General features: G+C 64.6%; 443 protein-coding genes, 3 tRNA genes, 1 other RNA gene and 1 pseudogene (1 of these 448 cut by a window edge). 213 read left to right on the top strand and 235 right to left on the bottom strand.

The annotated features are described in order from the left end of the window. The 3 genes from AAG591_RS15020 to AAG591_RS15010 form a co-directional block, all read right to left on the bottom strand. On the bottom strand, nt 1-1,255 hold the 5' portion of the coding sequence (locus AAG591_RS15020; protein WP_342532263.1) for a cytochrome P450. 104 nt of this gene lie to the left of the window's left edge; only the first 1,255 of its 1,359 coding nucleotides appear in the window; it begins with the start codon at nt 1,253-1,255; its stop codon lies beyond the left edge, outside the window. A 96-nt stretch (nt 1,256-1,351) separates the two neighbouring features. Further along, complete coding sequence (locus AAG591_RS15015) at nt 1,352-2,584, bottom strand: ABC transporter permease (RefSeq protein ID WP_342532262.1); 1,233 nt, start codon at nt 2,582-2,584, stop codon at nt 1,352-1,354. Then, nucleotides 2,581-3,585, bottom strand: coding sequence for an ABC transporter ATP-binding protein (locus tag AAG591_RS15010; protein WP_342532261.1), 1,005 nt, complete (start codon nt 3,583-3,585; stop codon nt 2,581-2,583). Before AAG591_RS15010 ends, AAG591_RS15015 begins: the two co-directional genes overlap by 4 nt. A gap of 40 nt (nt 3,586-3,625) precedes the next feature. On the opposite strand from AAG591_RS15010, the gene queG reads away from it, so the two are divergent. Then, a complete protein-coding gene (gene queG, locus AAG591_RS15005; RefSeq protein ID WP_342532260.1) occupies nt 3,626-4,708 on the top strand; it encodes a tRNA epoxyqueuosine(34) reductase QueG in 1,083 nt (360 codons plus the stop codon). 102 nt (nt 4,709-4,810) lie between these two features. On the opposite strand, the gene AAG591_RS15000 is transcribed toward queG, so the two are convergent. The 3 genes from AAG591_RS15000 to AAG591_RS14990 all read right to left on the bottom strand — a co-directional run bounded on the left by AAG591_RS15000 (nt 4,811) and on the right by AAG591_RS14990 (nt 11,640). Next, nucleotides 4,811-6,040 carry an NAD(P)/FAD-dependent oxidoreductase gene (locus tag AAG591_RS15000; protein ID WP_342532259.1) on the bottom strand — a complete coding sequence of 410 codons (1,230 nt, stop codon included), beginning with the start codon at nt 6,038-6,040 and terminating at the stop codon, nt 4,811-4,813. 16 nt (nt 6,041-6,056) lie between these two features. Then, nucleotides 6,057-10,763, bottom strand: coding sequence for an NAD-glutamate dehydrogenase (locus AAG591_RS14995; RefSeq protein WP_342532258.1), 4,707 nt, complete (start codon nt 10,761-10,763; stop codon nt 6,057-6,059). 127 nt (nt 10,764-10,890) lie between these two features. Beyond that, nucleotides 10,891-11,640, bottom strand: a complete 750-nt coding sequence (locus AAG591_RS14990; protein ID WP_342532257.1) for an alpha/beta fold hydrolase — start codon at nt 11,638-11,640, stop codon at nt 10,891-10,893. Between the two features lie 262 nt (nt 11,641-11,902). Between AAG591_RS14990 and AAG591_RS14985 the strand changes: the two genes are divergently transcribed. Beyond that, on the top strand, nt 11,903-13,582 hold the full coding sequence (locus tag AAG591_RS14985) for an alkaline phosphatase D family protein (protein WP_342532256.1): 1,680 nt from the start codon (nt 11,903-11,905) through the stop codon (nt 13,580-13,582). A 6-nt stretch (nt 13,583-13,588) separates the two neighbouring features. On the opposite strand, the gene AAG591_RS14980 is transcribed toward AAG591_RS14985, so the two are convergent. Genes AAG591_RS14980 through AAG591_RS14960 form a run of 5 tightly spaced genes read right to left on the bottom strand, consistent with a single transcriptional unit; the run spans nt 13,589 to nt 15,733 of the window. Continuing rightward, on the bottom strand, nt 13,589-14,518 hold the full coding sequence (locus tag AAG591_RS14980) for an alpha/beta fold hydrolase (RefSeq protein ID WP_342532254.1): 930 nt from the start codon (nt 14,516-14,518) through the stop codon (nt 13,589-13,591). A 28-nt stretch (nt 14,519-14,546) separates the two neighbouring features. Beyond that, nucleotides 14,547-14,738: a helix-turn-helix transcriptional regulator gene (locus AAG591_RS14975; RefSeq protein WP_342532252.1), complete on the bottom strand. Its 192-nt coding sequence runs from the start codon at nt 14,736-14,738 to the stop codon at nt 14,547-14,549. Continuing rightward, the gene (locus AAG591_RS14970) at nt 14,728-15,339 is read right to left on the bottom strand and encodes a hypothetical protein (protein WP_342532251.1); all 612 of its coding nucleotides are present in this window, start codon (nt 15,337-15,339) and stop codon (nt 14,728-14,730) included. Before AAG591_RS14970 ends, AAG591_RS14975 begins: the two co-directional genes overlap by 11 nt. Continuing rightward, nucleotides 15,336-15,518, bottom strand: a complete 183-nt coding sequence (locus AAG591_RS14965; protein WP_342532250.1) for a hypothetical protein — start codon at nt 15,516-15,518, stop codon at nt 15,336-15,338. The genes AAG591_RS14970 and AAG591_RS14965 overlap by 4 nt, the downstream gene beginning before the upstream one ends. Before the next feature lie 41 nt (nt 15,519-15,559). Further along, a complete protein-coding gene (locus AAG591_RS14960; RefSeq protein WP_342532248.1) occupies nt 15,560-15,733 on the bottom strand; it encodes a hypothetical protein in 174 nt (57 codons plus the stop codon). 365 nt (nt 15,734-16,098) lie between these two features. Between AAG591_RS14960 and thrS the strand changes: the two genes are divergently transcribed. Further along, nucleotides 16,099-18,102, top strand: coding sequence for a threonine--tRNA ligase (thrS, locus tag AAG591_RS14955; protein WP_342532247.1), 2,004 nt, complete (start codon nt 16,099-16,101; stop codon nt 18,100-18,102). Between the two features lie 4 nt (nt 18,103-18,106). Then, entirely contained in the window at nt 18,107-18,853 is a 747-nt protein-coding gene (locus AAG591_RS14950) for a sulfite exporter TauE/SafE family protein (protein WP_342532300.1), read from the top strand. Between the two features lie 159 nt (nt 18,854-19,012). Here the strand turns inward: AAG591_RS14950 and AAG591_RS14945 are convergent, their stop codons facing one another. Beyond that, on the bottom strand, nt 19,013-20,005 hold the full coding sequence (locus tag AAG591_RS14945; RefSeq protein ID WP_342532246.1) for an agmatine deiminase family protein: 993 nt from the start codon (nt 20,003-20,005) through the stop codon (nt 19,013-19,015). Nucleotides 20,006-20,024: 19 nt separating this feature from the next. Further along, complete coding sequence (locus AAG591_RS14940) at nt 20,025-21,725, bottom strand: M28 family metallopeptidase (protein WP_342532245.1); 1,701 nt, start codon at nt 21,723-21,725, stop codon at nt 20,025-20,027. A 107-nt stretch (nt 21,726-21,832) separates the two neighbouring features. Between AAG591_RS14940 and AAG591_RS14935 the strand changes: the two genes are divergently transcribed. The 7 genes from AAG591_RS14935 to AAG591_RS14905 all read left to right on the top strand — a co-directional run bounded on the left by AAG591_RS14935 (nt 21,833) and on the right by AAG591_RS14905 (nt 30,867). Further along, complete coding sequence (locus tag AAG591_RS14935) at nt 21,833-24,517, top strand: bifunctional [glutamine synthetase] adenylyltransferase/[glutamine synthetase]-adenylyl-L-tyrosine phosphorylase (protein WP_342532244.1); 2,685 nt, start codon at nt 21,833-21,835, stop codon at nt 24,515-24,517. Beyond that, complete coding sequence (locus tag AAG591_RS14930; RefSeq protein WP_342532243.1) at nt 24,514-24,981, top strand: peroxiredoxin; 468 nt, start codon at nt 24,514-24,516, stop codon at nt 24,979-24,981. The genes AAG591_RS14935 and AAG591_RS14930 overlap by 4 nt, the downstream gene beginning before the upstream one ends. After that, complete coding sequence (locus AAG591_RS14925; protein ID WP_342532242.1) at nt 24,978-25,790, top strand: ferritin-like domain-containing protein; 813 nt, start codon at nt 24,978-24,980, stop codon at nt 25,788-25,790. The genes AAG591_RS14930 and AAG591_RS14925 overlap by 4 nt, the downstream gene beginning before the upstream one ends. Nucleotides 25,791-25,933: 143 nt before the next feature. Further along, on the top strand, nt 25,934-26,632 hold the full coding sequence (locus AAG591_RS14920; RefSeq protein WP_342532240.1) for a M23 family metallopeptidase: 699 nt from the start codon (nt 25,934-25,936) through the stop codon (nt 26,630-26,632). Nucleotides 26,633-26,754: 122 nt separating this feature from the next. Then, nucleotides 26,755-28,269, top strand: coding sequence for an acyl-CoA synthetase (locus AAG591_RS14915; protein ID WP_342532239.1), 1,515 nt, complete (start codon nt 26,755-26,757; stop codon nt 28,267-28,269). A gap of 129 nt (nt 28,270-28,398) precedes the next feature. Beyond that, nucleotides 28,399-29,046, top strand: a complete 648-nt coding sequence (locus tag AAG591_RS14910; protein ID WP_342532238.1) for an OB-fold-containig protein — start codon at nt 28,399-28,401, stop codon at nt 29,044-29,046. A gap of 45 nt (nt 29,047-29,091) precedes the next feature. Next, nucleotides 29,092-30,867, top strand: coding sequence for a flotillin family protein (locus AAG591_RS14905; protein ID WP_342532237.1), 1,776 nt, complete (start codon nt 29,092-29,094; stop codon nt 30,865-30,867). A 284-nt stretch (nt 30,868-31,151) separates the two neighbouring features. Here AAG591_RS14905 and galU (AAG591_RS14900) read toward each other — a convergent pair whose 3' ends face one another. Further along, a complete protein-coding gene (gene galU, locus AAG591_RS14900; RefSeq protein ID WP_342532236.1) occupies nt 31,152-32,033 on the bottom strand; it encodes a UTP--glucose-1-phosphate uridylyltransferase GalU in 882 nt (293 codons plus the stop codon). A 120-nt stretch (nt 32,034-32,153) separates the two neighbouring features. Between galU (AAG591_RS14900) and murA the strand changes: the two genes are divergently transcribed. Further along, entirely contained in the window at nt 32,154-33,437 is a 1,284-nt protein-coding gene (murA, locus tag AAG591_RS14895) for a UDP-N-acetylglucosamine 1-carboxyvinyltransferase (protein ID WP_342532235.1), read from the top strand. Between the two features lie 71 nt (nt 33,438-33,508). Next, entirely contained in the window at nt 33,509-33,736 is a 228-nt protein-coding gene (locus AAG591_RS14890; RefSeq protein ID WP_342532234.1) for a hypothetical protein, read from the top strand. Here the strand turns inward: AAG591_RS14890 and AAG591_RS14885 are convergent. From AAG591_RS14885 to AAG591_RS14870, 4 genes are all read right to left on the bottom strand, one after another. Continuing rightward, complete coding sequence (locus AAG591_RS14885) at nt 33,733-33,999, bottom strand: ribbon-helix-helix domain-containing protein (protein WP_342532233.1); 267 nt, start codon at nt 33,997-33,999, stop codon at nt 33,733-33,735. The genes AAG591_RS14890 and AAG591_RS14885 overlap by 4 nt on opposite strands. A gap of 64 nt (nt 34,000-34,063) precedes the next feature. Beyond that, a complete protein-coding gene (locus AAG591_RS14880; protein WP_342532232.1) occupies nt 34,064-34,888 on the bottom strand; it encodes an alpha/beta hydrolase in 825 nt (274 codons plus the stop codon). Between the two features lie 67 nt (nt 34,889-34,955). Then, a complete protein-coding gene (phbB, locus tag AAG591_RS14875) occupies nt 34,956-35,678 on the bottom strand; it encodes an acetoacetyl-CoA reductase (protein WP_342532299.1) in 723 nt (240 codons plus the stop codon). A gap of 126 nt (nt 35,679-35,804) precedes the next feature. Next, nucleotides 35,805-36,563 carry a hypothetical protein gene (locus AAG591_RS14870; RefSeq protein ID WP_342532231.1) on the bottom strand — a complete coding sequence of 253 codons (759 nt, stop codon included), beginning with the start codon at nt 36,561-36,563 and terminating at the stop codon, nt 35,805-35,807. A 332-nt stretch (nt 36,564-36,895) separates the two neighbouring features. Between AAG591_RS14870 and AAG591_RS14865 the strand changes: the two genes are divergently transcribed. Genes AAG591_RS14865 through AAG591_RS14850 form a run of 4 tightly spaced genes read left to right on the top strand, consistent with a single transcriptional unit; the run spans nt 36,896 to nt 41,392 of the window. After that, nucleotides 36,896-37,315, top strand: a complete 420-nt coding sequence (locus AAG591_RS14865; RefSeq protein ID WP_425341668.1) for a DUF3576 domain-containing protein — start codon at nt 36,896-36,898, stop codon at nt 37,313-37,315. A gap of 27 nt (nt 37,316-37,342) precedes the next feature. Beyond that, nucleotides 37,343-39,853, top strand: a complete 2,511-nt coding sequence (gene leuS / locus AAG591_RS14860) for a leucine--tRNA ligase (RefSeq protein ID WP_342532227.1) — start codon at nt 37,343-37,345, stop codon at nt 39,851-39,853. Further along, nucleotides 39,853-40,344 (top strand): LPS assembly lipoprotein LptE, encoded by a 492-nt coding sequence (gene lptE / locus AAG591_RS14855; RefSeq protein ID WP_342532226.1) that lies wholly within the window; start codon nt 39,853-39,855, stop codon nt 40,342-40,344. The genes leuS and lptE overlap by 1 nt, the downstream gene beginning before the upstream one ends. Before the next feature lie 4 nt (nt 40,345-40,348). Further along, nucleotides 40,349-41,392 carry a DNA polymerase III subunit delta gene (locus AAG591_RS14850; RefSeq protein ID WP_342532225.1) on the top strand — a complete coding sequence of 348 codons (1,044 nt, stop codon included), beginning with the start codon at nt 40,349-40,351 and terminating at the stop codon, nt 41,390-41,392. A gap of 47 nt (nt 41,393-41,439) precedes the next feature. Here AAG591_RS14850 and AAG591_RS14845 read toward each other — a convergent pair whose 3' ends face one another. From AAG591_RS14845 to AAG591_RS14835, 3 genes are read right to left on the bottom strand one after another with little or no spacing between them, the layout of a single operon-like run. Then, nucleotides 41,440-41,988: an LptA/OstA family protein gene (locus AAG591_RS14845; RefSeq protein ID WP_342532224.1), complete on the bottom strand. Its 549-nt coding sequence runs from the start codon at nt 41,986-41,988 to the stop codon at nt 41,440-41,442. Next, a complete protein-coding gene (gene lptC / locus AAG591_RS14840; RefSeq protein WP_342532223.1) occupies nt 41,988-42,659 on the bottom strand; it encodes an LPS export ABC transporter periplasmic protein LptC in 672 nt (223 codons plus the stop codon). The genes AAG591_RS14845 and lptC overlap by 1 nt, the downstream gene beginning before the upstream one ends. Before the next feature lie 16 nt (nt 42,660-42,675). Next, complete coding sequence (locus AAG591_RS14835) at nt 42,676-43,296, bottom strand: ribonuclease D (protein WP_342532222.1); 621 nt, start codon at nt 43,294-43,296, stop codon at nt 42,676-42,678. 138 nt (nt 43,297-43,434) lie between these two features. Between AAG591_RS14835 and AAG591_RS14830 the strand changes: the two genes are divergently transcribed. Continuing rightward, complete coding sequence (locus tag AAG591_RS14830; protein WP_342532221.1) at nt 43,435-44,121, top strand: uracil-DNA glycosylase; 687 nt, start codon at nt 43,435-43,437, stop codon at nt 44,119-44,121. 9 nt (nt 44,122-44,130) lie between these two features. Here AAG591_RS14830 and AAG591_RS14825 read toward each other — a convergent pair whose 3' ends face one another. Beyond that, nucleotides 44,131-45,222 (bottom strand): hypothetical protein, encoded by a 1,092-nt coding sequence (locus AAG591_RS14825; RefSeq protein ID WP_342532220.1) that lies wholly within the window; start codon nt 45,220-45,222, stop codon nt 44,131-44,133. A gap of 11 nt (nt 45,223-45,233) precedes the next feature. Further along, nucleotides 45,234-46,508 (bottom strand): TIGR04063 family PEP-CTERM/XrtA system glycosyltransferase, encoded by a 1,275-nt coding sequence (locus AAG591_RS14820; RefSeq protein ID WP_342532219.1) that lies wholly within the window; start codon nt 46,506-46,508, stop codon nt 45,234-45,236. Between the two features lie 120 nt (nt 46,509-46,628). On the opposite strand from AAG591_RS14820, the gene AAG591_RS14815 reads away from it, so the two are divergent. From AAG591_RS14815 to AAG591_RS14790, 6 genes are all read left to right on the top strand, one after another. Beyond that, nucleotides 46,629-46,772, top strand: a complete 144-nt coding sequence (locus tag AAG591_RS14815; protein WP_342532303.1) for a hypothetical protein — start codon at nt 46,629-46,631, stop codon at nt 46,770-46,772. Then, a complete protein-coding gene (locus tag AAG591_RS14810; RefSeq protein ID WP_342532217.1) occupies nt 46,769-48,166 on the top strand; it encodes a DUF5935 domain-containing protein in 1,398 nt (465 codons plus the stop codon). The genes AAG591_RS14815 and AAG591_RS14810 overlap by 4 nt, the downstream gene beginning before the upstream one ends. A 54-nt stretch (nt 48,167-48,220) precedes the next feature. Continuing rightward, nucleotides 48,221-48,670 carry a MaoC family dehydratase gene (locus tag AAG591_RS14805; protein WP_342532216.1) on the top strand — a complete coding sequence of 150 codons (450 nt, stop codon included), beginning with the start codon at nt 48,221-48,223 and terminating at the stop codon, nt 48,668-48,670. A 103-nt stretch (nt 48,671-48,773) separates the two neighbouring features. Next, complete coding sequence (locus AAG591_RS14800; RefSeq protein ID WP_342532214.1) at nt 48,774-49,955, top strand: acetyl-CoA C-acyltransferase; 1,182 nt, start codon at nt 48,774-48,776, stop codon at nt 49,953-49,955. Between the two features lie 53 nt (nt 49,956-50,008). Further along, nucleotides 50,009-50,653, top strand: coding sequence for a hypothetical protein (locus tag AAG591_RS14795; RefSeq protein ID WP_342532212.1), 645 nt, complete (start codon nt 50,009-50,011; stop codon nt 50,651-50,653). A 50-nt stretch (nt 50,654-50,703) separates the two neighbouring features. Next, nucleotides 50,704-51,309 carry a DUF4126 domain-containing protein gene (locus tag AAG591_RS14790; protein WP_342532211.1) on the top strand — a complete coding sequence of 202 codons (606 nt, stop codon included), beginning with the start codon at nt 50,704-50,706 and terminating at the stop codon, nt 51,307-51,309. A gap of 3 nt (nt 51,310-51,312) precedes the next feature. Here AAG591_RS14790 and AAG591_RS14785 read toward each other — a convergent pair whose 3' ends face one another. Continuing rightward, entirely contained in the window at nt 51,313-52,548 is a 1,236-nt protein-coding gene (locus AAG591_RS14785; RefSeq protein WP_342532210.1) for a polyhydroxyalkanoate depolymerase, read from the bottom strand. A 221-nt stretch (nt 52,549-52,769) separates the two neighbouring features. On the opposite strand from AAG591_RS14785, the gene AAG591_RS14780 reads away from it, so the two are divergent. From AAG591_RS14780 to AAG591_RS14760, 5 genes are all read left to right on the top strand, one after another. Continuing rightward, entirely contained in the window at nt 52,770-54,563 is a 1,794-nt protein-coding gene (locus AAG591_RS14780) for an ABC transporter transmembrane domain-containing protein (RefSeq protein WP_342532208.1), read from the top strand. A gap of 146 nt (nt 54,564-54,709) precedes the next feature. Then, nucleotides 54,710-56,890: a M13 family metallopeptidase gene (locus tag AAG591_RS14775; RefSeq protein WP_342532206.1), complete on the top strand. Its 2,181-nt coding sequence runs from the start codon at nt 54,710-54,712 to the stop codon at nt 56,888-56,890. Between the two features lie 85 nt (nt 56,891-56,975). Next, a complete protein-coding gene (locus tag AAG591_RS14770) occupies nt 56,976-57,788 on the top strand; it encodes an undecaprenyl-diphosphate phosphatase (protein WP_342532204.1) in 813 nt (270 codons plus the stop codon). 86 nt (nt 57,789-57,874) lie between these two features. Beyond that, nucleotides 57,875-58,129, top strand: a complete 255-nt coding sequence (locus AAG591_RS14765) for a hypothetical protein (protein ID WP_342532202.1) — start codon at nt 57,875-57,877, stop codon at nt 58,127-58,129. A 106-nt stretch (nt 58,130-58,235) separates the two neighbouring features. Further along, the gene (locus tag AAG591_RS14760; protein ID WP_342532201.1) at nt 58,236-58,502 is read left to right on the top strand and encodes a hypothetical protein; all 267 of its coding nucleotides are present in this window, start codon (nt 58,236-58,238) and stop codon (nt 58,500-58,502) included. Nucleotides 58,503-58,625: 123 nt separating this feature from the next. On the opposite strand, the gene phhA is transcribed toward AAG591_RS14760, so the two are convergent. The 4 genes from phhA to AAG591_RS14740 all read right to left on the bottom strand — a co-directional run bounded on the left by phhA (nt 58,626) and on the right by AAG591_RS14740 (nt 62,437). Continuing rightward, nucleotides 58,626-59,564, bottom strand: a complete 939-nt coding sequence (gene phhA / locus AAG591_RS14755) for a phenylalanine 4-monooxygenase (RefSeq protein WP_342532200.1) — start codon at nt 59,562-59,564, stop codon at nt 58,626-58,628. Nucleotides 59,565-59,632: 68 nt separating this feature from the next. Continuing rightward, a complete protein-coding gene (locus tag AAG591_RS14750; protein ID WP_342532199.1) occupies nt 59,633-60,853 on the bottom strand; it encodes an acetyl-CoA C-acetyltransferase in 1,221 nt (406 codons plus the stop codon). Then, nucleotides 60,850-62,010, bottom strand: coding sequence for an acyl-CoA dehydrogenase family protein (locus tag AAG591_RS14745; RefSeq protein WP_342532198.1), 1,161 nt, complete (start codon nt 62,008-62,010; stop codon nt 60,850-60,852). The genes AAG591_RS14750 and AAG591_RS14745 overlap by 4 nt, the downstream gene beginning before the upstream one ends. 100 nt (nt 62,011-62,110) lie before the next feature. Then, a complete protein-coding gene (locus AAG591_RS14740; protein WP_342532197.1) occupies nt 62,111-62,437 on the bottom strand; it encodes a hypothetical protein in 327 nt (108 codons plus the stop codon). Nucleotides 62,438-62,662: 225 nt separating this feature from the next. Here AAG591_RS14740 and AAG591_RS14735 point away from each other — a divergent pair, with 225 nt between their 5' ends. Beyond that, nucleotides 62,663-63,640 carry a pectinesterase gene (locus AAG591_RS14735; RefSeq protein WP_342532195.1) on the top strand — a complete coding sequence of 326 codons (978 nt, stop codon included), beginning with the start codon at nt 62,663-62,665 and terminating at the stop codon, nt 63,638-63,640. On the opposite strand, the gene AAG591_RS14730 is transcribed toward AAG591_RS14735, so the two are convergent. From AAG591_RS14730 to xth, 3 genes are read right to left on the bottom strand one after another with little or no spacing between them, the layout of a single operon-like run. Continuing rightward, nucleotides 63,637-64,158: a GNAT family N-acetyltransferase gene (locus AAG591_RS14730; protein WP_342532194.1), complete on the bottom strand. Its 522-nt coding sequence runs from the start codon at nt 64,156-64,158 to the stop codon at nt 63,637-63,639. The genes AAG591_RS14735 and AAG591_RS14730 overlap by 4 nt on opposite strands. Continuing rightward, nucleotides 64,155-65,195, bottom strand: coding sequence for a GTP cyclohydrolase II (ribA, locus tag AAG591_RS14725; protein WP_342532298.1), 1,041 nt, complete (start codon nt 65,193-65,195; stop codon nt 64,155-64,157). Before ribA ends, AAG591_RS14730 begins: the two co-directional genes overlap by 4 nt. 53 nt (nt 65,196-65,248) lie before the next feature. Further along, entirely contained in the window at nt 65,249-66,046 is a 798-nt protein-coding gene (gene xth, locus AAG591_RS14720) for an exodeoxyribonuclease III (RefSeq protein ID WP_342532193.1), read from the bottom strand. 156 nt (nt 66,047-66,202) lie between these two features. Between xth and AAG591_RS14715 the strand changes: the two genes are divergently transcribed. Beyond that, nucleotides 66,203-67,654 (top strand): alkaline phosphatase, encoded by a 1,452-nt coding sequence (locus tag AAG591_RS14715; RefSeq protein WP_342532192.1) that lies wholly within the window; start codon nt 66,203-66,205, stop codon nt 67,652-67,654. A gap of 265 nt (nt 67,655-67,919) precedes the next feature. On the opposite strand, the gene AAG591_RS14710 is transcribed toward AAG591_RS14715, so the two are convergent. The 5 genes from AAG591_RS14710 to pabB all read right to left on the bottom strand — a co-directional run bounded on the left by AAG591_RS14710 (nt 67,920) and on the right by pabB (nt 71,903). After that, nucleotides 67,920-68,588 (bottom strand): LolA family protein, encoded by a 669-nt coding sequence (locus AAG591_RS14710; protein ID WP_342532191.1) that lies wholly within the window; start codon nt 68,586-68,588, stop codon nt 67,920-67,922. A 77-nt stretch (nt 68,589-68,665) separates the two neighbouring features. Next, entirely contained in the window at nt 68,666-68,833 is a 168-nt protein-coding gene (gene rpmG, locus AAG591_RS14705) for a 50S ribosomal protein L33 (RefSeq protein WP_010233410.1), read from the bottom strand. A 172-nt stretch (nt 68,834-69,005) separates the two neighbouring features. After that, nucleotides 69,006-69,425, bottom strand: coding sequence for an alternative ribosome rescue aminoacyl-tRNA hydrolase ArfB (arfB, locus tag AAG591_RS14700; RefSeq protein WP_425341667.1), 420 nt, complete (start codon nt 69,423-69,425; stop codon nt 69,006-69,008). Next, nucleotides 69,415-70,086, bottom strand: coding sequence for an RluA family pseudouridine synthase (locus AAG591_RS14695; RefSeq protein WP_342532190.1), 672 nt, complete (start codon nt 70,084-70,086; stop codon nt 69,415-69,417). Before AAG591_RS14695 ends, arfB begins: the two co-directional genes overlap by 11 nt. After that, nucleotides 70,083-71,903 carry an aminodeoxychorismate synthase component I gene (gene pabB, locus AAG591_RS14690; RefSeq protein ID WP_342532189.1) on the bottom strand — a complete coding sequence of 607 codons (1,821 nt, stop codon included), beginning with the start codon at nt 71,901-71,903 and terminating at the stop codon, nt 70,083-70,085. The genes AAG591_RS14695 and pabB overlap by 4 nt, the downstream gene beginning before the upstream one ends. Before the next feature lie 106 nt (nt 71,904-72,009). Here pabB and AAG591_RS14685 point away from each other — a divergent pair, with 106 nt between their 5' ends. Beyond that, nucleotides 72,010-73,584: a helicase HerA-like domain-containing protein gene (locus tag AAG591_RS14685; RefSeq protein ID WP_342532188.1), complete on the top strand. Its 1,575-nt coding sequence runs from the start codon at nt 72,010-72,012 to the stop codon at nt 73,582-73,584. A gap of 106 nt (nt 73,585-73,690) precedes the next feature. Here the strand turns inward: AAG591_RS14685 and AAG591_RS14680 are convergent, their stop codons facing one another. The 7 genes from AAG591_RS14680 to AAG591_RS14650 form a co-directional block, all read right to left on the bottom strand. After that, entirely contained in the window at nt 73,691-75,142 is a 1,452-nt protein-coding gene (locus AAG591_RS14680; protein ID WP_342532187.1) for a sensor histidine kinase, read from the bottom strand. 20 nt (nt 75,143-75,162) lie between these two features. After that, nucleotides 75,163-75,906 carry a response regulator gene (locus tag AAG591_RS14675; protein WP_342532186.1) on the bottom strand — a complete coding sequence of 248 codons (744 nt, stop codon included), beginning with the start codon at nt 75,904-75,906 and terminating at the stop codon, nt 75,163-75,165. Nucleotides 75,907-75,913: 7 nt separating this feature from the next. Further along, a complete protein-coding gene (locus tag AAG591_RS14670) occupies nt 75,914-76,504 on the bottom strand; it encodes an EF-hand domain-containing protein (RefSeq protein ID WP_342532185.1) in 591 nt (196 codons plus the stop codon). A 213-nt stretch (nt 76,505-76,717) separates the two neighbouring features. Beyond that, nucleotides 76,718-77,116: a cupin domain-containing protein gene (locus AAG591_RS14665; protein ID WP_342532184.1), complete on the bottom strand. Its 399-nt coding sequence runs from the start codon at nt 77,114-77,116 to the stop codon at nt 76,718-76,720. Further along, entirely contained in the window at nt 77,109-77,507 is a 399-nt protein-coding gene (locus tag AAG591_RS14660; protein WP_342532183.1) for a VOC family protein, read from the bottom strand. The genes AAG591_RS14665 and AAG591_RS14660 overlap by 8 nt, the downstream gene beginning before the upstream one ends. Nucleotides 77,508-77,579: 72 nt before the next feature. Further along, nucleotides 77,580-79,424: an aminopeptidase P family protein gene (locus tag AAG591_RS14655; RefSeq protein WP_342532182.1), complete on the bottom strand. Its 1,845-nt coding sequence runs from the start codon at nt 79,422-79,424 to the stop codon at nt 77,580-77,582. Nucleotides 79,425-79,497: 73 nt separating this feature from the next. Next, nucleotides 79,498-80,685: a hypothetical protein gene (locus tag AAG591_RS14650; protein ID WP_342532181.1), complete on the bottom strand. Its 1,188-nt coding sequence runs from the start codon at nt 80,683-80,685 to the stop codon at nt 79,498-79,500. Nucleotides 80,686-80,813: 128 nt separating this feature from the next. Between AAG591_RS14650 and AAG591_RS14645 the strand changes: the two genes are divergently transcribed. Genes AAG591_RS14645 through AAG591_RS14635 form a run of 3 tightly spaced genes read left to right on the top strand, consistent with a single transcriptional unit; the run spans nt 80,814 to nt 84,041 of the window. Then, nucleotides 80,814-82,994 carry a S9 family peptidase gene (locus AAG591_RS14645; protein ID WP_342532180.1) on the top strand — a complete coding sequence of 727 codons (2,181 nt, stop codon included), beginning with the start codon at nt 80,814-80,816 and terminating at the stop codon, nt 82,992-82,994. Next, nucleotides 82,991-83,620 carry an HAD family hydrolase gene (locus tag AAG591_RS14640; RefSeq protein ID WP_342532179.1) on the top strand — a complete coding sequence of 210 codons (630 nt, stop codon included), beginning with the start codon at nt 82,991-82,993 and terminating at the stop codon, nt 83,618-83,620. Before AAG591_RS14645 ends, AAG591_RS14640 begins: the two co-directional genes overlap by 4 nt. 10 nt (nt 83,621-83,630) lie before the next feature. After that, nucleotides 83,631-84,041 (top strand): acyl-CoA thioesterase, encoded by a 411-nt coding sequence (locus tag AAG591_RS14635; protein ID WP_342532178.1) that lies wholly within the window; start codon nt 83,631-83,633, stop codon nt 84,039-84,041. Between the two features lie 39 nt (nt 84,042-84,080). Here AAG591_RS14635 and AAG591_RS14630 read toward each other — a convergent pair whose 3' ends face one another. From AAG591_RS14630 to ald, 3 genes are all read right to left on the bottom strand, one after another. Next, nucleotides 84,081-84,518 carry a hypothetical protein gene (locus AAG591_RS14630; RefSeq protein ID WP_342532177.1) on the bottom strand — a complete coding sequence of 146 codons (438 nt, stop codon included), beginning with the start codon at nt 84,516-84,518 and terminating at the stop codon, nt 84,081-84,083. Nucleotides 84,519-84,714: 196 nt separating this feature from the next. Continuing rightward, nucleotides 84,715-85,698: an oxidoreductase gene (locus tag AAG591_RS14625; RefSeq protein WP_342532176.1), complete on the bottom strand. Its 984-nt coding sequence runs from the start codon at nt 85,696-85,698 to the stop codon at nt 84,715-84,717. A gap of 30 nt (nt 85,699-85,728) precedes the next feature. Next, nucleotides 85,729-86,844, bottom strand: coding sequence for an alanine dehydrogenase (ald, locus tag AAG591_RS14620; protein ID WP_342532175.1), 1,116 nt, complete (start codon nt 86,842-86,844; stop codon nt 85,729-85,731). Nucleotides 86,845-87,017: 173 nt separating this feature from the next. Here ald and AAG591_RS14615 point away from each other — a divergent pair, with 173 nt between their 5' ends. After that, nucleotides 87,018-88,130: a substrate-binding domain-containing protein gene (locus tag AAG591_RS14615; protein WP_342532173.1), complete on the top strand. Its 1,113-nt coding sequence runs from the start codon at nt 87,018-87,020 to the stop codon at nt 88,128-88,130. A gap of 81 nt (nt 88,131-88,211) precedes the next feature. On the opposite strand, the gene AAG591_RS14610 is transcribed toward AAG591_RS14615, so the two are convergent. Next, nucleotides 88,212-89,024: a COG4705 family protein gene (locus AAG591_RS14610; protein ID WP_342532172.1), complete on the bottom strand. Its 813-nt coding sequence runs from the start codon at nt 89,022-89,024 to the stop codon at nt 88,212-88,214. Nucleotides 89,025-89,149: 125 nt separating this feature from the next. On the opposite strand from AAG591_RS14610, the gene AAG591_RS14605 reads away from it, so the two are divergent. Together AAG591_RS14605 and AAG591_RS14600 are read left to right on the top strand one after the other, a co-directional pair. Continuing rightward, entirely contained in the window at nt 89,150-89,704 is a 555-nt protein-coding gene (locus AAG591_RS14605; protein ID WP_342532171.1) for a helix-turn-helix transcriptional regulator, read from the top strand. 53 nt (nt 89,705-89,757) lie between these two features. Then, nucleotides 89,758-90,549 (top strand): hypothetical protein, encoded by a 792-nt coding sequence (locus AAG591_RS14600; RefSeq protein WP_342532170.1) that lies wholly within the window; start codon nt 89,758-89,760, stop codon nt 90,547-90,549. 31 nt (nt 90,550-90,580) lie between these two features. Here AAG591_RS14600 and AAG591_RS14595 read toward each other — a convergent pair whose 3' ends face one another. Both AAG591_RS14595 and AAG591_RS14590 read right to left on the bottom strand, forming a co-directional pair. Then, a complete protein-coding gene (locus AAG591_RS14595) occupies nt 90,581-91,015 on the bottom strand; it encodes a DUF983 domain-containing protein (RefSeq protein WP_342532169.1) in 435 nt (144 codons plus the stop codon). Between the two features lie 226 nt (nt 91,016-91,241). Further along, complete coding sequence (locus AAG591_RS14590) at nt 91,242-91,943, bottom strand: TetR/AcrR family transcriptional regulator (RefSeq protein ID WP_342532168.1); 702 nt, start codon at nt 91,941-91,943, stop codon at nt 91,242-91,244. A gap of 101 nt (nt 91,944-92,044) precedes the next feature. Here AAG591_RS14590 and AAG591_RS14585 point away from each other — a divergent pair, with 101 nt between their 5' ends. Both AAG591_RS14585 and AAG591_RS14580 read left to right on the top strand, forming a co-directional pair. Beyond that, nucleotides 92,045-92,920, top strand: coding sequence for an NmrA family NAD(P)-binding protein (locus tag AAG591_RS14585; protein WP_342532167.1), 876 nt, complete (start codon nt 92,045-92,047; stop codon nt 92,918-92,920). Nucleotides 92,921-92,930: 10 nt separating this feature from the next. Beyond that, nucleotides 92,931-93,815, top strand: a complete 885-nt coding sequence (locus tag AAG591_RS14580) for an oxidoreductase (protein ID WP_342532166.1) — start codon at nt 92,931-92,933, stop codon at nt 93,813-93,815. Between the two features lie 71 nt (nt 93,816-93,886). Here the strand turns inward: AAG591_RS14580 and AAG591_RS14575 are convergent, their stop codons facing one another. After that, on the bottom strand, nt 93,887-96,253 hold the full coding sequence (locus tag AAG591_RS14575) for an FtsK/SpoIIIE family DNA translocase (protein ID WP_342532165.1): 2,367 nt from the start codon (nt 96,251-96,253) through the stop codon (nt 93,887-93,889). 95 nt (nt 96,254-96,348) lie between these two features. Further along, complete coding sequence (locus tag AAG591_RS14570) at nt 96,349-96,891, bottom strand: thiamine phosphate synthase (RefSeq protein WP_342532164.1); 543 nt, start codon at nt 96,889-96,891, stop codon at nt 96,349-96,351. Nucleotides 96,892-96,916: 25 nt separating this feature from the next. Between AAG591_RS14570 and AAG591_RS14565 the strand changes: the two genes are divergently transcribed. Continuing rightward, a complete protein-coding gene (locus tag AAG591_RS14565) occupies nt 96,917-97,588 on the top strand; it encodes a YggS family pyridoxal phosphate-dependent enzyme (RefSeq protein WP_342532163.1) in 672 nt (223 codons plus the stop codon). Between the two features lie 103 nt (nt 97,589-97,691). On the opposite strand, the gene AAG591_RS14560 is transcribed toward AAG591_RS14565, so the two are convergent. Further along, nucleotides 97,692-98,582 carry a LysR family transcriptional regulator gene (locus AAG591_RS14560; protein ID WP_342532162.1) on the bottom strand — a complete coding sequence of 297 codons (891 nt, stop codon included), beginning with the start codon at nt 98,580-98,582 and terminating at the stop codon, nt 97,692-97,694. A 103-nt stretch (nt 98,583-98,685) separates the two neighbouring features. Between AAG591_RS14560 and AAG591_RS14555 the strand changes: the two genes are divergently transcribed. Continuing rightward, nucleotides 98,686-99,894 carry an MFS transporter gene (locus AAG591_RS14555; protein ID WP_342532161.1) on the top strand — a complete coding sequence of 403 codons (1,209 nt, stop codon included), beginning with the start codon at nt 98,686-98,688 and terminating at the stop codon, nt 99,892-99,894. A gap of 546 nt (nt 99,895-100,440) precedes the next feature. Here the strand turns inward: AAG591_RS14555 and AAG591_RS14550 are convergent. Both AAG591_RS14550 and AAG591_RS14545 read right to left on the bottom strand, forming a co-directional pair. Beyond that, nucleotides 100,441-103,197, bottom strand: coding sequence for a [protein-PII] uridylyltransferase (locus tag AAG591_RS14550; protein WP_342532159.1), 2,757 nt, complete (start codon nt 103,195-103,197; stop codon nt 100,441-100,443). Beyond that, nucleotides 103,194-104,885 (bottom strand): class I adenylate-forming enzyme family protein, encoded by a 1,692-nt coding sequence (locus tag AAG591_RS14545; RefSeq protein ID WP_342532158.1) that lies wholly within the window; start codon nt 104,883-104,885, stop codon nt 103,194-103,196. The genes AAG591_RS14550 and AAG591_RS14545 overlap by 4 nt, the downstream gene beginning before the upstream one ends. Before the next feature lie 140 nt (nt 104,886-105,025). Between AAG591_RS14545 and lgt the strand changes: the two genes are divergently transcribed. The 3 genes from lgt to AAG591_RS14530 all read left to right on the top strand — a co-directional run bounded on the left by lgt (nt 105,026) and on the right by AAG591_RS14530 (nt 107,449). Continuing rightward, nucleotides 105,026-105,919 (top strand): prolipoprotein diacylglyceryl transferase, encoded by an 894-nt coding sequence (gene lgt / locus AAG591_RS14540; protein WP_342532157.1) that lies wholly within the window; start codon nt 105,026-105,028, stop codon nt 105,917-105,919. Between the two features lie 83 nt (nt 105,920-106,002). Beyond that, a complete protein-coding gene (locus AAG591_RS14535) occupies nt 106,003-107,010 on the top strand; it encodes a class I SAM-dependent methyltransferase (protein WP_342532155.1) in 1,008 nt (335 codons plus the stop codon). Nucleotides 107,011-107,023: 13 nt separating this feature from the next. Then, a complete protein-coding gene (locus AAG591_RS14530; RefSeq protein WP_342532154.1) occupies nt 107,024-107,449 on the top strand; it encodes a DUF2147 domain-containing protein in 426 nt (141 codons plus the stop codon). Nucleotides 107,450-107,476: 27 nt separating this feature from the next. Here AAG591_RS14530 and AAG591_RS14525 read toward each other — a convergent pair whose 3' ends face one another. Genes AAG591_RS14525 through AAG591_RS14515 form a run of 3 tightly spaced genes read right to left on the bottom strand, consistent with a single transcriptional unit; the run spans nt 107,477 to nt 111,302 of the window. After that, nucleotides 107,477-109,027, bottom strand: a complete 1,551-nt coding sequence (locus AAG591_RS14525; RefSeq protein ID WP_342532153.1) for a glycine betaine ABC transporter substrate-binding protein — start codon at nt 109,025-109,027, stop codon at nt 107,477-107,479. Then, the gene (locus tag AAG591_RS14520) at nt 109,024-109,779 is read right to left on the bottom strand and encodes an ATP-binding cassette domain-containing protein (RefSeq protein ID WP_342532152.1); all 756 of its coding nucleotides are present in this window, start codon (nt 109,777-109,779) and stop codon (nt 109,024-109,026) included. The genes AAG591_RS14525 and AAG591_RS14520 overlap by 4 nt, the downstream gene beginning before the upstream one ends. An 11-nt stretch (nt 109,780-109,790) precedes the next feature. Continuing rightward, nucleotides 109,791-111,302, bottom strand: a complete 1,512-nt coding sequence (locus tag AAG591_RS14515; protein ID WP_342532150.1) for a sensor histidine kinase — start codon at nt 111,300-111,302, stop codon at nt 109,791-109,793. 181 nt (nt 111,303-111,483) lie between these two features. Between AAG591_RS14515 and AAG591_RS14510 the strand changes: the two genes are divergently transcribed. From AAG591_RS14510 to AAG591_RS14485, 6 genes are all read left to right on the top strand, one after another. Beyond that, nucleotides 111,484-112,653, top strand: coding sequence for an acyl-CoA dehydrogenase family protein (locus AAG591_RS14510; protein ID WP_342532296.1), 1,170 nt, complete (start codon nt 111,484-111,486; stop codon nt 112,651-112,653). Between the two features lie 13 nt (nt 112,654-112,666). After that, entirely contained in the window at nt 112,667-113,686 is a 1,020-nt protein-coding gene (locus AAG591_RS14505; protein WP_342532148.1) for an alpha/beta hydrolase, read from the top strand. Beyond that, nucleotides 113,683-113,988: an alkylphosphonate utilization protein gene (locus AAG591_RS14500; RefSeq protein WP_342532147.1), complete on the top strand. Its 306-nt coding sequence runs from the start codon at nt 113,683-113,685 to the stop codon at nt 113,986-113,988. The genes AAG591_RS14505 and AAG591_RS14500 overlap by 4 nt, the downstream gene beginning before the upstream one ends. Before the next feature lie 10 nt (nt 113,989-113,998). Further along, on the top strand, nt 113,999-115,606 hold the full coding sequence (locus AAG591_RS14495; RefSeq protein WP_342532146.1) for a carboxyl transferase domain-containing protein: 1,608 nt from the start codon (nt 113,999-114,001) through the stop codon (nt 115,604-115,606). A gap of 5 nt (nt 115,607-115,611) precedes the next feature. Next, nucleotides 115,612-116,415, top strand: coding sequence for a hypothetical protein (locus AAG591_RS14490; RefSeq protein WP_342532145.1), 804 nt, complete (start codon nt 115,612-115,614; stop codon nt 116,413-116,415). A gap of 371 nt (nt 116,416-116,786) precedes the next feature. After that, nucleotides 116,787-117,317 carry a hypothetical protein gene (locus AAG591_RS14485; protein ID WP_342532144.1) on the top strand — a complete coding sequence of 177 codons (531 nt, stop codon included), beginning with the start codon at nt 116,787-116,789 and terminating at the stop codon, nt 117,315-117,317. Between the two features lie 6 nt (nt 117,318-117,323). Here the strand turns inward: AAG591_RS14485 and AAG591_RS14480 are convergent, their stop codons facing one another. Both AAG591_RS14480 and AAG591_RS14475 read right to left on the bottom strand, forming a co-directional pair. Next, nucleotides 117,324-117,995, bottom strand: coding sequence for a hypothetical protein (locus AAG591_RS14480; protein ID WP_342532143.1), 672 nt, complete (start codon nt 117,993-117,995; stop codon nt 117,324-117,326). Nucleotides 117,996-118,079: 84 nt separating this feature from the next. Continuing rightward, entirely contained in the window at nt 118,080-119,261 is a 1,182-nt protein-coding gene (locus AAG591_RS14475) for a BaiN/RdsA family NAD(P)/FAD-dependent oxidoreductase (protein WP_342532142.1), read from the bottom strand. A 117-nt stretch (nt 119,262-119,378) separates the two neighbouring features. On the opposite strand from AAG591_RS14475, the gene AAG591_RS14470 reads away from it, so the two are divergent. Then, nucleotides 119,379-120,515: an acyltransferase family protein gene (locus AAG591_RS14470; RefSeq protein ID WP_342532141.1), complete on the top strand. Its 1,137-nt coding sequence runs from the start codon at nt 119,379-119,381 to the stop codon at nt 120,513-120,515. A gap of 55 nt (nt 120,516-120,570) precedes the next feature. Here the strand turns inward: AAG591_RS14470 and gyrB are convergent, their stop codons facing one another. Beyond that, nucleotides 120,571-123,090 carry a DNA topoisomerase (ATP-hydrolyzing) subunit B gene (gyrB, locus tag AAG591_RS14465; protein WP_342532140.1) on the bottom strand — a complete coding sequence of 840 codons (2,520 nt, stop codon included), beginning with the start codon at nt 123,088-123,090 and terminating at the stop codon, nt 120,571-120,573. A gap of 42 nt (nt 123,091-123,132) precedes the next feature. Between gyrB and AAG591_RS14460 the strand changes: the two genes are divergently transcribed. Both AAG591_RS14460 and AAG591_RS14455 read left to right on the top strand, forming a co-directional pair. Then, nucleotides 123,133-123,915: a ZIP family metal transporter gene (locus AAG591_RS14460; RefSeq protein ID WP_342532139.1), complete on the top strand. Its 783-nt coding sequence runs from the start codon at nt 123,133-123,135 to the stop codon at nt 123,913-123,915. A 38-nt stretch (nt 123,916-123,953) separates the two neighbouring features. Next, nucleotides 123,954-125,339: an L-serine ammonia-lyase gene (locus AAG591_RS14455; protein ID WP_342532138.1), complete on the top strand. Its 1,386-nt coding sequence runs from the start codon at nt 123,954-123,956 to the stop codon at nt 125,337-125,339. A 21-nt stretch (nt 125,340-125,360) separates the two neighbouring features. Here AAG591_RS14455 and AAG591_RS14450 read toward each other — a convergent pair whose 3' ends face one another. Further along, on the bottom strand, nt 125,361-126,131 hold the full coding sequence (locus AAG591_RS14450; protein ID WP_342532137.1) for a PIG-L family deacetylase: 771 nt from the start codon (nt 126,129-126,131) through the stop codon (nt 125,361-125,363). A 413-nt stretch (nt 126,132-126,544) separates the two neighbouring features. After that, a complete protein-coding gene (locus AAG591_RS14445; RefSeq protein WP_342532136.1) occupies nt 126,545-126,949 on the bottom strand; it encodes a response regulator in 405 nt (134 codons plus the stop codon). 130 nt (nt 126,950-127,079) lie between these two features. Between AAG591_RS14445 and guaA the strand changes: the two genes are divergently transcribed. The 4 genes from guaA (at nt 127,080) to AAG591_RS14425 (ending at nt 131,368) form a co-directional block, all read left to right on the top strand. After that, nucleotides 127,080-128,684 (top strand): glutamine-hydrolyzing GMP synthase, encoded by a 1,605-nt coding sequence (guaA, locus tag AAG591_RS14440; RefSeq protein WP_342532134.1) that lies wholly within the window; start codon nt 127,080-127,082, stop codon nt 128,682-128,684. Between the two features lie 115 nt (nt 128,685-128,799). After that, on the top strand, nt 128,800-129,498 hold the full coding sequence (locus AAG591_RS14435) for an FkbM family methyltransferase (protein WP_342532133.1): 699 nt from the start codon (nt 128,800-128,802) through the stop codon (nt 129,496-129,498). A 151-nt stretch (nt 129,499-129,649) separates the two neighbouring features. Further along, nucleotides 129,650-130,654, top strand: coding sequence for a zinc-dependent alcohol dehydrogenase family protein (locus tag AAG591_RS14430; protein WP_342532132.1), 1,005 nt, complete (start codon nt 129,650-129,652; stop codon nt 130,652-130,654). Between the two features lie 6 nt (nt 130,655-130,660). Continuing rightward, a complete protein-coding gene (locus tag AAG591_RS14425) occupies nt 130,661-131,368 on the top strand; it encodes an endonuclease III domain-containing protein (protein ID WP_342532131.1) in 708 nt (235 codons plus the stop codon). A 31-nt stretch (nt 131,369-131,399) separates the two neighbouring features. Here the strand turns inward: AAG591_RS14425 and AAG591_RS14420 are convergent, their stop codons facing one another. Together AAG591_RS14420 and AAG591_RS14415 are read right to left on the bottom strand one after the other, a co-directional pair. Continuing rightward, a complete protein-coding gene (locus tag AAG591_RS14420; RefSeq protein WP_342532130.1) occupies nt 131,400-131,801 on the bottom strand; it encodes a hypothetical protein in 402 nt (133 codons plus the stop codon). Between the two features lie 151 nt (nt 131,802-131,952). Continuing rightward, the gene (locus AAG591_RS14415; RefSeq protein ID WP_342532129.1) at nt 131,953-132,213 is read right to left on the bottom strand and encodes a zinc-finger domain-containing protein; all 261 of its coding nucleotides are present in this window, start codon (nt 132,211-132,213) and stop codon (nt 131,953-131,955) included. 96 nt (nt 132,214-132,309) lie between these two features. Here AAG591_RS14415 and AAG591_RS14410 point away from each other — a divergent pair, with 96 nt between their 5' ends. Further along, a complete protein-coding gene (locus AAG591_RS14410) occupies nt 132,310-133,248 on the top strand; it encodes an ABC transporter ATP-binding protein (RefSeq protein WP_342532128.1) in 939 nt (312 codons plus the stop codon). Between the two features lie 69 nt (nt 133,249-133,317). Beyond that, nucleotides 133,318-135,261, top strand: coding sequence for a GGDEF domain-containing protein (locus AAG591_RS14405; RefSeq protein ID WP_342532127.1), 1,944 nt, complete (start codon nt 133,318-133,320; stop codon nt 135,259-135,261). 40 nt (nt 135,262-135,301) lie between these two features. Here the strand turns inward: AAG591_RS14405 and AAG591_RS14400 are convergent, their stop codons facing one another. Continuing rightward, nucleotides 135,302-136,315 (bottom strand): hypothetical protein, encoded by a 1,014-nt coding sequence (locus tag AAG591_RS14400; protein ID WP_342532126.1) that lies wholly within the window; start codon nt 136,313-136,315, stop codon nt 135,302-135,304. A 77-nt stretch (nt 136,316-136,392) separates the two neighbouring features. Between AAG591_RS14400 and nadB the strand changes: the two genes are divergently transcribed. Together nadB and AAG591_RS14390 are read left to right on the top strand one after the other, a co-directional pair. Continuing rightward, the gene (gene nadB, locus AAG591_RS14395; protein ID WP_342532125.1) at nt 136,393-137,979 is read left to right on the top strand and encodes an L-aspartate oxidase; all 1,587 of its coding nucleotides are present in this window, start codon (nt 136,393-136,395) and stop codon (nt 137,977-137,979) included. A 101-nt stretch (nt 137,980-138,080) separates the two neighbouring features. Beyond that, nucleotides 138,081-138,362 (top strand): hypothetical protein, encoded by a 282-nt coding sequence (locus AAG591_RS14390; RefSeq protein ID WP_342532124.1) that lies wholly within the window; start codon nt 138,081-138,083, stop codon nt 138,360-138,362. A 50-nt stretch (nt 138,363-138,412) separates the two neighbouring features. Here AAG591_RS14390 and AAG591_RS14385 read toward each other — a convergent pair whose 3' ends face one another. Continuing rightward, nucleotides 138,413-138,634, bottom strand: a complete 222-nt coding sequence (locus tag AAG591_RS14385) for a hypothetical protein (RefSeq protein ID WP_342532122.1) — start codon at nt 138,632-138,634, stop codon at nt 138,413-138,415. A 249-nt stretch (nt 138,635-138,883) separates the two neighbouring features. Between AAG591_RS14385 and AAG591_RS14380 the strand changes: the two genes are divergently transcribed. Both AAG591_RS14380 and AAG591_RS14375 read left to right on the top strand, forming a co-directional pair. Continuing rightward, nucleotides 138,884-140,938, top strand: coding sequence for a ribonucleoside-diphosphate reductase subunit alpha (locus AAG591_RS14380; protein WP_342532121.1), 2,055 nt, complete (start codon nt 138,884-138,886; stop codon nt 140,936-140,938). Between the two features lie 146 nt (nt 140,939-141,084). Further along, nucleotides 141,085-141,873 carry a hypothetical protein gene (locus AAG591_RS14375; protein ID WP_342532120.1) on the top strand — a complete coding sequence of 263 codons (789 nt, stop codon included), beginning with the start codon at nt 141,085-141,087 and terminating at the stop codon, nt 141,871-141,873. 124 nt (nt 141,874-141,997) lie between these two features. Here AAG591_RS14375 and AAG591_RS14370 read toward each other — a convergent pair whose 3' ends face one another. Beyond that, complete coding sequence (locus AAG591_RS14370; RefSeq protein ID WP_342532118.1) at nt 141,998-142,885, bottom strand: SDR family oxidoreductase; 888 nt, start codon at nt 142,883-142,885, stop codon at nt 141,998-142,000. Nucleotides 142,886-142,976: 91 nt separating this feature from the next. On the opposite strand from AAG591_RS14370, the gene AAG591_RS14365 reads away from it, so the two are divergent. Then, the gene (locus tag AAG591_RS14365; protein ID WP_342532117.1) at nt 142,977-143,531 is read left to right on the top strand and encodes a TetR family transcriptional regulator; all 555 of its coding nucleotides are present in this window, start codon (nt 142,977-142,979) and stop codon (nt 143,529-143,531) included. 117 nt (nt 143,532-143,648) lie between these two features. Here AAG591_RS14365 and AAG591_RS14360 read toward each other — a convergent pair whose 3' ends face one another. Beyond that, entirely contained in the window at nt 143,649-143,891 is a 243-nt protein-coding gene (locus AAG591_RS14360) for a DUF2171 domain-containing protein (RefSeq protein ID WP_342532116.1), read from the bottom strand. Nucleotides 143,892-144,048: 157 nt separating this feature from the next. On the opposite strand from AAG591_RS14360, the gene AAG591_RS14355 reads away from it, so the two are divergent. From AAG591_RS14355 to AAG591_RS14345, 3 genes are all read left to right on the top strand, one after another. After that, nucleotides 144,049-144,624: a hypothetical protein gene (locus tag AAG591_RS14355; protein WP_342532115.1), complete on the top strand. Its 576-nt coding sequence runs from the start codon at nt 144,049-144,051 to the stop codon at nt 144,622-144,624. Nucleotides 144,625-144,780: 156 nt separating this feature from the next. Further along, complete coding sequence (locus tag AAG591_RS14350; protein ID WP_342532114.1) at nt 144,781-145,845, top strand: ribonucleotide-diphosphate reductase subunit beta; 1,065 nt, start codon at nt 144,781-144,783, stop codon at nt 145,843-145,845. A gap of 3 nt (nt 145,846-145,848) precedes the next feature. Further along, on the top strand, nt 145,849-146,631 hold the full coding sequence (locus AAG591_RS14345) for a hypothetical protein (RefSeq protein WP_342532113.1): 783 nt from the start codon (nt 145,849-145,851) through the stop codon (nt 146,629-146,631). A 67-nt stretch (nt 146,632-146,698) separates the two neighbouring features. Here the strand turns inward: AAG591_RS14345 and AAG591_RS15205 are convergent. Beyond that, a pseudogene (locus tag AAG591_RS15205) lies at nt 146,699-146,761 on the bottom strand (hypothetical protein); the annotation flags it as partial. Between the two features lie 95 nt (nt 146,762-146,856). Here AAG591_RS15205 and AAG591_RS14340 point away from each other — a divergent pair. Next, nucleotides 146,857-147,648 carry a hypothetical protein gene (locus tag AAG591_RS14340; protein WP_342532112.1) on the top strand — a complete coding sequence of 264 codons (792 nt, stop codon included), beginning with the start codon at nt 146,857-146,859 and terminating at the stop codon, nt 147,646-147,648. A 15-nt stretch (nt 147,649-147,663) separates the two neighbouring features. On the opposite strand, the gene AAG591_RS14335 is transcribed toward AAG591_RS14340, so the two are convergent. From AAG591_RS14335 to AAG591_RS14325, 3 genes are all read right to left on the bottom strand, one after another. Next, nucleotides 147,664-148,263, bottom strand: a complete 600-nt coding sequence (locus tag AAG591_RS14335; protein ID WP_342532111.1) for a thermonuclease family protein — start codon at nt 148,261-148,263, stop codon at nt 147,664-147,666. An 85-nt stretch (nt 148,264-148,348) separates the two neighbouring features. Next, nucleotides 148,349-148,804 (bottom strand): DUF4870 family protein, encoded by a 456-nt coding sequence (locus tag AAG591_RS14330; protein WP_342532110.1) that lies wholly within the window; start codon nt 148,802-148,804, stop codon nt 148,349-148,351. A 71-nt stretch (nt 148,805-148,875) separates the two neighbouring features. Then, nucleotides 148,876-149,832: a formate/nitrite transporter family protein gene (locus AAG591_RS14325; RefSeq protein ID WP_342532109.1), complete on the bottom strand. Its 957-nt coding sequence runs from the start codon at nt 149,830-149,832 to the stop codon at nt 148,876-148,878. A 353-nt stretch (nt 149,833-150,185) separates the two neighbouring features. On the opposite strand from AAG591_RS14325, the gene AAG591_RS14320 reads away from it, so the two are divergent. The 7 genes from AAG591_RS14320 (at nt 150,186) to AAG591_RS14290 (ending at nt 154,437) form a co-directional block, all read left to right on the top strand. Continuing rightward, entirely contained in the window at nt 150,186-150,455 is a 270-nt protein-coding gene (locus AAG591_RS14320; protein WP_342532108.1) for a hypothetical protein, read from the top strand. 26 nt (nt 150,456-150,481) lie between these two features. Then, the gene (locus tag AAG591_RS14315; RefSeq protein ID WP_342532107.1) at nt 150,482-150,730 is read left to right on the top strand and encodes a hypothetical protein; all 249 of its coding nucleotides are present in this window, start codon (nt 150,482-150,484) and stop codon (nt 150,728-150,730) included. An 81-nt stretch (nt 150,731-150,811) separates the two neighbouring features. Continuing rightward, nucleotides 150,812-151,747, top strand: coding sequence for an acetylglutamate kinase (argB, locus tag AAG591_RS14310; protein WP_342532105.1), 936 nt, complete (start codon nt 150,812-150,814; stop codon nt 151,745-151,747). Nucleotides 151,748-151,822: 75 nt separating this feature from the next. Next, a complete protein-coding gene (locus tag AAG591_RS14305; protein ID WP_342532103.1) occupies nt 151,823-152,119 on the top strand; it encodes a YggT family protein in 297 nt (98 codons plus the stop codon). After that, nucleotides 152,116-153,009, top strand: a complete 894-nt coding sequence (gene folD, locus AAG591_RS14300; RefSeq protein WP_342532102.1) for a bifunctional methylenetetrahydrofolate dehydrogenase/methenyltetrahydrofolate cyclohydrolase FolD — start codon at nt 152,116-152,118, stop codon at nt 153,007-153,009. The genes AAG591_RS14305 and folD overlap by 4 nt, the downstream gene beginning before the upstream one ends. Then, entirely contained in the window at nt 153,009-153,767 is a 759-nt protein-coding gene (locus AAG591_RS14295; protein WP_342532100.1) for a hypothetical protein, read from the top strand. The genes folD and AAG591_RS14295 overlap by 1 nt, the downstream gene beginning before the upstream one ends. Nucleotides 153,768-153,813: 46 nt before the next feature. Next, a complete protein-coding gene (locus AAG591_RS14290) occupies nt 153,814-154,437 on the top strand; it encodes a MarC family protein (protein ID WP_342532099.1) in 624 nt (207 codons plus the stop codon). A 15-nt stretch (nt 154,438-154,452) separates the two neighbouring features. Here the strand turns inward: AAG591_RS14290 and AAG591_RS14285 are convergent, their stop codons facing one another. Both AAG591_RS14285 and AAG591_RS14280 read right to left on the bottom strand, forming a co-directional pair. Next, a complete protein-coding gene (locus AAG591_RS14285; RefSeq protein ID WP_342532098.1) occupies nt 154,453-155,058 on the bottom strand; it encodes an LON peptidase substrate-binding domain-containing protein in 606 nt (201 codons plus the stop codon). 3 nt (nt 155,059-155,061) lie between these two features. Beyond that, nucleotides 155,062-155,961 (bottom strand): tetratricopeptide repeat protein, encoded by a 900-nt coding sequence (locus AAG591_RS14280; protein WP_342532294.1) that lies wholly within the window; start codon nt 155,959-155,961, stop codon nt 155,062-155,064. 192 nt (nt 155,962-156,153) lie between these two features. On the opposite strand from AAG591_RS14280, the gene AAG591_RS14275 reads away from it, so the two are divergent. Continuing rightward, nucleotides 156,154-156,228 (top strand) — tRNA-Gly (locus tag AAG591_RS14275). 221 nt (nt 156,229-156,449) lie between these two features. After that, nucleotides 156,450-158,630 carry a TonB-dependent receptor gene (locus tag AAG591_RS14270; RefSeq protein ID WP_342532096.1) on the top strand — a complete coding sequence of 727 codons (2,181 nt, stop codon included), beginning with the start codon at nt 156,450-156,452 and terminating at the stop codon, nt 158,628-158,630. Nucleotides 158,631-158,645: 15 nt separating this feature from the next. Here AAG591_RS14270 and AAG591_RS14265 read toward each other — a convergent pair whose 3' ends face one another. Together AAG591_RS14265 and AAG591_RS14260 are read right to left on the bottom strand one after the other, a co-directional pair. Continuing rightward, nucleotides 158,646-159,098, bottom strand: coding sequence for a DoxX family protein (locus tag AAG591_RS14265; protein ID WP_342532095.1), 453 nt, complete (start codon nt 159,096-159,098; stop codon nt 158,646-158,648). A 4-nt stretch (nt 159,099-159,102) separates the two neighbouring features. After that, the gene (locus AAG591_RS14260) at nt 159,103-160,275 is read right to left on the bottom strand and encodes a saccharopine dehydrogenase family protein (protein ID WP_342532094.1); all 1,173 of its coding nucleotides are present in this window, start codon (nt 160,273-160,275) and stop codon (nt 159,103-159,105) included. Between the two features lie 403 nt (nt 160,276-160,678). Here AAG591_RS14260 and AAG591_RS14255 point away from each other — a divergent pair, with 403 nt between their 5' ends. The 3 genes from AAG591_RS14255 to AAG591_RS14245 all read left to right on the top strand — a co-directional run bounded on the left by AAG591_RS14255 (nt 160,679) and on the right by AAG591_RS14245 (nt 162,957). After that, complete coding sequence (locus tag AAG591_RS14255) at nt 160,679-160,999, top strand: PadR family transcriptional regulator (RefSeq protein WP_342532093.1); 321 nt, start codon at nt 160,679-160,681, stop codon at nt 160,997-160,999. Continuing rightward, on the top strand, nt 160,996-161,628 hold the full coding sequence (locus AAG591_RS14250; RefSeq protein WP_342532091.1) for a hypothetical protein: 633 nt from the start codon (nt 160,996-160,998) through the stop codon (nt 161,626-161,628). Before AAG591_RS14255 ends, AAG591_RS14250 begins: the two co-directional genes overlap by 4 nt. A 72-nt stretch (nt 161,629-161,700) precedes the next feature. Further along, on the top strand, nt 161,701-162,957 hold the full coding sequence (locus AAG591_RS14245; protein WP_342532090.1) for a DUF418 domain-containing protein: 1,257 nt from the start codon (nt 161,701-161,703) through the stop codon (nt 162,955-162,957). A 40-nt stretch (nt 162,958-162,997) separates the two neighbouring features. On the opposite strand, the gene dcd is transcribed toward AAG591_RS14245, so the two are convergent. Both dcd and putA read right to left on the bottom strand, forming a co-directional pair. Further along, complete coding sequence (gene dcd, locus AAG591_RS14240; RefSeq protein ID WP_342532089.1) at nt 162,998-163,552, bottom strand: dCTP deaminase; 555 nt, start codon at nt 163,550-163,552, stop codon at nt 162,998-163,000. Between the two features lie 68 nt (nt 163,553-163,620). Next, entirely contained in the window at nt 163,621-166,791 is a 3,171-nt protein-coding gene (putA, locus tag AAG591_RS14235) for a bifunctional proline dehydrogenase/L-glutamate gamma-semialdehyde dehydrogenase PutA (protein WP_342532088.1), read from the bottom strand. 191 nt (nt 166,792-166,982) lie between these two features. Here putA and AAG591_RS14230 point away from each other — a divergent pair, with 191 nt between their 5' ends. Both AAG591_RS14230 and AAG591_RS14225 read left to right on the top strand, forming a co-directional pair. Beyond that, entirely contained in the window at nt 166,983-167,765 is a 783-nt protein-coding gene (locus tag AAG591_RS14230) for a Crp/Fnr family transcriptional regulator (protein ID WP_342532087.1), read from the top strand. 155 nt (nt 167,766-167,920) lie between these two features. Further along, complete coding sequence (locus AAG591_RS14225) at nt 167,921-168,664, top strand: Crp/Fnr family transcriptional regulator (RefSeq protein WP_342532085.1); 744 nt, start codon at nt 167,921-167,923, stop codon at nt 168,662-168,664. 9 nt (nt 168,665-168,673) lie between these two features. On the opposite strand, the gene AAG591_RS14220 is transcribed toward AAG591_RS14225, so the two are convergent. The 19 genes from AAG591_RS14220 to AAG591_RS14130 all read right to left on the bottom strand — a co-directional run bounded on the left by AAG591_RS14220 (nt 168,674) and on the right by AAG591_RS14130 (nt 184,908). Next, nucleotides 168,674-169,333: a response regulator transcription factor gene (locus AAG591_RS14220; protein ID WP_342532084.1), complete on the bottom strand. Its 660-nt coding sequence runs from the start codon at nt 169,331-169,333 to the stop codon at nt 168,674-168,676. A 118-nt stretch (nt 169,334-169,451) separates the two neighbouring features. Beyond that, nucleotides 169,452-169,838, bottom strand: a complete 387-nt coding sequence (locus AAG591_RS14215; protein WP_342532083.1) for a flagellar protein FliS — start codon at nt 169,836-169,838, stop codon at nt 169,452-169,454. A 2-nt stretch (nt 169,839-169,840) separates the two neighbouring features. After that, nucleotides 169,841-171,268, bottom strand: coding sequence for a flagellar filament capping protein FliD (gene fliD, locus AAG591_RS14210; RefSeq protein WP_342532082.1), 1,428 nt, complete (start codon nt 171,266-171,268; stop codon nt 169,841-169,843). Nucleotides 171,269-171,318: 50 nt separating this feature from the next. Then, nucleotides 171,319-172,440: an EscU/YscU/HrcU family type III secretion system export apparatus switch protein gene (locus AAG591_RS14205; protein WP_342532081.1), complete on the bottom strand. Its 1,122-nt coding sequence runs from the start codon at nt 172,438-172,440 to the stop codon at nt 171,319-171,321. Further along, complete coding sequence (gene fliR, locus AAG591_RS14200; protein WP_342532079.1) at nt 172,437-173,222, bottom strand: flagellar biosynthetic protein FliR; 786 nt, start codon at nt 173,220-173,222, stop codon at nt 172,437-172,439. Before fliR ends, AAG591_RS14205 begins: the two co-directional genes overlap by 4 nt. Nucleotides 173,223-173,231: 9 nt before the next feature. Then, entirely contained in the window at nt 173,232-173,504 is a 273-nt protein-coding gene (locus AAG591_RS14195) for a flagellar biosynthetic protein FliQ (RefSeq protein ID WP_342532078.1), read from the bottom strand. Between the two features lie 8 nt (nt 173,505-173,512). Beyond that, nucleotides 173,513-174,301: a flagellar type III secretion system pore protein FliP gene (gene fliP, locus AAG591_RS14190; protein ID WP_342532077.1), complete on the bottom strand. Its 789-nt coding sequence runs from the start codon at nt 174,299-174,301 to the stop codon at nt 173,513-173,515. After that, the gene (locus tag AAG591_RS14185) at nt 174,298-174,606 is read right to left on the bottom strand and encodes a flagellar biosynthetic protein FliO (protein WP_342532076.1); all 309 of its coding nucleotides are present in this window, start codon (nt 174,604-174,606) and stop codon (nt 174,298-174,300) included. The genes fliP and AAG591_RS14185 overlap by 4 nt, the downstream gene beginning before the upstream one ends. Further along, on the bottom strand, nt 174,606-174,959 hold the full coding sequence (fliN, locus tag AAG591_RS14180) for a flagellar motor switch protein FliN (RefSeq protein ID WP_342532075.1): 354 nt from the start codon (nt 174,957-174,959) through the stop codon (nt 174,606-174,608). Before fliN ends, AAG591_RS14185 begins: the two co-directional genes overlap by 1 nt. Nucleotides 174,960-174,962: 3 nt before the next feature. Continuing rightward, nucleotides 174,963-175,862, bottom strand: a complete 900-nt coding sequence (locus tag AAG591_RS14175; RefSeq protein ID WP_342532074.1) for a FliM/FliN family flagellar motor switch protein — start codon at nt 175,860-175,862, stop codon at nt 174,963-174,965. Further along, entirely contained in the window at nt 175,859-176,443 is a 585-nt protein-coding gene (locus AAG591_RS14170; protein WP_342532073.1) for a flagellar basal body-associated FliL family protein, read from the bottom strand. The genes AAG591_RS14175 and AAG591_RS14170 overlap by 4 nt, the downstream gene beginning before the upstream one ends. 30 nt (nt 176,444-176,473) lie before the next feature. Beyond that, a complete protein-coding gene (locus AAG591_RS14165) occupies nt 176,474-178,246 on the bottom strand; it encodes a hypothetical protein (protein ID WP_342532072.1) in 1,773 nt (590 codons plus the stop codon). Nucleotides 178,247-178,318: 72 nt separating this feature from the next. Further along, on the bottom strand, nt 178,319-178,705 hold the full coding sequence (locus AAG591_RS14160) for a hypothetical protein (RefSeq protein WP_342532070.1): 387 nt from the start codon (nt 178,703-178,705) through the stop codon (nt 178,319-178,321). Next, on the bottom strand, nt 178,695-180,026 hold the full coding sequence (locus AAG591_RS14155) for a FliI/YscN family ATPase (protein WP_342532069.1): 1,332 nt from the start codon (nt 180,024-180,026) through the stop codon (nt 178,695-178,697). Before AAG591_RS14155 ends, AAG591_RS14160 begins: the two co-directional genes overlap by 11 nt. Further along, the gene (locus tag AAG591_RS14150) at nt 180,020-180,613 is read right to left on the bottom strand and encodes a FliH/SctL family protein (protein ID WP_342532068.1); all 594 of its coding nucleotides are present in this window, start codon (nt 180,611-180,613) and stop codon (nt 180,020-180,022) included. Before AAG591_RS14150 ends, AAG591_RS14155 begins: the two co-directional genes overlap by 7 nt. After that, nucleotides 180,597-181,616 carry a flagellar motor switch protein FliG gene (locus tag AAG591_RS14145; RefSeq protein WP_342532067.1) on the bottom strand — a complete coding sequence of 340 codons (1,020 nt, stop codon included), beginning with the start codon at nt 181,614-181,616 and terminating at the stop codon, nt 180,597-180,599. The genes AAG591_RS14150 and AAG591_RS14145 overlap by 17 nt, the downstream gene beginning before the upstream one ends. Continuing rightward, nucleotides 181,613-183,256: a flagellar basal-body MS-ring/collar protein FliF gene (gene fliF / locus AAG591_RS14140; protein ID WP_342532066.1), complete on the bottom strand. Its 1,644-nt coding sequence runs from the start codon at nt 183,254-183,256 to the stop codon at nt 181,613-181,615. The genes AAG591_RS14145 and fliF overlap by 4 nt, the downstream gene beginning before the upstream one ends. Before the next feature lie 3 nt (nt 183,257-183,259). After that, nucleotides 183,260-183,625 carry a flagellar hook-basal body complex protein FliE gene (gene fliE, locus AAG591_RS14135; RefSeq protein WP_342532065.1) on the bottom strand — a complete coding sequence of 122 codons (366 nt, stop codon included), beginning with the start codon at nt 183,623-183,625 and terminating at the stop codon, nt 183,260-183,262. Further along, the gene (locus tag AAG591_RS14130) at nt 183,622-184,908 is read right to left on the bottom strand and encodes a sigma-54 interaction domain-containing protein (RefSeq protein ID WP_342532064.1); all 1,287 of its coding nucleotides are present in this window, start codon (nt 184,906-184,908) and stop codon (nt 183,622-183,624) included. Before AAG591_RS14130 ends, fliE begins: the two co-directional genes overlap by 4 nt. A gap of 234 nt (nt 184,909-185,142) precedes the next feature. On the opposite strand from AAG591_RS14130, the gene AAG591_RS14125 reads away from it, so the two are divergent. Continuing rightward, nucleotides 185,143-185,970, top strand: a complete 828-nt coding sequence (locus tag AAG591_RS14125; RefSeq protein WP_342532062.1) for a flagellin N-terminal helical domain-containing protein — start codon at nt 185,143-185,145, stop codon at nt 185,968-185,970. Between the two features lie 64 nt (nt 185,971-186,034). Here AAG591_RS14125 and AAG591_RS14120 read toward each other — a convergent pair whose 3' ends face one another. The 14 genes from AAG591_RS14120 to flgB form a co-directional block, all read right to left on the bottom strand. Then, nucleotides 186,035-186,745 (bottom strand): energy transducer TonB, encoded by a 711-nt coding sequence (locus AAG591_RS14120; protein ID WP_342532061.1) that lies wholly within the window; start codon nt 186,743-186,745, stop codon nt 186,035-186,037. A gap of 264 nt (nt 186,746-187,009) precedes the next feature. Next, nucleotides 187,010-187,831 (bottom strand): flagellar motor protein MotB, encoded by an 822-nt coding sequence (locus AAG591_RS14115; protein ID WP_342532060.1) that lies wholly within the window; start codon nt 187,829-187,831, stop codon nt 187,010-187,012. Nucleotide 187,832: 1 nt separating this feature from the next. Then, nucleotides 187,833-188,696 (bottom strand): flagellar motor stator protein MotA, encoded by an 864-nt coding sequence (motA, locus tag AAG591_RS14110; RefSeq protein WP_342532059.1) that lies wholly within the window; start codon nt 188,694-188,696, stop codon nt 187,833-187,835. A 28-nt stretch (nt 188,697-188,724) separates the two neighbouring features. After that, nucleotides 188,725-189,645 (bottom strand): flagellar hook-associated protein FlgL, encoded by a 921-nt coding sequence (flgL, locus tag AAG591_RS14105; RefSeq protein ID WP_342532058.1) that lies wholly within the window; start codon nt 189,643-189,645, stop codon nt 188,725-188,727. Beyond that, a complete protein-coding gene (gene flgK / locus AAG591_RS14100; protein WP_342532057.1) occupies nt 189,642-190,979 on the bottom strand; it encodes a flagellar hook-associated protein FlgK in 1,338 nt (445 codons plus the stop codon). The genes flgL and flgK overlap by 4 nt, the downstream gene beginning before the upstream one ends. Next, nucleotides 190,980-191,315 (bottom strand): rod-binding protein, encoded by a 336-nt coding sequence (locus AAG591_RS14095; RefSeq protein WP_342532055.1) that lies wholly within the window; start codon nt 191,313-191,315, stop codon nt 190,980-190,982. It lies immediately after the preceding gene. Beyond that, the gene (locus AAG591_RS14090) at nt 191,312-192,409 is read right to left on the bottom strand and encodes a flagellar basal body P-ring protein FlgI (protein WP_342532054.1); all 1,098 of its coding nucleotides are present in this window, start codon (nt 192,407-192,409) and stop codon (nt 191,312-191,314) included. Before AAG591_RS14090 ends, AAG591_RS14095 begins: the two co-directional genes overlap by 4 nt. Nucleotides 192,410-192,424: 15 nt before the next feature. Next, complete coding sequence (locus tag AAG591_RS14085; protein ID WP_342532053.1) at nt 192,425-193,090, bottom strand: flagellar basal body L-ring protein FlgH; 666 nt, start codon at nt 193,088-193,090, stop codon at nt 192,425-192,427. Between the two features lie 11 nt (nt 193,091-193,101). After that, on the bottom strand, nt 193,102-193,890 hold the full coding sequence (flgG, locus tag AAG591_RS14080; RefSeq protein WP_342532052.1) for a flagellar basal-body rod protein FlgG: 789 nt from the start codon (nt 193,888-193,890) through the stop codon (nt 193,102-193,104). A gap of 34 nt (nt 193,891-193,924) precedes the next feature. After that, nucleotides 193,925-194,665: a flagellar basal body rod protein FlgF gene (locus AAG591_RS14075; protein ID WP_342532051.1), complete on the bottom strand. Its 741-nt coding sequence runs from the start codon at nt 194,663-194,665 to the stop codon at nt 193,925-193,927. A gap of 4 nt (nt 194,666-194,669) precedes the next feature. Then, nucleotides 194,670-195,479 carry a flagellar hook-basal body complex protein gene (locus AAG591_RS14070; protein WP_342532049.1) on the bottom strand — a complete coding sequence of 270 codons (810 nt, stop codon included), beginning with the start codon at nt 195,477-195,479 and terminating at the stop codon, nt 194,670-194,672. A gap of 16 nt (nt 195,480-195,495) precedes the next feature. Further along, on the bottom strand, nt 195,496-195,804 hold the full coding sequence (locus AAG591_RS14065) for a flagellar hook assembly protein FlgD (protein ID WP_342532048.1): 309 nt from the start codon (nt 195,802-195,804) through the stop codon (nt 195,496-195,498). Beyond that, nucleotides 195,801-196,205 carry a flagellar basal body rod protein FlgC gene (flgC, locus tag AAG591_RS14060; protein ID WP_425341666.1) on the bottom strand — a complete coding sequence of 135 codons (405 nt, stop codon included), beginning with the start codon at nt 196,203-196,205 and terminating at the stop codon, nt 195,801-195,803. Before flgC ends, AAG591_RS14065 begins: the two co-directional genes overlap by 4 nt. Before the next feature lie 2 nt (nt 196,206-196,207). Further along, nucleotides 196,208-196,555 carry a flagellar basal body rod protein FlgB gene (gene flgB, locus AAG591_RS14055; RefSeq protein ID WP_342532046.1) on the bottom strand — a complete coding sequence of 116 codons (348 nt, stop codon included), beginning with the start codon at nt 196,553-196,555 and terminating at the stop codon, nt 196,208-196,210. A 158-nt stretch (nt 196,556-196,713) separates the two neighbouring features. Between flgB and AAG591_RS14050 the strand changes: the two genes are divergently transcribed. The 11 genes from AAG591_RS14050 (at nt 196,714) to AAG591_RS14000 (ending at nt 206,961) form a co-directional block, all read left to right on the top strand. Then, a complete protein-coding gene (locus AAG591_RS14050; RefSeq protein WP_342532045.1) occupies nt 196,714-197,451 on the top strand; it encodes a MotA/TolQ/ExbB proton channel family protein in 738 nt (245 codons plus the stop codon). A 2-nt stretch (nt 197,452-197,453) separates the two neighbouring features. Next, complete coding sequence (locus AAG591_RS14045; protein WP_342532044.1) at nt 197,454-197,882, top strand: hypothetical protein; 429 nt, start codon at nt 197,454-197,456, stop codon at nt 197,880-197,882. 56 nt (nt 197,883-197,938) lie between these two features. Further along, nucleotides 197,939-198,448 (top strand): flagella basal body P-ring formation protein FlgA, encoded by a 510-nt coding sequence (locus tag AAG591_RS14040; protein ID WP_342532043.1) that lies wholly within the window; start codon nt 197,939-197,941, stop codon nt 198,446-198,448. Nucleotides 198,449-198,595: 147 nt separating this feature from the next. Continuing rightward, complete coding sequence (locus tag AAG591_RS14035; protein WP_342532042.1) at nt 198,596-198,838, top strand: flagellar biosynthesis anti-sigma factor FlgM; 243 nt, start codon at nt 198,596-198,598, stop codon at nt 198,836-198,838. A gap of 11 nt (nt 198,839-198,849) precedes the next feature. Next, a complete protein-coding gene (locus AAG591_RS14030) occupies nt 198,850-199,170 on the top strand; it encodes a hypothetical protein (RefSeq protein WP_342532041.1) in 321 nt (106 codons plus the stop codon). 151 nt (nt 199,171-199,321) lie between these two features. Further along, complete coding sequence (locus AAG591_RS14025) at nt 199,322-200,146, top strand: transglycosylase SLT domain-containing protein (RefSeq protein ID WP_342532293.1); 825 nt, start codon at nt 199,322-199,324, stop codon at nt 200,144-200,146. Then, nucleotides 200,143-202,272 carry a flagellar biosynthesis protein FlhA gene (locus tag AAG591_RS14020; protein ID WP_342532040.1) on the top strand — a complete coding sequence of 710 codons (2,130 nt, stop codon included), beginning with the start codon at nt 200,143-200,145 and terminating at the stop codon, nt 202,270-202,272. The genes AAG591_RS14025 and AAG591_RS14020 overlap by 4 nt, the downstream gene beginning before the upstream one ends. Continuing rightward, complete coding sequence (locus tag AAG591_RS14015; RefSeq protein WP_342532039.1) at nt 202,269-202,991, top strand: sigma-70 family RNA polymerase sigma factor; 723 nt, start codon at nt 202,269-202,271, stop codon at nt 202,989-202,991. Before AAG591_RS14020 ends, AAG591_RS14015 begins: the two co-directional genes overlap by 4 nt. A 60-nt stretch (nt 202,992-203,051) precedes the next feature. After that, nucleotides 203,052-203,786, top strand: coding sequence for a trehalose-phosphatase (gene otsB / locus AAG591_RS14010; RefSeq protein WP_342532038.1), 735 nt, complete (start codon nt 203,052-203,054; stop codon nt 203,784-203,786). Continuing rightward, nucleotides 203,783-205,579 (top strand): glycoside hydrolase family 15 protein, encoded by a 1,797-nt coding sequence (locus AAG591_RS14005; protein ID WP_342532037.1) that lies wholly within the window; start codon nt 203,783-203,785, stop codon nt 205,577-205,579. The genes otsB and AAG591_RS14005 overlap by 4 nt, the downstream gene beginning before the upstream one ends. After that, entirely contained in the window at nt 205,576-206,961 is a 1,386-nt protein-coding gene (locus AAG591_RS14000; protein WP_342532036.1) for an alpha,alpha-trehalose-phosphate synthase (UDP-forming), read from the top strand. The genes AAG591_RS14005 and AAG591_RS14000 overlap by 4 nt, the downstream gene beginning before the upstream one ends. A 9-nt stretch (nt 206,962-206,970) precedes the next feature. Here AAG591_RS14000 and AAG591_RS13995 read toward each other — a convergent pair whose 3' ends face one another. Next, a complete protein-coding gene (locus tag AAG591_RS13995) occupies nt 206,971-207,651 on the bottom strand; it encodes a queuosine precursor transporter (RefSeq protein WP_342532035.1) in 681 nt (226 codons plus the stop codon). Between the two features lie 137 nt (nt 207,652-207,788). Here AAG591_RS13995 and AAG591_RS13990 point away from each other — a divergent pair, with 137 nt between their 5' ends. The 4 genes from AAG591_RS13990 to AAG591_RS13975 all read left to right on the top strand — a co-directional run bounded on the left by AAG591_RS13990 (nt 207,789) and on the right by AAG591_RS13975 (nt 213,714). Further along, nucleotides 207,789-209,099: a NupC/NupG family nucleoside CNT transporter gene (locus tag AAG591_RS13990; protein WP_342532034.1), complete on the top strand. Its 1,311-nt coding sequence runs from the start codon at nt 207,789-207,791 to the stop codon at nt 209,097-209,099. 16 nt (nt 209,100-209,115) lie between these two features. Further along, on the top strand, nt 209,116-210,045 hold the full coding sequence (locus AAG591_RS13985; protein WP_342532033.1) for an isopenicillin N synthase family dioxygenase: 930 nt from the start codon (nt 209,116-209,118) through the stop codon (nt 210,043-210,045). Nucleotides 210,046-210,289: 244 nt separating this feature from the next. Continuing rightward, nucleotides 210,290-212,821, top strand: a complete 2,532-nt coding sequence (locus tag AAG591_RS13980; RefSeq protein WP_342532032.1) for a TonB-dependent receptor — start codon at nt 210,290-210,292, stop codon at nt 212,819-212,821. A 143-nt stretch (nt 212,822-212,964) separates the two neighbouring features. Beyond that, on the top strand, nt 212,965-213,714 hold the full coding sequence (locus AAG591_RS13975; RefSeq protein WP_342532031.1) for an energy transducer TonB: 750 nt from the start codon (nt 212,965-212,967) through the stop codon (nt 213,712-213,714). An 18-nt stretch (nt 213,715-213,732) separates the two neighbouring features. On the opposite strand, the gene AAG591_RS13970 is transcribed toward AAG591_RS13975, so the two are convergent. From AAG591_RS13970 to AAG591_RS13950, 5 genes are all read right to left on the bottom strand, one after another. Continuing rightward, a complete protein-coding gene (locus AAG591_RS13970; RefSeq protein ID WP_342532030.1) occupies nt 213,733-216,285 on the bottom strand; it encodes an HWE histidine kinase domain-containing protein in 2,553 nt (850 codons plus the stop codon). Then, on the bottom strand, nt 216,282-216,848 hold the full coding sequence (locus AAG591_RS13965) for a biliverdin-producing heme oxygenase (RefSeq protein ID WP_342532029.1): 567 nt from the start codon (nt 216,846-216,848) through the stop codon (nt 216,282-216,284). The genes AAG591_RS13970 and AAG591_RS13965 overlap by 4 nt, the downstream gene beginning before the upstream one ends. 119 nt (nt 216,849-216,967) lie before the next feature. Continuing rightward, nucleotides 216,968-217,282: a polyhydroxyalkanoic acid system family protein gene (locus tag AAG591_RS13960; protein ID WP_342532028.1), complete on the bottom strand. Its 315-nt coding sequence runs from the start codon at nt 217,280-217,282 to the stop codon at nt 216,968-216,970. Then, a complete protein-coding gene (locus AAG591_RS13955; RefSeq protein WP_342532027.1) occupies nt 217,282-218,043 on the bottom strand; it encodes a hypothetical protein in 762 nt (253 codons plus the stop codon). The genes AAG591_RS13960 and AAG591_RS13955 overlap by 1 nt, the downstream gene beginning before the upstream one ends. Then, a complete protein-coding gene (locus tag AAG591_RS13950) occupies nt 218,044-219,243 on the bottom strand; it encodes a toxic anion resistance protein (RefSeq protein WP_342532026.1) in 1,200 nt (399 codons plus the stop codon). It lies immediately after the preceding gene. A gap of 98 nt (nt 219,244-219,341) precedes the next feature. On the opposite strand from AAG591_RS13950, the gene AAG591_RS13945 reads away from it, so the two are divergent. Continuing rightward, entirely contained in the window at nt 219,342-220,895 is a 1,554-nt protein-coding gene (locus AAG591_RS13945; RefSeq protein WP_342532025.1) for a TIGR00341 family protein, read from the top strand. Nucleotides 220,896-220,902: 7 nt separating this feature from the next. Here AAG591_RS13945 and AAG591_RS13940 read toward each other — a convergent pair whose 3' ends face one another. Beyond that, nucleotides 220,903-222,654, bottom strand: a complete 1,752-nt coding sequence (locus tag AAG591_RS13940) for a fatty acyl-AMP ligase (RefSeq protein ID WP_342532024.1) — start codon at nt 222,652-222,654, stop codon at nt 220,903-220,905. 154 nt (nt 222,655-222,808) lie between these two features. Between AAG591_RS13940 and AAG591_RS13935 the strand changes: the two genes are divergently transcribed. Genes AAG591_RS13935 through AAG591_RS13920 form a run of 4 tightly spaced genes read left to right on the top strand, consistent with a single transcriptional unit; the run spans nt 222,809 to nt 224,829 of the window. Further along, the gene (locus tag AAG591_RS13935; RefSeq protein WP_342532023.1) at nt 222,809-223,369 is read left to right on the top strand and encodes a regulatory protein RecX; all 561 of its coding nucleotides are present in this window, start codon (nt 222,809-222,811) and stop codon (nt 223,367-223,369) included. Next, nucleotides 223,345-223,854 carry a DUF192 domain-containing protein gene (locus AAG591_RS13930; RefSeq protein WP_342532022.1) on the top strand — a complete coding sequence of 170 codons (510 nt, stop codon included), beginning with the start codon at nt 223,345-223,347 and terminating at the stop codon, nt 223,852-223,854. The genes AAG591_RS13935 and AAG591_RS13930 overlap by 25 nt, the downstream gene beginning before the upstream one ends. Before the next feature lie 58 nt (nt 223,855-223,912). After that, nucleotides 223,913-224,311: an NADH:ubiquinone oxidoreductase subunit NDUFA12 gene (locus AAG591_RS13925; protein WP_342532021.1), complete on the top strand. Its 399-nt coding sequence runs from the start codon at nt 223,913-223,915 to the stop codon at nt 224,309-224,311. Continuing rightward, complete coding sequence (locus AAG591_RS13920) at nt 224,311-224,829, top strand: DUF2155 domain-containing protein (protein WP_342532020.1); 519 nt, start codon at nt 224,311-224,313, stop codon at nt 224,827-224,829. Before AAG591_RS13925 ends, AAG591_RS13920 begins: the two co-directional genes overlap by 1 nt. On the opposite strand, the gene aat is transcribed toward AAG591_RS13920, so the two are convergent. Beyond that, nucleotides 224,760-225,461: a leucyl/phenylalanyl-tRNA--protein transferase gene (gene aat, locus AAG591_RS13915; RefSeq protein ID WP_342532019.1), complete on the bottom strand. Its 702-nt coding sequence runs from the start codon at nt 225,459-225,461 to the stop codon at nt 224,760-224,762. The two genes, AAG591_RS13920 and aat, sit on opposite strands and share 70 nt — an antisense overlap. Nucleotides 225,462-225,563: 102 nt before the next feature. On the opposite strand from aat, the gene AAG591_RS13910 reads away from it, so the two are divergent. The 3 genes from AAG591_RS13910 (at nt 225,564) to AAG591_RS13900 (ending at nt 226,464) form a co-directional block, all read left to right on the top strand. Continuing rightward, nucleotides 225,564-225,639: transfer RNA gene (locus AAG591_RS13910), tRNA-Trp, on the top strand. A 38-nt stretch (nt 225,640-225,677) separates the two neighbouring features. Continuing rightward, nucleotides 225,678-226,118 carry a VOC family protein gene (locus tag AAG591_RS13905; RefSeq protein ID WP_342532018.1) on the top strand — a complete coding sequence of 147 codons (441 nt, stop codon included), beginning with the start codon at nt 225,678-225,680 and terminating at the stop codon, nt 226,116-226,118. Between the two features lie 196 nt (nt 226,119-226,314). Beyond that, entirely contained in the window at nt 226,315-226,464 is a 150-nt protein-coding gene (locus AAG591_RS13900) for a hypothetical protein (protein ID WP_342532017.1), read from the top strand. Nucleotides 226,465-226,561: 97 nt separating this feature from the next. Here AAG591_RS13900 and AAG591_RS13895 read toward each other — a convergent pair whose 3' ends face one another. Continuing rightward, the gene (locus AAG591_RS13895) at nt 226,562-228,085 is read right to left on the bottom strand and encodes an alanine/glycine:cation symporter family protein (protein ID WP_342532016.1); all 1,524 of its coding nucleotides are present in this window, start codon (nt 228,083-228,085) and stop codon (nt 226,562-226,564) included. A 235-nt stretch (nt 228,086-228,320) separates the two neighbouring features. Here AAG591_RS13895 and secE point away from each other — a divergent pair, with 235 nt between their 5' ends. Next, nucleotides 228,321-228,542, top strand: a complete 222-nt coding sequence (secE, locus tag AAG591_RS13890) for a preprotein translocase subunit SecE (protein ID WP_342532015.1) — start codon at nt 228,321-228,323, stop codon at nt 228,540-228,542. 32 nt (nt 228,543-228,574) lie between these two features. Beyond that, the gene (gene nusG / locus AAG591_RS13885) at nt 228,575-229,111 is read left to right on the top strand and encodes a transcription termination/antitermination protein NusG (RefSeq protein WP_342532014.1); all 537 of its coding nucleotides are present in this window, start codon (nt 228,575-228,577) and stop codon (nt 229,109-229,111) included. Nucleotides 229,112-229,138: 27 nt separating this feature from the next. Here nusG and AAG591_RS13880 read toward each other — a convergent pair whose 3' ends face one another. Continuing rightward, nucleotides 229,139-230,758, bottom strand: a complete 1,620-nt coding sequence (locus AAG591_RS13880) for a DUF5597 domain-containing protein (protein WP_342532013.1) — start codon at nt 230,756-230,758, stop codon at nt 229,139-229,141. A gap of 145 nt (nt 230,759-230,903) precedes the next feature. On the opposite strand from AAG591_RS13880, the gene AAG591_RS13875 reads away from it, so the two are divergent. Continuing rightward, on the top strand, nt 230,904-231,110 hold the full coding sequence (locus tag AAG591_RS13875) for a hypothetical protein (RefSeq protein WP_342532012.1): 207 nt from the start codon (nt 230,904-230,906) through the stop codon (nt 231,108-231,110). Here AAG591_RS13875 and AAG591_RS13870 read toward each other — a convergent pair. Next, nucleotides 231,107-231,838: a CPBP family intramembrane glutamic endopeptidase gene (locus AAG591_RS13870; protein WP_342532011.1), complete on the bottom strand. Its 732-nt coding sequence runs from the start codon at nt 231,836-231,838 to the stop codon at nt 231,107-231,109. The two genes, AAG591_RS13875 and AAG591_RS13870, sit on opposite strands and share 4 nt — an antisense overlap. 550 nt (nt 231,839-232,388) lie before the next feature. On the opposite strand from AAG591_RS13870, the gene rplK reads away from it, so the two are divergent. Then, nucleotides 232,389-232,820: a 50S ribosomal protein L11 gene (gene rplK, locus AAG591_RS13865; RefSeq protein ID WP_010234086.1), complete on the top strand. Its 432-nt coding sequence runs from the start codon at nt 232,389-232,391 to the stop codon at nt 232,818-232,820. A gap of 3 nt (nt 232,821-232,823) precedes the next feature. Further along, nucleotides 232,824-233,519: a 50S ribosomal protein L1 gene (gene rplA, locus AAG591_RS13860; RefSeq protein ID WP_342532010.1), complete on the top strand. Its 696-nt coding sequence runs from the start codon at nt 232,824-232,826 to the stop codon at nt 233,517-233,519. Between the two features lie 57 nt (nt 233,520-233,576). Here rplA and AAG591_RS13855 read toward each other — a convergent pair whose 3' ends face one another. Genes AAG591_RS13855 through AAG591_RS13840 form a run of 4 tightly spaced genes read right to left on the bottom strand, consistent with a single transcriptional unit; the run spans nt 233,577 to nt 237,817 of the window. Then, nucleotides 233,577-234,491, bottom strand: a complete 915-nt coding sequence (locus tag AAG591_RS13855; protein ID WP_342532009.1) for a GNAT family N-acetyltransferase — start codon at nt 234,489-234,491, stop codon at nt 233,577-233,579. Then, nucleotides 234,491-235,468 (bottom strand): polysaccharide deacetylase family protein, encoded by a 978-nt coding sequence (locus AAG591_RS13850; protein ID WP_342532007.1) that lies wholly within the window; start codon nt 235,466-235,468, stop codon nt 234,491-234,493. Before AAG591_RS13850 ends, AAG591_RS13855 begins: the two co-directional genes overlap by 1 nt. A gap of 60 nt (nt 235,469-235,528) precedes the next feature. After that, entirely contained in the window at nt 235,529-236,287 is a 759-nt protein-coding gene (locus tag AAG591_RS13845) for a competence/damage-inducible protein A (RefSeq protein WP_342532005.1), read from the bottom strand. Nucleotides 236,288-236,293: 6 nt separating this feature from the next. Continuing rightward, nucleotides 236,294-237,817 (bottom strand): flavin-containing monooxygenase, encoded by a 1,524-nt coding sequence (locus AAG591_RS13840; RefSeq protein ID WP_342532004.1) that lies wholly within the window; start codon nt 237,815-237,817, stop codon nt 236,294-236,296. 116 nt (nt 237,818-237,933) lie between these two features. On the opposite strand from AAG591_RS13840, the gene AAG591_RS13835 reads away from it, so the two are divergent. Beyond that, nucleotides 237,934-239,955, top strand: coding sequence for a TonB-dependent receptor (locus tag AAG591_RS13835; protein ID WP_342532002.1), 2,022 nt, complete (start codon nt 237,934-237,936; stop codon nt 239,953-239,955). Here the strand turns inward: AAG591_RS13835 and AAG591_RS13830 are convergent. From AAG591_RS13830 to tsaD, 11 genes are all read right to left on the bottom strand, one after another. Beyond that, the gene (locus tag AAG591_RS13830; RefSeq protein WP_342532001.1) at nt 239,952-240,485 is read right to left on the bottom strand and encodes a DUF421 domain-containing protein; all 534 of its coding nucleotides are present in this window, start codon (nt 240,483-240,485) and stop codon (nt 239,952-239,954) included. The genes AAG591_RS13835 and AAG591_RS13830 overlap by 4 nt on opposite strands. Nucleotides 240,486-240,501: 16 nt before the next feature. Beyond that, on the bottom strand, nt 240,502-241,512 hold the full coding sequence (locus AAG591_RS13825; RefSeq protein ID WP_342532000.1) for a fumarylacetoacetate hydrolase family protein: 1,011 nt from the start codon (nt 241,510-241,512) through the stop codon (nt 240,502-240,504). After that, complete coding sequence (maiA, locus tag AAG591_RS13820; protein WP_342531999.1) at nt 241,509-242,159, bottom strand: maleylacetoacetate isomerase; 651 nt, start codon at nt 242,157-242,159, stop codon at nt 241,509-241,511. The genes AAG591_RS13825 and maiA overlap by 4 nt, the downstream gene beginning before the upstream one ends. A gap of 175 nt (nt 242,160-242,334) precedes the next feature. Beyond that, nucleotides 242,335-243,510 (bottom strand): acyl-CoA dehydrogenase, encoded by a 1,176-nt coding sequence (locus AAG591_RS13815; RefSeq protein WP_342531998.1) that lies wholly within the window; start codon nt 243,508-243,510, stop codon nt 242,335-242,337. Nucleotides 243,511-243,616: 106 nt separating this feature from the next. After that, on the bottom strand, nt 243,617-244,030 hold the full coding sequence (locus AAG591_RS13810) for a response regulator (RefSeq protein WP_342531996.1): 414 nt from the start codon (nt 244,028-244,030) through the stop codon (nt 243,617-243,619). 96 nt (nt 244,031-244,126) lie between these two features. Further along, a complete protein-coding gene (locus AAG591_RS13805) occupies nt 244,127-244,735 on the bottom strand; it encodes a helix-hairpin-helix domain-containing protein (RefSeq protein ID WP_342531994.1) in 609 nt (202 codons plus the stop codon). Nucleotides 244,736-244,914: 179 nt separating this feature from the next. Continuing rightward, the gene (locus AAG591_RS13800; protein WP_342531991.1) at nt 244,915-245,667 is read right to left on the bottom strand and encodes an OmpA family protein; all 753 of its coding nucleotides are present in this window, start codon (nt 245,665-245,667) and stop codon (nt 244,915-244,917) included. A gap of 52 nt (nt 245,668-245,719) precedes the next feature. Continuing rightward, nucleotides 245,720-247,432, bottom strand: coding sequence for a vWA domain-containing protein (locus AAG591_RS13795; RefSeq protein WP_425341665.1), 1,713 nt, complete (start codon nt 247,430-247,432; stop codon nt 245,720-245,722). A 95-nt stretch (nt 247,433-247,527) separates the two neighbouring features. Next, nucleotides 247,528-248,988, bottom strand: a complete 1,461-nt coding sequence (locus AAG591_RS13790; RefSeq protein WP_342532292.1) for a lipopolysaccharide biosynthesis protein — start codon at nt 248,986-248,988, stop codon at nt 247,528-247,530. Between the two features lie 74 nt (nt 248,989-249,062). Then, a complete protein-coding gene (locus AAG591_RS13785; protein ID WP_342531989.1) occupies nt 249,063-250,052 on the bottom strand; it encodes an NAD(P)H-dependent glycerol-3-phosphate dehydrogenase in 990 nt (329 codons plus the stop codon). Next, complete coding sequence (tsaD, locus tag AAG591_RS13780) at nt 250,052-251,080, bottom strand: tRNA (adenosine(37)-N6)-threonylcarbamoyltransferase complex transferase subunit TsaD (protein ID WP_342531988.1); 1,029 nt, start codon at nt 251,078-251,080, stop codon at nt 250,052-250,054. The genes AAG591_RS13785 and tsaD overlap by 1 nt, the downstream gene beginning before the upstream one ends. 108 nt (nt 251,081-251,188) lie before the next feature. On the opposite strand from tsaD, the gene hemC reads away from it, so the two are divergent. Genes hemC through AAG591_RS13765 form a run of 3 tightly spaced genes read left to right on the top strand, consistent with a single transcriptional unit; the run spans nt 251,189 to nt 253,764 of the window. After that, nucleotides 251,189-252,067, top strand: coding sequence for a hydroxymethylbilane synthase (hemC, locus tag AAG591_RS13775; protein ID WP_425341670.1), 879 nt, complete (start codon nt 251,189-251,191; stop codon nt 252,065-252,067). Next, nucleotides 252,064-252,744 (top strand): uroporphyrinogen-III synthase, encoded by a 681-nt coding sequence (locus AAG591_RS13770; RefSeq protein ID WP_342531986.1) that lies wholly within the window; start codon nt 252,064-252,066, stop codon nt 252,742-252,744. The genes hemC and AAG591_RS13770 overlap by 4 nt, the downstream gene beginning before the upstream one ends. A 57-nt stretch (nt 252,745-252,801) precedes the next feature. After that, a complete protein-coding gene (locus AAG591_RS13765) occupies nt 252,802-253,764 on the top strand; it encodes a hypothetical protein (RefSeq protein WP_342531985.1) in 963 nt (320 codons plus the stop codon). Nucleotides 253,765-253,793: 29 nt separating this feature from the next. Here the strand turns inward: AAG591_RS13765 and AAG591_RS13760 are convergent, their stop codons facing one another. Next, on the bottom strand, nt 253,794-255,038 hold the full coding sequence (locus AAG591_RS13760; RefSeq protein ID WP_342531984.1) for an FAD-dependent monooxygenase: 1,245 nt from the start codon (nt 255,036-255,038) through the stop codon (nt 253,794-253,796). 54 nt (nt 255,039-255,092) lie between these two features. Here AAG591_RS13760 and AAG591_RS13755 point away from each other — a divergent pair, with 54 nt between their 5' ends. Next, a complete protein-coding gene (locus AAG591_RS13755; protein WP_342531983.1) occupies nt 255,093-257,180 on the top strand; it encodes a protein-disulfide reductase DsbD family protein in 2,088 nt (695 codons plus the stop codon). Here the strand turns inward: AAG591_RS13755 and AAG591_RS13750 are convergent. Both AAG591_RS13750 and uvrB read right to left on the bottom strand, forming a co-directional pair. Continuing rightward, nucleotides 257,101-257,694 carry a hypothetical protein gene (locus AAG591_RS13750; protein ID WP_342531981.1) on the bottom strand — a complete coding sequence of 198 codons (594 nt, stop codon included), beginning with the start codon at nt 257,692-257,694 and terminating at the stop codon, nt 257,101-257,103. The genes AAG591_RS13755 and AAG591_RS13750 overlap by 80 nt on opposite strands. Nucleotides 257,695-258,309: 615 nt before the next feature. Beyond that, nucleotides 258,310-260,487 carry an excinuclease ABC subunit UvrB gene (gene uvrB / locus AAG591_RS13745; protein WP_342531980.1) on the bottom strand — a complete coding sequence of 726 codons (2,178 nt, stop codon included), beginning with the start codon at nt 260,485-260,487 and terminating at the stop codon, nt 258,310-258,312. 120 nt (nt 260,488-260,607) lie between these two features. On the opposite strand from uvrB, the gene AAG591_RS13740 reads away from it, so the two are divergent. From AAG591_RS13740 to AAG591_RS13730, 3 genes are all read left to right on the top strand, one after another. Continuing rightward, a complete protein-coding gene (locus AAG591_RS13740) occupies nt 260,608-261,150 on the top strand; it encodes a DUF3617 domain-containing protein (RefSeq protein WP_342531979.1) in 543 nt (180 codons plus the stop codon). Nucleotides 261,151-261,218: 68 nt separating this feature from the next. Further along, a complete protein-coding gene (locus tag AAG591_RS13735) occupies nt 261,219-261,707 on the top strand; it encodes a DUF3617 domain-containing protein (protein ID WP_342531977.1) in 489 nt (162 codons plus the stop codon). A 102-nt stretch (nt 261,708-261,809) separates the two neighbouring features. Continuing rightward, nucleotides 261,810-262,598 carry an esterase/lipase family protein gene (locus tag AAG591_RS13730; RefSeq protein WP_342531976.1) on the top strand — a complete coding sequence of 263 codons (789 nt, stop codon included), beginning with the start codon at nt 261,810-261,812 and terminating at the stop codon, nt 262,596-262,598. 9 nt (nt 262,599-262,607) lie between these two features. On the opposite strand, the gene AAG591_RS13725 is transcribed toward AAG591_RS13730, so the two are convergent. Next, nucleotides 262,608-263,300 (bottom strand): extensin-like domain-containing protein, encoded by a 693-nt coding sequence (locus tag AAG591_RS13725; RefSeq protein ID WP_342531975.1) that lies wholly within the window; start codon nt 263,298-263,300, stop codon nt 262,608-262,610. 112 nt (nt 263,301-263,412) lie between these two features. Between AAG591_RS13725 and budC the strand changes: the two genes are divergently transcribed. Beyond that, nucleotides 263,413-264,201, top strand: coding sequence for a meso-2,3-butanediol dehydrogenase (gene budC, locus AAG591_RS13720; RefSeq protein ID WP_342531974.1), 789 nt, complete (start codon nt 263,413-263,415; stop codon nt 264,199-264,201). Here the strand turns inward: budC and AAG591_RS13715 are convergent. Together AAG591_RS13715 and AAG591_RS13710 are read right to left on the bottom strand one after the other, a co-directional pair. Next, nucleotides 264,192-265,217 carry a DUF4424 family protein gene (locus tag AAG591_RS13715; RefSeq protein WP_342531972.1) on the bottom strand — a complete coding sequence of 342 codons (1,026 nt, stop codon included), beginning with the start codon at nt 265,215-265,217 and terminating at the stop codon, nt 264,192-264,194. The genes budC and AAG591_RS13715 overlap by 10 nt on opposite strands. Nucleotides 265,218-265,295: 78 nt before the next feature. Beyond that, a complete protein-coding gene (locus tag AAG591_RS13710) occupies nt 265,296-265,673 on the bottom strand; it encodes a VOC family protein (protein ID WP_342531970.1) in 378 nt (125 codons plus the stop codon). A gap of 118 nt (nt 265,674-265,791) precedes the next feature. On the opposite strand from AAG591_RS13710, the gene AAG591_RS13705 reads away from it, so the two are divergent. From AAG591_RS13705 to AAG591_RS13695, 3 genes are read left to right on the top strand one after another with little or no spacing between them, the layout of a single operon-like run. After that, nucleotides 265,792-266,103 (top strand): metalloregulator ArsR/SmtB family transcription factor, encoded by a 312-nt coding sequence (locus AAG591_RS13705; RefSeq protein ID WP_342531968.1) that lies wholly within the window; start codon nt 265,792-265,794, stop codon nt 266,101-266,103. Beyond that, entirely contained in the window at nt 266,100-266,768 is a 669-nt protein-coding gene (locus AAG591_RS13700; RefSeq protein WP_342531966.1) for an SdpI family protein, read from the top strand. The genes AAG591_RS13705 and AAG591_RS13700 overlap by 4 nt, the downstream gene beginning before the upstream one ends. A gap of 49 nt (nt 266,769-266,817) precedes the next feature. Continuing rightward, nucleotides 266,818-267,756 (top strand): alpha/beta hydrolase, encoded by a 939-nt coding sequence (locus tag AAG591_RS13695; RefSeq protein ID WP_342531964.1) that lies wholly within the window; start codon nt 266,818-266,820, stop codon nt 267,754-267,756. Here the strand turns inward: AAG591_RS13695 and putP are convergent. Both putP and AAG591_RS13685 read right to left on the bottom strand, forming a co-directional pair. After that, nucleotides 267,753-269,237 carry a sodium/proline symporter PutP gene (gene putP, locus AAG591_RS13690; protein ID WP_342531962.1) on the bottom strand — a complete coding sequence of 495 codons (1,485 nt, stop codon included), beginning with the start codon at nt 269,235-269,237 and terminating at the stop codon, nt 267,753-267,755. The two genes, AAG591_RS13695 and putP, sit on opposite strands and share 4 nt — an antisense overlap. 88 nt (nt 269,238-269,325) lie before the next feature. Further along, nucleotides 269,326-270,138 carry a hypothetical protein gene (locus AAG591_RS13685; protein ID WP_342531960.1) on the bottom strand — a complete coding sequence of 271 codons (813 nt, stop codon included), beginning with the start codon at nt 270,136-270,138 and terminating at the stop codon, nt 269,326-269,328. Nucleotides 270,139-270,571: 433 nt separating this feature from the next. Between AAG591_RS13685 and AAG591_RS13680 the strand changes: the two genes are divergently transcribed. Further along, a complete protein-coding gene (locus AAG591_RS13680; RefSeq protein WP_342531958.1) occupies nt 270,572-272,929 on the top strand; it encodes a hypothetical protein in 2,358 nt (785 codons plus the stop codon). 134 nt (nt 272,930-273,063) lie between these two features. Here AAG591_RS13680 and typA read toward each other — a convergent pair whose 3' ends face one another. Beyond that, nucleotides 273,064-274,890, bottom strand: coding sequence for a translational GTPase TypA (typA, locus tag AAG591_RS13675; RefSeq protein WP_342531956.1), 1,827 nt, complete (start codon nt 274,888-274,890; stop codon nt 273,064-273,066). Between the two features lie 303 nt (nt 274,891-275,193). On the opposite strand from typA, the gene AAG591_RS13670 reads away from it, so the two are divergent. Both AAG591_RS13670 and AAG591_RS13665 read left to right on the top strand, forming a co-directional pair. Continuing rightward, on the top strand, nt 275,194-277,779 hold the full coding sequence (locus tag AAG591_RS13670) for a TonB-dependent receptor (RefSeq protein ID WP_342531954.1): 2,586 nt from the start codon (nt 275,194-275,196) through the stop codon (nt 277,777-277,779). Nucleotides 277,780-277,957: 178 nt separating this feature from the next. Next, nucleotides 277,958-278,353 (top strand): DUF805 domain-containing protein, encoded by a 396-nt coding sequence (locus AAG591_RS13665; protein WP_342531952.1) that lies wholly within the window; start codon nt 277,958-277,960, stop codon nt 278,351-278,353. Nucleotides 278,354-278,393: 40 nt separating this feature from the next. On the opposite strand, the gene recF is transcribed toward AAG591_RS13665, so the two are convergent. Next, complete coding sequence (gene recF, locus AAG591_RS13660) at nt 278,394-279,479, bottom strand: DNA replication/repair protein RecF (protein WP_342531950.1); 1,086 nt, start codon at nt 279,477-279,479, stop codon at nt 278,394-278,396. Between the two features lie 242 nt (nt 279,480-279,721). Between recF and AAG591_RS13655 the strand changes: the two genes are divergently transcribed. Both AAG591_RS13655 and AAG591_RS13650 read left to right on the top strand, forming a co-directional pair. Beyond that, nucleotides 279,722-279,844 carry an enoyl-CoA hydratase gene (locus tag AAG591_RS13655; RefSeq protein ID WP_342531949.1) on the top strand — a complete coding sequence of 41 codons (123 nt, stop codon included), beginning with the start codon at nt 279,722-279,724 and terminating at the stop codon, nt 279,842-279,844. A 165-nt stretch (nt 279,845-280,009) separates the two neighbouring features. Then, the gene (locus AAG591_RS13650) at nt 280,010-280,225 is read left to right on the top strand and encodes a PspC domain-containing protein (protein WP_342531947.1); all 216 of its coding nucleotides are present in this window, start codon (nt 280,010-280,012) and stop codon (nt 280,223-280,225) included. A gap of 114 nt (nt 280,226-280,339) precedes the next feature. On the opposite strand, the gene AAG591_RS13645 is transcribed toward AAG591_RS13650, so the two are convergent. The 5 genes from AAG591_RS13645 to AAG591_RS13625 all read right to left on the bottom strand — a co-directional run bounded on the left by AAG591_RS13645 (nt 280,340) and on the right by AAG591_RS13625 (nt 283,994). Next, nucleotides 280,340-281,122, bottom strand: a complete 783-nt coding sequence (locus AAG591_RS13645; protein WP_342531945.1) for an SDR family oxidoreductase — start codon at nt 281,120-281,122, stop codon at nt 280,340-280,342. Continuing rightward, a complete protein-coding gene (locus AAG591_RS13640) occupies nt 281,107-281,667 on the bottom strand; it encodes an NUDIX hydrolase (protein WP_342531943.1) in 561 nt (186 codons plus the stop codon). The genes AAG591_RS13645 and AAG591_RS13640 overlap by 16 nt, the downstream gene beginning before the upstream one ends. 130 nt (nt 281,668-281,797) lie before the next feature. Further along, complete coding sequence (locus AAG591_RS13635) at nt 281,798-282,469, bottom strand: TPM domain-containing protein (protein WP_342531942.1); 672 nt, start codon at nt 282,467-282,469, stop codon at nt 281,798-281,800. Next, a complete protein-coding gene (locus AAG591_RS13630) occupies nt 282,469-283,296 on the bottom strand; it encodes a TPM domain-containing protein (protein WP_342531940.1) in 828 nt (275 codons plus the stop codon). Before AAG591_RS13630 ends, AAG591_RS13635 begins: the two co-directional genes overlap by 1 nt. Nucleotides 283,297-283,307: 11 nt before the next feature. Further along, a complete protein-coding gene (locus AAG591_RS13625) occupies nt 283,308-283,994 on the bottom strand; it encodes a LemA family protein (protein ID WP_342531939.1) in 687 nt (228 codons plus the stop codon). Between the two features lie 145 nt (nt 283,995-284,139). On the opposite strand from AAG591_RS13625, the gene mscL reads away from it, so the two are divergent. The 3 genes from mscL (at nt 284,140) to AAG591_RS13610 (ending at nt 285,819) form a co-directional block, all read left to right on the top strand. Continuing rightward, nucleotides 284,140-284,604, top strand: coding sequence for a large conductance mechanosensitive channel protein MscL (gene mscL / locus AAG591_RS13620; RefSeq protein WP_342532291.1), 465 nt, complete (start codon nt 284,140-284,142; stop codon nt 284,602-284,604). A gap of 123 nt (nt 284,605-284,727) precedes the next feature. Next, nucleotides 284,728-285,080, top strand: a transfer-messenger RNA (tmRNA) gene (gene ssrA / locus AAG591_RS13615). Nucleotides 285,081-285,303: 223 nt separating this feature from the next. Further along, nucleotides 285,304-285,819: a hypothetical protein gene (locus AAG591_RS13610; protein WP_342531938.1), complete on the top strand. Its 516-nt coding sequence runs from the start codon at nt 285,304-285,306 to the stop codon at nt 285,817-285,819. A 27-nt stretch (nt 285,820-285,846) separates the two neighbouring features. On the opposite strand, the gene AAG591_RS13605 is transcribed toward AAG591_RS13610, so the two are convergent. From AAG591_RS13605 to AAG591_RS13590, 4 genes are all read right to left on the bottom strand, one after another. Then, on the bottom strand, nt 285,847-286,080 hold the full coding sequence (locus tag AAG591_RS13605; RefSeq protein WP_342531937.1) for a hypothetical protein: 234 nt from the start codon (nt 286,078-286,080) through the stop codon (nt 285,847-285,849). 156 nt (nt 286,081-286,236) lie between these two features. Continuing rightward, a complete protein-coding gene (locus AAG591_RS13600) occupies nt 286,237-287,490 on the bottom strand; it encodes an N-succinylarginine dihydrolase (protein WP_342531936.1) in 1,254 nt (417 codons plus the stop codon). Nucleotides 287,491-287,627: 137 nt separating this feature from the next. Then, nucleotides 287,628-288,641 (bottom strand): arginine N-succinyltransferase, encoded by a 1,014-nt coding sequence (locus tag AAG591_RS13595; RefSeq protein WP_342531935.1) that lies wholly within the window; start codon nt 288,639-288,641, stop codon nt 287,628-287,630. Next, complete coding sequence (locus AAG591_RS13590) at nt 288,638-289,849, bottom strand: hydrolase (RefSeq protein ID WP_342531934.1); 1,212 nt, start codon at nt 289,847-289,849, stop codon at nt 288,638-288,640. The genes AAG591_RS13595 and AAG591_RS13590 overlap by 4 nt, the downstream gene beginning before the upstream one ends. 141 nt (nt 289,850-289,990) lie before the next feature. Here AAG591_RS13590 and AAG591_RS13585 point away from each other — a divergent pair, with 141 nt between their 5' ends. After that, nucleotides 289,991-290,833, top strand: a complete 843-nt coding sequence (locus tag AAG591_RS13585) for a class I SAM-dependent methyltransferase (RefSeq protein ID WP_342531933.1) — start codon at nt 289,991-289,993, stop codon at nt 290,831-290,833. A 69-nt stretch (nt 290,834-290,902) separates the two neighbouring features. On the opposite strand, the gene rsmA is transcribed toward AAG591_RS13585, so the two are convergent. The 4 genes from rsmA to AAG591_RS13565 form a co-directional block, all read right to left on the bottom strand. Next, on the bottom strand, nt 290,903-291,715 hold the full coding sequence (gene rsmA / locus AAG591_RS13580; protein WP_342531931.1) for a 16S rRNA (adenine(1518)-N(6)/adenine(1519)-N(6))-dimethyltransferase RsmA: 813 nt from the start codon (nt 291,713-291,715) through the stop codon (nt 290,903-290,905). Between the two features lie 115 nt (nt 291,716-291,830). Further along, a complete protein-coding gene (gene pdxA / locus AAG591_RS13575; protein ID WP_342531930.1) occupies nt 291,831-292,751 on the bottom strand; it encodes a 4-hydroxythreonine-4-phosphate dehydrogenase PdxA in 921 nt (306 codons plus the stop codon). Nucleotides 292,752-292,755: 4 nt separating this feature from the next. Further along, a complete protein-coding gene (locus AAG591_RS13570) occupies nt 292,756-294,156 on the bottom strand; it encodes a peptidylprolyl isomerase (RefSeq protein WP_342531929.1) in 1,401 nt (466 codons plus the stop codon). Nucleotides 294,157-294,291: 135 nt separating this feature from the next. Then, nucleotides 294,292-296,613 (bottom strand): LPS-assembly protein LptD, encoded by a 2,322-nt coding sequence (locus tag AAG591_RS13565; protein WP_342531927.1) that lies wholly within the window; start codon nt 296,611-296,613, stop codon nt 294,292-294,294. A gap of 116 nt (nt 296,614-296,729) precedes the next feature. Between AAG591_RS13565 and AAG591_RS13560 the strand changes: the two genes are divergently transcribed. The 5 genes from AAG591_RS13560 (at nt 296,730) to AAG591_RS13540 (ending at nt 299,840) form a co-directional block, all read left to right on the top strand. Next, nucleotides 296,730-298,190, top strand: coding sequence for a leucyl aminopeptidase (locus tag AAG591_RS13560; protein WP_342531925.1), 1,461 nt, complete (start codon nt 296,730-296,732; stop codon nt 298,188-298,190). 50 nt (nt 298,191-298,240) lie between these two features. After that, the gene (locus AAG591_RS13555; RefSeq protein WP_342531924.1) at nt 298,241-298,402 is read left to right on the top strand and encodes a DUF2256 domain-containing protein; all 162 of its coding nucleotides are present in this window, start codon (nt 298,241-298,243) and stop codon (nt 298,400-298,402) included. Continuing rightward, entirely contained in the window at nt 298,399-298,842 is a 444-nt protein-coding gene (locus AAG591_RS13550; RefSeq protein WP_342531923.1) for a DNA polymerase III subunit chi, read from the top strand. The genes AAG591_RS13555 and AAG591_RS13550 overlap by 4 nt, the downstream gene beginning before the upstream one ends. A gap of 94 nt (nt 298,843-298,936) precedes the next feature. Continuing rightward, nucleotides 298,937-299,359 carry a nucleoside-diphosphate kinase gene (gene ndk, locus AAG591_RS13545; RefSeq protein ID WP_342531922.1) on the top strand — a complete coding sequence of 141 codons (423 nt, stop codon included), beginning with the start codon at nt 298,937-298,939 and terminating at the stop codon, nt 299,357-299,359. A gap of 88 nt (nt 299,360-299,447) precedes the next feature. Further along, nucleotides 299,448-299,840: a VOC family protein gene (locus AAG591_RS13540; protein WP_342531921.1), complete on the top strand. Its 393-nt coding sequence runs from the start codon at nt 299,448-299,450 to the stop codon at nt 299,838-299,840. 126 nt (nt 299,841-299,966) lie between these two features. On the opposite strand, the gene purN is transcribed toward AAG591_RS13540, so the two are convergent. Together purN and purM are read right to left on the bottom strand one after the other, a co-directional pair. Continuing rightward, a complete protein-coding gene (gene purN / locus AAG591_RS13535) occupies nt 299,967-300,935 on the bottom strand; it encodes a phosphoribosylglycinamide formyltransferase (protein ID WP_342531920.1) in 969 nt (322 codons plus the stop codon). 5 nt (nt 300,936-300,940) lie between these two features. After that, complete coding sequence (gene purM, locus AAG591_RS13530; RefSeq protein ID WP_342531919.1) at nt 300,941-302,038, bottom strand: phosphoribosylformylglycinamidine cyclo-ligase; 1,098 nt, start codon at nt 302,036-302,038, stop codon at nt 300,941-300,943. 70 nt (nt 302,039-302,108) lie between these two features. Between purM and AAG591_RS13525 the strand changes: the two genes are divergently transcribed. The 4 genes from AAG591_RS13525 to AAG591_RS13510 are packed head-to-tail and all read left to right on the top strand — an operon-like array spanning nt 302,109 to nt 305,112. Then, nucleotides 302,109-303,383: a heavy-metal-associated domain-containing protein gene (locus AAG591_RS13525; RefSeq protein WP_342531918.1), complete on the top strand. Its 1,275-nt coding sequence runs from the start codon at nt 302,109-302,111 to the stop codon at nt 303,381-303,383. 15 nt (nt 303,384-303,398) lie between these two features. Further along, nucleotides 303,399-304,022 carry a P-loop NTPase family protein gene (locus tag AAG591_RS13520; protein WP_342531917.1) on the top strand — a complete coding sequence of 208 codons (624 nt, stop codon included), beginning with the start codon at nt 303,399-303,401 and terminating at the stop codon, nt 304,020-304,022. Nucleotides 304,023-304,051: 29 nt separating this feature from the next. Then, nucleotides 304,052-304,762, top strand: coding sequence for a serine O-acetyltransferase EpsC (gene epsC / locus AAG591_RS13515; RefSeq protein ID WP_342531916.1), 711 nt, complete (start codon nt 304,052-304,054; stop codon nt 304,760-304,762). Next, on the top strand, nt 304,762-305,112 hold the full coding sequence (locus AAG591_RS13510; RefSeq protein WP_342531915.1) for a DUF2794 domain-containing protein: 351 nt from the start codon (nt 304,762-304,764) through the stop codon (nt 305,110-305,112). Before epsC ends, AAG591_RS13510 begins: the two co-directional genes overlap by 1 nt. Before the next feature lie 64 nt (nt 305,113-305,176). Here AAG591_RS13510 and AAG591_RS13505 read toward each other — a convergent pair whose 3' ends face one another. The 4 genes from AAG591_RS13505 to AAG591_RS13490 all read right to left on the bottom strand — a co-directional run bounded on the left by AAG591_RS13505 (nt 305,177) and on the right by AAG591_RS13490 (nt 308,974). Next, nucleotides 305,177-306,334, bottom strand: a complete 1,158-nt coding sequence (locus AAG591_RS13505; protein ID WP_342531914.1) for a hypothetical protein — start codon at nt 306,332-306,334, stop codon at nt 305,177-305,179. Nucleotides 306,335-306,441: 107 nt separating this feature from the next. Next, on the bottom strand, nt 306,442-307,110 hold the full coding sequence (locus AAG591_RS13500) for a DUF4328 domain-containing protein (RefSeq protein WP_342531912.1): 669 nt from the start codon (nt 307,108-307,110) through the stop codon (nt 306,442-306,444). A 120-nt stretch (nt 307,111-307,230) separates the two neighbouring features. Further along, nucleotides 307,231-308,160 (bottom strand): SDR family NAD(P)-dependent oxidoreductase, encoded by a 930-nt coding sequence (locus AAG591_RS13495; protein WP_342531911.1) that lies wholly within the window; start codon nt 308,158-308,160, stop codon nt 307,231-307,233. 127 nt (nt 308,161-308,287) lie between these two features. Further along, entirely contained in the window at nt 308,288-308,974 is a 687-nt protein-coding gene (locus AAG591_RS13490) for an HAD hydrolase-like protein (protein WP_342531910.1), read from the bottom strand. Nucleotides 308,975-309,034: 60 nt separating this feature from the next. Here AAG591_RS13490 and glmU point away from each other — a divergent pair, with 60 nt between their 5' ends. From glmU to AAG591_RS13475, 3 genes are read left to right on the top strand one after another with little or no spacing between them, the layout of a single operon-like run. Next, entirely contained in the window at nt 309,035-310,390 is a 1,356-nt protein-coding gene (gene glmU / locus AAG591_RS13485) for a bifunctional UDP-N-acetylglucosamine diphosphorylase/glucosamine-1-phosphate N-acetyltransferase GlmU (RefSeq protein WP_342531909.1), read from the top strand. Next, nucleotides 310,387-311,010, top strand: coding sequence for a hypothetical protein (locus AAG591_RS13480; RefSeq protein WP_342531907.1), 624 nt, complete (start codon nt 310,387-310,389; stop codon nt 311,008-311,010). The genes glmU and AAG591_RS13480 overlap by 4 nt, the downstream gene beginning before the upstream one ends. Further along, nucleotides 310,970-311,281 (top strand): HNH endonuclease, encoded by a 312-nt coding sequence (locus AAG591_RS13475; protein ID WP_342531906.1) that lies wholly within the window; start codon nt 310,970-310,972, stop codon nt 311,279-311,281. Before AAG591_RS13480 ends, AAG591_RS13475 begins: the two co-directional genes overlap by 41 nt. Nucleotides 311,282-311,294: 13 nt before the next feature. On the opposite strand, the gene AAG591_RS13470 is transcribed toward AAG591_RS13475, so the two are convergent. From AAG591_RS13470 to AAG591_RS13445, 6 genes are all read right to left on the bottom strand, one after another. Next, nucleotides 311,295-311,654 (bottom strand): VanZ family protein, encoded by a 360-nt coding sequence (locus AAG591_RS13470; RefSeq protein WP_342531905.1) that lies wholly within the window; start codon nt 311,652-311,654, stop codon nt 311,295-311,297. A gap of 19 nt (nt 311,655-311,673) precedes the next feature. After that, entirely contained in the window at nt 311,674-311,931 is a 258-nt protein-coding gene (locus AAG591_RS13465; RefSeq protein WP_342531904.1) for an ATP synthase F1 subunit epsilon, read from the bottom strand. 148 nt (nt 311,932-312,079) lie between these two features. After that, nucleotides 312,080-313,549 (bottom strand): F0F1 ATP synthase subunit beta, encoded by a 1,470-nt coding sequence (gene atpD / locus AAG591_RS13460; protein WP_342531902.1) that lies wholly within the window; start codon nt 313,547-313,549, stop codon nt 312,080-312,082. 23 nt (nt 313,550-313,572) lie between these two features. Continuing rightward, entirely contained in the window at nt 313,573-314,454 is an 882-nt protein-coding gene (locus AAG591_RS13455) for a F0F1 ATP synthase subunit gamma (RefSeq protein WP_342531901.1), read from the bottom strand. 24 nt (nt 314,455-314,478) lie between these two features. Then, nucleotides 314,479-316,008: a F0F1 ATP synthase subunit alpha gene (gene atpA, locus AAG591_RS13450; protein WP_342531899.1), complete on the bottom strand. Its 1,530-nt coding sequence runs from the start codon at nt 316,006-316,008 to the stop codon at nt 314,479-314,481. Nucleotides 316,009-316,050: 42 nt separating this feature from the next. Then, entirely contained in the window at nt 316,051-316,605 is a 555-nt protein-coding gene (locus AAG591_RS13445; RefSeq protein ID WP_342531898.1) for a F0F1 ATP synthase subunit delta, read from the bottom strand. 218 nt (nt 316,606-316,823) lie between these two features. On the opposite strand from AAG591_RS13445, the gene AAG591_RS13440 reads away from it, so the two are divergent. Next, nucleotides 316,824-317,651 carry a TauD/TfdA dioxygenase family protein gene (locus tag AAG591_RS13440; RefSeq protein WP_342531897.1) on the top strand — a complete coding sequence of 276 codons (828 nt, stop codon included), beginning with the start codon at nt 316,824-316,826 and terminating at the stop codon, nt 317,649-317,651. Nucleotides 317,652-317,655: 4 nt separating this feature from the next. Here AAG591_RS13440 and AAG591_RS13435 read toward each other — a convergent pair whose 3' ends face one another. After that, nucleotides 317,656-319,299, bottom strand: coding sequence for a S1 family peptidase (locus AAG591_RS13435; protein WP_342531896.1), 1,644 nt, complete (start codon nt 319,297-319,299; stop codon nt 317,656-317,658). A gap of 101 nt (nt 319,300-319,400) precedes the next feature. Between AAG591_RS13435 and AAG591_RS13430 the strand changes: the two genes are divergently transcribed. From AAG591_RS13430 to AAG591_RS13420, 3 genes are all read left to right on the top strand, one after another. Continuing rightward, a complete protein-coding gene (locus AAG591_RS13430) occupies nt 319,401-319,868 on the top strand; it encodes a DUF1203 domain-containing protein (RefSeq protein ID WP_342531895.1) in 468 nt (155 codons plus the stop codon). Then, nucleotides 319,868-320,893, top strand: a complete 1,026-nt coding sequence (locus tag AAG591_RS13425) for a bifunctional transcriptional activator/DNA repair enzyme AdaA (protein ID WP_342531893.1) — start codon at nt 319,868-319,870, stop codon at nt 320,891-320,893. Before AAG591_RS13430 ends, AAG591_RS13425 begins: the two co-directional genes overlap by 1 nt. Nucleotides 320,894-320,966: 73 nt before the next feature. Continuing rightward, entirely contained in the window at nt 320,967-321,722 is a 756-nt protein-coding gene (locus AAG591_RS13420; protein ID WP_342531892.1) for a siderophore-interacting protein, read from the top strand. 70 nt (nt 321,723-321,792) lie between these two features. On the opposite strand, the gene AAG591_RS13415 is transcribed toward AAG591_RS13420, so the two are convergent. The 4 genes from AAG591_RS13415 to AAG591_RS13400 all read right to left on the bottom strand — a co-directional run bounded on the left by AAG591_RS13415 (nt 321,793) and on the right by AAG591_RS13400 (nt 327,897). Beyond that, a complete protein-coding gene (locus AAG591_RS13415; protein WP_342531891.1) occupies nt 321,793-322,386 on the bottom strand; it encodes a TetR-like C-terminal domain-containing protein in 594 nt (197 codons plus the stop codon). A 123-nt stretch (nt 322,387-322,509) separates the two neighbouring features. Beyond that, the gene (locus tag AAG591_RS13410; RefSeq protein ID WP_342531889.1) at nt 322,510-323,997 is read right to left on the bottom strand and encodes a tetratricopeptide repeat protein; all 1,488 of its coding nucleotides are present in this window, start codon (nt 323,995-323,997) and stop codon (nt 322,510-322,512) included. Nucleotides 323,998-324,088: 91 nt separating this feature from the next. Further along, nucleotides 324,089-325,660: a cryptochrome/photolyase family protein gene (locus AAG591_RS13405; RefSeq protein WP_342531888.1), complete on the bottom strand. Its 1,572-nt coding sequence runs from the start codon at nt 325,658-325,660 to the stop codon at nt 324,089-324,091. Nucleotides 325,661-325,719: 59 nt separating this feature from the next. After that, a complete protein-coding gene (locus AAG591_RS13400; protein ID WP_342531887.1) occupies nt 325,720-327,897 on the bottom strand; it encodes a primosomal protein N' in 2,178 nt (725 codons plus the stop codon). Between the two features lie 56 nt (nt 327,898-327,953). Between AAG591_RS13400 and AAG591_RS13395 the strand changes: the two genes are divergently transcribed. Continuing rightward, a complete protein-coding gene (locus AAG591_RS13395) occupies nt 327,954-328,649 on the top strand; it encodes a DUF4197 domain-containing protein (RefSeq protein WP_342531886.1) in 696 nt (231 codons plus the stop codon). 12 nt (nt 328,650-328,661) lie between these two features. On the opposite strand, the gene AAG591_RS13390 is transcribed toward AAG591_RS13395, so the two are convergent. Next, nucleotides 328,662-329,303 carry a DUF2490 domain-containing protein gene (locus AAG591_RS13390; protein WP_342531885.1) on the bottom strand — a complete coding sequence of 214 codons (642 nt, stop codon included), beginning with the start codon at nt 329,301-329,303 and terminating at the stop codon, nt 328,662-328,664. Between the two features lie 81 nt (nt 329,304-329,384). On the opposite strand from AAG591_RS13390, the gene fsa reads away from it, so the two are divergent. Genes fsa through AAG591_RS13365 form a run of 5 tightly spaced genes read left to right on the top strand, consistent with a single transcriptional unit; the run spans nt 329,385 to nt 332,843 of the window. Further along, complete coding sequence (fsa, locus tag AAG591_RS13385; protein ID WP_342531884.1) at nt 329,385-330,038, top strand: fructose-6-phosphate aldolase; 654 nt, start codon at nt 329,385-329,387, stop codon at nt 330,036-330,038. 16 nt (nt 330,039-330,054) lie between these two features. Beyond that, nucleotides 330,055-331,878 (top strand): cobaltochelatase subunit CobT, encoded by a 1,824-nt coding sequence (gene cobT, locus AAG591_RS13380; protein ID WP_342531883.1) that lies wholly within the window; start codon nt 330,055-330,057, stop codon nt 331,876-331,878. Further along, a complete protein-coding gene (locus AAG591_RS13375) occupies nt 331,871-332,230 on the top strand; it encodes a DUF2513 domain-containing protein (protein ID WP_342531881.1) in 360 nt (119 codons plus the stop codon). Before cobT ends, AAG591_RS13375 begins: the two co-directional genes overlap by 8 nt. A 38-nt stretch (nt 332,231-332,268) precedes the next feature. Beyond that, a complete protein-coding gene (locus AAG591_RS13370; RefSeq protein WP_342531880.1) occupies nt 332,269-332,553 on the top strand; it encodes a ribbon-helix-helix domain-containing protein in 285 nt (94 codons plus the stop codon). Next, entirely contained in the window at nt 332,550-332,843 is a 294-nt protein-coding gene (locus tag AAG591_RS13365; protein WP_342531879.1) for a type II toxin-antitoxin system RelE/ParE family toxin, read from the top strand. The genes AAG591_RS13370 and AAG591_RS13365 overlap by 4 nt, the downstream gene beginning before the upstream one ends. Nucleotides 332,844-332,856: 13 nt before the next feature. Here AAG591_RS13365 and AAG591_RS13360 read toward each other — a convergent pair whose 3' ends face one another. After that, nucleotides 332,857-333,528 carry an N-acetylmuramoyl-L-alanine amidase gene (locus AAG591_RS13360; RefSeq protein WP_342531878.1) on the bottom strand — a complete coding sequence of 224 codons (672 nt, stop codon included), beginning with the start codon at nt 333,526-333,528 and terminating at the stop codon, nt 332,857-332,859. A 121-nt stretch (nt 333,529-333,649) separates the two neighbouring features. On the opposite strand from AAG591_RS13360, the gene AAG591_RS13355 reads away from it, so the two are divergent. Genes AAG591_RS13355 through AAG591_RS13335 form a run of 5 tightly spaced genes read left to right on the top strand, consistent with a single transcriptional unit; the run spans nt 333,650 to nt 337,752 of the window. Further along, nucleotides 333,650-334,333 (top strand): nitroreductase, encoded by a 684-nt coding sequence (locus tag AAG591_RS13355; RefSeq protein WP_342531877.1) that lies wholly within the window; start codon nt 333,650-333,652, stop codon nt 334,331-334,333. A gap of 54 nt (nt 334,334-334,387) precedes the next feature. Next, nucleotides 334,388-334,831, top strand: a complete 444-nt coding sequence (locus tag AAG591_RS13350) for a hypothetical protein (RefSeq protein WP_342531876.1) — start codon at nt 334,388-334,390, stop codon at nt 334,829-334,831. Between the two features lie 45 nt (nt 334,832-334,876). After that, nucleotides 334,877-336,379 (top strand): cysteine--tRNA ligase, encoded by a 1,503-nt coding sequence (gene cysS / locus AAG591_RS13345; protein ID WP_342531875.1) that lies wholly within the window; start codon nt 334,877-334,879, stop codon nt 336,377-336,379. Nucleotides 336,380-336,430: 51 nt separating this feature from the next. Beyond that, complete coding sequence (locus tag AAG591_RS13340; RefSeq protein ID WP_342531874.1) at nt 336,431-336,817, top strand: endonuclease domain-containing protein; 387 nt, start codon at nt 336,431-336,433, stop codon at nt 336,815-336,817. Beyond that, nucleotides 336,814-337,752: a D-2-hydroxyacid dehydrogenase gene (locus AAG591_RS13335; RefSeq protein WP_342531873.1), complete on the top strand. Its 939-nt coding sequence runs from the start codon at nt 336,814-336,816 to the stop codon at nt 337,750-337,752. The genes AAG591_RS13340 and AAG591_RS13335 overlap by 4 nt, the downstream gene beginning before the upstream one ends. A gap of 66 nt (nt 337,753-337,818) precedes the next feature. Here the strand turns inward: AAG591_RS13335 and AAG591_RS13330 are convergent, their stop codons facing one another. After that, nucleotides 337,819-338,169, bottom strand: coding sequence for a hypothetical protein (locus AAG591_RS13330; RefSeq protein WP_342531872.1), 351 nt, complete (start codon nt 338,167-338,169; stop codon nt 337,819-337,821). Further along, the gene (locus AAG591_RS13325; RefSeq protein WP_342531871.1) at nt 338,159-338,347 is read right to left on the bottom strand and encodes a hypothetical protein; all 189 of its coding nucleotides are present in this window, start codon (nt 338,345-338,347) and stop codon (nt 338,159-338,161) included. The genes AAG591_RS13330 and AAG591_RS13325 overlap by 11 nt, the downstream gene beginning before the upstream one ends. 111 nt (nt 338,348-338,458) lie before the next feature. Between AAG591_RS13325 and AAG591_RS13320 the strand changes: the two genes are divergently transcribed. The 3 genes from AAG591_RS13320 to AAG591_RS13310 are packed head-to-tail and all read left to right on the top strand — an operon-like array spanning nt 338,459 to nt 340,374. Next, complete coding sequence (locus tag AAG591_RS13320; RefSeq protein ID WP_342531870.1) at nt 338,459-339,142, top strand: S24 family peptidase; 684 nt, start codon at nt 338,459-338,461, stop codon at nt 339,140-339,142. Then, a complete protein-coding gene (locus AAG591_RS13315; RefSeq protein WP_342531869.1) occupies nt 339,142-339,696 on the top strand; it encodes a hypothetical protein in 555 nt (184 codons plus the stop codon). Before AAG591_RS13320 ends, AAG591_RS13315 begins: the two co-directional genes overlap by 1 nt. A 36-nt stretch (nt 339,697-339,732) precedes the next feature. Then, nucleotides 339,733-340,374, top strand: coding sequence for an MBL fold metallo-hydrolase (locus AAG591_RS13310; protein ID WP_342532290.1), 642 nt, complete (start codon nt 339,733-339,735; stop codon nt 340,372-340,374). 54 nt (nt 340,375-340,428) lie between these two features. Here AAG591_RS13310 and AAG591_RS13305 read toward each other — a convergent pair whose 3' ends face one another. Continuing rightward, complete coding sequence (locus AAG591_RS13305) at nt 340,429-340,827, bottom strand: MAPEG family protein (protein WP_342531868.1); 399 nt, start codon at nt 340,825-340,827, stop codon at nt 340,429-340,431. A 244-nt stretch (nt 340,828-341,071) separates the two neighbouring features. On the opposite strand from AAG591_RS13305, the gene rpmF reads away from it, so the two are divergent. The 5 genes from rpmF to AAG591_RS13280 all read left to right on the top strand — a co-directional run bounded on the left by rpmF (nt 341,072) and on the right by AAG591_RS13280 (nt 344,240). After that, nucleotides 341,072-341,254, top strand: coding sequence for a 50S ribosomal protein L32 (gene rpmF, locus AAG591_RS13300; protein WP_010234375.1), 183 nt, complete (start codon nt 341,072-341,074; stop codon nt 341,252-341,254). 26 nt (nt 341,255-341,280) lie between these two features. Then, on the top strand, nt 341,281-342,354 hold the full coding sequence (plsX, locus tag AAG591_RS13295; protein ID WP_342531867.1) for a phosphate acyltransferase PlsX: 1,074 nt from the start codon (nt 341,281-341,283) through the stop codon (nt 342,352-342,354). Continuing rightward, nucleotides 342,351-343,328, top strand: a complete 978-nt coding sequence (locus AAG591_RS13290) for a beta-ketoacyl-ACP synthase III (RefSeq protein ID WP_342531866.1) — start codon at nt 342,351-342,353, stop codon at nt 343,326-343,328. The genes plsX and AAG591_RS13290 overlap by 4 nt, the downstream gene beginning before the upstream one ends. A 131-nt stretch (nt 343,329-343,459) precedes the next feature. Then, nucleotides 343,460-343,762: an integration host factor subunit alpha gene (locus tag AAG591_RS13285; RefSeq protein ID WP_342531865.1), complete on the top strand. Its 303-nt coding sequence runs from the start codon at nt 343,460-343,462 to the stop codon at nt 343,760-343,762. A 10-nt stretch (nt 343,763-343,772) separates the two neighbouring features. Next, nucleotides 343,773-344,240, top strand: a complete 468-nt coding sequence (locus AAG591_RS13280; RefSeq protein ID WP_342531864.1) for a MerR family transcriptional regulator — start codon at nt 343,773-343,775, stop codon at nt 344,238-344,240. Here AAG591_RS13280 and AAG591_RS13275 read toward each other — a convergent pair. From AAG591_RS13275 to AAG591_RS13255, 5 genes are all read right to left on the bottom strand, one after another. After that, the gene (locus tag AAG591_RS13275; protein ID WP_342531863.1) at nt 344,237-344,401 is read right to left on the bottom strand and encodes a hypothetical protein; all 165 of its coding nucleotides are present in this window, start codon (nt 344,399-344,401) and stop codon (nt 344,237-344,239) included. The two genes, AAG591_RS13280 and AAG591_RS13275, sit on opposite strands and share 4 nt — an antisense overlap. An 8-nt stretch (nt 344,402-344,409) precedes the next feature. Next, nucleotides 344,410-347,832 carry a chromosome segregation SMC family protein gene (locus AAG591_RS13270; RefSeq protein WP_342531862.1) on the bottom strand — a complete coding sequence of 1,141 codons (3,423 nt, stop codon included), beginning with the start codon at nt 347,830-347,832 and terminating at the stop codon, nt 344,410-344,412. Between the two features lie 20 nt (nt 347,833-347,852). Beyond that, the gene (locus tag AAG591_RS13265; RefSeq protein WP_342531861.1) at nt 347,853-348,602 is read right to left on the bottom strand and encodes a thioredoxin domain-containing protein; all 750 of its coding nucleotides are present in this window, start codon (nt 348,600-348,602) and stop codon (nt 347,853-347,855) included. A gap of 107 nt (nt 348,603-348,709) precedes the next feature. Next, on the bottom strand, nt 348,710-349,393 hold the full coding sequence (locus tag AAG591_RS13260) for a thioredoxin domain-containing protein (protein ID WP_342531859.1): 684 nt from the start codon (nt 349,391-349,393) through the stop codon (nt 348,710-348,712). Next, nucleotides 349,390-349,971 (bottom strand): DUF721 domain-containing protein, encoded by a 582-nt coding sequence (locus tag AAG591_RS13255; RefSeq protein ID WP_342531858.1) that lies wholly within the window; start codon nt 349,969-349,971, stop codon nt 349,390-349,392. The genes AAG591_RS13260 and AAG591_RS13255 overlap by 4 nt, the downstream gene beginning before the upstream one ends. 29 nt (nt 349,972-350,000) lie before the next feature. On the opposite strand from AAG591_RS13255, the gene AAG591_RS13250 reads away from it, so the two are divergent. After that, the gene (locus AAG591_RS13250) at nt 350,001-351,053 is read left to right on the top strand and encodes an A/G-specific adenine glycosylase (RefSeq protein WP_342531857.1); all 1,053 of its coding nucleotides are present in this window, start codon (nt 350,001-350,003) and stop codon (nt 351,051-351,053) included. A 21-nt stretch (nt 351,054-351,074) separates the two neighbouring features. Here AAG591_RS13250 and AAG591_RS13245 read toward each other — a convergent pair whose 3' ends face one another. Next, complete coding sequence (locus AAG591_RS13245; RefSeq protein ID WP_342531856.1) at nt 351,075-351,296, bottom strand: hypothetical protein; 222 nt, start codon at nt 351,294-351,296, stop codon at nt 351,075-351,077. 159 nt (nt 351,297-351,455) lie between these two features. Between AAG591_RS13245 and AAG591_RS13240 the strand changes: the two genes are divergently transcribed. Genes AAG591_RS13240 through AAG591_RS13220 form a run of 5 tightly spaced genes read left to right on the top strand, consistent with a single transcriptional unit; the run spans nt 351,456 to nt 355,667 of the window. Further along, complete coding sequence (locus AAG591_RS13240) at nt 351,456-352,769, top strand: serine hydrolase domain-containing protein (protein ID WP_342531854.1); 1,314 nt, start codon at nt 351,456-351,458, stop codon at nt 352,767-352,769. Next, nucleotides 352,762-353,658 (top strand): NAD(+) diphosphatase, encoded by an 897-nt coding sequence (gene nudC, locus AAG591_RS13235; protein ID WP_342531853.1) that lies wholly within the window; start codon nt 352,762-352,764, stop codon nt 353,656-353,658. The genes AAG591_RS13240 and nudC overlap by 8 nt, the downstream gene beginning before the upstream one ends. Further along, on the top strand, nt 353,655-354,329 hold the full coding sequence (locus AAG591_RS13230; protein WP_342531852.1) for a DsbA family oxidoreductase: 675 nt from the start codon (nt 353,655-353,657) through the stop codon (nt 354,327-354,329). The genes nudC and AAG591_RS13230 overlap by 4 nt, the downstream gene beginning before the upstream one ends. Then, on the top strand, nt 354,326-354,721 hold the full coding sequence (locus tag AAG591_RS13225; RefSeq protein WP_342531851.1) for a hypothetical protein: 396 nt from the start codon (nt 354,326-354,328) through the stop codon (nt 354,719-354,721). The genes AAG591_RS13230 and AAG591_RS13225 overlap by 4 nt, the downstream gene beginning before the upstream one ends. Beyond that, nucleotides 354,714-355,667 (top strand): hypothetical protein, encoded by a 954-nt coding sequence (locus tag AAG591_RS13220; protein WP_342531849.1) that lies wholly within the window; start codon nt 354,714-354,716, stop codon nt 355,665-355,667. The genes AAG591_RS13225 and AAG591_RS13220 overlap by 8 nt, the downstream gene beginning before the upstream one ends. 16 nt (nt 355,668-355,683) lie before the next feature. Here AAG591_RS13220 and AAG591_RS13215 read toward each other — a convergent pair whose 3' ends face one another. The 5 genes from AAG591_RS13215 to mgtE all read right to left on the bottom strand — a co-directional run bounded on the left by AAG591_RS13215 (nt 355,684) and on the right by mgtE (nt 359,475). Beyond that, nucleotides 355,684-356,664 carry a DUF2268 domain-containing putative Zn-dependent protease gene (locus tag AAG591_RS13215; protein ID WP_342531847.1) on the bottom strand — a complete coding sequence of 327 codons (981 nt, stop codon included), beginning with the start codon at nt 356,662-356,664 and terminating at the stop codon, nt 355,684-355,686. Nucleotides 356,665-356,732: 68 nt separating this feature from the next. Continuing rightward, complete coding sequence (locus tag AAG591_RS13210) at nt 356,733-357,149, bottom strand: hypothetical protein (RefSeq protein WP_342531846.1); 417 nt, start codon at nt 357,147-357,149, stop codon at nt 356,733-356,735. A 77-nt stretch (nt 357,150-357,226) separates the two neighbouring features. Next, on the bottom strand, nt 357,227-357,472 hold the full coding sequence (locus tag AAG591_RS13205; protein ID WP_342531845.1) for a hypothetical protein: 246 nt from the start codon (nt 357,470-357,472) through the stop codon (nt 357,227-357,229). Nucleotides 357,473-357,538: 66 nt separating this feature from the next. Beyond that, complete coding sequence (locus AAG591_RS13200) at nt 357,539-357,928, bottom strand: DUF1489 family protein (RefSeq protein ID WP_342531844.1); 390 nt, start codon at nt 357,926-357,928, stop codon at nt 357,539-357,541. Between the two features lie 89 nt (nt 357,929-358,017). Next, nucleotides 358,018-359,475 carry a magnesium transporter gene (gene mgtE, locus AAG591_RS13195; protein WP_342531843.1) on the bottom strand — a complete coding sequence of 486 codons (1,458 nt, stop codon included), beginning with the start codon at nt 359,473-359,475 and terminating at the stop codon, nt 358,018-358,020. Nucleotides 359,476-359,609: 134 nt separating this feature from the next. Between mgtE and AAG591_RS13190 the strand changes: the two genes are divergently transcribed. Further along, a complete protein-coding gene (locus AAG591_RS13190; RefSeq protein ID WP_342531842.1) occupies nt 359,610-360,071 on the top strand; it encodes a peptidylprolyl isomerase in 462 nt (153 codons plus the stop codon). Between the two features lie 130 nt (nt 360,072-360,201). Then, nucleotides 360,202-360,816, top strand: coding sequence for an SDR family oxidoreductase (locus AAG591_RS13185; protein ID WP_342531841.1), 615 nt, complete (start codon nt 360,202-360,204; stop codon nt 360,814-360,816). A 4-nt stretch (nt 360,817-360,820) separates the two neighbouring features. On the opposite strand, the gene AAG591_RS13180 is transcribed toward AAG591_RS13185, so the two are convergent. The 3 genes from AAG591_RS13180 to ybeY all read right to left on the bottom strand — a co-directional run bounded on the left by AAG591_RS13180 (nt 360,821) and on the right by ybeY (nt 363,232). Continuing rightward, nucleotides 360,821-361,705, bottom strand: a complete 885-nt coding sequence (locus AAG591_RS13180) for a LysR substrate-binding domain-containing protein (protein WP_342531839.1) — start codon at nt 361,703-361,705, stop codon at nt 360,821-360,823. 89 nt (nt 361,706-361,794) lie between these two features. Continuing rightward, a complete protein-coding gene (locus AAG591_RS13175; protein WP_342531838.1) occupies nt 361,795-362,724 on the bottom strand; it encodes a hemolysin family protein in 930 nt (309 codons plus the stop codon). 25 nt (nt 362,725-362,749) lie between these two features. Further along, nucleotides 362,750-363,232, bottom strand: a complete 483-nt coding sequence (gene ybeY, locus AAG591_RS13170; protein WP_342532289.1) for an rRNA maturation RNase YbeY — start codon at nt 363,230-363,232, stop codon at nt 362,750-362,752. A gap of 311 nt (nt 363,233-363,543) precedes the next feature. Between ybeY and AAG591_RS13165 the strand changes: the two genes are divergently transcribed. Next, nucleotides 363,544-365,022 (top strand): sensor histidine kinase, encoded by a 1,479-nt coding sequence (locus AAG591_RS13165; protein WP_342531836.1) that lies wholly within the window; start codon nt 363,544-363,546, stop codon nt 365,020-365,022. Between the two features lie 73 nt (nt 365,023-365,095). On the opposite strand, the gene AAG591_RS13160 is transcribed toward AAG591_RS13165, so the two are convergent. Next, nucleotides 365,096-365,389: a hypothetical protein gene (locus AAG591_RS13160; RefSeq protein ID WP_342531835.1), complete on the bottom strand. Its 294-nt coding sequence runs from the start codon at nt 365,387-365,389 to the stop codon at nt 365,096-365,098. Nucleotides 365,390-365,422: 33 nt separating this feature from the next. After that, the gene (locus AAG591_RS13155; RefSeq protein WP_342531833.1) at nt 365,423-366,589 is read right to left on the bottom strand and encodes an acyl-CoA dehydrogenase family protein; all 1,167 of its coding nucleotides are present in this window, start codon (nt 366,587-366,589) and stop codon (nt 365,423-365,425) included. Nucleotides 366,590-366,901: 312 nt separating this feature from the next. Between AAG591_RS13155 and AAG591_RS13150 the strand changes: the two genes are divergently transcribed. From AAG591_RS13150 to AAG591_RS13140, 3 genes are all read left to right on the top strand, one after another. Further along, nucleotides 366,902-367,801 carry an OmpA family protein gene (locus tag AAG591_RS13150; RefSeq protein ID WP_342531832.1) on the top strand — a complete coding sequence of 300 codons (900 nt, stop codon included), beginning with the start codon at nt 366,902-366,904 and terminating at the stop codon, nt 367,799-367,801. 209 nt (nt 367,802-368,010) lie between these two features. Then, on the top strand, nt 368,011-369,126 hold the full coding sequence (locus AAG591_RS13145; protein WP_342531831.1) for an acyltransferase family protein: 1,116 nt from the start codon (nt 368,011-368,013) through the stop codon (nt 369,124-369,126). Between the two features lie 252 nt (nt 369,127-369,378). After that, on the top strand, nt 369,379-370,722 hold the full coding sequence (locus AAG591_RS13140; RefSeq protein ID WP_342531830.1) for a DUF1593 domain-containing protein: 1,344 nt from the start codon (nt 369,379-369,381) through the stop codon (nt 370,720-370,722). Between the two features lie 51 nt (nt 370,723-370,773). Here AAG591_RS13140 and AAG591_RS13135 read toward each other — a convergent pair whose 3' ends face one another. Together AAG591_RS13135 and AAG591_RS13130 are read right to left on the bottom strand one after the other, a co-directional pair. Next, nucleotides 370,774-371,064: a GIY-YIG nuclease family protein gene (locus tag AAG591_RS13135; RefSeq protein ID WP_342531828.1), complete on the bottom strand. Its 291-nt coding sequence runs from the start codon at nt 371,062-371,064 to the stop codon at nt 370,774-370,776. Between the two features lie 47 nt (nt 371,065-371,111). After that, the gene (locus AAG591_RS13130) at nt 371,112-372,155 is read right to left on the bottom strand and encodes a PhoH family protein (RefSeq protein ID WP_342531827.1); all 1,044 of its coding nucleotides are present in this window, start codon (nt 372,153-372,155) and stop codon (nt 371,112-371,114) included. Nucleotides 372,156-372,391: 236 nt separating this feature from the next. On the opposite strand from AAG591_RS13130, the gene AAG591_RS13125 reads away from it, so the two are divergent. After that, complete coding sequence (locus AAG591_RS13125) at nt 372,392-372,907, top strand: RcnB family protein (protein ID WP_342531826.1); 516 nt, start codon at nt 372,392-372,394, stop codon at nt 372,905-372,907. A 92-nt stretch (nt 372,908-372,999) separates the two neighbouring features. Beyond that, the gene (locus tag AAG591_RS13120) at nt 373,000-373,506 is read left to right on the top strand and encodes a hypothetical protein (protein WP_342531825.1); all 507 of its coding nucleotides are present in this window, start codon (nt 373,000-373,002) and stop codon (nt 373,504-373,506) included. 11 nt (nt 373,507-373,517) lie between these two features. Here the strand turns inward: AAG591_RS13120 and miaB are convergent, their stop codons facing one another. From miaB to AAG591_RS13070, 10 genes are all read right to left on the bottom strand, one after another. Next, nucleotides 373,518-374,858 (bottom strand): tRNA (N6-isopentenyl adenosine(37)-C2)-methylthiotransferase MiaB, encoded by a 1,341-nt coding sequence (gene miaB / locus AAG591_RS13115; RefSeq protein ID WP_342531824.1) that lies wholly within the window; start codon nt 374,856-374,858, stop codon nt 373,518-373,520. Between the two features lie 156 nt (nt 374,859-375,014). Further along, a complete protein-coding gene (locus tag AAG591_RS13110) occupies nt 375,015-375,605 on the bottom strand; it encodes a DUF1989 domain-containing protein (protein WP_342531823.1) in 591 nt (196 codons plus the stop codon). Beyond that, complete coding sequence (gntA, locus tag AAG591_RS13105; protein WP_342531822.1) at nt 375,602-376,282, bottom strand: guanitoxin biosynthesis heme-dependent pre-guanitoxin N-hydroxylase GntA; 681 nt, start codon at nt 376,280-376,282, stop codon at nt 375,602-375,604. The genes AAG591_RS13110 and gntA overlap by 4 nt, the downstream gene beginning before the upstream one ends. Nucleotides 376,283-376,358: 76 nt before the next feature. Continuing rightward, on the bottom strand, nt 376,359-377,303 hold the full coding sequence (locus tag AAG591_RS13100; RefSeq protein WP_342531821.1) for a lysophospholipid acyltransferase family protein: 945 nt from the start codon (nt 377,301-377,303) through the stop codon (nt 376,359-376,361). Further along, nucleotides 377,275-377,697, bottom strand: coding sequence for a Fur family transcriptional regulator (locus AAG591_RS13095; RefSeq protein ID WP_342531820.1), 423 nt, complete (start codon nt 377,695-377,697; stop codon nt 377,275-377,277). The genes AAG591_RS13100 and AAG591_RS13095 overlap by 29 nt, the downstream gene beginning before the upstream one ends. A 102-nt stretch (nt 377,698-377,799) precedes the next feature. Continuing rightward, nucleotides 377,800-378,243 (bottom strand): Ros/MucR family transcriptional regulator, encoded by a 444-nt coding sequence (locus AAG591_RS13090; RefSeq protein WP_342531819.1) that lies wholly within the window; start codon nt 378,241-378,243, stop codon nt 377,800-377,802. Between the two features lie 133 nt (nt 378,244-378,376). Further along, entirely contained in the window at nt 378,377-378,844 is a 468-nt protein-coding gene (locus AAG591_RS13085; protein WP_342531818.1) for a GNAT family N-acetyltransferase, read from the bottom strand. Then, entirely contained in the window at nt 378,841-379,485 is a 645-nt protein-coding gene (tsaB, locus tag AAG591_RS13080; RefSeq protein WP_342532288.1) for a tRNA (adenosine(37)-N6)-threonylcarbamoyltransferase complex dimerization subunit type 1 TsaB, read from the bottom strand. The genes AAG591_RS13085 and tsaB overlap by 4 nt, the downstream gene beginning before the upstream one ends. Before the next feature lie 83 nt (nt 379,486-379,568). Next, entirely contained in the window at nt 379,569-380,177 is a 609-nt protein-coding gene (locus AAG591_RS13075) for a malonic semialdehyde reductase (protein ID WP_342531816.1), read from the bottom strand. A 50-nt stretch (nt 380,178-380,227) separates the two neighbouring features. Next, complete coding sequence (locus tag AAG591_RS13070) at nt 380,228-380,809, bottom strand: NifU family protein (RefSeq protein ID WP_342531814.1); 582 nt, start codon at nt 380,807-380,809, stop codon at nt 380,228-380,230. A gap of 158 nt (nt 380,810-380,967) precedes the next feature. Here AAG591_RS13070 and AAG591_RS13065 point away from each other — a divergent pair, with 158 nt between their 5' ends. The 5 genes from AAG591_RS13065 to AAG591_RS13045 all read left to right on the top strand — a co-directional run bounded on the left by AAG591_RS13065 (nt 380,968) and on the right by AAG591_RS13045 (nt 388,843). After that, a complete protein-coding gene (locus AAG591_RS13065) occupies nt 380,968-383,961 on the top strand; it encodes a M16 family metallopeptidase (protein WP_342531813.1) in 2,994 nt (997 codons plus the stop codon). A gap of 142 nt (nt 383,962-384,103) precedes the next feature. Continuing rightward, nucleotides 384,104-385,489 carry a class II 3-deoxy-7-phosphoheptulonate synthase gene (locus tag AAG591_RS13060; RefSeq protein ID WP_342531812.1) on the top strand — a complete coding sequence of 462 codons (1,386 nt, stop codon included), beginning with the start codon at nt 384,104-384,106 and terminating at the stop codon, nt 385,487-385,489. A gap of 237 nt (nt 385,490-385,726) precedes the next feature. Then, nucleotides 385,727-387,103: an ergothioneine biosynthesis protein EgtB gene (gene egtB, locus AAG591_RS13055; RefSeq protein WP_342531811.1), complete on the top strand. Its 1,377-nt coding sequence runs from the start codon at nt 385,727-385,729 to the stop codon at nt 387,101-387,103. Then, on the top strand, nt 387,103-388,089 hold the full coding sequence (egtD, locus tag AAG591_RS13050; RefSeq protein ID WP_342531810.1) for an L-histidine N(alpha)-methyltransferase: 987 nt from the start codon (nt 387,103-387,105) through the stop codon (nt 388,087-388,089). Before egtB ends, egtD begins: the two co-directional genes overlap by 1 nt. A 70-nt stretch (nt 388,090-388,159) precedes the next feature. After that, complete coding sequence (locus AAG591_RS13045) at nt 388,160-388,843, top strand: retropepsin-like aspartic protease family protein (RefSeq protein WP_342531809.1); 684 nt, start codon at nt 388,160-388,162, stop codon at nt 388,841-388,843. A 12-nt stretch (nt 388,844-388,855) separates the two neighbouring features. On the opposite strand, the gene AAG591_RS13040 is transcribed toward AAG591_RS13045, so the two are convergent. From AAG591_RS13040 to AAG591_RS13020, 5 genes are all read right to left on the bottom strand, one after another. Then, a complete protein-coding gene (locus AAG591_RS13040; protein WP_342531808.1) occupies nt 388,856-390,727 on the bottom strand; it encodes an ABC-F family ATP-binding cassette domain-containing protein in 1,872 nt (623 codons plus the stop codon). A gap of 72 nt (nt 390,728-390,799) precedes the next feature. Beyond that, nucleotides 390,800-392,629, bottom strand: coding sequence for a DNA helicase RecQ (gene recQ, locus AAG591_RS13035; RefSeq protein WP_342532287.1), 1,830 nt, complete (start codon nt 392,627-392,629; stop codon nt 390,800-390,802). Nucleotides 392,630-392,729: 100 nt separating this feature from the next. Then, nucleotides 392,730-393,455, bottom strand: coding sequence for an endonuclease/exonuclease/phosphatase family protein (locus AAG591_RS13030; protein ID WP_342531807.1), 726 nt, complete (start codon nt 393,453-393,455; stop codon nt 392,730-392,732). Nucleotides 393,456-393,459: 4 nt separating this feature from the next. After that, nucleotides 393,460-394,914 (bottom strand): cardiolipin synthase, encoded by a 1,455-nt coding sequence (cls, locus tag AAG591_RS13025; protein ID WP_342531806.1) that lies wholly within the window; start codon nt 394,912-394,914, stop codon nt 393,460-393,462. Between the two features lie 195 nt (nt 394,915-395,109). Then, on the bottom strand, nt 395,110-395,394 hold the full coding sequence (locus AAG591_RS13020; protein ID WP_342531805.1) for a hypothetical protein: 285 nt from the start codon (nt 395,392-395,394) through the stop codon (nt 395,110-395,112). Here AAG591_RS13020 and AAG591_RS13015 point away from each other — a divergent pair. From AAG591_RS13015 to AAG591_RS12995, 5 genes are all read left to right on the top strand, one after another. Further along, nucleotides 395,381-395,671: a HEAT repeat domain-containing protein gene (locus AAG591_RS13015; protein ID WP_342531803.1), complete on the top strand. Its 291-nt coding sequence runs from the start codon at nt 395,381-395,383 to the stop codon at nt 395,669-395,671. The two genes, AAG591_RS13020 and AAG591_RS13015, sit on opposite strands and share 14 nt — an antisense overlap. Continuing rightward, nucleotides 395,668-397,095, top strand: a complete 1,428-nt coding sequence (locus AAG591_RS13010) for a glycosyltransferase family 2 protein (protein WP_342531802.1) — start codon at nt 395,668-395,670, stop codon at nt 397,093-397,095. Before AAG591_RS13015 ends, AAG591_RS13010 begins: the two co-directional genes overlap by 4 nt. A 438-nt stretch (nt 397,096-397,533) precedes the next feature. Further along, nucleotides 397,534-399,567 carry a site-specific integrase gene (locus AAG591_RS13005; protein ID WP_342531800.1) on the top strand — a complete coding sequence of 678 codons (2,034 nt, stop codon included), beginning with the start codon at nt 397,534-397,536 and terminating at the stop codon, nt 399,565-399,567. Nucleotides 399,568-400,844: 1,277 nt separating this feature from the next. After that, on the top strand, nt 400,845-402,341 hold the full coding sequence (locus tag AAG591_RS13000) for a hypothetical protein (RefSeq protein WP_342531798.1): 1,497 nt from the start codon (nt 400,845-400,847) through the stop codon (nt 402,339-402,341). Between the two features lie 11 nt (nt 402,342-402,352). Beyond that, nucleotides 402,353-404,701 (top strand): autotransporter domain-containing protein, encoded by a 2,349-nt coding sequence (locus AAG591_RS12995; protein ID WP_342531797.1) that lies wholly within the window; start codon nt 402,353-402,355, stop codon nt 404,699-404,701. A 442-nt stretch (nt 404,702-405,143) separates the two neighbouring features. On the opposite strand, the gene AAG591_RS12990 is transcribed toward AAG591_RS12995, so the two are convergent. Further along, nucleotides 405,144-405,599: a DUF1281 family ferredoxin-like fold protein gene (locus tag AAG591_RS12990; RefSeq protein ID WP_342531796.1), complete on the bottom strand. Its 456-nt coding sequence runs from the start codon at nt 405,597-405,599 to the stop codon at nt 405,144-405,146. 127 nt (nt 405,600-405,726) lie between these two features. Here AAG591_RS12990 and AAG591_RS12985 point away from each other — a divergent pair, with 127 nt between their 5' ends. After that, nucleotides 405,727-406,272 carry a helix-turn-helix domain-containing protein gene (locus AAG591_RS12985; RefSeq protein WP_342531794.1) on the top strand — a complete coding sequence of 182 codons (546 nt, stop codon included), beginning with the start codon at nt 405,727-405,729 and terminating at the stop codon, nt 406,270-406,272. A gap of 173 nt (nt 406,273-406,445) precedes the next feature. Here the strand turns inward: AAG591_RS12985 and AAG591_RS12980 are convergent, their stop codons facing one another. From AAG591_RS12980 to AAG591_RS12960, 5 genes are all read right to left on the bottom strand, one after another. Next, nucleotides 406,446-407,033: a hypothetical protein gene (locus AAG591_RS12980; RefSeq protein WP_342531793.1), complete on the bottom strand. Its 588-nt coding sequence runs from the start codon at nt 407,031-407,033 to the stop codon at nt 406,446-406,448. A gap of 91 nt (nt 407,034-407,124) precedes the next feature. Then, entirely contained in the window at nt 407,125-407,934 is an 810-nt protein-coding gene (locus tag AAG591_RS12975; RefSeq protein WP_342531792.1) for a hypothetical protein, read from the bottom strand. Further along, complete coding sequence (locus tag AAG591_RS12970) at nt 407,931-408,614, bottom strand: hypothetical protein (protein WP_342531791.1); 684 nt, start codon at nt 408,612-408,614, stop codon at nt 407,931-407,933. Before AAG591_RS12970 ends, AAG591_RS12975 begins: the two co-directional genes overlap by 4 nt. A gap of 190 nt (nt 408,615-408,804) precedes the next feature. Further along, on the bottom strand, nt 408,805-409,656 hold the full coding sequence (locus tag AAG591_RS12965; protein WP_342531790.1) for a hypothetical protein: 852 nt from the start codon (nt 409,654-409,656) through the stop codon (nt 408,805-408,807). Between the two features lie 86 nt (nt 409,657-409,742). Further along, complete coding sequence (locus AAG591_RS12960; RefSeq protein ID WP_342531789.1) at nt 409,743-410,636, bottom strand: 3'-5' exonuclease; 894 nt, start codon at nt 410,634-410,636, stop codon at nt 409,743-409,745. A 566-nt stretch (nt 410,637-411,202) separates the two neighbouring features. Between AAG591_RS12960 and AAG591_RS12955 the strand changes: the two genes are divergently transcribed. The 4 genes from AAG591_RS12955 (at nt 411,203) to AAG591_RS12940 (ending at nt 416,167) form a co-directional block, all read left to right on the top strand. Further along, nucleotides 411,203-413,149: a prolipoprotein diacylglyceryl transferase gene (locus AAG591_RS12955; RefSeq protein WP_342531788.1), complete on the top strand. Its 1,947-nt coding sequence runs from the start codon at nt 411,203-411,205 to the stop codon at nt 413,147-413,149. Next, a complete protein-coding gene (locus AAG591_RS12950; protein ID WP_342531787.1) occupies nt 413,142-413,873 on the top strand; it encodes a hypothetical protein in 732 nt (243 codons plus the stop codon). The genes AAG591_RS12955 and AAG591_RS12950 overlap by 8 nt, the downstream gene beginning before the upstream one ends. Continuing rightward, the gene (locus AAG591_RS12945; protein ID WP_342531786.1) at nt 413,870-414,367 is read left to right on the top strand and encodes a hypothetical protein; all 498 of its coding nucleotides are present in this window, start codon (nt 413,870-413,872) and stop codon (nt 414,365-414,367) included. The genes AAG591_RS12950 and AAG591_RS12945 overlap by 4 nt, the downstream gene beginning before the upstream one ends. A gap of 765 nt (nt 414,368-415,132) precedes the next feature. Next, nucleotides 415,133-416,167: a hypothetical protein gene (locus AAG591_RS12940; protein ID WP_342531785.1), complete on the top strand. Its 1,035-nt coding sequence runs from the start codon at nt 415,133-415,135 to the stop codon at nt 416,165-416,167. A gap of 8 nt (nt 416,168-416,175) precedes the next feature. Here the strand turns inward: AAG591_RS12940 and AAG591_RS12935 are convergent, their stop codons facing one another. Further along, nucleotides 416,176-416,613 (bottom strand): Ros/MucR family transcriptional regulator, encoded by a 438-nt coding sequence (locus AAG591_RS12935; RefSeq protein ID WP_342531784.1) that lies wholly within the window; start codon nt 416,611-416,613, stop codon nt 416,176-416,178. Nucleotides 416,614-417,113: 500 nt separating this feature from the next. Between AAG591_RS12935 and AAG591_RS12930 the strand changes: the two genes are divergently transcribed. Next, nucleotides 417,114-418,130: a mannose-1-phosphate guanylyltransferase gene (locus AAG591_RS12930; protein WP_342531783.1), complete on the top strand. Its 1,017-nt coding sequence runs from the start codon at nt 417,114-417,116 to the stop codon at nt 418,128-418,130. Further along, complete coding sequence (locus AAG591_RS12925) at nt 418,127-418,927, top strand: class I mannose-6-phosphate isomerase (RefSeq protein ID WP_342531782.1); 801 nt, start codon at nt 418,127-418,129, stop codon at nt 418,925-418,927. Before AAG591_RS12930 ends, AAG591_RS12925 begins: the two co-directional genes overlap by 4 nt. Nucleotides 418,928-419,160: 233 nt before the next feature. On the opposite strand, the gene galU (AAG591_RS12920) is transcribed toward AAG591_RS12925, so the two are convergent. Continuing rightward, a complete protein-coding gene (galU, locus tag AAG591_RS12920; protein WP_342531781.1) occupies nt 419,161-420,039 on the bottom strand; it encodes a UTP--glucose-1-phosphate uridylyltransferase GalU in 879 nt (292 codons plus the stop codon). A 210-nt stretch (nt 420,040-420,249) separates the two neighbouring features. Here galU (AAG591_RS12920) and AAG591_RS12915 point away from each other — a divergent pair, with 210 nt between their 5' ends. From AAG591_RS12915 to AAG591_RS12895, 5 genes are all read left to right on the top strand, one after another. Then, nucleotides 420,250-420,555 (top strand): hypothetical protein, encoded by a 306-nt coding sequence (locus tag AAG591_RS12915; RefSeq protein WP_342531779.1) that lies wholly within the window; start codon nt 420,250-420,252, stop codon nt 420,553-420,555. 70 nt (nt 420,556-420,625) lie between these two features. Beyond that, a complete protein-coding gene (locus AAG591_RS12910) occupies nt 420,626-421,969 on the top strand; it encodes an O-antigen ligase family protein (protein WP_342531778.1) in 1,344 nt (447 codons plus the stop codon). After that, nucleotides 421,962-422,651, top strand: coding sequence for a polysaccharide biosynthesis/export family protein (locus AAG591_RS12905; protein ID WP_342531776.1), 690 nt, complete (start codon nt 421,962-421,964; stop codon nt 422,649-422,651). Before AAG591_RS12910 ends, AAG591_RS12905 begins: the two co-directional genes overlap by 8 nt. A gap of 99 nt (nt 422,652-422,750) precedes the next feature. Then, a complete protein-coding gene (locus tag AAG591_RS12900) occupies nt 422,751-424,886 on the top strand; it encodes a GumC family protein (RefSeq protein ID WP_342531774.1) in 2,136 nt (711 codons plus the stop codon). Next, on the top strand, nt 424,886-426,031 hold the full coding sequence (locus tag AAG591_RS12895) for a hypothetical protein (protein WP_342531773.1): 1,146 nt from the start codon (nt 424,886-424,888) through the stop codon (nt 426,029-426,031). Before AAG591_RS12900 ends, AAG591_RS12895 begins: the two co-directional genes overlap by 1 nt. A 1,343-nt stretch (nt 426,032-427,374) precedes the next feature. On the opposite strand, the gene AAG591_RS12890 is transcribed toward AAG591_RS12895, so the two are convergent. The 5 genes from AAG591_RS12890 to AAG591_RS12870 are packed head-to-tail and all read right to left on the bottom strand — an operon-like array spanning nt 427,375 to nt 432,855. After that, nucleotides 427,375-428,751: an O-antigen polymerase gene (locus AAG591_RS12890; RefSeq protein ID WP_342531772.1), complete on the bottom strand. Its 1,377-nt coding sequence runs from the start codon at nt 428,749-428,751 to the stop codon at nt 427,375-427,377. Then, complete coding sequence (locus AAG591_RS12885; RefSeq protein WP_342531771.1) at nt 428,751-430,031, bottom strand: lipopolysaccharide biosynthesis protein; 1,281 nt, start codon at nt 430,029-430,031, stop codon at nt 428,751-428,753. Before AAG591_RS12885 ends, AAG591_RS12890 begins: the two co-directional genes overlap by 1 nt. After that, complete coding sequence (locus AAG591_RS12880) at nt 430,028-431,068, bottom strand: polysaccharide pyruvyl transferase family protein (RefSeq protein ID WP_342531770.1); 1,041 nt, start codon at nt 431,066-431,068, stop codon at nt 430,028-430,030. The genes AAG591_RS12885 and AAG591_RS12880 overlap by 4 nt, the downstream gene beginning before the upstream one ends. Before the next feature lie 27 nt (nt 431,069-431,095). Next, nucleotides 431,096-431,671, bottom strand: coding sequence for an acyltransferase (locus AAG591_RS12875; protein ID WP_342531769.1), 576 nt, complete (start codon nt 431,669-431,671; stop codon nt 431,096-431,098). Continuing rightward, a complete protein-coding gene (locus AAG591_RS12870; protein WP_342531768.1) occupies nt 431,668-432,855 on the bottom strand; it encodes a glycosyltransferase in 1,188 nt (395 codons plus the stop codon). Before AAG591_RS12870 ends, AAG591_RS12875 begins: the two co-directional genes overlap by 4 nt. 79 nt (nt 432,856-432,934) lie before the next feature. Here AAG591_RS12870 and AAG591_RS12865 point away from each other — a divergent pair, with 79 nt between their 5' ends. After that, nucleotides 432,935-433,654 (top strand): FkbM family methyltransferase, encoded by a 720-nt coding sequence (locus AAG591_RS12865; RefSeq protein ID WP_342531766.1) that lies wholly within the window; start codon nt 432,935-432,937, stop codon nt 433,652-433,654. A gap of 3 nt (nt 433,655-433,657) precedes the next feature. Here the strand turns inward: AAG591_RS12865 and AAG591_RS12860 are convergent, their stop codons facing one another. The 5 genes from AAG591_RS12860 to AAG591_RS12840 all read right to left on the bottom strand — a co-directional run bounded on the left by AAG591_RS12860 (nt 433,658) and on the right by AAG591_RS12840 (nt 439,187). Further along, nucleotides 433,658-434,398 carry a class I SAM-dependent methyltransferase gene (locus AAG591_RS12860; protein WP_342531765.1) on the bottom strand — a complete coding sequence of 247 codons (741 nt, stop codon included), beginning with the start codon at nt 434,396-434,398 and terminating at the stop codon, nt 433,658-433,660. Between the two features lie 1,187 nt (nt 434,399-435,585). Next, a complete protein-coding gene (locus AAG591_RS12855) occupies nt 435,586-436,818 on the bottom strand; it encodes a WcaI family glycosyltransferase (protein ID WP_342531764.1) in 1,233 nt (410 codons plus the stop codon). Then, entirely contained in the window at nt 436,815-437,753 is a 939-nt protein-coding gene (gene fcl, locus AAG591_RS12850) for a GDP-L-fucose synthase (protein WP_342532286.1), read from the bottom strand. Before fcl ends, AAG591_RS12855 begins: the two co-directional genes overlap by 4 nt. Before the next feature lie 25 nt (nt 437,754-437,778). Next, nucleotides 437,779-438,855: a GDP-mannose 4,6-dehydratase gene (gmd, locus tag AAG591_RS12845; RefSeq protein WP_342531762.1), complete on the bottom strand. Its 1,077-nt coding sequence runs from the start codon at nt 438,853-438,855 to the stop codon at nt 437,779-437,781. Nucleotides 438,856-439,040: 185 nt separating this feature from the next. Then, nucleotides 439,041-439,187, bottom strand: coding sequence for a hypothetical protein (locus tag AAG591_RS12840; RefSeq protein ID WP_342531761.1), 147 nt, complete (start codon nt 439,185-439,187; stop codon nt 439,041-439,043). A gap of 356 nt (nt 439,188-439,543) precedes the next feature. On the opposite strand from AAG591_RS12840, the gene AAG591_RS12835 reads away from it, so the two are divergent. The 3 genes from AAG591_RS12835 (at nt 439,544) to AAG591_RS15200 (ending at nt 442,884) form a co-directional block, all read left to right on the top strand. Continuing rightward, entirely contained in the window at nt 439,544-440,959 is a 1,416-nt protein-coding gene (locus AAG591_RS12835; RefSeq protein WP_342531760.1) for a sugar transferase, read from the top strand. Nucleotides 440,960-441,160: 201 nt separating this feature from the next. Continuing rightward, a complete protein-coding gene (locus AAG591_RS12830; RefSeq protein ID WP_342531758.1) occupies nt 441,161-442,483 on the top strand; it encodes a UDP-glucose dehydrogenase family protein in 1,323 nt (440 codons plus the stop codon). Nucleotides 442,484-442,677: 194 nt separating this feature from the next. After that, entirely contained in the window at nt 442,678-442,884 is a 207-nt protein-coding gene (locus AAG591_RS15200) for a DUF1660 family phage protein (RefSeq protein WP_425341664.1), read from the top strand. 545 nt (nt 442,885-443,429) lie between these two features. Here AAG591_RS15200 and AAG591_RS12825 read toward each other — a convergent pair. Continuing rightward, a tRNA-Gln gene (locus tag AAG591_RS12825) sits at nt 443,430-443,504 on the bottom strand. A gap of 98 nt (nt 443,505-443,602) precedes the next feature. On the opposite strand from AAG591_RS12825, the gene argE reads away from it, so the two are divergent. Further along, nucleotides 443,603-444,754 carry an acetylornithine deacetylase gene (gene argE / locus AAG591_RS12820; protein ID WP_342531757.1) on the top strand — a complete coding sequence of 384 codons (1,152 nt, stop codon included), beginning with the start codon at nt 443,603-443,605 and terminating at the stop codon, nt 444,752-444,754. 98 nt (nt 444,755-444,852) lie between these two features. Here the strand turns inward: argE and yghU are convergent, their stop codons facing one another. Then, nucleotides 444,853-445,713 carry a glutathione-dependent disulfide-bond oxidoreductase gene (gene yghU / locus AAG591_RS12815; protein WP_342531756.1) on the bottom strand — a complete coding sequence of 287 codons (861 nt, stop codon included), beginning with the start codon at nt 445,711-445,713 and terminating at the stop codon, nt 444,853-444,855. 233 nt (nt 445,714-445,946) lie between these two features. On the opposite strand from yghU, the gene AAG591_RS12810 reads away from it, so the two are divergent. The 4 genes from AAG591_RS12810 to AAG591_RS12795 form a co-directional block, all read left to right on the top strand. After that, complete coding sequence (locus tag AAG591_RS12810) at nt 445,947-446,453, top strand: hypothetical protein (protein WP_342531755.1); 507 nt, start codon at nt 445,947-445,949, stop codon at nt 446,451-446,453. 60 nt (nt 446,454-446,513) lie between these two features. After that, nucleotides 446,514-447,527 (top strand): DNA topoisomerase IB, encoded by a 1,014-nt coding sequence (locus AAG591_RS12805; protein ID WP_342531754.1) that lies wholly within the window; start codon nt 446,514-446,516, stop codon nt 447,525-447,527. Nucleotides 447,528-447,640: 113 nt separating this feature from the next. Next, nucleotides 447,641-448,672 (top strand): sensor histidine kinase, encoded by a 1,032-nt coding sequence (locus tag AAG591_RS12800; protein ID WP_342531753.1) that lies wholly within the window; start codon nt 447,641-447,643, stop codon nt 448,670-448,672. 75 nt (nt 448,673-448,747) lie between these two features. Continuing rightward, nucleotides 448,748-450,031, top strand: a 1,284-nt coding sequence (locus AAG591_RS12795) for an NAD(+) synthase (RefSeq protein WP_342531752.1), incomplete at its 3' end; no start/stop codon positions are given.

Here is a 450,031-nt window from a genome sequence, read left to right as displayed (position 1 = left end):
GCATCTCTTCCATCAGCACACGCAGCTGCAGTTCGGCGAGCCGCGCACCAACGCAGCGGTGGATGCCGTATCCGAAGGCGATGTGACGCCGCGCGTTCTCGCGGCGGATGTCGAGCCGCTCGGCATTCTCGAACACGCTCTCGTCACGGTTGGCCGAGTTGTACCACAGGATCACCTTGTCACCTGCGGCGATCTGTTGCCCAAACAGTTCGGTATCTTCCACGCACGTGCGGCGCATGTGCTTGAGCGGGGTCTGGTAGCGGATGCATTCCTGCACCGCGTTGGGGATCAGGCTCACATCTTCCTCGAAAGCTTTTCGCTGGTCGGGGAAGCGGTCGAGCGCGTGGACGATCCCGCTCATGGTGTTGCGCGTGGTATCATTGCCGCCGACGATCAGCAGCACCAGATTGCCCATGAATTCCTGCGGGTCCATCTGGTTCATCGCAGGCGAATGGATCATCCGGCTGATCAGGTCGGGCGCTTCGCCCTTCTTCGCGCGCTCGGCCCACAGCAACTGGAAATAGGCCGCCATTTCATACAGCATTCCGCGCCGGGTTTCATCGAGACCGCGTGCAGTCGCGAGTTCGGTATCGCCCGCCCAGTCGGACCAATGGGTCAGCAGGTCGCGGTCTTCCCACGGGAAATCGAACAAAATCGCCAGCATGCCGGTGGTCAGCGGGATGGAGACTGTGTTGACCCAGTCGAACACCTCGCCGCGTGGCAGGGCATCCAGCGTTTCGCCGGTCCGCTGGCGGATGTCGCCTTCCAGCCGGGTCATTTCCGCGGGAGTGAAAGCGGGCGCCACGGTCTTGCGCTGGCCGGTATGCTTGGGCCGGTCCATCGCGATGAACATCGGCAGTTCCAGGCGCTGTTCTGCAGGCACGTCCTCAAGCCGGTTGAGGATGGTGATGCCGCCGTGTTCCCAGCTGGAGGAGAATATCTCGGGAAGCGATTCGGTGTGCTGGATCGCCTTGTGACCGACGACCGACCAATAGGGGCCGTACGGGCTATCGGGGATATAATGCAGCGGTCCAGCGGCGCGCATCTCCCTGAAGATCGGCTCCCACGTATTTTCGAAATAGATGTCGCTACGGCTGGTGTCCCACTTGTGCGAGTGCGAGGGGCGGGTGTCCGGATTGGCAGCGTAGTAGGCTTCAAGCGCGTCGTGCGCGCTGGGCGAGCGGGTCCACGGAACCTTGCCGTCCGCGTCGCTGCGATGCGGAGGGGCGTCGTATGATCGTGCGGCGCTTGCCATGCCTATACTCTCTCTGCTCCGGGCGCACGCTCACGGTACAGCTCCGGCGTGGTCCATCCTGAACGAGCATAACGGCAAGTCAATAAAGGTTCGTTATCAGGACCGAAGTGAACCTGCGTTCAGCAAGGCAAGCAGGCCTTTGCGCTTGGTCGCCGTGTCGCGCCCGGCGCCGCCCGATTTCAGAACCGTGCGGCGGAACAGGTTGGCGCCCACCTTCACGAAGATTGCGACCCACAGGATCTGCCAGGCAATGGCCGCCAGGTGCCACCACAGCACGCCTTCCTTCGCCGCGCGCGCCAGCAGCATATAGGGGCTCGACAGCGGGAAGATCGCGGCGGCGATCTCTATTGGGGAGCCTTGCTGGCCGACCGCGAAATTGGCGAGGAAGAAGATCAGCAACTGCAGGATCGTCGCGGGCAGGGAAATGGTCTGCACGTCGCGCACGGTCGGTGCCATCGATCCAACGGTGAGGAAGATCGAACCGATCAGCAGGTACGCCATCGCGAAATAGATCACGAAAAGCGCGAAGAAGAGCGGCCAGCCCACCGCCGGAGCCGGGATCACCGGTAGCGCGCTCGCGCCGAGGACCAGAATCACGCCTGCAACGCCGCCCCACACGGCCAGCCCGAGAATGCTGACGCCGAGCATGGCGAACAGCTTGCCCACGAACACCGCATCCATCGGGATCGCGGCGGCGAGAATCTCGATGATCTTGTTGCCCTTCTCCTCGACGAGGTTGGACAGGACCATCCCTGCGAGCAGCATGGTGAGCATGAACAGCAGCACGATCCCGCCACGCGCCGTACCGTCCTGCGCCGCGCGTTCGCTGATCACGCTGGTTTCGGTGGCATTTGTGGTCAGCCGGGCCTGCGGGACGGGCGTACCGCGTGCCGCGCCCACGATCATCGCGACCTCGCCCTGCCTGCGCTCGATCGCCCTTTCGGGCCCGCTCAGCAGCGGATCGGCAAGCGAGCCGGTCAGCACGACCGAAAGGTTGTAGTCCTTGTCGTCGAGCAGCGCTGCGGGGTCGGTGCCTGCCGACGGATCGATCTGTTTGACTTCGGGCAGGTCGATCAATGGTCGCAGCTGCGCGGCCGCCTCCGCCACCGCGGCGTTCTCCGCCGCCGGCAGAGCGACGCCGATCTGCGGTTCGTCGATACTGTCCGCCGCGCTCGCGCCGACCAGTCCGCCGCCTGCCGAGATGGCAAGGAAGAACAGCGGGCCGACGAGGAACAGCAGGAACACCTTGCTGAACACGATCGCGGTGAAGTCGCGCCGCGCGATCACCCACGCGGCTTGCCACAGCGAGAGGCGGGCCGAATTGCTCATGCCGGTATCTCCTGCACGGTTTCGTCGGTCTGCATGGCCTTGGCTGCGGCCTCGCCCGCGATCGTGACGAAGGCGTCGTGCAGCCCCGCACGCTCGATCGACAGCGAGCGGATGCCTGCATTGCCTTCGATCAGGCTACGCAACAGCGGCTCGATCCCGCTCTCGGGCAGTTCGAACACCCATGCCGCCCCGTCGCGGCGGGCCGTATCGGGGAGGGCGGAGCGCCAGGCACCGTCTTCGTTCTGCGTCTCCAGCCGCACCTGCGGCGGCAGGCGGTCGCGCGCCACTTCGACCGATCCGGCATAGGGCACCTTGCCGCCCGCGATGATCGCGACATCGCTGCACAGGCGTTCGGCATGGTGAATGACGTGGGTGGAAAAGATCACCGTCGTGCCGTCTTCCGCCAGCTGGCGGATCAGCCCTTCGAGCTTGCCCTGATTGATCGCATCGAGGCCCGAGAACGGCTCGTCCAGAATCACCAGCTCGGGCCGATGGACCAGCGTGCCGAGCAGTTGCACGGTCTGCGCCATGCCCTTGCTCAGTTCCTTGATCTTCTTGTCGACTGCGTGGCCGAGGCCGTATTCTTCCATCAATTCGATGCCGCGCCGACGGCCTTCGAGCCGGGGCAGACCGCGCAAGGACCCCATGAAGGCAATCGCGTCGGGCGCTTTCATCGCGGGGTAGAGCCCGCGTTCCTCGGGCAGGTAGCCGATCCGGCGTGCGATTCGCTGCGGGCGATCCTCGCCGAAGATGCGCCGCACGCCTTCGTCGGGGTCGATAATGCCCAGGATCATGCGCAGCGTGGTGGTCTTGCCCGCGCCGTTAGGCCCAAGGATGCCGTAGATCGCGCCACGCGGCACGGTCAGGTCCACGCCGTTCACCGCCAGCGTGCCGCCGAACCGTTTGACCAACCCGCGCGCTTCGATGGCGTGATCGGTTGATCCTGTGGGGCTGTTGCCCGATTTGTCGCCATGCGACGCTTGGTCTAGCACATCGTCCATCACCCAGCAGCGTGCCGTGCCGCGCGTCCCGGAGCAAGCCTTGTCCACCCCCCACCGCGCCGAAATCGACGGATTGCAAAGCGACCTCGTCGAACGCGCGCGCGAACTCGGCTTTGCCAGCGTCGGCTTTGCCGATGCGCACGACGATCCGGTGATGGCGGAGCGGCTCACCGCATGGCTGGAGGCGGGGCACCACGGCACAATGGGATGGATCGAGCGCGAGCCTGCGGTACGATCCGGCCCGCAGAGCATGTGGCCCGCCGCGCGCAGCGTGATCGCGCTGGGGATGAACTACGCCCCTGCCACCGATCCGCTGGAAGAAGCCGAGCCGAGGGACCACGCCCGCATTTCCGCCTACGCGCGCGGGCAGGATTACCATGTCGTCCTGAAAAAAGCGCTGAAGGCGCTCGCCCGCTGGATGGTCGCCGAAGCGGATAGGCGCGGGCTGGGTGAGGCGCGTTTGAAGCTGTTCGTCGACACCGCGCCGGTGATGGAAAAACCGCTGGCGCAGCGTGCAGGCGTCGGCTGGCAGGGCAAGCACACCAATCTCGTCAGCATGGAACACGGCAGCTGGCTGTTCCTCGGCGCGATGTACACCACGCTGCCTTTCGTGCCCGATGGCCCGCACGAGGACCGCTGCGGATCGTGCCGCGCGTGCCAGGATGCGTGCCCCACGCAGGCCTTCCCCCACGCCTACCGGATCGATGCGCGGCGCTGCATTTCCTACCTCACGATTGAGCACGACGGCCCGATCCCTGAAGAATTCCGCGAGGCGATGGGCAACCGCATCTATGGCTGCGACGATTGCCTAGCGGTATGCCCGTGGAACAAGTTCGCCAAGAGCGCTGCCACGAACAAGGCCTTCCTGCCGCGCGCCGAGCTGACGCGGCCGCGCCTCGCCGACCTGCTCCAACTCGACGATGCAGGCTTTCGCGCGCTGTTCAGCAAGTCGCCGATCAAGCGGATCGGGCGCGACCGGTTCGTGAGGAATTGCCTGATTGCTGCGGGCAATAGCGGGGAGGCAGGGTTGCTGGCGCAGGTCGAGCTGCTGCGAGGCGATCCCGATCCGGTGGTGGCGGAGGCAGCGGAGTGGGCGGCACGCCGACTCGTACCATCCTCATAAGTCCGCTCATCCTGAGCCTGTCGAAGGATCGTCCTCCCTTTCTTCAGACTACGCAGAAGGAGTACGGCCCTTCGACAGGCTCAGGGCGAGCGGGTTCGAAAGTTATAGAAGGCTCTTCAGCGCAATCTCGGGATCGGCGAGCGCATCGAGATCTGGCTCGCTGCGCGCCTCGATCAGCCGCCGCCCTTGCGCATAGTCGCGCGTCGCATTGACGCAGTCGAGCGCGGCGACGCGGCCTTCGCGCAGGTAGACCACAGAAAAACTCCGGCTGTCCGGGTCTCCGCGCACGATGCAGTCATCGTCCTCGCTCGAAAAGCCGACCGTCTGCAGGCGCAGGTCGTACTGGTTGGACCAGAACCAAGGGACGGTGTTGTACCGCTCGCGCTCGCCGGTCAGATGCCTGGCGACGGTGTTGGCCATATCGGTGGCGTTCTGCACCGATTCGAGGCGGATCACCCGGTTGTCCGCATAGGGGTTGGAATGCGCCGCGCAGTCGCCGATCGCGTAGGTATCGTCGAGGCTGGTGCGGCAGAAATCGTCCACGTCGACGCCATTGGTGCCCGCCGCACCCGCTGCCAGCAGCGGGCCGACCGCGGGGACGATCCCGATGCCGACGATGACCAGATCGGCCTCCACCTCGCGGCCATCGGCCAGCGAGACGGCGCGCACCTGGCCATTGTCGTCGCCGACCAGCGCCTCGACCGTGTGATCCAGCATCAGTTCGACGCCTTGCCGGCGATGTTCGGCCTCGTAGAAAGACGAAAGTTCAGGCCCCGCGACGCGATTGAGCACGCGGTCCATCCGCTCGATCACGGTCACCGGCAGGCCCATCTTGCGAAACACCGCCGCGGCTTCCAGCCCGATATAACCGCCGCCGATCACCGCCACGCGCTTCACGCCGGTGTCGATCTGCGCGCGAATCCTGTCGGCATCGCCGCGCGTCCTGATCGAGTGGACCCCGTTCAGGTCCGCGCCGGAACACGGAAGCCTGCGCGGGTCGCCCCCCGCAGCCCAGATTAGCGAGTGATAGTCGAGACGCGTGCCGTCGCCCAGCTCGGCGCTGCGCGCCTGCGGGTCGATCGCGACAACGGCGTTGCCGGTGCGCAGCTCGATATCGCGATCGCTCCAGAAGCTTTCCGGGCGGATCAGGATTTTCTCGAAGGGCTTGTCGCCCGCAAGATAGTCCTTGGAGAGCGGCGGGCGCTCGTAGGGCGGGAAGGTCTCGCGCGTCACCATCGTCACGCGGCCTTCGAACCCGCGCTGCCGCAGCACCAGCGCCGCCTGCGCGCCGCCGTGCCCGCCACCGACAATCAGGACATCGGCAAAGCTCATCCGGCGATCACCTCCGTCACCGGCTCAGCAGGTTTCGCGCCTGGATGGCGATCTGCGCCAGCGTTGCCGGAGCGACCGGATTCTGCGCCTGCGCGCGGCGGATCATAGACCGGAACTGTTTGACCGCGGATTCGTGCTTTTCCACCCAGGTTTCGACGTTCTGGCATGCCTTGCCATCCTTGCCTTGCGAGGGCTCGCAGACCCGGCGCAGGAAATCGAGCCGCATCTGCTGGAAATCGCGGGCGAGCCCGGCGACCAGCAAACGGTCCCACACATCGGAGGGAGACATCAGCGCGGCCGTGCCCTGCGCCCAGTCGAGCCCGAGCTGCGCACCCAGATCGGTGAACGCCTTGGCCATGCTGCGCGGTTCGATACCAAGATCGCTGGCGAGCCGCGCAATCCCGATCCCGCCGTCGATATCGAACAGGTGCGCGACCTGCGCGGCGACGTCTTCGGGCGCACCGGCCTTGGCGAACTCGGCACGCATCTTGGCAGAGCGCTGGCGCGTTTCCGAGGCGAGCAGATCGACGGTGCCCTGGTTGAGCGCGTCGAGCGCGGGGCGCAGCTCCTCCACGATCTCGCTCGGCGCGGACGAACCGCACACGCGGATTGCGTCGGCCATCTGGATTCGCATCGCGGTTGCCACCCTGTCGAACAGGAGAAGGCGGGTCTTCTCGGGCATTTCGCTGGCATCGAGGGCATCCCAGATGCTCTGGATGTCGAGCAGGCGATCCGCCGTGACGAAGGCGCTGGCGACCTCGTTCAGGCCCACGCCTTCTTCTTCCGCCAGTTCGAACGGATGGACCATGCCCATCCGGTTGACGATCCGGTTGGCGAGATCGGTCGCGATGATCTCCGTCCGCAGCCGGTGCTGGCTGATCTGCTCGGCGTATTTCTCGCGCAAGGGGACGGGGAAGTACTGGAACAGCGTGCTTTCCAGCGTCGGATCGTCGGGCAGCCCGCCCGCCTCGATCGCATCCTGCAAGGTCAGCTTGGCGCTCGACAGCAGCACCGCGAGTTCGGGCCGGGTCAGGCCGATGCCTTCGCCCGCGCGGCGGGTGAACGTCTCGTTATCGGCAATGCCTTCGGTCCGCCGGTCGAGCATGCCTGCATCTTCCAGCGTCTCGATCAGGCGGATGGTCGAAGCGGTTGCCGCTTCGCCGCCCTGTTCGGCGATCGAAATGGCGAGCGCCTGGAGCCGGTTGTCTTCCAGCACGATCGCCCCGACCTCTTCGGTCATCGAGGCGAGCAGTTCGTTGCGCTCTTCCTCGGTCAGCAGATCGGCGCGGCGCGCGGCGGCGAGCGCGATCTTGATGTTCACCTCGTTATCCGAACAGTCGACACCTGCGGAGTTGTCGATGAAGTCGGTGTTGAGGCGCCCGCCGTGGAGCGCGAATTCGATCCGGCCCGCCTGCGTGACGCCGAGGTTGGCGCCTTCGCCGATCACCTTCGCGCGCAGGTCTTCGCCGTTGACGCGCAGCGCATCGTTGGCGGGGTCGCCGACCTGGATGTTGTTCTCCCGCTCGGCCTTCACGTACGTCCCGATGCCACCGAACCAGAGCAGGTCGGCGGGCGCCTTGAGGATAGCCGAGATCAGCGTTTCGGGGTCGAATTCGGACTGGTCGACGCCCAGCGCGGAGCGTGCTTCCTTCGACAGCGTGATCGACTTCTCAGTGCGCGCGAATACCCCGCCGCCCTTGGAAATCAGATCCTTGGCATAATCGTCCCAGCTGGAGCGGGGCAGGTCGAACAGACGCTTGCGCTCTTCCCAGCTTTTCGCCGGATCGGGATCGGGATCGATGAAGATGTGCCGATGATCGAACGCGGCGACCAGCTTGATCGCCTTCGACAGCAGCATGCCGTTGCCGAACACGTCGCCCGACATGTCGCCGCAGCCGACGACCTTGGTCGGCTCGGTCTGCACGTCGACGCCCATTTCGGCGAAGTGCCGCTGGACCGAGACCCACGCGCCCTTCGCGGTGATCCCCATCGCCTTGTGATCGTAACCGTGGCTGCCGCCACTGGCGAAGGCATCGTCGAGCCAGAAGTCGCGGCTCTCGGCGATGGCGTTGGCCACGTCGGAGAAACTCGCTGTGCCCTTGTCCGCCGCGACCACGAAGTAGGGGTCGGGATTGTCGAGAATCCGCACACCCTCGGGGTGGACCACCTCGTCGCCGACGATGTTGTCGGTGATCGACAGCAGGCTGCGGATGAAGACCTGGTAGCTCGCCTTACCCTCGGCGAACCAGGCGTCGCGATCCGCCGCGGGATCGGGTAACTGTTTGGGATAGAACCCGCCCTTCGCGCCCGTCGGCACGATCACCGCGTTCTTCACGCGCTGCGCCTTCATCAGGCCGAGCACCTCGGTGCGGAAGTCGTCGCGCCGGTCGGACCAGCGAAGCCCGCCGCGCGCGACCGGGCCGGAGCGCAGATGGATGCCCTCGACCCGGCGCGAATAGACGAAGATTTCGCGGAACGGGATCGGCTTGGGCAGGCCCGGTACCTTTGCCGAGTCGAACTTGAACGAGAGCGCGATGTCGGGATGCAGCGCAAAGGCGTTGGTGCGCAGCATCGCCTCGATCACGCTGCGGTAGAGGCGCAGCAGGCGATCGTCGTTGATCGCGGAAACGTAGTGCAGCCCATCCTTGATCGCAGCCTGTGCGTCCTTTTCGGCCTTCTCGCGGTCGCCTTCGAACGCCGGATCGTGGCGCGCGACGAACAGGTCGATCAGCGCGCGCGTCACCTTGGGCGCGTTGGCCAGCGCATCGACCACGGTATAGATGGTGAAGCCCATCCCGGTCTGCCGCAGGTAGCGATAGATCGCCCGCAGCCACTCCGCCTCGCGCGCGCCCAGTCCGGTGTCGAGCACCAGCCGGTTGAACGAATCGTCCTCCGCATAGCCGTTGAGTACCGCCGCGATCGCATCCTCGATGGCCGGCGCGCGTGCCAGCAGGTCCGCGGGATCGACGCCGGGGCCGAGGTTGCACTGGAAATCGTGGATCGTGCCCAAGTCGCCGTCGGACAGCGGGGTCGGAATCTCGGTGATCGTCTTGAGGCCGAAATTCTCCAGCGCAGGCACCGCCTCGGACAGCGGCAGCTGGCCTTCGTGCTGGTAGATCTTCAGGCGAAGATGCGTGGCACCCTCCACCGTATTGCGGCGCAGGCGCACTCCGCGCGCGGTTTCACCCGTCGCATCGTCGCCCAGCGGACTACCCAGATCGCGCAGTCGGAGAATGTCGCGCGAGGCTTCCTCCGCGCCGCTGCTGGCACGGTAATAGGTGGGGAAGTGGTCGGCATAGCGCCGCGCGAGCGTGGCGGCGTCGTCGTGATCGACCAGCTTGGACAGCTCGGTCTCGACCGCCTCGGCCCACACGCGCAGCATTTCCTGCAGGCGGGTTTCCAGATCGCTTTCGTTGTAGCGCGTCTTGCTCTTCCGGAAATCGAGCACGAAGCGCATCAGCGCGAGCGCGCCGCCTTCGATCTCGACGCTCCAGTCGAGGAGGCTCGACCCGGTGCTTTCCTCGAGCAGCGCCTGCACCTGCTGGCGTACCTGCGTCGACATCGTATCGCGCGGCAGCCAGACGAAGGCGAACAGGTGGCGCGACAGCGGTGCCTCGACCAGCGCGAGCCGGGGGCGCGGTCGGTCGGTCAGGCTCATGGTGGTGGTCGCCACCCGGCGTACGTCTTCGTCGCGGAAGCCGATCACCAGATCGTGCGGCAGCGCGCTGAGCGCGTGGACCAGCGCCTTGCCCGCGTGGCCATCGGGATCGAAATCGAGCTGGTCCATCAGTTCGCCCAGCTGGCGGCGCAGGCGCGGCACGCCGTGCGGATCGGTCGCCAGCGCGGCGCTGGTCCAGATCCCGGCGTGAACCGACAGGCCGACGATCTCGCCGCCTTCGCGCACCGGCACCAGGAACAGGTCGAGCGGTACGCGGCGATGGACGTTGGAAACGTGGTTCGCCTTGACGATCAGCGGTACGCGCGCATTGGCGTTCTGCGGATCGTCGAACCATGCAAAGGCGCGGCGGAAGGATTCATCGGCAAGGATTTCGCGCGCGCTCGCCCGACAGATGCCCAGCGCGTGGGCCTCTCGCCCGTCGCGATAGCGGACCATGTGGCCAAGCTGGGTGAGCATCCCTCCGCTCAGCCATTCGAGCAGGCTTGCCCCTTCCTTGTCGTCGAGCGACTGCGCGTCGGCCTGCATCGCCTTGCGCATCGCGGACCAGTCTTCCACCGCCGCACGCACATCGCCCAGCGTGGCGCGCAGCCCCTCTTCCAGCTCCTTGCGCGCCGCAGCCTCGGCATACTCGGTTTCGAGGTAGATCATCGACTCGCGGGGCGCACCGCTGTCCTTGCCCGGCAGGCTCTGGAGCTCGCCGTCGCCATCGCGCCGCACGCGCAGCACGGGGTGCACCAGCCGATCGATCGAGAGGCCGAAATCGGCAATCTGCGAAGAGATCGAATCGACCAGGAAAGGCATGTCGTCGTTGACGATCGCCATGCGCAGCTTTCGGCGGCCTTCGCCCGATCCGTGCGCGCCGTCGGTGATCGAGATCGCGGGTTCGCCTGCCGTCCTGCGGGTCGCGGTTTCCAGCACCAGCGCCGCCGCCTGTTCAAGATCGCCGTTGGCGAAAGGCTGGTCGACGGGCAGCAGCGATTCGCGCATGCGCGTGGCCAGTTGCTGCAACAAGTCGGCTTCGGACTGCCTGTGGTCGGCTGCCATGTATCGGTCCTGTCTTGCGCGCCCGGTCTTTCGGGCCGTCAGTTGTGCGTCGGCGCCGTTACGGCACCGCCTCTCCATCGCCGCCGTTAGAAGGTCGCACGGGTGCCCGCAAGGATCACCGCACCCTTCATGCGCCCAGTAGATGCTGCCCGACGATGGCCAGCAGCCGCGCGACGTCTTCGGCGCGCGACAGGCGATGGTCGCCATCCTTTACGAGTTGAACCAGTACCTTGGCGGAATCGAGCCGGTCGGCGAGCCGCAGGCTGGTCTCCCACGGAACATCCGCATCGCGCTGGCCGTGCAGCAGGGTGACGGGGCAGTCGATCGCGATCGGCGCACCCAGCAGGCGCTGCGCCTGCGCGTCGGCCCAGAAGGTCGTATAGGTCGGGGTCGGTTCGGGGCCGTAGAGGTTATCCTCCAGCACGGTCCGACCCGCTTCGAGGATGGCCTTCTGCTCTGCCGAATAGCCCCAGTCGGAAAAGTCGGGCGCGGCGGCGATGCCGACCATGCCGACCAGGCGTTCCCCCAGGGCAAGGCCCACGAGCAGCATCAGCCAGCCGCCCATCGAAGAGCCGACGAGCACTACCGGCCCATCGAGCTTCGCCGCGATGAGTGCGAGCACCTCGTCACGCCAGCGCGAAAGCGTACCGTCGGCGAAATCGCCATCACTCTCTCCGCAGCCCGAATAGTCGAGCAGCAGACAGGCATGGCCGTTCGCTTGTGCCCAATCGAACAGCGCGGTCGCCTTCGATCCGGCCATGTCGGACATGTAGCCGGGCAGGAAGACGATGGTCGGCGCGTGCTTGCCGCTCGCGGCGCCCTCGGCAAGTCGATAGGCGATCCTGCGGCCATCGGGCATTTCGAAGAAGTCGGTCATCGCGGGATGGAGTACGGCGCGGACAGAGCGCTGTAAATGCGCGCGAGGCGTGGCCGCAGGCGGAGAATTTCCTACCCGGTGCAGACTTGCTAGAAACTGCCTTCTGGGCGTCGGAAGCCTTCTTTTTCCGCCAATCCGGCCCGCAATCGCGCTTGGCCTGCGAGGACGGACTTTTTCGCCCCTGAACACTGTGTCAGGTGTGTCAGGCAATTGGGGCGCGCAGCGTCTCGGTATTTTCATGCAAGGGCCATAAGCGCGCGTCATGAGCAACCTTCTCGCACCCCCGCCCGCCACCGAGTCGCGCTCGCGCTCGCTTCTCCAACTCGATCGTCGCAGCGTGCTTGCTGGCGGTATCCTGGGTGCAGGGCTCGTGGCGATGCCGCTGTCTGCACAGGTCGGCGCGAAGGGCTTTACGCACGGGGTCGCGAGCGGCGAACCGAGCCAGGATGGCGTGCTACTGTGGACGCGCTTCGTCGGCAGCAACGACGCGAAGCTGGCGTGGCAGGTCAGCGCCAGCGCCGATTTCGGCCGGGTTCTGGCCGAGGGCGAAACCGTCGTTTCGCCGCAGAAGGACTGGTGCGCCAAAGCGCAGGTGACCGGCCTCGATCCCGATTCCTGGTACTATTACCGCTTCGTCGGCCCCGATGGCTCGAAGTCCGACATCGGGCGCACGCGCACGCTGCCGCAGGGGCCGACCGGCCGGTTCCGGATGGGCGTGTTCTCCTGCTCCAACCTCGGTTTCGGCTATTTCAACGCCTATGGCCACGCGGCGGAGGCGAACGACCTCGACCTGCTCGTCCACCTGGGCGACTATTACTACGAATACGATGCGCAGCATTACCCGACGCCCGACCAGATCGTGCCGGGCCGGATAGATGCGCCCGAGAACGAGATCGTGCAGCTGGCCGATTACCGCCTGCGCCACGCGACCTATCGCGCCGACCCCGACTTGCAGCGGCTGACCCAACTTTACCCGATGATCCTCGTGTGGGACGATCACGAAACCGCGAACGATTCATGGGAAGGCGGCGCGCAGAACCACCAGCCCGAAACCGAAGGGCCGTGGGACGCGCGCAAGGCCGCCGCGATGCGCGCCTATCGTGAGTGGCTGCCGGTCTCGGACGATCCGTGGAAGGCCTATCAGGTCGGCGATCTTGCGACTTTGTTCCGGCTTGAAACGCGGCTGACCGCGCGATCCGAGCAGCTCGATGTGGCGAAGGTGCTGGCGGGCAAGTCGACCCCGGACGAGATGATGGCTGCGCTGAAAGCGTTCCACGATGGCGCGTGGGCCGATCCGTCGCGCCAGATGATGGGCGCCGCGCAGGAGGCATGGCTGGCCAATGGGCTCAAGGCCTCGACCCGCAGCGGCACGCACTGGCAGGTGCTGGTGCAGCAGGTACTGATGGGCAACCTCAACACGCCGACCGGGCTGGCGGACGCGCTGCCCAAGTCGATGCCCGATGCGCTGCGCCAGCGACTGGTGGCGGGATCGATGGCCGCTGCGGCGGGCATTCCGTTCAACATGGACGCGTGGGATGGCTATCCCGCCGCGCGCAAGCGGGTGTTCGACGCGGCGCTGGCCGCCGATGCCAATCTGGTGGTGCTGGCTGGCGACACGCACAACGGCTGGGCGTTCGACCTTGCGCAGGACGGGGCGCCGGTTGGTGTCGAGTTCGGCGTGTCCTCGGTCACATCGCCTGGCTTCGAAGGCTATCTCCCGCAGATCCCGACGCCGTTTCTGGAACGCGCGCTGGTCGATGCCAATCCGCAGCTGCAATGGGCGGACACCTCGCGGCGGGGCTACATGGCGGTGGAATTGACCCCGCAGACGGCGAGCTGCGAATGGCGCTTCGTCTCGGGTGTTCGCCAGCGCAGCACTGCGCTGGGCGGTACGCATAAGATGGCGAGCGCGCTCGGGTCGAACACGCTCGCCAAGGGGTAGGGTCAGCTATTCGGTAGCGGCCGCGCGGATTTCTGCGCGGACGATCTCCGGCTGGTCGAGCTGGACGAAGTGCAGCGAGTTGTCGACCGGGACGAGGCGTACGCCGGGTAGCGCGGAATAGTCGGTCGCGTAGCGTTCGATAGCCATCTCGCGGTACTCGCCGTTGGCCATATGAACGACCGTGACCGGCATCTTGAGGCCCGCGATCTCGCTGCGCAGGTCGGTTGTCGCGTCTTCGTACACCAGCTCGGCGACGGCCAGCGGCTCGGCGTCGAGCGACCAGTTCGCGATCCGCACGCGGGTTGCCTCGTCGATCGACATGCCCGCCGCTCCTGCGCCGCTGGTGGTGTTCGCAAGGCCTGCCGCGCGCATCTGCTCGGCTCCGGCGATCATCATGTCGCGCATCTGCTTTGCCTGCGGCTCGACCTTCTCCAGCGTCATGTCGGGCGCGAAGACCATCCCGAAGAAGGGCAGCGAATCGAGGATGACGAGGCTCTTCGCCTGCTCCGCATGGGCCAGCCCGAACTCCATCGCGATCAGCCCGCCAAGGCTGTGGCCGACGATGGTGGCGGAGCCGAGATTGCGGGCGGCGAGATCGGTAGAGATGTCCGCGACGATCCCGTCGATCGCGCCCGCACTCTCGTTGGCCGTGCCCCGCTCTCCGGCGAAGCCGCGCACTTCGACCGTGAGCACGCGATGATCGGCGATCAGAGAGGCGACCGTGCCATCCCACACCTCGGCCGGGGTCGACATGCCGGGGATCAGTACGACGACCGGCCCGGTGTCGCCATAAAGGCGGGTGCGAATGTGATCGTGCAGCGCCTCGGGCTGGGTGATTGTGGCTTCCTGTGCATGGGCCTGAGCGGCGGGCATGAGAGGTGCAATGCAGGCGAGCGAAAGGGTTCCGGCCACGAGGGCCGATTGAATGCGTTTCATCGGATTGGTCCTTGGTTATGTTGCGGGGTCAGTCCCGCAGGAAAATCTCTTCGATGGCGAGGTCGAACACCTCGGCAATCTGGAAGGCGAGGGGGAGAGACGGGTCGTATCGACCGGTCTCGATGGCGTTGACGCTCTGGCGGCTGACGCCCAGTTCGTCGGCGAGGGCCTGCTGGCTCCAATTGCGCTCGGCGCGCAGGACCTTGAGCCTATTCTTCATCGGACGAGTCCATCTTCTGGCCCATGCTCTGCCAGGCCTGGCCCAGCCCCATGCCCATCGCCCAGATCGGCACCGCCCACCAGCCGGGCACGTGCGGCACCAGCTCGAAGGTTTCGAGGAAGCCCCAGAAGCTGCCGATGGCGAGGACGAAGCCAAGACCGATCAGGGATGCGATGATCGCGCGATGGCGCAGGTATTCGTCCTGTTCCTCCACGATATAGCGTCCCATGACGTATATCATTGCGAGGATCGGCGCGATGGGGAGCATCGCCAGACCCCAGGTGACCGTGACGGAAGGCTCGAGGTTGTTGAACGTCCAGATCGCGATACCCAGCCCGAGCATATAGGCGATGGATGTCGCCATCATGCCCATGGTGTAGCGGCGCGCGGCGCGGTTCCCCGCCGGTCCGCAGGCGGGATTGCGCGCGCTTGCCAGCGAACGTGCGGTCACGAACATGAAGGCGATCGGGATGATTGTCAGGATATAGGCGGTCGGCCCGTTGATCGCCCCACTGGACTTGAGTGCCAGGATGACGGCGGCGGTCCCGATCATCAGGCCGCCCCACAGTCCGGGGCGCGAGGTGCGAGCGGCGCCGGTCATGCCCGCCCCCCGCAGCGTGCCTTCTGCGAGACCGCCGCGATGGTCGCGACAGCAAGGGCGGGCATTACGATGACCAGCATCTGGGCATTGTCGGCGGGGATCAGGTCGCTGCGGCCAGCGGCGGCGATGCCGATCACTGCGGCGGCCCATGCGAGCGAGATGGCGATTGTGCGTTTCATTGGTCGGTTTCCTTTCGATAGGTCCGATTGCGTGGCTGCGATCAGCCAGCAGCGTGGGAGGTGCTGTCGCGGCGGCTTAGGCAGTTCCATGCCGAAAGTGCGGGCAGCGTGAGGATGGCGGCAAAGGTCGTCCAGTCGGGCAGGACGTCGAGGATGTTGAGCACGGCGACGGTAAGGACGAACAGGGCCCAGAGGTAGGGACGGTAGGCTTTCATGGACAAGGCTCCTTGAACGGTTGGAAAGTACCCTTGTCATACACCCTCGAAGCGATATGTCAACCACACTTTCCATAAAAGAAAGCGAGCTTGCCATGATACGCGGGCTGGCCAATTCGGCGGTCCTCGCTATATTGGCGCCATGCGCAGGCTTCCCGTCACGACCACATCGACTACCACCACCTCGGGCAACCGGGGGCGGTCGGTCGCTGCGTGACGCGACCGTCGCCGCCCGGTTCGGGCGGTGGCGTTTCCTCCCGAACCGGATCTTCCCGCAAACGCCGCTTCACCCGCGCGCGCTGCTATGCAATGGCGCGCGCGAGCCCCGAACTTCACAAAAGAGGGGCACGGACGGACGAGAGACAATGACCGAACTGCTCAAGATCAGCCTGCCCGATGGATCGGTGCGCGAGATGGAACCCGGCAGCAGCCCGGCGGACGTTGCCGCGGCGATCGGCCCCGGCCTCGCCAAGGCGGCGCTTGCTGCGCGCGTGAACGGCGAACTGCGCGACATCAACCGCCCCTTCGACTGCGACAGCGAACTTGCACTGGTGACCAGCCGCGACGAGGAAGACGCGCTCGAACTCGCGCGCCACGACTATGCGCACGTGCTGGCAGAGGCGGTGCAGAGCCTGTGGCCAGGCACGCAGATCACCTTCGGCCCGGCGACCGACGACGGCTTCTACTACGACGTGAAGGCCCCCGAGAGCCGCGACCCGTTCAGCATGGACGACCTCCCCGCGATAGAGGAGGAGATGCGCCGCATCATCGCGGCCGACAAGCCGCTCAAGCGCGAAGTCTGGACCCGCGAGCAGCTTATCGAGAAGTGGGAGTCCGACGGCGAGACGTTCAAGGCCGAATGGGCGCGCGAACTGCCCGAGGACGAGGAACTGACCGTCTACTGGTCGGGCGACGACTGGCTCGACATGTGCCGCGGCCCGCATCTTGCAAGCACGGGCAAGCTCGATCCGCAGGCGTTCAAGCTGATGCGCGTCGCGGGTGCCTACTGGCGCGGCGACCAGAAGAATGCGCAGCTGACGCGCATCTACGGCACCGGCTGGCTCAACAAGAAGCAGCTCAACGCCCACCTGACGCGGCTGGAAGAAGCCGCCAAGCGCGACCACCGCAAGCTGGGCCGCGAGATGGACCTGTTCCACCTGCAGGAAGAGGCGCACGGCAGCGTCTTCTGGCACCCCAACGGCTATCGTATCTGGCGCCAGCTGGAAGCTTACATGCGCCGAAAGATGGACGGTGCGGGCTATCGCGAGATCAAGACCCCGCAGGTGATGGACGCGCGCCAGTGGGAGCAGTCGGGCCACTGGGGCAAGTATCGCGAGAACATGTTCGTCATCCCCGACGAGGTGCCCAACACCGACGATGAGGGCGACCTCGTCTCCAAGGACGCCGATTGGATGGCATTGAAGCCGATGAACTGCCCGGCGCACGTTCTCGTCTTCAAGCAGGGCATCACCTCCTATCGCGACCTGCCGATCCGGCTGGGCGAGATGGGCTGCTGCCACCGCAACGAACCGCACGGCGCGCTCCACGGGCTGATGCGCGTGCGCCAGTTCACGCAGGACGATGCGCACATCTTCTGCACCGAAGCGCAGGTGGTCGAAGAGGTACGCGCCTTCTGCAAACTGGCCGACCAGGTCTATCGCGACTTCGGCTTCAAGTACGAGATCAAGCTGGCGCTGCGGCCCGAGAAGCGGCTGGGCTCGGATGCCGATTGGGATCGTGCCGAGCAGGAATTGCGCGACGCGGTGGCCGAGGCTGGCATGGCGAACGAAGCCTATGGCTGGGAAGAATTGCCGGGCGAAGGTGCGTTCTACGCGCCCAAGCTCGAATGGCACCTGACCGACGCGATCGGCCGTACCTGGCAGGTCGGCACGATCCAGGGCGACCGCGTGCTGCCCGAAAGGCTCGATGCGACCTATATCGGTGAGGATGGCGAGAAGCATCGCCCGGTCATGCTCCACCGCGCGATCTTCGGTTCGTACGAGCGCTTCATCGGCATCCTGATCGAACACTTCGCCGGGCGTCTGCCCGTGTGGCTCGCGCCGGTGCAGGCGGTGGTCGCGACGATCGTTTCAGATGCAGACGATTACGCGAAGGAAGCGGTGGCCAAGCTGGAAGCCGCGGGCATCCGCGTCGACAGCGATCTGCGCAACGAGAAGATCAACTACAAGGTGCGCGAGCATAGCCTTGCGAAGGTTCCGCACCTGCTGGTGGTCGGCAAGCGCGAGGCGGAGGAAGGCACCGTCGCGGTGCGCACGCTAGGCGAGAAGGACCAGCGCGTGATGAGTCTCGACGAAGCGATCGACATGCTCCGCGCAGAGGCGACCCCGCCGGACCTCAGACAAGGCTGATCCGCTGGAAATTCTCACCGGATTTACCCTGCTGCAGCTAGCGGCGGCGCTGACCACGGGGCTGGTCGCGGCGTTCATTCGCGGGCTGGCGGGTTTCGGCCTCGCGATCATCCTCGTGCCGGTGCTGGCGCTGGCGTTAACCCCGGTGGAGGCGGTGCTGACCACCAATGTGGTCGCGCTGCTGATCGGCGGGCTCGAACTGCCGCGCCTGCTGCGCGAGGCGGAGCGCAGCGTGTGGACGATCATCGCGGTGGTGCTGGTGACGACGCTGCCGGGCCTCGCACTGCTGGCGGCAACTCCGCCCGACATTGCGCGCCTGCTGATCGCGCTGGTGGCATTGTCGGCGTTCTTCGCGATTCTGTTCCCCGTTCGCGAACCCGAACAGCCGGGCATCGTAACGACCGGACTGACGGGCGCCGCATCCGGCATCCTGACCGGTTTCGCCGGCATGCCCGGGCCGCCGGTTGTGCCTTATTACGTCGGGCGGGCGATCCCTCGCCAGGTTGCCAAGAGTTCGATGATCCTGATCTTCACCTTTGCCGCCGCGATCGGAATCGGGTCGGGCGTGGCGCTTGGCCGGATGCACTGGCGGCTCGCGATCCTGGGGGCGATGCTGCTGCCCATGGTTATCTTCGGCACGTGGCTTGGTCGCAAGGCGGATGGCCATGTGTCGGACCGCGCGTGGCGGATTTTCGTGGGGCTGGTTCTGGGAGCTGCTGCGCTGGCCGCGCTCGCAAAGCTGGCGCTCTGAGGCGTCAGCCGAACGGTACGAAGCGTTCCGCCACGATCAGCGCAATCGCACAGGTGCTCACGATGATCGTGCGCGCCATGTCGAGCGTTTCGATCCGTCGGGTGAGGGCGATAGCGCGGGCCATGGCCTACAGTCTCGCGCCCCCGGGTAAACAAATTCTTACCGGTCTGCCGGCATCTGCATGCTGGCGCAGTGAAAGCCCCCACCACCCGCAAGAACGCCGAGCATCGGCAGGCCGATGGCGGTGCGGGTGGGAAATAGCGCGTCGATCGCGGCCACAGCGTCTTCGTCCTGCGGCACGCCAAAGGTCGGCACAGCGACGATCGCGTTGGCGATCAGGAAATTGGCGTAGCTCGCCGGTTCGACCCAGTCGCCTCGCGTGACGAGGCCGGGAGAGGGGATCGCGGCGACAGTAAGACCTGCGGTTTCGAGCCGGGCCTTCGCGTCCTGATAGACTTCGCGATTCGGATCGTGAGCGCCTGCGGGTTCGGCGAGCGCCACGGTATCTTCCGACACGAAGCGCGCCAGATTGTCGACATGCCCGTCGGTGTGATCGTTGAGCAGCCCCTCGCCAAGCCACACCACCCTGGTCAGTCCGAGGTCGCTTGCGAGCCGCGCTTCGATCTCCTCGCGGCTTAGCTGGGGATTGCGGTTGGGGTTGAGCAGGCATTGCTCTGTCGTCAGCACCGTACCCCGGCCGTTGGTGTCTATGGCCCCGCCTTCGAGTACCCAGTCCGGCTGGTCGAGCGCCAAACCCGCCTCCTCCGCCAGTTCGGCGCCAATACTCTCGTCGCCCGCCATCAGGTACTTGTCGCCCCAGCCGTTAAAGCCGGGACGGACGGCGGAACGTTTGCCCGCACGATCTACAACGATCGGACCGGTATCGCGCAGCCATACATCGCCATAGGTCCGCCGTTCCAGCGTAACCGCCCCACTTACCAGCGCCCGCGCGCGCTTCTCGTTCGCCGCATTGCGCACCAACAGGCGAACCTCCTGCCCGCTTTCGGCGACCGCATTGGCGAAGCCTGCGATCTCCTCCTGCGCCTGCGCGAGCGCGCCGCCCCATTCGTCGGGATCGTGCGGGAAGCCGATCCACAGCCACTCTTGCGGAGCCCATTCGGCGGGCAGCCGCACCTTACCCACGCCGGTCATGCGCTCGCTCCGCGGACAATCAGCAACCCTTGTTGGTGGCGGCGCAGCTTTCGTCGCGGATGCCGCGGAATTCGTCGCCATCGACCCAGTTTGGCCAGCTGGTCGACATCGCCATCATCCGTCCGAGCCGGTAATAGAGCTGCAGGTCGGCCATCACGCCCGACCAGTCCCAGTTCTCGTCGAACTCGTCTTTCGGCCCGTGATAGCGGTTGTCGCGGTAATCCTTCGACACCGCCTCGCCCGCGTCGCGACCGCCCTCGACCAGGTCTTCGCCGCCGTCGATATAGAGCATCGGCACGCCCTGCTTGGCGAAAGAGAAGTGGTCGGACCGGTAGTAGTAACCTGCCTCGGGCGCGGGATTGGGCGTGGCGACGCGGCCATCGGCCTTCAGCGCGGCGTCGAGGAACTTGTCGAGCTGCGACTTGCCCGGGCCCACCACGGTCACATCCTTGCTCGGCCCGGCGATCAGGAAGGCGTCCATGTTCACCCCGCCGACCGTCTGGTCGAGCGGGAAGACCGGGTTCGACGCGTAATAGGCGGAGCCGAGCAGGCCCTGCTCTTCCGCCGTCACGGCCAGGAACACCATGCTGCGATCCGCTGCGCCGGCTTTCGCGTTCGCTTCCGCGAGCGCGACCAGCGCGGCGGTGCCGGTGGCATTGTCGACCGCGCCGTTGCAGATGTCGTCGCCGTCGTCGGCGGGCGTGCAGCGTCCAAGGTGATCCCAGTGCGCGGTGTAGAGCACGTATTCGTCGGGGCGCTTGGTGCCCGGCAGGATGCCGATCACGTTCTGCGACATGTATTTGCGCGTCGCGTTGTCGAAGCTGGTGGATGCCTCGACCCCGAGCGGGACAGCCTTGAAGCCCTCCTTGCGCGCGGCTTCCTTGAGCTTGCCGAGGTCCTTGCCTGCCGATTTGAAGATCTTCTCGGCGACCGAGTTCTGGATCCAGCCGTTCATCTCCGTCGGCATGGGCGCATCCTCGCCGCGCTGCGGATAGGCCTGCGGGCCCGACCAGCTGCTTTCGACGACGTTCCAGCCGTAGGAAGCCGGTTCGGTCTCGTGGATGATCAGCGCCGCGGCAGCGCCTTGGCGGGCGGCCTCTTCATACTTGTAGGTCCAGCGCCCGTAATAGGTCATCGCCTTGCCGTTGAACGGCCCTTCGAGATCCTCGGCCCCGAAATCTGCATCATTGACGAGGATGACCGCAGTCTTCCCCTTCATGTCGATGCCTTCGTAGTCGTTCCAGCCCTTCTCGGGCGCGTTGATGCCGTAGCCTACGAACACCAGCTCGCTGTCGGCGAGGTCGGTTTTCGGCGTGTCGCGATAGCTGACGCCGACCCAGTCCTTGCCGTAGTCGAACGCCATCGGTTCGCCCTTGCCGCCCGAGATGGTGAGCGGCTCGAAATCGCTGCCGGTAATCTCGATCAGCGGCACGTCCTGCGTCCACGATCCGTTATTGCCGGGCTTCAATCCGGCTTCCTCGAACCGCTTCTTGAGATATTCGACGGTCATCTCGCCGCCCTTGGTGCCGGGCATGCGGCCTTCGTATTCGTCGGTCGAAAGCTCGCGCGTCACATCCATCATCGTGGCTGCGGAAATATCGCCATCGGCGACTTCGGGAATGTCGAGCGCGGTATCGTCGTCGCCACCGCCCGACAGCGCGGCGGCATCGCAACCGGCGAGGGTTAGGGCGAGCGTGGCCGCAGCAAGAATGCGTTTCATCACAGAAGTCTCCGGGGATTGGGCGTTGCCGCGCTTGTTGCAAACCCTGGCCCCAAGGGCAAGGGAGCGCGCTTGCCACGCCGCCGCCGCGCAGGCAGGGCGGAGCAATGCCAGGCGATTGGACCAATGCTATCGAGCGGGCGCGCGACAACGCGCCGTTCCTCGCACGCTGCCTCGACCGGCTGCCCGACCTTGCCGCGTTGCTGGCGGCGGGCGATGCCGAGGCGGCGTTCGACTATTGCGCGCACGCGGGCGACGGGGCCGAGGTTGGGGTCGCGCTGCGCCGCGAAAGGCTGGCGCTCGCGCTGACGCTGGCGATCGGCGATCTGGCCGGGGCCTTCACGCTCGACGATGTGATGAGCCGCCTGTCCGCCTTTGCCGACGATGCTCTGGGCCGCGCGATCGCCGAGGCGGAGAGGGTGCGCACCGGGATAGACAGCACCGACGGCTTCTTCGCGCTCGCGCTGGGCAAGCATGGGGCGTGCGAGCTGAATTACAGTTCGGACATCGACCCGATCCTGCTGTTCGACCCGGACGTGCTCGTATCGGGGGAGCGCTCCACGCCGCCCGAAACCGCGCAGCGCATGGCGCGCGATATCGTACGCCTGCTGTCCGACCATACAGAGGAAGGCTACGTGTTCCGTGTCGACCTGCGGCTGCGCCCGGCGGCGGAGATCACGCCGCTGGCGGTCTCGGTCAACGCAGCGGCTTCGCATTACGAAAGCGCCGCGCTGCCGTGGGAACGCGCCGCCTTCATCCGCGCGCGCTCTGCGGCGGGCGATATTGCCCGGGGCGAGCGTTTCCTTGCGAGCATACGGCCTTTCGTGTGGCGGCGCAGCGTCGATTTCGGCGCAATCGACGACATCGCGCAGCTGCGCGTGCGGATTCGTGAGGCTTACACTGGCGAAACGAAGCTCGGCCCGGGTTTCGACCTGAAGCGCGGACGCGGCGGCATTCGTGAGATCGAGTTTTTCGCCCAGACGCACCAGCTGATCCATGGCGGCCGCGATCCGAAATTGCGTAGCAGCGACACGCGCGCGGCGCTGCAGGCGCTCGCGCGGGCGGGGCTGGTGGAGGGGGAAACGGCGGATCGGCTCGCCGCTGCCTATGCCCGGCTGCGGGTCGTGGAACACCGCATCCAGATGCTCGAAGACCGGCAGACGCACGAGATCCCCGACGGCGACGCACTCGAACGGCTCGCGCGTCTCGATGGCTTTGCCGATGGCGCGGCGCTGCTGGCCGATCTGGAGCCGCACATCGCCGCCGCCGAGCAGGCTTTCGACCGGCTGCTCCAGTCGAGCGAGAGCGGCGATGCGAGGGATCGCCCGGTCAGCGAACTGGTCGCGGCGAGCCCGCTTCCCGACGCTGAGGAGATGTCCGCGCGGGTGACGGGTTGGCTCGACGGCCGGTACCGCGCGCTGCGCGGCACCGATGCGCAAACTGCCTTCCGCCGCATCCTGCCGCCCCTGCTGGCGGCGCTTGGGCAGTCGCAGGAGCCCGATCGTGCGATCGTGCGGCTGGAGCGGCTGCTGGAGGCCTTGCCGAGCGGGATCAACCTGTTCCGATTGCTGGAGGCGCGGCCCGGCCTGCTCGAACAGCTGATGGCCATCGTCACGCTGGCGCCGCCGCTCGCAGACGATCTCGCACGGCGACCGGCGCTGTTCGATGCGCTGATCGACCGTTCGGCGCACGACCTGCCCGAGAGTGTGCCCGCCCTCCAGCGCGCGATGCAGCGTGCCGAACCGCGCGGGAATTACGAGGCCTTGCTCGACCGGATCAGGGTGGTGACGGGCGAAGCGCGGTTCGCGCTAGGCGTGCAGCTTATCAGCGGGACGCATGATCCGCTGGACATCGCCCACGGTTTCGCGATTGTCGCAGAGGCGGCGTTGCAGACCGCGCTGGCCGGGACCGTCGCCGAGTTCGCCAAGACGCACGGCACGATCGACGGCAGCGAGATGGTGATCCTCGGCCTCGGCCGGTTGGGCGGCGAGGCGCTGACCCATGCCTCCGACCTCGACATCATCTACCTGTTCACCGGCGATCACGCGGCGGAAAGCGATGGCGAGAGACCGATGAGTGCCACGCGCTATTACAACCGCCTCGCTCAAAGAGTGGGCGCGGCGTTGAGCGTGCCGACTGCCGAAGGGCCACTTTACGAGGTGGACACCAGGCTAAGGCCGCAAGGCGCACAGGGGCCGCTGGCCGTGAGCGTCGAGAGCTTTGCCCGCTACCAGCGCGAATCGGCCTGGACCTGGGAGCATATGGCACTGGCGCGCGCGCGCGTGGTCGCAGGTTCCTTCGCGGCGCGCGCCGATGTGGACGACATCATCCGCGAAGTGCTGCTCGCTCCGCGCGATCCGGTGTCCTTGCGCGAGGATGTGCTGAAAATGCGCGCCGAGATGGCCCGCCACAAACCCGCGAAGGGCGTGCTCGATGTGAAGCTGATGCGCGGCGGGCTGGTCGATATCGAGTTCATTCTCCATTTTCTGCAATTGCGCGATCACATCGCGCTCGACCCGCGGCTGGCAAAAGCGTGCGCGACGCTGGTCCACGCGGGCACGCTGCCGCAGGCATTTTGCGAAGCGCACGACTTCCTGACCCGCCTGATCGTCGCCGCGCGCCTGCTGGCGCCCGATCTTTCGGTCCCTCCCGGCGATGCGGGTGCGGTTCTGGCGGAGGCGTGCGGGTGTGCCGACACCGATGCGCTCTTGCGCCGGGTGGACGAGGCACGGCAGGAGGTCGCGCAAGTCTGGCAGCTTATATTCGACGAGAAACTGGAGATCGACAGATGAGCGTGAGCGAAGGCGACACGTTGCCCGATATCGCGATGGTGCGGCACGACGGCGAAGAGGTGAAGCCCTCCGACTATCGGGGGCGCAAGGCGGTGCTGTTCTTCTACCCCAAGGACAACACGCCCGGCTGCACCACCGAAGCGAAGGATTTTTCCGCGCTGAAGGGCGCATTCGAGAAGGCGGGCGTCGCCTTGCTGGGGATCAGCAAGGATTCGACCAAGAAGCACCAGAACTTCATCGCCAAGCACGATCTGACGGTCGACCTCGCGACCGATGCGGAAGAGGGCGGGTTGTCGGACGAGCTGGGCGTGTGGGCCGAAAAGCAGATGTACGGCAAGACCTACATGGGCATGGTCCGCAGTACCTACCTGCTCGATGCCGACGGCAAGATTGTGCGCACCTGGCCCAAGGTGAAGGTGAAGGGCCACGCCGAAGAAGTGCTCGCCGCCGCACAGGCTCTGTGAGCGAGGGCGAACGTACCAGCCTGGCCCGCGCAATCCGCGCCGCGCTGCTCACCGGTCCGGCGCGCGCCAAGGTGTTCGCCGCACGACAGGTCGCGCGCGACTGGCGGTTGGGACGCCTCGCACCCGTGTTCGATGTGGAAATGCCCGATGCGCCGGCCCGCCCTGCGCGGCCCGAGCTCCTGGCGCCTTCGGCCATGCCCAAGCGCGGCAGGGGAGGCTCGCTCAAGGGGCGGATCGCGCTGTGGCATTCGCTGGCGCATATCGAGTTCGTCGCGATCGACCTCGCGCTCGATATGGTCGGACGGTTCGGCGCGGCGATGCCTCGCAGTTTTATCGACGATTTTTTAAGCGTCGCGGCGGACGAGGCGATGCACTTCGCACTGCTCGAACGGAAGCTGGCGTCGCTCGGTACCTATTACGGCGCGCTGCCCGCCCATGCAGGCTTGTGGGAGTCGGCTCGCAGGACCCGGCACGATGTCGGCGCGAGGCTTGCGGTGGTGCCGATGGTGCTCGAGGCGCGCGGGCTCGATGTTACTCCCGCCATGCTCGCACGCGTACGGGCGCAGGGCGATATCGGCGGCGCGAAAATCCTCGCACGCATTCTTGACGATGAAATTCGCCACGTCGCCATCGGTACAAGGCATTTCGTCGCACACGCAGAATCGGAAGGTATCGACCCGCCGGAACGCTGGCGAAGCCTGGTTAACCAGCATTTTGCAGGGTCGATTAAGCCACCATTCAACGACTCAGCGCGTTCGGCAGCCGGTTTATCGCGAGACTACTACGCAGCTATTGCCGCGGTAACCTGATGCTGGATAACCCTTCAACACAGACGGACGGGGATAGTTCCCGTCGAATTTGAAGGGTTTCGGCGCTCCACCGGATCGTAGGTGCGCAAGAGACCGGAACGGGCGGAGCGGTTCGCTTCGCCGACGACAGAGGGACGGACAACTTGCTGACCACTGATCGACTTTTCAGCCGTATCGCCATCGTGTTCGGTGCGGCCATCGCAACCGCCGCAGTACCAGCACACGCCAATTCCAGCTCAGCCGCCGCGGTCGACGTTACCGACGCGGTCGAGGAAGCGCAGAGCCCGCTCGGCAATGGCGACGCCCAGTTCCGCCAGCTCTTCGCCAGCTGGCAGGACCTCGACACCGAAAACGGCCAGCCGGTTGCCTTGCCGACCGTATCGGTTCCGTCGAGCATGCCGCTCGAAAACTTCCGCGTCAGCAGCAGCTACGGCATGCGCGACCACCCTGTCCTGCGCAAGCGGGCCCGCCATAACGGCATCGATCTCGCGGCGCCGACCGGCACGCCGATTTACGCGACCGCCGATGGCACCATCGAACGCGCCAACTGGTTCAGCAGCTACGGCAACTACATCCAGATCGACCATGGCAACGCTATCGAAACGCGTTTCGGCCACCTTTCGCGGATCGTGGTCAGCGACGGCCAGAAGGTCCGCAAGGGCGACCTGATCGGCTACGTCGGCTCGACCGGTCGTTCGACCGGCCCGCATCTCCATTATGAAGTCCGCATCGCCGGCAAGCCGGTCGATCCGCGCCCCTTCATGGTCGAAACCGAAGCGCAGGAAACCTTCCGCCTCGCGATGGGCCCGGGCGGTATCGGCGGCGGCGACGAAGACGAGTAAGCGCTCCCCCAAAAACCGATGAATTTCCGAAAAGGGCGGCGCGATGCGTCGCCCTTTTTCGTTGCGCGTTTTCGCTTGCCCTGCCGCCGACCATCAGAAAGACTGCGCGCCGGGAGAGAGACATGCATCCGATAAACCACGCGGCCACGCGGCCGGACCACGCGGCCATCATCGACGCGGCGAGCGGCAAAACCGTCACCTTCGGCGAAATGGACGCCTTCGCCAATCGGATGGCGCGCTGGCTGCGGGCCCACCGGGTCGAACACGGGACGCGGGTAGGGCTGCTGCTCGAGAACCGGCCGCTCTACCTCCAGCTGCTGTGGGCGACGCAGCGAATCGGCGCGATGTTGGTGCCGATATCGACCCGCCTTACCGCGCCCGAGATCGCCTATATCCTCGAAGACGCCGAATGCGCGCTGCTGCTGACTTCCTCGAAGTTCACAGAGGAGGTCAAGGCGCTTGAGCAGAGCGACATCGAGATCGTCGACGTCGATGCGGCGGCCTTTACCGATGACGTCGCCTCCCGCTCGCCCGAGATGGTGGAAGACCCCTCGCCGGGTCAGTACATGCTCTATTCCTCGGGGACGACCGGGCGGCCCAAGGGCATCGTGCCGCCCCCGCCACCCAGCGACGACATAACCGCACCCAATGCGCTGGTCGGCCTCGCGACGATGGGGGTGGGCATGCCGACCGACGGGAACATGGTCTACCTCTCGCCGGCGCCGCTCTATCACGCCGCGCCGCTGGGCTGGTGCAGCACGGTCCACCGGCTGGGCGGTACGGTGGTGATCATGGACAAATTCACGCCTGAGGGCGCGCTGGCCGCGATCGAGCAGTATCGCGTGACCGACAGTCAGTGGGTGCCGACGCATTTCGTGCGCATGCTCAAGTTGCCGGAGGATGAGCGTAGGCGGTACGACCTTTCCAGCCACCGGCGCGCAATCCACGCCGCCGCGCCGTGCCCGGTGCCGATCAAGGCGGCGATGATCGAGTGGTGGGGGCCGATCATCCAGGAATATTACGCCGGCTCCGAAGGGATCGGCATGTCGCTGGTCAAGAGCGAGGACTGGCTGGCCAAGCCCGGCACCGTCGGCCGGATGCTCTACGGCAAGGCGCATGTCTGCGGCCCCGACGGCCGCGAGCTGCCGCCGTGCGAAACCGGGCTGCTGTTCTTCGAGAACGACAAGCTGCCGACCTATCACAAGGATCCGGGAAAGACCGCCGAGGCGATGAACGAGCGCGGCTGGATGACGCTCGGCGATATCGGTCATATCGACGAGGATGGCTTCCTCTTCTTGACCGACCGGAAAAGCCACATGATCATCTGCGGCGGGGTCAACATCTACCCGCAGGAGATCGAGAACCTGCTGGTCGCGCATCCAGATGTGCTCGACGCGGCGGTGATCGGCGCACCCGACCCCGATCTGGGCGAGCGGGTGGTCGCGGTGATCCAGCCGGTCGACATGGAGCAGGCGGGCGAAGCGCTCGAACAGACGCTGCGCGACTACCTCGAACCCCAGCTCAGCCGCGTCAAAATGCCCCGCCAGTTCGATTTCCGCCCCGACCTGCCGCGCGAGGCAAACGGCAAACTCTACAAGCGTGAACTGCGCGACGAATACGCCCGAAAAGCGACCTGAAATACCCGTGAAACGTCCGGTTTTCCTAGGGTTTGGGGGCCGTTCATGCTAATATCCGGGCATGGATAAGAACAAGAAAACCGGCTCCGTCGGAGCCTTCTGCATGGCGATTATTTGCGGGGGTAATTCATGATGGAATTGCTCCAGAGCCATAATATCCCGTTTCTCGCCGCGCTGGTGTTGATGGTCATGCTGGCAGTCAGCCAGGTGCTCGGCCTGGGAGATGTTCTGGGAGGCGATGCCGACATCGACCTCGACACGGACGCCTCGGCAGGTGACGCCTCATCGGGCGAGCTTGGCTTTCTCGGCGGCTTGCTGAGCCTGCTGGGGGTGGGGCGCGTGCCCTTTCTCATCTGGCTCGCGCTGCTGCTGTTCGCTTTCGCGCTGATCGGCATCTCGCTGCAGGCGTTCAGCGCCGATCTGCTGGGCGACGTGCTTCATCCGGCGCTCGCTGCGGTGCTTGCAGGCCTGTTTGCCCTGCCGGTGACGGGTGTGATCAGCCGGCCCTTGGGCGCGATCCTGCCGGGCGACCGCACCAGTGCGGTGCCGGTGTCTTCGCTGGTCGGCCGCATGGCGACGATCCAGATCGGCACATCGCGCGCCGGATCGCCGGCAAGGGCACGCGTGCTCGACCAGTTCGGCCAGACCCACCTTGTGATGGTCGAGCCGCACGATCCTTCTGCCGAGCTGGCGGCCGATGAGGAGGTCCTGCTCGTCCGCCGGGACGGGAACACATTCTACGCCGAGAGGCGCGATAACCCCCTGCTGTCTCTCTAGGGCGCGGCGCGGGCCATCCAACCAATCATCGATACAGGAGAGACTATGCAAGATCTTTGGACCGTTCTCATCTTCGCAGGGGCCGGGTTTTTCGTCCTGCTGATCATCGGCTTGACGATCACAAGACTGTACAAACGCGCATCGAAGGAAACCGCCTTCGTGCGAACCGGTGTCGGCGGCGAGCGCGTGGTGATGAACGGGGGTGCGATGGTGCTGCCGGTGTTCCACGAGACCATGCCGGTCAACATGAACACGCTGGTGCTGAGCGTGGTGCGCCGCGACGGCGAGGCCCTCATCACGCTCGACCGGTTGCGGATCGACGTGAAGGCGGAATTCTACGTCCGCGTAAAGCCGGATGCGAATGCGATCGCGATGGCCGCGCAGACGCTGGGCCAGCGCACCATGCAGCCCGAAATGCTCAAGGATCTGGTCGAGGGCAAATTCGTCGACGCGCTGCGATCGGTCGCGGCGGGCATGACCATGAACGAGTTGCACGAACAGCGGGCGGACTTCGTGCAGAAGGTGCAGCAGGTTTCTTCCAACGATCTCGCGATGAACGGGCTGGAGCTCGAATCGGTCTCGCTCACCGGGCTCGACCAGACCAGCATCGAGCATTTCAACGCGAACAACGCCTTCGACGCCGAAGGCCTGACCAAGCTGACCGAGCAGATCGAGGCGCGCAAGAAACTGCGCAACGATATCGAGCAGGACACGCGCGTCCAGATGGAGAGCAAGAACCTGCAAGCCGACCAGCGCAGCTTCGAGATCAAGCGTGACCAGGAATACGCGCGGCTGGAGCAGGAACGCGAAGTCGAAATCCGCCGTGCCGCGCAGGCAGCTGAGATCGCCCGCGAACAGGCCGAGCGGACCCGCGAAGCCGATGCCGCACGGATCGAGGCGAAGAAGCAGGTCGACGCCCAGCAGATCGAAGCCGACCGGCTGGTGGAAGAAGCGCGGATCGACCAGCAGCGCGCGCTCGAGATTGCTCGGCAGGAACAGCAGATCGCGGTCCAGAACAAGAGCCGCGAGGAAAGCCAGGCCAAGGCCGAAGCCGACGAAGCACGCGCCAAGGCAGTTGCTGCCGAGGAACAGGTCTCGACCAGCCGCGCGACCGAGATCGCCGAGCGTGACAAGCGGATCGAACTGATCGAGGCGGCCAAGCAGGCCGAACGCGATGCGATCAAGATCCGCGTCGACGCCGAAGCGGAAAAGGATGCCGCGTCGAACCGCGCCGAAGCGATGCGCCGCGAAGCCGAGGGCGAGGCGGAGGCGGAGAAGCTGCGCGCCGAAGCCGCGCGGATCCGCTTCGAAGTCGAGGCTGCCGGTCAACAGGCGATCAACGAGGCGGCGAACCTGCTGTCGTCCGACCAGATCGGCCTGCAGACCAAGCTCGCGCTGCTCAAAGTCCTGCCCGAGGTCATCCGCGAAAGCGCCAAGCCGATGGAGGCGATCGATTCGATCAAGATCGTGCAAGTCGACGGGCTCACGCATGGCGGACGCTCGGGCGGAGGCGCGGGCGCGGGCACGAGTGGCGCTGGCGGCGGCAACGGCAACCTGGCCGGCGATGCGGTCAATGCCGCGCTCGCCTACCGCGCTCAGGCGCCGGTGCTCGACGGGCTGATGAAGGAACTCGGCCTCGACGGGTCCTCGCTCGGCGCGCTGGTCGAAGGCGCTGCCACCGGTTCGTTGGGCGAAGCGCTGGAAAAGCAGTCGCAGCCTGACGCGGAGGCTGCCGAACCCAAGCAGACGAATCGCGAATCGGCCAAGGCGCCAAAGACGCGTCCGTCCGATCCGAAGGAGGGCGCTGCCGAGAAACCTTGACCTGCGGTTACGCAGCGTCCGCATGGCGGGGGGTGACGGGGTGACACGTGTCACCCGGGTGTCACCCTGCGTATGCTGCGGGCAACTCGCTCAAAACACGCACCTTTTACGCCCTCTGAGGGCCAGAGGGTGACAGATTCGAGGTTTTGGGCCGCTTTTTTGGTCCTGCCGGCTGACGGGCGGGCGCAAGGGTACGATCGACGCTGTGAAAGAGCGAACTTCGCCCTAGCAAAGCCGCCGAGGGTAGGAAAATCGTCGGCCCAAGCTGCGCTTGGGCCGCAGGATTACGCGCTCAGGAGTCGCTTTGCCATCGCGCGCACTTCGTCGCCCATGTCGGGGCGTTCGAGCGCGAGCGCCAGCGTCGCCTCGACGAAGCCGGTCTTGCTGCCGCAATCGTACCGCGAACCGTCGAAAGTGACCGCGTGGAACGGCTGGTTGCCGATCATCTTTGCCATCGCGTCGGTCAGCTGGATTTCGCCCCCGGCCCCCTTGCCCTGCGTTTCCAGCACTCGCATCACCTCGGGCTGGAGAATATAGCGGCCCGAGATGATCTTGTTCGAAGGCGCTTCGGCGACGGGCGGCTTTTCGACCAGGCCCCTGACCTCGGTCAGCGCACCGTCTTCCTTGCCAGGATCGATCACGCCGTAGCTGGAAACCGATTTCTGCGGGACTTCGAGCACGCTGATCAGGTTGCCACCGACCTGTTCGTAAGCGTCGACCATCTGCTTCATGCAGCCCGCACCATTGGCCTTCCCGATCATCAGCTCGTCGGGGAGGAAAATCGCGAAGGGATCGTCGCCGACGATCGCGCGGGCGCACCAGATCGCGTGCCCCAGACCCAGCGGCACCTGCTGGCGCACGGTGATGATGTCGCCCGGCGTGGCGCGGGTCGAATCGAGGATGCCGAGATCCTTGCCGCGTTCCTCCATCGTCTGTTCGAGCTCGAAGGCGACGTCGAAATGCTCGACGATCGCGGTTTTCCCACGCCCGGTGACGAAGATCATCTGCTCGATCCCCGCCTCGCGCGCTTCGTCCACCGCGTACTGGATCAGCGGGCGATCGACGATCGCAAGCATTTCCTTCGGGATAGCCTTGGTCGCGGGGAGAAAGCGGGTGCCGAGCCCGGCGACGGGAAACACGGCTTTGCGGATAGGTTTGTGCGCCATGGGCGCGGGGTATGGGCGCGGTGCCCGCGCGCGTCAACGGCGGGTCGATTGCGCGGCGCGGGCCCTGCCGGATCGCGGCCCGGCTTGTTTTGCTGCGTGCGCCCGCTAAACGCCCGTGGGATGGACAAACTACGCATCATCGGTGGGCACAGGCTCTCCGGCACGATCCCGATCTCCGGCGCCAAGAATGCCGCGCTCACGCTGATTCCGTGCGCGCTGCTGACCGACGAGCCGCTGACCCTGCGCAACCTGCCCCGGCTGGCCGATATCGACAGCTTCCAGCATTTGATGACGCAGTTTGGCGTGGCGGTGAATATCGCGGGCACACGGCCGGAAGATTTCGGCCGCGTCGTGACCTACGAGGCGACGCGCCTCACCTCGACCACCGCGCCCTACGATCTGGTGCGCAAGATGCGTGCGTCGATCCTGGTGCTCGGCCCGATGCTGGCGCGTGCAGGCGTCGCCACCGTTTCGCAGCCCGGCGGCTGCGCCATCGGCAACCGCCCGATCGATCTGCATCTGAGCGCGCTGGAAGCACTGGGGGCCGAGATCGAGCTGGCGCAGGGCTATGTCCGCGCGCATGCACCCGATGGCGGCCTGCCGGGCGGTGAGTTCGATTTCCCCGTGGTGTCGGTCGGCGCGACCGAGAATGCGCTGATGGCGGCGGTGCTCGCCAACGGCACCTCGACGCTGCGCAATGCCGCGCGCGAGCCCGAGATCGTCGACCTGTGCAACCTGCTGGTGGCGATGGGGGCGGAGATCGAGAATATCGGCCAGTCCGACCTCGTGATCCACGGCGTCAAGCGCCTGAACGGCGCGACCTACAAGGTGATGGCCGATCGCATCGAAGCGGGCTCCTACGCCTGCGCCGCCGCGATCACGGGCGGTGAAGCGCGGCTCGAAGGCGCAAAGGCGGACGACATGTCCGCCACGCTGCACGCGCTGCGCAATATCGGCGTGCATGTCGAAACCGATGCCAAGGGCGTGACGGTCGCTGCCGAAGGCAAGCTGAAGGCCGTCAATCTTTCGACCGCGCCCTATCCGGGGCTGGCGACCGACATGCAGGCGCAGCTGATGGCGCTGCTGACCGTGGCCGAAGGCACGAGCGTGCTGACCGAAACGATCTTCGAAAACCGTTACATGCACGTGCCCGAGCTGACGCGGATGGGTGCCAATATCGAAGTGTCGGGCCGCACCGCCATCGTGCTGGGGCAACAGGGCCTCACCGGCGCGGAAGTGATGGCGACCGATCTGCGCGCTTCGATGAGCCTGGTGATCGCCGCATTGGCGGCACAGGGCGAGTCGCAGATCCGGCGGATCTACCACCTCGATCGCGGCTACGAGCGGCTGGAAGAGAAGCTGCAGGCGATCGGTGCCGAGATCGAACGGGTGGGCGACGAATAGCGCGAATTTATCGGACCCAAAGCCACCCCTCCGGCGTTCGTTCACCGAACACTTTTTTCCGGAGACGTGACATGGGTTTGATTCGTACCGCAATTCTGGGTGGCCTGGGTTACCTCGGCTACAAGGCCTACAAGAACCACAAGGACGAAAACGGCGTCGCTTTCGCCGATGGCCAGCCGACGGGTGGCGTGCGTGAAGCGGGCGCGGGCGCAACCGCCACCAAGGGCGACACAATGAGCGCCACCGACGAAGCTCTCGACGAAACCTTCCCGGCGAGCGACGCGACCGCCAAATATTAAAGCTGGCTGGTCGGGGGCGAGCCCTCGCGCTCGCCTCCGTCGGCGAGTTTCCCGACCAGATATTGCCGAATCGCGCTGGCGAGCCCCACCGGCTCGTCGGCCTCGATACGTCGTGCGTCGATCCGCGCGACCAGCGCGTTGATCGGCACCCGCTGCACTTCCGCCTGATCGCGCAGCAAATCCCAGAACACCGGCTCGAGCGTGATGCTCGTCTTGTGTCCGGCGATCTCGACCGATCGCTTGATGGGCGGGTGGTAGCGCATCGGTAAACCGTGGCGCACGTGTCTTGCGAGCGCAATCCTCGCGGCCAGCGATCGCCGCCAGAGCCTATGGGGCGGCAGCGTCCGGCTGATCCGCTTCCAGCGCCTCCCATTGCGCCCAGATACGCGGAGCAAGCCCGTCGAGCGGCACCCAGTGACCGCCACCTGTCAGGTTGATGTGCACCACATTGGGCCCGCCTGCATCCTCCAGTTGTGCCACCGCTTTCGAATCGACCACATCGTCCTTCGTGCCGTGCATCAGAAGCAGCGGCTCCTCGACCGCGCCGATTCGGGCGAGATTATCATAGCGTTCGGTGACCAGCGCGCGGGCGATCCCCGGAAACATGTCCTTCAGCCGGGTGAATGCGCCCATGGTCGCTACCCCGGACACATCATGCCGCGCCGCCATTTCGATGGCGACGGCACTGCCGAGCGAAAAGCCGAACAGGTAGCGCCGCGAATCGGGGGCCAGCTCGTCCGCTTTCGCCAGCCACGCTTCTGCATCGGCGTAGAGACCGGCCTCGGACGGCTTGCCCGGATTGTCGCCATAGCCACGGTAGGACGCGATCAGCACGCCGCGTCCGCCCACCTTCAAGGGTTCGGCGCGATAGGCAGATACCATGTGATTATAGCTGTTGCCGTGGAATACGACGACCACCTGATCGACGCCTTCCTCGGGTGGCCAATAAGCCCCCTCCAGCGTCAATCCATCGGCGGTGTGCGCGGTGATCGGCTGTGGCGGCTCACCCCGGAATTCGACATTCGTTTCGACAAGCGAGACCGGCTGATAGATGCGGCTGGAAACAAGCCCCGCAGCCGCCGGTGTGCCGACCGAGGCGACGCCGACACAAAGCAGGCACAGGGCGAAAACGTTCAGAACCCGGTGCTGCATGCCGAAATGCCTCATCGCTCCCATCGGGAGACGGTGGGGCGCGGCGCGTGACCGGGTGATGAACCCGTCAATACATGTGCTGCCCGCCATTGAGACTCATCGTCGATCCGGTGACGAAGCCCGCGTCCTCGCTGGTCAGGAAGGCGACGCCGCGCGCGATCTCTTCCGCGTGGCCGAGGCGGCCGACCGGGATCTTGGCGACGATCTTGGTCAGCACCTCGTCGGGTACGGCGGCGACCATGTCGGTGTCGATATAGCCCGGCGCGATCGCGTTGACGGTGATGCCGAAGCGCGCGCCTTCCTGCGCCAGCGCCTTGGTGAAGCCGTGGATACCCGATTTGGCGGCGGCGTAGTTGACCTGGCCGTACTGGCCCGCCTGTCCGTTGATCGAGCCGATATTGACGATGCGGCCCCACTTGGCTTCGCGCATTCCGGGGAAGCACGCCTTGGCCATGTTGAAGCAACCGCCGAGGTTGACGCGCATCACCTCGTTCCAGTCGTCGAAGCTCATCTTGGCGAGCGTGCCGTCGCGCGTGATCCCGGCATTATTGACCACGATCTGGATGTGGCCGTGATCTTCGGTGATGCGCGAACAATGTTCGAGGCACGCCTCGTGATCGCCGACATCCCATTTCATGGTGGTGATACCGGTGCGTTCGGAAAATTCGCGCGCGCGCTCGTCGTTGCCGGCATAATTGGCAATGACCGTGCGGCCCTGTTCCTTGAGCGCAAGGCTGATCGCCTCGCCGATACCGCGCGTTCCACCCGTCACCACCGCGACACGTGCCATCATCACTCTCCCCTGACTTCTCTGCCCTTTCCCCGTGACGTAGCGTCACGCGCGCCAACGGGCAAAGCAAAATGCCTTGGGGCGTCGATATTTAGGAAAGGATGCGGGCCTCCACAGCCGGCAGCATCAGAACCGCAGCTGGGTACCGATATAGACCGACTGGCTGTCGTCCGCGCCGTCGGTCAGCGGGGAGAGACGCGCATTCTGTTCTTCGGACAGGCGCACGCCCGCCGTCACATCCAGATTGCGCGAGACGCGATAGGCCCCGCCCAGATCGAGCTGCCGATCGCCGCGCCCTTCGAGCGTGCGCGGCGCGCGGCCCGGGGTGCGTTCCTGATCGACCGAGATACGCGGCTGGAACCGGCTGGGTTCGTCCTTCGCGCCTTGCGAGGGGCGGAACTGCGCCAGATCGGGCATCGCGATCTTGGAAACCGACTTCGGCAATTCCGACGCCGGCATCGTGAAGCTCTGGTATCCGCGCGCAACCCTGAGGTCGAACGCCGAGGGCGCCACGGTCACATCGCGGCGGCCAGGTTCGCTGCGCGCCGAATCGATCGCCGAGCGAATCGAGATCGCGCGGGCCGAATCATCGTTTACGCGAACGGCCACGGTGACGGTACGATCGGCAATCGACTTGCCCGCGGCGGGCGTGAAGGGCAGCGCTTCGCGCCGTGCGGCGTAGCGTTCGTTCACCCGGCGGGCGAGTTCGGGATCGACCGATGCGGGCGTGAAACGCGCCGTGCTGGCCGCAGCGCCGACGACGAACGAAGGCGCGGTCGCCTCCGCCAGGGCAGTTCCGGCCATCGGAACCACGACGAGCGCCAGCGCACCGCCCAGCAGGGGGGTGAGATGCTTGCGCAGTCGAGGAGCGATAGTCCCGATCATGCCTGTTATCCCTAGCGCCGCGAAGTCTTACGGCAGGTGAACGACCCAAGAATGGGTTCGATCCATATTGCTAAGCAATCGATCCGCAACTTGCCAGCTTTTCCACAGGGCCCGACCGCGCTTGTCATCCAACTGTTGCAAGACGCACACAATGTGGCTGCGAGTTCATCATCGGTACAGGCGTCCCACGCTGCTTAGCACATCGGGGCAGCCGTGCCCTTGCTGCGGCGGGTTCGCGGCGATAGAGACCATTTTCTGCGCGGTCTGCCGACCGTTTTTTCGCGTCCTTCACTGGAAAGTCAGCCACGATGATCAAGCGCCGCTTCTCGATAATGTCTGCAACCCTGCTGGGCGCGTGCGCCGCGCTGTCAGCATGCGGAGGGGGCAGCGCGCTGCCTCGCGCGGATGCCGCCGCCAGCCAGGTGACGACCATCGGCGTCAATTCCTACCTGTGGCGCGCCAGCTTGGAAGCGGTCAGCTTCGCGCCGCTGCTTCAGGCGGACAGCGCGGGCGGCGTGATCGTGACCGACTGGTACGCCAACCCCCAGAACCCGGGCGAACGCGTCAAGCTGACCGTCTCCATCCTCGATCAGGACCTGCGCGCCGATGCATTGCGCGTTGCCGCGAGTCGCCAGGTCAACCAGGGCGGCAACTGGGTCGATGCGCCGGTGCAGGCCGCGACCGTGCAGAAGCTGGAAGACATCATCCTGACCAAGGCGCGCGAACTGCGCCGCCAGGCGATCGCCGGCTAAGCCATAATCACGAACGCAGAACCAAACATGAGTGACACCCGCTTCGACCCGTCGACCGCCGACGGGCGCTGGCAGAAGGCGTGGGACGAGGCGCAGTGCTTCCGCGCCGACAGCAACAGCCCCAAGCCCAAGAGCTATGTGCTCGAGATGTTTCCCTACCCTTCGGGCCGGATCCATATCGGGCATGTCCGCAATTACACGATGGGCGACGTGCTCGCGCGGTACAAGCGGATGACCGGGCACGAGGTGCTGCACCCGATGGGGTGGGATGCGTTCGGCATGCCGGCTGAAAACGCGGCAATGGAAAAGGGCGTCCACCCGGGCGGCTGGACCCGCGACAATATCGCCAACATGAAGGCGCAGCTCAAAAGGATCGGCTTCGCGCTCGACTGGAGCCGCGAGCTGGCGACTTGCGAGCCCGAGTATTACGGCCACGAACAGGCGCTGTTCCTCGATCTCTACGAAGCCGGGCTGGTTTACCGCAAGGAGAGCGAGGTCAACTGGGACCCGGTCGACATGACCGTGCTCGCCAACGAACAGGTGATCGACGGCAAGGGCTGGCGCTCGGGCGCCGAGGTCGAGAAGCGCAAGCTCGCGCAGTGGTTCCTCAAGATCACCGACTTCGCCGAGGAACTGCTCGACGGGCTCGGTAGCCTCGAAAACTGGCCCGACAAGGTCCGGCTGATGCAGGAAAACTGGATCGGCAAATCGCAGGGCCTCGAATTCAGCTTCGACCTGTCGAATGGCGATCGTTTGCCGGTCTATTCGACCCGGCCCGATACGATTTTCGGCGCGAGCTTCGTCGCGGTGGCGGCGGATCACCCGGTCGCGCAATCGCTCGACAGTGATGCCGCACGCGAATTCATCGCTCTGTGCAAGCGCGGCGGCACGACCGCTGCCGAGCTGGAAACAGCCGAGAAGCTGGGCTTCGACACAGGGATTACCGCGAAGCATCCGTTCACCGGGGCGGACCTGCCGGTCTACATCGCGAACTTCGTGCTGATGGATTACGGCACCGGCGCGATCATGGCTGTCCCCGGGCACGACCAGCGCGACTTCGATTTCGCGACCAAATACGGCCTGCCGATTCCGCGCGTCGTGGCATCGAGTGCCGAAGATGCCGACAAGCCTTTCGAAGGCGAGGCCGAATCGGGCGAGGGCGTGCTCGTCAATTCGGACTTCCTCGACGGAATGGATGTCGAGGCCGCCAAGGCCGAGGTGATCCGCCGGATCGAGGAACAGGGCCGCGGCGAGGGCAAGACCGTGTGGCGCCTGCGCGACTGGGGCGTTTCGCGGCAGCGGTATTGGGGGACGCCGATCCCCTTCATCCATTGCGAGAAATGCGGCGTGGTGCCTGCACCCAAGGACAGCCTGCCGATCACGCTGCCCGAGGATGTCGACTTCAAGACGCCGGGCAACCCGCTGGTCCGCCACGCGACATGGAAGCACGTCGATTGCCCCAAGTGCGGCGGCAAGGCCGAACGGGAGACCGACACGCTCGACACCTTCGTCGATTCCTCGTGGTATTTCCTGCGCTTCGCGAGCCAGCCTACGGACAAGCCGTTCGACCGCGAGGAAATCGCCAGGTGGCTGCCGGTCGAACAATATATCGGTGGGATCGAACATGCGATCCTGCACCTGCTCTACGCCCGCTTCTGGACCCGCGCACTCGCGCATATGGGCCAGATCGAGGTGAAGGAGCCGTTCGCCTCGCTGTTCACGCAAGGCATGGTGACGCACGAGACCTACAGCCGGGTCGAAGGCGGCAAGACCGTCTACTACGCGCCCGACGAGATCAGCCGCGAGGCGGAGCGGGCGTTGCTGAAGGACGATGGCGGCGAGGTCGAGATCGGCCGCGTCATTAAGATGTCCAAATCGAAGAAGAACGTCGTCGACCCGGACACGATCATCGCGACCTACGGTGCGGATGCGGTGCGCTGGTTCATGCTGTCCGATTCGCCGCCCGAGCGTGACCTGCCGTGGTCCGAGGCCGGGATCGAGGGCTGCGGGCGGTTCGTCCAGCGCGTCTGGCGGCTTGTCTCTGCCGACATCGAGGGCGATGGCGAAGACCTCGACCTGCGGCGCAAGACGCACAAGACGATCGTCGCGGTGGCGCAGGATATCGAGGCACTGTCGTTCAACAAGGCGGTCGCCCGCCTCTACGAACTGACCGGCGCGATCGAGAAGGCGCAGCCGAGCGCCGACCGGCGCGATGCGACATTCGCGCTGATGAAGCTGGTCTCTCCCATGATGCCGCACCTCGCCGAAGAGGCGTGGCACCGTGCGGGCGGCGAAGGTCTGATCGCCGAGGCCGCCTGGCCCGAGCACGATCCCGCCATGCTGGTCGAGGACGAAGTGACCATCGCCCTCCAGCACAAGGGCAAGCTGCGCGACACGCTGACCGCGCCCAAGGGCGCCTCGAAGGAGGTGCTCGAGGAAATGGCGCTGGCAAGCGAGAAGGTGCAACGCTCGCTCGACGGGGCCGAGGTGCGCAAGATCATTGTGGTGCCCGACCGGCTGGTCAATATCGTCACCTGATGCGATTCGTTCTTGCCCTCCTCACTGCATGCATGCTGTCGGCCTGCGGGTTGCAGCCGATCTATGCCGGGGGCGGCAGTGCGGGCGTCGTGCAAGGGCTGTCGGCAGTGCAGGTCGCCCCGATCGAGGGGCGCAGCGGCTGGCTGGTCGCGACCGCGCTGGAGGACCGGATATCGCTGAGCGGATCGCAGGCGACGCCGCGCTACCGCCTCGACGTGCAGCTCGACGACAGCCTCGAAAGCCTCGGCCTGCTGAGCGACGAGCGGGTCACGCGCGAGCGGCGCATCCTGCGCGCGCGATACCAGCTGGTCGACCTGAGCACGGGGGCAATCCTGCTCGATGCCAGCGCAGGCTCGGATGCGGGGATCGACGTCGTGTCGAGCGACTATGCCACCATCGCGGCCGAGCGTGCCGCGCTCGAGCGGCTGTCGCAGGTGGTTGCGGACCAGATCGTCACCCGCGTTTCGCTGGCCCTGCGCAAGCAGGACTGAGCGCATGGCCGGGGCGCAGTCGTTCAAGGCCAATCAGAACACCTTCGGGCGGATCGCGGGCCAGGCCGCGCGCGATTGCCACACATTCTTCTTCTGCGGACCCGATGAAAGCGCGGCGTCGGCGGCGGCCACGCAGATCGTCGCCGGGCTGGCGGATGCGGGCGAGCGGGTCGAGATTTCGGGCTCGGACCTGCGCCGCGACCCCGTCCGGCTGGCGGACGAGGCACGCTCTTCCTCGCTCTTCGGCGACGCGCGGCACATTTTCGTCCGCGCGAATGGCGAAGAGGCGCACGACGCGTTGAAACTGCACCTTGAGGCGGAAGGCGAGGCGTGCCCCGTGCTGGTGGTTGCCACCTCGGCAACCGACAAGTCGCGGAGCGCAAAGCTGGTCGGCGGCGCGAAGGGCACGCTGGTCGCGATGTTCTATCCGCCCAACCTCGCCGATATGGCCAACACCGTGCGCGATCTGGCGGACCGGGCCGGCCTGCGGCTCGGCGGCGATCTCGCCCAGCGGATCGCGCGTGCCTCGGGCCTCGACCGGCGGCTGGCCGAAGCCGAGGTGGAAAAGCTGGCGCTGTATCTCGATGCCGCGCCCGACACGCCCAAGACCGCCGATCTGGAGGCGTGGGACGCGATCGGCGCGACCAGCGAGGAAGACGGCTTCATGCCGCTGGTCAATGCCGCGCTGGGCGGACATGCCCGCCGCCTGCCGGGCGAGCTGACGCGTTTGCGCACGCTTGCGCTCAATCCCGTCGGCGTGGCTCTCGCGTTCGAGCGGCGGGCGGCGCAGCTGGCACAGCTATCGGCACGGATGCGTCCGGGGGAGGATCTGGGATCCTTCATCGATGCGCAAAAGCGCGCCCGGCGCATCTTCTTCAAGGACGAGCGCGACATTGCGCAGCAACTGGGCATCTGGCGCGGACGGCGGCTCGATCGGCTGGTTTCGCGGCTGACCGCGCTGCATCAGGCACTGCTCGCCAACAGCCAGCAGGCCGAGCTGCTCCTGTCGCAGGAAATCGCCTGGATCGCGCGTGAAGCCGCGCGCTAGAGTGGGTTAACCGGCACCGGTGCGGGCTGGCACCGCCAGCTAGAAACTCAATCCTGCGGGACCGAGAACGAGCCGGTCACCCGGCCACCTTCGCCGCTGCCGCCCGCTGCATCGATGCTCGAAAGCCCGCTGCGCAGGTCGATGGTGAGACGGCCGCCGTTGAGCGTGTCCGACCCGCGCCGCAGCCGCACATCGCCGGTCATCGTGATGACCCGCCGGTTGAAATCGTACACCGCGACATTGCCGCGTGCGCTTTCGTTGCCGCGCGTCACGGTGACGCCGCCGGTCGCGGAAATGCGATTGATGCTGAGCGAGCCCGCGTCCGAATAATCGACGATCGTGCGCGCCGAACTCATGTGCAGGTTGGCCTGGTCGATCTTGACGTTGCCGGTCAGAACGACGCGATTCTGGCGGTCCTGCAGCTCGATCCGGTTGGCCGCGTAGTTCACCGGCGCATTCGAATTGTGCCCCGCGATCGCCTGCGCGTGAAGCTGCAGCCCGGCAACCGTGCAGGCGGACAGCGCGAAGCCGATCATGCCCGACCGCAGAGCGGTCCGGGTCAGCGGGCGGGCGGTCTTGTGCGGCCGTTGTGCCATTATTCCATGCTCTCCAATGCGCCCGGCACCATGCGCAGGCGGGCATTGCCGTCAAGCGTAATCGTTCGCGCCTCGAGGTCGACTTTAAGGCTGTTGGCGGAGAAGGTGCCCGCCGGAACGGACCCCGAAACGCCTTCGTCGCCCACCAGCATCTGATCGCGCAGGTTTACCGAAACGCCGCGCGCGACCAGGTTGTACCCGTCGGTTGCGCGCAGCATCACCGGGCCGCGAACTTTCAGCAGCTCGTCGGCAATCGTGTATTCGCCTCCATCGGCGGTCAGCTGCGCGGGGCCATCCGCCAGCAGGATGCGGGCAATCACTTCGTCCAGACGCACGATCCCTTCCTTGCTGGATTTCTGGACCGCCTCGTCCGCGACCAGCGAGAAGGGCCGTCCCTTCTTGTCCGCGCCGCGATAGGTCGCGTTGTCCACCCGCAACCGCTCGTCGACCTGTTCCACCTTGTCGCGGTCGAGGATGAAGGACACCTCGCTGCGCGGCGAGAACGGCGCGATCACCAGAAAGGCGACGATCGCGCCCGTGGCCATCGGCAGCGCAATGGCGAGGATCTTGATAAGCCGGTCGTGAAAGCCGCCGGGCGCGGCTTGGCGTTGCCGCCCGCGCCGCTGGCGCTGCGCCTCCTTCGTTTCCTCGACCGGTTCGTGATGCGCCACTTGCGTCAGCCTTTGCCTATTCGTGGCTGAAGATATCCGCGTTCGCCCAGCCCGCCAGATCGAGCCGCGCGCGCGTCGGCAGGAAATCGAAGCATGCCTGCGCGATCTCCAAACGGTTTTCGCGGATCAGCCGTTCCTCGAAAATGTCGCGCAGCCGGTGGAGGTAGCGCACGTCCGACGCGGCATATTCGCGCTGCGCTTCGGTGATCACGGGCGCGCCCCAGTCGGAACTCTGCTGCTGCTTGGAGATATCCTCGCTCAGCAATTCGTTCACCAGCATCTTCAGGCCGTGGCGTTCGGTATAGGTGCGGGTCAGCTTGCTCGCGATCTTGGTGCAGAACACCGGCGCGGCGGTAACGCCGAGGTAGTGCTCGATCGCGGCAAGATCGAACCGCGCGAAGTGATACAGCTTGGTCCGCGCGGGGTCGGCCAGCACGGCCTTCAGGTTGGGCGCATCGAAGCTGCTGTTGACGCCGAAGCGCACCAGATGCTCGTCGCCGCCGCCATCGCTGATCTGGACCACGCACAGCCGGTCGCGCGGCGTGACGAGCCCCATGGTCTCGGTATCGACTGCCAGTGCAGCCCCCTCGGCGAACACGCCTGCGGGAAGGTCTTCTTCGTGGAAATGTACCGCCATTGAAAACTTTCTACGTCTGGTGCCAGCCCGCCCCCTGCCTGCTCCTAGGGATATTGGGAAAAGAGGGGAAGGGGACGTATCGGTAGCTTGCGCAGTAATGATAGCGCAGCGCTGTGCCCGACCTGAACGGAGCCTGGTGTGCAACACGATCTACCCGATAGCTGGCGCGACGTACTCGAACCGGTGCTGGCCACGCCCGAGGCCCGCAAGCTGGGCGGATTCCTGCGGGCGGAGGAGGCTGCGGGCAAGGCGATCTATCCGCCGCAGGGCAGCCGCCTGCGCGCGCTGGAACTGACCCCGCTCGACGCGGTGAAGGTCGTGATTTTGGGGCAGGACCCGTATCATGGGCCGGGGCAGGCGATGGGGCTCAGCTTTTCGGTGCCCGAGGGCGTCAAGCATCCGCCATCGCTGCGGAACATCTTCAAGGAACTGGCGGATGATTGCGGCATCGCGCCGCCCAAGTCGGGCGATCTGACGGCTTGGGGCGAGCGCGGCGTGCTGCTGCTCAACAATTCGCTGACGGTCGAGGCGGGGCAGGCGGGCAGCCATGCTGGGCGCGGGTGGGACGCGATCACCGATGCCTGTGTGGCGGCGGTCGCTGCGCGCGAGCAGCCTGCGGTGTTCGTCCTGTGGGGCAGTCACGCGCAGGCCAAGGCTTCGCGGATTGCAGAGCTGAATGCGCCCACGCGGCACTGCGTGATCCGCTCCCCTCATCCGAGCCCGCTTTCCGCCCATCGCGGATTCTTCGGTTCGAAGCCGTTCAGCCGTGCGAATGCGTTTCTGGAGGATGCCGGGCGAGAGGCCGTCGACTGGCGGCTCGACTAGCCTTTCGCGTCAGGCCACATCGTCGAGTCGCGACAGGCGATCGAGCGCACCGCGCAATGCGCGATCGATATCGGGCGTTTGCGCCGCTCCGGGTGCCAGCGCCGATTCGTGCCTGTGACTGCCGGAGCGTGGCGGCGCGGTGTGGCTTTGCTGCTGCTGCGATCCTGCGAAACCGCCTTGCTCTTCGCCATGCTGTTGACCCTGCAAGGCGCGGGCGAGCCGTTCGACCAGTTCGGCCACGCCGAGTTCCTGAAGGGCAGGCTCCTCCGCGCGCGCGCGGGACCAGACCGGTGGCGGGGGCGGCGCTGTGTCGCTGGCAGCGGGGCGATCGGGTTCGGCGTGGGGCGCGGGTTCCCATGACGCCGTTTCCCATGTGGGCTCCGGTTCATCGGATGCGGGCGCTTGCCGCAGGTCTTCGCCTTCATCGGAGGCGATGAACTCCGCGAACGGATTGTAGCGCGTGGGTTGGGGATCGCGCGCCTCGCGATACGGGGCGGCGCGCTCGGTCTCCTGCGGTACGGTGTCGGTCCATGCGGGGGTAGGGGCCACCGGTGCCTCGTCCAGCTCGCCGACATTATACGCATCCGAATCGCTCCACGCGGATGCGAAATAGGGATCGTCGATCGGCGGGCGGACCTCGTCGGTCAGGTCGAACGCGTCATGATCGGGGGCGTCGGAGAGGTCGGCGTCGTCCGCGAACGGGGGATCGAAGTCGTCTTCCTCATCCTCATCCTCGTCCTCGTCGTCGTCGCTGCCCAGGCCGAGGGCGGCGCGCACGTCGAGCGGCGGACGGGTGTCGCGCTTGCGGCTCTTTTTGACAGTCGGCGCAGCGGCGCTGGCACCGTCGTCGCGAACCCGGCTGGCGATGAACAGGCCAAGCAGCAGGCCGATCCCCGCCGCGCCCAGCGCAACGACGATCCGGGTCTGCGGGCCGAACGGCGAATTGCCGCCGAATACCATGTCGAACAGCACCGGCGGCAGGAACAGGCATCCGCCGCCGAACAGCGCGGCGAACCACAGCGCGACCAGCGCGGGGAATGCCTTGCTCGACGTCAGCCCGTCGGGCCTGGAAACGTCGTCATCGAGGTCGAATTCGGCCAAGCTTCCTTCCTTCATCGCGCGGCCCCCTGGCGGGCGCGGACGCGCGTTTCCGGCTGCATCCACGCCGCGCTTTCGGGCGACCGATCCGTCGGACTGCCTAACAAGCGATGGTAAACGCTCTGATAACGACGACTATTGATCTGCCAGTCGCGTTCGGCGGCGACGAAGGCGCGGGCGCGGTCGCACATGGCGGGCCAGGCGTCGCGATCGTCCAGCATATCCGCAAGCGCGCGTGCGGTGCCGGCGGGATCGTCCGCAGGGAACAGTACGCCCGTTTCGCCGTGCTCGATCAGCTGGCGATGTCCGCCGACGTCGGACGCGGCGACGATGCGCCCCTGCGCCATCGCTTCCAGGGGTTTGAGCGGCGTCACCAGATTGGTCAGGCGGCTCTTCTTTCTCGGGAAAGCGAGCACATCGATCAGCGCGTAGTAATCGGCGACATCGTCGTGCGGCACTCGGCCGGTGAACACGATCGAATCGCTGGCGGGGGAGGCGGCGGCCTGCACGCGCAAGCGTTCGTCCTCGGGCCCGCCGCCGACCAGCAGCAGCTTTGCTCGTGGATGGCGTTCGCGCAGCAGCGGGAGCGCCGCGATCAGGTCGTCGAGCCCTTCGTAGGGGTAGAAACTGCCGATGAAGCCGATCACCGGGCCTTGGTCGAGGCCCAGTTTCGCCGCCAGTTGCGGATCGCGCGCGGCGGGCGTGCCGAACTGCGCGAGGTCGACCGAGTTGGGCGAGATGCCGATCTTGTATGGCGCAAAGCCGCGCGCGACCAGATCGTCGCGCAGGCCATTGCAGATCGTGAACACGGCGTCCGCGCGTTCGACCACGGCATTTTCGAGCGCGCGGGTCAGCCGGTATTTGGCCGATCCTTCGCTGCCGGTTCCATTCCCGACCGCTGCATCTTCCCAGAAAGCGCGAATTTCGTAGACCACGGGGATGCCCAGCTTGCGCCCTGCGCGGATCGCGGCGAGGCCCGACAGGGCGGGCGAGTGCGCGTGGAGGATATCGGGCCGCCATTCGCGCGCCAGTTCTACGATCGCATTCGCATGCGCCGAAACTTCGCGCCATTCGGCGACCAGCGGCGGTCCGCCCGCTACCGCGCCGGTGCGGTGGAACCGCAGCCCCTCGCAGGTTTCGTCCGCCGGTCCATCGGCCGCATGACGCGGGCCGGTGATCCCGCGCACATCGAGCCCGTCTGCTGCCTGCGCGCGCATGATCGCGCGGGTGCGAAAGGCATAGCCGCTGTGCATCGGCAGCGAATGGTCGAGAACGTGGAGTACGCGCATGGCACGGCGTGCCTAGCGCAGGCGTACTTAACGCCGCGTCAACTCCACCCTGTTAGCGATCCTGTCACGGTGGGCGAAAAACTGCCCGCAACCGGTCGTGCGCAAAGGAGTGAGCCACCCGTGATCGACATGCTGGTCATCGTTGCGATCCACGGGCTGCTGCTGCTCGCGGGCTATCGCCTGATGCTGCGTGAAGATCTCGACGAGGACCCGCTGCTGGAGACCGAAGCCGAGGCCGAAGTGCGAGGCGACCGGGCGCCGTGACCGACCTTTTCCTCCTCGGCTTTTTTGCCGTCTTCCTGCTGTTCGGGCTGAAACGCCCGTTCCTGTGGGTGTGCCTGTACCTTTACGTCGATATCCTCGCCCCGCAGAAGATGGGTTACGGCCCGATCACGAGCGTGCCGGTTTCGCTGATCGCCTTTGCGGCGGCCTTCGGCGGTTGGCTGATGCTGGACAGGAAGACCCGGCCCACCTTCACGCTGCGGCAGGCGATCATGCTGTTCCTGCTGGTGTGGGCGTGGTTCACGATGCAGGGCGCGCAGTTCCCGGTCGAAGCGTCGGAGAAGTGGGACTGGGTGTGGAAGACGCTGGTCTTCGCGATCTTCCTGCCGTTCACCGTCACCACGCGGCTGCGCTTCGAAGCGGCGGCGCTCGTCATGGTGCTGACGGCGGGGGCGATCATCATTTCGGGCGGGATCAAGACCGTTCTGGGCGGCGGCGGGTACGGCACGCTGGCGTTTTTCATCAACGACAACAGCGGTATCTACGAAAGCTCGACCATCTCGACCGTGGCGATCGCCATCATCCCGCTGCTCTACTGGTTCACCCGGCACGGAACGGTGTTCCCCCCCAGCCTGCCGGTCAAACTGTTCGCGCTGGGGCTTGCCGGGGCGTGCCTGCTGATCCCGATCGGCACCGAGGCGCGGACCGGGCTGGTGTGCATCGCGATGCTGGGGCTGCTGGTCTTGCGCGAAAGCAAGCACAAGGTCCTGATGATGGCGGGCGGGCTGCTGTTATGCGTGGCCGCCTTCCCCTTCCTGCCGCAAAGCTACGCGGACCGGATGGCGACGATGACGCAGGCCGACGAAGACGAAAGCGCCTCCACCCGGGTCGCGGTATGGGAATGGACGCTCGACTACGTGAAGGACCATCCGCTGGGCGGCGGGTTCGAGGCGTATCGCGCCAACAGCTTCACCTATCGCATGCCGCAGACCACCGGCACCGGCAACATGACCAGCACGACCTACGAGAAGGTGACCGACGAAGGCCGCGCCTATCACTCGGCGATTTTCGAGATGCTCGGCGAACAGGGCTGGCCGGGGCTCGGCGCGTGGCTGCTGTTGCAGGCGCTGGGGCTGATCCAGATGGAGCGGGTGCGACGCCGGATGCGCAAGCGCGCCGATCCGCAACTCGAATGGCTCGGCCATCTGGCGATCGCGCTGCAATATGCGCAGCTGATCTACCTGGTCGGTGCGCTGTTCCAGGGGATCGCGTGGCAGCCCTTCATCATGATGCTGGCGGGCCTGCAGATTGCGCTTGCGATCTATGCCAAGCGCTTTGATTCGCCGCGCGAGGCGACGATTGGAGAGCGGTTGGCCGCCCAGCGGCGCGCCGGTGCTCCCGATGCCGTAGCGACAGGCCCGGCTCCATTGCGCTAGCGCGCGGCATACGGCATGGAGCGCGCACAAATCCAAGCAAAAGGAGAGGCGCGCGTGACCCCCCAAGAAATCGCAGAGAAGGTCGGCGAGCAGATCGGCACCAGCCCCTGGGTCGAGATCAGCCAGGAACGGATCAACCAGTTCGCCGAGGCGACGGGCGACCACCAGTTCATCCATGTGAACGAGGAAGCGGCCAAGATGACGCCGTTCGGCGGCACCATTGCGCACGGCTTCCTGACGCTGTCGATGATCCCCTATCTCAGCGCCGAAAGCGACCTGCCCAAGCCCGACGGGATCAAGATGGCCGTCAACTACGGCGGCAACAAAACCCGCTTCGTCAACCCGGTGCGCAGCGGCAAGCGCATTCGTGGCCACTGGAAGCTGCTCGAAATGACCGAGAAGCGCCCCGGCCAGTGGCAGCAGACGGTCGAGATCACCATCGAGATCGAAGGCGAGGACAAGCCCGCCCTGATCTGCGAATGGATGACGATGTTCTTCGTCTAAATCCCTGGTGCGAATCCCGGCGAAAGCCGGGACCTCGTTCAATCAGACAATAGCATTAAGGAGGCCCCGGCTTTCGCCGGGCCTCAGCAAGAGGACCCTTCCCATGACCCGCAGCGCAGTTATCGTTTCCACCGCCCGCACCGCCATCGGCCGCGCCTACAAGGGCGGCTTCAACGACACCAAGGGCGCAACGCTCGGCTCCTACTCGCTCGCCCCCGCGATCGAGCGTGCCAAGATCGACGCCGGTGAAATCAACGATGTCATCTGGGGCGCCGCGCTCCAGCAGGGCGCGCAGGCGGGCAACCTCGGTCGCCAGGTCGCGCTGCGCTCGGGCTGCCCGATCGGCGTTTCGGGCATGACCATCGACCGCCAGTGCTCCTCGGGCCTGATGGCGATTTCGACCGCTGCCAAGCAGATCATCGTCGACAACATGGATATCGTCGCGGGCGGCGGCCAGGAATCGATCAGCCTCGTCCAGACCCCCGAAATGCGCGTCATGCCCGATCCCGAACTGATGGCGATGCACAACGCGGTCTACATGCCGATGCTCCAGACGGCCGAAACCGTCGCCCAGCGTTACGGCATCAGCCGCGAGGCGCAGGACGAATACGCGCTGCGCTCGCAGCAGCGCACTGCGGCTGCGCAGGAAGCCGGCAAGTTCGACGACGAGATCGTGCCCGTCACCGTCACCATGAAGGTGAAGGACAAGGAAACCGGCGAGGTTTCCGAGAAGGAAGTCACCGTCGCCAAGGACGAAGGCAACCGCCCCGACACCAAGCTCGAAGGCCTCGCCTCGCTCAACCCCGTGCTCGGCCCGAACACCACGATCACCGCGGGTAACGCCAGCCAGCTGTCGGACGGTTCGTCGGCCAGCATTCTGATGGAAGAAAAGCTGGCCGAAAAGCGCGGCCTCACCCCGCTCGGCCGTTATGTCGGCATGGCGGTTGCAGGCACCGAGCCTGACGAAATGGGCATCGGCCCGGTCTTCGCGATTTCCGCCGTGCTCGAACGCACCGGCCTGAAGATGAGCGATATCGGGTTGTGGGAACTGAACGAAGCCTTCGCGGTGCAGGTGCTCTACTGCCGCGACAAGCTGGGCATCCCCGACGAAGATCTCAACGTCAACGGCGGCTCGATCTCGATCGGCCACCCCTATGGCATGACCGGCGCACGCTGCGTCGGCCACGCGCTGATCGAAGGCAAGCGTCGCGGTGCGAAGTATGTCTGCGTCACCATGTGCGTCGGTGGCGGCATGGGCGCGGCGGGCATCTTCGAAGTCCTTTAAGTCACGCGCGAATTGGGGCAGGATCGCACAGCGCCACCGAACAGGAGTCGCTGATGCGCCTGCCCCTTCTTGCACTTTTCGCGACGCTGGCCGTGGCTGGCTGCTCGTCCGAGCCAGATCCCGACGGTGCAGACGGCACTGCGGATGACACCAGCGCATCGCACACCGCGAGCCCGGCAGCGCAAGCGACCGGGGTGGAGGACACACCCGACGGGGAGTCTTCTTCCGGGAAGGGCTACACCTCCAGCTACACCAAGCTCGACCTCGACAAATGCCGCGTGCTCGACAAGAGCACGGGCGAGGGGAGCTGGATCGAATTCCGCTGCCCCGGCCTGCAGGATATCCCCCTGTTCGTAAGCGAGGGCGACGGGCGCTTCGATGTCGATGCGGGCATCAAGAACGGCGACTTCGCCACGATATCTGCCTTCAACGAGATCGGCGATACGATCGAATGGCGGCTGCGCGACGGCAAACCGTTCGCGGTGATATTCCGCTACCGCGATGTCAGCATGGAAAGCGCGCCCCGCTCGGTGCTGGCTGTGGAGACCATCGGGAGCGACGGCGTGCCCGGTTGCCGGGTGGCGCAGATCGACGGCAGTACCTCAAGCGCCAACCAGCGCGCGCGCGAAATCGCGGATAGCGAAGCGATCGGTTTCGATTGCGGGAAAGAGCCGCAATATATCGGCGACGCACGCTAGCGTGCGCTCGATTTACAGTACTGGCCGCTGAAATGTGCTAGGATGCCGCGATGGGCATCATCGAACTTCTCGGCCTCGCGGGCAGCGTCAGCCTGCTTTCCGGCTGGCGGCTTTATGCAACGATCCTGATCACCGGGCTCGCGATGCGGACCGGGTGGGTGCCGCTGCCCGAGCAGTTGCAGGTGCTCGACGTGCTGGCCAATCCCTGGGTGCTGGGAGTGGCGGCGGTCGGTGCGGTGATGGAATTCCTCGCCGACAAGGTGATGTGGCTCGATTCGATCTGGGATGCGATCCATTCGCTGATCCGCCCCGTCGGCGGCGCGCTGCTGGCGCTGGCGATCGTCGACCCCGGCGATCCGACGTGGCAGGTCGTCGCCTTCCTGCTTGGCGGGGGTGCTGCCTTCGCCGCGCATGCCGGCAAGGCGAGCGCGCGCGCAGCGGTCAACATGAGCCCCGAACCGGTGAGCAACGTCGTCGCCTCGACCGCAGAAGATGTCGCGACCGTCGGGCTGCTGGCGCTGGCAATCGCCAACCCGGTCGCCGCAGCGGTGATCGCAGCCGTGCTGCTGGTGCTCAGCATCGTGCTGATCGTGGTGGTCGGGCGCGCAGTGAAGCGCTTCTTCAGGCGAACACGCGAGCGACCAGGCGCGGTCTAGCGCCTAGCCGTTGGCGGCCATGAATTCTTCGACGACCGGCGCGATCTTGGTGCGCCACTTGCTGCCGTTGAAGATACCGTAGTGCCCTGCGCCCTCGGCGAGGTAGTACCGCTTCTTCTTGTCGGACAGGTTGCGCGCCAGCGTCAGCGCGGCCCTGGTCTGGCCGATGCCCGAAATATCGTCGCGCTCGCCCTCGACCGCGAGCAGGGCGGTCTGCTTGATATCGCCGAGGTCGATCACCTTGCCGCGATGTTCGAACTCGTTGTTGGGCAGTGAGTGCTTCTGGAACACCTCTTCCACCGTCTGGAGGTAGAATTCCGCCGTCATGTCGCACACGCTGCGGTATTCCTCGTAGAAATCCTTGGTCAGCTGCGCGCTGTCGTCCTCGCCTGCGACCAGATGCTTGTACATCTCGTAATGCGAGAGGATGTGGCCGCCCAGGTTCATGCTCATGAAGCTCGCCAGTTGCATGAAGCCGGGATAGACGCGCCGCCCGCTGCCCGCATATTGGGCGGGCACCGTGGCGATAACGTTCTGCCGGAACCAGCTGAGCGGCCGCTTCATCGCCATGTCGTTGACCGTGGTCGGGCTTTCGCGCGTGTCGATCGGCCCGCCCATCATGGTCAGCGTTTTGGGAGAAGCCTTGTCGTTCGCGCCGTTCATCAGCGCGGTCGCGGCGAGCGCGGGGACCGAGGGCTGGCAGACCGCGATCATGTGCGCCGCCTTGCCATCACCCCGCTGCGCGATCTCCTGCAGGAACTCGATGATGTAGTCGATGTAATCGTCGAGGTCGAAGCGCCCTTCGGCAAGCGGGACGTCGCGCGCATCGTGCCAGTCGGTGATGTAGACCTCGGCACTTTCGACCATCCGTTCCACCGTGCCGCGCAGCAGCGTGGCGAAGTGGCCGCTCATCGGGGCGACGATCAGCACCGCGGGCGCATCGTCGGGCAGGTTCGCGCGGCGGAACCGCTTGAGATCGCCGAAGGGGCGGTGCAGCACCAGCGTTTCGGACACCGGATCGGCCTTGCCCTTCACGCTGACGCTTTCGATGTCGAATTCCGGCTTGCCGCGCCGAATCGTCGCATGCGCGAACACTTCGAGCGCCGAGCCCGCGATCGGACCGAAGCGGGTATAGGCCATCGGGTTGCGCGGGTTGGTCAGCCATTCGGAGCCGATCGATGCCATCGCGCTGGCGCTGTTGAGCCAGGCGGACTGCAATTCGTAGGCGTGATAAAGCAAGGGGGCCTCTTGGATCAGTGTCGCGGCGAATATCGCCGCCGGGTTGGGCTATAGCCTGCCCGGGTTAACGCCATTGTGCAATGCACAAGGCAACAGCGCAACGCACAAGGTGGATCGCGTGTCCATCCCCCGTGGATTTCCGCAGACGAGGCGGCTAGGCGGGGTCGCACATGGCTCGCGAAAATCAGACTCCCACAGGGCGACGGCGACGCAGGGGCGGCATGCCCGACGAAGATGCCGGGCGTCCGCGCGCACGCTCGCTCGCGCCCCTTCGCATGGTATACCGTGAAGCGGCGCGTTACCCGCGCGAAATCGCCTTCGCGGTTGCCGCGCTGCTCACCACATCCGCCGCGACGCTGGCGATTCCCTGGCGCTTCAAGGTGATCGTGGACGACGCGTTCGGCGGGGGCGCCGGGCCGGATCAGATCGCGCACGCCTTCGAATACCTGCTGATGATCGTCGTGGTGCTGGGCATTGGCACCGCGCTGCGGTTCTACTTCGTCAGCTGGCTGGGCGAGCGGGTGGTCGCCAATATCCGCCTCAAGGTGCAGGAGAACCTGCTGCGCCAGTCGCCGAGTTTCTACGAGGAAAACAGCCCGAAGGAGATTTCGAGCCGGATGACCTCGGACACCGCGATCATCGAAACGGTCGTGGGCACCACGGTTTCGGTCGCGTTGCGTAACAGCCTGACTGCGATCGGCGGCATCCTGCTGCTGCTCTATCTCGCACCCTCGCTCACTCTGGGCCTGCTGATCGGGATTCCGCTGGTGCTCGCCCCGATCGTGTTCTTCGGGCGCAAGATCCGGTCGGTCTCGCGGTCCAACCAGGATCGGGTCGCCGATGTCGGGGCCTATGTGACCGAAGTGCTCAGCGCGATGCCGATCGTCCAGAGTTTCGGCCAGGAACGGCGCGAGGGCGAACGGTTCGCCGGTGTGGTCGAGCGGACCTTCGATAGCGCCAAGCGGCGCATCCTGCTGCGCGCGGCGATGACCTCCATCGTCATCGTGCTGATCTTCGGCGGAATCACGATGGTCATGTGGCGCGGCGCGATCGCGGTGTCGGAAGGCGCCATCACCGGCGGAACGATCACTGCTTTCGTGCTCACCGGCGGGCTGGTCGCCGGGGCTTTCGGATCGCTCACCGAGGTTTACGGCGATCTGTTGCGTGGTGCTGGCGCGGCAGACCGGCTGGCCGAATTGTTGCAGGCGGAGCCGACCATCGCGCCGCCCGCAAAACCCCAGCCGCTGCCGGTCCCGGCGCGCGGCAGCCTCTCTTTCCGCAACGTCAGCTTCACCTATCCCAGCCGCCCCGGCGAGCGGGTGATCGAAGACCTGACGCTGGAAATCGAACCGGGCGAGACCGTCGCGCTCGTCGGCCCTTCGGGGGCGGGCAAATCGACGCTCTTCATGCTGGCGCAGCGGTTCTACGATCCCAGCGAAGGCACGATCCGGCTCGACGGGATTGCCCTGCCGAGCGCCGACCCCGCCGAGATCCGCGAACGGATGGCCTTCGTCCCGCAGATCGGCACGCTGTTCTCCGGCACCGCGCGCGACAACCTGCGCTACGGACGCTGGGAAGCCACCGACGAGGAAATTTGGGAAGCCGCGCGGCTCGCCAATGCGGCCGATTTCATCGAGGCGCTGCCGCACGGGCTCGACACCGATCTGGGCGAGGATGGCACGCGCCTGTCGGGCGGTCAGCAGCAGCGCATCGCGATCGCCCGCGCAATCCTGCGCGATTCGCCGATCCTGCTGCTCGACGAGGCGACCAGCGCGCTCGACGCGCAGAGCGAGCGGCTGGTGCAGGATGCGCTGGCCCAGGTGATGCGCGGCCGCACGACGCTGGTGATCGCGCACCGTCTGGCGACCGTGCGTGCGGCGGACCGGATCGTGGTCCTCGAAGGCGGCCGGATCGTCCAGCAGGGCACGCATGACGAGCTGGTCGCGCGGGGCGGCCTGTACGGCAGGCTGGCGCAGTTGCAGTTCGACCCCGCGAACGCCGGAGCCATCCGATAATCGAACAACCTCAATCGACTAGCGACATATCGCAGCCGACGAGCGACACCGCTGGCGGCCCGTCCGGGTCTATGCCGGCACCATCCGCAATCCGCCATTCATCGGGCGGAGCGATACACGCGTTTTTTGCAAGCAAGAGGGATATCATGATCCGTACCGTTCTTACGACCACCGCCAGCGCGATGGCGCTGGTACTGGCGGTCCCCGCCGCTGCCGGGCAGCTCGACACCCATGGCTCGCAGCCAAGCGATCTGGACATGCTGGTGCAGGACGACGGGACCGCCGATGTGCCCATGCCGACGATGAGCTTCGGCGATTGGGGGGTCGATACCTCGCTGCTGTCCGACACGATCGATCCGGGCGACGACTTCTTCGCCTACGTCAACCAGGAATGGCTCGATGCCAACCCGCTGCCGGCCGAATTCAGCCGCTTCGGCGCGTTCAACCTGCTACGCGAAAAATCGACCAGCGACGTGAAGGCCCTGGTCGACGAGCTGGTGGCCAAGCCCGCCAGCGAACTGACCGCCGACGAGAAGCGTATCGTCGAGGCGTACGAATCCTATAACGACACCGCCGCGATCGACGCCGCCGGCCTTGCTCCGGCGCAGCCCTATCTCGACAAGATCCGGGGCGCGAAGACGCTGTCGGAACTCGTCACCTTGTGGGGCACGCCCGGCTATCCCGCGCCGATGGGCGGCGGGGTCAGCGTCGACGCCAAGGAACCGACCCGCTATTCGGTCTATCTGGGTTCGGGTGGCCTGGGCCTGCCCGATCGCGATTACTACCTTGATGACAGCGATCGCGGGAAGGACATCCAGGCCAAGTATCGCGAATACCTGACCTTCCTGTTCGACCAGGCAGGCTACGCCGATGCGGAAGGCATGGCCGAAAATGTCTATGCCTTCGAAGACAGCATTGCGCGCAAGGTTTCGTGGGATCGGGCCACCCGCCGCAACCGCGACCTGACCTACAACGCGCTGTCCCCGGCAGAGCTGGGCAAGCTGGTCGAAGGCTTCCCGACCACCGCGTTGCTCACCGCCAGCGGGTTTGCCGATACCGACCGCTTCATCGTCGGCGATCTGCCGCCGACTGCCGAAGAGGCCGAGGCGCTCGGCCTCGACGAAGCGACGCTGGCCAAGATCGGTGGCGGCACCCCGGCGATGATGACGCTGCTGCTCGACACGCCGATGGACGTGCTGCAGGCGTGGACGATCAAGGAATTTCTCGAAGGCAATGCTGCCGTCCTGCCGTCGAAGTTCGACGAGGCGGATTTCGCCTTCTACGGCAAGACGCTGAACGGCACGCCCGAACAGCGCGCACGCTGGAAGCGCGCCATCGGTGAAACCGAAGGGCTGCTCGGCGAACTGGTCGGCAAGAGCTATGTCGAGCGGTACTTCCCGGCCGAGAACAAGGCCGCGATGGTCGATCTGGTCGCCAACCTGCGCAAGGCGCTGGCGCAGAGCATCGATGAAAACGACTGGATGAGCGCGGCGACCAAGAAGGAAGCGCTGGCCAAGCTCGACGCGTTCGATCCCAAGATCGGCTACCGCGACAATCTGGAAACCTACCAGGGCCTTACCGTCACCGACGGCAACCCGCTCGCCAACCGTATGGCGGCTGCCGAATGGAACTGGAAAGACAACCTTTCCAAGCTTGGCGGACCGATCGACCGGACCGAGTGGGGCATGCTGCCGCAGACGGTGAACGCCTATTACAACTCGACCAAGAACGAGATCGTCTTCCCCGCAGCGATCCTGCAGCAGCCCTTCTTCGGGCTGACCGCAGACGCGGCCGTCAACTATGGCGGGATCGGCGGCGTGATCGGGCACGAGATGGGCCACGGTTTCGACGATCAGGGCTCCAAGTCGGACGGCACCGGGATGCTGCGCAACTGGTGGACCGATGCGGACCGTTCGGCGTTCGACGCGCTTACCGACGCACTGGTTGCCCAGTACGATGCGTTCTGCCCGCTCGACGATGGCGACACCTGCGTCAACGGGCGCCTGACGCTGGGCGAGAACATCGGCGATCTGGGCGGGCTCAGCCTTGCCTATCGCGCCTACAAGCTCAGCCTCAACGGCAAGGAAGACAAGGTGATCGACGGCCTGACCGGCGACCAGCGCTTCTTCCTCGCTTGGGCGCAGGTGTGGCGTTCGGCCCAGCGCGAGGAAAGCTATCGCCAGCGGCTGCGCGTCGACCCGCACAGCCCCGAGGAATACCGCGTCAACGGCGTCGTGCGTAACATGGACGAATGGTACAAGGCGTTCAACGTGACTCCCGACGATGCCCTGTACCTGCCGCCCGAAAAGCGCGTGCGCATCTGGTAAGCGCGGTTCGCGCACTTGCCACGAAGTGATCCGGAGGGCCGCGCAAGCTTGACTTGCGCGGCCCTCTCTCCATGAGGCTGCACGCATGGACACCACCCTCACCGCGATCCTCCTCGGCATTGTCGAAGGACTGACCGAATTCGTGCCGGTCTCCTCGACCGGGCACCTGATCCTGGCCTCCGAACTGTTCGGCTACGATTCGTCCGAATGGGCGATGTTCAACGTGGTCATCCAGCTCGGTGCGATCCTCGCGGTGGTCTACCAGTACTGGGGCACCTTCTGGAACGCGGGGATGGGTGTGCTGCGGCTCGAAAGCGAAGGGCTGCGGTTCGCCCGCAACATCCTGGTCGCCTTCCTGCCTTCCGCCGTCCTGGGCCTCGCGTTCAAGGACTATATCGACATCATGCTCGGCAGCCCGTCGATCGTTGCCTGGGCGCTGATCCTCGGCGGGATCGCGATCCTCGGGATCGAACGCGTCGCCAATCCGAAGGGCGATGCCACGGTGGCCGACCTTCCGCTGATCCAGGTGATCGGCGTCGGCTTCGCGCAATGCCTCGCGATGGTGCCGGGCGTGAGCCGCTCGGGCGCGACGATCATGGGTGCGCTGGCGATGGGCGTGAACCGCAAGACCGCGGCCGAATTCTCGTTCTTCCTCGCCGTGCCGACGATGATCGGCGCGACCACGCTGGAGCTTTTCCAGAAAGGCGGCGAACTGACCGCGGGCACCATGCGTGTCGGCTGGGGCGAGATCGCCATCGGCTTCGTCGTCAGTTTCATCGTCGCGCTGTTCGTGATCCGCGCCTTCGTGGCCTATGTCAGCAGACGCGGCTTTGCGCCCTTCGCATGGTACCGCATCGTCATCGGATCGGCGGCGCTGATCTGGCTGTTCGCGAGGTAGGCGGGGGGCCGCACGGCCCGGCAAGAGGGAACCTGAGGCCGCTTCGGCTGTTGCAGAAGTTAACCTAGAACAAGTTTTCGGATGCAATGGGCTTATTGATTCTTCTGTGCAGCGGTGCCGTGCTCGGCTGGCTGGTGGCTCTGATCACCGGCGCACAGGACACTCGGGCGGCCTGGTTCAGGGTGATTCTGGGCGCGGCGGCGACGGTCGCTTCGGGCGCGCTGGCATCCGACATGCCGCTGCTCGATACGCTCGGCGTACACACCCTGATGGTCGCGCTGGCGACCTGCTGCAGCGTTCTTGCGCTGGTTTCGATCCTCGAGCCGCTGGCCCGCCGTTAACCCCCATAAATGTTAGTCTCGCCCCCCGAATGAGGCAGATTCAGGGTATCCGTGTGGCAGAAAGATGGCTATGCGGGTCTCCTCATTCCAATCTAGGGGAAGAATCATGAAGACCACTTTCAAGGCTGCAATGTTCGCCACGACCATCGCTCTGGGCCTCAGCGTTGCTGCTTGCGGCGAAAAGGCCACCACCGAAGACGCAGCCGAAACCCCGGCTGACGACACCATGGTCGACGAAACCGTGGTTGAAGAGCCCGCAACCGACGCTGCGATGGGCGAAGGCACCATGACCGACGAAGCGACCACGGACGCAACCGCGACCGACGCTGCTACGCCGGCTGCTGAATCGACCGAAGCTCCTGCCGCCGAGTAATCGCGCGTCATCCTTTGGATGAATTCGACCGGCCCCGAAGCAATTCGGGGCCGGTTTTATTTTATCTGGAGAATGCGCGAAAGACGGCACTGACTGCGGTCGCCTCGGCTCGTCACATCGAGTCTAAACGGGGCGCGCAGAGCTTCCGCGACCGCCGCGCAGCAGATATTCCTGCGTCCCGACATTGAGGACATCGTCGAGATCGATCACCGCCGAATTGGCGTAGGTGAAAGATACCGGCAGGCTCTGGTACAGGCGCTCGAAATCGCGCTCCACCGTCTTGCGATAGAGATCTTCGAAACTCTCGATCACGAAATAGGTCGGCTGCAGGTCGGAGATCACATAGTCCGTCCGCATCACGCGATCGACGTTGAGCATGATCCGGTTGGGGCTCTGTGCCTCGACCGAGAATACCGCCTCGGTCGGGCCCGAAAGAATGCCCGCGCCATAGGCGCGCAAGCCTTCGTCTTCCATGATCAGGCCGAACTCGACCGTGTACCAGTACAGCGCGCCGAGCGCCTTCAGACGGTTGTACTCCATCGCCCGCCAGCCGGCCTTCCCGTACGCCTGCATGTAGTCCGCGAAAACCGGGTTGGTCAGCATCGGCACGTGGCCGAACACGTCGTGGAAGACGTCGGGTTCCTGGATGTAGTCGAAGGTTTCGCGCGTGCGGATGAAATTGCCCGCCGGGAAGCGGCGGTTGGCCAGATGCCAGAAGAACACGTGATCGGGGATCAGCATGGGCACGGGCACCACGCTCCACCCGGTCAGCTTGTCCAGCGACTCCGACAATTCCTTGAAATCGGGCACGCCGCCGGTGCCCAGATCGAGCCGGTCGAGTCCCTCCATGAACGCGCTTGCCGCGCGCCCGGGCAGGATTTCCATCTGCCGCGCGAACAGGTCGTTCCAGACGGCGTCGTCTTCGCTGTCGTACTCGGTCTGCTTGGGCTCGAGCCAATCTTCCCCGACATGCTCGGGCCGTTTGAGCGGCGCGGTGAACACATCGCTGTCGAGAGTGGGGATCTCCGAAAAATCCGGCTTGATTTCGGTCACTTCATTCATGCTGAGCGCGATAGCATCTTGCGCGTTTCCGCACAATTAAACTGCATGTCGCGGCTCTGGCGCACCCCTTACACCGCGCGTTCGAACAGCGCGGCGAGCCCCTGTCCGCCGCCGATGCACATCGTCTCGAGCGCGTAGCGCCCTTCGCGCCGGTGCAGTTCGTGCGCCATGTCAGCGAGTATACGCACGCCGGTCGCGCCGATCGGGTGGCCGAGCGAAATGCCCGAGCCATTGACGTTGAGCATGTCGCGGCGGCTGTCATCCCCGCTCCAGCCCCAGCCCTTGAGCACGGCGAGAACCTGCGGCGCAAAGGCCTCGTTCAGTTCGACGAGGTCGATGTCGTCCCAGCCCTTACCGCTACGCGCGAACAGGCGCTGCGTCGCCGGGACCGGGCCGATGCCCATGCGCGCCGGATCACACCCGGCGGCAGCCCAGCTGTCGAACCACAGCATCGGTTCGAGGCCCAACTCGGCCAGCTTGTCTTCGGACACCACCAGGCACGCAGCGGCGGCATCGTTCTGCTGGCTGGCATTGCCCGCGGTGACGATCCCGTCCTTCTCGATCGCCCTCAGGCTGCCGAGGCTTTCCATCGAGGCATCGGGGCGAAAACCTTCGTCGCGGTCGAACCGGATCGGGTCCTTGCGGCGCTGCGGCACGTCGACCGGCACCAGCTGCGCATCGAACTTGCCCGCGTCCCACGCGGCGGCGGCCTTCTGGTGCGAGGCGACCGCGTATTCGTCCGCCGCCTCGCGCGAAATGTCGTAATCCTTGGCGAGGTTCTCCGCCGTCTCGATCATGCCCGAGATCACCCCGAAGCGCTCGATCGGCTGGCTCATCAGCCGTCCGCGCGTCAGCCGGTCCCACAGCGCCATGTCGCCCATCTTGGCGCCCTGACGGGCTTTGGTGGTGTAGTGCTCGACATTGGACATCGACTCGACGCCGCCCGCCAGCACGCAGTCTGCCGCGCCAGTCTGCACCATCATCGCCGCCTCGATCACCGCCTGCAGGCCAGAGCCGCAGCGCCGGTCGAGCTGGAAGCCGGGCGTTTCGATCGGCATGTCCGCGGCGAGCCACGCCCAGCGGCCGATCGCGGGGGCTTCGCCACTGCCATAGCCTTGCGCGAACACCACATCGTCGACGCGCGACGGATCGACGCCCGAGCGTTCGACCAGCGCCTTGATGATGATCGCCGCGAGCGGCCCCGCCTCCAGCGGGGTCAGCGTGCCGAGGAAGCGCCCTACGGGCGTTCGCAGCGGGGAGACGATCGCGGCGCGGCGCAGCTCGCTCATGCCTGGCCTCCGGCGGCGAAGTTGCGCAGCATGTTCTTGGCAATCACCAGCTGCATGATCTGGCTGGTGCCTTCGTAGATGCGGTAGATGCGGCTGTCGCGGAAGAAGCGTTCGGCCTCGTATTCCGCCAGATAGCCCGCGCCGCCGTGGATCTGCACGCAGCGGTCGGCCACGCGGCCGCACATTTCGGACGCAAACAGCTTGGTGCTGGCGGCGGGCAGCAGCGAGGGTTCGCCCGCGTCGACCTTGGCACAGGCGTCTTTCAACATGCATTCGGCGGCGTAGATTTCCGATTCGCTGTCGGCGAGCATCGCCTGGATCAGCTGGAACTGGCTGATCGGCTCGCCGAACGCCTTGCGCTCCAGCGCGTATTTCATCGCCGTGTCGAGAATGCGCCGAGCGTAGCCCGCGCTTGCCGCCGCGACCGACAGCCGCCCGTTGTCGAGGCTCATCATCGCGGTGCGGAAGCCCTGGCCTTCCTCGCCGCCGAGCAGCGCATCGCCGTCGACATGCACATCGTCGAGATAGATGTCGGCGATCTGGCTGCCTTCCTGCCCCATCTTCTTGTCGGGCTTGCCGACGGTGACGCCGGCCTTTTCCATGTCGACGAGGAAGGCGGAAACATGCGCGTTCTTGGGCAGGGGTTCCTTGCTGGTGCGCGCCATGATCAGGCCCAGCTTCGCGAAGGGCGCGTTGGTGATGTAGCGTTTGGAGCCGTTGAGGATGTAGCCGTTGCCGTCCTTCACCGCGGTGGTCTGCATCGCCGCGGAATCGGAGCCGCTGCCCGGCTCGGTCAATCCGAAACACGCAATTTGACCGGCGGCGAGGCGCGGAAGCCATTCGGCCTTCTGCTCCTCCGTGCCCGATTTCTTCAGCGCGGTGCACACCATGCCGAGGTTGATCGAGGTGATCGAGCGATAGGCGGGCAGCGCGTAGGAGAGCACGCGGATCGTCTCGACATATTGCGAGGTGTTCATCCCCGCACCGCCGTATTCCTCGGGCATGGTCAGCCCGAACAGACCCATTTCGCGCATCTCGTCGAGGATCTCGGCAGGAATCGCGTTGGCGGCGATCACCTCCTTCTCGGCAGGGATCAAACGCTCGTGCACGTAGCGCCACAGCTGTTCGATAAACTGGCCGAAGACCTCGGCATCCATTCCCGGCATTGTCGTCCCTTTTAAGGCTCTGGTGTTCTGGTGGTACGATCAGGGCCGGGCAGACGCGTGGCGCTGCCCGGCCCTGGAATCGTAGTCAGCCCTAGTTTTCGTTCATCTTGTCCAGTTCGGCCTTGATATCCGCTGCCGCCTTCTCGGCCGCCTCGGCATCGTTCGCCATCTTCTCGCGCTCGGCAGCCTGACGTTCCTCGAAGGTCGAGGTTTCGGTCGGAGCGGGCGCGGGCATCGGTGCGGGGGTGGCAAGGCTGTCGTCTTCGACAGGCTCGGCATCGACGTCGCTCATCGCGTCGTCCGCGACGATTTCGACGTCTTCGGCCACGACCTCGTCGCTGGCGTCTTTCGAATCGCCGCACGAAGCCAGCGCAAGCGCGCCCATGCCGATCAGCCCCAAACGGATAGTGAATTTCATGTCGATGTGCCTCCAGATGTAAATTTCGTGCGCTGCGCGGCCCCAGCCGTCGCGCGCGCAAGTCGCTACGCTAGGCGCAAGGCGTGCCTTCGGTAAAGAGCGCATCGGCCCAAAATGCAGGCTTGCACAGGGCAGGCCCCGGTCGGGAATGATTAGCGGCTTGTTTACCATTATCCACTAATTCTGCCGCGCATGACCCAAGACCGCAAAAGCGCCAGCGCACCTATGCCCAAACGGATCACCCTTGGCCGTCCGCCGGTCGCCATGGTCGCGGGAATCGCAATTGCCGCCGTCGCGCTGATACCGCTGGCCGCGCTCATGGCTCAACCTGCCGCCGCGCCGTTCACCGTGGTCGAGACGAATCGCGGTTACGCATCGCTGCAGGAGGCGGTCGACGCCATCGGATCGGGCGAGGGCAGCATTGCCATCGCCCCGGGCACCTATCGCCAGTGCGTCGTCCAGACTCGCGGACGTATCGCCTTTCTGGCGACCGAGCCGGGCAAGGTCGAATTCAGCGGCACCGCCTGCGAGGGCAAGGGCGCCTTCGTACTGCGCGGCACCGAGGCCAGCGTATCCGGCATCATCTTCAGCAACATCAGCGTGCCCGACGGCAATGGTGCGGGTATCCGCATGGAATCGGGGACGCTGACGGTTGCCAATTCGTGGTTCCGCAACAGCGAGCAGGGCATCCTGACTGCAAACGATCCGAAGATGCGGCTGGTGGTCGACCGTTCGACCTTCACCCGCCTCGGCACGTGCGAGAATTCGGGCGGCTGTTCGCATTCGATCTACACCGGCGATATCGGGCACCTTCGCGTCACCCGCAGCCGGTTCGAGCAAGGAACTGGCGGCCATTACCTCAAATCCCGCGCCGCGATGGTCGAGGTGGCCGCGTGCAGCTTCGACGATTCGAACGGCAGCGCGACCAACTACATGATCGACCTGCCGCAGGGTGCGCGCGGTCAGATCACCAACAACTGGTTCGTGCAGGGTGAGGACAAGGAAAACTATTCCGCCTTCATCGCGGTCGGCGCGGAAGAGCAGACCCACAGTTCGGACGGCCTGACGATCGCAGGCAACGATGCCCGCTTCGTGCCCACCGTCTCGCGCCAGTCGGCCTTCGTGGCGGACTGGACGGGCGCGAGCCTGCGGATCAGCGACAACCGGCTCGGCACCGGTCTGACGCCGTTCGAGCGGCGCTAGCCCGCAGCTTCGTAACCGAAAGCCTTTGCGTAACGGACCGTGCCCCGGGGGCGCGGGCCCTCGCCGAGCATCCGAACCTGAAAGCGGTCGGCCGGAAATCCCGGCAGGGTCAGGTCCGCATCTTTGGCAAATCCGAAGCGCTCGTAGGCACCGGGATCGCCCAGCAGGACGAGGCCCTTCGCACCCATCGCCTTCATCCGCTCCATCCCCTCGGTCGCGATTCGCGAGCCGATGCCGGTCCGCTGCCGGGTCGGCATGACGGAGATCGGGCCCACCGCGTACCAGCCCTGCGTTCCATCCGAGATGGTGACGGGCGAAAAGGCGATATGGCCGATGATCGCCTCGTCCATATTGGTCGCCACGAGCGACAGCGTCAGGTCGCCGTCGTCGCGCAAGGCGTTGACGATTTCCTGTTCGTTTCCGTCGGTGCGGCCGTCCTTGGCAAAGGCGGCTCGGGTCAATGCATAGATCGCGGGGATGTCGGCTGGCTGCTCGTCGCGAACGGTCAGCCAGCTCATCGAAGAAGATGGCCCGATCGGTCGCGTTTCGTGGCGAGATAGCGGGCGTTGTGGGGGTTGGTGCCGGTATCCAAGGGAACTCGCTCGATTATTTCGATGTCTTGCTGTTCCAGTGCGGTAAGCTTGGCCGGGTTATTCGTCAGCAGGCGGATACGCAGAATCCCCAGTAAACGAAGCATGCGTCCCGCAATGGGAAAGTCCCTCGCCTCGTCGGGCAGGCCGAGCCGCTGGTTCGCCTCGACCGTGTCGTGCCCCTGCTCCTGCAACTGGTAGGCGCGCAGCTTGTTGACGAGGCCGATCCCGCGACCTTCCTGCCGCAGATAGAGGATCACGCCGTAGCCGCCGTTCTCCGCCTCGCGGGCACACGCGGCGAGCGCATTGTCGAGCTGCGGCCCGCAATCGCATTTGAGGCTGCCGAAAACATCGCCGGTCAGGCATTCGGAATGAAGCCGTACCACCGGGACCTTGTCGGCGCTCTGCCGCCCGATGATCAGCGCGGCATGTTCGCGCAGGTCCGCCGGGGAACGGAAGATCGCGATCTCCGCATGCTCGGCGGCGGCGGTCGGCAGGCGCGTGCGCGCAGCGATGCGCAGCGTGTCGGGCGCGGAAAAGGCAGCCAGGTCTGCGGTGTCGACGGCAACCGGCTCCTCCCGGTCGGGCGAAGGGTCGAGCAGGAAGGCGGGCAGTACCCCGGCGCGCCGGGCAATTTCCAGCGCGGTGCGCGGCCATTCGGCGTCGGGCAGGCCGAGCGCGCGAAACGGGCCCTTCATGGGGTTGGCGAGATCGAGCGCGGGATCGGAAACCGCGCGGGCCAGATCGAGCGTGAAGGGTTCGCCCCCCTCGATCAGGACAGGCGCGTGCGGCACCGCCGCTTCGCGCTGGTTGGCGAGCTTGAGCGTTTGCGCGCGCGCTGCCGAGATCAGCATCCGCTCGGCGCAGGCTTCGGGATCGGCGGCGGTCTCTGCGGGGAGCAGCACGGGGCCATCGTCGACGCGGATCGGCCAGCCGTGCCGCAGCGCGTCGATCGCCTGCGCCAGCGCCCGCGCGTTGCCCGATGCGTTGCCGGACGCTGGGCCGGGGGCTTTCGCGCTCAGAGGGAGAACTCCGTGGTCAGCGGAACGTGATCCGAAGGGCGTTCCCAATTGCGCGCTTCTTCCAGGATGGTGTGCCGGGTGGCCTGCTTCGCCAGATCGGGGCTGGCCCACATGTGGTCGAGCCGGCGGCCCTTGTCGTTGGTCTGCCAGTTGGGATTGCGGTAGCTCCACCAGCTATAATACCGCTGCGGCGCGGGCACATGTTCGCGCCCGATATCGGTCCAGCCGTGCGCGTCCATAAAGCGTTGCAGCGCCTCGACCTCGATCGGCGTGTGGCTGACCACCTTGAGCAGCTGCTTGTGGCTCCACACATCGCTTTCGAGCGGGGCGATGTTGAAATCGCCCACGATCAGCGTCGGCTGGTCGACCTTGTCGGCCCAGCGCGCCATGCGTTCGAGGAAATCGAGCTTCTGGCCGAACTTCGCGTTGACCTCGCGGTCGGGCACGTCGCCGCCTGCGGGGACGTAGACATTCTCGATCACCATGCCCTGGTGCGCGGGATCGGTCAGCTGCACGCCGACATGGCGCGCCTCGCCATTATCCTGCCAGTCGTAACGCGAGATTTCCCGGAACGGCAGGCGGCTGACCGTGGCAACCCCGTGGTAGCCCTTCTGCCCGTGGATCGCGATATGCTCGTAACCCAGCTCGCGGAACGCCTTGGCCGGGAATTGCTCCTCGATGCACTTGATCTCCTGCAGGCACAGGACGTCGGGCGCGTGGGCGGTGAGGAATTGCTCGACCAGCGGCATGCGCAGGCGGACCGAGTTGATGTTCCAGGTGGTGACAGAAACCATGCCGGGGGACTTAGGGTGGGGGGCAGGTCCGGGCAAGCCGGGTTGAGGTATGTTGCGATAGATCGCGCGTACCGGCCATTGCCGTCGTGCAATTGTCGCATTGATGCGCAATGGGGCATCGGCAATATGCGCGACATTACGACCACGGAGCCTGCCATGATCCGCCCTTCCAAGAACTCGCGCCGGGCCGCTGTCCTGGCGATGCTGATGGCGCTGCCGCTGGCGGCGTGCGGCAACACGACCAATTATTACGGCGTGGATCCTGCTGCGGGCACCGCTCCGGTCGCATCGCAAGGCAAGGCGAAGAACGTCATCCTTTTCGTCGGCGACGGAATGGGCATCTCCACCATTACCGCCGCGCGCATTCTCGCCGGGCAGCAACAGGGCCTCGATGGCGAGGAATATTCGCTCAGTTTCGAGAAATTCCCCGACACCGCGCTGGTCAAGACCTACAACACCGATGCGCAGGTGCCCGATAGCGCTGGCACCGCGACCGCGCTCAACAGCGGCAGCAAGACCCGCATGGGCGTGCTCAATGTCGCGCCCGAGCCCGCGCGCGGCGACTGCGCGGCGGCGCAGGGCCAGAACCTGCCGCTGATCGCCGACGAAGCGCACGCAAAAGGCAAGGCAGTCGGCATCGTCACCACCACGCGGCTGACCCACGCAACGCCTGCCGCAGTCTACAGCCACAGCCCCGACCGCGACTGGGAGGCCGATTCGGACATTCCCGCAAGCCAGCAGGGCCTCGGCTGCACCGACATCGCGGCGCAGCTGGTCGACTTCCCGTTCGACCTCGCTTTCGGCGGCGGCTCGCGCAATTTCTACGGCAGCGCGAAGGGCGGCAAGCGCAGCGACCCGAACGCGGATTTGCCCGCCCGCTGGGCCGCGCGTACCGGCGGCACCGTGGTGACCGACACCGCGAGCATGCGCCGCGCCGATCTGGACGAGCCGGTGCTGGGCCTCTTTTCGCCCAGCCACATGACCTACCAGCTCGACCGCACGGACGAGACCAAAGAGCCGACGCTGACCGAGATGACTGCCGAGGCGATTCGCCGGCTGTCGAGCGACCCCGATGGCTTCTACCTGATGATCGAAGGCGGGCGGATCGACCATGCGCACCACGAAGGGCGCGCCGGATATGCTCTGGAAGAGACGGTCGAACTGGCCCGCGCGGTCCAGTACGCGCTGGAGAATACCGATCCGGACGAGACGTTGATCCTCGTCACCGCCGATCACAGCCACGTGTTCACCATGGCGGGCTATCCCAAGCGCGGCAATCCGATCCTCGGCCTGGTCTACCCGCCTGCAGGCGGCGACGAAGAGCATCCCGGCGGCACCGAGGGGCCGATGCTGGCACGCGACGGCCAGCCTTACACCACGCTCGGCTACGGCAACGGCCCCGGCGCAGTACAAGGCGAGCGCGGCATGCCCGAAACGGGGCCGAACGCCACGCAGCAGTCGCTCATCCCGCTCGGCTCCGAAACGCATGGCGGCGAGGATGTCGCGCTGTTCGGCACCGGCCCGGGCGCGTTCCGCGTCCACGGCGTGATCGAGCAGAACCTCGTCTACGACATCATGCGCGCCGCCTACGGCTGGGAAGAAGAGTAAGGCGCACGACCCTCGCCCGGCGCGATATTGGCCAATATCACAAGAAAACCCCCGCGCCGGGGGCATTGGCGCGAGGGTTCCTTACGAGCGTTCGTCACGCTTGCTACAAGGCCTGCGGTATGAAGGGGAACCGAAGGGGCAACAGGGGGGAAACCCGCCGGTTCATCAGGCCTTGTGAGATTTAAACTAGGCCCGCCTGCCTTGCTTGCCAATGAACGCGAGGGGGCAGCCGACCGCTTTTGAGGGGCATCCCTCGACGAACGGTTTACCTGGGCCGACGGGATGCGCGGCGCGGGTCCTTGTAGGTGAACGACGACTCGCTCACCGACACGCCGTATTTCTGATTCGACAGCCGCACCGTGGTGCGATTGTTCTGCGCATCGAGCGCGACCCAGTTGGTCAGCTCCCACCCGCCCGGCGCGCCGGACTTGCGCACGAAGATCATGGTGATCGTGCCGTATTCGGGCTTCTGCGGGTCTTTCACCTCGACCGACAGCACGTTCGGATTGCCCGTGCTGCGCAGCTTGCCGTACTTCTTTACGTCGCGCTTGGGATCGAGCAGCGCGCCCAGCGGCGAATTGCCGATCGGCCAGCGCTGCACCTGATTGACCTCGTAATCGATCATGGTCAGCGACTTGCCGTTGGACACGATCAGCAGCGGCACGCCCTTGGCGTATTCGAAGCGAATCTTGCCCGGACGCTTGAGCGTCATCGTGCCGTTGACGGTCTGGCCGTTGCGGTCGGTCTGAGTAAAGCTGGCGCGCATCGTGTTGATGCCGCGCAGCGCGGCGACAGCATCGTCGAGCGTGCCCGCCGATGCGGCAAGCGCAGGCGAGGGCAGGGCGATCGTCGCGGCGATCGGTGCGCCGGTGATCAGGGCGAGGCTGGCGAGCCCGGCAAGCGGGCGGCGAAGCAGATCAGTCTTGGTCGTCATGCGGTCTTCCGTAAAGGTTTCGGAGTGAACCGCGCGTGAGCGGCACTGGTTCCGTACCGCAAGGTTGAAACCCGACCTTACTTGATCTTGGCTTCCTTGAACTCGACGTGCTTGCGCACGACCGGGTCGTATTTGCGGAAGGTCATCTTCTCGGTGATGTTCCGAGGATTCTTCTTCGTCACGTAGTAGAAGCCGGTGTCCGCAGTCGACACGAGCTTGATCTTGACGGTTGCGGGCTTCGCCATAACTCAATCCTGCCAGTTCAAAGGCCCGGCCATCGGTGGGTTGCCCGACAGGGCTTCACGATGTGCATCGGGTGAAAAAACAACAGGCGGCGCACGCGGCACCGCCCGATCGCAGGCGCTATTGGCTGCGGGCTGGGGAAAAGTCAAGCTGCCAGTGGCGATACCGGTCGCCCTAACAGTCCTGGCGGCTGGGCTTTCCGCGATTGGCCTTTACCTGCCCGCGCGCCTTCTTGGTCTTGAGCCGCTGCGTCTTGCCCACGCGGTTGAGCCGGGTCTTCGCGCGCGCCTTTGGCCGGCGATGGGCCTCGCGCAAGAGATCCTCCAGTTTCTCGCGCGCCAGTGCCCGATTCGCTTCCTGCGTGCGGTGTTCGCGCGCGACGATCAGGATATCGCCCGAATCGGTCAGACGGCTTCCCGCGACCTCGCCCAGCCGCCGGAAAGCGAAGGGCGACAGGCGCAGCTTGTAGGCATTGACCCGCAGCTGGACTTCGGTGGCGACCTTGTTGGCGTTCTGCCCGCCTGGCCCGGAGCCTGCGACGAAACGCTCTTCGGCCAGCGCATGCGCACGGGCGAGAACGTCGTCAGGCATCATCGCCCGAACCCGGATCGGGGAAGCCCAGCGCGGCGAAATCGGCTGGCAGCGGGCTGGTTGCGGCAATGTCGGACTTGCCTTCGCGCGCGACGACGATCGAACTGGCGTGCAGCATCGTTCGCGGTGCGCCGTCGCGCGATCCGTAGACCGGGTCGCCGATCAGCGCGATGCCGATCCCGCTGGCGGCATGGACGCGAATCTGGTGCGTGCGCCCGGTTTCGGGGCGAAACTCGACCAGCGCGCGGCCCTCATGCTCCGCCACCACGCGCCAGTCGGTCGCCGATGGCTTGCCCTTCTTCGCCGGGATCATCCGCCAGCCCTTCTCGGCGCTGCTGATCTTGGCGAGCGCAAGCTCGATTCGCCCTTCGCGTTCCTCGGGAATGCCTGCCAGAATGCCGTGATAGACCTTGGTCACCGTCTTGGCCTCGAACGCGGCGGCGAAACGCTTGTGCGCCTTGGGATTGCGCGCGAGCAGCAGGCAACCGCTGGTGTCGGTGTCGAGCCGGTGGACCGGGAGCGGGCGCCGCTGGAAGCCCAGCTTGAGCGAATCGAGATGATCCTCGAGGCAGTCGCCGCCCTTGCGCGGGCGGTCGATCGGCAGCCCGGCAGGCTTGTCGATCACCAGCGCTTCGCCGTCTTCGTAGAGTATCTCGATCGTCATATCAGTCTCGCGCGCATGAGGCCGCGCAGAGCGTTGCCGATGAAAAAGCCGTCAGAAAGGTCGTCCAGCGTCACCTCGCCCTCGACAGCGCGCCCTTCGGCGATCAGCGAATCGCGAAACACGCCGGGCAGCAGGCCAAGCGCGAGCGGGGGGGTGACAAGCGTGCCCTCGCGCTCGACGAAAACGCTGGTCCAGCTGCCTTCGGTCACCAGCCCGTCGCCCTGCACCAGCAGCGCCTCGTGCGCGTCCAGCTCGTGCGCGGCGGCGAGCGCGTCGGCGTAGAAGCCCCGGTCGGTGGTCTTGTGCCGCAAGCGCCAGTCGCCCGCATCGACGGGCAGTGGCAGGGCAATGCAGTCGAGCGGCTCGGTGGGTGTCTCGGGCAGCGGGGCGACCTCGATGGCGGTGGTGCCGGAACGTGCGCAGGTCAGCCGCACCTTTGCAGGGGCGTCGAGATCGAAGCACAGCGCCTGAATCTGGTTGCGCGCCGCGTGCCGGTCGAAGGCAAAGCCCAACTCGTGCGCGCTTGCGGAAATCCGCGCGAGGTGGCCTTCGAGCAACGGGATGCCCTCTTCGGGGTCGAACCGCATCGTCTCGATCAGGTCGAACGCGGGCGCGGTGCAGTCTGCGCTGCTCGATCTCGCGAACCCGGCCTTGAGCAGCGCCTCGCGCCATTCGCCCAGAGCATCGCTGTCCGCCACGATCCCCGCGCCCACGCCGAGCACCGCGATGCCGTGCCCGTTCTCGATCGGGGTCAGCCGCAGCGTGCGGATCGCGACGTTGAAGCTTGCCGTGCCATCCGCCTCATAGGCACCGATCGCGCCGCAATATGGCCCGCGCGCATCGCGTTCCAACGCGTCGATAATCTCCATCGCGCGGATCTTGGGCGCGCCGGTGATCGACCCGCAGGGGAACAGCGCCTTCACGATATCGGCCAACCCGGTGCCCGGATTCAGATCGGCGCGCACCGTGCTGACCATCTGATGCACCGTCGGAAAGCTTTCGACCTTGAACGGTTCGTCCACCGTGACCGAGCCTGGCTGCGCGACGCGCGACAGGTCGTTGCGCATCAGGTCGACGATCATCAGGTTTTCGGCGCGGTCTTTCTCGGAGCGTGCCAGCTCCTCGGCTGCCGCCGTGTCCTGCGCCGCATCAGCATGGCGCGGGCGGGTGCCCTTCATCGGGCGGGCGGTGAGCTTGCCGTCCTCCACCTTGAAGAACAGTTCGGGAGAGAGGCTGACGAGCGCGTGGCTGCCGTCCCAGATCACGCCGCCATGGCCTGCATTCGCGGCCTTGCGCAGCGCTGCGTAGAGCGCCAGCGGATCGCCGCGAAACGCGCCGGTGAGCGGCATGGTCAGGTTGGCCTGGTAGATATCGCCCGCGGCGATTGCCTGCTGCAACTCGGCAAAGCGCGCCTGCCAGGTGCCGAGCGAGATTGCCGGGTCGAGCGGGCCGAGGCTGGCGGCGCCGGGCGCACGCTCGGCCAGCCAGGCTTCGACTTCGTCGGCGGGAATCGTCCGCTCGCTCTCGAACAGGCCGAGCCACGCCAGCGGCCCTGCCGCACCGGTGCGCATGTCGGCCAGCGATCGCAGCTTGGGTTCGAGCGCCAGCCCCGCCTCGTAGGCGAGATATCCCGCCAGCGTGCCCCCGCGTTCGGCCTGCGCGGCCTCTGCCGCGGCGAGCGTATCCTCCACCTCTTCCGGGCGTAGTGCCCGAAACACCGCCACCGGCGCTCCGAACAGGCGCGCGCCAGCCCCCGCGCCGCCATCCGTAGTGGGGCGCGCGTCGTCGAGCAGGATGAAGGGTTCCGCCGTTGCCATTCGCTGTCCGCTCTATCGAAGCGTTCGCGAATTGGAACCACCTTGACGGGCCAAAGGTCCGCCGCGAAAACGCAAAGCCTGTCGGCACGACGGGGAGACGCGCGCGGTGAGTACGATTTTTCTGGGTCGCAACCATGCTGGCGAGGCGCAGGAGCTGCGGCTCGACCGCGCCAACCGCCACGGGCTGATCGCGGGTGCGACGGGTACCGGCAAGACGGTAACCTTGCAGGGCCTCGCCGAAAGCTTTTCCGCCGCCGGCGTGCCGGTCTTCGTCGCCGATGTGAAGGGCGATCTTGCGGGGCTGGCGGTGCCGGGATCGTCCAAGTTCAAGCATGCCGACAAGCTGGAAGGCCGCGCTGCGGAGCTGGGCATGGACGATTATGCCTATGCCGATTTCCCGGTGATCTTCTGGGACCTGTTCGGCGAACAGGGCCATCCGGTGCGTACGACGGTTTCCGAAATGGGGCCGCTGCTGCTCGCGCGCCTGCTCGACCTCAACGATACGCAGGAAGGCGTATTGCAGGTCGTCTTCCGCCATGCCGACGACAACGGGTTGCTGCTGCTCGATTTCGAGGATCTGCGCAGCCTGCTCGCGTGGGCGGCGGAGCATACCGACGAGGTTTCGGGGCAGTATGGCCGCGTCACCAAGGCCTCCATCGGCGCGATCCAGCGCGCGCTGCTGACCTTCGAAAGCGAGGGGGCAGACAAGTTCTTCGGCGAGCCTGCGCTGGAGGTGGACGATCTGTTCAAGGTCGATGCCGCGGGGCGCGGGTTCATCAGCATCCTCGCCGCGGACAAGCTGATGCGCAGCCCAAAGCTCTACGCGACCTACCTGTTCTGGCTGCTCGCCGAACTGTTCGAGACGCTGCCCGAGGTGGGCGACCCGGAAAAGCCGAAGCTGGTCTTCTTCTTCGACGAGGCACACCTGCTGTTCGACGACACGCCCAAGGCGTTTCAGGACACGATCGAGACGGTGGTGCGCCTGATCCGATCGAAGGGCGTGGGCGTGTTCTTCGTGACGCAAAACCCGATCGACGTGCCCGACAACGTGGCAGGGCAGATCGGCAACCGGGTGCAGCATGCATTGCGCGCCTTCACTCCCAAGGATCAGAGGGCGATCAAGGCGGCGGCGGAAACCTTCCGGATCAACCCCGATCTCGACGTGGCGCAGGCGATCACCGAGCTGAAGACGGGCGAGGCGCTGGTTTCCACGCTGGGCGAAGATGGCGCGCCCTCGGTGGTGCAACGCACGCTGATCAAACCGCCGCAAAGCCGCCTCGGCCCGCTGTCGGCAGGCGAGCGTGCGGTGATCCTCGGCGCGAGCCCGCTGGCGGGCAAGTACGATACGCCGGTGGATCGCGAAAGCGCGGCGGAAGTGATCGCGCAGAAGATGGTCGATGCCGCCGCAACCGCCGCCGAGGTCGAGGAGAAGGGCGAGGCCGAGGTCCGCAAGCGGGAACGCAAGAGCACCAGCATCTGGGGCAAGGCGATCTCGCGCGGCACCAAGGTCGCTGCCGGCTCTGCCGCCGGGATGGCTGCGCGCACCGTGCTGGGCAAGAAATCGCGCGCCAACCCGATGGCCTCCGGCGTCACATCGGCGGCAGGCTCTATCGCAACCGATCTGGCAGGGCCGGTGGTCGGCAGTTTCGTGCGTAACCTTGTGGGCGGGTTGATGCGCTAAAGGTCGCGGTTCCGGCCCGCACCCCCGCCCGGCCAACCGATCGGTAGTATCCTGTGTGGGTTGGCCGGGCGGGGGTGCGGGCCGGCGCCGTCAAACGAGTGTCAAACTAGCGTGTGACGGGCAGGCGAATCTCTGCACGCAAGCCGCCTTCGGGCCGATTGGCGAGCAGCAGCTGTCCATTATGGTCGCGCACAATGGCGCGCGTGATGGCAAGGCCGAGGCCCGCTCCGCCGGTGCCGCGATTGCGGCTTGCCTCGCCCCGGCGGAAGGGTTCGAGCATGGCGACGACCTCCTCCGGCGGGATGCCCGGGCCTTCGTCCTCCACTGCAAGCACCGCCCACTGGCCGTCGCGCGTCAGCGAAACGCTGGCCGTGCTGCCATAGCGCAGCGCGTTCTCGATCAGGTTGCGCAAAGCGCGCCGCAACCATGTGACGCGAACCGGGGCGACGATCTTCTCGACGTTCGCGATGGCAACCGGCCTGCCCATATCCTCGAACTCGTCGACCACGCTTTCGACCAGCGCTGCGAGCTGCGCCGCCTCGGGCGCGTCCTTCGCGCGGCCGATCCGGGCAAGCGAGAGGATGTCGTCGAGCGAGCGGCGCAGATCCTCGATCACTTCGGCCATGCGCGCGCGCTGGCCTTCGTCGGGGACCGATTCGATCCGCACGCGCAGCGCGGCGAGCGGCGTCTTGAGATCGTGCCCGATCGCGCCGAGCATCACGTCCTTCTCGTCGAGCAGACTGGCGATGCGGCTTTCGAGCAGGTTGTGCGCCACGATCAGCCGGCTGACATCCTCGGGCCCGCTGGGCACCAGCGGTTCGCCTGCCTCGTGCGTGCGGGCAAAGCTTTCGACCTGTTCGGTCAGCTGCGCGAGCGGGCGCGTGATCCGGCGCAGCACGAGGTAGGTGGTGCCGAGCAATACGAGGAACAGCAGCACGGTCTGCGCAGCAATCAGCCATAGCGCGCCAGCTTCCACGCGAGGGGGAATGGTGCGCGCGACGATCCAGCGCGGATCGCCCTGCTGCCGCATGCCCGCCACCATGACCTGTACGTCGCGGTCCTTGATGAGTGCGTGAAGCCGGGGCCTGCGCTCGGCCAGACGATCCAGCACACCATCTTCGGTTATCGGGCGGGTGGTCACCACCAGATCTTCCCCGGCTACGCCTTGCCGCGCGAGCACTTCGCGCAGGCTAGCCTCTGCTGCGCGATCCCGGGTGTCGCCCGGGTGCAGCGGCGAGCGATCGGATATTTGCCCTGCGATAGGCGGTGGAAGTCGCAGCCGCGTCTCGCGCCCCTGCTGTGCCATGCCACCTCCGCGATCACGCTCGATCCGGCGAAAATTGCGCCGGAGGTCGCGCGGCGCGGCCTCGCCGCGATTGGCAGTTCTGATCAGGTGAAACGCGGCGGCGTTGACGGCTGCGACATCGCGCCGGTCCTCCACCGCGCGGTAGAGCAGGAAGGCCGACACCGCCTGCCCGATCAGCAGCGTGATTGCGATGGCAAGCAGGCTCTGGCCCAGCAGGCTGCGGGGGAAAGGATTGCGAAGAGAGCGCGCCATTGCCGGGTCGAATCCTGACGTCAGGTGCTGCGCACGCGGGTGACGTCGGCGGCGAAGCGATAGCCGCCGCCGCGCACGGTCTGGATGAAATGGGGCTGCTTGCTGTCTTCCTCGATCTTGCGGCGCAGGCGGCTGACCTGATTGTCGACCGCGCGATCGAACAGGTGCGCCTCGCGCCCCTGCACCATGTCGAGCAGGCGATCGCGATCGAGCACGGCGCGCGGATGGTCGAGGAAGGCGCGTAGCATGCGGAACTCGGCGGTCGAGATCGGGATCACCGACCCTTCCGGATCGGTCAGTCGCTGCTTGAGCGGATCGAGCTGCCAGCCTTCGAAGCGGTAGGCGGCATCGTCATCGTCCTGGTCGGCGTGGTTGCGCCCCGCGCGGCGCAGGACCGAGCGGATGCGGGCGACCAGCTCGCGCGGTTCGAACGGCTTGGTCACGTAATCGTCGGCGCCGATTTCGAGCCCGACGATCCGGTCGGTCGCCTCGCCCATCGCGGTCAGCAGGATCGTGGGCAGGTTCTGCGCTTCGATCAGGTGGCGGGTGAGCGATAGGCCGTCCTCGCCGGGCATCATGATGTCGACCAGCGCGATATCGGCGGTCTTGTCGCGCAGGATGCTGCGCGCGGCGGCGGCGCTCTCCGCCTCCAGCACCACGAAGCCCTGGCCGACCAGATAGTCGACCAGGGGCTCGCGAAGCGTGCGCTCGTCGTCGACGAGCAGCACGGTGATGGACGTGTCGGGATCGGACGCGGCCACCATTGACGGATTACTCGCCCGCGGGGGCTGCGCGGCGCTGCTCCCGGCGTTCGCGCATCTTTTCGCGACGGGCGTCGTGTGCGGCCTTGCGTTCTTCAGCCGTGATGGTGCCGTTCTTGTCGGTGTCGATGCGGTCGAAGCGTGCGAGAGCGTGTGCCTGCACCTCCTGCAGCGTCAGGCGACCATCGCCATCGGCATCGGCGCGCGCCATCATGCCGCCGCCCATCTGGCCGCGTTTGCCGCCACGCATTCCGCGCATCTTGCGCTTGCCTTCGCGGCGTTCGCCGTCGATGCCGCGCTCTGCCAAGCGCTCGGCGCGGCGTTGCTTGCGGGCCTCGCGCGCAGCGTCACGCTCGGCCTTGCTGATTGCGCCGTCACCGTCGGTGTCGAGTTTGGCGATCATCTGCTTGCGGCGAAGTTCCTGGTCGGCGAGGTCGAGCACGCCGTCCCCGTTCAGATCCATCTTCTTGAAACGCTCGACGCTCTTCTGGGCCGCTTCGGTGCGGGTCATCGGGGTGGAATTTCGTTCGCCCGGCTGGGCCAGCGCGGCGGTACCGGCGAGAAGGCCGATGCCGGTGATTGCTAGAACTGTCTTTTTCATGGCGAAATCCTGTTCGGTCTGCGGTCGGGGGAAAGGCAGAGCTGCGGGGCGGGGAGGGGTGGGGGGGAGATCGAAACCCGCCTCGCAGCTCATGGGACCTGTTCTAGCGCCGCATTGTCGCGCAGGTTTGCCACGATCGGCCGAAATTGTAACGCTTTGTCGCAGGATCGTGGGGCGGTTCATCCACCCGCAAGTTGTGCCGCAAGCTGAACCCTAGCGCGGGCGGTGTTCGGTCCCCGCACCGCAAGTGATGAACAGCGCCGTCGCTTCGCTCTGGACATCGGCGGTGTGCCACACACCCGGATCGTTGATCGCATATTCGCCGGGGTTCAGCGTGACCTGCTCCACCCGCCCGTCGGGGTAGTCCTGCGTCAGCGTGATCGTGCCCGCAGTGCAGACCACCACCTCATGGCCCTTGGGATGCATTTCCCAGCTGTCCCAGCTTTCGGCGAAGGAATGCATCGAGACCAGCCTGCCCTCGGCGCCATCGGCGGCGGTGCGCTGTTCATAATCGGCGTACCACTCCATCCCGGTGAAGGGGGGCTGCGCCTGCGCGATCGCCCCCAGCCCGAGATGGACCGGTTCTTCGGCCAGCCGCTTCGGCTCAGCCATCGGTGCCGACCATGCAGAACGCGTTGAGCTTGTTGCCGTCGCGGTCGCGGAAATAGGCGGCGTAGAAAACGAGGCCGTTCTCGTCCGCCTCGCCGCGCGGTCCGGGTGCGCCCTCGTCGGTGCCGCCATTGGCGAGTGCGATCTCGTGCAGGCGGTGGACCTGCTGCTTGTCCTTCGCCTCCAGCGCCACCATCGTGCCATTGCCGACGGTCGCCGTGTTGCCGTCATAGGGCTTGGTCAGCGCCACGCCTGCCGCACCGCCGGGCTCACCCCAAGCGATGTACATGTCGAAGTCCATCATCCGGCCGACGCCCATCTCCTTGGCGATGGCGTCGTAGAAGGGCGCGTTGCCCTGCAGGTCATTGGTGCCCAGCGTGACGTAACCGATCATCGTCCTGTCTCCCGAGGTGCGACCCTCACGGACAGAACATTACGAGAACGAAGTGCGATTCGCAAGCCGGTTTCAGAGCGGCTGCGTATGCCGTTCCAGCCAGTCCGCCGCGCGATCGTCACCCAAATCGGCAACCCGCTGCCTGAGGATTTCGCGGCAGCACGCGTGATAATGGTCGACCCAGTCGCGTTCCTCGGGCGTCAGCAGGTCTAGGTCGATCAGCGTGCGGTCGATCGGCACCCAGGTCAGGTTTTCGAACCCGAGCCACGTGCCTTCATCGGCGCCGTCGATCTGCCGTTCCTCGATCAGGATCAGGTTCTCGATCCGGATGCCGTACTCGCCCGCCTTGTAATATCCCGGCTCGTTCGAGCAGATCATCCCGGCAAGCAGCGGCTCCATCGTGCCGCCCTGCGATCCGGTCGTCTTGCCGATCCGCTGTGGACCTTCGTGCACGCCCAGCGCGCTGCCGACGCCGTGGCCGGTGCCGTGCGCGTAGTCGCAGCCTGCCTCCCACAGATGCATCCGCGCCAGCGTATCGAGCTGGCCGCCGGTGGTCCCTTCGGGGAAGATCGCGCGGGCGATGGAGATGTGGCCCTTCAGAACGCGGGTGAAGCGGTCCTTCATCTCCGCCGTGGGCTCGGCGCTGCCATCGGCACTGCCGACCCACACGGTGCGCGTGATGTCGGTCGTCCCTGCGCCGCCGTCTCCGATATACTGGCCGCCCGAATCGCACAGGAAGATGCTGCCCGGCGGGATGGTGATGTTGCTGTCTTCATCGACCTTGTAATGCGGTAGCGCGGCGTGGCCTGCGGCGGCGGAAATGGTGTCGAAAGAGGTATCCTTCAGCCCGCCATCGACCGAACGGAATTCGAGCAGCTTGGCTGCCGCCGTCAGCTCGTCGATCGTGCCCGAGGGAGCCTCTGCCTCGATCCACGCAAGGAAGCGGGAGACTGCTGCCCCGTCGCGCGCCTGCGAATCGCGGTGGCCGGCCACTTCGGCATCGTTCTTGATCGCGCGCGGCAGGATCGTGGGGTCGCGCGTTTCGACAACCTTTGCGCCGCCGTCCTCCAGCGCTTGCGCAATCGCGGCGACGCCATATTCGGGGTCGAGCGCGATCCGCTTGCCGTCGAAGCCGCCCAGCGCGCTTTCGAATTCACTGCGCGGACGGATAGTGACCGCGTTGCCCAGATGCTGCTTCATCTCGGGCGAGACCTTGTTTTCGTCGATAAACAGCTGCGCGGTGCCATCCTGGCCGACCAGCGCAAAGGCCATGGCAACGGGCGTGTGGGCAATGTCGCCGCCGCGAATATTGAACGCCCAGCCGACCGAATCGAGCGCGCTGAGCACCACGCCGTCGAGCTTTTCCTTCGTCAACCAGTCGGCGATCGCGGCGCGCTTTTCCTGCGCGTTGCGGCCTGCGTGCGTGTCCTCGTGAATGCGCGCGGGGGCATCGCTCTGCGCGGGCTGGTCCTGCCACACCGCGTCGATCGGATTGCCGTCGACCGCGACGAGCTTCGCGCCCACCTTTTCCAGCGCGGCGCTGGTCGAGCGGACCCAGCCGGGGGTCGCGAGCCACGCGTCGTAGCCGATCGTCGCGCCTTCGCCGGCATTGTCCGCCAGCCAGTTGGCCGGATTGTCCTTCGGCACGCCGCGGTATTCGAACAGGCGTTCCTCAACCTGATCGCGCACCTGCACGGTGTAGCGACCGTCGACGAAGATCGCCGCCTTTTCTTGCAGCACCACCGCGCTGCCGGCAGAGCCGCCGAAGCCGGTCAGCCATGCGAGGCGCTGCGCATCCTCGCCGACATATTCGCTCATATGGGCATCGGCGATGGGGACGACGAAACCGTCGAGCCCGCGTCGCTTGAGTTCTTCGCGCAAGGCGGAAAGGCGGGCTTCGTGGGTCTGCATCAGCATGGGGGGCTCTTTCTGTCAGCGTAAAATCGTGGGCCCGATATAGACCCTCGACCGCTTCCTCGCCACCCAGGCGCTATCGCTCGGTCGAGGCTGCGACCCAGACGAGCGCGGCATAGTCGGGCACGCGCCCGAAAATATCCTCCATCGGCTCCATCACCACCGTCTCGCGCGCGGCCCGGCAGGCGGCGATATCGCCTGCGTCGGTGCCGGTCGAAACCCAGATACGGCAGCGGGCGACCTTGCCCTGTCCATCCGGGCTCAGGCCGATCCGCAGGGGGCTCGCCTCGCGGCCCTCGGGAAAAACCCCGGCATTGGTGAGCGCGGTAACGAAGCGCTGCTCGATCGTGTCGCCGATCGTGGTGGTGCGGCGATGATCGGGGTCGGGTGCGTAGGCGACGGTCGCATCCCCCTCTCCGCCGATATAGAGCGGGATGCCGCGATGATTGCTGGCCGAAGCATCCGCCCACACCGGCTTGAGAACCGACCTTGCGTAGCCGCAGGCGGCATCGTCCTGAGCGCGCACTCCCGATCGTTCGATCATGCGGCAATCGAGGCCAGAGCCCTTGTCGAACAGCACGATCGCGGTCATCGGCAGCGCGTCGCCCGCTGCATCCTTCGGCAAGCCGGCGTGCGGGGCATGCTGCCACTGGGGCGCACTGTAAAACGACCTCATCCACGATGGGGAAGGCGGAAAGGAATAGAGCGAATCCACCCGCGGCGCCATCGTGGGCACCGGTGTCGGGTCGCGTTCAGCGGTGAACAGCGGATGGGCTTGGGACCTGTCCGCTGCATCGAAGCGGCGCGGCGAAAACGTCACGATGTAGCCCCCGGCAATCCGCTTCCCGCTCGGATCGAGAGCGGGGAGGAATTTTTGCGACGCAAGATCGCTGCACACCGCCGCAACGTCGACCGGCAGTTCCATATTATCGGTGCCTCGGCACCCGGAAACTGCGCCGCCAGCATCGATGTCGAGCACCAGTTTGGCAAAGCCCAGCGCATCGGGCCGGGCGATGTGCGCCAGTGCCAGCTGCGAATTTTCGCCGAACCACTGGAAAGGCTTTGCCAGCGGCTGCGGCAGGCGCATCGGCGGGTCCGCCTGATCGGGCGTCTGCCCATAGCCACCGACCGTGATTGCGACATCGACGGGCTTTCCCCGATAGGTCGCTCGCGGTGCTGCAGGCTCCGATGCATGCGCAAGCGATGGCAGTGCGATGGCGATCGCGCCGAAAATTCCGAGGCACGATGAACGACCGGCAGACATGCGTTGGAACCTCCGATACGCTTGCTTATGCGGCGCTTCCCTCGCTCTGCCAAGCAAGCTCTTGCAAGCCCGTGTGGCGCCACCTAGCACCGGCCACGAACCTTCGTTCGTGCAGGGGAATTGCCATCATGCGCCGTGTCCTTCTCAGCAGCCTTTCGATTGCCACCTGCCTCGCGTTCGCCCCGGCGGCGCTGGCCCAAACGTCTTCCGAGGAATCTTCCAGCGTGACCGACGCCAAACCCACCTCCCCGCCCGTCGCCGAGCAGCGTGAGCACACCTATACCCACCACGGGATCACCCTGTCCGATCCCTATCACTGGCTGAAGGACCCATCCTACCCGGTCGTCGATGACGAGGATGTGCTCGACTACGTCAAGGCGGAAAACGCCTGGTTCGAAGCGCAGATGGCCCCGCATCAGGCGCTGGTCGACACGCTCTACGAAGAGATGAAGGGGCGGCTGAAGGAAGACGATTCCAGCGTGCCGCAGAAGGATGGCGACTGGCTCTACTGGTCCGAATTCGAGCAGGGCAAGGAATACCGCCTGCATTATCGCAAGCCTGTCGCGGGCGGCGAGCCCGAACTGCTGCTGGACGAAAACCAGCTGGCGGATGGCAAGGATTATTTCCGCCTCGGCGCATTCTCGATCAGCAAGGGCGGGCGTTACCTCGCTTTTTCCGCCGACGACAACGGCTCCGAACGCTATACCGCGCGGATCAAGGATCTCGAAACGGGCGAATTGCTGCCCGACGAACTGACCAACCTGCGCGGCGGCCTCACCTGGGTCGCGAACGACAGTGCGCTGGTCTACGGCCCTTCGACCGAGGAATGGCGCACGCTGGAGGCGAAGCTCCATGTGATCGGTACGCCGGTTGCCGACGATGTGACGCTGTACAAGGAAGCGGACGAGAGTTTCGGGGTCGGCACCGGGCTGAGCGCGCAGGAAGACTGGCTCGTGATCGCCACCGGCGACAACGAGACGAGCGAGATCCGGCTGGTGCGCGCCGACAATCCGACCGGCGAGCAGATCCTGGTCAAGCCGCGGCAGAAGGGCGTCGAGTACGACGTCGACGTGCGCGGCGATACTTTGTTCGTCCACACCAACGACGATCACATCAACTTCCGCCTCGCGACCGCGCCGATTGCCAGCCCAAGTGAGTGGACCACGCTGATCGAAGGGTCGGACGATTTCTACCTGACCGATTTCGAGCTGTTCAAGGACTTCTACGTCACCGAAGGGCGGCTCGCCGGGCTCGATCAGATCCAGCTGCGCGCATATGACGATGCGAGCGACCTGACCCCGATCGCCTTCCCCGAAGCGAGCTTCGTCGCAGGCCTCTCCAACAATCCCGAATACGACGTTTCCAAGCTGCGCCTGTCGTACCAGAGCATGGTCACGCCCAGCTCGGTCTACGATTACGACGTGAAGACCGGCGCCCTCGAACTGCTCAAGCAGCAGGAAATCCCGAGCGGCTACGACGCGACGAAGTACAAGTCCGAGCGGCTGATGATCACCGCGCGCGACGGCACGCAGGTGCCGGTCAGCGTGGTGATGCTGAAGGACCGACCGATGGGCGGGCCGCTGCATCTGTATGCCTATGGTGCCTACGGCTACGCGGTGCCGCCGGGCTTCTCGACCAGCCGCCTGAGCCTGGTGGATCGCGGCATGGCCTATGCCATCGCGCATATCCGCGGCGGCGACGATCTGGGCCGCCGCTGGTATCTGCAGGGCAAGCTGAACGAGCGGACCAACACGTTCGAGGATTTCGTCGATGTCGCCAAGGGCCTGATCGACGCAGGCTATACCGAAAAGGGCCAGATCAGCGCCAGCGGCGGCAGCGCCGGGGGCGAGCTGATGGGCGTGGTGGTCAACACCGATCCCGACCTGTGGGGTGCGGTCGCCGCGCATGTGCCCTTCGTCGACGTGCTCAACACCATGCTCGACAAGGATCTGCCGCTGACGCCGGGCGAGTGGCCCGAATGGGGCGATCCCATCACCAGCAAGCAGGCCTTCGCCTACATGCTCAGCTATTCGCCCTACGATCAGGTGGTGGCGCAGGACTATCCGCCGCTGCTGGTGACCGCAGGCCTCAACGATCCGCGTGTGACCTATTGGGAGCCTGCCAAATGGGTCGCTAAGCTGCGCGCGACCAAGACCGATAACAACGCGCTGCTGCTCAAGACCAACATGGGCGCGGGCCACGGCGGCAAGTCGGGTCGTTTCGCCTCGCTTTACGAGACGGCGGAAGAATTCGCCTTCATCCTCACCCAGCTGGGTGTGGTCGAGTCGGATGGGGCGGCTGGCGAATGACCCTTCGGAACGTCGTCTTCGATGTCGGCAACGTGATCGTGCGGTGGGAGCCGCAGACAATCGTCGAGCTCGCCTTCGGCCACGACCTGCCTGCCGGGATCACCAGCAAGGACCTGTTTGGCGGCGACATCTTCCGCGCATTGAACCGCGGCGCGATGAGCCTCACCGAAACGCAGCGCATGTTCGGCGAGCGTCACGGCTTCGATCGGAAGACCTGCGACCGGCTGGTCTCCGCGCTGTTCGAAAGCCTCGTCCTGATCGAGGAGACGCCCAGGCTGATGCGCCGTCTCAAGGCGAGCGGCTATGGCATCTACGCGATCACCGACAATGTGCACGAAATCGTCGCCTACCTGCGCGGGCGCTACGACTTCTGGCCGCTGTTCGACGGCGCGTGTGTCTCCGCCGATCACTCCACATTGAAGCCCGATCCGCGCATGTACACCTGGCTGACCGAAACCTACGACCTGGTGCCGGAGGAATGCGTGTTCTTCGACGACCTGCCCAAGAACGTGGACGGCGCGAAGGCGGTGGGCATGGAAGGCTTCGTGTTCACCACCACGGCCAAGGCGATCGAGGATCTGAAGAGCATCGGCGTCGATCCTGATCGCCAGCTGGAAGCGGCGTGAGGATGGGGGCGTGAGCGATTCCGGCTGGGCCTTCACGCGCGATTACACTGCAGCGCCCGAGCATATCGACGAGCTCGGCCATGTGAACAATGCCGAGTGGGTCCGCTGGATCCAGGATATCGCGGTCTCGCACTGGCACGCGGTTTCGCCCGACGAGCATCGCGACCGGTTCATCTGGGTCGTGACCCGGCACGAGATCGATTATCGCGGCAACATCAAGGCGGGCGAGGTCGCGCATGGCCGCACGCGCGTGCACGGGGAGCCGAAAGGCGCGCAGTTCGGTCGCGAGGTCCAGTTCGTCGACGATACGGGCAAGGTGCTGGTCGCAGCGGTGACCCGCTGGGCAATGCTCGACAAGAACACGATGCGCCCGCAGCGGATTACGCCCGAGATCGCCGCGCCGTTTCGGGCGGATGACTAAGCCTCTGCCACCATCTCCTCGCTCATCGCCAGCAGCCGCTCAGTTCGGCCAAAGTTCGAACCGGGTGGATTTGGCGGAAGTCGGACGCCAATCATACAGCCTGTCCGAGCGATAGCCGTACTGCTTGCCGTTTGCGTACCAGGCGAACATCTGGTCGCGATCGGCTGAAACAACGCAGTTGATGTCCCTGTACTCGTAGAGCTGGTGGAGATCTTCGCTCATGTCTGAGCCGAAGGTCATCGACATCGGGTGCTTATAATTGATGCCGTAGTTGCGAATCGTTTCGTAATCGAGGCCATGCGAGCGACCCGGATCGAGGTAGTCGCCGTCGAAATAGAACAACGGGGTCACATCTCGCGAACCGTCCTGATAATTAACGACGCAGGCAATCATGATCTCCGATGCCGACGCCGCGCCCGCCGACACGGCATACCCCAGCGCGATCACGGCCAACGCCGCACGAATTCCTGCTTTCACAATCCGCTCCCCCAATCGCCACCACACTCGATGGCTCGAGGTTGTCACATTAGACACATCGGGCGCGAACAGCAATATTGAGGCATCACAGCTGGTTACTTGCTCGCCACCAGAATTGCCACCGTCTCGGCAGGGTGCGCCGTCAGCACATCGCGCTTGATGAGTGCTTCAATGATGCGCGCACGAACGCAGGCTTTCAAACCCCCGCCACCATTTCCTCGCTCATTGCCCAGAGCCGCTCGGCACTGTCGGCGTCGACGGCATAGGGCTGAACAGTGCGGTGGCGGATCGGGTTTTCCTGGCTGCCCAGCTCGGCGACATCGCAATCCTCGCAATAGAGCCCGCCCTTGTCGGCGAGGTCAGGGCTGGTTGCCGCCCACAGCGTGGTCGAGGCGCCTTGCGTCAGGCTCTTGAAGCCTTTTGCCGCTGCGTCCGACAGGGTGCCGTCGGGCTTGGTCCAGCCGAGTGCAACCATCTCCTCGTTCGGTAAATGCCGTTGCAGCGGGGTGACGATGCCGCCGGGGTGCACCGCGAAAGCGCGCGCGCCGTGTTCGGCAAGCCGCTTGTTCATGCCCAACGCAAACAGCGCATTGGCGGTCTTCGCCTGCCCGTAGGCCTGCCACTTGTCATATTCGCCGCTTTCCCAGTGCGGATCGTCCCACCGGATATCGCTCAGCTTGTGCCCGGTGGACGACAGCGCGACCACGCGCACATCGCTGCCCGGCTCGCTCGCGGTCTTCTCCAGCAGCGGCATCAGTGCCTGCGCCAGCGCGAAGTGGCCGAGGTGGTTCACGCCGAACTGCGATTCCCAACCCGGGCCGACGCGATCGAGCGGACACGCCATGATCCCGGCATTGTTGATCAGCAGGTCGAGGCGATCTTGCTGCGCAGCAAAGTCCGCAGCAAATTTGCGGACCGAGGCGAGGTCGGCGAGATCCATTTCCATGATCGTGACGTCACCGGCCACATCGGCCAGGTTGCCCGTCGCCTTCGCGTGGTTGCGCGCAGGCACGATCACCTTCGCCCCGACGGCGGCGAGCCCGCGGACGGTCTCTACCCCGATACCCGAATAGCCGCCGGTGACGAGGGCGACCTTGCCTGACAGGTCGATGCCGCTGAGTACCTCCTGCGGTTCGGTCGTGCGGCCGAACCCAGAATTGGTCGGTTGCTGCGTGCCCATCGTCTGTCTCCCGGTGCTATCTCTGTGTCGTCAGGCGAGTGCCTTCTCCACGGGTACATACTCGTAACCGAGGTCTTCGGCGACCGCCTGGTAGGTCACCTTGCCATCCCACACGTTCAAGCCTTCGGCGAGGTGCGCATTGGCGCGCATCGCGCCCTTCCAGCCGAGGTCCGCGATCTGCAGTGCGTGCGGCAGGGTGACGTTGTTGAGCGCGTAGGTGCTGGTGCGCGCGACCGCGCCGGGCATGTTGGCAACGCAGTAGTGCACGATCCCGTCGACCACGTAGGTGGGGTTGTCGTGCGTGGTCGCCTTGCTCGTCTCGAAGCAGCCTCCCTGGTCGATCGCGACATCGACCAGCACCGCGCCCTTCTGCATGTCGCCCAGCATTTCGCGCGTGACGAGCTTGGGGGCCGCCGCGCCGGGGATCAGCACCGCGCCGATCACGAGGTCCGCCTGGCACACCGCATCGTGCAGGTTTGCCGCGTTGGAGAAGCGCGTCTTGGCGCGCGTCTCGAAATGCGTGCCGACGCGTTCGAGCACTTCGGGATCGCGGTCGAGGATGGTCACGTCCGCGCCGACGCCCGCAGCCATCTGCGCGGCGTTGAAGCCGACCACGCCGCCGCCGATCACCACGACCTTGCCCGGCATCACGCCCGGCACACCGCCGAGCAGCACGCCGCGCCCGCCATGCGCCTTCTCCAGCGCGGTCGCGCCTGCCTGCACGCTCATGCGTCCGGCAACCTGGCTCATCGGCTTCAACAGCGGGAGCGAGCCGTGCGGGCCGGTCACGGTTTCATAAGCGATCGCGGTGACGCCCGCGTTGACGAGGTCGACCGTCTGCTCGCGGTCGGGGGCGAGGTGCAGGTAGGTGTAGAGGATCTGGCCCTCGCGCAGTTTCGAGCGCTCACCCGCCTGCGGTTCCTTGACCTTCACCACCATCTCGCACTCCGCGAAAATCGGGTCCGGCCCGTCGACGATCTTGGCGCCCGCCGCGCGGTATTCTTCGTCGGTTGCGTCGATGCCGAGCCCGGCGCCGCTCTCGATCCAGACCTCGTGACCGTGGCGGGCGAGTTCGCGCGCGCTTTCGGGCGTCAGGCCGACGCGGTATTCGTGATTCTTGATTTCCTTGGGGCAGCCGATGAGCATGGTGTTGAAAAGCCTTTTGCAGTGTTGCCGCGCTCGTTAGGTTGCGGCGCGTGAGGGGGCAAGACCGGGCGCGCATTCCGTAAGGTAAGCCGGTATGGTCACGCGACTGTCACACGAGGGTGCTCTAGCGCGGCGCTTGAATGGCTCACTTCGATCCGAGTGAAAGGCGATACATGAAATTCACCAATGTCCTCGCGCTGGCGGTAACCGCCGGCCTGATGCTGACCGGCTGCGACAGCAGCGGCGGCACGCGCGATTCGATCCGCGCGGTCGGCTCTTCGACCGTCTACCCCTTCGCCAAGCAGGTTGCCGAGAGCTTTTCGCGCTCGAACCCCGACCTGCGATCCCCGCTGATCGAATCGACCGGTTCGGGTGCGGGCATCGCGCTTTTCTGTCAGGGCGTCGGCGCGGATACGCCCGACATGGCCAACGCCTCGCGCCGGATGAAGGTCAGCGAGTTCGAAACCTGCCAGTCGAACGGCGTGGACGCGATCACCGAAATCCAGGTCGGACTGGACGGGATCGCCTTTGCCAGTGCGCAGGGTGGCATCATGATGTCGCTGACCCCGGAAATCGTCTACAAGGCGCTCGCCGCGAACCCCTACGGCAAGGAACAGACCGCGCAGACCTGGCGCGATGTCGATCCCTCGCTGCCCGACGCGCCGATCCTCGTCTACGGCCCGCCCTCGACCAGCGGCACGCGCGACGCGCTGAAGGAACTGGTGCTGACGCCGGGTTGCGAAGGCAATGCGGACATGGCCGCGCTGAAGGAAAAGGATGAGGACGCGTTCGAGCGGACCTGCACTGAAATCCGCAGCGACGGCAAATATGTCGACCAGGGCGAGCAGGACAACCTGATCGTCCAGAAGATCCAGGGCAACAAGAACGCCGTCGGCATCTTCGGCTATTCCTATCTCGAAGAGAACGAAGGCCGCGTGCAGGGCCTGCCGATGAACGAGGTCGACCCGACCTACGATAACATCGCCAGCTTCAAGTACCCCGGCGCGCGCCCGCTCTACATCTACGTCAAGCAGGCGCACCTGCAGGCGATCCCGGGCCTGCAGGCCTATCTCGACCAGTGGATGAAGATGTGGGACCGCAATGGTCCGCTGGCCAAGATCGGCCTCGTCGCGCTGCCCGCCGGCACGATGGAAGAGATGGCGGGCCGCATCAGGACCCAGCCCAAGCTGACCGCCGCCGAACTGGAAAGCGACAGCACGCTCGACGCCGAACGTGCCGAAGCGGAAAGTGGCAACGCGGACAAGGCCGCCAAGCCCGCCGAGTAAGGCTGCGGCCGCAAGGCCCGACAAAAAAGGCCGCCCGCTCTGCCCGAGCGTGGCGGCCTTTTTCGCATCCGCTTGCCCGTATCAGCTTTCGAGCCGCTCCTGCTCTGCAACCGTTTCGGGGCGCTGGGGCAGCAGCGTCACCAGCAGGACGATCGATGCCGCGAGCACCGCCGATGCCGCCAGCCGGCTCAGTTCCAGGCCGCCATGCGCGACCGGCTTGTCGAGGAAATCGCCGACCACCGCGCCCAGCGGGCGGGTCAGGATGAAGGCCGACCAGAACAGCAGCGGCTTGGAGATGCGCGTGGCGTAATGCGCCAGTGCGACCAGCGCGAGCGCGCCGCCGAAGATGCCCGCAGCCCCCAGATAGCCCAGCGATCCGTCCGCCACCCAGTCGCCCAGCGCGGTACCCAGCGTCTGCGAGAAGGTGATCGTGATCCAGTAGAACAGCTCCGCCTCGCGGGTATGGACCGAGGCCGCCGAAATCCCGCCGAGCGTGCGGTGCCACGCGATCAGCGACAGGACGACCAGCGAGAACAGCAGGATCGATCCGCCCGGGTATCCGATGCCGAGCGATCGTGTCGCGAAATCGGCCAGCGTGGTGCCCGCAGTGGTCGAAGCGATGATCGTCGCCCAGTAGAGCCACGGGTAGAACCGCCTGGCGCGGATCTGGAAGAAGGCCAGGATCGCGAGCGCGGCCCCGAAGATCGCGGTGCCGACGACATAGCCGTTCAGCCCGGATTGACCTGCGGTGGCCGAGGTTTCGCCCAGCCAGCTCATGCTCACGGTGTCGCCCGCGGTCTCTCCCAGAGTGGTCGCGAGGATCTTGATGATCCAGAACCCCAGGGTGACCGCCGGCACCTTCGCCGCGGTTTCGATCATTTCGTCTCGCGTCATCTCGCCAACTCCATCTGCCCGGCCCGCTTCCAGGCCGTGGCGACAGGTTGGACGAGGGCGCGCCCAAATCTATAAGCACGCGCTTATGCGGCGCAGTTTCCGCATGTGCTTAGGAGTGTGCGACCTTGCCCCAAACCCCGCGAGACACCCCGCGGCAGGGCCCGGAACCGGGACGAACGCAGCGCCGGGCCGCGCTCGCCGCCTCCGCCTTCGTGGCGTTGCAGGGGATCGCGGCGCTCTATTTCCTCGGCGACGGGATCGACGATATCGCGGCGCAGATGCGTTCGGGGATCGGCGTCGAATCGGTCATGGAATGCATCATCGCCGTCGCCCTGCTGGCGGGCACCATCCTCGGCGCGCGCTACACGCAGCGCCTGCTGGCCGACGCCCGGCGCAGCGAACAGGCGCTGGGGATGGCGCGCGGCGCGATGGCGCAGCTGATCGAAGTGCGCTTTGCCGAATGGAACCTGACCCGTTCGGAAGGCGAGGTCGCGCTGTTCGCGATCAAGGGCAGCACCATCCCCGACATCGCCCGCCTGCGCGGCAGTGCGGAGGGAACCGTGCGGTCCCAGCTGAGCCAGGTCTACGCCAAAGCGGGAGTCGCCAACCAGACGATGCTGCTGGCGCTGTTCCTCGACGACCTGATCGATCCGCTGGCGGTGGATGACGCACAGGGCTGAGCACGCGACGCATGTTCGCAGAAACGAAATCGGCGCACCGCGGTTCACCCGTCATGAAATCCAGCGAAACCCGGCCAAGCGCCAGCCCCGCACTGGTCGGCACCGTGATCGTTGCGGCGCTGCTCCAGATCGTCACGACCTCTCTGCCCGCACTGGGCATCGGCGATCCGATCGGCTCGCAGTCGGACGCGGTGCGCACGCTGATCACGCCTGCGGGCTGGGCGTTCTCGATCTGGGGGCCGCTGTTTGCCGGTACGATCGCCTTTTCGATCTATCAGGCGCGGCCCGGGCAACGCACGAACAGGCTACTGGCGCATATCCGCATGCCCGCAGCGGGTGCCTTCCTCGGCAATGCGCTGTGGGCGCTCTACACGCAGTTCTCCGGGCTCGCCGTGTTCTCCGCAGCGATCATCGTCCTCACCCTGTCGTGTCTCGCCGCGATCTACCGCGTGTTCGCCCGGTGGGAGCCGAGGTTCTCTGCGGGAGAGCGGTGGCTCGCGGTCCTGCCATTGAGCGCGCTGGCCGCGTGGCTGACCGCCGCCACCATCGTCAACATCGCCGCGACGCTGCTGTTCTACGGCGTCGACGGCGGAGAGGCCGCGCCGCTGATCTCGGCGCTGGTGGTGCTGACCGGCGGGATCATCGCCTGTCTCGCGCTCGCCAGGGGGCGGGGCAATCCGCTCTACGCGATCGTGTTCCTGTGGGCGCTTTCCGCGATCTATGCTGCGGGCGGACAGCGCGCCGAGCCGGTCGCTCTTGCAACCGGTGTTGCGGCGCTGCTGGTGATTGCCGGCGCTTCGATCGGTCTGCGATCGGCGGGCCTGAAGCGCTGGTTCGGCGGCTGAGCGCGCGGGGGTGTCTCCCTCGCCGGAGCGTTCAGTCGCGCCCCTCGCTGCGCCGTTGCTCGTCCTCGCGCGCGTGCATCTCCGCCCACAGCTTCTCCGTGCCTGCCTCGACCGATCGGTTGACGTATTGCGAGGCGACCAGCCAGCCCTTGATCGGGCGGAGCGGGAGGACGCAGCCGATCGTCATCAGCGGCACCGCGAGCAGCAGCAGCAGCCACAGCGGCGGTTGCAGCGCGACCTGCACCCACACCATCAGGAACAGCAGCGGAAACGCGACGAAGCACAGCGAGAAGAAGGCCGGGCCATCGTCGGGCGAGGCGAAGCGGTAATCCAGCCCGCACACTTCGCACCGGTCGCTGACCTTGAGCCACGACTTGAACATGTGCCCCTTGCCACAGCGAGGGCACAGGCCCTTCCAGCCGGATTTGAAAATCCAGGCAGCGTGCTCGTTGATTTCGAGTTTCATCTCTCGCCTTTCGGGGGTGTGGCGGCGATTGCCTGCCTTGGGACACGCGATCTCACACCCGGCGATGCCGGTTTCGTGCGCAAAGCGCAATTGCGATGAAGGCTACGCGGGTTGCACGGAGGGCATGTGTGAGGAGCAATCAGCTTGCCAGCCGACGCTCCTTTGGCTCGCGTTCCGCATTTACAGAACGGGTCTATCTCCTGATCTTGCGCCGCGAGGATATTCCTCAGCGCTCTATCAGCCGCTCAAGCCATTCGCGGAGCAGCGATTTTTCCGCTGTCGAAAGCGCGGCCGTGTCATCGAGATGCGCACGCAGGGCGATCGCGTGGGGCACCGGCCCGGCTGCCTGCGAAGCTGCCGTCTCGTCCACGATCGCAGCAATTGCCGCATCGCGGGCCAGGGTAAGCATCCGCTCGTCCCGTTCGTCCGGTGGCAGGGCCAGAACCGTGGTCACGATGCCGACCGCGGACGCATGGATAAGTGCGACGGCCCGCTCCTCCGCAACACGAAGCCGGCCCGCCTGCGCGATCTTTTCCACGCGGCGGCGCAAAGCTGCCATCCCGGCCAGCGACGCGGGCGACTGCGCGAGCGGTGAGCCGATCTCGTTCATGATCGCGAATACGTCCGGGTTCTCGAGGCCGAAGGCGACATACCGGCTCCACCCCCGCCGCAGCTCCTCGACCGGATCGGGATGCGGCGGATGCGCTTCCTTTTCCGCCACGAACCGCGCCAGCCGGTCCTGCGCCACCGCGTCGAGGAGCCCGCGCTTGTCGCCGAATATGCGATAGAGAGTAGGTGGCTGGATCGACGCTTTCGCAGCGACCGCGCGCGTCGTCAGCGCAGCGGTCCCGCCGCTCGCAATCAGCTCGGCAGCGGCATCGAGCACTGCCCGCCTGGTATCGGTATCGGTCGCTTCGTCCGTCGTCATGGCCAATCATTATCGACGATACGGGAACAATGATAGCGCCGATTGCGTATCGTTGTTATCGCCGATAACGCTGAGGCAATATCGTTGGAAGGAGCGCAGCCATGATTCTCGTCACAGGCGCCAGCGGCCACCTTGGCCGGGGTGTCGTCGAATATCTTTCGGGCCGAATGGGACCGGCGCAGATCATCGCCGCTTCGCGCGATCCGGGTTCGCTGTCGCGCCCCGACGGCGTCGCCGTGCGACGCGCGGACTTCGCCGATCCGGCCAGCCTGCCCGCCGCCTTTGCCGGGATCGAGCGGATCGAGATCGTCTCGGTCGACAAGCTCGGGGAGGAGGCGCGCGGATTGCACAGCAATGCGATCGTCGCGGCCAGCGACGCGGGAGTCGAACGCCTCTTCTACACCTCCCATGCCGGCGCGCGCGAGGGATCGCCCTTTCCGCCCGCCGACCAGCACGCCAGGAGCGAGGCGGACCTCGGGGCGAGCGGCACGCCATTCACTGCGCTGCGGCACGGCTTTTATGCCGAGAGCTGCCTGCAGATGATCGGCGAGGATCTGAAGCGCGGCGACTTGCGCGTGCCCGAGGATGGCCCGGTCTGCTGGACCGCGCGCGACGATCTGGCACGGGCGGACGCGGCGCTCTTGGCGGGCGAGGCGAACTTCGACGGGGCAACCCCGCCGCTGACGGCGTCGCGCGCATGGACCATGAGCGAGATTGCCGAACTCGCCTCGCAGATCACGGGCCGCGAGATTCGCTACACCGTCGTTTCGGACGCGGAATGGAAAGCGGCCAAGGTCGCCGTCGGCGTGCCCGAGCACTACGCCGAAATGCTGCTGGGCACCTTCCGCGCTGCTCGCCGGGGCGATTTCAATACGCTCGATCCGACGCTCGAAAACCTCCTCGGCCGCAAGCCCACGCCGCTGCGCGACGTGCTCGCCGCGGCACTGGCTCCCGCCACGCAAACCGATCAGAAATAAAGGAACTCCCATGCTCACGACAGACAACGCCATCGCCCGTTCGGGCACCTTCGCCTTGGGCCACCGCACCGTCCACAGGATGGGCTACGGCGCGATGCAGCTTGCCGGACCGCATGTTTTCGGCCCGCCGAAGGACCGCGAGGGTGCGATCGCCGTGCTGCGCGAAGCACTCGCGCTGGGCATCGACCATATCGACACCAGCGACTTCTACGGCCCGCACCACACCAACCGCGTGATCCGCGAAGCACTCGCCCCTTTTCCCGATAATCTGACGATCGTGACCAAGCTGGGGGCGCTCCGCGACGACGAAGGCGCCTGGCTGCCGGCGATGGAGCCGCAGGAACTGATCGATGCGGTCGAAAGCAATTGCGACAATCTCGGGATCGAGCGGATCGAGATCGCGAACCTGCGGCTGATGTTCGGCGCGGGCGACGCAGGGCCTACCCCCGGCGACGTGAGGCCGATGCTTGAACCCCTCATCGCGCTGAAGGACCGCGGCCGGATCGGCGCGCTGGGGATCAGCAACGCCTTGCCCGAACAGGTCGAGGCGGCGCGTTCGATGACCGAGATCGTCTGCGTGCAGAACATGTACAATCTCGCCAATCGCGGCGACGACGATCTGATCGATCATCTCGCAGGAGAGGGGATTGCCTATGTCCCGTTCTTCCCGCTCGGCGGGTTCGATCCGCTGCAGTCGGAAGCGCTGGAGAATGTCGCGCAGGAGCTGGACGCAACTGCGATGCAGGTTGCGCTCGCCTGGCTGCTGCAGCGCTCACCCAATATCCTGCTGATTCCGGGCACGAGTTCGGTCGAGCACCTGCGCCAGAACGTGGCCGCGGCCAATCTCGCTCTGCCGGAAGAGGCTGTCGTGCGCCTCGACCGGATAGGGGGCTGACCGATCGAGCCCCGCGCGTTGTCGCGGCCCGATCGCATGAGGTGTGCGCTGTCCTGCACGCTCCCGCAGCGCTAGAGCGGGTTGCCGTCCTTGTCGCGGTAGACGTCGCGGCGGCCGACGTGGTTGGCGGGGCCGACCAGGCCTTCGCTCTCCATCCGCTCGATCCACTTGGCGGCGGTGTTGTAGCCCACGCCCATCTGGCGTTGGAGCCATGAACCCGACGCCTTCTGGTTCTCGAACACGACCTGGCACGCCTGGCGGTACTTGCGCTCTTCGGGATTATCGCTCGCGGTGAACTCGTCCTCGAAGGCGAAGCCGCCGCCGAAGCCGTCCTGCGGTTCCTCGGTGACCGCGTCGACATAGGCGGGCGCGCCCTGCTTGCGCCAGTGCTCGGCCACCTTCTCGACCTCCTCGTCGCTGACGAAGGGGCCGTGGACGCGGGTGAGGTTGCCGATGTTGGGCTTGAACAGCATGTCGCCCTTGCCGAGGAGCGTTTCCGCGCCCTGTTCGCCCAGGATCGTGCGGCTGTCGATCCGGCTGGTCACCTTGAAGCTGATCCGGGTGGGCAGGTTGGCCTTGATCACGCCGGTGATGACGTCCACGGAAGGCCGCTGCGTTGCCATGATCAGGTGGATGCCCGCCGCGCGGCTCTTCTGCGTCAGGCGGCGGATCAGGATCTCGATGTCCTTGCCGACCACCGCCATCAGGTCTGCGAGCTCGTCGACGATCACCACGATCAGCGGCAGCTCTTCGTAGTCGAGCTCCTTCTCCTCGACGATCTCCTCGCCCGTTTCGGGGTCGTAGCCGGTCTGGATGCGGCGGCCGAGCGGTTCGCCCTTCGCCTTGGCGCTGCGCACGCGATCGTTGAACCCGGTGATGTTGCGCGCGCCGACCTCGCTCATCTTGCGATAGCGCTGCTCCATCTCCTCGATCGTCCACTTCAAGGCGCGGATGGTCTTCTCCGGCTCGGTGACGACGGGGGAGAGGAGGTGGGGGATATCCTCGTAGCTCTTCAGTTCCAGCACCTTGGGATCGACCATGATCAGGCGACACTCGGCGGGCGTGAAGCGGTAGAGCAGCGAGAGGATGATCGTGTTGAGGCCGACCGACTTACCCGAGCCGGTGGTCCCCGCCACCAGCAGGTGAGGCATTGCGGCAAGGTCTGCGATCACGGGTTCGCCCGCGATATCCTTGCCCAGGATGATGGGCAGGTCGCCCGGCGCATCGACGAAGTCGGAACACGCGGCGAGCTCCTTGAACCCGACCATCTGGCGTTCGGCATTGGGCAGTTCGATCCCCATCACGGTCTTGCCCGGCACCGTGCTGACACGCGCCGAAACCGCGCTCATGTTGCGGGCGATGTCTTCGGACAGGCCGATCACGCGGGCCGCCTTGGTGCCCGGCGCGGGCTCCAGCTCGTACATCGTGACCACCGGGCCGGTGCGCACGGCGGTGACTTCGCCCTTCACGTTGAAATCGTCGAGCACCGATTCGAGCAGCCGCGCATTACGCTCCAGCGCCTGCCGGTCGAGCGGGACGATCCCGGCATCGCCGCGGTCGGAAAGGAGCTCGATCGAGGGCAGTTCGAAATCGGCGAACATGTCTTTCTGGCGCGTGATCGCGTGGCCATCCGCCTTGCGCGGCGCGACCTTGGGATCGACGATTTTCGGCGCTCGGCGTTCGGGCGCCGGTTCGGGGGCGGATGGCTGCGCGGTGTCGGATTCGGACATTGCAGCAGGTTTGCGCCTGACGGTTTTCTGCTTTGAAGGCGCGGGCTCGGCAGCGTCGCGCACCAGCCGCCTGGGCATGGAGGGCAGCGTCATGAGCGAACGCCAGTCGATCGCGAAAACGCGCGCCACCAGCAGCGCGCCGCCGGCGAGCATCGCCAATGCGACGGCGAGGATCAGCCATCCTGCGGCACCCCCCAGCAACCGCGTGGCGATCGCCTCGAGCGCGGTCGCGCCGAGCAGGCCCACCAGCCCTCCGGGCCCGGCGGGCAGGGAGAGTTGCTGCTGGGTCAGAGCCAGCGCGACGACGCTGGCCAGCAGGACCATGGCGAGCAGCAGCAGCCCCGCGGGGCGCCACCACCGGGTCTTGGCCTCGCCTGCGTGATCCTCGTTCGCGGCGCGCCACAACCCGCGCGCCCCGGAATAAAGCAGCGGCAGCACCAGCACCGATGTCCAGCCGAACAGGAACAGCGCGCGCTCGGCCGCCCATGCGCCGGGGCGGCCCATCCAGTTCCCGATCGGCCCGTCGGGCGCGGCGGCGGTCGAGGGGCTGGGGTCGGTCTGCGTGTAGCTCACCAGCGCCAGCGCAAGGAACAGCATCGCCGCGAAAAGCACGAGCGCGCCGACCATCTGCAGCGCGCGTCGCAGCGACTGCTGGAATGCCTTGCGGACGTCGACCGGTTCGGTGGTTACAAGCGCTCTGCTCGCCACGGGTGTTCTCCCTGGGGGGTGGGGTGCGGAACGCACCATGAATCCGCAGGGACTCTCCCGTCAAGGACTTTGGGCGGCGCGTGCGGCGTGGCGGGTCAGGAAAGCCCGTCGATTGCCGCCCATCGGCGCACGCCAAGCTCCCGCGCACGCTCCGCCGTCATGCCGCCCAGCGCGATGACCGGGATGGTGCTGCGCGCGGCAAGATCGTGAAACAGCGTTGCGCCCAGCGCGCCGCCACCGGGATGCGACCGTGTGGGAAAGACCGGGGAGAGGAACAGCGCGTCGGCTCCGTTGCGGTTCGCGAGGTGGATTTCGCGCCCATCATGCGCGGTGGCGAGCCGCAACAGACCGGGGCGCCTGCCGAGCTTTCCCGGGGGTCCGTAAATACCGTCGGCCCCCCATTCGACACCCGTGTCGGCATCGCCCGAGAGGACCATGAGGTGATTTTTGCTGCGCACAATGCTGCGCAGCATTTCCCATCGCTCCCGGCGCTCCGCAGGCTGCAAGTGATAGTGCCGGAAGACGAAGCCCGACCTCGCGGGCATGGTGACGAGCGCCTCTGCCAGCACCGCATCATTGCGGGCATCGGACAGCAGCCAGAGACATGGCAGTTCTTCGGGTCGGGGCTGGATCGGCATCGTCCAGTCGCTATAGCGGCGCGCGATGGATAGTGCAGCAGCCCTGAGCGAAGTCGAAGAGCGGATCGCCCGCGCGTGCAAGATCGCCAAGCGAGAGCGTGCGGATGTGAACCTGATCGCGGTGAGCAAGACGCATCCTGCCGGGGCGATCGAGCCGCTTCTGGACGCAGGCCAGCGCCTCTTCGGCGAAAACCGCGTGCAGGAAGCGCAGGACAAGTGGCCCGATCTGCGCGAACGCTTCCCCGACGTCGAACTGCACCTAATCGGCCAGCTGCAATCGAACAAGGCGGAGGATGCCGCCGCGCTGTTCGACGTCATCCACTCGCTCGACCGGCCCAGCCTGCTGAAAGCGCTCGCCAAGGCATACGACAAGCTGGGGCGGCGCGTGCCGTGCTTCATCCAGGTCGATGTCGGCGAGGAGGACCAGAAGGGCGGCTGCGCGATTCCCGACCTGCCCGGCCTGATCGAACAGGCGCGCGAGTTGGACATCCCCCTGCTCGGCCTGATGTGCATCCCCCCCGCCGACAAGGAACCCGCGCCCTTCTTCGCGCTGCTGGGCGAACTGGCGCGCCGCCACGAACCCGAGCCCGGCGCATGGGGCCTGAGCATGGGCATGAGCGGCGATTACGAGACGGCGATCATGCTGGGTGCGACGCATATTCGCTTGGGATCGGCTCTGTTCGGCGCGCGGGGATGATGGGGTAGGGGCTGTTTGTGGGCCGACAGCGTAATGTCTGTACCGCGAACAGAGTGGCGCGAAGCTGCCGGAAGCTAAGTCTGTTGCAAGTCATCGGGGATCGCTACCCGGCAAAGATGTCGGCAGTTACGTGGCTCAGCCAGTCCAGGAACACCTGCATTCGGCCCAGCCTGCCGGCGGGCTCGGAGTATAGCGCGCTAACTGGAATGGCAGGGGTTCGCAGCTTGTCCTGCAGAAGCGAGATGACCTTCCCAGACCTGATATCGGCATCGATCATGTAGTCGGAAAACTGTGCGATGCCGTTGCCTGCCAGGACAAGTGCGCGCACAGCTTCTCCGTTGTCAGCGTGAATGGCGGGCGGAAGGCGGAGCGGTTTCGAGCGCCCTTCGAACCACAGGTCATTCAGGCGAGCGGGGTTCATGAAAGCCACCTGCTCGAAATTCTCGAGATGGGAAATCTCATTCGGCACACCGCGGGCCTCGAACAGCGAGGAGGCACCAACCAGTCTCCACGCCGAGTGTCCGAGGTGTCGATAAAGAAGAGACGAGTCCTCCAATTCGCCGAAACGGATCGCGACATCGGCATGAGCGGAGATGAGATCGACCAGGGTATCGGTCATCGACAGTCTGACCGTCACATCCGGATAGACCGAACGGAACTCGTGTATCCTTGGCGCGATGGCGTGAAGGATGAACGGCACCGGCGCATTGACGTTGATCACGCCTGCGGGTCTGCCTCGCGTAGAACCGAGATCGGCGAACTGCTTTGCGGTCTCGATGAGATCGCGCGCCCGCGCCAGGGTCGTCGCGCCCTCTTCGGTCAAGCTCACCTGTCTTGTCGTGCGACGGAAAACGTCGAAGCCCAGTCGCCTTTCGAGCCGCGCCACTGAACGGCTCAACGACGAGGGCGCGACGCCCAGCCGTCGGGCAGCTTCTGCGAAACCACCATCCTCGGCCACCGCTATGAATGCAGTGATCTCCTTCAGATCGGGCAATTCGTGCGGTGTACGCAATGCTCAATTGTCTTTCGTGCGGTTTTTCGAACGATATCTCAGGATTACTTGGTCGTCGAACCTATTCTCGAAACTGGAGTGTATCATGGTCGGACAAAAGACGATGCCGCTCGCTCTGTGGGCGCTGACGATCAGCGCCTTCGCAGTCGGCACGACCGAATTCGTAATCGTCGGTCTCATACCCACAATCGCCAGCGATCTTGGCGTATCGCTTCCCTCGGCCGGCCTTCTCGTCAGCCTCTACGCGCTGGGCGTCACCATTGGCGCACCCGTTCTCACGGCATTGACCGGCAAGCTTCCGCGCAAGACCCTGCTGCTCTCGTTGCTCGTCCTGTTTACCGCGGGAAACCTGCTTGCTGCTCTCGCGCCGAGTTATCTGGCCCTCGTCACGGCCCGCTTCATTACGGGCCTCGCTCACGGCGTCTTCTTCGCGATCGCTTCGACGATCGCGACTAAGCTCGTGCCGAAAGACAAGGAATCCAGCGCCATCGCCTTGGTCTTTCTCGGCCTGACGGTGGCACTGGTAACCGGCGTTCCGCTCGGAACGTGGATTGGCCAGAACTTTGGCTGGCATGCGACCTTCTTCGGCGTGGTGGTGCTCGCCCTGATCGGGCTCGGAGCCAGCGCCTTGCTGGTCCCGTCCAATCTCGAGAGCGATGAGCCGCCGAGTCTTGGCCAGCAAGCGCAGGTCCTCACCTCGCCCCGCCTGCTGCTGGTCTACCTGATCACGGCGGTGGGTTACGGAGGCAACTTCATCGCCTTCACCTACCTTGCCCCGATGCTGACCGATGTCACCGGCCTGTCCGAAGGGTCGGTCAGTCTGGTGATCCTTCTCTACGGCGTGTCCGTCGCCATCGGCAACATCCTCGGCGGCAAGCTCGCCGACCGGATCGGTCCGGTTCCTGCGCTGACCATTGTCTTTGCTGGCCTGGCGCTCTCGCTCATCCTCCTTGGGTTTGGGCTTACCTCGCCCTGGGCTGCGATTGCCGTCACGCTCTTCTGGGGTGGCTTCGCGTTCGGCAATGTCCCGCCGCTGCAGTCCTATGTGGTCCAGATCGCGCGCGAGGTTTCGCCGGAAGCCACCGATGTCGCGTCGGGCATGAACATCGGTGCCTTCAATCTCGGAATCGCATTCGGCGCATGGGTGGGCGGCCACGTCGTCGAGCAGATGGGCTTGCAAGCCGCGCCTTTCGTTGGAGCCGCGATCGTCGTGATCGGCATTGTCCTAGTCCGCTGGAGCGGCTCGCTTGAGCGCAAGGCGAACGGTAAGGAGGTTGCCTACGAACACGCTTGATAAGCTCGCATCGCGGATGACCATTGTGGTGGGGTGACCGCTCGACTATGACCGGTCGCCGGTGGACGGTAGAAGGCTGCGTCCGACGGACGTGCGTACGGAGTGCCTGATGTAAGCCGTATGTCCGAGCGGGTCCTTCTTGCCAAAAAGCTTTGGCTTCGACGTCGCATCTGTCGTTCGCGGCTTCAGCAGGCGGACGGATTAAGTCATTGAAAAGATGGAGAGCGAAGCTTTCCCGATTGTCTCGCTATTAGAGGAGCTGGCAGGAAAGCACGTCCAGCTGCCAAGAGCCCGAGCGAGTGCGCGCGGCAACTCGTGGGCCGCCGTGTCAATCGCAGGAATCGCCGAAATTGAGGCGCAAACCTGTCGCTCTCCTTCCCCTTTTGCGATCCGGCATTTTCCTACTTCTGCGCCCGGTGCTAGCGTCGCTGGCCGGCTCTTTCACATCGTGGTCCGCGACGCCTCTAGGCGCCTTTCTTCATATGCAATGCGCTGCATGTGCTTCATCAACTTGCATTTCGTGCAAGCGGGTGTCGCACCCGCAACCTAGGCAGGTTCCAGCTCGGCCTGCATCTCGTCGCTCGCCGCTTCGATCAGGGCTTCTCGAATGTTCGCGAGGCGGTTCTCGTCGGTGATCTTGTCGCCCGTCAGATCGGTGACGTAGAACGTATCCGCCGCGCGCTCGCCGTAATGGGTGACGTGTGCCGAACGGATCATCGCGTGCTGTTCGAACAGCGCGCGCGCCAGCCGGTTGAGGAGGGCGGGGCGGTCTCTCGCGCCCACCTCGATCACGGTGAAGCGATGCGAGGCGTCGTTGTCGAACGCGACGAAGGGCCGCACGTCGAACGCGCCCGCACCCCGGCGCGGCAGCGGACGTTTGGCGAGCTTGGGAACAAGCTCCCTCCCGCTCGCCAGCGCTTCGGCAATGCTGCGCTCGATCCGTTCGAGCTGGTTGTCTTCGCCGAAGGGCCGCCCGAGCGGGTCCTGCACCAGGAAGTTGTCGATCGCGAAGCCGGTGCGCGTGGTGTGAATCCGCGCGTCGATGATGTTGCCGCCGACGAGGTGGATCGCCCCCGCGATCCGCATAAAGATACCCGGATGGTCGGCGGCGATCACGGTGACCAGCGTCGCGCCGCGTTCCTCGTCCGCCTCGCAATGGACCGACAGCGCTTCGCCGAGTTCGCGCGCGACCGAGTATTGCACGATGTTGCGCGCCGCGATGTCGGGCGGTTCGGCGATCCAGTAGGGCGCGGTCAGCAGCTCGCCCAGTTCGTCCATCAGCCCGGCCTTGTCGCCCAGCTCTTCGCGCACCGCCGCCTTGCGCGCGGCCACGCGTTCCTTGCGGCCACTGGTCGCGTGGCCCAGCCGCAAACGCTCGTGCGCAAGATCGTACAGCTCGCCCAGCAGCTGGCCCTTCCAGCTGTTCCAGGTGCCCGGCCCGACTGCGCGGATATCGACCGAGGTCAGGATGGCAAGCTGGCGCAGCCGTTCGAGAGTCTGCACCTCGGCGACGAAATCCTCGACCGTCTTGGGATCGGCAAGATCGCGCTTGAAGGCGGTGTGGCTCATCAAAAGATGCTGGCGCACCATCCACGCGGCGAGGGCGGTTTCCTCTTCGCTCAGGCCGAAACGCGGGCACAGCCGCTCGGCCACTTCGGCACCGAGCACCGAATGATCGCCCCCGCGCCCCTTGGCGATATCGTGCAGCAGTGTGGCGACGAACAGGGTGCGGCGGCTCTGGAGCTTGTGGATTTCGCGGGTGGCGCGCGGATGCTCTTCCGCCAGCTCGCCTTTCTCGATCGCGTTGAGGAAGCCGATCGCGCGGATGGTATGCTCGTCCACCGTGTAGTGGTGGTACATGTTGAACTGCATCTGCGCGTTGACCCGCCCGAAATCGGGCACGAAGCGGCCGAACACGCCCGCCTCGTTCATCCACCGCAGCACCATTTCGGGCTCGTTGCGACCGCACAGCAGATCGAGGAAGAGGGCATTGGCACGCGGATCCGCGCGGACTTCGTCGTTGATCGACCCGCTGTCGCGATCCGCCTGTCGCATCGTGCGCGGATCGATTTCCAGCTGTTCGGCCTCGGCGATCTGGAAGATCTCGATCAGACGCACCGGGTCCTTGCGAAACCAGTCGTCACCTGGCGCGGCAAGCTTGCCCGCGAAGACGGTATAGCCGCGCAGCGTCCGCGGGCGGGCGTTGAAGCCTGCGAAAAACCCCCGCCGGGCGCGCTTCTTCGCGAACTGGTCTTCCAGCTGGCCGAGGAACACCCCAGTAAGCGAGCCGACGCGTTTGGCCTGCAGGAAATAGTACTGCATGAACCGCTCGACTGAGCTTTTCCCACGCCGGTCGGCAAACCGCATCCGCCGCGCGACTTCCTTCTGCAGATCGAAGGTGAGGCGGTCCTCGGCTCGGCCGGTAATATCGTGCAGGTGGCACCGCACCGCGAGCAGGAAGCCCTCGGCGCGGCGGAAGCTGCGATATTCGGCCTTGGTGAACAGCCCTGCATCGACGAGCTCGGCCGCATCGCGCACGCGGTGGATATACTTGCCGATCCAGTACAACGCCTGAAGATCGCGCAGGCCGCCCTTGCCCTCCTTCACGTTGGGTTCGACGACGTAGCGCGTATCGCCCATCCGCTTGTGCCGCGCATCGCGCTCGCGCAGTTTCTCGACCACGAACTGCCGCTCGGTCCCGTCGACGACCTCGGCATAGAAGCGCTGCTTGCTCGCTTCGTAGAGCGCCTCGTCCCCCCACAGGTAGCGACATTCGAGCAGCGAGGTCAGGATCGTTCCGTCGGCCTTCGACATGCTGACGATCTCGTCCACCGTCCGCACCGAATGGCCGACCGTCAGGCCCAGATCCCAAAGCAGGTACAGGACAGCCTCGATCAGGCTGACGGTGCGCTTGTCGTCCGCCCGCTCGACGATGAAAGTCAGGTCGACATCCGAGTGCGGCGCCATTTCCTCTCGACCGTATCCGCCCGCCGCGACCACGGAAATCGCACAGGCTCTTTTGTCATCGGGAGCGGGCGCAAGCTGGCGCGCGGCGTAGTCGTAGATGAGGCGGATGATCTGATCGAGCAGGAAGCTCTGCCCGCCGCACTGTGCGTGCCCCGCCGCCGGATGCTCGACGAGGCGACGCGACAGTTCCGCGCGCCCGTCCTTCAGCGCCTCGCGCAGCAGCGCCAGCACCGCATCGCGAGATTCCCCTCCCTCGCCCGGCAATTCGGCGATCGCCTGGGCGAGCTTGCGCCGGTCGATGATGGCGCGCTGGTTGGAGAGGGGCGGGGCGCTCAAGTGCCGGCGTGGAGCGCCGCGTACTTGGTGCGCAGCGTCCTCCGATCGATCTTCTGCGTGCCGAGCCGGGGCAGCGAATCGGTTTCCTGCCAGATATGGGCCGGGCGCTTGAACGGCGGCAGCTTCGTTTCGAGGAATGCGGCCAGATCGGCTTCGCTCAGGCTGGCACCGTCCTTGGTCTGGTACACCGCGCCGACGATTTCGCCGTAGCGATCGTCGGGCAGGCCGAAGACCGAGCATTCGGCGATCGCGTCGTGGGCATAGATCGCTTCTTCGACTTCGAGGCAGCTGATGTTCTCGCCCCCGCGGATGATGATGTCCTTCTTGCGGTCGACGATGAAAAGGTAGCCGTCTTCATCGAGCCGCCCTAGGTCGCCGGTGCGAAAATACATGTCGTCGGTGAAGGCTTCCTTCGTCGCCTCGCGGTTGTCCCAATAGCCGAGGAAGTTGGCGACCGTGCGGATGCAGATTTCGCCCACCTCGCCATCGGGCAGCTTGTTGCCCGCCTCGTCGAGGATCGCCATGTCGACCAGCGGGCGGCTGGCCTTGCCGGTGCTGGTCGGCTTGGCGAGATAGTTCTCGTTAAAGTTGCCGCAGCCGATGGCGTTGGTTTCGGTCAGGCCATAGCCGAGCAGGGGGAAGCCGCCGGGGAACGCCTTGTGAATCTTTTCCACGTGATCGGTCGGGCGCGGCGCACCGCCTGCCGCGAAGGACGTGCAGGTGGAAGTATCGTACTTCTCGCGATCGGGATGCGTTGCCATCTCGTAGCTCATCAGCGGAACGCCGGTGAAATAGGTCACCTTCTCGGCCTCGATCAGCCGCAGCGCCTCGCCCGCATCCCACTTCTTCATCAGCACCAGCTTCCTGCCCAGCGCGAAGCTCTGAAGGAAGACCGGGACTTCGCCGGTCACGTGGAACAGCGGCACCGAAACAAGCGCGGTGGGCTGCAGGCTCGGCGCCTCCCCCTTGCCCTGCATGTAGGTGAGCGCCATCAGCGACTGCACGACATAGCTCATCGTGCCGTTCATCACGCCGCGATGGTCCGAATAAGCACCCTTCGAGCGCCCGGTGGAACCCGAGGTGTAGAGCAGCGTCGCGTAATCGTCGGGCGTGAGCGTGGGCAGCGCGGTCGCGGCGGCATCGCCCCACACCGCTTCAAGACCATCGGCCGGGTTGCAATCGTGCCCCAGCGACAGGATCGTCGCACCGTGCGCGGTGCCTTCGAGGCGTTCGGCCCGCTTGCGGTCTGCCAGCACGAGGCGGCAGTTCACCATCCGGATCGCATCGGCCATTTCCTCGCCGGTTGAAAAGCCGTTGACCAGCGCGGCGCAACCGCCCGCCATGGTGATGCCCATGTAGGCGACAATCCAGTTGGCCGAGTTGCGCGCAGCGATGCCCACGCGGTCGCCCTTGACCAGCTTGTGCCGCGATAGCAGTCCGGCTGCCACATGGCGTGCGGCGTCGTAAGCTTCGCCGAAGGTCAGGCGACAGCCTGCGTCCACCAGAAATTCGCTGTCCCGATGCTCGTTGCAATAATGCGCGAAATAGTGCGCCAGGCTGGGCGGGGCGTTCTTGAACGCCGGCATGGTCACGCCATGGCGTGCAAACGGCACGGTTTCTGCCGGGCCGCCGGGTGCGACCAGCTTGTCCATAATGGCATCCAGCGTATTGTCGAGCTCGGTCGGCATTCGTTTCCTCTCGTATCGCGCCCTGACGCTTTGCCGCGCGGGGTCGCATTGTCCCTTTTGTCCGGCGCCTGCCTGTGCCAATGCACGCCGCATTGACGCAAGACGAGGCCATTCGGGCGTATCTCTAAGGGGTCGATGGGATGCTGTCACTAGTCGCCGAAGCCGCAAATCAGCCAATTTACTGGTCGGATCTGGGGCTGACGCCGGGTATCGAGCTCGGAAGTTTCACCCTGCGCTGGTACTCGCTGGCGTATATTTTCGGCATTGTCGTAGCGTATTTTCATCTTTCGCGGATGATCAAGGCGCCCGGCGCGCCGATGGCGCAGAAGCATGTCGAGGATCTGCTTTTTTATTGCACTCTCGGCGTGATCTTCGGCGGGCGGCTTGGCTACGCGATTTTCTACAAACCCGATCTCTTCCTCGATTTCAGCCATCCAGGGTGGATGCCCTGGGGCCTGCTGCGGCTGTGGGATGGTGGGATGAGCTTTCACGGCGGGGTGATCGGCGTTGTGCTCGCGCTGCTGTGGGTCAGCTATCGCAGCAATCTCAACTGGTTGCGCGTCGCCGACTACATCGCGGTCAATGTGCCCTTCGGCATGTTCTTCGGACGGCTGGCCAACTTCGTGAATGGTGAGCTGTGGGGCCGCCCCACCGATGTGCCGTGGGCGATGGTGTTCCCGGGAGGCGGCGACATCGCACGCCACCCAAGCCAGCTTTACCAGGCCGGGCTCGAAGGGCTGGCGATGGCGGCGATCATGCTCTCGCTGTTCTGGCTGACGCGGGCACGATGGAAGCCGGGCCTGCTGGTCGGCGTGTTCACCGCGGGCATCGCGGTCGCGCGGTTCATCAACGAGTTCTTCCGCCAGCCGGACGCGCAGCTGACCGAGTTCGCGGCCCGGTCCGGCCTGTCGATGGGGCAATGGCTGAGCATTCCGATGATCCTGATCGGGCTGGGCATCGTTGCCTATGCAATCAGCGGCAAGACGGGCACGGCGAAGCCGGTGCCGCAGGACGATCCCGAGAGCGCATCCTGAACGACACAGCCGATCAAGCAAGCCTGACCGGGCGGTTCCGGCGGCTGATCGCCATGCACGGACCGTTGCCGGTTGCCCGTTTCATGGGTGAGAGCAACGCGCAGTATTACGCCGCGCGCGATCCGCTGGGTGGCCCCAGGGAAGATGGTGGCGGTGACTTCGTGACCGCGCCCGAGATCAGCCAGATGTTCGGCGAGCTGGTGGGGCTATGGCTGGCGGATATCTGGACGCGCGCGGGCTCTCCCGAAAACGCCATCTATTGCGAGCTTGGGCCGGGGCGCGGCACGCTGGCCAAGGACGCACTGCGCAGCATGGCGCGTTTCGGCTGTAACCCACAGGTGCATTTCGTCGAGGGATCGCCCGCGCTGCGGAGCGTGCAAGCCGAAGCCGTCCCAGGCGCGCAGTTCCACGATGACCTGTCGAGCGTGCCCGAAGATGGTCCTCTGTTACTGGTAGCGAACGAGTTCTTCGACGCGTTGCCCGTACGCCAGCTGGTGCGGACCGAGGGGGGCTGGCGCGAACGGATGGTCGGATTGGGCGAGGATGACGCCTTCGTATTCGTCGCGGGCGACCAGCCGATGGACAGCGCAGTGCCCGCCCAATGGGCGGACAGCGCAGCGGGTACCATTATCGAAACCTGTCCCGCCGCAGCGGCGGTGATGGACGAGATCGCCCGGCGCCTGGCGGGCCAGGGCGGTGTTGCACTCGCAATCGATTACGGGCACCTCGCTTCGCGGACAGGCTCGACTTTTCAGGCGATCGCGCAGCACCGGAAGGTCGATCCGCTGGCCGGTCCGGGCACGGCAGACCTGACGGCACACGTCGATTTCGCCGCGCTGGCCGAAGTGGCGCAGCGCAAGGGCGTGCGGATGCTGGGAAGCGCGACCCAGGGCGAATGGCTGACCGCGCTGGGCATCGATGCGCGCGCAGCCGCGCTGGCAAAGGCGTCACCCAATAGGGCGGAGGAAGTCGAGGCCGCCCGCATCCGCCTCGTCGCAGCCGACCAGATGGGCGACCTGTTCAAGGTGATCGCGTTTGCCCATGCCGACTGGCCCGACGGGGCGGGGCTGCGGAACGGAGGCGGAGACTGACCGTTTGCGTCACATGAAACCGATCATCCCAGCATCGCTAGCCGCTGCCGCCGCGCTCGCCGCCCTCGCCAGCCCGCTCCTTGCAGCGGAGCCGATCACCGGCAGGTGGGTCACGCAGGATCGATCGGCAGTGGTGACGATCGGCGATTGCGGCGCGAGCCTGTGTGGAAAGATTTCGAAATTCCTCGAGACGCCCCCAGACGGTGCGGACCAGCGCGACGTCAACAACCCGAAGAAAGCGCTGCGCAGTCGCAAGTTGATGGGGCTGCCCGTGCTGACCGGCTTCAAGGAAGAGGACGACCTGTGGCGCGGCGAGATCTATGACCCGAAAAAGGGGAAGACCTATCGCTCCGTCATCCGTCGCAAGAGCGCGAGCGAACTTGAGGTGAAGGGCTGTATCGGCCCGTTCTGCCAGACCCAGGTGTGGAAGCGACCCTAAGGGCGACCCGCAACTGGCTTCCGATCTTCACTCGAGACCGATTTTCTTCGCGAGCGTCTCTGCCGCCTCTTGCGGGCTCTTCTTCTCGCCATCGGTTCGGTCGACCGAGAAGTTCGCCTCGCGCATGGCCTCGACATTGATCGATCCCAGCAACGGGCGCAGCGCGGCGATCAGGCGCTCGTCGTTCGCACGCTCGGGCGACAGGATGATCAAGGTGTCGTAGCTCGGCAAGGCCTCCCGCGGGTCCTCCAGAACGCGTAGCTTGTCCGCCGCGATCCGTCCGTCGGAAGTGTAAGCGGTAATTACGTCGGCTTCATCGGAGCGCAGAGCGTCGTACATGAAGGTCGGCGAGAAATTGCGCTGGTTGGCGAATTTCAGCCCGTAGGCATCGCGGACGGCAAACCACTCGGGCCGTTCGAACCATTCGGGATCGCCGCCCGCTACCAGCCGGGGGGCGGCACGCGCCAGATCGGTGATGGTGGTGATGCCGAGTTCCTTCGCCCGATCCTCGCGCATGGCGAAGGCATAGGCATTTTCGAAACCCAGCTTGCCGAGCACGCGGGTGCCCTGCTTCTCCCGCTCCCACTTCACGATCGCATTGTACATCGCGTCGCGGCCGGGATTGTCGGTCCGCTTCATCTGGTTGGCCCAGATCGTGCCGGTATAGTCGAAATAGAGGTCTATCGACCCATTGGCGACTGCTTGCGCGACCACCGCCGAGCCGAGCCCTTCGCGATACTCCACATTGTAGCCCGCATCGCGCAACCGATCGCCCACCAGTCGCCCGAGGATCAGTTGCTCGGAAAACTGCTTGGTTCCGATCACGATGGTGTCGCGCCCGTCGTCGCGGCTCCAGTCGACCTGGCTCGCGAATGCCGCCGCGACGCCCAGCGCCACTGCGATGGCACCGCCCAGCCAGCGCCGCCGGTCGCGATGGCGGAAGCCCGATTCGATGATCCCGAGCAGCGCGTCGGCGACGATGGCCAGCCCTGCGCTGGCGATGCAGCCCGCCAGCACCAGCGTCCAGTTCTGCGTCTGCAGCCCGGCGAAGATCGGATCGCCGAGACTGGGCCGGCCGATGGTGGTCGAAAGCGTCGCTGCGCCGATGGTCCACACCGCTGCGGTGCGAACGCCCGCCATGATGTAGGGCGCGGCGAGCGGCGCCTCGACAATCCGCAGCCGCTGCCAGAAGCTCATCCCCACCGCGTCGGCCGCCTGAAGCACGCCTGGGTCGAGGTTGGTCTGCGCTGTCACTGCGTTGCGCAGGATCGGCAGCAACGCATAAAGTGCTAGCGCGAGGAGCGCGGGCAGGAAGCCGAGTGTCGGCAGGTTGGGGCCGAATACTGCGCGCAAGCTGAGCAGGATTGGGAAGAACAGCGCCAGCAGGGCGAGTGCGGGGATCGTCTGCACCAAACTCGCAAAGCCCAGAGCGCCGCGCGAAACGGCCTGACTGCGGCTCGCCCACACCGCCAGCGGCAGCGCCACGGCGGTGCCGAGGCCGATCGCGCAGGCGGACAGGATGACATGCTGCGCCAGCACATCGCCGAGCCCGAGCAGCGCGGTCCACACCGCACTCACGCTTCGAGCTCCTTCATCCGTTGGGCCTGATGGCGCGGGATTTCGACCAGTGCCTGCGCGATGTCACCACCCTTGCCGCTGGCGAGCGCCTGCGGAGTTTCGTCGGCCACGATCCGTCCCCGGTCCATCACCAGCACGCGTTCGGCGAGGATCAATGCCTCGGCCATGTCATGCGTCACCATGATCGTGGTCAGGTCGAGCCGGGCGTGCAGATCGCGCACCCGCGTGCCCAGCGCATCGCGCGTCACCGGGTCGAGCGCGCCGAAGGGTTCGTCCATCAATAGCAGCTTCGGATCGCCCGCCAGCGCGCGCGCCACGCCGACCCGCTGCTGCTGCCCGCCCGAAAGCTCTGCCGGCAGGCGGCTGGCCATGTCGGGCTGAAGGTCGACCAGTTCGAGCAGTTCGGTAATCCGTTCGCCGGTCAGCTTTTCCCCCACCAGCCGCGGCCCCATGGCAATGTTCTCGCCCACGGTGAGATGCGGAAACAGCCCGATGCCCTGGAAAACGTAGCCCATCCGGCGGCGCATCTCGGTCGGGTCGCGGGTGGTCACATCCTCGCCATCGAGCAAAACGCGGCCCGTAGTCGGATCGACCAGCCGGTTGATCGTCTTGAGCAGGGTGGACTTGCCCGATCCCGACGCACCGACCAGTGCGATGAAGCTGCCCGGTTCGACGTTGAGGTCGATCCCGGCGAGTGCCTCGGTGGTGTCATAGCGTTTGGTGACGCCTTCGAACGCGAGCGATGAAGCCATGCGGTGGGACGTTACCCGGCGAGCACGGGAAGGGAAAGGTCGAGGGTCACGGACATGCCGCCATCGTCCCACTCGCGCTCGATCCTGCCTTGCAGCTGGCCCTCGACGCTCATCCGCAGCAGGCGCGAACCGAAGCCTTCGGTGTCCTGATCGTACTGCGGCACGCCCGGCTCGCGCCAGACGATCCGCAGCATCTCGTCCTCGCCATGCGAAATTGCGACGTCGACCACGCCTTCGTCGCGCGAAAGCACGCCGTACTTGGTCGAATTGGTCGCCAGTTCGTGAAACACCAGCGCCAGCGGGGTGGCGGCGCGCGGCTGCACCGCCAGATCGACGCCGGAAATCGCGATCCGCGGCGTATCGCCATCCACATAGGGCGCGAAGATCTGCTGCAGCAGGCCGTGCAGCGAGTTTTCCTGCGCCATGCCGGTGGGCGCGACGAACTCGTGCGCCCGACCGAGTGCCGAAATCTTGTCCGTCATCTCCTGCGCGAAATAGCGCAAGGTCGGGTCGCGGCGGGCGGACAGGGTGATCAGGCTCGAAACCACGGCGAAGATGTTCTTGATCCGGTGCGACAACTCGCGGGCGAGCAGGTCGCGGCTGTCGGAGAGGCGATGCACGTCGTCGATGTCGATGATCGTGCCCACCCAGCGCCAGGTGCCATCGCCCAGCTCAATCGGAACCGCGCGGCTGAGCGCCCAGCGATAGGACCCGTCGGCAAGCCGCAACCGCCATTCGTCGCTGTAGACCAGCTTGCGCTCGGTCGAAAAAGCGAACTTCTCGATCGTTGCGTCGAACTCGTCCGGATGGATGTAAGCGCGCCATTCCTCGATCGACTTCGGCGGCTTGGCCCCGGTGACTTCCGCCCAGCGGGCGTTGAAGAAATCGAAGGTAAGGTCCTCGTCGGCCGACCAGGCGATCCCCGGCACCGAATCGAGCACCAGATTGAGCATCCGCGCGCGATCCTTCTCGCGCGCCCGCGACCGCTTCGCCTCGCGCTCGTTCACGAAGCGGCGCAGCGCCGAGCGTGCAAGCACGCGCAGACCGTCCTGCTGCAACTGGGTAAGGCCGCCCGGACGCGGCTCTGTGTCGATCACGCACAGCGCGCCGAGCTGCGTTCCATCCTCGGTGATCATCGGGGCACCCGCGTAGAAACGCAGATGCGGCGGGCCCGTGACGAGCGCATTATCGGTAAAGCGAGAGTCCTCGGTCGCATCCTCGACGATGAACAGCTCTTCCTGCTGCATCGCTTGCGCGCAAAAGCTGACCGAGCGCGGCGTCTCGCGGTCTTCCATTCCGTGACGGGCGAGGAACCGCTGGCGATCCTGTTCGACGATGGTGACGCTGGCGCTGGGCGTGCCGCACAGCTGCGCGGCGAAATCGGCAATCGCGCGCAGCTCGTGATCGTCTTCGAGCGAATCGATGCCGAACGGAGCAAGCTCACGCGCGCGCGGATCGTCGTCCGTGGAAGAGGCATCCGGACGTTCCATGTCCGGGCCCTGATTCGATACGAGAGAGTCCATCTTCCCCTTCCAGCTTCGCCATATAGGGGCGTGAGCGACGAACGCTACAAAAGCTTCGCGAAGCATGATTTTTGTTAAGTCTCTCAAACCTCTGCGCCGATCGGTCGGGCCGCCGGTTTGCGATGGCGGGCGGGGTTGCTATGCGCGGCAGCGAAAGAGAAGGATGCCCCCAATGTCCAGTATGCGTGCGACCCCCGATTTCGACTTCCAGCTTGGCGAGAGCGCGGAGATGATCCGCGAAACCGTAGGCCGTTTCGCCGACGAACAGATCGTGCCGCTGGCCGAGAAGATCGACCGCGAGGACTGGTTCCCCCGCGAGGAGCTGTGGCAGCAGATGGGCGAACTCGGCCTGCACGGGATCACGGTGGACGAAGCCGATGGCGGCCTTGGCCTGGGCTATCTCGAGCACGTGATCGCGGTCGAGGAAGTAAGCCGGGCGAGTGCTTCGCTCGGGCTCAGCTACGGCGCGCACTCCAACCTGTGCGTCAACCAGATCCGCCGCTGGGGCAACGAGGAACAGAAGGCGAAGTACCTCGGTCCGCTGATCTCTGGCGAACACGTCGGCTCGCTGGCGATGAGCGAGGCGAGCGCGGGTTCGGACGTCGTCTCGATGAAACTCAAGGCCGACGCGGTAGAGGGCGGCTACCGCCTGAACGGCACCAAGTTCTGGATCACCAACGCGCCCTACGCCGATACGCTGGTGGTCTATGCCAAGACCGACAGCGAAGCCGGATCGCGCGGCATCACCGCCTTCCTGATCGAGAAAGGCGACGAGGGTTTCTCGATCGGCCAGAAGATCGAGAAAGTCGGCATGCGCGGCTCGCCAACGGCGGAGCTGGTGTTCGACGACTGCTTCGTGCCAGAGGATCGCGTCATGGGCCCGGTCGGCGGCGGCGTGGGCGTGCTGATGAGCGGGCTCGATTACGAGCGGGTGGTGCTTGCCGGACTGCAGCTCGGCATCATGCAGGCCTGCCTCGACACCGTGATCCCCTACCTTCGCGAGCGCACGCAGTTCGGCAAGCCGATCGGTTCCTTCCAGCTGATGCAGGCCAAGGTGGCGGACATGTACGTCGCGCTGCAATCGGCGCGCGCCTACACCTACGCGGTCGCCAAGAGCTGCGATGCGGGCCAGACCACCCGGTTCGATGCGGCGGGCGCGATCCTGCTGGCGAGCGAGAATGCCTTCCGCGTCGCGGCCGAAAGCGTGCAGGCGCTGGGCGGGGCGGGCTACACGCTCGACTGGCCGGTGGAACGCTATATGCGCGATGCCAAGCTGCTCGACATCGGCGCGGGCACGAACGAAATCCGGCGCATGCTGATCGGTCGGGAACTGATCGGGGCCGCTGGCTAAGGGGGGAATGACCATGCTGAAGAAGTTTGCTCTCGCGCTGGGTCTCGTCGCAGCTCTGGCCGTGCCCGCCGCTGCGCAGGACGCAGCGCGGCTCACGATCGAGACGGTCCATAGCCCCGCGATCGAGGGCAATCTGGAAGGCAACACCGCAACCCGCGAAGTCTACGTCATCACCCCGCCGGGGTACGACGAGCATCCGGATGCGCACTATCCCGTGGTCTACTTCCTCCATGGCTACTGGGGCTCGCCCAAGCGCTATATCGAGCATCACATCGACTTCACCGCTGCGGTCGACAAGGCGGCCGAGGCCGGTCACCCGATGATTCTCGTCGTGCCCAACGGCGACTCCAAATGGAAGGGCGCCTTCTATTCCTCCGGCCCGACCGTGGGCGACTACGAGGGCTTCGTAGCGCACGATCTGGTCGACTGGATCGACGCCAATTACCGTTCGATCCCGGACGCTGCGAGCCGCGGCCTGTCGGGCCATTCGATGGGCGGCTACGGCACCGCGCGGGTGGCGCTGAAGAACCCGGGCATCTTCTCCAGCATATACATGATGAGCGCGTGCTGCCTCGACCCGGCGGCGATGACGCCCGAGATGGCGCAGAAGATCGAGAGCATGAGCCCCGAAGAGGTCGAGAATGCCGAGTTCTTCCAGCTCGCGGCGATCTCCACGCTGGTCGCCTGGTCGCCCGACCCGACCGCCGAGGGCTTCCTCAAGGCCGACACCGGCCTGCGCGAGGACGGCACGATCGATCCGCTGGTCAACCAGCGCGTCGCCGCCAACGCGCCGGTGGTGATCCTGCCGCAATACCTGCGCTCGCTGACGACGCTCGACGGGTTCGCGATGGATATCGGCGACAAGGATTTCCTTCTCGAAGGCAATCGCATCTGGCGCGCCGAGCTCGACCGGTTCGGCGTCGACTACGATTTCGAACTCTACGAGGGCGATCACACCAACCGCGTGAACGAGCGTTTCGCCGATCACGTGATGCCCTTCTTCGCCGAGCATCTCGAAGGCGACAGCGAATGAGCGCCGACGAAGACTACGTCTACGACGAGGAAAGCGGGGAATGGATGCCGGCCTCCGAACTCACGGCGAAGCAGGCTGCGGCGGACACGGTCGAAGTGCGCGACGCGGTGGGTAACCTGCTGGCCGATGGCGACCAGGTGACGCTGATCAAGGATCTGGAGGTGAAGGGCGCGGGCCAGACGCTGAAGCAGGGCACGCTGATCAAATCGATCCGCCTGACCGGCGACGCGCAGGAGATCGACTGCAAGTACCCCGGCATCAAAGGCCTCGTCCTGCGCGCCGAGTTCGTGAAGAAACGCTGAGATAGAACATATGACCGCACCCGTACTCACCTCGATGCTCGACCGTGAAGCGCCCGATGCAAAGGCGCGCTTCGATCATAACAAGGCGCTTGCCACCGAACTGCGCGAGAAGGTCGCCGAGGCGGCGCTGGGCGGGAGCGAGAAGCATCGCGAGCGGCACGTCAGCCGCGGCAAGCTGCTTCCCCGCGAACGGGTGGAGCGGTTGCTTGATCCGGGCTCGCCTTTCCTCGAAGTCGGGCAGCTGGCGGCCAACGGCATGTACGAGGGCGACGTCAACGGCGCCTCGATGATTTGCGGCGTCGGGCGCGTGTCCGGGCGGCAGGTGATGATCGTGTGCAACGATCCGACGGTCAAAGGCGGGTCGTACTACCCGATGACGGTCAAGAAGCACCTTCGCGCGCAGGAAATCGCGCAGGAAAACCGCCTGCCGTGCATCTATCTGGTCGATAGCGGCGGCGCGAACCTGCCCTATCAGGCCGAGGTTTTCCCGGACAAGGAGCACTTCGGGCGCATCTTCTTCAACCAGGCGCAGATGAGCAGCCTCGGCATTCCGCAGATCGCCTGCGTGATGGGTTCCTGCACTGCGGGCGGGGCCTATGTGCCCGCGATGAGCGACGAGAGCGTGATCGTGCGCAATCAGGGCACTATCTTCCTTGCCGGCCCACCGCTGGTGAAGGCCGCGACGGGCGAGGAGATCAGCGCCGAGGATCTGGGCGGAGGCGATCTGCATGCGAAAAAGTCCGGCGTGGTTGATCACCTTGCCGAGAACGACGAGCACGCGCTGACCATCGTGCGCGATATCGTCAGCCATCTGGGTGCTAACACCGATGCGGCGACCAATATCGAGCTTCAGGAGCCGGTACCGCCCAAGTTCGACGCGGAAGACCTCTACGCGCTGATCCCCGAGGATGTGCGCGCGCCATACGACGTGCACGAGGTGATCGCCCGGCTGACCGACGGCAGCGAATTCCATGAGTTCAAGAAGGACTACGGCTCCACGCTTGTCTGCGGCTTCGCGCATATCTGGGGCATGCCGGTGGCGGTGCTCGCGAACAACGGCGTGCTGTTCTCCGAAAGCGCGGTGAAGGGTGCGCATTTCATCGAATTGGCGTGCCAGCGGCGCATCCCGCTGCTGTTCCTGCAGAACATCTCCGGCTTCATGGTCGGCGGGAAATACGAGGCGGAAGGGATCGCCAAGCATGGTGCAAAGCTGGTGACGGCGGTCGCCACCGCGAGCGTGCCCAAGGTCACCATCCTGATCGGCGGCAGCTTCGGGGCAGGCAATTACGGCATGTCGGGCCGCGCTTATTCTCCGCGCTTCCTGTTCAGCTGGCCCAACAGCCGCATCTCGGTGATGGGCGGCGAACAGGCGGCGTCGGTGCTCGCCACGGTCCACCGCGACGCGGACACGTGGACCGACGAACAGGCCGAGGAATTCAAGGCTCCCATCCGCCAGAAATACGAGGACGAGGGCAACCCCTACTACGCCACCGCGCGCCTGTGGGACGACGGCGTCATCGACCCCGTGCAGACCCGCGACGTTCTCGGCCTCGCCTTCGCCGCCTGCCTCGAAGCGCCGATCGAGGATCGCCCGCGCTTCGGCGTTTTTAGAATGTAGGCGCGGTGCTCGGCTATCGCTTCGAGGTCGTCTCTCGCCATCCTCCTGAGGAGGTAAAGCGACGGCTGAAATCCGAGATGCTACCTTGGTTTGAGGCGAAGAACGGCGCGCGCGGCTGGATCGTCGGCTCCTATCTCTGCCTTTGGCGGAGCGCCTTGGACAGGTACGGGCCGATGATCTTCGCCCGCATCCGTGGCGACGCTTTTGGATCGAAAGTGTCCGGCCGGGCCGGTTCCGATCTGAACGGCACGCTCTGGTTCGTGATCCTGACCCCGATCATGGCGTGGATCGTGTTCATGGCGCATCGGGAAGGCCAGTACTCGATCCAGATGTTCGTCACGGTCGGGATCGTCTTTGGGCTGGGTCTCCCCCTAACGCTTTGGTTCAACCACAAGATTCGGAAAGATGCCGATCCGCTGGTCCGCTTTGTGGAGCGATCGGTTGGAGCAGTGACACCGCAGATGCGCGACGCCGGACGCATAAAAATCCTATCCGCAGTGCCGGTCCCCGATGCACGAATAGAAGTCGACGGGGTGCGGGACCATCGGGCCCCTTCCGAGGAAGCCATCTTCGCCGGACTCGACGGATTGGAGGCCGACGGCATCCTGATCCTCGAATTTGGGAAGCATCACTACATGCAGACCTTGAGGGAGGGCGACTTGTTCATCCTTGAACGTCGCGATGGGAGTTCGAACGAGCATTATCGGTCGCGCGATAAACTCACCTTTGCCGAGGTGACTGACGCCTTCTGCCTATATTTGCGGCGGGAACCTGCAATCGACGAAATCAGTTGGGAGCGGGTTTTGTAAGCCCTGCTGGAGACATCCTCGCCGAGTGACAAGAGTGACACGTGTCACCCTCGTGTCACCCTGAAAAAATGCCCGTCTACCAGAAGCTTGGATAGCGGAAGGCGACACTTTGCGGGATTCGCGCGGATTTTTTTTGCGCGAGGGTTCCGCGTGAGGGACCGGGCAACGACGATGCGAAAGAGCGGCGCCGATGTTAGCGCTGGAAGGTCGAGTAGGAAAATTCCTCCGTCCGCACGCGCAGCAGCCGCGGTCCCGCAATCTCTCGCCGGGGTGCCGTTCGTCGATGGGGCACGTGCCCCCGTCGCGGGTCGGCTTGACGGGCAGGCCGATGCGGTGTGCCTTTGGCCCTCGCAACCGGGGGGACGCATTTGATGGCTATCGCACTCAGACAGATCGGGCTGACGCTCCTCATCGTCGTCGTTTGCGTGCTGCTGCACGAGATCGGGCACCTGATCGCCGCCAAGGCGCTCGGCTACGACGCGGTGATCCGGATGAACAGCGTTTCGCTGGTCGGGGGAGCGGCCAGCCTTCGCGACGACATCATCGTCGACGCTGCCGGGCCTCTGGTGACGGTGCTGCTGGCGCTGATCGGGCTGGCGATGAGCGCGCGCGGCGCGGTGGTCGGGCCGACAATCGTGTTCGGCGCGCTGATGATGCGCGTCCTTGCTGCCATCATCAGCTTGCAGATGCCCAACGACGAGGCACGGATAAGCGAACTGCTGGGTCTGGGCACGTGGACCGTGCCCGCCATCGTCGTTGCGCTGCTGGCGATCGTCATGGCGCTTTCGGCGCGGCGTTCCGGCGTCGGCTGGGCATGGTTGCGCGCGACGTGGATCGGTGCGTCGCTGGGCTTCGTGGTGGTCGTGTTCGGCGAGCCTTACCTGCCTGCGATCGGGGTTTGAGGCACGCTATTCGGCCCGGGTGTACACCCCGCTGAAAGTCACGTTCACGCCGCCGCACTGCCGGTTGTCCGAAATCACGAGGAAATCGGCGAGTAGGGTCAGCTCCAGCTCGCACAGGTTGTCGTCTGCATAGCCCGCGTGCGCGCCCGCGATGTCGAGCGCTCCGGCCACCTCGCCAATATGGATCGTCGGCCAGTCGAGCTCTTCGGGGCGGTCGGGCCAGTAGGCTTCTCCAACGATCGATAGGCGGCCATATTTCTCGCCGATCGTAACTTCGGGATTGCCGTTGCTGGTCCAGTCGCCGAGCCACGCTTGTGGCGAGGGATGGGCGTCGGGGGGAAGCACGGCGAGATCTTCCATCCTGAGCCAGCCAGCCGTGCCGCCGCCGTCATTGGGATAGAACGCGCACACGAAGCCACCGCCCTGCCGCCCGTCCACCACCAGGATATCGCCTGCAATGACATAGGAGCGCGTGCGGCATGCATCCGCTGTCGGGCAGCCATCGGTATCCTCGTAAAAGAACGCGCGCTTCGCCGTGACCCGTGCTTGCCGGAAACCCTCGCCATCGGCGAACAGGCCGTTGCGGCAGGTGGTGTCCTCAGCCTGTGCGGCTACCGGGCCGAACAGGACGGCGATCAGCCCAGCGACGATCATGCGACGAAGAATGGTCTCGAGCATGGCAGGCTCCCGTGCGGTGCGACCCCGTGCGCATGTTGCCGCGATCCGCGTCGCTTGGCTAGCGTCTCGTGCTCGTGGAAGCGCCTAGAGCGCCTGCCCGCAGGCATGGCCGCTCGCCCATGCCCACTGGAAATTGTACCCGCCCAGCCAGCCGGTCACATCCACCGCCTCGCCGATGGCAAAGAGGCCCGGCACGCGCTTTGCCTCCATCGTCTGCGAGGATAGGTCGGTGGTCGAAATGCCGCCTGCGGTCACCTCGGCCTTGGCGAAGCCTTCGGTGCCGTTGGGGTGGAATTGCCAGCCGCGCAGGCGATCCTCCGCGCGTGCAAGCACCTTGTCGGACAGTCCCTGGAGCGGTCCTTCGAGCTTGAGCCGCCCGGCGAGCGTATCGGCCAGCCGTTCGGGCAGGTGTTCGCGCAGCACGCCGGCGAAGCTTGCCTTCGGAGTCTCTCCTTTGCGCGCGATCAGCCAGCCGCGCGGTGCGTCTGGCAGGAAGTCGATCCGCAGCACCTCGCCATGCCGCCAGTAGGAGCTGGCCTGCAGGATCGCGGGGCCGGAGAGGCCCTTGTGCGTCAGCAGCGCCGCCTCGCGGAATTTCGCAGCCGTTTTCCCTTGGCCTGCCTGCGCCTCGACCGGCGCGGACACGCCCGACAGCTCGCGGAACAGCACATCTTCCCCGCCCAGCGTCAGCGGGACGAGCGCGGGGCGCGGTTCGACCACCTTGAGGCCGAACTGGCGGGCAAGATCGTAGGCAAAGCCGGTCGCGCCCATCTTCGGGATCGACTGACCGCCCGTGGCGATCACCAGCGAAGGCGCGCGATGGGTTTCGCCGTTCGCCTCGACGCTGAAACCTTCGTCATCGCGCCCGACCCGTGTAATCTCCTGACCGACCCGCACATCGACCGCGCCTTTCGCGCATTCTTCCAGCAGCATCGCGACGATCTGTCTCGCCGAACCGTCGCAGAACAGCTGGCCCAGCGTCTTTTCGTGCCAGGCAATCGCGTAGCGATCGACCAGGTCGAGGAAATCGCGCGGGGTGTAGCGGGCCAGCGCGGATTTGGCAAAGTGGCGATTGGCAGAAAGGTAGTTGTCCGGTCCTGCGCCCAGATTGGTGAAATTGCACCGCCCGCCGCCGGAAGTGAGGATCTTTTTCCCGACCGCCTCCGCCTTTTCGAGCACGAGCACGCGTCGCCCGCGCTGCCCCGCGACGGCGGCGCAGAACAGCCCCGCAGCTCCGCCGCCCAGTATGATTGCATCATGGCCCATGCGCTGGTCGTTGGACGTTCCCTGCGAGCATGTCGAGCGGGCGCGGAAAGGTTTCGGTAACGGTTCGTCCTAGTAAGAGACGCGCCTATCCACGCGCGCGACAAGGCCGGGGGACCGGTGCAATCGCGGTTCATGCACCCGGCACCCGCCCCCGACGCCCAGCGCTACCATCATCTCGATGCCGCACGTGCGCTGTTCATGCTGCTGGGCATACCCTTTCATGCCAGCCTCGCCTTTGCAGGCGGCCACTGGCTGGTGATGAGCGGGGCGCACGATCCGCTGCTGAGCCTGATCCCGCCCGTGCTCAGCGATTTTCGCATGCCGGGCTTTTTCGTGATCGCGGGCTTCTTCGCTGCGCTGCTGCTGGAACGGCGTTCGCGCGGGGAATGGCTGAAGGGGCGGATCGAAAGGCTCGGGCTGCCGCTGACGGTGGGCATCGCGACGATCGTGCCGGTGCAGGCGGCCATCCTTGCCCACGCGCCAGCAGGTATCGTCGATGGCGAGGCGACGCACGATTTCCTCTCGCACCTGTGGTTCCTGCCCGTCCTGATTTTGCTGTGCCTGCTGCTGTCGGCGGTCTGGCCGCTGGTGGTGCGGGTCCGCAAGGTGCCCGTGCCCGGGGTCATCACGCTCGGCCTTGGCTTCGCGGCGTACGAGCTGGCGCTGTTCGCGCTGGAGCACATCTTGCACAGCGATCTGAGCTTCCTCGGCGGGTTGGTCGATCTTGGCAGGCTCGCGATCTACCTGCCGTTCTTTGCCGTCGGCGTGGCTTTGCGCCGATCCCGAGCGTTGTGGGCAAGGTTTTCGGCCCTCGATCCGGCGGTCCCGACCATCGGGCTGGTCGCGCTGCTGCTGCATGTCGGGCTGTGGCAGGATCAGTCGCGGATCGGCATCGCGCTCGATCTGGCGTTCGACGGGCTGGCATCGCTGTGCCTGACGCAGACCATCCTTGCGCTGCTGGTGAAGATCGCACGCCGGCCATCCGCCCGGATAGACCGGCTGGTGGATGCGTCTTTCACGATCTACCTGCTGCACCACCCGGTCGTGGTGGCGCTGGCGATTTTGTGCGTCTGGGCGGCGCTTCCGCCGCTCCTGTCGTGGAGCGCGATCTGCCTCGCCGCCTTCGTGTTGCCCTATGCCGCGCATCGCGTGCTGCGCCGAAGCCCGCTGGCGCTGTGGCTGTTCAACGGCGTGCGCCCGAAAGAGCGCGGCTGGGGGCTGCTGGTGAGAGCGCGCGAGGGCGCCCCCGCCTAGATATCGAGGTTCGCGACGTTCAGCGCCCCCAGCGAACCGGAGATTCTGGCGTCAGCTAGATATCGAGGTTCGCGACGTTCAGTGCATTATCCTGAATGAACTCGCGCCGGGTCTCGACCACGTCGCCCATCAGGCGGCTGAAGATCTCGTCCGTCACGTCGGCATCCTCGATCTTCACCTGCAACAGCGCGCGGTTGTCAGGGTCGAGCGTGGTCTCCCACAGCTGTTCCGCGTTCATTTCGCCAAGACCCTTGTAGCGCTGGACCGACAGCCCCTTGCGCCCCGCCGCGATCACTGCATCGAACAGCTGGGTGGGGCGGATGATCGTGCCCTGCCCTGCGGTGGCCGAGCGATCGGGCGTGCCGCCGTCATCCTCGCTGTCGGGTTCGGGAGCATCCTCGACCGCGCTCGGCTTCACCAGCTTTGCCGCGCTTTCGTAGGCGTCGAGGTTTTCGGCCGCGACCTTGTGCAGCTTGCGCGCTTCGGCGCTTTCGAGGAATTTCTCCTCGATCAGGTGCGTGTCGGTCACCCCGCGCCACAGGCGGCTGAGCATGATCCCGCCATCGGGCGAACGCTCTCCGCTCCACTTGGCTTCGGTGTCGCCCATCTGGAGCCGCGCTGCCGCACGGTCGAGCGCGTCGCTTGCCGCGAGGTTTTCAGGATCGAACGCGCCCGCCATCGCGAGCGTTTCGACGATCGCGGTGTCGTATTTGCGCGGCGCGTAGGCGAGCAGGTTGCGCATCCGCAGCGCGTGGTCGACCAGCGCGGAAAGGTCCGCCCCGGCGCGCACGCCGGTGGGGCTGTCGAGCACGCGGTCCTGCAAGCCCTCGGCAACGAGGTAGCGGTCTAGCGCGCGCTCGTCCTTCAGGTACACTTCGCTGCGCCCGCGCGCGACCTTGTAGAGCGGCGGCTGGGCGATGAAGAGGTGGCCTGCCTTCACGATCTCGGGCAGCTGGCGGTGGAAGAAGGTCAGCAGCAGCGTACGGATATGTGCGCCATCGACGTCGGCGTCGGTCATGATGACGATCTTGTGGTAGCGCAGCTTCTCGATGTTGAAATCGTCGCGAATGCCGGTGCCCATCGCCTGGATCAGCGTGCCGACTTCCTTCGACGAAATGATCCGGTCGAACCTTGCGCGCTCGACATTGAGGATCTTACCCTTGAGCGGCAGAATCGCCTGCGTCTTGCGGTCGCGCCCCTGCTTGGCCGAACCGCCGGCCGAGTCGCCTTCGACCAAGAAGAGTTCGCACTTGGCAGGATCGCGTTCCTGGCAGTCGGCCAGCTTGCCCGGCAGCGAAGCGACGCTCATCGCGCCCTTGCGGCTCATCTCGCGCGCGCGGCGTGCGGCTTCGCGCGCGGCGGCGGCATCGACGATCTTCTGGACGATGGTCTTGGCGTGGTTGGGATTTTCCTCCAGCCACTCGGTCATCTTGTCGCCCATCAGGCTTTCGAGCGGAGAGCGGACCTCGGACGAAACCAGCTTGTCTTTCGTCTGACTGGAAAACTTGGGATCGGGCAGTTTGACCGAAACGATTGCGGTCAGCCCTTCGCGCATGTCCTCACCGCTGAGGCTGACTTTCTCTTTCTTCAGCAGGCCAGACGCGGCGGCGTAGGTGTTGAGCGTGCGGGTCAGCGCGGCGCGGAACGCTGCAAGGTGCGTGCCCCCGTCGCGTTGCGGGATGTTGTTGGTGAAGGCGAGCACGTTCTCGTAGTAGGAATCGTTCCATTCGAGCGCGACGTCGATGCCGATCCCGTCCTTCTCCGCCGAGACCGAAATCGGTTCGGGAATCAGCGCTTCCTTGTTGCGGTCGAGATAGTTGACGAAGGCCGCAATCCCGCCCTCGTAGAACAGGTCGTGTTCGGCCACGTCCTCGCCCCGGCGGTCGCGCAGCTTGATGTGCACGCCCGAGTTGAGGAAGGCGAGCTCGCGGTAGCGATGTTCGAGCTTGTCGAAATCGAACTCGGTGACGTTCTTGAACGTCTCTTCGCTCGCCTTGAAGGTGACGCGCGTGCCCTTCTTCAGGCCGTTCTCGTCGCCGTTCGAATCGACCGGCGGCGCAAGCCCACGCACTTCGAGGCTGTTCACGGCATCGCCGTGCTCGAAGCGCATCCAGTGTTCCTTGCCGTCGCGCCAGATGACCAGTTCGAGCCATTCGCTGAGTGCGTTGACCACCGATACGCCGACGCCGTGGAGGCCACCGGAGACCTTATAGGCATTGTCGTCGCTGGTGTTCTCGAACTTACCGCCCGCGTGCAGCTGGGTCATGATGACTTCGGCGGCGGAGACGCCTTCGCCCTTGTGCATGTCCACCGGAATGCCGCGGCCGTTATCTTCCACCGAGACGCTGCCATCGGGGTTGAGCTCGATCAGGACGAGGTCGCAATGGCCCGCCAGCGCTTCGTCGATCGCGTTGTCCGACACCTCGAACACCATGTGGTGCAGGCCCGATCCATCGTCGGTATCGCCGATATACATGCCGGGGCGTTTGCGGACCGCGTCGAGGCCCTTGAGCACCTTGATCGAATCCGCACCATATTCGCCGGTATTCCGGCCGTTTTTCGTGTTCTCGTCCATCGGGCGAATATAGGCACACGACGGCTGAAACCCAAACGAAACATGGCGAAATTGCAGGCTTTTTCCACGGGGTATGGCACCGTGTGGGCACATCCGCTGCGGACGTGCGTAGGTTGGGTGATGATGATGACGCTGATCGTGGTGGCAGTGGTGTCCGGAGCGCTCATGCTCGGCGCCGCCTGGGGGCTTTATGCACCGCTGGGCAAGAAGACGGAGGGGTTCCTCGTCGCGCTGGCGGGCGGGGCATTGCTGCTGTCGGTCACGAGCGAACTGATCGAGCCGTCCATAGAGCGCAGCTCTCTCTGGATCGCCGCCGGCGGCGTCCTGGCGGGCGCAGGCGTGTTCACGCTGGCCGACTGGCTGGTGAAGGAGAAGATGGGCGGCGGTTCGGGCGGCGGCTTGCTCGCTGCGATCACGCTCGACGGCATTCCCGAAAACCTTGCGCTGGGCGTCGCACTGATCGGCGCGGGCCCGATGGAGGTCGCCGCGCTCGCCGGATCGATCCTCCTGTCCAACCTGCCCGAGGCGGCAGGCGGCGCGAAGGAAATGCGCAGCGATGGCCGGTCGCGCGGCAGGGTGTTCCTGCTGTGGGCGTCAACGGCGCTGATCCTCTCGCTGGCGGCAATTGCCGGTAACCTGCTGCTCGAAGGCGCGAGCGAACACCTGCTGGCGGTGATCCGCTGCTTTGCCGCAGGGGCAGTGATCGCCAGCCTTGCGGTCGAAGTGTTTCCGCAGGCTTTTCGAGAAGACGATTACTGGGCGGGAATTGCTACCGCGATCGGTGCAGTGCTGGCCTTCGCGCTCGGCTCGCTCGGCGGCGGGTAGCGATTGACGTAGCGGAAGGTGTGCCCCATCCGCGCCCCATGCTTTCAGTACTCGACATCTTTCGGATCGGGATCGGTCCATCCTCTTCGCACACGGTCGGCCCGATGCGAATCTCGCGGCGTTTCGTTCAGGCGCTGGAGAAGGCTGGCGGGTTCGCCAAGGTCTCTCGGGTCGCGGTGGAATTGCAGGGCTCGCTCGCGCTGACCGGGGTGGGGCATGGCACGGTCGACGCGAGCATCCTTGGCCTCGCAGGTTTTCAGGCCGACCGCACCGACCCGGACAAGGCGGCGGACGCGCTCGCCAGCATTCGCGAGACGCACCGGCTGATGCTGGGCGGCAAGCGGGAGATCGCGTTTGACCCGCATACCGATATCGATCTGGCCGGGCACATCATCCCCGACCTGCATCCCAACGGGATGGTGCTGCGCGCCTACGACACCTCTGGCGCTACCCTGCTGGAGCGGACCTATTTCTCGACCGGCGGCGGGTTCGTCGCGTCCGAAGCGCAGCTGCGTCGTCCGCCCAAGAACGACCGCGTGAAAGCGGGCACGGATGTGCCACATCCCTTCGGCTCGGCGAGGGAACTGCTCGCGCTGTGCGCCGAGCATGATCTGTCCGTCGCGGACCTGATCCTTGCCAACGAGGACGCGATGCGCCCGCGCGAGGAGACGATTGCCGGGCTCGACCGGATTGCCGCCGCGATGGACCAGTGCATCGATCGCGGGCTGACCCAGCGCGGCATCCTGCCCGGCGGGCTGAAGGTGCAGCGCCGCGCACCCGATTTGTGGGACAAGCTTTCGGGCAATCCCATGTCGAATGAGCGCGAGCAGCTGTTCGACTGGCTCAACTGCTACGCGATGGCGGTGAACGAGGAAAACGCCGCCGGGGGCCGCGTCGTCACCGCGCCGACCAATGGCGCCGCGGGCATCATCCCCTCCGTGATCCGCTTTTATTGCAAGACCGCCGAGGATGAGGATTGCATCGAGAAGCGGCGGCTGTTCCTGCTGACCGCAGGCGCGGTCGGACTGCTGTACAAGCAGCGCGCAAGCATTTCGGGCGCGGAGATGGGCTGTCAGGGCGAAGTCGGCGTCGCGTGTTCGATGGCGGCGGGCGGCCTCGCGGCACTATGGGGCGGAAGCCCGGTGCAGGTCGCCTCGGCAGCCGAGATCGGGATGGAGCACAATCTCGGCCTCACCTGCGATCCGGTGGGCGGGCTGGTGCAGGTACCGTGCATCGAACGCAACGCGATCGGCGCGGTCAAGGCGGTCAACGCCGCGCGCCTCGCGCTGCACCGTACGGGTGCGGAAAGCCTCGTCAGTCTCGACCAGGTGATCGAGACGATGCGTCAGACCGGGCTCGACATGTCGAACAAGTACAAGGAAACGAGCCAGGGTGGGCTGGCGGTCAACGTCGTCGAATGCTGAACGGCGACAGCTGAACGGGGCCTAGGGAAATGCGCGGCGGAATTTGACCGCGCCACCCCATATCGACTGGTCGAACAGCGGCACCATCGCGGCGCGCGTCGCGGCATCGAACTGGGTGGCATGGCAATTCGCGGCCTCGGCGGCGCGGGCCAGCTCCGCATCGTCGTATTCGGCGCGGGCGTTGATCAGCTTGGGATCGGTCGTCGCCCAGCGCTGCATCTCGGGCACCGGGGGAAGGGTGCCGTTTTCGATGGCGGGGAACAGCAGCAGCGGCGCGGTGGGATCGTGATCGGTCCGCTGGACGATCTCTGTCACCAGCGCGCTCACCATGCGATGGTCGGCATGGCCATAGCCGCCATCGGGCCCCCAGGTGATGATCGAGGCGGGGCGATAGGATTCGATCAGCGCGCTCAGCTCTGTCTCCAGCGGGCTGGCCGCACCCTCTTTCGACTGGGCCTGTTGCCACAGCGTGCCGTCGCCATAGCCAAGAAACAGCGGGTCTTTGAGCCCGAGCGCGCGCGACGAACAGCGTGCCTCCGCCTCGCGGGTTGCGGCCAGTTCGGGGCCCTTTTCATAATCCGAAACGCCCGGCCCGGCATCGCCGCTCGTCGCGTAGATCACCGTCACCTCGACCCCGTCCGCCGCCGCATCGGCCAGCGCGGGGGCGACCACCAGTTCGTCGTCGGGATGGGCGAAGATCGCCAGCATCGTCGGCGCCTTCTCCTGCGCATTGCCCACCACGCTCATCAGCATGCTCGCGCACAGCGCGCTGCCTGTCAGCCAGCACCGCATCCGTATCCTCCCACGCAACCTCTCGCTGCGGTTATGGCAGGCATGGTCCGCCCGGTCGAGCGGGCGCGATCGTGACAAGTAAAAGGCCCGCCTGCCGGGGGTGGCAAGCGGGCCGTAGGTGCATCCGCGGCCGGGGGGGGGAGGGGCCGCGAGACATGTCACCGAGGAGGAAGGCCGGGGCGGATCAGGGGGGGGAGAGGACGATCCGCCGCCGGCTCGAGAGGCGAAATAATCTTACACCGCCCTTTATGAAAGTGAGAAAACCCGCAGGTCAGTGCACTTTTATGCAACCTCGCCCAACGGCGGTTTTCTGACGATTCTCGGAAAATAAGGGCCTTCCACTTGCGGTTGGCAGCGCGGGCAGTTTCCTGCTTCGCAAGTGTCACCATGGCGCATGATGGCAGCGGCGCAGGTCAACCGTATGACGATGTCGGAAGATCGGGGATTCGCGATCCTTTCCTCAGCAGCTCATCGACCCGGAAAATCAGCTTGTCCGGATTGAACGGTTTGATCAGGTAGTCGTCTGCGCCCGCGACATAGCCGGTCTGCTCGTCGGAGCGCGAACGAAGCGCCGTCAGCATGAGGACCGGGATCTGGCGGCACAGCATGGATCCACGCACTTCGCGCAGCGCAACGATGCCGGACTTGCCAGGCATCGAGCAGTCGAGAATGAGCAGATCGGGCTGTTTGGCCTCCAGCACCTCGCGTACCCGCGTGCCGTTCTCCAGCGCCCCGACGATGTGCCCGCGCGCTTCGAGCAGCTGACGCACGGCTTCAACGGTGATCGGGTCGTCGTCGGCAATGATGATACGGGCCAAATCCCCTCTACTGGATCGGTCGTCGGAAGTCTTTGGAGTCACCTTGTAAAAGTAAGACGTTAACGCGCTGCTAGCAGATCGCCCTTCGACCCTGCTGGACTTGCTCTCCACCATTACCTAACCGCCGCCTATGGAAGAGACAGCCGCTACCAACCCAGCCCCGGCCCACCCTGCGCAGGCCGATTCCATCCTCATCGTCGATTTCGGCAGTCAGGTGACCCAGCTGATCGCGCGCCGCGTGCGCGAGGCGGGCGTCTATTCCGAAATCGCGCCATTCACGCAGGCCGAAGAGGCGTTCCACCGGATGCAGCCCAAGGGCATCATCCTGTCCGGATCGCCCGCCAGCGTGTGCGACGAAGGGAGCCCGCGCGCCCCGCAGGTGCTGTTCGGTTCGGGTCTGCCGATTCTGGGCATCTGTTACGGCCAGCAGGTGATGACCACACAGCTGGGCGGCGAGGTGAAGCCGGGGCACGAAACCGGCGAAGGCGGCGAGTTCGGCCGCGCGTTCCTGACCGTGACCGAGCCTTGCGTGCTGTTCGAGGGCCTGTGGAACGTAGGCGAGCGGCACCAGGTGTGGATGAGCCACGGCGACAAGGTGACGCAGTTTGCCGAGGGTTTCCGCATCGTCGCCACCAGCGACGGCGCGCCCTTCGCGCTGATCGCCGATGACGAGCGCCGCTATTACGGCACGCAGTTCCACCCCGAGGTGTTCCACACGCCCGACGGCGCGAAACTGCTCGCCAATTTCGCGCGCCACGTCTGCGGCCTGTCGGGCGACTGGACCATGGCCGAATACCGCGCGACCAAGATTGCGGAAATCCGCGAGCAGGTGGGCGATGCCAAGGTCATCTGCGGCCTCAGCGGCGGGGTCGATTCCTCGGTCGCCGCGATCCTGATCCACGAAGCGATCGGCGAACAGCTGACCTGCGTGTTCGTCGACCACGGCCTGCTGCGTCTGGGCGAGCGCGAACAGGTCGAGACCATGTTTCGTGACCACTACAACATTCCGCTGGTGGTGGTGGACGCCGAGGAACGCTTCATGGCGGGCCTTGCGGGTCAGACCGACCCAGAGAAGAAACGCAAGTTCATCGGCGCGGAATTCATCAACGTGTTCGAGGAAGAGGCGAACAAGCTCGGCGGCGCGGACTTCCTCGCGCAGGGCACGCTCTATCCCGACGTGATCGAGAGCGTCTCCTTCACCGGCGGGCCGTCGGTGACGATCAAGAGCCACCACAATGTCGGCGGCCTGCCCGAACGCATGAACATGAAGCTGGTCGAGCCATTGCGCGAACTGTTCAAGGACGAGGTGCGCGATCTGGGCCGCGAACTGGGCCTGCCCGACATATTCGTCGGCCGCCACCCGTTCCCCGGCCCCGGCCTCGCGATCCGCATTCCGGGCGAAGTCACGAAAGAACGCTGCGACATCCTGCGCAAGGCGGACGCGATCTACCTCGAGGAAATCCGCAACGCAGGCCTTTACGACGCGATCTGGCAGGCCTTCGCCGTGCTGCTGCCTGTCAAGACCGTCGGCGTGATGGGCGATGGGCGCACCTACGACAGCGTCTGCGGGTTACGCGCCGTGACCAGCACCGACGGGATGACGGCGGACGTCTATCCGTTCGACGGCGCGTTCCTCAGCCGCGTGGCGACCCGCATCGTCAACGAAGTGCGTGGCATCAACCGCGTGGTGTATGATTATACTTCAAAGCCGCCCGGCACGATCGAATGGGAGTGAACCAGTGAGTTTGCTGACGCGAGCGAGTGCGGTCCTGCGTCGGCATGGACCGGTATTATTTGCCCGCCGGGTCGCGCGCGAGCTCTCGCGCCGGGGTTCGCTTGCATCGAGACGATTGGCCACCGGCCGGAAGGATTTCGTCCTTTCGGATTACGGGGTGAAGCTCATCCCGAACTGGGGCGACAGCACCTTCCAGCTTTACGTCATCGGTGGGTACGGCACCTTCTTCAGCGACTTTTTGGCCACACGAACGGGCGATTTCGCATTCATAGATATCGGTGCGAACCAGGGGCTCTATTCTATCCTTTCCGCGCGCAATCCGCATTGCCTTGGCGTGGCGGCCTTCGAACCGTCGAGCGCGACAGCCGATCTCATGTCGCGCAACGCTGCCCTCAATGAAGTCTCGAATATCGGGGTCCACCGGGTCGCGATCGCAGCGAAGGAAGGCACGGAGCAGCTAACGACGTTCCCGGGCCATAGCGGCAAAGCCAGCCTCAACCCCACGAAAGACGGGTTTTCGGAGCCGGCGACGGAAATCATCCGAACGGTCTCTGCCAAAGGCATCGATGCGAGCATTCCCGATGCGCCGACCTACATCGTGAAGGTGGACGTGGAGGGCCTGGAGGAAGTCGTCCTGCGGGAATTCTTGAAAACCCAGGCGGTTCGTCGCACCAGCCACATCTTTTACGAAGTCGACGAAGATTGGGTCTCGTCCGCGACTCTCGAAGAAATCCTCCGCGCATCCGGGTTCACTCGGTTCGAGCGAGTGGGCAAGGATCCCATCCATTACGACGTGCTTGCCGTTCGCGAATAAGCTGCGTCAGCGGTGACTTGCGGTCCGGGCAGGTGCACCAGGGTGGTACTAGCGTCACGCCAGCTGCGGGCGATTCGGGCGCGACATCGACAGAACCGATCCGCGCCCTGCTGCGTTGCCCGGGTAAATCCCGAAGCAACGGAGCATTCCCATGAAAGCCGTAAAGGTCCGCAACGCCGCCAGTCTCGACAGCCTCGAAGTCGTAGACATCGACGCTCCCGGCGAACCGGGACCGGGCGAAGTGCGCGTGAAACTGCACGCATCTTCGCTCAACTTTCACGACTATGCGGTCGTCGCGGGGATGATCCCGACCGAGGATGGGCGCATCCCGCTGTCCGACGGCGCGGGCGAGGTCGAGGCGGTGGGCGAGGGTGTCGATGGGTTCGCCGTGGGCGACCACGTAATGTCGGTCTTCTTTCCGCAGTGGCAGGACGGTCGCCCGCCGATGGGCAGCTTCGAGACCACGCCGGGCGACGGGATCGACGGATTCGCCTGCGAGGCCGTGGTGAAACCCGCCCGCGCCTTCACCCGGATGCCCGAAAATCTCGACTTCACGCAGGCGGCGTGCCTGCCGTGTGCCGGGCTGACCGCGTGGCGCGCGTTGATGGAAGACGGCAACCTTCAGGCGGGCCAGACCGTGCTGCTGGAGGGCACCGGCGGCGTCTCCATGTTCGCGCTGCGGATCGCCAAGGCGGCGGGTGCGCGGGTGATCATCACTTCCAGTTCGGACAAGAAGCTGGCGAGGGCACGCGAGCTGGGCGCCGATCATACGATCAACTACAAGAGCACCGATGACTGGGGCGAAGAGGCGTTCGACTGGTCGAAGGGCGGCGTCGATCATGTGGTCGAGGTCGGCGGGCCGGGCACGGTCAACCAGGCGATCGACGCGATCCGTCCCGGCGGGCATATCCACCTGATCGGCGTGCTCACCGGGCGCAAAGGCGAGGTCGAGACCGCTGCGCTGATGCGCAAGATGGGGCGGCTACAGGGGCTGACGGTAGGCAGCCGGGCGATGCAGCTGCGGATGATCGCCGCGATCGAAGCCACGGGGATCGAGCCGGTGATCTCGGATCGTTTCGCGCTTTCCGATCTGGCCGACGCATTCCGCCACGAGCAGGACCAGAAGCACTTCGGCAAGATCGCGATCGATATCTGACGCGCCATGCAGCTCCCCCTCGGCGACGATCCGCGCACCGACGTGCTTCGCCAGCTCCAGCCGCGCCTTATCCAGCGGTTCGGGCGGATCGAGCGGGCTCCGCGTGAGCGCCGCGCGCCCGAGTGGGTGCTGGTGCAGGGAGTAATTGGCGCGCGCACGCGATCTGAGGTTTCCAATGCGGCGACCGACCGCTTGCTGGCTAAATATGGCACATGGGAAGCGGTGGCCGAGGTTCCGCTCGACGAATTGCAGAATGAACTTTCCACGCAGACCTATCCCAATGTCGCGGGCGAGCGGCTCAAGGCCTGCCTGACCGATCTGGTCGCGCGGCGCGGCGCGGTCGACCTGTCGCATCTCGAACCGATGAAAACGAGCGCGGCGATGGCGTGGCTCGAAACGCTGCCCGGTGTCGGGCGCAAGATCGCGGCGGGGGTGGTCAACGCCTCGACCCTCGACCGCAAGGCGATGGTGCTCGATTCGCATCACCGCCGCGTGCTCCAGCGCATGGGGCTGGTCCCGCCAAAGGCCGATACGAACCGCGCCTATGAGGCGATCATGCCCGCCATCCCGCCCGAATGGAGCGCGGCCGACTACGACGAGCATCATCTGCTGATGAAGGAAGTGGGGCGCAATTACTGCCGTCCGGGCAGCACGGACTGCGCTGCATGCCCGGCCCAGTCGCTTTGCGCGACGGGGCAGGCGAAGGCCGCCTGAAGCGGCCCCGCCGGCCCCTGTGTCGACGCTATCAGTCGGACGCGCGCTTGTAGGGGATGAAGTCGGTCAGGAAGATCGGATAGCCCAGCGAATCGCTGGCGTAGGAGCGACGCATCTCGACCCGCGACGTGCGGCAGAACGAGGGTGTCGCGTCCTTGATCACCAGCATGTCGTTGCTGTCGAGCGCTTCGGGGTGGGCGGTGTAGTTGATGTAGATCGTGCGCCCCGCGTCATATACCAGCGCGGTCTTGTCGATCATGTAGATACGCGCATTCACATGACTGGGCACGCAATTGGTCGGCTCGCCTGCGACCCGGCCTTCTAGCAGCTTGGCAAGCTGTTCCTCGCCCGTGAGTCGCTCGGCGCTGGCAGGGGCGGTCACCGTAAGGGCTGCGAGGCCGAGTGTGGCGAGTGTGGCGAGTTTGAACGTCATGGGGTCGATCCTTCGTCCGCATTGGAGCCTTGCGAGGTGGAGCGAAGCCCGCATGGCATCGCTCGCAGGCATGTTTTATGCGGACGAGTAGATCACAAATCAGGTGAATGATCGCTGACTTTCGCGCGCGCGGCGCGGCGATCGCACCGGCTTACGGGTGCCCCGGATCGGCGCCTTCGCTGATGTCGCGCAGCGCGGCCTGGTCCACACCGTCCGCTGGCCCGCCTTCGAGCACGAAGCGCCGGTCGCAATAGCCGCAATCGACGTAGCCGTGCTCGTCGATTTCGAGATAGATCTTCGGGTGGCCCAGCGCGGCAGGACGGTAATTCTCGCCGCTGCGGATGTCGGTGGCGCCATCGCACCACACGCGGCGGGCGGTGACCTTGGAGATTTCTGGCGGCGGAATCGACATGGCAGCGCGCATATCCTCGTGGCCCGTTGGCGGCAAGTCCCGATAAGACTGCCAAAGCTGTGGCCAAGCACGCAGGCGCGCATTAGGGCGGATCGCATGACGACCCGCCCCGCGATCTCGATCCAGAACCTGACCAAACGCTACGCCCCCGCCAAAGGGGAAAGCGAGGGCAAGCTGGCGCTGAAAGGCGTCAGCTTCGATGTCCCGCAGGGCGGCATTTTCGGCCTGCTTGGCCCCAATGGCGCGGGCAAGTCGACGCTGATCAATATCCTCGCAGGACTGGTCACGCGGACCAGCGGGAGCGCGGAAATCTGGGGCTTCGACACCGCGAAGAACCCGCGCAACGCCAAGCGCGCGATCGGCATCGTGCCGCAGGAAATCGTGTTCGACCCGTTCTTCACCCCGTTCGAAGTGCTCGAGAACCAGGGCGGGTTCTACGGCATCCCCGCGTCGCAGCGGCGCAGCGAGGAGCTGCTGAAAGCGGTCCACCTGTGGGACAAGCGCGATGCCTATGCCCGGACCTTGTCCGGCGGCATGAAGCGCCGCCTGCTGATCGCCAAGGCGATGGTCCATTCGCCGCCGATCCTGGTGCTCGACGAACCGACCGCGGGCGTCGATGTCGAACTGCGCCGCCAGCTGTGGGAGCTGGTGACCGACCTGAACCGCCAGGGCGTCACCGTGGTGCTGACCACGCACTACCTCGAAGAGGCCGAGCAATTGTGCGACCGGATCGCGATCATCAACCATGGCGAGCTGATCGCGGACAAGCCGACCCGCGAACTGGTCGGCATGGCGCGCGAGAAGATCATCCGGCTGGAGGTCGACAAGGATCTGGCGGGCCCGCCGATGGACGAGGCGTTTACCCGCGCCGAAGTGACCTCCCCGCGCACGCTCGAGATCGCCTATGATCGCGACAGGATGACTGCGGGCCAGGTGCTGACCATCGTGCAGGGCCACGGCTACGCGATCGAGGATGTCTCGACGCTGGAGCCCGATCTGGAAGACGTTTTCGTGCAGCTGACAGGCGCGGGCTAGGCCTAAAGCCCAGGGTATCGTCACCTTATCGATAACCATTGGTCAACGCATCGTCGTTAATGCGACGTTGTGACGAAAATCGTGCACTTTCTCAGGATTTTGGCGCAGCTGCCCGCAGCCGCCGCGATTCTTGCCGCCCTGCTTTGTGCGCTGGTCGCAGGGCCGGCATCGGCACGGTGTGTTGGCAGTACCGATCCCGTCATCATGCGCGCGGAGCTGGAGACCGGGCGGGACCCCGATCGCGCGGTCGATCTGATCGCGCGACAGATATCCGCCACCGACCCCGCCAACAAACGCCGCCTGGCCGAACTCTACCTCGCCAAGTGGGTTGCGCTGACGATGAGCGGACAACCCACGGCACCAGCTCTCGAGAAAGCGCGGGGCGCGGCGAGCGGATTTCCATCCGGCGATCCTGCGAACCTGATGGTGCGGCTGGCCGATCTCCACAAGCTGGACAACGGCCCCGCAAAGCGCAGCGCGCTTTCCTCGATCGTGCGCGACTATCGGGCTCTTCCCGACGGAAGCAAGGCGAAGGCCTGCCGCGGGGTCGACCTGTCGTTTCACTACGCGCTACTCGAAGATCATCGCAACGCCTTCATCTATGCGACGCAGGCCTATCGCAACAGCCCGGCAAACGAGCGGTCGCTGGCGCACGCGAATGCCGCATCGATGCTCGCCTACCTCGTCTCGTCCGGGCACGATTTCCCTTATGCGAGACAGCTGCACTCCGAAGCGCTCGACACCTATCTGAAGACGGGGATGAGCGACCTTGCCTCGAACGAGCTCGTCCTGCGCGGCTATACCGAGCTGGACGACGGGGATACTCGCGCCGCGATGGCCGACTTCAAGGCCGCAGCGGATCAGGCGCGCACCTACGGAAACGACTATGCGGTCGACTATGCGCTGCTGGGCGTCTGCCAGACAGCCTACGAAGGCGGCAAGATCGTCGACGCGGGTGCGGAGTGCGAGCGGGTGTACGCGTCGCTCGCCAGGGACGGAGAGCGAATGGAGCTGCCCGCAACGGCGCTGATGGCAGACCTGCTTGTCGAAAGGGGCGACCCGGCACGGGCCGTCGCCCTGCTCGATCCGCAAATTGCCAAGGGCAAGGGCGAAGCGTCGCACCAGGACTGGATACTCGCGCTGCAGACGCGCGCGAAAGCCCTGTCGATGCTCGGCCGCAACGCGGAAGCCTATGCCGACATGCGCCGTGCAAGCATCGTGCAGACGGAACAGCGCGAGGAAGAGCGGCAAAGCGGGGTCAATGCATTGCAGGCACGGTTCCAGACCGAGGAACTGCAAAACCGGCTGGTGAATGAGGAACGCGCGAGCAATGCGCGATTGCGGCTGGCGATCGCGGTGATCGTGGGGGCTGCGACCACTCTCGCGCTGCTGGGCACGCTGATCTTCTTCCTGCTGCGGCACCGCCGCCGCTTCCGCCGCCTGGCGATGACCGATCCGCTGACCGGACTCGGCAACCGGCGCGCGACGCTGGAGAAAATGGACCACGCGCTGCGTAACGTCGGGGCGAGCCAGCCGCGTGCTTCGTTCGTGCTGCTCGATATCGATCACTTCAAATGGTGGAACGATAGTTTCGGGCACGATGCAGGCGACAGAATTCTCAACGATTTTGCCCGCGTGGTGGAGCGCAGTGTGCGCCCGACCGACATCGTCGGGCGCTGGGGTGGGGAGGAGTTTCTCGTCGTGCTGCCGGCGACCGGGCTGGAGGAAGCCAGGCAGATCATCGAGCGCGTGCGTACCGAAGCGGCCCAAGAAGTGTTCGATTTCGCGCCCGGTTACCGGCTTCGCTTCAGTGCGGGCATTGCCATGCCAAGCGAGACCGGCGGCCTGACCGACGCATGCATCAGGCTGGCCGATCGGCGGCTCTACGCCGCGAAGGCCAGGGGCAGGAACCGGACCTGTATCGAGGGGGAAGAGATGCCCGACGATAAGGCTGCGCAGGCCCGTACGGAACCGGTGGCCGCCGCACATTCGAGCCCTGCCAAAGCTGCGTGACCCCCGTATAGAGCTCAGCCAAGGATACGTGACGCGCGGCTCAGCCCCAGGCGCGGATCTTCCAGTAGGGATTGCCGAAATCGATGGTCAGCAGCCACTCCCCGGCGGTGCTCCACAGTTCGACATGGCTTAGCGACACCCCGGCCAGCGGCTGATGCTCGATGTCGCGATACCCCATCGCCACCAGCGAGTGGAACGCGGGTACGAGCGCGACACGCGGCATCAGGACGTAGGGTGAGCCGGTCCGGTTGTGCGGCACGCCGTACATGCCCACCGTGGCGACCAGTGTCGCGTCGGGTTCGCAGCGCGCCTCCACGAAATCGCCCACCAGCGCCTGCAAGGCGTCGATATCGCCCGGATCGACGATTGTCTTCAGGCTCTCTTTCTCAAGCCCCGGCCTGTCATTGTAGACATGGCGCGGCCGCCGGGGACGGCGAGGGTCGTCGTCGCGGACAAGCTCGTGCGTGATCCCCAGTTCGGCGAGCGTTTCGGGGAGGGGGAAGGCATAAAGCTGCGCCAGCGCGGCGAGCCGGGCGTCTTCTTCGGGCGACACTTCCGGCGGCAGGGCGAGCCGCGCGATGTTGTCGCGGTTCATCTCGATCAGCCAGTTCTCCGGATAGCCGGTGATCCAGATCGTCCATCCGAAATCGAGCAGCACGTCGAGATTGGCGATCGCATCGCTCGCCCTGAGCGCCACGTTCGTTTCGAAGCCGCTGTCGTAGCTGAAGCGTATCTGGGTATCGGGATCGGTCGCCCGTGCGATCATCCGGCCGATCACATCGATACGCAACTGCGCGGTCTGCGTGCCCTTGGGATCGACCTCGTCATTCAGCCAGCAGTGATCGATGTCCGCCGGTTCGGGGCTGTCGGGCCACCACACGCCATTGCCCGCGACGCGGATATAAGGCGGGGTCCAAATCCCGTCGAAACGTGGCTCGTGCGGAACGCCGCGTTCTACGAGCCGCGGGATGATGGTCCCTTCCACGCGTTGCGGCGGGGCCTCGCGCAGTGCAGCGCGGCGTTCCTCGAGCTGCTTTCGCCGTTCCGGGTCCATGGCCGCTTGCACAACGCAAAGGGCCGGCGATCAAGCAAAATCTTGCAGCAGGGCATCGCGCCCGCCATGACGCTGGCATGACCGAAACCCACGACGTCCTCATCATCGGGTCGGGTGCCGCCGGGCTGACCGCGGCACTGGCCCTTGCCGAAGAGAAGAAGGTGCTTGTCCTCGCCAAGGGCTCGCTCACCGGCGGCAGTACCGCGTGGGCGCAGGGCGGGATCGCCGCCGTGCTCGACGCGGGCGACACGTTCGAGGATCATATCCGCGATACGATGGTGGCGGGCGCGGGGCTGAACGATCGCGATACGGTCGAATTCGTGATCGAGCGGGCACCGCACGCGATCGACCGGCTGATCGAGCTGGGCGTGCCGTTCAACAAGGAAAGCGGCGCGCTCCACCTCACGCGCGAGGGCGGGCACTCGCATCGCAGAATCGTCCATGTGAACGACGCGACCGGCTGGGCGGTGCAGTCCGCGCTGCTGAAAGCGGCGGAGGAAAACCCCAACATCACCCTGCTGCCGGGGCGCACCTGCATCGACCTGATCACCGGGCGGCACGAGCTGCGCTATTCGGGTGCAGGGCAGGTGTGGGGTGCCTATGCGCTGAACGAGGAGACGGGCGAGGTCGAGGCGCATGTCGCGCGTGCGACCGTGCTGGCGGCGGGCGGCGCGGGTCGCTGCTACCTGTTCAGCACGGCGCCGCGCGGCGCGACGGGCGACGGAATCGCGATGGCGTGGCGCGGCGGTGCGCGCGTCGCCAACATGGAAATGATGCAGTTCCACCCGACCTGCCTCTACAACCTCGAGGTCAAGAACTTCCTCATTACCGAGGCCGTGCGCGGCGAGGGCGGGCGACTGTTCAACCCGCGGACGGGCGAGCGCTTCATGGAGCAATACGATCCGGAGCGGATGGAGCTGGCCCCGCGCGACGTGGTGGCGCGCGCGAACGACGACCAGATCAAGCGCTTCGGGCTCGACTATGTGCATCTCGATATCAGCCACAAGCCGCCCGAGTTCGTGCGCGAGCATTTCCCCACGATCCATGAAAAGCTGCTGGGCCTCGGCATCGACATGACGAAGGAGCCGATCCCGGTGGTGCCCGCGCAGCACTATACCTGCGGCGGGGTGCTGGTGGACCTCTACGCGCGGACCGACCTGCCCGGCCTGTGGGCGGCGGGCGAGTGCATCGAAAGCGGGCTGCACGGGGCGAACCGGCTTGCGTCGAACAGCCTGCTCGAATGCTTCGTGTTCGGCGAGGCGGCGGCGCGCGACATCCTGTCGATGTGGGACGAACTCGACGCCCCGCCCGAAATCCGTCCGTGGGACGCCAGTCGGGTGACCGATTCGGATGAAGAGGTGGTCATCAAGCAGAACTGGACCGAGATCCGCCGCTTCATGTGGAACTATGTCGGCATCGTGCGCACGACCAAGCGGCTCGAACGTGCGGCGAACCGCATCCGCCTGCTGCAATCGGAGATCGACGATTACTACGGCAGCTTCCGCGTGACGACCGACCTGATCGAGTTGCGCAATCTGGTCCAGGCGGCGGAGCTGATCGTGCGCTGTGCGCTCGAACGCAAGGAAAGCCGGGGGCTGCACTTCACGCTCGACCACCCGCAGACCGATCCGATCGCCCGCGATACGGTGTTGCTACCGCGTTGAATTTCATAACAATTGCTAATTATGGCCAAATCGCGGCGTTCACCCATTGATGGGGGGAGCCGCCCTTGCCGGGGTGGATGCAACAAAAAGGACGAACTCTCATGAAGAAGATCGCAATTTTCGCCGCCCTGCCTGCCGCCGCGCTCGCGCTGAGCGCCTGCGGCCAGGACGACGCCGTCGAAGAGCAGGGCGACATGCTCGAACAGAAGGCCGACGCGGTGGAAGACTATGGTGACGAACAGGCCGCTGCGCTCGAAGAGCAGGCCGACGAAGCTCCGACCGACGCGCAGGAAGACGCGCTGAACGCCCGCGCAGAGAAGATCGACGATATCGGCGATGAAAAGGCCGACGCGTTGAACGAACGTGCCGACGAAATGGAATAATTTTTCCGAATCGGAATTTTCGGTCCGCCCGGAATCCTGAGGGCCCTCGCCTAGGTGCGAGGGCCCTTTTGCATGTATTGCCATCGCCCGGTCACCATCATTGCGCCCGCCGGTTTGCAGGCCATCTTTTTTTTGCACAGTTTGATGGCTGCCGATCGATGCGTGCGAATCGGCGTGCCTGTTGGTTTTGCCGTCTCGTCCAGACTCTTCGCGAAACCATTTCGCCTCTTTTTGATCCGCTCGACCTTGCGCGTACGGGCCCACTGATTCATTGTCGCAATCCTTCGCAATGCGGATGAGGACCGGAAAACCACCCGGCCATTCGAGATGCAGGGGCCAACAGGGGCTGCCTTTCGCGGCAGGATTTCCCTACGCGGACTTTGCGTGGCGGATCGGGATTCTCCGTCGGAAACCGCGCGAAGGTGAATGATTTTGGCGGGCGCGGCCCGTCGCGGCGGGCGAGCACGCACATGGGGCGGGGGAAGGTCGCTTCATCGGGCACTACATTTAGGGGCGAGACCATGGAATTCAGCACAGGCGAAACCGATATCTCGACGGCAGGTGAAGACATGACGCGGCCCGCCACCAAGACGAAGCGCAAGAGCGCGCGCGCCAAGAAGACCCCGGCCAAGGCCCAGACGAAAGCAGTTACGATGGACAAGGACGATCGCGGATCGGAAGAGCTGGTGGCGGGCGCCGCTGCCGACGCCATGGCCAAGGCGGTCGCGGCCAGCGTTGCCGACACGTCCGACAGCAAGAAGGTCAATCCGCGCCGGTTCAAGGTCGTCACCGACGAATCGCGCGATGCGAACCTGACTGAATTCGGCAAGGAAACGCTCGAGGATCGCTACCTGCTGCCGGGCGAGAATTATCAGGACCTGTTCGCCCGCGTTGCCGATGCCTACGCCGACGATCAGGATCACGCGCAGCGGCTGTACGACTATATCTCGAACCTGTGGTTCATGCCCGCGACCCCGGTGCTGTCGAACGGCGGCACGCATCGCGGCCTGCCGATCTCGTGCTACCTCAACTCGGTCGAAGACAGCCTCAACGGTATCGTCGACACGTGGAACGAAAACGTGTGGCTCGCCTCGAAGGGTGGCGGCATCGGCACCTACTGGGGCAATGTGCGCGGGATCGGCGAACCGGTCGGCCTCAACGGCAAGACCAGCGGGATCATTCCCTTCGTGCGCGTGATGGACAGCCTGACGCTGGCGATCTCGCAGGGCTCTCTGCGCCGCGGTTCGGCCGCCTGCTACATCGACATCAATCACCCGGAGATCGAGGAATTCCTCGAAATCCGTAAGCCCAGCGGCGACTTCAACCGCAAGGCGCTGAACCTGCACCACGGCGTTCTCGTCACCGACGAGTTCATGGAAAAGGTTCGTGCGGGCGAGGAATTCGACCTGGTATCGCCGCGTGACGGTTCGGTACGCAAGACGGTCGACGCGCGCAGCCTCTTCCAGAAGCTGGTCGAAACCCGGCTGGCAACGGGTGAGCCCTATATCGTCTTCTCCGACACGGTGAATTCGATGATGCCCAAGCATCACCGCGATCTGGGCCTCAAGGTTTCGACCTCGAACCTGTGCTCGGAAATCACCCTCCCCACGGGCCGCGACCACCTGGGCAACGATCGCACGGCGGTGTGCTGCCTCAGCTCGCTCAATCTCGAAAAGTGGGATGAGTGGAACACCGACAAGCGCTTCATCGAAGACGTCATGCGCTTCCTCGACAACGTGCTGCAGGACTATATCGACCGCGCCCCGCCCGAAATGGCCCGCGCCAAGTATTCCGCCAGCCGCGAACGCTCGGTCGGCATGGGCGTAATGGGCTTCCACTCGTTCCTGCAGAGCAAGAACCTGCCGCTCGAAGGGCCGATGGCGAAGGCGTGGAACATCAAGATGTTCCAGCACATCAGCACCGCCGCCAACGAAGCCTCGATGATGCTCGCGCACGAACGCGGGCCCTGCCCCGATGCCGAGGAAATGGGCGCGATGGAGCGGTTCAGCTGCAAGATGGCGATCGCACCGACTGCCTCGATCAGCATCATCTGCGGCGGCACGTCGGCCTGCATCGAGCCGATCCCGGCGAACATCTACACGCACAAGACCCTGTCGGGCAGCTTCATCGTGAAGAACCCGTACCTGCAGGAACTGCTCGCCAAGAAGAGCAAGGATTCGACCAATGTGTGGAATTCGATCCTCGAACGCGGCGGCAGCGTGCAGCATCTCGACTTCCTGACGCCCGAGGAAAAGGCGATCTACAAGACCAGCTTCGAAATCGACCAGCGCTGGCTGCTCGAATTCGCGGCAGATCGCTCGCCGATGATCGACCAGGCGCAGAGCCTCAACCTCTTCATCCCCGCCGATGTCGACAAGTGGGACCTGATGATGCTGCACTTCCACGCGTGGGAGAAGCGGATCAAGTCGCTGTATTACCTGCGTTCGAAGAGCGTGCAGCGCGCAGGCTTCGCGGGCGGTGTGGAGGCGGACAACACCTCCGAAGCTGCGAAGTACGAACTCGCGGCGGGCTCGGGCGAGCAGACCGACTACGAGGAATGCCTCGCCTGCCAGTAAGAGGCACGCCCCGCCAGTGCGGCGGGTAGCAAGAAAATTCGGCTTGGCGGGTATCCTGCCTGCATTGCAGGCCCGGATATCCGCCATTCTTGCATGACCGGACTGAGCCGGTAGGATGCTCCCAGACGCACAGGAAGGGGGGCGCCTTGAAGTTTTCTCACACCATATTCGCGCATGCTGCAGGGCTTGCATTGGGTTTGCTGGCGGCAGGAGCGGTTCCGGGCTCCGCGCAGGAACCCGACTATGAATTTGCCGACGTGCTGGCGCCGTATTACGACGCGGCGCCGCAGGAGGACATCCTCGACCTCAAGCTGGGCATGACGGTGCGCGAGGCGAACCTTGCACTGCTCGACAAGGGTTTCCGCCTCAAGGGCACGAGCCTGGGGCGGACCGCGCGCGGCGCGGGCAACATGCGCTATCTCGAAGCGGAGCGGGAGCACGAGGGCACGCGCCCCACTTACGAGCGGATTACGATCTATTTCGACTTCAGCGAGAACCCCCGCGCGCTCGCCATCTACCGGAACAGTTCATACCGGCGCGACCATTATCCCAACTACTCGACTGTCATGACCGCCTTGCTGGACAAGTATGGCGATGCGCCCGTTTACGAGACGCGCAACAACGAGATGATGGGTGCGTGGTATCCCAAGAAGCTGCCGCGCAAGTGCGGGCCGATGCGCAACAATTTCCGCTATTTCCGCGCTCCGCAAGACATCGAGCAGCACGAAGGCTGCTATTGGGGCCTCGCGGTCAAGGTCGGCTTTCAGCCGAGCGTGGCGGGTCGCCCGGTCGAATATACCCGCAGCTTCCTGGTCGACACGCGCATCATGGACGCGAATTACAAGGAGACGTTCCGCCTCGCCCGCGAACAGGCCGAGCAGCGCGAACGCCAGCGGCAGGACAAGCAGCGCGCCAACCCCGCCAGCGAGTTCTGATCGCGACCAGCTGAATGGCGCTTGGCAATTGCCCGGCCGGTCGGACCACCGGCCGGGCCTGTTGCTTTCGGTTTTCCAAAATCAAGCAAGTGCCGGTTCGGCACGCCACGCGTACGCTGCATCGCTAGGCTGCGTAATCGGGCCGCTCGATATCTTCCACGATACCGGCCTGCTCCGGCGTCCAGCCAAGCGTGCGCCGCGTCCACTCGCTTGAGGCCGGGCCGTTGTTGGCGACCCAGATTGCCAGCGGACCGAAGTGCTCTTGCGCCTCCTCCGGAGTGAGCGATCTCGCCGGCAGGCCAAGCTGCCGGCCAATCGCCTCCGCGATCTCGCGATATGGCACGGCCTCCTCGGCGACCGCATGATAGGCCTCCCCACGCGCACCGCGTTCGAGCGCGAGGCGATAGACGCGCGCAGCATCCAGCCGGTGAACCGCCGGCCACAGATTGTCGCCGTCGCCCACATAGGCGGACACGCCTTTCTCCCGAGCCACGGCGGCCAGCATGGGGACGAAGCCATGCGTTTCCCCCCTGCCGTGGACCGAGCGCGGATTGCGGACGACATTGGCGTGGATGCCGCGTTCGGCCAGAGCGAACGCGGTTTGCTGCGAGGCACGGGGAAACTCGGGCATGATCTCGGGCCGGTCGGTTTCTTTCGCTTTCTCGCCCGTCAAATGCAGGAAGCCGTCGGTAACGATGATCGGGCGGGTCGAGCCCGCAAACACGTCTCCAAAGGTCTCGATCGCCCTTCGGTCTAGTGCGGCAAGCTCGCCGATGCGCGAGATATCGAGCCCGAATGCGGTGTGGATGATGCCGTCGGCATTCTCTGCGCCCCGGCGAAGGGCATCGAGATCGTCGAGTGACCCGACCAGCGCAGTTCCGCCCGCCGACGCGAGAGCCGCACCCTTCTGTGCGGATCGTACCAGACCGACGACGGTGTGACCCGTCTCGATGAGTTCGCGCGCGATAGCGGAGCCGATCCAGCCATTTGCACCCGTCAGGAATACACGCATTGCAACCTCCTTGCTGCCCGACACCGACCGTGACTATAGTTGTGTCAGTGACTGACATAGGTGTGATGTCAGTGACTGACAATGGGGTAGCATGACTAATTCTGGATCGACCGTCCGAGATCGCCTGCAACAGGCAGCGGTCGAGCTGTTCCTGAAAAACGGCTTCGACGACACCACGGCAGCGCAGATCGCCGACCGCGCCGGAGTGACCGAGCGGACGTTCTTCCGTCATTTCAGGGACAAGCGGGAAGTGTTGTTCGACGGGCAGGCGGTGCTGGCGGACGCACTGACGAAGTCGATTGCCGATGCTCCGCCGGGCACCGAACCGCTCGACCTGTTGTTTCGCGCATTCGGCTCGGTCACTCAGCTGATCGAGGCCAACCGCCCCTTCTCGAAACCCCGGCAAGACGTAATTTCGGCGACCCCGGCACTCCAGGAACGCGAGCTGTCGAAACTGGCCGCGCTGACCGACATACTGGCCGCGGCCTTGCGCGAGCGGGGTGTTCCCGCCGCCCAGGCGACGATGGCAGCCCATGTCGGCATGGCTGCCTTTGCCGATGCCACACTTTCCTGGCTCGAGAACGAGGAGCCCGGCCTGGCGGACCGTCTCGATCAGGCCGAGAAGGCTTTGCGGAGCCTTTTCTAGGCGAGCCGCCACCTGAACAGGGGGGCTGAAGCGCACGCGAAAAACCCCGGCACGCGCGATCGCGGGCCGGGGTCGCTCATTGCCCAGCCTGTGAGGGCTGGCGCGGGGGAAGTCCGATTATGCTGGCATCGTCGCCTTGTTGCCGAGGCCGACGGGCAGCGGGGTGCCGTCCTTCAGCACGACGCGATTGTCGTCGAGCTTCTCGACCGCGTCGAGCGCGATGAAGTGGTGTTGGTCGTCCATCGCATCGGACTTGGTCAGCTTGATACGGTCGTCCTTCACTTCGTCGACCGTGCCGACGTGCTCGCCGGTGGCGTCGGTGACTTCCATATGTTCCTTGATGCGAATCTTCTCGAACATAAAATGCTCCAATCTTGTCTTTATTTTCAAGGGCCTGCTTGGGCCCGCCTTACATGAAAACAATGCTGCAAGCGGGGGATTCGTTCCGGCCTGCGCCTAAAGGCGGTATTCGCCGCCCGGCTTGTCGGCCTTGCGGTGATGGGGCATCTTCCGAGCCATGGGGGAGGACGTAGCTCTGCATATCGGCGCAGCGGACTTGGGGTGGAGCGACCTTTGGGTGTTCGCGATTTCCGCCGCCATCGGCGCAGGTATTGGGCTTGTCGTGTGGGGCCGCTGGCACCTGCGCGACTGGCGCATCCGGCGTGCGATCGGGCGGGGCGATCATGATCAGGCCGATCTGCTCGCGCTCGACCATGACGATGGAGCGCGTCCCCGCCCACTTCGCCACATCCTGAAGGGTTTGGCACTCATACTGATCGGCACCCCGGCACTGATGGTCTTCCAGATCAACTTTGCCGACGAGCTAGAGCATCTGCTGGGGCAGGGATGGGGCGTCGCCGCCACGATGCTCACCATCGGTTTTTTGATGGCCTGCTGGTGGATATGGGAGAAAGTGAAGCGCAACGCGATGTCGCCCGACGAACTCGCCGCGCTGGAGGAAGACGAGGAGCACCGGCGCTGGCTCCGATCGATCGATGGCGATTCGATGCCGGGGCTTTTCGCGGCGCTCGCATACGGAGCCGCGATCCTGGCGGGCCTCTATTTCCTCTTTGCTGCGATAACGCCCGGCTAGCTGCGGCCCCCGCCCAAAGGCGGTAGCGCCGCGCACCGCTTATCCCCGATCCATTCGCCCCGCTTGCTATCGAATCACGGCTGTGATTCCTTATGTTGTCGGACCCGACAGAATCGCAACCACCGCAGAAGGCCCACGCGCCCCGGAGAATTACCAATGTCGCTGCTCGAAGCCCGCAAGACCTACAAGCCGTTCGAATATCCGTGGGCGTACGACTTCTGGAAGCGACAGCAGCAGGTCCACTGGCTGCCCGAAGAGGTTCCGCTGGGCGAGGATTGCCGCGACTGGGCGCAGAAGCTTTCGGAGCACGAGCGTAACCTGCTCACCCAGATCTTCCGCTTCTTCACGCAGGCCGATGTCGAGGTGCAGGATTGCTACCACGACAAGTACGGCCGCGTGTTCAAGCCGACCGAGATCAAGATGATGCTGACCGCGTTCAGCAACATGGAAACGGTCCACATCGCCGCCTACAGCCACCTGCTCGACACGATCGGCATGCCCGAGAGCGAGTATGGCGCCTTCCTCGAATACGAGGAGATGAAGGACAAGCACGACTACCTGCAGATCTTCGGCGTCGACACGGACGAGGATATCGCCCGCACGCTCGCGGCGTTCGGCGGCTTCACCGAAGGCATGCAGCTGTTCGCCAGCTTCGCGATGCTGATGAACTTCCCGCGCTACAACAAGATGAAGGGCATGGGCCAGATCGTCAGCTGGTCGGTCCGCGACGAAAGCCTCCACTGCGAAGGCATCGTGCGGCTGTTCCACGAATTCGTGCGCGAGCGGGATTGCTACACCAAGTCGGTGAAGGAAGACATCATCGACATCGCGCAGAAATCCGTGCGACTGGAAGACAACTTCATCGATCTCGCGTTCGAGATGGGTCCGGTCAGCGGCATGACCGCGAAGGAAATCAAGAAGTACATCCGCTACATCGCGGACTGGCGGCTGGGCCAGCTGGGCCTGCAGCCGATCTACATGATCGACGAGCACCCGCTACCCTGGCTCGCCCCGCTGCTGAACGGCGTGGAGCACGCCAACTTCTTCGAACAGCGCGCCACCGAATATTCCAAGGGCGCCACCAAGGGCGACTGGAACACGGTGTGGAGCACCTTCGACAAGCGCACGAAGGCCAAGGCCGCGAATGAGGTGGATGGCACCGAAGACGATGGGCCGGGGCTGTTCGGCGATGATGCTGGGGGCGTGCAAGCGGCGGAGTGATTCTTGCCCATCTACGAGCCCCAGATTGCTCTATCGGAAGTCGACCGAGAGCTTCTTGAACTATTAGGCCAGTTGCTTCTTTCCCAACATTGTTTGGGACATAATATGCCTGCGGTGAATGTGCCCCTGTCTTTGGCGGAAGCTAATCGCCTGCTCTATTTGCTTGAGTCCTTTGTTGAATCTCGTTACTTCCGTGAGGCGGCTTATTTTATCGAGGGGATGGCAAACGGAGATGCGTGGTCAAACGATAATTTAAGAGAAATCTATTTATCCTGGAGGAAGTACAAAGGCCGCTCTCGTGCGATGTCTTCACGGCATTGGAACGAATTCGTCGTGCGTGCTGGTTTCAATTCGAGCGAAAATTCCGCGATTTATGCTGGCGGCTTTCGACAAGCTCCGGTGCGTCCCATGCCTTTAGAGCACTTTGTAAAAATGGAGGCTAAACTTGCCGGGTCGGCGAATATCCACCCTCGTGTCACTCAATTGATATTGGAATTGGTAACAGAAGCTTCGCCGAAAATAACAGCGCTAAGAAAATCTAAAGGCGGTTTAAAAAAAGACTCCGTGTGGACCGGGGTGCGAAATCTTGCAGACAAGATTTCCGAGGTGGCCCGGGGATTGGAAAGACATCCAGTATCAAAGTTTGAGCTAGTTGCTATAACAACCACCGTCCTTGATGCGTCGGCTATGTACACGACACGTGATTGGACAGCGACAGGTGTGTTATCTAACCTAGCAGCAGTATCTCTCCAGTCGCTCGATTTCAGGGCCTGGCCAAATTCTTGAGGCACCCCAGGCCAACCTCTCAGCCCGCCCGGAGCACTCCACCACTCACCGCCAGTAATCCCGCCTCTCAGCGCCGTCGTAGCGGCCCGAGCGCAGGCAGCAGAGCTTGAAATCTCTTCCCCGAACCGCACGGGCACGGATCGTTCCGCCCGAGCTTTTCGGAGGTACTTGCGTATCCACCCCCGCTGCTTAACCTGCCGGCCCAGCAGTCAGGAAGGGCCGCAAATGTTCGTCAGAACCGCAATCACCGCCATCGCTATCTTCGCCGGTATTTCCGCTCACTCGGCAGCGCAGGCGTGCAGCGTCGTTGCTGATTATCGCGTGCCGACGAATCTCGAACTTGCAGCCGATGCCCAACTCATCCTCCTCGGCAAAGTGACTGGTGGCGAGCAAGATGACTCACCCATGGATTCATGGATCACGATTGAACCGATCGAGGCCATCAAGGGGGCATTGCCACCGGGGCCGATCGCGATTTCGGGCAAGTACGTGGTCGAGGAAACGAATGATCGCGGCTTCTACGTCTTCAGCGATCCTAACGAGCTGCAAGAGGCCCATCCTCTGAGCTATATCGGAGGGTGTATCCGCTACATGTTCCCTGCCAACACGACCGCGCTCTTCTTCCTCGAACGGCGCGAAGGCGAGTGGCGCTCTGCTGGCGGTCCCTTTTCGCGTTGGGCGGAGGATGTGCTGACCGAGGATGCGCCGTGGCTGCGGCTGACGCGGTTCTACGCCAAGGTTGCAGCAGCGCCCCCCGATGCGCGTCTCGCCATGCTCGAAGCGGAACGCGGGATCCTGCTGACACAAGAGGATCGCGTATCGCACCTGATGGCGGAAGATATCGCGCGTCAGCTCGAGGGGCCCAACGAGCCTTGGAACATCATAATGGAGCGTGCGATTGCAAGCGATGAATGGGGCCGGATCGAGGCTGAGGATCGGGTCGCAAGCGAGAGACGCGCCGCTGAGGCGGAAGACATGGCCGAGGAACTTATGACTGAGGAAATTGACGACGAATAATCTTCCTCGCAATCCTCAACACCACCCCCGCCCGCGACCGCCCCAGCGCGTGGCCAGCCCTTCCGCCTCCAGCACTGCCACCGCGCTTGTCCCGCTGCGGGCGAGGATGCGCAGTTTGCGGCCGTAGGTGTCTTCGTCGCGGCCGTCGGGGTTGGGGTGGACTTCGAAGGCTCCGGCGTTGAGCCACTGCGTCAGCCGCTCAGTCGCGCGGAGGCCCAGCGCGCGCTCGGCCGGGCAATCGGGGCTGTAGATCTCCGGCGCGTCTACGTCCGCGATGCGGATCTTTACATCATTGAGCCAGATCGTGTCGCCGTCGACCACGCAGGTGTGCCGCTCTCCCCCGATGCATGGGCCGAAACTGGACTGCACCACCTGGGGCCGGGCGGCGGCCTGCGGCACCTCTGCCGACGCGCGCACCTCGGGTGCCCCGTCGACCAGCAACACTGCGGTGAACACCGCCACCGGGGCCACCAGCAGCACCATGCCGAGCCCGCGCGCAGCATCGCGCCACGACGAACTCTCCGCCTGACGCGAAGGCGCGACGGGTCGTTCGCGCCCACCCGCGCGTGAAGCGGACCGGGGGGAAGGCCGGCGGAAGGAGGCAAGATCGCCCATTCCCACCCCATAGGGCCCGATCCCTCAAAGGAGATTGAACAGCGATGCTTAACGCAGGCTCACCGCGCGCAGAGCCCCAAGCCTTTCAAAACAGACATGTTTTCGGGTTCGGCATCGCCTGCTGGCTGGCCGCATTGGCGAGCGAGCGGATCGTCCGCACGCAGTACCACACGAACAGCGCGAACCAGATCGCCAGCCCGCCGAACACGACCACGATCATCGCGGAATGGTCCGCGTCGATCACGACATCTTCCGGGCCGACCGGATGGGCCGCGGACAGCGCGATCGCGCTGCCGATCATCGCCGCCGCCATCACGATCGCGACCCAGAACCCGATCCAGAAGGTTCGGATCAGGTAGGTGAAGTGGGTTTCTTCCCACGCGGTCGTGCCTTCCTCCCCGCGCCAGACATAGGCGAGGATCAGGCCGACCAATATAGTGAACCCGGTGAACAGGGTGGCGAGGTAAAGTATGGCGACGATGACCGGGCGGTAGAGCGTCACACCCGTCTGCTGCCCTGTATCGCGCTTATCTTCGCTCATCGTCGCTGCCCCTTGCGCCCTCTTCGCGGTTCGATCCTAGGCATGGTGAGCGCGATCGATCAAGCGCCCGGCTAGCGAACCCTGCGCCGCTTCCTGCGCGGACGGTCCCTGTCGTAGACGTAGTTCTCATCGATCTCGGGCACCACCTGCGCGTGGGCGAGCAGGCCAAACAGCAGCCCGCCGCCGATCACGTTGCCGAGCACGGCGGGCACGAGGAACCCGAACAGCCCCTTCGCCACGCCGATCTCCCCGGCGAGCATGATGACCCACAGCTCCGCCGCGCCGACGATCGAGTGCGCGACGCCCGCGAGGTACATCAGCCCGGTGATCGCGGCGATGATGAAGACCTCCTGCCGCTCAAGATTGGGCATCGCCCACACCAGCGTGGCGAGCATGAACCCGGCGGGGATGCCCTTCAGGAACGGGTTTTCCATGTACGATGTGATCGCTTTGAGCGAATCCTCGCGGATATGCATCGCGATCTCCGGCTGGCCGGAGAGGTTGAAGTGGACGAACAGCGCGAAGGCGAAAGTGCCGACCATGTTGCCCGCCAGCACGATCACCCACAGCCGCAGCGTCCGGTTGAAATTGCTCCAGCACGGCGTCGTCGCGAGCGGGATGACGGCCGTGACCGTGCTTTCGGTGAACAGCTGCAACCGGCCCGAGATGACCGCAATGAAGCCGAGCGAGTAGCCGAGCGCCATCAGCAGCGGCATCCACGGCCCGTCGGGCACCTTGTTCAGCAGCGCGCCGATTGCATAGGGCGACAGCCCGATGACGAAGCCCGCGGCGATCGCCGACCACAGCAGCGCAGACGCAGGCCGCTCCAGCTCCTCGATCCCGCGCTGGCGGATGATTTCATGGACCAGCTTGGCGCTGGCGATTTCGTGGCTGGAGACGATCTCGCGTTCGTGATCGTCCAGATCCTCGCGCACGATGTCGTGCCCGCTCTCCTTCGCGGCGTCGCTGCCGTTGGACTTTTCCTGCCCGGGGCCCTTCTCGTCCTCGGAGCCGTTTCCCTCAGCCATCTGCATCACACCCTTGTGGTGGCTGCCAGGCGTGGAACGCGGCAGCGCCAAGCGCCCGAAGATCAACAATGCGCGAAAGGGCACAAATATCCTCGCGGCCGGTCGAACCCCTGTGGGGGCGCTGTCCTACAGCGGGGTCGCGCTGCTAGGATCGGCGCACGGCGAAAGCATTGCCCTTGCGCAGAATGTCTCCGGCGCGCGGGCTCTTTCGACCGCTCGGCGAGGGGAGGTTTTTCCGCCCCTGGACACTGTGTCAGGTGTGTCAGGCGACCGCTGCGGAGAACCGATCGCGGAACTGCGCGGCGCCTTCGCGGCTTGATGTCAGGAACACGAACGCAACAGGAGACACCGCAATGGCCAATGACGACGTGATCGAGACGAAGAGCAAGAGCAAATGGTTCTGGCTCGCGGCGATCGTACTGCTGGCGGTGGCCGCGGTGATCGTCTTCCTCAACGCCGATGGCGATGACCCCGCGCTTTCCGACAATGCCGTGACCACGCAGGAAGAACGGCTCGACACCGATCTAGACAGCACGGCGGGCGAGGATGCCATGGCCACGCCAACCGCAGAAGGCAGCGACGATGCCATGATGGCGAGCGACGAAACGACGCCCGCCGAGTAAGCTCCGACTACCAAGGGAGACCTGTGATGATGAAACGAACTGCCATTATCGCCTTGCCCATCGCCGCGATGCTGGGGCTTGCCGCCTGCTCGCAGGCCGACGAGAAGACCTACGAGGCCGATGCCACCGACCAGAGCGGGGGCGAGCTGATCGTTACCGACGAAGATCCGGACGCGGTGCCGGTCGACACGCCCGACACTGCGATGACGCCCGTGCCGACCGAAGAGGCTTCGCCGACCGCCATGCCGAGCACAGAAACCACGCCCGACGAATAGGGCGCGGCGAACAGCGCGATCCGGAGGCGGGGCGCGCGTCCCGCCTTCCCAAACCGCACGGTTCGCGGTAGCGCGCGGGGCATGAGCGAAACCATCCCCTCCGCAAGCGAAGCCTCGCTCGACGCGGGCGCCAAGGCCAGCGTGCTGATCGAGGCGCTGCCCTATCTGCGCCGCTACGCCGGGCGCACCTTCGTGGTGAAGTACGGCGGCCACGCGATGGGCGACACCGCCGCCGCCAGCTTCGCGCAGGATGTCGTGCTGCTGAAGGCGGTCGGCATCAACCCCGTGGTCGTTCACGGTGGCGGGCCGCAGATCGGGGCGATGCTCGGGCGGCTGGGTGTCGAAAGCCGGTTCGTCGATGGGCTGCGGGTCACCGACGAGGCGACGGTCGAGATTGCCGAGATGGTGCTGTCGGGCGCGATCAACAAGCAGATCGTCGCCGCGATCCACGCCGCCGGGGGCCGCGCGCTGGGCATCTCGGGCAAGGATGCAGGGCTGGTCCGCGCCCGCAAGGTCAGCCGCGAGACGCGGACCCCCGATTACCAGAGCGACAGCGCGATCGAGCAGATCGTCGACCTAGGCTTCGTGGGAGAGCCCGAGACGGTCGATCCCAACGTGATAACGATGGCGACCGCCAGCGGCCTGATCCCGGTGATCGCCCCCATCGGCGCGGGTGAGAATGGCGAGACCTTCAATATCAATGCCGATACCATGGCGGGCGCGATCGCCGGTGCGATGGGCGCGGCCCGGCTGTTGCTGCTGACCGATGTGGCGGGCGTCCTCGACGGCGATGGCAAGCTGGTGACCGAACTCGACGAGGCAAAGATCGAGGCGCTGCGAAGCGAAGGCGTTATCACCGGCGGGATGATCCCCAAGCTGGAGACCTGCCTTGCCGCCACGCGCGATGGGTGCGAGGCGGCGGTCATCCTCGACGGGCGCGTGCCGCATGCCATGCTGCTCGAGTTCTTCACCGCCAGCGGTGCGGGTACGCTCGTCAGGGCAGCCGAAAACGGCTAGGGCGACCTTGCCTTTGCCCAGAGGCGTCTTACTCTCCTAAGACGCCCAACCGAAACCTCAGGAGACAGGGCCACCATGCAAGCCCTCTATACCATCTACCAGATCGTCGAGCTGCTCACGAACGTGTTCGTGATGCTGATCATCGTCCAGTTCGTGATCGGCCTGCTGCTCGCGTTCAACGTCGTCAGCCGCGGCAATGATTTCGTGATCTCCGTCTATCGCTCGATCAATTCGCTGCTCGATCCTGTGCTGCGGCCGATTCGCGAGAGGCTGCCGCAGACCGGCGCGATCGACTTTTCGCCGCTGGTGCTGATCATCGTGCTGCAAATCTTCCTCATCATCCTCAGCTCGATCATCCGGAGCCTCGGGTGACCGCCGAGCTGATCGACGGAAAGGCCTTCGCGGCCGACCTGCGCGAGCGCGTGGGCGCGCACGCCGCTGCGTTTGCCGAAAAAGCGGGTCGCAAGGCGGGGCTCGCGGTGGTGCTTGTCGGCGAAGACCCGGCAAGCGACGTCTACGTCCGCTCCAAGGGCAAGGCCACGATCGCGGCCAACATGGAAAGCTTCGAGCATCGTCTGCCCGCCGACACGTCCGAAGCCGATCTGATCGCGGTGGTCGAACGGCTGAACGCCGATCCGGCTGTCGACGGCATCCTGGTGCAGCTGCCGCTGCCCGGCGATCTCGACGAGCAGGCGGTGATCGCGGCGATCGATCCGGGCAAGGATGTCGACGGTTTCCATGTCGAAAGCGCCGGGCGACTGATGGTCGGGCGCGAAGGCTTCGTGCCGTGCACCCCGCTCGGCTGCATCATGCTGCTGAAGGACCGCCACGGCGACCTGTCGGGCATGAACGCGGTCGTCATCGGCCGATCTAACATCGTCGGCAAGCCGATGGCGCAGCTGCTGCTCGACGCGAACGCTACCGTCACCATCGCGCATAGCCGGACGAAGGACCTGCCCGATGTTGTGCGCCGTGCGGATATCGTGGTCGCTGCGGTGGGTCGCGCCGAAATGGTCAAGGCGGACTGGCTGAAGCCCGGCGCGACGGTGATCGACGTCGGGATCAACCGGCTCGCACCGGCGGACGGCGAGAGCAAGGGGCGGCTGGTCGGCGATGTCGATTTCGAAGCCGCGAAGGATGTCGCGGGCGCGATCACCCCAGTGCCCGGCGGGGTCGGCCCCATGACGATCGCGGTGCTGCTGCGTAACACGCTTGTCGCCGCGTACGCCCACGCGGGGATCGAGGCACCGGAGGCCCTGTAATGAGACTGGTGCCGCTCGTCTTGCTGTCTGTGGTCGCTTGCGGCGTTACCGCTTGCGCGGGTGGCCCTCCCTCGCGTTACAGCGATAGCCAGATCGACCGTGCATTGTCGAGCGCACCCTACGCTGCCCAGCCGAGCCTGATTGTGGCGCGCGAGATCGCATTCGCCCGCGCCGCGCGTGAAGAGGGGCAGTGGACGGCGTTTGCCGAATTTGCCGCCGACGATGCGATCCTTCACGGAAGGAACGGACCGGTTCCGGCCAAGCGCTTGCTCGCCGGGCTCAGCGATCCCGCGGAAGCGGTCCAGTGGTCCCCGCGGACCGTGATGATGAGCTGCGACGGCAGGGTCGCGGTCAGTCGCGGGCGCTTCCGCGATCCGGAAGGCAATATCGGCAGCTTCGTGACCGTATGGAACCGCAGCGGATACGACGACGAATATCGCTGGGTGTACGACGCGGGCGGGAACGATGTGCCGCAACCCACTCCGGTGGAACCCGCCGAAAACGAGATTATCGCGACCGCATACGATTATGTGCAGGGGCTGGTGGCCGATTGTCCGCGTGGCGGCGAGAGCGTGCCGCCCCCGCCGGCTTTGCCCGACGCGGTTGACGCACGGCGCGAGGTTCACCTTTCATCCGACGGCACGCTGCGCTGGATCTGGGAACATCGTGTCGACGGCAGCAAGTATTTCCGCGCGGATTATCTTACCTCTGGCGCCTGGGAAAAGATCGTGGAGGAGCGGTTTGCTCCATCCGAATGATTATCCTCCACTCGCCCTTTCCCGTCGGCCCTGAAGGTTAGCCGTCATGCTCGAACTTTTCTTCTCTGCCTTCGTGACGTTCTTCGTGATCGTCGATCCGCCCGGCTGCGCCCCGATCTATGCCGGTCTGACCAAGGGCGCGAGCGCGCAGCAGCGGCGCAACATGGCGGTGCGCGCCTGCCTGATCGCGGGCGCGATCCTGCTGGTATTTGCGCTGTTCGGTGTGGATCTCCTCGCGGCGCTGCACATCGAACTGCACAGCTTCCGCATCGCGGGCGGGCTGATGCTGTTCTGGATCGCTTGGGAAATGGTGTTCGAGAAACGCACCCAGCGACGCGAGGAACGGGCCGAGAAAATCGCCGCCAGCCCGGAAGTGGAGGACGTGTCCGTTTTTCCGATGGCGATGCCGATGCTCGCGGGGCCGGGCGCCATCGCCGCAATCATGCTGCTGATGAACGAAGCGTCCTCGCTCGAAGAAATGGGTGTGGTGCTCGCCGCGCTCGCCGCCGTGCTCGTCATCACCTCTCTGGCGCTTATCGCCGCGGGTCCGCTCATGCGCCTGTTCGGCGACAAGGTGGAATCGGTGATTACCCGGCTGCTCGGCGTGCTGCTCGCCGCATTGGCCGCGCAGTACGTGATCGACGGCCTGCGCGGCGCCTTCAACATCTGACCCTTCGCGGGTCTGCTACTGCAGGGTCACCCGGTCGTCGGTGCCATTCTGGCGTCCGAAGAAGTACATGAGCTGGATCAGCAGTTCGCACCGCGCAGCGAGGTCGGGTGCTTCCAGCAGCGCCTGCTTGGATGCGGAATCGAACGGTGCGATCTGGCTGACGCCGTTGATCAGCGACTGGTCGTCGAGCTGGGCAACCGCGTCCCATTCCACCGCATAGCCCTGCGCATCGGCGAAGCGACGTGCCTCTCGCTCGAACCCGGCGCGCTCTATCCCGCTGAGCACTTCGTCGCCGTCTTCGGCGATCAGTTCACCTTCGACCTGGCGGAAGGGCGTGGCGACGTCGAGCTCGCGGATGACGCGAAAGCGGCTCTCCCCGTCGAGCACGAGGTTATAACGCCCGTCATCCAGCGCCTCGACGTCGGAAATCTTGCCGACGCAGCCGACGTCGTAAAGCGGCGCGCCTTCGCTCGCCGTCTTCGGCTGGATCATCGCAATCCGCCGGTCGCGTGCCAGCGCATCGCTGACGAGCGCGCGGTAGCGCGGCTCGAACATATGCAGCGGCAATTGCAGGCCGGGGAACAGGATCGCCCCGGTTAATGGGAAGATGGAAAACCGCATGCGTTATCCGAACAGGATCTTCGAGAGGCGGCGGCGAGTCGCGACGACCCACGGGTCTTCCAGGCCGACGGCTTCGAAAATCTGGAGCAGCTTGGTCCGCGCCGCGCCCTCGTTCCATTCGCGGTCGGCTTCGATCATGGCGAGCAGCTCGTCTGCCGCGGCATCGCGCTGACCGGCGGCGAAGGCCGCTTCGGCATAGGCGTAGCGTGCGTCCATGTCTCCGCCCTCGGCCTTCTCGCGCAGGCTGGCCAGTTCGCTATCGTCGACCTTGTCGCCCGCCAGTTCGATCGCGGTGCGTGCCTGCTTGATCTCGGGCGCTTCGGCGAGTGTCGGATCGAGGCTGTCGAGATGCTCGCGTGCTCTATCCGTCTCACCCATCGCAACCATTGCGCGCACCAGCCCCGCATGGGCGGCGGCATTGTCGGGCGCCATGTCGATGACCTGCGCGAAGATGCCCAGCGCGCGTTCGTTCTCGCCTTCGGCAAGCACGCCTTCCGCCATTTCGATGAACTGGCCGACGTCGTGCTGCGGCTGTTCGCCGCCACCTTCACCGATGGGAAGTTGGGCGAGGATCTGATCGAGCGCGTCGCGAAGCTGGGTTTCGCTGCGCGCGCTGGTCAGGTCGGCAACGGGGCGACCCTGGAACAGCGCATAGACGGTCGGGATCGATTGTACCTGGAACTGGCTGGCGATGAACTGCTCTTCATCGACATTGAGCTTCTTCAGCACCACGCCCTTGTCGGCGTATTCCGCCGTGACTTTTTCCAGTACCGGCGTCAGCGCCTTGCACGGCCCGCACCATTCGGCCCAGAAGTCGAGCACCACCAGCTTCGACATCGACGGTTCGACGACATCATCCCGAAAACGGTCGACGGCTTTCTGTTCATCGAGATTGAGCCCCATGCTGGCCAAGTGCGGTCCCCTTCGTACGGTTTGATGCGGTTATAGTACGCCCCAATGTGGGCCTTTGGCGGGCGATGTGAAGGGCATTTCCGTCTGTGCGATTTTGCGCTTGCGATAGGGTGAACTCATTGCTACTTGCCCGCTTCCCGTTCCGGAGAGGCTGTTTTGCAGCTTGCCGGAAACGCCATGTGAGCGGGCGTAGCTCAGGGGTAGAGCACAACCTTGCCAAGGTTGGGGTCGGGCGTTCGAATCGCCTCGCCCGCTCCATTTTCTTCAGGACAATTCGATGTCGGTCGCATTCGTGCAATGCGACTGGCGGTGTGCGCGGTGCGGTCTTTCTCGCCGGGGCACGCGATTGATCCTGCTTGTCCCGCTTTCCGACGAACCGGCAATTGCGTCCGTCGAAGCGCAAGATCGGTCTTGCGCTACCGAGCGCGAGGCTCTAGCGGCGGATGATATAAAGTCACAATCTAACAGGATCGTCCCCCATGAAGCTTTCCCCCTTCGGCAGCCTGCCGTTGCTCGCGCTCGTCCTCGCCGCCGTTCCCGGCGCAGCCCAGGCGCAAACCGCCGCCGATCCTGCGCAAACCAGCGATGATACCGGCGACGATTTTCACAACCGCACCAGCCAGCAGGCGGACATCGTTGTCACCGCAGGGCGGAGCCTCAGTCAGCTTGACGTGCTGGCGGGGACATCGGTGGTCGAGGGCGTGGAGCTGCAGCGGAACATGAACGGGCAGGTCGGCGAGATTCTCGAAGACTTGCCCGGCGTCTCGGGTAGCGGGTTTTCTCCCGGTGCCTCTCGCCCGGTCGTTCGCGGCTTCAGCGGCGAACGCGTGCGCGTGATGGACGACGGGATCGGATCGCTCGACGCATCGAATACGTCCGACGACCACGCGGTCAGCATCGATCCGCTGACGGTCGAGCGGATCGAAGTCCTGCGCGGCCCGGCCGTGCTGCTCTACGGCAGCCAGGCGATCGGCGGCGCGGTAAACGTGATCGACAAGCGCATCCCCCGCAGCATCCCGAACGAGCCGATCCATGTCGACGGCCTCGCCAGCTACGACAGCGTGAACGACGAATACCGCGTCGGTGCATCGATCGACGCGCCGCTGGGTGGTGGTTTCGTCGGCCACGTGGACGGCAGCTATCTGAATTCCGGCGACATCCGCGTTCCCGGCTACGTTTTGAGCGACGGGTTGCGCGCCGATGTGCTGGCCGATGCGACCGAGCACGAGAATGATGGCGAGCCGGAAGAGGCCGCCGAACTGCGCGAGGTCGCTAACCAGCGGGGTGTCGTCCCCAACACCTTCGTCGAGACCAAGTCGGTCAACGCGGGCCTCGGCTTTTTCGCGGGCGGCAGCAGCTTCGGCTTTGGCGGCGGCTATTACGAAACCAGCTACGGCGTCCCCGAGAACCCCGCCGCCGGACACGCGCACGAGGATGGGGGCGCAGAGGAGGGCGATGCGGGCGTCTCAATCGGCCTGAAGCAGTACCGCGCGGATTTCCGCGGCGACCTCGATCTCGGCTCGGGCTTCCTCGACCGGCTGCAGACCCGCGTGGGCTATAGCGACTACACCCACACCGAATTCGAAGGTTCGGAAGTTGGCACGGTGTTCGATATCGAAGGGCTCGAGGGCCGGGCGGAGTTCATCCAGGCTCCGGTCGGCAAGCTGCGCGGTTCTTTCGGCGGGCAGTTCTACATTCGCGATTTCTCCGCGGTCGGCGAGGAGGCATTCGTTGCTCCCAACCAGACCGAGCAGTACGGCTTCTTCACTCTGCAGGAATTGAGCTTCGGCGACTTCCAGATCGAGGGCGCAGCCCGCTTCGAAACGTCGAGCGTGTCCTCCCAGCCGCTCAACGTCGACCGCAACTTCAACATCCTCTCCGGGGCGCTCGGCGCGTCGTACGACATCGGCGGGTTGCGCGTCGGCATCAACGGATCTCGCGTCGGTCGCGCCCCGGCGGGCGAGGAGCTGTTCGCCGACGGGCCGCACGTCGCGACCGGCCAGTACGAGCTGGGCGACACGAACCTCAAGGTCGAACGCGCGTGGGGCCTCGAAGCTTTCGTGCGTGGCAATGTCGGCCCTGCGACTCTCAGCCTGACCGGCTTCAAGAGCTGGTTCGACAACTACATCTACCTCAACAACACCGGATCCTTCGTCGGCGATGATGGCATCGTCCTGCCGGCGGGCGACGAGGATGGCCTGCCCCTGTTCGCCTACCAGCAGCAGGACGCGACCTATTACGGTCTCGAAGCCCAGATCAGCGCACCCTTCGTCGAGAGCGACGGTTTCTCCCTTACCGGCGAGGCGAGCGCCGAGTATGTCAAAGCCGAACTGGCCGACGGCAGCCCGGTCCCCCGCATCCCGCCGCTCGGCCTGACCGGTGCTCTGACTGCCAAGACCGGCCCGATCGAGCTGCGCGGCGAAGTCCAGCACTTCGGCAAGCAGGACGATGTGCCCGCGTTCGAAAGCACCACCGATGCCTTCACCTACGTCAACGCCTCGGTCGCCTGGCGCCCGCTGCGCGGGAACGAGAACGTGACGCTGCTGGCCAAGGTGGACAACATCTTCGACGTCGAAGGCCGCCGCGCGACCAGCTTCACGCGCGACTTCATCCCGATGGCGGGTCGCAACCTGTCGGTCAGCGCGCGGTTCAGCTTCTAAGCCGACGGCAATGCATCAGTGGGCGGCGGTCTCCTCCGCCGCCCGCACTTCCGCCCGGGCGGCGCGAAGCTCTGCCCGGCGCGCGCGGTCGCGTTCGCGCCAGACATCCACCGATCCGCGCGCCTGCCCATAGGCGAACACCATCAGCAACCCGCCCGCAATGGCGACGTTCTTGAGCGCCATCTGCACCTGCAGCGGATCGCCCACCTTGTTGTGAAACAGCACCACTGTGGCCAGCGTGAAGCCGAACAGCAGCACGCTGCTGACCCGGGTCATGAACCCGACCGCCAGGAACACGCCGAATACCAGCTCAAAAATCCCGACCGGCAGCGCGATCGAGGGGGGCAGCGTAGTCGCCTTCGCGATCAGTTCCGCCGTCGCGGATACGTGCATGATCTTGGCTATGCCCGAGACGATGAAGATCAGGCCGAGGAGCATGCGCCCGATTACCGATGCGAGAAAGGCCATGCCGCTATTCCTCCACTTCGAAGGTCAGCGCCGCGTGTTCGCGCAGGCGCTCCACCAGAGCTTCGCCCAGGATCGAACCCGGCGTGCCGATCCCGCCCGGCGCGGTGCTTTCGTTGAGCGCGATCCCGGTTTCACCGATCATCCGGCTGGTCGAGCCATAGCCCGGATCGTAGCGGCCCTTGACCGTGTAGCGCAGCGTTTCGCCCGCAGCCGTCTCGCCGACGAACAGCACGTCGTAATAGCCGTTCTCGCGCTCTTCGGGCGTCGGGCCTTCGCCGGGCTTGGGCGGTTTGGCGCCGAACGGATTCTTCATCATCTCGGCGGCTGCGTTGGCCGCCGCCTTGCCCGCCTCGCCGGGGCTGGTGAGCACCATCTCGTCATACCGGAAATCCTCGCCCCAGGGGTGCCCACGCAGGAAATTGGTGCGGTGGACGTTTTTGGTGTTGATCGGCGCCATCACGAAGGGCGCGGCCCACTTGCCCAGATCGCTCTCGTACTTGGGGATCATCCCGTTCGGCTGGTCGGGCCCGTCGAAGCCCGGGGTCAGGCCGAAGGGGCTACGCATGATCTTGATGAGCGAGGGATCGCGCGCCATCGCTTTCATGCTTTCGGCAAGGCTGGCTGCGGTGCCGCCCGAGAAAGTGCCCTTCATCGCCCGCACGCGCCCGCGCACGGTCTTGCACGGTGCGCCGAAGCGCTCCTGCGCTTCCTTCTGGAGCATTAGCATGCCCAGATCGAAGGGGATCGAATCGAAGCCGGAGGAGAAGCTGATCCGCGCCCCGCTGGCCTTCGCGTCCTCGTGATACTTGTCGATCATCTGCCGCATCCACGCAGGCTCTCCGCACAGGTCGGCGTAGTGCGTTCCGCTCTTGGCGCAGGCGGCGAGCAGAGGTTCGCCATAGAGCTGGTAGGGGCCGACCGTGGTGATGATGACCTTCGCCTGCTCGCACATCCGGTCGAGGCTGACTGTGTCGGCAGCGTCGGCGACGATGGTGGGGGTGGAATCGGGCGCGCCGATTGCGCGCTTCACCTCGGCCAGCTTGTCCGGATTGCGGCCCGCCATCGCCCATGTCGGCGCATCCGGCCTGTCGCCATATTCGCGCAGCAAATGCTCGGCGACCAGACGCCCGGTATAGCCCGTCGCGCCGTAGATCACGATGTCGAATTCGCGTGCCATGTCTCTCTATCCTCTCGCTTCGTCACCCCGCACGCGCAGCAATGACGCGTGTTGTGTTGCCGATATGTGTGCTTTGGAAGGGCGGGCGAGTCAAAGCCGCTTTGCGGGCCCGGCGCCCACGCCCTGACACACCTGACACAGTGTCCAGGGGTGAAAACCTGCCCGCGGACGAATAGGTGCAAATCATGGCGGAGGTCGGAGGCTATAACCGAAAGCGGGGTGCATGGCCGCACTAACGCTGGCCTTGGCCAAGTAGGAAAATGCCTATCGCGGTCTCGGGGCGTCGACACTCACGAGAGCGGGCAGCCGCTTCCTCCGGATCGCCCGAGAAAGCCCGCTCGGCTGCGCCTTGCGGGCTTTTCGACGCGCTAAGCCGAACAGGATTGCACCAATAAGTCTACATATGTATATAGTCGGAGTTATGGTTCGATCCCGACGCCCGTCCCCGCAGATGCTCGCTGTTCTTGCCGCACTTTACGAGCAGGCTCCTGAGCGCATTCACGGCTATGATCTCATGAAACAGACCGGGCTCAAGTCCGGCTCTCTCTACCCGCTGTTGATGCGGATGACCGACCGGGGGCTGCTCTCCTCGGAATGGTGCGAGCCCAGTGCGCCCGGGCGGCCCCCGCGGCATGCCTATCGACTTACGGCTGACGGCGTGGCGCTAGCCCGTGAAGTCAAATCCGATCCGCGGGCGTTCGGCTTGGGGAGCGCAAAGGCGTGACCGTCTTGTTCGCCCGCGCCGTGATGAAGCTCGCGATGGCGGGAATGGGCTCGCATCGATGCGATTGGGCGGCGGCCATGCACGCCGAGTTCGCCGTGGCGGCGCGGGCCGGTGACGGACTGTCCTTCGCGTTCGGCTGCCTTGCGACCGCGTGGAGCGCACTGCCGACGCACGACGAGGGCAGGCTTGCGCTGTGGCGCTATGCCTTCGCGCTTGGGCTGATTTTGCCCGCTGCGGCCATTCTCCTGACAGGCCTTTGGCTTGGCTACCCGTGGGTGGAGCCGCCTTACGCGCAAGGCATCGCGAGTTTCGCCAGGGCGCCGACGGGCCTGCCGACGGCCACATGGGCGGGCAATGCCTTTGCCGTCACGGGGCTGGCTACCCTGCTATTGATGCTGGCAGCGGGACTCGTCCTGCACGCCTGGTTCGTGGTGGAGGCCGATTGGGACAGGGCGGCAGCAATCCTGCGCGCAGGCGCGGCGGGTACGATTACGCTCGCGCTCTTTTCCGCCGTCGCCTTCGCAGATCTCACCTGCGTCGTGCTGCCAATATTCGCCCTCGGCGTCGAGCTGCTGTCGATCGCTGTGCTGCGACGGTGGCACGAAGGTGACGACGTCGCAGTGGCATAGGCCGGTTGAGGCAAATCTCGCTCGTCGGCCCGCGGGGGCGGATCGAGGGGTGCAACAGGAAGAGATGGTACGATGACAGAGAAACAGGAAAAACCGCGTCTCGAACCCATCTCTGCGACAGGGCAGCAGCGGCTGGCGAGCCTTGATTTCACGCGCGGGATCGCGGTGATGGGCATCCTCGCCGCGAACATAATCGCCTTCGGCCAGCCGCGGATCGCCTACATCTGGCCCGGCGGCTTCCTGACCGGACATGGCCCCGTTTCGGACTGGCTATGGGTTGCCCAGTTGACGCTGATCGACGGCAAGATGCGCGGTCTGTTCACGCTACTCTTTGGCGCGGGGATGATCCTGTTCCTCGACCGGGCGTGGGCGCGTGGCCAGGGACGCTGGCTGCAGGTGCGGCGCCTCTTCTGGCTGTTCGCCTTCGGCTACGCGCATTACTTGTTCGCCGCCAAGACCGACATCCTGGCGCTGTACGCGGTCTGCGGGATCATCGCGTTGCTGTTCGTCAAATGGAAGCCGAAGACGCAATTGATCGTCGGCATCGTGGTCTATTTGCTTGGCGCGGTGAAGGATACCGTGGTCTGGGGCATGGTGTATGCGAAGGGCTCCCGCAGCATGGCGGATATGGCGGGCGAGATGCGCGATGCCGCCATTGCCGACGGCCGGGTGGAGACCGCGCTGATCCGGGCGGGGGACTACGGCAATTGGGTGAGTTACAACCTCGCCGAACACTGGTCGCAGCCGTTACTGTCGTGGACCCAGAACACGCTCGAGACGATCCCGCTGATGCTGATTGGCATGGCGCTTTACCGGCTCGGCCTGTTCGATGGGCGGCTCAATCTGCGCCGGCAGGCTGTATGGGGGTGGATCGGGGTGCTCGTCGGCCTCGCCGCGACGCTCGCGATCGCGCTGTGGGCTCACGCCGAAGGGTTGAGCTACATGGCCACGCTCTGGTCGTTCGACGGCACGTCGAGACTTGCGGCTCTCCCGATGGTCGCCGGACTGGCAGCGCTGCTGGCGCTGTGGGGGCCGCGTGCGACCGGCTGGCTAGGCAGGCGGATATCCGCGACGGGCCGGATGGCTTTCTCGAACTATCTCGGCACGTCGATCCTGATGCTGTTCGTCTTCCATGGCTGGGCGCTGGGTCTGTACGGCGAACTGACCCGGCCTGCGCTGTATGGCGTGATGCTCGCCACCTGGGCGGTCATGCTGGTATGGTCGCCGGCCTGGCTCGCCCGATACCGGTTCGGGCCGCTCGAGTGGTTGTGGCGCTGTCTCACCTATATGCGGATTTTCCCGATCCGGCGTGAAAGAGACCTGGCGTAGCGGATCTCCACCGTCGGCAGCGATCCTGTCCGCCTTGCTTCTAAAGCCGCGGCAGCGTGACCCCGCGCTGGCCCATATATTTGCCCGCGCGGTCCTTGTAGCTCGTCTCGCAGCGTTCGTTGCCTTGCAGGAACAGGAACTGGCACGCGCCTTCATTGGCGTAGATCTTAGCGGGCAGGGGCGTGGTGTTGGAAAACTCCAGCGTCACGTGACCTTCCCAGCCGGGCTCCAGCGGAGTGACGTTCACGATGATCCCGCAGCGCGCGTAGGTGCTCTTGCCAAGGCAGATGACCAGCACGTCCTCGGGCACGCGGAAATATTCGACCGTGCGTGCCAGCGCGAAGCTGTTGGGCGGGATGACGCAGATGTCGGTCTCCCGGTCGACGAAGCTGTTCGCCGCGAAATCCTTCGGGTCGACCACCGCGCTGTCGACATTGGTGAAGATCTTGAACTCGGGCGCGACGCGCGCGTCGTAGCCGTAGGAGCTCAGCCCGTAGGAGATGCAGCCGTCGCGCCGCTGCGCCTCCTCGAACGGCTCGATCATGCCGTGCTTTTGTGCCTGTTCGCGAATCCAGCGGTCGGAGAGAATGGCCATGGCGCCAGTGATGTGGAACGCGGAGGCTGCACGCAAGCCTCCGCGAACCGATTATCCGCCAAACGCGATCACATGCTGGCGAGCAGGCTGGCGTTCCCGCCGGCGGCCGTCGTGTCCACCGTCACCACGCGTTCGGTTGCGAAGCGCGCGACGTAGTGCGGGCCGCCCGCCTTGGGGCCGGTGCCCGACAGGCCTTCGCCGCCGAACGGCTGGCTTTCGACCACCGCGCCGATCTGGTTGCGGTTGACGTAGAAATTGCCGACCTTGATCTTCGATTCGACCAGCCGGCGCGTTTCTTCCACGCGGCTGTGGAGCCCGCAGGTGAGGCCGAAGCCGACCGCGTTGATATCGTCGACCACCTTTTCGAGGTCTTTGCCCTTGAACCGGGCGACGTGCAGGACGGGCCCGAAATTCTCGCGCTGCAAGTGACCGATCCCCTCGATCTCGATGATCGTGGGCAGCACGAAGCTGCCGCGCGCGAACGACGGATCGTCCTCGGCCCGCCAGATCGTGCGGCCGATCGTCTCGGACCGGGCGATGTGGCGTTCCAGCGCGGCCTGCGCGTCGTGGTCGATCACGGGGCCGACATCGGTCGAGAACCTGGTCGGGTCGCCGACGTCGAGCGCTTCGAACGCGCCCCGGATCATCGTCAGCATCTCGTCGTAGACGTCTTCCTGGATGTACAGCACGCGCTGCGCGGAGCAGCGCTGCCCGGCGCTCTGGAACGCACTGGCAACGACATCGCGCGTCACCTGTTCGGGCAGTGCGGTCGAATCGATGATCATCGCGTTCTGGCCGCCGGTCTCCGCGATCAGCGTGGCGATCGGGCCCTCGCGCGCGGCGAGACCGCGGTTGATCGCCTGCGCGGTGGCGGTGCTTCCGGTGAAGGACACGCCCGCGATGCGCGGATCGTTGGTGATGAGCTGGCCGACCTCGCCGCCGCCGGGCAGCAGCTGGAAGACTTCTTCGGGAATGCCGGCCTCGTGGCACAGCTTCACCGCGAGCGCGGCGATCAGCGGAGTCTGCTCGGCGGGCTTGGCGATCACGGTGTTGCCTGCCGCGAGCGCGGCGGCGGCGGGTCCGGTGAAGATCGCCAGCGGGAAGTTCCACGGGCTGATCGTGGCGAACACGCCGCGCCCGGCCAGCTTCAGATAGTTGTGCTCGCCCGTGGGGCCGGGCAGCTGGATCGGTTCGCTGAACAGGCGGCGTGCCTCGACCGCGTAATAGCGCAGGAAATCGACCGCCTCGCGGATTTCGAGCACCGCATCGACCAGCGTCTTGCCCGCTTCCAATTGGCACAGCGAGAGGATTTCGTCGGTGTGCGCTTCGAAGGCATCCGCCGCCGCTTCGAGCAGCAGGGCGCGCTTCTCGCCGCCCAATGCATTCCAGCCCGGCTGGATCGCTTCGGCGCGGGTGATCGCATCTTCGACTTCCTCGGCGCTCGCATCGCGGCGGGTGCCGATCCGCATGCCGTGGTCGAACGGAGCGGTGATCGGCGCGATCTCGCCCGGTACTTCGGCCTTGAAGGTCGGCGAGGCTTCCCACTGGCGACCGCGCAGCTCCTCCAGCCGCTTGAGCAAGGGCTCGCGCACCAGCGGGTCGGCCAGGTCGATCCCGGCGCTGTTTTTGCGGCCGGGGAACAGGTCCTTGGGCAGCGTGATCGCCGGATTGCGCTTGGGTTCGAGCGCGGCGAGTTCGGCCACCGGATCGGCTGCCAGATCTTCGGCCGTCTGGCTGGAATCGGCCATCCGGTTGACGAACGAGCTGTTGGCTCCGTTCTCGAGCAGGCGGCGCACCAGATAGGCGAGCAGATCCTTGTGCCCGCCCACGGGTGCATAGATGCGCACCGGCGTCCTGGCGTTGCCCTCCGACTTGGCGAGCGCGGCGTACAGTTCTTCGCCCATGCCGTGCAGCCGCTGGAATTCGAACTCGGTTCCGGCTTGCGCCCGCTGCTTGATTGCGGCGATGGTGTAGGCGTTGTGCGTGGCGAACGCGCCATAGATCCGCTCGGGCGCGGACAGCAGCACGTCGGCGCAGGCCATGAAGGAAACGTCGGTCGCAACCTTGCGGGTGAAGACGGGGAAGTCGTCCAGCCCGGCGACCTGCGTCACCTTGATCTCGGTATCCCAGTAGGCGCCCTTGACGAGCCGGATCATGAATTTGCGGTCATGCTTTTCGGCCAGGTCGATCAGCCAGCGGCACAGCGGAACGCCGCGCTTCTGATAAGCCTGCACGGCCATGCCGAAGCCTTCCCAGCGCGAGCCGTCGGGCCGGATGAACAGCGCATCGTTGGCGGCCAGCAGCTCGACGATGTCGAGCGAAAGTTCGAGCCGGTCGGCCTCTTCCGCATCGACGGTGAAGTGAATGTTCGCGTCGCGCGCCTTTTCGGCCAGTTCGGTGACGATCGGCAGCAGCGCGGCAATCGCCTTGTCCGCGTGAAAGATGTCGTACTTGGGATAGAGCGCGGTCAGCTTGACCGAGATGCCGGGACTGCCCGAAATCGTGCCGTCGCTTTCCTTCTCCAGACGCTCGATCGCGGAGACATAGGCCTTACGGTAACGTTCGGCATCGGCGAAGGTCATCGCCGCTTCGCCGAGCATGTCGAAACTGTGGGTCAGGCCCTTGGCCCGTTCCGGTCCCGCGCGCTTGAGCGCTTCGTTCATCGTGCGGCCGAATACGAACTGTCCGCCCAGAATGCGCATGGCCTGCAAGGTTGCCTGACGGATCACCGGCTCGCCCAGCCGGTTCATCGCCCCGCGCAGCGTGCGGTTCATGCCGCGCTGGCTCAGCTGCGGCCTCTCCAGCACTTCGCCGGTCAGCATCAGGGAGAAGGTCGCCGCGTTGACGAAAGTGGATTTCGATTCGCCGAGATGCTCGGCCCATTCGATATCGCCGATCTTGTCGCGGATCAGCGCGTCGGCGGTGCGCGAATCGGGCACCCGCAGCAGCGCTTCGGCAAGGCACATCAGCGCAATGCCTTCCTCTGTATTGAGCCCGTACTGGTGCAGGAAGGCATCGATTCCGCTGACGTCGCGCTTGCGCGCATCCTTGATCAGCGACACCGCCCTCTCGTGAATCGCGGAGTGCTGCCGCGTATAGACCTCCGTCTCGCGGAGGCGCTCCGCGATGCATTCCGCCTCTTCCTGGCGGAAGGCGCGGCGAATCGCGGTTCGATCGAGCGGCTCGGCATTGGCGAGCGGGGCGTGATCGGCGGGCGGGTTCTTTGTGAGCATATCCATATAAGCCTTGCGAGGTGGACCCGACGCACGCGCTATTCAAGCTTTGTGAAATCCAGGCAACCATCTCGCGTTGCTGGATTACCTTGGGTTGCCAGCTACGCGTCCGGTTTGCGAGGGTCGACGATCCGATATCGAGCGGGTAGACGCGTCTGCAATGCGAGCCGCGATAGAGCAAGCGGCCGGAGGGAAGCATGACACTCGAGGAGGAATTGCGCGAGTTTCCGCTGACGGGGCGCTTCCTTTTCGGGCGCTTGCGCCAGACGCTCACCCTCGACGAGCGGAGGATTATCGAGAATCTGCCCGAAGAGGTGGCGCATTACGGATCAAGCTCACGGATCGTGGAAGCAGGGACCAGCTGCAATCGCAGCACCTTGCTGATCGAGGGATTCATCATCCGCGGCCTCGAAAAGCGTAGCGGAGAGGGCGAGAAACGTTCTGCGCTCAGCCTGCACGTGCCGGGCGACTTCGTCGATCTGCACTGCTTCGCCCTCAAGCGGCTCGACCATAATGTCGATACGGTCGGCCCGGCGAAGATCGCCTATGTTCCACACGAAAAGCTGCGCGAGGTGCTGAAGGAGAAGCCGCATCTCGCCCGGTTGCTGTGGTCGTCCACACTGCTCGATGCGGCCATGCACCGGCAATGGATCATGAAGCTGGAACAGCTGACCACGCCGCGCCGGATCGCGCACATCTTCGCCGAGATGTGGCGGCGACTGGAAATGGTCGGCCTTGCGCGGCGCGACGGGTTCGAAACGCCGCTGACGCAGGCCGATCTTGCCGACATGAGCGGATCGACCGCGGTCCATGCCAACCGGGCCTTGCGCGAGCTGCGCGAGAAGGGGCTGGCCGAGTTTCGCCGCGGACAGGTGGTGTCGAACGATCGCCAGGCGTTGGAAGCCTACGCGGATTTTGCGGCAGACTATCTGTACGGAGAGGGGCAACTGGCACTCGAACCGGAGATTTTTGCAGTCTGATGCGTGTTTTAGCCCGGTCGGTTACGGTCGATGCGGAGGCTTTTAAGCAGGTTTGGTAAGCTAATGCACCGAAGCTAACATGCATCAGTAGACGGTTCGCGCGAGTGCTGGCTATCGCGAACCAGACAACGCAACGGGTGGAAAGACGGGGGGCGATGGAGTTTCCGAACACCGGTGATTTTCTCGCTGGACGACTTCGAGACAAGCTCGGTCATGACGACCTCGAGTATATCGAATCGCTTGTCGTCGAGCGGCGCGAGGCGGAAACGGGCCAGGTCCTGCTTTCTCGCGGTGCGATCGCCGACACCAGCACTATTCTGATTTCCGGCTACATGTTCCGGACGATCGAGAGCGGCAATCAGCGCTTCATCGTGGGGCTGCACGTGCCCGGCGATTTCGTCGACCTGCATGGCTTCGCGCTCAAGCGGCTCGATCATAACGTCGTTGCCGCCGGGCCGGTCGTCTACGGGGTCGCGCCGCATGAAAAACTGCGCGAGGCGCTGGAAGAGCGGCCGCGGGTGGCGCGTGCGCTGTGGTTTGCGACGCTGCTCGACGCGGCGATCCACCGCAAGTGGATCCAGATGCTCGAACAGCTCGATGCGCCGCGCAGGATCGCGCATATCTATTGCGAACTGCACCGCCGGTTCGAGTTGATCGGGCAGGCGAATGCGCGTTCGCTTCGCACGCCCTTCACCCAGATCGACCTCGCCGACATGTGCGGCGTCAGCGCGATCCATGCCAACCGCGCGGTCGGCAAGCTGCGCGAGCTGGGGCTGGGCGAAATCCGGCGCGGCGATCTCTACACGTCGGACTGGGATGCCTTGCGCAAATACGCGCAATTCGAACCGGACTACCTCTATGGCGACGGCCCGCTGAGGTTCGATCAGGACTGGCTGTAAGCGCGCCGGTCAGCCGATAAGATCGTCATCGGCAATCGGGTACGTGGCCCCGTCGGTGCCGGCGGCTCCCGACGCATCGTCGAAGGCGCCGCCTTCGGCCGCAATCCGGATGGCCTGCGCGGTGTTCTCCACCCCCAGCCGGATGAGGATCGCCGCGCGATATTTCTCGACCGTGCGCGGGCTGATATCCAGATGCTTGGCAATCGCCTTGTTGGTGCCGAGGCTGGTCAGACTGACCAGCACCTCGCGTTCGCGCGCGGTCAGCCCGGCGAGCAGCGAGCGTGCCCTTGCGGTACGACGCTTGCGTTCGAGGCCCTGCCCCAGCAACGGCTCGATCCGCTCGATCTCGGCCACGAAGGTCTTGAGCGTGAACGGCCATTCGAGATAGCTGGACGCGCCCGCCTGCATCGCGGCGACCACCCGGCCGAGCGCGGGGGCTTCCTCGTATCCGATCACCGGCACCAGTCTGGGATCGTCGCCCAGCATTTCGCACAGGCGGGTTGCCGCCCCGGCTTCGTTATGGACCAGCGCCAGCCCTTGCGAGCGGTTGAAGGCGAGAAATTCCTCGATCGTGTCGAACGGTTCGGCGTGGCCATCGCCTGCCAGCAGGACGCGGCAGACCTCGGCCCGCCGATCGGCCTGTGAATCGATCACGAAAAAGGCGTTCATCGCGACCCCGCTTCCCTTCGATGCAGGTGCGATCTCTATCCCGGCAGGCGGAGCAAAGCCAATCGCTTGCGCCGCTTGTGCCCAAGTGGCTGTAATCGGGAAGGGCCGGGGCCGAAGCCTAGCCCGCGGCGCCGGTTGCCGCCTGGAGCGCGTCGCGGATGTCGATCACGTCGGCGCGCAGCGCCTCGATCGCGTCGACCTGCGTCACGCTGACCGAGCCGAGCAGGAGCCGGCGCGATCCCTCGTAGAAATGCAGCAGGCTGCCCGCCAGCGGGTTCTCGCGGTCGATGCCCATTTCCAGCGCGGTGAGGATCGCAATGCCCCGCGTGATCGCTGCGCTGCGCCCTGCCGGGTTGCCGCGCATGTCGGCCTGGCGGAGCATCCCCAGCGTGAGCGCAAGCTCGTCGAGGCAGTAGACCACGATATCCTGCGCGGTGCCGCCCCGGACGCGGGCGTCGAAGTTGCTCTGCTGGTAGGCGGCGCGGGGTTCTGAGGATGCGAGCACGATCAGTTCCGCTGCGCGTTCCAGGCGTCGATCTGCGATTTGAGGAAGTCGAGCGTCGACTGCGATGCGGCGATCCGCGAATCCGAGGCGGAGAAACGCGCGACCATCGATGCGCGCAGTGCCTCCTGCTTTTCGGCCAGCTTCGCGAGATCTTCTGTCAGCTGTTCGGATTGCGAAGTATAGCGGGCGACCGATCCGGCGAGCGAGCCGGGGTCGGAAGATATCGCGTTGTTGCGTGCGATCTTGTCGATCGTCGCGAAAATGCCGTTGAGCCCGGGCGTGAACATCGCCGCGACCTCTTCCGGGTGATCGGTCAGCGCCTTTTCCAGCCGCGCACTGTCGAGCTTGAAGGTGCCGTCGCGCTGAATCGCCACGCCCAGATCGGAGAGCGTGCGCGGCGTGCCGGCTGGCGCATTGGGCATGATGATCTTGCTGCCCAGCGCGGAGAATTCGTTGCGCAGCGCGCGCGCGCCGTAATCGCGGGAAAGGTCGCCGGACATCGGATCGGTTGCCGCATTGAGCTCGGCGGCGATCTCGTTCAGCGCGCCGACGATATCGGTCATCGCGGTGGTCACGGCAGCCTTGGGATTGCCGAAGCCGATGACGGTCGCAGAGCCTGCGTTGGTCCCGGTCAGTTCGAGCGCGAGACCCGGCGCGGCATTGGCGATTTTGTTGCTCGCGCTGCTGCGGGAAAGCCCGTCGAGCTTGTACTGCGCATCCTGCGATGTCGCCAGCAGGCGGGAGGCGTCGTCGCCCGGGGCCCAGGCAAGGTTGGCGAGGCCGGGATTCGCGGCATCCTCGCTCGCTTCGACGACGAACCCGCTACTGAGGCCCTCCGGCCCCTTCATCACCAGCTGCGCGCCGGCGGTCGTCTGCGAAATATACGCGGTCACGCCCGAGTTCTTGGCATTGATCGCCTTGGCGACGTCGGCCAGCGTCGCACCTGCGGCAACGTCGATCGTGACCGTGCCTTTCGAGGCATCTTCGGTGAACGCTGCATTGGAGGTCGCGCCGAATCGGATCGTCAGCTGCCCCGCGCCGACCGTATCGGTGGATGCGGCGTAGGCGGGGCCGGCCAGCGTCTGCCCCTTGGCGAGCTGCGTGACCTCCAGCGAGTATGTTCCCTTGCCCGACGTGCCGATCGGTGCCGAGACCTTGGCGATTGCCGAATTGGCAATCGTCGGCTGGGCGGAAAGGTCGCCGGTGCGGACCCGGTCGCCGAGCGCGCTGGCAAAGGAGGAGAGCAGGCCGCGCAGCGTCGAGGCGAGCGAAATCTGCCGATCGAGCACCTCGGACTTGCTTTCGAGGCGTTGCTGGCGCGATTCGAACTGCGCCTTCGCCAGATCCTCGGCCAGCGCGACCATGTCGACGCCGCTGCCCGCTCCCAGCGTGCTCGCGATTGAAGATGCTCGGGTGCTGCTCGTTTCCATTGCAGGTTAGAACGGCGCGAGGGCGCCGGAATTAATGGGTGAATTCGATTTTACAGGCGACCGTCGGCGTCGAAACGCAGCGCGACCGGAACCTCGATCGCGGGCAGCGGCGGCAGTTCGCCGCGCTTGAGCGACAGGACATAGGCGAGCACGGCGGCGATGGCGCCATACAGGTCTTCGCAGATCATCTGCCGTTCGCGGCTGGTGAAATAGACCGAACGGGCGAGCTGCGGATATTCGAGCGTCGGCAGGCCGAATTCGCGCGCCAGTTCCTTCATGGCCAGCGCCTTGTCTCCGCGCCCCTTGGCCAGCACGATCGGCGCGGAGGCCTTTTCGGGATCGTAGGTGAGCGCGACGGCGAAGTGCGTCGGGTTGGTGATGACGAACTGCGCCTCGCGCATCGCGCCCGAGACCGAACCGGCGGCGATGTCGCGCTGGCGCTGGCGGCGCGCGGACTTCGCTTCGGGCGAACCTTCGCTCTCCTTGTTCTCGTCCTTCACTTCCTGGAAGCTCATCTTGAGCTTCTTGTTGCGGCGGACCCACTGGATCGGCAGGTCGACCGCGGCGATCACCACCAGCCCACCACACAGCGCGACGAACAGGGAAATGATCGCGCCCCATGCGGTCGTCAGCTGCTGCGACAGGTTGCCGCGCCCCAGCCCCAGCAATCCCTCATAGGATGTGTACCACCAGACCGCGGCAATCGAGCCGAGCAGCCCGACCTTGAGCAGGCCCTTGCCCATCTCGATCAGGCCGTTCGGCCCGAACATCCGCTTGAGGCCCGAGGCGGGATTGATCCGGGTGTGCTTGAATTCGAGGTTCTTGACCACGAACCGCCCCTTGCCGAAGGCAAGCTGGCTGGCGAGCGTGACGAGGATGACCGGCACTGCCAGCGCGAAGATCGGGGGTAGGGCCACGGTTAGCCCCTCCATCATCAGGCGATCCGGGCGGAAATCGACGATCTCGCGTGAATCGAACTGAAAGGCCTCGCGCAGCAGGCTGGAAATATCGGCGACCAGCCACGGTCCGCCGAACGCCAGCCAGGCCGCGCCGACCAGCATCACCACCGCCGTGCCCAGATCTTTGGAGCGCAGCACGTCGCCCTTGTTGGCGGCGTCGCGCAGGCGCTTTTCTGATGGCGCATATGTCTTTTCGCCCGCCGTCTCGCTCATGGCGTCATCACGCTTTCGGTCTGGCCGAGCGCGACCTCGACCAGATCGCCGAACTGGTCATAGATCAGCGGGGCGGCGATGATCAGCGCGGCAATGCCCGCCAGCACGCCCGCAGGCAGGCCGAGCGCGAAGAGGTTGAGCGACGGTGCGGAGCGGCTGAGAATGCCGGTGACGATCTGCACCAGCAGCAGGATTACCGTGACCGGCAGCGCGATCCGCAGCGCGGTTTCGAACAGCGTTCCGCCGAAACCGGCAATCGCCTCGAACCGTTCGGGTGCGACCCATGTCTGGCCGGGCGGGAAGGCATGATAGCTTTCGGTGACCAGCGCGATCCATTGCAGATGCGCGCCGGTGGCAAGGAAGATCAGCGTCAGCACGATGATGAAATACTGGCCGAAGGCAGTCGTGGTGCCGCCGGTGCCCGGATCGCTCGTCTGCGCCATGCTCATCCCCATGCTGCCACCGATCACTTCGGCGGCGATGGTCGGCGCGGCGAAGGCGATCTGAAGTACGAAGCCGAGCATCAGCCCGACCAGCGCCTCGCCCGCGAGCGCGAGCATCCCGTCGAGCGTGAGCAGGGCGGGGGGCGTCACGATTTCGGGTAGCCAGATGGAGACGAAGATCGCCATCGCGCCGGTGAACGACACGCGGACCATGACCGGGATATTGGACGCCCCGAAGAAAGGCGCGGCCAGCAGCGCGGCGCCGATGCGCGTCATCAGGAAGACGACGCGCCACAGGTCACCCTCTAGCCCCCCGATCCCCAGGTCGAGCGCGATCATCGGCCCGTCCTAGTGCCCGATCCGGGCGATCTCGACGAAGATTTCCTGCGTGAAATCGGTCACCAGAGCCATCATCGATGCGCCGAGGATGACCAGCACGAAGGCCACCGCCGCCAGCTTGGGCACGAAGGTCAACGTCTGTTCGTTCACCGAGGTCGCCGCCTGGATCAGACCGATCACAAGGCCGAGCCCCAGCGCGGCGAGCAGGATCGGCGCGGCCACCAGCGCGGTGGTCCACAGCATCCGGTCCACCATCGAAAGCAGGAGAGACATTTCATCCATCGGTCGGGTCACATGAAGCTGGAGGCGAGGGACCCCATCAGCAGTGCCCATCCGTCGACAAGGACGAACAGCAGCAGCTTGAAGGGCAGCGAGACGAGCATCGGGCTCATCATCATCATCCCGAGGCTCATCAGCACGGACGAGACGACGAGGTCGATGACGAGGAAGGGCAGGAACAGCATGAAGCCGATCTGGAACGCGGTCTTCAGTTCGCTGGTCACGAAGGCGGGCAGCAGGATCGAGAAAGGCACGTCCTGCGGGCTCTTGAACTTGGGCGCGTCGGCGATGTTGGCGAACATCTGCAGATCGGTTTCGCGCGTCTGCTTGATCATGAACTTGTGGAATTCGCCCCCGGCGCGTTCGATCGCGACTTCGGCGTTGATCTGCCCGCCAGAATAGGGTTCGAGCGCGGCGGTGTTCACGCGGTCGAGCGTGGGCGCCATGATGAACAGCGACAGGAACAGGGAAATCCCGATCAGCACCTGATTGGGCGGCGATTGCTGCAGGCCGAGCGCCTGCCGCAGGATCGCCAGCACCACGATGATGCGCGTGAAGCTGGTCATCATCAGCAGCAGGGCAGGCAGGATCGTCAGCAGCCCCATGACGAGGAGCAGCTGGAGCGACAGGCTCAGCGGTTCGCCGCCCGCTCCGCCAAGCTCACCGAACGCCCGGTCGAGCGCGCCGGCAGCGGCGCTGTCGGTCGGCACGGCGGTGGCTGCGGTGGCAGCGGCGGAAGCAGCGGTGGTGTAGGCGAGCGCGCCGAATGCGGCGGCCCATCTGGCGAGGCGTGCGATCACGCGGCAAACTCCGTCAGGTCCGATCCCGTTTGCTCCGACGCGGGCCGCGCCCGCGCGGGTGCCTCGGCCAGGCGGGTCAGCCCGCCCTTGGAGGTCGAAACGAGGATTTCACGCCCGTGAAACTCGATCACGGCGAGCCGCAGCGTGGGCGAAAGCATGGTGGTTTCGACGATGCGGACGGCCTTTTCGCCGCCGGCCGGTCCGCCGAACTGGCCCTGCATGCGCTTGGCCAGCTTCAGGCTGCCCCAGATCATCCCCCCGATCAGCGGCAGAAGGATCAGCAGCTTGAGGATGTAGATCAGCATCAGAGCTGCTCCACCGTCGGCGGCGGTGCGCGGCGTTCTTCCATCGGCTGCTGGCCCGGCTGCGCGGCTACCTGCGGCGCGGATGCCGGTGCGGCGGTGGGCGTGCCTGCGCCGACCAGCTCGAGAATGCGGATCGCGAAGCGATTGCCTTGCGCAACCACTTCGCCGCGGGCGATCAGGCGGCCGTTGACCATGATGTCGAGCGGCTCGTCGGTCAGCCGGTCGAGTTCGACCAGGCTGTTCTCCCCCAGCGTCAGAATCTCGCGCAGGGGCAGGTTCTTGCGGCCGAGTTCGACCGTCAGGCGAACGTCGATTTCCTGGATCAGGCCGTAGCCATCGAATGGCATGGTCATGGCTTACTTGTCCTTCGCAAACGCGGTGTGATGGATTTCAAGCGCGACGCGGTCGTCGAGCGCGCCCACGGCTCCGTGGGCGATGGCGATGTCGGCAATGCTCAGCGGCACGGTACGGTGAATCGGGACCGGCAGGACGGTGCCCACCTGCAACGCGACGATGCGCGACAGCGGGATCGCCATGTCGACCAGCGTCGCGGTTGTCGCGAACTCGACATGGCCGAGCGCGGAGACGAGGATCGATTCATCGCCGATGCAGCGGCGGGCGGGCTGCCCTGCCGGAGTATCGGTGACGAACTGGACGAAGCTCGTCTCGCACGTGGTGAAGGTCAGCGTCAGTTTGGGCAGGCCGGGCCGGTTCACGGCGATGGTCGCCATATGGGCTCTGGCCCGCGCACTTGCCGGGATGATTTCGGTCAGCTTGCTACCGCGTTCGGCGGCGGCAAGGTCGCTGCGCCCCGTTGCCTCTACGCAGGCCGCGAGCAGTTCGGCTTCGATCTGGCGGGCGAAACGGTTGGCAGAAGCGGGCAGCACGGCGGCATCGGGCGCCCCCTCGCCGTCGCCGCCGAGCATCCGGTCGAATTCGCCGATCATCGCGCTGACCTTGGCGCTCACCATCACGCCGATGCCCTTGCCGGGCAGCGCGAAGCGCGCGTGGTGCATGTTTGCGCCCAGCGTATCGGCCAGCGCGTCGATGTCGCATGCCTCGCACCCGACCAGTTCCGTCTCGAGCTTGCGCACATCGAGCAGCGCCGCCAGTCTGGATCGCAGAGCGCGCGCCAGGCGCGTGCCGAAGCGCGTGAAATCGCCCGCGACGTCGAGCGTCTCGAGCGAGTTCGAGAGCAGCTCTTCGCAGTGCTGCGCGGCGCGGGTTGCGCCGGTCGGGGCGGGGCCTTCGATCATTGGATGATGAGCGAGCGGAAGTAGACGTTGTCGACCCCGCCGAAGCCTTCGTGCGCGATCAGTTCGTCGTTGATGGCCTTGGTCAGCCGCTTTTGCAGCTGCACCTTGCCTTCGGCGGTTTCGAGATCGCCCGCGTCGGTGGATGCCAGTTCGACAAGGATGCGCGAGCGGATCGACAGTTCGTGATCGTGCAGCCACATCAGCACGCGCCCGTCCTTCATGGTCGACGCGGCCAGGCTGACCTGGATCAGGTTCATCCCGCCCGCGAGGTTGGAAGTGAACTCGTCCTGGAATTCGTAATAGGCGGTGCGATACTTGCTGCCGCCCGTGCCGTGGACGACCTTGGCACCTTCTTCCTTCTCGCCGACGACTTCGTAGGGATCCTCTTCGCCCTTGAGGACGAATTTGGGCCCGGTATCCTTGGGCTCTGCATGCTCGCCGCCGATCATCCCGGTGGCAAAAGCCGCGTAGGTTCCGCCGCCGCCTGCGCCAAGCAGCACGACGCTGAGGATCAGCAGTTTCAGGAATCCGCCCTTTTTCTTCTTGGGCGTTTCGTCGGTGGTTTCAGCGTCGTTGCTCATGGTTAATTCCGTCTAGGTCTCGATGGTTAATCAGGCGTAAATTCCGCCATCGGATTTGGGATCGGGCCTGCCCTGCGCGCTGGCTTCGTTGCCCTGGCGACCGGTGCCGCGCCCGCTGCCATCGGTGTCGCCGCGACGATCGGACTGTGCATCGCCCGCCATGCCGGACTGGCGCGCATCGGTGCCGCCCCCGTGGGCGGAGCTGGCAAGCTGGCTGTGCAGGGTCTGCGAGGGGGCCTGCGCCTGCGCGTCGACGGTGCGCAGGTGCGGACGGTCGGCGGCAATTGCGGCGGCCAGCGACCGCTGGGTATCGCTGTCCTGCGCGGCCACCTCGACATCCAGCGTGTTGCCGGTCGCTTCGAAGGTCAGCGAAAGGTTGCCCAGTTCCTTGTGCGCGACTGCGATGGTGGCCGATGCGCTGCCCGCGCTGCTGCGTGCCGCAGCGATCCGGTCGACCAGTCCGGCGAGGTCGGGGAAGTGGGGCAGGGGGCCCGTCTGCGGTGCGCTGCCCAAGGTGGGTGTCGCGAAAGGCGTATGGCCCACCGGTGCCGCAATGCCCTGGACGGGCGAGGTGCCGCTGGCGGACTGCGTCGCAGGCTGGCTGGCATCGATGGCGATCATGGGCCTGTCTGCCGCGACCGGCTTGTCGGCTGCGCGCAGCTGGAGGCTGAGCCCGGTCTGCGGAAGCTCCGCGGCGACCTTCGCGGGGGGAGCAGCTGGCGCATCGCTAGTCGGCTGGCTTGCCTGGCGGATGGACTGGTCGGGCGCGGGCTGAACGGTCTGTGCCTTGCCGTCTCCACGCGGCGCGCCGTCTCTGCCGAGGAACTGCTGCGCGGTCTGCGAGGCCGCGCCGTCGACCTTCGCAAACGCGGTCGGCGTGTTTGCCGATGTCGCAGGGGAAGCGGTGCGTCCCGCGGCCGGATCGGGGGCTGTATTGCCCTGCTGGACGACAGCGATATTGGCTGCCGCGATCACCGTCGGCACGTCCACCGGAGCCGCCGTAGGCGTATCGAGGGTTTCGACGGCAAGGTCGATCGGGGCGGGCTGGGCGACAGGCACCGCACCCTCAATTCCGCGTGTGGCTTTCGCCTCCTGCGTGCGCTCGATCCTGGGATCGTCTGAGCGTGCCTCTTTCGGCGTTGCCCCTGCGCGCTCCTTCACCCCCACTGCGACCTCGGGGGCCACATCTTCGCCCTCTATCGCAACCGGCTTGGCCTTGACGATCGGGGGAACTGACGTCTCGCGAGATGTCTTGGCCGGAGCCGCCGGAGCTGCCGGGGGGGCGGGGGTGGCGGGCGCGGCATCGCTCTTCGCTCGCGGTTTCGGCTCGGACCCGGTCTCGCGCTGATTGGCAAGCGGGGTCGCCTTGCCCGATTGATGAATCGGTGCAGGGATGGAGGGCGCGGGCGGTGCGGCGGCAATTTCGGTCCGCACGGGCGGCAAGTCTTTGCCGGTTTCCGCCTCGATCTCGCCGGGGGGAAGCGGCTCGCCATCTGGCAGCGTCGTGTTCGAAGGCGCTGCAGGAACCGGCGGGACCAGCTTTGAAGTCGGTCGCAGTCCGGCGTCGATGCCTGCTTCAACGCCGTCCCCCTCCGCAGCAACCTCCGCCTCGGCAGCCTTCGGTTTGCCCGGGCTATCGCCCTCTACCGCTGGCTTGCCCGCGGCCTTGCTCGCCTTGCCGAGCAATTCGGCAAAGGCGCCGGGCAGCGTGCGACCGGCTTCGAGCGGGGGCAGGCCCTCCAGGGGAAGGCCCGCGATATCGATGGATTTGGAGGGCGTGAGATTGAAACTTAGCGCTGTCATGCGGACCCCGTCGATTGATTGGTGCTCTCTATTCAAGATGCGTGCCAATCGTCGGGTGTGGGGCGCAATTCCTCAGCGTTTGGCGAGTTTCTCGCGCAGGTTGGAGACCGCGACCTGATAGTTTTCCTCGGCCTTGCGGCGACGCCGTTCGGTCTGGGCAAGCGCCGCCATCGTTGCGTCGGACTGATCGCGTGCGTCCTTCGCATGTCGCTCCGCCACATGGCTGAGGTCGCGCAGCTGGCTGCTCATCGTGCCCGCGCGCCGCAGGCTTTGCGCGTCGGTTGCGTTGGTGGCGCTGGCGTAGTGGGCGGCGAGCGCGCGGGTCTTGGCCGAAACCGCGTCGAGCCGGGCGCGCTGCGCTTCCGCCTCGGCTGCGGCGAGCGCGGACTGGCGCTGCTCGACGGTACGCACCCGCTCGATCAGGCGGGTCCGCCTGATGCGGCGATGCTCAGGCGTCATCGGCCATCAATTCCTGCAATTGCCCGACAGCCTCGAACAGGGTGACGTGGTCGCCCAGTTCCTGGCCGAGAAAGCGCGACATTGGTTCGTGCATCGCAATCGCCTTGTCGAGCGTGGCATCCTGCCCGGGGCGATAGGCCCCCATCAGCACCAGATCGCGGTTTTCCTCATACACCGCGTTGAGCGCGCGGAACTTGCGCGCCGCGACGACGTGCGCGGGGTGAACGATATCGTTCATCACACGGCTGAGCGACGCGCCCACGTCGACCGCCGGATAGCGCCCGCGCTGCGCGATGTCGCGCGACAGCACGATATGCCCGTCCAGGATGGAGCGCGCGGTGTCGACTACCGGATCGTTCTGGTCGTCGCCATCGGCGAGCACGGTGTAGATGCCTGTAATTGCGCCGCCGCTCTCGCCCGAATTCCCCGCGCGTTCGATCAGTTTGGTAATCGTCGAAAGCGCGGAGGGCGGGTATCCGCGCGCCGCGCCGGGTTCGCCCAGCAGCATCCCGATCTCGCGCGCGGCGTGCGCCACGCGGGTCAGGCTGTCGAGGATCAGGAGCACCTTCTTGCCCTGCGCGCGCAGCTCCTCGGCAATCGAGGTCGCCAGCATTGCGCCGCGCAGGCGCAGGTTCGCCGCATGATCCGCCGGAACCGCGACAATCGCGGTGCGGGGACCTGCCGGGCCGTTCATGTGGCGGGCCACGAAGTCGGAGACCTCGCGCGCACGCTCGCCGATCAGGCCGACGACGATCGCATCGGCTTCCGCGCCGCCCACGATCATGTCCATCAGCACGGATTTGCCCACGCCCGATCCCGCCATGATGCCGACGCGCTGGCCGATCCCGATGGTGGTGAGCGCGTTGAGCGATCGAATGCCGGTGTCGAAGGGCAGCGAAACGCTCGTCCGGTCGAGCGCGCCGGTCCGCCAACCGCCCGCAGGCCATTCGCGCGTTGCATGCACGGGCGCGCCGCCGTCGATGGGCTCGCCAGAGGCATCGACCGCGCGGCCCAGAAATTCCTGCCCCACGCGGACCATTCCCGGGCGGCCTTCGGGGCGCACGATGGCGCCGGGGCGCAGCAGCACCGTATCGCCCAGCATCATCATGATCGTGTGGCCGTTGCGAAAGCCGATTGCCTCCGCGAGGTGCTGCTGCCCGCCGCCATGGACGATCGAGCACACGCTGCCGATGGGCACGCCAAGGCCGCTGACTTCGATCAGCCCGCCATCGCAGGCGACCACGCGGCCGAAGCGGCGCGCCGCAAGGTCGACCGACCCGCCCGAGATGCCCGCAAGCGTTTCGTCGATCAGGTTCAGCATTGGGCCAGGGCTTCGGCGATGGCCTGCCGCCATTGGGCCGGGCCGTCTTCCACGCCGCCGTCGTCGGTATCGATCCGCAGGCTGCCGCGTTCGATGGCCGGATCGGGCACCAGCGTCAGCGCGGGGTCGACCAGCGGGAGGACCAGTGCATGGTCGCTCGGGTGCAGGCGGATGATCCGCTCGTCGGTCTTGCGTTGCAGCAAGGCGGCCGCCGCCTCGACCCTGCGGCCGAGCCCTTCTATATCGAGCGCCAGAGGCAGCACGGCATCCTCGCACAGAGCCACCACGGTTTCCCGCAGGCGTTCGCGCAGCTGCTGCGCGCTGTCTTCGTCGAACCGGGCGAAGGCGAGAGTGATGGCGGCACGCGCCGCATCCTCTTCGGCGCGTTGCGCGGCGACTTCTGCCAGCGCTGCGCTGCGGCCTTCTTCGCGGCCCCGGGCATGGGCTTCCGCCACCGGGTCGATGCGCCCCGTCGCTGCACCGGGCGCACCCTGTTGGGGGGCGGTTCCTGCGCGGAACGCGGCGTGGGGCGTAAACCCGCGCCGTTCGCGCAGTTCCGACAGCGGCAGCCTACACGTAGTCGTCATCGGCATCGCCCATAATCAGGTCGCCCTCGGCAATCAGGCGCTTGGCGACCGCAATCACCTCGCGCTGCGCCGATTCGACGTCGGCACGTTTGATCCGGCCCATGCTTTCGATCTCGTCGCGCAGGCCATCGGCGGCGCGGGTCGACATTGCCCCGTAGAAAATCTCGCGATCGTCTTCGTTCAGGCCGCGCAGCGAGTTGATGAGGATTTCGTTGTCGACCTCGCGCAGCAGGGTGCCGATCTGCTTGGTATCGAGCACGAAAAGGTGCTCGAACTTGAACATCTCGTGCTCCAGCTGCTGGTGCAGGACTTTGTCGATCTTGCCGATTTCCGGCATCACTTCCTTTTCCACGCTGCGATGCGCGCGGTTGATGATCTCGGCCGCTTCCTTGACCCCGCCCATCGTCAGCGGGACCGAGCCATGGCGTTGCTGGATCATGCCCTCGACCGTTTCTTCGAGGATTTCGATCGCCTGGCGTGACACCGGGCCAAGCCGTGCCACGCGGTGCAGCACTGGCGTGTGCAGCTCACGCGGCAGCGCGGCGAGCGTCGCGGCGGCGGTATCGGTATCGAGCTGCAGCAGCAGCACCGCGATTGCCTGTGGATGTTCCTCGGCCAGCATTTCGGCGATCACCCCCGGATCGAGCCAGCGCAGTACCGCCAGCGTGGGAGAGGGCTCTGCCTTCTGCTCGGGCGCGACCTGCCGGATCAGGCTGTCCGCCTTCATGTCGCCGACCGCGCTGGTGAGCATGCGCTTGACGCTGTCCACCCGCCCGTGGGCGGAAATCGCGCCCGTGCCGATCGAGCGGGAGAATCCGGTGATCGCATCGGAAATCGATTTGGGATCGATTTCGCCCAGCGTGCACATGCGCGAGGCGAGCTGGCGCAGTTCTCCCGGTTCCATCTGCGACAGGATGCCGGTTGCGTCCTGTTCGCTCATCAGCATGATCATGATCGCGGCGCGATCGATCCCGCCAGGTGTGTGCGGTGCCATGTCGCTCATCGTGCGGCCTCGCTCGGGACGGGTTCGGCGAGCATCCGGCGCAGCGCCTGCACGGCGTCGTCGGGCTGTTCGCGTGCGATCCGCTGCGCGAGCTGGATCTGCGCGTCGAGGTCTTCACGGTCGAACGACGCGGTCGCCGGAAGCAGCGCCTGCGTGCCGTCCACGCCGGGCAGTTCGTTCTTGTCCGCCTTGCCGCCCTTGCCCTTCAGCATCTTGAGCGCGGGCCGCACGCCCAGCAGCAGGACCAGCAGCACCGCAAGCAGCGCGACCGCATTGCGCACGATCATCGCAAACCAGCTCGTTTCGTAAAACGGCGGTTCTTCCATGGTCACTTCACTGAACGGGCGCATCACCACGGTGACCTTGTCGCCGCGTTCTGCGCGTGCGCCGACGGCGGCGGACACCAGTTCCTCGATCTTCTTGATGTCGGCGGCGTTGGCGCCTTTCATCGCGTTCTTGTCGATCGCGACGGCGACCGACACGGTCTTGATCGCGCCCGGCGTGAGGTTGGAGACCGAGACTTCGCGGCCCAGTTCGTAGGTCCGCGTCGCAGAGCTGTCGTCGATAGTCGGCTTGGCATCGGCGGGCGGTGTATCCTGCGGCGCGCGGTTGGCCGCTTGCGCATCGGCAGGCGGAGTATTCGCCGTCGCACCGGGAATGCCGCTGGCGGGTGCCTGCGAGCTCGAGGATTGCTGCGTCGTCTCGCGACGAACCACCCCATCCTTGTCGTAGCTTTCACGCGCCGAGGTAACCTCGTTCATGTCGAGTTCGACCTGGACCTGGCTCGAAAAGGCATTGGCGCCGATCATCGGGCTCAGCAGCTGGTCAACCTGCGCGGTCAGCTTGGCTTCCATCTGCGATTGCAGGTCGAGCCGTTCGCTGCCTGCGCCTTCGCGCTTGCTGGTCAGCAGGTTGCCGTGCTGGTCGACCACGCGCACCGCGTCGACCGTCAGGCCCGGGACCGATCCGGAAACGAGATTGACGATCGCGGCGACCTGGTTGTCGGCCAGCTGCCGACCGGGTGCCATGCGCACCATGATCGATGCCGAGGGGGCGACGTCGTCGCGCACGAAGACCGAGCGTTCGGCCTGCGCAATGTGGACGCGCACGGCTTCAACGCCGTCGATTTCCTTGATCGTCAGCATCAGCTCGCGCTCTTGCGCGGCGCGCAGGCGATCGCCCTCCAGCGTGCGGCTGGCGCCCAGCGGCAGGCTGTCGAGCATTTCGGAGCCGGTTTCGGGCGCGGCGATCGCACCATCGGCGGCTACCATCATGCGCGCGCGATAGAGATCGCTCTCGCTCACGCTCAGCGCGCCGGTGTTGTTGTTGATCTGGTAGTCGATCCCCGCCTGGTCGAGCGTCGCGACCACCGCGGCGCGGCTGGTGTCGTCGAGCGAGGAATACAGCACGCGCTGCGGCCCGGGGGCGAGCGTGCTCCACAAAAGCGCGGCCACGCCGACCCCGGCGAGACCGACGAACCATGGCAGAGCCTTGCGCACCAGCGGCTGCGCGGCAAAGGCGCGGGCGCGCTGGCCCATATTGCCTTCACCGCTCATCAGCGGTTCGAGGACGCTGTTCTGCCCGGGAGGGGGCGAGGAACCGGCGCCGTTCGGCGCACCGGCAGGGACGAGACCGGCCATCTATCAGACCCCCATCCGCATGATTTCCTGGTAGGCGCTCAATAGCTTGTTGCGCACCTGCAGGGTTGCTTCGAAGGCCACGCCCGCTTCCTGACGGGCGAGCATGACCTTTGCGATATCCGTAACCTCACCACGTTCGTAGGCGGCGGTGATGTCGCCAGAGCGTTGCTGCGCGGCGTTGACGCCGTCGAGCGCGCTGCGGAGCGAATCGGCAAAACCGCCGCTTTCCTGCGCGGGCTGCGTCGCGTTCGTGGCCGCGGCCTTGTCCTGGTGCAGTTCCTGCAGCACCGAAGACCGGTCGATGATCTGCTTGCGCAGCGCCATCACCTGTTCGATTGCGCCTCCTCCGGCGCCGGATACCGGGTTCATCGTGCACCTCCGACCGCGATGCCGGCCTCACGGAACGAGGCGAGGCGATAGCGCAGCGTGCGCTCGCTGATGCCCAGCTGCCGGGCGGCTTCGGCACGGCGACCATTGCACGCATCCAGCGTTTCCATGATCGCGTTGGCTTCCGATTCCCGCACGATCTTGGACAGCCTGCGCGCACCGCTGGGCTTCACTTCGTAGACGCTTGGATTGATCGGAGGATTTGCCTGCGGCAACGGAGCCTCGCTCGACGCGACCGAGCGCACCGGCGTGTCGAACACGATATGTTCGGTCCAGATCGCCGGCTTGCCCGAGGCAAGCAGCAGCGCGCGGCGGATGACGTTTTCCAGCTCGCGGACATTGCCCGGCCACTTGTGGGCCCGCAGCACAGCCAGCGCGCTGTCGGACAGCCACGGGATCGTCTGGCCCTTGGTGTGATGACGCAGGATCATGGCGAAGGCGAGCGGGGCGATATCGCCCGGACGTTCGGCCAGCGGGTTGAGCGTCATCGGAAACACGTTGAGGCGATAGAACAGGTCTTCGCGAAAACGGCCCGCGGCGACTTCCGCCGGAAGATCGCGGTTGGCGCACGCGATGACGCGGACGTCGACCTTGACCGGGGTGGTCGCACCGATCGGGACGACTTCGCCTTCCTGCAGCGCGCGCAGCAGCTTTGCCTGCAGCGGCAGCGGCATCTCGGCGATTTCGTCGAGCAGCAGCGTGCCCCCGTCGGCGGCGCGGAAGAAGCCTTCGCCCGACGCGTTGGCGCTGGTGAAGGCACCTTTCTCATGGCCGAACAGCAGCGCTTCCAGCATCGTTTCGGGAATGGCGGCGCAGTTGACCGCGACGAACGGCTTCTCGGCACGGGCGCTGCGCTGATGGATGAACTGCGACAGCACTTCCTTGCCGGTGCCGGTCGGCCCGTGGATCAGCACGGGAATATCGGTCTGTGCCAGCCGGTCGGCGAGCGAGATGACCGCCAGCGAGACCGGATCGGCCGCAACCGGGCCGCCATTGGCGCACAAAAGTGCCACCAGGGCGGCGACCGTCGCCTCGCTCGTTGAATCATTATACCGGATCGTGCCGCCCTTGCCGGCAAGTTCCAGCCCGTTGGCCTCGGCGCGTTCGAGAACGATCGTGCGGCCATGATGGCTGCTTTTCGGATCGCCTGCATCGACCAGCTGTACCGGTCGGTCGAAGAACAGCGAGGTGGCAATCCCCGTCAGCCTCGATGCGATTGCCCCGTGTTCGCGCTGGCAGCGCGCCGTTTCGTTAACCCCGATCATGACGACCCCGTTCCACCCTATAGCGTCACTTGTTGAGGCAGCTTTTTGCCGGTGGGACGTGCAATATGTGGTTACTTTTAGTCGTAGTAGAATTCCCACGGGTAAAAATACCCATGCGGCAAAACTTTTTGATCGAGCCCCTTAACTTTCCCGTTTCCCCGCCGGTCTGTGTCCCAGCTGCTGCGAACCGATCCAAGCCACGGCAGTGAGTTTTGTGTCAGGGAGACTACCAAGATGAGCGTTATCAACACCAATATCAGCGCCATGAAGGCGGCGAATGCCACCTCGCAGGCGACCAAGGCCATGGGCACCGCAATGGAACGCCTTTCGACCGGCAAGCGCATCAACTCGGCCAAGGACGACGCGGCCGGCCTCGCGATTGCATCCTCGATGACGTCGCAGGTCCGCGGCATGGCCCAGGGCATCCGCAATGCGAACGACGGCATTTCGATGGCGCAGACCGCCGAAGGCGCGCTGAACGAAGTGACCAACATGCTGCAGCGTCAGCGCGAGCTGGTCGTGCAGGCTTCGAACAACACCTATTCGGCCGACGATCTTGCCAACCTGAAGTCCGAAATGGACGCGCTGAACACGCAGATCGGCAACATCACGTCGAACACGCAGTTCAACGGGCAGAACCTGTTCGACGCGACTGCCGGTACGGCCGGTACCGTGACGATCCAGGCTGGCGCGAACGAAACCGACACGGTCGATATCGACCTGTCGACCGACCTCACCACCGATGCCGATCTGGTTGCCGCAGCTGCGGTGGACGTGACCGCGCTGGCGGCGGGCGACATCGCCAAGTTCGACGACGCGATCAAGGTGGTTTCCACCGTGCGTGCTGGCCTCGGTGCTTCGCAGAACCAGCTCGAATCGGCTGTTACCAACCTCAACAACAACATCACCAACCTCTCCGATGCGCGTTCGCGGATCGAAGACACCGACTATTCGACCGAAACGACTGCGCTGGCGAAGGCGCAGATCCTCAGCCAGGCTTCGGGCGCCATGCTGGCCCAGGCCAACCAGAGCCAGCAGAACGTTCTTTCGCTGCTGCGCTAAGTACCGGTTCAACAACACTAACGAGGGCGCATGGCCCGTCGCTTTCGAGCGGCGGGCCATTTGCTTATGGCGAAGGGGACCCACGTTCCGGAGGTCGCTCTGCAGGCAAAACCTCGAGCGGCCAGATGATGACGCTGGAATAGCTGCGCATGACAGGCTCTTCGTCGAAGCCGTAGAACCCGGTGCTAAACTGGCTCTCCTTTGCGATCCGCATGATCGCCGCACATGCGGAGGCTTCATACCGGCTTTCAAACGCGATCGAACATCCGGTCGCCTTTCCTTCGGGGTCGATCGTCAGATAATAGAAGATCGCTGCCCCTTGCGATCCATAAGGAATGGAGCGGGGCATCAAACCGGGCATGTCTTCCCAGGTGATGACCTGACCCGAGACGAGTTCCACGGGCGCGGCCCAATTGACCACATCCTCGAACACGCGGTAATCCGGTTGCCTTCCCCCAGACGGCAGGTGTGTGAAACGGGCATTGCGTGTTGCCAGCGCACAGGTACGTTCATTGAGGGCAGGATGAATGCTCGGGCGGGTAACTTCGCAACTTTCAACCAGGCCATCGCGATCCACGATTAGGCGGAAACCGACCTGCCCTTGTCGGTCGACGCGCGCGGTGATGTCTGGACGATAAAACCATTCGTACGGTTGGACCGTGGGCTCGGCCCTGGGCAATTCTTCGGCCTGCACTTGCTCGAGCTGTGCTTTTAGCGGTGCACTCTGAAGGGGCGCCAAGCTAGCTATCAGGATCGCGGGTATATTGCGCCACATTATCGCTCGCCCCCGCATCAAGACCGGGTGTCACACCTAATCGATGCAACTGAGAAGGCAAAGCGCCGCGCTTCATCCTTCGAGGCGTGGTCGCCCGGAAAATTAACCAAGCCTGGTAACGGGTTGTTCAGACCGCGAGAACGCGGCTGCGCCCATCACCCGCAGAAATGCGTGCGACGGGCGCAAGCGCGTTAATTGTGTTCTTCCGGCGATCGTCGGAAGGCGGACGAAACCGGCTTTCCGGTTCCTGCCAGCATCGCCCGATCAGTGGGCGAGAACGATGGAGATGCGGCGGTTGCGCGGGTCGGACGGGTCGTCCTTCACCAGCAGCTCGGTATCGGCGACGCCCTCGATCCGGCGGAAGCTCGAATCGGGGATGCCGTGAACCATCAGCGTCTGCCGCGTGGCTTCTGCGCGACCGGCGGAAAGCGACCAGTTGTTGATCCGCCCGGGGTGCTTCCACGGCAGGCTGTCGGTGTGCCCGCGCACGATGATTTTCCGCTTTTCGGGTTCGATGGCCATCGCGATCGCGGTGAGCAGTTCGGTCGCATCGCGGGTGAGCACGGTGGTGCCGAGGTTGAACATCGAGAAGTCGGCATCGTCGACCAGATCGATCCGCACGCCTTCGGTGGTGTCGACCATCTTGATCTGGCTCATCAGCTTGGAAAGGCGCGGGTCCTTCTCCAGCTTGTCTTTCGTGCGCGAAGAAATCCGCTGGATCATGCGCTCGGCTTCCTTGGGGCCGCCGATCGCATCCTTGGGAACGGTGATTTCCTTGTTGCCGGTCTGCCCCTGGCGATTGGGATAGTCGTCGACCGACGTCAGCGAGTCGCCGGCCAGCAAGCCATGCGCGCCCGCGCCGCTGTCCTTGATCTTGACCAGCGTCGGCGTGAAGTAGTCGGCCAGGCCCTTGCGCTGGTCCTCGGTCGTCGCACCGAGCAGCCACAGCAGCAGGAAGAACGCCATCATTGCGGTCACGAAGTCCGCATAGGCGACCTTCCAGGCCCCGCCATGGTGGCCGGCCTCGACCACCGTGACTTTCTTCACGATGATCGGTGGCAGGTTGTCTCCGGTCTTCGATGCCACGTCAGCGACCCCGCAGCGCGTCGAGCAGTTCGGTCAGGCCGGGGCGTACCGAATGGCCGAGGCTGGAGCGCGCGCTTTCCACCACCAGCGGCTGCGGGTGGCCGTAGAGCGAGGCGATGATGACCTGTTTCACCGCGTGGAAAATCTGTTCGTCCTGTTCGATCACCTGCTTGAGCCGCGTCGCGAGCGGGCCGACCATGCCATAGGCAAGCAGCACGCCGAGGAAGGTGCCGACCAGTGCAGAGCCGATCATCTCGCCCAGAATTTCGGGCGGCTTGTTGATCGAACCCATGGTCTTCACCACGCCCAGCACGGCGGCGACGATGCCCAGCGCGGGCAAGGCATCGGCGAGCGTCTGGAGCGCATGCTGCGGTTCGTGCAGTTCGTGGAAATGCGTCTTCATCGCATTGTCCATCACCTCTTCCACCGCGTGGGTTTCGAGCGTGCCCGACGATACCACCAGCAGCGTCAGCGTGTCGCTGATCAGGCTGATCAGCGCGTGGTTCTTCATGAGGTTGGGATAGGCGCTGAAGATCGACGAGTTTTCAGGCTCGTTGACATGGCTTTCGAGCGCGACCGGGCCGTCTGTCTTGAGCACTTTCATCAGCTGCGTGGTCAGCGCGATCGCGTCGATATGGTCCTGCTTGGTGTGCTTGGGACCTTTGAAGATCTTCATGAACGCGCCGCCGATCGCCTTGAGGTGATCGAGCGAGTTGCCCGCGATCGTCGCGCCAAGCGCGGCACCGCCGATGATCATCATCTCGTAGGGCAGGGCATGCAGCACCGGGCCCATCGCGCCGCCGCTGATGACGAAGCCGCCGAAGACCAGAACCAGTAGAACAACGATGCCGATAATCGCGTACATGAATCAAATTCCCCCTAGGTCCACGCGATCAGCGCAGCATCGAAAACAGGTTGAGGTTGGCAAGGCGCACGAAGCTGGACTGGCTCGCTTCGAGCACGGTCAGCATTTCCTGCAGGCGGCTCATGGTCACCGCCAGATCGGCCCCGCCCATGACCGTGCGCTCGTCCGCGATCCGCTCCATATTCTCGGTCCGCCGTTCGGTCATCACTTCGAGCCAGGCGAGCCGCGAACCGAGCACGGTCTGCGCGGTGGTCACCTTGTCGAAACTGGTGTCGAGCATGGTCAGCCCGTCGCGCGCGGCATCGGCGGCGGCCTGGCCGCCTGCGCGAAGCGCCGTCGAAAGCGCCGATAGCTCGGCAAAGATGTCGGTCTGCGCGCCGCTGGAATCGGTGAACGAGAACACTTCCGGCCCGGTGTTGCCCGGAACGATGGACTGGCCTTCGCCGATTTCGACCGCATCGAGCGTCGCGGTCCCGACATAGGTCGCAACGCCGGTCGCGGAATCGATCTGATAGGCATTGCCGGCCGCCTGACCGCCGAACAGCGCGTGCCCGGCGGCGTTGCGGCCATTGGCGAGGCCGAGCAGGTTCTGCCGCAGGCCATCGAGTTCGGTCGCGATCGACGCGCGCTGTTCGTCGCTGGTGGTGGCGTTGGCCGCCTGCAGCGCGAGTTCGCGTGCGCGGCTGATCATCACTGCCGCCTGGCCGAAGGCTTCGTCCGCGAACTTGAGATTGTTCTCTGCCGTCTGCGAATTGCGCGTGTCGACAGCGGAAACCCGTTCCTCGCGGTCGAGCATCCGCAGCCTTGCGGCGGCAACCGGGTCGTCCGACGAGTGTTCCAGCCGCTGTCCACTGCCGATCTGCTGTTGCAGGGTTTCGGCACGCGACCGCAGCGACCCGATCTGGGTGGTCGAGCGTTCGTAAAATGCGCCGGTGCTCAGATTGATCATCGTCCGATTCCAATCAGCGTGTCGAAAATGTCGCTCGCCACCTGCATTGCCCGGCCCGAAGCCTGGAACGCCTGCTGGAAGCGGATGAGGTTGGCTGCTTCGTTGTCGAGGTCGACGCCCGACTGTTCCTCAAGCGCGATCCGCGCAGAGGACGCGATCGTTTCGAGCGCGCTCTGCGTCACCTTGCGGCCCGCGACCTTTGCCGAAACGTCGAACAGGATCGAGTTTACATTATCCGCCGGATTTGCAGCGGAAAGCGCCTGGCGCATATCGGCGAGGTTCTGCTGGTTGCGCTCGTTCGCGGGGGACCCGGCGGGAGCGGTCGCAATGCCCGATCCGCTTGACAGCACGACCGAAAGGGTCGCGGCGGTGTTGCCGGCAAAGATCGGCTGCCCCGCAGTCCCGTCCAGCGCGACGCCGTTCGCCTGCGCGGTGTTGATCGCGCTGGCGATGGAGGACGCAGCCGAGTCCAGCCGGATGGCAACCGCGGCGAGATCGTCCAGCGCAAGAGCGGCGCCTGCCAGGCTGCCCGCACCGGGCGAGATCGCAGTGCCGTCGATGGCGAAGCTCATCGTCCCGTTGGCGGCAGTGGTGGAGGACAGCGTGCCCACATTGCCACCACTGACGAAGCTGGTTGCAGGGCTGCCGACCGAAACTGCGACCGTGCCGTCCGAAGCGAACGTGGTGCTGATGCTGGCAAACGCGCTCATCTTTTCGAGCAGGTTGTCGCGCTGGTCGAGCAGCGAGGCCTGATCGTTGCTGCCGAAGCCCGCCCGCGCAAGCCGCAGGTTCACCCGCGCCAGCTCGGCGCCGTAGGTATTCATGTCTCCGACATTGGCCACCGCATTGAAGCGCAGGCCTTCGCCCACCGAAGACAGGCTGCCCGAGGTGATGTTGAATTTCGCGGCCAGCGTTTCGGCTTCGGACAGGACGGCGGCGCGCCGTGCGCTGTCGGTAGGGTCGCCGGAAAGCTGCTGGAGCGCGGCCTCGAATTCGACGATCGAGTTGAAGATGCCCGACTGTTCGACGGCGGCTTCGATGTTTTCCAGCCCCGACAGCTCGACATTGGCGCGTTGCAGGTCGGCCTGCGTGCGCCGCATCTCGGCCTGGCGGAACCCGTCGGCATTGCGGCGAACCTCGGCCACGCGCGACCCCGAGGCGGCGATATCCGTCCCGCGCCCCGAAATAGACCCGCTGGCGACCTCCTCGATCCGGACGCTCCGGCGCACGTAGCCATCGCTCGAGGCGTTGGCGATGTTGTTCGCCGTTACCTCGAGCGCGCCGCGCGCTGCACGGGCGCCGCTCGCGCCGATCGAAAGAAGGTCCGAAGCCATTTAGATCTGTCCTCCCGGGGTTTCGCCTTGCGGCAGAAACCTGGCTAACTGACGCTCGATCGAAGCCGCAAAGCCAAGCTGGCCGGACTTCGATGCGATATCAGCGAACTGCTCATCGCGCATTTCGGTAAACGTATCGTCACTGCCCTCGAACAAATCCTCGCCGCCGAAGTCGGTCGCCCGGGCCGAGGACAGCATCTGCCGCAGCAAAACGGCTTCGAAAGCCTGCGCGGCCTCGTGCAGCTCGGCACGCTGATCGCCGCCGGACGGGCGCTCTGCACCCAGCGGGGTCGGCTGGCGAACCAGCGAGAAATCCATGGGGCTGATCGCGTTCATATCACCACCACCTCTGCCGTCAGCGAACCGGCCTGCTTCAGCGCTTCGAGGATCGCGACCAGGTCCGCCGGGCTCGCGCCCAGCATGTTGAGCGCGTCGACCACGTCGGCGAGCGATGCACCCGCAGGCAGCGGGGTCACGTAGCCGCCGTTCTGGCGCGCATCGATGTTGCTGTCGGGCTGCACGGCGGTGCGCCCGCGAGAGAAGGGCTGGGGCTGGCTGATCGTCGGGTTCTCGTCGATCCGCACCACCAGGCTCCCATGGCTCACCGCTGCCGGTGCCAGGCGCACCGCGCTGGAGATCACGATCGTGCCGGTGCGGCTGTTGACGATCACTTTCGCCGCGCGCTCGGCCGGCGTGATGTCGAGCATCTCGATCTCGGCCATCATCGTTGCGCGGGTGTCGGCACCCGGTGGCAGCATCAGGGCCAGCGTCACCGCGTCCTCGATCCGCGCCATGCCGGGGAAGCGGTCATTGATCGCGTCGCGCACGCGGCTGATCGTCAGGAAGTCGGCCTGGAACATGTTCCAGCGCAGCACTTCGCTGAAATCGAAATTGGTGGTGACCGCGCGTTCGACGCTGGCACCGTCGGAGATGCGACCAACCGTCGGCACGTTGACCGTCAGCTTGGACCCGTCATTGGCCGAAATGCCGAGACCACCGACGGTCAGGTTGCCCTGCGCCATCGCGTAGATCTCTCCATCCGCGCCATACAGCGGCGTCAGGATCAGCGCGCCGCCGCGCAGGCTCTTCGCCTTGCCCATGGTCGACACGGTGATGTCGATCTTCTGCCCTGGCTTGGCGAAGGCGGGCAGTTCTGCGGTGATGATCACCGCGGCAGCGTTCTTCAGCGCGGGATTGACGCCCGGTGGCAGCTGCAGGCCGAAGCGACCCGAAACGCCGCGCATCGCCTGCGTCGCATAGGCGAAGTTGTCGTCGCCCGTGCCGTCGAGCCCGACCACGATGCCGTAGCCGGTCAGCTGGTTGGAGCGGACCGACTGGAACTGGCCGATGTCGCGCACCCGCTCCGCCGAGGCGGCGGACGGAAGCGCAAGCGCGAAGAAGGCTGCGAGCAGGAGAACGATGCGGGTCATGCTGTCGGCTCCGGATCAGAAGGGGGAAACGGCGTTGAAGAAGCGCGACAGCCAGCCGGGTTTGCTCGACTGCTGGACGGCGCCCTTGCCGCTGTAGGTGATGTGCGCGTCGGCCACGCGGATCGAGGAAATGCGGTTGTCGGGATCGATATCCGCCAGGCGGATGATGCCCGACAGCTGCACCCATTCCTCGCCCTGGCTGAACTGCATGACCTTTTCGCCACGCACCAGCGCGGTGCCGTTCGGGCGGACTTCGGCGATGGTCACGGTCAGGTCGCCGCGCAGCACCGATGTCTGCGAGGCGTTGCCCGATCCGTTGAACGAGGCACCGGCCGAGGCGGTCAGGTCTTCCGGGGCGATCGGAACGAACGCCGGCAGGTTGAGGCCGAGATTGCCGTCGCGCTGCGTCTTGCCAGAGGTGGCCTTGCTGGTGGTGGTGCGTTCGATCAGCACGATGGTGACGAGATCGCCGACCTTGCCCGCGCGCAGCCCGTTATAGAGCGGCGAGTAACCCTGCGCGGGGCTGAAGATCGCCCCGTCGTTCGATTGCGGAGCGACGTAGGCGCTCGCGCTCTGCGGAGCGGGCGGCAGCGTCGCGCTGAAGCCGGCCGGGCGCGCTCCACCGCCGCACGCGGCAAGCGTGAGGGCAACGGGCAGGGCGATAAGGGTGCGATATTTCATGGATTTCAATCTCACAGCGTCTGGTTGGCGTTGCGGAGCATTTCGTCGACGGCGGAGACCATCTTCGAGCTGATTTCGTAGGCGCGCTGCGCCTCGATCATTGCGACGAGTTCTTCGACGATGTTGACGTTCGATCCCTCCAGCATCCCCTGGCGGACATGCCCGCGCCCGCCTTCGCCGGCGACGCCCAGTTCGGCAGCACCGCTGGCAGCGGTTTCGGCGAGGAAGTTGTCGCCGAGCGCCTGCAGGCCTGCCGGATTGGTGAAGCGCGCGATCTGGATCTGGCCCAGCTCGGTCGGCTCCGCTTCCCCGTTGATCGAGGCAGAAACGGTCCCGTCGGGCGAGATCGCGATCGCGGTCGCACCTTCGGGCACGGTGATTTCAGGCTGCACGGCGAAGCCCTGCTGGGTGACCAGCATGCCTTCGGCGGAACGGGTGAAGTTGCCCGCGCGGGTGTAGCCGATCTTGCCGCCGGGCATCGCGATCTGGAAGAAGCCGTCGCCGTCGAGCGCGAGGTCGAACGCGTTGCCCGTGGTGTCGAGCGTGCCCTGCGTCATGATCTGGCTGGTCGACTGGACCGCGACGCCGGTGCCGAGGTTGAGCCCTTCGGCATAGGCGGTTTCGCCCGAAGACTGCTGCCCGGCGACGCGGGTGTCCTGATAGGCAAGCGTGGCGAAGTTGGCGCGGTCGCGCTTGAAGCCGGTCGTGCCGACGTTCGCCAGGTTGTTGGCGATCACGCGCATGCGGGCATCCTGGGCTTCGAGCCCGGTGCGGGCGACTTGGAGAGCTGAGGTGGGCATTGCTTGCTAAGTCCTTCGCTTTGAATTCTGGCGCTCAGGTGAGGCGCATCAGTTGCGCGCCGCTTTCGTCGAGGTCGCGCGCGGTCGACACGAGCTTGGAGCGCATGGCGAACAGTCGCTGCTCCTCGATCATGGCGACGAGCACTTCGGTCGGCTTGACGTTCGACTGTTCGAGCTTGCCGGTATGAACGCGGGCTTCCTCGTCGGTCGGCAGGATGCCGCCGCCTTCGACGCGGAACAGCCCGTCGAGCCCCTTGGCGATCGGCGAACCGTCCCAGCTCGCCAGCTTGATCCGGCCGACTTCGGCAGGCGGCTGGTCGGGCGCATTGGGATCGGTCCGCGTAACCGTGCCGTCCTCGGAAATGGAGATGCGGCCACCCGGTGGAACCGTAATCGGTCCCGTGTCCCCCAACACCGGGTGGCCGTCTCCCGTCACCAGCAGCCCCGTGGCGCCGAGCGAGAGATCGCCGCGTCGCGTATAGGCTTCGGTGCCGTCGTCCGCTTGCACTGCCATCAGCGATTTGGTCGCCATGGCAATGTCGAGTTCGCGACCGGTTTCCATAAGTTCGCCGCCGCTCATGTCCGCCCCGGTGACGCGCGCGGTCTGCATCGCGCGCGCTTCGTTGGGGTGGCCTTCGATGGTGACGGCACGCTGCTCGATCAGTTCGGCGCGAAAGCCGATCGTGTTCGAGTTCGCCATGTTGCTGGCGATCGCGCGCTGGCGATCCATCGAGGCCTGCATCCCCGACAGGGCAGTATAGATGAGGCGGTCCATCTACTTAGGTCCGCAGGTTGATGACCGTCTGCGAAATCTGGGTCGCAGTATCGATCGCCTTGGCGTTGGCCTGGAAGTTGCGCTGCGCGGTGATCAGGCCAACCAGCTCTTCCGCGATGTCCACGTTCGAGCGTTCGAGCGCACCCGACAGCAGCGCGCCGTACTGGCCGTTGCCCGGTTCGCCGTAGCTTGCCGCGCCCGAAAAGCCGGTGGCCTGCCAGTTGGAAGAGCCGACCGCCTTGAGGCCGTTCGGCGCCATGAATGTTGCGAGCGCGACCATCCCGATCGGTTCGACCGAGCCATCCGCATAGGAAGCGCGAACGACGCCATCCTTGCCGACGGACACGCCGGCATAGTCGGCGCCCGCCGCGTTCTGGGCCTGGATCTGGATGCTCTGCGGGGTATTCGACGTCGTGTCGCCGTTTGCATCGACCGGGTAGACCTGCAGGTTGTTGCCACGCGCATCGACGATGGCACCGTTCTCGCTGATCGAGAACGAGCCTGCCCGGGTATAGAGCGTTTCGCCGTTTTCACCGCGCAGGGTGAAGAATCCGTCGCCGGTGATCGCGATGTCGAGCGCGGAGCCGGTCTGTTCGATCGGGCCCAGTGCGAAGTTCTGCGTAACCGCCTCTACCGACGCGCCGATGCCCTGCATTACGCGCGGGTTCGACAGCGCCGAGCCGGCGACGATTTCCGAGAACGAGGCGCGACCGCGCTTGTACCCGTAGGTTTCCGAGTTGGCGATGTTGTGCGCGATCGTCGAGAGCGACGACTGGGCGTTCTTCATGCCGTTGAGCGAAGTGTAGAAGGACATTGGTGCGACTCCCTGGTTATGCGTCGTTCGCGGGCTGGGTTTCGCCCGGATTCTGGGCTGCGATCAGTGCGTCGAGCTTCTCGACGATCTTCCCCAGCGTTTCGTTGGTTTCGGCGGTCCCCGCGAGCGAGGAGAACTGGGCCATCTGGGCCAGCATTTCCTTGTTATCGACCGGGTCGAACGGGTCCTGCTGCTGCACCTGCACGGTCAGCAGGCGCAGGAAATCGGCCTGGCCCAGCTGGTCCATGCCGCGACCCTGGTTCTGGTTCGTCGTCGGGTTCGAGGCGGAAGCCGCGCTCGCAAAGGGATTTACGCTGCTAATCATTTCATCCTCATCGTTTCGAGCATCAGCTGCTTGGCGGTGGACATGGCTTCGACCATGTTGCTGTACTGGCGCGATGCTTCGAGCATCTCGATCATCTCGGCGTTCTCATCGACCGGCGATTCCCACACATCGCCGTTCTCGTCGGCGAGCGGGTGGTTCGGATCGTGGCGGCGGATAGGCGCGACGTCGGCCCGCACGACGCCATCGACGCGGACCGAGCTGAGACCGCTCTGGCGGTCGAGCTCTTCCGAGAAAACGGTGCGCATCGGGCGATAGGCTTCGTCCGCGCTGCCCGCGACGCTGCCCGCATTGGCGAGGTTCGACGCGGCGGCGTTCATGCGGACCATCTGCGCGGACATCGCGCGGTAGCCCATCTGGAACATGGTCATGGGGCCGCTCATCGTCATTCGCCCCTGATCGCGCGGGTGACGGTTTCGACGCGGCCGCGCAGGAAGCCGAGCGTGGCGGTGTAGGCGACCGCGTTCTCGGCGAAGGCGGCCTGCTCGGTCGCCATCTCCACGGTGTTGCCGTCGAGGCTGGCCATGGTCGGGATGCGATAGACGGTCGCGCGGCTGGCCGCGTTCTCGGAATCGTTGCCACCCAGACGCTCTGCAAGCGCGGCACCGAAATCGATGTCGCGCGCCTTGTAGCCGGGCGTGCCTGCGTTCGCGATGTTGGAGCCGAGCACGTTCATCCGCTGTGCGCGGACTTCCAGCGCTGCTCCATGAATGCCGAAAAGGCCCTCGTTCATTGCTCTCATCTCCGCCAGAAAATTACGGACGTTCGTATGTCCCGGTATGTAAGCAAGGGGCGTGCCAATCCGGCTTTGGGCGCGGAATTGCGTGATTTCGACGGTAGGGCGGCAAACAATTGCCGGTGGGCGGCAAAAATCCGGCGCTTGGGGGTGAAATGTCGCCCACGACTGCCGTTCTTGAGGGCGTGAACACGATTACGACTTTGGCGGGCCAATGGTTCGACCCAGCATCGCTGGGTATTGTGCTGGGCGGGACGATACTGGCCACCCTGCTGCGGTGCGGGCTGGCGGAATCGCGCCTCGCACTGGGCAAGATCGGTGCGCTTGCGACCAGGCCCTTCGATCCGGCAAAGGCGAAGGCAGAGCTTGCCCACCAGCTTCGCGGGATCGAAAGCGACGGGCTGTTGCGCGCAGCGCCGATCCATTCCGGCGACGGCGAGTTCGATTCGCTGTCGGACACGCTTGCGAAGCGTCGCTCGGCCGACGGGCTGCGTTCCGAACACGAAGATTACATGCGGCAAAGGACGGAGTCCGCGCGCACCGCGATGCACGTGCTTGGCCAGGCGGCAGAGCTGGCCCCGGTGCTGGGACTTGCGGGCACGCTGATCGGCCTTGGCATGATGCCGTCCGATCCGGCGGGCGGCAGCATGACCGGCGCGATCGCGATGGCGGTGATCACCACCTTGTATGGGCTTGCCGCGGCAAACTTCCTTTTCAGCCCGCTCGCCGCCGCGATCATGCGCCGCTCTGCGCGTGAAGAGCGCGACCGCCAGGCGGTGCTCGACTGGCTCGAAAACGGCGTGCGCAGGGCCGCGGCCCATGGCCGGGCGGACCGGGCGAAGGGCGCACCGGTTGCCGACTTGCGCGCGGCCCAGTTGCGGAAAGCGTCGTGAATATGCGCGGCCTCAGCGGCTGGCAGACGGCGCTTGCCGACCTGTCGCTGATCCTGTTCGCCGTGGTCGCGGCGGCCTATCGCGATGACCCGACCGAAGCCGACCGGACCGATCAGGCGGTGGAAATCTCCCTCGGCCAGCCGATGGCCGTGTTCCGACCCGGCGGCGATGCCGACCTCACGCGCTGGCTCGGTTCGCAGGACATGGGGCAGGGCGAGGTTGCCACCGTGGTCGTGCGGCACCGGCCCGGTGCGGCAGCCGCGGCTACGCGCGAAGCGGCGAGCCTGGTCGCGCAGATCGAGGCTGCGGGCTATCCGGCACGGCTGATGGTAGAGCCCTCGTCGCAGCCCGAAGTGCTGGTGGTGATCGCCTTCGACCAGCGCAGCGGCTCCGGGATTCAGGATGGCACGGAAATTGCAGTAACGCGGTAGGACCAGAGCCAGGCCGCGTGCCTGTCGTTCACACCTATTGCCGGAGCACTGCGACCATGCCTTTCAAACCTTCGATTATCGCCACGGCGCTGCTGTGTGCCGCCGTTCCCGCCAATGCGACCACTCCGATGGACCCGGCGCTGATCGATCGGGCGGTGATGGAGTTCACCGGGGCGGCCATCGGCCAGCCGGGTGGCGCACGCCTGCCGGTCGACCGGCGGATGCGGCTGAACGCCTGCGGCATGCCGCTGCAGATCGACTGGTACGGCAAGAACCGCGACAGCGTTCAGGTCCACTGTCCCGACGCCGGATGGCGCATCTATGTTGCGATTGCGCAGGTTCCTCAGGCCGATGAGCCGGGTACCGGGCAGATCGTCGTCGCCCGCGGCGAAACCGTTGCCATCGTGGTCGAGGGTGGCGGCTTTTCGCTGTCGCGCCAGGCGGTCGCGCTGGAAGAGGGGGCGATCGGATCGTGGATCAAGGTCCAGCCCGCGCAAGACAAGAAGGCCGAGCCCGTTCGCGCCCAGGTGGTTCGCCCCGGGCAGGTTGCCGTCCGCCTGCACTAGGCTCCCAAGAAAAAAGTTGCCGGCCCCTTAAAGTGGGGCTGGAGATGACGTTCTAGGGTGTGACAAGGCCGTTCGCACGAACGGAGAGCAGGAAGGACACAAGCAATGCGAGACATCGGATTGCCGGACATCGGAGGACCAGCTGGCTTGCGTCGCGGCGTCGCGCCGGTCGAGCGTGTGTCCGCTGCGCAAAGGGTGGCCGATCAGGCCGCCGTACCTGAGGGAATGAGCGCGGTTTCCGCGGTCAACGCCGGCGATGCGGCACCGGTCGATGGAGACCGGGTGGCGCAGATTCGCAAGGCGATCGAGGACGGCACCTATCCGCTGATCCCGAATGAAATCGCCGATGGCATCATCGCCGCCGGCCTGTTCCAGATCATCGGCGAGTAAGGGCCACCTTGATGACGACGCGTACGGCCTTGCGGCAAATGCTTGCCCTTCTCGAAGGCGAGCGGCAGGCACTTGCCGCTCTCGATATCGACCGCATTACCAATTGCACCAATGGCAAGATGGAACTGTGCGACCAGCTGGATAAAGTCCGGCCCGAAGATCTGGACGAGGAATGCCTCGGCCTGCTCGACGCGGTTCGCCGCCTGAACACGATCAACCGCCGTTTGCGCAACCTGATTGCGACCAACGTACAGTCGCGGATCGACGCGATTGCGGGTGCGTCTGGCACCTATCAGGGCCTGCCCGGGCACGCATTGCCGCAGGGTTTCTGATCCCGGGCGCTTTTCACGGCCCAAACTGGCACGGAGCTTGCTTAATACTTCCGGACGATAACTTCCGGGAGGTCCTGTGCCCACCGCCACTCAAGTATCCGGCGTTCCAGTCGCGAATGCCCAGCCCGTAAGGGCCGACGTTCGCGGAGCGATTGCGCGCGCGTCGGAGAGTACCGGCGTGGACTTCGACTACCTGCTGGCGCAGGCGCGGCTGGAATCGGGTCTCAACCCCGATGCCAAGGCCCGCAGTTCCAGCGCGACCGGGCTTTATCAGTTCATCGATTCGACCTGGCTGCGCACGATGGACCGGCACGGCTACAAATACGGCTATGCATGGGCAGGCGACGCGATCGGCCCCGGCGGCGGCGTCGCCAATGCGGGCACGCGCGAACAGCTGCTGTCGCTGCGCTACGACGCGGATGTCTCCGCGCTGATGGCGGCGGAGCTGGCGCGCGACAACTCGGCGGGCCTGAAGGGATCCCTGGGTCGCGAACCCGAACCGGCAGAACTCTACCTCGCTCACTTCCTCGGTCTCGGCGGCGCGCAGACGTTTCTGGGCGCGTACCGCACCGATGCGGGCCAGTCCGCCGCCGCGCTGCTCCCCAAGGCAGCCGGATCCAATCGCGCGATCTTTTACGAGAACGGCCGCGCCCGCTCGGTCGCCGAAGTGATGAGCCTGCTGCAGACGAAGGTGGCCAACGCAATGGGCCAGGATGGCGGAATGCCGTTTGCACCCGGCGCGGGCGGGATGACCCAGGAATTCGCGCAAGCGCGCTACGCCAGCACGGCGATGATGCCGCGGCAGACATCGCGGATCGCGGCAGTCGCCGCGCCACAAGGCCTGCAGGCGCGCCCGTCCATGGCGGAAACCCTGCGCGCGACCTTCGGTGCGAACGGCACCGACAACGACATCGGAGCCCGCGCCCGCGCGCGGATCGACCAAGCCTATAGCAAATTCGAGGTATTCGGCCTGTGAAGCTACCCGCATTCATCAGCCCCGCGCTTGCGCTTCCCGCCGGGATCCTGGCGATCATCATCCTGATGGTCGTGCCGATCCCGTCGCTGATGCTCGACCTGTTCTTCGTGCTCAATATTGCGCTGTCCGTCTCCATCCTGATGGCGGCGATGAATGCGCAGAAGCCGCTCGACTTCTCGTCCTTCCCGTCGGTGCTGCTGTTCGCCACGCTGCTGCGGCTGGCGCTCAACGTCGCGTCGACCCGCATCGTGCTGATGAACGGGCACGAGGGCGGTGACGCGGCCGGCAAGGTGATCGAAGCCTTCGGCGAGTTCCTGATCGGGGGCAACTTCGCGGTCGGGCTGATCGTGTTCATCATCCTGACGATCATCAACATGGTGGTGGTGACCAAGGGCGCGGGCCGCGTGTCCGAAGTGACCGCGCGCTTCACCCTCGATGCCTTGCCGGGCAAGCAGATGGCGATCGACGCCGATCTTGCCGCCGGGCTGCTGACGGCGGACGAAGCCAAGGCGCGTCGGCGCGAAATCGCGACCGAAGCCGATTTCTACGGTTCGATGGATGGTGCCAGCAAGTTCGTGAAGGGCGACGCGATTGCCGCGCTGCTGATCCTGATCGTCAACGTGCTGGCCGGGCTGGTGCTGGGCATGGTGAGCCACGGCCTGTCGGCGAGCGAGGCGGGCGCGATGTACGTCACGCTGGCGGTGGGCGATGCGCTGGTCGCGTCGATCCCCGCGCTGCTGCTGTCCATTGCCGCCGCCGTGATCGTCACCCGCGTTTCCGATACGCGCGACCTGACGGGGCAGATCGGCGGCCAGCTGGCCGACTCCAAGATCTGGCTGCCGGTCGGTGGCATCCTCGGCGCGATCGGGTGCATCCCGGCGATGCCGCAGATGATCTTCCTGCCGCTGGCTGCGGGCGCGCTGCTGCTGTGGCGCGGCCTCAAGAAGCGCGAAGAGGCGGCCGCCGTATTCGTGCCCGAGCCCGAGGAAGCGCCCGATCCATCGCGCATCCAGATTTCCGATGTATCGGACCGCACGCTGGTCACGATCCAGCTGGGCTACGGCCTCGTCCAGCTGGCCGACGATCGGCAGGGTGCGCCGCTGGTTGCGCGCCTGACCGGCCTGCGCAAGCAGATGTGCCAGGCGTTCGGCTTCGTGATCCCGCAGTTCCGCATCGCCGACAGCTTCGAGATCGCGCCCGACCAGTATCGCATCATGCTCGGCGGGGCTCCGGTCGGCTCCGGCACGCTTCGCGCGGGCAAGCTGCTTGCGATCGATACGGGCGAAGTGCTCGACGGGCAGGTGCTCGCGGGCGAACCCACCAAGGACCCGAGCTTCGGCTGCGATGCCAAGTGGATCGACGCAGGATCGCGCGATCTGGCGGTGGCCGAAGGCTATCTGGTGGTCGACCCCGAAAGCGTCATCGCCACGCAGGTCCACCAGCTTCTGGCCAATCGTGCCGCCGAACTTCTCGGCCCGGACCAGGTGCGCGAACTGCTCGACCTGCTGCGCGAACGCCATGCCCAGCTGGTCGACACGATCACCCCGCAACCGCTCTCGCTCGCGGCGATCACCTCGGTGCTCAAATCGTTGCTCGCGGACGGTATCTCGCTCACCCATTCGGTGCGCGTCTTCTCCAGCCTCTCGCAGGCTGCGCAGCGGACCAACGACCCGACGCAGATCGTCGAACTGATGCGGTCCGATCTCGGCACGCTGCTGGTCGGCAGCATCTGCGGCCCCGACCAGCGCCTGCCGGTCATCACGCTCGCGGCGCAGCTGGAAGAAATGGTCGTCGGCGGAATGCAGGATCCGACCACGGGCGAGATCGTGATCGAACCCGATCTTGCGCGGTCGATCGGTGAACGCATCACCAGCCTGCTCCGCAACCGTCCCGCCGGGGCGCTGACTCCGGCGCTGGTCGTCCAGCCGCGCGCCCGGCGCGCGCTGGCCAGCCTGCTCAAACTGCGCGCGCCCAACGTTCTCGTCCTGTCGATCAACGAACTGCCTGCCTCGCAACCGATCGAGGTGGTGTCGGTCATCGGCGACGATGCCGAACAGGTCGCGCACCATCAGGCGCCGCAGCTACCTGCGCCTGAGTACGAACCTGCGGAGGCGCTTGCCGCATGAAGCACGATGCAACCCAGTTCGCCGTTCGCCGGGCCTACGGATCCAGCGTTCAGGAAAAGGTGACGCAGTTCCTCCCGCTCGTGCGCAAGCTCGCGTGGTATTACGAGGGGAGCGGCAGCGCGACGATCGACGTCGACGACCTGATGCAGGCGGGAATGATGGCGCTGACCGAAGCGGCGCAGCGGCACGACCGGCCGAGCGACGACGGCTTCGCAGCTTACGCCAAGATGCGCGTTCGCGGCGCGATGGTCGATCTGCTGCGCGGCCAATCACACCGCCCGCGCAGCGCGGCCGGGTGGGCTCGCAAGCGCGATCACACCGAACAGACGCTGCGGGCGGAGCTGGGCCGGATGCCGTCTGCCGCCGAGATGGCGCAGGCGATGGAAATCCCGCTCGATCGCTACGAAGCGATGCGCCTTGCCGCTTCGACCAGCTCTGCCTCGATCGAGGAATGCTATTCGGACACCGATGTCGCCTTCAGCGACGAGCGGCCCGACCCCGAAACGAACCTGCTCGCCAGCGAGGACAGTTCGGTCCTCGCCCAGGCGATCGGTGCCTTGCCGGAACGGCTGCAACTCGTGCTCAAGCTCTATTTCATCGAAGAGCTGAACCTGAACGAGATTGCGGCTGTGCTCGGCGTCAGCGTGCCCCGGGTCCATCAGCTGAAGGCCGACGCGCTGAAGAAGGCGCGCGTTGCGATGGTTTCGCAGACCGACTGACACTCGCCAGCGCACCGCAGCGTTTGCGTTGCACCGCAACATAAGACTATGGCCGTGCGGATGGCACCGCTCGACCCTCCGCCGCGCTTGAGTGAAATCGCCGATCCGGCGCTGCTGCTCGATTTCGATGGAACGCTGGTCGATCTGGCGGAGAGCCCCGATGCGATCACCGTGCCCGACCATCTGGGCAAGGCGCTGGAGCGCAAGGCTGCCGCTATGAACGGGCGTCTCGCGATCATCAGCGGACGCTTCATCGCCGATATTCGCGGGCATCTGCCAGACTGTGCCTTGGTCATCAGCGGATCGCACGGCGCCGAAATCGAAAGCCCCGAAGGCTCGTCGGTCTCCGAACGCGAGGCTCCGCGCGTCCCCGCAACCGCACTCGCCGCCGCGCGAGACTTTGCCGCGCGCACCGAAGGGCTGCTGCTGGAAGAGAAAGCTCTCGGCCTTGGGTTCCACTACCGCGACTGCACCGACCGCGAGGACGAGGTGCGGGCCTTTGCGCAGGATCTTGCGCGCGATCACGGCCTCTTCCTGCGCGATGGCAAGATGATCCTGGAGCTTGCCACCACCGATGCGAACAAGGGCGACGGCGTGCGCGCGATCATGGCGCAACCGCCCTTCGCGGGCGCGACGCCCATCTTCATAGGCGACGACCTGACCGACGAAGACGGGTTCGCGGCGGTGAACGAACTGGGCGGTTTCGCGATACTCGTGGGCGAAATGCGGGAAACCGCAGCGCGGTATCGTTTGTTGGATGTGGCAGCGGTTCACAAATGGCTGGAGATTGAATGACACAGATTCCGCAAAGCTCGCTCGAACTATGGCCGGTCGGCAATTGCCAGGTAACCGGGCTGATCGACGAGACTGGCGGGCTGGTGTGGGGCTGCGTGCCACGGGTCGATGGCGATCCGGTGTTCTGCGCGCTGCTCAATGGCGACAAGCAGGACCAGGGCGTCTGGCGGATCGAGCTGGAGGATTTCGCCAGCGCCCACCAGGAATACCAGCGCAACACCTCGATCCTGAAAACCCGCCTCGAAGCGAAGGATGGCAGCGCGATCGAGATCATCGACTTCGCGCCGCGCTTCCGCCGCGCAGGGCGGATGTACCGCCCGGTCGCGTTCGTCCGCATCGTTCGCTGTGTCGCGGGCGCGCCGCGCATACGGGTGCGGCTCGCACCGATGAAGAACTATGGCGAGGCGCTGGCGGAAACCACCAATGGCACCAATCACATCCGCTACCTCGTCGGTCCGCAGGCATTGCGCCTGACCACCGACGCGCCGGTCGGCTACGTGCTGGAAAACCGCACGTTCCGGGTCGAAGGCGATTTGCACTTCTTCCTCGGCCCGGATGAGCCTTTCGGCGGCAATGTCGGGCGTGAGGCGGAGACGATGCTGGAGCTGACCGACCATTACTGGCGGCACTGGGTGCGCGGGCTCGCTACGGTGATGGAATGGCAGGAGGCGGTCATTCGCGCGGCGATCACGCTGAAGATCTGCCAGCACGAGGAAACCGGCGCGATCGTCGCCGCGCTGACCACCTCGATCCCCGAAGCGCCGGGCAGCGAGCGCAACTGGGACTATCGCTATTGCTGGATCCGCGACGCCTATTACACCGTGCAGGCATTGAACCGGCTGGGCGCGCTCGACGTGCTGGAAAAGTACCTCGCCTACCTGCGCAACATCGTCGACAACGCGAAGGGTGGGGCAGTGCAGCCGCTTTATTCGGTGATGGGCGAGGCACAGCTCGACGAGAGTTTCGCCGATAACCTCGCGGGCTATCGCGGGATGGGCCCGGTCAGGAAGGGCAATGCCGCCTACCACCAGGTACAGCACGACGCCTACGGCCAGATCGTGCTACCAACGGTACAGGCGTTCTTCGACCAGCGGCTTTACCGTCTGGCAGGGGAATCCGATTTCGAAAGCCTTGAAAAGGTTGGCGAAATGGCGTGGTCAATGCACGACCAGCCCGATGCAGGCCTGTGGGAATTCCGCACCCGGCAAGAGGTCCACACCTATTCTGTGCTGATGAGCTGGGCCGCATGCGGGCGCATCGCGACCGTCGCCGACCGGCTCGGCATGGTGGACAAGGCGGAGTTCTGGCGCGAGCGGGCGGCGATCATCCGTGGCAAGATCGAAGATGAGGCGTGGCACGAGGAAGGGCAGCACTATGCCTCCGCGCTCGGCGGAAGCCATCTCGACGCGAGCCTTTTGCAGATGATCGATCTCGGCTTCCTCAAGCCGGAGGACAAACGCTTTCAGCAGACGTTTGCGGCAATCGAGAAGGGGTTGAGGCGCGGCGAGCACATGCTGCGCTACGATGCGGAGGATGATTTCGGTCTGCCCGAAACCGCCTTCAACATCTGCACCTTCTGGTTGATGGAGGCACTTCACCTTGCGGGGCGCGAGGACGAGGCGCGCGCGCTGTTCGAAACGATGCTGTCGCATCGCACGAAGTCCGGCCTGCTGTCCGAAGACCTCGATTTTAACAATGGCGAACTCTGGGGCAACTTCCCCCAGACGTACTCTTTGGTGGGTATCATCAACTGCGCCACGCTGTTGTCCAAACCATGGAGCGTCATCCGATGAGCCGCCTGATCGTCGTATCGAACCGAGTATCCATCCCCAAGGCGCGGGGTGCGGCCGGGTCGCAGGGCGGGCTGGCGGTGGCGCTGGGCTCTGCCTTGCGCGAACGGCGCGGGATATGGTTCGGATGGTCGGGCGAGGAGACGAAGAAATTCTCCGGCCATCTCGACATGCAGAAGAACCATGGCGTGACCACCGCGACGATCGACCTCGAGCCGCAGGACGTCGAGGAATATTACAACGGCTACGCCAACCGCACGCTGTGGCCGCTGTTCCACTACCGGATCGATCTGGCGGAATATGAATCGGGCTTCGGCAAGGGATACGAGCGGGTCAACCAGCGTTTTGCCGACAGCCTCGGCCCGCTGATCGATCCCGAAGACGTGGTCTGGGTGCACGACTATCACCTGATCCCGCTGGGTGAGCGGCTGCGCGCGCGCGGCAACAAGAACCGCATCGGCTTCTTCCTCCACATCCCCTGGCCGCCGCGCAATCTGCTGGTCGCGCTGCCGTTCCACGAACGGCTGGTGCAGACCATGCTCGCCTACGACCTGATCGGTTTCCAGGACGAGGAATCGGTCGACAGCTTCCTCGGCTATTGCCGCAAGGAATTGCAGGCGGATGTCGCCGACGACGGCACCGTGACCTATGATGGCCGCTCGGTGAAAGTCGCTGCCTTCCCTATCGGGCTCGACTACGACGAATTCCTCGAAGGGGGCGAAAGCGGCGTCTCGCGCCAGGCGGAACAGCGGATGCGTTCCAGCTCGCGCTATCGCAAGGTCATCATCGGGGTCGACCGGCTCGACTATTCGAAAGGCCTGCCCGAACGCTTCGATGCGCTAGGGCGTTTCTTCGATACCTATCCCGAGCGGGTGAAGGAAACGCTCTACGTCCAGATCGCGCCACCGTCGCGGCAGGACGTTGCGACCTACCAGCGTATCCGCAACACGCTGGAACAGAAGGCGGGGCAGATCAACGGAGAGCGATCCGAGGTCGACATGGTGCCGATTCGCTACGTCAACCGCGGCTATTCCCGGCAGGAACTGTTCGGCATCTACCGCTCCGCCCACGTCGGGCTGGTGACGCCGCTGCGCGACGGGATGAACTTGGTCGCCAAGGAATATATCGCCGCGCAGGACCCGGACGATCCCGGCGTGCTCGTCCTTTCGCGCTTCGCCGGCGCGGCCGAGCAGCTGAACCTAGATGGAGAGGGCGCGCTGCTGATCAATCCCTACAGCATGGAAGAAACCAGCGAGGCGATCCGCGCCGCGATCGACATGCCGCTGGAAGAGCGCAAGGCGCGCTGGGAGAAGCTGAACGAAGTGGTCAGGACCACCACGGTCGAGCGGTGGCGCGAGAATTTCGTCGAAGCGCTGAGCGCCTGACCGGCCGGCCTAGTCCGCCGCGAGCGGTGTGCGTCCGTCGCCCGCCAGCCGCACCAGCAGCAGGATGATGAGCGGGACCAGCACAAGGCTCAGCACGACCTTGGCGAGCGCCTGCCCGATCAGCAGCGGCACGATGTCGAACTGGCCGTAGAATGCGACCGTGATGAAGATCACCGTATCGACAGCCTGGCTGATCGCAGAAGCGAACCCGCCGCGCAGCATCATCCATACACCGCCGCCATCGCCGGTTCCGCGCAGCCGTTCGAACAGCCAGACGTTGAGAAACAGCGAAACGCCATAGGCGATCGGCCCGGCGATCATGATTCGCCCGGTCTGGCTCAGCACGGTTTCGAAGGCGGCAAGATTTTCGGCGGGCATCTGCGGGCTGGGCGGGAAGGCAAGCACCACCTGGATCAGCAGGATCGACAGCCCGAGCGGGGCAAAGCCCCAGAAGACCAGCTTGTTCGCAGCGCTGCGCCCGTAAACCTGCGCGATGGCGCTGGAGATCGCGACCAGCATCAGGAAGGCGAAGATCCCCGATTCGACCGCCAGAGTCGTAAAACCCAGCGGCAGCGCGATCTGCTTGAAGCCGAGCACGCCCGCCAGCACCGTCATCCCGCCGTAAAGCAGCGCATAGACGAAGAGCGGACGGGGAATCGCCGTGGTCGGCGCGGAAGGTGTGTGGTCCATCGACATCCGCTTATGATCCGGCAGGGCAAAAGAAAAGGGAAGACGGCGGGAACCGGTTCTCCGGCTGTGAATTGACTACCTCCGCCGAACAGGCGAAGGAGGCGGTCTCTTCCCGCAGACGACCCGAAAGCCATTTAATGCCGCCAGTGCTCGCCAGCCTGCTTGGGATCGTTGCGATCCTCGCCTTTGCCTTCCTGATTTCCAACGCCAAGACCAAGATTCGATTGCGCGTCGTCGTTTCTGCCTTCGCGCTTCAGGCGCTGCTGGCCTTCCTGATCCTGCGCACATCCGGCGGACGCATGGTGATCCGCGAGATGAGCAACGGCGTCGCCGCGCTGCTTTCCTATGCGGATGCGGGCACCGCCTTCCTGTTCGGGGCGGACAATCCGTTGCAGAACACCTTTGCGCTCGGTGCGCTGCCGGTGATCGTGTTCTTCGCCGCGCTCGTTTCGATTCTCTACCATCTCGGCATCATGCAGGTGGTGGTGCGCTGGCTGGGCGGGGCGATCGGCTTCGTGACCGGGATCAGCAAGGTCGAGGCGCTGGGGTCGGCGGCCAACATCTTCGTCGGCCAGTCGGAAAGCCCGCTGGTGGTGCGCCCCTATCTCGCCGCGCTTTCCCCCAGCCGCCTGTTCACGCTGATGACCGTCGGCATGGCAGGCGTCGCGGGCACGATCCTGGCGGCCTATGCCGGGCTGCTGGGCAATGAATATCTGCCTTTCCTGCTCGCCGCGGCTTTCATGTCCGCACCCGGCGGCATCCTGATGGCCAAGATCATCATGCCCGATGTCGCGGACGCTTCTCCCGAGGCGGAAGGCGAACTCGCCCTGCCGCGCGGCCGCGTCAGTGCCGAAGGGCCCGCCGCCATCAAAGAAGGCACGGCGCACGAAGTGGAAGTTGCCGAGGCTTTCGAGGATGGGGAGCGTCCCGCCAACGTGATCGAGGCCGCGGCACAGGGCGCGCAGACCGGCGTAAAGCTGGCGGTTGCGGTCGGCGCGATGGTGCTGGCGTTCGTCGCGCTGGTCGCGCTTGCCAATGGTCTGCTCGGCTGGGCGGGCAGCTGGTTCGGATATAGCGACCTTTCGTTCCAGCACCTGCTCGGTTTCGTTTTCGCCCCGATCATGTGGCTGATCGGCGTGCCGTGGGAAGATGCGGGTGTCGCAGGTGGCCTGTTCGGCACGAAGATCGTGCTCAACGAATTCGTCGCCTTCATCGAGCTGGGCCAGATCGGTGCGGCGGATATTTCCGAGCGAACCCGTGCGATCATCACCTTTGCGCTGTGCGGCTTCGCCAACTTCAGCTCCATCGCGATCCAGATGGCGGTAACCGGCGGACTTGCGCCGAATCAACGCCCGGTGATCGCCAAGCTGGGCATTCGCGCGCTGATCGCCGGATCGCTCGCCAACCTCATGAGCGCGGCGCTCGCCGGGCTCTTCCTTCCTGCCTGACCAGAGCCTTTCTCCCATGTCCGACATTGCTTCCGTCTCGCTCGACAACCCGCTCGAAGACATTGCCCGCGAGCTGGGCGACAGCTTCGCCGAGTTCGGTTTCGCCATCGTCCGCGATCATGGCGTGCCCGACGATCTGATCGCGCGCGCCGAAGAGGCGAGCCGCGCGTTCTTCGCACTGCCCGAGGAAACCAAGCGCGCCTACAAGATCGCCGGGATCGGCGGCGCGCGCGGCTACACGCCGTTCGGGCAGGAGCAGGCGAAGGATGCCGCCATCTTCGACCTGAAGGAATTCTGGCATGTCGGACGCGACCTGGCGCCCGATCACGCGCTGGCCGAATTCATGGAGCCCAACGTGTGGCCCGCCGAAGTGCCCGAATTCGAATCGGTCATGCGCGAGCTCTACGATTCGCTGGAAGCGAGCGGGCGGCGCGTGCTTTCGGCCATTGCGATCCATCTGGGCGAAGACCGGCATTTCTTCGATTCGACGATTGAGGACGGCAATTCGGTGCTGCGCCTGCTGCGCTATCCGCCGCTGCCCGAGGACGCGCCCGATGGTGCGATCCGCGCTGCGCCGCACGGCGATATCAACGCGATCACACTGTTGCTGGGTGCCGAAGAGGCCGGCCTCGAATTGCTGAGCCGCAAGGGCGAGTGGCTGCCGGTCAGCCCGCCGCCGGGCGCGCTGGCGGTCAATATCGGCGACATGCTCGAACGCCTGACGAACGGTCGGTTGCGGTCGACGACGCACCGGGTCGTGAACCCCGCAGGCGATGCCGTGCGCCGGGCACGCTATTCAATGCCCTTCTTCCTCCACTTCCGGCCCGATTACCTGATCGATCCGCTGCCCTCGTGCGTGGCGGATGGCGAAAAGGAGAATGCGCCCGAACCGATTCTGGCGCATGATTTCCTGATGCAGCGATTGCGCGAGATCAAACTCGTCTGAGGGGCCCGGTTCCCGGTAAAAGCGCCGCGAAAATACGTTTACCGGGCTTATGTTGCAGTGCGGCAACACCTGTAGCCCGCAGGTTTCCGCGATTTTCATAGGCGTTGCATAAACTGCAACACTCGGCGCTGTTTGCGTAATTTTCCTGTCATATTACTCCTCTTAGGCGCCCTCGACCGGCCCACGAGGGGCTTGGCCCAGTTTCCGTATCTACCACGCATCAGACGCTCAAAAGGGGTGATCCATGAAGCTCAAGTATCTGCTGGCAACCAGTGTTGTCGGCCTCACCGCCGCAGCCGCTGCGGCTCCGGCCTACGCCCAGTCGACCGGCTCGGTCGATTTCGATGACGACAGCGTCATCATCGTCACCGGCAACCGCTCGACCGATGTCGCCGGTGTCGACATCCCCGATTCGCCCAAGGCGAAGGTGCAGATCGATTCCGAACTGATCGGTCGCCAGGCCCCCGGCCAGACGATCAACGACACGCTGAACCTGGTTCCGGGCGTCAGCTTCCAGAACGACGACCCGTTCGGTTCGCTGGGCGGCACCTTCTCGATCCGCGGCTTCTCGTCGGACCGTATCTCGCAGACCTTCGACGGCGTTCCGCTGAACGACTCGGGTAACTACGCGCTCTACACCAACCAGATGCTCGACCCCGAAATCATCGAGTACGCGACGGTGACCCTCGGCTCGACCGACGTCGACAGCCCGACCGCGGCAGCCGCCGGCGGCACGATCAACATCCGTTCGAAGAACCCGGACGAAGAGTTCGGCGTGATGGCCAGCATGACCTACGGCAACATCATTGCCCGCGGCAGCTCGTTCGAACGCCCGATGTATCGCGCATTCGGCAAGATCGAAACCGGCGAACTGACCTCGGGCGGTCTGCGTGCCTACGTTACCGCTTCGAAGACCCAGAACGACTCGGTTTTCTCGAACTACGGCGGCGTCGACAAGCAGCAGTACAACGCCAAGCTTTTCCAGCCGATCGGCACCAATGGCGACTTCATCTCGATCGCCGGCCACTACAACGAAAACCGCAACAACTTTAACGGTTCGCCGGCCTTCTTCGGTGGCGTCCCCGGCTATTCGATCCAGGATCCGGAAGACCGCTTCTACAACCTGTACGACGGCACTCCGTGTACCCTCGTCGCCGGCACCAACGGCGTGAAGGACCGCTACAACTCGTGCGGCACCCCGTTCGAGCGTCGCTACAACCCGTCGAACACCGGCAACATCCGCGGCAGCTCGCGCTTCTCGATCACCGACTCCCTGACGCTGACGGTCGACCCGAGCTACCAGTACGTGAAGGCAAATGGCGGCGGCACCTCGATCGGCTATGAAGGCCTGTCGCAGGACGGTTTCACCGGCGGCGAATACGTCACCGATGTCCGTAACCCGCAGCGCAGCACCCGCTCGACGCAGTACTACTACTTCGGCGGCGTCGATCTGAACGGCGACGGCGACACGCTGGACTATGTGACGATTTCGTCGCCGAGCCAGACCGTGACCAATCGTTACGGCGTGATCGCCAACCTGATCTACGACATCACCGAAGGTCAGCGCGTTCGTATCGCTTACACCTTCGACCGTGCGCGTCACCGCCAGACCGGCACCGCGGGTGCGCTGGCCTTCAACGGCGAACCGCTGGACGTCTTCGCGATCAACGATCCGCTGCTCGACGCCAACGGCGTTGCTCCGCAGAAGCGTAACCGCAAGTCCTTCGCGACCCTGAACCAGGTTTCGGCGGAATATCGTGGCGAATTCGGCGGCCTCGTGGCCACGCTGGGTCTGCGCGCGCCGTTCTTCACCCGCGATCTGGATCAGTACTGCGTCACCACCGATGGTGAGGGCAACGTGAACTGCATCAACGGCGATGCCGATATCGCTGCCTATGTGGCCGCGAACACCGACACCGTTGCGCCGACCTCGGCCAAGTTCAAGTACGACAAGCTGCTGCCGAACGTGGGCCTGACCTACAACCTGACCCCGGCATTCAGCGTCTTCGGCAGCTACGCGCAGAACCTGTCGGTTCCGGGCACCGATGCGCTGTACGGTGCGCTCTACACGGGCGTCGCGCCGATCCCCGAAACGTCGGACTCGTTCGATGCGGGCGTGCGTTACCAGACCGGTACCGTCCAGGCTCAGCTCTCGGGCTGGTTCAACCAGTACCAGAACCGTCTGCGCGCGGCGTATGACGAAGCGACCCAGACCACGAGCTACGTGAACCTGGGCAAGGTCGAAAAGTACGGTGTCGACGGCAGCATCGCCTTCCAGCCGATCCGTGCGCTGTCGCTCTATGTCTGGGGTTCGTACCTCGTTTCGGACATCAAGAACGACGTCCTTGCGGGCAGCGTTTGCGATCCCGACGATGTGACCGACGGCTTCTGCTACAACCAGGGCGGCGCCGGCTACTACACCACCGAAGGTAACCGCGAAGCGGGTGCGCCGGAATACACCGCCGGTGCCCGCGCCCAGGGCAACCTCGGCCCGGTCGAGCTCGGCTTCCAGGTCAAGCGTACCGGCCAGCGTTGGCTGAACGACATCAACACCGTCGCGCTGCCGGCCTACACCACTGCCGATGCAGACGTCCGTGTGAACCTCGGGTACTTCGAAGAGAACCTCGACAAGGCCTATTTCCAGGTCAACTTCACCAACATCTTCGACGAAGTCTACGTTGGCGGCACGCGCGGCTACGACATCGCGACGACTGGCGACTACGTGAACATCGGCCCGCCGCGGGCATTCACCGCCTCGCTGATCTGGGGCTTCTAATCCGGCAGGGCGCTGCGTAGCGGCGCCCGCGGATCTGAGCAAAAAGCGGCGGCCTCCCCCCTGTTGAACGGGGTGGGAGGCCGCCGTTTTCTTTTGCATCGCCCCAGCGGAACCGCGCACCGGCCCGCCGAGTTTTACCGGGCATGGACGACGCGCGTGGTTTTTCCGATGCCGGTAGACGGCCCAGCTGGCCCGTACTGGCGGGCATCGTGCTGCTCCACGTAGCGCTGCTCTACGGCCTGATCCAGGCTTTCGCGCCCGATCTGGTGGCGCGCACCCTCGGCAATCCGATGGCGACCTTCGATGTCGACCTGCCGCCGCCGCAACCGAGCCCGACCCCCGAGGAATCGAAAGCGCCCGGCCCGCCAGAGGATGAGGCGGGGGCAGAGGGCGATCCGGGCAAGCGTGCCAAACCGAAAGAGGTCGTCGCCCCCCAACCGCCGATCCCCATTCCCAGCCGCAGCCCCGCCCCGCGCGCGGCATCGACCGGCTCGGCCAACCAGTCGGGTGCCGCCGATAGCGGCGACGGCACCGGCGCGTCCGGAAGCGGCGAAGGTACGGGTGCGGGCGGCGCAGGGCAGGGCAGCGGAGGCGGCGGTGTGGCGACCAAGCCGGTCCTCACCCGCTCGATCAGCGACGTATCCCTTTTCGAGATACCTGCAGGCGGCCGCGAAGCGCGCATCGGCACGCGCACCATCGTCGTGCTTGGGGTGTCGGCCCAAGGCCGCGTGACGAGCTGCCGGGTGTCACGATCCAGCGGCTTCCCCAGCACCGACGCAAAAGTGTGCGAGCTGTCCTACGACCGGATCCGCTTCGATCCGGCGCGCGATTCGGCGGGCAACCCGGTGCCCGCCCAATTCTACTACCAGCAAACCTATTTCGAACGTCGCTAGCGTGGGTCTGGCGGCTGGCTACTCGTCCTGTGCCAGCGCCTTGGCGAGATCGGACTTGTCGTAGGGTTTCTTAAGGATGGCGCGCGCGCCCAGTTCCTCGAACTTGACTTCCTTCGCGCTGTACCCGGTCGCAAGAACGAAGGGCACGCCGTCGCGGGCCAGCTGGCGCGCGACGGGTTCGCTCGACTCCTCACCGAGGTTGAAATCGAGCACGGCGAAGTCCGGCTGTTCCTTGTCGATCGCCCGCAAGGCCTGGGTTACGCTGCCGGAGACGATCACATCCGTCACGCCCAGTTCGCGCAGCATCTCTTCGGTATCGAGCGCGATGATCATGTTGTCTTCGATCAGCAGGACGCGCTGTGGAAGGTTTCCGGCCTGCCCCGTCGCGCTTTCCTCGCCATGTTCGACGTGGGTGGTCATTTCGTGCTCCGTATCCGCATCCTGAACAAATCTGCCGGGGATGAGGAAGCGTGCTTCCAGTCCGCCCAGAGCGAAATCGACATCGGCCTTGCCCTGCAATTCGTGCGGGATCGACTTTTCGATGATCGTGCTGCCGAAGCCGCGCCGTTCGGGTGCCTGCACGGCCGGCCCGCCGCGCTCCCTCCATGACAAGGTGAGATCGCCGTTTGCCGCCCGGTCGAAGGTGATCAGCAGGTCGCCCGACTGGTCGGAAAGGCTGCCATACTTCGCCGAATTGGTGATCATCTCGTGCAGCACCAGCGCGAGCACCGTGTAGGCCTGCGGAACCACGAGCACGTCGCGGCCTTCCACGGTCAGCCGGGTGGTCTTGGAGCCGAGATAGGCATCGGCCTCGTCCGCGATCAGCTTCTTGAGCGAGGTGGGGCCCCAGTTGTCGCGCGTCAGGTTGTCGTGCGCCGCGGCGAGTGCGCCGATCCGTCCGCCGATCAGCCTCGTCAGCGTGACCGCGTCGGTTGCCTCGTGCCGCGACTGGTTCACCAGTCCGCGAATCAGGTTGAGGATGTTGCGCACCCGGTGGTTGAGTTCGGCGATCAGCAGATCCTGCTGTTCGCCCGCGCGCTTGCGATCCTGCGCGGCGGCGTCGGTCAGCCGAAGGATGACCTCGAGCAGGGTGATCCGCAGCGTTTCTGCAAGATCGCTTTCGGCCTGTGTCCATTCCGCGCTGCGACCCTCGACGGTCTGCTGCCACGCGGCAAAGCTCTTGCGCGGCGTCAGGCGCCCGCCTTCGACGCTGTCGTCGACAGGCTTGTCGGGATTGCCGGCCCAGGTGATGACCTGCTTGAGCTCGCGCCGCCAGAGGATGAAGAAATCGCGTGGGCTGCGCGAAACGGGGATGACCAGCGCCCCGGCGGCACGTTCGACAAACGCTCTCGCGGCATCGATGTCGCGGCTCAGCTCGCTGGTTGCGATGATCTTTCCGGCAGGTCCCGATTGCAGCGCGGGCAGGATGCGCAGGAACTCGTCCTCGCTCGGCGCGTGGCCGGTGGCGACGTATTCTCCGTCGATGAAGATGCTGGCGCCATCGTGCGGGATCGAATCGCCGATCGTCAGGCCGACCTGCGTCAGCGTATCGCGCAGCGAGGCACCGCCCGCCATCCGGGTCATCAGCCGTTCGTGCAGGCTCTGCCCGAGCGCCTTTCGCGCTGCGCCCTGATCGTACAGCGCGCGATCGAGCGTGAGAGAGAACATCTGCGAGAAGACTTCCGCAGCCGTCCGGTTCGAGAACGCGAGCGCGCGCGGTTTGTAGTGGTGACAGGCAAACAGGCCCCACAGTCGCCCACGCACGATGATCGAGATCGACAGCGAGGCGCGCACGCCCATGTTGCGCAGGTATTCGATATGGATCGGCGAGACGGAGCGCAGGGTCGACAGGCTCAGGTCGACAGGTTCGCCACCGAACTGCTTGCCGGGTTCGACGGGCACGGGGGTGTCGTTGACGTTCGCGATAATCCGCAGGCGGTTGCGCAGGTATAGCGCGCGCGCCTGCTGGGGAATGTCGCTCTTGGGATAGCGCAGGCCCGAATAGCTATCGACCTCGCGCTCGCGCGCCTCCGCGATCACTTCGCCCGAACCGTCTGGATGGAAGCGATAGACCATCACCCGATCGAACCCGAGCAGCGACTTGAGGCGCTGTGCGGCCGCGTGGCACAGGTCGTCGATCCCTTCGATCGAGTCGAGGCCCGACATCATGGGCCTGATAGAGGCGATGTGATTGCCGAACCCGGCGGCATCGTGCCGTTCGAATTCCAGCACCAGTTGCCCGCCGCTTTCATGGACCGAACAGTCGAAGCGCGAGGCCGGATCGTCGCCCACGGCAAGCCCGAACAGCCGTTCGGTATCGTCGGGGTCGGACAGGCCGCGGATCGCGACATGCAGCGCCTGAAGCGTATCGGGCGGCAGCAGGTCGTCGAGGCGAGATCCCTGGCCGATTTCTCCCACGCCGAGGAATTCGGCCGCGTTGGCAGAATAGTGGGCAACCAGATTGTCGCTGGAAACGATCAGCATCGCCCCGAAGGGCTGGATATGGCCCAGTTGGTGGATCGGTTCGCGGTCGCAGCTGGTCAGATCGACCTGGTAGGCGGTTTGGTTCACGCGGTCACCGCCAGCATCTCCTGTTCGGCGAGGCTCAGGAAATGGGCGAATACGGCCTTAGCGGCATCCACTGCGTCATGGTTTGCGGCGTCGTCTTCAAGCAGCGGCCGCAATGCCGTGAAGTAGTGTGGCATGGTCTTGTCCTGCAGGAACGCCATCGGCCAGCTCGCGGGAGCCTTGGCGGCGAGTTCGCGCTCCATCATCTTGTTGCCGAGCGACGACCCGGCAAGCACCCAGGCTGCGCCGATCCATGCGCGCCGATCGCTCGCAGGCAAAATGAACGACGGCGCGCGCGCATTGCGCGATTCGTCCCCCAGCCATTCGAGATCGCGCCGGAGAAGAGAGACCTGCGAGGGCGGCAGCCAGTGCGCAGCGGCATTGAGGTAGAGCCACTGCTCCACCCCGCGACGCGCGCTCAGCTGGATATCCAGAAAGCGCGCATAATCATTCCGGTCGGCGAGATCGAGCCGACCGAGCAGGTCATCGAGCTTCTGGTGCTGTTCTCGTGTAGCGGCGCGCAATGCTGCGCGCAGCTGGGGTGCAGTGGCGCACCGTGCAGGCATTCGCGCGTTCCTTTTAAGACCCAAGTTCTCGACCCTCACCGCGCCACCACTCGCGGGAAGGCGATAAGTCAATATAGGCTTGGGGCTGCCCGAAAGTTCCCGGGCTAACATCTATCAACTCAAATATCTTTGCGCGGGCCCGAAAGCAGCTTGGTGCCCTTGTCCGATACTGCCGCAGCGATCAGCGGCTTGAAGAACGACAGCATGGGCGGAAGATCGAGCTCGACGATCACCTGCGTTTCCTCGATCGTCACTTTCGTCCGCACGGTCTGGCCCATCGCGCCGACGGTCATCTTCATGCAGTCTTCGCTGGGCCATTCGGTCGTCACGTCCGCGGTTCCGCCGGGCATGTGCGCGGGCAGTTCGGGCATGCGTTCGCGCAGCCTGCGGCGGACTTCTTCTTTCGGGAGATTGTGCTGAACGGGCACGCGCATCAGTTCGCCCCGCCTTCGTCCGCCTGCTCGCCGGCAGGGCCGTCGCCGTAGCGATAGCCGAGATAGCGGTGCTGCACGGCCAGATCGTCGAGCGCGCCGTCGGCGATCTTGCGATTGATCGAGTCGATCTCGCCGCTGATCTTGGAAAGGCCCTCCACCAGCCGCTCGTCGGCGGTGGCACCCGCATGCTGCTCGCCGCGCATCGCGGCGGGCACGCGGGTATAGCTCTGGACCATTTCGGGCAGCGTCTCGCCCACCAGCTCACGGATGTCGCGGATCGAATCGTGCCCGGCGGGCGCGGTTTCGAGCTGCTGGCCGAGCAGGTCGAGCTTCACGCCCAGATCGTCCACCAGTCCCACCGCAGGGGCGGGCAGGGCAGGCCGCTGCGCTTCCAGCCACAACTCCGTGCGGGCGATCATCTGGCGCGGGGTACCCTTGTTGAGGTCGTCCGCCTGCGGGATCGAGATGCGCGGGTAGACCGAGAAGAGCCCGGCCGCGGCAATCAGCGCGAAGAACGTCAGGACGAGGCCGATAAACCCGATCCCTTCGACCACGATCCCGGTCAGGACCGAGATCGCGAAAATCGCCGCCGCGGCGAGGGCAATGTTGCGCAGCTTCTTCAGCCGGTGCCGGTTGCGCACCTCCGCCGATTCGCGCCCGATCGGCACGACACGGCGATGCCGGCCGCCACTGCGGTTCTCGACCAGCAGCTTGCGGCTGTCGCTGAGCAGTCTGTCGCTGTCGCGGGTCAGGTCGTTCACCTAGCCCTCCAGCTTGAGCAGCGAGTCTTCGGATGCGTTGAGCTGCGCCTGAGCCTGCGCCTGGCTCTCCGCGCGCGCGATGTATTCCTTCGACTTTTCGACCTCGCTCGAAAGCGTGGTGACGGTCTGCTTCATCGTGTCGAGCGCCTTCAGCTTGAAGGTGTCGACCTCGTCCATCGTCGCGTAGATGTTCTGGAACGCGTTTTGCAGCGTCTGCATCGGGATCGTGCTGGCTGCGGCCTGTTCGTGGATCTTGCCGGTCTGCTCGCGCAGCAACTTGCCGGTCGAATCGATGATGCCTGCCGTGGTGTCGTTCAATGCGGTGATCTGCTTCAGCACCAGCCGCTGGTTGGTCATCGCCTCGGCCACGGTCACTGCCGTGCGCAGCGCGCTGACGGTGGTGGTGCTGGCACGGTCGACGCCCTTCACCAGCTCGACATTGTTCTTCTTGACCAGATCGAGCGCGAGGTAGCCCTGCACGCTGACGGCCATCTGCGTCAGCAGGTCCTGCGTACGCTGACGGACGTAGAACAGCGCGGTCTCGCGGATGGCCTTGGCCTTTTCCGGGTCGGTCGCATCGAGCTCGTTCGCCTTGTCCTCCAGCCGCGCGTCGAGCGTCTTGGAGATGTGGATCATCTGTTCGAGCTTGCCCATGGCCTCCCACAGGTGCTGGCGCTCGACATCGATCGCGGCGTTGTCCTTCTGCAATTCGGTGCGGCCCGAATGCAGCTTGTCGAGGATCGCCTGGATGTGGCTCTGCGCGCTCTGGTAGCTGCGGAAATAGCCCTTCAGGCTGTTCCCCCAGGGCAGTTTCGACAGGATGCCGCTCTTGCCCCGTTTGGCGGGATCGAGTTCTTCCACCGTGGTGCGCAGTTCGGCGAGGTTTGCGCCGACACCCTGGTCGCGATCCATCGCGCGCACGGGCCGATCGAGGAAGCGGTTCGACATGCTGGATGCCGCCGCGATTTCCTTGCGGCCCATGTTGGAAATCTCGTCCACACGCTTGCTGAACTCGGGCGATTGCGTGTCGTGCGCCACCAGTTCGGCGACGAAGCTGTCGACCTTGGATTCCAGCTCGCTCTTCTTGCCTTCGTCGACCGGCACCAGCCCGACAGCCTTCTCCACATCGACGGCCGGAATCGGTTCGGGCGGCGTCAGGTTGAGGCCGGTGGCAGTGGCGGTTTCGGTCTGAGAGGCCATAGGGCACTGGTTTCCTTGTTCTGACGCTACTGTATTAGCTACACAAGACACGTGTTTCAAGTTTTGGCACCGGCTAGTTTCGGCGATAAGGGCCGCTCATGCAAACCTCATCTCACCCTGCCGATACGAACAGTACACCAGGATCGACGAACATACGGCGAGGCGGGATCCAGACGGTTTTCCGCTCGATCGCCCGCTGGTGGCGTATCGAGGTCTCGGGAACGGTCGATCAGGCGGCGGTGATCGCGAAGCGGCGCGCGGAATGCGACGTTTCCGCGCGCTACCTGCTGATGATCTGCATGTCCGCGGGGATCGCGATCCTCGGCATGCTGCTGTCGTCCCCGGCGGTGGTGATCGGCGCGATGCTGCTCTCTCCCCTGATGGACCCGATCATGGGGGTGGGCTTCGCGCTCGCCATCGGCGATTTTCACTGGCTGCGCCGTTCGGTCCGCTCGCTCGCGCTCGGCGTGGGCCTCGCAATCGTGTTCTGCGCGATCATCGTGATCTTCTCCCCCATCCAGACGGTGACGACCGAAATCGCATCGCGCACGCGGCCCAACCTGTTCGATCTTCTGGTGGCGATCTTCTCCGCGATTGCGGGCGGTTACGCCGTCATCCGGGGGCGGGAAGGCACCATCGTCGGGGTGGCCATCGCGACCGCATTGATGCCGCCGCTGGCTGCGGTCGGCTATGGTCTCGCGACCTGGAACTGGACGGTTTTTTCGGGCGCACTGCTGCTGTTCGTCACCAACCTGACCGCGATCGCGCTCACCGCGACTGCGATGGCGCGTGGCTACGGTTTCAGTACCAGCCTGTCCGAAAAGCAGAGCCAGTTGCAGGCCTTCCTGATCTTTGCTGCCTTCGTCGCGCTGGCGGTGCCGCTGGGGCTGTCGCTTTACCGGATCGGGTGGGAAGCCAACACGACCCGCCAGATCAATTCCATCGTGCTCGAAACTTTCGGCGGGCGGGCGCGGGTTTCCGACATCCAGCCCGACTACAAGGTGCACCCGATCCAGGTGACCGCGACCGTGCTGACGCCCGAGATCATCGCCGATGCAGAGCAGCTGGCGAGCCGCGAGATGGAGCTGAAGCTTGGCCAGCCGGTCGACGTGTCGATCACCCAGCTGCGCGTCGGCACCAGCGCGCAGGCGGCGGAAGAGGCCGAACTGGCCAATGCGCGGGCCAAGGAAGCGGAGGCTGCACAGCGCGCGCAATCGATTGCGGATCGGCTCGCGATCCTGGCGGGCGTGCCCGCGTCCGACGTGACCATCGACCGGCAGCAGCGCCGGGCGCTGGTGAATGCGAAGCCGCTCGATGGCGCGACTCTGGCGGCATATCGCGAACTTGAACGGCGGATCGATGCGACCGAGCCCGAATGGGACATCCGGATCGTCCCCCCGCTACGCGCGCTGCCCGCGATTGCCTTCGACGAGGAAGGCAAGCTGACGCCCGAGGGGACGCGCGCGCTTGGGCTCGCCATCTGGGCGCAGCGCCGGATCGGCATTCCCATCCGCCTGCGCGGCACAGAGGCGCAGCTGGAGGCTTTGCGCATGCCTCTCGCCGATGCACGCATCGACGCAGAGGAAGACGTCGTGGATGGCGATGCGCGGTCGGTCGAAGCCACATGGGCCGTCCCCGCGCCCGCCAGCTAATGGGCGGTCAGGCGGCCAGTTTGTAAGGCTGGATTTCGCCCGACAGATACAGCCGCTTGGCCTTGGCGCGGCTGAGCTTGCCCGAGGAAGTGCGCGGCAGCGTGCGCGGCGGCACCAGTTCGACCAGGCAGCTCATCCCGGTAACCGACTGCACCTTCTCGCGGATACGCTCGCGCAGCACGCGGCGCTCTTCGGGGTCGGACACGCGGCAATGGACCAGCACTGCGGGCGCTTCCTCGCCATCGTCGCGTTCGACCGCGAAGGCGGCGATGTCGCCGTGGTTGAAGCCGGGCAACTGTTCCACCGCCCACTCGATATCCTGCGGCCAGTGGTTCTTGCCGTTGATGATGATCATGTCCTTCGCCCGGCCGACGATGAACAGGTAGCCATCGGCCATGTAGCCCATGTCGCCCGTGTCGAGCCATGCGCTGCCGCCGTCGTCTGCGGGGACCAGGCAATCGGTCGTCGCGTCTTCGTTGCGGAAGTAGGAATGCATGATGCTGGGGCCGCGGCACCACACCTTGCCGATCTGGTGATCGCCGCGAATGTCGCCGTTTTCGCCGCGGATCTCGACATCCATATCGGGCAGCGGCTTGCCGCAATTGACGATCGCGCGGTAGCGGGCGGGGCGGTTGAGGTTGGGGCGCGTGCCCGAAAGGCGCTCTTCCTCGACCAGTTCGACGCGGATGCCTTCACCCGGGGGCATGACGGTGACCGCCAGCGTCGCTTCGGCGAGGCCGTAGCTCGGCGTGAAGGCCGCAGCCTTAAAGCCCGCTTCAGCAAAGGCATTTACGAAATTCTGCATCACGTCGGGCCGGATCATGTCCGCCCCGTTGCCCGCGGTGCGCCAGCGCGACAGGTCGAACCGCTCCGCGACGTTCGACTGGCTGGAGATGCGCCGCGCGCAGATGTCGTAGCCGAAGGTCGGCGAATAGGAGAGCGTGCTGCCCGGATTGCGGCTGATGAGGTCGAGCCATGCGAGCGGACGGCGCGCGAAATGTTCGGTCTTCAGGTAATCGGCGGAAACCTGATTGGCGATCAGGCTGAGGAAACAGCCGACCAGCCCCATGTCGTGATACCACGGCAGCCAGCTGACGCAGCGATCGTTGGTGCCCAGGTCCATCGCCTGCGCATGGCCGTAAAGATTGTGCAGCAGCGCCTTGTGCGTGACCGCAACTCCGGTGGGGAAGCGGGTCGAGCCGCTCGAATATTGCAGGTAGCAGATATCTTCGGGCTGCGCCTCGGGCAGATCCGCCTCGGGCGCGTCCTGCGCGGCGAGCGTATCCCAGTCGATCGACTTGCAGCCGACCCGCTCAGCCGCAGCCTGCGTCATCTCCGCGATCTCGGGCGGGAAGATCAGCAGCGCCGGGTCCGAACTCTCCAGCTGGACGACCAGCTGGTCGATATAGCTTTCCTTGCCGCCGAAGGTGGTCGGCAGCGGCAGCGGCACGGGCCACGCACCGGCATAGACGCACGCGCAGAACAGCGCGGCGAATTCGGGGCATGTCTCCGCAATCAGTGCGACGCGGTCCTTGGGGCGGATGCCCGCCGCGACCAGCCGGTGCGCCATCGCCAGCGCATCTTCGCGCATCTCGCGATAGGGATAGGCACGCTCCAGCGTGCCGCGCATGTCGTGAAAATTGAGTCCCTTCTCCGATCGCGCTGCGTAGTCGATCGCTTCGTTGAAGGTCGCGAAGTCCGCCCGACGGCGCGGGAGCGCGCAATCGTTGGGCGTCGATTGAATGAGAGTGTCTTGCATAGGAGAGAGCGTAATCCCGTTATCCGCTATCGACCCGAGGCTCAGGCTTGGACCAGAGCAATGAAAGGCCAGGCAGGCGTTTTATCGATCACAATCGTCGTTCCCAAGATGATGGCGGTTCCAATCCTCAAGGAGTGTGGCATCATTATGTCCCATGGGCCAATCCCCAGAGACTTCACACCGGCGTCGCAAGAAAGGACAGCCGCTAGAGGATGCCTCGCTCCGCGATCTCGCGCTGAGCTACGCGGGCCGCTACGCCACCACGGCCGCCAAGCTCAAGCATTATCTGCAACGCAAGCTACGCGAACGGGGATGGGCGGGGGACGATGAACCGCAGGTGGATGCAATTGTCAGCCGTTTCGTCGAACTGGGATATATCGACGATGCGCAGTTCGCCGAGGTGCGCACGCGCGACCTGCTGAGGCGTGGCTACGGCGCGCGCCGGGTGGCGCAAGCGCTGCATCATGCAGGGGTCGATAGCGAGGAACTGGACCTGACCCCGCCGAGCGAGGCCGAGGGGCGGCAGGCGGCTCTGGCGTTCGCACGCAGGCGCCGGATCGGGCCGTTCGGGGCCGAGCGGCCCGACGATCGGACGCGCGAAAAGCAGCTTGCAGCGCTGGTGCGCGCGGGCCATGACTTCGCTGCGGCACGCGCACTGGTGGATGCCGCAAGCGAGGATGAGGCCGAAGAATGGGCATCGAACGCAGACGACTGACGATCGGCGTCGCAACGCTGCTGGGCGCGTCGCTGGCCGCTTGCTCCCCACAGGGCTCCGCCGATTCGGCGCAGGCGACCGCCGCCACGCAATCGACGCAGGAAACGCATCCGGTTTCGGGCCTGCGTGTCATCCCGGTCACGGTGCAGACCGCCAAGGGGCCGCACCGCTTCGCCACCGAAGTCGCCGCAAGTTCCGCCGAGCAGGCCAAGGGGCTGATGTTCCGCACCGAACTGGGCCCGGACGAGGGCATGATTTTCCCCCGCGAGGGCGAAATCGCCAGCTTCTGGATGAAGAACACGCCGCTGCCGCTCGACATCATTTTCATCGGGAAGGACCGGCGGATCATCAACATCGCCGCCCAGACCACCCCCTATTCGACCGACCCGGTCTCCGCGATGGGGCCGACCAGCGCGGTGTTCGAGATTCCCGGTGGACGCGCCGCCGAACTGGGGATCGAGCCGGGCGACACGGTCGAATGGTGAGCATTCGCGTGAAAGCGACTTGGCCGCGCCATGGCCTTGCGCTAGTCCGCAGCCCGCTATGAGCATCCTCGGAAACATCTTCACCTGGTGGAACGGTGCCACCATCGGCACCGCCATCTTCACGTCGCGCAAGGGCGAGGAGGTCGGCAGCGACGCCGCCGGCAATCGCTATTACCGCAGCAAGAACGTCAAGGACGGCCAGCGCGAGCGGCGCTGGGTGATCTACGACGGCGCGAACGACGCGAGCCGCGTGCCGGCCGAATGGCACGGCTGGCTGCACGGTGCGGGCGACGACGTGCCCGAAAGCAACCTTCCCCCGCCCCGCATCTGGGAAGCGGACTACACCCCCAACGCGACCGGCACCGCGCAGGCCTACCTGCCCAGCGGTGCGCTGGAACGTGGTGGCCGCCGCGCCCGCGCCAGCGGCGATTACGAGGCGTGGACCCCGGGCGAGTAATGGCGATGCGCGCGCCTGCCGCCATCATCGCGTGCGCCCTGGCGCTGGTCGCGTGCAAGAACGACGCGCCCGATCCGACACCGATCGAAACCGAGGTGCCGGACGAGCTTGCCAAGGGCGGCACGAGCGATCGCGGCGATGCGACCAAGCGGATCGGCACCCCGATGGAAGAGCGGGTGGCGACGATCGGCCTGCTCAACAAGCGCAACAATGTCAGCCGCGATTTCGAAATGAAGCCGGGCGAGGCGGTGCGCGTCGGCGACGTCGTGATCCGCATGGAAGCGTGCGAGAAGACCGCGCCGTGGGAAATGCCGCAGGAAGAGGGCGCCTTCGTGCAGCTCTTCGTGCGCGAACGGCGCGGCAACGAATCCGAGCCGAGCTGGCAGAAGGTCTTTTCCGGCTGGCTGTTCCGCAATTCGCCCAGCCTCAACGTGGTCGAGCACCCGGTCTACGATGTCTGGGTCAAGAAATGCGCGATGAGCTTCCCCGGGGAAGAAGACAGCGCCGCGGAAGGCTGAGCCGCCGCTTCGGCCTCCACCTCGGCGAGCGCCTGCGGCAGCGACATGCGCTGTTCGCCGCGGGCAGCTTCCAGCCGATCGAGATATTCGCTTTGCGGGATGGGGATCGCTCCCAGCGATGCGAGGTGCCCGGTCATGAACTGGCAGTCGAACAGCTCGCACCCTGCGCGCTCGAGCAGTGCGAGCAGCCACGCCAGCGCCACCTTCGAGGCATCGCGGCGGCGGCTGAACATGCTTTCGCCGCAGAATACGCGGTCGAACGCGACGCCGTAGACGCCGCCGACCAGCTCGCCATCCTGCCAGCACTCGATCGAGTGCGCGTGGCCAACCTCGTGCAACCGCTGGTAACTCGCCGCGATTCGCCCGCTGATCCAGGTATCCTCGCCAGTCGCCCGCGGCGCGGCGCATTGCAGCACGGTGCCCGCGAAATCGCTGTCGACGCGGATCGTGAACTCCTCACGCCGAATCGTGCGCGCGAGCGAGCGCGAACAGTGAAAGCCGCCGATGGGGATGATCGCGCGTTCGCGCGGTTCGACCCAGAAAATGTCCTGGTCGCTGCGCGCCTCCGCCATCGGGAACAGGCCCTGGCGATAGGCGGACAGCAGGATCGGGGGAGGGACGATCGGCAGCATGGGTTGGCCAAGCCTAGCACACCGATTGCCTCGTCACAGACATTTCGCGCAGTTTCGCTTGCGTCCCACCGCAGCTTTCCATAAGTCGCCCGCTCCGGCTGCAGGGGTGTAGCTCAGCTGGTAGAGCATCGGTCTCCAAAACCGAGGGCCACGGGTTCGAATCCTGTCACCCCTGCCATTTCTCTTTCGACACAGGCCGACGACCGGGAAGCGCACATGGAATATCTTCACACGATGGTCCGGGTTCGCGACCTCGACGAGTCGCTCGATTTCTACTGCAACAAGCTCGGCCTGGTGGAAACCTCGCGCAAGGATGTGGAGGCGGGGCGCTTCACGCTCGTCTTCCTCGCCGCGCCCGGCGATGCCGAACGCGCGCGCGATGCGCAGGCTCCGCTGGTCGAACTCACCCATAACTGGGACCCGGAAGAATACGCCGGCGGGCGCAATTTCGGCCACCTCGCCTACCGTGTCGACGATATCTACGAGAGCTGCCAGCGGTTGATGGATGGCGGCGTCACCATCAATCGCCCTCCGCGCGACGGGCACATGGCTTTCATCCGCTCGCCCGACGGCATCTCGATCGAATTGCTCCAGAAGGGCGAATCGCTTGCCCCGCAAGAGCCCTGGGCGTCTATGGAAAACACCGGCTCCTGGTAGCCGCCTGGGGCACTGCGCCCCGATTGCCACAAACATGTAAAATTGCATCGCGCGGGGAACCCATGGGATTCCCTCGCCTTTTTCGCTGTGCGCGATGGCTCCCTTTTGTTCCCACAGAAATTTCGGGAACGCTCCTTACGAAGTGTGCATTTTTCGAGCCATAATGCACTCAGGTGCCCACATCAGGAGTTGACCAATGTCGAGCATGCCATTTCGTAGCAGCCGTCCGGACAGCTGGACCACGCCGCAGCCGCACACCGATGCGACCATGCGGATGATGAAGTACGGCAAGATCCAGCCGATGCATCAGCCATCGTTCTGGGAACGCCTTTTCGGCATGGTCTGACCGACCGCCGACTTTCACAGATACGAAAGTTTCAGGGACAACGAAAAAGGGCCGGAGCGCGCGAACGCTCCGGCCCTTTTCATGTGGCGTCGGGCCGTCAGTATTCCTCGGGCTCTTCCGGGGTTTCGGCATGGAAGTCCTTGCCCGCGGTCTTGTCGCCCCGCGACAGGGCGAAGACCACGCCCGACAGCAGCAGCAGCGCCAGCAGGTTGGGCAGCACCATCACCGCGTTGGCGATATCGCCCATCCGCCAGATCAGATCGCTCTCGCGGCTGGCCCCGATGAAGATGCCGACGCACCACAGCACGCGCCAGATCATGTGCAGGATCTTCTCGCCGCCCAGCGTCGATCCGGGGATCCGGTCGTAGAGGAAGGTGATCGCCCGCTCGCCGTAATAGCTCCAGGTGAGCAGCGTGGTGAACACGAACAGCAGCAGCGCGAGGCTGGCGACCAGAGTGCCCAGCGGAATGCTGCCGATGGCGAACGGGAAGGCGGCGGCAAACGCGCCGCTCGTCACCGCAAAGCCATCGAGGTCGGCCTGCCAGGCGTGCAGCACCGGCTGGCCCGCGTGGGTGAAGTTGCCTTCCACCGTCAGGATCACCAGCGCGGTCATGGTGCAGATCACGATCGTGTCGATGAAGGTGCCCAGCATCGCCATGCGGCCCTGGAATTCCGGATCGTCGGTCTGCGCCACCGCGTGCGCGATCGGGGTCGAACCCTGGCCTGCCTCGTTCGAGAACAGCCCACGTGCCACGCCTGCGCGGATCGCGAGGATGACGGCCGCGCCGACGAACCCGCCGCTGGCCGACTGCACGTTGAACGCGCCGCCGAAGATGCGCCCGAAAGTCTCGGGAATATCCTGAATGTTCAGGATGATCGCGATGATCGCCATGACGATGTAGGCCAGCGCCATGATCGGCACGACGCTTTCTGCGACGCGCCCGATCGACTTGATCCCGCCGATGATAACGATGAACACCAGGACGGCGACGATCAGCCCGCCGAGCCATTCCTGGATGCCGAACAGCTCGTTCAGACCGTCGGCCACCGCGTTCGCCTGGATGGCGTTGCCCGTGACCAGCCCGCTGATCAGCGTGCCGATGCAGAAGAAGATCGCCAGCCACGTCCACTTGGGCCCCAGGCCCATCATGATGTAGCTCATCGGGCCGCCACGATAGGTGCCCTCGCTGGTGGTTTCGCGATAGCGGATCGCCAGCGCGCCCTCGGCAAAGGCGAGCGCCATGCCGAAGAGAGCGGTAACCCACATCCAGAAGATCGCGCCCGGTCCGCCCAGCGCGATCGCGGTCGCCACGCCTGCAAGGTTACCCGTCCCGACCTGCCCGGAAAGTGCGGTAGAGAGCGCGGCGAATGGCGAAATCTCGCCCGCGCCGCCTTTCTTGCGGCCCGCGAACAGGTTCTTCACCGCCGATCCCAGATTGGTGATCGGATAGAACCTGAGGCCGATCATGAACCACAGGCCAGCGCCCAGCAGTACGATCGCGAGCGGCGGGAAGGGCAGGACTTCCACCCCGTCCCACGTGCCGCCCCAGATAAAGTCGGCGACATTCGTCACCGGCCCCAGCAATTGCTGGTCGAGTGTCATCTGCGTGTCCGCAGCCATTCCATAGTCCCCCGAATGCGTCCCTGAAGGCGCGAAGGCTATAGCCGCGACCGGGGCAGCGCAACGCCTTTTAGGCAGGCTTGCTTTTGGCCCACTGCCCGCCTAGATGCGGTCGGGTCTCAAGACATCGAAGCTTACGACCCGCCCTCCCGATCATCCGATTGTGAAGGCGATCCCGGCTTCCCGAAAGAGACGCGAAATTTGGTCCAACAGTTATCAGATGGAAACGGCAGCGATGGCCGAAGGCAAAGTCGAGACGAAGAAGCGCAAGACATCGCCGGGTGAATTTGCCCGGCAGGTGCGCGCCGAAGCGAGCAAGGTCGTGTGGCCGACGCGCCAGGAAACGATCCAGACCGCGATCTTCGTCAGCATCCTGGTGCTGATCCTGTCGATCTTCTTCCTCGGCATCGATACCCTGTTCGGGGCCGTCGTCCGCTTCCTCCTCACGCTCGCCTGAGCTGATCCCACTTCCCGACCGCAGGATATTCCATGGCACGCTGGTACATTATTCACGCCTATTCCGGTTTCGAGAACAAGGTTCGCGACGCGATCATCTCCGAGGCCGAGCGGCTTGGCCTGTCCGAGGGCGTCGAGGAAGTTCAGGTCCCGACCGAAACCGTGACCGAGGTGAAGCGCGGCAAGAAGGTGCAGGTCGAACGCAAGTTCATGCCCGGTTACGTGCTCGCCAAGCTGAACATGACCGACGATATCTATCACCTCGTGAAGAACACGCCCAAGGTCACCGGCTTCCTGGGCGCCGGCGCGAAGCCGCAGGCGATCAGCGAGAAAGAGGCTGCGCGTTACTTCGGCGGCGTCGAAGAAGCCAAGGCCGCGCCCAAGCGCGACATCAGCGTCGATTACGAGATCGGCGATTCGGTCAAGGTGCTCGACGGCCCCTTCGCCAGCTTCAACGGCGTGGTGGAAGAGCTCGATTTCGACAAGGCGAAGGTCAAGGTTTCGGTCTCGATCTTCGGCCGCGCGACCCCGGTCGAGCTCGATTTCGAACAGGTCGAACTGTCGAAGTAAGGGGCAGGGGCCACGCGGCCCCTCCCGCTATTCGAGCACGCCCATCTCGATCCGCAGCCACACCGGCTCGGTGCCGAAATTGAATCCGTAGTCGATCTGGTCGCCGTTCCAGCGGCGGCGCATCTGCCATTCGCCATCGACGAAGCGGCCTTCCTGCGCCTCGATGATCTCGCCCTGCTGGCCTGCGCCGGGCTGGGCGAGAGCGATCCGCAGCTTCACGTTCTGCCCGCCGACCAGAAACACGTCGTCGGCCAGTTGCGCCACGACGAGCCCGCCGGTCGCCACATCGGCCAGCGGATGCGGATCGCGCGCGATCCAGGTCCAGTCGTCCTCCCCGAACGCCCAGCGGCCATATTGCGCGGTCAGCTGCCACCGGCCCATTATGCGCGACTGGTCGGCCCCGTCATCGCCCTTCGCCGCACCCCATAGCGGCTTGTCGCGCGCGATCCGCGCCCATTCGCGCGGCATCTGCGCAAACAGCCGATAGGGCGCGGCAAAGGCTTCGAGCGTGTCCGCGTCCAGTTCATTCGCGCCCAGGGGGTAGTTCGAATAGCCGGTGCCATCGATCCCGAAGGGCGAGAACATCACCGCCCCGCGCCCCATCGCGGGCCAGATGAAGCGGGCGTACTCGGCCGCATTACCGATCTCGGGCACCATCAGCGGACCCGACGCGGCGTAGCGATCGAGATAGGTCTCCACCGCCTTGGGATCGCGCGCATAGATATCGGGCGCGAAGGCGGAGATGTGCGGCGCTGCAATCCGCCAGATCGGCAGCGCGTTCCAGTTCGGTCCACCCGAAGGCCCGACGTCGCCACCCTCGTCGGTGAAGGCATTGCCCAACGCTGCGTTGACGTACATCGGCAGGTTCAGCTCGGCCTGCCCCGCCGCCGCGACGCTGTCGATATAGCGCGCGACGTACCAGCTGTTGAAGAACTGCGCCGCGCGCGGACCGAAAGCCTCGCTCCAGCTTTGCCGTTCGATCCCGAGCCCGTCGGCCAGCTCGTGCGGGATCGGCCCCGCGAACAGCGCCTCCGCCTCGGGCGCGCGGTCGCGATCGAGCCCCCAGCTGCCGCTCTCGTTCTCGACCTGCATCATCACCACCGTGTGCTGTGGATCGACCTGCGCGAGATGGCGCATCAGTGCGGCGAAGGCACGCGCATCGGCCTGCATCGTCGCCGCACCATGCGGACTGAAGACGCTATGCGTCGAGCCGTCCGCCTTGCGCATCCGGGCAAAGCGCCGCGTATCGCGCTTGACCCATGCGGGCACGTAGGACGGGCCGGTGTTCTTCCACGTCCCGTACCACAGCAGCACCAGCCGCATCTCGCGCGCCCGCGCCTGATCGAGCAGCGTGTCGACGAAGGAGAAGTCGAAACGCCCCTCGCCAGGCTCGACCTGCTCCCACGCGACCGGCATCAGCAGCGTGTTGGCGCCGAGCTGCTCGACCACCGGCCAGACCTCTTCGAGCACGGCGGGATAGTTGGACGAATTATTGGGCTGCGCGCCGAGCATCACGAAGGGTTCGCCATCGACCACCAAAGAGGGGCGCAGCGCGCCTTCCTCGAAGCGCGGCAATGCCTGAGCGGTCGCGACACTCGCAGCGGCCAGTGTGGCGAGCGCAAACGTCATCAAGTGCCAGATTCTCATCGCTTCGCGCTCTCCCCGCCGCAGCATGGTTGCGCTAACACGCAGGTCAATCGGGGGAAAGTGCCACGCTACCCGCAGGCAGCGATCCTGTTTGCGACGATCAGGGTGGGGCGATCCGGCGGATGGCACTATAGGCGTCACCCGCATGCGAACACGACCCGGCATCTGCAATCGCAAGAAGCGCTACGCGAGCCGCGAGGCAGCCGAACTCGCCGCTCGCGATGCACCGTTCAGGCTGCGCGCCTACAAATGCGAATTGTGCCGACAGTTTCATCTGACGAGCCGCACCAAGGGCATGAAGCTGCCGCCCCATGAGGTAGAGCGGGCGCGATCGGGCGAGCCGCCTGTCTAGGTGAGCCAGCCGAGGCTTTCGCTATAGGCGAGGGTCAGCATGATCGTGTCGACCGCTGCGTGTGCGAGGATGCACGCCCACAGGTTGCCCCGATTGGCGAAGCGCAGCCATGCGAGGAACAGGCCGACGCTGGCGGTCACCAGTACGCCGCCCCATCCCTGGTAGAGATGCGGCAGGCCGAAAATCGCCGCCTGGATGATCGCAGCGGGCCATTTGCGCCCGCGCATCCCGCGCAGCCGCATCAACCGATCGAGCAGGAAGCCGCGAAACAGCAGCTCTTCGCCCAGACCCGCAGTGAGCCATGCGACGAGCACGATCCACAGCATGAAGGACACAGGGCTCGCGGTCGCCAGTTCGGTGACGAGCCTGACATCGACCTTGGGCAGGCCCAGCGCCTCCACCACGATGTGCCCGATCGCGAACAGCGCGATCACGCCCCCGGTGCCCAGCGCGGCGAGCGCGAGCGTGCGCCGCATGTTGACCGGCGGGCGGATATTCCATGCGAAGTGGAGCGCATTGTCCGATGCAAGCCAGAACCGGGCAACCACCAGCGCGGCGAGCATCCCGGCGACTGCGGACACGAGCATGCCGGTGTTCGTCGGACCGAACAGCAAAACCGGCGGGATGCCTGCGAGCGAATAGACGAGGGCGACGCTGCCCAGTTGCAGCAGGAATCGCAGCCAGCCCAAACGGCGCCAGCGGTTTCGTGCAAGGGAGCGCTGCTTCATCTGGCTCGACAAGTGCCTGATCATGCGGGCTTTCGCAACCGGTTGTCGGGCGCAGCGATCCGTAACGGGACGGGGCGGGGCAATTTGCGTGCAAGCCGTTACTGGCGAAGCCTCGCAGACGCCGATCCAACCGCCGCCACGCGGCCCATGGTACGGACACCGTTTTCCTACATTGTTTCGATTTGCGATACGTCGTGCGGGCTGCTCCTGTTCGCGTGGAAACAGGAAAAACGGCCGGAAAACCGCAATGTGTCACCCCGGGCCCTGTCGACGGAGGAAAATTGCGGACATTACAACGCGTTGACCCCCGGCTGCCGAGGGTGACACATGGGTGACACGTGTCGCCCTGTCACCGGGGCTCGGCCTCTCGTGGTCACCACCCGACAGGCCGGGAATCGCTTGCAAATGGCGGAAAAATCGCTATCTGCGCGCCTTCCCATACGACAGTTCGGGAATCCCATGCGGAAGGGGTGCCTCGGTACCCCGCCAAACCGCTTACCATGAGCGTGACGCGAAAGCGCTACGCGACAGTGAGAAAAGGAGGCCTCTCATGGCCAAGAAGATCGAAGGTTACATCAACCTTCAGGTGCCCGCCGGCACCGCCAACCCCTCGCCGCCGATCGGCCCTGCGCTGGGTCAGCGCGGCGTGAACATCATGGAATTCTGCAAGGCGTTCAACGCCGCGACGCAGGACCTTGAAAAGGGCGCCCCGATCCCGACGAAGATCACGGTCTATGCGGATCGCAGCTTCACCTTCGTCACCAAGAGCCCGCCCGCTAGCTTCCTCATCAAGAAGGCGATGAAGATCAAGTCGGGTTCGAAAGAGCCGGGCAAGAACATCATCGGCTCGATCAAGACCAGCCAGCTGGCCGAGATCGCCGAAACCAAGATGAAGGATCTGAACGCCAACGACATCGACCAGGCGGTCAAGATCATCGCCGGTTCCGCCCGTTCGATGGGCATCGAAGTGGTGGAGGGCTAACCGATGGCTACTTTGACCAAGAAGCAGAAGACGCTGACCGAGAAGCTCGACGCTGAAAAGCTGTACACCTTCGACGAAGCGCTGAGCACGCTGCGCGAGCACAAGGCGAAGTTCGACGAGACCGTCGAAGTCGCGATGAACCTCGGCGTCGATCCGCGCCACGCCGACCAGATGGTGCGCGGCATGGTCTCGCTGCCCTCGGGCACGGGCAAGGACGTGCGCGTCGCGGTGTTCGCCAAGGGCGACAATGCCGACAAGGCGCTGGCCGCCGGTGCCGACAAGGTCGGTGCCGAAGACCTGATGGAAGACATGCAGAACGGCAATCTCGATTACGACCGCGTGATCGCAACGCCGGACATGATGGGTGTCGTCGGTCGCCTCGGTAAGGTGCTGGGCCCCAAGGGCCTGATGCCGAATCCCAAGCTGGGCACCGTGACCCCGAACGTGGAACAGGCCGTGAAGGACGCCAAGGGCGGCCAGGTCGAATTCCGCGTGGAAAAGCAGGGCATCATCCACTCGGGCATCGGCAAGCTGTCGTTCAAGGACGAAGACCTGAAGACCAACTTCAAGGCCTTCACCGACGCGATCGTCAAGGCCAAGCCGTCGGGCGCGAAGGGCAAGTACCTGCGCAAGGTCACGCTGACCTCGTCGATGGGCCCGGGCCTGAAGCTCGACCTGACCGAGGTCGAAGGCGCGTAAATTCCGCCTGGCAGCAGTTTTGAAGAGGGCCGGGGGAGCGATCCTCCGGCCCTTTTTCTATGCCCGCAACAACCGTCGCGCCGAAGCGAGCGAGCCGCTTTGCTGGCTGAAGGATTTCGCCAGCGCCACGCCCGCATCGAACCCGCGCCGCGCGCCGAGCAGCGCACGGTTCGCCAGCGTACGGCGCAGCAGCAGGAAGGAACAGCACGCGACGCTATGGGTGCCGAACAGCGCCTTGTGCGCGCCTTCGCCCTCGGTGAAATCGAAGAAGCGGAAGCGCTCCTCGCCAAACAGCATCCGCAGCGCTTCCATCTGGAGCACGGTGCCGGGCGACAGCGCCGCATGCGCGGGATCGTAGCCGAGGTGGGCATAGACCAGAGTTTGCCCCTGCACCGGCAGCGAGAGGTACGCGACCGGCTCTCCGCCAAGGAACAGCAGGAAGCAGCGCATGTCTCCGCGCCCGGCGCGTGCCAGCATCGCTTCGCGGGCAGCGTCACTATCGGGCAACCCCGCATCGAGCAGCCGCGACTGATAGGTCTTGGCGGATAGCGGCAACGCGAGGTCTAGGAAGCGCTCCACCTCGTCGCGGGTGCGATACGTCCGCACGTCCAGCGCCCCTCCGCCAGCGGCTGCGAACTTCTTTGCCTTGCGCCGCAGGGTGCTGCGCGTCTTGCTGGAAAAACGCGCGAGGTAATCCTCGAAGTTTCCGTCCATCGCGATGAAATGGCGGCGATAGTCCTCCCGCGCGCCGGCAACATGGTCTGGAAGGGCAAGAACAATCTCGTCCGCTATCGAATGCGGAGCCGACAGCACGCGTACGCCGTCCGCCGCCGGGACCGGTTCGAGACTTGCGGGCAGCGTTTCGGAAAGTGCATCCTCGAGCGTGAAGGCCATCGTAGCCACATGGCGCTTTACCGCGAACAGTCGACGCGCGCCGATCGTGAAGGCGACTTGCGTATCTTCCACACTCATCAGATCGCGCCGTAGAGCGAATTGGAAACAGCCTGTTCGGCGTACCGCATCCCCACCGTCAGCGTGTTCGCCGGGACGGGGCGGGGCATCTCGGATCGACGGAACACCTTAACAGGCGGACTGTGCGTATAGTCACCGGTCCAGATGCCCGGCGTTTTCTGAAGCAGCCTGCACAATCCTTCGAACCGGTTGCGGACCAGCTTGTTTATCGCGAGGCTACGACGGTTGATCAGCTCGAAGCTGTGGCTGACCAGCGTGAAGCTGGCCATACGGCCGTCACGCGCGTGCAGCAGCCCGGCCCGCATTTCCTTGAGCGAGAGTGCGGTGACCTGCGCGTGGCGCAATCGTCCGCCGATATCGCCCACGCACGATACCGGCACCTCGATCATCCCGTCATACAGCAGCGGCTGGGTATCGGTCTCGCTCAGCTCGAGGTCGCAATGACCATCGGGGATCCCGGGCGTATGGCTGCTGTCGTAGTTGAGGCCGAGTTCGCGAAGCGCGCGCAGCGTGTCGCGGTTCGCACCGTAATTGCCCGCGCGGAAGGCAACCGGCGCCGGCGCGCCTGCTGCGACCAGCGTATCGCGGCACCATTCCAGGACCCGGCATTGATCCTCGAACGTGAAGTCCTTGATATTGCCCCCCCTGAGCCCTTTGAGCGGGCTGTCCGGCAGCGCCAGATCGAGCCATTCGGTGTGGCAGTGGAGCTGGATATCCTGCCCTGCTTCGAGAATGGGTGCGACGACATCCTCGATCGCGGCGACGCCCCACAGAAGTGCGGGCATCGGATCGACGAAGAACACGCCGCGGTGGCCGTAACGCTCCAGCAGGTCGAGCTTGTGCGTGATCCCCGCCGGCCCGTCGGGCGTAATGCAAGCGATCGACCGCGCGAAGTTCTCAGCCCGATCCACCCGGCACGGCCCGTTCGCCAGCGCGGCCGAATACTCGGTATCGATGGTGAGATAGACGCTCGTCATGACGAACGTGGCTTAACTGCAACGGGTTAAGACCGCGTTCCGATCCGCGCGCGAGGGTCCTCAGATGCCCCCTGCCACCGGCTGGTAGCCCGCTTCGGTCAGCGCATCGCAAAGCGATTTCGTGCAGGCCGCCAGTGCATCCGCATCGGTAGAGCGGACCACGAAATTCGCTCCGACCTTGCCTTCGCGAAAGAACGGATAGCTGCCGATCTGGCATTGATCGTGCTGTTTCACGACCTCGCGCAGCAGCCCCGCGACCTCGCTCTCCGCCGTCCAGCAGCCGATCGTTTCGGCCATGAGCGGGGCGCCGCCCTCCAGCGTGCCGGTCAGGGCATCGAGCATCCCTGCGGTGATGTGCGGGACGCCTGCCATCAGGTGGATGTTACCGATCTTGATCCCCGGCGCGCCCGACATGCGGTTGGGGATAAGCTCTGCCCCTTTGGGCACCCGCGCCATGCGCAGCCGGTCTTCGGTCAGGCCCCCCGGCTTGTCGGCATAATAGCGTTCGAGCGTAGCGCGCGCTTCGGGGTGGACCACCACGCCCAGTCCCAGCGCAGCGGCCACCGCGTCGACCGTGATATCGTCGTGGGTCGGGCCGATTCCGCCGGTGGTGAACAGGTAGTCATTGCGCACGCGAAGGGCGTTGACCGCCTCAACAATGCGCTCCTCGATATCGGGAACGACCCGCACCTCGTCCAGCCGGATGCCCTGCACCTGCAGCCATTCGGCCACCTGTGCGATGTTCTTGTCATGCGTGCGGCCCGACAGGATCTCGTCGCCGATAACGACGAGCCCGGCAGTCCAGATACGTTCGCTCATAGGCCTCTAGATCGTGCTTTGGGTGGAGCCGGAGCGCGCGGGCGCGGCTTCGTCTGCGGGGGCGTGCGGCAGCGCCTTGAAGTGGAGAATGCCGTCGTCGATCGGATCGCTCTTCATCTGCTTGCGATCGACCCGGTAATCCTGGTTGAGCCGCCAGGGGAAGCCCACCGCATTTTTCGGCATGATCGCCTTCGAACGCTGGATATAGCCCGAGGAGAAATCGAAGATGTCGTCTTCCTCCAGCGCGGCGGCCTCTGCCTCGGTAAGTGCGGGCACTGCGATGTCCGCGCCTTTTTCGTCCATCATGTTAAGCACGTCGCACACGTAGGCGGCGTTGAGGTCGGCGCGCAAGGTCCAGCTGGCATTGAGGTAGCCGAACACCACCGCAAGGTTCGGCAGGTTCGAGAACATGCAGCCCTTGTAGTAGAAGCGCTGGGCGAAATCGACCGGAGTGCCGTCGACCGAAACCGCGATCTTGCCCGCGATGGCCAGCTTCAGGCCGGTCGCGGTGACGATGATATCGGCGGGGATTTCGCGCCCATCCTCCAACGCGACGCTGTCTTTGCCGAAGCGCGCGATGCGGCCCGTGACCACCTCTGCCTTGCCATCCTTGATCGCTTCGAAGAGATCGGCGTCCGGTACCAGGCACAGCCGCTGATCCCATGGGTCGTAGGGCGGGGTGAAGGCGGTGGCGTCGTACTTGTCGCCAAGGTGCCCCTGCATCTTCTTGGTCAGGAACTCCTTCACCTTCTCCGGCTTGCTCTGCGCGCGCTTAAAGCCGATGTCCTGCATCACCACGTTTTTCCACCGGGTGATCTTGTACGCGGTCTCTTCGGGCAGGACCTTGCGCAGGAAGTTGGCCATGCCGTCGCGCGCAGGGCGGCTGAACATCCATGTCGGCGTGCGTTGCAGCATGGTCACCTTCGCCGCGCGCTTCGCCATCGACGGCACGATGGTGACGGCAGTGGCACCCGATCCGATCACCACCACGTTCTTGCCTTCGTAAGAGAGGTCTTCGGGCCAGAATTGCGGGTGCACCACGTCGCCCGCGAACTCGCCGAGTTCGAAGCCGGGATCATAGGGTTCGTCGTAGTCGTAATAGCCCGATCCCAGATACAGCCAGTTGGCGGTCAGCCGCTTGCGCTCCCCTTCCGGCGTAACGACGCTGACGATCCAGCGCGCCCTCTTGCTGTCGAAATCCGCGGTTTCGACTCGCATTCCAAAGCGGATGTTTTCGCGGATGCCCCGCTCGTCGACGATGCGGTTGAGGTATTCGAGGATCGCGGACCCATCGGCGATGCTCTTCTCGTGCTTCCACGGTTCGAAGATGAAGCCGAGCGTGTGCATGTCGCTGTCCGATCGCACGCCGGGATAGCGGAACAGATCCCACGTCCCGCCCAGATTCTCGCGCCGCTCGAGGATTGCGTAGCTCTTGCCCCGGCAGTGCTCTTCGAGGTGGGCGGCCATTCCGATGCCGGAAATGCCCGCACCGACGATCAGCACATCGAAATCGCTCTTGCTCGTATCCATCACAAACTGTCCAATCCCCGGTCCAAACTTACGTTCTGTTTCGCAACCTATCCTATGGGCGTGCGCTTGACGAGAGGGTGCTGACGTGAACGGTAATCGCAGCTAGGGCCGCGCACATGCTCCGCGCTTCTCTCGTCATCGCTACCACACCGCTGCTTGGTTTGGCAGTCCCGGCTATCGCCCAGGATGGCGAGGAGGAGCGTGAGCCCACCGTCATCGTGGTGACCGGCAGGGGCCTGCCCGATACCCCCGCGAGCCCGGCCTACGGCACGGTCGTGATCGAGCGCGAGACGTTGCAGACCGTTCCTTCGGGCCGGATCGAGGAAGCGCTGGGCAGCGTCGCGGGGTTCCAGGAGTTCCGCCGCTCCGACAGTCGCTCGTCCAATCCCACGGCGCAGGGCGTGACACTCCGAGCGCTCGGCGGCAACGCCACGAGCCGCGCAGCTGTCACGCTCGACGGGGTGCCGGTGGCCGATCCCTTCTTCGGCTATGTGCCCTTCGCAGCTTTGCTGCCCGAGCAGATCGGGCGGATCGCGGTAACGCGCGGCGGTGGGTCCGGACCGTTCGGAGCGGGAGCGCTTGCGGGCACCATCGCGATCGAGAGCGAGGCACCCGAGCGGCAGGCGCCGCTGGGCTTGAGCGCGCTGGTGAACGATCGCGGCGGGACCGAGGCAGCGGGTTCCTTCTCGCAGGCTCTCGGCTCGGGGTATGCGACCGGTGCGATCCGGTGGGATCGGGGACCGGGGTTCTACACCACGCCGGAGAGCCAGCGCGTTGCGGCGAGCGTCCCGGCGAAGTTCGACAGCGTTGCAGGTCAGGTCCGTGCCGTGGTGCCGCTTTCCCCCGATCTCGAAGTGCAGGCGAGGGTGGCGGCATTCGACGATGCGCGCACGCTTCGGTTTGCTGGCGCGGACAGTTCGGCGAGCGGGCAGGACGCGAGCGTGCGGATCGTGGGGCGCGGGCGCTGGCAGGTCGATGCGCTGGGCTATGTGCAGGCACGCAACTTCTCCAACCGCGTCGTCAGTTCGAGCCGGTTCGTGCCTGTGCTCGACCAGCGCAGCACGCCCTCGACCGGGCTTGGCGGCAAGATCGAGGTGCGCCCGCCGGTGGGCGGGGCGCATGTCTTGCGCGTCGGGGTGGACTACCGGCGCGCGTCGGGAGAGTTGCAGGAAAACCCGATCAGCGCCTTTACCGGGCAGATCACTGCGCGGCGGCGCGCGGGCGGTGTCACCAGCGACCTTGGGTTCTTTGTAGAGGACGACTGGGAAGTTGGACAGCTCGTGCTCACGGGAGGGCTCCGCGCCGACCGGACAGTGATCGCGGATGGCTTCTACCGCGAGACGACGCCGGGCGGCGCGGTGACGATTGACGACGCCTTCGCCGACCGCAGCGACTGGACGCTGACCTGGCGCGGCGGTGCGCTGCTTCGCGTGGCGCCCTCGCTCGATTTGCGGGCGGCGGCGTATAGCGGGCTCCGGCTGCCAACGCTGAACGAGCTCTATCGACCCTTCGTGGTCTTCCCCGTGGTGACCGAGGCGAATGCCGACCTCGCCAACGAGCGGTTGCGCGGGTTCGAGGCGGGGCTCGACTGGCGACCGGTCGACGGCATGGCGTTCTCGCTTACCGCGTTCGACAACCGGCTGGAGAACGCGATCGCCAACGTCACGCTCGGCCCGAACCTGCGCCAGCGGCGGAACCTACCCGCCATCGAGACGCGCGGGATCGAGGCTGGGGTGCAGGTGCAACGCGGCCCCATCAGTTTCGATGGCAGCCTCTCCTACTCCGATCCAAGCGTCGTGGGCGAAGGGGCTTCGCTGGTGCTCGACGGCAATCGACCGCCGCAAAGCCCACGCTGGATGGCGGCGGCGAGCCTTGCCTATGCACCTGCCGAAAACGCCATCGTCTCACTCAGCCTTCGCCATGTCGGCGATCAATTCGAGGATGATCTGGAAACCGATGTGCTGCCCGCCTTCACCACGCTGGGCGCCTACGCGCAGGTGCCGCTGGCAGGACAGCTCGATCTGATCCTGCGCGCGGAGAACCTGTTCGACGAGGCCATCGTGACCCGCAACGACGGCGGCGATCTGGACCTCGGCGCGCCGCGCACTCTGTGGGCGGGGCTGCGCTACGGGTTCTAGGCGCTTTCGGGCTCGCGCAGATCGCGCACGCCTTCAAGGATCGTAGGGTCGAGGCTCTCACCGTGCATTACCGAGATGTCGCCGGTGGTCTCCAGCACCACCGCGCGCACTTCGTCGAAGTTCATCGTGTTCGATTCGCGCAGCTTGGCGATGATGTCCGACCGGGCGACGCGGGTTTCGTCCATCGCCTTCTGGCAGAACCGTCCGTCTATCATCAGCAACACCGGCTCGTTCTGGATAGTCTTCTCGAATCCGTCGGATGTCTTGCGGATCTTCGCGAGCACGAGTTGCACCGCAAACAGCGCGAACATCACCACCGCTGCCTGACCGAATCCCTGCCAGTCAGTTGCGCGGCCCATCCCGGCCAGCACGGTGCCACTGGCGACAGTGATGACGAAGTCGAAATTCGTCATTTTGGAAAAGCTGCGCAAGCCGACGATCCGCGTCAGTGCGATGACGTAGACGATGGCAACTGCGGTCAGGATCGTCCCGCGGGCGATGATATCGTAGGTTGTATCGTCGAAGAACATCAATACCCCCGATCGCTCAGGCTTCGACCACCTTCTGCTCGATCGCGCCGAAGATCGAATGGCCCTTTTCGTCTTCCATCCAGATCTTCACCGTGTCACCCGGGTGCATGAAGCGCGTCTTGGCTTCGCCGCTGGCGATGGTTTCGATCATGCGGATTTCCGCGATGCACGAATAGCCCTTGCCGCCTTCGCTGACCGGCTTGCCGGGGTCGCCATCGGGCCCCTGGTTCGAAATCGTGCCCGAACCGATGATGCAGCCCGCACTCAGATTGCGCGTCTTGGCCGCATGGGCGACCAGATCGGCGAGGCTGAAGGTCGCATCCTGGCCGACATCGGCCCGGCCGAAGGCCTCGCCGTTATAGTCGACCATGAGAGGGCGCTGGATCACGCTGTCCTTCCACGCATCGCCCAGTTCGTCGGGCGTAACGCACACGGGGCTGAACGCGGTTGCGGGCTTGGACTGGAAGAAGCCGAAGCCCTTGGCGAGCTCCCCCGGGATCAGTCCGCGCAGCGAGACGTCGTTGACGAGCATCAGCAGCTTGATGTGATCGGCTGCTTCGTCCGAAGACACGCCCATCGGCACATCGTCGGTGATGCAGGCGATCTCGCCTTCCATGTCGCAGCCCCAGCTGGTGTCCTTTAGCGGAATATCGGCGCGCGGGGGCAGGAAGTCGTCGCTGCCGCCCTGATACATCAGCGGGTCGTGGTAGAAGCTCTCCGGCACCTCGGCGCCGCGCGCTTTGCGCACCAGCTCGACGTGGTTGATGTAGGCGCTGCCATCGGCCCACTGGTACGCGCGCGGTAGCGGCGAATGCGCCTCGCGCTCATGGAATCGCTCGCACGGGACGGCTTCGTTGTTCACATCGCGATAGAGCGCGTCGAGCTTGGGCGCGATATTGGCCCAGTCGTCGAGCGCATCCTGCATGGTCGCGGCGATATTGTCCGCCGCGCAGTAGCGGGTGATGTCTTTCGAGACGACCACCAGCTTGCCGTCGCGCGTTCCGTCATTGAGCGTGGCGAGTTTCATTGGACTGTCTCTCCTTCGGGGGTGTCGTTCTGGTTGTCGGGGTGCGCCCTTTGCACTTCATCCAATGCGAGGCAGGCGGCTTCGATCCGGGTTGTGTGCGGGGCATCGGCGAAATCGTAGCCGAAGCGGCGCGCATTGTAGATCTGCGGCATCAGCACGACTTCGAAGAAGCCGGGCTGATCGAACAGGAAATCGCCCGTGCCCAGCTGCGCAAGCCGCCGTTCGATCGGCTGCAATGTGCGTGCGAGCCAGTGGCGATACCAGGTGTTCACGCCGTCCTGATCCTGCCCGTATTCGCTCTTGAGGTACTTCAGCACCGGCAGGTTGAGCGGCGCGTGCAGCTCTGTCGCGATGGCATAGGCGAGTTCGCGCGCGAGGTAGCGCTGTTCGATATCGGCCGGCAGCAGCGGCTTTTCCGGGTAGGCTTCGTCGAGCCATTCGATGATCGCCATCGATTGCACGCGGTCCTTGCCGTCCACTTCCAGCATCGGAACCGTGGCAAACGGGTTGCGACCGGCAAAGGCCTCGCCCTTCTGCTCGCCTTCGACCAGATTGACCGGGCAATTCTCGTATTCGAGGCCCTTCAATTGCAGCGCGAGCCGCAGCCGGTAGCTCGTGGAGCTGCGGAAATAGCCGTAGAGTTTCATCTCATCCTCTCCTGCGTCGGGCCGTTCGCTTCGCGGCCCTGACACACCTGACACACAGTCCTAAGACGAAAAACCTGTCTCCGGTTCCCAACCTTTGCCGGTCTCGGTCAGTGCGGGCGGGGAGGGCTGCATTCCCCGCCTATCGCACTGCTGGCGCATGTAGGACAGGCGGACTTCAGAACGCCGCAATACCCGTGATCGCGCGGCCCAGGATCAGCGCGTGGACATCATGCGTGCCCTCGTAGGTGTTGACCGTCTCCAGGTTCACCATGTGGCGGATCACCTGATATTCCTCGCTTATGCCGTTGCCGCCATGCATGTCGCGCGCGACGCGGGCGATATTCAGCGCCTTGCCGACATTGTTGCGCTTCACGATCGAGATCATTTCGGGCGACCAGTTGCCCTCGTCCATCAACCGACCGACGCGCAGGGACGCCTGAAGCCCCAGCCCGATCTCGGTCATCATGTCGGCCAGTTTCAACTGATAGAGCTGCTTGGAGGCGAGCGGTACGCCGAACTGCTGCCGGTCGAGCCCGTACTGGCGCGCGGCGGCCATGCAGAACTCGGCCGCGCCCATGCTGCCCCAAGAAATGCCATAGCGCGCGCGGTTGAGGCAGGAGAACGGGCCCTTGAGTCCCTGCACTTCAGGGAACATTGCGGATGCGGGCACCCGCACCTCGTCCATCATGATCATGCCCGTGGTGCTGGCGCGCAGCGAGAGCTTGCCTTCGATCTTGGGTGCGGAAAGCCCTTCCATTCCCTTTTCGAGCACGAAGCCGCGAATGCCGCCGCCGTGTTCCTCGCTCTTGGCCCACACCACGAAGACATCGGCGAAGGGCGAGTTGGAAATCCATGTCTTGCTGCCCGAGATGACGTAATCGTCGCCATCCTTTTTGGCGTAGGTCTTCATGCCCGCCGGGTCCGATCCCGCATCGGGTTCGGTCAGGCCGAAGCAGCCGATCAGCTCGCCGCTCGCAAGGCCGGGCAGGTATTTCTGTTTCTGCTCTTCGGTGCCGAATGCGGTGATCGGGTACATCACCAGGCTCGATTGGACGCTCGCCATCGAGCGGTATCCGCTATCGACACGCTCGATCTCGCGCGCGACGAGGCCGTAGGCGACGTAGCTCGCGCCGACCCCGCCGTATTCCTCGGGCGTGGTCACGCCCAGCATCCCGGCCTGGCCCATCAGCGGGAATAGCTCGGGGGCGCTGGTTTCGTCGCGGAAGGCGTCGATCACGCGCGGCTGAAGTTCGCTCTGTGCAAAGGCGTGCGCGGACTCGCGGATCATCCGCTCATCCTCGGTCAGCTGGTCGTCGAGGCGAAAAGGGTCGGTGGGATCGAAGGGGATCATGTCGATGGGCGCTCGCTGCTAGTTGTGCGGCAGCCCATGGCAAATGCGGGTATGATCCGGCAAGCCCTGCCATAGGATAGGGCGCCGGACATTCCCGCGCGCATCGTCAGGCGGTTTCGATGTCCCGGCCTGCGACTTCGACTTTTTCGTCGTCCTGCACGCCTTCGGGCTTAAGCGTCAGCTGCACATGCGTGATGATATCGCCCGGTGGGCAAGGCTTCGCCAGTGCCAGCGCATCGGGGAACCTGTCGGACACTTCGGCCAGCGGCAGGTGCCCGGAATGAAAGATTACCGGCACGTCTTCGGCGATCAGCTTCTCCGCGAAGGGATAGACGACCGTGTCGTGCAGGCGGATATCGAGGATCGCGAGATCGGGCCTCCGCTTCTGGAAGGCAAGCATGGCAGAGTGGAGATCGTCGTAAGGGCCTTCGACCTCGTAGCCAGCTTCCACCATCGTGTCGGACAGGTCGAGGCCGACGATGTGTTCATCTTCCGCGATGAGAATGACTGGCTGTTCCATGTGCTCTCCTCTGCGACCGCAATCAAAATCCAACGGTCGGTGGGTGGAAACGTTCCCGCCCCCGCCCAACCAGGCCGTCAGCGTGTCGGCAGAGGCTTACAACTTGCCGAATTGCGCCTCGTAAGCGGCGGTGTCTCCGCTGGTGAGCAGGCGGGCCTGTTCGATCCAGTTATCACGCCGGATCCGGCCCTTAAAGCGGCCCAGCTGGTCGTCGATCCGGTCGATATCGGCTTCGGACCATGCCGCGATCTGCGCGAAGGACGTCACACCGAGTTCGTTCAGCTGGAGGGCAAGCTTGGGACCGACGCCCTTGAGCTTGGTCAGATCGTCGCCATCGACAGCGCTGGCCGGTGCCGCAGGGCTTTTCTCGGCGGCCGCCGTGCCGACCGCCGCACCTGCTCCGCCAAGGCTGTCGGCCGGGGCTGCAGGCTTGTCTTTCGGTGGCGCGGGAGGTGTCGTCGTGGTGGGCTTTGCCGGGGCTGCGGGTTCGGCCTTGGGTGCCGGCGGAGGACCAGGTTCCTTTGCCGAGGCAGGCGGCGCGTCGATCAGGGCCTGGTTGCGCTTTGCGCCGGCAGGCTCGTCGCTCGATTCCTCGCGGGTAATCTTGGTCTTGCGCGATCCCGACAGCAGGAACCAGGCGACGACGAAGCCGACCAGCACGGCGAGCAGGATCAACAGCCAGTTGGCTTCGATCAGTTCAATCATCGGTGGCTAGGCCTCTCTACTGGATTCTCTTGCGCGTTTTCTTTCTGCCGCATTAACGTGAAAGCGCGGCCCGCGCAAAGACCAAAGGTTCCACGCAGCCGCGCCGAGCCCCAGGCCCACGACATAGCCGGCGAGCGACAGGACGATCAGTTCGATGGATATTGCCATGCTCGCTCCCCCTATCGTGCCGCGGGCGTGTCGATCGGGGTCGGCTTGGTCGTTTCCATCGAAACGACCCGGAACTCGATCCTTCGGTTGGCCGGGTCCGCCGGATCGAGGCCGCGCACCGGACGCGACGAGCCGAACCCGTTTGCCAGCAGGTTCTGCGCAGGTATCCCGCGCTCGACCAGTTCGCGCCGCACCATTTGCGCGCGATCCTGCGACAGGGCCAGGTTGACCTGCGGCGAACCCGAGGTGTCGGTATGCCCGCTGATCGCCACGATCGCACCGACGCAGGGGCGCAGCGCGGTGGCCAGTTCGTCGAGCACTTCCTCGCTGCCCGGGATGAATTCGGCAGAGGATTCCTCGAAGCGGATCGTGCGTTCGGCGAGCACGCCGAGCAATTCGTTCTCGCACCGCAGCGATTCGATGTCTGCATCGCCTGCGGCCAGCATCGTTCCGTCTGCCCAGTGCACGCCGCCGACCCCCGGAATATTCGCAATCGCCTGCGCGATCCTCGCGCGTTCGAGTTCGGACAGGTCGCGGCGCGGGCTCAGCATCGGATGGCGGGTGGGCCAGCCGCGCGCGTTGACGAAGCGGATGTCGACCGCCGGCTCAGGCCCCTGCTGTGCGGGCAGCGCGCGCGCCGTGTGCGCCAGCCGGGCGGAAAAAGCCGTCGCGGTCTGGCTTGCCGAAAACAGCGCCATCGCGGCGACCAGCAAGGCTCCGGCAAGGATGATAAAAGCCGGGTGGGGGGCGGGGCGTTTGCTCACCCCACCCCGATAGCCAGAGCCTGCCCCCTAGGACAAGCGCTCTGGCCGCGTTCTATTCCCGGTCGAGCCCTTCGGCGACGCCGACCAGCTTCAGGAATTCCTGCCGGTAGAAGTCCGTCTGCGGCCCGGCGAGCCGCTGGATCGCATCGTAGGAATAGCCATCGAGCAGCGTATCGCCACGCAGCTTCTGCGCGAAGGCGGCGACCGCCGTGGCGAAGGCGAAGTCGCCCGACGGCGCGGGCGCAGCCGCGAGCATCCGCGCGGGCAGCGCCTCGGTAATCAGCGTCGAGGTGTCGCCATCGGGCTGCTTGTAGCGCAGCTTCACGAAGGCGGCTTCGGTGGCCTTGTCGCTCGCCGCCTGCGGGATCTTGTCCTGATAGCGGCGGCCCGCGACCCAGCCGTCCGCATTTGCGGGCACGACTTCGTAGATCGCGGTGACCTGATGGCCCGACCCGATATCGCCCGCATCGACCGCGTCGTTGGCGAAGTCCTGTTCGCGCAGCGCGCGGTTCTCGTACCCGATCAGGCGGTACTGGCTGATGACGGCCGGATTGAACTCGACCTGGATCTTCACGTCCTTGGCAATCGTGAACAGCGTCGCGCCGAGCTGTTCGCCCAGCACCTTGCGCGCCTCGATCGCGCTGTCGATGTAGCCATAATTGCCGTTACCCTTGTCGGCGATCTGCTCCATCAGCGCTTCGTTGATATTGCCGGTGCCGAAGCCCAGCACGCTCATCGCGATACCGTTCCTGCGCTTGTCCTCGACATATTCGAGCAGCGCATCGTTACCCGACAGGCCGACGTTGAAATCGCCGTCGGTGGCCAGGATCACGCGGTTGATCCCGTCGACCTTGCTTGCCTCGGCAACCTTGTAGGCCAGTTCCAGACCCGCGCCGCCGGCGGTCGATCCGCCCGCCTGCAATTCGTCGAGTGCAGCCATGATTTCGCGCGAATCGCTGGTCGGTTCGAGAACCAGGCCCGCCGCGCCCGCATAGACCACGATCGACACGCGGTCCTTGGGCGTCAGCTGATTGACCAGCGTCTTCATCGCGGTCTTCACCAATGGCAGCTTGTCCGCGCTCGACATCGAGCCCGACACGTCGAGCAGGAAGACGAGGTTGGCGGCCGGACGCTCCGCCTTGGGGGCTTCGTACCCCGCGAGCCCGATGCGCACGAGCCGCGTGTCGGCATCCCACGGGGTGCGCGCAACATCCATGTTGACCGTGAACGGCGCATCTTTCGCACTGGTCGGGCGCGGATAGTCGTAGCGGAAGTAGTTGACGAATTCCTCGGTCCGCACCGCGCCCCTGGGCGGCATCTGGCCGTCGGTCAGCATCCGGCGGGCATTGGAATAGGCACCCGTGTCGACATCGACCGAGAAGGTGGAGACCGGCTGCTCCATCGTGATCGCAACGGGCGAGACGTCCTTGCCGTCATAGCGTTCGCGGTCGGGCTCTGTCGGCACGACGATCGATGGCACATAGCGCAGATCGGGCGAGGTCGCCTGCGGCTGGCCCGGTGCGGCTGCCTGATCGGCACCAATCCGCGTTGCCGCCGCAACCATCGAACGCGGTGATGGTGCGTATCCGACCGGCGGCGGAGGAGGAGGTGGTGGAGGTGGCGGAGGGGGAGGCGGCGAAGGTATCCATCCATCCCCTTCGGCAGACGATCCGGTGACGACGATCTTGTCCGCCTGATCGGCGGTGGCGCATCCTGCCAGGCCGATGCTGGCAATCGTCACCACGGCTATTCGCTTCATTCCCATTTCACCATCTCCCCATGGCCGGACTCCGGCTATCGCTGCCAAGGCTCGACTCACCCCCGTGAACGCCCTCTGAATAGTGATACTTTGTCTCTCGATCACCCCTCTTCGGGCGCGAGGTTGCGGCGGAACAGCACGCGGTCGTCTTCGCGGAAGCCGAGGAACCAGATGATCGCCCCATAGGTCAGCAGGATCGCCGGGATGCCCACAACCAGCTCCAGCCATTCGGGCAACTGCGTCGCCAGCCAGCCCACCCCTGCGGCGGGGACGGCCGCGTAGAACAGCCCCATGCGGAAATTGTTGACCGTCTCGCCCAGGATGCGGCCGAGCAGTACGCTTTTCGCGATGCTCGACATCGCTAGCGCAATCGCCAGCGCCAGTGCTGCGGCGGGCGCGCGCCACAATTCGGGCAGGTCGTAGGCATTGATGGCCAGCATGAAGCCGACGGTAAGCGCAGCCTGCAATCCGATCGCGAAGAGCGAGATCATGAGGTTGCGCATCCGCGCGATGTAGATGAGCGCACTTTCGGAGACGACCGCGAGCGCGGCGACCACCTCGGCCACCAGCAGGATAGACAGCGCGCCGGTGCCGCTTACGAAATCGGGACCGAGCAGGCCCATCACCGCTTCGCCCGGCAAGGCCAGCGCAAGTGCGATGCCAGCCTGCATCGCCACGATCCAGAAGCCGACCTGGCACACCTGCTTGGCGATCGCGGAACGGTCACCGACCTTCAGGGCCGCGGTGATGACCGGGCCGAGGATCGGATCGAAGCTGGTCTTCAGCTTCTGCGGCAGCGTCGCGACCTGCTGCACCGCGAAGTAGACCCCGACCTGCGCGGGCGAAGCGAATTGGGCGAGAATGGCGAGGTCGAGTTTGCGCGTGCCCCATTCGATCGCATCCGCCCCGGCGAGTGGCAGGTTGCGCATCGCCAGCCGAAACATCCGTACCGGGTGCGGCGACCACCCGATCGGCATGCCGTAATGGCGCAGCACGGGCATGAAGGCGACCACCGCAGCTGCGATGATCGAGAGAACGTAGGCAAGCTCGAGCCCGCTATCGGGAACCACGAAAAACAGCGCGCCCACTGCAATGGAGATGGTCCATGGTTCCGCCAGCGCGCGGCTGCGCACCGTCGCCCCGATGTCGTAGCGGTACGCACAGGCCGCCAATGCCACTTCGGTCAACGCATAGGGAAGGATCGTCAGCGGCAGCAGCCACGACAGGTCGCCATTGCTGCCATTGGGGAACATTGGTTCGGGAAAGATCAGCAGCAGCGCGGTGAAGGCGAGCGAGGTGAACAGCGACAGCACCATCGCGTCTGCGACGATGTGCGACGGCGGGCGCGCGTCGTTCTCGCTCAACTGCTGCGCCAGGCCGCGCTTCTGGCCGAGCACGGCGATCTGGCTCGCCAGTTCGACCACCACCAGCGCGGCGGCGAAGCGCCCCAGCATGTCGTCGCCATAAAGCCGACCGGCGATGAACAGGAAGGGGATGCGCGCGGCCAGCCGGATCAGGAAACCGAAGAAATTGGTCCGCCCACCACGCGCGAGCGCGGCCATGTCGGCACTCGGGCCGTCCGCGGGCCCGACTGCGCCGCGCGGCGCATCGCCCGAGTCGCCATCGCCGGGCTTGGTCAAGCATCGCGCCTTTCGGTGGTCAGCGGGCGCGACAGCAGGGCATCGGCGACGTCGGCGGCGCGCGCACCGTCGAGCAGCGCGACCACCGCATCGACGATCGGCATGTCGATCCCTTCGGCGCGCGCGAGCCGCTGGAGCACGGGGGCGGTGTGCGCGCCCTCGGCGACAGTGTGGCGGTTCGCCATAAGATCGGCCGCGCTCTGCCCTTCGCCGATTGCCTTGCCGAGCGAGAAGTTGCGGCTGGAGGTGGACGAACAGGTCAGCACCAGATCGCCCAGGCCGCACAGGCCCGCCATCGTGTCAAAGCTTGCCCCGCGCGACGTTCCGAAGCGGGTCATCTCGGCAAAGCCGCGGGTGATCAGCGCGTTGCGGGCGTTCTGACCCAGCGCGAGCCCGTCGACCACGCCGCAGGCAATCGCGAGCACGTTCTTGACCGCACCGCCGATTTCCGCCCCGATCAGGTCGTCCGAATAATAGGGGCGGAACGTAGGGCGCGCGATCACCGGGGAAAGCCGCTCCCACTGTTGCTCGCCCCCTTCGCAGGCGAGCGTGACGGCGGCGGGCAGGCCTGCGGCAACCTCCTGCGCGAAGGTCGGGCCGGAGAGTGCGGCAAGCGTCGCCTGCGGGCAGGCTTCGTGCGCCGCATCGCTCATCAGCGCGCCGGTCGATTGCTCGATGCCCTTGGCGCAGATCACCAGATCGCCAGCGTAGGCGGGCATTTGCGCCAGCACCTTGCGCAGATGCTGCGCGGGGACCACCGCGAGCACGACCCGGGCATCCGCGACATCGGCCAGATCTCCGGTCGCGCGGATCGATGGTGCCAGCTCGGCATCGGGCAGGAAGGGGGTGTTGCGGTGGTCGGTGTTGATCTCCGCCACCACTTCAGGCTCCAGCGCCCACAGCGTCACATCCCGTCCATCGCTGGCGAGCATCTGCGCGAGCGCGGTGCCCCACGCCCCGCCGCCAAGAACCGCTACATCTGCCATTATGCCTTCACTCCCGCCCCGCGCGCAGGGGCCGCCTCGGGGTCGAGCGGCCAGCGCGGACGCGCCTTATAGTCCAGCGGGTCGTTCTGACCCAATCGCTCGCAGCCCGCCCACGCGATCATAGCGGCATTGTCTGTGCAAAGCTTCGGCGGCGGCGCGACGAAACGCATCGAGTGCTTTTGCGACAGCTCCTCCAGCGCGGCGCGCACGCTGGCATTGGCGGCCACCCCGCCCGCGACGACCAGCGACGGGGCATTGCCGCCGCTCTCGATCGCGCGTTCCAGCCGGTCGGTCAGGCAATCGATGGCTGCCTGCTGGAAGCTTGCGGCGATATCGGCGGTGGAATGCAAGCCGCTCTCGTGAGCACGCAGCACCGCGCTCTTGAGCCCGGCAAAGGAGAAATGCGGCTCGCCGCTGTTCACCAACGGGCGCGGCAGCGGCACGGCAGTCGGGTCGCCTTCGCGCGCGAGCTTTTCGACCGCAGGCCCGCCAGGGAAGCCGAGGCCGAGGATTTTCGCCGTCTTGTCGAACGCCTCGCCCACCGCGTCGTCGATTGTTGTCGCCAGTCGCTTGAACTGGCCAACGCCCTCGCACCGCAGGATCTGGCAATGCCCGCCCGAAACCAGCAGGAGGAGATAGGGAAATGCGAGGTCCTCATCGACCAGTCGCGGGCTCAGCGCATGGCCTTCCAGATGATTGACCGCGATCAGCGGTACGTCGCTCGCCATGCTGAGCGCCTTGGCACTGACCAGCCCGACCATCACCCCGCCGATCAGGCCCGGCCCCGCGGTCGCGGCGATGGCAGCGAGATCGCCAAGCTCCATCTCGGCTTCGTTCATCACCTCGGCGATCATCGGCGCGATCCGCTCTGCATGGGCGCGCGCGGCGATTTCAGGCACCACCCCGCCATAGGGGCGATGCGCCTCGTCCTGCGAAGCGATGCGTTGCGCGATGATCCGCCTGTCGGTCGCCACCAGCGCCACCGCAGTTTCGTCGCAACTGGATTCAATCCCAAGTACCACCGGCATGGTGCTTTCCCTTAAAGCAGAGCGAGGGTAGGGCAAGCAAAGCCTATGCAGACACACGCCAAGACCGCTCCGCGCATCCGCCTCGGCACGCGCCGCTCCCCTCTCGCGCTGGCTCAGGCGCATGAAACCCGCGCCCGCCTGTGCGCGGCGCATGGGTGGGACGAGAGCGTGGTGGAGCTGGTGCCCGTGGTCGCCGGGGGCGACAAGGTGCAGGACCGCCCGCTGGCCGACATGGGCGGCAAGGCGCTGTGGACGCGCGAACTCGACGGCTGGCTGGCCGAAGGGCGAATCGATGCTGCGGTTCATTCGCTCAAGGATGTGGAGACGATCCGGCCCGAATGGATTGCGCTCGCCGCGATCCTCCCACGGGCCGACCGGCGCGACGTGTTGCTGGGCGCAAGCTCGATCGCGTCCATTCCGCAAGGAGCCCGGCTGGGGACCAGCGCGCCCCGCCGTGCCGCCCAGATGCGGAACCTGCGGCCAGATATCGAGGTCGTGCTGTTTCGCGGCAATGTCGCGACCCGCATGGCCAAGCTTCAGGCGGGCGATGCGGACGTGACGCTGCTCGCCGCCGCCGGGCTGGAGCGGCTGGGCGAGGAAGGCGTAGGCACTCCGCTGGAAACCGGCGACTGGCTGCCTGCCCCCTCTCAGGGCGCGATCGGGATCGAATGCCGCGCCGACGATGCCGCGACCCGCGAAGCGCTGGCCGCAATCGACCACGCGCCGACGCGGACCGAGATCACGGCGGAACGCGCCGTGCTCGAAGCGCTCGGCGGTTCGTGCCACAGCCCGGTCGGGATGCTCGCGATTGCCGACGCAGGCCGTGTCGCCCTGACCGCCGCATTGTTCAGCGCCGACGGGGCCGAGCGGGTCGACGGCGAAACCACTCTCGACGCGCAGGACGGCGATGGCTTGCGCGCTTTCTCCGCCGATCTGCTGAACCGCGCGACACCGGGCATCGCTGCGCTGTTTTCCCAGAACGGATGAGCACACGAGTCTTCGTGCTGCGGCCCGAACCGGGCCTCTCCGCGACGATGGAGCGCGGACGCGCGATGGGCCTGACGATGGAGGCGATGCCGCTGAGCGCGGCGGAGCCGGTGGCGTGGGACATTCCCCCGGGCAGCTTCGACGGTATCCTGCTCGGCAGTGCCAACGGGCTGCGCCATGCGGGGGAGCATCTTGCAGATCTCGGCCCGTTGCCAATCTATGCCGTGGGAGAAGCAACCGCCGAAGAGGCGCGCGCGCGCGGCATGCCCGTGGCAATGGTCGGCAGCGGCGGCTTGCAGGGTCTGCTAGACGCGCTGCCCGGCAACCGCCCGCTGTCGCTCCTGCAGCTGGCCGGGGCGGAGCACCTGCCGGTCAAACCGCCCCCGCACATCACTATCGCGAGCGCGACGGTCTATGCGATCGTCCACCATCCGCTCGCTGCGTCGGATATCGACCGGCTGGGCGGAGGCGGGGTGGTACTGCTCCATTCGGGCGGCACCGCTCGGCAATTCGAGAGCGAGTGCGCCAGGGCGGGGATCGACCGCAGCAAGCTGGCGCTCGCGGCGATCGGGCCACGGGTGGCGCGAAGTGTTTCTGACGGTTGGAAAAGCCTGCGTTCAGCATCCACGCCCGATGATGCCGCCTTGCTTTCCCTGGCAGATATTATGTGCCATTAACCATTCACCGCTAAGCTTCGATCCGGGACCTCGGGGCCAAACGGAATTGGATATGTAATGAATTTTGAAGAAACCCAGCAGGATGGGCAGCGTTCGCGCGCCTTGCTGGGCATCGCTTTGGTGGTGGTATTGCTGGTTGCCGCGGGGGCCCTGTTCTTCGTCTGGCGGCCGGAAGCCTATCGGAGTGCCGTCGCCGCACTGACTTCCAGCCCAGAGGATACCAGCGAGCCTCTGGTCAGCGCGGGCGCGACGCCGGTCGCAACCGGCCAGGCATCTGCCGGGACGCCTGCCGCAACCACCAGCGCGCGCGCACCCGCGCCGCGACCTTCGGCAAGCGACAATGCCAGTGTCGAACAGGTGGTAGAGCAGCAAGGCGGCATCGAGCAGCGCCTGACCGCTGCGGAACAGCGCCTGTCCCGCCTCGACCTGCAGACCCAGGCCGCCGCCGGAAACGCGGCGCGTGCGGAGGGGCTGCTGATCTCCTTCGCCACCCGCCGCTCGATCGAGCGCGGGGCGGAACTCGGCTATCTCGCCGACCAGCTGCGGCTGCGCTTCGGCGATGCACTGCCCAACGCCGTCAAGACGCTGACCGACATGAGCCGCAACCCGGTGACGGTCGACCAGTTGCTCGCGCGTCTCGAAGGGCTCGAGCCTGCGCTGCGCACCGATTCCGATGCGCCAAGCCTTGAACGCTTGCGGCGCGAGCTGTCCAACCTGTTCGTGGTCCGCCGCCAGAGCGCGCCTTCGCCGCAGCCACGCCGTCGGCTCGAACGCGCCAAGACGTTTCTCCAGACCGGCCGCTACGAAGCCGCGATCGAGGAAGTGCAGAACATGCCGGGCGCCACCGCAGCGGATCAGTGGGTCGCCGATGTGCGCCGCTACGCCGCCGCGCAGCGCGCGCTCGACCTGATCGAGACGGCTGCCGTGGTCGAACCCAACCGCTTGCGCGATGGTTCGGGCGAACGGGTCGAACAGCCAAGCCCGGCGGTCTCGCCCGGCCCCAAGAGATCGTCCAACTAGCTTACGAAGGTCGGGACCGACGCGCGGCGTCAGCCCTGCATCAGTTCGGGCACGTCTCCGCTAACCCCGCGCGCTTCGTCCATGAACCAGCGTTTCAGCGGCTCGAGCCGCTGCACGCCCGCCATCCCGAAGCGGCGGATTGCCGATGCGCCGGGGCCGGAGATGCCGAACAGCCGGGTGAGCCCGTCGGTCGCCAGCGAGACCATGAAGGAATCGAGCCCGCGCCAGCTCTCGTAGCGCTTCAGCAGCTCCGCATCTGCGGGATCGAGGCCGAGCCGCTTGCCCTCCGCGATCACCTCGACCAGCGCGCCCGCATCCCTCAACCCCAGGTTGAGGCCCTGCCCCGCGATAGGGTGGATGCCGTGCGCCGCATCGCCGACCAGCGCGAGCCGATGGTCGACGACCTTCGCCGTGTGATGAAAGCCGAGCGGGTAGGAAGAACGCGGGCCATTGGCTTCCACGTCGCCGAAAATGCGGCCCATCCGCTTTTCGACCTCGGCGATGAAGGCGCGGTCGCCCATCGCCAGCACGCCGTCGCCATCGGCCTCGTCGACCGTCCAAACCAACGCGCTACGGTGCCGGCCCTGCGCGTCGTCGAGCATCGGGAGCAGCGCGAACGGGCCTTCGGGATAGAAGATTTCCCACGCGACGTTGTCGTGCGGCTTGGAATGGATCAGCCCGGCGATGATCGCGCGGTGGTTGTACTGCCAGTTGGCGATCTTGATCCCGGCCTCTTCGCGTGTCGGCGAGCGCCGCCCCTCGGCAGCGACCATCAGCCGCGCTTCCAGCACGGTGCCATCGGCGAGCGTTGCAGACACCTTGTGATTGCCGCGCGTGCGCTCAATCACATCGACGCCTGCGTGCCATGCGATCAGCGGTTCCTTCTTCGCCGCCTCGAACAGGCTGAGGCGCAGCTGCCGATTGGCGAACATCCGGCCAAGGCTGCCGTCGCCCTCATCGGGCTGGAAGTCGATCCGGCCGGGTTTGAGCTGGTCGGTCACCGCGATCTTCGCGATCGGGCAGCCATGCGGTTCGAGCGAGTCGGCCAGCCCGATATTGGTGAACAGGTTCCAGCTGGCGGTGGAGATCGCCGATGCACGCCCGTCGAATCCATCGGCGGTCAGGCTTGCAGGATCGGCGCGGTCGACCACATGGCTGGTGATGCCCTTCTTCGCCGCCGCCAGCGCCAGCGTCATCCCGACCAGCCCGCCGCCCAGGATCAGCAGGTCGCGCGGTTCGGTGATTTTCGGCTTGCTGGAGGGTTTTGCAGGCATGATTGGCCGTTCCATCGCTTGTTTCGGCAGAGCCGCAGCCCTAGGCCGCTGACGATGATCCGCGCAAGTGTTCCCATCATTGCCCGTCTGCTCGGCGTGCTGTGCGCGGCGCTGCTCGCAACGGTCGCGGTGCAGGGACAGGGGCAGGCGCAGGCGCAGGACGCCAACATCGCCGCGCACCTGCAAGTGGAAGGTCCCGTGGCTCCCGGTGGCGAAACGCGCATTGCGATCCGTTTCACCCCCCGGTCTGATGAATGGCACGGCTACTGGTCGAACCCCGGCGACGCCGGGCTCGGCATGCAGGTCGAGTGGGAATTGCCCGAGGGGGTCAGCGTCGGCCCATTCCGCTATCCCCCGCCCAAGACGCTCCTGATCGGCGGGTTGATGAACCACGTCTTCGAAGGCGACTACGCGGTGGTCGCGCCGCTGCGGCTGGCGAAGGACGCGCCGATTGACGCGCCTTTCGAACTGCGCGGGACCGCGAACTACCTCGCCTGCACAGACAAGATCTGCGTCCCCCAGCGCGCTGAGCTGCGCGCAGTGGTGCCGGTAGGGGAAGGTGCTGCAAGCGCGGAATTCGTGCGCTACTCCAGTGCTCTGGCCGCGCCGCTCGATCGCGCAGCGCGGTTCGCCTACACCGACAACACACTGCGCCTCGCCATCCCCCTCCCCGAAGCGCTGGAGGTCGGTGCGCCGCACGTGTTCATCGGCAACCGCGAGATGGTCCAATACGCCGCGCCGCAGACCTTCCGCCGCAATGGTGACATGCTGGTGGCAGAGATTCCGCTGGCCGAAGACGGAGTGCGGCCCGCCGCGCTCAGCGGCATCATTCGCCTGGGCGATGGCACCGGCCTCGCCTTCGACGCCGAGCCGGGCACCGTGCCCACGGGAGGCAAACCGATCCGCACCGGAGGCGACCTCCCGCCATGGTGGATGCTGATCGGCGCCGCCCTGCTGGGCGGGCTGGTGCTCAACATCATGCCCTGCGTTTTCCCGATCCTCAGCCTCAAGGCGCTGTCATTGGCGAAGGCGGGCGGGGAGGAACGCGCGGCGCGTAAGGACGCGCTCGCGTATACCGCAGGCGTGGTGTTCGCCTGCCTTGCGCTGGGCGGAGTGCTTCTGGCGCTGCGGGCAGGGGGCGAGAGCGTCGGCTGGGCGTTCCAGTTGCAGCAACCGGGTGTCGTCATCGTGCTGTTCCTGCTCGCCGCAGCGCTGACCGCGAACTTCCTCGGTACGTTCGAGATTCCCGGCATGGCGATCACCGGGGGTGGCGCGAGCGGGCGCGGTAGTTTTGCGACCGGGCTGCTCGCCGCCTTTGTGGCAACACCTTGCACCGGGCCCTTCATGGCCGCTGCGCTGGGGGCGGCACTGGTCCTGCCATGGCCGCTCGCGCTCGGCCTGTTCGCGGCGCTTGGGCTCGGCATTGCCCTGCCATTTCTTGTCGTGGGTTTCGTGCCTGCGATCCGCCAGCGTCTGCCAAGGCCAGGTAAATGGATGGAGACCTTCCGCCGCTGGATGGCGCTGCCGATGGGCCTGACCACGCTGGCGCTCGGCTGGCTGCTGTGGCGGTTGGGCGGCTGGAGCTGGCTCGCGATCGTTCTCGGCTTCGCGGTCGTCGTCGTCGCCCTGTTGGCGCTTGCGGGGCGAGCGCAGCGCGCCTCGCGGCCTGCACTGCCTTATGGCTTGGCACTTGCGGCGACCTCATTGGTGGCGCTGCTCCTGATCCCGGAGCCGAGCGCGCCCGAAGCATCGGCGGACATGCTCGCCAGCCAGCCCTTCAGCGCAACCGCGCTTGCCGAGGCGCGCGCGGCAAACCGCCCCGTGTTCGTATACTTCACCGCCGACTGGTGCCTGACCTGCAAGGTCAACGAGGGTGTTGCGCTCGAGCGCGCGGAGACCGCTCAGGCTCTCGAAGAGGCGAATGCACTGGTGCTGCGCGGCGACTGGACGCGGCGCGACCCTGACATCACCGCCTTCCTGACGCAGCAGGGCGTGGCGGGCGTGCCGCTCTACCTATGGTATGCGCCGGGAGCCGCGCAGCCCGTGCGGCTGCCGCAGGTGCTCAGTCCACGTTCGGTGATCGATCGGGCCCGGTCGAAACCGGGAACGCCTGGCGAGCGGCGAGGCGGCAGCTCTCGATAAGGTCACGCGGCGCCTCGCTCGCATTCAATGCCAGCGTACCTGCACCGGGGATGGTCATCTCGACCCCGCGCCTGCCCGTAAGCACGTCGAGCTTGTCCGATTCCAGCGGGGCAGTCCCTTCCCACAGGAAGGCACGGCCATTGTCGACCGCCGCGACCGGGAAGCGTTCGCGGTGGCCATTGCCGATGATCGCCATCAGCGCCTGCGCGCCTTCGTCGGCGCGCGCGAAGCGGGTGAAGCGGATCACGGGTTTCCGGGGGCCATCCTTGCTCGGCAGCGCGCATGCCATCGCAGCGAGCGGCGGCTGACCCGGAATGCCGTACAGCAATCGCATCGGCTGCGCGCTCGGCGCCCACACCGCGCCGGTCGCGTCGGGCGAGGGCTGCGGTTCGCTGGCGAAACGCGAGGTGTCGGGCGGGTCGGTACGCCCTTCGTAACGGTCGGCGGCGGGCGGCTGGCAGGCGGCCAGCATCGCGCAGGTCGCCAAAATTGCTGCTATGGAACTACGCGCCATCACCGGCCCGCTAGCGCGATTTCAGCCGCAAGCAAAGAGGGTTAGGCGGCGGGTGTGTGTGGGATTTGGGGGCGGTCGCTGACAGGGCTCAGCCGCGCGCGGCGTGATCCGGTCGAGCGCTTCGCCATTCGTGCGCGTTTCCTTAGGGCCGACGAAAGGTCACCCGCTACTGGCGATCCCCAATCCAGATGCGTCACCCCGAACTTGTTTCGGGGTCCAGTTTTCGGATCTCGACGGACGGATCGGCTGGAGGGCTGGATGCTGAAACAAGTCCAGCATGACGGATGGGGAGGAGCGGGCTCACTTCTTCTCGCCGAGCGACTTGCCGATCTGGATGCCCGCATAGGCGAAGCCGCCTGCGAGCATGATGATGGCGACGATCAGGGAGACGATTTCGAAGGGGGTCATGGCTGCCTCGTTTTGAATGCAGCTACCTATTGATGCCACTCCTGCTCATTAAACAAGTCACCCAAAAGCTTACGACGACATTGCAAATCGGAGACATTCGAGGACCAAGTCTTCCAACACTAAGGCGGTCGTCTCGGAAGATTTCTCATCATGTCAATGTCTTATAGTGAGATAGCTCTTCCAACACGTCAAGTCGGGGATAAATTCTCACTTCCCCCACTTCTTCTGCGTCCGCCCGTACCGCAGCTTCCGCGTCCCCGGCTTGCCCTCGTTACTCCGGCCAACCCTCGGGGCCTTCTGCTCGCCCTCGGGCAGGCCAAGCTCATCCGCCTCCAGCGCGCGGATCTCGTCACGCAAACGCCCGGCCTCCTCGAACTCGAGGTTCGCGGCGGCTTCGCGCATCTTCTTTTCGAGGTCTTCGATATAGGCGCGCAGGTTGTGGCCGACCAAGGGTGTGGCCTCGTCCTCGGGTGCGCCGTCCTCGCCCTTGGTGGCGTGGGCGGTGATGTCGGCGATGGCGCGGCGGATGGTTTGCGGGGTGATCCCGTGTTCTTCGTTGTATTCGCGCTGTTTCTCGCGCCGCCGCTCGGTTTCGGCCATAGCCCGTTCCATCGATCCGGTGATCCGGTCGGCATACAAAATCACCCGGCCATCGACGTTGCGCGCGGCGCGGCCGATGGTCTGGATCAGCGAGGTTTCGGAGCGCAGGAAGCCTTCCTTGTCCGCGTCCAGAATGCACACCAGCCCGCATTCGGGAATGTCGAGCCCTTCGCGCAGCAGGTTGATGCCGACCAGCACGTCGTACACGCCCAGCCGCAGGTCGCGGATCAGCTCGATGCGTTCCAGCGTCTCGACGTCGGAGTGCATGTAGCGGACCTTCACGCCCGCTTCGTGCATGAACTCGGTCAGGTCTTCGGCCATCCGCTTGGTCAGCGTGGTGACGAGCGTGCGGTAGCCCTTGGCGGCGGTGGCCTTGCACTCCTCGATACAGTCCTGGACCTGATCCTCGACCGGGCGGATCTCCACCGGCGGATCGATCAGGCCGGTCGGACGGATGACCTGTTCGGCGAAGACGCCGCCGGTCTGTTCCAGCTCCCATCCACCGGGCGTGGCGGAGACGGCGAAGGTCTGCGGGCGCATCGCGTCCCACTCGTTGAAACGCAGCGGGCGGTTGTCGATGCAGCTGGGCAGGCGAAAACCGTATTCGGCCAGCGTGATCTTGCGACGGTGGTCGCCCTTGGCCATCGCGCCGATCTGCGGCACCGTCTGGTGGCTTTCATCGACGAACAGCAGTGCGTTTTCGGGGAGATATTCGAACAAGGTCGGCGGCGGCTCGCCCGGCAGGCGGCCGGTCAGGAAGCGCGAGTAGTTCTCGATCCCGTTGCAGCTGCCGGTCGCGGCGATCATCTCGAGGTCGAAATTGGTCCGTTGCTCCAGCCGCTGGTGTTCGAGCAGCTTGCCCTCCGCTTCCAGCTCCTTGAGCCGTTCGGCGAGTTCGAACCGGATGGCTTCGGAAGCCTGCTTCATCGTCGGACCGGGGGTGACGTAGTGCGAGTTTGCATAGACGCGCACCTTCTCCAGCTTGCGACCGGGCTTGCCGGTCAGCGGATCGAATTCGACGATTTCCTCGATATCGTCGCCGAAGAAGCTGATCCGCCACGCCGTGTCTTCGTAATGCGAAGGGAAGATTTCGAGATTGTCGCCGCGCACGCGGAAATTGCCGCGCGCGAAGGCAACGTCATTGCGCTTGTACTGCAGCGCAACGAGCTTGCGGATCAGCTCGCGCTGGTCGACGCTCTCGCCCTCCTTGATGTCGAAGATCATCGCCGAATAGGTCTCGACCGATCCGATACCGTAGAGGCAGCTTACCGAGGCGACGATGATCACATCGTCACGCTCCAGCAGCGCGCGGGTGGCCGAGTGGCGCATCCGGTCGATCGCCTCGTTTACCGAGCTTTCCTTCTCGATGTAGGTATCGGAGCGCGGCACGTAGGCTTCGGGCTGGTAGTAGTCGTAATAGCTGACGAAATACTCGACCGCGTTGTTGGGGAAGAAGCTCTTGAACTCGCCATAGAGCTGCGCGGCGAGGATCTTGTTGGGTGCAAGGATCAGCGCGGGGCGCTGCAACTGCTCGATCACCTTGGCCATTGTGAAGGTCTTGCCCGAACCGGTGACGCCGAGCAGCACCTGCGTCTGTTCGCCGTCCTTCGCGCTGTCGACCAGCTCGCGGATTGCGGTCGGCTGATCGCCTGCGGGTTCGTAGTCGCTGACCAGCTCGAACCGCTTGCCCGGCATCGACTTTTCGGGCCGCGCAGGCTTGTGCGGGGTGAATTCGCCGGTGGTGTCGGGCTCTTCCAGCCCGCGCCTGATGATCAATTCCGCCATGTCGTTCATATTGGCGTGTCGGGCGCTCGCCGCAATGGCGGTTGTGAGGTCTCTGCCCGCGCGATAGGAACCTGGACGAACAGGCGGATAATGCCCGCCGAGCGTTCCGGGAGATTCAACATGCGCACCATTATCGTCGCTTCCGCCTGCCTCGCCCTGCTTGCCGGCTGTTCGGACGGGGGTGCCGATGCTGACGGCGATGGCGAAATCACGAGCAAGGAAGTGGCCGCCGAAGCTGCCTCCGGCGGCGAGATCAAGATGCGCGCCGGGGAATGGGAAAACACGATCGAGTTCACCGAATTCGATATCCCCGGTGTTCCGGAGGGTATGAAGGAGATGATCGCCGGGCAGATGGGGAAATCCATCACCGCCAAATCGTGTCTGACCCAGGAAGAGGCCGACAAGCCGGACGCAGGCTTCTTCGGGGGTGAGAAGAGCGACAACTGCAAGTACGACGAATTCGACCGTTCGGGCGGCAAGCTGACGCTGCGGATGACCTGTGACACGGACGAGGGCGGCTCCGCGAAGATCGCAATGGACGGCAAGTTTGGGCGGGACAGCTTCACGATGACCATGTCCAACGTCATCTCGGGTTCCGAGAACGGCGATGTGACCATGAAGGGCACCGTCTCCGGCAAGCGGATCGGCGACTGCGCCGGGTAGGATTGCGAACCCGCCTGCAAACGGGCGGGATCGGTAAGGGAAGGCTGATTTCCATCATGCGGATTGAAATGGCGGGCATCCTAATGTCCGTAATCGCGCTCGCTCTGGCGTCCTGCGGGGAACCGCCGGGCGGGACGATGGGCAACGATGCGGCAGAAAAGATCGACGGCGACGTCCGCCAGCTCGCAGGCCTCTATCGCGAACGGATCACCATAGAAGGTCCCGCCAATGGTGGTGCGGGGAGCCAGTACGGCGAGGACGAGAAGTGCCTTACCGAGGAAGACGTGAAGGATGGCCACCGTGCCATGCTCCTTTCGTTCCAGGGTGATGCCTGCCGGTTCGAGAAATACGATCTCGAAGGCTCGACGCTCGACGCGGTGCTGGTCTGCAAGGCCGATGCCTACCAGCCCGAAACCCGCGGGAGTATCACCGGAACAGTCACACCCACCGGCAGCAATCTGCGGATGACCTATTCGGGTCTCGGCAGTGGCGAGGGTGCGGTCGGGATGCGGGTCGAGAGCGAACGCATCGGCGATTGTGCCGACGAGGAAAAATAGCACCGCATTTGCTACGTCGCGTGCAGCGCATCGGGTCTTCAGGAAACTCTAAGCCGCCTTTGGCATTATGAAGGTGTGAGAGACATCCTGAAGACACCGCTTGTGGCAACCCAGCAAGGCCTCAGCACCGGTGTGCCCGGCTTTACAGCTCTCGCCGACAGCGAGTGGGCGCGCCGTTTCGAGCTGGCGCGCGAGCCCGATCCCGATGGCGCGCGCGGTCCGCGCCTGTGGTATCTTCTCGCCGAACTCGGATACGTGCTGGAACCGCTGCGGCGGCTTTACCGGTCGCTGTTCAAACCATTCAGGATCGCCAAGGCGAGCCATCCCCGCATGGTCATGGTGCTGCCCGGCTTCGGTACGAACCCGATCAAGATGCGCTATTTCGCGCGGCGGCTGGAAGACGCGGGCCACACGGTCAAGCGCTGGGGATGCGGCTATAACTGGGGCTTTTCGGAGGAGCTTTTCGAGCAGCTGGAAGCGCGCCTCCTCGATCTGAGGGCGCGCGCTGGCGAGCCGGTCGTGCTGGTCGGCTGGAGCCTTGGGGGGCTCTATGCGCGCGAACTGGCCAAGCGCCAGCCCGACGCGGTCGCCAAGGTGATTTCGATGGGCTCTCCCTTCTCGGGCAGCCTGCGGGCCAACAACGTGTGGCGGATCTATCAGGCGGTCGCCGGGCACCGGATCGCCGATGTAAAGCTCGCAGCCCAGCTGTCGCGCAAGCCACCGGTGGAGACGGTCGCGCTGTGGAGCCCGCGCGACGGGGCGATCAGCCCGCGTTCGGCCGCAGGCTATCCCGGCGAACGCGACCGGGCCGTCGCGCTCCGCTGCAGTCACATGGGATTTTCATACTCGCCCGAGGCGATCTGCGCGGTCGCGCGCGAGATCGACGACTGACCTCGCCGGTCAGCGGCAGAACGAGCCGTCGCCGAATTCCAGATGCAGATGGTCTGCATGCGCCGCGTTGTAGTCGGGGCTGAGCACGGTTCCGAAGCGCTTGCACGCGCTTTGCCGCACCACGCGGAGGAACTTCTTCTCCTCGCTCGACCCGGCGTTCCAGTCGGCCTTGACCGTGACCCTCCGTCCATCTTCCAGCACGAAGCCGGCGATGTCGATGGCTTCCGCCCGCGCATGGGCAGAGCGTTTCGAACTGCCCGCGACATTGCGGCAGGCGTAGCTGCCCATCGTTTCGATCCGCGCGATCCCGCTGCCGAGATAGGCCCGTGCCGCACGGTCCACGCCATAGCGCGCCCAGTCGGCGAACGTCCCCGCCGTGGAGCATGTCACCGCACCGAGGCTTGAAATACCAAGGCGGCTCATGTCGCCTTGCAGGTCGGTCAGCGACACCGCGTTGATCTGGGAGCAGCCGGGTGCCTCACTGGAGTTGGCCAGTGGTGAGAAACGCGCGCCGGTTGCACCGAGATGCGCGAGGCACTGCTGATCGACCAGACTGGGGGCCACGGTACCACCGCGATCGATCGTCGGCGGCATGCGGCGTGGCTGCGTGTCGTGCGCCGCGCCGCCTCCGCCCGGCAACAGCCGGCAGCCGGGCAGGGCCAGTGCGATGCAGGTCAGTAGCAGGAGGCGCGAATGGTGCATGTCGCCCCCGGGTATCGGCCGGGTGTGGTTAACACCGCCCTAAGACTGCTCGCCTGGAAACATACCCACGGCCCGCCCATTGCGAGGGTGAGGCATTTAAAAAGAGGAACCTATGCAACGCTTTACCGACCGCACCGTGATCGTCACCGGCTCCTCCAAGGGGATTGGCGCGGCCATCGCCCGCCGCTTCGCGCAAGAGGGCGCCAATGTGGTGCTCAACAGCCGCAGCCGCGACGATCTGGAAAGCGTCGCCAGCGAAATGGACGAAGCGCGCACCATGATCGTCGAGGGCGACGTATCCGACGCAGCCTTCGCCAAAAATCTGGTCGAGCGTGCTGTTAAGCGGTTCGGCGGGCTCGATTGCCTGGTCAACAACGCAGGTACGGCAACGGCGGGTCCACTGGCCGAGGCGAGTGACGAGGACATCGACGCAGTGATCGACATCAACGTCAAAGGCGTCATGTACCTGTGCCGCGCGGCGATCCCGCATCTCGCGAAGAGCGAGGCGCCCGGCGGTGGCAGCATCGTGAATACCTCCAGCGTCTCTGGCACCGGCGGCGACTGGACCATGCCGATCTATAACGCGAGCAAGGGCGCGGTGACGAATCTCACTCGCGGCCTCGCGCTGCAACTGGGCGCGCAGGGCATCCGCGTAAACGCGGTGTGCCCGTCGATGACCAAAACCGAGATGAGCGAGGACATTCGTGATAACGACGAGTTGTTCGACGCCTTCCTGCGCCGCATCCCGCTCGGCCGGGCGGGCGAACCGGAGGATGTTGCGGCGGTCGTCGCCTTCCTCGCCAGCGAAGATGCGCGCCATGTCACCGGCGTGAACCTGCCCGTGGATGGCGGGGTCAGCGCGTCGAACGGCCAGCCCAATTTCCAGGCGTTTCAGTCGTAGCGGAAGAAACTGACGATCAGCACCTCGAGGTCGCGGGTCGGCTCGAAGTCTTTCTTCACCACCTCGAACTGCGTCGGGCCGATCTTTTTCACGCCGTCCATGCAGAAGCTGACGAGATTGTCGGGCGATCCCTTGTCGACCACCAGCCGGAAATCGCGGATCGGTCCGTCCCAGTTCGCGCCCGAAGAAAGGACGTAGTTCAGCCAGGTCTCGCCCATGTAGGTCTGCATTTCTTCATCCCCGCCCGGGTTGGCGACTCGCCGGTCGATCCCGGCGACGATACCGTCGTCGAGGCAGTATTTCGTGCGATACTCGGCCAGGATGCTGTCCGCATCTTCGCTGCGATATTGAGGGTAGAGGGCGCTGCCTGCGCTGCCACCGACCAGCGGCACATATTCGTGCCGCACCGCGACTGTGCTGTTGGGTTCGAAGGTCTGCTCGCGCACGAAGTAGGTCACCTTATCCCAAGCCGGCACCGCCTCGTTGCCGAACAGCGGATCGCGCACAGCCCAGCCTTCGGTCACCAGCGCCTCCCGCTCTGTTTCGGATAGCGACGCGAAGGGATTGAGTTCGTCGGCGTAAGCCCAGGCCATCGGCCAGCCACGCTCTGCAACGGCATCGGTCACGTCGCGATCGCCGATCATCGCCCGGTCGAGCTGCTGCAAGCGCAGCGGTCGCCCGTCCACATGGGTGGCGAAATCGAACCCCGACCAGTTTTCGGTATTGTCGTAATACATGTCGCGCGCCGCCAGTCCGCGCGGTTGCGAGGGCATGGGGAAGGCGATCGTGGTGGTGATATATTCGTCTGTCGGGTTCTCGAACACGTAATCGACCCGCACCAGATCGGCCGAAACGTAGAGGTCTTCCTTGAGCATCCGCAAAGCGCTCGAAGGTTTGAGCTCGATCCCGCCAAGGCCGATCTCGGCCTCGGAATCGTTCGCCGCGATCGGGCTGGCGAGCAGGAAGCCCGCAGCAGCGAGAATCACGGCACGTGGCAGCAGACGTGAAAAGATCATCGGCAGAACTCCCCCGACAGCGCAACCCCGGCACCTTATACCACAGCTGGCGCGAGGGGGGAGAGGGGATCGGCGCGGTCAGGCCTCGTCGGGCGCTTCGCCCTGTTCCCACAGCTCGATCTTCACCCCGTTGGGATCGAGCAGCCACGCGAACTTACCATAGCCTTCGTCGACCTGGCCGACGATCTCGACACCCTTGGCTTTCAACTGTTCGACCATCGCATCGCAATCGTCGACCCTCAGGTTGATCATGAAGCCGCCCTTGCCGGGCCGGATGTACTCGTCGTCCTTGAAATGGCTGATCAGCGAGTAGGGGGCAGCGTGTGTCTCTTCCGACCACGCGAGTTGCGGGCCGTAGTCGCCCCTCAGGCCCAGCACATCCTCGTACCACTGCCGCGTCGCCGCAGGGTCGGCTGCGACGTAGAACACGCCGCCCAGTCCGGTCACTTTTGCCATTTCTGTCTCACTCCCAGCAGACTCGCCGCTGGCCGCACCCTAAACCAATCTCCCGTATCGTGCATACGGCATGCGACAGGACTTGACGAAATCGCCTTAGGTAATTAGCTAAATACCTATGAACAAGGTGTTCGATGCTCTGTCCCATCCCATTCGGCGTGAAGTGCTGGAACTGCTGAAGGGCGGGGGCATGACCGCGGGCGAAATCGCCGATCATTTCCCTGTCTCCAAGCCGACCATGTCGGGCCATTTCGCAAAGCTGAAGGAGGCGGGACTGATCCAGGGCGAGAACCGCCGGGGGGCGATCGTCTACACGCTTAACATGTCGACCCTCGAAGAAGCATTGCACGGCTTCATGGGCCGAATGGGGCTGGCACGCGAGGATGGCGTAGATCTCCCGGCGCTTGGCAAGAAGGAGTTGCCCGAATGAAGGTAAAGTCGATCCTGGCGGTCAACCTCTTGATCGTCGTGCTGATGGCGGGGTTCGCGCTGTGGGCTGCTGGCACGGCACCTCCCGGCATGGAGCTGCCGACCCACTGGAACATGCAAGGTGAGGTCGATCGCACCGCGCCCGCGCTGACCGCGTTGCTGATCCCGGCGGGGGTCACGCTGTTCCTGGGGCTGGTCTTCGCGATTATTCCATCGATCGAGCCCTTGCAGGACCGGATGGCGGGCTCTGCGCCGCTCTTGCGCGCGACGTGGCTCGGCACCGTGGCTTTGATGATCGCGCTGCAAGGCATCATCGCCGCGCCGATCTTCGGGCTCGATGTGGGCGCAGGTGCAGTGCTCGTGCTGGTCGGGCTGCTGTTCGTGGTGCTTGGCAACATGCTGCCCAAATCGCGACCCGGGTTCTTCGTCGGGATTCGCACGCCGTGGACGATCATCGACGCCGACACCTGGATCGCGACGCATCGACTGGGCGGCAAGCTGTTCATGCTCTCTGGAATCGTGATCATCCTTGCCGGAATCATCCCGATGCCCGGCCCCGCGCGATTGACGATAGTCCTCGCCAGCGTCCTTATCGCGGCGGTCCTGCCTACCGTTTACAGCTGGCGTGTCTGGCAGCGCGGTCATCGTCGCGATCGTGAGGCCTGACATGCGAGCATTGCGGACATTCGCTCTCGCGCTCGCCTGTACCGCGCCGATGGCAGCACCCGCCGCCGCTCAGGAGAAGACCGTGCAAGCGGATATCGTGACAACCCATCCTGGCCTGCACGGTGATCTTGCAGGGAGCATCGCAGGCACGCTTGCCGAGGGTACGCCCGCGATCCTCATCGTGCCCGGCTCCGGACCGACCGACCGCGACGGCAACAGCCCGCTCGGCATTGCGGCACAAAGCTACAAACTGCTGGCCGACGCGCTCGCCCAACGCGGCATTGCGTCCGTTCGGATCGACAAGCGCGGCATGTTCGGCAGCGCGGGCGCGGTGCCCGACGCCAATGACGTCATCGTGGGCGACTATGTCTCCGACATCGAAAGCTGGGCCGAGACGATCTCTGCGCGCACCGGCGGCGAGTGCGTGTGGCTGCTCGGCCATAGCGAAGGCGGCATCATCTCAATGGCGGCCGCGGCGAAGGACCCCGCGCGCTATTGCGGGCTGCTGCTGGTGGCGACACCGGGGGTGAATACGGGAGATGTGATGCGCGCGCAGCTGGCCGCGAACCCTGCCAACGCACCGATCATGCCGCAGGTGGATGCCATCATTGCGAAGCTGAAGGCGGGCGAGAGCGTGCCGCTGGACGCGATGCATCCGGGCCTCATCCCGCTGTTCGGGCCGCAGGTGCAAGGCTTCGTCGGCAGCATGTTGCGCCAGGAGCCTGCCGAACTGATCGCCGCGCACGATCTGCCAGTGCTGATCGTCAACGGGCGCGAGGACCTGCAAACGCCCGCCGCCGACGCCGAAGCGCTGGCTGGAGCGCGGCCCGACGCCACCCTGGTGCTGCTCGACGGGGTCAACCACGTGCTCAAGCAGGTGCCACCGGCTGACCGTGCGGCCAACATCGCCAGCTACGGAAACCCCGATCTGCCGCTTGCCCCCGGTTTGGCAGAGGCGATCGCAGACTTCGTCCTGACGGAGCGCTAGTCGGCCGAGACGGCGTAGCGATCGAGATCTTCGGTCCGGGTCGCGAGGCTGACCAGCACGGTCGCGATCGTCGCTGCGATGAAGCCGGGGATGATCTCGTACACGCCGGGCCCGCCCATGAACGCGGCGTTCCAGCCTTGCGCGATCCAGAAGCCGACCGTCGCCGCGCCGACGATCAACCCGGCGAGCGCGCCGGTGCCGGTCATCCGCGGCCAGGTCAGGCCGAGCAGGATCAGCGGACCGAACGCGGCACCGAAGCCGGCCCATGCGTTGGAGACGAGGCCGAGCACTTCGCTCTCCGGATCGCTCGCAACGAAGATCGCGGCCAGCGCCACGACAAGCACGCTGATCCGCCCGACGTTCACCGCCTCGCGCTCGCTTGCGTCGCGGCGCAGGAACAGGCGGTAGAAATCCTCGGTCAGCGAGCTGGAGGAAACCAGCAGCTGCGACGAGATCGTGCTCATGATCGCGGCCAGCAGGGCGGCGAGCAGGAAGCCCGTCACCAGCGGGTGGAACAACAGGTCGGCCAGCACGATGAAGATCGTCTCCGGATCGTCGACCACGATGCCGTTGCGGTCCGCATAGGCACGACCGGCGAGCCCGATGCCGAGCGATCCGATGAGGCACACGAACATCCACACCAGCCCGATATTGCGCGCCGTCGCCACCTCGGGAAGGCTGCGGATCGCCATGAAGCGCACGATGATGTGCGGTTGCCCGAAATAGCCCAGGCCCCAGGTCACCGCACTCAGCCAGCCGACCGCGGTCAGACCGTTGGTCAGGCTCAGGAAGCCGGGCTGGACTTCGGTCAGGCTGTCGCCCGCGCTCCCCCCCGGGCCGAACATCACGACCAGCGGCATGACGACCAGCGCCAGCAGCATGATCACGCCCTGCACGAAATCGGTCAGGCTTACCGCCAGGAACCCGCCGATCATCGTGTAAGCGAGCACCACCAGCGCAGTCAGCCACACGCCCATCATGTAGTCGCTGACCCCGATATCGGGCAGCAGCGCGGGGAAGGCGGTTTCGAACAGCTTGCCGCCACCCACGAGGCCGGCGGCCGAATAGACCATGAAGAACACCACGATGACGATCGCGGAGACCACCCGCAGCGCGACCGCGCGGCTGGGGAAGCGGTTGGCCATGAATTCCGGAATGGTCAGCGCATTGCCCATCCGCTCTGTCTGTTCGCGCAGGCGGGGGGCGACGATCGTCCAGTTGAGCACCGCGCCCACGAACAGCCCGATGCCGATCCACGCCTCGACCAGCCCGCTGGCATACAGCGCACCGGGCAGGCCCAGCAGCAGCCAGCCCGACATGTCGGACGCCCCGGCGGAAAGCGCCGCGACCCCCGGTGACAGCCCGCGCCCGGCGAGGAGGTAGCCTTCGGAAGTGTCGGTCGACTTCTTCCAGGCGAACAGGCCGATCCCGAGCATGAGCACGAAATAGGCGGCGAGCGAAATGAGTACCCCTGTCTGCATGGCGCTGCTGCCTAACGTCTCTTAACCGATTTGGCCACCGTTGCCCCGAAGACGCCGCGACGCACCGCATTCAGGCCCATCGTGCGGTCTAGTCCCACGCCATGTCGACCCGTGCGCGATGCGCCTTGGGCGGGTCGTCCGCGCGGCACGCCTCGCAGCAGCAATGCTCGCACTCGTCGCCCCCGCAGGTGCACGCCGTGTCGAGCTTCGCGCCGCACTTGCAGCATTTGCACAGGCTCTCGCGAAGATCCTTGCAGGCCTCCAGATCCTTCACCAGCGTATCGATCCCGGCGAAGTGATCGCGCCGGGTGTCGATCGTCTTCGCGGTCTTGTCGGAGAAGGGCAGCGCGATGTTCACCGCATGGCGCAGCAGCTGGAGGAAGTCGTTCTCCGCCTCCGCCGCCAGCCCGCGCGCCGCCGTCACCGCGTCGCCCGCACCCACCAGGTCCGCCGCGCGGATCGAGGTCGGGTCGTCCGCCTCGGCAAGCGCGATCGCGCTGCTCTCGAAGCTCTCCTTCTCGCCCGTGGTCAGGTCGCCGCGCCGGGCGACCGCGTCGATCAGCGTCTGCGCCTTCTTGCGCCGCTTCGCCTTGGGATCGGGCGGCGGCGGGTCCCCGAGCGTCGAGACGACCCACGCCAGCGCCATCATCCCCGCGCCCAGCATCGCGAAGCCTGCGAAGGCTAGGATCAGCCACCAGCTGCCCGCCGCCCACGTGCGCGGATCGAGCGCCGCGTAGGCCGGTGCGTCGGAGGCGTCGGGCGAGATGGCCCGCGCGGAGGCGGGCGCGATACCGGGCGCGGCGTGTTCGGCGAACCACTGCGCCAGGCCGGGCGAGGCCACCAGCGCGACAAGCAGCGCAACGGCCAAAGCGGCACCGAACCCCGACAGAGCATATTTCATCGCAGCGAATCCCCTCCGCTTTGACGACCCGGGGAGCATACTGTCAGCGCAGGAGCGATTCTGGCAAGCGCCGGGCACGCCCCCGGTCGGATAGGGTGTGCATTGTGGCGAAACCGCACGCACGCCCATCGCCGCCGCACGCGCGGGAGCGCGGCCTGACACACCTGACACAGTGTCCTGGGGTTGAAATCCCCTCGATCAGTAAGGCGCGACTGATCGAGCCGCTAGATCACCGCGCGAGCGAGGAAGAAGACGCGAACGAGAAGAAAGAGCCGGAGCGCGAAAGCGCGCTGCCGGGTATAGCGCGCAGGCGGGGGAGTAGGAAAATCATCGGGTTGTCGCGCGAGTCCGCTGCGCTAAGACCGACTGAATGGAGGGGCGAACTGACATGAAACTGATTGACGCTCTAGCTCGAGCTCGGACTGAGGAAGACGTGAAAGACGCCTACATCAAGGCGCTCGGGCTCAAGTCCTATTTTAAAGGCCTGGTCGACATTCAGACTGAAGAGGTCTGGTTCGAGGCAAAAGATACGCCAGCGCCGACCATCGTAATGTTCGCTCAGCTATTCTTCTATGTGCGTGCAGCAAAAAGGCGTGGCGAGCCAATTCCTGCATTCTTGGCTGTGATCGATCGCGAGAAAGCCGCCCTGATGCAGACCGAGAAGGCGGTCGACCTACTCGCAGACAAGAGCATCAATTGGCCCAAGTCCGGTTCGGGAGCGGACCGGAAACTTGCCGCTCAGATTGCTCCTTACGTTCAGGCTCATATCGTCGAATACGATATTGAGCACGATGAAGCTGCGTTTGTATCGGCAGTAAAGGATGCCATCCGCGATCGTCGAATCATTCGAACTCCAATCACGCCAGACAACTTGCGGCAGGTTTTCGACCGATGGGTCGACATGATCGGCACGGAGCTAGGTGTCCAAAACGAGGCCAACTATGCCGTGCTGTTCTTTGCCGATATCATGCATGATGGCACCAACGAATATATGCATAACCTGTCCGCGCGGATGCTTATGACGGCCGCCGGCCCCACGTTCCTGCTCGATGGCAAGACATATGAACTAGCGAGCAAGCGGGGCTACCAGAACTTCTGGGCTATCTATCATCGCCCGCCAGAGGAAAAACATCGCCATTACCTGTTGGAACGGCGCGACAGCTTACTGCCGCTGGACGAACAAAAGTTCAAAGGCGCTTACTATACGCCGCTACATATCGTCGATAAAGCCTATGACGAGCTGAAAGCCGCCCTTGGGGCAAAATGGCAGGATCGCTATTGGGTGTGGGATATGTGTGCCGGGGTCGGCAACTTGGAGGCAAAGCACTCCAACCTGCGCAACGTATTCATGTCCACGCTCGATGAAGCTGATGTGAAAATCATGAAATCGAACCCGGCCTTCGCCGGGGCTGAAATCTTCCAGTACGACTATCTGAACGATGACATCACTGACTTTGGTGAGATTGATTACGATCTTTCTAATAAGATCCCGGAGACCCTGCGTCAGGCAATAAAGGATGCGCGGGAAGGGAAGGAGGGCGCAAAGCCGATCCTGGTGCTAATCAATCCGCCATACGGTGAAGCCACGGGTGGCGGATTGGCCGTTGCGACTGGTGGCGGACATAATAAAGCGGGAGTTGCAAATACGAAATTCGCCAATTCTGGGATGTCGGAGTACGGAAAGGCAAGCAACGATCTATACACTCAGTTTATTGCTAGAATTCACCGCGAAATTCGTAATGCAAAGTTGGCGATATTCAGCACATTGAAGTATGTCAGTGCACCCACTCTTAGGGAGTTTAGAAAGGAGTGGAAGGCAAGGTATCTAGGTGGATTTTCACTACATAATAGGGCTTTTGACGGATTGATCGGTGATTTTCCGATAGGCTTCTTCATTTGGGATACGAGTAAGCAAATAGCGATAGATACGGTTGAGGGGGAGGTTCTGGATCGTAATGGAAGGTCTATTGGGGAAAAGATCTATCTTAATTATGATAAAGAGAAACTATTGACGGAATGGGTCTTTCGACCTCGCTCGAATTCGTCCGAAGTTGTTCCGCTGAAAAATGCAATCACACCCGCAACAGCAACGAAAGACTTGCGCGGTCTTCGCTGGTCTGACGATGCAGTTGGTTGGTTGAATTGCGCCGGTAATGACTTGCAGAATGCAGGATCAAAAACGATGTTATTCTCATCGGGTTATGGCAGCGCACGCGGTTTCTTCGTCACACCCGAAAACCTTTGGCAGGCCGCTGTGGTATTCGCCGTCCGCCGCCTCATAAAACCAACTTGGCTAAACGATCGAGATCAATTCCTCCAACCCTCAGAGCCGCTGACGGAAGAATTCAAATCTGACTGCCTCGTCTGGATGCTATTCAACGGTAGCAATTTGTCTGCTGGCGCGGATGGGCTCCAATGGGATGACCGGGTCTGGAGCCTCGTCAACCATTTCATCCCATTCACCGAGGCCGAGGTGGGCGCGAAGGGACGCTTCGAGTCCGATTTTATGGCTCGCTACATTTCAGACCTTGATTTGTCGCCGGAGGCGAAGGCGGTGATGGATGAAGGCCGGAAGCTGTGGGCGCGCTTCCACGCGACGCCGTTCCCGCGCAAAATCAGGGATGAGTTCAAGCTCAACCGTCCCGATGCGGGCTGGTATCAAGTCCGCCGTGCGCTGGAAGCCAACGGCGAGGCTGAACTGACCGATTTCGAACCGTTCCGTACAGCCTATGCGAGCCTATCCGACAAACTAAGGCCGATGGTGTTCGAACTCGGTTTCCTGCCGGAGTAGCCAAACCCATTGTTGGCGCCCAGGAGGTTGCCGCGCCCCTCCCAAAGGAGGAAGATTGCTGGACCCCGGATCAAGTCCGTGGTGACGAATGCTAGTAGGGTTTGGCGGAGGCCGAAGCCTCCGCCTGAGATGGCTTACGCGTCCATCTTGCGCTTGTGGCGCTTGCGCTCGTGGGGGTCGAGGTGGCGTTTGCGCAGGCGGATGTTCTGGGGGGTGACTTCGACCATCTCGTCGTCGTCGATATAGGCGATCGCCTGTTCCAGCGTCATCACGCGCGGCGGGGTGAGGCGGATGGCGTCGTCCTTGCCGGTCGAGCGGAAGTTGGTCAGCTGCTTCGACTTCATCGGGTTGACTTCAAGATCGTCGGGCTTGGCGTTCTCGCCGATGATCATGCCTTCGTAGATCTTCGCGCCGCCGCCGATGAACAGCTCGCCGCGGTCCTCCAGCGCGTTGAGCGCGTAGGGCACGGCCTCGCCCGGCACCATCGAGATCAGCACGCCGTTCTGGCGGCCTTCGATCGGGCCCTTGTAGGCGTCGTATTTCTCGAACAACCGGTTCATGATCCCCGTGCCGCGCGTGTCGGACAGGAATTCGCCGTGATAGCCGATCAGGCCGCGGCTCGGCGCGGAGAAGGTGATGCGCGTCTTGCCCTGGCCCGAGGGGCGCATCTCGGTCAGCTCGGCCTTGCGGCGCTGCATCTTCTCGACGACCGTGCCGGAGAATTCGTCGTCCACGTCGATCACGACGGTTTCGTACGGCTCCTGCCGCTGGCCGTTCTCTTCCTTGAACAGCACGCGCGGGCGCGAAATGCCGAGCTCGAAGCCTTCGCGGCGCATCGTTTCGATCAGCACGCCCAGCTGCAGTTCGCCGCGGCCCGCGACTTCGAAGCTGTCCTTGTCGTCGGCTTCGGTCACGCGGATGGCGACGTTGGTTTCCGCTTCCCGCATCAGGCGGTCGCGGATCATGCGGCTGGTCACCTTGTCGCCCTCGCGCCCGGCAAGCGGGCTGTCGTTGACGGCAAAGCGCATCGCGAGCGTGGGCGGGTCGATCGGCTGCGCGGCGATCGGTTCCTTCACCGCCGGGTCGGCGATGGTGTTGGCGACGGTCGCCTTTTCGAGGCCGGCCATCGCGATGATGTCGCCCGCCTGCGCGCTGTCGACCGGTACACGCTCGAGCCCGTCGAAGCTCATCAGCTTGGTTGCGCGGCCGACTTCGATCACTTTGCCGTCGCGGTCGAGCGCGTGGATCGGGTCGTTGACCTTGATCTTGCCCTGCTGGACGCGGCCGGTGAGCACGCGGCCCATGAAATTGTCGCGGTCGAGCAGCGTGGCGAGGAAGGCGAACGGGCCTTCGGTGTCGAGGCCGGGGGGCGGCACGTGGTCGACGATCAGCTTGAACAGCGGCTGGAGGTCGCCTTCGCGCGCGTTCTCGTCCTCGCTCGCATAACCGTCGCGGCCCGAGGCCCACAGGCTGGGGAATTCGAGCTGCTCGTCGTTCGCGTCGAGATTGGCGAACAGGTCGAACACTTCGTCCAGCACTTCCTGCGGGCGCGCGTCGGCGCGGTCGATCTTGTTGACCACCACGATGGGGCGCAGGCCCAGCGCCAGCGCCTTGCCGGTGACGAACTTGGTCTGCGGCATCGGGCCTTCGGCACTATCGACCAGCAGGATCACGCCGTCGACCATGGAGAGGATGCGTTCCACCTCGCCGCCGAAGTCGGCGTGGCCGGGGGTGTCGACGATGTTGATCCGGGTGGTCTCGCCCTCATGCTCCCACTCCACGCTGGTGCACTTGGCGAGGATGGTGATCCCGCGTTCCTTTTCGAGGTCGCCGGAGTCCATGGCGCGCTCTTCGACGCGCTGGTTCTCGCGGAAGGTGCCGGACTGGCGGAAGAGCTGGTCGACCAGCGTGGTCTTGCCATGGTCGACGTGGGCGATGATCGCGATATTGCGTAGGGACACGGGTGTTGCTGCTTTCGGGGAGAGGAGAAGGGAGGTGCCTGGCGAACGACCGCCAGACGCTTTCGCGATGCCCTTAGCGGTCAGCCTGCTGCGCTGCAACACATCACGAGTCGACCGAGAGATGTACCATTCCGCTACGGCATGCGTAATCGGCCGCATACGAATGTGCCGTTTTGGCAACAGATCGGCCCGTAGCCTGCGGTTTCCCTCATTTTCGCGGTTGAGCGAGTGCCAGCCACGGTTTATTGACGGCACATTAAGCGCAAAGACTGCGCACGGGATCACTGAGAGAGGATGCACCTGATGGCTAATAAGTTCTCCGGCCTGGCCGGGTTTTCGCGTACTGCGCTGTTTGCCGGGGTGGCCGCGCTGGCGTTGCCCGCAGTCGCTCATGCCCAGAGCGAAACGGATGCGCAGGCGACCGAGGAAGACCTCGCGGACGAACTGGCAGCCTCCAATACCATCGTGGTCACCGCGACCAAGCGCGAACAGACGCTTCAGGAAACCCCGGTTTCGGTCAGCGTGACCAGCGGCGAGACGCTGGAGCAGGCGCAGATCCGCGACGTGCTCGACCTGCAGACGGTCGCTCCTTCGCTGCGCGTCAGCCAGCTGCAGAACTCTTCGTCATCGACCTTCATCATCCGCGGCTTCGGCAACGGCGACAACAACTTCGGGATCGAGCCTTCGGTCGGCGTGTTCATCGACGGCGTGTTCCGTTCGCGCTCGGCCTCGTCGCTCAACGACCTTGCCAACGTGCAGCGCATCGAAGTGCTCAACGGCCCGCAATCCACGCTGTTCGGCAAAAATGCGTCGGCCGGTGTGATCTCGGTCGTCACGCGCGAGCCGCAGTATGAATTCGGCGGTTCGGTCGAAGCGACTTACGGCAATTACAATGCCGTCACCGTGAAGGGCGACATTACCGGCCCGATCGGCGAAGGCATGGCCTTCTCCCTCGACGGCAGCTACAACCGCCGCGACGGGTATGGCGAGATCGTCAACCTCGGCAAGGATATCTCCGATCGCAACCGCTGGAGCGCACGCGGCCAGCTGCTGATCGAGCCGACTGCCGACCTGAAGATCCGCGCGATCGCCGATTATTCGAAGATCGACGAAGTCTGCTGCGTCGTCAGCACGCTGGTCGCCGGGCCTTCGGCTGCTGCCATCGTCGGCGTGGGCGGTGGCCTCAGCACCGATTTCTTCAGCTACGACACGTACCTGAACCAGGAACCGATCAACAAGGTCGACAACTACGGCGGCTCCGTCCAGGTCGACTGGGATCGCGGTTCGATCGGCATCACCTCGATCACCGCCTATCGCGAGCTGAAGAACTTCGTCGATCAGGACGTCGACTTCACCAGCGCCGACATCGTTCGTGAAACGCGCGACCAGAAGGTCAACACCTTCACGCAGGAACTGCGGATCGCGTCGGACTTCGACGGCCCGATCAACTTCCTGCTCGGCGGGTTCTACTTCAACGAAGACGTGAACCAGATCAGCGGGCTGACGACGGGTGCGGACTCGCGCAACTTCTTCACGCTGCTGGCGCGCGCGGCGACCGGCGACCCGACCTTCACCTTCAACACGGTCGAGGCCGCGCTCGCGCCGTTCGGCGTGCAGCAGAACAGCATCTTCGCAGCCGGTCCGCTGACGGCTGAAGACTATTCGATGAGCAACGAAGCGGTCTCCGTGTTCGGCACGGTCGACTTCGAGCCGATCGACGGCCTCGTGTTCACCGGTGGCTTCAACTACACCGACGACAAGAAGGACTTCGCGCTCTCCGGCCAGGCCTACGATCCGCTGTCGAACATCAACGTCGTCGATGCGTTCATCACGCTCGCTTCGGGCGGCACGGTCACTACCCGGGCTCAGTTCCAGGCGCTGCCCGCTGCCAACCAGGCGGCACTTCTGGGCGCGGCGACCAGTGCGGCCAACCCGCTGCTGGGTCTGACGCCGTTCCAGTTCCAGCCGCCCTTCCTCGACGTTCCCAACTCGGTCGAAGACGGCAAGACGCGCGACGACAAGTTCACCTACCTGGCGCGGGTGGCCTACGAGGTTTCGCCGAACATCAACGTCTACGCCAGCTACGCGACCGGCTTCAAGGCGAGCTCGGTCAACCTGTCGCGCGATTCCAAGCCGCTGGCAGCCGACTACACGCCGGGTCCGGTTCGCTCGAACTTCGCTGCGCCGTCTTCGCCGATCACCGATGCGGGGCTGGCGACGGTCAACCTCACCACCGGTTCGCGCTTTGCGGGTCCGGAAAACGCCGAGGTTTACGAGCTGGGTCTGAAGGCCAACTGGCCGGGGCTGAACTTCAACCTCGCGCTGTTCGACCAGACCATCAAGGGCTTCCAGAGCTTCACCTTCACGGGCACGGGCTTCACGCTGGCCAATGCTGGTCAGCAGTCGGTCAAGGGCTTCGAATTCAGCTCGACCGTCACTCCGGTTCCGTCGCTGGTCTACACCTTTGCGGCGACCTACCTCGATCCGGTGTACGATAGCTTCGTCAACAGCCCGGTCGGCGACCTGACCGGTCAGCGCCCGGCGGGTATCCCCGAGTGGGCTCTGGCGACGTCGCTGACGCACATCCTCGACTTCGGCGCGGGCAACCAGCTGCTCACGCGCGTCGACTACAGCCACGAGAGCAACACCAAGATCAACAACGGCCTGCCGACCTTCGGGCCGAACAACTTCATGCGTGAAGTGAACCTGGTGAACGCCTCGGCCACCGTGTCGCTCGACATGGGGCTGGAGTTCGGCGTGTGGGCGCGCAACCTGCTCAACGACCAGTACATCATCACGGTGTTCGATAGCGTGGCGCAGGCCGGCACGGTCTCGGGCTACCCCAGCGCGCCGCGCACCTACGGCGCGATGGCACGCTTCAAGTTCTGATCCTCAGAACCGGACGTACCAATGCGAAGGGGGCCCTGCGGGGCCCCCTTTTTTTGTGTACTCGGCGAAGCAAAGGCGCGTGCCGCCGGTGCGGGAATGTGTCCTATTCCAGGGATTGTCGGGGGGAGGCGGCTCGCGCCAAAGCGACGTGGGACATGGGGGTTTCAAGATGTAGTGGATGTTTTTGCCGCTCAAGCGCTATGCCGATTTCCTGGGCCGATCGCGCAGGATGGAACACTGGATGTTCCAGCTGGGTCAGTGGATCCTGTTCTTCCTCCTGGCGCTTCCGCTGGTTGCCGTCGGCGCGGCGACCGATCCCGGTGAGCAGACCGCCCTGCTCGATATCCTGACCATTCCGTTTGCTATCCTCTGGCTCCGCCTGGTGATACCCAATCTCGCGGTGACAATCCGCCGGCTCCACGATCAGGACAAGTCGGGGTGGTGGTTGCTCATCAACTTCATACCGTTCGGCGGGTTCGTGTTGCTGATCTTCATGTTCCTCGACGGCTCACCGGGCGAGAACGAGTACGGCCCGAGCCCGAAGGACGATTTCACGGCGGAGACTTTCGCGTAAGCGCATGACGCCCCGCCTGCCCGGCGAGCGCGAGCGGGGCCTATATCCGGCGTAGCGTTCCGCCCGACACGTCCCATACCGCAGCGCGCGCCAGGATCGCGTCGAAGGGCGCGCGCTCGGTGCCCGTCATCCAGACCTGTTCGCCATTCGCCTCGATCCGGTCGAACAGCGCGGCGCGCCGGTCGGGGTCGAGATGCGCGGCCACTTCATCCAGCAGCAGCACGCCCGCGCGATCCTTTGCCGCCAGGCTGCCGTGGGCCAGCACGATCGCGATCAGCATCGCCTTCTGCTCGCCGGTGGAGGAATGCGCCGCAGCCACGCCCTTGCTCGCCAGCGTGACCGCTAGCTCCATCCTGTGCGGCCCGATAAGGGTGCGCCCGGCGCGCCTGTCAGCCCCCCGGTTGCCGTGCAGCGCCTTAGCCAGCGCGTCGCGTTCTTCCGGGCCCACAGGTTCGAGCGCCAGCGTGGGCCGTGGGAAGTGTGTGTCGTCCTGCGCGAGCAGCGCTGCGTCGAGGCGTTCGATCAGCTGGCGGCGGTTGGCGGCGAGTGCGGCGCCGTGCTCCGCCAGTTTTGCTTCCAGAGCGTCGAGCCAGCGCGGATCGGGCGCGAGCTCGTCGGCCAGCAGCCGGTTGCGCTCGCGCAGCGCCGCTTCGTAGCGGTTGGCAATCGTCGCGTGGCCGGGGATGGTCGCGAGTACGAGCCGGTCAACGAAGCGCCTGCGTGCGCCCGCACTGTCGGTGAACAAGCCATCCATCGCCGGGGTCAGCCAGCGCACTGAAAGCCATTCGGACAGTCCCAGCGCGCTTGCCTCCGCGCCATTGATCCGCACGCGGCGGCGGGTGGGGCGCGCAGGCTCTACCGATGTCCCCAGCCGCACCGGTTCGGGTGCGTCGAGCGCGTGGACCTCGGCGCCGATGGCAAAGCCCCCCGTCCCGCCATTGCGCGCCATCTCGGGCAGCTTCGCGCGGCGCAGGCCACGACCCGGTGCGAGCAGCGAGAGTGCTTCGAGCACGTTGGTCTTGCCCGCGCCATTCGCACCCACGAGCAGGTTGAATTGCGCCGTCCCATCGAGCGCGGTCGCGGCGTGATTGCGGAAATCCTGAAGTGAAATGCGGTCGAGCGCCATGCGAAAAGGCCTTTGCCCGGTGACTAGCGGCAGGGGCAAGGGCCCGCCAGTGCGGCGGCGCGGAAATGTCCCATCCAAGAAGTGGTGAAAATTCCCAAGCTTTCGGATTGGTGAACAAGTCGTTCGGGAAATGCTAGCCCAGAAACGGCGGAAAACTCCCGTTTCTTCAAACTGGCACGGCTCCTGCAATGTATGTCGTGTCCGGCGGGATGGTCCCCTGGAGAGTTACTGGAGACAAGAAAATGACCAACACCAACGACCTTCGCACCCGCCTGTTCGCCGCTGCTTTCGCAGTTGCCGTCTCGGCCGTGTTCTTCGCCACCGCCATCGTGCCTGCCAGCCCCAACGGCCTGGTCATCGCCTGATCCTTCCCCATCGACGCGGCATCGGCCGCCCCAATTACCGGAGTTAATCGACATGCATTCCTTCGCTCGCAACCTGCTCGCTGCCGTAGGTGCGCTCACCTTCACCGGCTTCGCTTTCGCCTTCGCGATCGTCCCCGTGATGGTCGACAGTGCAAGGATGGTCGCATGAGCCAGATCGATACCGAAAACCGCTCCACGCTGCCCGAGCGGACCTTCCGCCTCGACAAGCAGCATGCCCAGATCGGCGGCGTGTGCGCCGGGATCGCCAAAACCTTCGGGTGGGACGTGACGATGGTCCGCATCGCCTGGGCCCTCTCGACGATCTTCCTCGCCGGATCGCTGCTGCTGGTCTACCTGATCATCTGGGCGATCGCCGACTAGGCTCTTACGCCTGCCAACCCTCCCGACCGGGCATCGCAGACCCGGATCGGATTGCGGGGGGCGCAGCAAGACCGCAAGGTCGCGCCCCCGCCGCACACCTCTCTTCCAAAACGATCACATCGCGGAAATGCCGCCGTCGAGCCGCAGCTCCGCCGCGGTCATGAAGCTGCTCTCATCGCTTGCCAGAAACAGCACGCCATCGGCGATTTCCTGCGGCTTGCCCACCCGCCCGAGCGGGATCTGACGCGCCAGCTTGCCCATCACCACTTCCTTGTCGAGCCCGGCGTTCTTGCCGATCCCGTCCAGAATGGGCGTATCGACAAAGGTCGGGTGGATCGAGTTGCAGCGGATATTCCAGCCCATCTTCGCGCAATAGAGCGCGACCGACTTCGACAGCATCCACACCGCCGCCTTGCTGGCATTGTAGCCGGGCATGGTGTCGCTCGCGATCAGCCCCGCGATGGAGCTGATGTTGACGATCGAGCCGGGCTGATTGTCCTTCATCAGCGGCAGCGCCTTCTGGCAGCCGAGGAACACGCTATCGACATTGACCGCGAAGCCGCGCCGCCATTCTTCCAGTGTGCAGGTCTCGATATTCCCGCGCACCCCGATGCCAGCATTGTTGAGCAGGATGCTGAGCCCGCCGAGCTTGTCGTCCGCCATCGCAATCGCCGCGTCCCACTGATCGGGGTCGGTCACGTCATGCGCCAGCGCGAATGCTGTGCCTGCGCCCAGCTCCTCGTTGATTGCATCCGCAGTCGCCTGCGCGCCCGCGCCATTGATATCGGTGCACAGCACCTTCGCGCCCTCGCGCGCCAGCGTTGTCGCCGCCTGCGCGCCGAGCCCTTGCGCCGCGCCTGTTACCAGCGCGCGCTTGCCCGCTACCCGTCCAGCCATCCGTTCTCTCCGATCTTTTGTGTCATCAGCAGCATGGCGATGCGCACGTCCACCGCAACCCCTTCCGCGCGTTTCGCATCGACGAATTCGGAGATTCCCGCCAGCGGGACGCGGTGAACCGTGATGTCCTCGCCGTCGGTGCCACCGCCTTCGCCGACCTTGGTCAGCCCTTCGGCGCGTAGCAGCGAGAACCCTTCGGACACCATGCCTGGGCTGGAGAAGAACTCGCCCAGATCGGTGATCTTCGCCGCCTTGTAGCCGGTTTCTTCCTCCAGCTCGCGATGAGCGGCGGTAATGGCGCTTTCGTCCGCTGCGCCATCATCGTCGCCGACCAGCCCGGCGGGAATCTCGATGCAGCGGCGGCCAAGCGGTACGCGGTACTGTTCGACCAGAATTACGTGGCCGTCGTCTATGGCAATGATCGCGGCGGCGCGGATACCGCGCGAGCGGCTGGCATACTCCCAGCGGCCGCGTTGCTTCGCGGTGATGTATTTGCCCTGCCAACGGATCTGTTCGGGCGCGTCGTGATCGGGGGGGTAGCTCATTTTGGTCTGCCCTACTTAGCCCCTTCCCTTGAGGGAAGGGGTTGGGGATGGGTGTACTCGGGGCCGTGAGGTCGAACCCGCACCCCCGGCCCCCCCCCTCGGGCAGGGAAGCTTCAGTTTCCGCAGGCCATCAAAGCTGGATCAGCCGGTCGGGCAGCTCGTTCTGGTCGTCGTCCGCGCGCGGGAAATGGGGCGCAAGAATCTCGCCAACGTCGCGCACGCCTGCCGCAATCCCGGCACCCAGCTGACCCTGTTTGATCTCCTGAAGCATGTCCACCATCGCAGCGCCCCACACTTCGGGCTCGACCTTGGCGGCAATTGCTTCGTCCGCGACGATTTGCGCGCGGTGTTCTTTCAGAGAGACGTAGATGAGCACGCCGGTGCGGCCATGCGTGCGGCGTTCGGCCCCCACCTTGAAATGCCGGATCGCGGCGTCTTCCACGCGCAAGGTCTTCACCCGCCCGGGAATGAGCGCGAAACGGACCGCCGGAATGCACAGGATCGCGAACACGATCAGGAAGGTCGCGATGCCCACGGCGCTGGCGATGCCGAACAGCGCGGCGGGCGTCCATTCGGTGTTCCAGCCGCCGGTCAGCGTGTCGGCAATGCCGATCGTCACGTCCGACAGGAAGGCCATCGAGACCAGTTTGGTGAAGGCAAGGAAAGCCGCAATCGCCAGCGCGACGTCGGTATATCCGTCGGAGGACTGCGCGACGACCGTAACGATCTCGCCCGAGGTTTTCAGCTCGGCCTCTGCGACGGCTTTTGTGACGATCTCATTGTCGGCTTCGGTAATGCGCATCACCAACCTCCGCTCGCGCCGCCGCCGCCGGACATGCCACCGCCAAAGCCGCCGAAGCCACCGCCTCCGCCGCCTCCACCGCCACCCCAGCCGCCACCGCCGTGGTCGCCCGAGTTGAGAGCGGAGTTGATCGCGGTCCACAGCAGGACATCGCCCACCGCGCTGCCCGCGCCGTAGCGACGCCGCCTGCGTCCGCGCTTGCCCCGGCCGAAGATGGCAATGAAGGCGAAGATAAGCAGCAGCCAGACGACCGCTCCGCCGATCGTCGCCCCAGTCACCTCGTCACCACCCTGAGCCTTGGCGGCGGCTTCCGCCTCCGCAATGGCCTTGGCGGTCGCCGGGTCCATATTCATCGCCTCGATCATCCGGTCGACGCCCGCGGCGATTCCGGCAGAGAAGTCGCCCTTCTTGAAAGCAGGGGTGATCGTGTCGCGGATGATCCGGCCAGACATTGCGTCGGTCAGCGTCGGGGTCGATCCATAGCCGACCTCGATCCGGATCTTGCGCTCTTCCTTGGCGACCAGCAGCAGCGCGCCCTCGTCGGTCTTCTCGCCGCCAATGCCCCAATCCTCGTACAGCTTGACCGCGTAACCTTCGATCGTCTCGCCATCGAGGCTGGGCACCGTCGCAACGATCACCGCGCGCCCCGTCTCCTTGTTATAGGCGCGCAGCTTCTGGTCGAGCTGCGCCTTGGTGGCAGCGTCGATCATGTTCGCGCCGTCGTACACCGGCCCGTCGGGGCGCGGCGGCAGGTCCTGCGCCGCTGCCGGCAGCGCGAGCAGCGCAGCCAGCAGCAGTGTCAGGAAAGCAGCAAAGCGAGCAGGCATCCGCTGCCCGATCAATTATCGGTGCCGGTCGCGGCCCCAGTCTGATCGGCGCCCGCCGCGGCGTTGTCGTTCGCGGGGGCGGCATTGCTCGCCGCGCCGCCCAGATCGTCGAAGTTCACCTCGGGCGCGTCTTCGGCACCTGCCTTGGCTTCGAAGCCCTGCATCGGCTTGGACCCGTAGATCACGTTGGCGGCGATGGTCGCGGGGAAGGTGCGGATCGTGGTGTTATACTCCTGCACCGCTTCGTTGTAGCGATTGCGGGCAACCTCGATACGGTTTTCCGAGCCTTCGAGCTGGGTCATCAGGTCGGCGAAGCGCGCCTGGCTTTTAAGCTCGGGATACTTCTCGACGGTCACCAGTAGGCGGCTGAGCGCGCCGCCGAGCTGGCTCTGCGCCTGGTCGAACTGCTGGACCTTGGCCGGATCGTTCAGATCATCGGTGGTCAGCTGCACTTGGCTGGCGCTGGCACGGGCCTGCACCACCTGGGTGAGGATTTCCTGTTCGGACGAAGCGGCGGCTCCCACCACTTTCACGAGATTGGGAATCAGGTCCGCGCGGCGCTGGTACGCGCTCTGCACGTCGGCCCAGCGGGCCTTGGCATTTTCCTCTGCCGTCGGAACCGAGTTTATGCCGCACGCGCTCAGGGAAACGAGCCCCAGAATGAGCAGCAGCGAGCGGAAAAGAGTGCGGAACGCCATCGAATAATCCCTCCGGAAAACGGTGTATTGCCAATATACAACACGCAGCGTGCCGCGCAAGGATTCGTGCGACCGATTGTCTCGCAATCGGCGCTATGCCAAGGATCGCGGCAGGGTATTCTGCAAGCTTTGGGGGCATCGGCTCGTGTTCAAGGAATTCAAGAAGTTCATCGCGCGCGGCAACGTGATCGATCTGGCGGTCGGCGTAGTGATCGGCGCGGCGTTCAGCGGTATCGTGAAACAGCTGACCGATGCGGTGCTGATGCCGATCATCGGCTGGCTGTTCGGCGATATCGACTTTTCCAACTGGTTCTGGCGGCTGGGCGCGATTCCCGAAGGTTATGACGGCGCGCTCGACAATTATGAGCAGCTGAAAGAGGCTGGCGTGGCGATGATCGGCTATGGCGCGCTGCTCACCGCGATCATCAATTTCCTGATCGTCGCCTTCGCGCTGTTCCTGCTGGTGCGCGGGGTGAACCGCGTGACCGAGGAAATGCAGCGCAAGCAGGCCGAGGTGGAAGACAGCTCGAAGAGCGACGACGTGCCGACCGATCCGCAACTCGATGTGCTGAAGAAAATTCTGGCCGAGCTGAAGGCGGAGCGGGGGTAAAGCACACCTTCGTCATTCCCGCGCAGGCGGGAACCCATCACCCAAGCACGTGCAGTACCGGCGCAAGGAGCTGGGCCCCCGCCTTCGCGGGGGTGACGATCTTTGGATAATCCCGGGCCCCGATCACTTCACATTAAGCTGCAAACGCCTATATAGGTCGGTGCCGGTTTCGGCCGGCTATGGTGATAAACTGCGGTGTATAATAGACGCAATGGACCCGGGGGCAGTACCCGGCGGCTCCACCAAAAGGCCCGGCCTCACGCGAGAGGGGCGGGCTTCCTGATGGGGCCGAACCAGGATCGACATGCGTTGAAAAGCATCGTTTTTGCCCGGAATGAGCACTCCGTAAAAAGCTTATTTCACAAGTGCCAACGATAACGAAGCACTCGCTCTCGCTGCGTAATTTGATGGGCTAACGCCCTGAATTTACAAAGCTAAAGCGCGGTTGGACCGACCGGGCAACAGAACGGATACCGGGGGCCCGGGGGAGCCTAGCAACAGAATCCCCCACCTGATTCAGCAGCGGAACAACGCTGGTGTGGCCCCAAGAGCAACGGTGTTCGCCTCCGATGGGAGGGCGCGCGTGCCTAGCAACACAATCCCCTCTCTCTCTGACCGATGCGGCTGCGCAGGCCCGCGTGTTTGCATTCGAGGTCGACATCAATATGCTCCTGCCGAACATTGATCTTGGGGGATGCAATGCTTTCTTTGCTCGTGCTCGCGGTGGCAGCCGCACCCGTACCGCCGGCGTCGAACGTCGGGTGGGTCGTTGACGACAATAGCGAAGCCGGATATTGCTATGCGAGGCGATACGAACGAGGCGAACCGGCGTATGATTTGCGGGTCTCGCCCGATGGCGAAACGTCCCTGGTGATCGCCGTGGACGACCCCGACACATGGAGCGACGGCCACAGCACCATGACGGTCGGTTTTTACACCGGCGTCAACAACCCCGATCCGACGATCGAATTCACGGGCCGACGGTTCGCGGGCAAGGATTACGTCGGTTATCAGTTGCGTGGTCCCGTCAAGGAGGGCTGGGTCCAAAGTATAGTCACGGGCCGGTTTATCGAAATCCTGGGTGAATCGGCACGCATTCGGCTGAGTCACGGGGGCAAGCACTATTACAGCTACCTGCTCGGGTCGCGGAGTGACGCCGCCGCAAGCCAGCTCAATGCCTGCATCGTGAAGATGCGACGGGGCGAAGCGTTCTAGCCCGTTCGTCCGCAGGTATCGCGCACCTTATCGCTGCGCCTCCCGCGCCGCCTTCTCGTGCTTCAGGCAGTCGAGGATCTTCGCCCCTGCCATGAACACCGCGCCGGTGGTGGCGAGGAACAGCAGCTTGCCGCCCCAGCCGGGATATTCGTGAAGGTAGTTCGCCCCGCGTGCGGTTGCACCCAGCGCCAGCGCGTAGATGATCAGGAACGCTTCGAAGCGGGACTTGATGACGAACAGTCGGCCGATCTTGCGAAACATTCCAGAGACTTCCTTAACGCGCGCGAGCCAAGCCGGTCGCAATTCCCATGCCAGATGAGGATCACTGCGGGAGGCTATGGTTAACCCGAGCCCGAGTGTAAGCTTAACCGACAGCGTTGCCAGCGCGTTAACCGTGTTGGGCGCGTCGAAGGGCCGTCAGTCGATCAGCTCGCCCAGATCGAGCGCGCGGACCAGCGATATCCAGGCGGCAGAGATTGCCTGTTCCAGTTCGGGCGAATGGCCGATCTGCCCGGGCTCGATCCGCTCGGGCCAGTGCGACGCAATCACGCTTTCGATCAGGTCGGCCTTCGCCTCGTCGAGCAGGAAGCGCGGATCGACCGTTGCCGGATCTGCCACCACGCGCAGCCGCAGGCAGGCGGGGCCGCCGCCATTGGCCATGGACTGGCGCACGTCGACCGGGATGACCTGCCGGATCGGGCCGTTGCCCGCGATCATCTTCTCGCAGAAGTTCCACACGGTTTCGCTGTCGCGGCATTCGCTCGGCACGATCAGTGCCATCGTGCCGTCGGGCAGCGTGACGAGCTGCGCGTTGAACAGGTAGGTGCGAATCGCCTCTTCGAGGCTGACCGCGCTTTCTGGCACTTCGACCAGTTCGAGCGCGGGGAAGGCCTCTCGTAGCGCTGCATAAGAGCCCTGCGGATCGGCAAAGGCGCGGGCGTGGGTGAACAGCACGCGTTCGTTCGCCACGGCGACGACGTCGTTATGAAACGCACCCGCCTCGATCGCTTCGGGGTTCTGTTCGATGAAGACGCAGCGTTGGAAATCGAGACCGTGGAGCCGCGCCACCGCACGGCTTGCCTGTTCGTGCTGGCGGGCGGGGAATTTGCCGCCCGGCTTGCCGTAGACGAACACCTCGACACCCGGCCCCCCGTGGCTCTCGCACAGCCGCATGTGGTTCGCCGCGCCCTCGTCGCCGAAGGTCGGCGGGACCGCGCTATGGACTTCGAAATGGTCGCGATTCGCGAAGGCGATGTCGAGCTGGCGCTTGGTATCGGGCCATTCCTGCGCGCGGTGGACCATCGTTACGAGGTTCGCGGGCGTCAGGTGGCAGCGCGCGTCATCGGTATCGGGCGCAGGAGATACGGTCGCCGCATTGGCGGTCCACATGCTCGATGCAGACCATGGCGCGGCAGCAAGCGCGGGGTCTTCCGTACCATCGAGCGCGAGCGCCTGCATCAAATCACGGTTCGGGCGCGGCAGTGGCAGGAGGAAGCCCTGCGGCAGCCCGCGCTTCATATTCCCGCGCATCTTGGCCAGCCCCTGCAAGGCGGCCTCGCGCGGGAAGCTCGTCTGCCCGCGATGCGTCGCGCTGGCGATATTGCCGAGGCTCAGCCCCGCATAATTGTGCGAGGGGCCGATGATCCCGTCGAAATTGATTTCCTTGAGCAAAGGTAAGCCTCTCTAAGCCGCTCGTGCTGAGCTTGTCGAAGCACCGCACTTCTTCTTGAACGCGGTGCCCGAAGTGAAAGACGGCCCTTCGACAAGCTCAGGGCGAACGGTTGTGTGAGGGGGAAGGCGCTTCTGCCTCACTTCGCCACGCTCCACACGGTGTCGCCTTCGCCCACCCGCAAGGTTTCGGCACCCGCGGGATCGATCGCGATGCTGTCCCCGTCGACCGAGCGCGTGCCGTAGCAGCAGCGGAAATCGGTCAGGTGCCCGGTGGCGAGGAGCGCGCGCTCCCCGCTGTCGAGCGCCGCGCTGCCAAGCGTCAGCGGATTCGCATCGGCCACGCTCACCACATCGTCGGTGCGCGCGAGCATGGTCGGGCCGCCGTCGAAAATGTCGACATAGCCTTCGAAACGGAAACCCTCGTTCTCCAGCATCTTCATCGCGGCGCGCCCCGTGGGGTGGGGCAGGCCGATCACTTCGCGCGCATCATCGTCGAGCATCGCGACATAGACCGGGTGCTTGGGCATCAGGTCGGCGATGAACTGGTTGCCGTTGATCGCATTGAAATAGTCGGCTTCCTGGAAGGTCATCCCGAAGAAGCGGCCCGCAACGCCATCCCAGAAGGGCGAGCCGCCGCGATCGTCGATGATCCCGCGCAGTTCTGCCAGCACCCGTTCGGCGAAGCGCGCGCGGTGCATCGCGATGAACAGGTAACGGCTGCGCGCGAGCAGCAGGCCGAGCCCGCCGGCGCGTTCGTTCGGATGGAGGAACAGCCCGCCGACTTCGCTGCACCCTTCCAGATCGGTGACGAGATGCAGCATTTCGGCGCGCACGGTGCGGTCCAGCTCCTGGCTGTACTGGGTCAGCGTGTTCAGGCGGTAGGAATAGAACGGCCACTGCTGGCCCACCTGCGTCATCAGCTGGCAGGTGCCGCGCACCGCACCGGTCTCGGTATTTTCGAGCACCAGCAGGAAGGTCTCGTCGGTCAGCGCATCTTCGGTATTGGCAAAGGCCTTCGCCGACTTTTCGAGCTTACCATTCAGCGCGTCACGGTCGGCGGGCAGGTTGGTGAACCCGCCGCCGGTCAGCTTCGCCATTTCGTACAGGTGTTCAAGGTCGTCTTCGCGCGACGGGCGGATCACGAAACTCACAGCAGATTCTCCGTTGCAAGCCGGTGCAGGACCATCGCCGCCAGCGCGGCGCGTTCTGCAAGACTTGGCACAATCATGAATTCATCGGGCGAGTGAATCTTGCCGCCACGCACGCCCATCGTATCGACCACCGGCACGCCCGTGGCCGCGATGTTGTTGCCGTCGCACACGCCCCCGGTCGATTTCCAGTCGATCTCCTGCCCCAGCTCGGCGCCGCATTCGCGCACGAGGTCGAACAGCGCCTGCGCCTTGCGGTCGACCGGCTTGGGCGGGCGCGAGATGCCGCCGTGGATCGTGATGTCGACCTCCTGCGCCTGCTTCACCTCGCCGATCAGCGCGTGCATCTCCGCCTCGAAGCGCTCCGCAGCGGCGGGCTCCTTGGGGCGGATGTTGAAGCGCAACACCGCATGGTCGGGCACGACGTTGTTCGCCGCACCGCCGTCGATTTTGGCCGGGTTCACGCTGATATCGTCGCGCTGCAATTCCTTGAGCCGCACCGCGAGCGTGGAGGCGGCGACGATCGCGTTGCGCCCCTCGTGCGGGTTACGCCCGGCATGGGCGGACTTGCCCGTCACGGTCAGGCTGTAATTCCCGCTGCCGCCGCGCGCATGGGCGAGCGTCCCTTCGGGCGTTGCTGCGGGTTCGAAGGTAAGTGCGGCGTACTTGCCTGCGGCCAGCCGCTCGATCAGCGGGGCGGAGGAGAGCGAGCCGGTCTCCTCGTCCGCATTGATCAGTACGTCGTAGCCGACCTGCTGCCATGCCTCGATCTGCTCGAGCGCGGTCAGCGAGGCGAGGATGATCGCGAGGCCACCTTTCATGTCGGCGGTGCCGGGGCCGTTGAGCGTATGCTCGTCGAGCCAGGTCAACTCCTGAAACGGGTGATCGGCGGGGAAGACGGTGTCCATGTGGCCGGTCAGGATGAAGCGCCGCTCAGCATCGGGGCGCACGCGCAGGACGACGTGCTTGCCGCTCTGCACCGCTGTTTCCTTGCCGCTGGCGTCCACCGCCGTCACCGGCGCAGGCTCTTCCAGCGTGATCGTGCCGGGCAAGGTAGAGAACGCCTCGCTCAGTTCCTCCGCCATGCGGGCGAGCCCTTCGAGATTGGAAGTGCCCGAATTGATACGTGCCCAGCGCTCCACCTGCGCGAGCATTGCCGCGCCGTCGATGGTTTCGATGGCCTGCTGGAGGGGGCCGGAAAGTCTGCTCATGCCCGGGGCCTAGCCTGCGCGGGGCGGCGGGCCAAGTCCGGTCGGGCAGAGAGAGTGTGGGCAGCCTTCATCGGGTTGCCGCAAAGCGGTGAGGACAGCGCTACCCATTGCGTCGGACTTACCTCCGCGACATGATGGCTCATGGCCGACACGAGACCAATATCGCATGACGAGATGGTCGCCAGCCATGCGGCCGGCCACCGCTCGGTCAACCTGGCCGGGTTTGCCAGCATCGAGAAATACGTCATCTCGCTGTTCCACCGCTTGCCCTATGTTCGCGCCCTTCCCCTGGCGCGCGATCGACGCGTGCTCGATCTGGGGTGCAACAACGGATACGGCAGCCAGATGCTCTCGTTCGTGGCGGCGAGTGTGGCGGGGTGCGACGTTTCCGAGCGGCTGATTGCGCAGGCCAATGCGCTTGTGACGCCCAGTCCGATAGATTTTCGCGTCGCCGACGGGGCCGATCTGCCTTTTGCCGACGACGCGTTCGACCTGATTATCTGCGCACAGGTGATCGAGCATGTCGTCGCCCGCGACCGGATGCTTGCCGAAATGCGCCGTGTGCTCGCGCCGGGCGGGGTGGCGATCTTCACCACACCCAATGCGTGTATTCGTCTCGAGCCGGGGAAGCGCCCATGGAACCGCTTTCATGTGATCGAATTCACCCCGCGCGAATTCGCTGCCGAACTGGCCCCCTGGTTCGCGGCGGTCGAGGTGCTGGGTCTGCGGGCCAATCCCGCAATAGAAAAGGTCGAGCGGACACGGGTGGCGCTGCGCAAGAGCGGGCATGTCGGGCAGGTGGCCGAAGCCGGGAACGGTGCCGACGACCTTGACCAGTTCATGGAGCGCAATCGCATCGAAAACTTGCGGTACGTCACCTCTGATCTGGAGGATTCGCTCGATCAGCTCGCTGTGTGCAGCGACGACGCAGCCGCATGCCGGAACGCCTTGCGGCTGATGCGCGGGCTCGGGAAAGCGGACTAGCAGCGCTGGACGGCAAGCCACATCGTTGGAGTGGCGACGGCTTGCCGCAAGGTGTCGCTGCGCAGCGGCTCAGCTGGAGGCGGTGAGGAAGCGCGCAAGCTCGACGAACTCGCCGATGTCGAGCGTTTCGGCGCGGCGCGTGGGTTCGATATGCAGCGCTTCGAGTGCATCCAGCGCACCCGGCACGCCCTTCAGGCTCTGGCGCAGCATCTTGCGGCGCTGGCCGAAGGCGGCGGCGGTCGCCTGCTCCAGCTTCGCCGCCGACACGCCCTCCGGCATCGTGGCGGGTTCGACATGGACGATGGCACTCATCACCTTGGGCGGCGGGGTGAAGGCGCTGCGGTGGACCTTCATCGCCAGTTTCGCGGTGGCGCGCCACTGGGCAAGGACCGCGAGCCGCCCGTAGGCCGAACCGCCCGGCTGAGCGACGATCCGCTGCGCGACCTCCTGCTGGAACATCAGCGTCAGCGAAGTCCAGTTGGGCGGCCATTCCTCGCCCCCCATCCACCGCGTGAAAAGCGCGGTTCCCACGTTGTAAGGCAGGTTGGAGAGGATTGCGTAGGGTTCGCCGTTGAAGATCGCGTCGTGATCGATCTTCAGCGCATCGCCCTCGATCACGGTTAACTGGCCGGGGAAGGCCTCACCCAGCTCGGCGAGCGCGGGCAGGCAGCGGCGGTCCATCTCGATCGCCGTAACGTTCGCACCTGCGCGCAACAGGGCGCGGGTGAGGCCGCCGGGGCCGGGGCCGATTTCAAGCACATTCCTGCCAGACAGGTCGCCCGGGATCGCCGCGATGCGGGAGAGCAATTGCTCGTCGAACAGGAAATTCTGGCCAAGCGCCTTGGACGCGCTGAGCCCATGCGCCGCGATCACTTCGCGCAAAGGGGGAAGGTCGGGGCCTTGGGTCAATTATGTGATTCCGCCTGTCCTGAGCCTGTCGAAGGGCTGCCCATCTTCTTTGACCACCTCAAACAGGAAGTACCGCCCTTCGACAAGCTCAGGGCAAGCGGTTTTGAGCGGATGCTGCACGCCGCGCGGCAATCTCGCCCGCCATGCGGATCGCGGCGATCATCGCGTCGGGGCGCGCGATGCCCTTGCCCGCGATGTCGAACGCTGTGCCGTGATCGGGCGAGGTGCGCACGATCGGCAGGCCCAGCGTCACGTTCACGCCCTCGTCGAAATCGAGCGCCTTGATCGGGACCAGCGCCTGATCGTGGTACATCGCGATCGCAACATCGTAGGTGCCGCGCTTGTGCGGGGCGAACAGCGTGTCGGCAGGATGCGGGCCGGTCGCATCGATGCCTTCGGCGCGCAGCGTAGCGATGGCCGGGGCGATCACCTCGATCTCCTCGCGCCCCATGCGGCCATCTTCGCCCGCGTGCGGGTTGAGCCCGGCGATGGCGATGCGCGGATTTTCGATCCCGTAATCGCGCCGCAGCGCATGGCGGACGATGCGGGTGCGCTGCACGATCAGGTCTTGCGAAAGGCGTGCCGGCACGTCGGCCAGAGCGCAGTGCACCGTCATCGGTACGGTTTTGAGCGATGGCCCGGCGAGCATCATCACCGCATCCTCGCGCGCCATCCCACAGGCATCCGCGAGGTATTCGGTCTGCCCGACAAAGGACGGATCGATCTCTGCAATGGCGGACTTTGCGACCGGACCGGTGACCAGAGCGCCGCACTCGCCCGAACGGACCAGGGCGACCGCCTGCTCCAGCGCGTCGAGAGCGTACTGGGCGGACGCGCGATCGGGCTGGCCGGGGCGGAAGGACGCGGTGGATGGACCCACCAGCCGCAGCGCTGGCAAGCCGAACTCGGCCTCGCGCGCCTTGATATGCGCGAGGATCTCCGGCCCGACGCCCGCAGGGTCACCGATGGTGACGGCCAGCGGGAGAGGGGCGTTTACCGGTTCGGGCACCGGATCAGTTGTATTCGATGATCGCGTCGTTGCGCAGGTCACGCAGGTAACGCTGCGCGCGCTTGCCGATCCGCTCGTTTTCGATCTGGTCCATGATCTGCTTGAAGTCGGGCTTTTCGGCCACTTCCGGATCGTCGCGTCCGCACAGCAGCAGGACCCGGACGCCGTCCTGCAGCGAACCGAAGGGCGGGGTCGCCTGGCCGACCTGCAACTGGAGCATGGCCGACTGGAGCTGCTCGGGAAGATCGCGAATCCTGATCGAGTTGTTGTCGACCACGCTCGCGCCGACAGTGCCGGCAGCGCGGGCTGCATCGCCGCAGCCGCGGATCGAGCTTACCGCTTCGGCGAACTTCTGTACCTTGGCGTTGGCCTCTTCCTGACTCACGTCCGGCTCGAAACTGATCGAGATCTGCTTGAGACTGAGACTTGCGTCACGCGGATCGGCCATCAGGATCTGCCGCTTGTCGAGCAGCAGCATGATCACGAAGCCACCGGGGATCTGCACGGGGCCAACCACTTGGCCGACCTCGAGGCCCTTGGCCACGTCGGCCATCTCGTTCGGCAGCGTGGCGAGGCGCACAAAGCCGAGATCGCCACCGACCGCGGCAGTGCTCGATTCGGAATACTGCTTGGCAAAGGCCTGGAAATTGGCGCCCTTGCTGATCTGTTCCATGATCTGCTGCGCGTTGCGTTTGGTCGCGGCGGCAGTTTCCGGCGTTGCGGAGAGATAGATTTCGGCAAGGCGGTATTCGAACTGCCCGCGCGATTCCTCCAGCTGCTTGATGATCTCGTTCACCTCGTCGGCCGATACGTTGACGAAGGGGGAGACATTGCGCTGGATCAGCATGCTCCACGCCACTTCGCCTTCGATCTGGCGCTTGAGCGCGGCAGGCGATGAACCGATCTTGGTCAGGTATTCGTCCATCGCTGCGGGGCGTTCGGGAAAGTTCTGCTGCGCGAGTCCGAGGTAACGCTCATTCACCTCGTCCGCGTTGACCGTCATGTCCTGCGCGGCGGCCGCCTGGATCTGCAGCGTTTCGTCGATCAGGTTGCGCAAAACCTGCATCCGCAGCGCCTGCAGTTCCTCTGCGGAAAGGTCCTGGTTCTGCGATGCGGCCAGCACCAGCGCGACGCGCTGGTCGATATCGGTGCCGGTAATGATCGCGCCGTTCACCTTCGCGGTTGCGGTGCGAATGTTGGGATCGTGCTTTTCGAACATGACCACGTCCGACGGGATGCCGAACGGGCTGGCCGCCGACGTTTCCGCCTCTTGCGCCTGGTCCATCTGCTCCTGCGCCTGCTGCGCCTGGGCGGCGACGGGCAGGGTGGTCATTGCAAGCGTTGCGAGGCCGGTGGCGACCTTACTGAAGATGCTGTCGATCACGAAGAAACCTGTTGTCCGCATAATTTCAGGGTGTTCGGGGTTCACCCGAGGAAGTTCCATCGGACCGCGAGGCTGAACATTGCCTGAGTCCGTAATGCGTCGCCCCTAGCGCGTCTGGCCGCGCCTGCCAATGCAGCAGCAAGGCCTGTCCCGCACCTAGCCGCCCCCGCCGAGGTTGAGCAGGCGGAAAGTCAGTTCGATCGTGTTGCCGCGCAAGGCATCGCCCTGGCTGACGAAATCGCGCCGCCAGGTCAGCCCCAGATCGATGCAGTCGTCCTGGTAGGCGATGCCCAGGCGGGTGCGGATCGGCTCGAACCCGTCGGATTGCAGCGTCGGGTCCTCGTTGCGGTTGGTCATGTTGACCACCGCCGATCCGAAGACGGACCAGTAATCGGCGAAAGCGAACCGGCCTGCCGCGCGCAATTCCTCGCGGTCGCCCAGTTCCTCGTTCGCGAGCGGGATGTTCCGGTCGAGCCGCAGGTAGCCGATTTCGGCATAGGTGCGTCGGCTGCCGATCGTCGCGTCGACTTCCGTCCGGCGCGGGGTCAGGTCGTCCTTGTCGAGCCGGAAGCGGTAGGTGAAGGAGACGAAATCCTTGTACCGTACCCGCGCGCGCCCGACGATGTCGGAGAAACGGTCCGACAGGCCGGTGCCGTCGGGGAAGATGATCTGCTTGTCGTCGAGGCGGTAGGATTGCCCGATATTGGCCGATACCCGCCAGTCGGGCTTGGTCATTTCCCATTCGACGCCGTAGGTCACGCGCGCGCCATCTTCGAACCGGTCGTCGCCCGGGAAACGGTTGAGCGAGAACAGGTTGACGTCTTCCAGATCGATCGCGCGCGAATCCTCGTTGGGGATGGCCGTATTCTCGATCGGCGGGGTGGCGACAATCTGGACGCGCGGGGTGAGCACTTGCGTACCGCCGAACAGCGGCCCGACCAGCGGCCACGACACATCGACCGCAGCCAGCGCGATCGCGCGCGTTTCCCACCCATCGTTGCCGCGATAGCTCGCGATCGTGGTCTGCGACCCATTGGCCGTGTGGTACACATCGCCCCTGGCGAGCGCGGTCAGCTGCACCACCTGCCCCAGCGGCGTCACCCGGCGCAGGTCCCACTGGGCAGATGCCAGCGCGCGCTGGGTATCCTGGCCCTCGTCGCGCGTGATCGCGAGGCTGTTGCCGCGCAGCGTCACCGTGCCGCCGAGCAGTGGCTCGTCGATCCGGCGGCGATAGTCGATCAGCGGAAGCGCGAGCGGTATCTCGCCCTGTTCGCGGTCGAGCCGCAGGGTCTGCGTGGCGAAGCCCGCAACCACGAAATAGCTGTCCCTGTCGATCCGCTCCAGCTCGGCCATCGTCCGCAGGCGGTCATCCCGGCTGATATCGTAACGGCGCAGGAAGGTGCGGTCGCTGGCGAGCCGCGTGGAGCCGGTGAACTGCCAGTTCTCGTCGAGGATGAAGCGCCCGTTGGCGGCGATATAGCCGCGGAAATCGCGCTGGTCCTGCGCGGTCAGCGAATCGGTGTCGATCCGCCGGCTGTGCGTGGCGTAGCCGGTCACCTGATATGCCCCGTTGCCGGTCAGCTCGCGATATTTCGCGCTGACCATCGGCATCGCCTGCGAATACAGATAGGCGCCGATCTGGAGGTCGCGGTTATCGGCGAGCCGCCAGTAATAATCGCCGCTCAGTTCCACCCCGTTGGAACGCGAGATGCGCAGATTGGGCACGAGGAAGCCCGAGGTGGGCCCGCCGTCGGTGCGCAGTTCGAGCGTGGGGAGGGGCACAAGGCGCTGCCCGAACAGCGAGAAGAAGCCGTTTTGGAAGCGAATCTTGCTGGTATCGGGATCGTAGGTGACGCGCTCCGCCGTGATCTTCCAGCTCGGGTTCTTGGGGCAGCCGTCGGAGGTGACCACCGAACAGCCCGAATAGACTGCCCGCTGCAGTGCGACGCGCCCGTCCTCGGTTCGCTCGCCACGCTCGGCCGCCAGCCTTCCGCCTTCGCGCAGGACCAGCAGCAGGTCTTCGAGCGAGCCGGTTTCGAACTTGTCGGTCAGCTCAAGCTCGCTCGCATAGAGCTGGTTGCCGTCGCCATCGACGTAGCGGACATTGCCGCTCGCCTGGATCTGCCCGGCGGGCCGATCCCACCGGACCTGGTCTGCGCGCACCGATCGTTCGCTCTCGCGCAGCACCACATTGCCGCGCGCGACGATCGTATCGGCATCCGAATCATATTCGAGCGTGTCCGCCTCGAACCCGATCTCGCGCTCGGTGCCGGGGGCCGGGGCCTCGCCCTCGATATAATCCTGTACCGCGTCCTCGACGCCGTCCGGCTGGTCGGCGGTGGGTGGGCCCTGCGTGGCATCCTGCGCCGCCGCCGGGGTGCCGAGGCCGATCGCGCCGAGCGCGGCCAGCGCCGCCCCGGCGAGGAGCGATGCGCGGTTCGCGGGTGAGGCAAGAGAGGAACGATCGCTCGGGAGCATCGCTTGCCTATTGCACCGAGCCTTCCTAATCGCAATCGCACTTGGCGGTCCATGCGAACGCAACCAGTCGATTGGTGCGCCGGCCCCACAAAATTCTTTCGGAGGATTCCTTCCTTATGCAGTTCACCTTCGCCGACACCTTCCCCGCCGATGCGGCCCTTCTTGCTTCGATTGCGAACAAGGATTCGATGCCGGAGGGTATCGAACCGGCGCTCGCCGAAGCGGCGAAGCGCGGGCGTTTCAAGGGTTCGCCGGGGCAGGTGACCGAAGGGTTTGTAGAGCGCGCTGGCAAGGTCGTGCGCGTCGCGCTGGCCGGTGCAGGCCAGCCCGATGCAAGCGATCGCCGCGCGAATCTCGAAAAGGCGGGCGGTGCGCTCGCCGCGAAATACCTGACCTCTGGCGAAACCAGCATCGCCCTCGATCTTGGGGATCGCGGACTGTCGGCGGACGATGCGGCGGCGGTCCTCCTCGGCCTGCGGCTGCGCGCGTGGCAGTGGGACGAATATCGCACCACGCAGAAGGATGCAGAGAAGGTCTCTCTCAAGAACGTCGTCGTGATCGGCGCACCCGACGGCACGCAGGACGCATGGGCCCGCGAAAGCGCACTGGCCGAAGGCGTCGAATTCACCAAGACGCTCGTCACCGAACCCGCCAATGTCCTCTACCCCGAAAGCTTCGTCGAACGCTGCCGCGAGGCGCTGGGCGGCACGGGGATCGAGATCACCGTGCTGGACGATGCCGAGATGGAAAAGCTCGGCATGGGCGCGCTGCTCGGCGTCGGGCAGGGTTCCGACCGCCCTTCGCGTATCCTCGCGATGAAGTGGAACGGTGGCGCCGAGGGTGAAAAGCCGACGCTGTTCGTCGGCAAGGGCGTCACCTTCGACAGTGGCGGCATCTCGATCAAGCCGGGCGCCGGCATGGAAGACATGAAGTGGGACATGGGCGGCGCTGGCGCGGTGGCCGGAACCATGGTCGCGCTCGCCAAGCGCAAGGCCAAGGCGAACGTGATCGGCGTGTGCGGGCTGGTCGAGAACATGCCCGACGGCAAGGCGCAGCGCCCCGGCGACGTCGTCAAGACGATGAGCGGCCAGACGGTCGAAGTCATCAACACCGACGCCGAAGGGCGGCTGGTGCTGTGCGACGCGCTCCACTGGGCGCAGGAAGAGTACAAGCCCGCTGCGGTGATCGACCTCGCCACGCTGACCGGTGCGATGCTGATCGCGCTGGGCAACGAGCAGGCGGGGCTGTTCTCCAACGACGATACGCTGGCCGAGGACCTGTCGGCTGCGGGCAAGATCAGCGGCGACAAGGTGTGGCGCATGCCAATCGGCCCGGCCTACGACAAGCTGATCGATTCGCCGATCGCCGACATGAAGAACGTCGGCCCGCGCGAAGCAGGCTCGATCACCGCGGCGCAATTCCTCAAGCGCTTCATCAAGGACGGCACGCCCTGGGCGCACCTCGACATTGCCGGGATGGCCTGGTCGAACAAGCCGGGTGCAACCTGGGGCAAGGGCGCGACCGGATACGGCGTGCGCCTGCTCGACCAATATGTGCGCGACGTGCTGGAAGGCTGATCGTGGGCGCGGGCCCCATGCCTCAAGCAGCGAAGCGGTAGGCAGAAAAAATGCCTAAAATGCCCAAGAAGGGCGACCTGCCGAGCAAGATCTGCGCGGCCTGCGGGTTGCCCTTCGCCTGGCGCAAGAAGTGGGAGCGCGACTGGGACAGTGTGAAGTATTGCTCCGAGCGCTGTCGCCGGTCGTCCAGATCGGCTAGCTCCACCGTATGAAGGTGGATTTCTGGCTGCTGAGCCGCGACCCGGCGGAGCGCGTCGTCGCGATGATCGCCGAGCGTGTGCTGGGCGAGGGCGGCCGCGCGCTGGTGGTCAGCGAAGATGTTGCGCAGCATGTCGCGCTAGAGCAGGCATTGTGGGACGCGCCGCAGGCCTTCCTCGCCAACGGGCCCGCAGGCGGCGAGCACGACGCGCGCCAGCCGATCCTGTTGTCGGAAAGCTGCGCAGCGCCGAACGGAGCGAGCGCCTGCATTCTGGCTGACGGGACGTGGCGGGCGGAGGCCCTGGAAGGCGGCGCGTTCGAGCGCGTGTTCCTGCTGTTCGACGATTCGGGGCGCGACGCTGCGCGCACCGCATGGCGCGAGGTTTCCACTCGCGACGGGCTGGAGCGGTCCTTCTACGAACAGCGCGAGGGGCGCTGGGTAAAGGTCGCCTGAGCTTCCACGCGAGTCCCACGCACTTGCGGCTTGCGCCGAAGCTGCTACTGGCGCGCGCAATCCATTTCCCCCTGACAATACGAAGGATACGACCATGGCGGTTACCCGCACCTTTTCGATCATCAAGCCCGACGCCACCCGTCGCAACCTGACCGGCGCCGTCACCAAGATGCTGGAAGAAGCCGGCCTGCGCGTCGTCGCGTCCAAGCGCATCCACATGAGCGAGGACCAGGCCAAGAAGTTCTACGAAGTTCACGCCGAACGTCCGTTCTACGGCGAACTGGTCGACTTCATGACCAGCGGCCCGGTGGTCGTGCAGGTTCTCGAAGGCGAAGACGCCGTGAAGCGCAACCGCGACGTGATGGGCGCGACCAACCCGGCCGACGCCGCCGACGGCACGATCCGCAAGACCTACGCCGAATCGATCGAAGCGAACTCGGTCCACGGTTCGGACAGCGACGAGAACGCCGCGACCGAAATCGCGTTCTTCTTCAACGATGACGAGATCGTCGGCTAAAGACTTACCGCTCCGGCGGTAGACACGAGCGGCGTTCCCTTGAGGGAGCGCCGCTTGTTTCGTTTTTGCGCGCTCCCATATCGCGAAGATGAGCACCAAGCCTCGCCTCGATCATCTGACCATCCTCTATTCGGATCGCGCCGCGAGCGAGGCGTTTTACGGTGTATTGCTGCCGCTGATCGGCTTCACCAACCCGAAACCCGGCATCTGGACGGACGGGGACGGCTTCTGGCTCCAGTTCATGAAAGCCAAGGAAGGAACGCGGCCCTACGAGCGATACGGCGCGGGCCTTAATCACTGGGGCCTTGGCATGCCGAGCGGGGAAAGCGTTCATGCGTTGCGCGAAGCACTGAATGCGGCGGGAATGGACCCGCAGCCGGTGCAGGACCTGGACGGCGCACAGGCACTGTTCCTGCCCGATCCGGATGGTCTGCGGATCGAGCTTACGTATTACCCGCCGGGTGTGAGCGTGGTGGGTTGAGGGCGAGAGGCCAAATTCCGCTCATGCTGAGCCTGTCGAAACATCGTTCCACCGGGAAGCCACAGCCAGCCCGGAGGAAAGACAGCCCTTCGACAAGCTCAGGACGAGCGGTCCACAATGGAAGCCCTAAAACTCCTCAGCCGCATCCATCAGCTTGGTCAGCCGCTTGGGCGCGACGCTGCGCCATGAGCGTTCCAGCCAGTGCTGCACCTGATTCCAGTCGCAGTCCGGGCGGTTGAGCGAGATGCCGACCCAGCCGCTGGCGTGGTAATAGGCGGGGCGGAAGAACACTTCGGGATCGCGTTCCACCAGATCGGACAATTCGTCCTGACCGCTGGTTTTGGCGAGCAGTGCGATCGCTTCCGCGCCGTGGTGGCGATCGGCGAAATGGGCGAAGAACTTGCCGCTCTTGCCCGCGATCTTGAACCCGGGTGATCCGTGGCTGGTCGCGGCTTCGGCTTCGGGGAGCGCCAGCGCCATCCCGGTCAAACGGGCCAGCAGCCACTGCGGGTCATAGGGGCGCGACACGTAGTCGCCCAGCACGCGGGGGTAGAGCTGGTGCTCCGCCACTTTCACGCGGTGGGCCAGCGTTTCGGGCGTGTCACCGTCCATCACCGCGACCTCTGCCTGCCCCAGCACCTCGCCGCCGTCGAGCTCGGTGGTGACGAGATGGACCGATGCGCCGACCACTTCGTCCCCCGCCTCCAGTGCGCGGGCGTGCGGGTCGAGCCCTTTGTACTTGGGCAGAAGCGAGGGGTGGATATTGAGCATCCGGCCTTCCCATCGCTGCACCATCTCGTCCGACAGCACCCGCATGTAGCCCGCCAGCGCGACGAATTCGGCACCGCTTTGGCGGATCGCCGCATCCATCGCCCCGTCGTGCTCGGCGCGCTTGAGCCCCTTGTGCGAGAGCGCAAAGGTGGGAATGCCCTCCGCCTCGGCGAGCGAGAGCCCGCCTGCGTGCGGATCGTTGCTTGCGACCAGCACGATTTCGAACGGCGCACCTTGGCGGCTGGCATAAAGCAACGCGGCCATGTTCGAGCCCGCGCCCGAGATCAGCACCGCGACTTTCGCGCGCCGATCCTCAGCGCTCATGAGTCTCAGTGATCATGCTCTCCGACCCAGTCGTTCTGCGCGGACCACAGCCCGGCGGTTCCGTCGACGTCGCAGCCGCGCGTCCCTTCGACGACTTCGCCGATCGGGAAGACGGTTTCGCCAGCCTCTTCGAGCCGCTGCGTGACCGCGTCGACGTGTTCCTCGGCCACCATCAGCACCATGCCGATGCCGCAGTTGAAGGTGCGCGCCAGTTCGCCCGGTTCGATATTCCCCTGCGCCTGCAGGAAGGCCATCAGGCGCGGGAGCGGCCAGCGATGTGCGTGTACCTTCGCGCGCGTGCCATCGGGCAGTGCACGCGGTATATTCTCGAGCAGTCCGCCGCCGGTGATGTGCGCCAGCCCGTCGATCAGGCCATCGCGGATCAGTGGCAGCAGGCTCGCCACGTAGATTCGCGTGGGCTCCATCAGGTGATCGACCAGCAGCCGGTCCTGATCGAACAGGGCCGGGCGGTCCATTTTCCAGCCCTTATCCTCCGCGAGCCGCCGCACGAGCGAAAAGCCGTTGGAATGCACGCCCGAGCTGGCCAGCCCGATCAGTACATGACCCGGAGCGATACGTTCGCCGGTCAGCTGTGCCCCGCGCTCGACCGCGCCGACGCAGAAGCCTGCAAGGTCGTAGTCGCCCTGCGCATACATGCCCGGCATTTCCGCCGTTTCGCCGCCGATCAGCGCGCAGCCGGCCTGCTTGCAACCATCCGCGATGCCCGCGATCACCCGCTCCGCGACGCCGCTTTCGAGCTTGCCGGTGGCGAAATAGTCGAGGAAGAACAGCGGCTCTGCGCCCTGCACGATCAGGTCGTTGACGCACATTGCGACCAGATCGATGCCGACCGTGTCGTGCCGGTCGTGGTCGATGGCCAGCTTCAGTTTCGTGCCGACCCCATCATTCGCCGCGACCAGCAGCGGGTCCTTGAAACCTGCCGCCTTGGGATCGAAGAAAGCGCCGAAGCCGCCCAGCTCCGCATCGGCACCGGGCCGCGCGGTTGCGCGCACCAGCGGGCCGATTGCCTTGACCAGCGCGTTACCCGCCGCGATCGAGACACCCGCGCTTTCGTAGGTGTAGCCTGTTTCGGGATCGTTCATCGCGGCCCGTCTTACGCATTCGCGCTTGGAAATCCATCGCCACTTGGGCAAAAGGCACCCGATTTTCCCGATGACCCTTTCCGTCCCCCCTTTCGCGCGTGTCGCCATCGCCATTCTTGCCCTCGCCGGGGCAGTGGCCGCGCTATACGCGGGCTGGGCGAATGCGCAGGTCCAGGGCGATCGCGGAATCGCGCCGCTGATGGTCAGCACCGACATCAATGTCGGCGGGATCGAGGTCAACGTGACCGCGGACACCGCCGAGGAAGCGCGTCAGAAGGCGTGGAAGCAGGCGCAGGTCCTCGCGTGGGAGAAGCTGGGCGGGCCCAAGCTTTCCGAAAGCCAGATACAGGACATGGTCTCCTCTATCGTCATCCAGCACGAGGAAACCGGGCCGAAACGTTACATCGCGACGCTGGGCGTCACCTTCGACCGGCAGCGTTCCGCTGGCTATCTGGGCCGTTCGGGCGAGACTCGCCGCTCCGCGCCGATGCTGCTTCTGCCGGTGACGATCAGCGCGGGCAGCGAGCTGATGTACGAACAGGTCAACCCGTGGCAGCGGGCCTGGGCCGAATACCAGCCGGGCACGAGCCGGGTCGATTACGTGCGACCTGCGGGGCAGGCGGGCGAATCGCTGTTGCTCACCTACGGTCAGACGGGGCGCCGCAGCCGTTACTGGTGGGCGACCATTCTCGACCAGTTCGGCGCGGCCGACGTGCTCGTCCCGATTGCAGAGCTGCGCTATCTCTATCCCGGCGGCCCCGTCGAAGGGCGCTTCGTGGCGCGCCATGGGCCGGACAATGAATATCTCGGCAGCTTCACGATGCGCGCCGATTCGCCGCGGCAACTGCCCGCGATGCTGAACCGCGCGGTCGAAAAGTTCGACGAGATGTTCGTCACCGCGCTCGAGAAGGGGACGATCCGGCCCGACCCGACGCTCAACCGTGGGCGCGGATCGATCGATCCCGACATCGCGAGGCTGATTGCACAAAGTCGCGCGATCCTGGCGCAGGCCGAAGCGAACGCCCGCACCCGCCAGACCGAAGAAGAGAACGTGGCGGATGCGAATGCGGCGCAGGTGGCGACTGGCGAGGGCGACGATACCCCGCAGGTCATCAACCTGTTCATCACCTTCCCGTCGCCCGATGCCGCCGCCTTCGATGCAGCGATCTCTACCGTGCGCGGCACGCCTGGGATACGCGGGGCATCGGTTTCGAGCACCGCGATCGGTGGCAGTTCGGTGCTGAGCGTGACGTATGCGGGATCTCAGGACGAGCTCGTCGGCGCGCTGGCGCAGCGCGGCTACAACGTGCAGCGCGACGGTAGCAACCTCACGATCAGTCGCTAGGCGGGGGCCGCGAGGATGGGCCGTCCCGCATCGCAAATCGCGCTCCCGCTGCCTCCGGCGCGCGAGGGCGATCCCGAGCATATCGTGATCGGCAGCGCAAACTCTGGCGTGGTCGAGGCGCTGCGTGCGCCCGCCAGCTGGCCTTTCCGAACAGCGATCCTGCGCGGGCCGCCGCGTTCGGGCACGTCGCTGCTGGGGCGCTGGTTCGAACATGCCGGATTGGGCGAAACGATCGATCCGGCGGATGCCATGGACGAGACCGCGCTGTTCCATCGCTGGAACCGGGCGCAGGAAGAGGGCACGGCGCTGCTGCTGATCCCTGCGGCCGCCCCGTGGGAAATCGCGCTGCCCGATCTCAGATCGCGGTTGGGTGCGGCGCTGGCGCTTGAAATCGGTGCGCCCGACGATCAAATGATGCGGGACCTGATCCTGAGCCATGCGGAGCGGCGCGGACTGATGCTGGGCGAAGAATCGCTCGCCTACGTTATTCCGCGCATGACGCGCAGTTTCGAAGCGGCGGAACGCTTCGTCGCGGCAGTCGACCGTCTCGCTCTGGAACGACAATCGCGCCCGACGCGCAACCTGTGCCGCGATGCCCTCGAATCGATCGATGGCCCGGCGCAAGCCCGCTTGATTTAGCGGGGGAAGGGTGGAAGACTTGTGAGACGATGTTCGTGGGTCTGATCGACTATCTCGACTCCGTGAAGAAGCGGGACCCCGCGCCACGATCGCGGTGGGAAGTGCTGCTCTATCCGGGCGTGCTTGCGCTGGGCCTGCACCGCGTCGCGCACTGGCTGTTCGAGGCGAAGCTCTATTTCCTTGCGCGGCTGGTGAACCACTTCTCGCGCTTCCTGACCGCGATCGACATCCATCCCGGTGCGAGCATCGGGAAGTACTTCTTCATCGACCATGGCTTCACCGTCATCGGGGAGACGGCCGAGATCGGCGACTGGGTGACCATCTACCAGTGCGTGACGCTGGGCGGGACCAACCCGACCAACGGCAAGGCGGGCAAGCGCCACCCGACGATCAACGACTACGCCATCATCGGTTCGGGCGCGCAGGTGATCGGGCCGATCACGGTCGGCGAACGCGCGCGGATCGGGGCCAATGCGGTGGTGACCGACGACGTGCCCGATGGCGCGACGATGATCGGCATGAAGGCACGCTCGACGCTTGTTCCCGCAGAGGAATGGCTGCGCGAATTCATCCCCTACGGCACCCCGTGCGATGAGCCTTGCGAGGATCAGAGCACGGCAGGCAAACGCCGCGCCGACGCGTTCGAGGCCGAGCTCGCATCGCTGCGCGCGGAGATCGAGGCGCTCAAGAAACAGCAGCCGGATGATGACCCGGTGCGGCGCAGCGGGACGGGTAGCTGATGAGCACGCCCGCAGGCGGCACCATCCTTTCTTTTCCCGGCGCCCGACCGAACCAGGTGGGCTTTGCCCGCGACGAACTGATGCGTATCCTCGACCTGTATGGCCGCATGGTCGCGGCGGGCGAGTGGCGCGACTACGCGATGGATTTCGGCCGCGATGCAGCCAGCTTCGCCGCGTTCCGCCGGACCGCCGAGCGCCCGCAGGCCCGCGTCGAGAAGCGTCCATCCTTGCGCAACAAGCAGGGCATGTGGACGCTGTTCGGCGAACACGGCCAGATCCTGAAGCGCGGGCACGAACTCGCCGGCGTCCTCGCCCCGCTCGAACGGCGGCTGGTCAAGGCGATCGACTAACCCGACAAAAAGGCCCGCCATCCTTTGGGACGGCGGGCCTTTCTCGATAGCGGATGCAACCCGATCAGGCGGCAACCAGCTCCCGCTCGCTGCTCGGCAGGGCATCGCGCCAGTCTTCGGGTACGATCCCCAGAACGCCGCGCCGGATCGGGGCCCAGAAGGCGGACAGCGTGAGCAGGGCGGAGCCGATCACCAGCGCGGTCAGCGCGACAGTCAGCTCGACCGCGCCGAAGCGATCGAACAGGAAGGCGAGCGCGAACAGCACGTAGACGAGAGCGGAGACGAGCAGCGCCCGCCGGTCCACGATCAGTGCCACGATGCCGAAAGCGACGTAGATCGCCAGCACGGAGATGGCCTTGGCGAGGCCAATATCCGACCCGCCGACGACACCCAGCGTGTAGAAGATCGGGTGCGCAATCATCGGCGCGGCCAGCAGGTGGAGCCAGAAGGCGACGTCGCTGCGGCGCGTGGTGCGCTCCGGATCGCTGAGGTCCCAGCGCATCGCGAAGGCGAACACCAGCAGGCCCGCGACCAGCGTGAGCCACAGCATCACGTCCTGCGCATCGATGTCGAGCGGTTCGACCGCCGACAGGATCAGACCGATCAGCGTGGCCGAGAGCGCGGCAGCGCCGGCAGCAACCGTGATAGGAACCTTGAACCGCGCCCAGTGCAGCCACGCAGCCAGCGCGGCGATCACACCGGCACCGGCGATGAAATAGCCCGCCAGCGGTTCGCTTTGCTCGGTACCGATCAACGATACGCCGAGCGCTGCAGAACCGACGAAGATGCCGCCGACGAAGCCGAGCAGCAGGATGATGCTGGGCAGCGCCATGCGCCGCGCGCGGGTGAAGAATTCTGCCAGCGGCCATGACGTGACCGCAACGAGGCCCGCCGCAATCGCCACCGAAACGGCGGTGCTGAAGCTTTGCTGACGGCTAAGAGCTGCGAACTGGGCATCGGTCAGGTTCGCGTCCCAGTTCCAGTCGGGCGGCGGGACGAGCATCTTGCCGAGTTGCTGCCCGATCGCGCCTGCCGCGAACAGCATGATGGCGATGCCAATGGCGACAAAAATGTCGTTGAAGGAATTGAGGAGCCTGAAGTTCTCCTCGTCCCCGCGCGAAATGCCGCGCACCTCGCTCATGTGCGCGCGAAACGATGCCGCAGCATCCTCGCTCAACGCACCCGCCTCGACGGCGGAATTGATATCTTCTTCCGAATACACCGGCCAAGCCCTCCCCTGCCTGTTCAGCGGGGAAGGCTACGACCGGTGTATTAGAGTGTCAACACAGTCTGCGATCCGCCTATGCGACCGCCAGTTGCGGCGCGGCTCTACTCGAACACCTGCCGCACGTTCAGCTCGGTATTCTGGGCCGAGGTGATGTCCGTGATTATGGTGCGCAACAGCAGGGCGCAGGCGATTGTCAGCCCGCTACCCACGGCTCCGATCGCAATGCTAACGCTGAAACCTTCTCCGGTGTCGAAAGCGCTCATCCGCACGCTGACGTAGGACACGATGTTGCCGACGATCCAGCACGCCCACCACGCGCCAATTTCCCCCGGTGCCGGGTCGCCATAGGAGTCGCTTTCGAGATGGCTCTCCGCCCACAGTTCGCGCATGTTCTGGAACGGCTTGAACAGGTTTATGATGGGAACGAAGAACGACCCGACCGTCCAGCCGGGCGAAGACTCCATTTCGATTCCGCGCTCGCGCAGGTTGGCGTGCGCGCGATAGATCCACATGCAGACGAACACGACAGAGACCAAAAAGATCGCAGTGTGGGCGATCAGCACAACGGTATAGATCTGCTCGAGCGGCCCATAAACGGGCGAGAGGAGGTTCACCACACCGGCCAGTTCGAGCAGCTCGAACGCCAGCACGATCGCGGAGATGATCACAACCGCAAAGATCGCGTATCCGGCATTGCGCGCGCGCGCTTGCAGCCGGCCGATACCATTTTCGGAGAGAGACGCGCTTTCGCCCACTTCCGTCGTTTCCATGAAAAATCCCCCTCGCAAGCTACCGGCCAACGTGGCGGGTTCAGCTTCCGAGGGGGAATCTATTGCAGTCCTGACAGGCGCGCTATCGAAAAAGCGTGCCCGTCGGAGATGGCTCGAGGCTTAGCCTCGCGCGCTGTCGGGCCCGCTGCCCGTGACCTTCTGCATTGCGGTCAGGATCGCACCCGACTGCTCGGCACCCGACTGCGGGGCCTTGAGGTGGTCGAACTGGCTGATCTTTTCCCAGTTCTCGGCAAAGCCTTCGACCGTGCGCTCACCCTCGGGCAGCCACACGGCGTCGTTCATCACGACCCATGCCGAGTGGAAGCCACCGGCACCCGCGCCGACGATCGCGTTGCTCGGCGCGTCCTCGCTAACGAGGTACAGGGCGGCCGGAACCACGTTTTCGGGCGCGAACAGCTCGAACGCTTCCTTCGGAAAGAGGTCTTCGGTCATGCGCGTGCCTGCGACGGGCGACAGCGTGTTGACCTTGATATTGTACTTCGCACCTTCGAGCTGGAGCGTCTTGGTAAGGCCCGCAAGGCCCAGCTTCGCCGCGCCGTAGTTCGCCTGGCCGAAATTGCCGAACAGGCCGGTCGAGGATGCGGTCATCAGCACGCGGCCATAGGCCTGGTCGCGGAACGTGTCCCAGCAGGCCTTGGTCGCGTTGGCCGAGCCATTGAGGTGCACGTCGACCACGAATTCGAAGTCGGCCGGTTCCATCTTGGCGAAGCTCTTGTCGCGCAGCACGCCCGCATTGTTGATGAGGCAGTGCACGCCGCCCCACTTCTGCTTGGCGTCGGCGACCATCTTTTCCATCTGCTCGTATTCGGTGACCGATCCACCATTGGCCATCGCCTCGCCGCCAGCCTTCTCGATCTCGGCGACCACTTCGGCGGCTGCATCCGACGAACCGGTGCCGTCGCGCGCACCGCCGAGGTCGTTGACCACGACCTTCGCGCCGCGGCGACCGAGTTCGAGCGCATAGGCACGGCCCAGGCCGCCGCCTGCACCGGTGACGATGACGACTTTATCCTTGAACGAAATGGTCATGAGGGTCTCTCCATTCTCGTGTTCTACGGTTTGAATACGGCGCCGGGTTGGCAGGTTCCGGGGGCGCTTGCAACAACGCCCCGGCGAAACGTGGCTGCCGTAGCGGCGGGGCGCGCCGCTTGGCGGCCTAAAGGGCTTCCAGCGCAGGAATCAGCGCATCGAATCGGTCGATCACCGCGTCCGCGCCCAATTCATCTGCGGGCTTGTCGCAATAGCCGTAGCCCGCCGCGACCACCGGGACATCCGCAGCGCGCGCAGCCATGACATCGTACGAGCTGTCGCCCACGAAGGCGAGGCGGGTGGCGTTGCACCTTTCGATCGCGGCGTGGATCGGGTCGGCCGCAGGTTTGGCCCGGAAATTCCCTTCCGCATCGCGCCCCAGCGAGTCTCCCCCGATCAACGTGACGAAACGGTCGGCCAGGCCCAGCTGGCGCAGGATCCCGCTTGCGAAGCTTTCGAACTTGTTGGTCACCACCGCCAGCTTCACGTCCATCGCCGCGAGCCGGTCGAGCGTGTCGATCACGCCGGGGAAGGGCCGCGAATGGACCGCGTTGTTCTCCGAATAATAACGCAGCAGCACCTTGTAGAGCGGGCGGAAATCCTCCTCTGCCATGCTCCCGCCCTGGCTCTCTATCGCGCGGGCGAGCATCATCTTCGCGCCCCCGCCGATCATGCCCTCGACCTGTTCGGCAGGCACCTGCGCGTAGCCGCCTTCGGCGAGCGCGACGTTCACGGCCGCGGCAAGGTCCGCCTTGGTGTCGAGCAGGGTGCCGTCGAGATCGAGGCCGATGGAGTCGAATGGAAAATCGGTCATGCAGGGCGGCGTGGCGAAAGCTTCTTCATTCTGCAAGCCGATGGTGGCACAGCGACGGGCATGAGAGATTTCGCCGCCATCATCCTCGCCGCGGGCAAAGGCACCCGCATGAAGTCCGACCTGCACAAGGTGCTGCACCCGATTGCGGGTCGCCCGATGCTGCATCACCTGATCGACTCGCTCGACACGCTGGGCCCCAAACACAAGGTCGTGGTGGTCGGCGCGGGGCGCGAGCAGCTTGAGGCGGCGCTGGGCGAGGAAGCGCAGACGCGCGTGCAGGAGCCGCAGCTGGGCACCGGCCACGCGGTGCAGCAGGCGGAAGAGGCGCTGGGCGATTTCACCGGCGATGTGCTGGTGCTGTACGGCGACGTTCCCTTCGTTCGCGGCGAGACGATGCAGGCCATGCTCGACCGGCTCCATGCCGAGGATGCGCCCAAGGTGGTGGTGCTGGGGTTCGAACCCGAGGACGCACTCGCCTATGGCCGTGTGATTGCGGACGATCAGGGCAGGATCGCCAAGATGGTCGAATTCAAGGACGCGAGCGAGGAAGAGCGCGCGTGCACCTTATGCAATTCGGGTCTGATGGCGGCGCGCGCAGCAGACATGTTCGCGCTGTTGCGGCGGGTGGGCAACGACAATGCGCAGGGCGAATATTACCTGCCCGATATCGTCAACATCGCGATTGCCGATGGCGAGACTTGCGCGGCGGTGACCGCCAGCGATCCGGGCGAAGTCGCCGGGATCAACAGCCGCGCCGAACTCGCCCGCGCCGAAGCGCAGTGGCAGGAATTGAAGCGCGAGGAAGCGATGGCCGGCGGCGCCACGCTGCGCGCGCCCGAAACCGTGTTCTTCAGCTATGACACGCAGATCGGTCGCGACGTGACGATCGACCCCAATGTGGTCTTCGGCCCTGGCGTGACCATCGCCGACGGCGCGCACATCAAGGCGTTCAGCCATCTGGAAGGGGCCACGGTGGGTGAGGGCTGCGAAGTCGGCCCCTATGCCCGCCTGCGCCCCGGTGCGGTGATGGCGAAGGGCAGCAGGGTCGGCAATTTCGTCGAGATGAAGAAGGCAACGCTGGGCGAAGGCGCGAAGGCCAACCACCTGACCTACCTGGGCGATGCCGAGGTGGGGGCAGGCGCGAATGTCGGCGCGGGCACGATCACCTGCAATTACGATGGTTACTTCAAATACAGGACCGTGATTGGGGAGCGTGCGTTCATCGGATCGAATTCAGCGCTGGTCGCGCCCGTTTCCATCGGTGCGGACGCGATCGTTGCGGCGGGCAGCACGGTAACCCGCGACGTCGCCGCAGGCGAGCTTCGGATGGAGCGCGCCGAACAGTCGATCAAGCCGGGCTGGGCCGATCGCTTCCACGATGCCATGAAGCGCAAGAAGGCGGCGGAGAAGAAATGATGCGGGCGATGATCGTGATCGGTGCGGCGAGCCTGGCGCTCGCGGGTTGCGACAACACGGCGGGCGACGGGGCAGACCAGCTCGATACGCAGGATCTCGAAGCATCGACGGATGCCCCCGCTCCGGACGCGCCAGAGATGTCCACGGTGGACGATGCCACCTCCGCCGAAGCGGCCATGCGGGATATGGCGCAGCCGGTCGCCTGCGGGCGGGGCGAGCGGACGCTGTTCTTCTGCGAGGCGGGGCGCAAGCAGATCGCGGTGTGCGGCGTGACCGACGAGGCCGGCAAGCCGCAGGCGCAGTACCGCTATGGCTCGGACACTGCCGAAATGGTTCTCAACGGCGGACGCTTTGCCAACATGCCCTATTCGGGCGGGGGTGAATCGCAGATCGAGTTCGTCAACGATGCCACGCGCTACATCGTGTACAGCCGCACTGTCCGCACCAATTTCGCACCGGGCGAGCCGAACGATCCGGCATTCACCGATGGAGTGATGGTCGTGCGCGGCGGCAAGGTGCTGAGCGACAGGCAGTGTACCGGCGAGCCTAAATCGGTCGATGTGATGGCGGGCGACGATTATGGCGGCGTCGCGAGCGAGCTGTTCCATTACCCGGACTGATCGATCCGATGGGCCGCTCGCCTGCTGGTTATGTGGGCGCGCCATCGAGACGCGCCTGCAATGGCATCATCCGGTGCCCAAGGCGAAGAAGGGCAGGGCGACGGTGCCTGTGCACCCGATCTGCCACAGGACGATCCACGCCAATTTTACCAACGCCGAGCTTGCCCGGATCGGTGACGATCCTGCGCGGCTGAAGGAAAACGATACGGTCGCGAAATTTCTCGCATGGATCGCAGACAAGCCGCCCGATTTCCACGCGCCGACCCGGTGAGGCGTTTGGGGGTTCAGGCGGGGCGGGTGATGGCGCGTGTCAGGATCAGGCCCATTGCCGCGCCGACCATATCAGCCAGCAGGTCCATCCAGTCCGCATCGCGCCCCAACAGGTCGAGGCCCTGCACGATTTCGATCAATCCGCCGAACGCGGTCAGGGCGATGAACAGCACGATTATCGAACTGCGCCGCCAGCCGACCGAGGCGAGGCACGCCAGCACGAAGAACGTGCCGCCGTGCAGGACCTTGTCGTTATAGGTCTCCGGCCCCGGAACCGCGGGCAGGATCGCGAAGACAAATGCGAGGACCGCGGCGAAGACCAGCCCGATCCGCGCAAGGCGCCCGAGCAGCGCTGGAATCGGGATCCTCGGCATAGGTGCGTGACGCGAAGCGTCAGCCTTCGACGTGTTCGGCGAGGATAGTGAGGCCGTTTTCGCCTACTTCGGCAAAGCCGCCGCGCACTTCGATCGTCTCGGGCGTGGCACCCGCGGTCTTGAAGACCTGCACCGCGCCGTCCTTGATCGTCGACATGAAGGGCGCGTGGCCTTCGAGCACGCCGAATTCACCCTCGGCACCGGGTACCACGACCATGTGGACGTCGTCGCTGCGCACGTGGCGGGCGGGGGTTACGAGTTCGAAATGCAGTGCCATTCTAATACCTCACCTCTCTCCCCTTGCGGGAGAGATACGAGACTTGGGGCTGCGTCGCAGGCCCTAGTCGCAGTAGAGAGGGGCGATCGGAGCTGGCGTTCCGAACCCCTCTCCCAACCCTCTCCCGCAAGGGGAGAGGGCTATTGATTTACGCGTCTTCGGCCAGCTTCTTGGCCTTTTCGACCGCCTGATCGATCCCGCCGACCATGTAGAAGGCGGCTTCGGGCAGGTGATCGTATTCGCCTTCGACAACCGCCTTGAAGCTCTTCACGGTGTCTTCGAGCTGCACGAACTGGCCGGGGATGTTGGTGAACACCTCGGCAACGTGGAACGGCTGGCTGAGGAAGCGCTGGATCTTGCGCGCGCGGGCGACGGTCAGCTTATCTTCCTCGGAAAGCTCGTCCATGCCCAGAATCGCGATGATGTCCTGCAGCGACTTGTACTTCTGCAGCGTTTCCTGGACCTTACGCGCGGTCTCGTAGTGTTCCTGACCCACGACGCGCGGTTCGAGCACGCGGCTGGTGGAGTCGAGCGGGTCGACCGCCGGGTAGATGCCCAGCTCCGAAATCGCGCGGTTCAGCGTGGTCGTTGCGTCCAAGTGGGCGAACGAGGTGGCAGGCGCAGGGTCGGTAAGGTCATCGGCCGGCACGTAGATGGCCTGCACGGACGTGATCGAGCCCTTGTTGGTCGAGGTAATGCGTTCCTGCAGGTTGCCCATGTCGGTCGCCAGCGTCGGCTGGTAACCCACGGCCGAAGGAATACGGCCAAGCAGTGCGGACACTTCCGAACCGGCCTGCGTGAAGCGGAAGATGTTGTCGACGAAGAACAGCACGTCCTGGCCTTCTTCATCGCGGAAATATTCCGCCATGGTCAGGCCCGACAGCGCCACGCGGGCACGCGCACCGGGAGGCTCGTTCATCTGGCCGAAGACGAGCGCGACCTTCGAACCCTCGGAGGTCGCGTTGCCGTCGGCATCCTTGGCGATGACGCCGGCGTCGAGGAACTCGTGGTAAAGGTCGTTACCTTCGCGGGTACGCTCACCAACGCCCGCGAACACGGACACGCCGCCGTGGCCCTTCGCGATGTTGTTGATCAGTTCCTGGATCAGCACGGTCTTTCCGACGCCGGCGCCGCCGAACAGGCCGATCTTGCCGCCCTTCGCATAAGGCGCGAGCAGGTCGATGACCTTGATGCCGGTGACCAGAATGCTCGAATCGGTCGACTGGTCGACGAATTCGGGGGCCTCTGCGTGGATCGGGGCGGTCTTTTCCGCGCCGATGGGGCCGCGTTCGTCGATCGCTTCGCCGATCACGTTCATGATCCGGCCGAGCGTCTTGGGGCCGACGGGCACGCTGATCTGCGCGCCGGTGTTGATCACTTCGCTGCCGCGGGTCAGGCCGTCGGTGCCGTCCATCGCGATGGTGCGAACGGTGTTCTCACCGAGGTGCTGCGCGACTTCGAGAACCAGCGTGGAGTCGCCGTTCTTGGTTTCGAGCGCGGTCAGGATCGGGGGCAGTTCGCCCTCGAAGTGCACGTCGACGACGGCGCCGATCACCTGGGCGATCGTGCCGTTACCCGTAAGGTTGGGCTTGGTGGTGGTTGTTGCGGCGGTGGCCATGTTCGTTTCCTTGGTCCGTATCCTTAGAGCGCTTCGGCGCCCGCAATGATCTCAATAAGCTCGGTCGTGATCGCGGCCTGGCGGCTGCGGTTGTATTCGATGTTCAGGTCCTTGATCAGGTCGCCTGCGTTGCGCGTCGCGTTGTCCATCGCGGTCATCGAGGCACCCTGTTCGGATGCTTCGCGTTCGAGCAGCGCACCGAACAGCTGCGTACGCACGTAGCGGGGCAGCAGGACTTCGAGGATTTCCTCTTCGCCCGGCTCGTACTCGACCAGCGCGTCGCCGCCCTTCGTCGCCGCTTCGCCTTCGCTTGCGGGGACGGGGATCAGCTGCTGCGTCGTCGGGTCCTGCGCCAGCGCCGATTTGAAGATCGGGTAGACGAGGTGCGCGACGTCGAACTTGCCCGCTTCGAACATCTCGAGCAGGTCGCTCGCGATCGCCTCGGCCTCTTCGAAACCGGGGGTGCGCACGTCCGACGTGTCGAAGTGCTTGGCGATCGCTTCGGCGTTGTTGCGCTTGATCGGCGCGCGACCCTTCTTGCCGACGAGGTAGAACTGCACGTCCTTGCCCTTGCCGCGCAGGTCGTTCGCCTTCTTCAGCGCTTCCTTGACGATGTTGGCGTTCAGACCGCCGCACAGGCCCTTGTCGGTGTTGACCACCACCAGCAGGTGGCGCTGGTCGCTACCCGTGCCGCTAAGCAGCTTGGGCGCGGAATCGCTTCCGCCGACCTTGCTTGCCAGCGACGCCATCACCGCGTTCAGCCGCTCCGCATAGGGGCGCGCGGCCTCGGCAGCTTCCTGCGCACGGCGCAGCTTTGCCGCCGCGACCATCTGCTTGGCCTTGGTGATCTTCTGCGTCGACCTGACCGACTTGATGCGGCCCTTGAGTTCCTTGAGGCTAGCCATGCTGGCTCCCTGTCTTTCTAGGGCTTACGCGAACTGCTTGGCGAAAGCGTCGAGTGCGGCCTTGGTCTTGTCCGCGGTCTCGCCTTCGAACTTCTTGCTCTCGCGGATGTCCTTCAGGATGTCCGCATGTTCGTGGCGCATGAAGCTGAGCATCTGCGTTTCGTACTCGGTCACCCGGTCTACCGCGACATCGTCGAGGTAGCCGTTGGTGCCCGCGAAGATCGACACGGTCTGCTCTTCGAACGGCATCGGGCTGAACTGCGGCTGCTTGAGCAGCTCGGTCAGGCGTGCACCGCGGTTGAGCAGCTTCTGCGTCGAAGCGTCGAGGTCCGAACCGAACTGCGCGAAGGCCGCCATCTCGCGGTACTGCGCGAGCTCGAGCTTAATCGAGCCCGAGACCTTCTTCATCGCCTTCGTCTGTGCGGCACCGCCGACGCGGCTGACCGACAGGCCGACGTTAATCGCCGGGCGCACGCCCTGATAGAACAGGTCGGTTTCGAGGAAGATCTGGCCGTCGGTGATCGAGATCACGTTGGTCGGGATGTAGGCCGACACGTCGCCCGCCTGCGTTTCGATGATCGGCAGCGCGGTCAGCGAACCGCCGCCCATCGCATCGCTCATCTTCGCGGCGCGTTCGAGCAGACGGCTGTGCAGGTAGAACACGTCGCCCGGGTAAGCTTCGCGGCCCGGAGGACGACGAAGCAGCAGCGACATCTGGCGGTAGGCGACGGCCTGCTTGGAAAGGTCGTCGTACACGATCACGGCATGCATGCCGTTGTCGCGGAAGAATTCGCCCATCGCGGCGCCGGTGTAGGGCGCGAGGTACTGCAGCGGGGCGGGCTCGGACGCGGTCGCGGCGACCACGATCGAGTATTCCATCGCGCCGTTTTCTTCGAGCTGGCGCACGATCTGCGCGACGGTCGAGCGCTTCTGACCGACCGCGACGTAGATGCAGTACAGCTTCTCGTTCTCGTTATCGCCCTTGTGCGCGTCGCGCTGGTTGATGAAGGTGTCGATTGCGACGGCGGACTTGCCGGTCTGACGGTCGCCGATGATCAGTTCGCGCTGGCCGCGGCCGACGGGGACGAGTGCGTCGATCGCCTTGAGGCCCGACTGCACCGGTTCGCTGACGCCCTGACGCGGGATGATGCCCGGAGCCTTCTGTTCGACCAGGCGGCGCTCGGTCGTGGCGATCGGGCCCTTGCCGTCGATCGGGTTGCCCAGCGCGTCGACCACGCGGCCGAGCAGCGCCTTGCCGACGGGCACGTCCACGATGGTTTCGGTCCGGCGAACGGTGTCGCCTTCCTTGATGTTGGTGTCGGAACCGAAGATCACGACGCCGACATTGTCGGCTTCGAGGTTCAGGGCCATGCCCTTCACACCGCCGTTGAATTCGACCATTTCACCGGCCTGGACCTTGTCCAGCCCGTGGATGCGGGCGATCCCGTCACCGACGGAGAGCACGGAGCCGACTTCGCTTTCCTGCGCGGAGGAATCGAAGTTGGCGATCTGGTCCTTGATGACCTTGCTGATTTCAGCGGCGCGAATATCCATTGCCTGAGCCTTTCATCGACAGCCCTCGTAAAGAGGTCGCTGTCAGCCTTTCATTGCCTGCGTAAGCGCGTTGAGACGGGTGCGGATCGATCCGTCGATCCGCTTGGAGCCGATGGTGACGATGAGGCCACCGAGCATATCGGGGTCGACGCTGCTGGTCAGCTTGACCGTGCGGCCTTCGCGCGCGGTCAGCTTCTGCTTGAGCGACGAGAGTTGATCTTCGGTCAGCGGACGTGCGCTGATCACTTCCGCGCTCACTTCGCCGCGCTGTGCGGCGGCGATGTCGCGGAAGGCGCGGATCACGCGGCCGGTTTCGGCCAGCCGGCGATTCTCCGCGAGCACGCCGAGGAAGCGGCGCGTCAGCGTGTTGAGCTCGAGAAGTTTGGCAACCTCTTCGATCGCGCTCATCTTGGCCTTGCGGCCGAGCTGCGGATTGGTGGTCAGCGAAGCGAGCTCGGGCGACTGGTCGAGAGCGGCGGCAAGCTTGTCGAGGTCGGATTCGACCGCGCTCACCACGCCATCTTCTGCCGCCAGCTCGAACAGAGCGACAGCATAACGCCCTGCTAGGCTAGCCTGAATACCGGCGGAAATCTCCACGCGAAGGGGTCCTCTTCGGGTCCGGGAAAAACGATTCGGGTCGCCTGCCGTATCGGGCCGCATCGCGGGGGATGCAAGGTGTGCCCAGGCAAGGCTGGCGCGCGCCTAGCATCGGGGTTGGCGAAGCGCAAGCCGAGGGTAGGGGATTCGTTTGCTCGCTTCGCCTGCCCGGCGTAGGCTTGCTCGGGACAACCCCGGTGAGAGGGCAGGAGAGGATCATGGAAACGACAAGGCTGGCTCCGCTTTGCGGCGTCGAAATCAGCGGTGTGCAACTGGCCGATGTGCGTGGCGAGACGCTCGACGCCATTCGGCAGGCGGTTTGGGAGCATGGCGTTGCGCTGTTCCGCAATCAGGATTTCGGACCCGAACAGCATATTGCCTTCGCAAAGGCGTGGGGCGGGATCGACCTCAACAGCTACTTCCCGCTGACCGATGCCTATCCGGAGATTGCCGTTGTCGGGAAACGCCCCGACCAGGTCACCAATATCGGCGGTGGCTGGCATACCGATCATTCGTACGATCCGGTGCCCGCGATGGGCTCTATCCTCGTCGCGCGCGAACTTCCGCCAAGTGGGGGCGATACCCTGTTCGCGCACATGGGCGCGGCGTACGATGCCTTGCCCGACGATCTGAAAGCGGAGATCGAGGGGCTGGAGGCGTTCCACACCGCCGACCACGTTTATAGCACCGAAGGCTTCTACGCGCGGACCGACATCGGCGAATCGCTGCGCGGCAAGGAGGTGACGACCGGCGCGACGCATCCGGTGGTGGTCCGCCACCCGCAGACGGGCCGCAAGCTGCTCTACGTCAACGCCGCCTTCACCACGCATATCGTCGGGCGCACGCGCGAGGAGAGCATGCCGCTGCTCCAGCAACTTTTCGCCGCCGCGCTGCTGCCGGAAAATCAGGCGCGGGTGGTGTGGCGGCCGGGCTCGGTCGCGATCTGGGATAACCGGACGACCTGGCACATGGCGATGAACGACTATCAGGGCCACGCGCGCGAGATGCACCGCATCACGCTGACCGGGGAGCCGCTGGCGGCCTAGTTCGTCAATCCGCCGGCTGGCAGGAATAGACCAGTCGCTCGTTCGGCTGCCGCGGCAGCGCGGCGAGCACGGCTTCCTGCGAACGGCCGAGTTCCGCCGCCCCGTCGGGCGCTTCGCACGAAGGTGCCTGGTAGCTGCCGCGGGCCTTGCGCGCGGCGGCAATCGCGCTGCGGGACAGCAGGTAGCGATCGGCCTGGTAGGTGCGGCTTTGCGGGTCGTAGCGGGCGACGCTAACCGCATCCTCTTCGTTGGGTACGAAGACGCGCGCCCATTGCCCGTTTGCGAAGCCATACTGCGTGCGTTCATTGACGCATCCGTCGGCCGACCAGTTCAGGTCGATGCTGCGGGTGGCATCTCCGGTAATGCGGCTGCGCGTAGGCTCCAGCGTGCAGACGAACTTGCCCGCAGCCATGGCCGAGGCGTCGTCCGCAACCTGCTCGCTCCCCGTCTCTTCACCCAGCGCGGCGGCGACCCGCCGGTCGATCGCATCGAGGCCGGGGCGTGTGAGGAACAGCGCCGCCGCCGCGACCGCGAGCACCGCGGCGAGGGCGTAGCACGCATAGGGCAACCATTCGGGCAGCGCCTTGCGCGCATCGTCGTCCCACTCATGGTCCTGCTCGACCTGCGCCTCGGTCAGCGCCTCGCCCGTTTCGAGTTCCTTCTGGCGACGCTGCGCCAGCATATAGCCGAGCACGCCGAGACCGATCGCGGCAAGCAACAGCAGCAGCGAACCGGCGATGCGGTTCTCCCGCTCTGCCTGTACCGCCAGCTCGGCCTCCAGCTGCAACCTTGCGCGCCGTTCGCTCGCCGCATTGGAGCGTGCCTGCATCTGTTCGCGCGCAGCCTCGGCGGCAGCGGCGCGGCGCTCCCGTTCGGCCTCGTCGAGCTCGGCGAGGCTGCGGCAGGGCATGTCGTTGAGCTGCGCGGAGACGCCGTTGGATCGCAGGAAGGGGATCAGCTCCTTGTTCGACACCGCGAAATAGAACTCCGCGTCGGTCCCGTCGCTTTCCGCGCCGAAGGAATTGACCCCGAGCACACGCCCGCAATTGTCGAGCAGCGGGCCGCCCGAATTGCCGCGTGCGATGGGGGCGGTGTGCAGGATCGTGTCGAACTGGCGGCTCGGCCGCTCGCCCGAGATGAAGCCGCGGCTCTTCACCGGCGGTTGAGAGCGCACGATATCCCGGATCGAAAGGCCCTGTGCCCGGTCGACGTTCATTGGATAGCCCACCGATGTCACGCTGGCGCCGCTGCCACCGGGGCTCCCCCCGGCCAGCGTGAGTGGCGGCAGGCGCAGGTTGCCCTCGATCGCCAGCAGGGCGAGGTCGGTCCCCTGATTGATCTTCACGATGCGTGCGAACGCGGGCGAATCGCCCTCGGGCGGGACGATGCCGATCACCCGGTCGCCTTCGAACTCTCCGCCGTTCAGCGCCTCCGCCACGACATGGGCATTGGTCACGATCATCTTGGACGACACCGCGAAGCCGGTCCCGTGGCTGAGGGGGTAGAGATCATCGCCCGATTTCTCGAAAATCACGATCCGCACCACGCCGCGCGCGGCGGCGTCGATATCGGCAGGCTCGGCTTGCGCGGGCGCGGTCAGCGCGAGCGGCGCCAGCAGGAGAGCGAGAAGGAGCAGGATTCGCGTCATCACCCGCCTTTTGGCGGTCCGGAGGTTTGGCCGCAAGCTTCGGGATGCGCCGCGTTCCGCATGCGTACACAGATCGGGGCCAATCAGAGGAGATTGTCCCAATGCCCTATCTCATCACCGGCCTCGATCCTGCTCCCTACAGGCCCCTTTTCGGCGCAGATGATGCGGCGCTCAGCCAGCGGCACGTCCATCGCATGATCGCCGATTCGGATGGGGGTTTCCCGTGCCGGGTGACGCTGGCGGATGCTCAGAAAGGGGCGGCGCTGCTGCTTTTGAACCACCTCTCGCGCACCGATAATGGCCCCTACCGCGCAAGCCATGCGATCTTCGTGCGCGAGGATGCGCGCGAAGCCGCGGTCTACGAAGCGCAGGTTCCGCCGCTGATGCAGCGCCGCGTACTCTCCTTGCGCGGGTTCGGCGATGACGGGCTGATGGTCGACGCGCTGCTTGCCCAGCCGGGCGAGGCAGACGCGGGATTGCGCAAGCTGCTCGATAATCCCACAATTCGCGAAGTGGACGTGCACACCGCTACGCGCGGGTGCTTCCTCGCACGGGCGCGGAGGACGTGATGGCAATCGACGACAAGCAGGCGTGGGCTGCCGTAATGCGGCGCGACCGGTCGTTCGACGGGCAGTTCGTCACCGGCGTGCTCAGCACCGGCATCTATTGCCGTCCTTCGTGCGCAGCGCGGCATCCGGCGCGCACCAATGTGCGCTTCTTCGCCGATGGAGAGCAGGCCCGTGCGGCGGGTCTGCGCGCCTGCAAGCGATGCCTGCCCGACGATGTTGCGCGCGACGAAGCAGCGGTGCGTGCCGCGATCGACGCGATCCGCAGCGGGGAGAGCCCGACGCTCGACGAACTTGGCGCGATCACCGGCTATTCGCCCACGCATATCCAGAGGGTGTTCAAGCGTGCCACGGGCCTCTCGCCCGCAGCCTACGCGCGCGCATTGAGAGAAGAACGCGCGCGCGATGCGCTGAGCGGGTCGGAGCGCGTCACCGATGCGATCTACGATGCGGGATACGAAGCACCCAGCCGCTTCTACGCCGCGATGGAAGGGAAGATGGGAATGAGCCCGAGCGCATGGAAGAACGGCGGACGCGGAGTGACGATCCGCTGGGCGGTGGTCGAGACCACGCTGGGCGCAATGCTGGTCGCGGCGAGCGACAAGGGCGTGTGCCGCCTCTCCTTCAACGAGGGTGAGGTACAGCTGCGCGCGCGGTTCCCGAATGCGGAACTGGCGCAGGGCGGGGCGGATTTCGCCGCGCTGCTCCAGCAGGTAATCGACGCGGTCGAGGCCCCGGGCACCGGTGCGGCCATCCCGTTGGATGTCGCGGGCACCGCATTCCAGGAAGCCTGCTGGAAGGCGCTGCGCGACATCCCTCCCGGCGAAACGCGCAGCTATAGCGAGATCGCGGCGGCGGCGGGCAACCCGCGGGCGGTGCGCGCTGCAGGCAGTGCCAATGGCGCCAACAATGTCGCGGTGCTGATTCCGTGTCATCGCGTGATCCGCAGCGACGGCGCGATCGGCGGCTACGCCTACGGCACGCAGATCAAGGAAGAACTTCTGCGCCGTGAGGGGAAATCTGGCTGATCCCGCCCGAGGTGAAAGCCCAATGATCGCTGTGAATATTGCATTTGCGATGCATTCGCATTAAATGCGATGCATGAAATCCAGACCCTCTCCCCGTAACCTCACCGTTCTGGCCCGCAAGCGCCTAACCCCTTCCATGCAGCGTGTCACCCTGGGCGGCCCCGGCCTCTCCGATTTTCCTGCCGACCAGGTTGGCGGATACCTCAAACTGTTTCTCGGCGAAGACGCGAACGGCAAGCCGATCGTGCGCACCTATACCATCCGCCACCAGCGCGACGGCGAGCTCGATATAGACTTCGCTCTCCATGGCGGCGCGGCCGCCGGTCCGGCGACAGAGTGGTCGCTTTCAGCAGAGCCAGGCAGTTCGATTCCTGTTGGAGGCCCCGGCCCGGCCAAACCGCTTCCTCCCGGTCACGATTTCTACCTCGTCGCAGGTGACATGACCGCGCTACCTGCAATCGGCGTCAACCTGGCCGCGCTCGCCAGCGACGCCGCGGGAATCGCGGTCATCGAAATACAGAACGAAGCCGACAAGGCCCGGCTGGACAAGCCGGATGGGATCGAGATCCGCTGGCTCGTCAATCCGGAACCCGGCAAGCGGCCCGATCTGCTGGTCAATGCTCTGCGAGATCTGGACGTGCCCATCGGCAGGATCGCAGGTTGGGCCGCTTGCGAATTCTCCTCGATGCGCGAATTGCGCAGCTTCTTTCGCAACGAGCTGCGCCTGAGCGGACCGTCGCTCTACATCTCCAGCTACTGGAAGCACGGGCTGGTCGAAGACGAGCACAAGCTGGTGAAGCGCGAGGATGCGCAAGCGCAGCCAGCCTAGTCAATTTCCGGTTTGCGTTCGCTGAGGGCGGCCTTTTGCCGCCAAAGCAGCATTCCGAAGCGAAACGCCGCTATCGCCGGAAGATGGTTCTCGCAGCGAGATCGAAGCAGCGCGCCAGATCGTCTTCCGGCGGCAGGTCGTTCCCGAACAGCAGCGGCGAATAGATCGGCGAATAGATCAGTGCCAGCGCGGCGCGCGTATCCACCCCGACCCGCAATTCGTCATCCTGCGCGGCGCGCGCCATCCGGTTTCTCGCCCAGTTGCGCCGGGGATCGAGCCAGCGCTTACGAACCGCGACGGCGACCGGAGGGCTGGTGCGCCCCTGCGCGAGCAATTGCGTGAAGGCCTTGCCCATCGGGCCGCGCAACTGGCTGGCGAGACCATGGGTCTGGATGCGGAAATCGGTTTGCGCGCACTCGCTGTCCTGCAGGTCGAGCAGTGCGAAGAAGGTGTCCACTGCCAGTTCGCCCGCCGTGTCCCACCAGCGGTGCAATTCGGTCTCGTCGGCGCCTGCAACTTGCGCAACCCGGGCGAAGGTGAAATCGGCATATGCGGTGCCGGTCAGCACCGCATAGGCGGCGTGCAGCACCGCCTCGCGAGAAATGACCGGGCGCGCATCGCGCAGGGGCTTGAAGAAAGTCATCTTGGGCACGGGCTCGGACATTACATCAGCGTGCTACTGCCATGTGCGCGAGCGGACAAGCCGCGCTGCGACCCCGCAGCGCGTGCGGGAGACCCGCCCCGGGCCCGAAGGCTATCGACGCGATGCGGGCCCGCCTTGGGCGCGCTATTCTTCGCGCTCACCCCCGACGTCCGGCATTTCGTCTTCGTCGTCCTGCTTGCTCAGCTCGGTCTGGGCACGTTCCAGATCGCCTTCGTCGATGGCGGCGATGGCGGCCAGCGCATGTTCGGCGGCCTTCGAACGGTGGACGCTATATGCCACCGGGCGCAGCAAAGCGCGCGCTTCCGCCCCCTTGTCCTCGGTCAGCAGCATGCTCGCGGTTTCCATCCGCAAGCCCGGATCCTGCGGGGCGAGCTTGTACGCCTGCACCAGATAGGTCTTGGCGAGAAGCGGAGCGGGCTCATTACCGCCCATGTAAGTCTTGTAGTAAAGGCGCATCAGGGACGGGGAATCGGGTTGCTCGATCAGGCCTTCATCGATCACCGCGCGCTGGGCGTCGGCATCCTCGCCCAGTTCTTTCATGGCCTCGGCCTTGTAGTAGTACGCGCCTTCCGTCTTGGGATTCGCTGCGATAGCGCGGTTCGCCGCTTCGAGAGCGACATCGAAGTGCTTCGCATCGAACGCCGCCTCCGCCAGCATCCGCTGCGCACCGGCGTCGTTGGGGTAGGGCGCGGCGTCGGCCACCGCCTTGGTGTAGAGCGTGGCGGCTTTTTCTTCGTCGACACCGGCTTGCGAATGGATCGCGTCGAGTATGGTCGCAGCTTCGCCGGCGGACAGCTTCGTGACTTCGATCGGGCCAACGGTGATCTGGTCCGCAGGCACGACCACGCCGGGCAGGCTGGCCGAGCGGCGATACCGCTGCAGGTCGCTGCCGAGTTTCTTGAGATCGCCGAATGCGGTTTCGGCCGCCTCGGGGGCCGACTGCCCCTTGTTCAGAGCGACGAGATAATCGATCATTTGCCCCTGCCGCTTGTTGTCGAAGGTCAGCATGTGGGTCAGCAGCCAGCCGATCGAGTAATAGTTCGTCTCGCCGGTGCCGGCGGTCGACTTGTTCAGCATCGTCCGCATGTCGCCGCTGTCCATGTCGGCCAGCATGTACTCAGCATATTCGAGTTCGCGCCCGAAGACGACTGCACCGTCGGACTTGAATTCCGCCGTCGACTGCGCCTGCGCCATTCCCTCGTTCAGCCAGCCCGGGACCGACAGGCCCGCCCATGCAAGCGCGAGCTGATGGTGGGTGTATTCGTGGAACAGCGTGGAATCGTCCCCGTCGCTCGGCATGAAGATCAGCGTGCCGGTCGCGCGGGGGTAAGTAATCCCGCCGACCCTGCGGGGGAAGATCGCGTAGAACTCGCCGGTGGGCACCAGGAACACAGTGACCCGCCTCGATGCAGGGGTGGCATCCTTCGGCAAATTGCGGAGCGTGCGGGCAGCGCTGTCGTAGCGTTCGAGCTTTTCCGCATATTCGCTCAGCGCATCCGCATCTTCGTCGGCATAGACGACGAAGTGGCTGCTGACGGCTTTGTGCCATTCGGCATGCGCCACCGTCGGCAGCGATAGCAGGCCAAGCACCAGCAAAATCTTGCGGATCATGTATATTCCCCCCTGTCTGATTTGTGGGCCTATACAAAGCTATAAGGATCGATGTCGAGACCCCTCCCCAGGCCAGGCGAGGATGCTGGCGCTAGGGCTTGCGCGCCCAGCCTTTGTTTGCAGCCTCCAGCGCCTCGAGGAAGGCTTCCGCGGTTTCCAGATAGGCGGCCTGCTTCTCCTCGCCCATCCGGTCCCAGTTGGAATAGATCCGTCCGATGCGGTGATTGGCCTCCAGCGTATCGCGGTGGCGGTCCATGAAGTGCCAGTAAAGCGCATTGAACGGGCACGCGCCTTCGCCGGTCTTCTTGCTGACTGAATAGGCGCAATCCGAGCAGTAATTGCTCATCTTGTTGATGTAGTTGCCCGACGCGGCGTAGGGCTTGCTCGCCAGTTCCCCGCCATCGGCGTAGAGCACCATCGCCGCCACATTGGGTAACTCGACCCATTCATAGGCGTCGGCGTACACCACCAGATACCAGTCCTGCACTTCGCGAGGGGAAATCCCCGCGATCAGACAGAAATTTCCGAGCACCATCAGCCGCTGGATATGGTGCGCATGGGCGTTGTCGCGGGTGGAGCGGATGCAGTCGGCAAGGCAGCGCATGTCCGTCTCGCCGGTCCAGAAAAATTCTGGCAATCCGCGCTGGGCGTTCAGCGCATTCGCGCGTCGCAGGTGCGGCATCTGCAGCCAGTAGAAGCCGCGAACATATTCGCGCCAGCCAATGATCTGGCGGATGAACCCCTCGACGCTGTTGAGTGGCGCCTTGCCATCCTTGTACGCCTGCTCTGCACGCTGGCACAGCTCCAGCGGATCGAGCAGTCCTAGGTTGATGCTGGTCGAGAGCATCGAGTGAAACAGGTCGTCCTGCCCGTGGACCATCGCGTCCTGATAGGGGCCGAAGCATTCGAGCCGCTCTGCAAAGAACGCGTCGGCGGCCTTTTCGGCCTGATCGCGCGTTACCGGCCAGCGAAAGCTGTCGAGACTGCCGAAATGGTCCGCGAACTTTTCTTCGACCAGGTCGATGCATTCCTGCGTGATGGCGTCCGGCTCGAACAGCGGGCGTTGCGGCGCCGCCAACCCTTCCTTGGGCGGCTTGCGGTTTTCGCTGTCGTAATTCCACTCGCCGCCCGCAGGCTTGTCGCCATCCATGAGCAGCCCGGTCTTCCTGCGCATTTCGCGGTAGAAGAACTCCATCCGCAGGCTGTCGCGATCCTCGGCCCATTCGCGGAATTCGGCGATCGAGCTGACGAAGCGATCGTCCGGCAGGATTTCGACGTTGCAGTCGAACTTGTCGGGCCATTCCTCAATTGATTGCTGCACGCGCCATTCGCCCGCCTCGACGATATGCACCGCGCGCGGATTGTGGCGTTCGATCGCCCGAGCGACTTCGCCGGTGAAGCTGCCCGCATTGTCCGGATCGGTCAGCTGCACATAATCGACCGTCCACCCGGCTTGGCGCAGCTCTGCGGCGAAGTGTCGCATCGCGGAGAAGATCAGCACGATCTTCTGCTTGTGGTGCTTCACGTAGGTCGCCTCGTCCCACACCTCCATCATCAGAATGACGGTATCGTCCTTCGCGCGGCCTCGCAGCGAGGCGAGATCGCGGGTCAGCTGGTCGCCGAGGATGGGGACAAGAATGGGGCCGGTTGTCTGTTCTGCCATGGCCCTTCAATGCACGAGCACGCCGGGCAGCGCCGCTGGCCTTTGGGGCAGGGCCGGCGCTAGACGAAGCTATACGGGTCGATGTCGATCCCGACGCGCACTCCCCGCGGCAGGTCCAGCGGATCGAGCCAGTCGCGGATCGCGTCCTGCAGCGCGGCGGTGCGCTTGGCGTTGATCAGCAGGCGATAGCGATAGCGGCCGCGCAGCTGCGCGAGCGGGGCGGGCGCGGGTCCGAGGATCATGATGTCGTCCAGCCGCGGGCGCGCATCGCCGATCCTCGCAGCGGCCAGGCGCGCTTCCTTGTCGTCCTCGCTCGAGACGATGATCGCGGCCCAGCGCCCGAATGGCGGGGCATTGGCGTGGCGGCGTGCCTCCAGCTCGGCGGCGTAGAACGCGTCCCGGTCGCCCGCTGCGAGCGCGGCGATGACGGGCGCGTCGGGGTGGCGCGTCTGGATCAGCACTTCGCCGGGTTTGGAGGCGCGGCCGGCACGGCCCGCGACCTGCGCGATCTGCTGGTAGACGCGCTCGGCAGCACGCAGGTCGCCGCCTTCGAGGCCCAGATCGGCATCGACCACGCCCACCAGCGTCAGTTCGGGGAAGTGAAAGCCCTTGGTCACCAGCTGCGTACCGACGATCACGTCGATCGCTCCGCTTTCCGCCATCGCGACGAACTCGGCGGCGCGCGCGGGGCTGTTGAGCGTGTCCGATGTGGCGACCGCGATGCGGGCCTCGGGTGCGATCTCGCGCACTTCGTCAGCCACACGCTCCACCCCGGGGCCGCAGGGGACGAGGCTGTCCTTCTCGCCGCACTCAGGGCAGGCCGCGGGAGAAGGCTCCTCGTGCCCGCAATGGTGGCAGGCTAGCCGGTGGGTGAAGCGATGCTCGACCAGCCATGCGCTGCACTGCTTGCACTGGAAGCGATAGCCGCAATTGCGGCACAGCGTCAGGGGGGCATAGCCACGCCGGTTGAGGAACAGCAGCGTCTGTTCGCCGCGCTCCATTCGCGTGAACAGCTCGCGCGCAAGGCTGGGCGCGAGCCAGCGACCCCGCTCGGGCGGCTCCTCGGTCAGGTCGAGCAGGCGGATGGTCGGCAGCGATGCGCCGCCGAAGCGGCTGGGCAGGTCGAGCTTTCGATAGGTCCCGACCTCGGCCATGTGCAGGCTTTCGAGCGCGGGGGTAGCTGATGCCAGCACCACCGGTATCCGCTCGAAATGGCCCCGCATCACGGCCACATCGCGCGCGTTGTAGCGCACGCCATCGTCCTGCTTGAAACTGATCTCATGCGCCTCGTCGACCACGATCAGGCCGAGCTTGGCATAGGGCAGGAACAGCGCCGATCGCGCGCCGACCACCACCTGCGCGCCACCTTCTTCCGGGGGCCGGGCGATCGCACGCCACGCACGGCGGCGTTCGGACGACTTCAGGGAGGAATGCCACAGCGTTGGCTGCGTGCCGAAGCGATCCTCGAACCGGCGCAGGAAATTCTCGGTCAGCGCGATTTCGGGCAGCAGCACCAGCACTTGCTTGCCCGCCCGGATCGCGGAGGCGACGGGTTCGAAATAGGTTTCCGTCTTGCCCGATCCGGTCACCCCGTCGAGCAGGATCGGCGCGAAGTCCTCCGCCTCGACCGCCTTCACCAGCTCGTCCGCCACTTCGGCCTGCTGCGGCGAGAGCACCGGCTCGGCATGGTCGGGCTGGGCGCGCTTATAGGGGCGATCCGCATCGACCTCTTGGGGTTCGAGCACACCCTGGCTCACCAGTCCGCGCAGCACCCCGTCGGAGACGCCCGCAATCTCCGCCAGCTCGCGGATCGTGCCCTGCTGGTCTTCGAGCTTCTCCAGCGCAGCCTTTCTTTGCGGCGTCATCCGGTCGGGCTGCTGGCCCGTCAGGCGGTATTCGGTGACGGTCACACCACCCTTCAGCGCGCCGCCGCTCGCCAGCACCATCCGCGCGACCGAACTCATGTGCGCGCAGTAATAGTCTGCCGTCCATTCGATCAGCCGCCGCAATTCTGCGCGGATCGGCGGCACCGGCAGCACCGACAGGATGGGACGAAGCTTCTCTTCGGGCACCGACTGGCCCGGCAGGCGTTCCTCTTCCCACACGATGCCGGTGACCTGTCGCGGGCCGAGCGGGGCGAGCACGACGTTGCCGTGCTCGACCGCCATGCCATCGGGCACGCGGTAATCGAGCACGCCGAGCGCGGCATTGAGGACGAGAAGGCGGATACGGCGCATGGGTCGACTGCCAATATGGGCGCGGGGGCTCCCTCGCCACAAGCATGGAAGGTGAGATGATGACCGGAATTCTGGAAACAAGCCTCAACCGCCGCGGCCTTCTGGGCTCGCTGGGCGTCGGCGCGGGCGCACTGCTGCTCGGCGGTTGCATGACCTACGAGGATCGCGTGACCAATGTGATCGAGCGGTTGCTTCTGCTGTCGAGCGAGCGCGCGTTCGCCCGGCTGACCGCGCCCGGCGGCTTCTGGGACGAGCAGGTTGCTGCCATCGGGCTCGACACCATGCTGGGCGCGCGAGGATCGGTGCTTGCCAGCATCCTGACCTCGGGGCTGATCAAGTCTCGGGTGGAGCGCGAATTTGCAGGCTTCGCGATCGACGCGAGCGAGCGCGCCGCGCCGGTCATCTACGATACGATCCAGCTGATCGGGGTGCGCAACACGATCGACCTGATCACCGGCGGACCGACCGCAGCGACCAGCTATCTTCGCGGAGAAGCTGGCAATCGCGTGGTCGATGCGATGGTGCCCGAACTGGGCCAGGCGATGCGCGTCGCGCAGGACCCGCTGGTCGGCCAGCTGATCTCGGCGGCGGTCGGCGTCGATGTGAATGCGGCGGCCGGGCGCGTGGCGACCGAGGTGAACGATACGATCTGGACCGAGATCGGGCGCGAGGAAGCCGCGATCCGCGCCGACCCGCGCAGCACCAACGATCCAGTGCTGATCGGCGCGTTGGGAGTCGGGGCCAGATTGTAGGGCGGGGCGCCTCTAGAAGCGGTAGGTCGCCGTCAGCTGCGGCACGTGGGTGTAGGTGTCGCCGCCCGGACGCGGGCGCAGCACCAGCTGATAGCCGCCGGTCACATCCAGCTTGTCCGCCGCGCGGTAGGTCAGCCCGGCGTTGAAGCGCCACTGGTCGACCCGCTGCGGGCCGCCATCATTGCGATCGCGCAGCTGGTAGAGCAACTCGACCGAACCTGCCGCCTTCAGCTTGGGCGCAATATCGTCGCTCAACTGCAAGCGCTGGCGAAGGCGCAAAGCCATGCGATCCGAACCATCGTAGAAGCGCTCCTCGATTCGGGTGCGCAGCGACAGGATGCCGGTCGAATAGCCGACCTGCTGGTAGGGGCGGATTTCGGTGAACCCGCCGATATCGTGCACTTCCATTCCGCCGCCGATGGTGAAGCCGTCGCCCACCTTGCGATCGACCACCGCGCCGACGATGTATTCGTCCGGTCCCGCCTTCCGTCGCTGCTCCACCTCGACTTTCAGTGCGGTGCCGGGCGCGATATCGCCCTTCGCGCCCAGCTCGATCCAGAATTCGCTATCATCGGCGAGTGCTGCGCTCGGTTGCAAAAGCAGGGGCACGGCGGCAAGTGAGGCGAGACGTTTCGCGAGGCGCGTGCGATTCATGATGGGCTCTCCCGGTACTCGTGGATGCGCGCTTTGGCGCTTGCGGGCACCGCTACACAACATGACAGGAATGTTACAGAGATGAAATTCTTCGCCGATACTGCCGACATCGCGGACATTCGCGAACTGGCCGAAACCGGGCTTATCGACGGGGTGACCACCAACCCCTCGCTGATTCACAAATCGGGCCGCGACTTCATCGAGGTGACGAAGGAAATCTGTGGTATCGTCGATGGTCCGGTCAGCGCCGAAGTCGTCGCGCTCGATCAAGAGACGATGATGAAAGAGGCAGAAAAGCTGCGCAAGATTGCCGACAATGTCTGCATCAAGGTGCCGCTGACTCTCGACGGGCTGAAAACCTGCCGCGCGCTGACCGACGATGGCACGATGGTGAACGTGACGCTGTGCTTCTCCGCCAACCAGGCGCTGCTGGCGGCGAAGGCTGGTGCGACCTTTATCTCGCCCTTCGTCGGCCGTCACGACGACAACGGCTTCGACGGGATGCAGCTGATCGAGGATATCCGGCTGATTTACGACAACTACGCGTTCGAGACCGAAATCCTCGTCGCCAGCGTGCGCCATGCAACCCATGTGTTGCAGGCGGCCAAGATCGGTGCGGATGTGATGACCGCTCCGCCCAAGGTGATCCGCGGCCTCGTCAACCACGTGCTAACCGACAAGGGCATCGAAGGCTTCCTGAAGGACTGGCAGTCGACCGGTCAGAGCATTCTCTAATCGGTGATCGACTGAGTTGAGCGAAGAAACCCCTCTCGACCGTTTCAAACGCGCGCTGACCGGCGGCGCGCGGGCCATCGCGCGCGAGCCCGAGGTGGAGGTCGCGTGGAGCGCGGACCGCCCGGGTGCTGCGGGCAAGAACTTCCGCGTGCCGCTGCCAGGACGCCAGCTGCCGCCTGAACAGGCCGCCGAAGCGCGCGGGTTTGCGGACAGTTTCGCGCTCAAGATTCGCCTGCACGACAACGCGTTGCACGATGCGGGTGCGCCGGGCGATCCGGTGGCGCGCGCGGTCTACGATGCGGTCGAGCAGGTTCGTTACGAGGCGCTGGGTGCGCAGGGCTTTGCCGGCGTTGGCGAGAACCTCGCCGCCGCTACCGAGCTGCGCGCTGCCAGCGACCCGATTGCCCGCGCCACCGAAGCGCGCGACGTGCCGCTCTCCACCGCCGTATCCCTGATGTTGCGCGAGGCGCTGACCGGCAAGCCGATCCCCGAACGCGCGAAGAAGGGCGTCGATCTGGTCCGGAAATTCGTGGAGGAGCGCACCGGCGGCGATTTCTCCGCACTCGCCGACAAGCTCGACGACCAGAAGGCGTTCCAGGACCTTTCGATCGAGATGCTGCGCCAGCTCGACCTGATCGAGGGCATGGATACCTCGCCTGAGGACTCGGACGACGAAGGCGACGAGGACGAGGGCGAATCGCCCGAGGACGATACCGACGAGGAAGACTCGGGCGACCAGTCGCCGCAGCAGAGCCCCGAGGCCGCCTCCGAAATGACCGAAGGCGACGCCGACGAGGATGGCGAGGGCGAGCTTTCCGAAGAGGACGGCGACAGCGACGACGCCGGCGACGACGGCGAAGAGGGCATGATGCCCGTGCGCCCGAACCGCCACTGGACCGACATCCCCGACGATTTCGAATATCAGGTCTACACGCGCAAGTTCGACGAAGAGATCGCCGCGACCGAGCTGTGCGATGCCGACGAGCTCGACCGCCTGCGCGCCTATCTCGACAGCCAGCTGACCGGGTTGCAGCACGTCGTCACCCGGCTCGCCAACCGGCTCCAGCGCCGCCTCATGGCGCAGCAGAGCCGCAGCTGGGACTTCGACCAGGAAGAGGGAATGCTCGATGCCGCGCGGCTGGCCCGCGTGGTTATCAGCCCCGGCCATTCGCTGAGCTACAAGGTCGAGCGGGAGACCGAGTTCAAGGACACGGTCGTCACCCTGCTGATTGACAATTCGGGCTCGATGCGCGGGCGGCCCATCAGCATTGCCGCGATCAGCGCAGACATTATCGCGCGCACGCTGGAGCGGTGCGGGGTGAAGACCGAGATCCTCGGCTTCACCACCCGCGCGTGGAAGGGCGGGCACACGCGCGAGAAATGGCTGGCCGATGGCAAGCCGCAGAACCCCGGCCGCCTCAACGATCTGCGCCATATCGTCTACAAACAGGCCGACGAGCCGTGGCGCCGCGCGCGCCGCAACCTCGGCCTGATGATGCGCGAAGGCCTGCTGAAAGAGAATATCGACGGCGAGGCGCTGACGTGGGCGCACCAGCGCCTGCTCGCCCGCCCCGAGGACCGCCGCATTCTGATGGTCATCTCCGACGGCGCACCGGTCGATGATTCGACGCTATCGGTAAACCGCGCAGGCTACCTCGAAGCGCACCTGCGCAAGGTGATCGAGTGGATCGAGAAGGCCTCGCCAGTCCAGCTGGTCGCAATCGGCATCGGCCACGATGTGACGCGCTATTACAAGCGCGCGGTGACGATCATGGATGTCGAGCAGCTTGGCGGCACGATGATCGGGCAGATGGCGGATCTGTTCGAGGTGGATGGGTGAAGTCTTGAAGCGGGATATGGAGGTAATACGCAATCTGTTGCTCTGGATGGAGGAGCAGGATGAGGGCCTATTCATCTATCAGATGCTTCCACCAATGCCTGATTACGAAAGCTCTATGGAGCACGTTCAGATGCTAATTTCAGCTGGGTATGTCGATCAGACGGCCCAGAAATCCTTCCGTATTAGTTGGGAGGGACACGAGTTCCTCGACAAGGTCCGCGATGATGAAATCTGGCGTAAGACTAAAGAGGGTGCGTCGAGTTTGGGCTCTTGGAGCGTAAAAATTCTTGGGGAGCTCGCCAGCGGCTACATCCGCGCAAAAGCAGCAGAGCTTGGGCTGCCGCTAGCATAGATTGTTTCGATCACACATCGTGTGATATATGCATACGCATGAGCAAGCTCGAACGTATCACCGTCACCATGCCCGCCGAAATGGCTGCGCGGCTCCGCGCTGCGGTCGAGTGCGGCGAATACGCCACCACCAGCGAAGTGGTTCGCGAGGCGCTGCGCGACTGGGGCGAGGAGCGTGAACGAACCGAAGCGGAGAACCTCGCGATCCGTAAGCTTCTGGACGAGGCGCGGCAGAGTCCTTCGCTCCCTGCGAATGAGGTGTTCGCTCGTGTTCGGCAGCGGGTTGCCGATGTCGTTGCAGAGGCCACGGCGCCCGGGAAATGACCTTGCGGTTCGCGCCGGAGGCCGAGCAAGATCTGCTGGCGATTGCCGAGTTCATCGGCGAAGACAATCCGGATCGCGCCGCCGATTATATCGAGGAGATCATCGGCTTCTGTGTCGAACTCGAAGATCGCCCGCTGGCCTATCGGCTGAGGCACGAATGGGGTCAGGCGGTGCGCGCCGCACGCTTCGGCTCATACCTAGTGATCTACGAATGCACTGATGATGCGGTCTTGATCTTGCGCGTCTTGCAAGGCCGACGCGATGTTGGCTCCATTTTCCGGGGCGGTTAGCCGCAGGCTGCGGTTACACCACCATGCAAAACGGAGCCGACGGTAAAACCGCCTCCAGCTCTGCCGCACCCGCAACCAGCTTCGGCGTGCGATCCTCGCGTCCATCAAGCACCGCCGCCCTGAACCGCTCCCACGGGAACAGGCTGCCGGGATCGCTGCGGCGCGCGGGATCGAGCATCGCGTGGCTCACCACATGGCGCAGGTTGGGGTATTTGGCCCAGGCGTAGCGGACGATTTGCGCGGTCGCCTCAACCTGCCAGTCGGAAAATGCGTCGGTGCGCACCTGCCGGTTCACCACCTCGATCCCGAGCGACCAGTGGTTGATCCGTCTGCGCCCGTCCCAGATCGCGGGGTGAGAGCAGGCATTGCGGACGTGCCAGGCTGCGCGCGCCTCGTGGCAGGTGGCCCACACGAATTGCCCGTGCTGCGGCTCGTCCTCGTCGGGCACCAGCCAGTGGAAGCTCGCCTTGCGGCCGACGATCACGCTTGCCGCGCTCGCCGAGCTGCCGCCCGCCGTCGCGTGGATCACCACCGCGCGCACGCCCAGAATCGCGTCGTAAATCCGCGCGCTTGATGCCTCGATCGCAGCATCGCGGATGCCCGGCCACCAGCGTTCCTCGAGCGGAGCGTGCACCGGTCGCAGCGCGGGGTCGAGATTGAAATGATAGGTGGTGGGGTCGCCCATGATGGTCCTCGCAGAAAAGGTCGCAGGGCGAATCCAGCTAGAGCGGGTTTTGCGAGTAGGACAGCACGAAATGCGGCTCGCCGGGTTGGCGCGGCCCCGGCCAGCAGCTAGCCAGCCGCTCATGAGCGATCAAACAATGTCCGTTTCCGAAGCCGTCACCTCGCGCCGTTCGGTGCGCGATTTTCTGGACGCACCCGTGCCGCTGGAGACCGTCCGCCGCGTGATGGACACCGCGCGCTGGGCTCCCTCGGGCTGCAACTACCAGCCGTGGGAAGCGACCATCCTGACCGGCGAACCTCTGGCGCAACTGCGTGAGAAGCTGCGCAGCGCCGAGATGAAGCAGCCCGACTACGACTGGGACGCCCCCAAGCAGGAGGATCGCTACAAGCAGCGCCTCTACGAACTCTCCGCCAGCATGTTCGAATCGCTGGGCGTGGCGCGCGAGGACAAGGCGGGCCGCGCCGCTGCGATGGGGCGCAACGTCGTCAGCTTCGGCGCGCCCGTCCTCCTGCTGTGCTATTTCCCGCGGCTGATGAAGGAGGCGCAGTGGTCCGACACGGGCATGTGGCTGCAGACGATCATGCTGTTGCTGCGCGAACAGGGGCTCGATTCCTGCCCGCAGGAATTCATGGCCTACTACGCCGATCCGATCATGGAGCAAATCGGCGTGAGCACCGAAACGCACCGCTTCTTCTGCGGCATGGGCATCGGCTATCGCGATCCGGATGCGCCGGTGAACAGCTTCGAGCGCAACCGCGTGCCGCTGGAAGAACATGTCCGGTTTGAGGGTTGGGACGAGGCATAGGGCCGGAACCGCCCCGCGCTCTCGCGCGCTATGCCTTCGATTGAAGGAGCGGACATGCGCAAGGTGAAATGGGCGACGGTTTTTACCGCAGCATTGCTGGTGGCGGCGTGCGACGGGCAGGGCAGCGAGGCTGCCACGCCTGACGCGACCGGTGAACCGGTTACCCCGCCCGCAGCGCCGAGCGAAGCTGCGCCATCCCCGGCTACCGCAGACAGCGACGTGACACCTACGCCTACGCCTAAGCCTCCTAACGCCGAATACGAGAACAGCCGACCCCCGCTCGACAACAGCGGCGCGCAGCCGACCGAAGGTTCGTGCCTTGCTGAACTCGGGCGCGAGAAAGCGGAGGCGCTGTCGCAGCAGTGCTATGAAATGTCCCCCGCTACGCGCCCGCCGTGCAATATCCAGAATTCGTGCGAGCGAATCCGCAAGGAGCTCAAGCGCGGCTGCGAATTCGGCGATACGTCGGACAATCCGGCCTATTGCAGCGAGGTCTGACGCTTCGGCTTGACCGGCGGGCGGCGAGCTTTCATCGCCTGCCCCATGACCGATACGCCGCAACTCAAACTGTTCAATTCGCTGACCCGCCAGCTGGAGGAATTCCAGCCCGTCCACGAGGGCGAAGCGCGCGTCTATTCGTGCGGGCCGACGGTCTACAACTACCAGCACATCGGCAACATGCGTGCTTATGTGTTCGCAGACACGCTGGGCCGTACCCTCCAATTCCTCGGCTACAAGCTCACCCATGTCATCAATATAACCGATGTCGGCCATCTGACCTCGGACGCGGACGAGGGGGAGGACAAGATGGAGAAGATGGCGGCACGCGAGGGCAAGTCAGCGTGGGATATCGCCAAGTTCTATCAGGAGGATTTCGAGCGCGATCTGGCGCGGCTGAACGTTCAGCCAAAGCAGCACCCGCGCGCCACCGAATATGTCGATGCGATGATCGCGTGGGGCATGCGGATCGCGGACAAGCACTGCTACGAACTCGACAGCGGGCTCTATTTCGACGTCTCGAGCGTCGCGGACTATGGACGGCTGGCGCGCGCTGTGACGGAGGACGGTGAGGGCCGCATCGACACGGTCGAAGGCAAGCGCAACGCCGCCGACTTCGCGATCTGGCGCAAGACTCCGGCAGGCGAGACGCGGCAGATGGAATGGGATTCACCGTGGGGCCGCGGGGCGCCGGGCTGGCATCTTGAATGCTCGGTCATGGGCGAGGCGCTGCTCGGCTTTCCGTTCGACATCCACACCGGCGGGATCGACCACCGCGAAATCCACCACCCCAACGAGATTGCGCAGAACCAGGCGTACTGCGGGTGCGGCGGGCTGGACGACGCACGCCATTCGGGTGCGAAGATCTGGATGCACAACAACTTCCTGGTCGAGCGGTCGGGCAAGATGTCGAAAAGCTCGGGCGAGTTCCTCCGGCTGCAGCTGCTGATCGACAAGGGTTATCACCCGCTCGCCTACCGGATGATGTGCCTGCAGGCGCACTACCGCAGCGAGCTGGAGTTCTCGTGGGAAGGCCTCGGCGCTGCGCTGACCCGGTTGAAGCGGATGGTGATGGGCGTGCGGCAGGCGACCGGCGCGGCTTACAACCAGGCCCCGAATACGGCACTGCCGGCATCGCCGGAGAACCGCGCTGACGCGCTCAGGCAAGCCGTGGATCACCCCAAGCTCGTCCCGCTGATCGACAAATTCGAGGCGGCGCTGCTGGACGACCTGAACACCGCGGTCGCGTTGACTGCACTGGAAGAGGTGATCGCCACCAAGAAGGTGCCCGTCGACCAGAAGGCAACCCTCGCCCGCGCGATGCTCTGGCCGCTCGGCCTGGAGGCTTTGCCGCGCGAGGAGTTTCGCCTGCGCCCCAAGGACGCAGTTGTCACCGAAGCCGAAATCGAAGACGCGCTGGAGCGCCGCAGGGATGCACGGGCACAGAAGGACTTCGCCACCTCCGACGCGATCCGCGACGAGCTCGCCGGTAAAGGCGTCGAGGTGATGGATGGTGACCCGCTAGGGTGGGAGTGGAAGCTGGGCTGACAATCCCCCTCCCGCTTGCGGGAGGGGTTAGGGGTGGGCAAGAGTGCGCCCGTGCCGAGCTGGACCGACCGTGACACCAAGCGCGCCCGCGAATTGCGCAATGCCGCCACACCTGCGGAGCGGGAATTGTGGAGGCATCTCGCAAGATCCCAGCTCGGTGTGAGATTCAGCCGCCAGATGCCGGTCGGGCCGTTCTTCGCCGACTTCCTATGCCGCTCGCACAAGCTGATTGTCGAACTCGATGGCCATTCGCACGACGTGCAGCCGGAGCGTGACGAGGCCCGCGATGCGTATCTACGGAGCGAAGGATATCGCGTTCTGCACTTTTCAAACGCCGATGTAATCGCCAACACGGAGGGTGTGATCGACACCATCTGCGTAGCGCTCCAAGAAGAGCCCACCCCCGGCCCCTCCCGCAAGCGGGAGGGGAGGCAATGACCACCGCTGTACTCTCCACCCTCATCCGCCCGCTGGTCGAGCCACGCCTGCCCGACTGGGTCGAGCCGCTGTGGTTCATGAGCAAGGACCAGGCGCTGGAGCTGGCGCCGCGCGCGGAGATCGGCTGGTTCGATTTCAACGAACCCTCACCGATGTGCGAGGTCGTGACCGCTGCGACCAACCTCAAATGGCTCAACTCGATCTACGCCGGGCTCGATTTCCTGCCGCTCGACCTGCTGGAGGAGCGCGGCACGATCGTCACCAACGGTGCGGGCATCAACGCGATCACCATTGCCGAGTACGTGGTCATGCTGATGCTGACGCACGCCAAGGGCTACCGCGAGGTGGTGCGCGCTCAGGACCGCCACGAATGGCTGCTCGACAGCCCCGGCAAGCGAGAGCTGCATGGCGAACGGGTGCTACTGTTCGGGCTCGGCGCGATCGGATCGCTGGTCAAGCCGCGGCTCGAGGCCTTCGGAATGGAGGTCGTGCCGGTGCGCCGTTCGGGCGGCGAAGGCGCGCTGGGCCCAGACGAGTGGCGCGGGCAGATCGGCACGTTCGACTGGGTGATCCTCGCGCTGCCCTCGACGCCCGAAACGCATCACATGATCGGTGCGGACGAACTTGCGGCAATGAAAAGCACCGCTGTGCTCGCCAACTTCGCGCGCGGCGACGTGGTCGATCAGGCCGCGCTGGTCGAAGCGCTGGAGGCCAAGAGCATCGAGGCCGCGCTGCTCGACGTGACCGAGCCCGAGCCGCTGCCGACCGACCACCCGCTATGGTCGCTCGACAACGCGCAGATCGCCATGCATCTCTCGGGTCGCGCACAGACGAAGATGTTCCAGCGCAGCGCCGACCGCTTTATCGAGAACCTGGGCAAGTGGCATGCGGGCGAGCCGGTCGAACCGCAGATGGACCTCGCGCTTGGGTATTGAGCCGCGTTCTGACACACCTGACACAGTGTCCAGGGGCTGAAAAACCGGGGCACGCTGCGCGTGCCGTCAACCATCCTCCAGCAGCAGCAATTCGCACGTGACGGTGAGCTGCGGAGCGGGCCCCATCACATGATCTACCGCGCTGACCGTGGCATCGGCGACGAGCCGGGCGGGCAGCGCGAATTCGTGATCGGGCAGCGCTGCGATCAGCGTTTCGCCGCCGTCGATCGCCTCGGGCGTGTCGAACACTATGCGCAGCGTGTGGCGCGTGCCGGCGAAGGTGATGCTCGCCCAGTTGCGTTCGCGATGTTCGACGATCCGGCCATGATCGCCCGCGAGTGCGAGCACGGCGCGTTCGAGCCGGGCGGAGTTGCCGCGTCGGGGCTGGCGGGCGGAGGGTATCGATTCAGCTCGCATTTTGCGCCTCCCGCCAGGTTTGCATGAAGCCATCGACGCGGCGTTCGGTCCCGCTGCGCGGCATCCGCCCGTTGCGCAGGTCGAGCACGAAACGCGGATCGTGCGCCGCGAGCCGCCCGAATTTGGTCGCGGGCATGTCGAACTCGCGCAGAAACCTCTCTATCCTTCGAATCAGCATATTTTTCCCTCACTTCTGGCCTAAAGAGTCGAATCGTCCGCCGCGGTGAAGGATTGCTCGCGCGTGAAATCCTACTTGTCTAGGAAAAATCTTTTAGGTATAGGAATGATCATGAAGGATGATCCTACGTCCGTCCCCTCTGCCGAGAGCGATGCTGCGCGCGCGCGGCTGCTCGAGCTTTCGAGGTCGCGCGGCTCCAGTCTGGCCGGGCTTTCCGCGCTCATCGGGCGCAATTCCAGCTATCTCCAGCAGTTCATCCGCAAGGGCAGCCCGCGCAAGCTGGAGGAGCATGACCGCAAGGTGCTGGCCGAATTTTTCGGTATCGACGAATGCGAGCTGGGCGGGGTGGAGGAAAAATCCTACGCATCCTCGCGAAGCTCCTCGGGCGACGAGGATTTCCACGCGATCCCGCGCCTCTCGCTCGCCGCCGCAGCCGGGCCCGGGCAGTTTGCAGGCGACGAGAGCCCGTTCGACAATTTCGGCTTTTCGGGTCGCTGGCTGCGCGAGAACGGCTTCGATCCGAAAATGCTCTCCGCACTCACCGTGGAAGGCGACTCGATGGAGCCATTGCTACGTCACGGAGACGAGATTCTCGTCGATCGCGGCTCGCGGTTCGAGCGTGACGGGGTGCACGTCGTCCGGCTGGGCGAAGCACTGATGGTCAAGCGGCTGGCAAGTGCGGGGGCAGGGCGCATCGCGCTGCTCAGCCAGAACCTCGCCTATCCGCCGGTAGAGGTGGGGCTGGACGAGATCGAGGTGCTGGGGCGGGTCGTCTGGAAGAGCGGGCGGTTGTGATGGTCGAAGCGCCGCGCAGACCGTTGCTCAAGGGATGTCTCGTCGCGGCAGCTTTCCCAATTGCGATTGCACTCGTTTTGCTCGGCCCCGTTGATTGGTGGAAGCGATACTCAAGTTGGAGAAACCTCACCAAGGCCGACCTTGCGGCCGAGGCCCAGAACTATGTTGACGAGTATGCGCTCGGTAACTCGGCTTGCCTGTACGCGGTGGTTTGCAAGGACGGGAAGGCTGGACTCGATCGGATAGAGGCGATCGAAGACTGGGATATTGATGCTGCGAAGCGCCTTGCGTGGAACCGCCGTTTTTCAGGCAACTGCCCCGGTCGGACCGCCAATTTTGCCGTGAGAATTGCGGCTGACGATCCCCTCGACGAGATCACGAACGATCGGGTGCGGTATGGTGTATGGTCTTTTTCCAATGACAGGTTTGTGCCTTCATGGGGGCGGTTTGCGCCCTTCAGGGCCTTCAGCGAGCTGCCGACCGAAAGTTGCATCTCACAGTATTCTGTTACCCGTTCGCCAGGGCGAAGGCAGGTTGCGCCAACCGACAGTTGAGGCCACATCCTCCCCATGACCGAAACGACTTCCCCCATGAAAGCCGCGATCCTGCCGGTGACGCCGCTGCAGCAGAACTGTTCGCTGATCTGGTGTACCGAGACGAACAAGGCTGCGCTGATCGATCCGGGCGGCGATCTCGACAAGCTGAAGGCGGGCGTCGCGAAGGCTGGCGTGGAGCTGGAGAAGATCCTGATCACGCACGGCCATCTCGACCATTGCGGACAGGCGGGGATGCTGGCGAAGGAGCTGGGCCTGCCGATCGAGGGCCCACACGAAGCGGACCGGTTCTGGATTTCGCGGCTGGATGACGATGGGGCGCGCTGGGGGATGGAAGCCGCCAGCTTCGAGCCCGACCGCTGGCTGGACGATGGCGACACCGTCACCGTCGGCAACCTGACATTGGAAGTGATCCACTGCCCCGGCCACACGCCGGGCCACGTGATCTTTTTCAACCGCGACCGCAAATTCGCGATCGTCGGGGACGTTCTGTTCCAGGGCAGCATCGGGCGTACCGATTTCCCGATGAGCGATCACCAGAGCCTGATCGATGCGATCACGAAGAAGCTGTGGCCGCTGGGCGACGACGTCACCTTCATCCCCGGCCACGGCCCGACCAGCACCTTCGGGCAGGAACGCCGCACCAACCCCTTCGTGGGCGACGCGGCGCTGGCTTGAACGCAATGACTCCCCTCCCTTGAGGGGGATGGGGTTGGAAGTGCGAGCGGTAGCCTAAATCACCCGGAACCCCACCAGCGCGGCGAACAGGCTCAGCCCCAGCAAGGTGAGCATCGTCACGATCACGCCGATCTGGCGCGGCAGGCCGCCTTGCTCCGCGTCCATTCCGATCCCGTGAAGGATTCGCGCGAAGACGAACAGCACGGAGAGCAGGTGGAGCCACATGCCGCCGCGTCCGGCCAGCTCGATCAGGACGATCAGCGCGAGCACGAAGGGCGCGGTCTCGACGAAATTGAGCTGCGCGCGCATCCTTCGGGCGAGCAGCGGATTGCCCCCGTCGCCGTGCCCGACCTTTGCCTTGAGGCGCGCGCGGCCGCAGCGTACCGCCAGCCACAGGGCCAGCAGGCCGAACATGGCAGCACTCGTCAGCGATACCGGCAGCATGATTTCCATCGCAAAACCCCTCCTCACCCGATAGGTGCTGCATTCTTAGCGCAACCGGGCGCCGCGCCAAGCGCCAAGCGACGGTTGCGATGCCCACGCATCGCTTGCATCATTCGCCAGAATCGGTATAGGGCGCGCCTCTTCCGCCATTGACGGAGCGTGAGCGCCGCACGACATAGACGTTGTGCCGGCCTTACCCCTCGCTTAAGGCGGCTCACAAGTTTGAAGATTAAACGCAGGAACAGGTGCCGCCATGGCTGTCCCCAAGAGAAAAGTATCGCCGCATCGCCGGGGCAATCGGCGCGCGCATGATTCGCTGAAGGTCGAAGCCTTCCATGAATGCGACAATTGCGGCGAATTGAAGCGCCCGCACAACATGTGCGGCCACTGCGGTCATTATAATGGCCGCCTGGTGCTCGAGCCCAAGGGCCTCTGAGCCCATCACGGTAAGGACGTAATCGCATGAGTCTTCCGCGTATCGCCGTCGACGCGATGGGCGGCGACGAAGGCGTGCGCGTGATGGTCGAGGGTGCAGCCCTCGCCCGCCGTCGGCACGAGAAGTTCAACTTCCTGCTGATGGGCGACCGTGCGCAGATCGAGCGCGCGCTGGAAAGCCATCCCGGCCTCGCCGGGGCTGCCGAAATCCGCCACTGCGATCGCACCATCGAAGGCGAGGACAAGCCTTCGCAGGCGCTGCGCCGCGCCAAGGGCACCTCGATGGGCGAGGCTGTCGCCGCGGTAAAGCGCGGTGAAGCGGGCGCCGCCGTGAGCGCGGGCAATACCGGCGCGCTGATGGCGATCAGCAAGGTCGCGCTGCGCACGCTTCCCGGCATCGACCGGCCCGCACTTGCCGCCCTTCTCCCGACGCTGGAAGAGCAGGACGTCATCATGCTCGACCTCGGTGCCAATACCGAGTGCGATGCGCGCAATCTCGTCCAGTTCGCGATCATGGGGGCGGCCTATTCGCGGATCGTCACCGGGCGCGAACGCCCGCGCGTGCGTCTGCTCAACATCGGCACCGAAGCAATCAAGGGCACCGACGAAGTGCAGGAAGCCGCGCAGCACCTGCGCGATGCAAGCACGCTGGCGATCGATTTCGATGGCTTCGTCGAAGCGGACAAGATCAACCGCGGCGATGTCGACGTGGTCGTGACCGACGGGTTCTCGGGCAATATCGCGCTGAAGGCGATCGAGGGATCGGCCCGCTTCGTGACCGACCTGCTCAAGAGCGCGTTTGCCTCATCCTTCCGGTCGAAGGTCGGCTTTCTCGTCTCGCGTCCCGCGACCGAGCTGCTGCGCCACCATCTCGACCCCGACAACCACAATGGCGCGGTCTTCCTGGGCCTGAACGGCGTCGTGGTGAAGAGCCACGGCAGCGCCACGGCAAACGGCGTGGCCAACGCGGTCGCGGTTGCCGCCCGTCTGCTCGAAGAAGATCTCACCGCGCGAATCCGCCAGGACCTGGCAGAACTGGGCGATCACCTGATGACCAATGGCAGCGCGAACAACAACAAGATCGAGAGCGACGCCAAGTGATTCGTTCGATCGTCCGGGGAGCAGGGTCGGCTTTGCCGCCGCGCGTGGTCACCAATCGGGAGCTGGCCGAGCGACTCGACACGAGCGACGAGTGGATCGTGGAGCGGACCGGCATCCGCCAGCGCCATATTGCGGGCGAGGGTGAAACCACCGCCACGCTCGCGACCGATGCGGCGCGTGCCGCGCTGGCCGACGCAGGGATCGAGGCGGGCGATATCGACCTGATCGTCCTCGCCACCGCGACCCCCGATAACACCTTCCCCGCCACCGCCACCAAGGTGCAGGTCGCGCTCGGCTGCGGACCCTGCGCCGCGTTCGATGTCGCTGCCGTGTGCTCGGGCTTCCTCTATGCGATGAGCACCGCCGACGCGATGCTGGTCAGCGGGCAGGCGAAGCGCGCGCTGGTGATCGGCGCGGAAACCTTCAGCAGGATTCTGGACTGGGAAGACCGCACCACCGCCGTGCTGTTCGGCGATGGCGCGGGCGCGATCGTGCTCGAAGCCCAGGACGTGGGCGATGTCGGCCATAACGAAGGGCCGGGCATCCTGACTTCGCAACTGCACGCTGACGGCAAGCACCACGACCTGCTCTATGTCGATGGCGGGCCGTCGACCACGCAGACTGTCGGCCACCTGCGGATGAAAGGGCGCGAAGTGTTCCGCCACGCGGTGGTCAACCTGGCGCAGGTGCTGAACGATGTCGTCGCAAAGGCAGACATTGCCGTCGACCAGATCGATCTTGTCGTGCCGCACCAGGCGAATATCCGCATCCTCGAAGCGACCGCCAAGAAACTGGGGCTGCCGCCCGAGAAGCTGGTGGTCACGGTCGATCGCCACGCCAACACCTCGGCCGCGTCGGTGCCGCTCGCTTTTGCCGCCGCGCGTGCGGACGGGCGGGTCAAGCCGGGCGATCTCGTGCTGTTCGAAGCGATGGGCGGTGGCTTCACCTGGGGTGCAAGCCTGGTACGCATGTAAACCGGCCATTGCGTGCAGGGCATAAATCGGGCACCGCAATTGCGATCCTACGCAATATTCGCTAGGCCTTTGAGCCTGTTGCAATGGGTCGCACGACAAGAACCGAGACAACATAAGAGGGGTTCACCATCATGTCGCGTTCGGCGGGTACGCTGACCAGGGCCGATCTGGCCGAAACCATCAATCGCAAGCTCGGCTTCAGCCGGGTCGAATCGCTCGCGCTGGTCGAGTCGGTACTCACCCACATGTGCGATGCGTTGAAAGACGGCGAGAACGTCAAGATTTCCGGCTTCGGCAGCTTCGTGCTTCGCGACAAGAAGGAACGCATCGGGCGCAACCCGAAGACGGGCGTCGAAGTGCCGATCACCCCGCGCCGTGTGATGACCTTCCGCGCCAGTCAGACCCTGCGCGAACGGATAGCGGCGGAAAGCTGATCGAGGTGCCATGAAACGCTGGGGCTTCGACGATGGCAAAGACGCGGAAGCGCTCCGGACCATCGGCGAGCTTGGGCGGGCGCTGGGTATCAAGCCGCATGTGCTGCGCTATTGGGAAGAACAGTTCCCGATGCTCAAGCCCTTGAAGCGCAGCGGTGGGCGCCGCTATTACCGCGCCGAAGACGTTGCGCTGGTCGAAACGATCGACCGGCTGGTGAACGAGGAAGGCTACACCTTGAAAGGCGCGCGGGCAGCAATCCGGAAGGGCCGGACCGGCGTGGAGGATGCAGGCGAGGGTGCGCCGGAAGCGCCCCGCGAAGGCATGCATCGCTACCTCACCGCACGCGACCTGCCCGACCGCGACGAACTTGCCCAGCCACGCAACGAAGGCCCGCCGCTTCGTCGGGCGGCGGACAGGGCGTTGATCGAGAAACTCAAGGCAATCCGCGAAGGCCTGGCTGCAGCGATTGCGGATTAGGCGTCGGGTAAAACCAAGTCCAAGAAGAACCCGTCGGCTGCTTTGGCAAAAGCCCCATCGTCGCGTCGCTCGGGCACTTCACCAGCCCGCTGCAGCTCGGCTTTGATGATCGCTTCCAGCCGCCGCTCGATCTCTGCACGGGCGCTTGGCTCAATCGTCATGGCAGACGCTACTCCGCCGCCAGCAGCTCTGCGGCCTGTAAGTCCACACTGACCAGGCGGCTGACGCCCTTCTCGATCATCGTTACCCCGAACAGGCGGTGCATCCGGCTCATCGTGACGGCATTGTGGGTGACGATCAGGTAGCGGGTGGTGGTCTCGCGCGTCATCGTTTCGAGGAGGTCGCAGAAGCGATCGATATTGGCATCGTCGAGCGGCGCATCGACCTCGTCGAGCACGCAGATCGGCGCCGGATTGGTCAGGAACAGTGCGAAGGTGAGCGCGATCGCGGTCAGCGCCTGTTCGCCGCCCGAGAGCAGGGTGAGCGATTGCAACCGCTTGCCCGGGGGCTGGGCGTAGATTTCCAGACCGGCCTCCAGCGGATCGTCGCTGTCGATCAGCGCGAGGTGCGCGTTTCCACCTTCGAACAGGCGCGCGAACAGTTTCTGGAAATGCGCGTCGACCTGCTCGAATGCGGCGCGAAGCCGTTCGCGCCCTTCGCGGTTCAACTGCCCGATCGATCCGCGCAGGCGATGCACTGCCTCGGTCAGTTCCTCGCGCTCGGCGGAGGTCGAGCCGTGCTCTTCCTCGATCTTTGCAAGCTCGTCTGCCGCGACGAGATTGACCGGACCGATCCGCTCGCGCGACTGGGTCAGCCTGTCGAGCGCTTCGGCTTCCGCGTCGCGGTCGGCCACGCCCGTTTCGTCGAATTCGAACGCGGCCGGCAGGAGCGGCGGCGGCTTGTGGAATTTCTCTCCCGAAACGCGCGCCATCTCGGCGCGCCGGGCATCTTCGTTTTCGGCCTGGTTGACGAGCTGCGCGCGCCTTTCGCGTGCTTCGGCGAGGGTTTCGTTCGCGGCACGCTGTGCGGTATCGGCGGCGTCCGCGGCGGCCTGCGCAGCGTCGAGCCTTTCTTCCAGAGCGGCCAGGCGAGAGGCCGTTTCCCGGTGGCTGGTCCGCGCGGTTTCGATATCCGCCAGCAAGCGTTCGGGCTGGTCGCCGATCGCCTCGCGCGCGCTGGCGATCTCGGCAAAGCGACCGTCCATGTCGGCAAGGCGGCGCGCAGCTTCGTCCGCCCGGCGATCCCAGTGGGACCGGTCCGCCTTGTGCGCGGAGACGCGTTCCTTCGCGACGGCCAGCGCCTGTTCCTGCGCGGCGCGTGCTGCGGTCGCGGCGGTCAACTGCGCGCGCGCGGTCTCGTGCCCCGTGCGTGCGGTATCGCGGCGGCTGGCGAGCGCTTCGGGATCGGTCAGGTTGGCGAGCGTGGCCTGCGCCGCCTCGACATCGCGCTCTGCCGCCGCCCGCTGATCAGCCAGTTCGGATTGCGCCTGTTCGATCTGGCGGGCGCGGTCGGCATGGCTCGCAAGAGCTGCCTCGGCCCGGTCGAGCGCACGCAGCGCCTCTCGTTCGCCCTGCGCGGCAGCTTCGGTCTCGCTCTCGGCGCGAGAGAAGGCCCCCTGTGCGGTGTCGAGGCCGGAGCGCGCGTCGCCAACCCCGGCTTCGGCAGCGGCGACCGCCTGCTGCAATGCGGGCAGACGCTCGGCCAGCGCGGCAAGGCGGTTGGCGGCTTCGAGCCGCGCGGCTTCCGCGCCGCCTTCGCCGCGCACCACCAGCCCGTCCCACCGGCGCAGCGCGCCGCCGAGCGTGACCAGCCATGTACCGGGATCGAGCGGGCGACCATCGTCGCTGTCTGCGACCACGACACGGGCAAGCCGCGCTCTGAGTTCCTCAGGGCAGTCTCTCAGATGGTCGAGGAGATTGCCTGCGACGGGTTCGGGTTGCGGGGCCCCTGTCCAGAAGCGGCCATCCTCCGCCTCGGGCATCATGCCCAGCGGGCTGCGTCCGTCGCGCCCGAGCACTGCGGCGAGCGCGGCTTCATAGCCCGGAGCGGAGCGGACCCTGTCCAGCGCGACCGGTTTGCCCGCCTTGGCGGCGCGCGCCTTGTCGCGGCCCTGGCGATCGCGTTCGAGCGCTGCGTGCTCGCGTTCCACACCTGCGAGTTCGGCGCGCGCTTCGGCAAGCGCGGCCTGCGCCGCTTCCATGTCGACCCGGGCGGCATCGCGCGTCTCGCGAGCCGAGGCGATCGTCCCGGTGAGCGATTCGCGGCGTTCGGCAGCGTCCTTCGCCTCCCTCTGCGCGACTGCGAGCGCTGCGGCGGGATCTTCGGCACCCGCCTGCTGGCGCGCATTGGCCTCCAGACGTTCCGCCTCCCTGGCAAGACCTGCCAGCCTCCGCTCCGCCTGCTCGAGCGCGGCGCGAGCGACCCGCCATTCCGCATCGAGCGCGGCGTAATCCGCGTTCGCGCGCGCCAGGTCGAGCTCCGCCGCACGCTCCGCCTGCTCGGCACGCTCGGCCTCGGCGATCATCTTGGGCAGAGCTTCCTCCGCTTGCGCGCGCGCCGACTCGCTCGCCGCCAGATCGGCTTCGAGCCGCTTGAGCGCATCGGCGGCGTCGCGTCCGGTTCGCCCGTAATCCTCGCGATCCTGCTCCAGCCGCTCGGCCTGCCGGTCGAGATCGGCGAGGCGGGCAAGCGCGGCCTCGCGCTCTTTCTCCAGGCTGGCGAGCCGCTGTTCCTGCGCGCCCGCATCTGTTCGCGCAGCGACCAGCGCATCGCGCGCATCGGCGAGCTTTTCCGCCGCTTCGCGCTGGGCGCTCTCGGTCTCCCCTGCACGTTCTTTTGCCGTTTCGACCGCGCACTCCGCCTGCGCAGCAGCCTTGCGAGCAGCATCGGCGCTCGCCGCGGCATCGCGCCAGCGGGCGAAGACCAGCCGCGCTTCGGCCACGCCGATCTCGTCGGTCAGTTTCGCGTAGCGCTCGGCCTGCTTGGCCTGCCGGCGGAGGCTGACGATCTGGGTGTCGAGCCCGGCGAGCAGGTCTTCGAGCCGCGAAAGGTTGTTCTCGGTCGAACGCAGCTTGCTCTCGGCATCCTTGCGCCGCACGTGCAGCCCCGCGATGCCCGCCGCTTCCTCGAGCATCTGCCGCCGCTCGACTGGCTTGGCGGCGATCATGTGGGCGATCTTGCCCTGGCTGACGAGCGCGGGGGAGTGCGCGCCGGTGGCCGCGTCGGCGAAGGCGAGCGCGACATCCTTCGCGCGCACATCATTGCCGTTGACGCGGTAGGCGCTGCCTGCGCCGCGTTCGATCCGCCGCACGACTTCCAGCTCGTCGCCACGATCGTCGGTGCCGGTCAGCACAACTTCGGCGAACTGGCGCGGCGGGCGCTGTTCGGTCCCGGCGAAGATGACGTCTTCCATCCCGCCCGAGCGCATCGACTTGGCCGAGGTTTCCCCCATGACCCAGCGGATCGCTTCGAGCAGGTTGGATTTGCCGCATCCATTGGGGCCGACCACGCCGGTCAGCCCCGGTTCTACACGCAGTTCAGCGGGCTCTACGAAGCTCTTGAAACCAGAGAGGCGAAGGCGCCGTATCTCCATCCGCGAGCCCTGCTATGTCCTCAGCGAGCGCCCGCGCGCTGCAAGGCTGCCTCGACCGATTCCCAGCTGCCGCCATCGAGCTGGGTACCGTTGATGACGAAGGTGGGCGTACCGCGAATATCGTCCTTCGTGCCGTAGGATTCGGAATATTCGGCAATCTCGCTCAGCCGCTTCGCATCGGCGAGGCAGGTGCGCGCCTGGTCGCGGCTGATCCCGCGTGCGGCGAAGAAATCGAGCAGGCCGGCAGTCTCCGCGAAGGCGACGAAACGCTGGTCTTCCGGCAGCGCGAGGTCGGCATCGAGCTGCTGGCTGCGCTGCTGCACCGGTTGGAGCAGCGTGGGCAGGTTGGCCCAGATCTGTTCGGCCAGCGGAACGGCCTGCGAGGGCGAGCCGCAGTCGATCAGGCGGGTCAGGGCAAGGTCGATCGGCCCGTGGATCGCAAAGCTGCGGAACTCGAAGCTGACCTTGCCGGTATCGACATAGTCCTTCATCAGCGGTTCGATCGCCTGTTGCGAGAAGGCGGCGCAGCCCGGGCAGGTCAGCGATCCGTATTCGATCATCTTGATCGGCGCGTCGGGGTTGCCCACCAGATAGCCGTTGCGATCGGTCATCTCGGCGATTTCGGACCATTCCTGACCCTCGGGCGCGGCTACCGCAGCAACCGGTTCGCCGCTCAGCGCGGTTTCGGCGTCGTCTTTCGTTCCGCACGATGCGAGCCCCAGTGCAAGCGGCAGGGCGATGGCGGTCAGGGCAAGGGTCTTGGTGGTCATTCGGGCGATCATCGGACGGTCCTTTTTCGAGCCGATTGGGAAGGATAGGCGCGCTGGCCAGCGATTCGGAAGGGGCACCCGGCGGTTCTCCACCGGGCGCGAGGTGATCATTGCTCTTGTGCCGCCGGGGCCTTGCCCGACAGGGCGGCGCTCAGGCCGTCCCACGTGTGGACGTCCTCGAGCACGGTGCCGTCGATCGCGAAGGCGGGCGTGCCGGAAATCTTGCTCCAGTCGACGTCGGCGGATGCCTCCAGCCGGTCGGCGAGGTCCTGGTCGTTGAGGCACTGGTCGAGTTCTACCCGCGTGTATCCGCGCCGTTCGAATACACCATAGAGACCCAGATCGCTCGCTACCGCACGGCGGCGCGCGCTCTTGTCGCCGAAATTCCAGCGGTCCGTTTGCGACTTGGTGGCCATTTGCCGAAGCACGTTGATCTGCGGCTGGGCGGCCATCAGCGCGGCATGGTTGCCGGGGAACTTGTCCGCATCGCCGCAGCGCGCCAGCATGGTCGCGGCGAGATCTGCCGGGTTGGCGATCGCGTGGCGATATTCGTAGCGCACCTCGCCCGACTGGACATAGCCGAGCTTGAGCGCCTGTTCCCCGGTCATCGTGAAGTCGCGGCAGTGCGGGCAGGTGTAGCTGAGATATTCGGTAAGCGTGACGGGCGCGTCGGGATTGCCGACGATGTGCGATACCGGCGTGCGTTCGATAGTGGCCAGCCAGTTCTGCGTTGCCGCGACGCTCGCCATCCCGGCCATCAGCACCAGTGCGGCTGCGATCAAGCGTTTCACGTCTTCGTCCCTTCCGTCCCGTCGTCGCCCAGCGTACGCGCCAGCCCTTCGAGCACTGCGCGCAATTCCGGGTCGCCAATATCGCGCAGACTTTCGCCCATTTCCATAGGAATCGGCTTGAGTTCGGGCGGTCGTGCGCTCTTGCCTCCCTCTATTGCCCGCACCTGAACCGGGCCTTGCCGCATCTTGACCTTGGCGACGGCGCGATAGCCGAAGAAGCGGTTGGTTCGCTCGATTATCTCGGGGATCACATGCTGGATCAGCGGCGCGTGCGCAGGCGCGACGACCAGCTGCAGGATACCCTCGGCGCGTTCCCCCGGGGGGAAGCGGATTGCCTCTGGCGCGCAGACTTTGGCATGCTCGGAGCCGACGATCTCCGGCCAGCGCGTCACGACCGAGCTCTGAACGAAACCGAACCGGCGAAAGGCGGTCCGCCCGACCTGCGGCATCAGGTCGCCGACAGCCTTCGGCCCGCCGCCGCGCGGACGCTCGAACGGGCGGACATTGCTGCCCTTCTTGCCAGTCTTCTTGCCGCTGGTCTTGCTGCCTGCGGGTTTGGGGGGAGGGGTGCGTTCCATCGGAGGCGCACTGATGCCATAGCACGGGCGTGACTGCCACCCGTCCCGATCCGGAGATCCCGGCAAAACTGCTCGCCTGGTACGACAAGCATGCGCGCGCGCTGCCGTGGCGCGCGATGCCCGGAGAGCCTGCGCCCGATCCGTATCGCGTCTGGCTGTCCGAAATCATGCTCCAGCAGACCACTGTAGCGGCAGTGAAGCCCTATTTCGCGGCGTTCACTCAGCGCTGGCCCGATGTCGCGGCTTTGGCCAACGCGTCCGACGAAGACGTGATGGCCGCATGGGCGGGGCTGGGGTACTATTCGCGCGCTCGCAATCTGGTGAAGGCGGCGCGCTTCGTCGCCGAGCTGGGTGGCTTTCCCGAAACCGAGGAGGGGCTGCGCGCACTGCCCGGCGTCGGCGATTACACCGCAGCTGCGATTGCCGCGATCGCCTTCGGGCGGCGCGCGGTCGTGGTCGATGCGAATGTCGAGCGGGTCGTCGCGCGGCTGTTCGCCATCGAGGAGCCGTTGCCGGGGGCACGCAAGGCGATCCGTGCGGCGGCGGACAGGATCACGCCGGACGAGCGCAGTGGCGATTTCGCGCAAGCAATGATGGATCTGGGCAGCCGCATCTGCACGCCGCGTGCGCCGCGTTGCGACGCCTGCCCGCTCGCCGCCGATTGCGCCGCGCGGGGGCACGATCCCCAGCGGCTGCCAGTAAAGGCTCCGAAAAAGGTAAAGCCCGTGCGGCGGGGCAGGGCGTTCTGGATCGAGCGCGAGGGGTGCGTGTGGCTGGTCCAGCGCGCACCGGAGGGAATGCTTGGTGGAATGCGCGCGCTGCCCGACGATGGCTGGTCGGCGGCAGGCGACGGGTCGGGCGAGCCGCCGCTGGTTGGCGCATGGCAAGAGGCAGGCGTGGTCCGCCACACCTTCACCCACTTCGTCATCGGGCTGAGTGTGCGGCGGTACGATGGCGCGCCCGCCACGGTATCCGGAAAAGGAGAATGGTGGCCGATCGACCGGCTGGACGAAGCGGGCCTGCCGACGCTGTTCGCCAAGGCGGCGCGACTGGCCAGAGCGGCGAGCGAGCGCCTGCTCTGAACCGGTTACGCTAGGTGGCGATCAGAAAATGCCGCCGCCAATCATCAGGCGGATGACCGCCAGAATGGTGACGATGATGCAGAACGTTCGCCCGCTGGTGTGCGACGACAGGAGGCCGAGGATGATCCCGAGAATCAGGAACGGCATGGCGAAGTAGTTCGCCCAGCCGAGCAGCGGGATGGTTGCGGGGATGACGATGATGAGGCCGACGATACCGAACAGCCAGGAAAGAATGTTGAGCATGTGTCTTATATGGATAAGGCACCCCTTTGTGACAAGATGGTAAATGCGCCGGTCACCCACGATCTTTCGCTGGCGAGGGAGTCTCCCGGTCAAATGTCCAATTGACGGCACGCGACGCAGGTTTAAGTTTCGCGCGGAAACCGAAACGGGAGAGCACAGATGGCGTATACGGACTTCAGCGAGGGCGGGCTCTCTCGCCGCAGTATCCTCAAGGGCGGCGCGTTGCTCGCAGGCGGCAGCATGCTGGCAGGGATGCCCTTCGGCCAGGCGCTGCTTGCGCATGATGTCAGTGAAAACTGGCCGAGCGTCGCCGCCGCGATCGAAAAATACGTCTCAGAGAAAAAGATCGCCAACGCGATCGCCTCGTTCGGCTGGAACCTTGATGAAAAGTCGCACTCGGTCGGCGGCGGCACGCTCGCCTTCGGGAGCACGGCCAAGGCCGATCTCAATTCGCTCTACCGCATCTATTCGATGACCAAGCCCGTCACCGGCATGGTCGCGATGCAGCTGATTTGCGAAGGCAAGCTGGGGCTCGACCAGCCGCTGTCCGACATCCTGCCCGCCTTCGCGCAGATGAAGGTGCAAAAGGAATACGACGGCGCGATTACCGAGGATAACCTCGAACCGGCGAAGAACCCGATCACCATTCGCCAGTTGCTGACCCACACTTCCGGGCTCGGATACCAGATCATCCAGAAGGGCCCGATCATGGATGAGTACTACCGGTTGGGTCTCCTTCCCGGGCAGGTCAGTCGCATGCCCATACCCGGCATCCCGACCATGAAGCCGGTCGGCAGCCTCGAGGCCTTTGCCGATACGCTCGCCACCGTGCCGCTGGTCTACCAGCCGGGCACCAAGTGGTCCTATTCAGTTGGGCTCGACCTGATGGGGCGGGTGATCGAAGTCGTCGAAGGCAAGCCGTTCGATCAGGTGATGTACGACATGATCCTGGGCCCGGCAGGGATGGACAGTTCCTACTTCACCGTGCCGGAAAGCGAAATTGGGCGGCTGACCACCAATTACGGCGTCGTCAACGGGCAGAACTTCCCGATCGACCCGGCGGCGACCTCGATCTATCTCGACAAGCCGGCTTTCCCCTTCGGCGGGGCAGGGCTGGTTTGCTCCCCGCACGATTACGACCGCTTCCTGCATGTGCTGCTGGGCATGGGCAAGATCGGCAAGACCCGGGTGCTGAGCGAGCTGGCGGTCAGGGTCGGCACCTCGAACATTCTGCCCGCGACGGCCGATCTCACCGGAACGTGGGTCGAAGGGCAGGGCTTTGGTGCAGGCGGCCGCGTGGTCGACAAGGCGTTTGGCTGGGGCGGGGCTGCGGCCACTGCGGCGTTCGTCGATTTCAAGACGGGCCTGCGCGCCGGGTTCTTCACCCAGTACATGCCGAGCGACGCCTACGCCATTCAGGGCGAGTTCCCCGATCTGGTTGCCAAGGATCTGGCCGCAAAACATAATGGCTGATGCCGTAGCGGCCCCGATTGCGTTTTCCGGCAATCCGCTCGACCGGGCGGACAATCTGCGCGCCGATCCCGACGCGCTGGCGGGAATGATGAACTGGAAGGCGCGGCTGTTGCTGCTCGACGGGCTGATGCCGTCGATGGATGACGGCGGGCGGCTGGCATGGGGCACGCTTGCCGATGCGCCCGAGGATGCGGAACTGGTGTTTCTCGGCCTCGACCGGGCGGATGGGGGAGAGAAGGCGTGCTTCGCCGCGGTCCCGCCGCAGGGCGATGCCCGCCCGCGCATGGCGAACCCGCAGCTGTGGTCGCTGATGACCAGCCTCGCGCCCGACCAGCTGGCGCTCTACGGCGGAGCGCGCAGTCTGGTGGACTGGCACGCGCGACACCGCTTCTGCGCGCAGTGCGGCGGATCGACGAAGGTCGCCAAGGGCGGCTGGCAGCGTACCTGTACCAAATGCGGCACAGAACACTTCCCGCGCACCGACCCGGTCACCATCATGCTGGTCGAATATGACGGCAAGCTGCTGCTCGGCCGCGGGCTCGGCTGGCCCGAGGGGCGCTATTCCGCGCTCGCCGGGTTCGTCGAACCGGGCGAAACGATCGAGGAAGGCGTCGCGCGCGAAGTGCTGGAGGAAACCGGCGTGGTGGTGCGCGATGTGTCTTACATCCTCAGCCAACCGTGGCCGTTCCCGAGCCAGCTGATGCTCGGCTGCATGGCCTATGCGGATGACGACGCGATCACGCTCGACGAGACCGAGCTGGCCGAAGCGGGCTGGTTCACCCGCGACGAGGTGCAGGCCGCACTCGAAGGACGCGATGACGCGCCGATCGTCGCGCCCCCGCCGCATACGATCGCGCATCAACTCTTCCGCTGGTGGATTGCCCAATGACCCAGACCCTTTCGATCGACATCTGGTCCGATGTCATGTGCCCATGGTGCCTCGTCGGCTGGGGCGGCCTGCAGCAGGCGCTGGAGCAGCTCGACGGAGAGATCGACGCGCAGATCCGCTGGCACCCGTTCGAACTGAACCCCGACATGCCCGCCGAGGGTGAGGAGCGCACTGCGCATATCGCGCGCAAATGTGGTCGCACGCTGGAGCAATCGCGCGGGGTGCAGGACCAGATGCGTGAGGCGGCGCAGCGTGCGGGCGTCTCGCTCGACTACGAGGGTGACGATCCCGCTCCCGATGCGATGATGTGGAACACGCTCGCCGCGCACAAGCTGCTGACCTGGGCGCTCGAAGAGCATGGGCCGGAAAAGCAGACCGCGCTCAAGCTCGCGCTGTTCCACGCCCACTTCAACCAGCACCGCCGGATCGGCGAGCCCGCGGTGTTGCTCGATATTGCCGAGGAGGTCGGGCTCGACCGCGCAGGCGCGCAGGCCGCGCTCGAAAGCGAGGACTACACCGCGCAGGTCCGCGCAGGCGAGCGCGCAGCGTATGAGATGAACATCACCGGCGTCCCCGCGATGATCGTCGCGGGCAAGTTCATGATCCCCGGCGCGCAGCCCGCCGAGGCTTACGCCGACATGCTGCGCCGCGTGGCGGAGAAGGTGGGGTGAGGAGACTCTGCCTGCTGGCAATTGCCTTTCTTGGTGTCAGCGGCGCTGATGCACGGAGCATAGCTACCGGCCCGTTCTATCTTGCCTATGAGAACGGGGCGCTTGTGCCGTCATCGGACCACGCATTCGAAGTGGTCGATGACGTCATAGGCACGGTGCCTGTAAGCAGGATTCTTACCTGCGCGCTCGATGCGACCCAGCCCAACGCAAGCCAACGCCTTGAGCTGGTTCACCGTCGGCTCGCCGCAATCCTTGCCGGGCGCGCCGAACTGGACGTGAAGGCACAATGTCCTGAGGCGGTAGTGAATGCCGCGCCAGCGAGCGTGGCCAGGACGTCGGTGTTTCTCTGGATCGAACTTCCGGCGTCCGAAGAGCGAGAAGACGATGCCTAGGATTGCGCTGGCGCTGCTCTGCTGGCTCGGTATTCTTGCCGCCGCGCCTGCCTCCGCCGCCGAACCGCGCAACTTCATCTATACCGGCGATCTGGCGGAGCACCTCGACCTGCTCGACCGCCCCGATATCGAGGGCGCGCAGGTCGTCTATCCGTGGCGAATGCTCGAGCCTGAGAAGGGCGTGTACGATTTCAGCGCGATCGAGGCCGATCTGGCGCGCACCGATGCGGCGGGCAAGCAGCTGTTCGCGCAGATACAGGACCGCTTCTTCCTGCCTGACGCGCGCAATGTGCCGCAATACCTGCTCGACGATCCCGAATATGGCGGCGGGCTCGCGCGGCAATACGACAATCCGGGCGAGGGCAAGCCGGTTGGCCAGGGCTGGACCACGATGCAATGGAACCCCGCCGTCCGCGCCCGCTTTCAGGCGCTGCTCGTGGCGCTGGCCGAGCGGTTCGATGGCCGCCTCTACGGCGTGAACCTGCCCGAAAGCGCGTTCGATCCGCTATCCGAAGACGGGGACGAGAACGGCTTCACCTGCGACGCCTATTTCGACGCGACGCTCGACAATATGCGCGCCGCGCGCGCGGCTTTTCACGAGACGCAGGTGGTCCAGTACATCAATTTCTGGCCGTGCGAGTGGAACAATGATCACCGCTATATGGAGCGTGCCTTCGCGCTCGCGGTGGAGCAGGGTATTGGCGTCGGCGGGCCGGACATCGTCCCGCAAAAGCGCGCGCAGATGAAGAACTCCTACCCGTTCTTCCATCGCCACAAGGACGATCTGCCGCTGATCGCGATGGCGATTCAGGAGCCGACGCTGACCTATACCAACCCCGAAACGGGCAAGAAATTCGCCCGAGACGAATTCGTCGCCTTCGCGCGCGACTATCTGGGCGTCGATGTGATCTTCTGGAGCGTCGAAGCGCCTTGGCTGGCGGAATAGGACGCTGGCGGGCCGTTCAGTAAATGAAACCCGATGCGGCCAGAACCTCTTGCGGGTTATCCTGCTTCAGCATCGCAACCAGCGCCGCGTGCTTGTCGGGCGACGCATCGTAGTACGCCTGCCAGAGCCTGAAACCCATCCAGTATCCCAGCTCGGACGGCCAGCCCTCCGGAGGGCTGCCGTAATTGCCGACCCAGCGACGGACGGCCGCATTGGCAGCATCCTCAAGCGCCGGATCGGTTGACGCGCGATCGATCAGCGCGAGATCGGCGGCGAGCCGGTCGCGCAACTCCGCTTCGCGCGGTGCCGCCCAGGCGGAGCGATCGGCGTTCGTATCTGCGCCCGTCACCAGCGTGGCGATGAAATCGGCTGCACCTTCGGCCAGCACGTTTCGCAGCAGGACATTTTCGGGCCGGTCGGTATCGAAATCGCCCTGAAGAGAATGCACGGTTTCATGGGCGAAGAACTGGCGCAGGCGCGCCGCGAATGCCTCGTCTTTGGGGGAGATGGCACAAAGCACTTCGAGCCCGAGGACCTGCGCACCCGGTGCTGCTGTGCCGCCCGAATTGCCTGCCCCCATCACGATATAGACCTGCGGCAGGCGCGCCTCGGGCAGCGCGCCGCGAAGGCCGAGATAGATCGAGCGCAGGTCAGCGTTGGCCTCTCGCACCAGCGGCAGGCATCGGTCGAGAGCCTGCCTGTAGGCCGCAGGGTCCTCGGCAATGGCGGCAGCCAGGTTTTCGCCGGACCGGATGCGGTAGGGTGTGAACACGCGTACCCCGAAACTGCCGGGATCGATGTAATCGCGCTGGAGCCGCTGTGCGTCCGGTGCTCCACCGCTCGCATCGAACAGAGCCGCGAACCGCTCGACATCCTCTAGGTGGACTGTCGCGGTCAGCGGGTCTGCGTCGGCGGGGCGCTCTTCAGCATCGTCCTGAGCGAGAGCGGGAGAAGCGCAAGCGAGCGCGAGCGCACATGAAAAAAGGTATCGGACCATACGGCCCGATACCCCGAATTGCGGCGACCGGGAATTGCAGGGGTCGCGCCGTCGATACCGTTCGTCGATCAGCCTTCGGCCTGTTGTTCCGCGCGAAGCTTCGCGACGGTCTGCTCGACCCGCGCCTGAAGCTTCTGGTCGGTCTGAAGCGCAGCGCCGATCTTGTTGAAGCGCGCCGGCGTCATCTGGGCCTGCGACAGAACGCTCATAGCCGCCTTGTCCTTTTCCGCTTTTTCCATCTCGGCATCCTGCTGGATCTGGCCGATCATGGAAGCGGCGACGACGAAGTTTTCGAGCTCGGCGTCGGACACGGGGGCCATTTGAGCGGTGGCGGGCGCTTCCGCCTGCTGGGCGATGGCGGGCTGTGCGGCGATGGCGAGCGATGCGCCGGCGATGGCGCAGTGCAGAAGTTTCATGGGGGTCTCCCGTTCGTATGAATCGATACGGGCGCGCACGTCGGGGTGGCGCAGCGCAACATCAACCATAGCGCGCTGGACCGTGAATGAGGTTGGACGAGTGGGGCGCGCCAGAGGGAAGGGGGCGCTCCACTCCTCGAAGGCGATCAGGCCTGATTGCCGTTCTTGATCGCCCGCATGGTCTTCTCGCCCTTGCGCGCATCCTGTTCGGGATTGTCCGAGCCGACTGTGGGCTCGCGGTTGTCCGGATCGGTCGCGCGATTGAGTTCGTCGCGTGCGCCGACGCGGCGGTTGACGTCGCCTTCGGCACGGCCCTGCTGCGAGGGTGTGGCTTCTCCGGTGATGCGGTCGATCAGTTCATTGTCGGGGTGACGCGATTGGCGTTCGGGCATAAAAATTCTCCTTTCCCCTTCAATGGTTAGGGGCAGGGGAGCGTTCCGATTTTCCGAAACTCGCGACTAGATCAGGCCGAGCCGTTGCAGCTTGGTCGCCAGCGCGCCGGGCAGCACGTCGCCCACTTCCTCGCCCTGCGCCAGATCGCGCGGCGGCTCGCCCTTCAGGTAGCGCCAGCCCTGATGCGCGCGTTTGGGCTGCGGGTAGACCGGGATCAGCCGCGGTTCGAGGTCGATCGACCAGCGGCCGTTGTCGGTCTCGCTGAAGCCGAGGATTTCGCTACGCGCGACAAGGTTGTGCTGGTGGATCCAGAACAGCGACCCGCCGATGCACTCTTCCCACCTCGTCGGGCGATAGCGGGTGGTGAGGTTGGGGCTGCGCCGGTTCGCGTACCAGCTTTCGAGGTCGGCAAAGCTCTGCGCGCCGAACGCGATCTTGGTCAGGTTGAGCGGCATGGGGCTGAGGTAGGGGCTGGATGCTCACGCATCAACTTGCCCGCCTATCGACTCCCCCGTCCATCGGCCTACACCCATTGGGAGAAGGCTCAGGACACCAGCCCGCTCGCCACTGCCAGCCCGAGGAATGCGAAGAAGCCCATCGAATCGGTGACCATCGTCACGAACACCGACGACGCGACCGCCGGGTCCTGCCCGGCGCGTTCGAACAGTACCGGGACCAGCACGCCCGCCAGCCCCGCAGTCACCACGTTGATCACCATCGCCAGCGCGATCACCGCGCCGAGCGGAACCGAGAATACAAGTGCCGTGCCGATGCCGACCAGCACCGCCACGGTTACCCCGTTGAGGATCGCCACGCGCGCCTCGCGCCACAGGATCCTGCCGGTGTTGGCCTTGGTCAGCTGATTGGTGGCGATCGCGCGGACGGTCACCGCCATGGTCTGCGTGCCCGCATTGCCGCCGATGCTGGCGACAATCGGCATCAGGATGGCGAGCGCCACCAGCTGTTCGATCGCGCCGCCAAACGCGGCGATGATCAGCGAGGCGACCAGCGCCGTGCCGAGGTTGGCGACCAGCCAGCGCACGCGGCTGCTAAACGCCTCGCGGATCGGTTCGTTGATGTCGCCGTCGCCCGCACCCGACAGCAGCAGGGCGTCCTCGCCCGCTTCTTCGGAGATGATGTGGACCACGTCGTCGACCGTCATCTGCCCGACCAGCCGCCCGCTCTCGTCGACCACGGCGGCAGAGATCAGCGCGTATTTCTGGAACATCAGTGCGACCTCTTCCTGATCCATCTGAACAGGGATCAGCGTCTGGTCGCGCTTCATCACGTCGGTCAGCGCGATCTTGCGCGGAGTGGTCAGAATCCAGCTGAGCGAGCAGGTACCGACCGGATGGTGCGCCTCGTCGACCACGAAGACTTCGAAGAAATCGCCCAGCACCGTGCCGTGGATGCGCAGGTAGTCGATCAGGTCGCCCACCGTCAGGTGTTCGGGCACGGCCACGAACTCGCGGCTCATCAGGCGCCCGGCGGTTTCCTCCGGATAGGACAGCGCGCTTTCGATCGCGGCGCGGCCCTCCGCCTCCATCTCGGCAAGGATCGCGCGCTGGTCGGTCGCGTCGAGATCCTCGATCAACTGGACCGCGTCGTCGGTCTCCAGCTGGTCGGCAATCAGCGCCACCGCGTCGGCGGGCAACGCCTCCATCATTTCTTCGCGGACCCAGTCGTTCAGCTCGGCGACCACTTCACCGGTCATCAGGTCGCTGATAGCGATGGTCAGGTCGGTGCGTTCGTCGGTGTCGAACAGTTCGAGCAGGTCGGCCACGTCGGCGGGGTGGAGCGGTTCGACCAGCTCGTAGACTTCGCCCTTGCGGTCTTCCTCCAGCGCAAGGCGCACCGCGCGGACATATTCGGGCTTGAGCCGGTTTTCCTCGTCGTGACGTTCGTCGTCCACGCGATCGTCGGGGCGGCCCTCGTTGGCGCCTTCCTCCACGGCCACCTCTGCCGGGTCGATCGTTTCGTCGAGGAGAGGGTCCGCGCTCATGGTCTGGCCCCTAAGCGGATGGCCCGCAAAAGCAAGTCAGGGCGGCGTCTTGCGAGGGTAACGCATACTCGGGGTGACAGGGCACCTCTGTGCGGCTAGCGCTCGCGGCAACGCATTACCCAAGGAGATTCCCGATGGCAGAAAAACTGACCTTCACCCTCGACACCGGCGATGGCGAAGCCAAAGACGTGGTGATCAAGCTGCGCCCCGACCTCGCGCCCGGTCACGTCGAACGCATTACCGAGCTGGCCAAGGACGGCTTTTACGACGGCGTCATCTTCCACCGCGTGATCCCCGGCTTCATGGCGCAGGGCGGCGATCCGACCGGCACCGGCATGGGCGGCAGCGACAAGCCTGACCTGAAGGCCGAGTTCAATTCCGAACCGCACACGCGTGGCACTTGCTCGATGGCACGCACCCAGGTTCCCGACAGCGCGAACAGCCAGTTCTTCATCTGCTTCGACGACGCCGAATTCCTCGACGGCCAGTACACCGTATGGGGCCAGGTCGAGAGCGGGATGGAGCATATCGACGCGCTGCCCAAGGGCGAGCCGCCCGCAAATCCGGGCAAGATCGTCAAGGCGACGGTCAGCTGACCGGACCACCAGGATGACGGATCAGGGGCGCTTCGGCGCCCCTTTTTCGTGGGGTCGGCGACTGCGCCTGCGGAACGTCCGGGCCATGTCTGCGTCGGTAAGGTGAACACCGATAAAGGACCTCCCCCCGATGAAAGTACTCGTTTCAGGCGCGACCGGGCACACCGGTAAGCGCATCGTTTCCGAATTGCTCGACGCGGGCCACACCCCCGTGGCGCTGGTCCGCGAGAGTTCGGACACTTCGGACCTGCCCGATGGCTGCCAGACGCGCCTCGGCGATCTGACCGACCTGCCCGAAGACGCCTGCTCCGGCATGGACGCGGTGATGTTCGCCGCCGGATCGGGCAGCGGCACCGGCGCGGACATGACCGACAAGGTCGATCGCGACGGGGCGAAGGCGCTGATCGATCGCGCGAAGGCGGCAGATGTCGATCGCTTCGTGATGCTAAGCGCGCGCGGGGTCGACGACCCGGACCCCGACAGCGATCTGTATCACTATGCGAAGGCAAAGAAGGCGGCGGACGAGCACCTGGTTGCCTCGGGCGTGCCCTACGCCATCGTGCGCCCCGGCCCGCTGACCCATGGCGATGGCGCGCGCGACGTGCGGCTGGGCAACAATGTCGAGGGGAAGGGCACCACCGCGCGCGGCGATCTGGCTGCCGTGATGGTGCGTGCGCTGACCGACGACACGCTGGCCAACCAGACCTTCGTCATGGAGAGCGTCGGCGAGACCGCAGAGGCCTGACGCTCTAGAGCCCCGCCTTGATCAGCCAGTCGTGGAACATCCGCACCGGGCGTTCTTCCAGCGCGACGGGCTTGCACACGAACCAGTAGCTGTAAGGGCTGTCGACATCGGCGTCGAACAGGTCGACCAGCCGGTCGTCCGCCGCACGGCGCCGGTGGTCGTCGTGCATGATCGCGATGCCGAGGCCCTGCGCCGCCGCCTCCAGCATCAACTGCCCCGAATCGTAGTGGTCGATCGCGTTCGGCTCCAGGTCGGACATGCCCAGCGCCGCCTTCCAGGCGGTGAAGCTTTCGGGCAGGCCGTTGTGGATCAGGAACGTCTGGCGCGAGAGCAATTCCGCGTCGGGGTGCGATCCCAGCTTGGCCGCGAGTTCGGCATTGGTGATCGCGTGGACCTTGTTCTCGTCCAGCCGTACCGCGTGCAGCCCGGACGATGGCCCGCGCGAGAGGATGATCGCTGCGTCGAGCGTGTCGCCCACGCGGTCTTCCAGATGCGGGCCGGTGTCGATGTCGATATGCAGGATCGGGTGCAGTCGCCGCAGCTCCGCAAGCCGCGGGAAGAGGCGCTGCGTACCGAACAGCGGGAGCACGCCGAGGTGCAACCGCAGGACGGAACTGTTTTCCGACTGGCCTTCGACCGCACGCGACAGCGCTTCGAAATGCGGCAGCACCGCCTCGTGGAATGCCGCGCCTTCGTCCGTCAGTTGCATCGCCTGGCGGGCGCGGGTGAACAGCTTCTTGCCGATGAATTCTTCGAGCGTCGCGATCCGGCGGCTGAGCGCCGAGGGGCTGAGGCTGAGCTGATTGGCAGCCGCGCGCGCCGATCCGAGCCGAACGGTGTACATGAACGCTTCGAGCGAGCGCAGCGGGGGAAGGCGACGTTTGGCCATGACGGCGACCTTTGCAAAAGGTGGCGACCCGCAAAAGCCCTATTTTGGCCTGTGGTCCCGCTTGGGGGCGGTGAGGCGAACCCGCCTGCCTATTCTTCGTCGTCCCACCCGTCTTCCGGAGCATGCAGACGGACGCGCTTCACGTGGGTTTCGTCGCCTTCGATCACCTCGATCGTCCAGCCCTTGGGATGCTGGACCTTCGCGCCGACCTGCGGCACCTGCTCGGCGAGGATGAAGGTGAGGCCGCCCATCGTATCGACCGATTCCTCGACCTCGGCCAGCGCGGGATCGATTCGCTTGGCGATATCGTCCAGCTCGGCGCGGGCGTCGATTTCCCACACGCCCTGGCTGAGCGATTCGATCCATTCCTCGGGCGCGTCGTCGTGTTCGTCTTCGATCTCGCCGACGATTTCCTCGACCAGATCCTCGATCGTGATGATCCCGTCGGTGCCCGAAAACTCGTCTACCACGATGGCGAGGTGCATCCGGTTGGTCCGCATGTCGGCCAGCACGTCGAGCGCGCTGCGGCTCTGCGGCACGTAGAGCGGTTCGCGCATCAGCGTGGTCCAGTCCTCGGGCGGCGGTGTGCCGTTGATGAGGAAGGGGAACACATCTTTGATGTGGATCATCCCGATCACATCGTCGAGCTGCTCGCGGTAGACCGGCAGGCGCGAATGGCCGTGTTCGGAGAACACGCCGAGCAGTTCTTCCCACGAAGAGCCTGCCTCCACCGCGATGATCTCGCCGCGCGGAATCGCGACGTCGTCGGCGTCGTGTTCGCTGAAATGCAGGAGGTTGCGCAGCATCTCGCGCTCTTCGCGCGACAGGTCGCCCGTGCCCGGTGCCTCGCCGCTGGCCGCTTCGTCGCCCTCGTGCTCGTTGATCTTGTCCTCGAGCTCGCGGCGCAAGCTGCGCTCGCCGCCCTGACCTTCGAAGAATCTGCGCATCGCGAGCCAGAGCCCGCGTCTACTGTCCGCGTCTCCCGCGGCAGTGCCCCTATCGCTGTCGGTTTCGGGCATGGCCCAGTGCTGTACTCCTATTGCTTCAGCGATCCCCATATGGGTCGGCGATGCCCAGCTGTGCAAGCGCCTTCACCTCGAGGGCCTCCATTTCCTCTGCATCCTGCGTCGAAATCTCGTGATCGAGCCCCGCCAGATGGAGCAGCCCGTGGATCACGAGGTGGGTCGCATGCTCTTCCAGAGTGGCATTCTTCTCGCCCGCCTCGCGCGCGCAGGTCTCGTGCGCGAGCGCGATGTCGCCCAGCAGCACGGGCGGTCCGTCGGCGGGAAGCGCGAGCAGTTCGTCACGCTCCAGCATCGGGAAGCTGAGCACGTTGGTCGGCTTGTCCTTCTCGCGCCATCCTTTGTTGAGTTCGTGGACTTCGGCATCGCTGGTGAACAGGATGCTCGCTTCGAGCCGGGGATTTGCCAGCGCCGGCTCGGCCGAGGCGGCGGCCTGCGCGGCCCGCTGCGCCAGCGCTTCCCACGCGCCTTGCGGCCAGCCGTCGACTTCGGTCTCAAGCTCCATGCGCGCCTCGATCGGGTGCGCGCGCGCGATCGCTGACACACCTGACACAGTGTCCTGAGGGAGAAAACGAGCGGCTTCCATGGTGGCGGCGCGACGCGGTGAAGAAGGGCGAAGGGCAGGCGATCATCGCCCCATGCCTAGCGCAGCGGCGCCCGGTTAGGAAAGCGGATTGGGCATGTCCGCGACGTACTCCGCATCAGACCCATTCGACTCCATGCAAATATGACACAACCCCCGCTACTCCCCGATTTGCAGCGGAACTTCCCCGGCGGCCAGCAGTTGACGATTACCGCAAGGTGCTAGGGGTCAGATTGGCAATCGATTTTCTCGAACTGGCGGAGGCGTCGCCCAATCCATATGTTCTGCTGGACCGCGATCTGCGGCTGGTATGGATGAACCGCGCTTATCTCGAAGTGACGATGCGCGATCGGGACGACATCGTGGGGCGCACGATGTTCGACGCGTTCCCGAGCGATCCGGACTCCGAAAGCTATCGTCAGCTCAGGGATTCGTTCGAACACGTCCTCGAAACGGGCGAGACGGACGAGATCGCGCTGATTCGTTACGACATTGCCCGGCCCGACGGCGGAATGGACACCCGGTACTGGAGCGCGACGCATACTCCGCTCAGCGGCAGCGACGGGTCGCTGAAATATATCCTCCAGCACACGGTCGACGTCACCGAGCTCCATGAGCTGCGCCAGCTGCGCAAGGAAATCGGCGTGGTTCGCCGCGCCGAAGCGGTCGAGGCGCGCAACCGCGATCTCGAGCGCGAGAGCCAGCGAATGCTCGAGTTTTTCGAGCAGGCACCCGGCTTCGTTGCGGTGCTTGGCGGGCCGGATCACGTCTTCCAGATGGCCAACGCGTCCTACCTCGATCTTGTGGGGCGCGACGATATCCTGGGCAAGCCTGTGGGCGAGGCGCTGCCGGAAGTGATCGAGCAGGGCTTCGTCGAGGTGCTCGACCGGGTCTATGCGACGGGCGAGGCCTATATCGGCAGGCGCGACCGCGTAATCCTCGAAGGCACAAACATCCCGGCATACAGCCACCGTGTGCTCAACTTCATCTTCCAGCCGATATCGGAAGATGACGGCACGATCACCGGTATCATCGTGCAAGGGTACGATGTGACGGAGGAAGTGGAGTACGAGAAGCGCCAGTCGTTGCTGATCCAGGAACTGAACCACCGGGTGAAGAACACGCTGGCGGTGGTCCAGAGCCTGGCCCAGCAGACCTTCCGCAACGTGCCTGATTCCGCGCCGGCGATGGCGATCTACAAGGCACGGCTCCACGCGCTGGCCGCCGCGCACGGGCTGCTGACCGCATCGAGCTGGAGCCCGGCGAGCGTGCGCGAGATTGTCGAACTCACGACTAGCGCCGCGTTCGGATCGCTTGACGGTCGGGTGGTGCTTGAAGGGCCGAGTTACCTGCTAAACCCCGAAGTCGCGCTGGCGCTGACGATGATCGTCCACGAGCTGACCACCAACGCGATCAAGTACGGCGCGCTGTCGAACGACGAGGGGCGCGTCCATGTCGGCTGGTCGGTCAATTCGGATGGCGAGTGCGAAAAGCTGGCTTTCGTGTGGCAGGAACGGGGCGGCCCCGAGGTTCAAGAGCCCGAGCGCGAGGGCTTCGGCACCCGGCTGATCCGCAGTGGAATTACCTCGAAACGGGGCACCACTGTGGACATGCGTTACGAGCCCGCCGGGCTGGAGTGCGAACTGACCGTCACGCTCGAATGCGGCGCGCTCCGCGACGGCGGGATCAGCTCGCCGATGGTGCCAGGCTAATCTGCAACCGGACAAATTGTGCGCTTCACTGCGCAATCACTAAGAGTTTCCTCTTGGAACAATTCCGTCAAATTCAGCCGATCAACAGGACTACCGGAACAATGATCGCGCCGAGCCCGGCAATAATGAGGGCGACCCAAGAATTTCGTTTCGCATTGTAGATCACCCATGATGCGGTGCTGGCGGCGATTGAAAGGGTCAGTATCGCCAAAAGCGGCCAATCGTCGGAGATAGATAAGCCGTCACGTGTCAGGTTTGCGTTAAAAATCCAGAAATACAGCAACAGGATCCCGCCACCCGCCGTAGCGATAGTCGCCAAGCTCAGAATTGCAGAGATGATCGGCGATCTGATCTTTTGACTATCCATGCGGAATCCTCTCTGCTCCGGGCTGCACGCGTGTCAGAACGACCGCGGCATGCCAAGCACGTGTTCGCCGACATAGCTCAGGATCAGGTTCGAACTGATCGGCGCCACCTGGTAGAGCCGGGTCTCGCGGAACTTGCGCTCGACATCGTATTCTGCCGCGAAGCCGAACCCGCCGAAGGTCTGCATGCACGCGTTCGCGGCTTTCCAGCTGCTTTCGGCGGCGAGGTGCTTGGCCATGTTCGCCTCCGCGCCGCACGGCTGGCCCTCGTCGAACAGGCGGCATGCCTCGTAACGCATCAGGTCCGCCGCGCGCACCTCCATATAGGCTTGCGCGATCGGGAACTGGACGCCCTGGTTCTGGCCGATCGGTCGGTCGAACACCACGCGCTCGCTGCCGTACTCCGCCGCCTTCTCGACGAACCAGTAGCCATCGCCGATGCACTCCGCCGCGATCAGCGCGCGTTCGGCGTTCAGCCCGTCGAGGATGTAGCGAAAACCCTTGCCTTCCTCTCCGATCAGCGAGGAGGCGGGCAGTTCGAGCCCGTCGAAGAACACCTCGTTGGTCTCGTGATTGACCATATTGCGGATCGGGCGGATTTCCATGCCCTTGCCCAGCGCGGCGTGCAGATCGACGAGGAAGATCGAAAGCCCGTCGGCCTTGCGCTTCACCTCCTCGCGCGGGGTCGTGCGGGCGAGCAGGATCATCAGGTCCGAATGCTGGATGCGGCTGATCCACACCTTCTGCCCCTCGACAACGTAGGTATCGCCCTTGCGCACCGCGCGCGTTTTCAGGTCGGTGGTGTTGGTGCCGGTGGTCGGCTCGGTCACCGCCATGCTCTGCAGCCGCAGCGCGCCGCTGGCGATTTGGGGGAGGAACTTCGCCTTCTGCTCCGCGCTGCCATGTCGCAGCAGCGTGTTCATATTGTACATCTGCCCGTGGCACGCGCCCGAATTGCCGCCCGCCCGGTTGATCTCCTCCATGATGATGCTGGCTTCGATCAGGCCCAGCCCCGCGCCACCGAACTCCTCGGGAATCAGCGCGGCCATCCAGCCTTCCTTCGTCAGCGCTTCGACGAATTCTTCCGGATATTCGCGCGCCTCGTCCTTCTCGCGAAAATAGGCATCGCCGAATCCGCGCACCAGCGCGCGCACCGCATCGCGGATTTCGGGGTAGTCGGTGCGAGCGGCGGGAATGGGCAAGTCGGTCGGTCCTGTTGCGGCTGGACCGAGGTCTTAGCCGGAAGATGCGGCGCGGGAAAAGCGTTGGTGCGCGTGCAGGGGCCCACGCAGGAGGCTCGACCCGTCCCTTCGACGCCTCGAACCATCGTAAATACGTGCTTTTGTCAGGATCGGGCCGGAACCGCTCTCGATCGGGCGGCATTGGGTTGGCTCGTCAGTCGACGTTCGTCACCACGCTGACGGGGGCTTCACACGCCGGTCTCTCATCAAGGGGCGACCGGCTCCACTCTCGCGGGCCAGTTTCGGCGCGCGGGCAAAACCGATGGAGTCGCAATGATGAAAAGCACTTTTACCTCCACCTTCACCACCACAAAAGGCGCGCTCGTCTGCGGGATCGCAGCCTTTGCCCTGCCGGCGAGCGTCTCGGCGCAGGAGCAATGGTCGCAGCCTTACGAAGAGACCACGCTGACCGTTACCGGCAATCTGCCCGCCGATATCTCCGGCCTGCCCGAAGGGCCCGAGATCGACGGGTTCATCTCCGCGCGCAGCGACAACCGCATCCAGGTGACGACGGCGGACGGATCGAAGACCGTCGTGTTCGTGGCCGATGGAACCGAGATCAAGGCGCGCGGCGGCTTCCTCGGCCTCGGCCGCACCTCGCTGGAGGACGACCAGCTCTATAACGGGGTGCCGGTAACCGTGCGCACCGTGCAGTGGGACGATGGCCTGATCGCCCAGCGGATCAGCATGAAAAGCAGCGATCTGAAAACCGCGGCGATGATCCAGCGCGGGACCGAGCAGGGCTTCGCCGAACAGACCGCCGCGACCGAGGCGCTGCGCGGGCGCGTGGCCGATATCGACAATTACAACGTGAAGGGCACCACCAACGTCTATTTCGACACCGGCAAATATGCCCTGTCGGGTCCGGCGCAGGCGCAGCTATGCGGTGCCGCCGCGCAGGCGGACCAGATGGACAACGCGCTGTTGCTCGTCGTCGGCTACACGGACTCGACCGGCAGCTACGAGATCAACCAGGAACTGAGCGAAAAGCGCGCCGAGCGGGTGGTGAATTATCTGCAGCAGCAGTGTGGCTGGAAGCCGTACCGGATGCTGACGCCCACCGGCATGGCGCAGGCCGATCCGGTGGCGGACAACAGTACCGATTACGGCAAGCAGCAGAACCGCCGCGTGGCGGTGAACATCCTCGTCAGCAAGGCTGTCGACGGGATGTAATTGTCCGGGGGGGGGCGGGTTTGAAAGGGCCCGCTCCCTAATCTTGGCTCAGGGTGCAGGTGTGCCAAGCGCCAAGCTTTGCGGTGATGTCGGGCGAGACACCCGAGGATTGACCGGAAAGCGGACAAAAGTTACCCCACCATCCCCTGGGGGGATGAGGCCGTGCCGGGCACGGACAGGCCCACGCAAAATCGGGGTCTTCAGACATCATGACCAGCTCTGCCAACACGCCCGGGGATCGGGATATCGCCGGCAAGCGAGGCTTTTATTCGCCGCAGATCGATGGCTTGCGCTTTGTGGCGGCGTTGCTGGTCTTCGTCCATCACGCACCGACGCTGCCCTGGCTCGGCACGATCAAGACCTACGGCTGGGTCGGGGTCGATCTGTTCCTGGCGATCAGCGCCTACCTGATCACGCATCTCATCATCCTGGAATTCCGGCGCACGGACACGATCGCGCTCAGATCCTTCTTCATTCGAAGGGCGTTGCGGATCTGGCCCCTGTACCTGGTCTTCGCGACCTTTGCCTGCGCGCTTTCCGTCGTGACCGGGGCAAGTGCCCCGACCGAGACGCTGGGCTGGTGGCTGAGCCACCTCAGCTTCACCAATAATGTGATGACGGCGATCAAGGGATATTCCCCGGTCCTGTTTTCCCAGCACCTCTGGACGATCACGCTGGAAGAGCAGGCGTACCTGGTCATGCCGCTGGTGCTCTTCGCGTTCCTGCGGTCGGGTGCCAGTCGAACGGCTGCGCTGTGGGCGGGCGCCGCTTTCATCCTCGTGCTGATGGTCGCGCGGCTGGGGCTGGCGATCGTCGGGGTCGAGCATCCGTTCATCTGGGTTTTGCCTCTGCGGGCCGACCCGTTCATCGTCGGCGCGCTGGCCGCTATCCTCCTCGCCAACCGCGACGCCATTGCCCGGCCGATCCTGCTGATGGCCGGTGGCGCGGCACTGCTATGTTCGGTGGCGCTGTTCCCGTCGGTCGAAACCGTGGGGTATTATCAGGTGTTCGGCTACACGATCGTCGCGCTCGCCTGCATCGCCATCGTAATTGCGGCGCAGAGCGACCGGTTTCTTGCCATCCTCGGAAATCGGCCGATGGCCTACCTCGGTAAGATTTCTTATGGCATCTACGTCTATCACCTCGCGGCGCTGTTCGCTGCGACCCGCGTGCTGGAACGGGTCGGCATCGGGGGCCCGTTCGCGATATTCCTGCTTGCACTGCTACTCACGATCGTAACAGCCGCGATATCCTATCGCGTGCTCGAAAAACCGTTCCTCAGGTTGAAAGAGCGGTTTGCGGTCGTGCAGTCGCGGCCGATCTGAGCGCCCCTCTGCAACCGGGCAGCGTGATCGGCCCGAATACCTGTGCGGGACCATTCGGCCCCTTTCGACTCCCCTGCCGCTTGACCTGACGCCCGCTCTCGACGAGCGTTGGACCTAACGGGGCAAGGGGAAGCGCACATGAGATCGGGTCTGTTAACGGCGCTTGCACTGTGTTTGTGCGCTTCGGGCGCGTCTGCGTCTGAACCCGTGCCCACGCCCCCGATCGCTCCCAATCCGAAAGCGCGTCTTTTCGTGCTGACCGATATCGAGGCGGACCCCGACGATACGCAATCGCTGATCCGCTTGCTGCTATACGCGAACGACATCGATATCGAGGGACTCGTGGCGACGACCTCGGTCCATAAGAAGGCTGTGCCCGCGCCAGCATCGATCCGGGACGTTATCGCGAACTACGCGAAGGTGCACGACAACCTCGTCCTGCATGATCCTGCCTATCCCACCGCCGCCACGCTCGCCGATGTGGTGAGCGCAGGGCAGCCCGTTTACGGGATGGCGGGCGTCGGTGAGGGCAAGGACAGCGCGGGCTCGGACGCGCTCATCGCCGCGCTCGAACGGCCCGATCCGCGCCCGCTCTGGGTCGCGGCGTGGGGTGGGCCGAACACGCTGGCGCAGGCACTCCAGACCATCCGCGCGACCCGCTCTGCCCAAGAGGCGGATCGGCTGATCGCGAAGCTTCGTGTCTATGCGATTGCGGACCAGGACGATTCCGGCCCGTGGATGCGCGAGCAGTTTCCCGGCCTGTTCTACATCGTTAGCCCGGGCGGATACGGCGCGGCGACATGGATCGGGATGAGCGCGGTGGTCGACGGCCTCGACAACACGACGATCTCCAACAGCTGGATCGCGGACAACATCCAGCAGGGCCACGGCCCCTTCGGCGCGAGCTACCCCGATGTGGCCTACGGGATGGAGGGCGATACGCCATCCTTCCTCGGCCTGATCCCCAACGGGCTGAATGCGCCCGAGCGACCGGACTGGGGCGGCTGGGGCGGGCGCTATGTCCTGCGCACGCCCGCGCGCGAGGAAACCGATCCCGACGGGTTCACGGGCGGCGTACCCGTTCCGGCGGAGACGCGCCCGATCTGGACCAATGCGTCCGACAGCGTGACGCCGTTCCGTGCGAGTGATTTCGGCGTGACGATCGTGCCGATGGAGCGGACATATAACGGTTACCGCGAGACCATCTGGCGCTGGCGGGACGATTTCCAGAACGATTTCGCCGCGCGGATGGACTGGACCGTGCGGCCCCCCGCCGAGGCCAATCATCAGCCGCAGGTGCAGATCGCGACCCCTGCCCGGCTGCGGGTGCGCAGCGGTCAGCATGTCGGTCTGAATGCGCTCGGCACTACCGATCCCGACGGCGACAGCCTGAGCTATCACTGGTTCGAATACCCCGAAGCGGGCACCTGCCCGGCGCGCGCGGTCCCCTCCGGCGCGGCAAACCTCTATGAACGCGGCTTCACCGTTCCCGAGGTCGAGAGCGAATGCGAACTGCATTTCATCCTGCGCGTAACCGACAAGGGCTCCCCACCGCTGAGCCGCTACGCAAGGGTGATCGCCACGGTGAGTCCGTGACGAAATACTACCGTCACCCCCGCGCAGGCGGGGGTCCCGCTTCCTTGGGCCTCACAGAATATTGCCGAACCGGTCGAGCCAATCAGGGTTCTGCTCTTCGATGAGGCGGATTTTCCATATGCGGCGCCACTTCTTCATCGCTTTCTCGCGAGCAATCGCGTCTTCGATCCGCTCGTGGTGCTCGGCGTAGACGAGGCGGTGGAGGCCGTAGCGCTTGACGAAGTCCGAGCCGTCACCGGTGCGGTGCTGATGGATGCGTGCTGCAAGGTCAGCCGTCACGCCGATGTAGATCGCCCCGCGATAGCGGTCGGCCATGAGGTAGACCCAGCCGCCCTTGGCCATGAACTAAGCGGGACCCCCGCCTTCGCGGGGGTGACGAGGGAGAATTCTCACTCCCCCGTCCCCTCGTACGCATCGACGATCCGGCCCACGATCGGGTGGCGCACCACGTCGGCGCTGGTGAAGCGGATCGTGCCGAAGCCTTCGATGCCCTCCAGCTTCTCGACCGCGTCGGCGAGCCCGCTCATGCGGTCGCCGCCAGGGATGTCGACCTGCCGCGGGTCACCCGCGATCACCATGCGGGCGTTCTGGCCGAAGCGGGTGAGGAACATCTTCATCTGCTCGCGCGTGGTGTTCTGCGCTTCGTCGAGGATCACGAACGCGTCGGCCAGAGTGCGCCCGCGCATGAAGGCGATGGGCGCGATCTCGATCACGCCGCTGGCGATGTGCCGCTCCACCTGTTCGGGCGGCATGCAGTCGTACAGCGCGTCGTAGAGCGGGCGCAGGAAGGGATCGACCTTCTCTTTCATGTCGCCGGGCAGGAAGCCGATTTTCTCGCCCGCTTCCACTGCGGGACGGCTCAGGATCAGGCGCTGGACGCTGCCGCTGATGAGCTGCGCGACCGCCTGCGCGACCGCAAGGTAGGTCTTGCCCGTACCTGCCGGGCCGAGCGCGAAGATGATGTCGTCGCGGCTCAGGGACCGCATGTAATGCGCCTGCACCGCGCTGCGCGGAACGATCGTCTTGCGCCGGGTGCGGATCATGATCGGCGGGCCGTCGTCCTCGCCCGCGCGGCGGCCCTTGATGATCCCGTCGAGCGTGGGTTCGTTGGTCATCGCGATGATCGCCTCGATCGCGCCCTCGTCCAGATCCTGACCGAGTGCCAGCTTGTCGTACATTGCCTGAAGAACATCGCGCGCGCGGGCGACCGAATCCTCGGGCCCTTCGATCATCACCTTGTCGCCGCGGGCGGAGATGAACACCGACAGGCGGTTTTCCACCTGCACCAGGTTGGCATCGAACTGGCCGAACAGCGGGACCAGCAGCGACTGGTTCTCGAAATTCATCTCGGCCCGTGCGCGGCGTACCTCGCGCTGGGGGTGCGGTGGCGGGGAAAGCCGGGGCTCTCCGGCGCGGGATGGTCTGCGGCCCATGCGTCTCCTTGGCGAAAGGGTGTTGCGATTCGTGAATGTAAGCCGCCTTCGGGGGGAGGCAAGCGCGGCGCCATCGGCACGGTGGAAAGTCATCGGGCTGTCACTCGCGGGCATCCCGATACACACCGCGACAATTTTACGGCCAAGATGAACACGCCTGCCGGGCGGCTGTTCATATTCGCTGGACTATTTCTGAATACGTGCTCGATCGGGGCATGTTTTGTGGAGTAACCGAAATGCGTAATGCCGTGATTTTGGCGGTTGCCGCAGGGCTTGTCCTGCCCACCGCCGCCTATGCCAAGCCCGCCAACGAAACCCGCCAGCAGGCGCGGATCGAGGCCAGAGTGGATGCCCGGCAAGATCGCCGCGACGACCGCCGTGAAGCCCGTCAGGATCGTCGCGAGGACCGGCGTGATTATCGTCAGGACCGGCGCGAGGATCGCCGCGACTACCGTCAGGCCCAGCGGCAGAATTACCGTGACTGGCGCGCCTACCGTCAGGCCGATCGCAACGCGTTCCGTCGCGGTGCCTACGTCGCCCCGCGTGGCCTCCGCTATCGCCCGGTGCGGGTCGGTGCGCGGCTGAATTCGAACCTGTTCTGGGGCTCGCGCTACTGGATCAACGCGCGCGACTACTACCTGCCGCAGCCGCGCTACGGCTACCAGCGCTACATCCGCTACGGCAATGACGTGCTGCTGATCGACACCCGCAACGGGCGCGTCATCGCCGTCTATGATCGCTTCTTCTGGTGATCGAGCACGGGCGCCCGGTCTTCGGTCGGGCGCCCCACTTCTTGCGGCGGCCCCCCCTGTAAAAGGGGCCTGCCAATACCTAGATTATGGGCATGCGGAACTTTGCCCTCCTGCTGATTGCCCCGCTGTCCGTTGCGGCTGTGATGCTCCCGAGCGCGTTGGTCGCGGCTAACGAGGACAATGCCGGCCCCGAAAAGCTGGCAGCGATGAACAAGATCGAGGCGCAGTACGGCGCGCTCGCCGCTGCGCCGGAACGGTTTGCGGAGGTCGATCTCGACGGTGATGGATCGCCCGAAATCCTCGGCTATATCCGCTCTCCGGAAACCTGCGGCAGCGGCGGATGCACGCTGATGGTGTTCGACATGAAGGGTGGCGAACTCGTGTCGATCGGGCGCATCCCGGCATCACGCCTTCCAGTGAGTATCTATCCGGAAAGCCATGGCGGCTTTCGCGATCTCGGCGTGACGACCGCATGCGGCGGCTATGGCTCCGCGATCAGGCGGGTGCCCTTTATCGGGAGCAGCTACGCGCCGAGCGCGTGGGACGATGCGACCACCAAGGAACGGCGCCACGGGACCATCGTGCTTCGAGACCAGTAAGGCGCGGCTTCTCAGGCCGATGCGTGCGCGCGAACCGGTGCACCGCGCAATGAGTTCGGCCCGGCGTCGGCCAGAGTAACCTGCACGAGGTCGCCGATTTTGACGCCCTCATCCTCGAAGAACACCGATTGCAGCCATGGCGACTTGCCCAGCCACTGGCCGGGCAGCTTGCCCTTGCGCTCGACCAGCACTTCGCAGGTCCTGCCCACGCTCGCGGTGTTGAAAGCGTGCTGGTCGCGGTTGAGGCGATCCTGTAGCCGGGCGAGCCGGTCTTTCATCACGTCCGCTGCGACCTGCCCGTCCATGCCCGCTGCGGGCGTGCCGGGGCGGGGCGAGTACTTGAAGCTGAACGCCTGCGCGTAGGCGACTTCGTCGACCACCTTCAGCGTATCTTCGAACTCGGCCTCGGTCTCGCCGGGGAAGCCGACGATGAAATCGCCGCTCAGCGCGAGGTCGGGCCGCGCGGCGCGGAAGCGTTCGAGCAGCTTGAGGTAGCTTTCGACCGTGTGGCTGCGGTTCATCGCCTTCAGGACACGGTTATTGCCCGCCTGCACCGGCAGGTGGAGGAAGGGCATCAGCTTGTCGATCTCACCATGCGCGGCGATGATCTCTTCATCCATGTCGGCCGGGTGGCTGGTGGTGTAGCGGATGCGCGCGAGGCCATCCACTTTCGCCAGCTCGCGGACCAGCCCGGCGAGGCCGGTGCGGTGACCCTTCGTATCCTCGCCGCTCCACGCAGAAACGTTCTGCCCTAGCAGCGTGATCTCGCGCGCGCCGCCTTCGACCAGCCGCTGCGCTTCGGCGACGAGCTCGGCAAAGGGACGGCTGATTTCCGCGCCGCGCGTATAGGGCACCACGCAATAGGTGCAGAACTTGTCGCACCCTTCCTGAATGGTGAGGAACGCCGCCGGGGGCGCGGTGCGGCGCTGCGGGAGCCCGGCGAACTTGGCCTCCGCCGCAAGGTCCATCTCGGTCGTGCGCTGGCCGGAGACCGCGCGTTCGAGCATCGCGGGCAGGTTCTGGTACGCCTGCGGGCCGACCACCATGGAGACGGCGGGCGCGCGGGCCATGATTTCTTCCCCCTCGGCCTGCGCAACGCAGCCCGCGACCGCGATCAGCGGCGAAGAGCCATCCTCGCGCCGCAACCGGCCGATGTCGGAATAGACCTTTTCGGTCGCCTTCTCGCGGATATGGCAGGTGTTGAGCACCACCAGATCCGCCTCCTCGCCCTCGGGCGCGGGCGTGATGCCCTGCGCCGCTAACAGCTCGCCCATCCGCTCGCCATCATAGACGTTCATCTGGCAGCCGAAGCTCTTGACCCGGTAGGTCTTGGGTTTTGCGGTCGGTTTCATGGGAAGGGCGCGTTTATCGCACGGCTTGCAGCCAGGCAACTCCCCTCCCTCGAGGAGGGGGTGGGGTACGGCGCTTGCCATTATGGTCGAACAATCCCACCCGGCCTCCCCCTCAAAGGAGGAGGGGATTGCCAAACGTCTCCAGTTCCTGGAGCCTTACGCCTCGATCCGGTAGTGGATCGGCCTGAAGCTTCCGCCGTTCGAGGCATAGGCCGAACACGCGGTGAGCCCGATGACGAGGTCCATATGCGCGCGGAAGCGCACGGCGTCGCCCGGCTGGCTGGTCGGCGGGTCGACTGAGAGGGAGCCCGAGCCGCCGTCCACCGGCACGTTCATGAAGACGTTGAACGCGGTGGGGATCGCATCGCGTTCGACCCCGTAGGGCGCCAGCGCTTCGGCCAGATTGCCCATGCACCCGCGATGGACCGGCTTGTCGGGGTAGAAGTGGCGGAAGGTGTCCTCGCTGCACGGGGTCAGCAGGTAGTCGTGCTGACCCAGCGTATCCTCCTCGATCGTCAGCATCACGTTCGACCGGTTCGACCACAGGCGGTTGCCTTTGGTCAGCCGGATTGTCTCCTCGTAGTCGAAGGTGCGCCCGTTGGACATGACCTCGCGCACATCGTCGCGCACGAAGGCGATCATGTCCGACACCTGCGACCCCTGCGGGTCGATCACGGTGAACGCCTGACCCTTCTTCACAACGAAGGCCGCGCCGCTGCGAGGCGGAATTTCGATCGTCTGGCTCATGTGCGCCCCCTGAACGGGCACGCCCAGTCCGCTTCGACCGCGCGCCCGCTATATTGTCGTGCCTCGCTGCTCTCGCCATGCCGGGCGAGCATCGGATTGATGTCGCCTGCGAGCGAGACGTCGCGGTCGAGAATACGCTGCCGCATCCGCTCGTACACACCGCTGTCGCGCAGCCACTCGAACTGCTTGTGCAGGTTGAACACCAGCGACGGCTTCGGGAAGCGGCGCGCCGGGCGCGAGGCGTTCGGATGCAGGCCGACGACGAAGAACGCCTGCCCGCCGAAGCTGAGCGAGAAATCGGGCTCGGCCGGGTTGCTGCTGACGGTGGGATCGGGCTTTTGCGAGAGCCACTCGTCCTTGTCCGACAGCGATTGAATGCGCTCCCACATCGCATGCTCGAACTGCACTTCGTCCAGATCGCACGGCCCGTCGAAAATCACCACCAGACTGCGCAACTGGTCGGGCGGAGCATCGCGCTTGGCCCAGTGCATCAGCGCTTCGTGGATTTTGAGGTCGTTCCACGCGCTGGTGAGGTCGCGCGCGAGGACGAACTCCATGTTCCCCGTCGCCAGCGCCGACTTGGCACCCACGCAAGGGAAATCGCGGCCCCTGATGACGTCTTCGAATTGCTCGACCCGTTCGTCTGCAACGGGGTCGGTAAGGCATGTTCTCTCCATGCAGGCAGCAATCTGCGCCAAGCAGACTGGAGTCCGAATTTAACCTTGGCTAGGATTGCGCAGCACCGCGCTGCGGTCAGCTCTGCGGGCCCTCGGGAATTTCCGGAACCGGCGGCAATTTCGCCTTGCTGTAGCGGATCGGAGCGACGTCGTGGTCGAAGGGGCGCAACCCGTGGCCCATTTCGCGCACCAGCGTTTCTTCGATCCGCGCCCGCGCCTCTGCCGCGATTGCCTTGCGCCCGCGGAACTCGGCGGGGCTGAAGGGTTCGAGGAAGTGCACACCGAGCGGGAAGGTGCCCTTGCGGCCCATAACGCGCTTGTAGTTGTTGAGCCCGTCTTCCTCGCCGATCCAGCCGATCCACTCGGCGACCTTGCCGTAATCGAGCACCACCGGCTGCACCAGCACGCCCGGCGGCGGCGGTTCGAGCACGCTGAGCATCGAGGATTTGAAGGGCAGCAGCGAGTGTCCGTCGGTCGTGGTGCCTTCGGGGAAGACGGTGACCGACCAGTTATCCATCAGCGCCTCGCGCAGCGCGTTGATCTGCGCGGCAACCCCCAGGCGATCCTCGCGCTGGACGAAAACCGTGCGGTTGAGGTTGGCGAGCCAGCCGACCAGCGGAGAGCTGGCCAGCTCCTTCTTCGCGACGAAAGCCGTGCCGCTGGCCCCGGCAAGCGTCAGGATATCGACCCAGCTGACATGGTTTGAGATGAAGAACACGTCGCGCCGCAGGGGCACGCCATGCCGTTTCACCCGCGCGCCCACGACCCAGGCGGCATAGGCGAGATACCACTTGGGGAAGGGCGATCCGTAGGAAATCGCCCGATAGATATAGTGCAGCGGCACGGTGACCAGCAGGCCCAAGCCAAGCGCGAGCGTGCGCGTCCACAGCCGCACCCATTCGACAAACGAGAGGGTGGTCTTTTCGCCGCGCGCCGCGGCCTGCCGCCGGGCCCATTCGGGCCCCTGATCCGGGCCCTGATCGGGGGAAGGATCAGTTGTCGCGTTCGAGGCGGACGCCATACAATTCCATCCGGTGATCGACGAGGCGATAGCCGAGCTTTTCGGCGATCTGCTTTTGCAGCGCTTCCAGCTCGGGGTCGACGAATTCGACCACCTTGCCGCTTTCGACGTCGATCAGGTGGTCGTGGTGCGCTTCGGGCGCAGGCTCGTAACGCGAGCGGCCATCGCCGAAATCGTGCCGGTCGAGCACGCCCGCCTCTTCGAACAGGCGGACCGTGCGATAGACCGTCGCGATCGAGATGCCCGAATCGATTTTCGATGCACGTTCGTGCAGCTGCTCGACATCGGGATGGTCGTCGCTGTCCGACAATACGCGCGCGATGACCTTGCGCTGTTCGGTGATGCGCAGGCCCTTGTCGGCGCAGAGTTGTTCGAGATCGATTTTATGGGGCACGTGCAACGTCCTTGAGCTGTCGTGCCGGGCATAGGCGGGGTGTGCCGCCCACTCAAGCCTCGCCGGTCGGCCCTTCATTCGGACCGACCGGCGGGATGATGCCTATTCGGCGGTCTTCTTGCGGCGGCCACGCTTCTGGCCGGGGGCGCGGCCGAGGCCGATCTTCTTCGCCAGTTCGCGGCGCTTTTCCGCGTAGTTGGGCGCAACCATCGGGTAATCGCTCGGCAGGTTCCAGCGCTCGCGATATTCCTCGGGGCTCATGTCGTAATTGGTGCGCAGGTAGCGCTTGAGCATTTTCAGCTTCTTGCCGTCTTCGAGGCAGACCAGATAGTCGGGCTTCACCGAGGCGCGGACCGACACGGCCGGTTCGGGGCGTTCTTCTTCCTGCGGCGCACCGGCGGAGAGATTCGCGAGAGCCGAATAGACGTTATTGATCAGCCCGGGGATTTCGTCGAGTTCGGCGCTATTGTTCGCGACGTAGGCTTCTACGATGTTCGACGTGAACGCGATAAGCGTCTGCGTCATTTCGATATCTTGGTCTTCCATCAAGTTCCTCTAGGGTTTTACATATGCTGTGCCTGGGGGGATCGGACGGCATACGCAAAATTCCCTGTCGCATTCACTTTGCGAATGCAACGGCAAAAACCATCTTTACTATACTTTGACCCGGCGAGGAGTGCTATTGCGTGGACAGTTCGAGCCCGAATGTAATCGCATCCATCCGCGCGCCATCGCCAAGCGAATAATAGTTCTTGCGCCGCCCTATCGGAACGAAGCCCTGTGCTTCGTAGAGCGTGCGGGCAGGATTGTTCTCCCGCATTTCGAGGAAAAGCCGTTCCGCGCCGCGCAGCCGCGCATCCGCCGCCAGGCTTGCGATCAGCCTCGCGCCCAGCCCCTTGCGGCGGACCGGCGGGTTGACCGCAATGAGCAGGATTTCCTCTTCGCCCGGCGCTGCGCGCACGATCGCGAAGCCTTCCGCCTCCGCCGGGTCGTGCATATCCTCTCCATCGGCTGCAATCAGCGTGGCGTGGGTGTTCGACAGCATCAGCGCAGAGGATACCTGATTGCGGGTCCACGCCTCGCCCCATTGCGGATCGAACGCGCTGTCCATGATCCGCATGATCGCGTCGAGTTCGGCATCGGTCATCGTGCCGCCCCCGCGAGTGCGGACGGCGTCGCGTCGGGGCCGCGGCCATAGATCGGTCCCAGGTCGTGCGTGAGCAGCGTCTTCGGCAACAGCGGGGTTGCGCGCGCGTCGGGCAGGATGTCGGACGCCCGGTGCCTAGCGTGGGGCGCATCGCCGACCAGTTCAGCAGCCCGGTCGCCCGCCACGGTTGCATGGAAATCGCGCGCTGCGGCCGCTGCGGGTGCGAGCGAGGCGACCTGAGCCTGCGGCAGCCCTGCGGCATCGAAATCCTGCACGAACCACTCGCCGTGGCCGCCGTTCATACACACCGTCACCGGACCTTGCGCATCGTCCGCGCGCGCCATGGCCGCGACCAGCGCCAGCGTCGGATAGCCGAGCACTTCAGCCTGCCAGGCAAAGCCGAGCGCGCGGGCAGTCGCGATCCCGATCCGCACGCCGGTAAAGCTGCCGGGGCCGAGCGAGACGAGGATCGTGTCGGCGCGGCCTTTTTCGGGCAGGTCGGCGATCATCGGGACCAGCCGTTCGGCGTGACCGCGCCCGAGGACCTCGTGCACGCCCGAAAGCAGCCGCTCGCGCTCGAACAGCGCGACCGAACAGGCCGCAGTTGCGCAGTCGATCGCGAGTGTTCGGTGAGATGTTATCGGTTGCCCCCTTCAGCGCGTTCACAAACCGCATCCGCGTTTCCACGTTGCAGTGCGAAAGCGCAAGAAGGGTGCAACGGGTTTTAGGCGATCCGGTTGAATTTATTGAAATCGGGGCGCGGGCTGCGGTCGAAAATCGTTTCCTTGTCGCCATAGCCGATCGAGCAGATCCAGTCGGCGCGATACTGCGGCTGGTCGGCGAAGAAATCTTCGGTCACCTTGTTCAGATCGACACCCGACATCGGCCCACAATCGAGCCCCAGCGCGCGCGCGGCAAGCATCAGGTAGGCACCCTGCAAAGCCGAGTTGCGCTTGGCATGCTCGATACGTCCTTCGACGTCGCCTTCGAACCAGCTCTTCGCATCGGTGTGCGGGAAAAGCCACGGCAGTTGTTCGTGGAAATCGATGTCGTAGCCGATGATGACACACACCGGCGCGGTCTTGATCTTCTTCTTGTTGGCCTCGCTCGCATGCTCGGCAAGCTTGTCCTTCGCGTCCTGCGATTTGCACCACACGAAGCGGGCCGACTGCTGGTTGGCCGAGGTCGGCCCCATCTTCAGCAGGTCGTAGATGCGCCGGATCTGGTCTTCGCTCACATCCTTGTCGAGCCAGCCGTTATAGCTGCGCGCTTCGAGGAAGAGTTGCTCCAGCGCTTCGTGCGACAGGGTGTTATCGTGAAACTGCTTGGTCATGGGGCTCGCCTTATTGCGGGTGATTATGCCTGGGGAAGGTCGGCTGAAGATCAGCTTGCGCGAACCTCAACGACCTCGGGCACGTAATGTTTCAGCAGGCCCTCGATCCCGTGCTTGAGCGTGGCAGTCGACGACGGGCATCCATCGCACGCGCCCTGCATCGCCAGGTAGACGATGCCTTCCTTGTACCCGCGATAGGCGATGTCGCCGCCATCGCCCGCGACGGCCGGACGGATGCGGGTTTCCAGCAGTTCCTTGATCTGGTCGACGATGTCTTCGTCCGCCGGGTCCGCCTCGACCACCAGCGTATCTTCCTCGGTCGGGACGGCGATGCCCGCCGCGCTGCCGCCGTGGAACAGCGGTGCTTCGGAAACGAAATGGTCGAGTAGCACGGCAACCACCTGAGGCTTCAGGTCGGTCCATTGCGCGCCTTCGCCTTTGGTGACGGAGATGAAATCGTGGCCGAAGAAGACGCCGGTCACCTCGCCGGTGTCGAACAGGGCCTGCGCCAGCGGGCTGGCCTCGGCGTCCTCCGGACTGGCGAAATCGCGGGTGCCCTGCGGCATGACCTGCCGCTGGGGCAGGAACTTGAGCGTGGCGGGGTTCGGTGTGGTTTCGGTTTCGATATACATTGCACGTGGCATGTAAGGGCGCGGCGGGAACGTCACAAGCGGTCGCTCGTCCTTGCCATGATCGGCCAGCAAATGGTCCGGCCTTTTTCTTCCCCAGTCGCCAGCTAACGGCCTTGTTCACTGGGCCTTCACTTCTCCGCCCTCTATAGGCTCGATTCATGCACCCAGCTTCCCGCGCGCCGCGTTTCCTTGCCCTTTTGCTGCCGTTCTTCCTCGGGGCTTGCGCGATCTTCGGGCCGGACAGGGCCGCCACCCTCCCGCCCGAACCCCAGCACGAAGCGTCGCAGCCGGTTGCGAATCCTGCGCCCGAACAGCAGCATTCGGCCTCCGTGCCCGCCAATCCGGGCCCGCCGGCCTCGATCCAGCCGACCAGCGAGACGCCGTGGCTGTACGAGGGCAGCAATATCCCGGTGGATCGCCAATGGCGTTTCGGCGTGCTCGACAACGGGCTGCGCTACGCCACCCGAGAGAACGGTGTGCCGCCCGACCAGGTGTCGATCCGCATCCGGATCGATGCAGGATCGCTTTTCGAGAAGGATTCGGAGCGGGGCTACGCCCACCTGCTCGAACACCTCCTGTTTCGCCAGTCGCGCTATCTCGGCGTGGGCGAGACCATTCCGACCTGGCAGCGTCTCGGTGCGACCTTCGGCAACGACACGAACGCAGTGACCAGCGCGACGCAGACCGTGTTCCAGCTGGACCTGCCCGAAGCCGACCCGGCAAAGCTCGACGAAGCGTTCAAGCTGCTTTCGGGCATGATCGAAGCGCCGGTCATCAACGAGGTCAACGTGCGCACCGAAGTGCCGATCGTGCTGGCCGAGAAGCGCGAACGCGGCGGGCCGAACGAACGCGTCGCGAACGAGAGCAGGGATCTGTTCTTCCACGACCAGATGCTCGCCAAGCGCCCCCCCATCGGGACCGAGGAAACGCTCGAGGCGGCGACGGCAGAGGATGTCGAGGCCTTTTACAAGCGCTGGTATCGACCGCAGGAAACCGTCATCGCGGTGGCGGGCGACGCCGATCCCTACGTTCTGGCCCGATTGATCGAGAAATATTTCGGCGACTGGAGCGTCGAGGGCGAAGTCTCGCCAGAGCCGGACTTCGGCGATCCGACCCCGCCGGCAGGCGTCGCGGCCGACAACCCGGTGGGCGAAACCGCCGTGATGGTCGAACCCGATCTGCCGCGATCGCTCACCTATTCGGTGATGCGCAAGTGGGAACCGGTGCAGGATACGATCACCTATAACGAAGGCCTGCTGATGGATGCGCTCGCGCAATCGCTGATCAACCGGCGGCTCGAAGCGCGCGCGCGCAGTGGTGGCGATTACCTCTATGCGCAGGTGCAGCAGGAAGACGTCAGCCGCAGCACCGACGCGACCTTCGTCAGCTTCGCCCCGCTGACCGAGGACTGGCAGGCGGCGCTGGCCGATGTGCGCGCAGTGATCGCTGATGCCACCACCAACCCGCCGACCGAGGAAGAGCTGCAACGCGAGATTTCCGAATACGATGTCGCCTTCGTCGCCGGAGTGGAGGAAGCCGCGGTCGAGGCGGGCTCCAAACTGGCAGATACTCTCATCAATGCGGTCGATATTCGCGAAACCGTCGCCTCACCGCAAACGGTGCTCGACATATTTCGCGGGATGCGTGATCGCGTCACGCCCGAGGCTATTATGGAGCGCACCAAGGCGCTGTTCGCGGGCGACGTGATCCGCGGCTTTTACGTCACCCCGCAGCAGGGCGAGGCGACTGCAGGGGAGCTGCGCGCGGCCTTGCAGGCCCCGGTCGAGGCGGATGGGTCCGCGCGGATCGCGGCGAAGACGATCGATTTCGCCGAGCTGCCCAAGATCGGCACGCCGGGCACGGTCGTCGCCGACGGACCGCTGGGCATCCTCGGGATCGAGCGGGTCGAGCTTTCCAACGGTGCCACCGCGTTGCTGTGGCCCAACGACGCCGAACCCGGTCGGGTCGCGGTCAACGTGCATTTCGGTGCCGGCCTGCGCGCATTCGACACCAAGGATGCGCCCTACATCACGCTAGGTGAATCGGCGCTCATCAGCTCGGGTTTCGCGGGTCTCGATCAGGAAGACATCGACCGGCTCGCCACCGGGCGCAAGCTGGGCTTCGACTTCGGCGTCGACCTTGCGACCTTCACCTTCTCGGCCGAAACCCGCCAGGCGGACCTGGCAGACCAGCTCTATCTGTTCGCGGCCAAGCTGGCCTATCCCGAATGGGATGCGCGCCCGCTGGCCCGCGCAAAGGCGGGCGAGCGATTGTCCTACGACAACTACGCCACCAGCCCGGCAGGCCTGCTCAACCGCGATCTCGAAAGCCTGATCCGCAATGGCGATCCGCGCTTCGGGACCCCGACGCCCGAAATGGTCGAAAAGACCAGTGCAGAGGGTTTTCGCAAGGTGTGGGAGCCGCTGCTGAAAGAGGGCGAGATCGAAGTGATGATCTTCGGGGACTTCGATCGCGACGCGGCTATTGAATCGCTGGAAAAGACCATCGGCGCGCTCCCGCCGCGCACGTCGGTCGACCCGGCCACCTTCGGACCGCGGCCCGCCGCGCCCGAAGCGGGTGGTCGCGAAGTGGAGTACCACCGAGGCGACGCCAACCAGGCTGCAGTTGTGCTCGCCTGGCCGGTGGGCAGCGGCCCGGCGGAAATTTCGGAGAGCCGCCAGCTCGAAATCCTCAGCCAGATCTTCATGAACCGCCTGTTCGACGAGATGCGCGAACGCGCCGGGGCCAGCTACGCGCCGCAGACCCGCGTCGACTGGCCGGTCGACGATGTCGGCGGCGGCACCTTCATCGCCCTCGCGCAGCTTCGCCCGGGCGATGTGACCGCATTCTACGACGCATCGGAGAAGATCGTCGCCGATCTGGCAACGAACGGTCCGACCGAGGACGAACTCGCCCGCGTCACCGAACCGCTGCGCCAGACGATCCTGCGCGCGTCCACCGGCAACGGGTTCTGGATGTGGCAGCTGCGCGGGACCAGCCGCGATCCGACGCTGCTGAAATCCATGTCCTCGCTGGTGGAAGACTACTCGGTCGCCACGCCCGAGCGCATCAAGCAGCTGGCGGCGAAGTACCTCGCCAGTCGCAAGCCGCTCGAAATCGCGATCGTGCCCGAAGGAACGCAGCTTCCCTGAGATACCCCGGTGGCGGGTGGGCGATCGTTCGCCCCCGCCGGGCATGGGACACACTTCGCAAACAAATCTGCTTGCGTGTGCCGTGGCGAGTCGCCACTCTTTTTGCATTAGCGAACACAATTAGCGGAAAAGAGCGAGACCGATGGCCTCCACATGGAGCCCCGATAGCTGGACGAAGTTCGAGGCGAAGCACCTGCCCGCCTACGAGGATGCCGATGCGCTGGCCAAGGCCGAGGCGGAACTGGGCGCATGCCCGCCGCTGGTCTTCGCAGGCGAATCCGATGCGCTGAAAAGCGAACTCGCGCGCGTGGAGGCGGGCAAGGCATTCCTGTTGCAGGGCGGCGATTGCGCGGAAAGCTTCGCCGAATTCGCGCCCGATACGATCCGCGATACCTTCCGCGTGATCCTGCAGATGGCGGTCGTGCTGACCTACGCCGGATCGCTGCCGGTGGTGAAGGTGGGCCGCATGGCGGGCCAGTTCGCCAAGCCGCGTTCCAGCGATACCGAGACCCAAAAGGATTCGGAGGGGCGCGACCTGACGCTGCCGAGCTATTTCGGCGACAACGTCAACGGGATCGAGTTCACCCCCGAATCGCGCCGCAACGATCCGCAGCGCATGGTGCGCGCCTATTTCCAGGCGTCCTCCACGCTCAACCTGCTGCGCGCCTACGCGGGTGGCGGCTATGCCAACCTGCGGCAGGTGCACGACTGGACGCTCGATTTCATGGGCCGCAGCCCGTGGTCGGAGAAGTTCCTGTCGATGGCCGACCGGATCACCGAAGCGCTCGACTTCATGGCCGCCTGCGGCATCGATCCGTCCGAACTGCCGCAATTGCAGGGCACCAATTTCTACACCAGCCACGAGGCGCTGCTGCTCCCCTACGAGCAGGCGCTGACCCGGCGCGACCCAACGAGCGGCGACTGGTACGATACCAGCGCGCACATGATCTGGATCGGCGACCGGACCCGCTTCGAAGGCAGCGCGCATATCGAATTCGCGCGCGGCATCCGTAACCCGATCGGCGTGAAGTGCGGGCCGAGCCTCGATCCTGAAGTGCTGCTGGGGCTGCTCGATACGCTCAACCCCAATCGCGAGAGCGGGCGGATCGTGCTCATCACCCGCTACGGCCACGATATCGTCGAAAAGCACCTGCCTGCGCTCATCCGCGCGGTGCGGCGCGAAGGGCATCCGGTCGTGTGGTCGAGCGACCCGATGCACGGCAACGTGGTCAAGTCCGAAAGCGGCTACAAGACGCGCCCCTTCGACCGGATCAAGGGCGAACTGGCGAGCGTGTTCGCAGTGCACCGTGCAGAGGGCAGCCATCTGGGCGGCGTGCATCTGGAGATGACCGGCCAGAACGTGACCGAATGCGTCGGCGGCGCGGTGGCGATCACCGATGCCGAGCTTTCGAGCCGCTATCACACGCATTGCGACCCGCGCCTCAACGCGGCGCAGGCGCTCGAACTGGCCTTCGCGATTGCCGAGATGCTCCAGCCGCAGGTCGATCGCGCGGCTGCGGCGGCGTGAGTCTTCAGGTTCGCTCACGCGAGCCCGTCAGCCGCCCACCTCCCCACCCGGCCACCATAGCCTGATGGTATCCTTGGTGGCCGGGTGGGGAGGTGGGCGGCTGACGGCCCTCCTTAAAAAAACTCTCCCACCACCTCCTTTGGACCACACAAAGGATAATTCGGGAAAGGGGGTTTCCCCTGCTGCATTCCTGTCTCTAGGGTGGGACAGGATTGCTCGCCAGGTGGGAGAGAATCCGTGGCTTCGACAAAACTCCGGACACAGGCGGCGCAAAGCCCGCTCGAAGAGCGCTTTCATGCGACGCGCGCACTGACCGAAGCGCTGGCTGCGCCGCTTTCCGAAAGCGACGCCACCATCCAGTCGATGGAAGACGCCTCGCCCGCCAAGTGGCATCTGGCGCACACGACATGGTTCTGGGAAACCTTCCTCCTGCGCGACCACGTGCCCGGCTACCGGCTGCACGACGAGCGCTGGCCGTTCCTGTTCAATTCCTATTACGAGGCGGAGGGCGACCGGATCGGGCGCTTTTCGCGCGGGATGCTGTCGCGCCCCAGTGTAGACGAAGTGCTGGGCTGGCGTGCTCATGTGACGCAGGCGATGGGCGACCTGCTGGGCGATCCCGCGCTCGCTCCGCTGATCGAGCTGGGCGTCGCACACGAACAGCAGCATCAGGAATTGCTGCTGACGGACATCAAGCACGCACTGTTCCAGAACCCGCTCGGGGTGGCGATGTTTCCTGCTCCCTCTCCCCTTGTGGGAGAGGGAAGAGCGCCGTCAGGCGCTCAGGGTGAGGGGACGGCAGCGCACGCTGCCGCTGGCGCGGCATACCCCTCCCCCAACCCCCTCCCGCAAGGGGAGAGGGCTAGAAGCTGGACCGAGCATCCAGGTGGCATCGCGGCAGTGGGTCACAATGGAGAGGGTTTCGCGTTCGACTGCGAAGGCCCGCGGCACCGCGTGCTGCTGGAGCCTTTCGCGCTCGCCGACAGCCTCGTCACCAATGCCGCGTGGGACGCGTTCATCGCGGACGGCGGATACGAGAATGCTGCGCTGTGGCTGTCCGACGGATGGGGGTGGGTGCAGGAAAACGCGATTTCCGCACCGCTCTACTGGCGTGACGAGGATAATGGCGCGGAGCATTTCACGCTCGCGGGATGGCAGCCGCGCGACCCGGACGCACCCGTTACGCATATTTCGTATTACGAGGCCGATGCCTTCGCGTCGTGGGCGGCGGCCCAGTGGGACAAGGCGCGCCTGCCGACCGAGTTCGAATGGGAAGCCATCGCGCGCGGCCAGCATGCAGACGAAGCGCCAGCGCACGATCCCGCTGCGGGCAACCAGCTCGATGGTGCAGGCCCCGTCCAGCCGGTGGGCAGCGACGGGCTGTTCGGCGATTGCTGGCAATTCACCCGCAGCGCCTACCTGCCGTACCCGCGCTTCCAGCCTGCCGAAGGCGCAGTGGGCGAGTACAACGGCAAGTTCATGAGCGGGCAGTTCGTTTTGAAAGGGGCGAGCTGCGCCACCGCGCGCGGCCATTCGCGCGCCAGCTACCGCAATTTCTTCTACCCTCACCAGCGCTGGCAGTTCACCGGGCTGCGGCTCGCGAAGGATATCTGATGACCGACAAGACCGGGCTCAAGCTCGTCGATCTGGACGAGCAGGGCGTCGATCGTGCGTTTCGCGCCGACGTGCTGGCGGGGATGCGCGAGCGGCAAAAGGCGATCCCTGCGCGCTGGCTTTACGACGATGCCGGATCGCAGCTGTACGAGGATATCACCCGGATCCCCGAATATTATCCCGCACGCGCGGAGACCGAAATCCTGCAACAGCGCGGCGCCGAGTTTGCCGAGGCGATCGGGCCGGGCCGCGCGGTGGTCGAATTCGGTAGCGGCTCTTCGGTCAAGACGCCCGCGCTGCTCAGCGCGATCGATCCGGCGGCTTACGTGCCTCTCGATATTGCGGGCGATTTCCTGCGCGCTGCCGCCGCCGATCTTTCCGCCAAGTTCCCCGGCCTGCCGGTCTATCCGGTGGAGGCGGACTTCATGCGGCGTGTCGCCTTGCCCGAAGAGGTCGCCGACATGCCCAAGCTCGGTTTCTTCCCCGGCGGGACAATCGGCAACATGGTCGCGCGCACCGCGACCGATCTGCTGCGCACCATGCGCGAGACGCTGGGCGAGGGTTCGATGCTGCTGGTAGGCATGGACCTGATCAAGGATACCGCCGTGCTAGAAGCCGCGTACGACGATGCGGGTGGGGTGACCGCGGAGTTCAACCTCAACCTGGCGCGGCGGATCAACCGCGAGCTGGACGGTACGATCCCCGTCGACAAGCTCAAGCACGAAGCGCGCTGGAACGATTCGCGCGCTCGGGTCGAGATGCATCTGGTGGCGCGCGAGGCCATTGCGTTCGAAATCGCGGGCGAGGAGTTCGCGATGGCCGCAGGCGAGACGATCCACACCGAAAACAGCCACAAATTCGACCGTCGCAGCGCGGACAAGCAATTACTGGCTGGCGAGTGGACCCCGATCGGACGCTGGCTCGACAGCGAGGAGCGTTTCAGCGTCGTTCTCGCCGAGGCCAGCGTGCCCCGCAGTGCGCCCTGACGGTCTGAATCGGAAGCTCGACGCAATCCCATTTATGGAATAGTCCTCTACCAGCCCCTATAAGAGAGCGATGGACATCAAGCCCGTGTTCGACCAGCTCGCCGCGACGATTGGCAGCATCCCGCAATCCGGGCTGCTGATCATTGCCGTGGCCGCAATGCTGCTCGGCTGGCTGGGTGCGGCGCTGGCGCGGCGCGAGATATTCGTCGGTCGGGTGATGAGCACGGGCAGCACGCTGGTGCTGTGCGGCGTGCTGGTGCTGATCGTGCTGCAACTCGCCCGGTTGGACCCGCGCTTCGACGTCGCGATGTCCGAAGTCGGCCTGCCCGAACAGAGCGTGGTCGGCGGCGAGACGCGCGTCGAGCTGGCGCCCGACGGGCACTACTGGCTCAATGCAGAGGTCAACGGCGTGCCTGCGCGCTTCCTCGTCGATACCGGGGCGACGCTGACTGCGATTTCCGCCGATACCGCCCAGCGCGCGGGGCTGGAACAGCGGCGCGACCGGCTGCCGGTGACGATGACCACCGCCAACGGCACGATCACGGTGCCCAGCACCACAGTCGACGAACTGCGCTTCGGCAATGTCGCGGCATTCGGGCTCGACGCGGTGATCGCGCCCAATATCGGCGAGACCAATGTGGTCGGCATGAACCTGCTCAGCCGCCTTGCGCAGTGGCGGGTGGAGCAGGGCACGCTGGTGCTGGTGCCCAACAACCCGCAGACGCAGGAAGTCGGGACGAAGCCGAAAAGCTAGGCTTCCTGCCGGCTAAGCGTGTTCGAGCGTTTCCAGCTGCTCGCCCAGCGCCAGCCATTGCGCTTCCGCCTCATCCAGCTTCGCGCTCACCTCGGCGCGCTGGATCAGCAGATCGTCCATCGCAACCGTAGCGAGGCGCGGGGGTGCGGAGGCGGGATCGCACATCGCCTGATCGATTTCGGAAAGGCTGGTCTGCAGCCGTGCCATTGCCTTTTCCGCCGTGGCCAGTTCGGACTTGATGAAGCGCGCCTTCGCCTTGGTCTTGGCGGGGTTGGCCGGGGCAGGTTTCGCCGCGCCCGAGCCGGACGACTTCTTGGGCTGGTTACGGCCCATCACGAAGTCGATGTAATCGTCCATGCTGCCCGAATATTCCTTCGCCGTGCCGCCATCGACCAGCATCAGCCGGTCCGCCGTCAGTTCGACCATGTGGCGATCGTGGCTGATCAGGATCACCGCGCCCGAATAGTCGTTCAGCGCCTGCACCAGCGCCTCGCGCGCATCGACGTCGAGGTGGTTGGTCGGCTCGTCGAGGATCAGCAGGTGCGGCGCATCGCGGGTGATCAGCGCCAGCGCCAGCCGCGCGCGCTCCCCGCCCGAAAGCTTTTCCACCTTCTGCGTCGCACGCGGGCCGGAAAATCCGAAGCGGCCCAGCTGTGCGCGCACCGCGGCAGGCGTCTTGCCCTCCATCGCGCGGGTCATCAGCTCCAGCGGCGTCTCGTCGCTGGCGAGTTCCTCCACCTGGTACTGCGTGAAATAGCCGACCTTCAGCTTGCCCGGCGCATTCATCGCGCCTTCCACCGGCACCAGCTGCGATGACAGCAGCCGCGCGAGCGTGGTCTTGCCGTTGCCGTTGCGCCCCAGCAGCGCGACCCGGTCGTCCGCGTCGATCCGCATATTGAGTCGCTTGAGGATCGGCGGGGCCTCGCCATAGGCGACCGCCGCCCCGTCGAGCGTGATCATCGGGGAGCGCAACTCGCCGGGCGAGGGAAATTCGAAGCTGAGCGAGGGATCTTCCATCAGCGCGGCGATCGGCTGCATCTTGGCGAGCATCTTCGCACGCGCCTGCGCCTGTTTGGCGGTGGAGGCGCGGGCGCTGTTGCGCGCGACGTAGTCCTGCAGGCGCGCCCGCTGCGCATCCTGCGCGGCTCTGGCCGATTCGAGCTGCGCCGCGCGTTCGGCCCGCTGCTTCTCGAACGCGTCGTAGCCGCCGGTGTAGATCGTCAGCTGACCGCCCTGCAGGTGCAGGATGTGGTCGACCACATTGTTCAGCAGATCGCGTTCGTGGCTGATGACCAGCAGCGTGGCGGGATAGGACTTGAGGAAATTCTCCAGCCACAGCGTCGCTTCGAGATCGAGGTGGTTCGACGGCTCGTCGAGCAGCAGGATGTCCGGTTCGGAGAACAGCAGCGCACCCAGCGCGACGCGCATCTTCCACCCGCCCGAAAAGCTGGAGAGCGGGCGGTGCTGCATCTCTTCATCGAAGCCCAGTCCGCTCAAAATCTTCGCCGCGCGCGCGGGCGCGGTGTAGGCGTCGATGGCGAGCAGCCGCTCGTGCACTTCGCCCAGCCGGTCGACATCGGTGCAGGTTTCCGATTCTTCAAGCAGGCTGGCGCGCTCGACATCGGCGGCCAGCACGGCCTGTTCGGGCGTGGTCGTGCCATCGGGCGCTTCCTGCGCGATGTAGCCGATGCGCGCCCGCGACGGCTTGCCGATCGAGCCGTCATCGGGCTCGATCTCGCCGATCAGCGTCTTCATCAGGGTGGACTTACCCGCCCCGTTGCGGCCGATCAGCCCGACCCGCGCGCCTTGCGGAATCGTCGCGCTGGCGCGTTCGAGAATGGGCCGGCCGCCAAGCCGGACAGTGATACCGTCGATCGTAAGCATCGCGGGCCCATAGCAGCACTGTCGCCCGGCCCCAATGATATGAATCGCGTCGGGCGGAGGCGGGCGTCTCGCCTAGCGCTCGTACTGCCGGATCACCTCCAGAAACGCGTCGCCATAGGCGCCCAGCTTCTTCGCCCCGATGCCCGGCAATTCGCCCAGCAGGCTGCGGGTCTGCGGGCGCAGCCCGGCCATGTCGCGCAGTACCGAATCATGGAAGATGACGTAGGGCGGCACCTGGTTTTCCTTCGCCAGATCGCGTCGCAATGCGCGCAGCGCGTCGAACAGCGGATCGCCTACGGGGTTGAGCTCCTGACTCGCTCCGCCACGAGTGCGGCCTTTCCCGCCGAGGCGTTTCGGGGGAATCACCAGATCGAGCGGCTCTTCGCCCTTCAGGAAACTGCGCGCCTCCGGGCCCAGCATCAGCCCGCCATGCTCGGTCGGCAGTAGCGCGCCGCGCACCAGCAGCGCGCGGTGGACAGGCTTGAGCAGCGCGGCTTCCTCACCCTCGACGATCCCGAAGACCGATAGCTGGTCGTGCCCCTGCGACCGGCTGCGCTCGCTCGACTGGCCGGTCAGTACGCTCTCGATATAGCCCGCGCCGTACATCTGCCGGGTGCGCGCGACGGCGGAGAGGTATTTCTGCGCGACCACCGTCGCGTCGACCGCCTTGGGCGGATTCAGGCAATTGTCGCAATTGCCGCAGGTTTCGGGCGGGTTCTCCCCGAAATGGCGCAGCAAGATCGCGCGCCGGCAGCCAGCGGTCTCGACCAGCGCGCCGAGTGCGGCGAGCCGCGTGCGCTCACCCTGCTGGCGCGCCTCGCCCACCTCCCCGATCCGCATCCGTGCCCGCGCGAAATCGTCCGCGCCCCAGAACAGGTGAGCCACCGATGGATCGCCATCGCGGCCCGCGCGGCCGGTTTCCTGGTAGTAGGACTCGATCGACTTGGGCAGCCCGGCATGCGCGACGAAGCGTACATCCGGCTTGTCGATCCCCATGCCGAAGGCGACCGTGGCGCAGATCACCATGTTCTCGCTCTCGACGAAGGCCGCCTGGTTCGCTGCACGCGTTTCGGGTGGCAGGCCTGCGTGGTAGCAGCGCACTTCGCGCTTTCCGTCGGAGAGCGAGGCGGCGAGCCGCTCGGTCGCGGCACGAGTCTGTGCGTAGACGATGCCGGGTCCGGGGTTTTCGGCAAGCAACCGGCGAAGTTGCTGCGTCAGAGAATCGCGCGGGCGGATCGCGTAGGTGATGTTCGGCCGGTCGAACCCGGCGACGATCAGCCCCTCGGGCGCGATCCCCAGCTGGGTCAGGATGTCGCTGCGCGTGTGCGCATCCGCCGTCGCGGTCAGTGCGAGGCGCGGGACATCGGCGAACTGGTCCATCAACGGGCGCAGGAGGCGGTAATCGGGGCGGAAATCGTGCCCCCATTCGGAGACGCAATGCGCCTCGTCGATGGCGAACAGCGCGATCCGACACTGCGACAGCAGATCGCGAAAATGGCTCTGGCTCGCACGTTCGGGCGCCACGTACAGCAGGTCGAGCTCGCCCGCGCGCAGCCGCTGGACGGTCTCGGCGCGGTTCTCGTCCGCGCTGGTGAGGGTGGCGGCGCGGATGCCATTGGCGGTGGCGCTGCGCAGCTGGTCGTGCATCAGCGCGATCAGCGGGCTGATGACCACGCAGGTGCCGTCCAGCATCGTGGCGGGCAGCTGGTAGGTGAGCGACTTGCCCGCGCCCGTCGGCATAACCGCCAGCGTCGACTGGCCCGCCATGACCCGGTCGACCACCTGTTGCTGTACGCCCCGGAACGAGCGGAATCCGAAGACTTCGTGCAGCTTGTCGAGCAGCGCCGACGGGGGAGCGGCGGCGACCTCTCCGGGGCGGGGATTGCGCGTTTCGACCTTCATGGGCCGCGCCATGCCAGATCGGGTCCGGGCAGAGAAGCGCCTGCCCTCGACCAATCCGAAGGCTGTGGACATGCGACCCACCTTGCGCAGCGCGCGCAGATCAGGCGGGCAGGCGGAAGGTGGCCCAGACGGGCAAATGGTCCGACGCGTGCGAGGCCAGCGCGCTGTGATGCACGCCCGTCTTGATGGCTTCCAGCGAAGCGCTGTGCATGATCCGGTCGAGCCGGCCGAGCGGCCGCTGGCTGTGGAAGCTGCGGCCGCAGTCGAGCAGCGTGAAGTGGCGCGCGAATTCCTTCAGGCAGCCGCCCTTGGGGCGCCATTCGTTGAGATCGCCCGCCAGCAGCGTGGGGCGCTGCTCCTGCGCCGCGCGCGCCAGCGTGGAAATCGCGCGCGCCTGCCGCATGCGCCACAGGCCCGACAGGTCGAGATGCATCCCGAACACGCTCACTTCGGCCCCGGCGGGCAGCCGCACGCTCGCGGTCACGACACCGCGCGGTTCCAGATAAGGAATATGGAGAATGTCGTGTTCGAGAACATCGATACCGCGCCGAACCATGATCGTGTTGCCATGCCAGCCCATCGAATCGTTCTGCACATCGAACGGCACCGGCACGTAGTCGGTATGCTGTTCGACGAGGATATCGGGCAGCGTGCGCTCGCGCATGCCGAAGCGGCGATCCGCCTCCTGCAGGATCACGATATCCGCATCGACTTCGCTCAGCACGTTCAGGATGCGCAGCGGATCGCGCCGCCGATCGATGCCGATCGCCTTGTGAATATTGTAGCTGACGAGCTTGAAGGTGGAATCGGAGGCGGCGCGGTTCATCGGTTCAGATCAGCTCGCTCATCATGCGCGCCGTGTTCTCCAGCACTTTCTTCCTCAAGGGGCGGTTCTTCCATTCATCGGCGCAAACGCGCGTCGATTGCTCCAGATACCGATTCTCTACCTGCTCCAGATCCTTGGCCAGCGCAGCATCGTAGCACAGCAGGTCGATCTCGGCATTCAGTTCGAACGACCGGAAATCCATGTTGCTCGACCCCAGGATCGAGACTTCGTAATCCACGCGGCAATGCTTGGCGTGCAGGAACTCCGGCGCATACAGGTATACCTGCACGCCGATCGACAGCAGTTCCTGATAATAGCTGCGCTGCGCCAGGCCGGGGAGACGCTGGTCGCATTTCGCCCCCGTGATCAGCCGAACCGTCACCCCGCGCAGCACCGCGCCGCGGATCGCGGTCAACAGCGCGTCCGTCGGCACGAAATAGGGGGTGACGATGACGATATCCTCGCTCGCATTGTACATCGCCTGCGTGATGATCAGGTCGAGCCCGCCCACCGGATTGTCCGGCCCGGTGGCGATCATCTGCGCTCCCATTCCGGGGCCGGTTTTGCACGGCGGGAACATGGCCGCGTCGTCGAGGTCTTCGAGCGTTTCGAGATACCAGTCGCACACGAAGATCGCCTGCAACTGGGCCACGATCGGCCCGGTTACGCGGACCATCAGCTCGCGGTTGGCATTGCGCCCATGCTCGGCAGGGGCCCACATGTTCTGCGATCCGGTAAAGCCCACGCGCGCATCGACCACCACGATCTTGCGGTGATTGCGCAGGTCCACGCGCGAGCTGGAAAGGCGCCGGCGCAGCGGCAGGATGTCGTGCACTTCGATCCCCGCCGCTTCCAGCCGCCGCTTGATCGACGCGACCGCGCCGTAAGAGCCAAGCGCGTCGAGCAGCACCCGGCAGGTCACCCCGCGCGCGCTGGCCCGTTCGAGCGCGGCCATCAGGCGCTTGCCGACGCCGTCGTTCTTGAAGATATAGAATTCGACGCTGACATGGTGCTGCGCCGCGTCGATATCGCCGATGACCCGGTCGATCGCACCGTGATAATCGCCCAGAGGCTCGATCCCGTTGCCGATCACCGCCGGGAACTGGCCCAGCCCGTGCGCGAGGCTGGCCAGCGAATGGTTGTCTTCGCAAAGTTCGGGCGAGAATTCCGGATGATCCATGCCCGTCTGCCGGATCACCCGGTCCAGAATGCGGGGCAGCTCCGCGACCCGTTTCTGGCGCTGTTTGGCGTATTGCGGGCGACCGATGACCCAGTAGATCGGCAGGGCGACCCATGGCAGCGCGAAGAATATCAGCAGCCAGTTGCGCGCCTTTGCCGGCGGGCGGCGGAAGGGCACGACCACGAACGCGATCATGGCAATGATCCAGCCGACGATCGCCAGGATGTTGGCCCAGATCCACGCAAGCGTGCCATCGATTGCGAAACCGATATCCATCATCGCTGCTCGCGGGTGGCTGGATTCGGCTGAAAATCGATCATTGCGTAGCTGCCCCGGTCCCCTCCCGATGTGCTTAACGCATCTAGCAGCTTGCCGTTTCCCGCAGTAGCCCCGTCCGCGCAGCGCCAGGTATTGGCGAAGCGCCGGAGCCGTACTTGGGTTATGAGTTTTCTGCGCGCCCGGCAGAAGTTGGGATTATTCTTCCCGGTCTGCCAGCCAGGCGGCACTTTGCGAGCGGGCGAGGTTGAGGAGGTTGCCCATCACCAGATTGATGTCGATCAGGCGCAGGCCCGTGTCCGGGTTCAGCTTGCCATCGGTATAGATGTCGCCGGTAATATCGTCGGTTCGCAGATCGTTGGGATCGGCCTTGATCCGGATGGTCAGGTACTGCCCGTTTTCGTTCGAAACGCACTCGCCGGTCAGCAGGCCGGGGACCGATGCGAAGGGGGTTTCGACTTGCCTGCCATTGGCGCGTGACACCTGCCCGGAAATCCGCGCCGCCGCCTTGCGTGCTTCCGCAAAGCTGGGTCATCCCGGTAGCAAGGAATGGATTCTGGCCGCTCTGCGCGATCCGGATTCGAACGTGAGGGTGCAGTCCATCAACACCTGCGCCGCGCTGGGGTTACGAGAAGCGCAGGGCGCGCTGATCGAGCTGCTCGACGATCCGGAACTGTGGGTCAGTCTCCGGGCCGAACAAGCGCTGGAGGCATTCCAGTTCGGAGTTGACGACACCGCCGGGTCGAGGAGTGTCGCATGAACTGGGCCGAGATCCAGCAATTTGCCGCGGACGCCACGATCGCGCTGGCGTCCTTCTGCTTCATCGTGGTGCTGGTGCGCAACATGATCAGCCTTGCCCAGTTGCTGATTGCGGCTTGGGTTTTCGCGACGAGAATTCAACCGAGCGAAAGTGCACGCGAGTTGTGGCAACGCTATGCCGACCTTGCTCTTCCCATCTCGGTGATCGCGCCCGCCTTCAACGAAGAGCTCTCGATCGTGGACAGCGTAAAAGCGCTGCTGTCCCTCGAATATCCGGACCATGAAGTGATCGTGGTCAATGACGGGTCGAAGGACGATACGATGGGGCAACTGCTCCGTTCGTTCGACATGGTTCCCTGCCAGCGAAAGCAGATCGCGAACTTGCAGAAGACGGAAATTCGGCAGACTTATATTTCGCGGCACTATCCCAACCTCCTGGTGGTGGACAAGGAAAACGGGCGCAAGGCCGACGCGGCAAACGCCGGGTTGGGCTTTGCCCGAACCCCGTTGGTGTGCGTGATCGACGCCGATTCGATTATCGAGCCGGATGGGCGGTTGCGGGCAGCCGAGCCCTTCATGCACGATAACGGGCGGCTGGTGGCGGTTGGCGGGGCGATCCGGGTGGTCAAGGGGAGCGTCGTGAAGGGAGGATCGCTGCAGGAGATCGGCGTCGCCAAAGGCCTCGTCCCGCGTTTCCAGGTGGTCGAGTATCTGAGAGCCTTCCTCACCGCGCTTGTCGCCAACGCGCAGACCGACACCCTGATGCTGATCTCCGGCGCCTTCGGGCTTTTCCGCCGCTCGACCTTGGTAGAAATCGGCGGATACCGGCACGACACCGTCGGCGAAGACCTGGAACTGGTCGTGCACCTGCACCGCCACCTGCGCGAACAGAAGCAGCCCTACCGCCTTGCCTTCATTCCCGACATCGTCTGCTGGACAGAGGCGCCGGCGGCCTTGAAGGGTCTCGATAACCAGCGTGCCCGCTGGCAGCAGGGATCGATGGAAACGCTGCAGCGTCATCGGCGGATGATCCTCAACCCACGCTACGGGCAGATCGGAATGCTGGCCCTGCTGCATATCGTATTGGAGGACATTCTTGGACCTCCTGCCGAACTTCTTGGCTACCTCGTCCTGCCGGCAGCGGCCTTGATGGGACTGCTGGACCCGATGATGGCCGTCGCGTTCTTTTTCGAAGCGATCGTTTTCGGCAGCGGCCTGACGGTCGGCACGCTCGCCCTCGAGGAACAGCAGTTGCGTCGCACACCGTCAGCCAGGGACCTGATGAGGCTTGGCTTGGCTGCGCTGCTGGAGAATTTCGGATACCGGCAGGTGAACCTCTGGTATCGAATCCAGGGCATCCGCCGGTTCCTGAGGAAGGACGCTACCTGGGCTGCGGTGCCGAGAGTCGGTTTCGACGCTGGATGAGTGTGGCTGTTGAGCGAGGACCGATGGCCCGGTGCGAGCGTTCGCCAAATCGATCAACCACGGTCATCGCTCGAGACACCCGAATGTGAAGCGCGTCGCAGGTCGACGAACGGAAAAGCGAAAAGATGACGACCGATGTGCCGCGCCTTCCATCATTTGCCGAGCGAGCGATTAGGGAGGTTCGCACACGTCGACGTGTACCAGCTCGGCCGACGGCTCGGTGATGCAGGCAAGTGTCGAGGGGCGCGACAGGGTGCCACGCTATTTCGACTCGCAGGGAAGCCCAAGTGTTTTCAGCTACTTGATGGCGGCAACAAGCCTGGCTGGGGTGGCAGGGACCCCAGTCGAAAATGGCGCAAGTGACTGAAAATGCTCGTTTCCCACTCCAGCCCTGCCGGGTTTTACCACGGCAGGGTACCACGGCAGGGGCCACGGCACATGTGCGGCATTCAGAACGTCACCCGCAAGCAGGGCACGTATTACTATCGCAGACTCATACGTTTAGGAGGCGATAAGCCTTTCCGGCTACGCCTCTCGCTCAAGACAACCAGTCGCCGGCGCGCAAGTCTGCTCGCGCCTGCACTGACCTTGATCTGCGAGAGGGTTGCGATGAACATGATGAGCAATATGGCGCGCGACGGGCTAACCGGCGCTCAGCGGGCCGAGATCTTCCGCCGGCAAATGCTGGTCGAACGCGACCGGCTCGAGGCCATGCACGCAAGTCTCCATGTCCTCCCGCCCGAGGACCACGAGGATATCGACAAGGCGCTGACGCTTCGTCTCGGCGCGAGCGAAATGGCCGCACACGATGGCGCCATGCAGGGCAAGGTTGCAGATTTCCTCGTCGCCCGGATCGATCCCGACAATGATGATGAGGACATCGTTGTTCTCGCCTGGTCCGATCTGGCAGCCTCGATAGAGCACGAAGGGGCCGAAGATGCCGCGCTCGCACGGCTTGCCGAAATCGGTGTGCAGCAGTCGGCGCTGCGCGAAGCAATGGCCCGCAAGGTCGTCAATGAGGCGCGGATCGTAGCGATACGCGAATTTCGCGAGGTGCTGGCCAATCCCGGCTGCGCCTACCCATCGGTGCCGATCGCTCAATACGAGCCCGCTGCGCAACACTCGGCAGCGCCAGCGGTGTCGACGGCGCCCCCGGCGCAGCCGGCCACGGCAGGCCCTTGGGCGACGATGACCCCCACACAGGCGGTCGATAAATTCTTCGAGTACAATCCGCGCACCGGCGGCAAGGATGGCACCGCCAGCAAGACCGGAATGAAGCCCTGGACAGCCAAGACGCGCGACCAATTTCGCTTGCCTGCCCAATTCCTGGAGGAGGTCATGGACGGGCGACCGCTTGCGCAGGTGACGCACGAAGACCTCGTCAGGCTGAACCAATGCTTCCAGAACCTGCACGGTGCGACTTTTCGCAAATCAAAACGGCAACGCGAAATGACGATCCTGGAAATCGTCGCCGAATATGCGAGCCAGATCGCTGAAGGGGAGAGAGCAGCCGAGCGCGAAGCGAAACGCAAATCGAGCGCAGACCGGACCGGCCATGCGCAACAATATCTTTCAAAAGGTGATCTTGGACTCAACCCTATTACCACCAACCGCCATTGGGGTTTCCTTAGGCAGCTGACCGACTGGTTTTCTCGTCGCCACCCACTGGCCGAGCTCGACTACGGAGCATTTATCGTGAAGGACGGGCGCAATCAGCGGAGCCTCCGGCAAGTATATACCAGGGCGCAGGGCGAGGAGCTATTCAGGCTTTCGCCATGGACCGGTTCCAAATCCTACCTCAAGCGCTTGGAACCGGGCGACGTGATTGTACACGACGCTTGGTATTTCGTGCCGCTCATCGCTTGGTATTCCGGTATGCGTCGTGACGAGATATGCGGGATGGAGCTCGCTGATATCGAGTTTGATGGCGGCCTATGGAGCTTTAATGTGCGCGACAATTCGACCCGACGGATCAAAACGGTAGGCTCGGAACGAAAGCTACCATTTGCCAGCGAACTCATTCGGCTCGGTCTGCCGGACTATGTCGAGGCACTGCGCGCTGAAGGCGAAACGTTGCTTTTTCCAGAGCTTGCTTCCGAGAGCGGCAAAGGCACGCTTGGGGATGCCTATTACAAGCGAATCTGGATCAAGATCGTCCGTGAGCTGCCGTTTCTCGGGGGAGGCCAAGGCATTCATGCGTTCAGGCACACGGCTATCGATTCGCTGAAGGGTGCGAAAATTTCCGAGGCAGTCGCTGCCGACTTTGCCGGTCACTCGCTCCAGGGAGAGACCGCTGCAAGGTATTCGAAGGCGCATATCCCGCTTCTGAAAGAGGCAGCCGATGCAATCCCTGAAGTCACTAAGCACCTGGAACGACTGCCGACTACACTTCTGCCGACACGGCTAAGAGCTCCCCGCGCAGCAAGGGATACCCTCAGCAAACCTACGGCCGACCAAAATCCTCGTTGTTGAGACTTCCCGGTGGCAACGGCTCACTCGCTCGGATAACGCTCAACAGCGACCAGTCTTGCGGGGCTACCGGAATATATTGCATTTTCTCGCAAGTCTTGCATCGCGTCGCTTCCTGCCTCCAAAATCGTACCGCTCCCGACGGTCACGCCAGCGCTGACCGCTGCCTTGGGTGCTATTACACATCGGTGTTCCAGCACGATTTGTCCCGCGACCGGGTAGTATCTGTTCTGTCTGGCCTGCAAAAAGCTGCCACATAGAAATGCGCCTTGACCCACCCGGACGCCTATTCCGATATATATTTTGTCGCGGCAATAGCACTCAACGTCCGCAGCGAGAACGGCATCCTCCTCCATCGTGAGGTTCGGAGGGAACCATATCTTCGCGCTAGGGTGGACTCGCGCACTATCCGCGATTTGAGCGCCAAATGCCCTAAGTAGCAGTCGCCGCCAGCCATGCATTGGTAGGGGCGTCCACCGGGCGAGAAGGGTCCACGATGCGATCCAGCAGCACCGCAACAATCGATCCGTCAGGGCAAGAGGCTCCGCGGCCATTCGAAAAAGTTCCGAAGGCGGCGTGGGTGCCCGTTTGTCGATTTCGCCCGAGTTACTCCACATAATCCCCCGTCACGTTCAATAAGTGTGATCCGAATCCCTGTGCCTTGGTAGTCTAGAAAACTTCTCGATATTGTCCATGTTGGCTTAAGAGAAATTGATTTGCCTATGTCATTGCGATGGTGCGGCTGTGCTTGGGGCGGTTTGGTCTCACTCATTGCGTTAGAGATCGGTGGGGATCTTGAGAATATTCCAACCAAAAGGCTCAAAATGTTTCTCAGAGAACACTTCCGAAGCTGACATCGGACACTGGCTGCTTCGAAGTTTGCTTCGCGCCCCATCTGGGCCGCCGCGTCCGCCGCGCTGACCTCATAGGAGCGGACTTTTGACATGGGTACCGACCGACAGTTTTCTGACCCAACTTCAGTCTTTCGCTGAATCCGCCCCGAGGGAGGAGTCGAAAAGGGTCGCGAATGTGTCAGAGACCATCAAATCCTTTCACACATTCCACCAACAGAACTCGGCCCCAATTACTCATCGTTTTCAAATCACATTGGACGCGCGCCCGACCTGCAGAAAACTCTCAGTGCGCCGATTTGTCACTCTGAGATTCAATTTTCCCGATATGTCATGATCAATTAATTTCGCGAAAAGTGGAACCTCAACAGGCGCTTGGGGCATTAGGGCACCCAGTGACGGGAGGGCGACTCTGTTCGGGGAGAACATATGAGCGCTCGTAAGAATCTGAATGCTATCAAGCTGGCCGCGATTGGTTGCACATCGGCAATCGCCCTGAACGCGACACCATCTTCCGCGCAGGTTGCTTGCACCACCGATTTGCTCGGGGTGCTCAACTGTACCGCCCCCACACCAGCACCGCCGACGCCGCCTTCGGGCACAATCGATCTCGACGCATTCGTGCAGCCGGTTGTGGTGGCGCTGCCGCCCGAGTTTGAATCGACCGTCGGAGCACTGATCAATACGAGCGGGCCGATCACGATCACCGGCGACGCAGTGATCGACACGCTCCTCGACGACGAGCCTGCACTCGAGCTCATTTCCGGAGCCGACATCGACGCACAGGTCGGCCGCCTCACCACCATTGGCGACAACAGCACCGGCGCCCTATTGCGAGCGGTCGACGGGGTAATTTTGTCCGTCGACGACCTTGTTTCGACGCTCGGCGACAACAGCGACGGGGTGAATATCCAGGCGGGCGAAGCTACGGTCTCGCTTGACGAGGTACGCACCGTCGGCGTCAATTCGCAGGGGGTGGAGATCGTGACGGTTTCTGGCCCCGCCGTTCTGAATGCAAACCTGATAGAAACGATCGGAACCGGATCGACCGCGGCGTTCCTGACAGCAGCTGGCCAGATCGGTCTCGATGTCGGCTTGCTTCGGACGCAGGGCGACCAAGCGCTCGGCCTTAATTTGCAGTCCGACCCTGCCCTGTGCGCCACGCTAGGTGCGGGCTCATGCGACATCGATGCGGTCGTTGGCACGATCACGACCGACGGCTTCGGCTCGATCGGCGCGCTCGTGACCGCCGCGGGCGAGACGACTCTCACCGCAGACGTGATCCAGACCAACGGCATCGAGGCCGCGGGTATCGACCTGCGTGCGGACCCGACGGCGTGCGTCGCGCTAGGCGTCGGTTCCTGCGATCAGGCCTTTACGGTAAACAACCTTACCACCACCGGCGCGCGTTCGCCGGGCGCGGTGATCCGCGCGGTGGGCGATGTGGACGGCAGCATCGGCGTGCTGAGCACCGACGGCGAAGATTCGGTCGGCATCGACCTCGCCAGCGACCCGACGGCTTGCGCGAGCCTTGGCGCTGGCGGGTGTGAAAACGCGCTCAGCGTCGGACAGCTGACCACTAACGGTGACGGCGCGATCGGCGCGCTGATCCGCGCTGCCGGCCCGACCACGGCCGATATAGGCATTCTAGAGACCTTCGGCGACAATGCGACCGGGATCGACCTTGCTGCCGACCCGACCGCCTGCGTGCTGCTCGGCGTGGGCCAGTGCACGACAGCGATTACCGCCGACCGGATTTCGACCGGTGGAGACGGTGCAGCGGGTGCGCTAATTGCGGCTCCGGCAGACATTACCGGCGATTTCGGGACGGTCGAAACGCTCGGCGCGAATGCACCGGGGATCGATATTAGCAGCGATCCTGCTGCCTGCTTGCTGCTCGGTACGGCACCTGCGATCCGACGCTGACGGCGGACAATGTGTCCACCCAGGGGAAAGACAGCGCCGCCGTGCTGGTCAGTGCACCGGGACAGATCGCGGCCAACCTTGGCCTGGTCTCCACTGACGGCGACAATTCGCCAGGCGTTACTCTAATCACCGACCCCGCCATTTGCGCCGTGCTCGGTGCGGGCGCTTGCGGCGGGACCGTTGCAGGCCCAGGCGGACCCGGCGGCGGCGGTGACGGCCCCGATATCGATACCGACGGCGATGACTCGCCCGGCGTGGATATCGACAGCCCGGGCCCGATAGATGTCGAGGTCGACGATGTCGACACAGATGGCGACAATTCTCCCGGCATCGATGTCGATGGTGGCGAAGGCGATATCGACATCGACTTCGGCGATATCGACACAGATGGCGACAATTCGCCCGGCGTCGAAGTGGATGGCACCGGTTCGATCGATGTCGATGGCGACAGCGTGCAGACCGACGGCGCGAGTTCCCCCGGGATCGATATCGATGGCGACGACGATCCTGTCACCGTCGATGTGGGTATGGTCATGACGACCGGCCCAGACTCGGACGGCATCAATGTCGATACCACAACCGGCCCGATCACCATCGTCACCGGACCTGTGATGGTGACCGGCCCCGGCAGCGATGGCATAGACGTCACCGCGACCGAATGCACCACCGTTTCGGTCACTGCAAACGGCGATGTGTCTTCCGCACAGGGCACCGGCATCGATGCCGAAAGCGGTTGCGACCTGATCATCACCACCGCTCCGGGAGCGGACGTGAGCGGCGCGATCGCCGGTATCGAGGCGACCTCGGGCACGGGATCCACCATCACTTTGGGCGGCGACGTGTCCTCGACCACCGGGCCCGCGCTCGATGCCGATGGCGCTGCCGCGACCGTCAGGATCGGCGCGACCGGTAGCATTACCGGTCGGATCGATCTGACCGACAATGATGACTTGCTGACCAATAACGGGCGGTTCAACGCCACGCAGTCGAGCGACTTCGGCGCTGGCAACGACACGCTGGCCAACAGCGGCACCATTGCAGTCGCGGGCACCCAGACCTTTGCCGGACTCGAGACCCTGGCAAACAACGGCGTCATCGACATGCGCGACGGCGCAACCGACGACAGTCTCACCATCCCGGGCGATTACTCGGGGGGCGGTACAGCGTTCCTCGGGGTCGATGTCGGCCCCGGTAGCGCATCCGATCGTTTGAATATCGGTGGCGCAGCCACGGGTTCCACCTCAGTCGTGTTCGACGCGGGTGGCAATTTTGTGAACGGTGCGATCGTGGTCGATGCCGGCGCAGGGACCGACGCGAGCGCGTTCACGCTGAATGCGGTCCAAGATCCGCTGGTCGACTACACGCTGCAGTTCGATGCCGCGAATGGCGACTTCCTCGCATTCGGTACGCCGAGTGCCTTTGCTGCGAGTGCGGTTCTAGTCGCCGAGGGTGCGCGCCAGATTCTTTACCGCAATAACGAGGCGGTCGGATCGCATCTGGCTTCATTGGGTGTCGGTGCCGCTGGGGGAACGACCGAAAATCCCCGAATCGGTTCGGCGCTCTGGGTGAACTTTTCCGGTAATGTGCAGAACCGGGAAAACGCCTTCACTGCTTCGCCCTTCGGCGTCGCGCGGACTTATGACCTTAGCCACAGCCAGGACTTCTTCGGAGTGCAAGGTGGGGCCGACCTGTTCGGTGGAGCGAACAGCGTTGTCGGCGTGACGGTCGGCTACGCCAGCAGCGACCTTCGCACCGATACGACGCTCTCGAGGATCGACTACGAAAGCATCAATTTCGGCGTCTACGGCATGGCCAGCTTCGGCCCGGCCTACGTCGCCGGTCTCGCCAAGTACGAGATGATGAATGTAGAATACGGGCGGCGCTCCGGCCCGACCTTCGCCGATGTCGACGGGGAAGGCTGGGGTGGCTGGATCGAAGTGGGTGCGCGTTTCGGCAACTCCTTCTTCTTCCAACCTGCCGTGTCGCTCGAATACGCGACCGTGGATATCGACGACTTCACTCAGGGCGTGACGGACTTCGCTCTCGAGGAGGATGACGGGCTTCGCGGCAAGGCGGGCGTACGCATCGGCACCAATGTCGGTACCGATCTCGCTCCTGCCGAATTCTACGCCACGGCTCAGGTGATCCATGAATTCCAAGGCGAGGATACGATCACGCTTTCGAATGTGGGCGGTACGGTCAGCTTCGTGAGCCCCGCCATCGATACCCACGGCAGGGCTGGGGCAGGCTTCCGGGCCCGCATGCGAAACGGCGTGTCGGGCTTCATCGAGGGCACCGTCGATTTCGGGGACGGCGTCTCCGGCGGCACCGTTCGCGGCGGGGTCAGGGTGCCGCTCTAAACGGACCCATCCCGCCTACCAAGTAGGCGAGAGGCCGACGACGAGCCCGGTGCGCAACTCGCATTCCGGGTTCGTTGACGCCTCCCCATGCGTTGTGGAAATCCGATCCTGGCACCCGCATGGCTGCGGATTCGAGTATGGCGGCAACTCCAAAAACTGCGCCCGTCCCATCTGGACGAAGCCCCTTCGATTGAGCAATGCGGTTGCCTAATCCACGCTTGCGACAATAGCAGACAGTCTGCAAACGACCCAAAACCTGCCATCAGAAGCGTGCTCCAATTCTGGTAATTCAGCTGGTTAGGCAACGGGCGCTGGAACCTAGGGCTGTCTCAACAGTGGGAAGCTTACCATCACATTGGTCGAAATTTGTAAGGCCGGGGCGACACCTCGGCCCCGGCCTTACTTTAGTGGGCCTTCAAGGTATTAACTGACGTGGCAAAAATCAGATCGTAATGAACTCAATCTGGCCAGGGCCCCACGAGTTATCGCCGTTGAACTGTCCCGTGTACTGGAACGCGTTGTCTTCCTCGTAGGCGGAGCCATCGAACACCAAAGCCGGAAACTCGGCGGCGATAGCCTCAAGAACGGGCGTGGGGAAATCCCAGGCAGTCGTGAACTGGAAATGCAGCGACCCGTCGGGGTAGTCCCACACATCGACATCGAAGCCGGTCCACTTCGTACCCCAGTTTTCAACCGCCCACCACTCGTGGATTCCGTTCTTCATGGAGTCGGGCGGCGGAATGATCGCACCGAAATCCATGATCGTCTCGAACGGGCGGAGCGGTTTGGTATACTCCGTTTCGACAGTAGGTACGGTTTTGAACATCAGCTTTGCGAAGCGGTCGATCTCTTCGCGTTCTCCGGTAACGTGGAAGCCGCTGTATACGTAGTTCGGCACAGTCTTTCTCCTTTGCTGGACAAGATGGGCGCCAACTCGGACCCATCGACCAGCTTCTAGGTCGGCCTTGAACCTCGCATGCAACAGCGCTACATTTTTGCAGCCCGATCGTAAAAAATGTTCTGCGATGCGCCTTCCAGAGAACTACGCATGTTTGAAGCCCGGACTGGGTGACTTCCTCGCACAGAGGCGGAAAGCCCAGGGGCGACGCCAGAAGGAAGTCGCCTATGAGCTCGGGATAAACCGCGTAAACCTCTCCCGAATGGAAAAGGGCCACTTGACGCCTTCCTATGAGACACTCAGCAGAATGATGGATGTCCTGCGATTCGAGTGGAAACATGTTGCCGTGGAGGGCCCTTCGCCTCACGGAAATCGCAGATATCTGAGCGGCCAGCTCGATCGCATGGGGAAAGCTCTGCGCGCCGGCAGAGAAAAAGAAGGCCGGAAGCTGCGCGATCTCGCAAATACGGTCGGTCTTTCCTATTCGCAGCTATCTAGGATCGAACGAGGTCTGATATCGTACAGCCGGGTCATCTCGGTAAGATTTGTCGGGAAGCGCCCGTCACCCGACGAGGTGGACCCGGACAAGGACCAAACTTGGCGAATTTTCGAGTTCGCTCATCCCGAACTCGTTCGGCTGGCTGCGCTTGGAGGCTATGAGGAGCTCAGATAGGGCAAAGCCTTTCCGGGAGCCGAGCATCCGTCCGTGGGGCTTCTGGCAGCTGTAGGTGTGCTTCAGCTAGAGCATTCGTTTCCATCACTGTACAAGTGCCGCAGGCGAGGTCGAAAGAGTTCTGCGCAGGGCGAATGCGGATGCAAAAAAGGGGGCGCATCATGCGCCCCCGATCAGCCATCCACTGGGACATTCATCTTCCTTGCCCGTTCGATGGCCTGCCAGGCGCTATGACCGGCAAGCAAGCGGCGTCGAACATGTGACGAGCATGATTTGAACAACCAGTAAATCCATGCGGCCTGCGCTTCGATGCCTAGCTGACCGACGCGTTGCAAAGGCGAGGGGTTTGCGGTGGAAAAGCTTAAGCCGGCGATGCCCGCCGAATGAGCAAGGATATCACGCGACAGAACTGCAAAGACATTCGACAACAGCCCGACGTGCGGTACCAGATCGAGGAAGGTCGAGGGGAACTGCGCCTCGGCGAACCGTTGCCCATGGACGTGTGGCGGGGTAGGCATGCAGATCAGCGACCTGGTTTCAGGAGTGAAAAGCGAGCGGATGTCGCGGCGTATCCGTTGCGGTTCATACCCCGCACCGTAGCCATGGGCATGGAGCGAGAACTTCGCCTCGTCAGGGCCAAGACGCGTAATGACAAAAGCTCCGAACCCGAACGGGCGTAAAGGTTCGAATGCGTGGGGTGGCGGCAGAAGCGACAGTGCGACCATGTGCTCGGGCATGGTCTCGATGATGCCATCGCGCATGACGGCGGTTCCTCAATACGGGAGCGGCCGGCATCCCAGCTGGATACCGGCCGCATAGGTGGTTTCGGAGAAGCTGGCGTAGATTGAGCGGCTAAGGGGAGAGTGCTGCCGGTCGGTCGGCAAATGCCAACTCCAGCAGGAGCTCGCTCAATTCACGCGGGCTCTTATGCGCCGCAAGTTCACCCCACTCTTCCCATCGGTCGATCCGGTGCGCGAGCCACGCGAACAGCCGGTCGCGCGCATGATCGTCGGGGAAAGTCATCGACCAGAGCACTCGAGTGAGTGGAATGTTGCTGCCGATCTGGACGCCCATCAGCTTAATGCCGGGATGTTCGCCGATGGTTTCGCGCGTGAACCGATAAGGCAGTTCGCGCGCAAAAGCCTCCTGCACTGCCAGCAAGCGCTCGCGCTCTTGCCTGGTCTCGCCTCGATCGAGGCCTATGCGCGGGGTCAGCGTGGGAAGGCCAATCGGCAGAGGAGCGGACGTCGCGCTGCGGGTCGATGCAAGCATCACAAGCACGGCTCGGCCCTCATGTGTCAGTTCCTCGACGCGAGTGTCGGATGTCAGCCCGACGCCTGCGAGCCAGTGCCCGTAGAACTCCTGAAGATGCCAGAGACCGTCGAACAGGTCGCGCACGCGCTCCTCGGTCATCACCACCCGCCGGTCGATCGCAACGAGGACCGCGAGCAGGAATTCCAGCTGGGCCTCGACTGCCTTGGCAGAGCGAGGTCCCATGCGAAGTCGCCAGGTCCACAGGTAGTCGCGCACGCTTTCCCAGGCATTGCCCTCTTCGTCATAGAGCCGTTCGCCATCTTCGCTTGCGACGAGCCAATAGCCCCAGGGCAAGTTCGGGTTGCGCTTCGCGGCGTAGGGAATGTCGTCCATGTTCGCCTCCCTCATGCCTTGTGCGGTTTGCTATCGGGCGCACGAAGCGCAAGCGGCACGCCGCTGGCCGAACCCGCCTGATCCTCAATGGCCTTGAGCGAGCGCGCCAGCGAGCGGGTTTCCTCGAACACGTAATCGATCGAGCGATAGACCTCGCCCTCCTCGCGATGGAGGGGCGGCTTGTAACCATGGGGGACGAGATCGCCGGCCCTGTCGCACCCGAACCCGAACCACCATGTGTCGTCCGAGTTGTCCCGTACGCGGCCACTAGGGTGCGCTCGACCGCTGCGGCGCCGTTCGCTCACATGGCAGATCGCGATCGATTCCCGCTCATACTCGCGGCAGGACTCGGAATAATCGAGCCCGCGATGTGCCGAGAGGTCGAGGTCGGCAGGGATTGCATCGTAGGCAAAGCCCCAGAGAGGATGGCCGACCGGAACGGCGACATACCCACCGAGGACGCCGCTCGCCTGGCGCAGGATGATACAGGACAAGCCTGTCTCGGCATCGACCCAGGCCAGCTTGTCGGGTTCATCACTCCATGGGCCTGCCGCACGCGGATGGCGTTCGGGGTTGCGGTACAGTTGGAGGGGACGGATCTCGGTATCGCCGATAGCGAAGCGCTGGGCGGGCTTGGCAAGGTTGGTGTCAGACTTGGCCGGCGCGATGGCGCGGCCGGGTTTTTTCTGAGGCATTGGACATTCCTTTCGGGCATAAAAAATGCCGCGTGTCCGGGGCTGGACAGGCGGCTTGCTGATGACCTCGATCGAGGCCGGTTTTTGGTCGATAGTGGGGACGGTTCGGGCAGTGCACTTCGCCCGTTCTCTTACTTGCTACGTCATCGTCTTTTCCTTCCTCTCATCGCTACGCATAGCTCGTCACCGATCACGCCATTTCGGGGGCGCGGAAGACCGTGCCGCGCAGGCCAGCTTCGGCGTGGCGCGCTCGGGCCCAGAGCGCGAAGCTGCGCTTGCAGAACTGCGAGTTCGCAAAGGCCTCGCCGACCGCTTGCGCAAGCGCCAGCAGAGAGGCGGGACGATCGATCCGGATGCGTCCCGCCGCACCCAACTGCATGATCGCAATCACGCTGGTGGTGATGACATCGGCAAGGACCTGTTCCTCGACCTCTCGCCACGCGCCAGCTTCGACCAGCGGGCCGATGCTTTTGCTCGGGCTTGGCTTGGCCGGAATACCCATCGCTGTAGCGATCTCGGGCAGGTGAACGGTCTTGGCCGCGACCGAGGTAGCGAAGCAAAGATCGAGCCGACGATCGCTATGCGGATGGAGATCGGCAAGCTGGGCGGGGAGCACCAGGTCCTGCATCATCGCGACCTGGCGCAGCACGGCAAGATCCTTGGTCTCGCCACCCCAAGTGACGAGCTGTGCATCGAGCTGCGCGCGAAGCGCATCGAAGAATGCGGCAACCATTGCCGCCTCACTCATGGTTTCCGCGGTCAACACGATCGGCTTGCCGATCTCTGGGACGGCTTCACCTGCGACAAACCGCAGCACGATCCAGCTGGCTGCCGCGATGCGATGAAACGGCCAGCGGATGGTCGGCTCGGCGCTTGCGCCTTCGGCGACCCGGTAGGCGTCGTGGCGATCGCGGTCCCAAGCATATTCGAAATCGGCGACGATGATGGTTTGCGCGCCGTCGACCTGGCTGCTGGCGTTGGCGCGAAACAGGCGCGCATCCTCGGCCCACTGGTCGAGGCAGTTGGGTGTGTTGGTGGTCATAGTTATCTCCATTGGGATATGCCTCGGGCCTCGCGCGGCGCGCGAAGTCCAAGGCCAGTGATTGGAATGTGTGTGGAAGCAATCGGTTAGCGGTGCCGCTCGCGCGCAGTGACCGGCCGCGTGGTCATTGCCGGAAGACCGTGGCGATAACCCCAAACCTGCTCGTGCTCGACGCGCTCGGGGGCGAGCTCGATCTCCCAGAACTTCTTCGGCGCATTCCAGCGATAGCCGCGCGCGCGCAGCAGTTCCTTCTTCGAGAACGGCGCGCGCTCGGCCTGAACCATCACCGTGGGCTGCTGGGACGCCTCGATGAGGCGCGCAAGATGTGTGCGAACCTCCCTCTCGCCCGGCGCGCGCTGGCGGTGCTGCAGGAGCCAGTGCAGGGCCCAGACGTCTGCCGCCGCACGGTGCGCGTCGGAGAACCATCCGACATGCGCAAGGAGCGCGGATTGCGAGCGTCCCTCGAAGCCCAATCTGAGCCAGTCGACCTCGCTGCACGAGCAGGCCCAGGCCTTGCCTGCGAGGTCCGGATAGCGGCGCTCGATAAAGCCCACATCGAACGCAGCATTTTGAGCCACGATCAGGTCAGCTCGATCGAGCAGTCCGCGCGCAAAATCATCGTCGATTTTTTGACCCCGCAGGTGCTGTGCGCCGAGGCCGGTGACCATGGAAATTCTGGGGTCGAGCTCACGTTCGGGATCTTCGAGCCAGCTATGGGGCATCGAATGCCCGATCACCTCGCCATCGTCGCCGACGAAGACGAGCTGGATCGCGAGCTCGATGATGACATCGTTCTCGCTGTCGAGCCCGGTAGTCTCGGTATCGATGATCGCGATGCATGTGCCGTCGGGAGCAGGGCCCAGATGCGGCAGCGATGCATAGGGCCTGGGCACGCGTCTGAGCACGCGATAGCCCTGCTGGGCTTCAAGCTCTGCCGCCAGCGCTTCGGCGTGTGGCGGCAGGTGTTCGGTATTTAACATGGCGGTTTCTCCTGTTGGTGAAACCGGCGAGGCGGGAGCCGAGCGCTATCGCTCTTTTTCCTTCACCCTGCCGGCTTCAACCGGCAGGTCACTTTCAAGTGTTCCAAGATCACTACCCGGCCCGAAGCTGTCAGCGCGAGGGTCCGCTTCCCAAGGTGCCGATAGCACCGCCCCAGGAGCGCAGCCGCGATCCGCACCCAAGGGCCGCATCCGGCCCCGTGCGAACGCCCGCGTTCGCTATACTCGGGAGGGCCATCGGTCCGGACGAGCGCAGCAGTTAAGTCTGGAACGAAGTGCATACCTTACTGCGGTATTGCGCCTAGAAAAACGGGTTCGAACGATATGTGGTAAAGTCGTTCGGAAGGGCTATGTTCCTTCTGGTTTGAACAGAATGGAGAAAGGCGTTCGAGAGATCGGGTTACGGAATTTCCGTAAGTTCCGATCCCGAATTGACATAGTAAGTGAGATGCTGGCATCGGAGCCGGATGCCTTTTCCGCCTGTGGCGGCAAAATTTTTTGGGCGGGTGTTAGGAAACCGCGATTGCGCGTCCTAGAACCCCGTTACCATGACTTACGATCCGCTAGAAAATCTGCTCGTCTCCGCTTGGAAAGAGCTCGCCCAGTATATGCCAGAGGAAGCGTCGCATGCGGCGCTTTATCTCGACCTCGAGCGCCTTGCGGAGGAGACCGACGACAAGGGTAATCCAACGCCCCAAGCCCATCGTGCGAAGGCAAGAGTACGCAACGCATTTCTCGTCGAAGAGACCAATGCCAAGTCCAAAGGCAAGGTTCTGAAGAACCAGGCCAAGCTCGAAAAAGAGCTTGTCGACGCAGTCTCCAACGCTCTCAAACTGATGGTCGCTGCACGTGCAAACGCAGCCAAGATCGCCCATATCGACAGCATCGAAGAGCGCCAGATGGCGGTCTCCGAGAACCGCGAGCAACACGATCCAGAGAGCAAGTTCGCGCTCGCAAGCCCGTTCATCGACAAGCTTGCGCGAGCCGGCACCTCTCCCTCCGCGATAGGTCGGATGCCGGCTCTCATGGTGTCCTTCATCGCGCTGCTGATCAGGGATCACTCTGCCGATCCCAGGTTCCAGAACCCCGACAATGTGTGGAACCGGATAGTGCAATCGGGGATCCTCGAGGCCTACCTCGGAAACCTCGACGAGGAGCATCTCAAGGTCGTCGCGCAAGCTGCCTGCGAGCGCGACGAGCAGACCAATGAATGGGCGAAGAAGGCACGAGAGGAGCTCGATCTGCCGGCCGGCATGGACGATCGGTTCCTCGAAGGCGTGGCCCGCATGCGCGATGCAGCGCGCTCGCTGACCGAGGGCGAAGTTCGCGCTTACTACGATGCGTACAAGCTGCAGGATAATCGCGATGTCGATCGCCTGGCGAAACTGTTGCAGATGGAATCGCAGGAGGACCGGATCCGGCTGCGAGCGATGTACGACTTCATCATTCGCTCGAGCGGACCGCTCAAGCGCGACTGGAAAGTGGAGATGCATCTCGGCATCCTGAAGCGCGAGATCGATGCCATCGCCCCGCACGCCAAGTGGCACAAGGACTGGAAAGCAGAGCTTCGCGAAAGGCTCGAGATTACCTTCGAGCGCCTGGACACCATGACAAGCGTCGAGGCTTTCAATGCACTACTGAAAAGCGGTCTCGCGGTCTCCGATGCCGACTGGCAATTTACCAAGCGGCTCGAGCGCGACGTCCTCGACGGGCACTTCATCGCGTTCGAGAACGAAGTCCGTGCCGCGTGCAAGTCCGACCGCTATTTCAAGATCTACGACAACCGTGTCGTCTATTCTCACGAACTCGATTTCGAGGCGATCGAGACCGAGACCTGGACCGGCTACGACTGGCTGCAAGAATATGGCGAGTGGCCGGGCGAGGATACCGAGGACCGCGAGCTTAGCGATAAAATATCAGACTCTACGGTAGCGAATACGACCGCGCGTCCGGACGGTGAAGAGGGGCCGACCGATGACGGTAGTGGCCCGATGATGCTACTGCGGGATTCAGACGGCGAAGGACCGGTGGGCAGTGCATCTCTGGCCTCGGAGGCGGTCGATGTAGGTCGCGTCGAGGGTCCTTCGCAGCAGTCGGCGCCGTGCGAACCCACGCCGGTCAACGCATCCGTCCCGGACGCTACCGGGGCAGCTCCGACGATACCGGAGGACCACACGCACGAGAGCGCTGAACCGGTAGACGACGACTTCGTTGACGGCAATCCCGACGACTACGACTGGCACGATGAGAACCCCGATCTCGAGCCGATGCACCTCGCTCCGGGTCCTGAATTGCAGGATAATTCTTCGTCGTCTGACAGACCTTCGGATGCATGTGTTGACGAAGATCCGACCGGTCCGTCGGAGCAACGGGAGCCCGGTGACGCTCCGCCTGAGGCGATCTCATCGCGGGACGATCAAGCTGCGGACCGTCCGCTGAAGCCGCGCCCCTACCGGCCCCACACAGATCACGAAGAGGATGACTGGAATGAGTAGCGATCTTGTCAGGAGCGATCCGCGCGCCGTCGCGCTGCGCGATGAACTACAGCGGCGCTGGAACGCCAACACCGCAATTCTCGAGCTGCGTCAGAACGAGAATGCGGCCGTGGCACCGACGATCTTCGCAATAGGCAAGGGCGGAGGGCAAGGCCTCAGCACGCTTGCGCTCACCCTCGAGTTCATGACTGGCAGCGAAGCGCTGATCATCGAGGTTGGCGGCAATCGTTGCCCGGCATTCCGCAACCGTCCGCCTGAACGCCACCTCCATTTCTCGTCGCGCGATCCCGATCGGATCGACCGGGCACTCGACGCGCGCTTCAATGCTCCCGGCAAGGTCGCGATCATCGAATTCGAACCGGCACTCTATCGGGAGACGATCGAGGTAGCTGCCAACTTCGAGGCGATGCTGGGCCAGTCGAACCTCATGGTGTTCTACGTTGCGGGGCGCCACGAGGAGGACCCCGCCTATCGAGTGAAGGCGAAAGCGAGCGGACTTCGCGAGGTGATTTTTTGTCGCCAGGCGGTCCAGAGCCCGGCCGGCCGAGATGCAGGCTTCGTCCCGCTTCCCTGGCTGCACCACGACATCATGCACTCGATGCATGCCGGATGCGCAAATCTGGCCGAAGCACTCGACAAATGTGCCGGACTCTGGACGCAGATGGAGGCACGTGGCCGCCTCGAAAGCTTCGCGCACGCCATTCTTTCGGGAGAGGGGCGATGACCTATTTCGAGGAGATGTGGCAGACCTTGTTCGGGGTGAACATCACCCCCGTCGAGGAGCGGATCATGGTCGGAGTCGCCAAGCGGGTAGACCGCGATGAAAGCTTATTCGTCCTTGCAGCGGTCCTAGTGCGAATGATCTACGAGCTTTGCTACGAGGATAATCTCGGGCCGTTCCGGATACTGCGCAACCTAGCAAAGGCTGGCGAAGATCATCGGCGGGCCACAGTCCTGATCTCGCAAACCTACGAGCGCTTGCAGCCGCGCCTTTCCGAACTCGAAGGAACGCTGGTGCGCCTCGAAAACGCGCTGGGCGAGGCGCGTGAACTCGCGTCGGCCAAGACCGGTTATCACCCGATGTTGGGGCACATCCCGATCGGTGAAACAGATGGCACCGCCCATCTATCAGTACGGTCGATCATCCTCGTGTGCGTGGGAGCAAGCTTAAGCGCATTCCTCGGGCTCACCGTCTGCCTAATGATCTTCTTCGGATGATCAGGCCAACACGAACGCCCGCGAGATCAGCCAAAGAAGGAGTAGAGGATGGACGATGAAGCATGGATTTCTGTGAGCATTTATGGCCCCCAGCCGGAAATCGACCGATTCAAAAGATGGTTTGTCGTGAGGACCAGTGATGCCCGCGCCCGTGAAAAGCTCGAATTAGATTTCACGGGCCTGTTCAGGCACACAGGCCGCTATATACACTCGTTGGAGTCCCACGGCGAAAGCCCTGGGGCTTCGAGGACTGGCAGCAGGATACGTCCGGCTGCTACCATTTCAAATTCGACACTTAGCGGGGATTTCCGCAAGAGCTCTTTGAGAATCTCGTGGAGATGTTTCCGAATGTGATGTTCGACTGCAGCTACATCGCAAGTGATAGCTCGGAGATCGGTTATGGGTGGTACAACGGCCCGAGGGACAGTGATAAATTCGCCTATTATGAAATGCCCGAGGGATACTGGGAAAGCAACGGCGCAAGCTTGCGCGAAGGAGCATCGGACGCGCGGCACACTGAGCAGGTAAAGAGAGTCATCCGAGCTGCGCGGAAGGCTTCGGAGCGCGCTGGCGCTGCTGGTGTGGTGTAGAGGACCTAGGCGCATTCCAGCATTGCAACGACGTTTGCGCGGCCTTCTGCTGACTGCTTCGCTTGGGCTGCGGTGCTTGTTCGCCAGTGCAAGTGCCGGTGCGTTCCTGGTTATGGTGGCGTTCAAATGACTCGCTTGCGGATCGATTCGAGCTCAAGTGGGAAGGGCTATAAAGATGCCGGAATGGCGGGCCAAGGATAGCGATGAAAGCCATGATCGCTTTACGAAGGCGATCGTTAATACACTCGCGGCGAAGCTGTTGAGGGCCTGTGGCGGTGGCTGCGCTATCCTCTCTGTAAAGACCAGTAGTCCAGCCGGGCACGATTACCGTGATGTTGTCGTCGACCTTGAGTTGCCCGGTAACGTCCAAATTACGGTGGACTGCTGGCGTGATCCAGAAGCTGAAGCGCACCCGCTCCGGCGGCTGAATTTCGGCGAGAACGTTGCCGAGGTAGCCGCAATCGTCATCGCTTGTGTTCAAACCTGCCAATACCACGGTTTCGAGACTCTCGCCGGGATACTCGACGAGGCATGGCGGGATGCAAGATCCTTCTCTTCGCAAATGCCAATAGGCATCCGCAAGTCGATGCATCTGCTTGCCGTTCGCTTCGTGTTCAAAGCCATCTGGGTAAGATCAAACGAACTTCTGATGGAAGCAGAATACGCTTCTCTCGATCATTGGCTTCGACCTTTCACTTACGAGATCGAGGTTGTCGATCCCGCCGAGATAACAGCGCACCTCCGCGCGCTCTGCTATCAATTCGGAACGCGTGCGCTCGCGCTTCATCGGTTTGAACAGCACGGTGCGACAGGCGAAATTGATCTGTTGGCAATCAATGCCTTGAAGCGGTGTGGCAACCTTGTAAGCGAATTAAAACGCGATCCCTCAGAGTTTGGCGCTCCGTCGAGCCAACTCGAATTCGATTGCGGTCGCATATCGCTGCGGACCGGTATTGATAGTACTCCCGATCTGTTCATCCGTGGGGACAAGGTCCATGTGGAGTGCGGTGTGTTACCCAAGGCGGTGCTCACGAACGCAATCGGAAAGCAAATCACGCAGATTATCGACTGTGCATTGTTTTCCGAAGAGATGGTCGTCATTGATGCGTACAGAGGGTTTCTCGGGGACTCTGTGGTCATTGAGGTCCAACAGCCTCGAATGTTTTATTGCAAATCATCTGGATGCTATTGGGGCCAAAATCCCCAGTGAGCTTATTGCTATGCCGAAGACAACTCAGTCATCGGTTTTTTTCGACGGCCACGCTTCTGGCCGGGCGCACGGCCAAGGCCGATCTTCTTCGCCAGTTCGCGGCGCTTTTCGGCATAGTTGGGGGAAACCATCGGGTAATCGCTCGGCAGGTTCCAGCGTTCGCGATATTCCTCGGGGCTCATGTCGTAATTCGTGCGCAGATAACGCTTGAGCATTTTCAGCTTCTTGCCGTCTTCGAGGCACACGAGATAGTCGGGCTTCACCGAAGCGCGGATGGACACCGCGGGTTCGGGCCGTTCTTCTTCCTTCGCCTGGCCACCCGAAAGGCTCGACAGCGCCGAATACACGTTGTTGATCAACACGGGGACTTCGTCGAGCTCGGCGCTATTATTGGCGACGTAGGCCTCGACGATGTTGGACGTGAACGCGATAAGCGTCTGCGTCATTTCAGTGTCTTGGTCTTGCAATTCACGAATGCCTTTTTTTTAGCCTCTCTCTATGAGAAAGATAGTGGCTTTTGGGGCCATCACAATGCCATAGAGGGGAAATCCTGTGAAAAAGGCCACAGAATTTCTGATTAGGTTCTGGGGCGTGACAGGCGGCGGGAGGGGTTATCATAATACGTATTGCGCAAGCATCTATTTTTTAGGCCCGTCAATTGGCAGAGAGAGGGTAAGGGATGGCGTAATTTCATATTTGTTGGTTAAAAAACAAATTAAAATTGAGAAGTATGCCAAAAATATAAAATATCGTATGAGACGTGCACCACCTTGGATCGCCTAACCTCAAAGGTTTTCTTTGTAATTTATTGATTTTCGTTTTTAAAGTTATAAGATTATATTAGCAATATTTCTCCTTTCTGATTGCTATCGGCGAGCCAGAAATCATTGGCTCGGCAAATCTAAAGTATTCAAGTTAGCTAGGAACCCGGCTAAGGTTTGCAGATATGACGGTGAAGATTCAGCCAGTGATTCTCTGTGGCGGCGGCGGGAGACGCCTGTGGCCGCGAAGTAGGTCGACGCGACCGAAGCCCTTCTTGCCACTGCTCGGTACTCAAACATTGTTTCAGCAGGCGCTGAGCCGTGTCTCGGACAGCGACTTGTTTGGCTTACCGTTGGTAGTGGCAGGGGAAGGCCATATACCGCTGGTTCGCCAACAGGGCGGGGACGATCTTTCCTGTATTGCCGAGCCGGTGGGCCGTAACACTGCGGCTGCGATCGCGCTCGCCGCGCATCGCGCTCCTGCGGGCGCTATTTTACTAGTTTGCCCGAGCGATCATCATATTGCCGACACATCAGCGTTCCGGTCAGCTGCGCAGGCAGCGGCAAGGCTTGCGCAGGACGGCTATCTCGTCAGTTTTGGGATCGAGGCCGTCAGTCCGCATACCGGCTATGGGTATCTTAGGCGTGGGGAGGGCCTGGATGGCGGCTTTGCGCTGGACGCATTTATCGAAAAGCCCGATCTCGACACTGCAAAGGGCTTCCTAGCCGACGGGCGACATAGCTGGAACGGCGGAATTTTCGCATTCTCACGTGATCGATTTTTGGAGGAACTTGCAGCCCATCGTCCAGAAATGGCGAGGTTATGCGAAGCAGCTGTGGCAGAGGGGGGTGAAGATGCTGGTGTCTTTCGCCCCTCTTCCAGCCATTTTGAAGATATAGCAGGCGAGTCGGTCGATTGCGCAGTAATGGAAAATACCAAGCGGGCGGCGATGGTCCCCGTCTCGATGGGCTGGTCTGATATCGGTAGCTGGGACGCGTTGCGTGTGGCGCGTGGTGGTGCCTCGATCGGCCCGCACGATTTGCTTGGCTGCACAAATGTGATGGTCGATAGTGACGGGCCGCGCGTCTCGGTCGTTGGGGTGGAAGATGTCGTCGTGGTGGTTGATGGTGATGAAATTCTAGTCACCAGCGCACGCGGTGCGCAGGATGTAGGAAAGCTGGACGGCGCGAGGGGAGCATGAGGCAACTCCCCACCCACGTGGTGAACAAGGTCTGGGGTCGACAGATCTTGCCCGAGCCCTTTGTCAATCCGGGTGAGGAGCCGCTTGGCGAGATCTGGTTTGACCCACCGCCGGAACTCCCAAACCTTCTGGTCAAGTTCATCTTCACAGATGCCACCCTCAGCGTGCAGGTACACCCGAACGACGAACAGGCACCCGCAGGCGAACGGGGCAAGAACGAGTGTTGGTACATTCTCGATGCCGAGCCAGGCGCGCAGTTGGCGATTGGACTTATGCGCGAAATGAGCGTCGAGGAATTGCGCGCCGCCGCGCTCGATGGGACGATCAAAGAGAGTCTGCGCTACGTCGATGTCGAACCGGGAGACTTTTTCTCAATCCCGGCTGGTACCATTCACGCCATCGGAGCGGGGATCAGTCTGCTGGAAGTGCAGCAGAATAGCGACGTCACTTACCGCCTATACGATTACGACCGTCCTCGTGAGCTTCATCTCGACGATGGGTTGAGGGTGGCTAAGCTTGGTGGTGATTGTTCCGCCCTCCATAGCCGCGGGGCAGATGCCGGCTACGCAGAGCTAATCCGCGGCCCCTTCTTCCGGGTTGCGCAGTTGGCGGGGCAGTCCCGGGTCCCCCCGGATAATTTTTTACGCCACACACTTATATTGCCTATCGCCGATGGTGCGACCTTGGACGGTCAGCCGCTTGAGGTCGCTACCTGTATACTGAATTACGGGGTTTCCGGCCTAGAGGTTGGTGGCGAGGCGCGAGTGATATTGGTGGAGGATATGTCTGCGGTTTAGTTTCTTCCAAGACGCGCCCACTCGCGGGTCTGCCGGGCGCTCGATGGTGATGAGCTTCGCAGGGCGCTTGGTTTTCCAACGAAGGCGCTGCGCGCGCGGCCAAAGCGAGGATGGAGGGATAGCTGGTCGAGCAATTTGCCCCTCTTGCTTGGTTGAAGAACGCAAGAGGCAATGAGAGCTGCTCAGTCAAATTGACAGTTCGGATGCGGCTAGGCCGGCGGAGCCCGAAGCATTTATTTAAGCAACCGCTGGGCCATCGCGCGGACCTCGTCGCGCATGTCGGGGCGTTGCAGTGCCAGTGCCAGCGTCGCCTCGACGAAACCGGTCTTGCTGCCGCAATCGTAGCGCGCGCCATCGAACGTGACCGCGTGGAACGGCTGGTTGCCGATCATCTTGGCCATCGCATCGGTCAGCTGGATTTCGCCGCCCGCGCCCTTGCCCTGGTTTTCCAGCACGCGCATCACTTCGGGTTGCAGGATGTAGCGGCCCGAGATGATCTTGTTCGAGGGCGCCTCGGCGACCGGCGGCTTTTCGACCAGTCCCTTCACCTCGGTCAGCGCGCCCTCCTCCTTGCCCGGATCGATCACGCCGTAGCTCGATACGCTTTCCTGCGGCACCTCGAGCACGCTGATCACGTTGCCGCCGACTTCGTTATATGCGTCGACCATCTGCTTCATGCAGCCCGTGCCGCCCTTTTTCCCGATCATCAGCTCGTCGGGCAGGAAGATCGCGAAGGGATCGTCGCCCACGATCGCACGCGCGCACCAGATCGCGTGGCCCAGACCCAGCGGCACCTGCTGGCGCACGGTGATGATGTCGCCCGGCGTGGCGCGCGTCGAATCGAGGATCGAGAGATCCTTGCCGCGCTCTTCCATCGTCTGTTCGAGCTCGAAGGCGATATCGAAATGCTCGACGATTGCGGTCTTCCCGCGCCCGGTGACGAAGATCATCTGCTCGATCCCCGCCTCGCGCGCCTCGTTGACCGCGTACTGGATCAGCGGGCGATCGACGATCGCGAGCATTTCCTTGGGGATCGCCTTGGTCGCGGGGATGAAGCGGGTGCCAAGCCCGGCGACGGGAAACACGGCCTTGCGGATCGGTTTGTGGGTCATGGGCGAGATCATTCTACATATCACTCTGCTAGTCCACATCTAGCTACGGCGGATGGATTGTTTATGAGAAACGGGACGGGCAGTCCTTTTGGATGCGGCGCGCTGCTTCGAGATTTGCTCGCCCATCCATTCTACAAAGTTCGCTATTGCTGCGCACGCGAAGAGATGCTAGCAATTCTCTTGAACGAAACGATTTCAAGGAAGCCTAGTATGCGTAAGATCTTGAATGTCCTCGCTGCCGGGGCTCTAGTGGCGGCTCCAGTGGTGGCGTCTGCGCAGAATACTCGCGCTGGTGATTCGGTGCCTGCATCCTTGGCGAAGGTTGATGGTGTGAAGAGCGTTTTGACTGAACGTTCGTCGAAGCCGGTCCGCAAAGGTGAAGGGAGCTCTGCTGTCGGCCCCCTGCTGCCGTTGTACATCATTGGCGGTATCATCGGAGGCGGGGTGATCCTGGAAGTTACTGGCGTCATCGATATTTTCGAGGACAAGGATGAGCCGATCTCCCCCGGAACTTGATGCGCTTTTCCGATTGCTGATCTATTGAAGCCGGCCGTTATCGGTCGGCTTCTTTTTTGGGGGTCCGATTTTGGTCTGGCACAATCGCGAGCTGCGCGCCTCGGCTGGTTTGGCGTTGATGCTAGTAATTGCGATTTCCTTTGGCGGCGGAGGCCGTAGCGCTCCGCTGGCAAATCTGATCGTCCAGCTGGCTGCCCTGCTAGCTCTTGCGGTTTCAATCGCAAATTTGCGTGAGTTTTTATTGGCCGTTCCGAGGGGGCTTGTTGTCCTTATCGCGATATCGATGGCCATTCCTATGGTTCAATCCATCCCTTTGCCACCCACCGTCTGGACTGCACTGCCGGGGCGAGAACTCGTAAGCGAATCTCTAGCCTTGATAGATGCTTCTGGCACGTGGATGCCCTTTTCGGTCGATCCAAGCCTTTCGCTGCTTGCTTTCATTGGTTTGGTTGCCCCCCTGACCGTTCTTGTGCTGGCCGCCCCTTATCGTGCTCAGCAAATTAGAGCCGGATTGTTGGCCCTTTTGGGCGGGGCTTTGGTTTGCCTATTTATTGGGTCAGTTCAGTTCGCATCCGGCGGCGACGCGCTCGATTTTTATGCCGGCGGCAGCGTAAATCGACTAGCTGGAACATTCGCAAATCATAATACTGCGGGAATTTTTTTCGTTATCCTTCTCTGTTTGCTTGTAAGTGCGCAGAAAGATTGGTTTCCCAGCCCTTTCGTAAACCTAGGCCCAAGGATTGCTCTTGGCTTAGTATTTCTAATCGGGGTGATTTTGTCGCAGTCTCGATCGAGTATAGCTCTTTTGCTATTTCCCGCTCTCGTTCTAGTGTGGCGATTGTATTGTGCTCATACATTGATGAAATGGAGCCGACGATCGCTGGCGCTTGCCTCGGGAAGCGGTGCGCTCGCAATAGCCATGGTAGCACTTCTGACATTTTCGGGAGGCCGAGGAGCGCAATCGATTGAGCGTTTCGAGAGCCTGGAGGATTTGCGTCCGGCAATTTGGGCCGATGGTCTCGTTAGTGCGGATCGGTTTTGGCCTGTGGGTTCTGGTATGGGGACGTTTGACGACGTATTCCAACTCGACGAATCTCTCGAGCATGTGACTCCTCGCCGCGCTGGCAGGGCACATAATGATTATCTTGAAATTGCGATTGAGTCCGGAGTTTTGGGTCTCGCTATGGTCTTGGGGTGGGTGGCGTATCTCGGTTCTTTGACGTGGCGTAGTCTGCGTTCGAGGAGCGACCTCCTCCCTTTGGGGGCCTCTGCTGGGTTGGCGTGCATCGCGCTGCAGAGTGTTGTTGATTATCCTCTCCGCAATCAGGCGATGTTGTGCGTGGCAGCATTCCTGGTTGTCATCCTCGTGAGTGGGGTTAGTGATGTGCGCGGTAAGGGGGCGTCGCGTGGTTAGCATTTTCCGAATATTTCCGATTCTGGCGTTGCTGGCGCTTGCGGGATGTTTTTCGCCGTCGGCCGATTTTCCCCGCGGAGAAGCGGCCTATGCGGTGATGCCGGCGGCTGATCCTGCTGCAACACGCTCGTCCTATCGTATCGGTGTGCTGGACACGTTGTCGATTCGCGTATTCCAAGAGCCCGAACTCACCTTCGACCAGCTTCAGGTTGATGCAGGCGGAAGCATCAACTTTCCGCTGATCGGCGAGGTGGAAGCCGCCGGGCAAACGCCGATCGAATTGAGTCGCAATCTGGAGCGCGGTCTCGGAAAGCGCTTCATCCGCAACCCTCAGGTGGTCGTTGGCGTGGTTCAGTCCGCCGCACAGCGAGTAATTGTTGAGGGTAGCGTGACCGAGCCTGGTGTCTATGAAATTGCGGGTAGTTCAAGCCTTCTTGAATCTATCGCGCGTGCGAAGGGGGTGACACGCGTCGCGGTGCTCGACGAAGTCATCGTGTTGCGTACCGTGAATGGTCAGCCGATGGGCGCGGTGTTCGATCTGCAGGCGATACGTGAGGGCAAGGCACCCGATCCCGAGATTCTCGGCGGAGATCGGATCGTGGTCGGCTTCGATCTCTTGAAGGGAGCTTACCGCGATCTTTTGCAGGCCGCGCCTTTGTTTAACGTCTTTCGGGCGCTATAAGTCATGGAAGAACCACAACCCCCTGCTTTGGACGGCTCTGTTACACCGGGTTCTAATGACCCCAAAGATTTTAGGTCGGTCTCAGAAAACGAGGCGCTGTTGGAGATCGACCTCAGCCGCATCGTTGCGGCTTTGCGACGGAACCTTTGGTGGATGGCTGGCATTATCGCGGCCTCTCTGGTTCTTGGCGCATTAATCACTATGCTTATTATGCCACGATATACGGCCGAAGCGACCGTCCTGATCGAACAAGAAACAGATCAGATTATCGAGAATAGCGAAGTTGCACCGACGGTTTCTTACCAGGATGCAGAACGTTTCCTGCAAACCCAGATTGATGTGATCAAGAGCCGCGCATTGGCCGAACGGGTTCTCGAAGGGGAAGATCTAGCGGCCGATCCGAGGTTTTACGACGCCGTCGAAGCGGAAATGCCCACAGAAGCCGATGTGGAGGGTCGATATGTCAACGCCGGCGGGGTCAATGCTCTGCGACGTGATAGCACACTCGATCTATTGCAAGAAAATCTCAGTGTTAGTCTTCCGGTTGACAGCCGCCTTGCTAAGATACGTTTTGAGAGCACCAATCCGGCTCTCTCGGCACGAATCGCGAACGCGTTTGCCGAGAATTTGATCGAGAGCAATCTGGGGCGTAAGTTCGAAAGCTCGTCCTATGCGCGCAAGTTCCTCGCGCAGCAACTGCAGGAAGCTCGCCAAAATTTGGAGAACTCCGAGCGCGAGTTGAACCAGTACTCGCGCGCCGCAGGCCTGATCCGCGTGCCAGGGCAGGGCGAGAAAGCCGACCAAGAAACCACCCTATCGGTGACCAATGATAGTCTTGTTCAGGTAAACCTTGCCGCCAGTGAGGCGACTGCCAATCGTGTAGCAGCACAAGAGCAATGGCAAAATATCGCAAAAGTGCCAGTACTCTCGGTGCCCCAGGTGCTCTCAAACCCGGCTGTACAAGATCTGATACGTCAGCGCAGCCAAGTTCAGTCAGCCCTAGCCGAAGAGCGGGCTCGGCATCTCGGCGATCACCCCACCGTACAAGCTCTTGAGGCGCAGGTGGACCAGCTCAACGCACAAATCCAGGATGTCGGCTCATCGATCAAGCGCTCAGTCTATCTCGATTACCAATCTGCACGTGATCGCGAACAGGAACTTCAGCGACGGGTCGGTCAATTGCGTTCGACCGCTCTAACCGAGCAGGATCAGGGCGTGGAGTATAATGTGCTCAAGCGCGTAGCTGAAACCAATCGCTCTTTGTACGACACGCTGCTCGAGCGCTATAATGAACTTAACGCAACCGCTGGCGCCACCTCGAATAATATTTCGCTCGTCGATAGAGCAGAGGCGCCTCGTCTCCCTTCCTCGCCTAGCCTTCCCGTCAATATGGCACTCGCCCTTCTTGCCGGTTTGACTTTGGCTTTTGGCTTCGTCTTCGTGCGCGAGCAGTTCGACGACACGATTCGGTCGCCCGAGGATGTGGAAGCCAAACTCGGCCTGGCGCTTCTGGGCCTTATCCCCGTCGTTAACGAGAGAGAAATAGAAGAGGATAGGGACGCACAAGTCTCCGAGATCGGCGAGGCGTATCGCTCGCTTGTCGCCAATTTGCGCTTTGCAACAGCATCCGGTTTGCCGCGCTCACTCGTCGTCACCAGCGCTCAAGCAGCCGAAGGCAAGACAACCAGCGCGCAGGCCATGGCCCTCAATCTTGCTCGCATGGGTCATAAGGTGATGTTGATAGATGCCGATCTACGGCGCCCGACGCTGCATAAGCAATTAAAGAGGGCGCCCAAGTACGGGCTGACCGAAGTACTAGCAGGGCAAGTCAAACTTTCCGAGGCGATCAACCAATCTGGCCAAGATAACCTAGTCTATCTCACCGCGGTTCCGCTGCCACCTGACCCCTCAATGGTGCTCAGCAGCCCCCGAATCCATGAAGTTTTAAATGAAGCACGGGCAACCTATGACGTGACAATTATCGACAGCCCGCCCATGCTTGGCTTGTCAGACACCGCAAACCTAGCGGCGTATGCCGACGCCCTCATTATGGTGGTCGACGCTTCCCGGAGCCACCGGGGGGCGGTCAAGTCTGCCCTGCGCCGCCTCGAAATCGTACACGCCAAAGTCCTTGGCGCCGTTCTGACCAAATTCGACCCTGGTGCCGCGGGCGCCAGATATAGTTACTACGGCTACCAGTACTATAGCTATGGAAAAGGCGAGATTGAAGCGTAATGACTTTGATCCGCTCGAATGTTACGAATTTTATACGAATAACCATATTATTTTTTGCCGCCGTGGTTTGCCTCGGCCTGCAACTCGACTTCGCGACCCAAGCGCGACCAGCATTATCACCTTGGATCCCTGAGATATTCAGGGCGCACGCTTATCAACCGCTAACGCTTAAAGATCTCAGAAATAAGAATACTGAAAAAGCCCGGGTCCATGCGCGTTTTTTGATAGAACGGAGGCCTATCCCGGCGGAATCTTTAACATTGTTAGCGGTTGCATCGCTGGACGCGGAGCCAGCTATTGCCTCACGAGCACTGCTCGCGTCTGCAACTCGAGGCTGGCGCGAGCCTCTTGTACAATCGGCTGTGATCAACGCAGCTCTAGCTGACAAAGATTGGCGGGTGCTTTCAGAGCGTTTGGATGCACTACAGCGCACCGGTAAGATTGATGCTATACCAACTAATGTTTGGAACACACTTCTCTCTCACGACGAGGGGCGCCGCGCGCTTGCCGATAGGCTGGCTCAGGACCCAGTCTGGATGAGCAGGTTTTTGAATATGGCAGGCCGCCAAATTTCAGCGAACATCTTTGCCGCCACGATCAGTGAAATTCATTCGCAGCGCGGCACTATAGATTGTCACGAACTATCTCGAACTGCGACCCGACTCATTCGGCAGGGGCATAGTCGGCAGGCGTCGACGATTTGGGGAGGCGATTGTGCTGCGTCAATAAGTTCGATGCCATACCGATTCCAACACGGTGGCGATGGAAAAGTTGCAGGACCCTTTGATTGGTCTTACCCGCCTTCGCCAGGAATCCGCAGGGATTTTACCGCGCGCAACAACAGTTGGGCGATTAGCTATCGGCATAGTGACAGATTGCGTGGAGTTCTCGCTGAGAGATTTATTGACCTGCAGGCAGGAAACTACGTGATGATGATTGACGCTGACGCTAGGTCGTCTTCGACTATTTCACCTGAGATCAAATGCTTCGGCAATCGTTATAACGTTAGGCCAGTCTCTTTGAGCCAAGTCGGAAGTGCTTGGCAGCTTAAAATTCCTCAGACCTGCCCTGTCCAGATGTTAAGGCTCAAAGTAACCCAAGGTGAGGGGAGGGTCAACGATGTTGAAATACGGCCAAATGATTGATGTTTTGGATTTTCTCTCTGGAGAAATTGAGAGAACCGGGCCCTATCTATGATGTAAATGAGGTTGTTTAACTAGGAATTATCTTATCGGAAGATTTGGCGGTTCTGTCTGTTGTAAGATGCGAGAGGAAGCGTTGGAGGTGTTGCGCAATCGCAATGGCGCGATCAATTCCTCGGGCCGTCACTTTCGAATGTTCGCCGTTATTGTAGTCAGTGTGCTGCTGATCCAATGCGATCCGAAGAGCGGGGCGCCGCATACTATCAGCATGGTAAGCTACGATCGCCACGGTAAAGAGGATTCATGTTGGCAACCGCGTTGAACAATAGCGAATGGTATCGCCTCATTCGCTGGTTCGCGTCGTTAGGTTACGAATGTCGCTCGATTATTAGACCTCCATGATCTTTGCGCTCCCAGCGGTAGTGCGCTGCATAGTTCACTCGAATGTGAAAGGCTCGCTCGTGGTTGCCGCGCTCGCGCAGGAGCATAAGGGCACTGAACTAGCTTGTGCACACGCCGAGCCAATGCGGTCGACTAATTCCTCGCTGCTCGGTGTACCGATGCGCGGGTCTGCACGACGATCTCGAATTACAGGCGATCTCCCCAGAGACGTAGCCCGACTAGTGCGATTCATTTGCGAATGACGTCATTGCTGGCTCCGTCCTCAATTCGCACAAAGGCTCTAGCGCGGCTATGGGGCCTGATGCGGTTGAATGCGGCGTCGTGAGCTCCTTAAGAATGCGGATCGCCTCGCCTACAGCATTTAGAGGCCGGCCGTAATTCGGATTTGGCTTGCGCTGGATTGTCCTCCGTATTGCGGCGCGCTATGTACTTCTATGCGGATGCCGGAGGGCGGAGATGTACAATGTGCGCGCACTAGGTGCAGGGCATTGCCGGCGGGGTAAGTGGCACCGCCGGATTGGATTTCACCTGGCCTTTCGAGGACTGGGCCGCCGGGCCTTCGCGTAGATGCCCTTGATAGCTCGATCCGACGGAATGGCAACTTGGCGGAGCCCGGAGATGTTGAATTTCCCGCGGGTCACCTGCACCTTCGTGGCATTGCGACTCCTACCACGACTTCCCTACGAGTTGGAATATGATCCGCTCCAACGACATGCCAAGCGGATTGACTGATACGCTACCCTGTTAATCGCGAGCACCTGTCTTACGAAAGGCACGCCCCAAATCAATGTTATAGTAGGCACTCACGAGCTTCTTGGTCATTATCGGCGTTACCGGTGAGCCATGACGCTATGTTGGTGCATATGTGAACGGGGCCTAACCGTAATTTCTGTGGCCAATATTACAGGAGACTATGTCGACGGATGATCGTTTACGCCGCATGTCTATCGGCGTATTAATATCAGCTTGCGCCGCGAAGCTGCTTGCCGTCTTCCCGATCGTGGACGGTTGGCATCTTTGGCAGGACTTACGGACAGTACCACCGTTACGACGACCAGAAACAGCGGCATGATTCCACCGGACAGGAGAGCGGTGCTGAATTCGCGACTGTTAAAGAAATACATGTTCATCGATAGCGCTACGGTCAGGATGGCGCGGATATCCGCGAAATAGATGCGGTTGATGAGGATGGTCGAAAGTGTGGCGATCGCTCCGCCGATCACCGCGAAGGCGACAATCCCGTACCAGCCGAAGCTGGCATATCCCGATCCGATGAAGCCCGCCTGATAGGTGGTTTCCGCTCTGAAATAGGTCTGCGGGATAAAGCTGGTAACTTCGAAGGTTTCCTGACCCAGAACCGACGCGAAGGTTCCAAGATTGGCGACGCCTAAAAACTGCGTGCGGTCCGGGAACTCGTTGAACCAGAGCCTTAATGCGTCGGCTTGTGCGAAGGTCCCTCGGTAAAAAACGAGCTTGTAGAGGTCCGCTACCTCAACATAGCCTTCGTCGATCGCGGAACGATATTGTATTAAATAGAGAGATAGCAATAATGTCGGGATTGCGAGGATGACCAGCGGCAGGAAAAAATACTCCTTACTGCTCAGGGAAAGTCGACCCTTGTAGACGATGAATGCCATAATTATGATACACAGGATCGTATAGATCAATGGAAACTTGTTCATCTGAATCATTGTAAAAATGAACGTTGCGATGATCGAGAGGGTCGCAATGAGCCTGAGTTGCCGAAATCTGTAAAAGATGAACACTGAGGCGAGGACGAGGCAAATCGAGATCGTTTGCCTCGAATAGTTCATCAATATCTCGATCGGAGTTCCGGCGAATAGCTCCCGCCGGATCTCCTCGTAAGTGAAATTGGTGTTGCCGGCAAAATACCCCAGGATCGTCGCAAGGCGTGGGGGGCCCATCAACTCCACGAGGTAAAACAGGCCGCAAATCATGAATCCTACGGCGAGGATCGCCGTCGCTGTCCTGGTGTCGCGGATCAGTAAATGGCGCAGATCGCCCGTGTCGATCCGGCGGTTCAAGAGTTGTGGCATAAGCGACCGGATGGCAAGGATGGTCAGCGCCAGTATGACGTTCACCAGCGTGATCGCCAGGATGTATCGCAGTTCAATCGTATCGCTCACATTCGCGCTGAGATCGCGCCACGGGCGAATCAGGGTGTGCGGACCGTATTGTAGAAAATAGATCGAGACAAAGAACGTGACCGGCGAGATGGTTGGGAAACGGCTGCGGATCAGCACGAACAGGAGCGCGATATATCCTAGAAGCGCGGCGAGATAGGCGATGGCTTCGATCATTATAGCGCTTCCGTCTTGCCTGTCAGAGTTTCACGCAGGAGGTTAAGATATCCCAGCCCCATTATGCCAAGCGCCACGGTCGCCCCGATCGCCGCGCCCAGCGCACCGTAGCCGGGTATCAGGAAAAGGTCGATGACTAGGTTCACCGCCGCTGCGACCAGCATGATACGGGCCAACTTTCGGTTCAAGCCGAGCAGTACAAACAGCGGAAGCAACGCGACGAAGGGGGTGGTGAAAAGTTTGCCGAGGGCAAGGATGCGCAGCACGTCCGCTGCTTCCGCATAGGCTGGGCCGAACAAAGTGGTCAGTATGGTCGCCGGGAAGAGGATGCAGGGGACGATGATAGCGAGCGTCATGACGGTTGTAGCGCTTAGCACGGCCAAAGCAAAACGCCGCCGCTGCGCCAACGGCACGCGATCCAGCTTCAGCAAGAGAGGCCCTGCGATAAAATTGGTCAACTCCACGATCGCCTGCAGCAGGAACGTCACCCGCACAGCGACGCTGAAGTCGGCGACCTGATCCGGCGTGGAAAGCGGGGCAAGGAGGATGATGTCGACCCGGTTCAGAAGCTGCGCAATGCCCTGCGACATCAGCGAGGGCAGCGACATCAGCAGCAGCATACGGCGCGCGGGCGGCGCTGGGAGTGCTTTTGTGCCGATTGGCGATGCTGGCAGCAGTCGGTTGAGGGAAAACCAGGCCCAGATGCCGGCGCCGATATAGGCTAACAGCAAGAGGCCGGAGAATGCCATCGCGCTTCCAACCGGGATGGCCAGCAGCAGGATGATGAGGAACGCGCTGGCGACGGTGGTATCGTGCAGGATCGCCTTGAGCCGCGCTGCCGCGCCCAAAAACGCTGTGCGACCGATCCGGCGATAGATCGCACTCATCGTGCAGAGCACCACCACTGTGATCAGGATCAGCACTTCCGGAGTCGTCCTGTCCGGGCGCTCCACGAACAGTGGCAGCGAGAGGAAGAGCGTGACGGGGATTGATATGATCACGCCCAGCCAGAGATACTGGCGCATCTTCCACAATTTCTGCGACCGCGAATAGCGCGGGTAGACGTAGCTCACAAAGCTATCGAGGCCGATGGCGCCAATGCCCTGCGCCAGCGCCACAAGCCCGACGAGGTAAAAGATCGAGCCCGCCTCGGTCTTGGTAAACAGGTGCGCGATGAGAATGGTGACCACAATTTGCAGCGCTTTCGACGCACCATAGGCGATCAGGATTGGTGCGCGCTTTTGCGCAATCTGGGCAAACTTGCGCAGGCGGGATATCACCCGGTCGCACCATCGAAGAAGTCTTCTAGCTGCTGCTTGCAGCGTGCGAAGGCGGGTACGACGATACGGTTATGCAACTCGCTGCGTCTGGCCAGAAGCTCTCCGGTCCGTTTGCGGCACTCCGGCTCAGCTTCGATGATCAGCCCTGAAAGCTCGCCTTCGGCTAGCGCGCCCCTAATTTTACGCTCCTCCGGATGTAGCAGCGGGAGGGGCAGCGCGCCTGCCGCCGCCGCGACGAGAAGGCCGTGCAAACGGTTGGACACTATCGCTCCAGCCCGCGCATAGACCTGCATCGCCTCGTCGAACGAGGGGCGATGATTTCCGGTGTTGAGCTCGCGGATGCCGAGATCATAAGCCAGTCGCGCATGGAGCGGGGCGTCGAGCGAAACCTGGAAGAACATGACAGGTTCAAGCTGAACTGCGTGCATGGCCACGGCTATGGCAGCGACCGTCTTCCGCAGCTGCTCATAGGGTTGGGACTTGTGCTCGCGCACTGCGATCAGGCCAATATCGCCCTCGTTATGGGTGCTGCATTGGAGCCCGAAAGCGAGATCCGGAACGATCGGTAGATTAATTCCGCGTTCGGCGAAACCGTTGCGCGAGATGATGTCGCGCACCGAGAGCGGATGGCCCGCCTTGCGCAACTGGGAATATAGCCGGGTCGTCTCCGGAAAAGCGCCTTCGAAGGATGCGCCGACTTGTAAGATCCGCAGGCGTCCAAGCCCATAGTGTGTCGCTGTCGAGAGTATCTGGCGCGTCCGTGTGGGCTGGTCGAGCGTGTTGTGACCAGGCGATAGGACTAGCGTCATTCCACTCCCTGCGGCCGCCTGCAGAATGCGGGGAGCCATTTGCCGCAATTCGCCACAGGTGATCGGTGCGCCACTTAGTTGCTCCGCCAGCGCTTGAAAATCGTCCACATAATCTGCAGGCGCACCGTTCGAAATGCCCAAGAATCTGCCTCGGCGATTCAGTTCCGCTGCCAGAACCGCGTTGATGACGAGGTCGCCCAGATTCTCGTACTGGGTCTTGAGCGACATGACGTGAAGGCGATGTCCCATGATCGTTCAGTGCTCTGACCGTGTCATGCGCAGGTCGGCGTTGGCGGGATAGCGACTGCGGATTGGGCGTGCCGGGTTGCCCACGCAGACGGTATAGGGAGGTAAATCTTTCACCACGACCGATCCAGCGCCGATAATGCAACCGTCACCGATGGTGACCGAGCCGACGATGATGGTGCCGTAACCTATGAGCACGTCGCTGCCGATCTTCACGACGCTATCGTCCACTCTCGGCTGCGTGAACACGGTGCGGTTCGGGTCGTCGAAAGGATGATCCTTGCCGATCACAGACACATTGCTCGACACCAACACGTAGTTTCCGACTTCTAGATCGGCTTCGCAGGTGAAGTTCTTGCCGAAAGAAACATGGTGGCCGACCCGGCAGAAGTGCGGCGGTCGGATGTCACTGCCGCGCGCGATGGCGACATGACTGCCCCACGTCACCTGCCCATGGCTACCTGCGGCAGTCTTCAGCAGCCGCGCGCGATGCGCCAGACGACGCAGGCCTCCGAGCGGCCAAGAGGTCTTGCGATAGGGCGATGCATCTTCCGGACTGCCCACGTCGGTCGGGATTGCCCTCATCTCGCCACCTCGCGAATCGCATTTGCAATGATCTGTGCCTGCGTTTGTGGATGCCATTTATCGTGGATCGCCGCGCGGGCCATCTTGCGCACATCTTCACGGGTACGCGGTGTGTCGAGCCATTCCGCGATAGTCCGCGCCAGATCTTCCGCGTCGCCGAAGGTGAAAAGGGCGCCCGTCCGCCCCGGCTCAATCGCCTCGACCTCAGGCATTTGTCGATCGAGGTTCGAATGCGTGATCGCAGGCGTGCCATACATCAGCGAATGCATGGCAGTGAGGCCGATCTTGCCGGGCGCGACCATGATATCAGAGTGGTAAATCAGCTGTCCCGTGATCTCTTCGTCATAACACTCTCCGTAGAAGTGGACGTTCAGCTCCTGTTGCTGGGCCTGCCGTTCCAACTCCTCGCGCACCGGGCCGTCGCCTACCAGCAGGACGTTCACTGGGCGACCATCCTCGCCGAGCTGCGCCGCCGCGTCGAGCAGCAGGTCGAGCCGTACCTTTTCTGTCAGCCGCCCGACGCATATCAGCAAGGGGTGCTCCGGGGCGGCGAAAAAAGTGTGCGGATTGACCGACGCGAGCGCTCGGTTCTCGATTCGCGCCACAATCCCGTCGGCGGCGGCGACGTCGAGGCTGTTGAACACGGTGACGATTCGATCGGCAGGAAAGCCCTGCGCGATGCCGCCCTCCCGCCCGCGTTCGGAATAGACCAGCACCCGATGCGCAAGCCGGTGGAACAACCATCGAAGGAAAGCCCGGGGCGCGCTTTCCCGTTTGATCCAGCCGTGCGACCAGAGGAGCACTCCCTTACCGGTGCTTCGCGCGGCGATCATGCCAAGCCACATGCCGATCTGGTGCTGGTCGCCAAGGAAGATCATCGCGTCGTACTTGGGCGATAAAGCTTGCCGCACCGCCTCAGGCTGCCAGATGAAGCTGCCGATCATCTTGAACGGAGCAGGGCGAAACCTGCGCACTGCACTGAGAGGAGCGGGTTTGATGCCTTGATAGGGTGCCGTATCCCCGAAAAAGACGATATCCAGTCCCTCGAGAGCGTCGAGCGCCCGCATCACGGGCAAGCGATAATGCGGCCAGATATGATAGACCGCCGCGACACGGGCAAGGCGTTCGCGCGGCTCTTCCAGAGCACTCATCCAGAAACGACCCCCTTCGCCCTTTTGCCGCACTGCGGTATAAAAAATTGCGTGTAGTGACAAGCACGCTATACCCCGATTGGGCGGCGGTTTGGAACAGGGGACGGATGTGGTGAAGACGGCTTTTCGAAAGTCGCGCAAATTGGGCGGTTTACTGGCAAGACCGGGTACTTGGCCGGGTCTGAAACACAAGGTCGCCGCCGCAATCGAACACGAGAATGCCGTGCGCAGCGCCACGATCGGCACGCTGGTGGATGTCGGCGCCAATGTTGGTCAATTCTCGCTGCTCGTCCGCGTGCTCCATCCCTATGCCCAAATCCACGCTTTCGAGCCACTTACCTCGATGGCCGCGCGCTATCGCAGCCTGTTCGCAGGCGACGATCGGGTTACGCTGCACCAGATGGCCGCAGGTGAAGAACCGGGCGAGGCCACCATCAATGTTTCGGCCAGTGCTGACAGTTCGTCGCTTCTGCCCATTACTGAGACGCAGGATGCGATCTTTCCCGGAACCAAACGCGTAGCGACCGAAACGATCCAGGTCTCGCGAATCGATGATGTTCTCTCCGAACCGCTCGAAGGGCCGATTTTCGTGAAACTAGATGTACAGGGGTTTGAACTGGCGGCGCTCAAGGGCATGCCGCGCCTCCTGGAACGCGTCGACCGGCTTTATGTGGAGGTGTCCTTCATTGAGCTTTACGAAGGCCAGGTGCTGGCACCGGAGATGATCGCTTGGTTGGCGGACCAGGGCTTCACCATCCGAGGCGCGTATAATCCGGTCTGCGCCTCCGATGGATCGGCAGTGCAGTCGGACTTTCTGTTCGCGCGGGCCTGATCTCTACTTTCGGACAAATACCAGCAGCACGGCGTTGAGCCCCGGCGGGGTCAGACCATGAAGGAGCTTGAATGCCCTGAATACCAGCGCGTTGTTGAAGTGGTAGGCTGGCTCCCACGAGGAATCGTAGACGACCACTTCGTCCGCCTTGGTGAAGGCTTTCGACAAAGCACCGCGCGTGTTCATTCGGTAGAATGTTGGGAAAACATCGTGCTCCAGCCGCTCTGGCTGGATTTTGCGGAGCAGCGCCGTGTGGTTGACATTGCCAGCTAGACGTGATGCCAACGAGATGTAACCGAACTTGTTTGGTGTGATCGCACAAAAATACCCGCCGGGCTTTAGCACCCGGAGCAATTCGCGAGCCACCTGCGCTGGGTCCGCAACATGTTCCAGCACCCAGCTGGAATAGATTACGTCGAAAGTGTTATCGCCGTAAGGGAGCGGCTTCTCTGGTTGGAACACCTTGGCCGAATTGAGAAACGGGTTTCCCATCACCGTCTCGTCGATATCGCACCCTTCGAGGTGCTTCACGCGGCCCTTCAGCGTCTTGAGATGCCGCACATAGGGCACGCGTTCGGTATCGATTTGGGCTCCACGACCTGCGCCATAGTCGAGCACCACTGAATTCTCGTTCACCAGGGCGTTAATTCGGGTGTAGAATTCTATGCTGCCATTGACCCGGGAGAAGCCGCCAACCGAAGCCTCCGGATAGTGTCGCCGGACCAGTTCCGCACCCTCTGCCATTTAGCCCCCTCGTTCCACCGCATATTGCGCTTGCGAAAGGATTACCGGCAAATGCGATGACAGACAATCCGATTGTCTGCCATTGCATTTGCCCCCTGCCTGTCACAGGCCGCGCGGCAAGAGACCCGGCACCATCGACACACTTCGAAGTGAACCGTATGGGGAGATGGGGTGACGTTCCGTATCGTGGTGGAGGAGGACCCGCAACCGCGCTCAGTCGGCTGGTACGGGCACGCCCGAAAGATACCACGGCACCCACCGTTCAACTTGGTTCAAGTTTTAGTCGCGCGTGGGGTTGATATCTGTTTAGGGCGCTTGCGAGGACGTTTACACCGACCTTCGACCAGCGGTGATTGGGCCGCGGGCGGGCCTTCGCAACTAGCCAGCCAGTCTCACGTCGCGCCCGCGTCGCGCTTTGAAGGTGGCCATGTCCTGGGAAAGGCAGCCATAGCCAGAGGCGCAGGTGCGCTTGATCGAATTGGGGGAGGCGCGGATCGCGCCGCATAGCGGTGTCGGCTTTGACGTAACATTGGTGGGTCTGGTCCATCGGCTTGGGAAGGAGCCGTGGGGCGCGTGAAGCTCCATTGTCGATCAGGTTGAGGTCCGCGAGGTGCGAGATCGACGAAGATGCCGGACGCGATGGGCTGGGACTCCACAAGTCGCGATACCTCCAGCGGCTTTCCGCCAGCATTGGCGAGTTCCATGCGCATCGTTGATCCACCATTTACCAGCATGTTCGACAGTCGCCGAGGGGAACGCGGAACTTGCCGTGTTCCAGGTTTCCACTTCCACCCTTGATGCCGCAGGGTGGATAGTGACCAAATCGGAAAGTCGATCGACCCGCTGTCCCCAAGCTCCAGTATCAGACTGCTTGACGCCTAGGCGATGATGACAAGTGCGCAACCGGGATCAATCGCGGTGGGCAGCGGAGCTGGCCCCGCGGCCCTATAGTCGATCTAGCTTAAGGGTAGGGGATGCACAACGCTACCAATGATCGCCTCGCAGTCTTCGTCAAAGGCGACTGCCGTAGTTGAGACATAGGGTGTGGGGCACTAAATCGGTCTGGGTATGGGACCGTCGGAAGAAGATCGCGCGCCATATAAACGGGCGCAACGACGGTGCGGCAGCGCGATTTGCTAGCTGCCTCCGGCCGATAAGGCCCTTGGCACAGTGATTCTCTGGAGGATTTACGCCTTGGATAGCGCAACGAGCTGTTGCTCGAAGGCGGACAGGATCTTGCTCCGTTCCCACGTCTCGACCGCCTTTTCGCGTGCCGTCGCGCCGAGTTTCGCGGCGAGGTCAGCGGAATCGAGCACTTGTTCGATCGCAGCGACAAAGGCGCCTGTGTCACCCGGCGGGGTCACGATACCTGCGCCTTCCACTTCCAGCGCCAGCCCGGTGCCGGGCTCGGCGGTGGCCACGGTCGGCTTGCCGGAGGCGAGCATGTTGGTCAGCTTGGACGGCAGGACAAGATCCGCCGCGCCCGCGATCTGCGGCAGCAGGTGGACGCTGGCGAGGCCGAGGAGATCGGACAGGCGCCCTCGCGGCTGGAGATCGTGGAACTGGATATTGTCGAGACCGCTCGCTTGGCGTTCGAGGTTCGCACGATTGGGCCCGTTGCCGCACACCGCGAACACTAGATCGTCCCGGTGTGAGAGCAACCGCGCGGCATCGACGACAATCTCAATCCCCTGCTTGTTCGCAATATTGCCCGAATAGAGCGCGACCTTGCGGCTGCCGATGCTCCATTCATCCTGGAAAGGAGAAAGGCCGGTCAGAGGGACAATATTTTCGATATTGGCCCAGTTGCGGAATTCGTAGGTATTCTCGGGCGCGACGCCTTTCTCGATCAGCTTGGCGACCATCGCGGGCGAGATAGAGCTGACTCGGTCCGCCGCGCGCAGGACTGCGCGTTCGACGCCCACGGCACGGTAAGCGATCGTGCTGTCGCGATCAATGAGGCCGGTGGCGAGCGCGGCCTCGACCTCGAAATCCTGTATGTGCAGCCACAGCGGCACCCGCGCGGTGCGCGCGGCGAGGATGGCAGTCGAAGCCGCGATCATCGACGGGGCCACAGTCAGCACAACATCCGGCCGACGCTTCCCGGAGAGTGCGGCCTTCATCATCGGCATGAGCGCGGCGTTTGCGAAGGTAGCGTGGTGGGCAAGCCGCTTCGAACCGCTGGGCTCTGCCGGGACGTAATGCATGCAGCGGGTGATCGAAACGCCCTGTTCCACGCTTTTGCGGTAGAGCCTGCCGCGCCACTCCTGCGGCACGTCCCATCTGGGGTAGTAGGGCTTGCCCGCGACTACCACTACTTCGTGTCCTGCTTTGGCCAGCCATTGCGCGGTGCCGGTGGAGTAGGGACCGATACCGATCTCTTCGGGCGCGTAATTGAGCGTCAGGAAAAGGACTTTCATGCGCCGCGCACGTCCCCGGCGAGGAAATCACGATAGGCCCGTGCGATACCGTCCTCCAGCGGGATCGAAGGTCGCCAGCCCATGGCCTGAAGGCGACCCGAATCCATCAGCTTGCGCGGAGTGCCATCCGGCTTGGTCGGATCACGCTTGACCATGCCGTTAAAGCCGATCACCTGCGCAACCATATCCGCCAGATCGCCGATCGCGATTTCTTTGCCTGATCCGACATTGACGTGCTCTTCGCCCGAATAGGTCTTGAGCAGAAAGACGCAGGCATCGGCGAGGTCGTCGACATGCAGGAATTCGCGAAGGGGCGTGCCCGATCCCCAGATCGTGATGCTGTCCGCCCCCGCTTTCTTTGCCTCATGCGCCTTGCGGATAAGTGCCGGCAATACGTGGCTTTTTTCCAAATCGTAGTTGTCCCCGGGCCCATAGAGGTTGGTCGGCATCGCGCTGATGAAATCGCGTCCGTACTGGCGGCGATAGGCCTGGCACAATTTGATCCCGGCGATCTTGGCGATCGCGTACCATTCGTTGGTCGGCTCTAGCGGCCCCGTCAGCAGCGCCTCCTCGCGCATCGGCTGGGGTGCCATCTTCGGGTAGATGCAAGACGAGCCCAAGAATAGCAACTTCTCAGTGCCATACCTGTGTGCTGCCTCCACCAGATTAGCCTCGATCATTAAATTGTCGTAGAGGAATTCCGCCGGGTAGGAATCGTTCGCCAGGATGCCGCCGACCTTCGCGGCGGCAACCACGACGACATCGGGCCGGTGCTCGGCGAACCACCCTCTGACCGCGGCCTGTTCACGCAAGTCCGTGCAGCGATCGGATATCAGGATACGGGAGGCTTCGCCTTTTAGACGTCGAACGAGGGCCGCCCCGACCATGCCTCGGTGGCCGGCCACGTATACCGACTTACCGGAAAGATCGAACATCATCGGGCCGGTCTCCCCCGTCGGCCTACTGCGACTTATCGATCGGAGCGTCGCGCATCACGATCATGTCAGCCTCGACCATCTCGCGAGCCAACTCCCGCGGGCCGGTGTCGTGGGTCCAGCCGAGCTTCTCCTTAGCTTTCGTCGGATCGCCAAGGAGCAACTCGACCTCGGTAGGCCGGAAATAACGCGGATCGACCTCGATCAACAAGCGGCCGTCGTCCTGCGCGTAGCCTTTCTCGTCCACGCCTTCGCCACGAAATTCGATCGGGATGCCAGCATCCTCGAAAGCCCACCGCACGAATTCACGGACCCGAGTTGTGACGCCGGTGGCCAGCACGTAATCGTCCGGGTCGTCCTGCTGCATCATCATCCACATGCCGCGGCAGTATTCGCGGGCGTGACCCCAGTCGCGCTGTGCGTCTAGATTGCCGAGAAACAGTTTGTCCTGTCGGCCATGTGCAATCGCCGCGGCGGCGCGGGTGATCTTGCGGGTCACGAAGGTTTCGCCGCGCAGCGGGCTCTCGTGGTTGAAAAGGATGCCGTTGCTTGCATGCATACCATAAGCCTCGCGGTAGTTCACCGTAATCCAGTAGGCGTACAGCTTAGCTGCGGCGTATGGACTGCGCGGATAGAACGGCGTTGTCTCGGATTGCGGGACTGCCTGCACCAACCCGTAAAGCTCCGATGTGGAAGCTTGGTAGAAGCGAGTGTACTTTTCGAGGCCGAGGATACGGATCGCCTCAAGTAGCCGCAGCGTGCCGATTGCGTCCGCATTGGCGGTATATTCGGGCGTCTCGAAGCTGACTGCGACGTGGCTTTGTGCAGCGAGATTGTAGATTTCGGTCGGCTTCACGTCCTGAACAATGCGGATGAGGTTGGTCGAATCGGTCAGGTCCCCGTAATGCAGGATCAGGCTGGGGTCCGGATTGTGCGGATCCTCGTAGATATCTTCAATCCGCCCAGTGTTGAACGAAGAAGACCGCCGCTTAATACCGTGCACGACATAGCCTTTTTCCAACAGCAAACGCGAAAGATAGGCCCCATCTTGCCCAGTCACGCCCGTAATGAGCGCCACCTTTTCATCTGACGGTGCGGCCATGAGTCCCTCCCTCTAGTCAGCGGCAGTCCTAGCGATCAAGTGAGCAGGCGCAACATGAAAGTTGGCAGCTGCCAATTTCTCGATGGGGTCGTGTTGTCGGGAATGCGAGCATCTCAATTCGTACCCTCGTGTACGCCAGCAATTGTGCGTTGGAGCACCCGCAAAGTTACCTCATTAGTAAAGCTTTAAATGCCGTTGTCAGGGTTGATGCGGCAATAGTTCGCGTGAGTCGTGAGGGTGCAAAAACCAACAAGGCCATCAGTGCCATAATAAAGATCGATGCCCCATTGCTTTTGTTTCGGTTTGTACTTTGCGGCAATGAAGTAGTTCAATATACTAAGTAGTAATATTGTAATGGAAATATTGATTGATATGTAGTTTCCTAGTTGATCTTTGTCGTTGGTTGAATCAGTTCAGATTTCCCCCGGCGATTGGAGAGCAAAATTAGTCCGTGTTTGGTCGCCCCCTTTCGAGTAAATGCGATCATGTGCGGTTCTCTTGGTCCGCAGTTTGGGCGCCTTATGCCGGTCTCATCCTTGATCGGTACGGCCGTGCAAAAAAACTTGATCCAACCCACGGGTCGGTAAATGTCATATAGAGTTGCGCGCCGATGGAGAATCATCGGAGCAGGTTGTGGTGATGCCGCGGAGGCTGTCGCAGTAAAATTCACGTTTTAAGGGGCAAAACGATGGGGGTCGTGGCTGGGTTGGAGAAGAGAGTTTCCTCGCAGATGGAGGGGGATCCTTTTTCCGCAAGCTCTATGCAGGTTCGGTACTCGATGCAAAAGCGTCGACTCCGTCTCTATGTAGCGCTGCTTCTGGGTGATTTGCTTCTTACTTCGGTATCGTACTTAGTCGTTGCGGCGTTTTACATAAACTCTTGGGGTTCGCCGGTGGGGCAACAGCTGGCAATTGCGATGAGTTCGCTCTTCGTGCTGCTTGCTTTCTATCAGGGTCTATATTCTCTTGCAGCAATCACCAATGTAAGGGCGACGGTTCGCCTTTCGGTCCAAGCGATGGCGTCGGCATTGGTGCTATATCTTTTGGTGACATTCTTCGCTAAGACTACGGCGGAGACATCGCGTATCGTTCTGACATTGGGTGCGGCGGTCAGTACCGCCATGGTGATCGTGTATCATTCATCAATGATCAGCTTGTGGCGGTATCGCCAAGGGGCGAGCTTCCAAAATGTTATGATTGTCGATGCAGGTGGGGATAAGATTGATTTGCCCGGGGCACATCATTTTCCAGCTCATAATATCGACGTAGATCTACTCCGCTCCTCACCTAGCGATTTGCATACAATCGGCACAGCGTTTCGGAATATGGACCGTGTAATTGTAGCCTGCGATCCTGCTGATCGCGCGAACTGGTCATTTGTTTTGCGCGCGATTGGCGTACGAGGGGAGGTCACCTCGCCCATCTTGCGTGAAATGGGGGTGCGCGAAGTTCAAATCGAAAAGGACTTCACAACGTTGCTTATCGCGGTCGGGCCGCTTGGAATCCGCGACCGTCTGCTGAAACGTATTCTTGACCTCGTGATCGCTCTGCCCGCCAGCATCATTCTCTTACCGCTATTCGTCATCATCGCTATCGCAATAATGCTTGAAAGCGGCCTGCCGATAATTTTCCGCCAACGCCGGATGGGCAGGAATAATGTGTATTTTACGATGTATAAGTTCCGCACGATGAAACAAGAGAAAGCGGACGCTCTCGGCCATCGATCAGCCTCGCGTGATGACGACCGGATCACCAAAGTTGGTAAGTTCTTGCGTCGCACGAGCCTCGACGAACTACCACAGATTTTGAACGTCTTGGCGGGCGACATGAGCCTTGTTGGGCCGCGACCCCATGCCATTGGGTCGCGGGCGGGCGATAAATTGTTCTGGGAGGTGGACGAGGCCTACTGGCTTCGCCACGCAGCGAAACCCGGCATGACAGGCTTGGCGCAAATCCGCGGATTTCGAGGAGCCACTGATTGCGAGGACGATTTGTCCAATAGGCTCTCGTCAGACCTCGAGTACATCGCCAATTGGTCTCCGTTAAAGGACCTGATGATTATAATTAAAACCTTAACGGTGTTAATTCATGCCAAGGCTTTTTGATGTGCGCAGCAAGTGAGAGATGCCGAAATATCTCTTTTCGAGTCAAGCAAGTCATTGTCGGCTATGTGAGGTCTCGTGGGCCGCGCTATAGCTCGACTACTCGTCTCTACATCGCGTGAATGCCCGGCGGTTTGGGTGAAATGAGTTGAGAGATTTGCGAAAATTCCCAGAGAGCCTAGTCTTGGCGAAAGGTCCCAAGACATGAAAATCGCGATGGTCGGCTCGGGCTATGTAGGCCTTGTTTCGGGGGCCTGCTTTGCAGACTTCGGGCATGACGTGGTGTGCATCGACAAGGACCAGTCGAAGATCGACCGGCTCCATGAAGGGATCATGCCGATCTACGAGCCCGGCCTCGACAGCCTGGTCGAGAGCAATACGCGCGCCGGGCGCCTGTCGTTCACGACCGACCTTGCCGAAGGGATCGCGGGCGCGGGCGCGATCTTCATCGCCGTGGGCACGCCCAGCCGCCGGGGCGATGGCCATGCCGACCTGTCTTTTGTGAAAGAGGTCGCGCGCGAAATCGGCGAATCTCTGACCAACAGCGCGGTCGTGGTGACCAAGTCGACCGTGCCCGTCGGCACCGGCGACCAGGTCGAACGGATCCTCGCCGAAAGCCCGGCGGTGCGCGAACGCGGGCTGACCGTCGCGGTCGTCTCGAACCCCGAATTCCTGCGCGAAGGTGCCGCCATCGGCGACTTCAAGCGGCCCGACCGGATCGTGATCGGGGCCGAAGACGAGTTCGGGCGCGAAGTGATGCGCGAAGTCTATCGCCCGCTGTTCCTCAACGAATCGCCGATCCTGTTCACCGGCCGGCGCACCAGCGAGCTGATCAAGTACGCGGCCAACGCCTTCCTCGCGACCAAGATCACCTTCATCAACGAGATCGCGGGCCTGTGCGAAAAAGTCGGCGCGAACGTGCAGGATGTCGCGCGCGGCATCGGGATGGACAACCGCATCGGCTCCAAGTTCCTCCACGCCGGGCCCGGCTACGGCGGATCGTGCTTCCCCAAGGATACGCTCGCGCTGCTCAAGACCGCCGAGGACTTCGAAAGCCCGGTGCGGATCGTCGAAGCGGTGGTTAAGGTCAACGACAGCCGCAAACGCGCGATGGGACGCAAGGTGATCGACGCGCTTGGCGGGATGGATGCAGCGCGCGGCAAGCGCGTCGCAATGCTCGGCCTGACCTTCAAGCCCAACACCGACGACATGCGCGATTCGCCCGCCATCGCGGTCGCGCAGACGCTCGCCGATGCGGGCGTCGAGATCGCTGCCTTCGACCCCGAAGGGATGGAAATCGCCGCCCCGCTGATGCCCGAGGTGGAGATGAAGGACGATCCCTACGCCGCCATCGAAGGGGCCGACGCGGTGGTCATCGTGACCGAGTGGGACGTGTTCCGCGCGCTTGATCTCAGCCGCGTGAAACAGCTCACCAAGGCCCCCGTGTTGGTCGATCTGCGCAATATCTACAATCCTGCTGACGTCCGCGAAGCAGGCTTCCGCTATACCAGCGTGGGACGGGTTTAGTTTTTGGGTGACGAAGTTACTCCATTTCTAGCTCCCCAGAACAAAGGCGGGTTCATGCAGTCGAGGCGGCAATCTGTCGCTAAAATGTCGCAAATATTCGACCGGACGTAGAGGGGCGCAATTTAGCGATTGCATAGTGGGTTTTGAAGTAAATAATATAGGTTGTTAGGCACCGCTTGCGAAGGGATCCAACCGTGCACTGGCTCCTCATTTGTAGATTGTTTGGGCATCGTATCCCGCGCCGGAAGGTGTGGCATGACGGCGCTGATTTCAGAACAACCTGTACACGGTGCCGCCGGCCTTTGCTCAAAGCAGAGACTCACTGGCGCGAATTCGACACGGAACGCGATCTAGCCGTCAGCCGAAATCCGCACCCAAATTTTCATATCGAGAGGAACTGAATTGCCTCCGCGATGAATTTGGGGATGCCAACGAAAAGGGGCTCGCATATCGCTCATTAGTTGTCTCCTGCTGGAGCTATTCTCCCACGTCGCCCCTCTTGCTTCGATGGCCGCACGTGGAGCGCATAGGGCCGCCCTTTTTGGTGCCTGTCTTGCATTAGCATTGGCCCGCGTTGATCAGATGCTGCCTTCAACCGATAAACCGAGTTGGGGGTCAAGACGTCAGATGTGGTGAGCCCTATTCTGGAGAAAGCAGATTGCAATCGAAGTCGACCAACGTCGGCTTGGCGCAGGATGAGCGTTGGCCTGGTATCTCGAGGCTGGGATGAGTTTGAGCACCCGCGTGAACGACGCGAGGTTCATTCGGGACTAGCATAATTCACAGGTAATCACGGAGCTCAGCCGACAGCCGCTTGCATCTCAAATCGACGCGATTCATGATGACAATATCGAGACCGCGACGAGGTACCACGGCAGGGTGCCACGCGATTTCGACTCGCAGGGAAACCTGAGTTTTTTCAGACACTTGGCTGCTGCCCAAAGCCTGGCTGGGGTGGCAGGGATCGAACCTGCGAATGCCGGTACCAAAAACCGGTGCCTTACCACTTGGCTACACCCCATCGCTGGCAGGACCGCCCCTATAGCGGCGCGTACCTCAATGTGAAGGGGCCGATGTGAAGGGGTGGCATCGGGTCTGCGTCGCGCTAGACCTTCGGCCATGACCGATCTCGCCACTGCTCGCCACATCCTTGACACGCTGATCGGGTTCGACACGACCTCGCGGGGCAGCAACCTCGCGCTGATCGAATGGGTGGAGGAGTATCTGGCGAAGCACGGCGTCGCCTCGCAAAGGGTGCCGAACGAAAGCGGCGAGAAGGCCAATCTGTTCGCCACCTGCGGGCCGAGCGTGGAGGGCGGGGTGATCCTGTCGGGCCACACCGACGTGGTGCCGGTCGATGGGCAAACCTGGTCGAGCGATCCGTGGACCGTGCGCGAGGATAGCGGCAGACTGTTCGGGCGCGGGGTCGCCGACATGAAGGGTTTTATCGCGCTCGCGCTGGCCTTCGTTCCCCGCTTCGTCGCGGGCAAGCTGCCGGTGCATCTGGCGCTGAGTTACGACGAGGAGGTCGGCTGTCAGGGCGCGCCCTCGATGATCGCGCGCATGGCGGAGACCATTCCCGCACCGCGCCTCGCCATCGTGGGCGAGCCGAGCCTGATGGGCATCATCACCGGGCACAAGGGGATCGCGGTGCACGAGGTCACGGTGCGCGGGCATGCGGCGCATTCGTCTCTGGTCGATCACGGGATTTCGGCCAACGCGGTGGCGGTCGAGCTGATGCACGATCTGCTGGCACTCGCCGAGGAGTTGCGTGCTCGGGCCGACCCCGCCAACGGATTCGCACCTCCGCAGGCGACGCTGACCGTGGGCGTGATGGAGGGGGGCACTGCGTCCAACATCCTCGCGGAGCACGCGCGCTTCCAGTTCGATCTGCGCTGCCCGCCGGGCGAGGATGCAGAGGCGATCCTCGCTCCGTTCAAGGACAAATGCGCCGCGCTGGATGCCGAGCTGAAGCGCAGGTTCGCCGATGCTGGCGTGCGGATCGAACAGCACGCCAGCACGCCGCCGATGACGCCAGCGGGCAGCGAGGATGCGGTCGCGTTCGTCCGCGCTCTTACCGGAGAGAACGCCGCGCCGGGCCAGGTCGCCTTCGCTGCCGAGGGCGGGCTGTTCCAGGCGGCAGGCTTCCCCACCGTGATCTGCGGCCCCGGCTCGATCGAGCAGGCGCACCAGCCGGACGAGTGGATCGCGCTGGACCAGCTGGAGAAGGGCGCGGCGTTCATGGCGCGGCTGGCGGAGACATTAAACTGAACCGCTCGTGCTGAGCTTGCCGAAGCACCGTCCTTCTTGAAGAAAAGTGCAGCCCTTCGACAGGCTCAGGGCGAGCGGTGAGATGATGGATCGGGGGCCTAAACCGGCTTGCTCGGCTCCAGCACCTTGCCTTCGAAGTCCGCTGCCGAGTGCCGTTCGCGCAGTTGCGAGGCCTCGTCGCCCCAGGTCTTGTTGACGATCCGTCCGCGCCGCACCGCGGGTCGGCTGGCAATTTCGTCTACCCAGCGTGCGACGTTTGTGTACTCGTGGATCGAGAGGAAGGTCGTCGCGTCGTTGTAGATGATCCCTTCGACGAAGGGCGCGAGCCAGGGGAAGGCGGCGATATCGGCGATGGTGTACTCGTCGCCCGCAAGGAAGCGCGTCTCGCCCAGCCGCTGGTCGGCGACGCTGAACAGCCGCTTGGTCTCCATCGCATAGCGGTTGATCGGGTATTCGTATTTTTCGGGCGCGTAGGCGTAGAAATGGCCGAAACCGCCGCCGATGAAGGGCGCGCTGCCGATTTGCCAGAACAGCCAGCTGAGCATTTCGGCGCGGGCCGGGCCGCTCGATTGGAACGCGTCGAACTTCTCCGCCAGATGCAGCAGGATCGCGCCGCTTTCGAACACGCGAATCGGGGCTTCGCCGGTGCGGTCGACCAGGGCGGGAATCTTCGAGTTGGGATTGATCGCGACGAAGCCGCTGGTGAACTGATCGCCTTCGCCGATATTGATCGTGTAGGCGTCGTATTCGGCCGGATGCCCGGCTTCGAGCAATTCCTCGAGCATGATGGTCGCCTTCACGCCGTTGGGCGTGGCGAGTGAGTGGAGCTGGAACGGATGTTCGCCCGCAGGCAGTACCTTGTCCTCGCGTGCTCCAGCGGTGGGGCGGTTGATGCTGGCGAACCTGCCGCCGTTTTCAGTATCGTTGGTCCAGACCTTGGGGGGAGTATATTCGCTCATCGGGCTTGTCCTTTTCCGGCGGATGCGGCGATCCTTGATGGCGACAAGGTGGGCCTTGCGCGGGCGAGCGCAAGCGCGGGGCTTCGCTTCGGCTGGCAAGATGATCTGGCGGGGGTGAAACCATTCCTGTTTTGCGCAGTCCCGGCGAGGCGGATTGGCAAACCTAACGGGACTTGTGTGGTGCGCTGCGCGAATTGGTCGCTAGCCTGTATGTCGAGCGGGGATACGGCACCATGCAGCGCATATTGTTTCTGGCATTGATGATCGCACCAGTCGCCGCGTGCAGCGGTTCGGCGGCGGAAGCCGAACCGGGCGCGGAAACGGAACAGGCAGCTGGCACGCCGCTGCCCGCAGTTGACGACCAGGCGGAGATCGAGCGGATCGCCGCGACCTTGTCCGACGAGGGCGACTATCCGGACCGGAAAATGTTCACCGGCTTCATGTTCGGCAAGAAGCTGCTTGAAAGCGGTGCGCTCAAGACCCGGGACAAGGATCGCTACAGCGAAACCACGGTCGAGACGGCGATTGCCGCCGAGCGGGCGCGCAAGGTGGCGCGCGACGAGCGTTCGGCGAAGATCGCGCAGCGCCGCGATAGTGGCGACCTCACGCTCGCCAGGGCGGACTGCAAGCAGATGAAGGACGGCATCGATGGCCGCCCGGTCCTATACCCGATGGGCTATTCCTTCAGGGGCCGCAAATACCCCGACCCGTGCACTGCCCTGGCGGACGGCAGCGAGTAGCGGGAACCGCCGCATCTTACGGGAGTCGTCTCAGCAGCACCCAACTGCGGACGCAACCACATGGAAAAGCTCATTTTCGTCGACGACAGCCTGCCGGGGATCACCCGCAAGGGGGCCGGGCGTGGGTGGGCCTATTACGATCCGGACGGGGAGCTGATCCGCGATGCGCAGGAGCGCACACGGCTGAATGCCATTGCGCTGCCGCCCGCCTATTCGGATTGCTGGTTCTGCCCCGCGCCCAACGGCCACATCCTCGCCACCGGGTACGATGCCAAGGGGCGCAAGCAATACCGCTACCACCCCGATTTTCGGGCCACCCGCGAGGGCGAGAAGTTCGACCGCTGCCTTGCGTTCGGTAACCGTCTCCCGCTGCTCAGGAAGCGGGTGGTGGAGGACCTGACGCAAGGCGACATGCGCCTGCCGCGTGCGCTCGCCGGGGTGGTCCGCCTGCTCGACCTGGGGGCGATCCGGGTGGGGAACGACACCTACGCCCGCTCCAACGGCAGCTACGGCGCGACCACGATCAAGAGCCACCACGTAACCGTGCGCGGCAAGACGCTGCGGTTCCGCTTTCGCGCCAAGTCGGGCAAGGAGCGCGACCTGGAACTGACCGACCCGCACCTGGCCAAGATCGTGCGGCAGATGCAGGACCTGGACGGGCAGGACCTGTTTTCTTTCGTCGACGACGGCGGCGATGGCGCGCAGGTCGTGCGCGACGTCACCTCCAGCCACGTGAACGCCTACCTGCGTGAGACGATGGGCAAGGATTTCACCGCCAAGAACTTCCGCACCTGGCACGCGAGCGTGATGGCCTTTGGGCTGCTGGCGGGGGCAAAGGACGATCTCACCATCAAGGCGGTGACGCAGCAGGTATCGGAAAAACTGGGCAATACGCCCGCGATTACCCGCAAGAGCTATATCCATCCCGCCGTGTTCGATCTGATGGACCGGCAAGGGGAGTGGCGCGAAGGGCTGATCCTGCCGCGATCCACCAAATGGCTGACCCGTGAGGAGCGCGGGCTGATCGCGTTCCTCGAACACGCGCCGCCCGTTGCGGATCTGCTGGCGGCCTAACGAATTAGGAAAAACTAACATAGGGCAATCGCGCGCGACATATTTCGCTGCTAGACTCGCGCAAACACCAGCAGCGCCGAATCTGGTGGGATAGGCGCGAAAAAGGAAATTGTTTGCCCAACCACAAGCTGACCGCGGTCGACGCGGCCAATTTCCTGCCGCAAGGCGTGCCCGCGCTCGTGTCGCAGATCATGTTCGGCCTGCTGCTGGCGGTCGCGATGATCGGTCTGCGGGCGCTGATCGATGTCGTTGCACCGACTTCGGGCCCGTTTGCGCTGGTCTATCCCACGGTCCTCATCGCCACCCTTTTCGGTCGGCTATACGCGGGTATCGTCTGCCTGATCGTGTCGTTCCTTTGGGCGTGGTACGTCGTACTGCCGTTCAATTGGTCTTTTGCCTTCGAGCAGGACACGGATCCAGCGCGTGTTACGATCAACATGTTGTCGTGCGTGGTGGTGCTGGCGCTGGCCGAGATCTTCCGTAAGGCGGTGCGCATTCGCGAGGCCGAGTTGCACGAGTCGCTGGAGCGGCGACGCTGGCTGATGGCGGAGCTTCAGCACCGCACCAAGAACAACTTCGCGCTGGTCGCCAGCATGATCGAGTTGCAGAAGCGCCGGCAGGACAATCCCGCCGCCGCCGCCGCGCTGGAGGATGCCGCCAACCGCGTGTTCTCCTTCAGCCGCGCCTATGCGCAGTTGGCCGTCGACGGGGCCGACCGCAAGGAAGGCGCGATCGACATGGCGAGCTACCTCGAAGATGTAATCGACCATCTGGTCCACGCCTCTTTCGACGAGAACGTTACGGTCAATCGCCGGATCGCCGCGATCCCGCTGCCGCGCGACCAGGCGGTGGCGATCGGCCTGTTCCTGAACGAAGCGCTGACCAATGCGGCGAAATATGCCTTCGGCGATGGACGCAAGGGCGAGCTGACGATCACTCTCGACGGGACGGCGAGCGACTGGCGGCTCGATGTGCGCGACAACGGGGCGGGCGACGCTGCGACCAGCGATTCCGACGGCGGGCTGGGCAGGAGCCTGATGCGGACCTTCGCCCAGCAGGCGGGGGCGGAGCAGGACATCGAAGTGAACGATCAGGGCTGCCGCGTCACCCTGACGCGTCTGCCGCTCAACACGCAGCGCGCCTGACCGGGCCGCAGACGCGATGATGCGCGCGCTGGCCCTTGTGTCGCGCGCAGCATGCGGGCACAGGCTGACCCGATAATGGGTGAGCGCGCACATCCCTTCTTCGACATGCACACGCACGGCTTCGTGCGCGTCGCGACCTGCACGCCCTGCGTGCGCCCCGCCGACATAACCGGCAACACCGACTCGATCCTGACCGAAGCGCGCCGCGCGCACGAGGCGGGCGTCGACCTGGCGGTCTATCCCGAACTGTGCGTTACCGGCTACGCGATCGACGATCTGCACCTGCAAACGGCAGTGATCGACGCGGCGGAAGCGGCGGTCGGGCGGATCATCGAGGAGAGCGCCGGGCTGACCCCGGTGCTGGTAATCGGCGCGCCCGTGCGGCGCGGGCACCGGCTGTACAATTGCGCGCTCGCGATCGCCGATGGCCGCCTGCTGGGGGTGGTGCCCAAGAGCTACCTCCCCAATTACCGCGAATTCTACGAGAAGCGGCAGTTCACCCGGGGGCAGAATTGCCACGGGCTCGATGTGAGCGTGGCCGGCCACAAGGTTCCTTTCGGCACAGATTTGATTTTCGGCGCGGACAACCTGCCCGGCTTCACCTTCGGGATCGAGATCTGCGAGGATTTCTGGGCTCCGCAGCCGCCGGGGATGCTCGCCGCGATGGCCGGGGCGACGATTCTCACCAACCTTTCCGCCTCGCCCGTCACCATTGGCCGCGCGAGCGATCGCCACCTGCACTGCGCCTCCAGCTCCAGCCGGGGCATGTGCGCCTATGCCTATTCGGCGAGCGGGCACGGAGAGAGCACCACCGACCTCGCGTGGGACGGTCAGGGCGTGATTTACGAGCTGGGCGAGATGCTGAAGGAAAGCGTCCGCTTCGACCGCAAGGCCGAACTGTGCATCGCCGACATCGACACGCAGCGGATCGTCAACAACCGCACGCAGAACGGCACCTTTCACGATGCGAGCGAGGATGCGGGCCGGCCAGAGGACTGGTATCGCCGCGTCGCATTCACGCACAGCCACACGCCCGGCGACATCGGATTACAGCGCGCCGTGCGCCGCTATCCCTTCGTGCCCGACGATCCCGCGACGCTGAACGCGGACTGTTACGAGGCGGTCAACATCCAGGTCGATGCGCTGATGCGTCGGATCGAGGCGACCAAGGCCAAGTCGCTCATCCTCGGCATTTCGGGCGGGCTCGATTCGACCCACGCGCTGCTTGTCGCGTGCATCGCGTGCGACCGGCTGGGCCTGCCGCGCAGCACGATCCGCGGCTATACGATGCCGGGCTTCGGCACCTCCGACCGGACGAAGAACAACGCGCTCGCGCTGATGGAAGCGGCGGGATCACCG

Origin of the sequence: Citromicrobium bathyomarinum, from assembly GCF_038594485.1 — a bacterium.
Classification (GTDB): domain Bacteria; phylum Pseudomonadota; class Alphaproteobacteria; order Sphingomonadales; family Sphingomonadaceae; genus Alteriqipengyuania; species Alteriqipengyuania bathyomarina_A.
Note: the sequence above shows the minus strand (reverse complement) of the source record. Positions and strands in the feature narration are given on the sequence as shown.

Bases quoted from the DNA above. Each gene is read 5' to 3' on its own strand.
- AAG591_RS14780 (WP_342532208.1), top strand. From the start codon at position 52,770: ATGCCCGACGAAGATGCCGGGCGTCCGCGCGCACGCTCGCTCGCGCCC.
- fliF (WP_342532066.1), bottom strand. From the start codon at position 183,256: ATGGCCGGTCTCGTCCCTGCCGGTGCGCCGAACGGCGCCGGTTCCTCG.
- AAG591_RS14915 (WP_342532239.1), top strand. From the start codon at position 26,755: ATGCATCCGATAAACCACGCGGCCACGCGGCCGGACCACGCGGCCATC.
- AAG591_RS14325 (WP_342532109.1), bottom strand. From the start codon at position 149,832: ATGGCTGAGGGAAACGGCTCCGAGGACGAGAAGGGCCCCGGGCAGGAA.
- lgt (WP_342532157.1), top strand. From the start codon at position 105,026: ATGCTGTCACTAGTCGCCGAAGCCGCAAATCAGCCAATTTACTGGTCG.
- AAG591_RS13555 (WP_342531924.1), top strand. From the start codon at position 298,241: ATGCCTAAAATGCCCAAGAAGGGCGACCTGCCGAGCAAGATCTGCGCG.
- AAG591_RS13395 (WP_342531886.1), top strand. From the start codon at position 327,954: ATGATGACCGGAATTCTGGAAACAAGCCTCAACCGCCGCGGCCTTCTG.
- AAG591_RS13960 (WP_342532028.1), bottom strand. From the start codon at position 217,282: ATGCGCGTGCCCGTTCAGCACAATCTCCCGAAAGAAGAAGTCCGCCGC.
- AAG591_RS13665 (WP_342531952.1), top strand. From the start codon at position 277,958: ATGTTTTTGCCGCTCAAGCGCTATGCCGATTTCCTGGGCCGATCGCGC.
- AAG591_RS13070 (WP_342531814.1), bottom strand. From the start codon at position 380,809: ATGTATATCGAAACCGAAACCACACCGAACCCCGCCACGCTCAAGTTC.
- AAG591_RS14280 (WP_342532294.1), bottom strand. From the start codon at position 155,961: ATGGGGCTCAATCTCGATGAACAGAAAGCCGTCGACCGTTTTCGGGAT.
- AAG591_RS13405 (WP_342531888.1), bottom strand. From the start codon at position 325,660: ATGGCAGAACAGACAACCGGCCCCATTCTTGTCCCCATCCTCGGCGAC.
- AAG591_RS13475 (WP_342531906.1), top strand. From the start codon at position 310,970: ATGGCGGCGTCGCGAGCGAGCTGTTCCATTACCCGGACTGATCGATCC.
- AAG591_RS14790 (WP_342532211.1), top strand. From the start codon at position 50,704: ATGGGCATCATCGAACTTCTCGGCCTCGCGGGCAGCGTCAGCCTGCTT.
- AAG591_RS13410 (WP_342531889.1), bottom strand. From the start codon at position 323,997: ATGATCCGCAAGATTTTGCTGGTGCTTGGCCTGCTATCGCTGCCGACG.
- AAG591_RS13635 (WP_342531942.1), bottom strand. From the start codon at position 282,469: ATGCGCATTACCGAAGCCGACAATGAGATCGTCACAAAAGCCGTCGCA.
- AAG591_RS13610 (WP_342531938.1), top strand. From the start codon at position 285,304: ATGCTTTCTTTGCTCGTGCTCGCGGTGGCAGCCGCACCCGTACCGCCG.
- AAG591_RS14065 (WP_342532048.1), bottom strand. From the start codon at position 195,804: ATGATTAGCAGCGTAAATCCCTTTGCGAGCGCGGCTTCCGCCTCGAAC.
- AAG591_RS13585 (WP_342531933.1), top strand. From the start codon at position 289,991: ATGGCCGACACGAGACCAATATCGCATGACGAGATGGTCGCCAGCCAT.
- gmd (WP_342531762.1), bottom strand. From the start codon at position 438,855: ATGGCCGCACCGTCAGATGAAAAGGTGGCGCTCATTACGGGCGTGACT.
- AAG591_RS13275 (WP_342531863.1), bottom strand. From the start codon at position 344,401: ATGACGATTGAGCCAAGCGCCCGTGCAGAGATCGAGCGGCGGCTGGAA.
- AAG591_RS14590 (WP_342532168.1), bottom strand. From the start codon at position 91,943: ATGACGACGGACGAAGCGACCGATACCGATACCAGGCGGGCAGTGCTC.
- AAG591_RS13755 (WP_342531983.1), top strand. From the start codon at position 255,093: ATGATCCGCGCAAGTGTTCCCATCATTGCCCGTCTGCTCGGCGTGCTG.
- AAG591_RS14615 (WP_342532173.1), top strand. From the start codon at position 87,018: ATGAAATTCACCAATGTCCTCGCGCTGGCGGTAACCGCCGGCCTGATG.
- AAG591_RS14045 (WP_342532044.1), top strand. From the start codon at position 197,454: ATGCGCGGCCTCAGCGGCTGGCAGACGGCGCTTGCCGACCTGTCGCTG.
- AAG591_RS14380 (WP_342532121.1), top strand. From the start codon at position 138,884: ATGGAATTCAGCACAGGCGAAACCGATATCTCGACGGCAGGTGAAGAC.
- AAG591_RS13760 (WP_342531984.1), bottom strand. From the start codon at position 255,038: ATGCCTGCAAAACCCTCCAGCAAGCCGAAAATCACCGAACCGCGCGAC.
- AAG591_RS14290 (WP_342532099.1), top strand. From the start codon at position 153,814: ATGCTCGAACTTTTCTTCTCTGCCTTCGTGACGTTCTTCGTGATCGTC.
- AAG591_RS14130 (WP_342532064.1), bottom strand. From the start codon at position 184,908: ATGATCGGGGTTAACGAAACGGCGCGCTGCCAGCGCGAACACGGGGCA.
- lptE (WP_342532226.1), top strand. From the start codon at position 39,853: ATGCGATTCGTTCTTGCCCTCCTCACTGCATGCATGCTGTCGGCCTGC.
- AAG591_RS14595 (WP_342532169.1), bottom strand. From the start codon at position 91,015: ATGAAACTCGAAATCAACGAGCACGCTGCCTGGATTTTCAAATCCGGC.
- AAG591_RS12805 (WP_342531754.1), top strand. From the start codon at position 446,514: ATGGAAAAGCTCATTTTCGTCGACGACAGCCTGCCGGGGATCACCCGC.
- AAG591_RS13420 (WP_342531892.1), top strand. From the start codon at position 320,967: ATGAAATCCAGACCCTCTCCCCGTAACCTCACCGTTCTGGCCCGCAAG.
- AAG591_RS13370 (WP_342531880.1), top strand. From the start codon at position 332,269: ATGAGCAAGCTCGAACGTATCACCGTCACCATGCCCGCCGAAATGGCT.
- tsaD (WP_342531988.1), bottom strand. From the start codon at position 251,080: ATGCCGGTGGTACTTGGGATTGAATCCAGTTGCGACGAAACTGCGGTG.
- budC (WP_342531974.1), top strand. From the start codon at position 263,413: ATGCAACGCTTTACCGACCGCACCGTGATCGTCACCGGCTCCTCCAAG.
- AAG591_RS12970 (WP_342531791.1), bottom strand. From the start codon at position 408,614: ATGCCTCAGAAAAAACCCGGCCGCGCCATCGCGCCGGCCAAGTCTGAC.
- AAG591_RS14985 (WP_342532256.1), top strand. From the start codon at position 11,903: ATGAGCAACCTTCTCGCACCCCCGCCCGCCACCGAGTCGCGCTCGCGC.
- AAG591_RS12855 (WP_342531764.1), bottom strand. From the start codon at position 436,818: ATGAAAGTCCTTTTCCTGACGCTCAATTACGCGCCCGAAGAGATCGGT.
- AAG591_RS14230 (WP_342532087.1), top strand. From the start codon at position 166,983: ATGACACTCGAGGAGGAATTGCGCGAGTTTCCGCTGACGGGGCGCTTC.
- AAG591_RS14940 (WP_342532245.1), bottom strand. From the start codon at position 21,725: ATGAAACGCATTCTTGCTGCGGCCACGCTCGCCCTAACCCTCGCCGGT.
- motA (WP_342532059.1), bottom strand. From the start codon at position 188,696: ATGTACGCGATTATCGGCATCGTTGTTCTACTGGTTCTGGTCTTCGGC.
- AAG591_RS14150 (WP_342532068.1), bottom strand. From the start codon at position 180,613: ATGACGACTACGTGTAGGCTGCCGCTGTCGGAACTGCGCGAACGGCGC.
- AAG591_RS13810 (WP_342531996.1), bottom strand. From the start codon at position 244,030: ATGGAACAGCCAGTCATTCTCATCGCGGAAGATGAACACATCGTCGGC.
- AAG591_RS13930 (WP_342532022.1), top strand. From the start codon at position 223,345: ATGGGCATCGAACGCAGACGACTGACGATCGGCGTCGCAACGCTGCTG.
- AAG591_RS13375 (WP_342531881.1), top strand. From the start codon at position 331,871: ATGGGTGAAGTCTTGAAGCGGGATATGGAGGTAATACGCAATCTGTTG.
- AAG591_RS14675 (WP_342532186.1), bottom strand. From the start codon at position 75,906: ATGGTGGCCGCGTCCGATCCCGACACGTCCATCACCGTGCTGCTCGTC.
- flgK (WP_342532057.1), bottom strand. From the start codon at position 190,979: ATGGCTTCGGACCTTCTTTCGATCGGCGCGAGCGGCGCCCGTGCAGCG.
- AAG591_RS14495 (WP_342532146.1), top strand. From the start codon at position 113,999: ATGACCGCACCCGTACTCACCTCGATGCTCGACCGTGAAGCGCCCGAT.
- otsB (WP_342532038.1), top strand. From the start codon at position 203,052: ATGGCACCGCTCGACCCTCCGCCGCGCTTGAGTGAAATCGCCGATCCG.
- AAG591_RS13240 (WP_342531854.1), top strand. From the start codon at position 351,456: ATGGCGTATACGGACTTCAGCGAGGGCGGGCTCTCTCGCCGCAGTATC.
- AAG591_RS12935 (WP_342531784.1), bottom strand. From the start codon at position 416,613: ATGACGCAGACGCTTATCGCGTTCACGTCCAACATCGTCGAGGCCTAC.
- AAG591_RS13965 (WP_342532029.1), bottom strand. From the start codon at position 216,848: ATGCCTGCACGGTGCGCCACTGCACCCCAGCTGCGCGCAGCATTGCGC.
- AAG591_RS12940 (WP_342531785.1), top strand. From the start codon at position 415,133: ATGCCGGAATGGCGGGCCAAGGATAGCGATGAAAGCCATGATCGCTTT.
- AAG591_RS13265 (WP_342531861.1), bottom strand. From the start codon at position 348,602: ATGACCACCAAGACCCTTGCCCTGACCGCCATCGCCCTGCCGCTTGCA.
- AAG591_RS13100 (WP_342531821.1), bottom strand. From the start codon at position 377,303: ATGGCGTCCGCCTCGAACGCGACAACTGATCCTTCCCCCGATCAGGGC.
- AAG591_RS13725 (WP_342531975.1), bottom strand. From the start codon at position 263,300: ATGCACCATTCGCGCCTCCTGCTACTGACCTGCATCGCACTGGCCCTG.
- gntA (WP_342531822.1), bottom strand. From the start codon at position 376,282: ATGGAGAGAACATGCCTTACCGACCCCGTTGCAGACGAACGGGTCGAG.
- AAG591_RS14665 (WP_342532184.1), bottom strand. From the start codon at position 77,116: ATGGCTGAGCCGAAGCGGCTGGCCGAAGAACCGGTCCATCTCGGGCTG.
- AAG591_RS13390 (WP_342531885.1), bottom strand. From the start codon at position 329,303: ATGAATCGCACGCGCCTCGCGAAACGTCTCGCCTCACTTGCCGCCGTG.
- AAG591_RS13185 (WP_342531841.1), top strand. From the start codon at position 360,202: ATGAAAGTACTCGTTTCAGGCGCGACCGGGCACACCGGTAAGCGCATC.
- AAG591_RS13855 (WP_342532009.1), bottom strand. From the start codon at position 234,491: ATGAGTGTGGAAGATACGCAAGTCGCCTTCACGATCGGCGCGCGTCGA.
- AAG591_RS14975 (WP_342532252.1), bottom strand. From the start codon at position 14,738: ATGAAGAATAGGCTCAAGGTCCTGCGCGCCGAGCGCAATTGGAGCCAG.
- AAG591_RS12810 (WP_342531755.1), top strand. From the start codon at position 445,947: ATGCAGCGCATATTGTTTCTGGCATTGATGATCGCACCAGTCGCCGCG.
- AAG591_RS12960 (WP_342531789.1), bottom strand. From the start codon at position 410,636: ATGTTAAATACCGAACACCTGCCGCCACACGCCGAAGCGCTGGCGGCA.
- AAG591_RS13430 (WP_342531895.1), top strand. From the start codon at position 319,401: ATGCCCTATCTCATCACCGGCCTCGATCCTGCTCCCTACAGGCCCCTT.
- AAG591_RS14450 (WP_342532137.1), bottom strand. From the start codon at position 126,131: ATGCGGTGCTGGCTGACAGGCAGCGCGCTGTGCGCGAGCATGCTGATG.
- AAG591_RS14570 (WP_342532164.1), bottom strand. From the start codon at position 96,891: ATGCCGATCCAGCCCCGACCCGAAGAACTGCCATGTCTCTGGCTGCTG.
- AAG591_RS14645 (WP_342532180.1), top strand. From the start codon at position 80,814: ATGCGCCGTGTCCTTCTCAGCAGCCTTTCGATTGCCACCTGCCTCGCG.
- AAG591_RS13065 (WP_342531813.1), top strand. From the start codon at position 380,968: ATGCACCCAGCTTCCCGCGCGCCGCGTTTCCTTGCCCTTTTGCTGCCG.
- AAG591_RS14355 (WP_342532115.1), top strand. From the start codon at position 144,049: ATGGGGGAGGACGTAGCTCTGCATATCGGCGCAGCGGACTTGGGGTGG.
- AAG591_RS13995 (WP_342532035.1), bottom strand. From the start codon at position 207,651: ATGGACCACACACCTTCCGCGCCGACCACGGCGATTCCCCGTCCGCTC.
- fliE (WP_342532065.1), bottom strand. From the start codon at position 183,625: ATGAACCCGGTATCCGGCGCCGGAGGAGGCGCAATCGAACAGGTGATG.
- AAG591_RS13470 (WP_342531905.1), bottom strand. From the start codon at position 311,654: ATGCCGAGGATCCCGATTCCAGCGCTGCTCGGGCGCCTTGCGCGGATC.
- phbB (WP_342532299.1), bottom strand. From the start codon at position 35,678: ATGGCACGTGTCGCGGTGGTGACGGGTGGAACGCGCGGTATCGGCGAG.
- AAG591_RS14090 (WP_342532054.1), bottom strand. From the start codon at position 192,409: ATGACCCGCATCGTTCTCCTGCTCGCAGCCTTCTTCGCGCTTGCGCTT.
- AAG591_RS13440 (WP_342531897.1), top strand. From the start codon at position 316,824: ATGGAAACGACAAGGCTGGCTCCGCTTTGCGGCGTCGAAATCAGCGGT.
- AAG591_RS13900 (WP_342532017.1), top strand. From the start codon at position 226,315: ATGTCGAGCATGCCATTTCGTAGCAGCCGTCCGGACAGCTGGACCACG.
- AAG591_RS13985 (WP_342532033.1), top strand. From the start codon at position 209,116: ATGTCCGACATTGCTTCCGTCTCGCTCGACAACCCGCTCGAAGACATT.
- AAG591_RS13480 (WP_342531907.1), top strand. From the start codon at position 310,387: ATGATGCGGGCGATGATCGTGATCGGTGCGGCGAGCCTGGCGCTCGCG.
- fliD (WP_342532082.1), bottom strand. From the start codon at position 171,268: ATGGAAACGAGCAGCACCCGAGCATCTTCAATCGCGAGCACGCTGGGA.
- AAG591_RS14415 (WP_342532129.1), bottom strand. From the start codon at position 132,213: ATGTCGATTCCGCCGCCAGAAATCTCCAAGGTCACCGCCCGCCGCGTG.
- AAG591_RS14170 (WP_342532073.1), bottom strand. From the start codon at position 176,443: ATGAGCAACGACGCTGAAACCACCGACGAAACGCCCAAGAAGAAAAAG.
- AAG591_RS13030 (WP_342531807.1), bottom strand. From the start codon at position 393,455: ATGAACCGCGCCGCCTCCGATTCCACCTTCAAGCTCGTCAGCTACAAT.
- AAG591_RS14760 (WP_342532201.1), top strand. From the start codon at position 58,236: ATGAAGACCACTTTCAAGGCTGCAATGTTCGCCACGACCATCGCTCTG.
- AAG591_RS13935 (WP_342532023.1), top strand. From the start codon at position 222,809: ATGGGCCAATCCCCAGAGACTTCACACCGGCGTCGCAAGAAAGGACAG.
- AAG591_RS14400 (WP_342532126.1), bottom strand. From the start codon at position 136,315: ATGGACCCGGAACGGCGAAAGCAGCTCGAGGAACGCCGCGCTGCACTG.
- AAG591_RS14270 (WP_342532096.1), top strand. From the start codon at position 156,450: ATGAAGCTTTCCCCCTTCGGCAGCCTGCCGTTGCTCGCGCTCGTCCTC.
- AAG591_RS14845 (WP_342532224.1), bottom strand. From the start codon at position 41,988: ATGGCACAACGGCCGCACAAGACCGCCCGCCCGCTGACCCGGACCGCT.
- AAG591_RS13750 (WP_342531981.1), bottom strand. From the start codon at position 257,694: ATGGCGCGTAGTTCCATAGCAGCAATTTTGGCGACCTGCGCGATGCTG.
- AAG591_RS12965 (WP_342531790.1), bottom strand. From the start codon at position 409,656: ATGACCACCAACACACCCAACTGCCTCGACCAGTGGGCCGAGGATGCG.
- AAG591_RS13090 (WP_342531819.1), bottom strand. From the start codon at position 378,243: ATGGAAGACCAAGATATCGAAATGACGCAGACGCTTATCGCGTTCACG.
- AAG591_RS13215 (WP_342531847.1), bottom strand. From the start codon at position 356,664: ATGGTCCGATACCTTTTTTCATGTGCGCTCGCGCTCGCTTGCGCTTCT.
- AAG591_RS14995 (WP_342532258.1), bottom strand. From the start codon at position 10,763: ATGGCAGCCGACCACAGGCAGTCCGAAGCCGACTTGTTGCAGCAACTG.
- AAG591_RS14160 (WP_342532070.1), bottom strand. From the start codon at position 178,705: ATGACGCCTGAGCATCGCCGCATCAGGCGGACCCGCCTGATCGAGCGG.
- AAG591_RS14735 (WP_342532195.1), top strand. From the start codon at position 62,663: ATGCCCAAACGGATCACCCTTGGCCGTCCGCCGGTCGCCATGGTCGCG.
- AAG591_RS13230 (WP_342531852.1), top strand. From the start codon at position 353,655: ATGACCCAGACCCTTTCGATCGACATCTGGTCCGATGTCATGTGCCCA.
- AAG591_RS14315 (WP_342532107.1), top strand. From the start codon at position 150,482: ATGATGAAACGAACTGCCATTATCGCCTTGCCCATCGCCGCGATGCTG.
- AAG591_RS13145 (WP_342531831.1), top strand. From the start codon at position 368,011: ATGACCAGCTCTGCCAACACGCCCGGGGATCGGGATATCGCCGGCAAG.
- fliR (WP_342532079.1), bottom strand. From the start codon at position 173,222: ATGATCGCGCTCGACCTGGGGATCGGGGGGCTAGAGGGTGACCTGTGG.
- AAG591_RS13360 (WP_342531878.1), bottom strand. From the start codon at position 333,528: ATGGGCGACCCCACCACCTATCATTTCAATCTCGACCCCGCGCTGCGA.
- AAG591_RS13940 (WP_342532024.1), bottom strand. From the start codon at position 222,654: ATGCAAGACACTCTCATTCAATCGACGCCCAACGATTGCGCGCTCCCG.
- argE (WP_342531757.1), top strand. From the start codon at position 443,603: ATGACCGATCTCGCCACTGCTCGCCACATCCTTGACACGCTGATCGGG.
- AAG591_RS13175 (WP_342531838.1), bottom strand. From the start codon at position 362,724: ATGCCCGAAACCGACAGCGATAGGGGCACTGCCGCGGGAGACGCGGAC.
- fsa (WP_342531884.1), top strand. From the start codon at position 329,385: ATGAAATTCTTCGCCGATACTGCCGACATCGCGGACATTCGCGAACTG.
- AAG591_RS14120 (WP_342532061.1), bottom strand. From the start codon at position 186,745: ATGTGGCGCAATATACCCGCGATCCTGATAGCTAGCTTGGCGCCCCTT.
- murA (WP_342532235.1), top strand. From the start codon at position 32,154: ATGGACAAACTACGCATCATCGGTGGGCACAGGCTCTCCGGCACGATC.
- AAG591_RS13715 (WP_342531972.1), bottom strand. From the start codon at position 265,217: ATGATCTTTTCACGTCTGCTGCCACGTGCCGTGATTCTCGCTGCTGCG.
- AAG591_RS13630 (WP_342531940.1), bottom strand. From the start codon at position 283,296: ATGCCTGCTCGCTTTGCTGCTTTCCTGACACTGCTGCTGGCTGCGCTG.
- AAG591_RS14050 (WP_342532045.1), top strand. From the start codon at position 196,714: ATGTCGCCCACGACTGCCGTTCTTGAGGGCGTGAACACGATTACGACT.
- AAG591_RS14670 (WP_342532185.1), bottom strand. From the start codon at position 76,504: ATGAAAAAGACAGTTCTAGCAATCACCGGCATCGGCCTTCTCGCCGGT.
- AAG591_RS14265 (WP_342532095.1), bottom strand. From the start codon at position 159,098: ATGGCCTTTCTCGCATCGGTAATCGGGCGCATGCTCCTCGGCCTGATC.
- AAG591_RS14580 (WP_342532166.1), top strand. From the start codon at position 92,931: ATGCTCACGACAGACAACGCCATCGCCCGTTCGGGCACCTTCGCCTTG.
- AAG591_RS14245 (WP_342532090.1), top strand. From the start codon at position 161,701: ATGACAGAGAAACAGGAAAAACCGCGTCTCGAACCCATCTCTGCGACA.
- AAG591_RS13305 (WP_342531868.1), bottom strand. From the start codon at position 340,827: ATGGAAATCATGCTGCCGGTATCGCTGACGAGTGCTGCCATGTTCGGC.
- AAG591_RS14255 (WP_342532093.1), top strand. From the start codon at position 160,679: ATGTATATAGTCGGAGTTATGGTTCGATCCCGACGCCCGTCCCCGCAG.
- AAG591_RS13190 (WP_342531842.1), top strand. From the start codon at position 359,610: ATGGCAGAAAAACTGACCTTCACCCTCGACACCGGCGATGGCGAAGCC.
- AAG591_RS14600 (WP_342532170.1), top strand. From the start codon at position 89,758: ATGAAATCCAGCGAAACCCGGCCAAGCGCCAGCCCCGCACTGGTCGGC.
- AAG591_RS12860 (WP_342531765.1), bottom strand. From the start codon at position 434,398: ATGGCAGAGGGTGCGGAACTGGTCCGGCGACACTATCCGGAGGCTTCG.
- rpmG (WP_010233410.1), bottom strand. From the start codon at position 68,833: ATGGCGAAGCCCGCAACCGTCAAGATCAAGCTCGTGTCGACTGCGGAC.
- AAG591_RS14910 (WP_342532238.1), top strand. From the start codon at position 28,399: ATGATGGAATTGCTCCAGAGCCATAATATCCCGTTTCTCGCCGCGCTG.
- cls (WP_342531806.1), bottom strand. From the start codon at position 394,914: ATGATGGATATCGGTTTCGCAATCGATGGCACGCTTGCGTGGATCTGG.
- fcl (WP_342532286.1), bottom strand. From the start codon at position 437,753: ATGTTCGATCTTTCCGGTAAGTCGGTATACGTGGCCGGCCACCGAGGC.
- AAG591_RS13350 (WP_342531876.1), top strand. From the start codon at position 334,388: ATGCGCAAGGTGAAATGGGCGACGGTTTTTACCGCAGCATTGCTGGTG.
- AAG591_RS14430 (WP_342532132.1), top strand. From the start codon at position 129,650: ATGAAAGCCGTAAAGGTCCGCAACGCCGCCAGTCTCGACAGCCTCGAA.
- AAG591_RS14360 (WP_342532116.1), bottom strand. From the start codon at position 143,891: ATGTTCGAGAAGATTCGCATCAAGGAACATATGGAAGTCACCGACGCC.
- atpA (WP_342531899.1), bottom strand. From the start codon at position 316,008: ATGGATATTCGCGCCGCTGAAATCAGCAAGGTCATCAAGGACCAGATC.
- AAG591_RS13500 (WP_342531912.1), bottom strand. From the start codon at position 307,110: ATGGAAACGACGGAAGTGGGCGAAAGCGCGTCTCTCTCCGAAAATGGT.
- AAG591_RS14990 (WP_342532257.1), bottom strand. From the start codon at position 11,640: ATGACCGACTTCTTCGAAATGCCCGATGGCCGCAGGATCGCCTATCGA.
- AAG591_RS13220 (WP_342531849.1), top strand. From the start codon at position 354,714: ATGCCTAGGATTGCGCTGGCGCTGCTCTGCTGGCTCGGTATTCTTGCC.
- flgG (WP_342532052.1), bottom strand. From the start codon at position 193,890: ATGCCCACCTCAGCTCTCCAAGTCGCCCGCACCGGGCTCGAAGCCCAG.
- purN (WP_342531920.1), bottom strand. From the start codon at position 300,935: ATGAGCGCTGAGGATCGGCGCGCGAAAGTCGCGGTGCTGATCTCGGGC.
- AAG591_RS13205 (WP_342531845.1), bottom strand. From the start codon at position 357,472: ATGCCCGAACGCCAATCGCGTCACCCCGACAATGAACTGATCGACCGC.
- AAG591_RS13920 (WP_342532020.1), top strand. From the start codon at position 224,311: ATGGCGATGCGCGCGCCTGCCGCCATCATCGCGTGCGCCCTGGCGCTG.
- AAG591_RS14340 (WP_342532112.1), top strand. From the start codon at position 146,857: ATGTTCGTCAGAACCGCAATCACCGCCATCGCTATCTTCGCCGGTATT.
- AAG591_RS13005 (WP_342531800.1), top strand. From the start codon at position 397,534: ATGTGCGGCATTCAGAACGTCACCCGCAAGCAGGGCACGTATTACTAT.
- AAG591_RS14890 (WP_342532234.1), top strand. From the start codon at position 33,509: ATGGGTTTGATTCGTACCGCAATTCTGGGTGGCCTGGGTTACCTCGGC.
- AAG591_RS15000 (WP_342532259.1), bottom strand. From the start codon at position 6,040: ATGAGCTTTGCCGATGTCCTGATTGTCGGTGGCGGGCACGGCGGCGCG.
- AAG591_RS12985 (WP_342531794.1), top strand. From the start codon at position 405,727: ATGCGCCTTCCAGAGAACTACGCATGTTTGAAGCCCGGACTGGGTGAC.
- AAG591_RS13605 (WP_342531937.1), bottom strand. From the start codon at position 286,080: ATGTTTCGCAAGATCGGCCGACTGTTCGTCATCAAGTCCCGCTTCGAA.
- rpmF (WP_010234375.1), top strand. From the start codon at position 341,072: ATGGCTGTCCCCAAGAGAAAAGTATCGCCGCATCGCCGGGGCAATCGG.
- AAG591_RS14365 (WP_342532117.1), top strand. From the start codon at position 142,977: ATGACTAATTCTGGATCGACCGTCCGAGATCGCCTGCAACAGGCAGCG.
- AAG591_RS15015 (WP_342532262.1), bottom strand. From the start codon at position 2,584: ATGAGCAATTCGGCCCGCCTCTCGCTGTGGCAAGCCGCGTGGGTGATC.
- AAG591_RS14795 (WP_342532212.1), top strand. From the start codon at position 50,009: ATGCGCCTGCCCCTTCTTGCACTTTTCGCGACGCTGGCCGTGGCTGGC.
- AAG591_RS14330 (WP_342532110.1), bottom strand. From the start codon at position 148,804: ATGAGCGAAGATAAGCGCGATACAGGGCAGCAGACGGGTGTGACGCTC.
- AAG591_RS14000 (WP_342532036.1), top strand. From the start codon at position 205,576: ATGAGCCGCCTGATCGTCGTATCGAACCGAGTATCCATCCCCAAGGCG.
- AAG591_RS14835 (WP_342532222.1), bottom strand. From the start codon at position 43,296: ATGGCGGTACATTTCCACGAAGAAGACCTTCCCGCAGGCGTGTTCGCC.
- AAG591_RS13740 (WP_342531979.1), top strand. From the start codon at position 260,608: ATGCGCACCATTATCGTCGCTTCCGCCTGCCTCGCCCTGCTTGCCGGC.
- AAG591_RS13060 (WP_342531812.1), top strand. From the start codon at position 384,104: ATGGCCTCCACATGGAGCCCCGATAGCTGGACGAAGTTCGAGGCGAAG.
- AAG591_RS14350 (WP_342532114.1), top strand. From the start codon at position 144,781: ATGTCGCTGCTCGAAGCCCGCAAGACCTACAAGCCGTTCGAATATCCG.
- AAG591_RS14125 (WP_342532062.1), top strand. From the start codon at position 185,143: ATGAGCGTTATCAACACCAATATCAGCGCCATGAAGGCGGCGAATGCC.
- AAG591_RS14945 (WP_342532246.1), bottom strand. From the start codon at position 20,005: ATGACCGGCGTGGGTAAGGTGCGGCTGCCCGCCGAATGGGCTCCGCAA.
- AAG591_RS14770 (WP_342532204.1), top strand. From the start codon at position 56,976: ATGGACACCACCCTCACCGCGATCCTCCTCGGCATTGTCGAAGGACTG.
- AAG591_RS13980 (WP_342532032.1), top strand. From the start codon at position 210,290: ATGAAGCTCAAGTATCTGCTGGCAACCAGTGTTGTCGGCCTCACCGCC.
- AAG591_RS14930 (WP_342532243.1), top strand. From the start codon at position 24,514: ATGAGCGTGAGCGAAGGCGACACGTTGCCCGATATCGCGATGGTGCGG.
- AAG591_RS12975 (WP_342531792.1), bottom strand. From the start codon at position 407,934: ATGAGGGAGGCGAACATGGACGACATTCCCTACGCCGCGAAGCGCAAC.
- glmU (WP_342531909.1), top strand. From the start codon at position 309,035: ATGAGAGATTTCGCCGCCATCATCCTCGCCGCGGGCAAAGGCACCCGC.
- AAG591_RS13180 (WP_342531839.1), bottom strand. From the start codon at position 361,705: ATGGCCAAACGTCGCCTTCCCCCGCTGCGCTCGCTCGAAGCGTTCATG.
- AAG591_RS15010 (WP_342532261.1), bottom strand. From the start codon at position 3,585: ATGGACGATGTGCTAGACCAAGCGTCGCATGGCGACAAATCGGGCAAC.
- AAG591_RS14225 (WP_342532085.1), top strand. From the start codon at position 167,921: ATGGAGTTTCCGAACACCGGTGATTTTCTCGCTGGACGACTTCGAGAC.
- AAG591_RS14425 (WP_342532131.1), top strand. From the start codon at position 130,661: ATGCAGCTCCCCCTCGGCGACGATCCGCGCACCGACGTGCTTCGCCAG.
- AAG591_RS12880 (WP_342531770.1), bottom strand. From the start codon at position 431,068: ATGTCGCTCAAGACCCAGTACGAGAATCTGGGCGACCTCGTCATCAAC.
- AAG591_RS13650 (WP_342531947.1), top strand. From the start codon at position 280,010: ATGAGCCAGATCGATACCGAAAACCGCTCCACGCTGCCCGAGCGGACC.
- galU (WP_342531781.1), bottom strand. From the start codon at position 420,039: ATGACCCACAAACCGATCCGCAAGGCCGTGTTTCCCGTCGCCGGGCTT.
- AAG591_RS13700 (WP_342531966.1), top strand. From the start codon at position 266,100: ATGAAGGTAAAGTCGATCCTGGCGGTCAACCTCTTGATCGTCGTGCTG.
- recQ (WP_342532287.1), bottom strand. From the start codon at position 392,629: ATGAAGGTCGAAACGCGCAATCCCCGCCCCGGAGAGGTCGCCGCCGCT.
- AAG591_RS13075 (WP_342531816.1), bottom strand. From the start codon at position 380,177: ATGACCAAGCAGTTTCACGATAACACCCTGTCGCACGAAGCGCTGGAG.
- dcd (WP_342532089.1), bottom strand. From the start codon at position 163,552: ATGGCCATTCTCTCCGACCGCTGGATTCGCGAACAGGCACAAAAGCAC.
- AAG591_RS13590 (WP_342531934.1), bottom strand. From the start codon at position 289,849: ATGAGCAGACTTTCCGGCCCCCTCCAGCAGGCCATCGAAACCATCGAC.
- maiA (WP_342531999.1), bottom strand. From the start codon at position 242,159: ATGAAACTCTACGGCTATTTCCGCAGCTCCACGAGCTACCGGCTGCGG.
- AAG591_RS14510 (WP_342532296.1), top strand. From the start codon at position 111,484: ATGCGTGCGACCCCCGATTTCGACTTCCAGCTTGGCGAGAGCGCGGAG.
- AAG591_RS13870 (WP_342532011.1), bottom strand. From the start codon at position 231,838: ATGAAGCAGCGCTCCCTTGCACGAAACCGCTGGCGCCGTTTGGGCTGG.
- AAG591_RS14765 (WP_342532202.1), top strand. From the start codon at position 57,875: ATGGGCTTATTGATTCTTCTGTGCAGCGGTGCCGTGCTCGGCTGGCTG.
- AAG591_RS13830 (WP_342532001.1), bottom strand. From the start codon at position 240,485: ATGTTCTTCGACGATACAACCTACGATATCATCGCCCGCGGGACGATC.
- AAG591_RS14565 (WP_342532163.1), top strand. From the start codon at position 96,917: ATGGATAGTGCAGCAGCCCTGAGCGAAGTCGAAGAGCGGATCGCCCGC.
- AAG591_RS13625 (WP_342531939.1), bottom strand. From the start codon at position 283,994: ATGGCGTTCCGCACTCTTTTCCGCTCGCTGCTGCTCATTCTGGGGCTC.
- aat (WP_342532019.1), bottom strand. From the start codon at position 225,461: ATGCTGCCGATCGTCCCTCCCCCGATCCTGCTGTCCGCCTATCGCCAG.
- nadB (WP_342532125.1), top strand. From the start codon at position 136,393: ATGACCGAAACCCACGACGTCCTCATCATCGGGTCGGGTGCCGCCGGG.
- AAG591_RS13120 (WP_342531825.1), top strand. From the start codon at position 373,000: ATGCGGAACTTTGCCCTCCTGCTGATTGCCCCGCTGTCCGTTGCGGCT.
- AAG591_RS13975 (WP_342532031.1), top strand. From the start codon at position 212,965: ATGGACGACGCGCGTGGTTTTTCCGATGCCGGTAGACGGCCCAGCTGG.
- AAG591_RS14745 (WP_342532198.1), bottom strand. From the start codon at position 62,010: ATGGATGCCGAGGTCTTCGGCCAGTTTATCGAACAGCTGTGGCGCTAC.
- recF (WP_342531950.1), bottom strand. From the start codon at position 279,479: ATGGCGCTCGACCGCATTTCACTTCAGGATTTCCGCAATCACGCCGCG.
- AAG591_RS14295 (WP_342532100.1), top strand. From the start codon at position 153,009: ATGAGACTGGTGCCGCTCGTCTTGCTGTCTGTGGTCGCTTGCGGCGTT.
- AAG591_RS14005 (WP_342532037.1), top strand. From the start codon at position 203,783: ATGACACAGATTCCGCAAAGCTCGCTCGAACTATGGCCGGTCGGCAAT.
- AAG591_RS14070 (WP_342532049.1), bottom strand. From the start codon at position 195,479: ATGTCCTTCTACACTTCGCTCAACGGCATGAAGAACGCCCAGTCGTCG.
- AAG591_RS12875 (WP_342531769.1), bottom strand. From the start codon at position 431,671: ATGAGGGCAATCCCGACCGACGTGGGCAGTCCGGAAGATGCATCGCCC.
- AAG591_RS14640 (WP_342532179.1), top strand. From the start codon at position 82,991: ATGACCCTTCGGAACGTCGTCTTCGATGTCGGCAACGTGATCGTGCGG.
- AAG591_RS13785 (WP_342531989.1), bottom strand. From the start codon at position 250,052: ATGGCAGATGTAGCGGTTCTTGGCGGCGGGGCGTGGGGCACCGCGCTC.
- rplA (WP_342532010.1), top strand. From the start codon at position 232,824: ATGGCTACTTTGACCAAGAAGCAGAAGACGCTGACCGAGAAGCTCGAC.
- AAG591_RS13465 (WP_342531904.1), bottom strand. From the start codon at position 311,931: ATGGCACTGCATTTCGAACTCGTAACCCCCGCCCGCCACGTGCGCAGC.
- cysS (WP_342531875.1), top strand. From the start codon at position 334,877: ATGACCGATACGCCGCAACTCAAACTGTTCAATTCGCTGACCCGCCAG.
- AAG591_RS14195 (WP_342532078.1), bottom strand. From the start codon at position 173,504: ATGGATGAAATGTCTCTCCTGCTTTCGATGGTGGACCGGATGCTGTGG.
- AAG591_RS13790 (WP_342532292.1), bottom strand. From the start codon at position 248,988: ATGGCCGCGCTCGCGCGTGGTGGGCGGACCAATTTCTTCGGTTTCCTG.
- AAG591_RS14520 (WP_342532152.1), bottom strand. From the start codon at position 109,779: ATGGCTTCATCGCTCGCGTTCGAAGGCGTCACCAAACGCTATGACACC.
- AAG591_RS13685 (WP_342531960.1), bottom strand. From the start codon at position 270,138: ATGAAATATGCTCTGTCGGGGTTCGGTGCCGCTTTGGCCGTTGCGCTG.
- AAG591_RS14385 (WP_342532122.1), bottom strand. From the start codon at position 138,634: ATGAATCAGTGGGCCCGTACGCGCAAGGTCGAGCGGATCAAAAAGAGG.
- AAG591_RS13135 (WP_342531828.1), bottom strand. From the start codon at position 371,064: ATGGCCAAGGGCGGCTGGGTCTACCTCATGGCCGACCGCTATCGCGGG.
- putA (WP_342532088.1), bottom strand. From the start codon at position 166,791: ATGGATATGCTCACAAAGAACCCGCCCGCCGATCACGCCCCGCTCGCC.
- AAG591_RS13875 (WP_342532012.1), top strand. From the start codon at position 230,904: ATGCGAACACGACCCGGCATCTGCAATCGCAAGAAGCGCTACGCGAGC.
- AAG591_RS13845 (WP_342532005.1), bottom strand. From the start codon at position 236,287: ATGAGCGAACGTATCTGGACTGCCGGGCTCGTCGTTATCGGCGACGAG.
- AAG591_RS14305 (WP_342532103.1), top strand. From the start codon at position 151,823: ATGCAAGCCCTCTATACCATCTACCAGATCGTCGAGCTGCTCACGAAC.
- AAG591_RS13805 (WP_342531994.1), bottom strand. From the start codon at position 244,735: ATGATTGAACTGATCGAAGCCAACTGGCTGTTGATCCTGCTCGCCGTG.
- atpD (WP_342531902.1), bottom strand. From the start codon at position 313,549: ATGGCCACCGCCGCAACAACCACCACCAAGCCCAACCTTACGGGTAAC.
- AAG591_RS14410 (WP_342532128.1), top strand. From the start codon at position 132,310: ATGACGACCCGCCCCGCGATCTCGATCCAGAACCTGACCAAACGCTAC.
- AAG591_RS14475 (WP_342532142.1), bottom strand. From the start codon at position 119,261: ATGGGCCATGATGCAATCATACTGGGCGGCGGAGCTGCGGGGCTGTTC.
- AAG591_RS13270 (WP_342531862.1), bottom strand. From the start codon at position 347,832: ATGGAGATACGGCGCCTTCGCCTCTCTGGTTTCAAGAGCTTCGTAGAG.
- AAG591_RS14695 (WP_342532190.1), bottom strand. From the start codon at position 70,086: ATGACGATCGAGATACTCTACGAAGACGGCGAAGCGCTGGTGATCGAC.
- AAG591_RS13655 (WP_342531949.1), top strand. From the start codon at position 279,722: ATGACCAACACCAACGACCTTCGCACCCGCCTGTTCGCCGCTGCTTTC.
- AAG591_RS13315 (WP_342531869.1), top strand. From the start codon at position 339,142: ATGGTCGAAGCGCCGCGCAGACCGTTGCTCAAGGGATGTCTCGTCGCG.
- AAG591_RS14335 (WP_342532111.1), bottom strand. From the start codon at position 148,263: ATGGGCGATCTTGCCTCCTTCCGCCGGCCTTCCCCCCGGTCCGCTTCA.
- pabB (WP_342532189.1), bottom strand. From the start codon at position 71,903: ATGGCAACGGCGGAACCCTTCATCCTGCTCGACGACGCGCGCCCCACT.
- AAG591_RS13565 (WP_342531927.1), bottom strand. From the start codon at position 296,613: ATGCTCCCGAGCGATCGTTCCTCTCTTGCCTCACCCGCGAACCGCGCA.
- AAG591_RS14650 (WP_342532181.1), bottom strand. From the start codon at position 80,685: ATGTCTGCCGGTCGTTCATCGTGCCTCGGAATTTTCGGCGCGATCGCC.
- rplK (WP_010234086.1), top strand. From the start codon at position 232,389: ATGGCCAAGAAGATCGAAGGTTACATCAACCTTCAGGTGCCCGCCGGC.
- fliN (WP_342532075.1), bottom strand. From the start codon at position 174,959: ATGACCATGCCATTCGATGGCTACGGCCTGATCCAGGAAATCGACGTT.
- AAG591_RS12980 (WP_342531793.1), bottom strand. From the start codon at position 407,033: ATGCGCGATGGCATCATCGAGACCATGCCCGAGCACATGGTCGCACTG.
- AAG591_RS12915 (WP_342531779.1), top strand. From the start codon at position 420,250: ATGCGTAAGATCTTGAATGTCCTCGCTGCCGGGGCTCTAGTGGCGGCT.
- AAG591_RS14390 (WP_342532124.1), top strand. From the start codon at position 138,081: ATGAAGAAGATCGCAATTTTCGCCGCCCTGCCTGCCGCCGCGCTCGCG.
- AAG591_RS13365 (WP_342531879.1), top strand. From the start codon at position 332,550: ATGACCTTGCGGTTCGCGCCGGAGGCCGAGCAAGATCTGCTGGCGATT.
- AAG591_RS13355 (WP_342531877.1), top strand. From the start codon at position 333,650: ATGAGCGATCAAACAATGTCCGTTTCCGAAGCCGTCACCTCGCGCCGT.
- AAG591_RS14865 (WP_425341668.1), top strand. From the start codon at position 36,896: ATGTCTGCAACCCTGCTGGGCGCGTGCGCCGCGCTGTCAGCATGCGGA.
- AAG591_RS13570 (WP_342531929.1), bottom strand. From the start codon at position 294,156: ATGCGGACAACAGGTTTCTTCGTGATCGACAGCATCTTCAGTAAGGTC.
- AAG591_RS13000 (WP_342531798.1), top strand. From the start codon at position 400,845: ATGAGCGCTCGTAAGAATCTGAATGCTATCAAGCTGGCCGCGATTGGT.
- AAG591_RS13710 (WP_342531970.1), bottom strand. From the start codon at position 265,673: ATGGCAAAAGTGACCGGACTGGGCGGCGTGTTCTACGTCGCAGCCGAC.
- AAG591_RS13945 (WP_342532025.1), top strand. From the start codon at position 219,342: ATGCAAACCTCATCTCACCCTGCCGATACGAACAGTACACCAGGATCG.
- AAG591_RS13905 (WP_342532018.1), top strand. From the start codon at position 225,678: ATGGAATATCTTCACACGATGGTCCGGGTTCGCGACCTCGACGAGTCG.
- AAG591_RS14530 (WP_342532154.1), top strand. From the start codon at position 107,024: ATGAAACCGATCATCCCAGCATCGCTAGCCGCTGCCGCCGCGCTCGCC.
- AAG591_RS13310 (WP_342532290.1), top strand. From the start codon at position 339,733: ATGAAAGCCGCGATCCTGCCGGTGACGCCGCTGCAGCAGAACTGTTCG.
- AAG591_RS13510 (WP_342531915.1), top strand. From the start codon at position 304,762: ATGAGCACGCCCGCAGGCGGCACCATCCTTTCTTTTCCCGGCGCCCGA.
- AAG591_RS13085 (WP_342531818.1), bottom strand. From the start codon at position 378,844: ATGACCGATGCCGAACTCGACGCGATCATGCGGATCATGGACAGCGCG.
- leuS (WP_342532227.1), top strand. From the start codon at position 37,343: ATGAGTGACACCCGCTTCGACCCGTCGACCGCCGACGGGCGCTGGCAG.
- AAG591_RS13040 (WP_342531808.1), bottom strand. From the start codon at position 390,727: ATGCTTACGATCGACGGTATCACTGTCCGGCTTGGCGGCCGGCCCATT.
- AAG591_RS13125 (WP_342531826.1), top strand. From the start codon at position 372,392: ATGCGTAATGCCGTGATTTTGGCGGTTGCCGCAGGGCTTGTCCTGCCC.
- thrS (WP_342532247.1), top strand. From the start codon at position 16,099: ATGACCGAACTGCTCAAGATCAGCCTGCCCGATGGATCGGTGCGCGAG.
- AAG591_RS14480 (WP_342532143.1), bottom strand. From the start codon at position 117,995: ATGCTCGAGACCATTCTTCGTCGCATGATCGTCGCTGGGCTGATCGCC.
- AAG591_RS14175 (WP_342532074.1), bottom strand. From the start codon at position 175,862: ATGATCGAAGGCCCCGCCCCGACCGGCGCAACCCGCGCCGCGCAGCAC.
- AAG591_RS13285 (WP_342531865.1), top strand. From the start codon at position 343,460: ATGTCGCGTTCGGCGGGTACGCTGACCAGGGCCGATCTGGCCGAAACC.
- AAG591_RS13435 (WP_342531896.1), bottom strand. From the start codon at position 319,299: ATGACGCGAATCCTGCTCCTTCTCGCTCTCCTGCTGGCGCCGCTCGCG.
- secE (WP_342532015.1), top strand. From the start codon at position 228,321: ATGGCCGAAGGCAAAGTCGAGACGAAGAAGCGCAAGACATCGCCGGGT.
- AAG591_RS13245 (WP_342531856.1), bottom strand. From the start codon at position 351,296: ATGCTCAACATTCTTTCCTGGCTGTTCGGTATCGTCGGCCTCATCATC.
- AAG591_RS13645 (WP_342531945.1), bottom strand. From the start codon at position 281,122: ATGGCTGGACGGGTAGCGGGCAAGCGCGCGCTGGTAACAGGCGCGGCG.
- AAG591_RS14850 (WP_342532225.1), top strand. From the start codon at position 40,349: ATGGCCGGGGCGCAGTCGTTCAAGGCCAATCAGAACACCTTCGGGCGG.
- AAG591_RS13670 (WP_342531954.1), top strand. From the start codon at position 275,194: ATGGCTAATAAGTTCTCCGGCCTGGCCGGGTTTTCGCGTACTGCGCTG.
- AAG591_RS14030 (WP_342532041.1), top strand. From the start codon at position 198,850: ATGACGACGCGTACGGCCTTGCGGCAAATGCTTGCCCTTCTCGAAGGC.
- xth (WP_342532193.1), bottom strand. From the start codon at position 66,046: ATGGTTTCTGTCACCACCTGGAACATCAACTCGGTCCGCCTGCGCATG.
- AAG591_RS14535 (WP_342532155.1), top strand. From the start codon at position 106,003: ATGGGTGAGAGCAACGCGCAGTATTACGCCGCGCGCGATCCGCTGGGT.
- flgB (WP_342532046.1), bottom strand. From the start codon at position 196,555: ATGAACGAGGGCCTTTTCGGCATTCATGGAGCAGCGCTGGAAGTCCGC.
- AAG591_RS14370 (WP_342532118.1), bottom strand. From the start codon at position 142,885: ATGCGTGTATTCCTGACGGGTGCAAATGGCTGGATCGGCTCCGCTATC.
- AAG591_RS13540 (WP_342531921.1), top strand. From the start codon at position 299,448: ATGAGCACCAAGCCTCGCCTCGATCATCTGACCATCCTCTATTCGGAT.
- AAG591_RS14820 (WP_342532219.1), bottom strand. From the start codon at position 46,508: ATGCGCGTACTCCACGTTCTCGACCATTCGCTGCCGATGCACAGCGGC.
- AAG591_RS14040 (WP_342532043.1), top strand. From the start codon at position 197,939: ATGCCTTTCAAACCTTCGATTATCGCCACGGCGCTGCTGTGTGCCGCC.
- AAG591_RS14085 (WP_342532053.1), bottom strand. From the start codon at position 193,090: ATGAAATATCGCACCCTTATCGCCCTGCCCGTTGCCCTCACGCTTGCC.
- AAG591_RS12895 (WP_342531773.1), top strand. From the start codon at position 424,886: ATGACTTTGATCCGCTCGAATGTTACGAATTTTATACGAATAACCATA.
- AAG591_RS14965 (WP_342532250.1), bottom strand. From the start codon at position 15,518: ATGAAACGCACAATCGCCATCTCGCTCGCATGGGCCGCCGCAGTGATC.
- AAG591_RS13455 (WP_342531901.1), bottom strand. From the start codon at position 314,454: ATGGCTAGCCTCAAGGAACTCAAGGGCCGCATCAAGTCGGTCAGGTCG.
- AAG591_RS12830 (WP_342531758.1), top strand. From the start codon at position 441,161: ATGAAAATCGCGATGGTCGGCTCGGGCTATGTAGGCCTTGTTTCGGGG.
- AAG591_RS12945 (WP_342531786.1), top strand. From the start codon at position 413,870: ATGACCTATTTCGAGGAGATGTGGCAGACCTTGTTCGGGGTGAACATC.
- AAG591_RS14970 (WP_342532251.1), bottom strand. From the start codon at position 15,339: ATGACCGGCGCCGCTCGCACCTCGCGCCCCGGACTGTGGGGCGGCCTG.
- AAG591_RS13415 (WP_342531891.1), bottom strand. From the start codon at position 322,386: ATGTCCGAGCCCGTGCCCAAGATGACTTTCTTCAAGCCCCTGCGCGAT.
- AAG591_RS13950 (WP_342532026.1), bottom strand. From the start codon at position 219,243: ATGGCCTCTCAGACCGAAACCGCCACTGCCACCGGCCTCAACCTGACG.
- AAG591_RS14260 (WP_342532094.1), bottom strand. From the start codon at position 160,275: ATGGCACGCGAATTCGACATCGTGATCTACGGCGCGACGGGCTATACC.
- AAG591_RS13130 (WP_342531827.1), bottom strand. From the start codon at position 372,155: ATGGGCCGCAGACCATCCCGCGCCGGAGAGCCCCGGCTTTCCCCGCCA.
- AAG591_RS14710 (WP_342532191.1), bottom strand. From the start codon at position 68,588: ATGACGACCAAGACTGATCTGCTTCGCCGCCCGCTTGCCGGGCTCGCC.
- AAG591_RS14165 (WP_342532072.1), bottom strand. From the start codon at position 178,246: ATGACAGCGCTAAGTTTCAATCTCACGCCCTCCAAATCCATCGATATC.
- AAG591_RS14870 (WP_342532231.1), bottom strand. From the start codon at position 36,563: ATGATCGGGACTATCGCTCCTCGACTGCGCAAGCATCTCACCCCCCTG.
- AAG591_RS14585 (WP_342532167.1), top strand. From the start codon at position 92,045: ATGATTCTCGTCACAGGCGCCAGCGGCCACCTTGGCCGGGGTGTCGTC.
- AAG591_RS14730 (WP_342532194.1), bottom strand. From the start codon at position 64,158: ATGAGCTGGCTGACCGTTCGCGACGAGCAGCCAGCCGACATCCCCGCG.
- AAG591_RS14515 (WP_342532150.1), bottom strand. From the start codon at position 111,302: ATGGACTCTCTCGTATCGAATCAGGGCCCGGACATGGAACGTCCGGAT.
- AAG591_RS13495 (WP_342531911.1), bottom strand. From the start codon at position 308,160: ATGACCATTTCGTTCAAGGATAAAGTCGTCATCGTCACCGGTGCAGGC.
- AAG591_RS14775 (WP_342532206.1), top strand. From the start codon at position 54,710: ATGATCCGTACCGTTCTTACGACCACCGCCAGCGCGATGGCGCTGGTA.
- AAG591_RS14625 (WP_342532176.1), bottom strand. From the start codon at position 85,698: ATGGGCACGCAGCAACCGACCAATTCTGGGTTCGGCCGCACGACCGAA.
- AAG591_RS13825 (WP_342532000.1), bottom strand. From the start codon at position 241,512: ATGAAACTCGCCACGCTCAATGACGGAACGCGCGACGGCAAGCTGGTG.
- AAG591_RS13765 (WP_342531985.1), top strand. From the start codon at position 252,802: ATGAATTTTGAAGAAACCCAGCAGGATGGGCAGCGTTCGCGCGCCTTG.
- AAG591_RS13160 (WP_342531835.1), bottom strand. From the start codon at position 365,389: ATGGATAGTCAAAAGATCAGATCGCCGATCATCTCTGCAATTCTGAGC.
- AAG591_RS13735 (WP_342531977.1), top strand. From the start codon at position 261,219: ATGGCGGGCATCCTAATGTCCGTAATCGCGCTCGCTCTGGCGTCCTGC.
- AAG591_RS14740 (WP_342532197.1), bottom strand. From the start codon at position 62,437: ATGAAATTCACTATCCGTTTGGGGCTGATCGGCATGGGCGCGCTTGCG.
- AAG591_RS13010 (WP_342531802.1), top strand. From the start codon at position 395,668: ATGAACTGGGCCGAGATCCAGCAATTTGCCGCGGACGCCACGATCGCG.
- AAG591_RS13840 (WP_342532004.1), bottom strand. From the start codon at position 237,817: ATGGATACGAGCAAGAGCGATTTCGATGTGCTGATCGTCGGTGCGGGC.
- AAG591_RS13335 (WP_342531873.1), top strand. From the start codon at position 336,814: ATGACCACCGCTGTACTCTCCACCCTCATCCGCCCGCTGGTCGAGCCA.
- AAG591_RS13560 (WP_342531925.1), top strand. From the start codon at position 296,730: ATGCAGTTCACCTTCGCCGACACCTTCCCCGCCGATGCGGCCCTTCTT.
- AAG591_RS13835 (WP_342532002.1), top strand. From the start codon at position 237,934: ATGCTCCGCGCTTCTCTCGTCATCGCTACCACACCGCTGCTTGGTTTG.
- AAG591_RS14015 (WP_342532039.1), top strand. From the start codon at position 202,269: ATGAAGCACGATGCAACCCAGTTCGCCGTTCGCCGGGCCTACGGATCC.
- AAG591_RS14610 (WP_342532172.1), bottom strand. From the start codon at position 89,024: ATGACGCGAGACGAAATGATCGAAACCGCGGCGAAGGTGCCGGCGGTC.
- arfB (WP_425341667.1), bottom strand. From the start codon at position 69,425: ATGATGCCTGACGACGTTCTCGCCCGTGCGCATGCGCTGGCCGAAGAG.
- AAG591_RS14960 (WP_342532248.1), bottom strand. From the start codon at position 15,733: ATGAAAGCCTACCGTCCCTACCTCTGGGCCCTGTTCGTCCTTACCGTC.
- nusG (WP_342532014.1), top strand. From the start codon at position 228,575: ATGGCACGCTGGTACATTATTCACGCCTATTCCGGTTTCGAGAACAAG.
- egtD (WP_342531810.1), top strand. From the start codon at position 387,103: ATGACCGACAAGACCGGGCTCAAGCTCGTCGATCTGGACGAGCAGGGC.
- AAG591_RS13330 (WP_342531872.1), bottom strand. From the start codon at position 338,169: ATGCGAGCTGAATCGATACCCTCCGCCCGCCAGCCCCGACGCGGCAAC.
- AAG591_RS13110 (WP_342531823.1), bottom strand. From the start codon at position 375,605: ATGAGCCAGACGATCGAAATTCCGCCTCGCAGCGGCGCGGCCTTCGTT.
- AAG591_RS14455 (WP_342532138.1), top strand. From the start codon at position 123,954: ATGCTTTCAGTACTCGACATCTTTCGGATCGGGATCGGTCCATCCTCT.
- AAG591_RS13210 (WP_342531846.1), bottom strand. From the start codon at position 357,149: ATGGTTGATGTTGCGCTGCGCCACCCCGACGTGCGCGCCCGTATCGAT.
- AAG591_RS13880 (WP_342532013.1), bottom strand. From the start codon at position 230,758: ATGAGAATCTGGCACTTGATGACGTTTGCGCTCGCCACACTGGCCGCT.
- AAG591_RS14095 (WP_342532055.1), bottom strand. From the start codon at position 191,315: ATGAACGCGATCAGCCCCATGGATTTCTCGCTGGTTCGCCAGCCGACC.
- AAG591_RS14885 (WP_342532233.1), bottom strand. From the start codon at position 33,999: ATGCGCTACCACCCGCCCATCAAGCGATCGGTCGAGATCGCCGGACAC.
- AAG591_RS13325 (WP_342531871.1), bottom strand. From the start codon at position 338,347: ATGCTGATTCGAAGGATAGAGAGGTTTCTGCGCGAGTTCGACATGCCC.
- AAG591_RS13640 (WP_342531943.1), bottom strand. From the start codon at position 281,667: ATGAGCTACCCCCCCGATCACGACGCGCCCGAACAGATCCGTTGGCAG.
- AAG591_RS13770 (WP_342531986.1), top strand. From the start codon at position 252,064: ATGAGCACACGAGTCTTCGTGCTGCGGCCCGAACCGGGCCTCTCCGCG.
- AAG591_RS13795 (WP_425341665.1), bottom strand. From the start codon at position 247,432: ATGGGAATGAAGCGAATAGCCGTGGTGACGATTGCCAGCATCGGCCTG.
- AAG591_RS12890 (WP_342531772.1), bottom strand. From the start codon at position 428,751: ATGATCGAAGCCATCGCCTATCTCGCCGCGCTTCTAGGATATATCGCG.
- AAG591_RS13425 (WP_342531893.1), top strand. From the start codon at position 319,868: ATGGCAATCGACGACAAGCAGGCGTGGGCTGCCGTAATGCGGCGCGAC.
- AAG591_RS14660 (WP_342532183.1), bottom strand. From the start codon at position 77,507: ATGATCGGTTACGTCACGCTGGGCACCAATGACCTGCAGGGCAACGCG.
- AAG591_RS12955 (WP_342531788.1), top strand. From the start codon at position 411,203: ATGACTTACGATCCGCTAGAAAATCTGCTCGTCTCCGCTTGGAAAGAG.
- gyrB (WP_342532140.1), bottom strand. From the start codon at position 123,090: ATGGACGAGAACACGAAAAACGGCCGGAATACCGGCGAATATGGTGCG.
- AAG591_RS12950 (WP_342531787.1), top strand. From the start codon at position 413,142: ATGAGTAGCGATCTTGTCAGGAGCGATCCGCGCGCCGTCGCGCTGCGC.
- AAG591_RS14285 (WP_342532098.1), bottom strand. From the start codon at position 155,058: ATGCGGTTTTCCATCTTCCCATTAACCGGGGCGATCCTGTTCCCCGGC.
- AAG591_RS13255 (WP_342531858.1), bottom strand. From the start codon at position 349,971: ATGGAACGCACCCCTCCCCCCAAACCCGCAGGCAGCAAGACCAGCGGC.
- yghU (WP_342531756.1), bottom strand. From the start codon at position 445,713: ATGAGCGAATATACTCCCCCCAAGGTCTGGACCAACGATACTGAAAAC.
- AAG591_RS14980 (WP_342532254.1), bottom strand. From the start codon at position 14,518: ATGAAACGCATTCAATCGGCCCTCGTGGCCGGAACCCTTTCGCTCGCC.
- epsC (WP_342531916.1), top strand. From the start codon at position 304,052: ATGTTCGTGGGTCTGATCGACTATCTCGACTCCGTGAAGAAGCGGGAC.
- AAG591_RS13150 (WP_342531832.1), top strand. From the start codon at position 366,902: ATGATGAAAAGCACTTTTACCTCCACCTTCACCACCACAAAAGGCGCG.
- AAG591_RS14205 (WP_342532081.1), bottom strand. From the start codon at position 172,440: ATGAGCGAGACGGCGGGCGAAAAGACATATGCGCCATCAGAAAAGCGC.
- flgC (WP_425341666.1), bottom strand. From the start codon at position 196,205: ATGAGCGGCCCCATGACCATGTTCCAGATGGGCTACCGCGCGATGTCC.
- miaB (WP_342531824.1), bottom strand. From the start codon at position 374,858: ATGAAACCGACCGCAAAACCCAAGACCTACCGGGTCAAGAGCTTCGGC.
- uvrB (WP_342531980.1), bottom strand. From the start codon at position 260,487: ATGGCGGAATTGATCATCAGGCGCGGGCTGGAAGAGCCCGACACCACC.
- AAG591_RS14680 (WP_342532187.1), bottom strand. From the start codon at position 75,142: ATGGCGCGCTCTCTTCGCAATCCTTTCCCCCGCAGCCTGCTGGGCCAG.
- AAG591_RS14145 (WP_342532067.1), bottom strand. From the start codon at position 181,616: ATGAGCGACATGGCACCGCACACACCTGGCGGGATCGATCGCGCCGCG.
- AAG591_RS14545 (WP_342532158.1), bottom strand. From the start codon at position 104,885: ATGCCGACCGAGCTCGACAATACGCTGGATGCCATTATGGACAAGCTG.
- AAG591_RS14220 (WP_342532084.1), bottom strand. From the start codon at position 169,333: ATGAACGCCTTTTTCGTGATCGATTCACAGGCCGATCGGCGGGCCGAG.
- mgtE (WP_342531843.1), bottom strand. From the start codon at position 359,475: ATGAGCGCGGACCCTCTCCTCGACGAAACGATCGACCCGGCAGAGGTG.
- AAG591_RS13045 (WP_342531809.1), top strand. From the start codon at position 388,160: ATGGACATCAAGCCCGTGTTCGACCAGCTCGCCGCGACGATTGGCAGC.
- guaA (WP_342532134.1), top strand. From the start codon at position 127,080: ATGGAAGAGACAGCCGCTACCAACCCAGCCCCGGCCCACCCTGCGCAG.
- AAG591_RS13550 (WP_342531923.1), top strand. From the start codon at position 298,399: ATGAAGGTGGATTTCTGGCTGCTGAGCCGCGACCCGGCGGAGCGCGTC.
- AAG591_RS14800 (WP_342532214.1), top strand. From the start codon at position 48,774: ATGACCCGCAGCGCAGTTATCGTTTCCACCGCCCGCACCGCCATCGGC.
- flgL (WP_342532058.1), bottom strand. From the start codon at position 189,645: ATGATCAATCTGAGCACCGGCGCATTTTACGAACGCTCGACCACCCAG.
- AAG591_RS14905 (WP_342532237.1), top strand. From the start codon at position 29,092: ATGCAAGATCTTTGGACCGTTCTCATCTTCGCAGGGGCCGGGTTTTTC.
- purM (WP_342531919.1), bottom strand. From the start codon at position 302,038: ATGAACGATCCCGAAACAGGCTACACCTACGAAAGCGCGGGTGTCTCG.
- AAG591_RS14655 (WP_342532182.1), bottom strand. From the start codon at position 79,424: ATGCTGATGCAGACCCACGAAGCCCGCCTTTCCGCCTTGCGCGAAGAA.
- putP (WP_342531962.1), bottom strand. From the start codon at position 269,237: ATGCAGACAGGGGTACTCATTTCGCTCGCCGCCTATTTCGTGCTCATG.
- AAG591_RS13895 (WP_342532016.1), bottom strand. From the start codon at position 228,085: ATGGCTGCGGACACGCAGATGACACTCGACCAGCAATTGCTGGGGCCG.
- AAG591_RS13520 (WP_342531917.1), top strand. From the start codon at position 303,399: ATGGGCCGTCCCGCATCGCAAATCGCGCTCCCGCTGCCTCCGGCGCGC.
- AAG591_RS14555 (WP_342532161.1), top strand. From the start codon at position 98,686: ATGGTCGGACAAAAGACGATGCCGCTCGCTCTGTGGGCGCTGACGATC.
- AAG591_RS14935 (WP_342532244.1), top strand. From the start codon at position 21,833: ATGCCAGGCGATTGGACCAATGCTATCGAGCGGGCGCGCGACAACGCG.
- AAG591_RS13200 (WP_342531844.1), bottom strand. From the start codon at position 357,928: ATGCCGCTCAACCTGACCAAGATCGCGTTCGGCGCGCAGAGCTTTGCC.
- AAG591_RS13525 (WP_342531918.1), top strand. From the start codon at position 302,109: ATGACCCTTTCCGTCCCCCCTTTCGCGCGTGTCGCCATCGCCATTCTT.
- AAG591_RS13490 (WP_342531910.1), bottom strand. From the start codon at position 308,974: ATGACCGATTTTCCATTCGACTCCATCGGCCTCGATCTCGACGGCACC.
- AAG591_RS12930 (WP_342531783.1), top strand. From the start codon at position 417,114: ATGACGGTGAAGATTCAGCCAGTGATTCTCTGTGGCGGCGGCGGGAGA.
- AAG591_RS14420 (WP_342532130.1), bottom strand. From the start codon at position 131,801: ATGACGTTCAAACTCGCCACACTCGCCACACTCGGCCTCGCAGCCCTT.
- AAG591_RS13925 (WP_342532021.1), top strand. From the start codon at position 223,913: ATGAGCATCCTCGGAAACATCTTCACCTGGTGGAACGGTGCCACCATC.
- argB (WP_342532105.1), top strand. From the start codon at position 150,812: ATGAGCGAAACCATCCCCTCCGCAAGCGAAGCCTCGCTCGACGCGGGC.
- phhA (WP_342532200.1), bottom strand. From the start codon at position 59,564: ATGAATGAAGTGACCGAAATCAAGCCGGATTTTTCGGAGATCCCCACT.
- AAG591_RS14460 (WP_342532139.1), top strand. From the start codon at position 123,133: ATGGCGAAATTGCAGGCTTTTTCCACGGGGTATGGCACCGTGTGGGCA.
- AAG591_RS14880 (WP_342532232.1), bottom strand. From the start codon at position 34,888: ATGCAGCACCGGGTTCTGAACGTTTTCGCCCTGTGCCTGCTTTGTGTC.
- AAG591_RS14075 (WP_342532051.1), bottom strand. From the start codon at position 194,665: ATGGACCGCCTCATCTATACTGCCCTGTCGGGGATGCAGGCCTCGATG.
- AAG591_RS14320 (WP_342532108.1), top strand. From the start codon at position 150,186: ATGGCCAATGACGACGTGATCGAGACGAAGAGCAAGAGCAAATGGTTC.
- ybeY (WP_342532289.1), bottom strand. From the start codon at position 363,232: ATGGAGCTTGAGACCGAAGTCGACGGCTGGCCGCAAGGCGCGTGGGAA.
- AAG591_RS14715 (WP_342532192.1), top strand. From the start codon at position 66,203: ATGATCCGCCCTTCCAAGAACTCGCGCCGGGCCGCTGTCCTGGCGATG.
- AAG591_RS13320 (WP_342531870.1), top strand. From the start codon at position 338,459: ATGAAGGATGATCCTACGTCCGTCCCCTCTGCCGAGAGCGATGCTGCG.
- nudC (WP_342531853.1), top strand. From the start codon at position 352,762: ATGGCTGATGCCGTAGCGGCCCCGATTGCGTTTTCCGGCAATCCGCTC.
- AAG591_RS13695 (WP_342531964.1), top strand. From the start codon at position 266,818: ATGGCAGCACCCGCCGCCGCTCAGGAGAAGACCGTGCAAGCGGATATC.
- AAG591_RS13705 (WP_342531968.1), top strand. From the start codon at position 265,792: ATGAACAAGGTGTTCGATGCTCTGTCCCATCCCATTCGGCGTGAAGTG.
- AAG591_RS13400 (WP_342531887.1), bottom strand. From the start codon at position 327,897: ATGCGCCGTATCCGCCTTCTCGTCCTCAATGCCGCGCTCGGCGTGCTC.
- galU (WP_342532236.1), bottom strand. From the start codon at position 32,033: ATGGCGCACAAACCTATCCGCAAAGCCGTGTTTCCCGTCGCCGGGCTC.
- AAG591_RS13815 (WP_342531998.1), bottom strand. From the start codon at position 243,510: ATGATCCCCTTCGATCCCACCGACCCTTTTCGCCTCGACGACCAGCTG.
- AAG591_RS12925 (WP_342531782.1), top strand. From the start codon at position 418,127: ATGAGGCAACTCCCCACCCACGTGGTGAACAAGGTCTGGGGTCGACAG.
- plsX (WP_342531867.1), top strand. From the start codon at position 341,281: ATGAGTCTTCCGCGTATCGCCGTCGACGCGATGGGCGGCGACGAAGGC.
- AAG591_RS14505 (WP_342532148.1), top strand. From the start codon at position 112,667: ATGCTGAAGAAGTTTGCTCTCGCGCTGGGTCTCGTCGCAGCTCTGGCC.
- AAG591_RS13850 (WP_342532007.1), bottom strand. From the start codon at position 235,468: ATGACGAGCGTCTATCTCACCATCGATACCGAGTATTCGGCCGCGCTG.
- ndk (WP_342531922.1), top strand. From the start codon at position 298,937: ATGGCGGTTACCCGCACCTTTTCGATCATCAAGCCCGACGCCACCCGT.
- AAG591_RS14750 (WP_342532199.1), bottom strand. From the start codon at position 60,853: ATGAGCGAGCTGCGCCGCGCCGCGATCGTCTCCCCGCTGCGAACGCCC.
- ald (WP_342532175.1), bottom strand. From the start codon at position 86,844: ATGCTCATCGGCTGCCCCAAGGAAATCAAGAATCACGAATACCGCGTC.
- AAG591_RS14485 (WP_342532144.1), top strand. From the start codon at position 116,787: ATGGCTATCGCACTCAGACAGATCGGGCTGACGCTCCTCATCGTCGTC.
- AAG591_RS13280 (WP_342531864.1), top strand. From the start codon at position 343,773: ATGAAACGCTGGGGCTTCGACGATGGCAAAGACGCGGAAGCGCTCCGG.
- AAG591_RS14185 (WP_342532076.1), bottom strand. From the start codon at position 174,606: ATGCTGATCTACATCCTCAAGCTGCTGATCCTTCTGCCGCTGATCGGG.
- AAG591_RS14155 (WP_342532069.1), bottom strand. From the start codon at position 180,026: ATGCTGAACCTGATCGACGAAACGCTTGCGGGCATCTCGGGCGGGTCG.
- AAG591_RS13990 (WP_342532034.1), top strand. From the start codon at position 207,789: ATGCCGCCAGTGCTCGCCAGCCTGCTTGGGATCGTTGCGATCCTCGCC.
- AAG591_RS12835 (WP_342531760.1), top strand. From the start codon at position 439,544: ATGGGGGTCGTGGCTGGGTTGGAGAAGAGAGTTTCCTCGCAGATGGAG.
- AAG591_RS14500 (WP_342532147.1), top strand. From the start codon at position 113,683: ATGAGCGCCGACGAAGACTACGTCTACGACGAGGAAAGCGGGGAATGG.